Annotated in this window: 328 protein-coding genes, 4 tRNA genes, 1 rRNA gene, 1 pseudogene and 3 riboswitches; of the genes and pseudogenes, 133 read left to right on the plus strand and 201 right to left on the minus strand. The window is 35.9% G+C overall.

Translation table 11 applies throughout. The annotated features are described in order from the left end of the window. The 4 genes from WH267_RS03965 to folE all read right to left on the minus strand — a co-directional run. Positions 1-376, minus strand: a 16S ribosomal RNA gene (locus WH267_RS03965); the annotation flags it as partial. Positions 377-1,846: 1,470 nt separating this feature from the next. Then, positions 1,847-3,313 (minus strand): cysteine--tRNA ligase, encoded by a 1,467-nt coding sequence (cysS, locus tag WH267_RS03970; protein ID WP_340005913.1) that lies wholly within the window; start codon positions 3,311-3,313, stop codon positions 1,847-1,849. A gap of 123 nt (positions 3,314-3,436) precedes the next feature. Then, positions 3,437-3,868, minus strand: coding sequence for a DinB family protein (locus WH267_RS03975; protein WP_115972940.1), 432 nt, complete (start codon positions 3,866-3,868; stop codon positions 3,437-3,439). A 3-nt stretch (positions 3,869-3,871) separates the two neighbouring features. Beyond that, positions 3,872-4,537, minus strand: coding sequence for a GTP cyclohydrolase I FolE (gene folE, locus WH267_RS03980; protein WP_045490962.1), 666 nt, complete (start codon positions 4,535-4,537; stop codon positions 3,872-3,874). 100 nt (positions 4,538-4,637) lie between these two features. Here folE and WH267_RS03985 point away from each other — a divergent pair, with 100 nt between their 5' ends. Next, on the plus strand, positions 4,638-5,789 hold the full coding sequence (locus tag WH267_RS03985; RefSeq protein ID WP_340005920.1) for a hypothetical protein: 1,152 nt from the start codon (positions 4,638-4,640) through the stop codon (positions 5,787-5,789). A 300-nt stretch (positions 5,790-6,089) separates the two neighbouring features. Here the strand turns inward: WH267_RS03985 and metF are convergent, their stop codons facing one another. From metF to WH267_RS04025, 8 genes are all read right to left on the minus strand, one after another. After that, complete coding sequence (metF, locus tag WH267_RS03990; protein ID WP_340005921.1) at positions 6,090-7,049, minus strand: methylenetetrahydrofolate reductase [NAD(P)H]; 960 nt, start codon at positions 7,047-7,049, stop codon at positions 6,090-6,092. A gap of 90 nt (positions 7,050-7,139) precedes the next feature. Then, positions 7,140-7,670 (minus strand): hypothetical protein, encoded by a 531-nt coding sequence (locus tag WH267_RS03995; RefSeq protein WP_340005923.1) that lies wholly within the window; start codon positions 7,668-7,670, stop codon positions 7,140-7,142. 25 nt (positions 7,671-7,695) lie between these two features. Continuing rightward, positions 7,696-10,356: a methionine synthase gene (gene metH, locus WH267_RS04000; RefSeq protein WP_340005925.1), complete on the minus strand. Its 2,661-nt coding sequence runs from the start codon at positions 10,354-10,356 to the stop codon at positions 7,696-7,698. Position 10,357: 1 nt separating this feature from the next. Continuing rightward, the gene (locus WH267_RS04005; protein WP_340005927.1) at positions 10,358-11,449 is read right to left on the minus strand and encodes a fatty acid desaturase family protein; all 1,092 of its coding nucleotides are present in this window, start codon (positions 11,447-11,449) and stop codon (positions 10,358-10,360) included. Positions 11,450-11,532: 83 nt separating this feature from the next. Then, positions 11,533-12,543 (minus strand): homocysteine S-methyltransferase family protein, encoded by a 1,011-nt coding sequence (locus WH267_RS04010; protein WP_068940187.1) that lies wholly within the window; start codon positions 12,541-12,543, stop codon positions 11,533-11,535. 97 nt (positions 12,544-12,640) lie between these two features. After that, a complete protein-coding gene (locus WH267_RS04015; RefSeq protein ID WP_340005930.1) occupies positions 12,641-13,801 on the minus strand; it encodes an O-succinylhomoserine sulfhydrylase in 1,161 nt (386 codons plus the stop codon). A gap of 195 nt (positions 13,802-13,996) precedes the next feature. Next, positions 13,997-15,535: an ACT domain-containing protein gene (locus WH267_RS04020; RefSeq protein WP_115972934.1), complete on the minus strand. Its 1,539-nt coding sequence runs from the start codon at positions 15,533-15,535 to the stop codon at positions 13,997-13,999. A 3-nt stretch (positions 15,536-15,538) separates the two neighbouring features. Beyond that, positions 15,539-16,477, minus strand: a complete 939-nt coding sequence (locus WH267_RS04025; protein WP_340005933.1) for an alpha/beta fold hydrolase — start codon at positions 16,475-16,477, stop codon at positions 15,539-15,541. A 62-nt stretch (positions 16,478-16,539) separates the two neighbouring features. Then, positions 16,540-16,647: riboswitch (SAM riboswitch) on the minus strand. A gap of 188 nt (positions 16,648-16,835) precedes the next feature. On the opposite strand from WH267_RS04025, the gene WH267_RS04030 reads away from it, so the two are divergent. Next, on the plus strand, positions 16,836-19,451 hold the full coding sequence (locus WH267_RS04030) for an MGH1-like glycoside hydrolase domain-containing protein (RefSeq protein WP_340005935.1): 2,616 nt from the start codon (positions 16,836-16,838) through the stop codon (positions 19,449-19,451). 223 nt (positions 19,452-19,674) lie between these two features. On the opposite strand, the gene WH267_RS04035 is transcribed toward WH267_RS04030, so the two are convergent. The 8 genes from WH267_RS04035 to WH267_RS04070 all read right to left on the minus strand — a co-directional run bounded on the left by WH267_RS04035 (position 19,675) and on the right by WH267_RS04070 (position 26,940). Continuing rightward, positions 19,675-20,094: an OsmC family protein gene (locus tag WH267_RS04035; RefSeq protein ID WP_115973463.1), complete on the minus strand. Its 420-nt coding sequence runs from the start codon at positions 20,092-20,094 to the stop codon at positions 19,675-19,677. 73 nt (positions 20,095-20,167) lie between these two features. Then, the gene (locus WH267_RS04040) at positions 20,168-21,490 is read right to left on the minus strand and encodes a DUF58 domain-containing protein (protein WP_340005940.1); all 1,323 of its coding nucleotides are present in this window, start codon (positions 21,488-21,490) and stop codon (positions 20,168-20,170) included. Between the two features lie 67 nt (positions 21,491-21,557). Continuing rightward, on the minus strand, positions 21,558-21,908 hold the full coding sequence (locus WH267_RS04045) for a four helix bundle protein (protein WP_340005942.1): 351 nt from the start codon (positions 21,906-21,908) through the stop codon (positions 21,558-21,560). 64 nt (positions 21,909-21,972) lie between these two features. Next, positions 21,973-23,004 carry an AAA family ATPase gene (locus WH267_RS04050; RefSeq protein WP_115973458.1) on the minus strand — a complete coding sequence of 344 codons (1,032 nt, stop codon included), beginning with the start codon at positions 23,002-23,004 and terminating at the stop codon, positions 21,973-21,975. 65 nt (positions 23,005-23,069) lie between these two features. Beyond that, the gene (locus WH267_RS04055) at positions 23,070-24,227 is read right to left on the minus strand and encodes a hypothetical protein (RefSeq protein ID WP_340005944.1); all 1,158 of its coding nucleotides are present in this window, start codon (positions 24,225-24,227) and stop codon (positions 23,070-23,072) included. Between the two features lie 11 nt (positions 24,228-24,238). Next, on the minus strand, positions 24,239-25,018 hold the full coding sequence (locus WH267_RS04060) for a DUF4129 domain-containing protein (protein ID WP_123320591.1): 780 nt from the start codon (positions 25,016-25,018) through the stop codon (positions 24,239-24,241). Then, positions 25,011-25,973, minus strand: a complete 963-nt coding sequence (locus tag WH267_RS04065; protein WP_123320590.1) for a DUF4013 domain-containing protein — start codon at positions 25,971-25,973, stop codon at positions 25,011-25,013. The genes WH267_RS04060 and WH267_RS04065 overlap by 8 nt, the downstream gene beginning before the upstream one ends. Then, positions 25,957-26,940: a stage II sporulation protein M gene (locus tag WH267_RS04070; protein ID WP_340005949.1), complete on the minus strand. Its 984-nt coding sequence runs from the start codon at positions 26,938-26,940 to the stop codon at positions 25,957-25,959. The genes WH267_RS04065 and WH267_RS04070 overlap by 17 nt, the downstream gene beginning before the upstream one ends. Positions 26,941-26,967: 27 nt before the next feature. Here WH267_RS04070 and WH267_RS04075 point away from each other — a divergent pair, with 27 nt between their 5' ends. Together WH267_RS04075 and WH267_RS04080 are read left to right on the plus strand one after the other, a co-directional pair. Next, complete coding sequence (locus WH267_RS04075; RefSeq protein WP_340005950.1) at positions 26,968-27,717, plus strand: RDD family protein; 750 nt, start codon at positions 26,968-26,970, stop codon at positions 27,715-27,717. Positions 27,718-27,837: 120 nt separating this feature from the next. Further along, on the plus strand, positions 27,838-28,128 hold the full coding sequence (locus tag WH267_RS04080; RefSeq protein ID WP_115973452.1) for a GNAT family N-acetyltransferase: 291 nt from the start codon (positions 27,838-27,840) through the stop codon (positions 28,126-28,128). On the opposite strand, the gene WH267_RS04085 is transcribed toward WH267_RS04080, so the two are convergent. The 5 genes from WH267_RS04085 to smpB form a co-directional block, all read right to left on the minus strand. Further along, positions 28,117-29,088, minus strand: coding sequence for a glycosyltransferase family protein (locus tag WH267_RS04085; RefSeq protein WP_340005952.1), 972 nt, complete (start codon positions 29,086-29,088; stop codon positions 28,117-28,119). The genes WH267_RS04080 and WH267_RS04085 overlap by 12 nt on opposite strands. Continuing rightward, a complete protein-coding gene (locus WH267_RS04090; RefSeq protein WP_115973450.1) occupies positions 29,088-29,912 on the minus strand; it encodes a UDP-2,3-diacylglucosamine diphosphatase in 825 nt (274 codons plus the stop codon). Before WH267_RS04090 ends, WH267_RS04085 begins: the two co-directional genes overlap by 1 nt. Before the next feature lie 134 nt (positions 29,913-30,046). Continuing rightward, positions 30,047-30,787: a YebC/PmpR family DNA-binding transcriptional regulator gene (locus tag WH267_RS04095; RefSeq protein ID WP_115973449.1), complete on the minus strand. Its 741-nt coding sequence runs from the start codon at positions 30,785-30,787 to the stop codon at positions 30,047-30,049. A 95-nt stretch (positions 30,788-30,882) separates the two neighbouring features. Beyond that, positions 30,883-32,394, minus strand: a complete 1,512-nt coding sequence (locus WH267_RS04100) for an OmpA family protein (RefSeq protein ID WP_340005954.1) — start codon at positions 32,392-32,394, stop codon at positions 30,883-30,885. Positions 32,395-32,471: 77 nt separating this feature from the next. Further along, positions 32,472-32,930, minus strand: coding sequence for an SsrA-binding protein SmpB (gene smpB / locus WH267_RS04105; RefSeq protein ID WP_045501613.1), 459 nt, complete (start codon positions 32,928-32,930; stop codon positions 32,472-32,474). 121 nt (positions 32,931-33,051) lie between these two features. On the opposite strand from smpB, the gene WH267_RS04110 reads away from it, so the two are divergent. Continuing rightward, a complete protein-coding gene (locus WH267_RS04110) occupies positions 33,052-34,674 on the plus strand; it encodes an ABC-F family ATP-binding cassette domain-containing protein (protein WP_123320584.1) in 1,623 nt (540 codons plus the stop codon). A 78-nt stretch (positions 34,675-34,752) separates the two neighbouring features. Here the strand turns inward: WH267_RS04110 and WH267_RS04115 are convergent, their stop codons facing one another. Next, the gene (locus tag WH267_RS04115; protein ID WP_340005957.1) at positions 34,753-35,562 is read right to left on the minus strand and encodes a M48 family metallopeptidase; all 810 of its coding nucleotides are present in this window, start codon (positions 35,560-35,562) and stop codon (positions 34,753-34,755) included. A gap of 110 nt (positions 35,563-35,672) precedes the next feature. On the opposite strand from WH267_RS04115, the gene recJ reads away from it, so the two are divergent. The 6 genes from recJ to WH267_RS04145 all read left to right on the plus strand — a co-directional run bounded on the left by recJ (position 35,673) and on the right by WH267_RS04145 (position 44,206). Then, on the plus strand, positions 35,673-37,385 hold the full coding sequence (gene recJ, locus WH267_RS04120; RefSeq protein ID WP_340005958.1) for a single-stranded-DNA-specific exonuclease RecJ: 1,713 nt from the start codon (positions 35,673-35,675) through the stop codon (positions 37,383-37,385). Between the two features lie 48 nt (positions 37,386-37,433). Continuing rightward, positions 37,434-38,018, plus strand: a complete 585-nt coding sequence (gene nadD / locus WH267_RS04125) for a nicotinate (nicotinamide) nucleotide adenylyltransferase (RefSeq protein ID WP_340005959.1) — start codon at positions 37,434-37,436, stop codon at positions 38,016-38,018. Between the two features lie 86 nt (positions 38,019-38,104). Continuing rightward, positions 38,105-38,443, plus strand: a complete 339-nt coding sequence (locus WH267_RS04130) for a DUF3817 domain-containing protein (RefSeq protein WP_340005961.1) — start codon at positions 38,105-38,107, stop codon at positions 38,441-38,443. A gap of 241 nt (positions 38,444-38,684) precedes the next feature. Beyond that, positions 38,685-40,961 carry an outer membrane beta-barrel family protein gene (locus WH267_RS04135; RefSeq protein ID WP_340005963.1) on the plus strand — a complete coding sequence of 759 codons (2,277 nt, stop codon included), beginning with the start codon at positions 38,685-38,687 and terminating at the stop codon, positions 40,959-40,961. A gap of 44 nt (positions 40,962-41,005) precedes the next feature. Beyond that, complete coding sequence (locus WH267_RS04140) at positions 41,006-43,267, plus strand: TonB-dependent receptor domain-containing protein (protein WP_340005965.1); 2,262 nt, start codon at positions 41,006-41,008, stop codon at positions 43,265-43,267. Between the two features lie 84 nt (positions 43,268-43,351). Continuing rightward, positions 43,352-44,206 carry an alpha/beta hydrolase gene (locus WH267_RS04145; RefSeq protein WP_340005967.1) on the plus strand — a complete coding sequence of 285 codons (855 nt, stop codon included), beginning with the start codon at positions 43,352-43,354 and terminating at the stop codon, positions 44,204-44,206. Between the two features lie 174 nt (positions 44,207-44,380). On the opposite strand, the gene WH267_RS04150 is transcribed toward WH267_RS04145, so the two are convergent. The 11 genes from WH267_RS04150 to WH267_RS04200 all read right to left on the minus strand — a co-directional run bounded on the left by WH267_RS04150 (position 44,381) and on the right by WH267_RS04200 (position 54,504). Continuing rightward, on the minus strand, positions 44,381-46,135 hold the full coding sequence (locus WH267_RS04150) for a discoidin domain-containing protein (RefSeq protein WP_340005969.1): 1,755 nt from the start codon (positions 46,133-46,135) through the stop codon (positions 44,381-44,383). A gap of 28 nt (positions 46,136-46,163) precedes the next feature. Beyond that, positions 46,164-46,526, minus strand: a complete 363-nt coding sequence (locus tag WH267_RS04155) for a hypothetical protein (RefSeq protein WP_340005971.1) — start codon at positions 46,524-46,526, stop codon at positions 46,164-46,166. Continuing rightward, positions 46,507-47,190, minus strand: a complete 684-nt coding sequence (locus WH267_RS04160; RefSeq protein WP_340005973.1) for a hypothetical protein — start codon at positions 47,188-47,190, stop codon at positions 46,507-46,509. The genes WH267_RS04155 and WH267_RS04160 overlap by 20 nt, the downstream gene beginning before the upstream one ends. 79 nt (positions 47,191-47,269) lie before the next feature. Next, the gene (locus WH267_RS04165; protein ID WP_340005975.1) at positions 47,270-48,859 is read right to left on the minus strand and encodes an NAD(P)/FAD-dependent oxidoreductase; all 1,590 of its coding nucleotides are present in this window, start codon (positions 48,857-48,859) and stop codon (positions 47,270-47,272) included. Beyond that, complete coding sequence (locus tag WH267_RS04170) at positions 48,834-50,348, minus strand: polyamine aminopropyltransferase (protein ID WP_123320574.1); 1,515 nt, start codon at positions 50,346-50,348, stop codon at positions 48,834-48,836. The genes WH267_RS04165 and WH267_RS04170 overlap by 26 nt, the downstream gene beginning before the upstream one ends. Then, positions 50,341-50,556, minus strand: a complete 216-nt coding sequence (locus WH267_RS04175) for a DUF350 domain-containing protein (RefSeq protein WP_115973435.1) — start codon at positions 50,554-50,556, stop codon at positions 50,341-50,343. Before WH267_RS04175 ends, WH267_RS04170 begins: the two co-directional genes overlap by 8 nt. Positions 50,557-50,568: 12 nt before the next feature. Next, positions 50,569-50,760, minus strand: a complete 192-nt coding sequence (locus WH267_RS04180; RefSeq protein WP_115973434.1) for a hypothetical protein — start codon at positions 50,758-50,760, stop codon at positions 50,569-50,571. Positions 50,761-50,763: 3 nt separating this feature from the next. Further along, positions 50,764-52,227, minus strand: coding sequence for a DUF4178 domain-containing protein (locus WH267_RS04185; RefSeq protein WP_340005979.1), 1,464 nt, complete (start codon positions 52,225-52,227; stop codon positions 50,764-50,766). 2 nt (positions 52,228-52,229) lie between these two features. After that, positions 52,230-52,589: an S-adenosylmethionine decarboxylase family protein gene (locus WH267_RS04190; protein WP_115973432.1), complete on the minus strand. Its 360-nt coding sequence runs from the start codon at positions 52,587-52,589 to the stop codon at positions 52,230-52,232. A 20-nt stretch (positions 52,590-52,609) separates the two neighbouring features. Beyond that, the gene (gene ctlX, locus WH267_RS04195) at positions 52,610-53,533 is read right to left on the minus strand and encodes a citrulline utilization hydrolase CtlX (protein WP_115973431.1); all 924 of its coding nucleotides are present in this window, start codon (positions 53,531-53,533) and stop codon (positions 52,610-52,612) included. A gap of 56 nt (positions 53,534-53,589) precedes the next feature. Further along, complete coding sequence (locus tag WH267_RS04200; RefSeq protein WP_123320571.1) at positions 53,590-54,504, minus strand: dimethylarginine dimethylaminohydrolase family protein; 915 nt, start codon at positions 54,502-54,504, stop codon at positions 53,590-53,592. Positions 54,505-55,257: 753 nt separating this feature from the next. On the opposite strand from WH267_RS04200, the gene WH267_RS04205 reads away from it, so the two are divergent. Further along, a complete protein-coding gene (locus WH267_RS04205) occupies positions 55,258-55,422 on the plus strand; it encodes a hypothetical protein (protein ID WP_165852311.1) in 165 nt (54 codons plus the stop codon). Positions 55,423-55,460: 38 nt separating this feature from the next. Here WH267_RS04205 and WH267_RS04210 read toward each other — a convergent pair whose 3' ends face one another. The 9 genes from WH267_RS04210 to WH267_RS04250 form a co-directional block, all read right to left on the minus strand. Continuing rightward, on the minus strand, positions 55,461-57,635 hold the full coding sequence (locus WH267_RS04210) for a TonB-dependent receptor domain-containing protein (protein WP_340005982.1): 2,175 nt from the start codon (positions 57,633-57,635) through the stop codon (positions 55,461-55,463). Between the two features lie 80 nt (positions 57,636-57,715). Beyond that, the gene (locus WH267_RS04215; RefSeq protein WP_340005984.1) at positions 57,716-58,780 is read right to left on the minus strand and encodes a helix-turn-helix domain-containing protein; all 1,065 of its coding nucleotides are present in this window, start codon (positions 58,778-58,780) and stop codon (positions 57,716-57,718) included. Positions 58,781-59,410: 630 nt separating this feature from the next. Then, on the minus strand, positions 59,411-60,697 hold the full coding sequence (locus tag WH267_RS04220) for a citrate synthase (RefSeq protein WP_115973426.1): 1,287 nt from the start codon (positions 60,695-60,697) through the stop codon (positions 59,411-59,413). A gap of 84 nt (positions 60,698-60,781) precedes the next feature. After that, positions 60,782-62,074, minus strand: a complete 1,293-nt coding sequence (eno, locus tag WH267_RS04225) for a phosphopyruvate hydratase (RefSeq protein WP_115973425.1) — start codon at positions 62,072-62,074, stop codon at positions 60,782-60,784. 234 nt (positions 62,075-62,308) lie between these two features. Next, positions 62,309-63,532 (minus strand): hypothetical protein, encoded by a 1,224-nt coding sequence (locus WH267_RS04230; protein WP_340005987.1) that lies wholly within the window; start codon positions 63,530-63,532, stop codon positions 62,309-62,311. Positions 63,533-63,537: 5 nt separating this feature from the next. Then, positions 63,538-63,918 (minus strand): hypothetical protein, encoded by a 381-nt coding sequence (locus tag WH267_RS04235; protein WP_115973423.1) that lies wholly within the window; start codon positions 63,916-63,918, stop codon positions 63,538-63,540. A 105-nt stretch (positions 63,919-64,023) separates the two neighbouring features. Beyond that, positions 64,024-64,812, minus strand: a complete 789-nt coding sequence (locus WH267_RS04240; protein WP_340005989.1) for a sensor histidine kinase — start codon at positions 64,810-64,812, stop codon at positions 64,024-64,026. Positions 64,813-65,427: 615 nt separating this feature from the next. Continuing rightward, positions 65,428-66,297, minus strand: a complete 870-nt coding sequence (locus WH267_RS04245; RefSeq protein ID WP_340005991.1) for a hypothetical protein — start codon at positions 66,295-66,297, stop codon at positions 65,428-65,430. A 6-nt stretch (positions 66,298-66,303) separates the two neighbouring features. After that, positions 66,304-66,936 (minus strand): response regulator transcription factor, encoded by a 633-nt coding sequence (locus WH267_RS04250; protein ID WP_340005993.1) that lies wholly within the window; start codon positions 66,934-66,936, stop codon positions 66,304-66,306. Positions 66,937-67,270: 334 nt separating this feature from the next. On the opposite strand from WH267_RS04250, the gene WH267_RS04255 reads away from it, so the two are divergent. Further along, a complete protein-coding gene (locus WH267_RS04255; protein WP_340005995.1) occupies positions 67,271-67,705 on the plus strand; it encodes a hypothetical protein in 435 nt (144 codons plus the stop codon). A gap of 44 nt (positions 67,706-67,749) precedes the next feature. Here WH267_RS04255 and WH267_RS04260 read toward each other — a convergent pair whose 3' ends face one another. The 3 genes from WH267_RS04260 to WH267_RS04270 form a co-directional block, all read right to left on the minus strand. Next, positions 67,750-68,592, minus strand: coding sequence for a GLPGLI family protein (locus WH267_RS04260; RefSeq protein WP_340005997.1), 843 nt, complete (start codon positions 68,590-68,592; stop codon positions 67,750-67,752). 176 nt (positions 68,593-68,768) lie between these two features. Then, on the minus strand, positions 68,769-69,887 hold the full coding sequence (locus WH267_RS04265; protein WP_340005999.1) for a TlpA family protein disulfide reductase: 1,119 nt from the start codon (positions 69,885-69,887) through the stop codon (positions 68,769-68,771). After that, positions 69,868-70,074 carry a bacteriocin-like protein gene (locus WH267_RS04270; protein WP_340006001.1) on the minus strand — a complete coding sequence of 69 codons (207 nt, stop codon included), beginning with the start codon at positions 70,072-70,074 and terminating at the stop codon, positions 69,868-69,870. The genes WH267_RS04265 and WH267_RS04270 overlap by 20 nt, the downstream gene beginning before the upstream one ends. Positions 70,075-70,353: 279 nt before the next feature. Between WH267_RS04270 and WH267_RS04275 the strand changes: the two genes are divergently transcribed. Then, on the plus strand, positions 70,354-70,707 hold the full coding sequence (locus WH267_RS04275) for a hypothetical protein (protein WP_340006003.1): 354 nt from the start codon (positions 70,354-70,356) through the stop codon (positions 70,705-70,707). Positions 70,708-70,769: 62 nt separating this feature from the next. Here WH267_RS04275 and WH267_RS04280 read toward each other — a convergent pair whose 3' ends face one another. The 30 genes from WH267_RS04280 to WH267_RS04425 form a co-directional block, all read right to left on the minus strand. After that, positions 70,770-71,348, minus strand: coding sequence for a DUF2272 domain-containing protein (locus WH267_RS04280; protein ID WP_340006005.1), 579 nt, complete (start codon positions 71,346-71,348; stop codon positions 70,770-70,772). A 126-nt stretch (positions 71,349-71,474) separates the two neighbouring features. Next, positions 71,475-71,987, minus strand: coding sequence for a 50S ribosomal protein L17 (rplQ, locus tag WH267_RS04285; RefSeq protein WP_340006007.1), 513 nt, complete (start codon positions 71,985-71,987; stop codon positions 71,475-71,477). A gap of 6 nt (positions 71,988-71,993) precedes the next feature. Continuing rightward, positions 71,994-72,989, minus strand: coding sequence for a DNA-directed RNA polymerase subunit alpha (locus WH267_RS04290; RefSeq protein WP_340006009.1), 996 nt, complete (start codon positions 72,987-72,989; stop codon positions 71,994-71,996). Positions 72,990-73,022: 33 nt separating this feature from the next. Then, entirely contained in the window at positions 73,023-73,631 is a 609-nt protein-coding gene (rpsD, locus tag WH267_RS04295; protein ID WP_223598546.1) for a 30S ribosomal protein S4, read from the minus strand. 19 nt (positions 73,632-73,650) lie between these two features. Next, positions 73,651-74,040: a 30S ribosomal protein S11 gene (rpsK, locus tag WH267_RS04300; protein WP_034694697.1), complete on the minus strand. Its 390-nt coding sequence runs from the start codon at positions 74,038-74,040 to the stop codon at positions 73,651-73,653. A gap of 12 nt (positions 74,041-74,052) precedes the next feature. After that, the gene (rpsM, locus tag WH267_RS04305; RefSeq protein WP_068940272.1) at positions 74,053-74,430 is read right to left on the minus strand and encodes a 30S ribosomal protein S13; all 378 of its coding nucleotides are present in this window, start codon (positions 74,428-74,430) and stop codon (positions 74,053-74,055) included. 7 nt (positions 74,431-74,437) lie between these two features. After that, complete coding sequence (gene rpmJ, locus WH267_RS04310) at positions 74,438-74,554, minus strand: 50S ribosomal protein L36 (protein WP_007839480.1); 117 nt, start codon at positions 74,552-74,554, stop codon at positions 74,438-74,440. A 63-nt stretch (positions 74,555-74,617) separates the two neighbouring features. After that, the gene (gene infA, locus WH267_RS04315; protein ID WP_034684855.1) at positions 74,618-74,833 is read right to left on the minus strand and encodes a translation initiation factor IF-1; all 216 of its coding nucleotides are present in this window, start codon (positions 74,831-74,833) and stop codon (positions 74,618-74,620) included. 3 nt (positions 74,834-74,836) lie between these two features. Next, positions 74,837-76,216 (minus strand): preprotein translocase subunit SecY, encoded by a 1,380-nt coding sequence (gene secY / locus WH267_RS04320; RefSeq protein ID WP_103289186.1) that lies wholly within the window; start codon positions 76,214-76,216, stop codon positions 74,837-74,839. A gap of 9 nt (positions 76,217-76,225) precedes the next feature. Beyond that, positions 76,226-76,675 (minus strand): 50S ribosomal protein L15, encoded by a 450-nt coding sequence (gene rplO / locus WH267_RS04325; protein WP_089734597.1) that lies wholly within the window; start codon positions 76,673-76,675, stop codon positions 76,226-76,228. 21 nt (positions 76,676-76,696) lie between these two features. After that, the gene (gene rpmD, locus WH267_RS04330) at positions 76,697-76,873 is read right to left on the minus strand and encodes a 50S ribosomal protein L30 (protein WP_027371710.1); all 177 of its coding nucleotides are present in this window, start codon (positions 76,871-76,873) and stop codon (positions 76,697-76,699) included. Between the two features lie 10 nt (positions 76,874-76,883). Continuing rightward, positions 76,884-77,405: a 30S ribosomal protein S5 gene (gene rpsE / locus WH267_RS04335; RefSeq protein ID WP_042721505.1), complete on the minus strand. Its 522-nt coding sequence runs from the start codon at positions 77,403-77,405 to the stop codon at positions 76,884-76,886. Between the two features lie 19 nt (positions 77,406-77,424). Further along, positions 77,425-77,778 (minus strand): 50S ribosomal protein L18, encoded by a 354-nt coding sequence (gene rplR / locus WH267_RS04340; protein WP_077413597.1) that lies wholly within the window; start codon positions 77,776-77,778, stop codon positions 77,425-77,427. Positions 77,779-77,793: 15 nt separating this feature from the next. Next, positions 77,794-78,339 (minus strand): 50S ribosomal protein L6, encoded by a 546-nt coding sequence (gene rplF / locus WH267_RS04345; protein ID WP_340006021.1) that lies wholly within the window; start codon positions 78,337-78,339, stop codon positions 77,794-77,796. Positions 78,340-78,356: 17 nt separating this feature from the next. Further along, complete coding sequence (gene rpsH, locus WH267_RS04350) at positions 78,357-78,755, minus strand: 30S ribosomal protein S8 (protein ID WP_034694686.1); 399 nt, start codon at positions 78,753-78,755, stop codon at positions 78,357-78,359. A 147-nt stretch (positions 78,756-78,902) separates the two neighbouring features. Continuing rightward, positions 78,903-79,172, minus strand: a complete 270-nt coding sequence (rpsN, locus tag WH267_RS04355; RefSeq protein ID WP_002983233.1) for a 30S ribosomal protein S14 — start codon at positions 79,170-79,172, stop codon at positions 78,903-78,905. Between the two features lie 3 nt (positions 79,173-79,175). After that, positions 79,176-79,727 (minus strand): 50S ribosomal protein L5, encoded by a 552-nt coding sequence (gene rplE / locus WH267_RS04360; protein WP_115973412.1) that lies wholly within the window; start codon positions 79,725-79,727, stop codon positions 79,176-79,178. 11 nt (positions 79,728-79,738) lie between these two features. Next, the gene (gene rplX, locus WH267_RS04365) at positions 79,739-80,065 is read right to left on the minus strand and encodes a 50S ribosomal protein L24 (RefSeq protein ID WP_340006025.1); all 327 of its coding nucleotides are present in this window, start codon (positions 80,063-80,065) and stop codon (positions 79,739-79,741) included. A 21-nt stretch (positions 80,066-80,086) separates the two neighbouring features. Next, on the minus strand, positions 80,087-80,455 hold the full coding sequence (gene rplN / locus WH267_RS04370) for a 50S ribosomal protein L14 (RefSeq protein ID WP_002983226.1): 369 nt from the start codon (positions 80,453-80,455) through the stop codon (positions 80,087-80,089). Positions 80,456-80,457: 2 nt separating this feature from the next. Beyond that, positions 80,458-80,712 (minus strand): 30S ribosomal protein S17, encoded by a 255-nt coding sequence (rpsQ, locus tag WH267_RS04375; protein WP_027387210.1) that lies wholly within the window; start codon positions 80,710-80,712, stop codon positions 80,458-80,460. 12 nt (positions 80,713-80,724) lie between these two features. After that, positions 80,725-80,910 (minus strand): 50S ribosomal protein L29, encoded by a 186-nt coding sequence (gene rpmC / locus WH267_RS04380; RefSeq protein WP_115973411.1) that lies wholly within the window; start codon positions 80,908-80,910, stop codon positions 80,725-80,727. Positions 80,911-80,922: 12 nt separating this feature from the next. Continuing rightward, on the minus strand, positions 80,923-81,348 hold the full coding sequence (gene rplP, locus WH267_RS04385; protein WP_100076485.1) for a 50S ribosomal protein L16: 426 nt from the start codon (positions 81,346-81,348) through the stop codon (positions 80,923-80,925). A 98-nt stretch (positions 81,349-81,446) separates the two neighbouring features. Then, positions 81,447-82,196: a 30S ribosomal protein S3 gene (gene rpsC / locus WH267_RS04390; protein WP_034694675.1), complete on the minus strand. Its 750-nt coding sequence runs from the start codon at positions 82,194-82,196 to the stop codon at positions 81,447-81,449. A gap of 7 nt (positions 82,197-82,203) precedes the next feature. Next, on the minus strand, positions 82,204-82,602 hold the full coding sequence (gene rplV / locus WH267_RS04395; protein ID WP_045491150.1) for a 50S ribosomal protein L22: 399 nt from the start codon (positions 82,600-82,602) through the stop codon (positions 82,204-82,206). A 2-nt stretch (positions 82,603-82,604) separates the two neighbouring features. Next, positions 82,605-82,883, minus strand: coding sequence for a 30S ribosomal protein S19 (rpsS, locus tag WH267_RS04400; protein ID WP_002983209.1), 279 nt, complete (start codon positions 82,881-82,883; stop codon positions 82,605-82,607). Between the two features lie 2 nt (positions 82,884-82,885). Next, a complete protein-coding gene (gene rplB, locus WH267_RS04405) occupies positions 82,886-83,707 on the minus strand; it encodes a 50S ribosomal protein L2 (protein ID WP_123909155.1) in 822 nt (273 codons plus the stop codon). A gap of 22 nt (positions 83,708-83,729) precedes the next feature. Next, on the minus strand, positions 83,730-84,020 hold the full coding sequence (gene rplW, locus WH267_RS04410) for a 50S ribosomal protein L23 (RefSeq protein WP_105683333.1): 291 nt from the start codon (positions 84,018-84,020) through the stop codon (positions 83,730-83,732). A 3-nt stretch (positions 84,021-84,023) separates the two neighbouring features. Then, positions 84,024-84,653 carry a 50S ribosomal protein L4 gene (rplD, locus tag WH267_RS04415; protein ID WP_047096820.1) on the minus strand — a complete coding sequence of 210 codons (630 nt, stop codon included), beginning with the start codon at positions 84,651-84,653 and terminating at the stop codon, positions 84,024-84,026. Continuing rightward, positions 84,644-85,270, minus strand: coding sequence for a 50S ribosomal protein L3 (rplC, locus tag WH267_RS04420; protein WP_115973408.1), 627 nt, complete (start codon positions 85,268-85,270; stop codon positions 84,644-84,646). The genes rplD and rplC overlap by 10 nt, the downstream gene beginning before the upstream one ends. Positions 85,271-85,774: 504 nt before the next feature. Continuing rightward, positions 85,775-86,536 (minus strand): DeoR/GlpR family DNA-binding transcription regulator, encoded by a 762-nt coding sequence (locus tag WH267_RS04425; RefSeq protein ID WP_340006042.1) that lies wholly within the window; start codon positions 86,534-86,536, stop codon positions 85,775-85,777. 116 nt (positions 86,537-86,652) lie between these two features. On the opposite strand from WH267_RS04425, the gene WH267_RS04430 reads away from it, so the two are divergent. From WH267_RS04430 to WH267_RS04460, 7 genes are all read left to right on the plus strand, one after another. Continuing rightward, entirely contained in the window at positions 86,653-88,251 is a 1,599-nt protein-coding gene (locus tag WH267_RS04430; RefSeq protein ID WP_340006044.1) for a glycerol-3-phosphate dehydrogenase/oxidase, read from the plus strand. Positions 88,252-88,258: 7 nt separating this feature from the next. Then, a complete protein-coding gene (glpK, locus tag WH267_RS04435; protein ID WP_115973406.1) occupies positions 88,259-89,755 on the plus strand; it encodes a glycerol kinase GlpK in 1,497 nt (498 codons plus the stop codon). 23 nt (positions 89,756-89,778) lie between these two features. Beyond that, a complete protein-coding gene (locus WH267_RS04440; RefSeq protein WP_340006047.1) occupies positions 89,779-90,510 on the plus strand; it encodes an MIP/aquaporin family protein in 732 nt (243 codons plus the stop codon). Positions 90,511-90,526: 16 nt separating this feature from the next. Then, positions 90,527-91,336, plus strand: coding sequence for a hypothetical protein (locus tag WH267_RS04445; protein ID WP_228438941.1), 810 nt, complete (start codon positions 90,527-90,529; stop codon positions 91,334-91,336). 252 nt (positions 91,337-91,588) lie between these two features. Next, positions 91,589-92,008: a hypothetical protein gene (locus WH267_RS04450; protein ID WP_340006051.1), complete on the plus strand. Its 420-nt coding sequence runs from the start codon at positions 91,589-91,591 to the stop codon at positions 92,006-92,008. 234 nt (positions 92,009-92,242) lie between these two features. Then, the gene (locus tag WH267_RS04455; protein WP_340006053.1) at positions 92,243-93,214 is read left to right on the plus strand and encodes a hypothetical protein; all 972 of its coding nucleotides are present in this window, start codon (positions 92,243-92,245) and stop codon (positions 93,212-93,214) included. 113 nt (positions 93,215-93,327) lie between these two features. Next, positions 93,328-96,063 carry a hypothetical protein gene (locus WH267_RS04460; RefSeq protein ID WP_340006055.1) on the plus strand — a complete coding sequence of 912 codons (2,736 nt, stop codon included), beginning with the start codon at positions 93,328-93,330 and terminating at the stop codon, positions 96,061-96,063. A gap of 52 nt (positions 96,064-96,115) precedes the next feature. Here the strand turns inward: WH267_RS04460 and WH267_RS04465 are convergent, their stop codons facing one another. The 14 genes from WH267_RS04465 to WH267_RS04530 all read right to left on the minus strand — a co-directional run bounded on the left by WH267_RS04465 (position 96,116) and on the right by WH267_RS04530 (position 113,894). Next, on the minus strand, positions 96,116-98,371 hold the full coding sequence (locus WH267_RS04465; RefSeq protein WP_340006057.1) for a zinc-dependent metalloprotease: 2,256 nt from the start codon (positions 98,369-98,371) through the stop codon (positions 96,116-96,118). A gap of 157 nt (positions 98,372-98,528) precedes the next feature. Beyond that, positions 98,529-99,023 (minus strand): low affinity iron permease family protein, encoded by a 495-nt coding sequence (locus WH267_RS04470; RefSeq protein ID WP_115967832.1) that lies wholly within the window; start codon positions 99,021-99,023, stop codon positions 98,529-98,531. Between the two features lie 95 nt (positions 99,024-99,118). Further along, a complete protein-coding gene (locus tag WH267_RS04475; RefSeq protein ID WP_340006062.1) occupies positions 99,119-100,315 on the minus strand; it encodes a PepSY-associated TM helix domain-containing protein in 1,197 nt (398 codons plus the stop codon). Between the two features lie 146 nt (positions 100,316-100,461). Next, positions 100,462-101,082, minus strand: a complete 621-nt coding sequence (locus WH267_RS04480) for a hypothetical protein (protein WP_340006064.1) — start codon at positions 101,080-101,082, stop codon at positions 100,462-100,464. A 30-nt stretch (positions 101,083-101,112) separates the two neighbouring features. After that, on the minus strand, positions 101,113-103,122 hold the full coding sequence (locus WH267_RS04485; protein WP_340006066.1) for a TonB-dependent receptor domain-containing protein: 2,010 nt from the start codon (positions 103,120-103,122) through the stop codon (positions 101,113-101,115). Between the two features lie 301 nt (positions 103,123-103,423). Continuing rightward, the gene (locus WH267_RS04490; RefSeq protein WP_340006068.1) at positions 103,424-104,251 is read right to left on the minus strand and encodes a GLPGLI family protein; all 828 of its coding nucleotides are present in this window, start codon (positions 104,249-104,251) and stop codon (positions 103,424-103,426) included. Positions 104,252-104,385: 134 nt separating this feature from the next. After that, the gene (gene rpsJ / locus WH267_RS04495) at positions 104,386-104,691 is read right to left on the minus strand and encodes a 30S ribosomal protein S10 (protein ID WP_002661363.1); all 306 of its coding nucleotides are present in this window, start codon (positions 104,689-104,691) and stop codon (positions 104,386-104,388) included. Between the two features lie 18 nt (positions 104,692-104,709). Next, positions 104,710-106,827 carry an elongation factor G gene (fusA, locus tag WH267_RS04500; protein WP_340006069.1) on the minus strand — a complete coding sequence of 706 codons (2,118 nt, stop codon included), beginning with the start codon at positions 106,825-106,827 and terminating at the stop codon, positions 104,710-104,712. A 6-nt stretch (positions 106,828-106,833) separates the two neighbouring features. Then, positions 106,834-107,310 (minus strand): 30S ribosomal protein S7, encoded by a 477-nt coding sequence (gene rpsG / locus WH267_RS04505; protein WP_034677991.1) that lies wholly within the window; start codon positions 107,308-107,310, stop codon positions 106,834-106,836. 23 nt (positions 107,311-107,333) lie between these two features. After that, entirely contained in the window at positions 107,334-107,747 is a 414-nt protein-coding gene (rpsL, locus tag WH267_RS04510) for a 30S ribosomal protein S12 (RefSeq protein ID WP_002983146.1), read from the minus strand. Between the two features lie 181 nt (positions 107,748-107,928). Next, positions 107,929-108,882 (minus strand): sulfatase-like hydrolase/transferase, encoded by a 954-nt coding sequence (locus tag WH267_RS04515; protein ID WP_340006070.1) that lies wholly within the window; start codon positions 108,880-108,882, stop codon positions 107,929-107,931. A gap of 153 nt (positions 108,883-109,035) precedes the next feature. Beyond that, a complete protein-coding gene (locus WH267_RS04520; protein ID WP_340006072.1) occupies positions 109,036-110,625 on the minus strand; it encodes a hypothetical protein in 1,590 nt (529 codons plus the stop codon). Between the two features lie 33 nt (positions 110,626-110,658). Then, positions 110,659-112,245: a hypothetical protein gene (locus WH267_RS04525; RefSeq protein ID WP_340006075.1), complete on the minus strand. Its 1,587-nt coding sequence runs from the start codon at positions 112,243-112,245 to the stop codon at positions 110,659-110,661. Positions 112,246-112,307: 62 nt separating this feature from the next. Continuing rightward, on the minus strand, positions 112,308-113,894 hold the full coding sequence (locus tag WH267_RS04530; RefSeq protein ID WP_340006077.1) for a hypothetical protein: 1,587 nt from the start codon (positions 113,892-113,894) through the stop codon (positions 112,308-112,310). Between the two features lie 122 nt (positions 113,895-114,016). Here WH267_RS04530 and WH267_RS04535 point away from each other — a divergent pair, with 122 nt between their 5' ends. From WH267_RS04535 to WH267_RS04550, 4 genes are all read left to right on the plus strand, one after another. Next, positions 114,017-114,493: a Dps family protein gene (locus WH267_RS04535; RefSeq protein WP_340006079.1), complete on the plus strand. Its 477-nt coding sequence runs from the start codon at positions 114,017-114,019 to the stop codon at positions 114,491-114,493. A gap of 94 nt (positions 114,494-114,587) precedes the next feature. Then, positions 114,588-115,766 (plus strand): nicotinate phosphoribosyltransferase, encoded by a 1,179-nt coding sequence (gene pncB, locus WH267_RS04540; protein ID WP_340006080.1) that lies wholly within the window; start codon positions 114,588-114,590, stop codon positions 115,764-115,766. Positions 115,767-116,040: 274 nt separating this feature from the next. Continuing rightward, entirely contained in the window at positions 116,041-117,642 is a 1,602-nt protein-coding gene (locus tag WH267_RS04545; protein ID WP_340006082.1) for a GEVED domain-containing protein, read from the plus strand. 97 nt (positions 117,643-117,739) lie between these two features. After that, positions 117,740-118,210, plus strand: a complete 471-nt coding sequence (locus tag WH267_RS04550; RefSeq protein WP_340006084.1) for a YciI family protein — start codon at positions 117,740-117,742, stop codon at positions 118,208-118,210. Positions 118,211-118,245: 35 nt separating this feature from the next. On the opposite strand, the gene WH267_RS04555 is transcribed toward WH267_RS04550, so the two are convergent. Then, positions 118,246-118,416 (minus strand): bacteriocin-like protein, encoded by a 171-nt coding sequence (locus WH267_RS04555; RefSeq protein ID WP_165852149.1) that lies wholly within the window; start codon positions 118,414-118,416, stop codon positions 118,246-118,248. Between the two features lie 259 nt (positions 118,417-118,675). On the opposite strand from WH267_RS04555, the gene WH267_RS04560 reads away from it, so the two are divergent. Next, complete coding sequence (locus WH267_RS04560; protein ID WP_340006087.1) at positions 118,676-118,903, plus strand: hypothetical protein; 228 nt, start codon at positions 118,676-118,678, stop codon at positions 118,901-118,903. 130 nt (positions 118,904-119,033) lie between these two features. Next, a complete protein-coding gene (locus WH267_RS04565) occupies positions 119,034-119,789 on the plus strand; it encodes a DUF5995 family protein (RefSeq protein WP_340006088.1) in 756 nt (251 codons plus the stop codon). 68 nt (positions 119,790-119,857) lie between these two features. On the opposite strand, the gene WH267_RS04570 is transcribed toward WH267_RS04565, so the two are convergent. The 5 genes from WH267_RS04570 to WH267_RS04590 all read right to left on the minus strand — a co-directional run bounded on the left by WH267_RS04570 (position 119,858) and on the right by WH267_RS04590 (position 127,918). Beyond that, positions 119,858-122,956, minus strand: a complete 3,099-nt coding sequence (locus tag WH267_RS04570) for an efflux RND transporter permease subunit (RefSeq protein WP_340006089.1) — start codon at positions 122,954-122,956, stop codon at positions 119,858-119,860. After that, the gene (locus WH267_RS04575; protein ID WP_340006091.1) at positions 122,956-124,065 is read right to left on the minus strand and encodes an efflux RND transporter periplasmic adaptor subunit; all 1,110 of its coding nucleotides are present in this window, start codon (positions 124,063-124,065) and stop codon (positions 122,956-122,958) included. The genes WH267_RS04570 and WH267_RS04575 overlap by 1 nt, the downstream gene beginning before the upstream one ends. Before the next feature lie 48 nt (positions 124,066-124,113). Continuing rightward, entirely contained in the window at positions 124,114-125,388 is a 1,275-nt protein-coding gene (locus WH267_RS04580) for a TolC family protein (protein WP_340006093.1), read from the minus strand. Positions 125,389-125,880: 492 nt separating this feature from the next. Then, positions 125,881-127,242 carry a HAMP domain-containing sensor histidine kinase gene (locus tag WH267_RS04585; RefSeq protein ID WP_340006095.1) on the minus strand — a complete coding sequence of 454 codons (1,362 nt, stop codon included), beginning with the start codon at positions 127,240-127,242 and terminating at the stop codon, positions 125,881-125,883. A gap of 1 nt (position 127,243) precedes the next feature. Continuing rightward, positions 127,244-127,918, minus strand: a complete 675-nt coding sequence (locus WH267_RS04590; protein ID WP_115968617.1) for a response regulator transcription factor — start codon at positions 127,916-127,918, stop codon at positions 127,244-127,246. Positions 127,919-128,097: 179 nt separating this feature from the next. Here WH267_RS04590 and rmuC point away from each other — a divergent pair, with 179 nt between their 5' ends. From rmuC to WH267_RS04615, 5 genes are all read left to right on the plus strand, one after another. After that, entirely contained in the window at positions 128,098-129,585 is a 1,488-nt protein-coding gene (gene rmuC, locus WH267_RS04595; protein ID WP_115968618.1) for a DNA recombination protein RmuC, read from the plus strand. Positions 129,586-129,598: 13 nt separating this feature from the next. Then, positions 129,599-130,021, plus strand: a complete 423-nt coding sequence (locus tag WH267_RS04600; protein WP_115967866.1) for a hypothetical protein — start codon at positions 129,599-129,601, stop codon at positions 130,019-130,021. A 32-nt stretch (positions 130,022-130,053) separates the two neighbouring features. Next, positions 130,054-130,887 (plus strand): LytTR family DNA-binding domain-containing protein, encoded by an 834-nt coding sequence (locus WH267_RS04605; RefSeq protein ID WP_340006098.1) that lies wholly within the window; start codon positions 130,054-130,056, stop codon positions 130,885-130,887. 90 nt (positions 130,888-130,977) lie between these two features. Then, positions 130,978-131,769: a CPBP family intramembrane glutamic endopeptidase gene (locus WH267_RS04610; protein WP_115967870.1), complete on the plus strand. Its 792-nt coding sequence runs from the start codon at positions 130,978-130,980 to the stop codon at positions 131,767-131,769. A 20-nt stretch (positions 131,770-131,789) separates the two neighbouring features. Continuing rightward, a complete protein-coding gene (locus tag WH267_RS04615; protein WP_115967872.1) occupies positions 131,790-132,557 on the plus strand; it encodes a TrmH family RNA methyltransferase in 768 nt (255 codons plus the stop codon). Between the two features lie 179 nt (positions 132,558-132,736). On the opposite strand, the gene WH267_RS04620 is transcribed toward WH267_RS04615, so the two are convergent. Continuing rightward, positions 132,737-133,066, minus strand: a complete 330-nt coding sequence (locus WH267_RS04620; RefSeq protein ID WP_065395887.1) for a hypothetical protein — start codon at positions 133,064-133,066, stop codon at positions 132,737-132,739. Between the two features lie 183 nt (positions 133,067-133,249). On the opposite strand from WH267_RS04620, the gene WH267_RS04625 reads away from it, so the two are divergent. Together WH267_RS04625 and WH267_RS04630 are read left to right on the plus strand one after the other, a co-directional pair. Further along, a complete protein-coding gene (locus WH267_RS04625) occupies positions 133,250-134,425 on the plus strand; it encodes a hypothetical protein (protein WP_340006103.1) in 1,176 nt (391 codons plus the stop codon). Further along, complete coding sequence (locus WH267_RS04630; protein ID WP_115967878.1) at positions 134,409-134,987, plus strand: hypothetical protein; 579 nt, start codon at positions 134,409-134,411, stop codon at positions 134,985-134,987. The genes WH267_RS04625 and WH267_RS04630 overlap by 17 nt, the downstream gene beginning before the upstream one ends. Here the strand turns inward: WH267_RS04630 and WH267_RS04635 are convergent. Both WH267_RS04635 and trhO read right to left on the minus strand, forming a co-directional pair. Next, positions 134,936-135,481: a 5-formyltetrahydrofolate cyclo-ligase gene (locus WH267_RS04635; protein WP_340006106.1), complete on the minus strand. Its 546-nt coding sequence runs from the start codon at positions 135,479-135,481 to the stop codon at positions 134,936-134,938. The two genes, WH267_RS04630 and WH267_RS04635, sit on opposite strands and share 52 nt — an antisense overlap. A 69-nt stretch (positions 135,482-135,550) precedes the next feature. Continuing rightward, positions 135,551-136,921 (minus strand): oxygen-dependent tRNA uridine(34) hydroxylase TrhO, encoded by a 1,371-nt coding sequence (trhO, locus tag WH267_RS04640; RefSeq protein ID WP_340006108.1) that lies wholly within the window; start codon positions 136,919-136,921, stop codon positions 135,551-135,553. Positions 136,922-137,250: 329 nt separating this feature from the next. Between trhO and WH267_RS04645 the strand changes: the two genes are divergently transcribed. After that, positions 137,251-138,780 carry a trypsin-like peptidase domain-containing protein gene (locus WH267_RS04645; protein WP_340006110.1) on the plus strand — a complete coding sequence of 510 codons (1,530 nt, stop codon included), beginning with the start codon at positions 137,251-137,253 and terminating at the stop codon, positions 138,778-138,780. A gap of 70 nt (positions 138,781-138,850) precedes the next feature. On the opposite strand, the gene WH267_RS04650 is transcribed toward WH267_RS04645, so the two are convergent. The 3 genes from WH267_RS04650 to WH267_RS04660 all read right to left on the minus strand — a co-directional run bounded on the left by WH267_RS04650 (position 138,851) and on the right by WH267_RS04660 (position 142,410). Further along, positions 138,851-139,309 carry a hypothetical protein gene (locus tag WH267_RS04650; RefSeq protein WP_115967884.1) on the minus strand — a complete coding sequence of 153 codons (459 nt, stop codon included), beginning with the start codon at positions 139,307-139,309 and terminating at the stop codon, positions 138,851-138,853. Continuing rightward, positions 139,309-139,689: a RidA family protein gene (locus tag WH267_RS04655; RefSeq protein ID WP_062700765.1), complete on the minus strand. Its 381-nt coding sequence runs from the start codon at positions 139,687-139,689 to the stop codon at positions 139,309-139,311. The genes WH267_RS04650 and WH267_RS04655 overlap by 1 nt, the downstream gene beginning before the upstream one ends. Before the next feature lie 129 nt (positions 139,690-139,818). Continuing rightward, on the minus strand, positions 139,819-142,410 hold the full coding sequence (locus tag WH267_RS04660) for a putative LPS assembly protein LptD (RefSeq protein ID WP_115967886.1): 2,592 nt from the start codon (positions 142,408-142,410) through the stop codon (positions 139,819-139,821). A 53-nt stretch (positions 142,411-142,463) separates the two neighbouring features. Here WH267_RS04660 and WH267_RS04665 point away from each other — a divergent pair, with 53 nt between their 5' ends. The 9 genes from WH267_RS04665 to WH267_RS04705 all read left to right on the plus strand — a co-directional run bounded on the left by WH267_RS04665 (position 142,464) and on the right by WH267_RS04705 (position 147,961). After that, positions 142,464-143,750, plus strand: a complete 1,287-nt coding sequence (locus tag WH267_RS04665) for an N-acetylmuramoyl-L-alanine amidase family protein (protein WP_340006117.1) — start codon at positions 142,464-142,466, stop codon at positions 143,748-143,750. Between the two features lie 58 nt (positions 143,751-143,808). Next, a tRNA-Glu gene (locus WH267_RS04670) sits at positions 143,809-143,880 on the plus strand. Positions 143,881-144,466: 586 nt separating this feature from the next. After that, positions 144,467-144,787, plus strand: coding sequence for a hypothetical protein (locus WH267_RS04675; protein WP_115967890.1), 321 nt, complete (start codon positions 144,467-144,469; stop codon positions 144,785-144,787). 66 nt (positions 144,788-144,853) lie between these two features. Further along, positions 144,854-145,108: a 30S ribosomal protein S20 gene (gene rpsT / locus WH267_RS04680; RefSeq protein ID WP_002983073.1), complete on the plus strand. Its 255-nt coding sequence runs from the start codon at positions 144,854-144,856 to the stop codon at positions 145,106-145,108. An 11-nt stretch (positions 145,109-145,119) separates the two neighbouring features. Beyond that, positions 145,120-145,191 (plus strand) — tRNA-Glu (locus WH267_RS04685). 78 nt (positions 145,192-145,269) lie between these two features. Further along, a tRNA-Glu gene (locus tag WH267_RS04690) sits at positions 145,270-145,341 on the plus strand. A gap of 66 nt (positions 145,342-145,407) precedes the next feature. Continuing rightward, a tRNA-Glu gene (locus WH267_RS04695) sits at positions 145,408-145,482 on the plus strand. Between the two features lie 759 nt (positions 145,483-146,241). Beyond that, positions 146,242-147,012: a T9SS type A sorting domain-containing protein gene (locus WH267_RS04700; protein ID WP_340006119.1), complete on the plus strand. Its 771-nt coding sequence runs from the start codon at positions 146,242-146,244 to the stop codon at positions 147,010-147,012. Between the two features lie 169 nt (positions 147,013-147,181). Further along, entirely contained in the window at positions 147,182-147,961 is a 780-nt protein-coding gene (locus WH267_RS04705) for a T9SS type A sorting domain-containing protein (protein WP_340006121.1), read from the plus strand. Positions 147,962-148,189: 228 nt separating this feature from the next. Here the strand turns inward: WH267_RS04705 and WH267_RS04710 are convergent, their stop codons facing one another. After that, positions 148,190-149,590 carry a hypothetical protein gene (locus WH267_RS04710; RefSeq protein WP_340006123.1) on the minus strand — a complete coding sequence of 467 codons (1,401 nt, stop codon included), beginning with the start codon at positions 149,588-149,590 and terminating at the stop codon, positions 148,190-148,192. 318 nt (positions 149,591-149,908) lie between these two features. Continuing rightward, on the minus strand, positions 149,909-150,421 hold the full coding sequence (locus WH267_RS04715) for a hypothetical protein (protein WP_340006125.1): 513 nt from the start codon (positions 150,419-150,421) through the stop codon (positions 149,909-149,911). 1,042 nt (positions 150,422-151,463) lie between these two features. On the opposite strand from WH267_RS04715, the gene WH267_RS04720 reads away from it, so the two are divergent. Then, positions 151,464-151,838, plus strand: a complete 375-nt coding sequence (locus tag WH267_RS04720; protein ID WP_340006400.1) for a transposase — start codon at positions 151,464-151,466, stop codon at positions 151,836-151,838. Between the two features lie 237 nt (positions 151,839-152,075). Here the strand turns inward: WH267_RS04720 and WH267_RS25085 are convergent, their stop codons facing one another. Next, on the minus strand, positions 152,076-152,225 hold the full coding sequence (locus WH267_RS25085; protein ID WP_445223263.1) for a cytochrome c peroxidase: 150 nt from the start codon (positions 152,223-152,225) through the stop codon (positions 152,076-152,078). Positions 152,226-152,243: 18 nt separating this feature from the next. Here WH267_RS25085 and WH267_RS04725 point away from each other — a divergent pair, with 18 nt between their 5' ends. Next, the gene (locus WH267_RS04725) at positions 152,244-152,462 is read left to right on the plus strand and encodes a hypothetical protein (protein ID WP_340006127.1); all 219 of its coding nucleotides are present in this window, start codon (positions 152,244-152,246) and stop codon (positions 152,460-152,462) included. 411 nt (positions 152,463-152,873) lie between these two features. Here the strand turns inward: WH267_RS04725 and WH267_RS04730 are convergent, their stop codons facing one another. The 13 genes from WH267_RS04730 to WH267_RS04790 form a co-directional block, all read right to left on the minus strand. Beyond that, positions 152,874-155,156 (minus strand): T9SS type A sorting domain-containing protein, encoded by a 2,283-nt coding sequence (locus tag WH267_RS04730; RefSeq protein ID WP_340006129.1) that lies wholly within the window; start codon positions 155,154-155,156, stop codon positions 152,874-152,876. 30 nt (positions 155,157-155,186) lie between these two features. Continuing rightward, positions 155,187-156,404 (minus strand): cell surface protein, encoded by a 1,218-nt coding sequence (locus WH267_RS04735; RefSeq protein WP_340006131.1) that lies wholly within the window; start codon positions 156,402-156,404, stop codon positions 155,187-155,189. Positions 156,405-156,419: 15 nt separating this feature from the next. After that, a complete protein-coding gene (locus WH267_RS04740; RefSeq protein WP_340006133.1) occupies positions 156,420-157,556 on the minus strand; it encodes a YncE family protein in 1,137 nt (378 codons plus the stop codon). Beyond that, positions 157,553-159,595 (minus strand): TonB-dependent receptor plug domain-containing protein, encoded by a 2,043-nt coding sequence (locus tag WH267_RS04745; RefSeq protein ID WP_340006134.1) that lies wholly within the window; start codon positions 159,593-159,595, stop codon positions 157,553-157,555. The genes WH267_RS04740 and WH267_RS04745 overlap by 4 nt, the downstream gene beginning before the upstream one ends. A 113-nt stretch (positions 159,596-159,708) precedes the next feature. Continuing rightward, positions 159,709-159,895: riboswitch (cobalamin riboswitch) on the minus strand. Between the two features lie 130 nt (positions 159,896-160,025). Then, complete coding sequence (locus tag WH267_RS04750) at positions 160,026-161,045, minus strand: cytochrome-c peroxidase (RefSeq protein WP_340006137.1); 1,020 nt, start codon at positions 161,043-161,045, stop codon at positions 160,026-160,028. A gap of 16 nt (positions 161,046-161,061) precedes the next feature. Beyond that, positions 161,062-161,928 carry an MbnP family protein gene (locus WH267_RS04755; protein WP_340006139.1) on the minus strand — a complete coding sequence of 289 codons (867 nt, stop codon included), beginning with the start codon at positions 161,926-161,928 and terminating at the stop codon, positions 161,062-161,064. Between the two features lie 47 nt (positions 161,929-161,975). Further along, a complete protein-coding gene (locus WH267_RS04760; RefSeq protein WP_340006141.1) occupies positions 161,976-163,955 on the minus strand; it encodes a TonB-dependent receptor plug domain-containing protein in 1,980 nt (659 codons plus the stop codon). 4 nt (positions 163,956-163,959) lie between these two features. Beyond that, a complete protein-coding gene (locus tag WH267_RS04765; RefSeq protein ID WP_340006143.1) occupies positions 163,960-164,883 on the minus strand; it encodes a hypothetical protein in 924 nt (307 codons plus the stop codon). Between the two features lie 239 nt (positions 164,884-165,122). After that, a complete protein-coding gene (locus WH267_RS04770; RefSeq protein ID WP_340006145.1) occupies positions 165,123-165,494 on the minus strand; it encodes a hypothetical protein in 372 nt (123 codons plus the stop codon). Between the two features lie 3 nt (positions 165,495-165,497). Further along, positions 165,498-166,172: a superoxide dismutase gene (locus tag WH267_RS04775; RefSeq protein WP_115967911.1), complete on the minus strand. Its 675-nt coding sequence runs from the start codon at positions 166,170-166,172 to the stop codon at positions 165,498-165,500. A 160-nt stretch (positions 166,173-166,332) separates the two neighbouring features. Beyond that, on the minus strand, positions 166,333-167,007 hold the full coding sequence (locus tag WH267_RS04780) for an SCO family protein (protein ID WP_340006402.1): 675 nt from the start codon (positions 167,005-167,007) through the stop codon (positions 166,333-166,335). Then, positions 166,994-167,263 carry a YHS domain-containing protein gene (locus WH267_RS04785; RefSeq protein WP_115967912.1) on the minus strand — a complete coding sequence of 90 codons (270 nt, stop codon included), beginning with the start codon at positions 167,261-167,263 and terminating at the stop codon, positions 166,994-166,996. Before WH267_RS04785 ends, WH267_RS04780 begins: the two co-directional genes overlap by 14 nt. Before the next feature lie 240 nt (positions 167,264-167,503). After that, positions 167,504-167,866 carry a hypothetical protein gene (locus WH267_RS04790; protein WP_340006149.1) on the minus strand — a complete coding sequence of 121 codons (363 nt, stop codon included), beginning with the start codon at positions 167,864-167,866 and terminating at the stop codon, positions 167,504-167,506. A gap of 447 nt (positions 167,867-168,313) precedes the next feature. Between WH267_RS04790 and WH267_RS04795 the strand changes: the two genes are divergently transcribed. Then, positions 168,314-168,841, plus strand: a complete 528-nt coding sequence (locus WH267_RS04795; protein WP_340006151.1) for a GNAT family N-acetyltransferase — start codon at positions 168,314-168,316, stop codon at positions 168,839-168,841. A 342-nt stretch (positions 168,842-169,183) separates the two neighbouring features. On the opposite strand, the gene WH267_RS04800 is transcribed toward WH267_RS04795, so the two are convergent. From WH267_RS04800 to WH267_RS04830, 7 genes are all read right to left on the minus strand, one after another. Beyond that, positions 169,184-171,178 carry a heavy metal translocating P-type ATPase gene (locus tag WH267_RS04800; RefSeq protein WP_340006153.1) on the minus strand — a complete coding sequence of 665 codons (1,995 nt, stop codon included), beginning with the start codon at positions 171,176-171,178 and terminating at the stop codon, positions 169,184-169,186. Between the two features lie 44 nt (positions 171,179-171,222). Next, positions 171,223-171,642: a Fur family transcriptional regulator gene (locus WH267_RS04805; RefSeq protein ID WP_115967991.1), complete on the minus strand. Its 420-nt coding sequence runs from the start codon at positions 171,640-171,642 to the stop codon at positions 171,223-171,225. Positions 171,643-171,660: 18 nt separating this feature from the next. After that, entirely contained in the window at positions 171,661-172,566 is a 906-nt protein-coding gene (locus WH267_RS04810) for a cation diffusion facilitator family transporter (protein ID WP_115967992.1), read from the minus strand. Positions 172,567-172,584: 18 nt separating this feature from the next. Further along, positions 172,585-173,466 (minus strand): bestrophin family protein, encoded by an 882-nt coding sequence (locus tag WH267_RS04815; RefSeq protein ID WP_340006160.1) that lies wholly within the window; start codon positions 173,464-173,466, stop codon positions 172,585-172,587. A gap of 141 nt (positions 173,467-173,607) precedes the next feature. Then, positions 173,608-174,846, minus strand: a complete 1,239-nt coding sequence (locus tag WH267_RS04820; protein WP_340006161.1) for an efflux RND transporter periplasmic adaptor subunit — start codon at positions 174,844-174,846, stop codon at positions 173,608-173,610. Between the two features lie 91 nt (positions 174,847-174,937). Beyond that, the gene (locus tag WH267_RS04825; RefSeq protein ID WP_340006162.1) at positions 174,938-179,299 is read right to left on the minus strand and encodes a CusA/CzcA family heavy metal efflux RND transporter; all 4,362 of its coding nucleotides are present in this window, start codon (positions 179,297-179,299) and stop codon (positions 174,938-174,940) included. A 137-nt stretch (positions 179,300-179,436) separates the two neighbouring features. Further along, positions 179,437-179,760 carry a DUF6660 family protein gene (locus tag WH267_RS04830; RefSeq protein WP_340006164.1) on the minus strand — a complete coding sequence of 108 codons (324 nt, stop codon included), beginning with the start codon at positions 179,758-179,760 and terminating at the stop codon, positions 179,437-179,439. Positions 179,761-180,084: 324 nt separating this feature from the next. Here WH267_RS04830 and WH267_RS04835 point away from each other — a divergent pair, with 324 nt between their 5' ends. Both WH267_RS04835 and WH267_RS04840 read left to right on the plus strand, forming a co-directional pair. Next, positions 180,085-180,441 (plus strand): hypothetical protein, encoded by a 357-nt coding sequence (locus WH267_RS04835; protein ID WP_340006166.1) that lies wholly within the window; start codon positions 180,085-180,087, stop codon positions 180,439-180,441. Positions 180,442-180,500: 59 nt separating this feature from the next. Beyond that, positions 180,501-180,938, plus strand: coding sequence for a hypothetical protein (locus WH267_RS04840; protein WP_340006168.1), 438 nt, complete (start codon positions 180,501-180,503; stop codon positions 180,936-180,938). Between the two features lie 134 nt (positions 180,939-181,072). On the opposite strand, the gene WH267_RS04845 is transcribed toward WH267_RS04840, so the two are convergent. The 3 genes from WH267_RS04845 to WH267_RS04855 all read right to left on the minus strand — a co-directional run bounded on the left by WH267_RS04845 (position 181,073) and on the right by WH267_RS04855 (position 187,737). Further along, positions 181,073-182,566 carry a RagB/SusD family nutrient uptake outer membrane protein gene (locus WH267_RS04845; RefSeq protein ID WP_340006170.1) on the minus strand — a complete coding sequence of 498 codons (1,494 nt, stop codon included), beginning with the start codon at positions 182,564-182,566 and terminating at the stop codon, positions 181,073-181,075. Positions 182,567-182,584: 18 nt separating this feature from the next. Then, on the minus strand, positions 182,585-185,521 hold the full coding sequence (locus WH267_RS04850) for a SusC/RagA family TonB-linked outer membrane protein (RefSeq protein WP_340006172.1): 2,937 nt from the start codon (positions 185,519-185,521) through the stop codon (positions 182,585-182,587). A gap of 83 nt (positions 185,522-185,604) precedes the next feature. Further along, a riboswitch (SAM riboswitch) is annotated at positions 185,605-185,701 on the minus strand. A gap of 623 nt (positions 185,702-186,324) precedes the next feature. After that, positions 186,325-187,737 (minus strand): hypothetical protein, encoded by a 1,413-nt coding sequence (locus WH267_RS04855; RefSeq protein ID WP_340006173.1) that lies wholly within the window; start codon positions 187,735-187,737, stop codon positions 186,325-186,327. Between the two features lie 299 nt (positions 187,738-188,036). Here WH267_RS04855 and WH267_RS04860 point away from each other — a divergent pair, with 299 nt between their 5' ends. Together WH267_RS04860 and WH267_RS04865 are read left to right on the plus strand one after the other, a co-directional pair. Next, positions 188,037-188,444 (plus strand): type II 3-dehydroquinate dehydratase, encoded by a 408-nt coding sequence (locus tag WH267_RS04860; protein WP_340006174.1) that lies wholly within the window; start codon positions 188,037-188,039, stop codon positions 188,442-188,444. A gap of 19 nt (positions 188,445-188,463) precedes the next feature. Further along, complete coding sequence (locus WH267_RS04865; RefSeq protein WP_340006175.1) at positions 188,464-188,904, plus strand: hypothetical protein; 441 nt, start codon at positions 188,464-188,466, stop codon at positions 188,902-188,904. A gap of 46 nt (positions 188,905-188,950) precedes the next feature. Here WH267_RS04865 and pckA read toward each other — a convergent pair whose 3' ends face one another. The 11 genes from pckA to rimP all read right to left on the minus strand — a co-directional run bounded on the left by pckA (position 188,951) and on the right by rimP (position 207,578). After that, positions 188,951-190,567, minus strand: coding sequence for a phosphoenolpyruvate carboxykinase (ATP) (gene pckA, locus WH267_RS04870; protein ID WP_123320507.1), 1,617 nt, complete (start codon positions 190,565-190,567; stop codon positions 188,951-188,953). A 127-nt stretch (positions 190,568-190,694) separates the two neighbouring features. Then, the gene (locus tag WH267_RS04875) at positions 190,695-191,600 is read right to left on the minus strand and encodes a GYDIA family GHMP kinase (protein WP_340006178.1); all 906 of its coding nucleotides are present in this window, start codon (positions 191,598-191,600) and stop codon (positions 190,695-190,697) included. 11 nt (positions 191,601-191,611) lie between these two features. Beyond that, positions 191,612-192,487, minus strand: coding sequence for an ACP S-malonyltransferase (gene fabD, locus WH267_RS04880; RefSeq protein WP_340006181.1), 876 nt, complete (start codon positions 192,485-192,487; stop codon positions 191,612-191,614). 71 nt (positions 192,488-192,558) lie between these two features. Beyond that, positions 192,559-194,499, minus strand: coding sequence for a LysM peptidoglycan-binding domain-containing protein (locus WH267_RS04885; protein ID WP_340006182.1), 1,941 nt, complete (start codon positions 194,497-194,499; stop codon positions 192,559-192,561). Positions 194,500-194,537: 38 nt separating this feature from the next. After that, positions 194,538-196,124 carry a bacillithiol biosynthesis cysteine-adding enzyme BshC gene (bshC, locus tag WH267_RS04890; RefSeq protein WP_340006184.1) on the minus strand — a complete coding sequence of 529 codons (1,587 nt, stop codon included), beginning with the start codon at positions 196,122-196,124 and terminating at the stop codon, positions 194,538-194,540. A gap of 12 nt (positions 196,125-196,136) precedes the next feature. Continuing rightward, positions 196,137-198,074 carry a putative porin gene (locus tag WH267_RS04895; RefSeq protein ID WP_340006186.1) on the minus strand — a complete coding sequence of 646 codons (1,938 nt, stop codon included), beginning with the start codon at positions 198,072-198,074 and terminating at the stop codon, positions 196,137-196,139. 105 nt (positions 198,075-198,179) lie between these two features. Then, complete coding sequence (locus tag WH267_RS04900) at positions 198,180-199,367, minus strand: RagB/SusD family nutrient uptake outer membrane protein (RefSeq protein ID WP_340006188.1); 1,188 nt, start codon at positions 199,365-199,367, stop codon at positions 198,180-198,182. An 11-nt stretch (positions 199,368-199,378) separates the two neighbouring features. After that, the gene (locus WH267_RS04905; RefSeq protein ID WP_340006190.1) at positions 199,379-202,243 is read right to left on the minus strand and encodes a SusC/RagA family TonB-linked outer membrane protein; all 2,865 of its coding nucleotides are present in this window, start codon (positions 202,241-202,243) and stop codon (positions 199,379-199,381) included. 579 nt (positions 202,244-202,822) lie between these two features. Further along, positions 202,823-205,780 (minus strand): translation initiation factor IF-2, encoded by a 2,958-nt coding sequence (gene infB, locus WH267_RS04910; RefSeq protein WP_340006192.1) that lies wholly within the window; start codon positions 205,778-205,780, stop codon positions 202,823-202,825. 77 nt (positions 205,781-205,857) lie between these two features. Next, complete coding sequence (nusA, locus tag WH267_RS04915) at positions 205,858-207,093, minus strand: transcription termination factor NusA (RefSeq protein ID WP_089734773.1); 1,236 nt, start codon at positions 207,091-207,093, stop codon at positions 205,858-205,860. 17 nt (positions 207,094-207,110) lie between these two features. Further along, positions 207,111-207,578 (minus strand): ribosome assembly cofactor RimP, encoded by a 468-nt coding sequence (gene rimP / locus WH267_RS04920; RefSeq protein ID WP_115968026.1) that lies wholly within the window; start codon positions 207,576-207,578, stop codon positions 207,111-207,113. A gap of 215 nt (positions 207,579-207,793) precedes the next feature. Here rimP and WH267_RS04925 point away from each other — a divergent pair, with 215 nt between their 5' ends. The 23 genes from WH267_RS04925 (at position 207,794) to WH267_RS05035 (ending at position 230,411) form a co-directional block, all read left to right on the plus strand. Then, on the plus strand, positions 207,794-209,107 hold the full coding sequence (locus tag WH267_RS04925) for a UDP-glucose dehydrogenase family protein (RefSeq protein WP_123320499.1): 1,314 nt from the start codon (positions 207,794-207,796) through the stop codon (positions 209,105-209,107). 4 nt (positions 209,108-209,111) lie between these two features. Continuing rightward, positions 209,112-210,191, plus strand: coding sequence for a dTDP-glucose 4,6-dehydratase (rfbB, locus tag WH267_RS04930; RefSeq protein ID WP_340006197.1), 1,080 nt, complete (start codon positions 209,112-209,114; stop codon positions 210,189-210,191). A gap of 1 nt (position 210,192) precedes the next feature. Further along, entirely contained in the window at positions 210,193-210,654 is a 462-nt protein-coding gene (locus WH267_RS04935) for a hypothetical protein (RefSeq protein WP_340006199.1), read from the plus strand. 1 nt (position 210,655) lies between these two features. Beyond that, positions 210,656-211,516 (plus strand): glucose-1-phosphate thymidylyltransferase RfbA, encoded by an 861-nt coding sequence (rfbA, locus tag WH267_RS04940; protein ID WP_123320496.1) that lies wholly within the window; start codon positions 210,656-210,658, stop codon positions 211,514-211,516. A 175-nt stretch (positions 211,517-211,691) separates the two neighbouring features. Then, positions 211,692-212,540 (plus strand): ABC transporter permease, encoded by an 849-nt coding sequence (locus WH267_RS04945; RefSeq protein WP_123320495.1) that lies wholly within the window; start codon positions 211,692-211,694, stop codon positions 212,538-212,540. Between the two features lie 38 nt (positions 212,541-212,578). Further along, positions 212,579-213,829, plus strand: a complete 1,251-nt coding sequence (locus tag WH267_RS04950) for an ABC transporter ATP-binding protein (RefSeq protein WP_115968036.1) — start codon at positions 212,579-212,581, stop codon at positions 213,827-213,829. Positions 213,830-213,862: 33 nt separating this feature from the next. Further along, positions 213,863-214,840 carry a hypothetical protein gene (locus tag WH267_RS04955; protein WP_115968038.1) on the plus strand — a complete coding sequence of 326 codons (978 nt, stop codon included), beginning with the start codon at positions 213,863-213,865 and terminating at the stop codon, positions 214,838-214,840. Between the two features lie 22 nt (positions 214,841-214,862). Next, positions 214,863-215,261 (plus strand): sugar 3,4-ketoisomerase, encoded by a 399-nt coding sequence (locus WH267_RS04960; protein ID WP_115968039.1) that lies wholly within the window; start codon positions 214,863-214,865, stop codon positions 215,259-215,261. Then, entirely contained in the window at positions 215,258-215,728 is a 471-nt protein-coding gene (locus WH267_RS04965; RefSeq protein ID WP_123320493.1) for an acyltransferase, read from the plus strand. The genes WH267_RS04960 and WH267_RS04965 overlap by 4 nt, the downstream gene beginning before the upstream one ends. Continuing rightward, positions 215,712-216,812 (plus strand): DegT/DnrJ/EryC1/StrS family aminotransferase, encoded by a 1,101-nt coding sequence (locus WH267_RS04970; protein ID WP_340006202.1) that lies wholly within the window; start codon positions 215,712-215,714, stop codon positions 216,810-216,812. Before WH267_RS04965 ends, WH267_RS04970 begins: the two co-directional genes overlap by 17 nt. Continuing rightward, positions 216,813-217,709: a glycosyltransferase family 2 protein gene (locus tag WH267_RS04975; RefSeq protein WP_340006204.1), complete on the plus strand. Its 897-nt coding sequence runs from the start codon at positions 216,813-216,815 to the stop codon at positions 217,707-217,709. It begins immediately after the preceding gene. Between the two features lie 3 nt (positions 217,710-217,712). After that, a complete protein-coding gene (locus WH267_RS04980) occupies positions 217,713-218,519 on the plus strand; it encodes a glycosyltransferase family 2 protein (protein WP_340006206.1) in 807 nt (268 codons plus the stop codon). A 135-nt stretch (positions 218,520-218,654) separates the two neighbouring features. Further along, positions 218,655-219,323, plus strand: coding sequence for a hypothetical protein (locus WH267_RS04985; protein WP_340006208.1), 669 nt, complete (start codon positions 218,655-218,657; stop codon positions 219,321-219,323). Position 219,324: 1 nt separating this feature from the next. Next, positions 219,325-220,266, plus strand: a complete 942-nt coding sequence (locus WH267_RS04990; protein WP_340006209.1) for a glycosyltransferase family 2 protein — start codon at positions 219,325-219,327, stop codon at positions 220,264-220,266. Positions 220,267-220,276: 10 nt separating this feature from the next. After that, positions 220,277-221,431 (plus strand): glycosyltransferase, encoded by a 1,155-nt coding sequence (locus WH267_RS04995; RefSeq protein WP_340006211.1) that lies wholly within the window; start codon positions 220,277-220,279, stop codon positions 221,429-221,431. Positions 221,432-221,435: 4 nt separating this feature from the next. Further along, positions 221,436-222,224 carry a glycosyltransferase family 2 protein gene (locus WH267_RS05000; RefSeq protein ID WP_340006213.1) on the plus strand — a complete coding sequence of 263 codons (789 nt, stop codon included), beginning with the start codon at positions 221,436-221,438 and terminating at the stop codon, positions 222,222-222,224. Positions 222,225-222,234: 10 nt separating this feature from the next. After that, positions 222,235-223,197 carry a hypothetical protein gene (locus WH267_RS05005; protein WP_340006215.1) on the plus strand — a complete coding sequence of 321 codons (963 nt, stop codon included), beginning with the start codon at positions 222,235-222,237 and terminating at the stop codon, positions 223,195-223,197. A 224-nt stretch (positions 223,198-223,421) separates the two neighbouring features. Continuing rightward, on the plus strand, positions 223,422-224,345 hold the full coding sequence (locus WH267_RS05010) for a glycosyltransferase family 2 protein (RefSeq protein ID WP_340006217.1): 924 nt from the start codon (positions 223,422-223,424) through the stop codon (positions 224,343-224,345). Positions 224,346-224,391: 46 nt separating this feature from the next. Next, the gene (gene asnB / locus WH267_RS05015) at positions 224,392-226,188 is read left to right on the plus strand and encodes an asparagine synthase (glutamine-hydrolyzing) (protein ID WP_115968057.1); all 1,797 of its coding nucleotides are present in this window, start codon (positions 224,392-224,394) and stop codon (positions 226,186-226,188) included. After that, the gene (locus WH267_RS05020) at positions 226,188-227,126 is read left to right on the plus strand and encodes a glycosyltransferase family 2 protein (protein ID WP_340006220.1); all 939 of its coding nucleotides are present in this window, start codon (positions 226,188-226,190) and stop codon (positions 227,124-227,126) included. The genes asnB and WH267_RS05020 overlap by 1 nt, the downstream gene beginning before the upstream one ends. A 2-nt stretch (positions 227,127-227,128) precedes the next feature. Then, on the plus strand, positions 227,129-228,064 hold the full coding sequence (locus tag WH267_RS05025; protein WP_123320481.1) for a glycosyltransferase family 2 protein: 936 nt from the start codon (positions 227,129-227,131) through the stop codon (positions 228,062-228,064). 246 nt (positions 228,065-228,310) lie between these two features. Continuing rightward, a complete protein-coding gene (locus tag WH267_RS05030) occupies positions 228,311-229,255 on the plus strand; it encodes a glycosyltransferase family 2 protein (protein ID WP_115968063.1) in 945 nt (314 codons plus the stop codon). A 214-nt stretch (positions 229,256-229,469) separates the two neighbouring features. Next, positions 229,470-230,411, plus strand: a complete 942-nt coding sequence (locus tag WH267_RS05035) for a glycosyltransferase family 2 protein (RefSeq protein ID WP_115968065.1) — start codon at positions 229,470-229,472, stop codon at positions 230,409-230,411. A gap of 9 nt (positions 230,412-230,420) precedes the next feature. Here the strand turns inward: WH267_RS05035 and WH267_RS05040 are convergent, their stop codons facing one another. The 9 genes from WH267_RS05040 to WH267_RS05080 all read right to left on the minus strand — a co-directional run bounded on the left by WH267_RS05040 (position 230,421) and on the right by WH267_RS05080 (position 239,601). Beyond that, complete coding sequence (locus WH267_RS05040) at positions 230,421-231,338, minus strand: SGNH/GDSL hydrolase family protein (protein WP_228438426.1); 918 nt, start codon at positions 231,336-231,338, stop codon at positions 230,421-230,423. 1 nt (position 231,339) lies between these two features. Further along, positions 231,340-232,773 carry an MBOAT family O-acyltransferase gene (locus WH267_RS05045; protein WP_340006229.1) on the minus strand — a complete coding sequence of 478 codons (1,434 nt, stop codon included), beginning with the start codon at positions 232,771-232,773 and terminating at the stop codon, positions 231,340-231,342. Positions 232,774-233,093: 320 nt separating this feature from the next. Beyond that, positions 233,094-234,032, minus strand: coding sequence for a hypothetical protein (locus tag WH267_RS05050; protein WP_340006231.1), 939 nt, complete (start codon positions 234,030-234,032; stop codon positions 233,094-233,096). Positions 234,033-234,084: 52 nt separating this feature from the next. Then, positions 234,085-235,521, minus strand: coding sequence for an MBOAT family O-acyltransferase (locus WH267_RS05055; RefSeq protein WP_340006233.1), 1,437 nt, complete (start codon positions 235,519-235,521; stop codon positions 234,085-234,087). A gap of 10 nt (positions 235,522-235,531) precedes the next feature. After that, positions 235,532-235,768: an acyl carrier protein gene (locus tag WH267_RS05060; RefSeq protein WP_115968075.1), complete on the minus strand. Its 237-nt coding sequence runs from the start codon at positions 235,766-235,768 to the stop codon at positions 235,532-235,534. 18 nt (positions 235,769-235,786) lie between these two features. Next, entirely contained in the window at positions 235,787-237,514 is a 1,728-nt protein-coding gene (locus WH267_RS05065; RefSeq protein ID WP_340006235.1) for an HAD-IIIC family phosphatase, read from the minus strand. Positions 237,515-237,529: 15 nt separating this feature from the next. Then, entirely contained in the window at positions 237,530-237,652 is a 123-nt protein-coding gene (locus WH267_RS05070) for a hypothetical protein (RefSeq protein ID WP_259080860.1), read from the minus strand. Positions 237,653-237,685: 33 nt separating this feature from the next. Then, positions 237,686-238,705, minus strand: coding sequence for an acyltransferase family protein (locus tag WH267_RS05075; RefSeq protein ID WP_340006238.1), 1,020 nt, complete (start codon positions 238,703-238,705; stop codon positions 237,686-237,688). 125 nt (positions 238,706-238,830) lie between these two features. After that, on the minus strand, positions 238,831-239,601 hold the full coding sequence (locus tag WH267_RS05080) for a class I SAM-dependent methyltransferase (protein WP_340006240.1): 771 nt from the start codon (positions 239,599-239,601) through the stop codon (positions 238,831-238,833). Positions 239,602-239,869: 268 nt separating this feature from the next. Here WH267_RS05080 and WH267_RS05085 point away from each other — a divergent pair, with 268 nt between their 5' ends. Together WH267_RS05085 and WH267_RS05090 are read left to right on the plus strand one after the other, a co-directional pair. Next, on the plus strand, positions 239,870-240,709 hold the full coding sequence (locus tag WH267_RS05085; protein WP_123320475.1) for a glycosyltransferase family 2 protein: 840 nt from the start codon (positions 239,870-239,872) through the stop codon (positions 240,707-240,709). Next, entirely contained in the window at positions 240,709-241,869 is a 1,161-nt protein-coding gene (locus WH267_RS05090) for a glycosyltransferase (RefSeq protein ID WP_340006243.1), read from the plus strand. Before WH267_RS05085 ends, WH267_RS05090 begins: the two co-directional genes overlap by 1 nt. Here the strand turns inward: WH267_RS05090 and WH267_RS05095 are convergent, their stop codons facing one another. The 3 genes from WH267_RS05095 to WH267_RS05105 are packed head-to-tail and all read right to left on the minus strand — an operon-like array spanning position 241,870 to position 243,864. Beyond that, a complete protein-coding gene (locus WH267_RS05095; RefSeq protein ID WP_340006245.1) occupies positions 241,870-242,628 on the minus strand; it encodes an SDR family NAD(P)-dependent oxidoreductase in 759 nt (252 codons plus the stop codon). It abuts the gene before it with no gap. Continuing rightward, positions 242,628-242,861: a phosphopantetheine-binding protein gene (locus WH267_RS05100; RefSeq protein WP_115968084.1), complete on the minus strand. Its 234-nt coding sequence runs from the start codon at positions 242,859-242,861 to the stop codon at positions 242,628-242,630. Before WH267_RS05100 ends, WH267_RS05095 begins: the two co-directional genes overlap by 1 nt. A gap of 28 nt (positions 242,862-242,889) precedes the next feature. Next, positions 242,890-243,864, minus strand: coding sequence for a 3-oxoacyl-ACP synthase III family protein (locus WH267_RS05105; protein ID WP_340006247.1), 975 nt, complete (start codon positions 243,862-243,864; stop codon positions 242,890-242,892). Between the two features lie 137 nt (positions 243,865-244,001). Here WH267_RS05105 and WH267_RS05110 point away from each other — a divergent pair, with 137 nt between their 5' ends. The 3 genes from WH267_RS05110 to WH267_RS05120 all read left to right on the plus strand — a co-directional run bounded on the left by WH267_RS05110 (position 244,002) and on the right by WH267_RS05120 (position 246,449). Continuing rightward, entirely contained in the window at positions 244,002-244,478 is a 477-nt protein-coding gene (locus WH267_RS05110) for an acyltransferase (protein WP_228438430.1), read from the plus strand. Between the two features lie 256 nt (positions 244,479-244,734). Beyond that, positions 244,735-245,880: a glycosyltransferase gene (locus WH267_RS05115; RefSeq protein ID WP_340006249.1), complete on the plus strand. Its 1,146-nt coding sequence runs from the start codon at positions 244,735-244,737 to the stop codon at positions 245,878-245,880. Between the two features lie 11 nt (positions 245,881-245,891). Beyond that, positions 245,892-246,449 carry a serine O-acetyltransferase gene (locus tag WH267_RS05120; protein WP_115968090.1) on the plus strand — a complete coding sequence of 186 codons (558 nt, stop codon included), beginning with the start codon at positions 245,892-245,894 and terminating at the stop codon, positions 246,447-246,449. On the opposite strand, the gene WH267_RS05125 is transcribed toward WH267_RS05120, so the two are convergent. Then, positions 246,446-247,054 carry a DUF2306 domain-containing protein gene (locus WH267_RS05125; protein ID WP_340006251.1) on the minus strand — a complete coding sequence of 203 codons (609 nt, stop codon included), beginning with the start codon at positions 247,052-247,054 and terminating at the stop codon, positions 246,446-246,448. The two genes, WH267_RS05120 and WH267_RS05125, sit on opposite strands and share 4 nt — an antisense overlap. Before the next feature lie 114 nt (positions 247,055-247,168). Further along, positions 247,169-247,969 (minus strand): helix-turn-helix domain-containing protein, encoded by an 801-nt coding sequence (locus WH267_RS05130; protein ID WP_340006253.1) that lies wholly within the window; start codon positions 247,967-247,969, stop codon positions 247,169-247,171. Positions 247,970-248,673: 704 nt separating this feature from the next. On the opposite strand from WH267_RS05130, the gene WH267_RS05135 reads away from it, so the two are divergent. From WH267_RS05135 to WH267_RS05150, 4 genes and pseudogenes are all read left to right on the plus strand, one after another. Continuing rightward, the gene (locus tag WH267_RS05135) at positions 248,674-249,342 is read left to right on the plus strand and encodes a carbonic anhydrase (RefSeq protein ID WP_115968095.1); all 669 of its coding nucleotides are present in this window, start codon (positions 248,674-248,676) and stop codon (positions 249,340-249,342) included. 22 nt (positions 249,343-249,364) lie between these two features. Then, positions 249,365-249,664: a hypothetical protein gene (locus WH267_RS05140; RefSeq protein ID WP_115968096.1), complete on the plus strand. Its 300-nt coding sequence runs from the start codon at positions 249,365-249,367 to the stop codon at positions 249,662-249,664. Positions 249,665-249,810: 146 nt separating this feature from the next. Further along, positions 249,811-251,403, plus strand: a complete 1,593-nt coding sequence (locus WH267_RS05145) for a SulP family inorganic anion transporter (protein ID WP_340006256.1) — start codon at positions 249,811-249,813, stop codon at positions 251,401-251,403. 45 nt (positions 251,404-251,448) lie between these two features. Next, positions 251,449-252,087 (plus strand): annotated as a pseudogene (locus tag WH267_RS05150) (carbonic anhydrase family protein); the annotation flags it as partial. 170 nt (positions 252,088-252,257) lie between these two features. Here the strand turns inward: WH267_RS05150 and pth are convergent. The 6 genes from pth to mfd all read right to left on the minus strand — a co-directional run bounded on the left by pth (position 252,258) and on the right by mfd (position 260,381). Next, positions 252,258-252,821 carry an aminoacyl-tRNA hydrolase gene (gene pth, locus WH267_RS05155; protein ID WP_123320468.1) on the minus strand — a complete coding sequence of 188 codons (564 nt, stop codon included), beginning with the start codon at positions 252,819-252,821 and terminating at the stop codon, positions 252,258-252,260. A gap of 85 nt (positions 252,822-252,906) precedes the next feature. After that, positions 252,907-253,848 carry a hypothetical protein gene (locus WH267_RS05160; protein WP_115968638.1) on the minus strand — a complete coding sequence of 314 codons (942 nt, stop codon included), beginning with the start codon at positions 253,846-253,848 and terminating at the stop codon, positions 252,907-252,909. Between the two features lie 391 nt (positions 253,849-254,239). Continuing rightward, positions 254,240-254,980, minus strand: a complete 741-nt coding sequence (locus WH267_RS05165; protein WP_340006258.1) for a hypothetical protein — start codon at positions 254,978-254,980, stop codon at positions 254,240-254,242. A 9-nt stretch (positions 254,981-254,989) separates the two neighbouring features. After that, a complete protein-coding gene (locus WH267_RS05170) occupies positions 254,990-255,808 on the minus strand; it encodes a hypothetical protein (protein ID WP_115968104.1) in 819 nt (272 codons plus the stop codon). 8 nt (positions 255,809-255,816) lie between these two features. Beyond that, positions 255,817-256,638 (minus strand): hypothetical protein, encoded by an 822-nt coding sequence (locus WH267_RS05175; RefSeq protein ID WP_115968105.1) that lies wholly within the window; start codon positions 256,636-256,638, stop codon positions 255,817-255,819. 374 nt (positions 256,639-257,012) lie between these two features. Beyond that, positions 257,013-260,381 carry a transcription-repair coupling factor gene (mfd, locus tag WH267_RS05180; protein WP_340006261.1) on the minus strand — a complete coding sequence of 1,123 codons (3,369 nt, stop codon included), beginning with the start codon at positions 260,379-260,381 and terminating at the stop codon, positions 257,013-257,015. A 252-nt stretch (positions 260,382-260,633) separates the two neighbouring features. Between mfd and WH267_RS05185 the strand changes: the two genes are divergently transcribed. From WH267_RS05185 to WH267_RS05270, 18 genes are all read left to right on the plus strand, one after another. Then, positions 260,634-261,029, plus strand: a complete 396-nt coding sequence (locus WH267_RS05185) for a hypothetical protein (RefSeq protein WP_340006263.1) — start codon at positions 260,634-260,636, stop codon at positions 261,027-261,029. A 180-nt stretch (positions 261,030-261,209) separates the two neighbouring features. After that, the gene (locus WH267_RS05190; RefSeq protein WP_115968110.1) at positions 261,210-261,512 is read left to right on the plus strand and encodes a hypothetical protein; all 303 of its coding nucleotides are present in this window, start codon (positions 261,210-261,212) and stop codon (positions 261,510-261,512) included. A 138-nt stretch (positions 261,513-261,650) separates the two neighbouring features. Next, on the plus strand, positions 261,651-263,150 hold the full coding sequence (locus WH267_RS05195; RefSeq protein ID WP_340006265.1) for a GH3 auxin-responsive promoter family protein: 1,500 nt from the start codon (positions 261,651-261,653) through the stop codon (positions 263,148-263,150). A 69-nt stretch (positions 263,151-263,219) separates the two neighbouring features. Further along, complete coding sequence (locus WH267_RS05200; RefSeq protein ID WP_115968113.1) at positions 263,220-263,582, plus strand: hypothetical protein; 363 nt, start codon at positions 263,220-263,222, stop codon at positions 263,580-263,582. Between the two features lie 92 nt (positions 263,583-263,674). Further along, complete coding sequence (locus tag WH267_RS05205; RefSeq protein ID WP_340006267.1) at positions 263,675-264,910, plus strand: MFS transporter; 1,236 nt, start codon at positions 263,675-263,677, stop codon at positions 264,908-264,910. A 299-nt stretch (positions 264,911-265,209) separates the two neighbouring features. Next, on the plus strand, positions 265,210-265,806 hold the full coding sequence (locus WH267_RS05210; RefSeq protein ID WP_340006269.1) for a tetratricopeptide repeat protein: 597 nt from the start codon (positions 265,210-265,212) through the stop codon (positions 265,804-265,806). Between the two features lie 34 nt (positions 265,807-265,840). After that, positions 265,841-267,934: a T9SS type B sorting domain-containing protein gene (locus WH267_RS05215; RefSeq protein WP_123320460.1), complete on the plus strand. Its 2,094-nt coding sequence runs from the start codon at positions 265,841-265,843 to the stop codon at positions 267,932-267,934. Positions 267,935-268,086: 152 nt separating this feature from the next. After that, positions 268,087-269,673 carry a replicative DNA helicase gene (dnaB, locus tag WH267_RS05220; RefSeq protein WP_340006271.1) on the plus strand — a complete coding sequence of 529 codons (1,587 nt, stop codon included), beginning with the start codon at positions 268,087-268,089 and terminating at the stop codon, positions 269,671-269,673. Between the two features lie 122 nt (positions 269,674-269,795). Beyond that, positions 269,796-270,272, plus strand: coding sequence for a ribonuclease HI (gene rnhA / locus WH267_RS05225; protein ID WP_115968123.1), 477 nt, complete (start codon positions 269,796-269,798; stop codon positions 270,270-270,272). Positions 270,273-270,434: 162 nt separating this feature from the next. After that, a complete protein-coding gene (locus tag WH267_RS05230) occupies positions 270,435-272,702 on the plus strand; it encodes a T9SS type B sorting domain-containing protein (protein ID WP_340006275.1) in 2,268 nt (755 codons plus the stop codon). A 37-nt stretch (positions 272,703-272,739) separates the two neighbouring features. Beyond that, on the plus strand, positions 272,740-275,004 hold the full coding sequence (locus WH267_RS05235) for a T9SS type B sorting domain-containing protein (protein ID WP_340006277.1): 2,265 nt from the start codon (positions 272,740-272,742) through the stop codon (positions 275,002-275,004). Between the two features lie 124 nt (positions 275,005-275,128). Next, positions 275,129-275,755 carry an NAD(P)H-dependent oxidoreductase gene (locus WH267_RS05240; protein WP_115968127.1) on the plus strand — a complete coding sequence of 209 codons (627 nt, stop codon included), beginning with the start codon at positions 275,129-275,131 and terminating at the stop codon, positions 275,753-275,755. A gap of 30 nt (positions 275,756-275,785) precedes the next feature. After that, positions 275,786-277,357 (plus strand): L-aspartate oxidase, encoded by a 1,572-nt coding sequence (gene nadB / locus WH267_RS05245; RefSeq protein WP_340006279.1) that lies wholly within the window; start codon positions 275,786-275,788, stop codon positions 277,355-277,357. A 12-nt stretch (positions 277,358-277,369) separates the two neighbouring features. Further along, complete coding sequence (gene nadC, locus WH267_RS05250; RefSeq protein WP_340006281.1) at positions 277,370-278,230, plus strand: carboxylating nicotinate-nucleotide diphosphorylase; 861 nt, start codon at positions 277,370-277,372, stop codon at positions 278,228-278,230. 208 nt (positions 278,231-278,438) lie between these two features. After that, positions 278,439-281,003 carry a TonB-dependent receptor gene (locus WH267_RS05255; protein ID WP_340006283.1) on the plus strand — a complete coding sequence of 855 codons (2,565 nt, stop codon included), beginning with the start codon at positions 278,439-278,441 and terminating at the stop codon, positions 281,001-281,003. 83 nt (positions 281,004-281,086) lie between these two features. After that, positions 281,087-281,518, plus strand: a complete 432-nt coding sequence (locus WH267_RS05260; protein WP_123320453.1) for a hypothetical protein — start codon at positions 281,087-281,089, stop codon at positions 281,516-281,518. 67 nt (positions 281,519-281,585) lie between these two features. Continuing rightward, the gene (locus WH267_RS05265) at positions 281,586-282,578 is read left to right on the plus strand and encodes an aspartate-semialdehyde dehydrogenase (RefSeq protein ID WP_340006286.1); all 993 of its coding nucleotides are present in this window, start codon (positions 281,586-281,588) and stop codon (positions 282,576-282,578) included. A 57-nt stretch (positions 282,579-282,635) separates the two neighbouring features. Then, on the plus strand, positions 282,636-283,634 hold the full coding sequence (locus WH267_RS05270; RefSeq protein WP_340006287.1) for a cation diffusion facilitator family transporter: 999 nt from the start codon (positions 282,636-282,638) through the stop codon (positions 283,632-283,634). A gap of 80 nt (positions 283,635-283,714) precedes the next feature. Here WH267_RS05270 and WH267_RS05275 read toward each other — a convergent pair whose 3' ends face one another. Together WH267_RS05275 and xrtF are read right to left on the minus strand one after the other, a co-directional pair. Further along, positions 283,715-284,146, minus strand: a complete 432-nt coding sequence (locus tag WH267_RS05275) for an exosortase F system-associated membrane protein (RefSeq protein ID WP_115968140.1) — start codon at positions 284,144-284,146, stop codon at positions 283,715-283,717. After that, positions 284,133-284,663 (minus strand): exosortase family protein XrtF, encoded by a 531-nt coding sequence (gene xrtF, locus WH267_RS05280; protein WP_340006290.1) that lies wholly within the window; start codon positions 284,661-284,663, stop codon positions 284,133-284,135. The genes WH267_RS05275 and xrtF overlap by 14 nt, the downstream gene beginning before the upstream one ends. Positions 284,664-284,923: 260 nt before the next feature. Between xrtF and WH267_RS05285 the strand changes: the two genes are divergently transcribed. The 5 genes from WH267_RS05285 (at position 284,924) to WH267_RS05305 (ending at position 288,508) form a co-directional block, all read left to right on the plus strand. After that, complete coding sequence (locus WH267_RS05285; RefSeq protein ID WP_340006292.1) at positions 284,924-285,949, plus strand: aminoglycoside phosphotransferase family protein; 1,026 nt, start codon at positions 284,924-284,926, stop codon at positions 285,947-285,949. A gap of 78 nt (positions 285,950-286,027) precedes the next feature. Further along, complete coding sequence (locus WH267_RS05290; protein ID WP_340006294.1) at positions 286,028-286,444, plus strand: RapZ C-terminal domain-containing protein; 417 nt, start codon at positions 286,028-286,030, stop codon at positions 286,442-286,444. A 59-nt stretch (positions 286,445-286,503) separates the two neighbouring features. Further along, the gene (locus tag WH267_RS05295) at positions 286,504-287,217 is read left to right on the plus strand and encodes a nucleotidyltransferase family protein (RefSeq protein WP_340006296.1); all 714 of its coding nucleotides are present in this window, start codon (positions 286,504-286,506) and stop codon (positions 287,215-287,217) included. Between the two features lie 24 nt (positions 287,218-287,241). Continuing rightward, positions 287,242-287,979 carry an LOG family protein gene (locus tag WH267_RS05300; protein ID WP_115968641.1) on the plus strand — a complete coding sequence of 246 codons (738 nt, stop codon included), beginning with the start codon at positions 287,242-287,244 and terminating at the stop codon, positions 287,977-287,979. 58 nt (positions 287,980-288,037) lie between these two features. After that, positions 288,038-288,508, plus strand: a complete 471-nt coding sequence (locus tag WH267_RS05305; protein ID WP_228438434.1) for a DUF6702 family protein — start codon at positions 288,038-288,040, stop codon at positions 288,506-288,508. A 444-nt stretch (positions 288,509-288,952) separates the two neighbouring features. Here WH267_RS05305 and WH267_RS05310 read toward each other — a convergent pair whose 3' ends face one another. Both WH267_RS05310 and WH267_RS05315 read right to left on the minus strand, forming a co-directional pair. After that, on the minus strand, positions 288,953-291,166 hold the full coding sequence (locus WH267_RS05310) for a DUF5689 domain-containing protein (RefSeq protein ID WP_340006301.1): 2,214 nt from the start codon (positions 291,164-291,166) through the stop codon (positions 288,953-288,955). Positions 291,167-291,177: 11 nt separating this feature from the next. Beyond that, complete coding sequence (locus WH267_RS05315; protein WP_340006304.1) at positions 291,178-293,913, minus strand: TonB-dependent receptor; 2,736 nt, start codon at positions 293,911-293,913, stop codon at positions 291,178-291,180. Positions 293,914-294,326: 413 nt separating this feature from the next. Between WH267_RS05315 and WH267_RS05320 the strand changes: the two genes are divergently transcribed. The 3 genes from WH267_RS05320 to WH267_RS05330 all read left to right on the plus strand — a co-directional run bounded on the left by WH267_RS05320 (position 294,327) and on the right by WH267_RS05330 (position 297,828). Then, positions 294,327-295,526: an endonuclease/exonuclease/phosphatase family protein gene (locus tag WH267_RS05320; protein WP_340006306.1), complete on the plus strand. Its 1,200-nt coding sequence runs from the start codon at positions 294,327-294,329 to the stop codon at positions 295,524-295,526. Positions 295,527-295,575: 49 nt separating this feature from the next. Then, positions 295,576-295,998, plus strand: coding sequence for a DUF6146 family protein (locus tag WH267_RS05325; protein ID WP_123320445.1), 423 nt, complete (start codon positions 295,576-295,578; stop codon positions 295,996-295,998). Between the two features lie 330 nt (positions 295,999-296,328). Then, a complete protein-coding gene (locus WH267_RS05330) occupies positions 296,329-297,828 on the plus strand; it encodes a T9SS type A sorting domain-containing protein (protein WP_340006309.1) in 1,500 nt (499 codons plus the stop codon). Positions 297,829-297,897: 69 nt separating this feature from the next. Here the strand turns inward: WH267_RS05330 and WH267_RS05335 are convergent, their stop codons facing one another. After that, positions 297,898-298,494 (minus strand): superoxide dismutase, encoded by a 597-nt coding sequence (locus tag WH267_RS05335; protein WP_115968157.1) that lies wholly within the window; start codon positions 298,492-298,494, stop codon positions 297,898-297,900. Positions 298,495-298,694: 200 nt separating this feature from the next. After that, a complete protein-coding gene (rho, locus tag WH267_RS05340) occupies positions 298,695-300,533 on the minus strand; it encodes a transcription termination factor Rho (protein ID WP_340006311.1) in 1,839 nt (612 codons plus the stop codon). A 143-nt stretch (positions 300,534-300,676) separates the two neighbouring features. Between rho and WH267_RS05345 the strand changes: the two genes are divergently transcribed. The 4 genes from WH267_RS05345 (at position 300,677) to WH267_RS05360 (ending at position 304,593) form a co-directional block, all read left to right on the plus strand. Continuing rightward, on the plus strand, positions 300,677-301,066 hold the full coding sequence (locus tag WH267_RS05345) for a DUF4293 family protein (protein WP_340006313.1): 390 nt from the start codon (positions 300,677-300,679) through the stop codon (positions 301,064-301,066). A 156-nt stretch (positions 301,067-301,222) separates the two neighbouring features. Further along, positions 301,223-302,146 carry a M28 family peptidase gene (locus WH267_RS05350; RefSeq protein WP_340006314.1) on the plus strand — a complete coding sequence of 308 codons (924 nt, stop codon included), beginning with the start codon at positions 301,223-301,225 and terminating at the stop codon, positions 302,144-302,146. A 235-nt stretch (positions 302,147-302,381) separates the two neighbouring features. Continuing rightward, on the plus strand, positions 302,382-304,220 hold the full coding sequence (locus WH267_RS05355) for an ABC transporter ATP-binding protein (RefSeq protein ID WP_115968164.1): 1,839 nt from the start codon (positions 302,382-302,384) through the stop codon (positions 304,218-304,220). Positions 304,221-304,242: 22 nt separating this feature from the next. Next, positions 304,243-304,593, plus strand: coding sequence for a DUF1801 domain-containing protein (locus tag WH267_RS05360; RefSeq protein WP_340006318.1), 351 nt, complete (start codon positions 304,243-304,245; stop codon positions 304,591-304,593). A gap of 193 nt (positions 304,594-304,786) precedes the next feature. Here WH267_RS05360 and WH267_RS05365 read toward each other — a convergent pair whose 3' ends face one another. From WH267_RS05365 to rsfS, 9 genes are all read right to left on the minus strand, one after another. Then, complete coding sequence (locus WH267_RS05365) at positions 304,787-305,575, minus strand: hypothetical protein (protein WP_340006321.1); 789 nt, start codon at positions 305,573-305,575, stop codon at positions 304,787-304,789. A gap of 190 nt (positions 305,576-305,765) precedes the next feature. Further along, positions 305,766-306,308 (minus strand): helix-turn-helix transcriptional regulator, encoded by a 543-nt coding sequence (locus WH267_RS05370; RefSeq protein WP_340006323.1) that lies wholly within the window; start codon positions 306,306-306,308, stop codon positions 305,766-305,768. A 617-nt stretch (positions 306,309-306,925) separates the two neighbouring features. After that, on the minus strand, positions 306,926-307,279 hold the full coding sequence (locus tag WH267_RS05375; protein WP_340006325.1) for a helix-turn-helix domain-containing protein: 354 nt from the start codon (positions 307,277-307,279) through the stop codon (positions 306,926-306,928). After that, on the minus strand, positions 307,261-307,623 hold the full coding sequence (locus tag WH267_RS05380) for a transposase (RefSeq protein ID WP_340006327.1): 363 nt from the start codon (positions 307,621-307,623) through the stop codon (positions 307,261-307,263). Before WH267_RS05380 ends, WH267_RS05375 begins: the two co-directional genes overlap by 19 nt. A 283-nt stretch (positions 307,624-307,906) precedes the next feature. After that, on the minus strand, positions 307,907-308,563 hold the full coding sequence (locus tag WH267_RS05385; protein ID WP_340006329.1) for a phosphatidylserine decarboxylase family protein: 657 nt from the start codon (positions 308,561-308,563) through the stop codon (positions 307,907-307,909). 4 nt (positions 308,564-308,567) lie between these two features. Further along, positions 308,568-309,440, minus strand: coding sequence for a phosphatidate cytidylyltransferase (locus WH267_RS05390; protein ID WP_115968173.1), 873 nt, complete (start codon positions 309,438-309,440; stop codon positions 308,568-308,570). Between the two features lie 24 nt (positions 309,441-309,464). Further along, positions 309,465-310,046, minus strand: coding sequence for an LUD domain-containing protein (locus tag WH267_RS05395; protein ID WP_340006332.1), 582 nt, complete (start codon positions 310,044-310,046; stop codon positions 309,465-309,467). 136 nt (positions 310,047-310,182) lie between these two features. Next, the gene (gene ftsH / locus WH267_RS05400) at positions 310,183-312,204 is read right to left on the minus strand and encodes an ATP-dependent zinc metalloprotease FtsH (protein WP_115968176.1); all 2,022 of its coding nucleotides are present in this window, start codon (positions 312,202-312,204) and stop codon (positions 310,183-310,185) included. A 21-nt stretch (positions 312,205-312,225) separates the two neighbouring features. Continuing rightward, positions 312,226-312,591 (minus strand): ribosome silencing factor, encoded by a 366-nt coding sequence (gene rsfS, locus WH267_RS05405; protein ID WP_115968178.1) that lies wholly within the window; start codon positions 312,589-312,591, stop codon positions 312,226-312,228. 87 nt (positions 312,592-312,678) lie between these two features. Between rsfS and WH267_RS05410 the strand changes: the two genes are divergently transcribed. Further along, positions 312,679-313,395: a biotin--[acetyl-CoA-carboxylase] ligase gene (locus WH267_RS05410; RefSeq protein WP_123320434.1), complete on the plus strand. Its 717-nt coding sequence runs from the start codon at positions 312,679-312,681 to the stop codon at positions 313,393-313,395. On the opposite strand, the gene WH267_RS05415 is transcribed toward WH267_RS05410, so the two are convergent. From WH267_RS05415 to WH267_RS05430, 4 genes are all read right to left on the minus strand, one after another. Further along, complete coding sequence (locus WH267_RS05415) at positions 313,389-314,501, minus strand: LptF/LptG family permease (RefSeq protein WP_340006338.1); 1,113 nt, start codon at positions 314,499-314,501, stop codon at positions 313,389-313,391. The two genes, WH267_RS05410 and WH267_RS05415, sit on opposite strands and share 7 nt — an antisense overlap. Before the next feature lie 5 nt (positions 314,502-314,506). Beyond that, entirely contained in the window at positions 314,507-315,637 is a 1,131-nt protein-coding gene (gene tgt, locus WH267_RS05420; protein WP_065400151.1) for a tRNA guanosine(34) transglycosylase Tgt, read from the minus strand. A gap of 65 nt (positions 315,638-315,702) precedes the next feature. Beyond that, positions 315,703-316,068 carry a DUF4296 domain-containing protein gene (locus WH267_RS05425; protein WP_115968646.1) on the minus strand — a complete coding sequence of 122 codons (366 nt, stop codon included), beginning with the start codon at positions 316,066-316,068 and terminating at the stop codon, positions 315,703-315,705. Between the two features lie 47 nt (positions 316,069-316,115). Further along, on the minus strand, positions 316,116-316,832 hold the full coding sequence (locus WH267_RS05430) for a polyprenol monophosphomannose synthase (RefSeq protein ID WP_123320432.1): 717 nt from the start codon (positions 316,830-316,832) through the stop codon (positions 316,116-316,118). A gap of 239 nt (positions 316,833-317,071) precedes the next feature. Between WH267_RS05430 and WH267_RS05435 the strand changes: the two genes are divergently transcribed. The 8 genes from WH267_RS05435 (at position 317,072) to WH267_RS05470 (ending at position 324,465) form a co-directional block, all read left to right on the plus strand. Continuing rightward, a complete protein-coding gene (locus tag WH267_RS05435) occupies positions 317,072-317,740 on the plus strand; it encodes a DUF4271 domain-containing protein (RefSeq protein WP_123320431.1) in 669 nt (222 codons plus the stop codon). A 12-nt stretch (positions 317,741-317,752) separates the two neighbouring features. Then, positions 317,753-318,493: a uroporphyrinogen-III synthase gene (locus tag WH267_RS05440; protein WP_123320430.1), complete on the plus strand. Its 741-nt coding sequence runs from the start codon at positions 317,753-317,755 to the stop codon at positions 318,491-318,493. 141 nt (positions 318,494-318,634) lie between these two features. After that, positions 318,635-320,680, plus strand: a complete 2,046-nt coding sequence (locus tag WH267_RS05445; protein ID WP_340006344.1) for a S9 family peptidase — start codon at positions 318,635-318,637, stop codon at positions 320,678-320,680. 82 nt (positions 320,681-320,762) lie between these two features. Next, complete coding sequence (locus tag WH267_RS05450) at positions 320,763-320,984, plus strand: four helix bundle protein (RefSeq protein WP_340006346.1); 222 nt, start codon at positions 320,763-320,765, stop codon at positions 320,982-320,984. Between the two features lie 27 nt (positions 320,985-321,011). Continuing rightward, on the plus strand, positions 321,012-321,350 hold the full coding sequence (locus tag WH267_RS05455) for a hypothetical protein (RefSeq protein ID WP_340006348.1): 339 nt from the start codon (positions 321,012-321,014) through the stop codon (positions 321,348-321,350). 557 nt (positions 321,351-321,907) lie between these two features. After that, positions 321,908-322,795: a hypothetical protein gene (locus WH267_RS05460; protein ID WP_340006350.1), complete on the plus strand. Its 888-nt coding sequence runs from the start codon at positions 321,908-321,910 to the stop codon at positions 322,793-322,795. 1 nt (position 322,796) lies between these two features. Continuing rightward, entirely contained in the window at positions 322,797-323,636 is an 840-nt protein-coding gene (locus tag WH267_RS05465; protein WP_340006352.1) for a hypothetical protein, read from the plus strand. Between the two features lies 1 nt (position 323,637). Continuing rightward, positions 323,638-324,465 (plus strand): hypothetical protein, encoded by an 828-nt coding sequence (locus WH267_RS05470; protein ID WP_340006353.1) that lies wholly within the window; start codon positions 323,638-323,640, stop codon positions 324,463-324,465. Positions 324,466-324,587: 122 nt separating this feature from the next. On the opposite strand, the gene WH267_RS05475 is transcribed toward WH267_RS05470, so the two are convergent. Continuing rightward, positions 324,588-325,073 carry an SRPBCC family protein gene (locus WH267_RS05475; RefSeq protein WP_340006355.1) on the minus strand — a complete coding sequence of 162 codons (486 nt, stop codon included), beginning with the start codon at positions 325,071-325,073 and terminating at the stop codon, positions 324,588-324,590. A 201-nt stretch (positions 325,074-325,274) separates the two neighbouring features. On the opposite strand from WH267_RS05475, the gene WH267_RS05480 reads away from it, so the two are divergent. From WH267_RS05480 to WH267_RS05500, 5 genes are all read left to right on the plus strand, one after another. Next, the gene (locus WH267_RS05480) at positions 325,275-326,813 is read left to right on the plus strand and encodes a sensor histidine kinase (protein WP_123320424.1); all 1,539 of its coding nucleotides are present in this window, start codon (positions 325,275-325,277) and stop codon (positions 326,811-326,813) included. 154 nt (positions 326,814-326,967) lie between these two features. Then, the gene (locus tag WH267_RS05485; RefSeq protein WP_002982671.1) at positions 326,968-327,654 is read left to right on the plus strand and encodes a response regulator transcription factor; all 687 of its coding nucleotides are present in this window, start codon (positions 326,968-326,970) and stop codon (positions 327,652-327,654) included. Between the two features lie 82 nt (positions 327,655-327,736). Further along, entirely contained in the window at positions 327,737-328,381 is a 645-nt protein-coding gene (locus tag WH267_RS05490) for a hypothetical protein (protein WP_115968200.1), read from the plus strand. Positions 328,382-328,400: 19 nt separating this feature from the next. Continuing rightward, the gene (locus tag WH267_RS05495) at positions 328,401-328,763 is read left to right on the plus strand and encodes a hypothetical protein (protein WP_340006358.1); all 363 of its coding nucleotides are present in this window, start codon (positions 328,401-328,403) and stop codon (positions 328,761-328,763) included. A gap of 66 nt (positions 328,764-328,829) precedes the next feature. Then, the gene (locus WH267_RS05500) at positions 328,830-331,520 is read left to right on the plus strand and encodes a TonB-dependent receptor domain-containing protein (protein ID WP_340006360.1); all 2,691 of its coding nucleotides are present in this window, start codon (positions 328,830-328,832) and stop codon (positions 331,518-331,520) included. 66 nt (positions 331,521-331,586) lie between these two features. Here the strand turns inward: WH267_RS05500 and WH267_RS05505 are convergent, their stop codons facing one another. From WH267_RS05505 to WH267_RS05575, 15 genes are all read right to left on the minus strand, one after another. Further along, positions 331,587-333,626: a glycoside hydrolase family 65 protein gene (locus tag WH267_RS05505; protein WP_340006362.1), complete on the minus strand. Its 2,040-nt coding sequence runs from the start codon at positions 333,624-333,626 to the stop codon at positions 331,587-331,589. Next, positions 333,623-335,731, minus strand: coding sequence for a glycoside hydrolase family 97 protein (locus tag WH267_RS05510; protein WP_340006364.1), 2,109 nt, complete (start codon positions 335,729-335,731; stop codon positions 333,623-333,625). Before WH267_RS05510 ends, WH267_RS05505 begins: the two co-directional genes overlap by 4 nt. A gap of 212 nt (positions 335,732-335,943) precedes the next feature. Continuing rightward, positions 335,944-336,441 (minus strand): phosphoheptose isomerase, encoded by a 498-nt coding sequence (locus tag WH267_RS05515; RefSeq protein ID WP_115968209.1) that lies wholly within the window; start codon positions 336,439-336,441, stop codon positions 335,944-335,946. Between the two features lie 26 nt (positions 336,442-336,467). Next, on the minus strand, positions 336,468-338,750 hold the full coding sequence (locus WH267_RS05520) for a GH92 family glycosyl hydrolase (RefSeq protein WP_123320419.1): 2,283 nt from the start codon (positions 338,748-338,750) through the stop codon (positions 336,468-336,470). A 21-nt stretch (positions 338,751-338,771) separates the two neighbouring features. After that, positions 338,772-339,632, minus strand: coding sequence for an ROK family protein (locus WH267_RS05525; protein ID WP_123320625.1), 861 nt, complete (start codon positions 339,630-339,632; stop codon positions 338,772-338,774). Between the two features lie 124 nt (positions 339,633-339,756). Continuing rightward, complete coding sequence (locus tag WH267_RS05530; protein WP_340006369.1) at positions 339,757-342,162, minus strand: endo-beta-N-acetylglucosaminidase H; 2,406 nt, start codon at positions 342,160-342,162, stop codon at positions 339,757-339,759. Positions 342,163-342,222: 60 nt separating this feature from the next. Then, positions 342,223-344,370, minus strand: a complete 2,148-nt coding sequence (locus tag WH267_RS05535) for an endo-beta-N-acetylglucosaminidase H (protein WP_340006371.1) — start codon at positions 344,368-344,370, stop codon at positions 342,223-342,225. 110 nt (positions 344,371-344,480) lie between these two features. Next, positions 344,481-345,908: a glycoside hydrolase family 125 protein gene (locus tag WH267_RS05540; protein ID WP_340006373.1), complete on the minus strand. Its 1,428-nt coding sequence runs from the start codon at positions 345,906-345,908 to the stop codon at positions 344,481-344,483. A gap of 34 nt (positions 345,909-345,942) precedes the next feature. Next, positions 345,943-348,171, minus strand: coding sequence for a GH92 family glycosyl hydrolase (locus WH267_RS05545; RefSeq protein ID WP_123320415.1), 2,229 nt, complete (start codon positions 348,169-348,171; stop codon positions 345,943-345,945). Positions 348,172-348,294: 123 nt separating this feature from the next. Further along, positions 348,295-349,266 carry a glycoside hydrolase family 130 protein gene (locus WH267_RS05550; RefSeq protein WP_115968219.1) on the minus strand — a complete coding sequence of 324 codons (972 nt, stop codon included), beginning with the start codon at positions 349,264-349,266 and terminating at the stop codon, positions 348,295-348,297. A 35-nt stretch (positions 349,267-349,301) separates the two neighbouring features. Further along, entirely contained in the window at positions 349,302-350,600 is a 1,299-nt protein-coding gene (locus WH267_RS05555; RefSeq protein ID WP_340006376.1) for an MFS transporter, read from the minus strand. Positions 350,601-350,750: 150 nt separating this feature from the next. Further along, on the minus strand, positions 350,751-352,388 hold the full coding sequence (locus tag WH267_RS05560; protein ID WP_115968223.1) for a SusD/RagB family nutrient-binding outer membrane lipoprotein: 1,638 nt from the start codon (positions 352,386-352,388) through the stop codon (positions 350,751-350,753). Positions 352,389-352,403: 15 nt separating this feature from the next. Continuing rightward, complete coding sequence (locus WH267_RS05565; protein ID WP_340006379.1) at positions 352,404-355,364, minus strand: SusC/RagA family TonB-linked outer membrane protein; 2,961 nt, start codon at positions 355,362-355,364, stop codon at positions 352,404-352,406. Between the two features lie 363 nt (positions 355,365-355,727). Next, entirely contained in the window at positions 355,728-356,606 is an 879-nt protein-coding gene (locus WH267_RS05570) for an AraC family transcriptional regulator (protein WP_115968226.1), read from the minus strand. 223 nt (positions 356,607-356,829) lie between these two features. After that, positions 356,830-357,822 carry an EndoS/ChiA family endoglycosidase gene (locus tag WH267_RS05575; protein WP_340006381.1) on the minus strand — a complete coding sequence of 331 codons (993 nt, stop codon included), beginning with the start codon at positions 357,820-357,822 and terminating at the stop codon, positions 356,830-356,832. Between the two features lie 299 nt (positions 357,823-358,121). On the opposite strand from WH267_RS05575, the gene WH267_RS05580 reads away from it, so the two are divergent. The 4 genes from WH267_RS05580 (at position 358,122) to fabF (ending at position 361,975) form a co-directional block, all read left to right on the plus strand. Beyond that, the gene (locus tag WH267_RS05580) at positions 358,122-358,538 is read left to right on the plus strand and encodes an OsmC family protein (RefSeq protein ID WP_123320410.1); all 417 of its coding nucleotides are present in this window, start codon (positions 358,122-358,124) and stop codon (positions 358,536-358,538) included. A gap of 119 nt (positions 358,539-358,657) precedes the next feature. Beyond that, positions 358,658-359,263 carry a TetR/AcrR family transcriptional regulator gene (locus tag WH267_RS05585; protein WP_340006383.1) on the plus strand — a complete coding sequence of 202 codons (606 nt, stop codon included), beginning with the start codon at positions 358,658-358,660 and terminating at the stop codon, positions 359,261-359,263. Between the two features lie 11 nt (positions 359,264-359,274). After that, entirely contained in the window at positions 359,275-360,543 is a 1,269-nt protein-coding gene (locus WH267_RS05590; RefSeq protein WP_340006385.1) for an acetyl-CoA C-acetyltransferase, read from the plus strand. Positions 360,544-360,733: 190 nt separating this feature from the next. Further along, positions 360,734-361,975, plus strand: a complete 1,242-nt coding sequence (gene fabF / locus WH267_RS05595) for a beta-ketoacyl-ACP synthase II (protein WP_340006387.1) — start codon at positions 360,734-360,736, stop codon at positions 361,973-361,975. Positions 361,976-362,060: 85 nt separating this feature from the next. On the opposite strand, the gene WH267_RS05600 is transcribed toward fabF, so the two are convergent. The 4 genes from WH267_RS05600 to msrB form a co-directional block, all read right to left on the minus strand. Continuing rightward, entirely contained in the window at positions 362,061-362,489 is a 429-nt protein-coding gene (locus tag WH267_RS05600; RefSeq protein WP_340006389.1) for a hypothetical protein, read from the minus strand. A 91-nt stretch (positions 362,490-362,580) separates the two neighbouring features. Next, positions 362,581-363,339, minus strand: a complete 759-nt coding sequence (locus WH267_RS05605; RefSeq protein ID WP_340006390.1) for a murein L,D-transpeptidase catalytic domain family protein — start codon at positions 363,337-363,339, stop codon at positions 362,581-362,583. Positions 363,340-363,437: 98 nt separating this feature from the next. Then, complete coding sequence (locus WH267_RS05610; protein WP_340006391.1) at positions 363,438-363,824, minus strand: DUF7079 family protein; 387 nt, start codon at positions 363,822-363,824, stop codon at positions 363,438-363,440. A 20-nt stretch (positions 363,825-363,844) separates the two neighbouring features. Then, positions 363,845-364,372: a peptide-methionine (R)-S-oxide reductase MsrB gene (gene msrB, locus WH267_RS05615; RefSeq protein WP_115968239.1), complete on the minus strand. Its 528-nt coding sequence runs from the start codon at positions 364,370-364,372 to the stop codon at positions 363,845-363,847. Between the two features lie 106 nt (positions 364,373-364,478). Here msrB and WH267_RS05620 point away from each other — a divergent pair, with 106 nt between their 5' ends. Then, complete coding sequence (locus WH267_RS05620) at positions 364,479-365,723, plus strand: DUF445 domain-containing protein (RefSeq protein WP_340006393.1); 1,245 nt, start codon at positions 364,479-364,481, stop codon at positions 365,721-365,723. Between the two features lie 15 nt (positions 365,724-365,738). Then, positions 365,739-366,632, plus strand: coding sequence for a hypothetical protein (locus WH267_RS05625; protein ID WP_340006395.1), 894 nt, complete (start codon positions 365,739-365,741; stop codon positions 366,630-366,632). The last annotated feature ends 149 nt before the right edge of the window (positions 366,633-366,781 follow it).

Consider the following 366,781-nt stretch of genomic DNA (forward strand, 5'->3'; position numbering starts at 1 on the left):
CTCACCCATTGTCCAATATTCCTCACTGCTGCCTCCCGTAGGAGTCTGGTCCGTGTCTCAGTACCAGTGTGGGGGATCACCCTCTCAGGCCCCCTAAAGATCGTAGACTTGGTGAGCCGTTACCTCACCAACTATCTAATCTTGCGCGTGCCCATCTCTATCCACCGGAGTTTTCAATATCGAATGATGCCATTCAATATATTATGGGGTATTAATCTTCCTTTCGAAAGGCTATCCCCCAGATAAAGGCAGGTTGCACACGTGTTCCGCACCCGTACGCCGCTCTCTCATTTCCGAAGAAACAATACCGCTCGGCTTGCATGTGTTAGGCCTCCCGCTAGCGTTCATCCTGAGCCAGGATCAAACTCTCCATTGTATGTTTGTCTGACTCACTCAAAGTTTTTTAACGCTTTAGTTTTTCCTTACTTGGTTGTTATATTGTATGTCAATGATCTTTATATCTTTCGCTTTATAATGAAGCACTCTCTTCTGTCAGTGGCGCTCCATATTTGCGAGTGCAAAAGTAAAACTTTATTTCTAATTGACCAAATGTTTTGAAAGAAAATTTTAAAGTTTTTTAACTAACCCTAAACTCTCTCCAAATCCTCAATCTTCCTACTCCTGCGCTCCCGTTTTATTGGGACTGCAAAGATACAAACTTTATTTTAACCCGCAACTTTTTAAAGTAAAAAGTGAAAGTTTTTTTCGCCTGTCTCTTTCGTAGTATATAATGTTTCTGCTTATCTAAAAGCTCTTCTGCGCTTACTGAATTCCTTTCGTTTTTCAGTGGGGCAAAGATAGAGACTTCTCCTTTACCACGCAACTTTATTTAACATAAAGTTTACACCAATATTACAGTTGTGGGTAAGTTTATACATTAACTTATTGATATAATTATATTTAAATTAACAAACATACTTATCCACAATGGTGGAATTGTTTTTAAAAAACTATATAACACCGTTTTGAGGGCTATATAACCGGTTATTCTATACATCAATTACAATATAGAGCATTATCTATATTATATGTAGGAGGTGAAATCTATATATAGTGTAAGCAAATAAGTTTTGGCTAAAGCCAATGGAGGGGCTTTGTTTTAGGTAAACGGGCTAAAGCCCGTTTATATTGATGGAATGGTGGGGAAAGGAAAGTATATATATTATATAATAGAAAAATTGAAATTGACTTTGGTGGATGCTTTATTATTATGGAAATAATATTGTCTGGTTCATTACAGGATGGCAAAAATGATGGATTAGCGAAGTGTTAGCAAAAGAGTTGCAACACAATGTACCGTATTAAATGTGGTTTTACAGGAAAGACGGGAAGATGAAAGGTTATATTTATTATTTTTTACCACAGATAACACAGATTTTCACAGAATTTTCATAGAGCAGAAATGACTAGATTACCACCCCGTCAAAAATTCTTTGAATTTTTGACAACCCCTCCAAAGGATGGGAATGATAGATGCCATCACTTATGGATAATAGGTAAGGATATTAATTGATGCCAATCTATTATTTATTCATCATTTATAAATCGGTCCCCTACCCTAGCCCCGATAGGAACGGTTACCCCACAGTATGGGTTGGAGCGTAGAAGGGTTTGGGGGTAGGAGTGTGTGGGCGCGAGGAGTAAAAGTGGATAGCGGGATTAAGCTCCTCAATGAGTTGGAATATATGAAAGAGTGAAAGGTGAAGAATAGAAAAATTTAAAAAAGAAAAACTATAAAATCTTTATTTAGGTAAGGAAGCTTTCAAAGGAGGGGATAAAAAAATTCCGTAAGAATCCTTTATAGCAGGTTTCTTACGGAATGATTGTAAAACCGAAGTTTATATTTTTAGTTCAGAACGTAGGATGTTCCGTCTCTTCCGTCTTTTAATTCTATGCCTTCAGCAAGCAGTTTATCTCTGATCTGGTCTGAAAGGTCAAAGTTTTTGGATTTTCTTGCCTGATTTCTCAACTCGATCAAAACTTTTAAGGTCTGATCTAATTTCTCATTGTTGTTTTCTTCTACAGTCTGCAATCCCAAAACATCAAAGATAAAGGCATTCAATGTTGACTTTAGATCTTCAAGATCTGCTGTTGAGATGGTTTCTTTCCCATCATTTAAAGCAAAAATGTATTTTACAACTTCAAACAAGTGAGCGATTAGAATTGGAGAGTTGAAATCATCTGTTAATGCATCATAACATTTGTTTTTCCATTCTGTAAGGCTGAATGCGGATTCTTTATTGTCATCAGGAGTAATGGAATTCAATACTTTCACAGCTTCCATCAATCTGATAAATCCTTTTTCGCTGGCGATCATGGCATCATTGGAAATGTCTAAAACACTTCTGTAATGTGCCTGCAGGAAGCAAAAACGTACAATTGACGGGTGGAAAGGTTTTTCAAAAAAATCATTATCACCTGTTACCAACTGCATTGGAAGTATATAGTTCCCTGTAGATTTACTCATACGCTGGGAATTCATTGTCAACATATTGGCATGCATCCAATAATGTACCGGTGCAGCACCATTGCAAGCTTTTCCCTGAGCAATTTCACATTCGTGGTGCGGGAATTTCAAGTCCATTCCTCCTCCGTGAATGTCAAAAGTTTCACCTAAATATTTAGTACTCATTGCCGTACATTCAAGGTGCCATCCTGGAAAACCTTCTCCCCAAGGAGAGTTCCATCTCATGATGTGCGCCGGAGATGCTTTTTTCCAAAGGGCAAAATCCTGTGGATTCTTTTTCTCCCCCTGTCCGTCAAGATCACGGGTATTAGCAAAAAGCTCTTCTATATTACGTTTTGAAAGTTCACCGTAGTTTAACCCTCTTTTATTGTATTCCAATACATCGAAATATACAGAACCATTGCTTTCGTAAGCGAAACCTGTATCTATTAGTTTCTGAGTCAGCTCAATCTGTTCTACAATGTGACCTGTTGCTGTAGGTTCGATGTTTGGAGGAAGCAGGTTGAACATCTCTAGAACTTTATGGAAATCTACAGTGTATTTTTGTACAATTTCCATGGGTTCTAATTTTTCAAGACGAGTTTGCTTAACGAATCTATCGTTATTTACATCTCCGTCATCAGTAAGGTGTCCTGCATCGGTAATGTTTCTTACATATCTTACCTTATATCCTAAATGCATTAGGGTACGGTAGATAAAATCGAAAGAAAGGAAAGTTCTTACGTTCCCCAAATGCACATTGCTGTACACTGTAGGTCCGCAGACGTACATTCCTACGTTTCCTTCTAAGATGGGTTTGAATATTTCTTTTTCCGCTGTAAGCGAGTTGTATATTTTTAGTTGCATTTATTTTTTGTTAAAAGATTCAATAGTTTTAAGATTCAAAAATTAGTTAAAATAAAAATCTTTCACAACAAATAATTGTCGTGATAAAGATTTTATGTGAAACTTTTTTAAATTTTATCATAATTAAATCGATTCTAAATGATGCTGCAAATGTTCTACGTAATCCTTAATAATAAACTCCAGGGTAAAAACCTGAGGTTCTGTTTTGGAGGTATCACAAGTTCTCTGTAATGCTTCATCAGGAATATTTTCTACAATATGAACAACCTGATCGTTCAAAGCTTTCCAAAGGTTGATTAACTCTGCCGTTGGAACATTCTGATAGTTCTGAGCCTTTACCCAAGCGTTCTGATCGTATACGATATTCTCGTTCTCTTTATATTGAGTGACTACAAATCTACGGATATTTGTAAAAGCACTGTCACAAAGATGGCCAATAATTTCTTTTTTGGACCATTTTTCCGGTGTAGCCTTGTAAGTCCACTCTTCTTCAGAAATTGTCCGGAACCTCTGAAGTTCTGCATCTATACTATTTTTAAGGATCTGGCAGTTCATTGATTAGTCTAATTTGGCATGACTTCCTACGTAATGTAAGAACTCCTGTCTTGTAATTGGATTTGTTCTGAAGATTCCGCTTAGTTCTGCTGTAATGGTAGAACTTGCCGTGTCTTTAATTCCTCTGCAGTTTACACAAAGGTGCTTCGCATCAATGATACATGCTACATTTTTTGTTCCTAATGCTTCTTTCAGAGCTTCTACAATCTGCATTGTCAGTCTTTCCTGAACCTGTGGTCTTTTTGCATAGTAATCCACAATTCTGTTAATCTTTGAAAGACCAATTACTTCTCCGTTGGAAATGTAAGCAACGTGTGCTCTTCCTATAATGGGTAAGAAATGGTGTTCACAAAAAGAATATACAGTGATATCTTTTTCCACCAACATCTGACGGTATTTATATTTATTGGAAAATGTAGAGATACCCGGTTTGTTTTCAGGAAGAAGTCCTCCGAAAATCTCGTTCACATACATCTTGGCAACACGTTTTGGAGAATCTTTTAGGGAGTCATCGGTCATATCCAGTCCTAAAGTCTCCATAATTTCTCCAAAAAGCTCAGTAATTTTTTCTATTTTTTCCTGTGGCGATTTATCAAAAGCATCTTCCCTTATAGGCGTATGTTCTTTTCCTGTGAAAATATCATCGTCGTTATCAGTAAAATCAACCATTTTTATTTAATTTGCAGCAAAAATACGGATAATATCGTTTCCTATATTTCAAATGGGGCGAAAATCATTATCTTTTATAACCTACTCTGATTAAAACTATATGATTATTGTCGAAGAAGTACAAAACAAAGACCACCAAAGGGAATTTCTGGAATTTCCAGCACAACTTTATCAATACGACAAAAATTATATCCGCCCTTTAGATCAACACATTGAGGAGATTTTTAATCCTGAAAAGAATAAGTTTTTCAAGAATGGAGAGTGTAAAAGATTTCTATTTAAAAAAGGCAATAAGACGGTTGGAAAAGTAGCTGTTTTTATCAACAATTGTTATGAACAGGTGCAACCTACCGGAGGTTTCGGATTTCTTGACTGTATTAACGATCAGGAAACCGCAAATTTCATTTTTGACCACTGTAAAAGCTGGCTTCAGGAGAGAGGGATGGAAGCCATGGATGGGCCAATCAATTTCGGAGAAAGGGATAAGTTCTGGGGGCTTTTGATTGAGGGGTTTATAGAGCCTTTGTATGGAATGAATTATAATTTTCCTTATTACAAAGACCTTTTTGAAAACTATGGGCTTCAGATTTATTTTGAACAGCTCTGTTTTACCAGGCCTGTATTTGCAGAAGTTTCCCGCATTTTTACGATTGCTCATGAGAAAAACAGGAGAACCCCTGCCATTTCAGCACGGCCCATGAAAAAGAATAACCTTCCCAAATTTGCTAAGGACTTTACGGAAGTTTATAATAAAGCATGGGCAGCTCACGGAGAGGGAAAGCAATTGGAAGAAGGTAAGGTTTTGAAAATGTTCAATACCATGAAGCCTATTATGAATGAGCATATCTCATGGTTTGTGTATGAAAATGATCAGCCTATCGCTATGTGGATCAATATTCCGGACCTGAACCAGTGGTTTAAATACCTCAACGGAAAGTTTGGCGTTTTTGAAAAGCTGAAGTTTTTGTTCTTAAAGCGATTTAAAAAGAATGAAAAAATGGTGGGTCTTGTCTTCGGTGTGGTTCCTGAATGGCAAAGGAAAGGGATTGATGGTTATATGATCTGGGAAGGCACACAGCATTTAAGAAAGCATACTGATTTTACGATTACTGAACTTCAGTGGATTGGTGATTTTAATCCGAAGATGATTAAGATTGCAGAGACTCTTGATACTACTGTGACGAGGAAACTTGCTACTTATCGATATTTATTTGATAGGAACAAGGAGTTTGAGAGACATGTAATTCTTTAGGAAGGAAGATGGATGCTGGAAGATGGAAGTTATCGACGTTTTTGATTAACTAAAGATTCAGTTTACTTTTTTCCGGATGCTTTAGATTATTTGACGCAAAGTTTTATTTGCTGCTGTTCTATTTTTGAGGGAGCGAAGGTGGAATCAACTTTGTTGATTCTTTCTAAGCGAGTGTGTAGCCTACAGCTGGTTCTTTTTATGTGTTTTTTATTTCCGATTGAAGTTTTTCTATTTATGATTCTGATAAAATAAAAAGCCCTGTCGTTTAAGACAGGACTACTTTCATTTTTGGTACTTTTATTAGAATAGCTCACCGGCTACTTTTTTGATGTTATCACTTTTCCCCATTGAGTAAAAGTGTAAAACTGGAACTCCGAAATCCAGAAGTTCTTTGCACTGGGCAATGGCCCATTCTACTCCGATCTGCTTAACGGCTTCATTATTTTTTGCGTTCTCCACTTCATTGATAAGCTCTTCAGGAAGATCTATTTTGAATACCTGAGGCAGGATTTTCAAATGTTTTTTGGTGGCAATTGGCTTAATTCCCGGGATGATTGGAACGGTAATTCCTATCTCTCTTGCTTTCTGAACGAATTCAATATACTTTTTATTGTCAAAAAACATTTGAGTGACAATATAATCTGCTCCGGCATCTACTTTTTGCTTCAGCCATTTCAGGTCATAATTCATAGAAGGGGCTTCCATATGCTTTTCAGGATAGCCTGCTACTCCGATGCAGAATTTATTAAGTTCATCACAAACCTGTTCTTCGTTGTGAAGATATTTCCCTCTTCCAAGATTGTTGATTTGATCTACCAGATCCATGGCACTGGCATGACCACCCTGAGTAGGTTCGAAATACTGATGTCCTTTCATTGCATCACCTCTTAATGCCATCACATTATCAATACCAAGGTACATACAATCCACCAAAAGATATTCTGTTTCTTCTTTGGTAAAACCTCCGCATAGTAAGTGTGGAACAGTATCTACATTATATTTATGTTGAATTGCTGCACAGATACCCAATGTTCCCGGACGCATTCTTGTGATACGGCGTTCCATCAGTCCATTTCCTTTATCTAAATAAATATATTCTTCTCTTGAAGTGGTAACATCAATGAATGGAGGTTTGAATTCCATCAACGGATCTATATTCGTATATAGGTCTTCAATACCAATTCCCTTTTGTGGCGGAACCACTTCTAAGGAGAATAGTGTTTTCCCATTTGCGCTTTTTATATGTTCTGTTATCTTCATTTTATTATAGTTGATGGTTTTGAGTGAAGATTTTGGATTTTTAATTAAAATTAAATCTACCAGATTAGGGCTCCCCCATTCTCTCTTCTCTTAAATAAATCTCTTTTCTTCTTGAATACTCTTTAAATACCTTTCGGCTTCTACTATTTTTTGAGTTAAAAATTTATTTTGGGTGTACGATTCCTTTCTTTTAAGATAATTTATTGTTTCTAACAATTCTTTTTCGTTCAGCTCTGATAAATCGTAAAAATCTCCTAAAGTAGTAACAGCGGAAAAATTACTATTTTGAATGTCTGTAAATCTTGACTTTTGAGTTTTTTTTATATCAATTACAGTAAATTTTGTTGTGTCGAGCTCATTTCTACCAATAATTTCTAAATAATCATCAATGACATTCCTGTCAATGAATATTTTACCTGAGCCACAAGAATGTCTATCATCTCCATTTTTCTTAATACCGGATACCCAAAAAACTTCATCAGTTTCAATATCCTGACAATTTCCATGGCCATTTCCCATCAGGCATCTATCATTGAAATAAATAGACTTTTTGCTTTTAGAAAATTCCACTTTTGCAATCCAGGCAGGACCATCATCAGCAAAACCTGTTTTAAGTTCCAAATATTTAATTAAAGATCTCATCGTATTAATCTGCTAAATTTGGTGACAGCCACTTTCTCGCCTCTTGTAGAGAAATTCCTTTTCTCTCTGAGTATTCTTTTAATTGGTCTTCTGCGATTTTTCCCAGTCCGAAATATTTTGCATGCGGACTTCCGAAATAATATCCTGAAACAGCTGCTGTCGGGAACATTGCCAGACTTTCTGTCAAATAAACTCCGATATTTTCTTCAACCTTCAATAAATCCCAGATCGCATGTTTTTCCAAATGATCAGGACAAGCCGGATATCCCGGTGCAGGGCGGATTCCTTTATATTTTTCTGCAATCAGTTCTTCATTGCTTAATTCTTCCTGAACGGCATAGCCCCAATATTCTGTTCTTACTTTTTTATGCAAAAATTCTGCATAAGCTTCTGCAAAACGGTCTGCCAGAGCTTTTACCATGATGGCATTGTAATCATCATTGGCTTTTTCATATTCTTCTGCCAATTCATCCGTTCCGAAACCTGTAGTGACGCAAAATGCTCCCATATAATCAGTTTTTCCTGAACTTTGTGGGGCAATGAAATCACTTAATGCCAGATAGTCTTTTCCTTTTGATCTTTGAGCCTGTTGTCTTAGGGTTAAAAACTTAACCTTTTCGTTATTATCTTCATCAAAAATCAGAATATCATCCGTTTCATTGGAGTTAGCTTTAAAGATTCCAAAGATTGCTTTTGCTGTTAAAAGCTTTTCATCCAGAATTCTCTTTAAGATCACCTGTGCATCTTTGAAGAGTTCTTTTGCCTGAACTCCTACCACCTCATCTTCCAGGATATTCGGGTATTTACCGTGAAGATCCCAACTTCTGAAGAATGGAGACCAGTCAACGAATGGTAATAATTCTCTTAAATCCTGATTTTCGATTACAGTTATTCCTAAATTATTCGGTGTGAAGATTTCTTCGTTTTCCCAATCGATTTTGAAACGATTTTCTCTGGCTTCTTTAATGGAAACATAATCTTTATCAACCTGTCTATTTAAAAACTTCTCTCTGAAATCAGAATAGTCGTTCTTCAAATCTGAAACATATTCTTTATTTCGATCTCCCAATAATGAGCTTACCACGTTTACCGCTCTTGAGGCATCATTAACGTGAACAACGGCGTTTTTATATTTTAAATCGATTTTCACTGCGGTGTGTGCTTTTGAAGTGGTTGCACCTCCAATCAGTAATGGAAAATCTAAATTCTGTCTTTCTAACTCTGAAGCGATGTATACCATTTCATCCAGACTTGGTGTAATCAATCCACTTAATCCGATGACATCTACTTTTTCTGCAATGGCAGTCTGAATAATTTTTTCAGCTGGAACCATTACCCCAAGGTCTACGATTTCGTAGTTGTTACATCCTAAAACTACGCTTACAATATTTTTTCCAATATCATGAACATCACCTTTTACGGTAGCCATCAGTATTTTTCCATTGGCTGGTCTTGATCCGTCTTTTTCAGCTTCAATATAAGGCTGTAAATAGGCAACTGCTTTTTTCATTACCCTTGCTGATTTCACTACCTGCGGCAGGAACATTTTCCCACTTCCAAATAAATCACCCACAACGCCCATTCCGGTCATCAGATTGATTTCAATAACATGAAGGGGTTTTGCAGCTACCTGCCTGGCTTCTTCTACATCTTCTTCAATAAAACGGTCAATTCCTTTTACCAAGGCATAGGTAATTCTTTCCTGCAAAGGATTGTTTCTCCATTCCAGATCTTCAACCTTTTCTTTCTTAACTGATTTATGTTTTTCGGAGTAATCAAGAAGTCTTTCTGTAGCGTCTTCTCTCTTATCGAGGATTACATCTTCTACAAGTTCCAGCAATTCTTTATTAATCTCATCATAAACTTCCAGCATCGCAGGATTTACAATACCGATATTCATCCCGGCCTGAATGGCATGGTAAAGGAATACGGAGTGCATGGCTTCTCTTACGGTATCGTTTCCACGGAATGAGAAGGAAACGTTGCTTACTCCCCCACTTACGGATGCATAAGGAAGATTCTGTCTTACCCAACGCGTAGCTTCAATAAAATCGATCGCATTTTTTCTATGCTCATCCATTCCCGTTGCTACCGGAAAAATATTTAAGTCGAAAATGATATCTTCTGCCGGGAACCCGATCTGATTCACCAGAATATCATAAGATCGTTTTGAGATTTCAATTCTCCTTTCAAAATTGTCAGCTTGTCCTACCTCATCAAATGCCATTACAATCATTGCTGCACCATATCTTTTGATGGCTTTGGCATGTTTGATAAATTCTTCTTCTCCTTCTTTTAAGCTGATGGAGTTTACCACACATTTTCCCTGTGCCACCTGCAGACCTGCTTCCAGGATTTCCCATTTGGAAGAGTCTACCATAATTGGAATTCTTGCAATATCGGGTTCTGATGCTATTAAGTTCAGAAATTTGACCATGCATTCTTTTCCATCAATCAATCCGTCATCAAAATTGACATCAAGTATCTGTGCCCCTCCTTCTACCTGATGACGGGCAATGTCTAATGCTTCAGAGAATTTTTCCTCTTTGATAAGTCTTAAAAACTTTTTGGAACCGGCAACATTGGTTCTTTCACCAACGTTGATGAAATTACTTTCCGGCGTTATGATAAGAGGCTCAAGGCCTGATAATCTTAAATATTTCATTTTATTCTTCTAAAATATAGTAGGCATTATTGGCATTCTGCCTCAATAAATCTCTGTGCTTGCCTAAAGCGGTGAACAGTGGAAATCTTTTGTATGCTAAGCCATGTTCATTAGCAAATTTTTCTATCTCCTCAGTAATTTCGTTATAATACATATAACTGTAGTTAGGAAAGAGGTGATGTGCCACATGAAAATTAAAATTTCCTAATACATTTCTTACCAACCAGTTATTTTCCTGTAAATCGTTGGTCACTTCAAACTGGTGACGGAGCCAGCTGAATGGAATTCCATTGTCTTTATTCAATCTTGGAAAGGCATTATCAGGTAGCGGATGCAAAGGCAATAAAACAAACAGTGCAAAAACACTCGCTGCAATAACCTGCAAAAACCAAGCTCCTAAAGCCAGTCCTATTGATACTTTAAAGAACATAATAGGAATCACAATCTGATAAAAAAAGTAAAACAACTTATAACTCACCATTTTTACTTTCTCCACGACAGGTATTCTTCCCTGGGTTTTCAAAATCACTCTTTCCTTGTCAAAAAAGTCCCTGAAGTCTCTTATAAACATCCAATTGAATAAATACAGCGGATATATTAAAAAGAAAAACCTATGCTGATACTTCTGAACTCCTTTGGCCTTAATCCAAGGCACTATTAATAGCAAACCACTCTGCTCAATATCGGTATCCCAGCCATCTACATTCGGATAGGCATGGTGACTTGCGATATGTCTTTTCTTCCAGATATAGGAATTGGCTCCTATGAAATCAAAAATGTGCAGGATCATCCCATTCAGCCTTTTACTTTTAAAGATGTTGTTGTGGGCCGCTTCATGGATGAGATTTAAATAAATTAAAACCAGAGAGATTCCCATTAAGACAAAACTGAGTATATACACCCAATACTTTTCAGCATTAAGCAGAGCTATGAAATATAAACCAACATAGATCAGTGGCAGCAGTAATGCTTTGATCTGAATATAGATATCTCTGTTTTCAGGAATAGCTTCTATCCGTTGGTTTACTTTCTTTCTCAGTTCATTAAACAATTTGGCGTCATCTGAATCTTTTAAATAACTTGGCTTTTCCATTATATTAAATTTTGTGACTCACTTAAAGATAATATTTATAATCCAGCCTTTATTCTTGATTTTAATTAAAAAAATCTATCTAATTACACAAATTCTTTCAATTTTCTTGGTTCATATTTTTCCACCAGCTCCGCAATCGCCTTGATATGTTCCGGAGTGGTACCACAACAACCTCCGATAATATTGATTAATCCTTTTTCTGCATATTCTTTGATCTGTCTTGCCATATCTTCCGGTGTCTCATCATATTTTCCAAAGGCATTCGGTAAGCCGGCATTCGGATAAGCTGAAACATAGAATTCTGAGTTATGAGCCAGTGTTTCCAGATAAGGTGTTAACTGATCTGCCCCTAAAGCGCAGTTAAAGCCAACACTTAATAAATTCAGATGGGAAACAGAAATCAAAAAGGCTTCTGCCGTTTGTCCGCTCAAAGTTCTTCCTGAAGCATCGGTAATAGTTCCTGAAACCATGATTGGAATTTTGATTCCTCTTTCTTCCTGAAGTTCATCAATCGCAAACAAAGCAGCCTTAGCATTCAGGGTATCAAAGATGGTTTCTACTAACAGAATGTCTGAACCTCCGTCTAATAGTGCCTCACATTGCTGTTTGTAAGCCACTCTCAGTTCTTCAAAAGTAATAGCTCTGTAACCAGGGTCATTTACATCAGGGCTTAAACTTGCCGTCCTGTTGGTTGGGCCAATTGATCCTGCTACGAATCTTGGTTTATCCGGAGTCTTAGCTGTATATTCATCACAGGCTTTTCTGGCAATTTTTGCAGACTCATAGTTCAGATCGTACACCAGCTCTTCCATGTGATAATCTGCCATAGCAATGGTAGTTCCGGAGAATGTATTCGTTTCAATGATATCAGCTCCTGCTTCCAGGTATTTCTTGTGCACTTCTTCAATCGCCTGTGGCTGAGTAAGAGAAAGCAGATCATTGTTTCCCTTTACCGGATGTTCCCAGTCTTTGAAACGTTCACCACGATAGTCTTCTTCTTCAAACTTGTATCGCTGAAGCATGGTTCCCATTGCACCATCCAACACGAGGATGCGTTCTTTGAGGGCTTTGTTGAGTGATTCTATATTTGTCATCTCTTTTATAGTTGTTGAGTGAGGATGATAGTTTGATTGGGTTGGATAGGACTTCGTTCTATCTTGGGTTAAATCGCCCCTTTGGGGCTCCTTGTGATTAATCTAAAGCTTGTTTTAAATCTGCGATAATATCGTCTACGCTTTCTAAGCCTACTGAACAACGAACTAATCCTGCTGTGATTCCTACTTCGTTTCTTTCTTCGTCTGACAGTTTAGAGTGTGTAGTAGATGCCGGATGGGTTACGATCGTTCTTGTATCACCTAAGTTGGCAGACAATGAACACATCTGGATCTTATCCAGGAAGTTTCTTCCGCCTTCTATTCCTCCTTTTATTTCAAAAGCAACGATGTTTCCACCAAGCTTCATCTGCTTTTTGGCTACTTCATAACTTGGATGGGATTTCAGGAACGGATATTTAACGAGTTCTACATTAGGATGACTTTCTAAAAATTCAGCTACCTTCAATGCATTCTCACAGTGTTTTTCTACTCTGATCGCCAATGTTTCAAGGCTTTTTGATAGTACCCATGCGTTAAAAGGAGATAATGCAGGTCCTGTATTTCTTGCAAAAAGATAGATTTCTCTGATCAGGTCTTCTTTTCCTACTGCGATTCCTCCCAATACTCTTCCCTGCCCGTCAATCAACTTCGTTGCTGAATGTACAACAACATCTGCACCATATTTAATCGGCTGCTGAAGATAAGGTGTTGCAAAACAGTTATCTACAATAAAGATCAGATTATGTTTCTTAGCAATCTGTCCGAAAAACTCCAGATCCAGGATTTCAATCGCAGGATTGGTAGGCGTTTCAAGATATAAGATCTTTGTATTCGGTTTTATATACTGCTCTACATTCCTGGCATCTTCTGCTTTGAAATAAGAGGTCTCAATGTTCCATTTTGGGAAATACTTTGTGAATAAGGTGTGAGTAGAACCAAAAACCGACTGGCAGCTTACGATGTGATCTCCGGCACTTAGCAAAGCTGCAAATGTAGAATAGATAGCAGCCATTCCTGTTGCAAAAGCGTAACCTGCTTCAGCACCTTCCATTTTGGCAATCTTCTCTGTAAACTCAGATACGTTAGGGTTGGAGAAACGGCTGTACAGGTTTTTAGGTTTTTCTTCAGCAAAGCTTGCTCTCATATCTTCAGCATCCTGAAAAATAAAGCTGGATGTAAGATAGAGTGGCGTAGAATGCTCGTCAAACTGAGATCTCTCCGTCTGGGTTCTTATTGCTGATGTTTCGAAATTTTCCATATAGTTTTAATTAATATAACAATGTATCTCTATGATATTTTTTCCAATTTTTAATTACTGTACATTTATTATAAGATGGATTACATCTATATAAATGCTATGTGTTTATGTTTGATAGAATTTTATTCTATCCTTGGTTAAATCATCCTTCGGGATTGGTATCATTTGATATATTGTATGATTTATTTTGTACGATTATTTTGTTTCACTTAGTCTTAAAATATCACCGAATACGCCTCTGGCAGTTACCTGTGCTCCGGCTCCGGCTCCCATAATCACGATTGGGTTTTCACCATAACTTTCCGTATAGATTTCAAAGATGGAATCTGATCCTTTCAATTGTCCTAAAGCTGATGTTGCAGGAACAGAAATCAGTTTTACATCCAATTCCCCTTTGTCTTTCTGTAAATCTCCATGTAGATCTCCTACATATCGCAATACATGACCAGGTTCCTGGTTTTCTTTGATCTTCTGGTATTCTTCATCCAGCTCGTCTAATCTTGTAAGAAATTCGGGTTTTGAAACCTCAAGTAAACTTTCCGGAACCAGATTTTGAATGTTGATATCTTCGAATTCGTTGATCAAGTCTAATTCTCTAGCTAAAATCAATAGTTTTCTTGCTACGTCATTTCCTGATAGGTCTTCTCTTGGATCCGGTTCTGTGTATCCTTTTTCCAGAGCTTCGTTGATGATTGTGGAAAACTTATCGTCCCTCAGAGAGAAATTGTTGAAAACATAACTCAATGTTCCGGAGAAAACGCCTTTAATTCTTGTGATATTTTCTCCTGAAAGGTGTAATAACTTAATGGTATCAATTAACGGAAGACCTGCTCCTACATTGGTTTCATACAGATAACGTCTGTTATTTTTACTCAGCGTATATCTTAGTTTTCGGTATTCTTCGATTGGAAGGGTGTTGAAAATTTTATTGGAAGAAACCAGATCAAAGCCGTTTTCTGCTAATGCATGATAGTTTTTAACAAAGTCTTTGCTTGCGGTGTTGTCTACCACAATCAGATTTTCCAATTGATTTTCATTGGAAAAATTAATTAACTCCTGAACATCTGATGAATGTTCTGCTGTTAAAACCTCATCAGACCAGTTACTATCAAACCCTTTTTTGTTGAATGCTATTTTCTTTGAATTGGCTACTGCAACTACTTTAAGGTCTACTTTTTTACGTCTTTTAATTTCTTCTGAAGATTCAAGAACCTGTTCAATTAATGTTTTTCCTACATTTCCATGGCCTATGATCGCTAAATGAACGGTCTTCGGTTTTTTGAAGATCTCAGATTCTATGATGTTTCTGGTTTTTTCATCCTGTGAAGAAGTCACCACGATGTTTACTCTGTTTTCACCGGCAACCTGGTTTAAAAGCAATGGAAAAACATTATTTCTTGCCAATTCTGCAAAGACTTTATTAGAATCTTCTGCTACAAAACCGATCACAGAAACATTGTTGATACTATATATTTGAGATACTTTTCCTGATTTTCTTTCTGCTTCAAACTCATCAATAAGACAAGCTACTGCTTTTTCAGCATCATTTTCATGAACTAAAATGGAAATTCCGTTTTCTATGGCTTGCTGGGAGATTACTCCCACACTGATACGTGCTAAAGTAAGCGCTTTAAAAATTCGTCCGTCAATCCCGATTTCCCCTAAGAAATCTTCTCCTTCAAATTTGACAATTGATCTGTTCTTCAAAAATTTTATTTCTTTAGCATTTTTCATTACTTATAAAATGTTTTTTATGATATTATTTAATTGTTGATATTCCATTAGGAAGGCATCATGCCCGTGTATAGATTGGATCTCGTGATAAGAGATATTCTCCTTTTTCTTTTTCAGATTCTCAAAACACATTCGGATTTCAGAAGCTGGGAAGAATAAATCTGTATCTACGGAGATCATGTGCATTCGTGCCTCTATACTCTCCAGGGCTGATTCATCAGTATTTATATTCATCAGCAAATGGTTCATCAGCTTGTACGCTTGCAAACTAAACCTTTCGTTTAGCGCATTACCATGGTAAACCAACCAGTCTTCCGATTCCAGACATTGTTTTTCCTGATTGTATTTATTTTGAAATCTGTCATTAAGTGATTCCGGAGTTCTATAGCACAGCATGGCATGGATTCTTGCTTTTTGTAATGGTTCTTCTTTATCATTCAATAAAAATTTCTGAACCAGACATTGTGCATGCAACCAATCATGGGTTCTGTAATCACAGGCAATAGGAATGAAAATTTCTGCCAGCTTGGGTTGTTTTGCTAACATTTCCCATGCTATTCCCCCTCCCAATGAGCCTCCAATAATGGCATATAGGTTTTTGATATGTAAAGCATCCAGCCCTTTCAGAAATATGTTGGCAATATCTGAAGGAGTAAAGTCTTCATAGTCTTCAATTAAAAAATGATCGTATCCGTTTCCGGGAATGTTGAAACACAGAACAGTATATTTATCGGTATCAACGATCTGATTTTCGCCTATCAATTGTTTCCACCATCCTTTTTCTCCGGATACGTTTGAATTTCCGGTAAGGGCATGGTTGATTAAAATGACAGGAGCTGTAAACAGATCTTTCCCGAAAAGCTCATAGCTTAACGAGATATTGTATTCCTTTTGGGAATAGGTTTGATACGAAAGATTAATATAGTTTAGTTCTGTTTTCAATTCTATTATATATTTTAATACAATTGAAAATGCCACAGGAAATGGCTGAAAAGAACTTCAGTAAGTTATCTGTCCAAAATTACTTTGGTAGAACGTAGCACCTTCTTTGCTTGCGCAAAGGGTTGCTAAGGTTTCATAGGGTCTAATCCCTCAACCTTTCTTGATAACATTTTCAATATTTGAATGAACGAATGATGCAAAGGTAGTTCTTTTCTTTTAAAATCAAAAAAAAAATAATTTAATATTTAAAAAAGCCCTTAAACACAAGTATTTCAAGAGTATATTAATAATTCTTCAGATAAAAGGAATTGGAATTATTTTGCAAAAAAACTACCTTCGTATAGAAAAATGATGATATATGATCGCCGAAAAAGAAAGATTACAAGATACCAAATGGAAAAACTGGGGACCTTATGTAAGCAACCGGCAATGGGGAAATGTACGGGAAGATTATAGCCCGAACGGAAATGCATGGAATTACACCAATCATAATAATGCGGAAAGCTATACCTACCGTTGGGGTGAAGAAGGTATTGCCGGAATTTCTGATGTAAAGCAATTGTTCTGTTTTGCTCTTTCGTTTTGGAATAAAAGGGATAAAATCGTTAAGGAACGCTTCTTTGGATTGAGTAATCCACAGGGAAACCATGGTGAAGACATCAAGGAAATTTTCTATTATCTGGATAATACACCTACTCATAGCTATATGAAGATGGTTTATAAATATCCGATCAATGAATTCCCTTATGATGAACTTGTTGCAGAAAACGGTAGACGCAGCAAACAGGAACCGGAATATGAGATCTTTGATACAGGGATTTTTGATAATGATGCCTATTTTGATATTTTCATTGAATATTGTAAGGCTGATCACAATGATATTCTTGTGAAAATAACGGTTTGTAACCGAAGTCAGTATGATGCTCCTATTGTAGTAGCACCTACTGCCTGGTTCAGAAATAACTGGAAATGGGGATACAATACCTACAAAGGAGAAATGAATGCTTCACATGACGGAAGTATCAATATTGGTCACGACAGTATCTCCATTAAAAAGTTTTATTCAAGAAATAGGAATGCTCAAAGTGTATTTTGTGAGAATGAAACCAATACTCCAAAGCTGTATGGAGCCCCACAGGCAGAAAACACTTATTTTAAAGATGGAATCAATGATTTCATCATCCATCACAGCAATACGGTAAATCCTGAAAAAAAGGGAACCAAAACTTCTTTCTTAATTGATGAACTTATTGGAGCCGGACAATCCCAGGTCTTTGAATTCAGATTATGTCCTGATGAAAGCGATGAGCCCTTTGAACGTTTTGATGAGATTTTTACAGCAAGACAGGCGGAAGCGGAAGAGTTTTATCATGAAATTCAAAATGATACTACCAATGAAGATGAAAGGAATGTACAAAGGCAGGCTTTTGCCGGGCTTTTGTGGAATAAACAGTTCTATCACTACAATATTGGAAAATGGCTGAAAGGGGATCCGAACTTTGAAGCACCGAGAAACTTTAATGATTATGTAAGAAATACAGAATGGAACCATCTTCACAATAAGGATATTATTTCGATGCCTGATAAATGGGAATATCCATGGTATGCAACCTGGGATCTTGCTTTTCACTGTGTTCCTTTATCCATCATTGATGCTGAATTTGCCAAAGGACAGCTTTTACTTCTGACCAAAGAATGGTATATGCATCCTAACGGACAGCTGCCAGCCTATGAATGGAATATGAGCGATGTAAATCCACCTGTACATGCATGGTCATGCTTCAGGGTTTTTAAGATTGATGAAAAAAATAATGGTAAGCCTGATTTACTATTCCTTGAAAAAGTATTCCAGAAACTTCTGCTCAACTTCACCTGGTGGGTGAACCGAAAGGATAAAAACGGAAAGAATATTTTCGGAGGCGGATTCCTTGGACTGGATAATATTGGAGCCTTTGATCGAAATACTGTTTTAGAGGATGGTCAACATCTGGAGCAGGCTGACGGAACGAGCTGGATGGCCATGTATGCACTGAACATGATGAGAATTGCTATGGAACTGGCTCAATACTATCAGGTATATGAGGATATGGCGATCAAATTCTTTGAGCATTATCTTTATATCGCGGAAGCAATGGAGAATCTGGGTGAAGGAACGAAAGGGTTATGGAATGAAGAAGACGGATTTTTCTATGATGTTCTTCAGCTTGGAAATGGAAACAGTGTTTCTTTACGATTGAGAAGTATTGTTGGATTAATTCCATTATTTGCCGTAGAAATTGTAGATCATCGCCTCCTGGAAAAGATGCCCAATTTCAAAACAAGAATGGAATGGATTTTAAAAAATAAACCAGAACTCACCAAGCTTGTTTCTCACTGGGATGAGGAAGGCCAGGGAAGAAAACATCTGATGAGTATTCTCCGTAAAAACAGACTGACAAAAGTATTGACAAGAATGCTTGATGAGAAAGAATTTCTAAGTTCTTATGGAATTCGGGCTATGTCTAAAGTATACGAAGAAAATCCTTTTGTGTTCTCTGTTCATGGTAATGAAAATGTAGTGTACTATACTCCTGCCGAAAGTGACAGCAGAATGTTTGGCGGAAACAGTAACTGGCGTGGACCTATCTGGTTTCCTATCAACTTCCTGATCGTAGAAAGTCTGCAGCGTTTCCATTATTATTACGGAAACAGTCTGAAAGTAGAATTCCCAACAGGCAGTGGCGAAAAGAAAAACCTGGATGAAGTGGCTCAGAATATCAGTAAAAGACTTTGTTCTATCTTCTTAAAAGACGAACATGGACAAAGGGCTTTTAATGGAGGAAATCCAAAATTCAATTATGATGAGCACTTTAGAGACTATATTACCTTCTTTGAATACTTCCATGGAGATAACGGACGTGGTGTAGGCGCTTCCCATCAGACAGGATGGACGGCTACCGTAGCGAAGCTGATAAAACCAAGACTTACCTTTTAATGAGTAATAAAAAAACCGGATGAAATGTCCGGTTTTCTTTTTTGTATACGAAATTCTTTTGCCACGAATGCCCGAATATTTTTATTTATATAAACTCTATACATGGCTAGAAAAATTAAACCACATAATTACATAGCTCTTAGGCAACATATTACTCATCAATTATTTTATTCGTGCATCCGTGGCTAAATAAAAAATGAGGCTTGAAAGCCTCACTATAGTTTTAGATTTTTTCGCCGTTTACAAATACTTCGTATCCTATTTCTACATTAGGCTCTAAAGTTTTTGATACGGAACAATATTTTTCAAAAGATAATTCTGCTGCTTTCAAAGCTTTCTTTGGATCAATTTCGCCTTCCAAAAGGAATTTTACCATAATTGATTTGAATGGTTTTGCATCATCCACCTGAATTCTCTCCCCTTCTACTTCTGCCTGAAAACTTTTTATTTCCTGACGCTGCTTTTTTAAAATAGAAACTACGTCTATTCCGCTACATCCGGCTACTGCCATCAGAACGCTTTCCATTGGAGAAACTCCTTTAGCTCCCGGCTGTGAAGTATTATCTAAAAGGATGGAATTTCCCTGGCCGTTTGTACATTCAAATAAAAAGTCGTCGTTGATTCTATTAAGTGTTATTTTCATTGTTGCTTGTTGCTTGTTGCTTGTTGCTTGTTGCTTGTTGCTTGTTGCTTGTTGCTTGTTGCTTGTTGCAAAATTATAAAATTCCTCTGGCTTTTATCTCCAAATATTTATTGATAACGTCGATATTCAAATTCTCCGGAAGTGTATATACTGTATAAATTCCGTATTTGCGGAGTTCCTGAATAATCAGTTTCTTTTCAAATTCGAATTTTTCAGCAACGATTTCATCATAAATCTCCTGCATATTTTCAGGATTTTTGTGAATCAAAGTCTGCAATTCTGAGTTTTTGAAGAATACCACTACCAATAAGTGATTCTTAGCAATTCCGCGAAGATATTTTAGCTGACGGTTTAATCCATCCAACGTTTCGAAATTGGTAAATAGCAGAATCAGGCTCCTCTGGTTGATGGAATACTTTACATCCTGATACAATCTGTTGAAATCACTTTCAAAGAAATCTGTTTTAATATTATAGAGTGATTCTGATATTTTCTTAAGCTGTCCGGATTTATTCTCAGCAGCAATTTTATTTTCAGCTTTTTTGGAGAAAGTCATCATTCCCGCCCTGTCTCCTTTCCTCAGAATAATATGAGACAAAGCCATGGTTGCATTGATAGAATAATCCAAAAGACTCAATCCTTTGAAAGGCATCTTCATAGTTCTTCCTTTATCAATCAGCATAAAAATACGCTGCGATTTTTCATCCTGGAATTGGTTTACCATCAGACGATTCGCTTTAGAAGTCGCTTTCCAGTTAATGGTTCTGATATCATCTCCCGGGACATATTCCTTAATCTGTTCAAATTCCATGGTATGTCCCAGCTTTCTCACTTTTTTTATACCACCCAGCAGAAATTCACTTTGCAAAGCCATCAGCTCATATTTTCTGAGATGGATAAAAGATGGATAAGCCGGCAACATTGCATCTTTCTGGAAACTGAATCTTTTCGAAACAAATCCTAAAGGTGATGAAACAAAAATATTCAGACTTCCGAAATGATATTCTCCTCTTTCCTTAGGTTCTAAACTATACTGAAAGAAAGTGTTGGCTCCGGTATTAATTGTCTTTTCAATCAAAAAATCTCTTTTCTGAAACTGAAATGGGATCTCATCAATAATTTTAGTTGTGATCTTAAAGCCGTAATTATTTTTAATATCAATCTTTACAAAGTTCTCATCACCATTGGATAATTTTTCCGGTAATATTCTTTGTGCCTGTACAGCATTTTTTTGATTAAAAATCAGCAAATAATCTACCATGGCAGCAAGAAAACATATCAACACGGCAATATGGCCCACCCACATCAACACCGGAAAGAAAAAAGCCAGAACATACAGTATCCCCACTCCGATGAGTGTAAAGAAGAAACGTGTATTGATGTATAAGTTTTTCATTGTTTAGGTGGCAGGTAGCAGATTATAGGTTTCAGGTAGGTACTCATTAACTTCATGTTGGGAATTATTATTGTAGGGAATTAATTAAACCGTTCAACATTTTTGTTATTTCAATAATTTCCTGATTTAATTTTAAATAATCTTCTTCACTAAAAAAAATGAGATTTTTCGAAATTACTAATTGTGTTTCCACTTCTGCGCAGCTGCCTCTTGATATTTTTAAAAATTGCAGATAATCAGGTTTACTTCTTCTTGAATTTCCTTCAGCAATATTAGAAGGTATAGAAACTGCAGCTCTTCTGATCTGCGATGTTAGTCCATAGACTTCATTTTTAGGAAAAGCATCCGTAATTTTATAAATATCAGTGACAAAATCAATAGACTTCTGCCAAACTAAAAGCTCTTTAAAATTTGCCATATCGAATACTTTATACTCTAATTAAACTTTGGCCCCCTATTACCTATTACCTATTACCTATTACCTATCTAGGAATTTCTATTCCTTCTAAAATTTGACGGATAATTTCATCAGCAGTAAGGCCTTCCATTTCTCTTTCAGGAGAAACAATTACTCTATGTCTTAAAACGGCATAACTAGCCTCTTTGATGTCTTCAGGTGTTACAAAATCTCTTCCTCTCATTGCTGCAAAAGATTTGGAAGCCGTAAGAAGTGCTAATGAAGCTCTCGGCGAAGCACCCAGATACAGAAATTGATTCTCTCTTGTATTGATAATAATTTTCGCGATATACTCCATCAGATGAGCCTCCACAATGATCTCTTTAACCAAACGCTGGTAGCCTTTCAACTGCTCTGCAGTGATCACATGATTTACACCTTCTGTTTTATCTTCTTTTTTGCTTTCGTGCTGATTTTTAATGATCATAATCTCCTGCTCAAGGTTCGGATAACCTACATTAATTTTGAACAGGAAACGATCCAGCTGAGCTTCCGGAAGCCTGTACGTTCCTTCATGCTCTATCGGGTTTTGTGTAGCTACCACAAGAAATGGTTCCTCCATAATGTAGCGGGTTCCATCCATTGTAATCTGTCTTTCCTCCATAACTTCAAATAGGGCAGCCTGGGTCTTCGCCGGTGATCTGTTGATCTCATCAATCAATATAAAATTGGAGAAAATAGGCCCTTTTTTAAATTCAAATTCAGAGTTTTTTACGCTGAAAACTGAAGTACCCAGAATATCTGAAGGCATAAGATCCGGTGTAAACTGAATTCTGCTGAAGCCCACATCAATGGTTTTAGCTAATAGTTTTGCCGTAATTGTTTTCGCAACTCCCGGGACACCTTCGATCAGGACGTGTCCGTTTGAAAGTAACGCTGCCAGGAGATGTTCTATCATCTTCTCCTGCCCTACAATTACTTTGCCTATTTCAGCTTTTACTTTATCCAGGCTTGCACGAAGTTCTATCATATCAATTCTCGACTGAAAGTGGTCTTCGTTTTTATTAAGATCTATAGAACTTTGATTTTCTATGTTTGGGTTATCAAGATTTTCCATAATTTTTATCTTTGGTTTTGATAGGACTCCGTTCTATCTTTTATTAAATCGTCGCGTTGGGACTCTTATTTTAGTAACTCATCTAGCAATTTATTGATTCTTGCTAGGTCTTCTTTCATCACACTGGCATACGGATCCTGTGCTCTTTTGATAAGGTTGATGGCCTCATTAATCATTTCCATAGGTTTTCCTGTTTTTAACTGTAGCTTTTGAGCAAATTCTTCATCAATATTTTGAGTATCAATCAGAAGATCCATTCTCACTTTATTCAGGAAATATTGGGCTTTCTTGGCCATCATATCATGAAAATCGCCTTCCTGAAGATAAAGATTTCCAATGCTTTTCACAAAATCCAGTGATGTATTTCTCAAAGGTTCTATAACGGGTACAATTCTCTGCTTCCTCTTCGCATTAAAGAAAATAAAAAGGATAAGCCCCCCCAGGAATATCCACCATGCATATTTCAGTGCCGGATTTCCTAATACAAACCTCATGAAGAACCGGGAAGCTTTGGTATCGTTCTCCACAAACCAAAGGGTCTCCCTATCCTGCAGATAAGAGAATACGTCCTGTGCATATCTTACATTTCCAGGTTTCAACAGATAATAATTGGTAAGAAAAAGGGGTTCGCTATGAACGTAAAAATTACCTTTCCCGAACTTCGCTTTAATAAAGTTGGCCTGATCTGTATTTTTCCTCTCTACCGTTTTTCCAAGAACTTCTACCCCCGGTTTGATAAATGAAAATCCTTTTCCTGAAGGAAATTTATCCAGCTGAATGAAATCGTTCTGGTATTTTTTATCTGTAAGTTTCAGTACATTTTCATCCTCAAAAGAAATATCTGAACTATGAAACCCAATACTATCCGCAATTTCCTTAGGCATAAGGTTCATCACCAACATAGCATCCGAGCCTTTTGACACCTGATCCATAATTTTTTTCCAGGATTCGGTATCAATATTATTTTCAATAATGACAATATTATGAACTTCTTTTTTATTCTGGCTATAATATTCGTAAGGAGCACGATCGATCTTCTTCAAATGATTTTTAAAAAGATCTTTAGCTTCATTATTAAAAACAAAAAGACCAAAGGGTGACTTTTCATTGATATCAAAATTTTTGCGCCAGTCTGTAGTTTCTTTTTTATTCACTTCAAGCAACGCCAAAATAACCATCACAACGATGAAGATCACAGCATATATTCTGAAAGTCTTATTCATGGTTAATGGAGTTATGGTTTAAATGCCTGATATTGATTTTTAAATTTCTGATAGCTCTGTTCGTCAATATTAAATTCTCCGTACCACACATAATCAAAAATGTAAGACAGATCTGAAAATTCACTTTTAAGATTTGGAACTTTTAATTCTGCCACATAATCTTTATTGGTTTTTTCAGGATTCCAGTTAATCAGTTTCTTATCACTTAATTTTTTAAGAATGAATAGGAACTGATAACGGACTGCTGAACGGTAATCTCCTGTATGTTCAAACGTTGCTATACTTTCCGGGAAATTAATTTCATGGATATTTTCATGCAGTTCTTCTACATTCAGATCCAGTTTTTTATTCTTTTTACCAAAAATAAAATTCCCATCTTTTCCAATAATATATTTAATGATGAAATAAAGAAGAAATCCAACCAGAATGATTACAAAGAGGCGAATAAATGCTCCGGTAAATTCAGAAGATTTAGCAAAAACCGTATCACCAAAAATGCTGCGTAAAATACGGTCAAACTTTTTCAATAGCTTTTGCCAGAAAGATTCTCTGGGTTTTGATACTGAATAATCAAATTCATTTCCTTTATATCTGGACGGAACATTCTTTTTAAATTCTTTGGGATACACCGCATTTTCAGAAACCGGATTCTTCACCAGTACAGAATCTGCACGCAGCATATTATGATAATGCCCGGTAGTATACAGTGAATCTTCCATATAGTTATCATCCTGAGCCTTCACAAAGCCGAGGGAAAAGAAAAACAATATGAAAAAAAGAGTTCTATTCATTGATTCCAATCGTGTCTATTTCTTCAAGTTCTACTTTCTGATGAAGATCTGTTCTGCTGTCATAATACATCAATCCGGCATTCACATACAACAGATTGGAAAGAAAGAATGAAAGCAGCATTGAAATTCCATAAAACACAAAAAATGCAATCCCAAAACCACCGGTAAAAGGGTCTTGTTCAAAATTTCCATCGGGTGTGCTCGTCAGGATCGACCCATAAAAAAAGATCATCGGAATATATGTAAATACCGAACTTGCTGTAGATATAATGATAAACATCACAAACGCTGCTCCCCAATATTTCCAATAAGGAGATTTTTCGCTTCCATTAGGATAAGAAAACTGCGCACGGATAGAATAGCTCAGGCTTTCCATAAAACCTCTTCCCGAATTAAAATAATCGTACATCAGAAATGTAATCACATTAAATAATGTAGGATAAACCAGCATTATAAGAAAAATCCCGATCAGAACAAAGATCAGAAGATAGGAAAAACCTACAAGAAATAAAGATAAAGGAGCCACTATAAATGTTATCCCAAGGCATAGTTTAGCAATTTTACCTGCATTTTTTTTGAAATCTCCTAAAATGTCATCTGTCTTTATATTTTTTGCTCCGGTGGCAATTCTTTTCAGATAAAAGACAGGATAAAGATAATTGATAATAGCCAGAATCATAAAAAGTACGAATGTAAGGACACCCACCCCAATTAGCATTCCGGCATTCTCTGAAAAATAACGTTCAAAATAGTAGGTATCTCCTCCCAGATTAGAACCGAAAATTTGAGAGAAAAGTTCTTTATATCCGAAAATAAAAACAGTTACCATTAAAATCAACAGCAAACCGTTGATCAGAATATAATTTTTAAAATAATTCTTTCCGTATAGTTTGAAAAAATTGAAACTGTCACTAATGAAAGTTCCAAAATCCCTTTTTTTATAAAATTGTATCATTGATGTGTTTATTAGTTTTTTTATTGACTATTGAAGGATATACAAAATAGTAAAATCCTATAATGGCCAATGATCCCAGAATAATAATAAGATTCAGGATCAGGGGCATTGTTAAAGCATGTCTCGTCACATATCCTTCGATAACTCCGGCACAAATGGTGAAAGGAACTGTACTTAAAAATATTTTAAAAGAATCTTTAAAGCCTTTTTTAAAAGAGTTAAACCTCGAAAAAGTCTTCGGAAACAGAATAGATGCTCCTAGAATCAACCCACACATTGCTTCCACCACCATCGCAAAGATTTCAAAAACACCATGAAGCCATATTCCTCTGGCACTCTGTTTCAATGCTCCATAATCAAAGAAAAAGTATTGAAAGGAACCCAACATAACACTGTTGGATAACAGGGCAAATAAAGTTCCCACTCCACCTGCAATTCCATAAATATACAATTTGGCTCCTACCTGGATATTGTTGAAAATAATCCCAATCGTACTTCCCCAGGTTGTCCCGCTCTGATAAACTCCTACAGCATTATTTTTTTTAATATTCTCAATCGTTTCGTTTACATAACTTTCACCAAGAATAATATTCACAAACTCTTTATCATAAATTGCAGAGAGAACTCCTATTGAGGTAAAGAGAATAAAAAACAGAAAAGCATACAACAAATACCTCCGATACTGATAGACCAGCAACGGTACTTCTGTTTTAAAGAAATAAACCAATCTGTTCTCCTCTACTCTTTTGGTTTTATAAATCTTTTGGAAGATCTGTGATGAAAGGTGATTCAGATAAATGGTCGTATTACTTTTAGGATAATAAGTCTGAGCAAAAGAAAGATCATTGATCAGGTTAATATACAACGAAGACAGGTCATCAGGATTTTTTTTTATTTTCCCATCAATAACCTGTTCTATTCCCAACCATTTTTCTTTATTTTGTTTAATGAAATAAACTTCTCTCATAATTGTAAGGCTAAAATAATAAAAAATATGTCTCAGATCGCGATAAATACCTCACAAAATGTAAATATTAACTTCAATACGGCAAGTGTTGGGGAAAGAATGCTTGCATTTATCATTGATCTTCTGATAAGGGTTGCCTACGTTCTGATGGTCCTTTATGTGTTTTTCAATATCCTTGATCTGGGATATTTAATGAACGGGCTAGATACCTGGTCTGTAATGGCAGTTTATATCATCCTGACCTTTCCAACCTACATTTATCCTGTTGTTTTGGAAAGTTTAATGGAAGGGCAGACACCAGGGAAAAAACTGATGAAGATCAGAGTGGTAAAAATTGACGGATATCAGGCCAGCTTTGGAGACTATATGATCCGCTGGGTATTCAGACTGGTAGATATATCTTTTGCCGGAGTGGTAGGTTTGATTTCAATGATTGTTTCAAAAAACAATCAGCGTTTGGGAGATATAGCTTCCGGAACGGCTGTTATTTCTCTAAAGAACAATATCAATATCTCTCATACTATTTTGGAAAACATCAATGAAGATTACATCCCTTCATTTCCTCAGGTGATTGCTTTGAGTGATAATGACATGAGGATCATCAAAGATAATTATACCAAAGCCGTCAAAGTAGATGACCGACAAATTATCAGCAAGCTTTCTGATAAAATCAAAAGCATCCTTAAGCTGGATATAGACCCAGCAAAGATGACAGAAAGACAGTTTATTAATGTTATTATTAAAGATTATAACTATTACACAGGAAAGGATAATTAATGCATTGTCAATGGTCAATTTTACACCGAAAGTAGATACTGAATTAGAGAACTATTGAAGTGAATACATTTTATTGCTCCTTATAATTTTCGTATCTTTAATAATTACAAACCCTGTATCATGAAATTTGAAAACAACAGATCCGGAAACGGCGGAGTTCTTACCCTGAATAACGAAGTAAAAGAAGTAGGAAGGTTAACCTATACAATTTTTCCTGAAGACCATAAGCTGATCATTTCTTTTGTTCTCGTTCATCCTGAATTTGAAGGAAGGGGAATGGGAAAATATTTAGTGGAAGAGGCTATCAAATTTGCAAGGGAAAATAACTGGAATGTTTATCCTCACTGCTCTTATGCAAGAGCCGTTATGATGAGAATGAATGATGTGGATGATATTTTCTTAAAGAATTAAGACATCATTCACCAGAATCTCCTCAATATTATCCGGATAATCTACTTCCAGATGCTGGTCAGAGGCTACCCATTCCATAATCTCCTGCAATTGTAACACTTTAGAATTCGGAATCCCCATTTTATCCAGAGCACAGGCATTACATTCCTGTTCATATTGATTGTGAATAGGAATCACGAAGAGTTTTTTATCCATGAAAAGCGCTTCAGCAGGTGTTTCAAAACCAGCATTGCAAAGAATACCTTCACAGCCTTCAAAATATTTCAGATATTGGATTTCATCAATAGGAAATACTTCAACATTTTTCACCTTAACCTGCACTTTGCTGTATTTTGAAAAGACCTTCCACTCTACAGGAATTTTCCTTAGAACCTTAATGATATTTTCATCTGCAAAGCTTGGAAGGTAAACAAGGTAATACCCTTTCTTATACGGGTTGAGACTTCTTATCTTTCTTCGAATGACTGGTTTTTTAATCTGCGGATGATAATTCTCAAAATGAAAGCCTATTTTCCTGTCACTGGGAACATAATATTTTAAAATCAATTCACCCAGAAAATCTTTCTTTTGAGGCTTAGGCGTTTCCGGAAAACTCATAGATGCCTGATGACTAAGTTCTATCATGGGTAATTTTTTCAATTTCGAAGCCCATCCTGTTAAAGGTTCATAGTCGTTGATAATTAAATCATATTGGGAAAGCTCCAAATCTTTAATGGTCTTTGCAGCATCAATAAATTTATTATCGGTAAATGTTTTCCGATAGGATAAACCGCCTGTTTTGTTATAAAGAAGGGAAATACCTCTATATTGAAAATTAATATCGAAATCGGCCTTTAACTGCGATTGATGACCACTAATGAGTGTGTCTACCGAAGCATACTTTTTGAGTATCGGGATAATCTCCTGTGCGCGGGCAACATGTCCATTACCGGTACCCTGAAATGCATATAAGATTTTCATTAAGTAAAATTGGTTACGATTTTTAAAAGCTCAGAATTATCCATTTCCTGAATTTCCTCTGCTTCATCATCTTTCAGTAAATGTTTGTGGTCGTCATAGTAAAAGATTTTCCATTCTTTATCATGGTATTCCAATGCAGACAGGTTTTCAATCCAGTCCCCGGAATTCAGATAAGTACAGGATCCTTTTTTATTAACAACTTCCCGGATCTGTGGCTGATGAATATGTCCGCAGATTACATAGTCATATTGGTTATCAATAGCCAGCTCGGAAGCTGTAAGTTCAAAGTCTCCAATATACTTTACTGCTTTCTTCACATTATTTTTAATTTTTTTTGAAAATGAATATTTTTCTTTACCCATTTTTTCCAAAAACCAATTTACAATATTATTTATGATAATTAAAAGGTCGTATCCCTTTCCGCCAAGTTTGGCGATCCATTTGGAATGCTGGACAGATGCATCAAAAACATCACCGTGAAAGATCCAGGTTTTCTTCTCATCAATAGTCAGGCAGATTTTATTACAGACTTTAAGTTTTCCAAGTTCAAAATCGGTAAACTTACGGAACATTTCATCATGATTGCCTGTAATATAATAAACATCCGTATTCTTGGTAGCAAATGAAAGGATCTTTCTGATCACTTTCAAATGAGGTTTAGGGAAGTAAGACTTTTTGAATTGCCAGATATCAATGATATCACCATTCAAAACCAAAGTTTTAGGCTGAATAGAATTGAGGTATCTCAGCAATTCCTTAGCCTTACATCCATAAGTTCCCAAATGAACATCCGATATGACAACTAACTCAACGTTTCTTTTCATCCGTATATTTTTCAGCTTTAAAATTGGCTGGACGGAACACCTATTATTTTCGAATCGAAAACATGAAGGTATTTCATAGTTTTTTACAAAGAAACTAATTGAAAGTTAACTGTATATGAATGCTATATTATTTTTTATAAAGAGTTCATTAGCTCTTCCGTAATTTCCATATTATGATAAACGTTCTGAACGTCATCATCATCTTCAAAACGCTCAAGCATTTTCATATTCGCTTTGAACTGTTCTACACTTACCTCTTTTGTATTGTTTGGAATTCTTTGTAATTCTGCGCTCTTCGCTTCAATTCCAAGTTCATCTAATTTGTGAGATAAAGACCCGAAATCTTCAAAAGCTGTAGTAATCATTACTTCTTCTTCATCTTTTTCTACATCTTCAGCACCACCATCAATCATTTCCATTTCAAAGTCATCCCATTCCATTTTAACCTGAGCTAAATCGATTGTAAAAATTCCCTTTCTATCGAAGATAAATGCGAGTTCACCATTTTTACCAAGGTTACCGTCAAACTTATTGAAAATAGCTCTTACATTGGCTACAGTTCTGGTTGTATTGTTTGTAGTACATTCTACAAAGAAAGCAACACCCCCTTGTCCGTATCCTTCATAAGTAATTTCTTCATAGTTTTCAGCATCTGCACCACTTGCTTTTTTTATTGCTCTTTCTACGTTATCCTTAGGCATGTTTGCCCCTTTAGCGTTTTGGATACATCTTCTCAATGCAGGGTTAGCTTCAGGATCTGTTCCTCCCGCTTTTACTGCTAATGCAATATCTTTACCTATTTTAGAGAATGTCTTAGCCATTTTATCCCATCTGGCCATTTTAGAAGCTTTTCTATATTCAAATGCTCTTCCCATTTTAAATTTTTAAATTTTCAACAAAATTACTTAAAAGTATACAAAAAAAAAATACCTCCAAAAAATTGGAGGTATTCATTATTTAGAAAAATTAATTATTTTTTCTTTTTAGCAGCAGCTTTTTTCTTAGCTGGAGCTTTACCTTTTTTCACTACAGTCTTCTTCACTACTACGTCTAGATCAGATTTCTTAAGTGCATCCCAAGCAGCACCGTTGATAGCTTCAACAACTACTTTTCTGTCAATCATTCTGTCAGCGTCAGAAGCTTTTGCAGAAACTTGAGCATCTCTAGAACCTACACCAGTAGATTTTAATTGGTTACCGTTAACTCCTCTAGCTTCAAGAGCACCTACTACAGAAGCAGCTCTTTCTCTTGAAAGTTTCAAGTTGTAAGCAGCAGCACCTTTAGCATCTGTGTGACCAGTTACTAAGAAAGTACCATCTTTAGATTCATTAATGATTCTAGCAGCCTCATCTAGCTTAGTGTTAGATTCTGGTCTGATAGTAGCTTTGTTAAAGTTGAACAAGATACCTTTAAGAGCTCCTGTAGCATCTTTAGCAATTACGTCTTTTGGTTTAGGACATCCATTGTATTCTGGAAGACCTGGAACAGTAGGACAAGCATCATCTTTATCTAGGATACCGTCACCGTCTGTATCTGGCCAAGGACAACCTTTGTTTTCAGCAGGACCTGCAACAGTAGGACAAGCATCATCTTTGTCGATAACACCGTCACCGTCTGTATCTGGCCAAGGACAACCGTTGTTTTCAACTGGACCAGCTACATCTGGACATTGATCGTCTTTATCTGGAACTCCGTCACCATCAGTATCAGGACATCCTTGGAATTCTGGTAAACCTGGAGTATCAGGACAAAGATCATCTTTATCTAGGATACCATCCTTATCTCTGTCTCTGTTTCCGAATCTGAATAAGATAGAAGCAGAAGCTTGCCAGAAGTTAGCAACTGTAGATTTATCACCTGGAGTTGAAACATAATCTCCTTGGATACCAAGACCGAAGTTTTTAGTTACCCAGAAGTTAGCACCAGCACCAGTAGCTACTGTAAAGTGATTAGCTTTACCTACTTCGTTACCATCTTTTCCGTTTGTTACGTTATAATCTAACACATTACCATTAGCATCAAGACCATTTTTAGGGAAACTTTGTCCTGTATAGTCATGTCTTAGGTAGTTAGCACCAACTCTTAAATATGGATCAAACCAAGATTCTTCGTTCCATAAAAGACCTGCACCGTGAGCCTGGAAACCTAGACCTGTCATTAGGAAAAATTCTTTCCCCATGTTGAATCTTTTGTTTTCAACATTTCCAACAGAAGTTTGCCAGTCGATTACTAAACCTTTACCAACGTTTCTAGCAACTGTTAACTTAGATAATGGTGGTGTAATAGAATAGCTGTTCATATTGAACAGATTCTTTGTCAAATTTTTCGCAGAGAACGTATTACCGAATGTAGATCTTGCTGCTACGTGGTTTTCTGCATGAGCACCAACTCCGATTAACCACGGATTGTTGGTAGTCTGCGCGAAAACAGTAGAGGCAACGGTAAGCGCCAATGCTGAAATTCCTAATTTTAGATTTTTCATAGAATTAAATGATTAAATAATTGATAATGCAAAATAAATATAATTTTTCTTTATATACAAAGTTTTTCAAATGATTTTTAACTTTTCTTTAATATTCTGTCCAGGTTCCGCTTATTTTCTCTATCTTTAATGGCCTCTCTTTTATCGAAAAGCTTTTTCCCTCTACCCAGCGCTATCAGCACTTTTGCTTTCCCTCGATCAGTGATATATAATTTCAAAGGTATAATCGTGTTTCCTGCATCCTTTAACTTTTTTTCAAGTTTCTGCAATTCTTTTTTGTGCAAGAGCAATTTCCGTTCCCTTTTTGTTTTATGATTGTAAAAAGTTCCCAATTTATACTCATCAATCATCATGTTGATGATGTATAACTCCCCATCAATAAACTGACAGAACGATTCTGTGATCGATGCTTTGGAAGATCGTAAAGATTTTATTTCTGTACCTGTCAAAACCATTCCGGCTTCGTATTCTTCAAGAATTTCATATTCAAAGCGGGCTCTTCTATTTAATATGCTAACTGTTTTCTCAATCTTCATCATTTTAAAATTTCGTTAATGAAATATATAAAAAATACCATACATTTAAAAACTTGAGTATTATATTATTACAAAATACCCAAATTCTTTTCGTATTTTTGCGCCAAATTTACAAAACTATATGTTAACAGTATCTAACTTATCTTTACAATTCGGGAAAAGAGTTCTTTTTGACGAGGTAAATATTATGTTTACCAAAGGAAACTGCTACGGGATCATCGGAGCAAACGGGGCGGGAAAATCTACATTCCTTAAAATATTAACAGGAAAGCAGGATCCTACAACAGGTCACGTATCTCTGGAACCAGGGAAAAGGATGTCAGTTTTGGAGCAGGATCACTTTGCTTATGATCAGTATACTGTTCTTGAAGCTGTATTAAGAGGTAATAAAAAATTATTTGAGATAAAGGAGGAAATGGATGCGTTATACGCAAAAGAAGATTTCTCCGATGAAGATGGGATTAAAGCTGGTGAACTGGGTGTAATCTATGATGAAATGGGTGGATGGACTGCAGAATCTGATGCTCAGACCATGCTTTCCAATGTGGGAGTTAAAGATGACATGCACTGGCAAATGATGAGTGAACTTGAGAACAAAGACAAAGTAAAAGTTCTTTTGGCCCAGGCACTTTTCGGAAACCCGGATGTTCTTATTCTGGATGAACCTACCAATGACCTTGACATTGATACAATTTCCTGGTTAGAAGACTTCCTTGCTGATTATGAAAATACAGTAATCGTAGTATCTCACGACCGTCACTTCCTGGATACGGTTTGTACTCACATTGGAGATTTAGATTATGCTAAACTTAACCTTTATACAGGTAACTACTCTTTCTGGTATCAGGCATCTCAATTAGCAACAAGACAAAGAGCTCAGGCTAACAAGAAAGCTGAAGAGAAGAAAAAAGAACTTCAGGACTTCATCGCACGATTCAGCTCTAACGTTGCTAAGGCTAAACAGGCTACTGCAAGAAAGAAAATGATCGACAAATTAAATATCGATGATATTAAGCCATCTTCAAGAAGATATCCTGCTATCATTTTTGAAATGGAAAGAGAAGCTGGAGATCAGATTCTTGATGTAAAAGATCTTGAAAAAACAAAAGATGGAGAACTATTATTCTCTAATATTGATCTAAATCTTAAGAAAGGAGATAAAGTAGCTGTACTTTCTAAAAACTCTTTAGCAATTACAGAATTTTTCGAAATTTTGGCTGGAAATGTTGAAGCAGACAAAGGAACTGTGGCTTGGGGAGTTACTACGAACCAGTCTCACATGCCTTTAGATAACACTAATTTCTTCCAGGAAGATTTAAGTTTGGTTGACTGGTTAAGACAATTCACTAAAAACGACGAAGAGCGTCACGAAGAATTTGTAAGAGGATTCTTAGGAAGAATGTTATTCTCAGGTGATGAAGCGTTGAAATCATGTAAAGTACTTTCCGGAGGTGAAAAAATGAGATGTATGTTCAGTAGAATGATGCTTCAGAAAGCTAACATTCTTTTATTAGATGAACCTACCAACCACTTAGACCTTGAAAGTATCACGACATTGAACAACTCATTGTCTAACTTCAAAGGAAATCTTTTATTGTCTTCTCATGACCACGAAATGCTGTCAACGGTTTGTAACAGAATCATTGAATTGACTCCAAACGGAATCATCGACAGAGAAATGACTTATGATGAGTACCTTGCTGATAAAAAAGTGAAGGAATTAAGAGAAAAAATGTATTCTTAATCAGATACATTCAATAGATATAAAAATACCTCAAAGCAATGCTTTGAGGTATTTTCGTTTAAACAATAAATAAAATAATTATTTTGTAAGTTTCGTTGCTGGAAGAGCAACAGTTCCCGGATCTTTCCATAATCCATCTTTTTCTGCTCTCTTTTTGACTGCCTGAGCTCTTTTTTCACTGTCAGGGTGAGAGTTGAACATTTTTTCAAAACTGGTTTGTGTACTTCCTTGTGACAATAATGCTAATTTCTTGAAAGCAGTATATGCACCTACTACGTCATATTTATTAGCTTTCATAAAATCATAAGAATAAGTATCTGCTTCAGATTCCTGTTTTTTACTGTGAGAAGCATCTAAAAATTCATTGGCCATCTTTCCGATCTGGCTGTCATTAAGAGTCGCTACTGTGCCGGAAGCAGATGAAGCTGCATCTAATGCTGCTGCTTTTAAATAAGCAGATTTCATAGCATCTTTGGTATCCTGATTTTTAACGTGACCGATTTCGTGACCAATTATAGCCAACAACTCGTTATCTGTCATGATATCCATCAAAGAAGAGAATACACGTACGCTTCCGTCTGCACAAGCAAAAGCATTGATATCTTTCACTTTATACACTTTATAGTTCAAATTCAGACCGTCTTGTGTTTTGTGTTTTCCAAACAGTTTATTCAGTCTTACTGTATAAGGATCTTTTGGCCCTGCTACAGCATTGTTCTTATCCATCCAATCTACAGATTCTTTGGATAATTTAATGGCATCTTCGTTGGTAAACGTTAAGGCTTTTGCACCCTTTGAAACAACCCCGGCAGCTTTTCCGAGATTAAATTGTGCATTGATAGAATTCATTGCGCCTAGAAAAGTAAGGCATACGATAATTTTTTTCATAGTCATTTTAAATTTGGAGCACGAAGGTAATCAATTTTTAACAATTATTAAGTCAAAACTTCATTCTCGATCCCATCAAAATGCTATTTTTTTTCCTTATTTTTGTGAACATGAGTCAAAAATGGATTTACAAGCCCGAACCCGATGAGGAAATTGTGGACGGACTAAGTTCGTCGCTTGGTTTTGGAACTTTTGAATCTAAACTTCTCGTTCTAAGAGGAATTGACAATTATCAGAAGGCGAGAGAATTTTTCAAACCAAACCTTAACGATATACACAGTCCGTTTTTAATGGCAGATATGCAAAAAGCTGTAGAGCGTATTGCCACTGCAATTGAAAATGGCGAAAAAATATTGGTATACGGCGACTATGATGTGGATGGAACCACGGCTGTTGCCTTAATGTACCTGTACCTCAGCAAAATTGTTGAGAAAAAATACCTGGACTACTATATTCCGGACAGAAATTCTGAAGGATATGGAATTTCTACAGAGGGAATTGATTTTGCCAAAGAGAATGGCTTTTCATTAATCATTGCTTTAGACTGCGGTATTAAAGCCATTGATATGATTAATTATGCCTCCAGCCTGGAAATAGATTTTATTATCTGTGATCACCACCTTCCCGGTGAAGAGATTCCTAATGCGGCTGCAGTTCTTGATCCTAAAAGAAATGACTGCCGATATCCATTCAAGGAACTTTCAGGATGTGGTGTGGGCTTTAAGCTTTGCCAGGGTCTGAATACGATCTATAAGCTTCCGGATGCTGAATTATTTGAGCTAACGGATCTTCTGGCTATCTCCATTGCTGCCGATATCGTTTCGATGACTGGTGAAAACAGGGTTCTTGCGAAAATGGGATTGAAAACCCTTAGAAAAACAAGAAATCTTGGACTAAGATTATTAATTCCGGAGGACAAGCTGTCTCATTTCGAAATTTCAAATATTGTTTTTGAAATTGCTCCTAAAATAAATGCTGCAGGAAGAATTTCCCATGGAAAAGCTGCTGTAGAGCTTATGGTCTCTGAAAATCTGAAACATGCCAACCAGATCGTGAGTGATATTATGAATCTCAACGATGAAAGACGTGAACTGGACATGAACTCTACTCTTTCGGCCCTGAATCAGATTATAGAATCTCAACAGGAAACAAAACATACAACCATTGTTTATCATCCTGAGTGGAACAAAGGTGTTATCGGAATTGTAGCTTCAAGGCTTATTGAAACCTATTATAAACCTACGCTGGTATTTACAGACGGAAATAATGGTGAAATGGTTGCTTCAGCAAGATCTGTTTCAGATTTTGATGTTCATGAAGCTCTTGATTTGTGCTCTGAATATTTCCTTAAATTCGGAGGGCATCATGCTGCTGCAGGACTTTCAATGGAGAAAGATAAGTTTGAAGCATTTAAAGTAAAGTTTGAACAAATTGTTTCTGAAAAAATTCAGGACCATCAGAAAGAACCATCTATCTCAATTGATACTGAAATTACCGTTGACGAAATTAACAGAGAGTTCATCAATTTTCATAGAAAACTGGCTCCGTTCGGTCCTCACAATATGAAGCCTATCTTTACACTGACCAATCAAAAGCTTTCCGGTTATGTTAAAACGATGGGTAAAGACAACAACCATCTGAAGTTTTATATCAAACAGGAATCTACAGGACGAAATATTGAATGTGTTGGTTTTAAACTCGGGCAGTTTGTAGAGGATTTTAAAAATAAAAATTTTGATCTTGCTTTTACACTGGAAGAAAATCACTGGAAAGGCAATGTAACTCACTATCTTAATATAAAAGATGTAAAGTTTAGGGATTAGGTAAGTATCATTTAAATATGATTACCTATAACCTTTTATCTAACAAATATGAAAAAAATTGGTCTATTCTTCGGATCTTTTAACCCGATTCATATCGGACATCTTATTTTAGCTAATTATATTCTGGAAAATTCGGATATGGATGAACTGTGGTTCGTAGTGAGTCCACAAAATCCGTTTAAGGACAAAAAGTCTTTACTGAAAGATCATAACAGATTGGATATGGTACAGCTGGCGGTGAAGAATTATTCTAATATGCGGGCTTCCAATGTGGAGTTTTCACTTCCGAAGCCGAGTTATACTATTGATACACTTACTTATCTTCATGAAAAGTACCCGGACTATTCTTTTAGCCTGATTATGGGTGAGGATAATCTGGATAGCCTGCACAAGTGGAAAAATGCTGATGCCCTAATCAAAAATCATCATATCATTGTTTATCCAAGGGTATTTGAAGGAGAAAAGAAAGATTCTGAATACCTTCAGCATGAAAATATCTCTATGATAAAAGCGCCTGTTATAGAACTTTCTGCTACTGAAATCCGTAATATGCTCAAGGAAGGTAAGAATGTAAGACCTATGTTGCCGCCTGAAGTTTTTGAATATTTGGATGGAAGTAACTTTTATAAGTAATTTTGCAAAACCAGAACATTAGAGGGCAAAAATGAGAAGTCAGAGAAAGTCTCTTACTTTTTAGCTTTCAATTTATCCTTATAGAAATGGACTTCATCGAAAAATTCTTCTCAAAATATTCTCAGGAAAAACTCATCAAATGGTTTAAACAGATTTGTCTGGCAGAGGCTATTTCATGTGTTTTATTGTATGGTGTAGCTATGATCTGGATTCGGTATGATGAAAACCTGTATTCTATTATCTTCATCAGCGTTATTGGTAGTTTACACGGATTATTTTTTACACTCTATCTTTTACTTTGCCTTCCTGCAAGAAAAATTTATAATTGGGATGATGAAGATTTTGTGTTCGCTTTATTAGCGGCGTTTTTCCCTTTTGCTACGGTTTGGGTAGATAAAAAACTGGCCAAATTCGACAGAGAATAAAATTCTTTTTCATAAAATTTCATGTTTTGCTGTAACAAAATTATTGTTACAGTTGTCTTATTATACAGAAAGGTCAAGCAATTCATTTTTTAAACATAATTTTTATTAACTGAAAATCAACAAGTTAAAATTAATTACAAATATTTTTAAGTACTTTGTATTGCATGATACTAAATTTATTACATATCTTTGCAATGTAAAATAACAAACCATACAAGCTATTAATTAAAAAATAATAATCATGAAAACTCAAATTCTCATTGCAGCTCTATTCTTCAGCGGACTGGTTACCGCTCAACAGAAAAAAGATAGTTTGAAAGTAAATGCTATTGAGTCCGTCAATATCAAGAAACAGGTTTTCAAAAAACAGGGAGACCGTCTTGTTTACGATGTAGCAGCTTCCCCTATTGCTAAAGGCACTAATACGTTTAACCTTTTAAAGCAGACTCCTATGATTTCAAGCATTGATGGTAAAACGCTAAAGATTCTTGGAAAGTCTGATGCTGTTATTTACATCAATAATAAAAAGACCAATATGGATTCTGAAGCATTGATTGAAATGCTGAAGTCTACTCCATCAGAAGATATCCAGAAAATTGAAGTGATTACAGTTCCGGGAAGTGAATTTCAGGTGGAATCTAAGGAAGGGGTCATCAATATTGTGATGAAGAAGAACAAAAATAATGGCTATAATGGAACTTTGAAAATGCAGAATGAGCAGGCCTATTACAACAATCCGTCAGCAGGAGCTTCTTTTAATTTCAGACAGGGAAAATGGTCAGGAAATTCTAATTTCAGAATGGGAAGCTGGACTGAAAGACAAAGATATACGCTTTCCAACGGAGACCCAACTTTCAGAAATGAATCTTATGGTTCTAATGATGATCCTAACAAAAACTTTGGCGGTGGATTTAATGTTGATTATGAAATCAGTAAGAATCAAAGTTTGGGATTATCTTATAATATGAGATATAATAAGAGTTTCAACTCTATTCTTGATATGACGAACTGGCAAAATGGGATATTAATGGACAGAACTGTTAATCATGAAGACGCCCAAACCAGAAATCACTCTTTCAATTTAAATTATGAAATAAAAACTGACTCACTGGGAAGTAAACTGACTTCTAATGTTTCTTATCTGTGGTTTAACAGAGATAAAGCAAGCTTCAATGAAAGCATCCCTTTCGGTATAGACCCTTCCAGTGAAGACTATAAAAAGAGATACTCTGCTTTGCAACAATCTGTGCCTCAAATCATCAACAATTATGCAGCTAATATAGACTATCTTAAAAAGACATCCAAAGGAGCAACCTGGTTAATGGGGGTGAGTTATAATTATACAAATACAGATAATGATACCAGACAGGACAAATTAATTGATGGTGAATTTGTAATGGATTCTAAGCAAACCAATCATTTCATTTATAAAGAAAATATTCTGGGTATTTACCTTAATTATGAAAGAAAGCTGACTGAAAAATTATCCGGAAAAATAGGAGCCCGTTATGAAATGACCAGAAGTACAGGGGATATTCTTGGAAAAACAGGATTTGAAAGAAATTATAACAACCTGCTTCCTTATCTGAATCTAAACTATGCCATCAATTCAGATCATAACCTAAGCTACACGTTCTCCAGCAGAATCAGAAGACCAAGATTCTGGGAACTGAATCCTTCCAGAACATATTTTACTCCAACGAATTATACTCAGAATAACCCTTTTGTAATGGCTGCTAAATTTTATAATCAGGAGCTGAACTATATGTACAAAAATGCATTCTATGCCAATCTCAATTATACAATGGTTGATGATGCAGCAGCTTCTGACCTGCTTCCTTTACAGGGAATTTTAACAACTCCACAAACGGATAAAAACGGTAATATCATATATGGTCCAAATGGTGATATGCTTATGCAAAAAATAAAATTCCTGAGATATATAAGAACCAATTATGGTAAGAATAGAGAAATCGCTTTAACACTTGGGATGAACAAATCCTGGTTTAAAGATATCTGGACTACCAACTATTCTGTAAACTTAGGATATATTACTTACACTGGCGGTGTATGGCAGGATCCAACGTCTCAACTGGGACCATACGAAAGTGAAGAACTGGAACCTTATATCGTAGATGTTAAAAACTACAATATGTCTGCAACTATCAATAATATCATTCGCCTTTCTTCTAAAAAAGACTGGTTTTTAGGAGTTAATTATTATTTCGGAAGTAAAGTAGCGATGGAAGGTGGAACGATAGGAGTAAGACAGAGCTTTGATGTCAGTGTGAAGAAAATTATTGGTGACTGGACCATAGTTGCGGAAGGTAACGACTTATTTAATCAAAGTTTCTACAGAGTGAATGGTGTACAGCCTAACGGAAAGTATAATAATATCACCAACTTCAATTATCCACGATTAATAAGCATTGGAGTAACCTACAATTTCGGAAATCAGAAACTGAAAAAAGCAAGGGAAATGAAATCAGCGAATGATGCTGTGAAATCAAGAACCTAGTCTATAAAAACTTATCTATCTAACCACTCTTTAAAAAAACAAACATGAAACGTATACTTTTGTCAATAGCAGTCATATTCGGGACTTGTGCTTTTGCTCAGGAAAAGAAATCTGACTCGACAAAGACTAAAAATATAGAAGGTGTTACCATCACCAAGCAGGTATTCAAAAAACAAAGTGACCGTCTGGTATATGATGTTGCATCTTCTCCTATAGCGAAAGGAAATACAACTTTCGATATTCTGAAACAGACTCCCTTATTGTCTTCAACAGATGACAAAACATTAAAAATTGCAGGTAAGAACAATGTATTAATCTATATCAACGGAAGAAAATCCAATATGGATGCAGAGTCTTTGGCTCAGTTCCTGAAAAATACACCGGCAGAAAACATTCAGAAAATTGAAGTGATTACGGTTCCGGGAAGTGAATATCAGGTGGAATCTTCTGACGGGATCATCAATATCGTTTTAAAGAAGAAAATGAGTGACGGCCTTAACGGAAACATGAGATTCTCCAATACCCAAGGAAAATACAATGGCAGCCAGGCAAGTTTCTCAGCTAATTACAGAAAAGACAAACTGGGAATAAGTGCCAGCCTCAGCGGCGGTGAGAATATTGAGGCTCAGACCTACACTTTGAAAAACAGCAGTGAGGGGGCATCCAATGAATCCACCGGTAATATTGATGATCCAAATAAAAACATTGGTGGCTACCTGAATGTAGATTATCAATTGAATGATAAAAGCAACTTAGCATTATCCTGGAACACCTGGGCCAATAAAAGCTATAATTCAACAGTAGCCCTGTTCAATACTATTATTAATCAAAAAGACGAACCCAGGTATACCTGGTCCAAAAACAAAGAAGATGCAAGAAGTTATAATAACTCGCTCAATTTAAATTATGAGTTAAAAACTGATTCTTTAGGAAGTAAGCTGAATATAAATGCAGCATACCTGAATTATAAAAGATTCCAGTCTATAAATAATATGACCTACAATTCCAATATCAACAGAGAGGTATTGGGTGAAAGCACACAATTGCTACAGAATCTGCCACAGATTATCAACAATTTCTCAGGAATGGCTGATTATATTCAGAAGTTTAAAAATGATCTGACCATTTCTGTAGGTGGAAATTATAATAAAACCAAAACGGACAATGATACTAAAAACGATACTTATTTCATTGACCCTGCAAAGCCAACAAAGTCAGCACCTAACCATTTTATCTACGATGAAAACATCTATGGTTTCTACGTGACAGCTGAAAAGAAATTTTCTGATAAAATTTCCGGGAAAATAGGGGCCAGATATGAAATTACCAACAGTTTGGGAACTTCAGATAATCCACCTCCAGATGCAGAAGCTCTTAAAAGAATAGAAAGAAACTACAGCAATTTCCTTCCTTATCTGAGCTTTAACTATGCCATTAATGATAAGAACAATCTCTCTTATTCATTTTCAAGCAGAATGAGAAGACCAAGTTTTTGGGAACTCAATCCGGTTGTGAATAAACTAACAGATGATAACTATACTCAAAACAACCCGTTTGTAAAGGCTTCCTCTACATATAATCAGGAGCTGATGTATATGTATAAGAACTCCTACTTTGTAGTTTTAAACCATTCTTATATTAAAGATGCTATCACCCAGGTTCCTCTACAGGGATATCCAGAAAAGCCTAATGGGGATACTGGTAAAAATCTTGCCTTAAGATATATCAGAACCAATTTTGGAGATAAGCAGGAAATGTCTGCCATGATAGGAGTCCAAAAATCATTCTTTAAACAGTATTGGACTACCAACTTCAGCATAGGTGTTCAACATAACAGAAACAATGGAAGTCTGGATATGGATCCCACTACAGGAGACCGATTCAAAAATGAATCTGGGCAGTACGTCACTTATGTCAATGATATAAATTCGACCAGTCTATTGATTCAGACCAACAATACGATCCGTCTTGATAAAGCGAAAACATGGTTCCTTGGAGTGAATTTCTTCTATATAGACAAACAGCAGATAGAACTGGGTATGCTACGCGGATTATCAAGTTTAGATCTTAGCATCAAGAAAAACTGGAATGACTGGACATTTGCCGTGAATGTAAATGATGTTTTGAGAACCAATATTGTGGTAATTGACGATTATCAAAGCAATGGAAATTATAACTATATTCATCAGAATCAGTATAAAAGAACCTTAACAGTAAGCCTTACTTACAATTTCGGAAATAAAAAACTGAAAAAGGTAAGAGATATTGAAGGGGCTTCAGATTCTATCAAGAGCAGAACAAGATAAACTATCTTTCTTCATATATATTCAATCAAATTATTTTGTATCTAAACCTGTTGATTCTTCAGCAGGTTTTTTACCTTTAGTTGTATGAAAAAGAGTTTACGATTCATTATCTGCTTAGTCTTCTTTTTACTGACTGCATGTAAAGAAAACAAAATCAGTATTGGAAACAATATAAGCTTTAGTAAAGAGAAAGATATTCGTTATGGAAAAGGCCCTGAGCAGGTTATGGACCTTTATATTCCTGATAAAAAACTCACCGGAGAACGTAAAGTCTTTATCATAATTCATGGCGGAGGCTGGCGTGGTGGAGATAAATCTCAGCTTACCTTATTCACATTTTCCCTGATGCAGAGATTTCCCGACCATATTTTTGTGAATATGAATTATAGACTCGCCTCTGCAATGCAATACGGAATTCCCAATCAAACAGATGATATTAAAAGCGTTACTGCGTTTCTCAAAGACAGATTAAGATACAGACCTAAGTTGATTCTTCTGGGAAACAGCGCTGGTGGGCATTTATCCATGCTTTATGCTTATCATTCTGATATTGATAAAGAGGTAAAAGCGGTGATCAATATTGTAGGTCCTGCTGATCTTTCAGATGCTGGTTTTAAAAACTATGAAGAATATTCTTTTGTGGAAAAACATTTAGTTGACCCTAAAACTTTACCAACCGGAACCTCAGCAATTAATTTTGCAAGCCCAGTGCATTGGATTACCACCACTTCTTCCCCTACCCTTTCCTACTATGGAAAAACAGACCATGTTATTCCTTTAAGCCAAGGTAAAATACTGGATTCGGTTTTAAGTAAAAACAATATAATTCATGAATCTTATGAATTCAATGGTGGACATCTGGATTGGAATAAGCAGCCCAACAATACTTTTCTTATTGATAGAATTGAAAAATTTCTCAAAACTATTGATACAAAATGAATGTTTTGGATGGAAGCTGGAAGTTATAGCTGTAAAGCTAATCATAGATTTGATCAATTAGTCTGAAAAAACTAATAAAAATATGTGATAATCCTGCTTTTGCACTTCAATAACTTCCCTCTCCCAGCTTCCTTCTTCCTGACAAGATATTACAAGCTCAGCTAAAATATTATTTTATTCAGATTTTACAATCTCTGTCCTTTCAGACATTCCATTGGCATTAAAAGCTTCGATCTGGAAATAATAGGCATCCGTTCTGTCTGCCCCGGTAAAGAAATACTCGTTCTTTTCATATACCATAATGCTTCCGTATAATTTATCAGGAGATTTTCCCCAGTAGATAACATATCCATCCGCTTCAGGGTTTTGCTGCCATTTCATCCAGATACTTCTTCTTTCTCCATATTTTTTAGCATCAGCTCTGAGAGGAACAAATCCTTCTACTTTTTTTGGCTTTTCCCCTGCTCCTTTTCCGAATACCCTGAAACCGCTCAGTGCAAATTTTCCTGTGGGCATTTTAAGGTTTTCCATTTTAAGGAACCTTGCCGACGCTGGTTTTTCAAGCTCAATATAATCATGAGGAACATCCTTCGTGTTTTTGCTTTTATCTACAATGACCTTCCATTTTTTCCCATCATTTGATCCATAGATTTTGTACTGATGCATTTTGCCTAAGGTCTTCCCCATAAATTCAGCATCCTGGTCTGCATAATTAATCTGGATGGCATTGATGGTGGATACTTCCCCAAGATCGGTCTGAAACCATTCTCCCGCATTTCCTGTTTTAGAACTCCAATAAGTCTTAATATCTTCATCTACGGCAAAATTGGGCTGATAACTTCCAAGGGTAGACGAAACCTGAACAGGCTTATTATAATTAAGTAACATCCATCCGGCAAAAAGACCTTTTGAAAAATCTTTCCCCTGTGCATACTGCGGTAAGTAAGTCGGGTAATCTCCATATGCTGTATTGGTATACATGACATCATCTTTATCGAATCCTGCAGGCCATATTCCCAGTCTTCTTTCAAAATTATTTTTTGTGGAAATAAAAATGGTTGAAACATGCCACCAGTTTTTATAATTATCTTCAAAGGTTGCTCCATGTCCGGCTCCTCGTGCAAATCCTCCCGGTTTATAAGAAAACGGATTGTGCTGCTGGTATTCGAAGCCTTCTAAAGGATTTTTACTTACATATACACCATCTGAATATCCGCTGAACTCTGTAGCCGGAGCGCCATACTGCATATAATATTTCCCATTGTGTTTGGTCATCCAAGCTCCTTCCACAAAGGGCTGAAGAAAAACATTATCATTATATTCCCCAAATCTTTCCCAGCCATGGTCTTCCGGTTTCAGTTTAATGATAGGCTTTACGAAGCCTTCAGACTGAAGGGTTTTAACTTTTACTTCTGTTCCCAATAAAGGCCATTCGTTACTGGATCCCCAATACAGGTAGAGTTTATTTTTATCTTCATCATAATGGAATGCCGGATCCCAGGCACCTACTTTTAAAGTATCCACAGCAATTTTCCAGTCGTCTTTGGTAGGATCTGTACTTTTCCAGATCGGAAAATCCTGTTCCCAGGTAGAGCCATACACATACAGTGTATCTTTCATTGCCCATACCGCCGGAGCGTTGAGATCATGAATATATTTATTATCCCTGAGAAATTTTCTTTTGATAAACTTCCAGTCCAGCATATTATCACTATACCAATACCCTTCCTGATTCGTAGAGAAAAGGAAAAGCTTATTTTTAAAATTGACAATAACCGGATCTGCTGTAGCACGGTGTTTTCCTTGTTTTGAAAAGACTTCAAAAGGAGTATAACCATAATCTATATTGATCGGATTACAGAATGTTTTCTGTTGTCCTCCCACAAATATTCCGAAGAAAATTGCTAAAGTTAAAAAGTATTGTCTCATTTTTAGATTTTAAAAATTCCAGACAAAGTTAGCTAACTTTTTTCGGTCTTCTCCAGATAAAACCATCTAACAGGTAATGAGTAAGCTGCGGAACGACTAATAAGGGTACTAAAAACTGAAGCAGACTCTCTGAAACAGCCAGATTCATTGAAAAGTGTTCATTCCACACCAAGGTTTCCCATAAAAACTCTTCCAGTAAGGCTAAGCATAAAATAATGCCTACAAATAAAAAGATCCCTGAAAATGGTTTAAAAACCTGCATCCAGTTCAACTGACGATGATCTTTCTGTTTAATTTCACGGATATAGATCAGGGCAATATATGGAATCCCATGGGAAACTACATTCAGAAAAGTGAAAAGCAGATCATTATTAATAATATATGATTCCAAAATACCAGGATAAATAAGTTCCGGTAATCAATGCTGTTTTAGGAATATTGACCGTCTTAGTTTTAATGATTTCAACGATAGTTTTTATAATCCAAACCGTTACAATAAGAATATACAGAACCGTAATAACACCAATATAATCCGGTAAATTTTTAAGCCAGTCAAATTCATTATTCACAAACCAGGTAAAGGCACGTGGGGTTTTAAACCAATATAACATGGGAAAGACAGTAGCGGTATAGATCGCAACCTCATCTATTTTCTTACTCCAGTTATCCGGTTCAAAACGGGCATAGATCCTCATAAAACCATACTGCTGTCGGATAAAATGAAACACAGCAATGAGTGCCAGTACTGACCAGAACGTTAAAGCTCCAAATTGGAACAAAGCAATTCCCAAGCACCAGCTTATAACCGGCATGCCCAAATACAACAGCTTTCTCCTTTGTACTTCAGCTTTCACGAAATAGGTTTTAAACAAAGTGGAATACACATGTGCTACATCTACAAAAACAATCAGGAAAAGCCATGTATAAAAGGAATAATGATTCTCCAACCCCTGAATTTGCTTCTGAAAAACAAAAATGATCAACAATACCAGAAATGGTGGGGATAAGATAAACCACCAGTCTGTTTTTGCATTATGTATCCAAGGTTGTTTCATCTGTGATAGTAATTTGTTTTTTAAAATCAATCAGCCTTGACAAGGCTATTTCTTTAGATTATATACCAATCATGGGGACTTAAAACATTTGTTTGGCTGTTCTTATTCCCTGATAGAAAGCTTCTTCAAAAATAGAAATTCCTGAAAGATCGGAATGGGCAAAAAATACTTTTCCTTCAATAGGCTCTTTGGCTGCTTTTGTATGTTCTCCAAAAATCTGATCCGGAACGGGAGCAATCATAGCATGGCCTATTTTATGAAACTGCATTTCCAAAATAAAATCTTCTATCAAAGGATGAGCTTTCTTCAGGTCCTCTAAAACTAAGTTTTTCAGTTCAAGTTCTTTCATAGAATACAGCTTCTTCCTTGTCTCTTTACAATCGTTTGTAGAGAAGCTTTTATAGTAAGTAATCACTTTCTCGCCGATGACCTGACTGATATTCTGATGCTGATCAAAAATATATCCTAAGCCGGATGATCCGTAAATAACGTTATCCCAGGCAAGCTCTTCATCTCCTCCAAAATCATTTTTCAGGGTAATGGTTGTCAATAACCATGGAACATAATGGAATGATGAGGCTTTTCTGTTTTTAAATATTCTTTCATTGACAAACTGTGGAGTGGCTAATAAAACTTTATCAGCAATGATCTTTCTGGTCTTCTTCTGAACATTGTCAAAACTTAAAACTTCGACCTTATCATTGATCTCAATATCAAAAACTAAATTTTTAGTTAATATTTTATCTTTTGTATACTTTGAAAGATAATGAGTTAGCTTTGCATTTCCTTCCGGCCATGTGAATACCTGATCCTTATACTTTTTACTCCAATTGTTTTTCCTGCCGGCAAAATAATGAATTCCTGCCCAGGCTGAAACATAATCTATTCCTAAACCATAATCATCTCTGCAAGAATAATCCAACAGCCAGAGAAGTTCCTCCGATTTGAAATCATATTCTTGTAACCAATCTTTGAAAAGCATCTTTTCCAACTCCAGAACCTCATCTTCCCTGCTGGAATCATGAACAGGAATCGCAAACCAATAGTTTCCATGGATGTCTTTCTTTTGGCGAAAACCATCCATCATTTTAAAGAAACGGTCAAGCTCTTGCTGTACCTCTGCAGAAATACCTTTTTGAGGAACAATATCATTCTGCCATGAGTTTTTATAGAACAGTCTTTCCTGTTGTGGAAAAGTCATCTGATACTCATCCAAAACAGGTTCTCCGTTCTCTTCTGTTCCCTGCCAAATCCCAAATTCAGCAAGGAAGTCTATAATCTCAGTATTCTCTTTATTGGGTAGGGGCAGATAATGTGCTCCCAGCGGAAATTTTGAAAATTTGTTCTTGCCGTTGGAGGAATTTCCTCCCAAATGATCTTCCATTTCCAGTAAAAGATAATCATTTTCACCGTGCTGACTGAAAAATCTGCAGGCAGACAGCCCGGAGATCCCTCCACCTACCACGAGATACTTAATGTGGATAACTTCTGAAAATTGTGGAAAATCCTTTGCCCATAGTTTATGTCCTAAAACATGGTTGGTGCCTGTGATTTTCAACAACAGAGATTTCACCTTCTTTCCACAATATTGCAGAAAGGGAAGCATCAATCCGCCCAACATTACTGTTTTCAGGAAATCTTTTCTACTGAACTTTCCCCCACTCTTCATCAAAATAACGGACTAATATCTGGTTATCCAGACGGTTAACTTCTACTTCATTCACTTTCATATCTTTGTTGAAGTAAGATATTTGTGAAAAATCATAATCATAGTATTTCAGATTGGGAAGCCTTCTGTAGATCTTATTCTTCACTGGCTCAAATGAGGCCATTGAAAACCCCCATTCTCCAAAAGACGGAACATACGTATGATATGCTGAAGTAAAAGGAAAAATCTGATTAAGCGTTTTCTCTATGCACCAAAATGATTTAGGGGCAAAATAAGGAGAGGTGGTTTGTACTACAATTTTAGTATCCGGAGTAGTCAATCTTTCAAGCTCTTTATAAAACTGCAGAGAATACAGTTTTCCTAAGCTGTAATTGGACGGATCCGGAAAGTCAATGATGATGACATTAAACTTCTTTTTATTTTCTTTTACCCAGATATAAGCATCTTTGTTGATCACTTCCACCTTTGGATTAGACAAAGAACTTTGATTCAGTCTTCGCATGGTTTCATTGGTTTTGAAGAAATCAGTCATTTCGCCATCCAAATCAACGAGCTGAATCTTTTTCACCTCTTTATATTTCAGAACTTCACGTACTGCAAAACCGTCACCGCCGCCCAAAATTAATACATTATCAATATTTTTAGCCATCGACATTGCCGGATGTACCAATGCTTCATGATAACGGTACTCATCAGTTGAGGAAAACTGCAGGTTATTGTTCAAATACAGCCTGAATTCGCGATTGTTTCTTGTTAAAACAATTCTCTGATAGGGAGAACTTTTTGTATATACAATATTTTCCCCATAAAGTTTCTCCTCCGAGTAAGACAAAATCGTATCTGAAAAAATGAAAAGCCCAACCAATAAGATAAATGCAGCAATTGATTTTATTTTTAATGAGAAAGGTTTTGATAGTTCTTTCTTAAGATAAAAACATAAGAATATAGCAATTGAGATATTGATCAACCCAAAGAATAAAGGCGTTTTTACAATGCCCAACTGCGGAATCAAAACCAAAGGAAAAAGAATAGATGCAAGTAAAGCCCCGATATAATCAAAGGCAAATACATTTGAAACTAAATCTTTAAACTGAACCTTATCTTTCAGAATATTCATTAAAAGTGGAATTTCCACACCTACCAAACATCCTGTGAAAAAAACAAAGAGATATAGAACACTTTCAAAATGGGCCAGGGTATTAAACAATACAAACAGTACTACTGAACTGACTCCGCCAACAATTCCTACCAGTATTTCAATCTCTACGAATTTATCGATAAGATTCCCCTTAATGAATTTAGCCAGATAGGAACCTACTCCCATAGAAAACAGGTAGACCCCAATGATAAAGGAAAACTGCTTTACCGAGTCTCCTAAAAGATAGCTTGCCAACGCTCCCGCCACCAATTCATAAATCAATCCGCATGTAGCAATAACAAATACCGAAAACAGTAAAAGCAGCTCAAGAGGAATCCTCTTTTTATCCATGAATCGCTGCGCTTATAATCATTGAAATTCCGATGATAAAAGCCCCGAAAACAATAGCCAGTGCTATATTTTTATTTTGAGCAATCTCATGCCATGTTTTTTCAGGAGTCAATTTCTCTATGATAAAATAACATACCAGTAAGATGGCAATTCCTAAAAATGAATAAAGAACTGAATTGAATATAGGTAATACATTCATGTTGTCCATAGTTTTTAATTTTTATTTGTGATAGTATCTGTAAAATCCTGTTCTGGAATGACTTTTTGTGGTTCCGTCGCGATATTTTTCTGTTTTTACACAATCGCAGAATTGGTTTCCTGTAAATGTAAGGTAAACGAACCAGCCCATAAAAAATCCTCCGATGGTAAACAGCAGCCAGTTGCTTTTGATATAATTAATTACTCTTTCCATAGTTTAATTATTGGAATAGGGTGAATTGGAACTATTACTCCATTTGCCTGATTCAAAAATACGTTTCATCCAGGAGATTACTACGGCAAATATGATGAGACAGGCCAACACAATTCCAAAGTTCCAGAAGGAAACCGGCAGCCAGCTTGCTTTAATATTTACAGAAGGATTTCTTTCATAGTTTCCGGGATAACCATATTCCTGAGGCATATTGGTAAGGATAGAATCTAATTTTCCTGTTTCTTTCATATTATTCTGAAGACCGGCTCTCAGTATAATATCATTGGCAAGAATACCTCTTTCGCCATAGGTACTGATGGTTTGGTCTTTATCATTTTTGAGAAAGAAGCTGCCTGCATCGTTTTTAATGATAGAAAAATCTGCATTCTCTGGCCTGTAGCCAGATTTAAACAGGTCTTTTGTACCACCTTCTTTTTCTGCTGAGATCAGAAAATGATAAGTTCCTCCAGGAATACCACACAGATTAAAGTCTTCTGTAGTACTTCCTTCGCTCCAGCTTTCTCCTCCTTCAAATCCGGAATATTTTTCAATATCCTTGGAAGCATAAATTACTTCGTTGGTTTTTTCATTTACAAGGCCGAGGCCTACATTCACCCAGGAGTTATCCACATCAGAAAATACATGTACTTTTAACGGGGCAGATCCGCCTGAAAGGGTAAAGCTTTTACTCACCATCTCTTTATCAGTAACATCTGCAAAGTTGACACCCTGCTCAAAGACGGTCTGATTACTTCTTGAGGTTACCACATATAACTGCAGGATACAGATCAATAAAGCTGTAATTGCCATAATATTGGTACATTGTTTAACATTAAAGAGAAAAGGCTGAACAATTCCTGTTCCAGAGCGGTAAGGCATATCTGTTATACCGAATGCTTTTTTAATTTCCCCCCTTGAAATATGGTTTCCTTTGAAAAACTGCAATGATTTACCATATTGTTCCCGAGAAATCATTTCTGTACCGTTTACATATTCTTTATAGTACGCTAACCCGGACTGTAATTTTTCTTCAAAAAAACCTGCAGCAGCATGAACGTTACAAGGTGTGGTTTCATACCATCTGTATTTCTTACCATCTGCTTCAGCATAATATTGGAATTCTTTAAAGGCAAAATCTACAGGACGAAGGAAAACCCAGTGGCCATCACTTTCACTCAGATACACGTTGTTTCCGGTATGGTCTTTCAGAGCATATTCCCGCCAAAAGGTATCTGAACCATATTTTTTAATAACAATATTAATTATCCAGTACTCCTTACCATATAGCAAACCCTTGCGCCCTACTTCCAGGACAACATTTTCTACAGGCTTTTTAACAATCTTTCTCTTGACAGACTGTCCTATTGTAATGAGATTATTACAATGGCTGCAGATAAATTCTTCAATGGAAAAATCTATGGCCAGATCATTATTATGAGTTCGGCAAACGGGACATATATGATCCATTTTTATCTGTAAATTTTGTGTTTCTGAATGGTATTAGCTTTAAAATACTGAACAACCTCATCCGCAATCTGCTCTACTTTTGCGGTATTATCCTGAGTATAATTACAAAGGAAAACATCGAAAGTAAGCTGTTTAAATTCCGGCCATGTATGAATACAGAGATGCGATTCTTTAAGGCAGACTGCCGAAGTGAAACTCTGATTTTCAAATACATGATTGGTAATTCCTACAATCTCTACTTCTTTTGTTTTGAGAATACGTTCTGTAAAAGCAAGAAAACCTGTGCTGTCTAACAACAAATCTTCTGACTCTGTTTCCAAAGTCAGAAGAATATGTAAACCTTTATTTGATAATGGGTTCAATTAATTTTTTCGTAAATATATTATTTTTTTGGAAGAAAAACCTCTGCCAGCATACATCTTGCACTTCCCCCGCCGTTTACCTCAATGGTATTTAAATCTGAATAAATAATTTCACAATATTTTTCAATGGCAGCTACCTGTTCCTGATTTAACGATTGATAAGCTGTCTGACTCATGACAAGGAATTTTTCTCCATCTTTATTCTGAACCTGAAGCATATTTCCAGCAAACTGCTGCATTTGATCTTCTGAAATTTCAACGATTTCTTTTCCTGAATTCTTGATGGTTTCAATCACCTTTTCTCTTTCCAATTCATCATCAATACAATCAAGGCAGATCACTACAAATTTATCTGCCACACACATCATGACATTGGTGTGATAGATAGGTAATCTTTCTGTACCCACAGTCTGATAAGAATGGAAAACAACCGGTGTAAAGTCATACTTTTCACAGAATTCTCTGAATAGGTTTTCGTCTAACCTCAAAGAGACAGATCCGTATGCAATCTTATTATCGTGATCGAAGATCATACTTCCCGTTCCTTCCAGGAAATGCCCCTGGGTTTCAGGAAATGACCAGTCATCAATTTCAGCGACTTCAAATCCCTGATCTTTGATACTTTCAATAATATCATCTCTTCTCTCCACTCTTCTGTTGGAAGCAAACATCGGGTATAAAACCACTTTTCCGTCTTTGTGGAAACTTACCCAGTTATTTGGGAAAATAGAATCCGGGGTATGAGGATCCAATGTATCTTTAATAGTAATTACATTGATCCCTTTTTCTCTCAGTTTCCCAACGAAGGTATTGAATTCTGCCAAAGCTTTTGACTGAATATCAGAACCTGTCTGTTCTACCTGAAAGTAATTATTTTTCGCAGTTTCTGCGTTGTAACCGAATGCAATCGGTTCTATCATTAATACTGTATCTGTTGTTTGCATGTTTTTTTGAATTAAAAAATTAAAAGATTCTCTCTCACTATAACTCTACAACTCAACTATTCTCTTACAAGCGGCATTGTAGAGCATCTCAACAAACCACCCATTTTAGAGATTTCTCTGTATGGGATTTCCTCTACAGTCATTCCCCATTCGTTTCTCAAATGGTTGTTCATTCTTGTGAATGCTTTGTCTGAAACAACAACATCCGGAGAAATAGAGAAAATATTCGGGAACATTTCAAACATTTCTTCATCATTGATGTGGAAGCAGTTTTCTTCTCCGAAAATATCGATGATCAGGCGGTAATCGCTTTCGTCAACAAATCCGTTTTTGTAGATGATACATTTGTCTTCTCCCACCGGATTGAAAGTACAGTCCAGATGTAAGATTCCCTCAAACGGAATTTTATCATTTTTCTTCAGTTCAAGATCAATGATTCTTTTCTTGGGGAAGTATTCTTTTAAAATTTCAATGGCATACTCGTTGGTTCTTGCCGTTTTATAGTTTCTGTAATCTTCGCTGAAACAGGTTCCGATGAAAATAAAATCATTCCATACGATCACATCGCCACCTTCAATATGTGCTGTTTCCGGAAGATTGATAATCTTTCTCCAGGCCACTTTTTCAAAAACGCTTTTGTATGCTTCCTGTTCATCTGCTCTGTCTGCAATCACATTTGAAATGATCATTTTATCATCAATTACAAATGCTACATCTCTTGAAAAGACCTGATTATAATCTTGGATAATGCTTGGGCGTAATACTTCAACGTCATACTTTTTTAATACCGCTTCAAAAGCGTTCATTTCATTGATAATATCCTCTTCTTTAGGATAAATGTTGTGTTCAATTGAGTAATATGACTTAGCGTCATAACTTTCCTCTAGCGTGGGAACGGCTCCCAATGAATTAGGCTGGCCCAGAACTACTGATCTCAGCCTGCCCGTTTCGTTTTTAATGTTTAGTCTCATAAAGATTTATGCAATACTACAAATATAAGTAAAGGTCTCTATCTAGAAAACTTTTGGATTATTTTATACCTGAATTTCGGCCTCCGCAAGAACATCCTTTCAGCGAAATTTACCCCCTATTCAACAAACCGCAGTATAAAGTATAAAAGAACATCTATAAACTACTATATTTCATCTACATAAGGACCAAAAAATAGATTTTTTTATAATTTAATTTCCTACATTAGTGATATAATTATCGCGATAATTATATATATTAAAACTTAACTATTAACATCAAAAACAAAGTTATGAACAAGAACATTCAAGTGCTGAAAAAGGCACAAAAATTAGGTAGAGACCAACAAAAATCAGTAATCGGAGGAGCAATACCAGGCAGAAGATGTTGTGAGTGGGATGATGTCACTGGAAAATGTTTCATCTGGACATGTGACAGATGTATGTGCCCATAAAATATCCTAGGCCGTTTCTACAAAATGCAGAGGCGGCTTTTTAATACTTTATCATCAATCTGCTTTTGGAAAAGATATTTATACGAGACTCTTTATTTTTCTTTTTTGAGTATAAAATATCCTCATTATTTTATGAAAAAAAACATTACAACCTCATCTAAAAAGATACAAAATTCTATATTTCATATACATAATGATAAATTTTTCTTTTTTAAATAAAATAAATTCCTATATTAGTGATATAATTTCCGTGAAATTATATTGTTTACAAATTAACTATTAACATCAAAAAATCAAAATCATGAACAAGAACAATTCAGTGCTTAAAAACGCGCAAAAATTAGGAAGAGAGCAACAAAAATCAGTAACCGGAGGAATTGGCCCTACTAAGCCAAGATACTGCTGTGAATGGAATGACGACGGTAGCTGCAGAATCTGGACATGTGGTAACTGCGTTTGCCCTTAATAAAAATAATAAACCTGCTTTTCCAAGCAGGTTTTCTTTTATCTTGCTCTGTTTTCTTCCTCTGTTCTCTGAGATTCTTTTGCCTGATATTTTGAGCCTCCAAAGCTATAGCTCAGTGAAAAATAGAAACGACTGTTATCCCACCAATGCCTAAACTGATTGTCCATAATCTGTTTATGCCTGAACTCTAACTGCTGATCATAGGTATCAAAAATATTATTATAGCCGATCTTTGTGTTCAGCTTATTATCAAGCCAGGATTTTTGAATGGATAGATCTATGCTATACCGTGGTTTGATAATATAAAGACTGTTTCCGGTTTTAGATTCATAATTAGCAAATAGATTAACAGTGTATCCTTTGGGTAAAGTAAACACTTGGTTTACCCTGATTTCATAGTTATAAATCCCCAGTGTAAAAACCTGATCAAGATAAGGTCTGAACTCATAATTGTAATTTCCAGCAATCTGGCTTGTCATATTCCACCACTTTGTAATTTTCACAGGAAAACTTGTTTCCAGGACTACAAAATTACGGTATGGAAGATTGGCTCCCAGATATTCCAATACATTGGTTTTCGGATTATATATAGGGTAGCGGGCCATCACATCTTTTTCTTTTCCTATCGTAAAACTTGTGATCCAATTTTTGTATCGGTAGGTTACTTTGATCTGGCTTGTAAAAGAAGGCTGCAGATAAGGGTTTCCTATCGAGTAATTCAAAGGGCTGAAGTAATAGCGAAATGGATTAAGCTGTGAAAAAACAGGCCTTGTTATTTTTCTGCTATAGGATAGTGAAAGTTCATTAGATTTATTAAATGTATAGTTTGCACTGAAGGATGGTAACCATTCCAGATAATTTCTTGAAACAATAGAATCTAAAGTAACAGCATCAGAAACACTATTTGTATTTTCAAGCCTTAATCCTGCATTGATCTGAAGTTTTCCAAATTTTTGTTTATAGGCTAAATACCCTGCCAATATTTTCTCTTTGTAGGAAAACAGATTACTTCTATCGGGATCGAATGCAAACTGGTTATTCACAGATAAAGTATCATACCTGATATTGTTGTTGGTATCAGACTGGCTATATTTAAGTCCTGCCTCTACTTCTGCTTCTCCTATTTTTTGAGAGGCATCAATCTGCCCTGTATAAATATCTATCTTATTAACAAGATCAGATTTCCAATAGGACAATACCTCAGAAGAAGCTTTGTCTCTGTTAATAAAATCGTCTTTCTGCTTGTTTTTCACGGAGAGATAATTACCTAAAAAATTTATTTTAAATCCTTTATTTTGAAAAGAATAATCAGTGGTAATCCCGTAATTGTTCTGGGAATAGTGCATTGGATTTTCATTTCCGGTATTAAAAACAAGCTGTTTTTCACTTTTATCAGTAGTATATAATGAACCTAAGCGCATCCGGTCAATCTCCCTGGAACTGCCCCTTAGGTTCAGCCTTAGCCTGTTTTTATCATTCAATCTAAAATCTGCTCCTGCCTGAATGTTGTACACATTTACCTGATCCTCCTGATAGGTTCTGGTCCTCATAACATTGGTATTAGCCAGCCGTTGTAGGGCATTGTATTGATAAAATGAGATTCCATCGTTATATCCTCCCTGAAAACTGTATGCTACTTTTTCTGTGTTATAAGTAAGATTCAGAGTATTCTCCCGGGAGTTGAACTTATATGCATACAGATTCCCATTATAATTTCCTTTCCAACCCAGATCGGTATTCTTTTTCAGCTTAATGTCAATAATTCCTTTAAACTCTGCATCATATTTTGAAGATGGATTGGTGTTTACTTCAAGAGATTCTACCATTTCCGGTGATAAAGACCGTAAATAAGCCTGCAACTCCTGATTACTCATTACAATAGGTTTGCCATCAATGAATATGGCGGGAGTCACTCTTCCCCCAATAAAGATTCCTTCTTCCTGATCGATAGTTACTCCTGGTGTTTTTCTTAAAACATCAAGCAGATGGGTGGAAGTCTTAAAGTCTTTATTTCCGGAAACAGCCACCGTCAAATTTCCGTCATTCAATTTGACGCTTCGTGGGGCGGCTTGGATAACAACTTCTGAAATATTTGTTGTTGAAGACTTTTGCCGAGCCAGAGAATCCGATTCATTATTTCCCGTGGCTTTCTGTGCCTTTCCAAAAATTGGTAGAAATAGTAATAACAGAAAGAGCCATAATTTGATCATCATAATTTTTAAATTTTATGAGATCAAAAGTATTGGCTTATGGTAAAAATCAGGTTTTAGAATTAAAATTCAGCAGTACGAAATTATAAATTGAGACTATGAACCCCAGTCTCAGAAGGCGTTTGCATCTGTTTGTATAAAAGTGGTGTGGTATTCTTTATTTTCTTGAATGTTGAAAAGAAAGTTGATTTTGAATTGAATCCAACCTCATATCCAATCTCTTCAATTTTTAAATAAGAACCATTTTCTATTTTTCCGCAGGCTTCACCAATTCGGTATTCATTAATGTACGTGGAAAAACTTTTCCCTAAATTATCATTCAGCAGCTGGGATAGCTGATGGGTTGATATATTCATTCTGAAGGCAAGATCACTTAATTTAAGATTTGGATTTTTATAAAGTTCTTCTGTATTCATCAGTTTTTCTAATCTGGAAGCAAAATTATCTGCCTGTTCTTCTGAAATCTTTTTATTAGAATATCTGTTACCAGGATCTTTTGCCGGAATCTGTTGATCTTTTTTATTGAATAAAATTAAAAAGTTAGCATACAGAACAAATGAAAAAACCAGACTTCCTCCTGCACAATAAATCTGTACCCAACCTGTAGAAATTAGCTGGTAAGTCAAAAAGATAATCACATTACTGATGAGAACCGGAAGAACAAATTTATTAGTGCTTCTGATATTCTGCTTAGAAAAAATATAATACTGATAAACTGTGAGGCAAATAAATACTGACCAAACAGTATATATAAAACTTCCAAAATAATCATCCCAAGCCACCGGAAAGACTAAATATAACAATCCAACAACTCCCAAAAGAACGGTTAAAAATCCAAACGCTTTTCTGGATGAATTCAGGTCAAACTGTTCCTGATAAAGGGAAGATTTGATGTAATAGTATAAAGCAGGACCTGCAAAAAACAATGCAGACATCCCCAGATGCGGAATGATCCTTGGTAATTCGGGATAAAAGTACATACAAACTGCTATCCCAACTCTACTGCTTAACATTAAAAGCAAAACTCCCAGAAAGAAATCCTGTAAATTTCTCAGTCTTTTAACGAACAGCAGATAAATACCAAGCAAAACTCCATTGAAAGCTCCCAAGGCACTGAAAAAAAATAGTATATGTTCTCCGAAAGTCATTGTTAATTAGTTCTTATTTTTAAATACTGGCCAGAAAATAATATTCATTTCTGATCAATAGAAACGGATTTCAGCTCGTTTAATCAATCAATATCATTCATCTTATCTTAGCCGAAAACTTACATTCTGCAGGAGTAAATTTAGTCATTTATTGAATTCAATTTCAACAAGATATATAATTTTATAAAAAATTTTGGTTTGTTTTGGCTAAAGCCAATGGATGATTTGATTTATGATTCAAATGGGCTAAAGCCCATTTCTATTGAATGACAAGCATTGTGGATAATTATTGTGGATAACACTGTTTGAATATTTATAAATGAAGCTAAAAGCTGCTTAATAAAAAGCTTTTTATTGGTAATTAAAGTTTCTCGCAGATCTTATCACAGATGATTGCAGATATCAAAATAAGAGATTTTAAAACTTATGTAAACTCCTCATGCAATATGCTTATAACTTAAAATCACTTAATTGTTTCAATCATTTATGACTTTTGTGGTGAATAATTTTCTAAAGAAAATTGTAAATAATACGAAATTGTGCTGTTTCCATTTAAAGAAAAATTCTTAATTGTCAAAAACAAAAAATCCCAAAGCAAGCTTTGGGATTTTGATATGGTAGAAGCAAATATTATCTGCTTGCGATATCGATATAGTTTCTTTCCTGAGCACCTTGGTAAACCTGTCTTGGTCTTCCGATCGGGTCTCCTTTCAATCTCATTTCTTTCCATTGAGAGATCCACCCTGGTAATCTTCCTAATGCAAACATTACAGTAAACATTTCTGTAGGAATTCCTAATGCTCTGTAGATGATTCCTGAGTAGAAGTCTACGTTTGGATATAGTTTTCTTTCTACGAAGTACTCATCTTCAAGTGCTACTCTTTCTAACTGCATTGCAATGTCAAGAGCTTTATCCTGGATTCCTAATGCTTTCAGGATATCGTCAGCAGCTTTCTTGATGATTTTTGCTCTTGGGTCGAAGTTTTTGTACACTCTGTGTCCGAATCCCATCAAACGGAAGTTATCATTCTTATCTTTAGCTTTAGCAACGTATTTAGATACATCACCACCATCTTTCTCGATAAGTTCAAGCATTTCGATTACAGCTTGGTTAGCCCCACCGTGAAGTGGTCCCCAAAGTGCAGATACCCCAGCAGAGATAGAAGCAAAAAGACCTGTGTGAGCAGAACCTACCATTCTTACTGTAGAAGTAGAACAGTTTTGCTCATGATCTGCATGAAGAATTAATAGTTTATCTAAAGCACTTACTACAACCGGATCGATTTCGAAATCGGCGTTTGGTAATCTGAATGCCATTTTGTAGAAGTTTTCTACGTAGCTAAGGTTGTTATCACCGTGGTTTAATGGTAAACCTTGAGTTTTTCTGTATGTCCAAGCACAAAGGTGAGAGAACTTAGCGATCATCAGCTCAGCTGCGTGATCCATTTCTTCTTTAGAGTTTACGTTAACGGCTTTCGGATTGAAGGCTGTCAATGCAGACGTCATAGAAGATAAAACTCCCATAGGGTGAGCAGAACGAGGAAAAACATCAATGATCTTTTTCATCTCATCTGCGATGAAGTTATATTTTTTAATATTGTTGTCGAAAGAAGTAAATTGATCCTGAGTAGGTAATTCTCCATGTAATAAAAGATACATTACTTCTGTGAAGTTAGATTTTTCAGCAATTTGCTCGATTGGATAACCTCTGTAGAATAATTCTCCTTTATCTCCGTCTAAGTAAGTGATGTCGCTAATAGTAGCTCCTGTATTTTTGTAACCTAAATCCAGAGTGATTAAACCTGTCTGGTCTCTTAATTTCGAAATATCAATCCCTCTGTCTCCGATAGTACTATCTACGATAGGATATTCATATGAATTACCGTCGTAATTCAATATTACTTTGTTGTCTGACATTATTTATTTATTTTTTTTAAATATACCACTTTCCATAAAATACGGCAAACAAAAATTATCGCTTGCCGTTATTTATAAATTCAATTATCTTTTTATTTTGAATGCTTCTAAACCTGGGAAAATAGCAGTTTCACCCAATGCTTCTTCAATTCTTAACAACTGGTTGTATTTCGCCATTCTGTCTGATCTTGAAGCTGAACCTGTTTTAATTTGTCCACAGTTCATTGCTACCGCTAAATCAGCAATGGTAGAATCTTCAGTTTCTCCTGATCTGTGAGACATTACTGAAGTGAATTTGTTGTTCTGAGCCATTTGTACGGCTGCCATTGTTTCAGAAAGAGAACCAATTTGGTTTACTTTTACAAGGATAGAGTTAGCAATATTTTCTTTTACTCCTCTGGATAGTCTTTCTACGTTGGTTACAAATAAATCATCTCCTACAAGCTGTACTCTGTCACCAATTTTATCAGTTAACATTTTCCACCCCTCCCAGTCATTTTCCTGCATACCGTCTTCAATGGAAATGATTGGGTATTTTGCAGCCAGTTCAGCTAAGTAAGAAACCTGCTCGCTGCTTGAAAACTGAGCTGCGTCCTGAGTCTGGAATTTTCTGTAATCATAAATTCCGTCTTTGTAGAATTCAGAAGCTGCACAGTCAAGTGCTAACATAATGTCGTCACCTGGCTTATAGCCTGCTTTTTCAATGGCCTGAAGCAATGTATCCAAAGCATCTTCAGTTCCTTTGAAAGTAGGAGCAAAACCACCTTCGTCACCTACCGCAGTAGATAAACCTCTTGAATGAAGAATAGATTTTAGATTATGGAAAATTTCTGTTCCTTTTCTCAATGCGTGAGAGAAAGAATCTGCTTTTACCGGCATGATCATAAATTCCTGGAATGCGATAGGAGCATCTGAGTGAGAACCACCGTTGATTACATTCATCATAGGAACAGGAAGTGTGTTTGCATTTACACCACCTACATATTTGTATAAAGGCATTCCCAATTCTGCAGCTGCAGCTCTTGCTACTGCCAAAGAAACTCCAAGGATTGCATTAGCTCCCAGATTTCCTTTGTTAGGAGTACCGTCAAGATCAATCATGATCTGATCGATATAATTTTGTTCAAAAACCGGCTGACCAACTAAATTTTCTGCAATTACTTCTTTTACATTTTCAACAGCTTTCAAAACTCCTTTTCCTTGGTATTCTGAACCTCCGTCACGTAATTCTACGGCTTCATGCTCTCCTGTAGATGCTCCTGAAGGAACAGCTGCACGACCCATAGCACCGTTTTCTGTAAATACATCCACTTCAATGGTAGGATTACCTCTGGAATCTAAAATCTGTCTTGCTTCTATGTAAGAAATTGCACTCATTTTTTATTTTTTTTAGTTTAGACAAATTTAATCAAAATTTAACTTTTAGGGGCATTTCGCAGGTTTTTTTTGAAATAATTCGAAGTTAAATTTTAGTTAATTTATATTATGATAAACTCATGATTTACTTCCCAAAAAACCTTTCTTGAAATCACATCAAAAAAGGTTTCTATTTTTAAATTGAATATCTATACTTATATAGAAATGGATAGGTTTGCCTAAATGATTGTTATTTTATTCAATCTTTTTTTCATCAGGAGTATTGACGAAAACACTTGGTTTCTCAGAGTCTAGTCCCCAATTAAGGCCTAAAAAAGAAATCAGATTATCTTTCTCTCCGTAATTTTTGCCAAACGCCGCGTTAATATATACTTTATCCGATACTTTATAAGCCACTAAACCATTGGTTCGAAATGTTTTTTCAATATCATTGATACGATAAATATATTCCCAGGAAACAGAAAACCTTTTATAAGTAAACTCTGCCTTTCCTCCAAAATCATAGTTTTTAGTTCTGAGAAATTGCTGATTGATGTCTAGCGCTGTTCCATCATCAAGATATCGAACGATCCCGTAAAAATTAAGTTTCTTCTCTGCTTCAGGATTCTCTTTTTTTGTAAAATCAAAACCTGTATTCAACGTTAACCAAAACCCTAGTTTTCCAAAGTGACTGTTTGAAAATTTATTATCAGAAAAAAAAGTACTGTAGCCACCAGCAAAATCCACAGCAAGTATGGGGGAGGCTTCTAAGAGGCTTCTGTAATAATCGACATTTTTGAGCCCATTTTCATTCTCTTCATACTTTTTTAGTAACTTGCTTAAGCTGCCTTCTAATAAATCTTCACAATCTGAAGGACTTAAATTTTCATCAATACACTTTTGTTCAATTTCTAATTCTTTATCGCTTAAATATTTACTGATCAATTTTAATTGAGCTTTTTTTGCAGAATCTTCTTTTACAATTTTTTTGAGATTATCCTGAGTTCGAATCTTAATTAAAGTTCCTCTTACACTTACAGAGAATGCCGGATTTTTAATATCATCATCTGAATTTAGAATTAAATCTCTCACAAATCCTAATGAAAATGATGCTTTATTCAAGTCATTAAAAACATTTTGTTTATATACTTTTCCGTCATATTCTTTAAACCCTGCATATTTGAGCGAATTCATTCCTTTTGAACGTAGTAGCCAATATGGTGTAATTTCAAATGCATACGTATCCGGAATTCCTTCACTTTTCTTAAATGAATTGACTAAACTTAAAACAATTGCTTTTTTTGACTTTGGAGTTTCCAATTCGGAGGGAGAAATACCCAACAGAATAATAGACGCTGGATTTGAAATGGCGAGTTCTTTAAGTTCCACATCAATTTCCTTTACTTCGGTGTTTTTATTTTGTGATCTATATCCATGTATAGATATAAAAGTCAACACCATCAAAAATATCTTTTTCATGATCTTCATTTTATATTTATCACTTTTACGCTAATAATTCTTTTCATTGGAGAAAGGTCAGCCTTTGTATTCTTCTCAAAAGGAAGTACCATATTATCCTGACCTCGTAAAGTATACATAATGCTAGTGTGCTGCATTGCTGGATCTAAAAGACTATCATTAATACCACTAAAATCAAAAATGTGGCGAATACGTAATCTTTTACCCTGTATGATGTCTACCGTAATTACATCATCAGAGCCGTCATACAAATCATTAATTGTGGCCAGATACCTTACGTTTGTATTTACCTGGGCATCCGTGGAAATCGTAATTGTTAAAACATAATCGTTATCATCTCCCGTTAATTTAAAAGTTTTAACTGATTTTTTAATTAGAGTTTTCATGGCTATCAAGTTTTATATATCAAAGTTCGGCCTAAAAAATATATTTGTCAATTACACAAAAGGGTGATTATACAAATTAAAAAGTAAGATTACATATGGCAACCATTATAATACTACTTCAAAGGTTAAAGAAGTTCCGGGATCTTCAGGTGTAATCTCACATTTTCCTTCTATATCGCTCATCCTTCTTTTCATATTCCGGAGACCATTTCCTTTATGGCATTCTTCCGGAATTCCTGTTCCGTTATCTGAAATCTTCATAATGAAGATGTTTCTATCCTGATAAAATGAGAGTTTCAGCGTATCTGCCTGGCTATGTTTGTAGATGTTATTAACGGCTTCTTTCAGGCATAAGAAAAGATTACGCCTTAATTCTGTAGAAATGGGAGTATCACTTATGATATCTATACATTCTGACTGTAATACGATTTTAGTTTTTTTTAGGAAATTTCCGGAATAAATAATCGCATAATCTATGAAACGTTCCAGCGTGTCATTACCTGAGTTCAGACTCCAGAGCATTTCCCGCATGGAAATATTCATCTCTTCTGATGTTTTCAGCAATTCATCAATATCATTCTGGAGATCATCATCATTTACTTTTTGTTTTAGAAATTCAGAATGAAGCTTAAGCGCAGAAATCCCCGCACCGAGATCATCATGCATATCATGAGAAATACGTTCCCGTTCCTTTTCTATTAACTTTTGTTTCTCCAGTTCTTTCTGAAGAAGCTGGTTTTGATATTCGGCTTCTTTTAACTGCTTTTCTTTGAAGTAAAGAAGCTGCTTTCTGTTATACATTAAAACCACGAAAATGATGAATCCTACGAATAGCATCATGATAACAACAGTAAGGATATAGGTTGCTTTAATTTCTTCGGGAAGTTCTTTCATTCTGTGTGAATATTAATCCTATTAAAAATAAAAGATAGATCATGACATTCACAATTGAAAATGTCATTGTCAGAAAGCTTAAAAGCTGGGAATCATTTTTTTGTAAAAAATACATCGGGATAGCCCGGAAAATAAAAAATACAGACCAGATCAAAATACCTGAGCTGATCCAAAACAAAAAATTTTCAGTAATGCTTTTATCATCAACATTTTTAAGTTTATATATGAACCAGGTCATAGAAAGGAATATAAAAAGAAGAGGGAGGCTTATGATTGATGTAAAACTTAATTGTTTTATATCCGTCTGAAATTCCATGAGATTAAAAATAATCAGTAAACAGCTAAAGCAAATTATTGAGATTCTGAAAACACGATCATGAATACTTTTAAAATAGATTGTACTAAAATAAATTAGAGAAAGAATAATATATCCGAAAAATAAATTATTCCTGTCAAACTCTATCCATGATGATAGATTTACAGGAATAATATCCACTCCTATAATAAGAAGCAGATATACAAAAAAGTAAAACTGTTGTTTTGACTTGCACTTATATATCCATAAATAGACAGAGTACAGAAAGCAGATCAAAACAACAATTTCATAAATTCTGTTTAGGGACATTGCTGGGGGCAAAGAGAGTTCATATCATAATTTCTCAAATGTTCTATAGTATTACCATTAGTATCTATGGCATCTGTAAGACAAGTAAGCTGCCCCTGACTTTTAAGGTATTTACTACTATAAAAAGATGTTGGCGATTTAGGATCTATAGCTTGTGCTAATGTGAATGTTAATGACTGAACATATTGAGGGCTCATACTGCTGTTATAGACTTCTATAATCTTTCGCTGTACTTTAAAATCTCCGGCATCTATTTTCAAATAATTCGTATTTTGACCGGAAGTACTGAACTTATTTATTTTGTTTTGGATGTTATTTAAATAGCTTTTATGCATTTTAATAAAGTCCTGGGGCTCTATTTCTACTGTCTTCTTAACAGATAACATTCCATAATATTTACCACCCACTAAATTCTGAGATTGATCAAAAAAGCCTATTCCAATATAAAGTTTACCATCAAACGGTGCCAGTTCTGTGTATTTTGATTCAAAATCATTTTGGATAAATTGGAGAAAATATAGTCTTATCGTAGTAACCTTTGGGTTATTCTGTAGAAAATCACAGAACTCTAGCCATTGCTGGTTTTCCAGGATGAATACATCAGTTTTCAACAAGCCTTCATTATTAAGGACAGGATAGGTATTATCTATAAATGCCTGACGCATATCTTTTGCAAAAGCTCCTGCTAAAGGAATATATACAGGACTTTTCCCTTCCATAGATTTCACTTCTTTTTCCAATATAGACTTTTTCTCCTTTTCAAATTTGGCTAGCTTTTCCTTCATGCCTTTTTCGATTTGGGCTGGAATTTGGATACCCCATAACAGCAGTATCACAATGAATGTTTTAATGGTTCTCATGGTTTCTTAGTTTTTAGATTGGTTTAGTTTATTGACTGCTTCAACTTTATTGTTGACATGCAGCTTTCTATAGATATTTCCGACATGCTTTTTCACAGTATCCATACTGATACACTTTTGATCAGCAATTTCTTTGTAGAGCAATCCTTGCGAAAGAAGTTCAAGAATTTCTTTTTCCCTTTCTGTAAGTTCATCGAAACCTTTAATCTCCGGAAACTTTTTCTCAAAATGCTGCAATACTCTTCGGGCAATAGAAAAACTCATAGGAGCACCACCATTATAAACATCCCTGATGGAAGAAAGTATCTTGTCCATACTCTCTCCTTTCATAAGGTATCCCATCGCACCGGCTTTTAAAGAATTAAAGATTTTCTCATCATCATCAAAACTTGTACACATGATGAAGTGGGTGTCCGGCATTTCTTTTTTGAGCTTTTCAATAATTTCAATCCCCAGCATATCCTGAAGCTGGATATCCATCATGACAACATCGGGAGAAATATCGGGAAGGTTTTTAAGAGCATCATTCCCATCAAAGAACTGGGCAACAACCTTCATATCCTGTTGATAATTGATTACCTTCTTCAACGCGTTGTTGTAGTTCTTTTCGTCTTCTACTATGGCAATGGAAATGCTCATGTCTTTTTTATTTGAAGCAAATATCAACAGAAAACAGATCGGAATCAATTACACATTTGTGTAATCTTAAGGTTTGAGTTTAGGGTTATGGTTCGTTTTTAATCCTATTAAATTTAATCAATTTTTCATTTCAAAACCTTATTTTTTTAATAAAAATTAACAAATCCGGACTGCCACTATATTGGTAATGATTTCATTAGTTACCATCCGTCATTTCATTCAGGTTATAAAAGGAAAATTATAGATAAAAATTGTAAAAATTCACCATATTGCAAGGCATGATTTTTGTAAAATTAAAGAATAAAAATCATATTGAATATCAAATAATATAATCATGAAAAAAGGTCTTTTAGCACTTGGTGCCATACTTACATTAACTGTAGTAAGCTGCAAAAAAAGTGAAGGTGGAAATAAGAGTATCATTAAAACAGACAGTACTGAGACAGTAGTTACAGATAATAACGGAAAGGTTGATTCTGTTGCTCAAAGTTCATCCACTGTAGACGTCAACGGAAAGAAAACGGAAAAAACAGATTTTGTCTATAAAGCGACAGATGGAACATTGGTAAAAGTAGTATTCAAAAACGATCCAAAAGAAAGTACGGTAGCTATTACCAGCAACAAAAAAACATTTACGCTTACTAAAGCTGAAACCAAAGGGGATGAAACCATCTATAAAAAAGATGATATGACTGTGAGAGTAAAAGGTGACAGTCTTCACCTTGAACAGGGAAACAATATCATTCCATTGAAAAGAACGAAGATATAATATAGCGAAAACGTCCAAATCATTGGACGTTTTTTTTTGAAAAATTACTTGGCTCCTTTATAAAGTATCAGATCCATAAAATTATTATTATGTTTTATTTTATCTAATTCAATCTTCTCTTTAAATTTCAGAATTTCATTTTGATCCATTTCTTTACCTTGTGCATCATACATTTCAAATTTACCATCTGAGCTTAACATAAGCTGTCGAAGTTTTATAATGGGATCTTTTTTATATTTATTCCAAACTTGATTAAATTTTTTTTCTGTTACTGATATCGCTTTTTCATTAAAATTATTTCTTGACACAAGAGATCTTTTTCTAATACTAATTAATTTCAATTGATGATCTTTTTTAGTATCCTCAATTTCCAAAATTAAACCTGGCAACCCTGAAAACAAATAAGGACCATCTTGAATAGAAATTTCAGAAGTAAACCAAGCAACCCATTTTCTTCCACCAAAATTAGCAGTCGCTTTCTGGGTTTTATATCCCAAAATATTTTTGGTTTCAGATTGAATTTTCCAATCAATATTTCTATTTTCTGTTATGATGTAATAATCACCATTAATAGAAGTGTATAGATCATTATTTTTAGTAATATAGTCTTTGACGACTACATCCTGAACCTTTGACTTCATACTGATAACAGGAATTTTGGCATCCTTTTTTTTAAACTCTTCGTTATTCGCAGAATCATCAGTATATTTTTGTAAACTAAAATATATGGATTTTGTTTCTGAAATATCTAAAATCATCGTTTCCTGATCTACTATATTTCTGTTTAGTGAATCTATTCTATATTGATAATCGTAAACAAAAATCTTATCCTGAGCACATACAATTTTAAAAAGTATAAAATATAATAAACAAATAATTTTTCTCATCGTACTATTTTAATAATAAATCTACTAGTTAAAAACCAGTAGACTTATTTTATTATTTTAATTTAAATAATTAACACAATGATCTCGCTATCCTTGAAGCATTATCGCAATATCATTTTGGATCTGTATAGCATTGTTTGAATTTTATTTCTCAAAAAATATTGACAATAGACGCGTTACTGATTGAGATTATTATCTAAAAAAACTTTAAGCTCTTCAGTAGAAATATCTTTTTTAATAATTTTTCCAGTAGAATCTAAAAGGAAATTAGTGGGGAATTTATTAATATTTATTTTTTTTGATTCAATTCCATTTTCATCAAGATAATTCTGCCAAATCAGTTCTTTTTTCTTTATTACCTTTTTCCAGTTTTCAACTTCTTCTGTTCTATCAGTTGAAATAGCAATTATATCAAATCCCTTAGATCTATACTTATCATAAATACCTTGATATTTCGGAAATTCTATTAAACATGGAACACAATTACTAAACCAAAAATCAACAAGAGTGAATTTTTCAGTGACTTTGTATTTAATAAATTCATTACTTTGGTCTTTGACTTGCAGATTCATAATCTTATTTTCAAAATACTTTTCATTAAGCATTCTTGCAAATTTTTTTGCAGTCTCAGTTTGTTTAATGTTCTTTGATAATGTATTATAAAGTTTTAATAAGTTATCATCATATCCCCATACACTATATCTTTCAATCGCAAACCATAAGCTAATAAAAGAATTAGGATGCTTTTTTGCATATTTTAGAATATATTGTATTTTTCTATTGTTAAAATCTTTTCGTATACTCTTATAATCTGTTTCTTTAATTATGCTGTCACGAGATACACTTAACTCTTCAGCCGCTAAAATTTTTTTGTAATCAGGCAAAAAATTACTTTCAAATTCAGCATTTATCGAGGAACTTTCTAATAAATAATAATTATTGTATTTAAAATCATCAATATTAAGTTGATGAATACCTCTGTCTATAAATATCATTTGACTTAATACAAAATTCTTATCATTATTTTGGAATGTTAAAAACAGACCTATCGGATAATTGATATTCCCGGAAAAACGAAACTTGCCATCCTTTATTTTCGAAGAAAAAACATTATTTTCATACAATTCCGAATTAATAAAAGCGGATTCTAAGTAAATAGAATCTGTTTTTGTTATGGATGGATTAATAGTGCCTTCAATCTCAAAAGAACCTGAGTTCCTCTGGCCAAATGCATTGTTTAAACTAACTACTAAAACAATAAATAGAATTCGAATTTTAGCTCCAACAATAATCATGTTTATGAGTGTTACAAGTTACACATGTTAGACCAGCACAACACTTCTTATTAGCAGTATAGCATGCTTCGCCTCTTGCTGCGCAAGTTCCGCCGCCGCCTTCGCCTTCAAGATATTCTTTAGGATCTTTAATACCTCCATTAATATTTTTTTGCTCATTTCTCGAAAGTCTTTTTAGATTTTTCATGCTTAATATTTATTAATTATTTATCACTTAAATATAAATTAAAAAAAACATATAAATCACATCATGGTGTAATTTAATATTTATTTTCATTTAAGTAGAAATAATTAATACCTAATCAAAAATAACATAAAAATTACAACTAATAAGCACTATTGGATATAAAAATACAATCATGGATTATACGAATAAAAGATTTGTATTTTAAAAATTTCGTTTATGTTTGAGCGCAAGATCCTAATTCTAAAAAGATAAATAATCATATTAAATACAAAAGTGGAAATGGAAATAAGAGTATCATTAAAACAGACAGTAGTTACAGATAATAACGGAAAGGTTGATTCTGTTGCTCAAAGTTCATCCACTGTAGACGTCAACGGAAAGAAAACGGAAAAAACAGATTTTGTATATAAAGCGACAGATGGAACATTGGTAAAAGTAGTATTCAAAAACGATCCAAAAGAAAGTACGGTAGCTATTACCAGCAACAAAAAAACATTTACGCTTACTAAAGCTGAAACCAAAGGGGATGAAACAATCTATAAAAAAGATGATATGACTGCCAGAGTAAAAGGTGACAGTCTTCACCTTGAACAGGGAAACAATATCATTCCATTGAAAAGAACCAAGATTTAAGAATACATAAAAGCCCTCATATTCAATGAGGGCTTTTCTTTTCCTGAATTTGCCAGCAAAGCTTACTTAAGATTTTCGATAATTGAAATATAAGGATTTATATCCCTCTGCTTAATAAACCCGTTTCTATCCAACCTGATTTCTTTCATTCGAACTGAATCAGATTCATTTCCTCCGATAGTAAGCAGGTATTTTCCTTTATGATCTTCTCCTACTTCAATCACAATAGCAGAATGAGACTGGTAGCCGGAATGATCTCTTGCATAATTATAATCAAATTCTGAATTTCCTCTGTTGTTCTGAATAATATCTCCAATTTTAGGATGATATTCATCCAGTCGTCGCCCCTTGAAGACCCCTGTATTCTGGATTGTATTCTGGATTGCCTTATGAACGAATTTAGAATGGGCAAGAGAGAATTTAAACTCAGTGGCATTTGCCCCAGCTTTAAGGACGCACCAGGATATAAAAACTGCAGACCAGGGTTCAGTGACTGAACTTGTAAAGTTAAAGTCAAGATCTTCATAATATTTCCTGATCTGTCTAAAGAGCTTCTCATCTGCTTCGTCCATACTTTTGTAGAGCTGATACTGCTGATACGCTGTATCAATTAATTTTTTGGTAAAGATACTTGTTGCCATGATATTAGATTTTGTTGTTATGTCTAAACAAAATTACAAGACCTATACGATGGATTCAATACCACTTTTGGGTAATAAAAAAAGCCACCCGTATCCGGATGGCTTTCATTTATATCTGAATGAATATTATTCTTCAGTTTTTTCTTCAGTAGTGTCAGCTTTAGCTTCTTCTACTTTTTCTTCTACAACTGGAGCATCAGCAACTACTGTTGCTTTAGCTGGTGTAGATCTTCTGCTTCTTCTTGTAGCTTTTTTCTCCTCAGCATTCGGGTTGTAAAGCTCGTTGAAATCTACCAATTCGATAAGAGCCATATCAGCAGCATCACCTGGTCTGAAACCTGTCTTAATGATTCTTGTATAACCACCGTTTCTTTCAGCGATTTTAGGAGCTACAGTTCTGAATAATTCAGCAACCGCAAATTTATTTTGAAGGTAAGAGAATACTACTCTTCTGTTATGTGTAGTATCTTCTTTTGCTTTTGTTAATAGAGGCTCAACATATACTCTTAAAGCTTTAGCTTTAGCTACAGTAGTGTTGATTCTTTTATGCTCAATTAGAGAACAAGCCATATTAGAAAGTAAAGCGCTTCTGTGAGAAGCTGTTCTTCCTAAGTGATTGAATTTTTTACCGTGTCTCATTATTAATTATTTATCAGCGTCTAACTTATATTTTGCAACGTCGAAACCGAAGTTAAGACCTTTTGAATGCACTAATTCTTCTAGTTCTGTCAAAGATTTTTTACCAAAATTTCTGAATTTCATCAAATCAGACTTACTGTAAGAAACAAGTTCTCCAAGAGTTTCTACTTCAGCTGCTTTCAGACAGTTAAGGGCTCTTACAGAAAGATCCATATCTGCTAATTTAGACTTAAGAAGTTGTCTTGTGTGAAGGGTCTCTTCGTCATATTGGATAGATGCTTTTACAGCTTCAGTTTCAAGCGTGATTCTCTCATCAGAGAATAGCATGAAGTGATAAATTAATATCTTAGAAGCTTCTGTTAAAGCATTCTGAGGGCTGATAGACCCGTCAGTTTCTATATCTAATACAAGTTTTTCGTAGTCTGTTTTTTGCTCTACACGATAATTTTCAATGCTATACTGTACTTTCTTGATCGGCGTGAAAATAGAGTCAATGGCAATAGTACCTACAGGTGCATTGTTTGACTTATTTTGTTCTGAAGGAACATATCCTCTACCTTTTTCAATATTGAAAGTAATTTCGAAAGTTACATCAGTATTTAGGTTACAAATCACTAAATCCGGGTTTAAAACCTCGAATCCGTTGATCGATTTTCCTAAATCACCAGCAGTAATAATCGTTTGACCTGAAACTTTAGCAACAACCTGCTCATTAGCCTGGCCTTCTGCTGAAGCTTTTAATCTAACCTGCTTTAGGTTAAGAATAATTTCGGTAACGTCTTCGATTACTCCTGAAATAGTTGAAAATTCGTGCTCTACACCTTCTATTTTGATAGATGAAATAGCGTATCCTTCCAGAGAAGAAAGCAACACTCTTCTCAAAGCATTACCGATTGTAAGCCCGAAACCTGGTTCTAAAGGTCTGAATTCAAATTGACCTTTAAATTCATCAGAGTTAAGTAAAATTACTTTATCGGGTTTTATGAATTGTAAAATTGCCATATTATTGGGTTGAGCAAAAATTTGATTAAAAAATTATTTAGAGTAAAGTTCGACGATAAGGTTCTCCTTGATGTCTTCCGGAATTTGGATTCTTTCAGGAGCAGAAATGAAGGTACCTTCTTTCTTCTCATCGTTGAATTGTAACCACTCATAGTTTGACTTAGAAGCCAATGCATTGGTAACAACATCAAGAGACTTAGACTTTTCTCTTACAGCGATTACATCACCAGCTTTTACCAAGTAAGAAGGGATATTAAGAATCTCTCCGTTCACAGTGATGTGTCTGTGAGAAACTAATTGTCTTGCTCCAGATCTAGTTTTAGCAAAACCTAATCTGAAAACTACATTATCCAATCTTGATTCACAAAGTTGTAATAGAACTTCACCTGTTACTCCTTTGCTTCTGTGTGCTTTTTCAAATAAGTTAGCAAACTGTCTTTCTAAGATACCGTAAGTATATTTAGCTTTTTGTTTTTCAGCTAACTGAACTGCATATTCTGATTTCTTAGCACCTCTTCTTTTGTTAGGACCGTGTTGTCCTGGCGGTTGGTTTTTTCTTTTTTCGAAGTTCTTATCATCTCCGTAGATTGCAGCACCAAACTTTCTAGCAATCTTAGTTTTAGGTCCAATATATCTTGCCATAATGGGTAAATTCTAAAAATTAAACTCTTCTTCTTTTTGGTGGTCTACATCCGTTGTGTGGCATAGGAGTCACGTCAACGATTTCTGAAACTTCAATTCCTGAATTGTGAATAGATCTGATTGCAGATTCTCTACCTGCACCTGGACCTTTCACAAACACCTTCACTCTTCTTAAACCAGCTTCGTGAGCTACAGCAGAGCAATTTTCAGCTGCCATCTGAGCAGCAAATGGAGTATTCTTTTTAGAACCTCTGAATCCCATTTTACCGGCAGAAGCCCAAGAGATAACCTCTCCGTTTTTATTTGTTAAAGAAATGATGATGTTATTGAAAGAAGCTTGAATATGTGCTTCACCAATAGCTTCAACTTTTACTTTTCTTTTCTTAACTACTTTAGTTTGTTTTGCCATAATTCCTAACGATTATTTACTAGCTTTTTTCTTGTTAGCAACAGTTTTTCTCTTTCCTTTTCGGGTTCTAGAGTTGTTTTTCGTTCTCTGGCCTCTTAAAGGTAATCCAAGTCTGTGACGTATTCCTCGTTGGCATCCTATGTCCATCAATCTCTTGATGTTCAATTGCACTTCAGATCTTAATTCTCCTTCAACTTTTACGTTGTCTAAGATATAAGTTCTGATTGCAGCCAATTCATCGTCATTCCATTCGTTGACTTTTTTGTCTTCGCTGATACCGGCAGCTTTAAGGATTTCAGAAGAAGTACTTCTTCCAACTCCGTAGATGTAAGTTAAACCGATAACTCCTCTTTTGTTTTTTGGTAAATCAATACCTGCAATTCTCGCCATAATTTAATTAACCTTGTCTTTGTTTAAATTTTGGGTTCTTCTTGTTGATTACGAACAGTACACCTTTTCTGCGTACGATTTTGCAATCAGCGCTTCTTTTTTTAATTGATGCTCTTACTTTCATTTTGATAGTATTTATTTTTTACAAATGCCAAATGGAATGAGAATTCCATTTGGCTAAATGTTTTTAATATCTAAATGTGATCCTCCCTTTCGTTAAATCATAGGGAGACATTTCTAGTTTTACCTTATCACCAGGTAAAAGTTTAATATAGTGCATTCGCATTTTGCCGGAAATATGAGCAATAAGAATATGCCCATTTTCAAGTTCTACACGGAACTGAGCGTTCGAAAGTGCTTCCGTTATAACGCCGTCTTGTTCAATATGTTTTTGTTTTGCCATAAATTAATATCCAGTCGTTCTAGACAGTTTAGACTGCATTAAACCATCATAATGATGGTTCAGCAGATATGTATTAATCTGTTGAACTGTATCTAAAATTACACCCACCATAATTAATAGTGACGTTCCCCCGAAAAATAAGGCGAACGCATCTGTCTGAACAAAGCTTCCATGCACAATTGCTGGAAGGACTGCAAAGATAGATAAAAAAATTGCACCTGGCAAGGTAATTTTTGATAAAATATCATCTAAATAATCTGCTGTCTCTTTTCCGGGTCTTACTTTCGGTACTAAACCTCCATTTCTCTTCAAATCATCAGCCATTTGGTTCACCGGAATTGTAATTGCAGTATAGAAAAACGAGAAGATAATAATTAATAGCGCAAACAATACGTTGTACTGCCAGCTAAAAACATTCTTGAAACCTGCAAGAAAAGTATTGGACTCGTCGAATTTTGTTAATAATCCTGGTACGAACATCAATGCCTGAGCAAAGATAATCGGCATTACACCAGCAGCATTTACTTTCAATGGAATCCATTGTCTTGCGCCCTGCATAAGATTCTTGTTTACACCTCCTCTTGCTTGAGCTCTGCTTACATACTGAATAGGAATTTTTCTAACAGCAACTGATAAAATCACAGCTAAAAGAACTACTACCATCCAGAATAATACTTCGATAAGGATCATGATAGATCCCATTCCTCCTTTTCCGTTCTGCACGGCCATCTCCTGTACGAATGCCTCAGGTAATCTTGAAAGGATCCCCACCATAATAAGGATAGAGATACCATTTCCGATTCCCTTATCGGTAATCTTTTCACCTAACCACATTGCGAATACTGAACCACCTACCAAGATTACAATACTTGGTAACCAGAACATAATTGAATTTGGTTCTACAAAATATGCAGATTGGAACTGAGCATACGGTAAGAATAATTGAGTAATAGAAGTTAAATAAGAAGGTGCCTGTACCAGACAAACCCCGATCGTTAACCATCTTGTAATTTGGTTCAATGTATTTCTACCTGACTCTCCATCTTTCTGAAGCTTCTGAAGATAAGGAATAGCCATCCCCATCAACTGAACAATAATAGAAGCAGAAATATAAGGCATAATTCCCAACGCCATTACGGAAGCGTGGCTGAAAGCCCCCCCCGTAAACGACGAAAGCAAGCCAAGGAGACCTGCTCCTTGCTTGTTACCGCCTTGATTTTTATAATGCTCTAAGAGATCTCCCACTTCTGCAAGGTTAATTGCTGGAAGTGAAATATAAGATGCGAATCTATACACAAGGATTATACCTAAAGTGAAGAGAATTTTATCTCTAAGCTCTTTAAGACTCCAAATATTTTTAAGTGTTTGTATAAATTCTTTCATTAGTAAGTATTATAAGGTAATTGCTTTTCCACCTGCTTTAGCAATAAGCTCTTCAGCAGATTTCGTGAATTTATCAGCAGAGATTGAAACCGCAGATTTCAATTCTCCTCTACCCATAATTTTCACTAATTCGTTTTTAGAAACGATCCCGTTTGCTACTAAAACTTCTTTCGTGATTTCTCCAGTGATAGATTTGTTCTCGATTAAAGTCTGAATAGTATCAAGGTTAACACCTCTAAACTCTTTTCTGTTTACGTTTTTGAATCCGAATTTAGGTAATCTTCTCTGTAAAGGCATCTGTCCACCTTCGAAACCGATCTTCTGAGAATAACCAGCTCTAGCTTTCTGACCTTTGTGTCCTTTTGTTGAAGTACCTCCTTTTCCTGTACCCTGACCTCTACCAATTCTTTTTGAGTTGAAAGTAGATCCTGCAGCAGGTTGTATGTTATTTAAATTCATTTTAATTTCTCTTTTATAAAATTATTTTTGAACTTCCAGTAAGTGACCTACAGCAGCTATCATTCCTAAGATAGAAGGAGTAGCTTCGTGCTCTACAACTTGGTGAAGTTTTTTTAATCCTAATGCTTCAAGCGTTCTCTTTTGGGTTTTTGTTCTACCAATAGCGCTTCTTACTTGCTTTACTTTAATTGTTGCCATTGTTTTATTATTAACCGTTAAACACTTTACTTAGAGAAACTCCTCTCATTCTAGCGATCTCTTCAGGTCTTCTGATATCCAATAACGCTTTGAAAGTAGCTTTCACCACGTTGTGAGGGTTAGAAGAACCTTTAGATTTTGAAAGGATATCGTGAATACCAGCTGATTCCAATACCGCTCTTACCGCACCACCGGCGATAAGTCCTGTACCGTGAGAAGCAGGTCTTAAGAAGATATCTGCACCACCGTATCTAGCAGTAGTTTGGTGAGGAATAGTGTGGTTCATTACAGGAACTTTCACAAGGTTTTTCTTAGCGTCTTCAACTGCTTTAGCAATTGCAGAAGCAACCTCTTTAGATTTTCCTAAACCGAAACCGATAACACCTTCTTCGTTTCCTACTACAACAATAGCAGAAAATCCGAAAGCTCTACCCCCTTTAGTTACTTTTGTTACTCTGTTAACAGCTACGAGACGATCTTTTAATTCTAATCCTCCCGGTTTTACTCTTTCTATATTATCTAGTCCTAACATATTTTCCGAAATTTAATGATTAGAATTTAAGTCCACCTTCTCTCGCACCATCAGCTAGAGCTTTTACTCTACCGTGATATACGAAACCGTTTCTGTCAAATACAATACTTTCGATCCCTGCAGCGATAGCTTTAGCAGCAATAGCTTTACCAACAGCAGCAGAAATTTCAGTTTTAGTACCTTTAGCGTCTACTCCTTTCTCTCTAGAAGAAGCTGATGCTAAAGTTTTACCATTTTTATCGTCGATTAACTGAGCGTAAATTTCCTTATTACTTTTGTATACAGATAATCTTGGCAATTCAGAAGATCCAGAGATTTTCCCTCTTACTCTTCTTTTGATTCTTATTCTTTTTTCTAATTTACTTAATGCCATAATACTTATAATTTATTAAGCAGATTTACCAGCTTTACGTCTAACAATTTCTCCTACGAATCTTACACCTTTTCCTTTGTATGGCTCAGGCTTTCTGAAAGAACGGATCTTTGCAGCTACCATTCCTAGAAGTTGGTTGTCGTGAGACGTTAAAGTAATAATTGGGTTTTTACCTTTTTCAGTCAATGTATCAACTTTTACTTCACTTGGAAGTTCTAATACGATACCGTGAGAGAATCCTAAAGCTAACTCAAGTTTTTGACCTGTGTGTGAAGCTCTGTATCCTACCCCTACTAGTTCTAGTTTCTTTTCGAAACCTGTATTTACACCAACAATCATGTTGTTGATTAACGCTCTGTATAAACCGTGAAGCGCTTTGTGTTGCTTAGAATCAGATGGTCTGTTTACATTAAGCTCACCATCTTTTTGTTCTAAAGTAATTCCTGCTGTAAGCTCTTGAGAAAGTTCTCCTTTAGCTCCTTTTACTGTTACTACACCGTTATTTTCAGTGATTGTAACTCCAGCTGGAATAGTTATAATTGCTTTACCAATTCTTGACATTTTCCTCTGATTAAAAATTAATAAACATAGCAGATTACTTCACCGCCTACTTTCTCTTCTCTAGCTTTCTTGTCAGTCATTACTCCTTTAGAAGTAGAGATGATAGAAATACCCAAACCGTTTAGTACTCTTGGAAGTTCAGTAGAACCTTTGTACTGTCTCAAACCTGGTCTTGAAGCTCTTTGAATAGACTTAATAGCAGGTTTGTTAGTTTGCTTATCGTACTTTAAAGCGATTTTGATCACTCCTTGAACAGCGTTATCTTCAAACTTGTAGTTTAAGATATACCCTTGATCAAATAAGATCTTAGTAATCTCCTTTTTGATTTTCGATGCAGGAATTTCCACCACTTTGTGGCCTGCGCTTTGTGCGTTCCTTACTCTTGTTAGGAAATCTGAAATTGGATCTGTTACCATTTTTCTTTTATAAATTATTGGTTAAAGAACAATCAGTATTGAAAAGACTTGAAGATTAAAATATCAGACGTCAGAAATCTTCGGTCTGATATTTTTATTCTTTAGTATCTAGACAACTTAATTGTCCCGATTTTTAATTAGTAAGTATTACCAACTAGCTTTTCTTACACCTGGGATAAGACCGTTGTTAGCCATTTCTCTGAAAGTTACTCTGGAAATACCAAACGTTCTCATGTATCCTCTTGGTCTACCTGTTAGTTTACATCTGTTGTGTAATCTTACAGGAGAAGCATTTTTAGGCAATTTTTGAAGTCCTTCGTAATCACCAGCTTCTTTAAGAGCTTGTCTTTTAGCAGCGTATTTAGCAACTAGTGCTTCTCTTTTGCGCTCACGCGCTTTCATTGATTCTTTAGCCATTTCTTAGTTCTTTTTAAATGGTAAACCGAAGTGAGTTAATAATGCTTTAGCTTCTTTATCTGTCTTCGCAGTTGTTACGAAAGTGATGTCCATCCCTTGGATTTTTTTCACTTTGTCAATTACGATTTCAGGGAAGATAATCTGCTCAGTAATACCTAAGTTGTAGTTACCTCTACCATCGAAACCATCTGCTTTGATACCAGAGAAATCTCTAATACGTGGTAAAGCAGAAGCAGTAAGTCTGTCTAAGAACTCATACATTCTGTGAGCTCTCAAAGTTACTTTAGCACCTACAGGCATTCCTTTTCTAAGTTTGAAGGCAGCTTCATCTTTCTTAGAGATTGTACCTACTGCTTTCTGACCTGTGATGTTTGTTAACTCTTCTACAGCATAATCAATAATTTTCTTATCTGCAGTAGCGTCTCCTAAACCTTGTGATACAACGATTTTCTCTAATCTAGGTACTTGCATGATTGACTTATACCCGAATTCTTCCATCATTGCAGGAACAATTGTCTCTTTGTATATTTTTTTGGGTCTTGCTATAAATTCCATGTTAATTCAAATTATAAAGTTTCACCCGTTTGTTTGTTAATTCTTACTTTCTTATCTCCTTCGATTTTGTAACCGATTTTGATAGCTTTTCCGTCTTTACCAACTAAAGCTACGTTTGAGATATGAATAGAAGCTTCCTTTTCAGTAATTCCTCCTTGAGGATTTGAAGCTGAAGGCTTAACGTGTTTTTTAACGATATTAAGTCCTGCAACAATTACTCTTGGGTCTCTACCTTCTTTCTTAATCACTTCAATAACTTCACCAGTCTTACCTTTGATATCTTTCTTACCAGTAGTAATGATTACGTTATCTCCTCTTTTTATTTTTAACTTTGACATTTCTTTTAAAAATTTTTAAAATTAAAGTACTTCAGGAGCTAATGAAATGATTTTCATATATTCTTTGTCTCTCAACTCACGAGCAACTGGTCCGAAAACACGCGTTCCTCTCATTTCTCCCGCTGCGTTTAGTAATACACAAGCATTGTCGTCGAATTTGATGTATGAACCATCTTTTCTTCTTACTGCTTTTTTAGTTCTTACTACTACAGCTTTAGATACCTGACCTTTTTTAGCGTTTCCTGATGGTGTAGAATCTTTGATCGTAACAACGATTTTATCACCAACTGAAGCATATCTTCTTCTGGTTCCTCCCAGAACTCTGATAACTAGTACTTCTTTTGCACCTGTGTTATCAGCAACTTTTAATCTTGATTCTGTTTGTAACATTATTACTTAGCTTTTTCAATGATTCTTACTAATCTCCATCTCTTGCTCTTGCTCATAGGTCTAGTTTCTTGGATCAAAACTGTATCACCTTCTGTGCATTCGTTGTTCTCGTCGTGTGCAGTATATTTTTTCGTTTTCAAAACGAATTTACCGTACATCGGGTGCTTTACTCTTGTAGTTTCACTAACAACAATAGTTTTTTCCATTTTATTGCTGGAAACCACTCCGATTCTTTCTTTTCTTAAATTTCTATCCATTGTAAAATGAAATTATTGTTTGTTAGTTAACTCAGTATTTAGTCTAGCGATTGTTTTTCTCAAATCTCTGATTTGAATCGGGTTTTCAATTGGGCTGATTGCATGAGCCAATTTCAATTTAGAATATTGAGCTTTTGCTTCAGTTAATTGAGTTTGAATATCACCCGCGCTTAAATTTTTAATATCAGCTTTTTTCATTGTATTCAAAGATTATAGAGGTTTAACAAAATCGTTAGCAACGATGAATCTAGTAACTACAGGTAATTTTTGTGCAGCAAGTCTAAGAGCTTCTTTCGCAACTTCGTAAGGAACTCCACCTACTTCAAACATAATTTTACCTGGTTTTACTACAGCTACCCAATATTCAACAGCACCTTTACCTTTACCCATACGTACTTCCGCTGGTTTTTTAGTAATTGGCTTATCTGGGAAGATTTTGATCCATAGTTGACCTTCTCTCTTCATATATCTTGTCGCAGCGATACGAGCTGCTTCAATCTGTCTTGCAGTGATCCAAGCTCCTTCCGTTGCTTTGATCCCAAAAGTTCCGTAAGCAAGTTGACTACCTCTTTGGGCATTCCCCTTCATCTTCATCTTGTGAACTCTACGGAATTTGGTTCTTTTTGGTTGTAACATAATTTCTAAATTTTAGATTTTAGATTTTAGATTTTAGATTTTTTTTAATTTTAAAAAAGTAACGGTAATTTAAAATTCAAAATTTCTAATCTAAAATTTTAATTATTATTGTTATTGTTGTTGTTTTTTCTAGGTCTTCTGTTGTCTCTGTCTCCTCCTCTGTTTCCTCTGTCTGACTGACCTCCTTTTTTCTGTTGTCCTACTAATGGGGAAAGTTCTCTTTTACCATAAACTTCACCTTTCATAATCCAAACTTTCACTCCTAGTCTACCGTACGTAGTGTGAGCTTCTGCCCAGTGGTAATCGATATCAGCTCTGAAAGTTGACAATGGAATTCTTCCTTCTTTGAAAGATTCTGATCTTGCCATTTCAGCTCCGTTCAATCTACCAGAAATTTGAACTTTGATACCTTCAGCACCCATTCTCATAGTACTTGCCATTGCCATTTTAACAGCTCTTCTGTAAGAAATTCTGTTTTCAATTTGCTTAGAAATACTATCAGCAACTAGTACAGCATCTAATTCAGGTCTTTTGATTTCGAAGATGTTGATTTGAATATCCTTACCTGTAAGTTTCTTCAATTCTTCTTTCAATTTATCAACTTCCTGACCTCCTTTCCCGATGATAAGTCCCGGTCTAGCAGTAGTGATTGTAACTGTTACTAATTTAAGTGTTCTTTCAATATAGATTTTTGAAATACCACCTTTAGATAATCTAGCCTCAAGGTATCTTCTGATTTTGTAGTCTTCAGCGATTCTGTCTCCATAATCGTTTCCACCAAACCAGTTAGAATCCCATCCTCTGATGATACCTAATCTATTACCAATTGGATTTGTCTTCTGTCCCATACCTTGATTAATTTTCTTTATTACCTAAGATTAATGTAACGTGGTTAGATCTCTTTCTGATTCTATACCCTCTACCTTGTGGAGCTGGTCTTAGTCTCTTCAATTGTCTTGCACTATCCACGAAGATTTCTTTAACGATAAGGTTTGCCTCTTCAATATCAGCACCTTCGTTTTTTGCCTGCCAGTTTGCCATAGCAGAAAGAAGTAATTTCTCTAACTTGTTAGATGCATCCTTCTTAGAATATTTTAGGATATAAAGAGCTTTATCTACCTGTTCTCCTCTAATGATATCAACTACTAATCTCATTTTTCTTGGAGAAGATGGGCAATTATTTAATGAAGCTTTTACAACGTCTTTGTTAGCTTCTTTTCTTGCGATTGAACTATCTTGTTTTCTTGATCCCATGATTATCTGCTTCCTTTGTTTTTGTTACCACCATGACCTCTGAAAGATCTTGTTGGAGAAAATTCGCCTAACTTGTGACCAACCATGTTTTCTGTAACATATACTGGGATAAAAGATTTCCCATTGTGTACAGCAATAGTTTGTCCTACGAAGTCCGGAGAGATCATCGATGCTCTAGACCAAGTTTTGATAACTGTCTTCTTACCAGACTCTATATTTGCCTGAACCTTCTTATCTAAAGTATGATGAATGAACGGTCCTTTCTTAAGTGATCTTGCCATAATTATTTTCTTTTAGATACGATGTAACGGTTAGACACTTTGTTTTTCTTTCTAGTTTTGTAACCTTTAGACGGCATACCGTTTCTAGATCTTGGGTGACCTCCTGAAGAACGTCCTTCACCACCACCCATTGGGTGATCTACTGGGTTCATTACAACCGCTCTTGTTCTTGGTCTTCTACCTAACCATCTGCTTCTACCAGCCTTACCTGATACAGTTAATTGGTGATCAGAGTTAGAAACTGATCCAATCATTGCATAACATTCAGTAAGGATCATTCTTGATTCTCCTGAAGGCAATTTGATGATTGCATATTTTCCGTCTCTAGACGTCAATTGAGCTGAAGAACCAGCACTTCTTGCTAAAATTGCACCTTGACCAGGCTTCATTTCAACACAAGAAATCACAGTACCTAAAGGAATGTTTTTCAACTTCATTGCGTTCCCTACATTTGGTTCTACGCTTTCACCAGAAATTACTTTCTGATCAACTTTGATACCGTTTGGAGCGATGATATATCTCTTCTCTCCGTCAGCATACTCAAGTAATGCGATAAATGCAGTTCTGTTTGGATCGTATTCTACAGATTTTACAGTTGCTTCAACGTTTGCTTTGTTTCTTTTGAAGTCAATAATTCTGTATTTCTTTTTGTGTCCACCTCCGGTGTAACGCATGGTCATTTTACCTGTTTGGTTACGTCCACCTGACTTTTTAATACCAACTGTTAGAGACTTCTCTGGTTTGTTGGTAGTAATTTCCTCAAAATTGTTTACAATTCTGAATCTCTGTCCCGGGGTGATAGGTTTTAATTTTCTAACAGACATTACTATTATTTATAATTAATAATTAATTTACAGCAAAAATATCGATAACCTCACCTTCAGCAAGTTTGATTACCGCTTTTTTCAATTTGTTTGTCTTTCCTACTTGAAGACCTTTTTTAGTGTACTTTGAAGAAACCTTCGGAGCATAAATCATTGTGTTAACGTCTGCTACTTTTACACCATAAGCTGCTTCTACAGCCTTTTTAATCTGGATTTTATTCGACTTAGGGTTAACTAAGAAAGAATAAGTACCTCTTAAATCTGTAAGGTAGTTAGCCTTTTCTGAAATAACTGGTTTAATAATAACTGACATGACTTATTTCTTTAAATTTTCCTGGAATTTTTCAACTGCACCTTCTAAGAAAATGATCTCACCAGCATTTACTAAATCGTAAGAACTAATTTCGTTGAAGTTCATTACTTTAGTTTTAGGTAAGTTTCTTGAAGATAAATACACATTCTTGTTAGCTTCAGGAAGAACGAATAAAGATTTCTTACCGTTAAGTTCCAATGCATTTAATACATTGATAAAATCTTTAGTCTTAGGAGCACCAAAGCTCAAATCTTCTAAAACTTTAATGCTGTTGTCTCTCATTTTCTGAGATAAAACAGATTTTTTAGCTAATCTCTTAAGAGCTTTGTTCAATTTGAATCTGTAGTCTCTTGGTTTTGGTCCGAATACTCTACCTCCACCTCTGAAAGTTGGAGATTTAATATCACCATATCTAGCAGATCCTGATCCTTTTTGCTTCTTAAGCTTTTTAGTAGAAGCAGTAATTTCGCTTCTTTCTTTTGCTTTATGAGTCCCTTGTCTTTGTGCAGCAAGGTACTGTTTAACTTCTAAGTAAACCGCGTGCTGATTTGGCTCAATTCCGAATACTGTTTCGTCTAGAGTTACTTTTCTTCCGGTCTCTTTTCCTGATGTATTTAATACTACTAGTTCCATTTTCTGATAATTACATAAGAATTTTTAGCTCCCGGAACAGCACCTTTTACTACTAAAAGATTTTGTTCTTGATCAACTTTTAACACTTGAAGGTTCTGAACAGTTACCTGCTTACCTCCCATTCTTCCAGCCATTCTCATCCCTTTGAATACTCTTGAAGGGTCTGAACCAGCACCGATAGAACCTGGAGCTCTAAGTCTGTTGTGCTGACCATGAGTTGCCTGCATTACACCTCCAAATCCGTGTCTTTTAACAACACCCTGGAAGCCTTTACCTTTTGAAGTTCCTGTTACGTCAACATATTCACCTTCTAGGAATAAATCAACTTTTACTTCTTCTCCTACTTTTACTTCATCAACGAATTCTCTGTAGAATTCTACTAATTTAGCTTTAGGAGCAGAACCAGCCTTTTTAAAATGGCCAGCTAACGCTTTACCAACGTTCTTCTCACTCTTGTCATCGAAACCTAACTGAACAGCTTTATAACCGTCTTTTTCTAAGGTTCTGACCTGTAAAACCGAGCATGGACCAGCTTGAATAACTGTACAAGGAATGTTTTTCCCTTCTTCGTTAAACAAAGATGTCATACCGATTTTTTTACCAATAATACCTGACATTGTTTATATTATAATAAAATTTATCCTTTATTTTTTTCCATTTTTCGGAAGTCTGAAGTGATTTCTACTTTTGATATAGGCACACTACGCTCCTAAAATGAGAGTGCAAATTTATGAATAATTTTGTAACTGACAAATATTTCAATTAAAATATTTTGATTTTTAATCATTTAGATCATTTTCAAAACCAAAATGGGTTTTATAAAAATGAATCCTTCATAAAAAGCACACTTTTTTCTTTGATTTCTAATTCTAACAATTCAAAGCCAACAGCTAATAACAAAAAAAATGCCATAACTATACGATAATGAAACATTTCGAAATTTCCAACAACAAAAACAACCTATACATTATAAAGAAATAAGAACATCTCTTTTTCTTTTTATAATAAAACCCAAACTATATCATTATAACAGCTTCTTTAAAAAAAATTAAAGCCTCATGACCACTCATGGGCTTTATATTTTTACATATTATGTGATAAATTAAGGAACTTACACAGAATTATTTCATAACATTGACTCCATTTTCTTCAAGTTTAACCTGATCCTCCACTGCAATCCCATCATCCGTAATCAGGTAATCCACCTGATCAAGTGACGCAATCTTACCAAAACCTTTCTTATTCAATTTTGATGAGTCTGCAAGAACCACTGTTTTATCAGCACATTCAATCATCACCTGATTGAGATGAGCTTCTGCAGCATTCGAGGTACTAATCCCAAATTCCAGATCAATTCCATCTACTCCCAAAAAAAGTTTATTGCAGGAAAACTGTTTAAGAATTCCTTCTGAAATGGATCCCACAATTGAAGTAGAACTCTTTCTCACCTCTCCTCCCAATTGAATGACATTAATATTAGGATTATTGCAAAGTTCAATAGCTACCCTCAAGGAAGAAGTCAAAACTGTAAGCGGTCCAAAATTCATCAGCATCCTGGCAAGATAATGCATCGTAGTACCCGACGCCAATATAATACAATCATTTTCCTGGATTAATGGAAGTGCCGCTCTGGCAATCGCCTGCTTTGCCTCTACGTTGATATTTTCTTTTTCTCCAACATTTTTTTCATAAGCATACCTTACCTGTTTACTCGCCCCGCCATGATTCCTAAACAGAAGCCCCAAACTTTCGAGATAGTTCAAATCTTTTCGTATCGTAACTGAAGAAACACTCAGTCTTTCGCACAAATCCTGAACAAGAACATGTCCTTTTTCATCCAGTTCTTTTAATATTTCATCATGCCTTGGTATTAGCTTCTCCATTTTATTCGTTTCCTCAAAATTACCGTTTTTTTTTAACATTTTAAAATTTCATTTATTTTCTTTTTGCTTTCATTTTTAATTTATATATTTGAAAACGAAACATAAACGAAACATTTATGAAACGAAACGAAGAACTCAGTAAATTAACCAATGTAAAAGAATGGGACTTTTTAGTCATAGGAGGAGGAGCCAGTGGTTTAGGTTCAGCATTAGATGCAGTAAGCAGAGGATTCAAGACATTATTACTTGAATCTCATGATTTTGCAAAAGCAACTTCCAGCAGAAGTACCAAATTGGTACATGGTGGAGTAAGATATTTAGCACAGGGAGATGTAGGTCTGGTGAAAGAAGCCTTAAAAGAAAGAGGTCTGTTAGCCAAAAATGCAGCGCATATTGTAAAGAATCAATCTTTCATTATTCCTAATTACACCTGGTGGGGCGGAATCTATTATAAAATAGGTCTATCGGTTTATGATTTCCTTGCCGGAAAATTAAGTTTGGGTAAAACAAAATACATCAGTAAGTCAAAAACTATTGAAAAGCTGCCTACTATTGAACAAAGCCATTTAGCAAGTGGTGTTGTTTACCAGGACGGACAGTTTGATGACGCGAGACTTGCTGTCAACTTAACCCAAACCATTATTGAAAAGGGAGGAAGCGCTGTTAATTATGTAAAGGTTATCAACCTTCTGAAAGATGACAGGGATAAGGTAATAGGTGTGGTTGCTGAAGATCAGTTCTCCAAACAACAATACCAGATCCACGCAAAAGTAGTCATCAATGCTACCGGTGTTTTCACCAATGACATTCTTAACATGAATAATCCTAAACATGGTAAACTTGTAGTACCAAGCCAGGGAATTCACCTGGTACTGGATAAATCATTCCTGAAAAGTGATGATGCGATCATGATCCCTAAAACTTCTGACGGAAGGGTTTTATTTGTAGTGCCTTGGCATGACAGAGCTTTGGTAGGAACTACGGATACTCTTTTGGAAAGCGAAAGCTTTGAACCTCGTGCTTTGGAAGAGGAAATCAGTTTCGTTCTAAATACAGCAAGACAATACCTATCTAAAAAACCAACCCGCGATGATGTAAAATCTGTTTTTGCCGGACTTCGCCCTCTTGCAGCTCCAAAAGATGGTAGTAAGAGCACAAAAGAAGTTTCCAGAAGCCACAAGGTTATTGCTTCCGACACAGGTTTGATCTCCATTATTGGCGGAAAGTGGACCACTTACCGTAAAATGGCTGAAGATACCATCGACAAGGCTATGCAGGTTCATAAACTGGGTAACACAACTTCCAAAACAGAAAATATGTCTATTCATGGTAATGTAAAACCTGAACAGGTAGACAGAACGAATCATCTGTATGTATATGGTTCCGATATTCCGGCCATAAAGGCATTACAGGAAAGCAATCCCCGTTTTTCACAGAAAATACATCCCGACCATCCGTTCACTGTTGCTGAAGTAGTATGGGCAGTAAGAAATGAAATGGCAGAAACTATTGAAGATGTCTTGGCCCGAAGAGCACGTTTATTATTTCTTGACGCAAGAGCAGCTATAGACAGCGCCCACAATGTATCAAGAATCATTGCTGAGGAAAAAGGGTATTCTGAAGAATGGGCTCTACATCAGGAAAATGAATTTATAGAATTGGCAAAAGGATATTTATTAACTCCTTACTCACCTAAAGTTATCAACCTTAATTAATCATAATATGAATGAAAAATTAATACTCGCTTTAGATCAGGGAACTACTTCCTCCAGAGCGATCCTATTTAACCATAGCGGAGAAATCAAATATGTATCTCAAAAAGACTTCAGACAGATATTCCCAACTCCAGGTTGGGTAGAACATGATCCAAATGAAATCTGGTCATCACAGATCTCTGTTGCTGCGGAAATTATAGCCAAAGCAGGTATTTCCGGTTTGGAAGTAGCCGCTATTGGGATTACCAATCAGCGTGAAACCACCATAGTTTGGGATAAAGAAACCGGAGAACCTATTTATAATGCCATTGTATGGCAGGACAGAAGAACCTCCAAATATTGTGATGAACTGAAAGAACAAGGTCACGCAGAAACCATTAAAGAAAAAACAGGTCTTGTATTAGATGCCTATTTTTCTGCTACCAAATTAAAATGGATCCTTGATAATGTGGATGGAGCAAGAGAAAAGGCAGAAGCAGGAAAATTATGTTTCGGAACTGTGGATACCTGGCTGGTATGGAAGCTTACCCGTGGAAAAATGTTTATCACCGATGTTTCGAATGCCAGCAGAACCATGCTATTGAATATTCATACCCTGGAATGGGATAATGATCTTTTGGAATTATTCAACATCCCAAGAGCCATTCTTCCTGAGGTAAAACAAAGCAGTGAAGTGTATGGTGAGACAGCCACCACTCTATTCTCTACTAAAATTCCGATTGCAGGAATTGCAGGAGATCAGCAGGCAGCTTTATTTGGTCAGATGTGTACCAATCCGGGAATGGTGAAAAATACTTATGGAACAGGGTGCTTTCTATTAATGAATACAGGAAAAGAAGCGGTTTCTTCAAAGAATAACCTTCTGACAACTGTTGCCTGGAAAATTAATGGAGAAGTTAACTATGCATTGGAAGGAAGTGTATTTGTAGGGGGTGCAGCGATTCAATGGCTGAGAGACGGTCTTAAACTTATTCATTCTTCTGACCAAGTGAATGATCTGGCAGCATCTGTTGAAGATAATGGTGGGGTTTATTTTGTCCCTGCCCTTACAGGTCTGGGTGCTCCTCACTGGGATCAGTATGCCCGTGGAACGATTGTAGGAATTACCCGTGGGACTACCGACGGACATATTGCAAGAGCCACTTTGGAAGGAATTGCATTCCAGGTATATGATATTGTAAAATCTATGGAAGCTGATTCCGGAAGAGCAAGTCTTGAGCTGAGAGTAGATGGCGGAGCTTCGGCAAGTAATCTACTGATGCAGATACAGTCTGACCTTTTCGGATTTAAAATTATAAGACCAAAAACACTGGAAACAACAGCATTGGGAGCGGCTTATTTAGCAGGTCTTGCTGTAGGATACTGGAAAAACATTGATGAGATCCAGGAACAATGGATTGTAGACAAAGATTTCCATCCTCAATTGGAAAAGGAAAAAGTAGATGCTATGGTTCATTCATGGAACAAAGCAGTATCCCGTGCTCAAAGCTGGATTGAAGATTAATTTCTGACCTTAAAAATACACATATGACTCCATTTATCGCAGAAGTGATCGGGACGATGCTTCTTATTTTATTAGGCAACGGCGTTGTAGCCAATGTTGTCTTGAAGGATACCAAAGGAAATAATTCCGGATGGATTGTGATTACCACAGCCTGGGCATTAGCCGTTTTTGTGGGAGTAACCGTTGCCGGGCCCGTAAGTGGTGCCCATCTGAATCCGGCTGTTACGATTGGTTTAGCTGCTGCAGGAAAGTTTCCCTGGGAACTGGTTCCGTCTTATATCGCGGCTCAGATGATTGGAGGAATGTTGGGAGCCTTTTTGGTTTGGCTGTTTCATAAGGATCACTTTGCCATTACAGAGGATGAAGGGGCAAAACTGGCTTGTTTCAGTACCGGTCCTGCAATCAGAAAAGTTTCGTCTAACCTTATCAGCGAAATTATCGGAACCTTTGTACTCGTATTTGTTATTTTCTACATTTCGGATCCGAGTATTAATTTACAGGCAGATCCTAATGCAAAAGTAGGCTTAGGTTCGGTAGGTGCTATTCCTGTCACGTTTCTGGTATGGGTAATCGGGCTTTCACTAGGTGGAACAACCGGATATGCTATTAATCCTGCGAGAGATCTTGCTCCAAGAATTATGCATGCTATTCTTCCGGTAAAAGGGAGCAGTGATTGGGGCTATGCCTGGATACCTGTCATAGGACCTATCAGCGGAGCTGTCATTGCGGCATTATTGTTCATGGCTTTAAAATAAAAACAAAAAAATACGAATGATGAAAATATTAAAAGGAATTTTCCTGCTTACTTTAGCAACAGGAAGATTATTTTCACAGGAAAGCAGTGAAGGTAAAGAAACCAAAGAGAACCGATTGGATTTCACCGCCAATATACAAAACAACCACTTATGGAGAGGTTTGATTATTACAGATAAGCCTGTAGTGATGGGAAATCTTTCTTATGCTTTGGATGCGGAAAAGAAATGGAAAGTTGGTATTTGGGGTGCTTCTGCTCTGGCCGATGATAAGGACAACACTCATTATAAGGAGATCAATTACTATGTTCAATATTCCAACGGACGTTTCTATATCGGATTATGGGATCTTTATAACTCCAGAAATATCAATACAGCTAATGCTGCAGATGATATCTTCAGCTACTCACAAAGAAGAACAGCTCATATCATTGATTTAAGAACCAACTATACTTTCGGTCCTTCATTTCCTATCAATATTGAAGCAGACATTATGCTGTATGGAGGTGCCAATGCGGGAGAAGTAATACTGGAACCTGATGGAAGCTACAAAAAGAACAGATATTCTACCTATGTTCAGGCAAGTTACCCTGTAATCAGCGGACAAAAAGTGAATCTGGATGCTTTTGTAGGAGCAGGATTTTCATTGAATGGCAACACCTTTTTATATGGCAATGGGAAAAATAACTTCGATATTGTCAATGTAGGAGTAAAAGCAGGAAAAGTTCTTAAAATTACTGAGCATTACAGTCTTCCGGTTTCAATGATGGCCATGTGGAATCCTTCTAATAAATATGCAAGAATTCAGCTGGCTGCGACCGTTTTTTAATGTAAATATTCAACTAGATTATATAGAGACCACTCCTTTTGGGGTGGTTTTTTGTTAGATGGAAGGAGAAACCACCCCGGCAAAAATTCAAAGAATTTTTGCCACCCCTTATACTGGAGGGGAATGGTTATACGAATGAGAGGTAAAGAAGAAAGGAGGCTGGAGAATACTAATGATAATCGCTTTCTCAATTACCGGGATTTTACGGTTTACAGATTCGGCAGATATTTTTTACATTTGAAGAAAAATAATATGAAAAAGATTTTCAGTTTAGTAATCTTATGCATTAGCATGTTCACTCTGGCACAGGTAAAGGTTCCTTTTACCGGACACAGAAGCTTTGATATTCTGGAAGGATATAGCGGTACCGGTACTCCTCACTATTATTTAGATGTGAAAAAGAACGGTGATGTACTCTTTGGGTACGTTCAGGTAAATCAGGCTAACGGAAAGGAAACTACAGAAGAAGTAAACGCTGGAAAATATGCAGCTAACAAAGTAATGAAGGTACAATTCAAGGAATACAATGAAACCTTCTTTGTGAAATTTGATAAAGATAAAATCTACCTTACGGATGAAAAAGGTAATATTCAAAATCTTGAAGGTTGTTGCTCCGCCAGAGAAAGTATAGATAAAGAGACTTGTACTTGTGAAAGTGAATTCTATAAGTAACAAGGTTAAACACAGCCACTCCTTTGGGGTGGTTTTTGTTTGTTGTGAGGGAAAATTTTTTAAATTTTTGACACCCTTCCGATGGAGGGGAATGATTATACTAATTGTTTGCTTTGTCAGCATGAAACGTTTGAAATTATGGAATTTGTCAGGAATAAAAAATCCCGGGATTTCGCGATGAATAGTTTGTATAAATATCTTTACTTTTGAAAAATCAATTACGCACACCAAAGTATGAAAATACTAAACATTTTATGGGTTTTACTTTTCATTGTTTCATGCAGTCAAAAAGAGAACCATCCTTACACATTTTATTACTGGAAAACAAATCTGAAGCTGGATCAGGAAGAGAAGAAAGTTTTGGATCAGGCCTCTGTTCCTTATGTATACACAAGATTTTTTGATGTTGATAAAGCAGGAGGAAAGTTCCAGCCTGTTGCTGTTATTACTAAAGACCAAAGTTTTCAGACGGATAAGCAAATTGTACCTACTATTTTTATCACCAATCAAACTTTGCTGGGAATTTCTCAGGAGGAAGTCAGGTTCCTTGCAGAGAGTATTCATCATTTGATTCAGAAAAAAGCTGAAGAATATCATTTAAACATCAACAATGAAATTCAGATCGACTGTGACTGGACTGCCGGTACACGGGATGATTATTTTAAATTTTTAAAAGAACTTAAACGTATTTCCGGAAAGGAGGTTACCTGCACCCTTCGACTCCATCAGGTAAAAGATAAAAAACAAACCGGAATTCCGCCGGTAAATAAGGTTTATCTAATGTGTTACTCTACTTCTTCCCCATTGGAAAAGTCAGATAAAAATTCAATTCTGGATGTGAATGTCCTGAAAAGCTATCTTTCAAAAATGGAGGACTATCCTATTAAGAAAGTTGAAGTAGCCCTTCCTATTTATTCATGGGGAATCATTACGAATCATCTGGGCAAGCATAAACTTATTAATGCGTTGTCTAAAAAAGATCTCAACAACCCTAATTTTAAAAAGATCTCTGACCATGAAGCTGAAGTATTGAAAGATGGCTTCTACTTTGGGAGTTACCTGAATAAAGGTTTCAAAATAAAAGTGGAAGAAATATCGGAGGAACAATTAACTGATGTGATTCTTTTTCTTCAGAAAAAAATACAGCAGTTTAATATAATTTATTATCAATTAGATAGTAAATTTGTGCTAGATCGAAAATTTTAAATCTACTATAGATTAGGACAGAGAATAGACATTCAGCAACTTGTGTTATTTTCTGCCAGCACTTTGATTACAAAATAACTCTATAAAAACTAAAAAAACACCACACAAACCCTATGAAAAAGTATATTCTTTCACTTGCGGTTGTATCTCTTTTCTATACAAATTCCAACGCCTGTGCGTGGTCGGATCCGGATTATGAATACTTCAATCTTTTTACACAGAGCATTATTAAGGATAAGTCTTACCTTCCTTTCCTTCATACCTATTCCTCAAGATTCTTTGGTGAGTATAATCCGTCCATGATTCCTGATGATAATATTGAAACATGGAAAAAGTATTTTAACAATCAGCTTAATTATGCCGAAACTCAGAATCTGGTATATAAATTAAGCATGAATGATCTTAATGCTCTTAAAAGCGGAGCTCCTGCCAACCCACTTTTACAGAAACTGGGAACAGGATTTTACCAGAAATATAAGGAAGGAATTGATTATTTAATTGAGGCTAAATATCTGGAGCCTTACATGAGCATCAATTATATTGAAAGTGAGAACTCGTTTTACTATAGCAGGGATGACAGCAGAAAGAATGCCACCTCTCTTGATTATAATAAAACAATTTCTGCTCTGACTTCTTTGTATAATGCAGCCAGAAATCCTGAGATCAAACAACGGTACGGATATCAATTGGTTCGTTTAAATCACTATACCAGAAACTATGACTCTGCTCTACAGGCTTTCAAAAGTTATATTGAGCCTATCAAATTAAAGGGTACAGTCTATTATATGGCATTAGATCAGCTTGCAGGCGCTCAAAGAGGATTGGAAATGAATGGTGATGCCAACTGGAATTTCTTTCAGGTATTTATGAACAGTAAAGACCGTAAGGAATCTGCGTTCATTTCTATGAAGCTTTCGGATACGGCCTCTTTCAGCAATATTATGAAAAGAGCTAATACGAATGAGGAAAAGAACATGGCTTACTTCCTTCTAGGATACGAAGATTTCAACAATCCAATTCCTATTATGGAAAAGATGTTTGACATTAATCCGGATTCTGAAATCTTAAAGGTAATGGCGGTAAGAAGCATCAATGAACTGGAAAGAAGCTACCTTCCGACCTATTATTATACTTCGGATGCGTATGGCAGAATATCTGTTTACAGAGGAAATACTGAAAACCATAATTCAAACGATCCAACTACAGATAAAGTAACAACCAAAGAGGTAAAAGAGGTAAAAGAAGAAAAAGTGTCCTTCTGGCAGAAAATCGTAAGGTTCTTCAAAAATCTTTTCGGAGGTTCTAAAACTGATGCTACCGGAAATGGAAGTAAAACTGACCAGAGCGATGATGAATTACTGAACAACCCGAACAGAATTCCTTTCTATACAACCGGATATAGCGGATATGATGATAATACTAAAGATTATCTTAATGATCTTGAAAAGTTCACTTCGAAAACGAAAGAAAAATCTAAAGATGAATATTGGCAGATTGCTGATGCCTACCTTAAGTTTTTAAAGAAAGACTATAAAGAAAGTACTGAAATCCTGAATGATATCAAGACAACCAATCCTGAATATATTGAGGAAATAAAAAGGATGAAAGTTCTGAATGATATTGTTTCCCAACCGAAAGTTGATGCGGCTTTTGAAGATCATCTGATGAAGGATTATGCTGAATATTTTGTAGAAAAAGAAGTAAAAAAAGACACCGCTAATGTCAATAGTGATTATTATGGAACGGTACCTTCTACAGCTGATTTTTTAAAGGATGTGATGGCCAACCGTTATTTCCTTCAGGGAGAAGATGGCAAATCATTCCTGATGAACAATAAACTTTCCGATCTTCAGTACAACCCGAACTCCAGCCTGGTAAAAAGTGTGGAAGATTTCTATAGAAAACCTAACAAAACCCAATTTGAGCAACAGATCATCGCTAAAAATATGGATAGTGTAGGAAATATTGAAGCATTCTTCAACACAATCTATGGTGACAGAGCCATGAGACTTGCTGATTTTGAAAAGGCTAAATCATATTATGAAAAAGCTCAGAAATTTGGCGGAGTCCCAAGGGAAAATTATGACTGGACAGAGAAAGACGGCCAAACCATAACGCAAAAACAGTATACTCCTACTGAATACAATGGCTTTAATAATATTCCAGGTCTTGTTTTTGGACACAATGTTTGGGAAAGCTATCAAAGCAACGATGCGGAATCCATGAAATCGGAAGGCTATACTGATTTCTCTTTTATCAAAAACAATATGAATAAACTGGAATTAACCGATGCGCTGATCCAGCTTAAGAAAATAGGGAATGGTAAAGATGAAAAGGCAGCAAGAGCAAATCAACTTATTGGAAACCTACTCTACAATACTTCCATTTTAGGATATTACCGACACTTATTTGTGATGGATATTGATAACAGCAACGGTGGAAAATATTATTTCTGGAATAATGACAAGGGCAATCCTTACAAATATTACTATAAGAACTTCCTTGATACTTCTTATATTGAACCTGATAATTTTGATCTGGCAATCAACTATTACCAAAAGGCTCTAACCCTTTCCAACAATAAAGAGGAGAAGGCAAGAATTCTCTTCCAGATGGCAAGTGCCGAACAGGGTAAATATTATCAGTATGAGGCAAAAGCTCCAAAAGATTTTGATTATTCTGACCCTAAATGGTCTGAAAAAGAAGACACCCGTCAAAAGGAAATGGACAATATTAAGAATCAAAAATACAGAACGTATTTTGCCCAGCTTAAGACACAGTACTCAGATACTGAGACCACCAAAAGTCTGATGGGAAGCTGCAGTTATTTCAGCTATTTCATGAGATAAAATCATTTATAAAAAAACCTCTGAATCATCAGAGGTTTTTTATTTTATTATATTATTTTTTGACAAACTTGGTTTTAGTATTTATATCCTTACCATTAATTGTAATGAAATAAACTCCTTTTACCAAGGTGCTCACATTAATGCTCCCCTCACCTATTGTTCCTTTTGAGATTAATTGTCCAGGAGTATTAAAGATCTCGTAAGTAGCGCCTGGAGAAACGTTCATTACATTCAATATATCTTCAACAGGGTTTGGATAAATATGAACAGTTTTAACATTCTTTCCTGTTTCAGAAACGGCTAATGTAGCTAATACAGTAGCCTTCTTCACTGCGTAAAATACATTTCCAATAGCAGATACTCTCACATGAATTTCCTTTCCTGCTAAAGAAGCAGGGACGAAAACGCTTGCTGAACCATTATTTGGGACTGATGCCGCCAGGTCATTCCATGTTGCACCGTTATCTTCTGTATAATCAATCTTAACATTGGCAACATTGTATGGAGAAGCTGTGGTTCCGGATACCGTCCAGGTAATGGTAGAATTAGTATTAGGGGTAAGAGAGGCTGTGTTTACTGTAAACGCAGCAGCAGATCCTACAACAACAATTTGATTTGCAGAGGCAGATTGCGCCTGCCCTCCGGGTTTATTGTCTCTTACCGTTACACGGAAATTGGTAGTTCTTGCTATTGTGCTTGCTGCTTCAAAATCAGCAGTTTTTTTTACTGCTCCACCCAGCACTGTTTCAAGCTTAGGAAAGTATCTTGTAGGACTTGATGCTGGTGGCCAAGATCTAAAACTGGCCCCTGAAGTTGTATTTCCGATATTTGTTTTTGTCACTCCATTAAGCAGTTTACTTGGATTTATCTGCTCCCAGCAATATGTTAAAGCATCTCCATCAGGATCTGTTGCAGATGCAGTTAATACAAACGCAGTAGATTTTGGAATGGTATAGGTTGTATTCATTGCAGTTACAACAGGAGGATTATTAACAATCGGTGTTTCTACATCAGCAGTTACTGTTACAAGGTTTGTCTGCACCTGATCAATACTCACACTATGAAAATAAACATCAGAATGCCTTTGAACATCTGTACTTGGGCCGGTAATTCCGGCATATCCCATAATTGTAGATCCTGAGCCTGGCTCAACTTCCTGATTCAAAAAGTTTTCATTGAAACTATATGTATGGGAATCTCCCAACTGGTGTCCCAGCTCATGAGCTACAAAGTCAATATCAAAAGCGTCTCCACTTGGTGGTAATTGAGCTGTACTGTTTTGGTTCCATGTACCACTAGCATAAAAATCAATTCCAGGAGAAGTATATCCGCTCCCTTTATAATTACCTGGAGAAGGAGAGTTTCCACAATCAGGATCATTATCTGTAGATATATCATTACTTCCTATACAACCAATACATCCGGCACTCCCGCCACCGCCTGTAGCACCAAATAAATGTCCGATATCAAAATCTTCATCCGTAACACCATAAGCTCCTCCATGCAATGTATTCATCAGCTCATAATTCCACTTACACATAAGATTGGAAGTACTGTAAGGGTCATTAGCAGCATCCAAAAATATAAGACCTGGGGCATTAATTGCATTGACATGTACATTAAATTCTCTTTCAAACACCCCATTTACTCTTGACAAAGTAGCATTGATTTGTGTAAGAGCACCTGCTACTCCTCCAAAGAAGGTCGTATATTCTCCTGTCACAGACATTGCCAGTCTAAGGGTATGAAAAGTTTTGTTATTTGATTTTGCTGCCGTTCCGGAATTTATCAGCTTCTTTATTCTGGCAACAGCTTCTTTATCCTCTTTGGTATTACATACAAATGCATGACCGCTCTTATTTGTTTTTCCGTGTACAGAGTAATAAGATTTGTCGGCAGTTGCCGGCTCTATAAATTCATATTTACCATCAGCACCAATAATCATAGATTGAAAATCATTGGGAGCGATACTGAATCTGATGTATTTGGAAGGATCATCAGTTCCGATCCCAACATACGACCCCAGCTGATATTTATTCGCTAAAGTCTCATCCATTACTGGAAAACTGTTTACTGTAAATTTTTCAATTTTTCCGTCAAGAGTAGGAATACTGATCGTAATAGGAGCGCCCTCGCCTATTTTAGGAGCTCTCAGAAGTTGAGTTCTGAGCTGATCTATATCGAGTTTATAGTAAACCGAATGATCACTTTTCTTTGTGATTTTTTGTTCTGGAAGCCCTCTGCTCCATTGCGCATTTGCTGATATTGTTAAAAATAATACCGGCAAACAAAATAATTTTGCTTTCATATATAATATTTGTAGAACAAATTTAAATATTTGTTAAAAAAAACACTAAAAAACAAACAAAAAATTAAAATTAAACACAAAAATATAAATTACAACAATTCAATATTAATAAAATACTATAATAATTGAATTTAAAAGATTTTTTTTAATCAAAAGTCTATTCGTTTTTTCGCTCCTGCTTCTGCATCCATTCTTCATGTTTCCTTTTAAAGAATTCATATTTGTAATCCTGATTCCTCTGTGCAGCATCTATGGAATGGGAAGTATGGATATCTGTATCTTCTTTAGCAAACTGAGCCAGGTTTTCATAATAATGATGAAGCTGATCCAATTCAGCCTCTGTAAGATCTTCAATATCTACAATTCTGTTGCTGGCTTTTTCATGGGCTGCAATGATTTCATTCAGCTTGATCTGTATTGCTTTTGAATCTTTATTCTGGGCTTTTTGAATGAGGAAAACCATGAGAAAAGTAATGATTGTAGTTCCTGTATTGATAACTAACTGCCAGGTTTCGGAATAATCAAAAAAAGGTCCTGAAATAGCCCAAACTATAACGATAAGCATGGCACCAATAAAAGCGTACTGACTTCCTGTAAATTTCACAGCCCAGTTTGAAAATTTTTCAAAGAGATTGTTATTTTTATGATCCATAGTTCAGATTATTTTATATTAAATGTATAAAATTAACCCGAACAGACGAAGGTAATAGTGAAAATGAGGTATGTAAATTTAAATTAAGGGATATTTTACTTGATTTTTCTAAACCTATGCCACCAGATCAGGAATCCTGTAACAGGCAATGAGCAACCGATAAACGAAACGATAAAGTAAAGAATAATACTTGGCAGGCCCATAATTTCTCCTGTATGCAATGGCTTGGCCAATGATGTGAATTGTTTATTTAAGGGCTTATCTGAAAACAATTCTTTGGTTTTAAAATTTCCGGTTTTATCAAAAGTAACTTCATCCGGAAGCATCATCCCAAGGAAATTTTGGGTATTGGTTTTAATGACAACATATCTCGGATTATCTTTATTAGGTAGCTCTATACTGGTAACTGCAGTATAAGGAAGATACTGATCTGCCAGCCGTAAAATTTCATCAATGGAAGCTGATTCGGAGTCTTTAAGATTTTTCTTTTCATCCTGTTTCTGGAGCATATCTTCCAACAGTCCGCCAAATGCGTCATCATCATTCCCTGTATCTTTTGAAATACGATCAATGGAAGATCCTCCTAAGCTTACAATAAGGCCATTCTTCACCCAAGGATAGGTTACATACAATCCGGTAACTGCAATAAAGAACAATATCAGAAAGGTATAAAAGCCAAGGGTGTTATGAAGATCATAATTCACTCGCTGGAATTTTGCCCTGAACATAACGGTTAAACCCTGTTTCAGAAACTTTAGCTTTTTAGGCAGCCAAAGGATAACCCCTGAGATCAATAATACACAAAACATCAATACGCCGGCTCCCAGGATCTGACGACCAGCATTTCCCATCATCAGATTTCTGTGAATATCCAGAACGATTTCAAAAAAGCGACCGGATCCCACTTCAGGCTGACCAAGAATTGTTCCGGTATATTGGTTATAATAAGTACTCTTGTCTAATTGATTTTCACGATAACCAACGACATAACTGCGTCCTTTATCATCAGGAATCAACAGTGAGGTGAGTTCTTTATTCTGTTTCAGTAATTCTGCCTGGATAAGATCCGGATTCTTAACCTGGGTGGAGGTTTCACTGATATATACTTTGTCTCTGTTTGTAAAATCAATGATCTGATTTTTGAAAGCATAAAGACAGCCACTAAGGCAAACTATAAAAATGATGACACATGATAAAAGTCCCAGCCAAAGGTGAATAATCCACATTACATATTTAATGAGAGATTCATTCTTGCGTCTTTTCCTGTAAAGGCTTTTAAACAGTGTTTTCATTTTGGTATTATAGCAAAAACATTAAGACAGTTGAAACCGTCTTAATGTTTATAAAATTAATTTGATATGAATAAATTAAAAGTCAATACAAATTTGAGAAAGGAATCTTTAGTATATCCTCCTTTCCAAACCGGTATTAATATTGTTTATTTTCTTCCTTTGAACTGGATTTCTTTTACAATCTCCTCGAACTTTGTATAATGTTCCGGAGTTAATGCTTTTTGAATCGCAGCCTTTCTCTGCGTATCAAATTTCTCCCAGTATTCTTTAGCAAGATCATTATTCCCATGATATACATCGTGTGCATCACTGAATGCTTTTTCAAAAGCATCGTTTGCTGCATTCACTACTTTGAACTCATCTTCTGAAAGCTGAGCTTCTGCTTTTATTCTTTCCAGTAAAGCATTATCATATCTTGGTCTTTTTCTGGCATTTTCATCAACAAATTTGTTGAATCTTTCCATTTGTGGGCCATCCAAAACTTTAGCCATTTCAATAGACTGCTGGGCTCTCAGTTCTTCTCCTTTTATTCCCAATGCCACACGGTCCATATTACCACCCTGAGCTTTTGCAGCCTGAAAGTTCTGCTCCTGCAACTGCTGGTATTTTGCAGTGATCTCATCAAAGCTTTTTTCCTGGTCTGGAGTAAGCTGTACTTGTGTTTTAAACTGGTTGTAATCCACTCCCTTCTTTTTATCACCCGAACATGAAGCTACCACTAAGGTTGCCAATGCTACTACAATAGTTTTGATATAAGTACTTTTCATGTCTATTTTATTTTAAGGTTTTACAATGTTTTAGAAGAAATAATTAGCTCCGAACTGATATCTGATTCCATCGATTCTGAAACCAAAATTACTAGCCGGATCAGTAGTATCATTACGAATATCCTTATCTAACAGATTATATACTCCAAATGTGAAACGAACGTGTTTGTTCAATCTGTACACCGTTCCTAAATCTAATAAGAAGTAAGATGGAATTGGGTATTCCTGGGCTTTACCTCTGCTAACCCCCGGCTGGCTTTCGCTTCTGTAATTTCCTCTTGACCAAAACTCAAAGCTATCGTTAGCTTTCCACGAAAGATTTACATTGGCCATATGTTTTGGTATTCTTGCATATGGCTTATTGTACAATGCTGGAATTTCTTCAGATTTAATCTTAGTATCAGTATAGGTATAGTTTGCTTTTAATACAATATCCTTTGTCATATTTACTCCTAGGTTAGCTTCAAGTCCCATACTGTTTGCCTTACCAAGGTTTTCTCTTGTTGAGATAAAGTCATAGATATGGTTGTATAAAGCTTCAAATTGCTTACATTCTTCGGTGTTATTACATTTTCTAACTTCAACCAGTTTGTTTTTAAAGTCTGTATTAAACCCTGTTACGCTAAGGTTAATCACTTTTTTATTATCCTCAAACATTACCGTCAATTCCTGATTGAAACTTTTCTCCGGTTTAAGGTCTTTATTTCCGATAATTACTCCATCCTGAGTTCCACCACCCGTCACCTGTCCCCATCCTGGGTTTACAGCTCTTAGCCCCGGAGCTTTATATCCCCATGAAGCACCTCCTTTAAATGTAAAGTTGTTTGTTGCGCTCCATACTAAATATCCTCTTGGCGTAAAGTTAGAACCATAGTTCTCATCATTATCCAGACGTGCTCCTGTAACCAGGTGTAGTTTATCTACTAACTTCCAGTTACCTTCCGCAAAAGCAGACCAGTTCCAACGGGTCAGTTTGGTTACCACTTCCCCATTTTCGGATTTCATTTTATTTCCTAAATCATTCAGCCTTTCATATCTGTATTCTGCTCCAAAGCTGATGACATGATCTTTAATATTGAAATTATTAAGACTGTATGCGGCAAAAGTCTCATACCTCATATCCCTGTTTGGGTTATTCGTGTTGTCATACTGGATATAAGAATTTGTATGGAAATTAGAATAGTCACCTTTATGACTTAATGCCAATACATTTCTCTCGTAGTTATTACGTGAGCTTTTTGCTTTTGGTCCCAAAGAATATCCAGGATTCTGATTTCTTTCCTGACGGTTATAATCGTAGCTTAGTTTAAAGGTATTTTTAGTATTTGGAGTAAGACTGAATTCTGTTCCAAAAGCTTTAATAACTCTTTCTGTAAATCCACCAACAAACTTATCTTCATTTCTGTCGGAATAGCTCCCGGTCACTTTCATTTGAAGAAGGTTTTTCACTAAAGAACCGGCAGCATACCCATCAATCTGGTATGTATTTCCAGATTCTTTATGTACCTGCTGTATTAAGCTGGTTCCCACAGATCCTCTCCAGCCGTTACTCAGTTTTTTAGTGATAATATTGATTACTCCGCCCATCGCATCAGAACCATATAGTGAAGACATTGGCCCTTTTACCACTTCAATCCTTTCAATGGTTTCCAATGGTGGCATCCATCCTTGTTCTATACCTGGGCCATCAGAATTGGGTCTTGTCTCTCTTGTATTGATTCTTTTCCCATCAATTAAGACTAATGTCTGCCCAGATTCGGCACCTCTTATTGAAAAATCACTTGTACTTCCTCCTCCTGTAACGAAAACACCTGGAACATCCTGTAATGCATCGGTAATGTCTCTATACGCTCTTTTTTTAAGATCTGCCTGAGAAATTACAGAAATCGTAGCTGGTGTGTCTTTGATTTTCTGAGCATACCCGGAACCCGTTATTACGACTTCATTAATATGGTTACTTTTTAACGTGTCCTTAGTTTTCTGACCGCTCATGAAAGCTGATCCTAAAACAAGCAAGGAAAAAGATACTGTTCTAAACATCAAGATTTTTTTGCAAAGTTATTATTTTTAATGATTCTAAATAAATAAACTAAGGTGACATATCTCACCTTACAATTACCATCAATATAGGATCAACAATCTCATCATAATTATGATAAAAATATACTAAAGTAGCTTTTCGGCTATTGAGGATAAGCACTCCATACTATACAATGATTATCAATATTGGAAAAGAAAAAAATGCGCATATATAGATCCCTATTTCATTTATACCCATCATAAAAAAATAAAAAATCCATCCCTAAAATAGGGACGGATAGTATTATGTATTGTCTTTATATTAGTTCAAAGGATACTTTATAGCTTTATCAATTTCGATTGGATTATTATCCCGAAGCATTACTCTTCTACGTTCATCAGACATTCCTTTGAGCTGATCTATGCTTTTAACCTGTACTCCGGAAACCCAGAAAGTATTCTCGGGATTAGTATTGGATTTAAACGATTCTGCGACATCATGTAACGGATCGTTGTACAGTTCCAATTGTTTTTTTGCAATCATCTTATCGGTTACAGGAAGAGGTTTCTTTCCCAAAAAGCTATCCAGAAATGGGGTTTTATAAGTGTTGGAAAACTTCATACTTTTTGCCAGTTTAAAGAGGTAGTTTTTTTTACTGTCTTCTATTTCAAAGATCAGTCCGGGAAGTCCACGAAACTTGTAAGGTCCTTCGCTTAAATTGATGTCTTTGCAGAACCATGCAATCCATTGTCTGCCCCCGAAATCTGTAGTTGCTTTCTGTAATGTATACTGCCCGTCAACTTTAGTTTCATCTGATAATTTCCAGTTGATTTTATCATTTGATTTTAAAGAATAAAAATCATTCATCAGAATGAGTGAGGTATTTTCAGAAGAGTTCTTTTTTCTGATGACAGCGGGAAGATCATCATCCCATCTGGCACTTTTCTGTCCTCTGATCATATTTAGAGAGTCGTTTTTTGCATAGGCATAAGGGTAGAATTTGATATCATCAGGATTGATATCAAGTACCATATTAGCTTTGGTAAAATCCTGTGCCAATGAATCTTTTTTGTATTGAAGCAGATAAACGAAACGATGAGTCTGTGCACTCAATAATAAAGGGAATAACAGAAGTATTAGTTTTTTCATGGTATAAGTTTGAATCAAAAATATTGATAATGTTTGATTCAATCTAGAGATAATAAAAATCTTTTTAAAATTGAAACAGAAAAACCGTCCCTAAAAAGGAACGGTTTCTATAATCATTGCAAAGTATGCAGTTATCACACTTTAATTTCAACGTCTACACCTGAAGGAAGTTCTAATTTCATTAGAGCATCAACAGTTTTAGAAGAAGAAGAGTAGATGTCCATTAGTCTCTTGTGAGCTGATAATTGGAACTGCTCTCTTGCTTTCTTGTTTACGTGCGGAGATCTCAACACTGTGAAGATTCTCTTATTCGTTGGTAATGGAATAGGACCGTTTACAACAGCACCAGTAGCCTTTACCGTTTTTACGATTTTCTCAGCAGACTTGTCTACCAAGTTGTAATCGTAAGATTTTAATTTTATTCTGATTCTTTGTGACATTTCTTGTACTTTAAAAAATTAACCTTTTGCTTTAGCTATGATATCTTCAGCAACGTTTTGTGGAGTAGCTTGGTACTTCTCTAATTCCATAGAAGAAGTAGCTCTTCCTGATGAAAGTGTTCTTAGAGTTGTTACATATCCAAACATTTCAGAAAGTGGAACAGAACCTTTGATTACAACAGCTCCATTTTTCTCTTCCTGACCACTGATTGTACCTCTTCTTTTGTTAAGGTCACCAATGATGTTACCCATATATTCTTCCGGAGTTACAACTTCCAGTTTCATAATAGGCTCCATGATTACTGGTTTAGCAGCACGTCCCGCTTCTTTAAATCCTAATTTAGCTGCCATTTCAAATGAAAGCGCATCAGAATCCACCGCGTGGAAAGATCCGTCTTTAAGAACAACTTTAATACCTTCAACTTCGAAACCAGCCAAAGGACCGTTTTTCATTGCAGCTTTAAAGCCTTTTTCAATTGCAGGAACAAATTCTCTAGGAACGTTACCACCTTTGATCTCATTGATGAATTCTAAACCAATTTTACCTTCGTCAGCAGGTCCTAGTTCAAATACAATGTCAGCAAATTTACCCTTACCACCAGATTGTTTTTTGTAAACTTCTCTGTGCTGAGCAACTCTTGTTAAGTTTTCTTTGTACTCTACCTGAGGTTGTCCTTGGTTTACTTCAACCTTGAACTCTCTTCTCATACGGTCTACAATGATATCTAAGTGAAGCTCACCCATACCAGAGATAATCGTTTGTCCAGAAGCTTCGTCAGTTCTAACAGTAAACGTTGGATCTTCTTCAGCCAATTTAGCTAAAGCGTTACCCATTTTATCCTGGTCAGCTTTAGTTTTAGGCTCAACAGCGATACCAATTACCGGATCAGGGAAAACCATCGATTCAAGAATGATTGGGTTTTTCTCGTCACACATTGTATCACCAGTTTTGATAGATTTGAATCCAACAGCAGCACCAATATCACCAGCTTCAATATATTCTACCGGGTTTTGTTTGTTAGCGTGCATCTGATAGATTCTAGAGATTCTTTCTTTATCTCCTGAACGAGTGTTCAAGATATAAGAACCTGCATCTAGTCTTCCAGAGTATGCTCTGAAGAATGCTAATCTTCCCACGAACGGGTCAGTAGCAATCTTAAATGCTAATGCAGAGAAAGGCTCATCAACAGATGGTTTTCTTGTAATCTCAGCATCAGTTCTTGGGTCAGTACCTTTGATATCATCTTTATCCAATGGAGAAGGCAAGTATTTACATACTGCATCCAACATAAACTGTACTCCTTTATTCTTGAATGAAGAACCACAAGTCATTGGGATAATAGATAAATCGATAGTAGCAGCTCTCAATGCAGCATTGATTTCTTCTTCTGTAATTGAATCCGGATCTTCAAAGAATTTCTCCATCAAAGTCTCGTCATACTCAGAAACAGCTTCTACTAGTTTTTCTCTGTATTCAAGAACTTCATCCTTCATATCTTCAGGAATTGGCACTACTTCGAAAGTAGCTCCTTGTCCTGCTTCATCCCAGATGATCGCTCTGTTTTTAATTAAGTCTACAACTCCTTTGAAATCTTCTTCAGCACCGATTGGTAAAACGATTGGAACTGCGTTTGATCCTAACATACTCTTAACCTGGTTTACCACGTTAAGGAAGTCAGCACCTTGTCTGTCCATTTTGTTTACGAATCCCATTCTAGCAACTTTGTAGTTGTCAGCAAGTCTCCAGTTTGTTTCAGACTGAGGCTCTACTCCATCTACTGCTGAGAATAAGAATACCAATCCATCTAATACTCTTAAAGATCTGTTTACTTCTACTGTGAAGTCAACGTGTCCCGGTGTATCAATGATGTTGAAGTGGTAAGGCTTAGTATCTGCAAGAGGCTTTCCTTGGTCTGTTGGAAAGTTCCAAGAACAAGTAGTTGCAGCAGAAGTAATAGTAATACCTCTTTCTGCTTCCTGCTCCATCCAGTCCATTGTAGAAGCACCATCGTGAACTTCTCCAATTTTGTGGTTTACTCCTGTATAGAATAAGATTCTTTCAGTAGTGGTAGTCTTACCTGCATCAATGTGAGCAGCAATACCAATATTTCTTGTAAATTTAAGATCTCTACCCATTTCAGATTAGAATTTAAAGTGTGAGAAAGCTTTGTTAGCTTCCGCCATTTTGTGAGTATCAGATTTCTTTTTGAAAGCTGCACCTTCTTCTCTTGAAGCAGCTACAACCTCATTAGCTAATTTCAAAGCCATAGACTTATCATTTCTCTTTTTAGAGTAGCTAATTAACCATTTCATTGCCATAGAAATTTTTCTATCAGCTCTGATTGGCATAGGAATCTGGAAGTTAGCTCCACCTACTCTTCTAGAACGTACTTCTACGTGAGGCATAACGTTTGTTAATGCATCTTTCCAGATTTCAAGGGCTGTTTTCTCAGTTTCTCCTTTTTTAGTTTCTACGATATCTAATGCATCATAGAAAATTTTGAATGCGATAGACTTCTTACCGTCTAGCATTAAGTTGTTTACGAATCTCGTTACCAATTGATCATTAAACTTCGGATCTGGTAACAACGGTCTTTTTTTCGCTTTTGTCTTTCTCATTGCTTCTGTACCTTATTTAATGATTATTTTTTCTTTCCTTTTGCAGGAGCTGCAGCAGCTTGTCCTGGTTTAGGTCTCTTAGCTCCGTACTTAGATCTTCTCTGAGTTCTTCCATTTACACCAGCTGTGTCTAATGCACCTCTTACGATGTGGTAACGTACTCCCGGTAGGTCTTTCACCCTTCCGCCTCTAACCAATACTATCGAGTGCTCTTGAAGATTATGTCCTTCGCCCGGGATATAGGCGTTAACTTCTTTACCGTTTGAAAGTCTTACCCTTGCTACTTTTCTAAGTGCAGAGTTAGGTTTCTTAGGTGTAGTAGTATATACTCTCGTACATACACCACGTCTTTGTGGACAAGAATCAAGGGCAGCCGATTTGCTCTTCTTGGCAAGCGTGGCTCTTCCTTTTCTTACTAATTGTTGAATAGTAGGCATTTAATTGCTTTTTATTTTAGGGTGCAAAAATAGTAATATTTTTTTAATTGACAAGCAGTTATGAGATTTTATTTTGTAAGAATTTTTCTGCTTTTATTTTCAAAACCACTGAAAACCACCATTACTTTTATGTTGTTGATTCATTTTAAGTAATGGTGGCTGATATCAAAAAATCAAATTCTTATTTAAAGGCATCCTTTATTATTTTTCCTTTCATATATTGTACGGGAACTCCTAAAAGCTCAGCCATTGTACTTGCAATATCAATTTGCTCATAGTTTCCTGTACTGATAGTGGTATTCTTTTTAAAATCGGGACCCATTGCGAAAAATTCAATGTGTCTGCATCCGGCACAATCATCTCCATGTTCTGCAAAACCTCCTTTGGCATCTATATGTCTGCCATGGTCGTTGGAAACAATAAGGGTTGTTTTGTCTTTATAGGCAGGAAGTGACTGGATATAATCCCAGATTTCTTTGATGGAAGCATCTGTCGTTTTAATCGCTTTGATATACTCAGTCCAGTTATTGGCATGGCCATAAGAATCTACATCTTTAAGATTGATTACAATAACATTCGGACTGTACTTCGCCATAACTTCTTTGGTTTTTGTCATCGTCACCAAATCATCACGATATCCTGATCCGTTTCCGCTTACTCCACAATCTACACTTGGCTGAAACTTTCCTTTCCAGTCTGCCAGTTTACAATCGTTCAAAACCTCCAGCTTATCTTTAGACGCAATCACCCATGCTTTTGTTTTATCTGCTCCGGTGAATTTCAGCCACTGCTGCATCACTGATGGAAAGCCAGGTAATTCGGTTCCGTTATTTTTGATATTCTCGTACACCCCTGAGCACATTGCACTGTGTCCGGGATTGGTATTGGTGGTTCCGTTGTTTCTAAAATTACTGATAAATATCCCCTGGCTCAGAAGACTTACTCTGTTCGGAATATTCTCTTTACCGGCAGATTCCCAGGTTTCAGAAATACGAGGCCCGTCAACAACCAAAAGAACTACATTTTTAGTTTGGTATTTATCCTTAGGTTCTACCTTTGCCTGTGCTTCATTGTCATTGTTACTACATGAAAACATAGATAAGGACATAGCGAAATACATGAAGATTTTTTTCATAGCTTTTATATTATTTGTGGATTTCGTGTGCAAAGCTAGAAAACACAGCCTCCCTATTGATGAACAAATTGTTATCTATTTCTTAAGAATTTAATACATAAATCAATAAAAAGGGAAATATCAGTACTTTAAAGGGAAAATGCTAATTGATATTTATTTTATCATGGTAACGGTTACATTTTTGTTCCAGTGAAAGTCTTTAATATTCTCTATCAATCTATTTCTGGTTTCCGGATCTATAGAATAAATGAACAGGCGTTTAAAACCCAGTACGGCATTATCACTTTTTACCTCCAAAGCGGCCACTTTTTTCCAGTTTTTGGGAGGATGTCCATCCAGCCACTCTTCATAGGCAATTGCAAGCTGATAACTGTTATCATGGGTATAATCGGTAAGAAATTCTTCCACCTCATCATCGAAGGCTTTTTTCCTGATTTTAAAATCTACCAGCTCCATAGACCCCAACCCCACAAAATCCAGCAAATGAATTTCCGTAAAGTAAGTAATGGCTCCAATGTCATTAGCAACCACTTTAGAGGTATTATAATATTTGTTTAAAAACCTTGCAGACTGTATTTGCTGTTCATAAATATTTGCACTTCCGTTAAGAATCAAAGCATGAGAATAATTACACTTATATATCAATAGCAATGCATTGGCAATAATAAAGATCCCTATTATAGGCCCTGTCTTAAAAGCTGACCACGGTTTTATAAAGTAAGACAGCAACCTTGGAACAAGAACCATACTAAAAGCAACCAATAAATACGCCTCATATCTGAAGATACTTCTTATTTCACCAAACAGACAATGCATTATCAATGTAAGCCCAAAAGCAATGAAAAGAAAATTACCGGAGATGACGGACCGGAAGTCTGGTTTGCTCTTATAATCCTTATACATCAGAGCTCCTCCAATTAATAAAGGAAAAAGTCCAATTTTATAGAAGGTAATATTAAGGAGCAGCTTTTTGAAAATAATATCAGTAATCTGAGCTAAGACATTTCCTGAGAAATCTATCAGGGTTCCTTTTACCACTACTGAATTGGGAAAGAAATAACCGCTTCTATGGTAATTAAAATACCCAAAAACCACAATCGGAATGAAACCGAAAAGAAGTACCAGTACAGCATTTTTAAAATTTCTTACCAGTAAGAAAACGAAAGCCAGGGACACAAAATAAAACATGCTTTCAAATCTTATCAGCCCCAACAGCAATACTGTAAAATAAAACCAATATGCATGAAGGTTCATTTTAAAATCACCTTTAATCCAGTGCTGAAAGCAATATATATTCACTGCTACCACAAAAACCTGTAAGACATGTTCCATTCCTGACATAACCTGTACATGCAATACAGAAATAAAAAGAGTAAACAGACATGCTGCAACAACATGTTTAGCGGGATGTAAAAAATTAGAATAATACCTGGTAAGTACGATAATAAGCAGACCGCAAACAATAATATTAAAAACCAATGGTATTAAAGCATGATTTTCAAAAACTGAGATCAGAATACTTAATATAAAGGTAAATACCGGAGATGATGATGAAGACGAAAAAGCATATTTTGTAACTCCCCATACTCCATGAAGAGCAAAATTTTTAGCAACTACCAAATGAATATAAGCATCATCCAGTATATAGGTAAAATAATTCTCAGTAACTGACAGCATCATCAGAATATAAGCAAGGCATATCCCGAAAAAAATAGCAGCTGTTATTAAAAAGCTTTTCATCATTACAATATTAATATATCCAAACTATACAGAAAATCAGTCCAGCACCTCAACCTTTATACCCTCATTCCAGGTAAAACTTCGTATGTGTGCTTTCAAAGCATCATGAATAGCCGGATCTATTGAATAAATATACACATGGTCTCTTCCCAATACGGCATTCCTGCCACTAATAGTTAAAACAGCCGCCTTCCTCCAGTTTTTTGGAGTATGGCCATCCATCCATTCATCATAGGCGACAGCAAGGGTATAATTATTTTCAGCAGAATATTTAGTCAGAAAAGATTCTACCTCAGCATCTACCTTTCTTTTCTTCATTCTTAAAGGGACGATCTCTTTTGACCCCAATCCTACGAAATCAAACAAATGTATATCTGTAAAATAGCTGACAGCCCCAATATCGTTAGCCATTACTTTAGATTGATTGTAATATTTTTTCAGAAATCTTGCAGACTGTATCTGTTGCTCGTAAATGTTTTTACTTCCTGTTACGATTAGAAAACTTACTAATCCTATTTTTAAAATAAGCGCTCCCATTGAAAAAACAATCAAAGCAGCTATTGTCCTGTTTTTCTTTACAAGAAACTGCCTCTCTTTAAAATAAATTTTCAGCTTTGGTACTATCGCCATGGCAAATCCTGTAAGCAAATATGCCTCATACCGGTAAAAGTTGGTAAACTGACTGAATGTTCCATGTATACACAATGCAACACACCAGACTACAAGAAAAAAATTACGGGTAAGCACTTCCTGAAAGCCTAATTTCTTTTTAACATCTTTAATAATAAAAAATACAGAAATGAGTAGTGGACATAAAGACGCATTATAAAAATAAGGGTTTTCAACAAACTTAAACAGAAAGATATTAACCAGCTGTTCAATATAATCCTTCGAAAGATCAAACCTAAGTCCTTTGATAATAACCGAGTTAGGAAAGTAATATCCTGTTTCCTGATAAGTAAAATAACTAAAAATCAAAACAGGAACAAAACCAAAAACAATCACTCCCGCCATCTCTTTATACCTTCTTAATAAAAGAAGAACAAAAGAAAGTGCTGTAAAATAAAACATACTTTCAAAGCGGATCAGCCCAAGTAATGCCAATGTGAAATAAACGCATGCAGAATCATATCTGTTTTTATATCCGGATTGTCGCCACTTTTCAAAATATAAAATATTGACGGTAACCATCATGATCTGTAATACATGTTCCATTCCTGAAAAAATAAGCAAAGGGACAGAGGTAAATATCAGGGTAAATAAACCGGCAATAACAACAGTTTTGCTTTGACTAAAATAATATGCGTAATATTTATTCAGAAAAAACAGCATAAAAACAGCACATACGACATTAAATATCAAAGGAATGAGCTCATGATTTCCCAAAAAGAAGATCAAAATACTTAGGATAAATGTAAATACCGGTGAAGAAGAAGAAGAAGAAAATGAATATTCAGTAATACCCCATACCCTGTGGAGAGCAAAGTTTTTGGCCATTGCCAAATGGATATAAGCATCATCCAGGATATAGGTAAAGTAATTTTCAGTCCCGGACAACATAAGAAAGAAGTACCCCATACATACTCCCAGAAATATTGCCGCTGTAATTAAGAAGCTTTTCATCGTTTGCAATATTAACACTTCCTACCTATTTAAAAAAATTAAATATTTAATAGGGTCCGGACTTAATCTATGATCTTAACGGTTATATTTTTATTCCAGTTAAAATTTTTCACCTGTTCTCTCAAAGTATTATGAATACGGGGGTCGATAGAATAAATATATAAGTGATCTTCTCCCAATAGTGCATTACTTCCACTGACTGTCAACACAGCCACTTTTTTCCAGTTTTCAGGGGTATGTCCCTGCAGCCATTCTTCGTATGCTATGGCAAGCTGGTAACCATTTTGAATAGTATAAGACTTCAGAAACCTTTCAAATTGATCATCTATTCCTACTGGTCTCATTCTGAATGGTACCACTTCCTTGGATCCCAATCCTTCAAAATCCAGCAAATGAATATCTGTAAAATAACATATTGCCCCGATATCATTAGCCACTACTTTAGCATCAGGATAATATTTCTTTAAAAATCTTGCTGACTGTATTTGCTGTTCATAGACATTTCTGCTTCCTACTACTGTAAGGTAACTTGTGAACCCTACCTTTACCATCAATAATACAAACGAAAGGAAAATCAATACTGAAATACCCCTGTTTTCTTTTAATAAATAGCCCTTGTGCTCATAAACAGATTTCAGCTTCGGAATGACAGCCATAGCAAAGCCTGTTAAAATATAGACTTCATATCTGTACAGCTTTGTAAACTTGCTGAAGGCTCCATGTAAAAATAAAGTAATACACCATACTATCAGAAGAAGGTTCCTGCTGAGTATTTGTTGAAAACCCAATCCTTTTTTAATATCCTTTGCAATCAGCACTGCAGAAATTAATAATGGTAATATACCTGCAAAATAAAAATTGCGGTTATCCAGAATCTTATGATACAGTAAACCTGCGACCTGCATAAAATAGTTACCGGAAAGATCAAATCTACTCCCTTTTATGATTACCGAATTAGGAAAAAAATACCCCGTTTCCTGGTGAGTAAAATATCCGAAAATCAAAATAGGAATAAAACCGCAGATCAATACTCCCGCAGCATATGTAAACCTTCTCAGTAATATGAATACCAATGCAAGAGCCAGAAAGTAAAACATGCTGTCGAATCTTATCAGCCCAAGTAAAGCAAGACTACTGTAAAACCAACCGGAACAGTAATTATCTTTATATTCTGAACCTTTCCATCTTTCGAAACAGAGAACATTCACTACAATAACCATTGCCTGCAGCACATGTTCCATCCCTGAAAAAACAAGCATTGGAACGGAAGTAAATAGCACTGTAAAAAAAACGGCTGCTATAACTGATCTGGCCTCATTAAAATAGTCTGAGAAATATTTATTCAGAAAAAAGATCATAAAAAAGGCAGTTACTGTATTAAATAATAAAGGGATAAGTTCATGATCTCCGAAAACATATATAAGACCACTTAAAAAAACAGTAAAAACCGGCGAGGATGAAGTAGATGAAAATGAGTACTGAGTCACCCCCCATACCCCATGAAATGCGAAATTTTTGGCAATTGCCAGATGAATATAAGCATCATCCAGTATGTAGGTAAAATAATTTTCAGTTCCGGACATCATCAGAAAGAGATAAACCATACCTACTCCCAGAAACAGTACCGTTGTTATTAAGAAACTTTTCATCGTTTGCAATATTAATACTTCCAAACTATTTTTAAAAATTTTCTTATAGTTATCATCTATTAATATACAGAGCTATTCGGCACGATATTTCGTAACTTTGAGATATATAAAAAGATAAACTTATGAAAAATGCCAGTATTATAGGGCTTAAAGAAGCCGACTGCAAAAAAATAGCAGAAAAACTAAATATACTTTTAGCCAACTATTCTTTATTTTATCAGAACACCAGAGGTTCTCACTGGAACATCAAAGGAGATCAGTTTTTTACTCTTCATCCAAAGTTTGAAGAACTTTACAATAGTCTGGTTTTAAAAATCGATGAAATTGCAGAAAGAATCCTTACACTGGGAGCAACTCCGGCACACAACTACTCTGACTATTTAAAAGTAGCAACTATTAAAGAAAGTAAAGAAGTTACAGATGGAACTAAAAGTGTTGAACAGATTCTGGCTTCATTCAAAGTAGTGATTGATCTTCAGAGAGAACTTTTAGACATTACAGATGAAGCGGGTGATGAAGGAACTAACTCTCAGATGAGCGACTATATCACTGAACAGGAGAAAGAAGTTTGGATGTACAATTCTTATTTAGGGAAATAACAGATAAGATCATCAAAATATTTCAAAAAAATCGCCTTACATTTAGGCGATTTTTATTTTTAATTTTTATATTTGCGTTAAAATTACACATATTATGAACGACGTAAGACTGAACTCGATCCTGGATAATGATTTCTATAAAATAACCATGCAGAATGCAGTGGTAAAATTATTCCCCAATTCTATCGTAAAATATGAATTTATCAACAGAGGTAAGCATCATTTTCCGGAAGGTTTTGATGCTGCATTAAAGGAAGCGGTCAATAAGATGGCTGAACTTAAGCTTACTAAAGATGAAAAGAAATTCATGGCCAGAACATGTCCTTATATTGATCTTCCTTATCTGGATTTCCTGGAAGGCTATCACTATGATCCGTCTGAAGTGAAGATCCATCAGGAAGGTGGCGATCTTTCAGTAATTGTTGAAGGGCTTTGGTACAGAACAATTCTTTGGGAAGTTCCTCTATTAGCATTAATCAGTGAGCTACACTATGAAATGAATCATATGGAGAGGGATTCTAATGAAGAGGTTATGAACAAAACCGTTGAAAAAGCAGATGCTCTGGGCAGGCTTGGCGTTACCTTTGCTGAATTCGGGACCAGAAGAAGGCATTCGTATAAGGTACAAAATCTGGTAATGGAAGCTTTAACACAGAAGAAGGAGTCTACATTCATCGGAAGTTCAAATGTACATTTTGCGATGAAATATGGGGTAAAACCTATCGGAACTCATGCTCACGAATGGTTCATGTTCCACGCTGCAGAATATGGTTTCAAGATGGCTAATGAACTGGCTTTGGAGCATTGGGTAGATGTATACAGAGGTGATCTTGGAGTAGCACTTTCCGACACCTACACTACTGATGTTTTCTTCCAGCAGTTTGACAAAAAATTCGCAAAACTTTTTGATGGTGTACGCCATGACAGTGGTGATGCTCTTGAGTTTGCAGATAAAACCATTGCCCATTATCAAAATAACGGCATTAATCCCATGTTTAAATATATCATTTTCTCTGATGCCTTAAATCTTGAAAAGGTAGAAGACATTACCAATTATTGCAGAGGAAAAATAGGAATCTCTTTTGGAATAGGAACAAATCTCACCAATGATGTAGGCCTGAAACCGATGAATATCGTGATGAAACTGATTGGAGTGCAAGCTCCTAATAAAGAATGGATCCCAACAGTAAAACTTTCTGACGAGCATGGAAAATATACAGGTGATCCAAAGATGATTGAACTGGCTAAAGAATTTTTAAGAATAAAAGATTAATTATACTATTAAAATGACTGAAAAATTTTAATAATTACCGTCTGCTTTTTCTTACATACCAAGTATACAAAACCTTCTATAATTTTGATGAATAGTGCAGGTAGATATTTAATCACCTGCATTTTCACAATCCCCACCTTCAAAACAAACACCACAAAAACCTAAAATATCATAATAAAAACAACAATAATCTCCGTATAAAACGCAAAAAATACTATTCCCTTGTCAATTTAATAAAATATCGTTACTTTCGGCGAAACAAAAACTTTATTTTATGAAAAAATTACTATTCTTGAGTTTTACCGCATTATCTATCATGGGCAGTGCACAAATTTTAGTAACGGAGAGTTTTGAAAACGCAACCTATCCTGGATTTGAAGCCACTGGTGGAGTTACAGGACAAACAGGTACCTATACGGGTTCTGCAGCCTGTAATGGCTCTGGATTTATAGGAGGGATATTAGCCGGTACTTCCGATGCAAATAGAACTCTGGATTTAATGTATACCAAACCTGCAACTATCACTGCCAACGGTAAGAAGATTGACATTAAATTTTCATATTCCATGCTTGCCAATAGCGATGTAAATGATATAGGAGGTACTATGAATGTATCTTACTCTACAGATGGTGGTACTAATTATACACCTATTGGAAGCACCATTACTCTTAGTGAAATAAACGAAACATCCTGCGCAGTATTTACCGGAACCATTCCTGAAAGCGCCAATGTAAATGGAAATTTCAAACTAAGAATAAGAACAGTAGGAACTCTAGGCAGTGGTTACTCTTCTTATATCTTTCTAGATAATGTAAGCATCAAACAAGAAGTAACAGCAATACCAACGTGTGCTACCATAAGCAGCCCAGTAAATGGCGCAACCAATGTTCCTGTTCGCCCACAAATTACGTGGAATGCTGTAGCAGGAGCAGAAATGTATAAAATAAAAGTGGGAACTACCTCAGGAGCTTCAAATGTATATTCCGGGACTTCAACTACTACATCTTTCTCCCCTGTAGCTTCTAGTGCTTTCCCTCAAAACACTACTCTTTATGCTTCAGTTACACCAACTAATGCTTTAGGAGATGCTTCAGGATGTCAGGAAATTTCTTTTACAACAGGAGCCAATCCGTTTATCCCTTATTGTGGTCCTCTAACGGCTAAACTTGGTGTTTATCCAATCTCAAAGGTTCAGATTAGTGATATGACCAACAACTCTACATTATCAGTTGCCCATGAGAATTTCACCAATAAAGTAGCTACGGTTACCCGAGGTACATCCTATCCGCTTTCTCTTGGAGGAGCAGGTGTAGGAATCAATAACCGCTTTGGATTTACAGTATTTATAGATTGGAATCAGAACGGAAGCTTTGCTGACGCGGGAGAAGCATATTTTGTAACTTCTGATTTTGCAGGCGGTGCAGCAGCAAGTGGTGCTACCATTACAGTTAATAAAAACATTGCAGTACCTGCTACAGCAGCATTGGGTAATACCCGTATGAGAGTAAAATACCAGTTTAACGCCTCAGTTACTTCTGTAAGAGCAGAATTATCTGACCCTTGTGCTGACGTGAGCCAAGGACAGGTAGAAGATTACACAATTAATGTACAGGCTACCACACTTGGAACATCTGAAGTAGGGATGAATAAAACTGCAGATATCTCTGTTTATCCTAATCCATTTAAGGATGTTCTAAAAATTTCTGATATAAAAGGAGTAAAATCTATCACAGTAACAGATATTTCCGGCAGACAGCTAAAAACGCTTAAAGCCAGCAATGAAATTAATCTTTCTGATCTGGGTGCAGGTCTTTATCTGATCACCCTTCAAATGGAAGATGGAAACAATAAAGTACTTAAGGCAATTAAGAAGTAATATATTCCTTTAAATACATTGAAAGCGGCAGTTTTACTGTCGCTTTTATTTTTTATCTTAAACATATGAGGTTTTACTATATTTATAAAAAAATATTATGATCTCAAAAATACTATTCACACTCTCTTTCACTATATTCACATTTTCTTTCGCTCAAGAAAAGAAAAATGAAAAACCGAAGTTCAATCAGGAGCTTGCCACTTCATTGGGAGCAGATCAATATGGCATGAAGCCCTATACTATTGTTATGCTGACAACCGGTACTACAAAAATTGAAGATAAAACCAAAATGGGTTCTTTAATGAAAGGCCATATGGAAAACATTGGCAGACTTGCCAACGAAGGAAAAATTGTGGTAGCAGGTCCTTTTTTGGAAAAGAATAAAGAGAATTACCGTGGAATGTTTATTTTTAATACAAAATCTAAGGAAGAAGCTGAGCAGTGGGTAAAGACTGATCCTGCAGTTCAGGCTGGAGTATTCAGCTACGAAGTCTTTCCTTGGTATGGTTCTGCTGCCTTACCTTTATATTTGAAGCATCATGATGAAATTTCAAAAGAAAATCCATAGAAATAAAAAAATCCCTCAGTTGAGGGATTTTTTTATTAGTCCATACAGATATATGGTCTTCGTGGTGGATAGCAACAATAAGGATTACTACAGAAAGTATAATTTGCCGGGCAGAATCCTCCATCCACTGGCACAAGGCATACAGCTGCAGCCCCTCCTAAAACAGTTTTCAACTCATTTCTGTCTAAGTTTTTTAAATTTTTCATAGTTATTTAATTTAGTTTTAATTTCCTACTCTTCAAGATTTTCGGATTCCTCTTTTTATTTCCCATTAATTGGAAATAAATATACAATTTATTTTTTAATCAACTACTTTACAAACAATTACCAAACATACACATAACAATATCTCTTTTTTCAATGAATTAATTTGATTATTTTAGCAGATAGCAAAACGAACATACCAAACTGGTTGTAAGTGTTTTATAATTATCATCAAAATAAAAAATTAATTCCATGAAAAAAATGAATCTCTCAAAACTTTCGAGAACAGAACTGAAAGATGTATACGGCGGATACTTACATTTACCAGAATGTCCCGGAGGATGCCCTGGTGAAGGTATGATCAGATGTCCTGACGGCTCAACGACTATGACTAATTTTATATGCATGGGTGGAAGATGTGAACCGGCTGCAAGATGTAAACCATTAGTTCTGGAACCTTTTCCGGATCCGATTACAATCACCCCATAACCTGATCAATAAGAAATAAAGTGAGCTTCCGGCTCACTTTTTAAATATTAAAAAAGATCATTCTAACAGTTTCCAAAGCTATACATCACTGATCGCAGGTTTTTATTATCTTTAAATAAACAAACCTATCATGAAAACCATTGAGGAAGTCCTGAAAAAACTTGATGAAATTATCATCTGGTGTAAGGAAAATAAAAGTCCTGCGGGATATTTCGCCTGTACTTACCGTATCATGACAGCACAGGTTCTAAAAGGGATTCAACAAAAGAAATTTGAGGACAATCCCAGAATGACACTACTTGATTTAGCTTTTGCTCAGCGCTATCTTGAAGCATGGAAAAACTACAGCAATGCTAAAAAATGTACCAATGCCTGGTATATAGCTTTTGAAGCCACCAAAAATAAAGATATTCTGATACTACAGCATATTTTTTTGGGAATGAATGCCCATATCAATCTGGATCTGGGAATTTCTGCAGCTTCTATTATGCCCTACCGGAAAATCAATCCCTTAAAAAAGGATTTTGAGAATATCAATACCGTTATTGCCTCCATTAATCAGAAAGTTCAGGATGCTCTCAACATAATATGCTACCCGGTACAGCTTATTGATCAACTTTCTAATGGAAAAGATAATGCCGTTTTGGATTTTGCAATATCCAGAGCCAGAGATACATCATGGGCCACCGCTGTTATTTCTTCAAACACCCCTAATTTCTTAAAGGAATCAGTCATCAGCATTGTAGATTATGCCGCAGCAAAAGTTGCCACACAAATCTTAAATCCTAAGATCCTCACTCCTGCCCTACTCCAAGAACTGAAAAAATGTGAAAGTAATGATGTGGTAAAGAATATTGAAATTCTGGAATCCACGAAAACCGCTTAAGCTCAAAATAAAAAGGCCGGGATCTTCCTCACGGATCCCGGCCTCATAATGAACAAATAAAAAAGAAACTACATTGCTTCCTTATACTTTTTACGATAAGCATAGTGGAATACAATAGGTAATATGGTAAATGAAAGCAGCATACAGATAATTAATCCGCCTACAATCATAATGGCTAAAGGTTTTTGAATTTCAGAACCCATTCCGTTAGACATAGCTGCCGGAAGAAGTCCCATAGATCCCATCAGAGCAATCATCACTACCGGACGAATTCTGCTTTTTACTCCTTCTGAAATAGATTCTTTAAGTGACATTCTGTTCTGGAGATTTTCTTTCATCACTCCAATCAATACAATTCCATCAATAGTAGCGACTCCAAAAAGGATAATAAAACCAATTCCTGCCGAGATTCCAAAGATCGTTCCCGTAAACCACAGGGATAAAAATCCGCCAATGAATGCAAAGGCCAATGTAATGGAAGAGATCAGCGTATCTTTTACATTTCCGAAATTGAAATACAGTAACATCAGAATAAGCACCAATGAAATAGGAACTACCATGGCCAATTGCTTAGCAGCTCTTTCTTTGCTTTCAAATTCACCGGCCCATGTCATTTTATGGCTTTTCGGAAGTTTTACATCTTTATCTACTTTTTCTTTCGCTTCTTTAATGGTACTTCCCAAATCGCGCCCTTCAATATTGAATCCTACTCCAATGTATCTGCTGTTTCCTTCACGGTAAATAAATGAGGGCCCGGTATGATAATCAATAGTTGCAATTTCTTTCAATGGCACTTTCTTATTATCCTGGGTCGGAATCAGAATATTTCCCATTTTTTCAGGAGTGTCACGATAGTCTTTTTCAAATCTCAGCATTACATCAAACATTCTTTCTTCTTCATAGAACTTGGTAGCTGCCTGCCCACCGATGGTCATTTCAATTACAGCCTGAGCATCTGCTGTGGAAACTCCGTATTTTGCCATTTTAGAATCGTGAAGCTGTATTCTGAGTTCCGGAAGTCCTATATTTTTAAAGACATTCACATCTGAAATTCCAGGAACCGTTCTGATGGAATTGGCTACCTGATTGGCATAATTTTCAAGTTCGAACAGATCATTCCCGAATATCTTAATCACCAATGGTGCTTTTACTCCTGCTACATATTCTTCCACATTATCCTGAATAGGTTGGCTGAATCCAAAATTGATTCCCGGATATCTTTCAAGGGAAGCCCTCATTTCATCCAGAAGTTTATCCTTTGATATCTTTTTCTTCCATTCATTTTCAGGCTTCAGCTGGATATTAAATTCGATATTAAAGAATCCTGTAGGGTCTGTTCCGTCATTCGGACGGCCCGTTTGGGTCATTACAAATTTCACTTCATCATACTTCATGAGAATCTCTTTCATTTCTTTGGTCAGACGTACAGATTCATCCAGATTCACACTGTTCGGAAGTGTGGCACGTACATAAATGGCTCCTTCATTCAACTTAGGTAAAAATTCTGAACCGTAGTTTGAAAACCTCCATCCACAAAGCGTAAGTAAAGCAACAAAACCGACCATAAATGCTTTTTTATGACGAATACTAAATTCATAAATTCTATAAATATTCACCCTGAAGAATCTTGAAATAAAGTTTTCTTTTTCTTCAATATTTTTGGTTAATAAAAGCTTACACATTGCCGGAACATAGGTTAAACTCAGAATCAATGACCCCAACAGAGCATACCCCAGTGTAAATGCCAAAGGAGAGAACATTTTTCCTTCCACTTTCTGGAAAGAGAAGATCGGCATCAAGGCTACAATGAGGATCAATAGGGCAAAGAAGATATAACTTGCCACACTTCCTGCACTTTTTTTAATGATTCCCAGTTTGGAAATTTTATTAAACCTCTTTAACCCAATCTTCTTCGCTTTCAGCTCGAGGGCAACAAATACATGTTCAACGATGACGAGTGTCCCTTCCAGTAATAGCCCAAAGTCCAGAGCACCCATAGAAATCAGGTTGGCCGGAAGTCCCTGAATTTTCAGCATAATAATGGCAAAAAGAAAAGCCAGCGGAATGACTGAGGCCACAATAAATGTTGTCCGCCAGTTATAAAGGAAGATGAATACAATAATGGAAACCAGAATAACTCCTTCAATCAGGTTTTTGGAAACCGTGTGAACAGTTGTATTGACTAATTCTGTACGATCAATGATCGGAACAATCTGAACATCGCCAGGCAATTCTCCACCATTTAATTGCTCTATTCTGTCTTTAAGCCTTGCAATCACCTCACTTGGATTTTCTCCACGAAGCATAATGACAATTCCTTCTACAACATCATTCTCTTTGTTGTATCCTACCTGTCCCAATCTTGGTTTTGCTGACACTTTAACCTCGGCAACATGTTTTACCAGAATAGGGGTAGAACCTTTTACTTCAATCTGAATATTTTCGATATCCTCCTTCTTCTCCAAAAGACCAATCCCCCGCACTACATAAGCCTGATCTCCTTTTGCTACAACATCTCCACCTACATTGATATTACTCTTCGAAACTGCTTCATACACATCCAGGGGGGAAAGGTCATAATTGTGTAATTCTGTAGGATTAATTTTTATTTCATATGTTTTTTCTTCACCTCCAAAGCTTACCACATCAGCCACTCCGGGAACAGCCAGCAGCTCTCTTTCAACCACCCAATCCTGGATAGCGGTTACTTCTTTTATTGGTAATCTACTTTTAATAATATATCGGTATATTTCACCGGTAGCTCCTGACGGAGGCTCAATACTGTATTCTGCCCCTGAAGGGAGATTTACATTTCCTAATTTATTGGAGGCATACTGCTGTGCATAAAAGTCGTTGACATGATCATCAAAAATCACCGTAACTACCGATAACCCGAATAAAGAAATAGACCGTACCGAAGTTTTATTCGGAATGGCATTCATCTCTTTTGAGATTGGCAGTGTGACAAACTTTTCAATTTCCTCAGCACTTCTTCCAGGCCATTGGGTAATTACCCTCACTCTGGTATTGGTAACATCCGGAAATGCCTCAATAGGAGTATGTATATAGGAATAGATTCCTCCAAGCAACAACATGAAAGTTCCTAAAAGAACAATCAGTGAATTTTTCAAAGAGAAGGAAACTATGTTCTGTACAAATTTTCGCATTACTTCTTAGAATTATTTAATTGGTTTTTCAGGTTCTCATAAATCAACAATCCATTGGAAGCTATTACATTTTCACCTTGCTTCAGATTTCCTTCTACATATATATATTGACTGTTTGAAGCGATCTCTGTTACAGGTCTTATTTCAAGTTCACAGTCTTTTTTGTACACTACTACATAACTCTGATTATTGTCAAAGACCAACGCCTTTGCAGGAATCGCCAAGGCTGATTTATTTTGTGAATTTACAGGCAGTACAACATCTGCAGACATTCCGGGCCTTAGTTTCATTCCGTTATTATCCATAATGATCTTAGCTTTCAGCACTCTTTCATTTTCATTAAAAACCTGGGAAATATTGTTGATCTTTCCTGAAAAGCTATCATCCGGATAGGCCAACGTTTTTACAACTACAGGCTGATCTACGTATACATGCCTCATATTGGTTGCATACACATTCGCCATTACCCAAACCTTATCCAGATTGGAAATGGTAAAAAGCTGGTCACCACCGGCAGTTACAGGCATTCCTTTCGAAATATTCTTGGAAATCACATATCCGTCTGCAGGTGCTTTAATCTGAATGGTACTTCCACCGGCAGAATACAGCTGCATATTCTTTTGAGTTTTTGAAATATTAGATTGAAGAATCGTAACCTCTGCTCTTGCTTCCTGAAGATCTTTCTGAGAAGCAATATCATCTTTATACATCGCTTCTACAGAGGATAATTTTCTTTTAGCTACGGCAAGCTGAGCCTGTAATGTTTGGGTATCATCCTGCATTTCATTGACAGCCGTACTTTTTACACTGGCCAGAGCCTGTCCTTTTTTTACATAATCTCCAAGAGAAAAATAAGTATCGGTAACTATGCCGTCTACAAGGCTTACAAAGGGAACTGTTTTATCGGAATTGCTTTCCACTTCTCCGGTAAGGGTAATACTTTCTTCAATCGGAAGCATTTCAGCTTTAGCCAGTTTAATATCTTTTTTAAGTTCTTTGCTGATACAATAATTCTTTCCCACTTCTTCAGTCTGCTTCTGGTCTTTACAACCTGTAAGCGCAACCAGACCAGACAGATAAATTATCGCGATATATTTAGTAGTATTCATTCTCATAAGTAGATGTTCATATTTTTTAAGGTCATTCTTAATGGGCACTTACAAATCCTGTCCTACAACATATTGCAGGTTTTCATAATATTGGTTAAGCTCTTTTTTAGTATCCAGAATAATCATTTTATTGCCGATATAGGTATCCAGAAAATCCATATACTCCAGCATACTGATGTTTCTCAGTCTGAAGTTCTTTTCATGGCTTATCAATAAACCATCCAGCGTAGATTCGTAAGTATCATCAATCTCTTCAGAAACTTGTTGGGTACGGATATAGTTTCTGAAAACGGAGACTATTTCATTCTCCGACTTCAGCAGATTTTTACGGGTCTCATTTTTACTTTTTTCAATTTCCAGCCTGGCTTCCTGGATATTTCCTTTATTTCTGTCGAAGATGGGAAGGTCAACTGAAACTCCCAGCCCAATAAAGTCTTTCATAATATTTCCACCACGGTCATATCCTATTGAAACGGCTACATCTGGAGTTTTCATGGCATTCTGAATCTCAAGACTTTTAGCAGCATGTTTCTCCTTATTCTTGGAGATCAGGATATCAGGACGATTTTCCTTTGCTTTTTCAAGCCATTGTGTTAACTCGATTTCTGAAAGTTGCTTTTCCGGCATTGCGAATGAATCTGAAATCACCAGATAAGAACTGGATGGAATCATCAGTAGGGATTTTAGCTCCGCCTGCTGTTCTTCAATTTCCTGCTTCAATGAAACAAGTTTTTTCTTGAATTCAATTTCCTGAGCCTTCAGACGGATATATTCTGCCTTACTGATATTCCCCAGAGTTAACTGATTGTTGTAGGATTTTGTTAATTTCTCGATAGAAGCTATTTGCCCCTGATATATTTTCTGTTGCTCCTGATTGTACTGAATTTCAGTAATCGAATTCCTTAAGGTCTTTTTCAGTTCACGCAAGACTTCCTGCAGTTCATACTTTTCGCCTTCCACTTCTATTTTTTGAAGTTCAATATTTTTTCTTCGCTTCCCTGCGGTCTGAATCACCTGTTCTATTTCTGCTGAGATCTGGCTATTCTTTCCCCAGTTTCCAATTAGGGCTGGCTGCTCTTCAATATCATAAGTCCGCCAGAGATTCACTTCACTGATGCTTAATTTAGGATTTGGCCAGTATTTCGCCTGGAGCGCTCTGGCTTCTGCCTGAGATATTTCCAGTTTCTGAGCAATAAGATCAAGGTTATTGGCAAGAAAGATTGTTTCAGCCTCCTTTCTGCTGATCTTCAGGGTATCTGACATCTGTGCTGAAAAGAAACTGAAACAATGAATATAAAAAAGGGTAAAAAAAATCTTCTTCAAGGTCTCTTATTTTAAGACCACAAAGCTATTCTCCCAATATTAGAGCTAATTTCGAATGAAATTAAAATTCAATTAGGCCAACATTAGAGTTTGATTAGAATAGGTTGGGATTTATGTTAAATCTCTCGCAGATTTTAAACACAAATTGCACTAATCCTTTTCACAAGTAGCACTATTTATGTTATACAAAGAATTTATCCACAAATATTCGTGAGATCTGTGGGAAATAGAATTTAATTAGTTTTTAAAGAAAATGATGAACCACAAAAGTCACAAAAGATTTAAACGCTTAAATAGTTTTAAGATAAAAACATATAGCATAAGAAGTACACATAAGTTCTTGAAAATCGTTGATTTTCATATTCGCAAACATCTGCAAGATCTGTAAAATCTGTGTGAGATTAATATCAATAGAAACGGACTTTAGTCCGTTTACATATAAATAAAGATTCGATTGGCTTTAGCCAAAACCTAAAAAAGAGTCTTACAATTTTAGAAATTAGCAGGAAATACAAGCAGGACAGTTGTACCCACATCTAATGTAGAATCAATATTCATTATAATATGATGGTGGTCAAAAATACTTCTTGATAATGACAACCCAATACCACTTCCTTTAACTCCATCCACATTCTTTCCTCTGTAGAACGTTTCTGTAATCTTAGCCAGATCATCCGCAGGAATTCCTTTTCCCTGATCTTTCACCTCAATATTCAGTTGATTATTCTTTTCTGATAAGATAATCTCTACAGAATGGCTATAAGAATATTTAATTGCATTTTCCACAATATTATATAAAGCCAGATAAAGAAGGGTTTCATTTCCCGGAAATTCCAGTAAAGCAGGCTTTGCCACCTGAAGCTGTATTTTAATATTAGAATGATTCTCTTTCGCCCGGGGTTCCAGTTTTGCATATATCTTCCAGATCAGTTCATCTATTCTTACCTGCTTGTGGGAAGATTCCAACTTGGTCATCCCTGACATCAGAAGAAGATTATTAAGAATATTTTCAATCTCATACACGTTATCCAGAGATTCTTTGGCTACTTTTTTATACTCTTCCGGAGTACGGTCTTTCTGAGCAAACACTTCCAGGTTTCCGGAAATAGCGGCTAAAGGTGTTTTAAACTCATGAGAAACATAGTTGATAAAATTCTGCTGCAACAGCACATTTTCAGAAATACGACCTAATAATTTATTATACGATTTAATCAGATCTTCAATCTCATCATTGGTATTTGTGGAGGTAATAGCCGTAGAAATATTATTATAATCTACTTTATTAATACGTTCCACCACATTAGAAATAGGTTTATACACAACTTTTGACAGATACCGGCTCAAAAAATAAATAGCAAGCAGACCAATAATCAATACAGAAAGCATGATAATAGAAAGCCTCCAGATCTGTGATTGAAATGAATCATTTGGAAATTTTACAAAAACAACGAAGTCTCCCTGATTATCCGGATAAAAAATACCATAATAGAACTGGTTACCAGACATAAACTGGGTTCCTTTATTATTTCTTGCGGCCTGTAAATGAATGGGCTTAATATTTTCATCATTCAGGTTTTGTCCGAACGTCACCTCATTATTTTGGTTATAAACCGCTACCTGATTATTCTGAATAAGATGTTTATATTCCTGTTTAATCTGGGCATGTCTGTCTTTGGGCAATTCATCTTTTTCAAGATAATAAATGGCAGAAATCAGGGCTGTATTCCTAAGCTTTTCAAAATAAAAAATCTTCGTACTGTCATAATACGCAAAAAATATCACCGCAGATGTGATGATAGAAACAATGCCGAATGAAAGGCTGGAAATAAGGGTAAACCTGTTCCTGAGTGTCATTTTAATCTTTAATTAAATATCCCGTTCCTTTGACGGTATGAATAATTTTCTGTTCCGATTCATCAATCTTGTTACGGACATACGAAATGTAAACATCTACTACGTTCGTTGAACTGTCAAAATCGATCCCCCAGACGTTATGCAAAATCTGAGTTCTACTCAACACTTTGTTTTTATTCTCCATAAGGAAAGTAAAAAGTTTGTATTCTGTAGGAGAAAATTCGATTTCCTTATCATTCTGGGTTACCTTGTGAAGATCTGTATCAATGACAATATTACCACATGACAGGTAATGATCTTCTTTCTGATAGCTTAACTTATTTCTTCTTGTCAATGCTTTGATCCTTGAAATCAATTCTTCAAAATGAAATGGTTTGGATAAATAATCATCAGCTCCCAGATCCAGCATTTTAATTTTATCATCCGGACTGTTCAATGCACTTAAAACTAAAATTGGAGTATAATTTCCCTTAAACCTTATGATTTGTGTGAGCTGCATTCCATCCAGTCCCGGAAGCATAATATCCATTAATATAATATCAAAATCATAGGTATGAAGAATTTCTCTGGCCTTTTCCCCTGAATCTGCAAGCGTCATATTATAACCGGCTTCCGAAAGTCCTTTCAGCAGAAAGCTGCTAATTCTCTGATCGTCTTCTACCAATAAGATATTCATAATATTTCTGAAATTTCCCATAAATATAGGAATTCTGATTGAAGAAAGGAAGTCAGAACAAAGGATGCGGGGATTTCTCCAGAGATTGGGGAATGGTTAATAAGGAACTGAAACTCCTTTCGGAAATTTATTATTCAGCATCAACTTCCAGCCTTTTTTCCTAATTTTGAAGAATGGAGATGACTTATTTAATCATTGGATGTATTGTTGGCGGAGTCCTTGGAGCCATTATTTTATATTTTGCCTTGAAATCGTCTACGGTTTCAAGAACCTCTTACGATGAACTCAATTTTTCACATATTAAAAACAAATCTGACCTTGAAAATTCAAACACAAAGGTCCTGGAACTGAATCAGAACCTCAGTAAAGAAAAGGAACTCAATATACAGCAGCAGGATCTTCTGAATGATCTTAAAAATGAATTTGCCAGGCTCTCTGCACAGCATTCTTCACTCAACAGCCAATTTCAGGAGCAGAAACAAATGTCCTTAAAACAGGATTTTCATATAGAAACCCTTATTGCTGAAAAACAGGATTTTTTTGCTAAAAACGCTGAGCTTTCTGCCCAGAACGAAAGTCTCCAGAAATCCCTGAATACCCAAAAAGAAGAGATCACCAAAATACAGGAAGAATCCAAACTGCAGTTTGAAAATCTGGCCAATAAGATTTTAGAAGAAAAAACAGAGAAGTTCACCACTTTAAATCAGAATAACTTAAAAAACATCCTTGAACCTTTCCAGGAAAAAATTACAGATTTAAAAAACAGGGTGAATGAAGCCTATGAAAAGGAAAACAAAGAACGTTTCTCTCTGGCCGAAAAGGTAAAAGAACTTGCAGAACTGAACCAGCAGATCTCAGAGGATGCCAAAAAATTAACCCGGGCCCTCAAAGGAGAAAGTAAAACCCAGGGAAATTGGGGTGAAATGATACTTGAAAGTATCCTTGAAAAATCAGGGTTGGTAAAAGGAAGAGAATATTTCCTTGAACATGAGCTTCGTGATGAAGACAACAAAGCCCTCTTCTCAGAATTTTCCGGTAAAAAAATGCGTCCTGATGCTGTTGTAAAATATCCGGATGAAAGAAATGTTATTATTGATTCTAAAGTTTCTCTTACTGCATTTACAGAATTAGTGGATGAAACTGATCAGGATGTCTATTTGATGAAACTTAATCAGCATTTAGGTTCCATCAAAAACCATATTACACAGCTTAGCCAGAAAGCTTATGATGATTATGGAAAATCTTTGGATTTTGTGATGATGTTTATTCCTAGTGAACCCGCATATATTGCCGCGATGCAGGCTGACCAAAACCTTTGGAACTATGCTTATGACAGAAGAATTTTATTGTTGAATCCAAGTAACCTGATCACCTCTTTAAAACTGATCGCAGATCTCTGGAAACGTGAATATCAGAACAAAAATGCCCTTGAAATTGCTGATAGAGGAGCCAGATTATATGATAAATTTGTAGGGTTTGTAGATAATCTTGAAAAAGTAGGCCGAAACCTTGACCTTGCCAAGAATGTTTACAATGATGCTTACAAACAACTATATACAGGAAATGACAACCTCGTGATCCAAACTCAAAAATTGAAATCATTGGGAATTAAAAATAAAAAAGACCTTCCTCAAAGTCTTATTGACAACAGTAATTTGATAGAATAAAAACAGGAATACCATGAAAAAATCAAATCTTATCTTATTAATATGTCTTGCTCTCTACATAGCTTCACTTCCTTTCACTGCAGTGTATGCAAAAGGTCATGAAATGAGCGGGTTGGCCTGTGCTCTTTTAGGCTGGGCAGAAATGGAGGGTGGTGGAATAGCATGGATGGCTAATCCTTTGCTTTTTATCGGAGCTTTTTTCCTGCTCTTAAAACAAGTAAAAATAGCTGCAGCACTTAGCCTTATTGCCTTTGGCCTTACGTTTTGTTATCTATCCGTTGGTGAAATTACGGTGAATGAAGCGGGACATCAATTCCCCATAACAGGGTATGGCCCGGGATATTTTCTTTGGATAGCTAGCTGTTTTACTTTATTGTCAGGCTGTATTATTCTTATCGTTACTTCTAAAAAAAATAAAGATCAAAATCCCACATAACTGATAAACTGAAATTTTGAAAAACTAAAGATATGCTTTCTTTTACGCCTTATTCATATCCTAAATCACACTCTGTAAAGGAGATACTGCTTTCCTCTCTTGCAGCAGGAGTGGTAGTTTATCTTTTCCTGATTATCTTTCAACCTTTTGGTACAGAAAACTTTCATCATCCTTATAAATACCTTATTCTTTTTCCTTATACTCTTATTTTCGGAGCAGCATTTTTTATCTCAAGTCTTTGCGTCTCCCGGTTCGATGAGTGGAATCTTGTATCAGAACTATTAAAAATATTGGCCATTTTATTTCTGGGATCAGTCTTTTCTTATTTTTATAATTCATTATTTATAAGTCACGTACCCCTTAGTTTCGAAAATTATGGCTATATGTTCCTTTATTCTATGGCCATTGGAATTCCTACATCTTCCATTTATATTTTATCAAGATATATTTATTTAAAAAATTCCCGCGAGAATATCTCCGAAGATATTGACTCCATAAGCAATCCGGTAAATTCAACAAAAGCTGTTCTTACAATTTCAATCAATACTACAGAGCTGAGAGTTGCTGAAGATGATTTCTTATGTATTCAGTCTATGGAAAACTATTGTACACTATATTATTTGGACAACAATACTGTAAAAAAACTGTTACTCAGAATAAGTCTTTCCGGTATTCTAATGCAGGTACAAACCCAGACAATCAAAAGATGTCATCGTTCTTATATTGTTAATCTAGAAAAAGTAAAAAGTCTAAAGGGGAATGCTCAGGGCTACAAATTGATTCTTCCTGAAATTGATTTTAATATTCCTGTATCAAGAAGCTTTATATCAGTTATTATTCCTCAATTACAGAAGCTTAAAAAATAGAAGTTTGTCATTGGTCACTATTTCTTGATGCTCATCACAATAAATTGATCTGCATTCCGGAAAGCCACATTTTTGCTCAAAATAATTAACATGAGTAAAAACATCCGCTTCATTTTTATCTTTATCCTGGGATTTGTAATCTATTATTTCTTTGATCTTTTTTACTTTAAAAGTATTCAGTATTTCATAAAAGACCTTTCGCACAGCAAAGCTATAGCCCATGTTTTGGCCTACATCATTACTCTGATCCCGTTAATGATTACCCTGAAAATTTTATTTCCAAAAAAGCCTATCATTAATTTGTTTTCACTGGACAGATCTGCTATTAAAGGATTTTCTTTAGCTTTTTTAGGAACCTTACCTATGTTAATTGGTTACATAATACACTTTACAATAACCGATACAGTAAATTATGAATCATTATTCATCAATACCCTATCATCTGCATTCTTCGAAGAAATAATATTCAGAGCCTTTCTCATTGGTACATTATATAGATTTACCAGGCTGGGATTTCTGTCATCAATTCTGTTGGGATCACTATTATTTGCACAAATTCATTTATATCAGAGTCAAAATATGACAGAACTTATTGAAATATTTGCTATTACATTTCTGGGTTCGGTATTTTTCACATGGGTTTATTTTGAACAGAATTTTAATCTATGGGTTGCTATATTTCTTCATTTTCTCATGAACCTGTATTGGGAGATATTCAATGTTTCAGAAAATGTTTCCGGAAACCTATTCGGAAATCTGTATAAATTTTTATCTATATTTTTAATAATAGGAATGGTTGTCTACCATAAAAAGAAGAGTAAAAGTACATTTCAGATCACCTGGAAAAGCCTTTTTATAAAAAGCAAAGAAGTACAATCATAAATTTTGCATAATTTTGCGAAATGTTGATAGAAAGCTTTCAAAACGAAAAAATAAAAAATGTCACTAAGCTACTTACTGACAACAGGTTCCGTAAAAAATCAAAGGTTTTTGTTGTAGAAGGGCAGCAGGAAAATGCCAGAGCCATACAATATGATTTTGAGCCTGTAGAATTTTTCATCTGTGAAAATATCTTTAAGGAAAAGCTTCCTGAAGGGAAAATTCATTATGTAAGTGATAAAGTCTATGAAAAGATAGCTTACAGAGGCAGTTCAGAAGGAATCATCGGGGTTTATACTGCAAAAGAAACGCCTCTTTCTTCTTATATTCCAAAAGAAAATTCTACTGTTATCATTGTTGAAGGAGTAGAAAAACCTGGTAATTTGGGAGCTATTTTAAGAAGCTGTGAAGCCTTTGGTATTGATGCCCTTATTGTTGCTGATGGAAAAACCGATTTTTATAACCCGAATGTTATCAGATCCAGCGTAGGCTGCCTTTTCGGAATGGAGGTTTATCAGGCGGAAAATGCGGAAACCCTAGAATTCCTTCAGAAAAACAGCTTCAATATTTATACAACATTGATGGATGAAACTTCTGAAGATCTTTATAAGAGAGATTTCACACAACGTTCCGCTGTATTATTCGGGACAGAACATTCAGGGTTAAGTGATTTCTGGATTGGAAAAGGAAAGAACACCCTGATTCCTATGTCTGGCAGTATAGATTCACTGAACCTGAGTAATGCAGTTGCAATCACCTGCTATGAATCTTTGAAGCAAAAGAAAGGATAAATAATAGTAAGTGTAGTTTGACGATTGTCTTACAGATCAATATTACTGTAATATTCCTATAATAGAGATTGTTTCACCTTCGGTTCGCAATGACAGGTTAGGAAAGAGTTGAGGATAAAGCATAAAAAAACCGTTTCACTGGGTGAAACGGTTCTTTTATTTTTAAGCTTAAGCTAGAATTATTTCTTAGCAGCATCTTTAGCAGCATCAGCAGCTCCTTTAGCAGCATCAGCAGCACCTTTAGCAGCGTCAGCAGCACCTTTAGCAGCATCTTTAGCAACTTCAGCTCCAGCAGCAGTAGTAGCAGCAGCAGCATCTTTAGTAGCTTCTACAGCAGTAGTTGCAGCAGAATCAACAACTTTAGCAGCAGAATCAGTTACAGTAGCAGCAGAATCAGCTACAGTAGCAGCAGCAGAATCAGTTGTACCTTCAGTAGCTGTAGCGTCAGTTTTTTTACAAGCAACTAGAGAGATTGCAGCGATAGCAGCTACGAATAATGACTTTTTCATAATAAATTAAATTTAATTTTGTTAATATTGTTTTATAAAATTTTCTTCTGTTCTGTTATTTGAACAAGACAAAGGTATAGCAGTTAGAAAGTTTGTTTATGAAAAATAATTGTAATACCTTTGTAAAATAGTTTTACAAAAAAACATAACTGATAATCAACAATTTAATTATTTAAAAAAAAATTGACAGATTTAGATCTATTACACTTTGAACAGCTAAAAAAGGATGTCCAAGGTCAATATTTAAAAGAATACACCCCTTCACAGGATGACATATCCAAGTGGAAGGGTATAGATATCATATATTTCCAGGAAGACCTGCGCAAAAAAGCAAAAGGTAACATCAGTGAAAAATCATTTTACACCTATTTCAAAACTTCACCAGTCACTAAATTACCCAGAATAGACATGCTCAATTTATTGAGTATTTATGCGGGTTACGACTCATGGTATGAATTCAAGAAACTGCATCTTTTTGCAGGAGAATTACTTCAGGAAACTGAAAATTCTGATGAAGAAGATATGAATGATTTGGAAGAAACAGTTTCTACAGCTCCTGATATTCCAAAAACTGAAATTCAACCTAAAAAAGTCGAAACAAAGACCCCTGAAAACCCTGATTTACAAAAATCAAATACTGATAACCAAGAAGTTAACAAAAAACAAATTTCCACCAGTGAAGTTGAAATTTCAACAACTCCAGCTAAGAAAAATTTCTTAAAAAAGAACGCCTGGGCACTTATTACTTCCGTTTTAATTACCATAACCGGATTACTGGGTTTTAAAGATGTACTTTTTTCAAAAACTTATACTTATTGTTTTATTGATAAGGATAGAGGAGTTTCTGTTATTAACACACTGGATATAATGGTTATCAAGGAAAATGAATCGCCTTTGATGTATAAAATCAAACCTGGTGAATGTTTTTCTTATTCAACCAAAGATAAAAACCTGAAAATGAAGATCAGTGCTGCGTTCTATGAGCCACTGGATGTAAACAGGAATCTTGAAAATGCCCCTGAAGAAGAAAAAATTGAGCTTAAACCGGACGATTACAAAATGGCTGCCTATTATTTCTCCAGAAAAGATATTACGGGAAATTCAGAAGAGCAGGTAGCCCTTATTAAACAGAAAAGAAATCAGCTGGAAAACCTGATCAGCAATAATGCTATTATCTACCAGGTGTATGACAATAACACTTATGGTATTGAAAAAATAGACAAACAAAAGTATATCACCCTCGTTACAACCCCTACTACATCTCTGAAAAACCTGAATGTAATAGAAATGAAAAAAGATAACGGTAAGATCGTATCCATTAAATTCAAAATTGCGACTACAGATGAAAAGAATAAATAATTTTTTACCCCTCATTATACTTCTGACTTTATTTGTTACCTGTACTAAAAAAACAGAAGCCAGTGACCTGGATAAACTAAGAAACAGTAACAACACAAAAAGTTATCCGGCTGTACAAATGGATAGTATGCAGGCTATTAATTCTATTACCAAGCAAAAAGTTCAGGAACTTCTTGATCTTTCTACTCTTTATGCCAGTGGTAACAGAAATACTGAAGTAGACAGTTTTATTTATTCACAGATAGAAAGTTACTTCCATAAACCTGATTCTTTAACCTTCAAAAGAATGTTTAAAGAATTAGATAGCATGAAGGTGAAAGCAGCAAAGGTAAATTCACTGAACGTTTACAAGGAATACTATAAAAAAGACACTTTAGACTATGCCAAATTCAATGTAGAATATTTTGATGAGAAAAATAAGTCTTTAGGAAGCTTTGAGAAGAATGCCCAGTATATATTACTATCCACATCCAAACTGAAAAAGGAATTTAAGTTTTACTTTTTAGATTTTTATTCCAAACCACTTACAAAAGACAGCACTTCTGTTGGAGTAACTAAATAGTCCAGGGGGATATCATTTTCCCAGACATCATCAATAGAATCATCGGGGTCAAAATAATTGACTCCGATTTTTTTTGTCTCTGAAGATATATTTTGGAAAAGAGTGTCATAAAATCCTTTACCGTACCCTACTCTATTTCCTCTTCGATCACAATATAAAAGCGGAGTGATTACATAATGAAAATTATGTTCTCCGGAATCTTCATTGGAAACCGGTTCTGAAATCCCCCATGCATTTGTTTCAAATGCAGTATTTCCGAAGATCTCAATATTAATCAGTTTATCTTCTACAACTTTGGGCACATAAACACGGATATTCTGCCCTAAAAAATAATTGATGAAGATTTGGGTATCAATCTCATTAAACTTCTCAATCGGAACGAAAACATGAACCTTCTGCCCTGCATGAGGAGTAAAGTAATCTATGAAATTCTGAAAAATATTTTCGGATAACAGGAAAGCCTCATCATGAGACAAGGCTTTTCTTTTTTGCATATATTTTTTTCTAAGCTCAGCTTTCAACATAACAGTTAAATTATTTTTACTGAACAGCTTTTGTATTCATTATGCTTTTTCAGCAGGTTCAAGAACCTTATACAGCTTATCAGATAAGCGAACTCTGAACGGAATTTCAAAAGTAATCTGATCTCCCTGTCTTGCCGTTTCACAAGGTTCTCCGTTGGCATAAATCTGAGTGATTGTAAGCTCCTGTTCTCCTGTCGTAGGACCGGAAATCAAAACTTTATCGCCTACTGAAAGTTCTTTACTTTCAATTAAAAACTGTCCGATTTTTGATTTTGAAAAGTAATGCTCCGCTTTTCCAACCAATACCTTCTTAACGGATATTTTCTGACGGATATTTTTTGTTTCTGCTTTTGCTAAAGGTGCTTTAGGCAGGTCTCCTGAGTTTTTAAATTTCAAGGCTTCAGATTTTCCTTTTCTGAAGACTTTATTTCCAACCTGTAATCCTTTTCTTAGTTTCAGCTGCTCTTCCCAAGGCAAATGAACGGTATCCAGGCATTCTGTAGAGCAGCAGTTTTCCATTGCTGTTTTACATTCATCACATTGGATAAATAAAAGGTGACAGGCATCATTGGCACAATTGGTATGATTGTCACAAGGTTTTCCGCATTGGTGGCACTGTGCTATAATATCATCTGTAATTCTTTCTCCTAAGCGGTGATCGAATACGAAATTCTTACCGATGAATTTACTTTCAATGTCTTCTTCTTTTATCTGGCGGGTATATTCAATGATCCCGCCTTCCAATTGGAAAACATTTTTGAACCCCTGATGTTTAAAATAGGCACTGGCTTTCTCGCAACGAATTCCACCTGTACAATACATCAACAGGTTTTTATCTTCTTTAAAATCCTGTAACTGGTCATTAATAATCGGTAAGCTTTCTCTGAAGTTTTCCACATCAGGAGTAATGGCGCCTTCAAAATGTCCTACTTCACTTTCGTAGTGATTTCTAAAATCAACGACAATAGTGTTAGGATCATCAAGCATATTATTAAATTCCTGTGCTTTTAAGTGAACTCCTTTGTTGGTAACATCAAAGGTATCATCATTCAGACCATCAGCAACAATTTTATGTCTTACCTTAATGGTTAATTTTAAAAAAGAGTGATTGTCTTGCTCTACCGCTACATTCAAACGGATACCTCTCATAAAGTCATACACTTCCAACGTATCGCGAAAAGCTTCAAACTGATCCGCAGGAACACTCATCTGAGCATTAATTCCTTCATGGGCAACATAAATACGACCAAGGGCATCAAGGGCATTCCAGGCTATGAATAAATCGTCACGAAATTTTTTGGGATCTTCAATTTTAGCGTACGCATAGAAAGACAATGTAAGACGTTCCTTACCAGCTTCATCAATAAGTTGAGCTCTTTCTTCTGCGCTTAAGGTGTTATACAGTTGCATGCTATAAACGTTTTAAGTGAGAAAAATATTTTTGCAAAGATAAACATTTTAAATTAATTTTATCGACGAGAGCTTGGGGCAATGGGAACAGAAAACACTTTTATCTTATATTTTATAGAGTACTATTTTGTCATATTTTGTTTAAGTTTTTTTTAATTTTTGTTAACTATAGGCTTAACAATTATGACATAATGTATAAAATGATATAATAGCCGTTAAATTTTAGTTAAAATTGAAACATAGCATACTAATTGCTTACTTATTTAACATTAAATTTGTTTACTCAAAAACATAAAAAGAAATTAATTAATAAACAAGAAAGATATACAATGAAGAGTACTTTAAAAAAACTATTACCATTTGCAGTAGTAGGAGTTGTTTCCGGAGCTACTACCGTTGGAGCTATACAATATTTCGGACATGGTTCCAACAATGGAGATCAATCATTTTTCACAACATCAGCCCCTACCGCAACCTTTGCAGGAATGAATACGGGTGCAGTAGGCGATGACTTTGTAAAAGCAGCTAAAACAACTGTTCCGGCTGTAGTTACTATCAAAAATTATCAAAACAGAACAACAAACAGAGCTTCTGAGCAGGATCTGTTCGACTATTTCTTCGGAGATCCGTTCGGAGGAAGAGGACAGCAAAGGCAAAAGCAGCAACAGGCACCGGACAATATGCCTTCAGGAATGGGTTCCGGAGTTATCATCTCTCCAGATGGTTACATCATTTCAAATAACCACGTAGTGGCAGGTGCGAATAAACTGGAAGTTGTACTGAGCAATAAAAAATCATATATCGCTACTTTAGTGGGAACCGACCCCAACACAGATATTTCCCTATTAAAGATTGAAGAAAAAGGACTTCCTTATTTAAATTTTGCCAACTCAGACAATATTGATGTAGGACAATGGGTACTTGCAGTAGGAAATCCACTGGGACTGAATTCTACGGTAACAGCAGGTATTGTTTCTGCCAAAGGAAGAGGAATCGGGATCTTAGGAAGCCAGGGAAAAGCAGCAAATCCAATTGAAAGCTTTATACAGACAGATGCTGCCATCAATCCGGGTAACTCTGGTGGTGCTTTGGTGAATACTAATGGTGAGCTGATTGGTATTAACTCTGCCATCCAGTCTACAACAGGTTATTATCAGGGATATGGTTTTGCAGTTCCGGCTAACCTGGCAAGAAAAATCGTTGAGGATATCAAGAAATTCGGTATTGTACAAAGAGGTTTCTTAGGGGTTTCTTCATTAGACCTATCCAATGACCAACAAGTTGCAGCCTATAACAAACAGTTCAAAACCAATTTAAAATCAGGTGCAGGAGTGTATGTAACAGGATTTGGGGATAACAGCGGTGCAGAAGATGCAGGGCTGAAAAAAGGAGATATCATTACGAAGATAGACAGCTATGACATCACTGATTTTGCAGATCTTTCTATGTCAATCGGAAGCAAGCGTCCTGGTGATAAAGTTCAGGTAACCTATTCAAGAAACGGTAAAGAATCTACAACAAACGTAACGTTGAGAGACCAGAAAGGAGGAACCTCTACCAGAACGAAAGCTGATCTTAGCGTAACGGAAAAAATCGGAGCCGAATTCGAGCCTCTTACAGAAAGATTCAAAACCGAATACGGACTGAACAGTGGTGTAGTAGCTAAAAGCGTATCTGAAGGAAGCGAAATGGCTAAGATTGGAATCGTAGACAATTATATCATCATCGAGATTAATGGTAAGCCAGTGAATTCACAAAAAGATATCGAAAGTATCCTGAATAAATATCAGGGTAATGTACAGGTGAAGTTTGTAGATGACTACGGAAGAATTTACACTAAAGGATTTAAAATGCCTTAATCAATAACAGAACAATAGTTATTTTCATATCAAAGAAAAACGCTGCAAAAATTTGCAGCGTTTTTTTATATTATTTACTTGATTTATTCATTTTCTCAGCGATCCTTTTCTTCTTGTTCCGTTCATAGATCACTTCTACAATCTTACCGCCAATCCAGGAAAACGGAAAAAACGTAAGGAAGATTGAAATCTTATAAAACGTAGGATGATAAGGAAATATGATCACGTCCAGCATGGCAATGAAAAGCATGATAAAACCGATCAGAATAGCATAGGCCACTTTAGCGTATTTAACGATGATTGCCGTCGCTACTCCACCAATGGTGGTTCCCAGTCCGGAAACAAACAAAAGAAAGCCAAAAAAGGCCTTATCGTCTTTCATACTGAAAAGAAATCTTTGCCAGTGTTCAAACGGAGCAAAAGCCTCAAAAGTAACCCATTGCGGAAAAGCCCTTATACCAAGAGTAATAATAAGGCCAGCTATAGCAAGACCTACCAATACCGCAAATGTATTTCTAATAAAATTCATTAATCCTGATGTGCAATCATAGAAATTTCAATATCCACATTTTTAGGCAGACAGGAAACCTGTACAGTTTCACGCGCTGGATAACTGTCTGCATCCAAATACGATGCATAAATATCATTCATTACCGCAAAATCATCCATACTCTTAAGGAAGATGGTTGCTTTTACAACATTTTTAAAAGTCATTCCAGCTTCTGTAAGAATTGCCTCAAGATTTTTCATTACCTGGTGCGTTTCTTTTTCAATTCCTTCTACCAGTTTACCCGTTGCAGGATCTACAGGGATCTGTCCGGAGATGTATAAAACTCCGTTTGCCATATTAGCTTGTGAATAAGGACCGATAGCTGCAGGTGCATTAACTGTATTGATTATTTGTTTCATATACGGATATTTATTTTTCATGAATCATCTTTCATTGCCAACCATTAAGTTAAACAATTTCATGATCATTTCGTTAGATTTATTTTGGTTGCAAATATAAAATTTATATTGTCAAATGCCAATCTGATATTAGAAAGGTGAATTTGGCTGCGTAAAACTTCTGTCTTTATACTTCAATGCATCACTTAAGATATTGGCTTTGATCCCGATAAAGAAGTCATACACTTTATATTGTCCGAATGGTACCCAGTTAAAATTGATTGTAAAACTTCGCTGATCTCTTGAAAAACCAATCCTGGTATAGGCCAGTTCTTTAGTCACTAAGTCATAATGTGTACTTCCGGTAATATTCCAGTAAGGCGTAAGCTTCACACTTCCATCAAGCCCTAAAGAGGCAATTTTATTTCCCAATCTGTTGAGCCCTTTTGAGTAAGCATAGTTAGCATTAATATTCAAAGTCCATGCCTGATCGAATCGCGCATAATTGTCGTCATCAAAATAATAGTTTTCATTTCGGACTTCCCCTTTTGAACTATACTTTTTGGCATAATCTGTTTTTTCTCCAAAGATCTCGCTGCTTAAAGGATAAGATACCTGGATATTGAATCCCTGTACACTGAACCCTCCAAACTGCTCCGTTCTGATTCCCGTATCCTGTCCCGGAAGGAATTCAATTTTATACGGATCAAGAGAAAGACTTGTGTTCACAGTAAGCTTATTATTAAAGAAAGAAGACTGCCCGTTGATACTGAAGATAGACCAAGGGTGGTCTTTAGCAGCAAAGTTATAGCTTCCCGTAAGGTTTAAAGATTCAAAAATCTTAATTTTCTTTACTCCGGTAGAATCGCTTTTAGACTTTACTTTCATCTCAATATTATTCCCCAAACTAAATCCTAATGCTCCAACAACTCCACTGGAAGGACTTCCTATAATTCCTTTTTCAAAAATAGAGTAAGGGGTAATGGCTCCCACCGCATTGTAATAATTCTTATAATATCCAAAACCAGGACTTGAAAAATCAGGAGAATAAGTAAAGCTCATACTTGGAGTCATCATGTGTCTTACCGCTTCCACAACAGATCCTTTTTTAAACTTCATCATACCGTATAAAGTAGTCTGAAGGCTGGCGCTGGTAGAAAACGTAGAGTATCCTCCTAGTTTTTTGTTCATTTCATCTACAGTCACATTCTTTACAGGATCATAAAATCTGTTCAATGTTTTTGTAGTTAAAGCGTTGTCAATAGTAGCACTTAAGCTGAATGTAAAATATTTAGCCAGCGTTGTATTGGTTGCCAGGGCGATATTATTCTTTAGACCCGTCTGCATTTTATCCCACATTTCTTTTTTGAACAGCTCATTTTCCTGAGTGTTAACAAAATTGGTAAGGTTAAAACCTGTATTTACTGTAATATTTTCAAGAAGTCCCTGTCTCACCCCACTTTTCGATTTGAACAGATAAAACTGATTTACAGCTACATTCATCTGCGGAAGACGAAGATCAGCCAATCCTGTTGCAAAGTTCTGTGAATAAGAAGCCGTTCCTGTAATGGTTACCGGAAGTTTCAAAAATCTTTTGGTAAGTGTTACCGTTGAATTCTGCTGGGTATTCAATACATTCTGGTTGAAAATATAATTATTGTTAAGTGGGTTATTATAAAACTTCGTACTTACAATATCCACAGAGGCGCTGAATGTAAGAAAAGGATTCGCTTTTGAATCCTGGGAATGCGTCCAGCTGATACGATAAGTACTGTTTTTTGTATAATCATCCAGTCCTTTGATTCCTCTTATCATAGTTCCTACATCAGCATTAAAGCTTCCGGAGTAACGGTATTTTTTCTGATAATTCATCTGTGGCCGGAGGTTCCAGCTTCCTTTGGTATAAATATCTGCGAGTACTTTAAGATCAAAATGTTCTCCGATCGGCTGATAATACCCAATTCCGTTCAGGAAAAACCCTACATCTTCCCGCTCCCCGAAACTTGGGATCAAGATACCTGCTGCTCGTTTCGCTGAAAAAGGAAGGATCGCAAAAGGCATAATAAGTGGCGTAGGAACCTGTTCTATATACATCTGAATAGGTCCTGTAACGATTTGAGACTTTTCTTTTGATTTTATAAGTTTGATATTGGAAGCTCTCATAAAGTAATCTGCTACCGTATCTTTTTTCTTTACAAAATATTCATCGGTTGTGTAATCCGCTTTTCTCATGGCGTACACCGAATCATTGTATTTTTTAGTTTTCTGAGCTATAATTACCCCTTCACTTTCTTCTGTTCTGGCATTGAAAGCAATAGCCTGTCTGGTTTTTGTATTATAGCTGAATTCGTTGGTTTCGTATTTTTTACCAGCCTGCGTAGTGATTACAGGTTCTATAATCTTTCCTAAAGAATCCTGTTTTCCTCTCGCATAGATCAGGTTTTTGTTATCATCAATGGAAATATAATCTGCATCAATCTGCATATCCTGATACTTTACCTGGGCATTCTTATTGAGGAATGTCATTTTCTTAGGGATATCTCTTCGCTGATCATCGGCTTTTGTATGAAGTACATCATCTAAAGATTCTTTTTTTGCGATTATGGTATCCTTTTTGGAATTGGAAATAGTATCATTAACCACATTTTTAGGCAATTTTTCAGGTTTTTTCTGTGCTAAAAAATTGTTAAAAATTAGGATAATTAAAATTTGTAATATATTTTTGAGGACGGTTTTGGCCAATTTTATTCTATATAATTAAGGCCCAAAATTAATATAATTTTTATAACTGTAAGATGCACAAACAAAATTTTAGAATAATTTTATCATTTCTCCTTCTCCTAACCTGTAACTTTCTTTTCTCTCAAAAGAAGTTTACTATAGTTCTTGATGCGGGACACGGAGGAAGTGATCATGGAGCCAACAGGACCTATTCTGACATAGGAAGAATCGCAGAAAAAGACATTACACTCGCCATTACTTTGAGGGTAGGTGCCATGCTTGAAAAAAACAGAGACTTCAAGGTAATCTATACCCGAAAGATTGACGAATACCCTTCTCTGTCTGACAGAACCAACCTTGCCAACCGAAGTAAAGCAGATCTTTTTGTATCAATTCACTGTAATTCTTCTGCAAGACCCACAGCTTATGGTACGGAAACTTATGTACAGGGACCCAACCAGAACAATGAAAACCTGGAGGTGGCTAAAAGAGAAAATGATGTAATCTTTCTGGATGAAAAAGATAAACAGATCTTCGGATCTTATAATCCTGAGTCTCCGGAATCTTTAATTGCGTTAAAACTTCAGCAAAGCAAATATCTTGAATCCAGTCTTCTTTTAGGTGGATTGGTAGAGGATAACTTTGTAAATAAGGATAAGAGGTCTTCAAGAGGAGTTTTCCAGAAAAACCTTCACGTTCTCCGTATGAATGCCATGCCTTCTGTATTGATAGAAACAGGTTTCATTAACCATCCGGAAGAAAGCCATTATATTGCATCCGAAAAAGGACAGGATGAAATCTCAGAAAGTATTTATAATGCTATCATCGATTACAAAAAGGCAGTTGACAGAAAATCTGGCGGGTCTTTCACCACCAAAAAGCAGGAACCTGAGAAACCGGCAGAAACTCCATTGAAGAATGATTTCAGAATATTACTGATGAGTTCTCCTACAAAATACAATGAGAATGATCCGGCTATGAAAGGACTAAGCTACATACTTACCCTCAAAGAAAACGGACAGTACAAATACTACTATGCAGTGACCAACATGGCTTCTGTAAAAGATATCAATCTTAAAACAGCCAAAGATGCCGGATTCAGAAATGCATTTGCAGTAGGATTCATGCCTAACCAGCGAATCAGCATGGGCTATTATACGCTGGAAGTCTATACCGGTGAAAAACTCAATGGAAATTCATATATTCTCCAGAATCTTAAAGATGTAGAAAGAGAAAAAGACAGTGGTATTTTCTATTACACCTATGGAAAAGTTTATACCTTGGAGGATGCTGTGAAATTACAGAAAGAAGTTGAAGCTAAAGGAATTAAGAATACGGTCATTCAGAAAGTCTATAAATAATTGAAAAATAATTTTGAAGTTTAAAAAGCTTTTTTTACTTTTGCAACCTCAAAATTCAGGCCTATTCGTCTAGTGGTCAGGACTCAAGATTTTCATTCTTGCAACAGGGGTTCGATTCCCCTATAGGCTACAAAAGAGGAGAAATGATTATAATTATCATTTCTCCTTTTTTTATTCCAACACCATTCATTATTAATCTAAAGTATTGTGACAGTTTCAAAAATGACAAACATGTGAAAATTTTGGATCATTAAGAACAGTCTTATATTTTCTTCTCCGGATAAACATTCCAGTTTAGAAAAAGAATCTTATATCAACGTAATAAAAAAATAACCTGTCACAAGCCCTCTTAAAAAAGATCAATAAAATTGATTTTGCTTTTAACTATTTTAAGAATTTAAGACAAAACAGTCATTTTGCTTTCACTAATTTTCCTCATTTTGCATTTTTATATCAGTCTTTAAAATAACAAGTAAGAATTCTTGAAAATATAGAACACTGATATACTGAACCTTATTATCATTCAGATAAAAATCTCACAACTTTTTTTCTAAAAAACGTCTCTATTTACGTTATATCTCACAAAAGCATTATATTTGCAAAAATTTTTTAATAAATTTAACCATAATTGGTAAGACAAATATGGTAACACTGATGAAAAATAGTATTGATAACCCACAGTCTGTAGGAGACTACAGATTATCAAATTTTATATCATGCCGGATTTAAAAATACAAGAAGCGAAATTGCTTTTTAAGAAAATCCACTCTAACCCAAAAAGTTATGATTTACAAATCAATGAAGACGGGATTACAGGCAAAGATGATAAAATCAGTTTCAGACTTTACAGGACTGGAGAAAGGGTTGCTTTTGAAGTAACAATAGACGGACTTACTTTCACCAATACCACTGGAGAATGGAACAATGGCTTGATCATGTTGGGAAATACGATCAAAAAAATTGAAAAAGAACAAGAAAATTTAAAAATAGAACAAGCAATAGATAAGCTTAGAAAATACCTTTCAGAAGAAAATTAATTTTTTTAAAAATAAATTTGGTAGTTTCAAAAAAAGTTTATAGTTTTGCACTCACATTTGAACGATATGGCAAATCATAAATCAGCACTAAAGAGAATCAGACAGAACGAAACTAGAAGACTTCGTAATAGATATTATCACAAGACTGCTAGAACAGCATTGAAAGCCTTAAGAAATGAGGAAAACAAAGCGGCTGCAACAGAGCAACTGCCAAAAGTTATCGCTTTATTGGATAAATTAGCTAAGAAAAATATTATCCACAAAAACAAAGCGGCTAACTTGAAAAGCAAATTGACAAAGCACGTTAATAAATTAGCGTAATAAGTATAGCTGGCCCGTTCGTCTATCGGTTAGGACCTCAGATTTTCATTCTGGTAAGAGGGGTTCGATTCCCCTACGGGCTACTTAATTTTTAAAAACCACTTGTTTTATAGTGGTTTTTAAAAACAAAGTGGAAAGCTAATACTTAAACAAATCTAACCGGCCCGTTCGTCTATCGGTTAGGACCTCAGATTTTCATTCTGGTAAGAGGGGTTCGATTCCCCTACGGGCTACAAACTAAGAGTTGACACTTATAAAAACAAAAAGCTAACACATTATTTCGATAATGGAAGATAGAGGGCCCGTTCGTCTATCGGTTAGGACCTCAGATTTTCATTCTGGTAAGAGGGGTTCGATTCCCCTACGGGCTACCAAAGGACTTTTTTAGGAAAGTCCTTTTTTCGTTTCTATACTACTTCACTATATTTATCTACAAACAAAATCTTATAGGGAGACCTAAAGTTAGTTCATCAATATCTTCAGGATAGATTGGAGAACAAAAGCTTAGTAACGAAAGAAAAAATTATCTTTTACGGTAAAGCTTTTCACGGATCAGGTGCAAAAATTGGAGGCTAAGCAAAAGTTTTAGTGAATCTGAAGTGAAAAAATGACTTAAAATCAAGCGCAAAACTTGGAGATTAGCACAAAATTTATACTTTTTGTTGAAGAAACAGATTATTTATAATCACAAAAAAAGATGATCCAAATGTTTTATTTCAGAGAGGGAGGAAGTGCAATTTTGTCACTAAAGAAGTTTCGTAGGATATAATTCGCCTAGAGAGAATTAATTCTATTCTTTACTTTCTTAAGAATACGAGATAAGGTGCTAAAAGCTTCACGTCAAATTAAATTCCATAAATACAACAGCATTATCCCCCAGTTTTTGAAACTGATTCAGTAATTACACCTGCTACCCTTCTGGCAAAAATCCTACTTTAATCTGTATATAATATAAAATCCGTTAAATAAAAACACCTGTCTTTATTCTGTATATAAAATTGACAATATAAATATGTTTATTTTGGACAATATTAAATTTCATTAAAAAAATCACCAAAAATGGAAATATAATTTTTAGCTTCTTCTTTAATTTCTTAAATTTGACTAAAACTATTCATCCAAAAATCAATAACATGAAATTTAATTTACCTCTTAGAGACAATTTCTCTTGTAAAGCTGCTTTTCTAGCATTATTTTTATTTTCAACTCAGTTTTTAACTGCCCAAAACAGAATCTATGCTCACGCTCAAAGTTCTGGCGTATTTGGAGTAGCCTGCTTAGGATGCCGGGTTGACAATCCACTCAATGCCATTGGAGGCAATGAAGATGACTATTCTACAATGGTATTGGGAACAGCATTATTAGGCGGAATCCAACAGACATTAATTTTTCCTGATCTCAGATCCGATACAAGACTTGTTGTAGGCATCGGAACGGACAACATTCCTTTATCTGTACAGTTATTAAGCGGTGTGACTCTGGAAACAATGAATGGAGGGACTTCTAATGACGATCGCAGAACAATTGATATCAGCCTTCTAAAACTGGGAGCAACCCCAAACAGAGGGACTGTAGAGTTCAAACCGGAAAAGCCTTATGATGGAATAAGAATCGGCTTAACCGGAGGAGTTTTAAGTCTTGGTGGTGGATTCAGAATTTATTATGCTTATCAGGATCCATTGATTCACCTGTTGGCCCACAGTGAAAACGGACAGATTACTCTAAGTGGAAATGTGGCTCTGGAAGGTTCTGAGGTTGCATTAACCAACACTTCAGGAAAAGAAGTTTACCGGTCTAAGCTTAGAAGCAATACATTTGAATCTAATCAGACAGACGGAGTTTACATTATGACTCTTCAGACTAAAGAAGGAAAAACATATTCTAAAAAAATTGTTATTAAATAAATAATACAACAAAACCGGCAGTCTTTAAAGAGGCTGCCGGTTTTTTTTACCCACAACCCAATAAATATTATCTTATAACTAAAAAAAACACATTATATAAATAAAATACATAACATAATTATTTTATTTATAAATTTACATAAAACTAAATATCCAAAATTTTTTATATATGAAAACTAATTTATTATTGAGCTCACGCAATTTAAAGGCTACAATTTTTGCTTCCTTATTATTTCTAACAGGTGGCAAATCTTTTGCCCAGATAGTAAAATACTATGCCAACAGCCAAACCAATCAGGTACATGGAGTATGTATAGGGTGTGGAGTTACAAATCCACTGAATGCAATCGGACCTAACGAGACAGATTATTCTGTTATACAGGTTTCCATTGGTTTATTGGCCCGTACTGAGCAGACCCTGATTTTCCCTAACAGTGCTTACACCAATAAATTGGTAATTGGCATTGGCTCCAATGGAACACCATTGAGTGCACAAGTACTAGGTGGAGTATCTATTGAGACATTCAACGGAGATGTTTCTAACAATGATTATCAAAACCTGAACAATGATATTCTAAAGCTTGGGGCGGCAGATCCAAGCAAAGGGGAAATTGAACTTACCATGAACAAGCCTTATGATCGTATCAAGATCAATGTAAACGGAGGATTACTGAGCCTGGGTGGAGAACTTAGAGTATACTATGGATACCAGTACAGAGATCCTTTCATCAGCTTTATGGCTCACAGTGAGAACGGACAGATAACTCTGGATAAAAATTTACAGGCAAAAGGTTCAGAGATTACGCTTATCAATACTTCAGGAAAAGAGGTATTCCGTACGAAACTGAATTCTAATACATTTGAGATAAAGCAAGCACAAGGAATATATATTATGACGATCAAAACGAAAGAAGGAAAAACTTATTCCAATAAAATTATGATTAAGTAATAACAAATAATGAATATAAATGAAGCCGTTACAGTTATGAGACGGCTTCATTTATTTTCGTAAATAATTAAAAAATCAATTTGAGTTCAAAACTTCATATTTTATAAATATACATCAATTTTGTATTGACACGTTTTTATAATTACGGCTAAGATAGGTGGCTTCCAATTTATCAATTACAACTAACCTTATTACCAGATCTTTAGCGCAAAAGTATCCAAACTAAACTCAATCTAAAACTTGGGCATCACAAAAAGTGAATGCCTGTAGAATATCATTGAAATTAGTTTCATAAGTTACTGTAAGTTCCTTAAAATAATTTTCTGCTGAAATTGTAAATGCAATCCCACTAAAATCGGTAACTCCTGTTACAGCCTGCGCCAGTAATGTTTGTCCTTCTGTTCTTATTCTTAAAGCAGGCGTGCCTTGTATTCCTACCATTTTAAGTTTTCCTCCTGTATCTGTTGAAATTAATTGAGAATCTCTTGAAGTATTGTTTACATATCTAAACCAGGTTGCTTTAGTACTAACAAAGTTAATTGGCTTGTCAAAAACTAATGTAACGTTACTATAAGCTCCGGTTCCCAGATCTCCTAAAGTACCAATTCTGTAATAGTTTCGTTGCATAGTTATCCCAGCCTGTGTTGCCGTTGCAGAAAAAGCTGTATAAGGGTCCCTAACAGCAACTCTACTCCCTTGCGTAACTTTAGCATACACTTTTACTGTTTTACCACCTTGAACAGTAATAGTTGTAGGGCTGTTGGGATTTGTACTGATATTAAATCCATACTCTTTACTGGTACATATAGAATTCCAATTATTGTTTGCAGTGACATTTATTGTGAAATTACAAGTTTTTCCATTTAAATTTATTGTAAAACTTGCCGTTCCAGAAGTAATAGGAACACCTGTAATACTAAGATTTACACTTCCATTACCATTTGCCAATGTCCCTGCTGGAGCCGTTGCAGTAAGACCTATTACTCCAACAGAAGCTACAGAAATAGCACCATAAGATTGTCCGCTACCACCTGTATAATTAATTATTTTTGTACCTGAACTCTGAGTTGCTTCAGTATACACTCCTGTTACAGCCCCACTGGAACAAACTAATGTGAAATTACATTCACACACACAATTGGACCATCCGGAAGATCTGAATACTCTTACACAATCCAACGTGGAATCATACATCGTTGTTCCTATAGCGACATTCCCCCCCATTGGGTTAACAATGTTCTGAGGACCTGAATTGGTAGGAAGAACTAATCCCATGGTATTGGTTGTTCCTCTATTGATATCTAAAGCACCTCTAGGATTAGAAGTGCCCATTCCTACAGTTCCACCAGTCGGATTGAGGATCAGAGGAAGACCTGCATTAGATATCTTCCCCCGGGAATGAATATAAGATCCATAAGGAGAATTAGACAGAGTACCGAAATCTAAGGCGTGATTGGTATTACCATCGACTCTCAATGTACCCTTTCCTTCGTCATTCGAAGTTCCATCAGGATTATAATTTATCCCTTTAATATCAAGCATAGCTTTTGGATCTTTCGTTTTAATTCCAACCTGACCAAAGCATGCAAACGATAGGAATAAGCTATATAATATTATTATTTTTTTCATTATAAATAAGTTCTATTTGTGTTGTACTAAATGAAGTCATCTCAATCTTTTATTTTAAAATTTCCTAAGAGGGATTACTATAAATGTTTACTCTTTGTATAATTTCTGATCAAAATAATGATCATTAATTATTTCAAATATTCATTGTGTTTTTATTGAAAGTCAAGAGGGCTCTAACAATTTAAATAGTAACGGAAGCTCAAAACTCAAAATTGATCAACATAACTGATAATGGATTCATATAAAAAATATGAATATCCTTTTCTGCCATGAAAGAAAATTTTGTTATTTTAAATTGATCTGATACATCAATTAATTTTAAGGCGTTGTACACAGACATTGTGACCAACCTGTAGACTTAAATACTTTTATACAGTCTGAAGTGGTATCATATATTATAGTACCAATTGCAACAGATCCTCCCTGTGGATTGATGATATTCGAGGAATTCTGATTCGTAGGTAAGACCAACCCCATGGTATTTGTAGTTCCTCTATTGATATCTAAAGCGCCTCTGGGACTTGTTGTCCCTATACCTATACTTCCTCCATTAGAGTTCAGCACAAGAGGAAGTCCTTTGTTACTTGATTTATCAAGGGATTGAATGTATGAACCAAAAGGAGACTTAGAAAGCGTACCAATATCTAAAGAGTGGTTTGAACTTCCATCTACCCTCAATGTAGCCTTTCCGTTATCATTTGATGTTCCATCAGGATCATAATTCGTCCCTTTAATATCAAGCATAGCTTTGGGATCTTTTGTATTAACTCCTATTTGGCCGAAGGCTACAATGGAAGCTAATAAACTGGAAAATAAAAGTATTTTCTTCATATTTGTGTTATTTAACAATAAATAAACTTTTAAATTTATGTTTTTGCGAAATTACACACCATGCGCCTAATATTCCAAAAACACACACACTACATACATACATCGTTATTAATGTTTATTATGCATTTCTCAACACTACACCAATACTACGAAGTCAATAAATAAAGGATAAAATCAAAATAATTATGGACACTCAATAGCATTAAATCCAATTATATTGATTTATTTTTTCACCATTTTTTCAAGATTTTATAAATAAAATCAACTTAATATCGTTCAAAAAAAATCGTTTAAACCCAAAAAAGTACTAGATTTTTTGAATAATTTTCAGGTATTACTAACTGACTGATCATTTCATTCGTAATTATTTTTACAATATAGCAACCATTGCCCCATTGTCCTACTTACTTATTTCATCCCAAAACAACAGTTATCGAATAACTAATTTTGAATAACTATGAATTTTCATGAACAAAATAAGATTAATCTTTCTTTTACGGTAAGCAGTATTCTTTTATTGTTATTTTAAAAAAAAGATCAATGTCATCTGTATTCGAAACATCTTTATCAAAATAATCAATAACGAATATTAAAGCAGTAAATTACCCAAAACCCTATTAATAAACTGTAAATCAAACACTTAATTAAGAACAAATCCTAAAACCTATACAATCTTACTATTCGTTGTAACTCTTCTGGTACGACTTTATTATTGGTATTTAAGTTTATATGGATCCAACATTTCGGAAGCTTTGATCAGTAAAAAGCTCTGTGTTATGATACATTATACATTTCTGTTTAAAAGTAAGATAACCTTGTTTTCGTTTTCTATAAAAACCATTCCCTAATTCCGCTTTACTTTATCTTACTTATTATTGAAGTTGTTAAACTTATTTAGAAATAAAAAGAGTTCCGAGAAAATTAGCAATTTTGAATTGCAATTTAAACAACTAACAATCTGGAAATCAAAAACAAAACAGAGAAATGGATTTCACCTCATTTAAGCAGAGGAAAACGGGCATTTACCACAAAATTTGATTTAATCCAGGTTATGTGTCTAATAATAAAACGATTGAAAACAGGTTGCCAATGGCGGGAATTGAGGTTGAAAGAATATTTTGGAAGAGAAAAAATAAGCTGGCAAAGCATCAGTTATTATTTCAATAAATGGAGCAAGGGTGGTTCTTTCAGGAGAATTTGGACTCATCTTTTGTACAGTAACAAAAGGGCTTTAGACCTGTCAAGTCATCAGCTTAATGGAATTCATACCAGAAGTAGAATGGAAGGAGAAAGGTTGGTTATCAAGGTAGGAAGAAGTGTAAAACGGTTAACATTGCTTTTCTCTGTGATAATCAGGGACAAATGCTTTCAATGGGAACCCCAAAAAGTGGAGAGCATCATGATTTATATGAAATAGAAAATGTTCCTGAAGAAATTATATCTTATTTGAATCACGCAGAAATAGAATATAAAGGCTTGTTTATCAATACTGATTCAGGTTTTTATAGTGTTTATCACATCAAAATAGAAAGCCCAATTTCTTCATGAATGATAATAGAAACCAGTGACAGGTTTTCCTATTGAAGGATATTCCCGTCCCAATTATAAAATCTTCATAAGCATCATGTTCTGGATGCCAGTACATTCTGTAAACCTACTTGATTATGAATAATCTCTGAACATTAGTATTGGCAAAAGCGTTCCCTTGAATATGGAAGCCGGAACAGACAATGGTATTATCTACGCTCAATCTTTTATCCTGAAATAATTTTTCTCCCAACTCTACTCCATATTCTATGGGCATACTCCACTAAAAGCACCGGTGGAACAGTCTAAAGTAAAACCTGAGCCTGGTGTAGGACCACATTGGCAACAAAGGAAGTTTGGCCATCCTGTAGGTTTATATATCCTTACACAACTTAATGTGGAATCATATATAATTGTTCCTATAACAGACTCTCCTTCTTTTGAATTGATCATGTTTTTACAATCTGCATTGGTAGGAAAACCAACCCCATTTATTGGTGGTTTCTTTAATTGATGTCTAACGCACCCCTGGGGTTGGCCCTACCTAGACCTACCTGATAGAACAAAACATTCGCAAAGAATATCAATGGATAATAAATAATTTCTTTTGTTTTCCATTTGGTTTGATTTTAAACAAAAATATATTTCCCATCGCTCAAACGCCAAAAATACGCGTACACCTTATATACAACAGTTGTAATATCTATGATACTCCGAATACTCTACACGCATCCTACAACCTCAATAACTAAAAGGGCGTAGCTTCTGTATTTCGATCATTCCTTCTTTGTCAATTTTAGTACAAAAAACATAAGATTTTCATCTTTTTCTGACAACGCCAAATAAAATACGCAACGTTTCTATAAAAAAAACCCGGCCAATTCCTGGCCGGGTCAGAGTGAAACAAAAATTAGCTATGCTAAAATTAATTTTTAATTAGTTTTTGCTGATATACTGCTTTCTCAGTTGTAGCTTTTAGAATGTACATTCCTTTTGGTAAGATGCTTACATTTACCTGTCCGTTGTTAAACTGAGTATTGATCAGTTTACCTGAAACATCATAAATAGAAACATTTACCACTTTTTCCTGCGTTTTGATATATAAAATATCTGTAACAGGATTGGGATAAATACCGAATTCCAGTTTCTTCACCTCTGCTGTTGCCAGTGTAGATGTAGTACTGTTCACCTTAAGCGTTTTCTCTACTACTTTCCCGTTAGAGTTGAAGCTGATTACAATATCTGCAGTTCCTGAACCTATTGGAGTAAGTACCAATTCTTCATTAACATTGATTTCAGCCATTACTACTGATGGATTAGAGTTTGATTTTACAGATTTTATAATAGATGAACCAAAACTGTCTTCATCAGAAACCATTGTCTTCAGATCAATAGTTGTAGTTCCTGTTGCGGTAACCTGTGACGGGAATGTATTGTTGACTACAGGAGCTGTATTATCTGGGAACACAGCCAATGAAGGAAACCAATAGTAATCATTCAATATTTTTGTATCAATAAGTGCTCCAGCTACATTAAACGTATGAATCCAGTTTTTTTGATAATGGGCTCCAAATCCACTTTCTGTGGTATTCAAAATAAGATTACCCGTAGAAGGATTTACACGAAGTGCAGCACCGTAAGGGATCTGCTTATAAGTTCCTGTTTGTCCTGGTAATGTAATAAAGCTTTCATTAAATACCTTCGTAGTAACATCAAATTTTACTACCTGATTTCCGGGATTAAATCCAGAACCGGCTTTGATCCAATACAATGTATTCTCTGTATTACTTGCTGTAAAGCTTCCTGCATTCCATGCGCCCCATGAGTCAGAATATTTTGTAGTGGGAATATTATAATACTGTACTGTAAGGGTTGTAGGATCAATATTAGCTAATTTCTGATTCTGAATTGCCCAGATACTTCCGTCTTTCGCCTGAACCACTGAAATAAAAGCTCCGGCAATCGTATTCACAACAGTATCTGTAGCTGGATCAATTACTAAAATTCCTGCAGTCTGTTTTACTGCAAAAACGTATTTTGAAGTACGAATCATATTTCCGATCTGTCCGGCATACTGACTTCCGCCACCAGTTGTTGCAATCATATTACCAACCTGTAGGTTTGCAATATCAAACAAGAAAATACCATTAGACGCTCCAATATATCCTTTGGTCTCATTTACACCTAAGAATGATCTTCCGTCTCCACCTCCAATATTGTTAAATATTGCAATTTTCTGCATCGTCTGTGCATTGGCAATTACCAATCTGCCTCCTGGTGTATACTGGGTATCTCCTCCATCAGCTGCCTGCTTGGATACAAAATAAAATTTATCTCCGTAGATGGTTCCATATTGAGTAGTGGCTCCGAAAGCATTGTTATTGTTTGCATTGCTGTAAACACGGTAATTGATTGATCCGTTATTATCTATAAAGTTTACGGAACCATTAGTGTGCCCGAACCATTCTTCATTCACCATAAAGAATCCGTTGGTAAAGTTGGTAGAACTTACATAAGGGGAAACCGCTGTAAGAGTAGAAGATATTGCGGGTGTTTGAAAATCCGGGCTGTAATTCCAAACATCCCACGATCCATTTTCTAAAGCACGGGAGGAAGCTCCCACACCAGAAAACCCGAAGTCAGCATCAGCTGGATTTTTCACCCAATAAGACCAAAATCCATTATACCAACCTGACTTCCAATGATCGTTGATATCTTTTGCCAAATAATCATCAAAATCATACGCTGCTGTATTTACAATACCATCAATAGGATACAGAGGGTAAGTCGCATTACCGCTTTTAATCAATGCGTTAGAATCCTGTCCATTCAAATCAAATCCCAATCCTCCTATTGCAGTTCCGAACTGAGTCCCCTGATAAAGCAATGTAAAGAATCTTTTGTCTGTCTTTGCAATGGCTTTAAGCATATCTTCACCTGTCGCATTACCATCCCATCTGAATCCCCATACCAAAGCATCCGGGTTTTTACTGTCATTCCACTGTACTACGAATGCAGCCTGGTTAGAACCTGTTCCCACCCAATACTGAATATCAGAAAAACTGATGTTCGTTGCAGCATTCTTATTGATGGTATTCGAAAGGTTATTCCCCGAAATATCATTTCGCGGTACACCCTGTACTTTTATCTGAGCATTCGTGAAAAATGCAAACAGAAAAAATAGGGTAAAAAGGTAAAACTTTTTCATTTTTATTGATTTAAATATATTTTATGTTCGTTATTTTTTTAAATGCAAATCGTAGGCTCCTGCCACTTCTGTAGAAACTTCTCCCAGCCAACCAGCTTCCTGGTTTATTCCTGTATATACTTTTACGAAATCAATTCCCGGCAGTTTTACGTATTTTCCGTTTCTGTCAACGGCCCATGAAATATCAATATTGGAAGCCTCATCATTATTGGGGGCATTATCTGCATATCCGAATTCGTAGGATTTTCCTACCCAATAGTTCCCGGCTCCGCTTTGGTCGTAAAAATTATCTTTAAGTCTTGTTCCTGTAAACCCGTAAGAGGCATCTGAAAACCATAAAGGATAATAACTTTGTGAGTGGAAAGTATTTCTTGTTTTAAATCCCGTGTTCCCCTGGTTATCCTGCCATTTAATATATTCTATATCGGTTTGCCAAGGATCATTTCCAGGAACAGGTGTCTTATTTTCATTGGGTTTGAAATAGGTAATGCTGTAATTTTTGGTGGTTGTATTTTTAAAATATTCACTTCCGGCAATTTCATACCATTCATCATCATCAGGCTTTCCGTTTTTATTTTTATCATAAGCTACCATAATAATTCCCGGCTCACAGCTTCCTGAGCGGGGATCATTGGCAGAGTTTCCGAAAAATGCATTTCCTAAGACCTTAAAATCTCTTCCTTCCATATTGGGAATGGTATGGTCAAAACCAAATACGACATATCCTCCAAAACCTCCAAGACTTACCATAGAGGAATTAGATCCTACCAGATAGTTATTGGCTTTTTTGATCATATCTGCGGTTGTATTTCCCTGATCGAATTCAGGAATTTCATTCATAAACTGTCCTACAGCCGGACGAAAGTCAAATACTTTAGAAATATACTTACTTAGCGTTCCTGCTTCCTTAGTCACTTTGATTTTAGAATGAAATACTTTATCAGTTCCTACTTTTAATGTTAAAGGATAAATAGCGGTCTTGGTGCTGATAAATTCCAGTTCTGAATTCTGGGAAATGATGGAATCATTAATGCTCCAGGTGATGTTTCCCGAAATATTCGTAGGAATACTCAATACTCTGAAGCGTTCAATGGTATAAGCAGTATCTAATCCTTTAAACATTGGAGGTATTACTTCGGGATCGATAGGTGCTGCAACCTCATCATCATGTTGACAAGAAGCAATTATTCCTACAAACAGAAGGGATAAAAACCCGGCTGTTAAATAATTAATAGTTTTTTTATTCATGTTTCTCAGTTTCATTTAATTATATAAAAAGGCAAAATGGGCAGGGATATTTCCGCCTTCAGTCTTCCATTTAAAATGTCCGTTTTTATCAAAACAGTATACAAATCCCATGGACACATAGTTTCTGGCATCTGTCATATAAATATCTTCGGTAATTGGGTTTACTGCTATTCCGTAAGGCGTTTTAATGATTGTTTCATACTCCTTATCAATTATTCTGTTGGAAATAACCTGTTCGGTCTTTACGTCTATGATTCCAAATGTTTTTACATACGCGTGAGTATTGTAATTGAATTCATTTCCGTAGTAATACAGTTTATCATTTACGATGGTCATTTCACTGACAGCAATATGAAAGTCTTTCTTTATCACTCCTGTTGCTGCATCCACTAGATATAAATTGGAAGGAACGTTGTAATAATCTCCTCTTGAACTTACATACAGATCTCCGTAATTGTCTTTTTTAAGACGGTGAAGGTTGATGGCTACATCAATTTTTTTCTTTTCTGTAAAAGTGTTCAGATCAATTACTGAAACAGTTCTGTCATAATTTGGAACCATATATCCTCCGGAATTGGCAACAAATAATTGATTACCCACAATTTCCATTTCTTCAGGCTGATATCCTACTGTTGCTGTACGTTGAATAGTCAGCGATACCGTATCTATTTCTGCTACTTTTCCTTTGGGAGCTAACGGATTAATATCCACAGGTCCTGCATAACTGCTGGCATACGCTTTTCCATCTTTAAAGGTCATGTATCTGCAATTCTGTAGATAAATAGACTTGATATGTTTGGCGGTTTTAGCATCCAGCACTTCGATGGTATTGGAAACATTGACTACAATGTAAAGCTTACTGCCATAGATTTTAATATCATTTCCTACATCACCCAGTTCTTTTAAAACATTTGGATTGGTCTCGGAATAGATATTTCTGAAATATGTCCCTTTCGTGTAATCAAAAAAATCAAGGGTGCATTTATTGCTTCCCATATTTCCTTCATTCAGTACATAGAATCCTTTTATTCCTGTATTCTCTACAGGATTAAGTCCTTCCACTACTTCCATGGGAATAATGACATCATCGGTACGACAGGAGACAAGCGCAATTAATGTCAAAAACAGAAAACAAATATTTAACTTTTTCATAAATTAAAGTTTAAAGTGAGCCTGAAGTTTCTTCCCGGCATAGGATAATTGAGTACCACATCATAGTACTGGTTAAAAACATTATTCATTTCCAGATTGATTTTAAAAGGATGTCCAGCCAGGCTCAGTTTTCTCTGAATAGAAAGATCGTGGGTATACCAGGGCTGAATAAAATTATACTGAATATTATCCAGCTGCCCGTCATATCTTTTCCCTACATAAATTGTACTGTAGTTGAAGCTCCAGTCTTTATAATCAGCCATTAAGGTAAAGGATCCGCTATGCCATGGCGTATAAGGAATTTGTTCTCCATAATAGGTTTCTTTCTCTCCGCCATTGTTTGTTTTGTCCTGAGCTCTCTGATAGGTATACGATAATAATGGTTTAATTTTCACATTCCCTAACATCATTTCAGCCTGTACGTTTACATCTACTCCAATGATTTCAACCTTCCCAAGGTTCACCATCATCCAACGAAACATATTAGTGGTTGGCACTGCTACAATTTTATCTTTTACTTTGTTATAATAGCCATCTACTTTTACATAAAGACCTTTAAATAGGGAATGATCATACCTTTTCTGATAGGTAAATCCTACGTCATACTGATGGGTAAACTCAGGTTGCAGATAGGTATTTCCAACACTCGTATAATACAGGTCATTAAAGGTTGGCAATCTGAAGATATTTTTATAGAAAGCTCTGAGGGTAAGCTCTGGCATTGCTTCCGGCTGATAACTCATAAAGAAAGCAGGTGTCCATTCTCTCCTGTCATCAGGGCGCTTATTCATTTTTACTTCCTCAAAAGTAAATGTTCCTAAAAGACTTCCTAAAAACTTAAACCTGTTCCACTGGTAGGTAGAAGCTAAAGCAACAAGTGTAGTATAGCGGGTAGGATATGAAAATTTATACAAATTAGCATCCATATTATTATACTGAAAATCTCCATTCAGACTGACATCCCAATTAGGAGTGATAGAGTATACATTGGAAGAGGAAAGATAAACCTCCCGTTGAATATAAGTATTGATGGCGGGCATCGCAGACTGAGACAATACCGTATCGTTAAAATAAGTGTAATCGTAAGCAAACTTTGCCTTCAGCTGAGTTTCAAGCTTAGGAAACAGCTTTTTCCTGAAATTGGCCTGAACAAAATAATTTTCATCAAGCATTCTTGCTCCTCTTGCCTTAAAACGGTTCTTCACAATAGGTGCCGGAATACCACGGTTTGAAATATAACCATACCCTCGTATATTCCAGCTTCCGTTATTTAAAGTTCCATTAAGAGCAGCTTCAAAGCGTTTTGCTTTAATGTCGGAGTCATATCTTTTGGAAATAGTATCAGAAGCAGTAGCCCCATTAGGATATTTCCTGCTATAGTGGAACTTATAAAGCCCATCACTTTGGAGAAATTCTGCACTGACGCTTGCTGAAATTCTTTTTGAAATCTTTTGCTCTAAGCGAAAAGAAGGATTAAATAAATCAATAGAAGCACTTTTTGCTCTGATCAGAAGATTGGTTTTCCTGTTTCCTGTGAATACCGGTGTTTTGGGTTGTAAATAAATAGATCCTGACGATCCGAAGTCTTTTGCCGGTTGAAAAATTTCACTTTTCTGACCATTGTACAACGAGATCTCTTCCAGATCATCCAGAGAATATCTTCCCAAATCGACCACTCCGTTCTGAGCATTCCCAAGCTGGATTCCATCATAGAAAACACCTACATTCTGGCTTCCCATACTTCGGATATTGACCGTCTTCAAACCACCCATTCCACCGTAATCTTTAATCTGAACTCCGGAGAAATACCTTAATGCATCCGCAACAGAATGACTATTAAGCCTTTCAAGCTCTTCACCCTGTAAGACCTGTGCAGGCAAGATTTCTTTAAAGTTTTTTTTGTAAATATTGACAGTCTTTATGACTTCTCCTTTGATACTGTCTTTTTTTCTGGTTTGAGAAAATAGAATTTGAGAGGTTAACACGAATACCGTGAAAACAATTGTATGGAATTGAAATGTAGTTAGTTTTGCTATCATTAGCTCATTCATGGATCATGATGACGCTAATGGATATAAGAAAAGCAACGACAAAGCACAGCTGTTACTGCACAGAATCATTGTTGTCCTAAGCTTTATTCCACGAAAGCGTCAAACGTTTATTATTTCTGGCAGGTCTTCTGACTTACTCCGTTTTTGAAATCCTTCCCATTCCTAAAAACAGTGGATCTATTCTTCAAAAACTTTGGTGCGGAGCTTACAGCAGCGGGTCTGTTCCAGATTTTCACCGGATTCCCTTTTAAGAGCTTATTATGGCTCACCAAATTCCGGCAAAGATATAAAATTCTCACCAGATACGATGGCATGCAGAATAAAATGATTATCAATTAGTAAACATGAAAAATCCCGCTAGATTGTAACGGGATTTAAGCAATCAATTTTTGTTGAGTTTTTCTGTTTTTACCCGTGATTATTTTTTTACAAATTCACGATCACTAAGCGTTTTCATAAACAGGATAAGATTTGTCTTTTCCTGCTCCGAGAGAGGAATTCTGTTTCCATTATTTTTAAAAACAGGATCAAGGTTATCTGCAGATAAAACACCTTTGTCAAAATAATCAAGGACTGCCCTTAATGTTGGGAACTGTCCATAACTTCCATAAGGTGCTGTATATTCTACATTTCTTAAAGAAGGAACCCGAAAACTCATATAATCTGCCGGAATACCCGTAACCCTTCCACGGCCGGCTTCATTGGTATCCGGATTTACAGGAAACCCAATATTCCTGAAACTCTGATCAGTAAACAACTCTGTATTATGACAACCCGCACATTTCTGTTGAAAAGTCTGATATCCCAAGGCTTCATTTTCTGTAAAACTTTCTCCTTCTTTCCGTTTTACCTTATCATACTTGCTATTGGCAGAAATCAGAGTGTACTCATACTGTGCAATACTCTTATAAATCCTTTCAGCAGTAATGGCTTCATCTCCAAATGCTTTTCTGAATAAATCTTTATACATCATATCATCCCTTATTTTCCCTATCACTTCCAGAATAGAAGACCCCATTTCTTCATGAGTAATAATAGGAACCAACGGCTGTTTTTCCAATTCAAGGATATTGCCATCCCAATTATAAAACTTCATAAAGAGCATATTCTGAATAGCGGGAACATTTCGCAACCCTACTCTATTCTGAATTCCTATTCCCTGTGCATTATGATCTGCAAAAGAATTTCCCTGAATATGACAGCTGGAACAGGAAATAGTATTATCTGCACTTAACCTTTTCTCATTAAATAATTTCTCCCCTAATTCTACTCCATATTTTGTAGGTTTATTAGAGTTCACCGAATTGTTTAGTTCCGGAAACCCAGACGGAATATTGAGCAAGACCTGTGGATTATCGTCAGAAATAGGTTCGTAACGATCATTATTACAAGATATTAACAGAATGAAAATGGCTAAAAAACTTAATCCTTTTTTCATTGCAGCAGAGAAGAGTCTAGTTTTCAACACCACTCACTGAAAACATTCCGGAAATATCACTTGAACCATTTCCACCAAGGTTATCAACAAATTTTACCATTTGGTTAGCAGTATGAATATTCGGAGTAGCATTACCATCTGATCCTGTTCCCGTAACCAATACAATCGTATTAATTTTCCCCGTTAACAGTTTATCAAAATCTGCTTTAATAATAATTTTAGGCGCTTTGTTATCTACAATGGCATGTTGAGAAAGATCTAAAGTCACATCTCTATATGCATCTACTCCCTGGGTAAAATTACCTTCTGATCCTTTTATAGTACTTCCTGTGTGGATAGACATCTGTTTGTTATCTACTCCATAAAAACCTTCGATTTTTGTAAAACGATACCCTGCTCCCCATTCCCACATCATTTGGGTATCGTTAGAACCTACAGTGGCATAGAACTTTGGAAATCTCACCTGATCCAAAACATTCAGGTCTTTTTTTACTCCTAATCCGAATTTGATCTTTTTATACTCTCCGGCAGGGATATTACTCAGCAAATAACGAAGCGTTTCCGGTTTTGATTGGTCAATCACGGTAGCGCCCTGATCCAGATCATTGACTTTATAAGGAACTTCATTACCATCTGCTTTTACCAGACGAATATTACTGATCACATATTTCAATTCTGAAAAATGATGAACTTGTCCTTCTGCTGAAGTATTGATAGTGGCTGTACTTGAAGTGGCACCTCCGAGAACAATCGTTTCATTTCTAAACGTATTCTTGAATTCAAGGGTAACATTATTGGCAACAGGATTATCATCACTGTTTTGGCAAGAAATTACACCTAATGAAAAAGCGGATAATAGTAGATATTGTTTTAAGTTTTGCATTTTAAAAATTTTAGTTGTTGTTGTTTTAATTAAAGTTTTTGTCATCTTTAAAAGTTGAATTTTAAAGACGTATAAATATTACGCCCCATTCTTGGGATGTTTCCCCAGTCTGCATAGGTGCTGTAATATTTGTTTAACAGGTTTTCGGCTCCTACCTGAAAAACGGTTCTAAGTTTTTTGATTCTGAAAGTATAATCCATGGAAAAGTTCCATATGGTATATGCCGGCGTCTGATCTTCACCATATTCCGGACTGTAATTGAGCTGGATAAAATCTCCATTTATAGAGGTCTGAATTCCAAAATTCCCATGGGTATAATGTAATGAGGTCAGATAGCTTAAAGGGCGGATGAAAGGCAGATTTTTTCCTTTATCATCCCTTCCTCTTGCATATGTTATCGTTCCTTTCCAATGTAAATCCGAGATAATGCTATAATTTGCATTCAGAGACATATTAAAGAGGGTCGCATGATCCAGTGAAGTATAAGCCTTCACTCCTACGGATTGATAATTCATGGGACTTCCCAGACTTAAAATTTTTCCGATAATATAATTCTGAATATAGAAGTAATTTACTTTGGCTTCAATACTCATTTTTTCATTTTTAAAACCTGCACTGGCATTGGTTTCGTAAGAAATTTCATTTTTTAAATCAGGGTTTCCAATATAGTCATAGCGGTCAAAGCTGTTGTAAATATAATATCCATATCCTTCTGAAACGGAAGGTGCTCTGTGTCCGTAACCAGTTCCTACAGAAAAATTAAAATGATTATTGGTAAATTGGTAACCTGCATGTAAACTGGGAAGAATTCTTGTTTTTTGCTGTGATGCTCCAGGATGGAAGATCCAGTTAAATTCGGCATATTTAGACTCATTATAATTCAGCCCTAATGATCCTCCGAAACTCAACCGGCTTTTATCTGAGATATCCCATTTATTATTCATCGAAAGGCTGGCAAAACGTGTGGTCACCCAAGGCCAGCTATAAGCAAACATAGTTCTGTTCTTTCTATCCTGCGGATACATCCGCATTTCTGCAATAGATGTATTATTGTAGGCATTGATCTCTATGTCTGAGGTATACCTTTCCTTAGTGAGGTTCATTGAAGAAACCAAACCATAGGTAGTACTCCAGCCCGGCATATCCATGTGTACCAGATTTTCAGGGCGGTTGGTATCATCCATATAATGTTCAATGGTATTGAAATAGATTTTTGTATCCCAGGATTTTATTAATCCTTCTTTAAACAATTGCCTGTAAGACGCTGAAGTAATCACTGCCCTGGAAAGCCATAAATCCATTGGTAGTGCGGGAAATCCAACGTTTTTTGCCATATCAAAAATCGCATCCACTTTAATTGAAGATAAGGGACTTGTTTTGTAAGCTATTCCAATTCCGGTATTGAACTTATTATATTGAGAGTGATTCACTTCGGCATCGTTTCCGTCATAATAATTACCAGCTTTCCGGAATGAGATACTCCCATCTACCACAAGCTTTTTCCCGGAATAGGAAATATTTCCAAGATTGAAAAACTGTTTATTATTGAATTCAAAACCTGTCTGATAAGTTCCATTCCATTTTTTTTCAAGACCAAAAGAGGTACTTTTTCTTTTCAGATCAATACTTCCGGCTACTGTTGCTCCGTGTGAACTCCCTTCCTGACCTGATTTTATATCTATCCCTGAAAGATTATTGCTTTCCATATACGAGGTAACAGGATCCATTTTATCAGTACAGGCTCCAAAGATGCGCATTCCATCAAGGGTAATGACAGATCTTTCCGTACTCATATTATTGAGTAAAGGTTCCCATGCATATGCACCCCGTTTTATAAAGCTTATTTTATCAGAAGATGCCAGAAATTCATCCACTGAAACAGCCATTTTCATATCCGTTTCAATCTTCTTTTTATTGCTTTTTACTTTTACCTCAGCTAAATGGGCAATACTGTCTTTTTTTACTTTTTGGTGTTGTGCATTGATTGTCACTCCCAAAAAGATCAATATAATTCCGAACTGCTTCATAAAATCAGAATAAAGTATCAATAAACAGTTCACTTTTGGTTCCCGGAACACCAGGTGTAAAATCTGTTGAAACCTTAGTTCCCTTAATGATCTTACCATTTTGATTCAGCATGATAAAATTTAAAGTCCAGTTTCCTGTCATTGTATAGTTGACAACACCATGATACAGTCCGTCATCCCCTTGTATTAAATCCTGATTATTAGGAGAGGAATGATTTCCCATTGATGGTTCCGGCATTCTCGGATCCAATTGCAGCGTATATCCATTTACCACTGAATATGAAAACTGTGAAGGATCGGGAAAATTTCCGGCAGGAATAGTAGGTTTATTATATTTATAAATTCCTGCTACCAATTTGTTTTCCGCCACTTTAGGTTTTTGAGGGGCAATAAGTGCAATATAATATTGCCCGCCATCATTTCCTGTAAACGAAGTCATATTAAGATTCTTATTGCTTTGCTCATTTACCGCAATATCTTTATTGACCGTATATGTTACCTCTTTCACTTTGAAACTCATATAAAGTTTCCAGCTTAGAATGGAATTGCTTTTATCCGTAAATACAGAATATCCTGAATAATACTTTCCCTCCGGTTTATAATCCAAAGCGTATTGATAAGGGCATGATCTTTTACTTCCATCAGCATTCGTCATGATGGGTAAAAAAGTAGTGTTTGAAGCAGTGATATTTTCATTAGTCTGAGTATTGGTAATCTTTACTCTGATTTCATTATACCCCTGGTAAAATGTTCCGTTTAAAGTCTCAATGCTTATTTTATATTGATCTCTATTGATAGCCGTTGCTTCTTTAAACTCATAGTGTTCCGGAACGGCTGTATTGATTTCGCTTTCATAATCCGTTTTGTCGAGGGTGCAGGAAATAGCCATCAACAGGATACTCACTACGAAAAGTTGATACATTTTCATTGTTGATTTTTTAGTTGGTAAATACAATAGATATACATTGAATGCAGAAACATCCAATATTTTTTACCACAAAAGGCACAAAAGATTTTTAAAGCTGATCAATAAACCGTTTAGAAGTGCACATAAGCTTTTTTGAAAATCAAAAAATTTCAAGTTTTGTGAACTTTTCGCCCATAAATATTTTAGCTTACTTAAGCATTCTTAAATAAACTTTTGTGGTAGTATTTTATAGATAAAACTTAAAAAACCGGTGGTTTGAAAATGAGATTCAGAAACAGAAAAGAATAAGCTGTTTCATAGATAAAGTTGAAATTGGAAAGTATAATTTTTCCAGGGAAGGTAACCTCTGTAATCTCAGGAAGTGTATAGATATCAAGAATTTTCTGCCCTGAGTTTTTTATTTTATTGAAAGGAATGGATTCTGTCTCGTTATTGGCTTTTGCAAGCTCTTTACTCAGGTAACATTTTCCATTACAATGGAGTTCTGGCTTACTTTTATTGACACAAAGAGTATTAACGATATAATCATAATTTACAGCATACTCAGCCAGAGGTATCAGAGGTCTGAATACCATATAGCCTATAAAAAGTATGCTGTAAATAAATTTCATGAATTATTTCTTGCTTAGAGCCTCTTCATATCTTTTGCTGACTTCTTTCCAGTTCAGAACATTCCAGATTGCTGAAAGATAATCTGCTCTCTTGTTCTGATATTTCAGGTAGTAAGCATGCTCCCAAACATCTATTCCAAGGATAGGAGTTCCTTTTTCTTCTACGATATCCATCAAAGGATTGTCCTGATTGGGAGTAGAGGAAACGAAAAGTTTTCCGTTTTTATCCACAGAAAGCCATGCCCACCCTGATCCGAAACGGTCTGCACCAGCCTTGCTCATTTTTTCTTTGAAAGCATCCAGACTTCCGAAAGTTTCATTAATAGCCTTTGCTAATTTTGCAGAGGGTTGAGTATTTTTTTCAGGAGTAAGGATAGTCCAGAAAAGCTCATGGTTATAATGTCCACCCGCATTATTTCTTACAGCAGGACTTAATTTGGACGTCTCGGAAAGAATCTTAATCAAAGTTTCTTTTTCCTGTGGGGTTCCGGCGATGGCCTTATTCAAGTTGGCAGCATATGCAGCACCATGCTTTGAATAATGGATTTCCATTGTCTGCGCATCTATCGATCCTTCCAATGCGTTATAAGCATACGGTAAAGGGGTTTGCTTAAATTGAGCCAGTGTAAACTGAGCCGCAAATACTGCTCCTAAAGCAGCTATTTTCATAATCTTCATAATGTTTTGTTATATGGTTTAACAATATTTTTTTTGAAGGATAGAAGTTTGAGGTTGAAGGCTGGAAATTATATCAGCCAAAACAGAAAAGATGATCTTCTGTACACTTTTTATTCAATAAACAAAAAGTACTTCCATCTTCTTGCTTCCCTCTTCCCTCCTAATCCAATAACTTCTTAATGTCTTCAATCAGAATTTCTCTATCCGGGTGATATTTTCCGGTTAATTTGGGCGTTTTTCCCTCCGGATCTTCATAATTCAATCCTGAATAATAAAGGATCGGCATATTATCTTTATTGTATCTGCAACGGATATTTCCTTTTTCATCTACTAACGCAATCATCCCGCTGTGGTTAAGACTTTCTGCCTCATCTTCCTTTTCTCCCACATAGATATTGAAGTGATCGGCAAGTTTGCCGATATACGTTCTGTCACCAGTAAGAAAATGCCAGTGGGAAGATTTCGCTCCAATTCTTTGTGCATGTTCTTTTAATGCTTCCGGCGTATCATTTTCCGGGTCAATGCTGATGGAAATGATTCCGAATTCAGGATTATTGATCTGATTTTGAATCGCCTTCATATTCGTATTCATCACTGGGCAAATCGTAGGACATTTACTGTAAAAAAACTCTACCAGGTACACTTTCCCCAGCATATCTTTATTGGTGATTTTTTTACCGTTCTGATCGGTAAGTTCAAAATCAGGAACTTTCATCACCGTATAAAGATTCTTTTTAAAATATCCCATCCCAATTCCTATTCCCAGGAAAAGTAATGCAATAACGGCAATCGGGATAATCACCTTGCTCTTATTGTTCTGCTTATTTTTGGGCATAGCTTTCAGGATTTTTCTTGAATTCATCTTTACAATAGGAACTACAGAAGCCATATGTCTTATTTTTATATACTGCTGTATCTTTTAGAAATCCTGCCGTCTTCATGTGACAGATGGGATCTTCTTCATTCACTACCTGTATTTTAATATTTTCCCCTGAAGAAGTCATATTACTTTTATGTTTTACCTGAGGTTCTTTTGCACATGACAACAGGATAATTGACAGCAAAGCCGTCAAAATAAATGGAGATTTCATTTTAATGATCAATTGAAATTAATACTATTGAATAAAATTATGGAACTAAATAATACATCAAAAATAAATCACACCATACATTTAAACTTGATAAGACGTTATCATAAAATTGAACATTTCAACTTATTCAAAATGAGAAAGTCTTTAAGCACTTATTGGTTAAGCCTTGTTTGAAAAATACTTAATAAATTATTTAGATGCATTTTAGCTAAAAAACTAAAACCTTAGTTCAAAATAAATTTATGCTAAAGGAGGATGGAATATCCTGAAAAAATAATCTGAAGAATAGGAATCAAAGTAATCTGAATCCGGAGCCTCAGCCAGTGGCTCAGGTTCTGTTTTGTTTGAACAGAAAAGAATCTCATTGGAAATAAAAACATCCAGTCCGGCAATCTTTACAGTCTGTGAACTGTTTGATTGTCTTTCTGTTTTTGCCAGCTCTTTTTCCACATAGCATTTTCCTTTACAGGTAGATTGAGGGATTTCTCTGTTTTCACAAAGGTTTTGTACAATATAATCATAATTTACCGCATAGTTTACCAGTGGCAATACAGGACGTATTGCAACCGTAAAAATGATAAATATGGAAATAAATAACCTCAACTCTTTTGTTCTGTGTTACAAATATACTACTTCAAAACTGTTTTCTGTTCTATTTATGATGAATGTCATTGATGGCTTTGTTTGAGCTGCTAAATCTTTTTTGGAATATTCGAAGGTGCAGAGAGTTTTCAGGATTACGTTTTTTAAGACGCATAAAATCTATATTTCTATGCTGTTTAAAAATACTAACCACACATAGAAAAGTCTGTTTTGGGCTTATATTTTATAACACTTAAATTTTATTCGCAAATTAGTGGCAATATAATTAACCACAGATAACACAAATTTTCACAGATGATTGTGGATAAAAATCTACGTAATCAGCAAAATTCGCGAGAGTTTTCACCTATCTAGAACAATCTGTTCCCTATAAATTTAATAAAACTGTATCTGTTATCATTGTCATATTATTACGAACTTTGATTCTTAGGTTTCAGAATCTATATCATGATCCAGGTAAGAACCGCTACAGCAGAAGATGCTCAACATATTGCCCTGCTGGGAAGGATAACCTTCACAGAAACATTCTCGGAACATTTCCGGGATCCAAAGGACTTATTTGATTATTTTGAACGGACTTTCAGTGTTTCTAAAATCAGGAACAGCATACAGAACCCTAATAATAAATTCTGGATTGCCTTTTGGAATGAACTTCCGATTGGGTATGCAAAACTGAAAGCACATTCTCCTATTGACTTTATTAGCTCCACTGCAGCCTCCCAGCTACAAAAGATCTATGTCCTTAAAGAATTTTTGGATAAAAAAGCAGGAAAGGCACTGATGGATGAACTGATGACTTCTTTTGAAAATTCTGATCAGAAGTATATCTGGCTATCCGTTCTGAACTCCAATGAGAGAGCATTACAGTTTTATGATAAAAACGGTTTTACCAAGGTTGGGAAACATCAATTCAGTATTGGAAAAGAGGACTTTGATTTCTTTGCCTTATCAAAACGAAAAATTAGTTCTTTATAAAAGTTTAATCTTGTTAAGCTCTGTTGTTTTCTCGGCAGGGCTTTTTTATTGGCTTTGTTGGAATGCGCAAGGACGCTAAGAATTTTTAAAAGATTACGTTTTAAGGTGCAAAGATTTTATCTGCGATAAAATTGGATGCCGGACATTTAATGGCCACGAATGCACGAATTAATTTATTTTGCTTAAAACCTATGTGCCTATGTCGTTTAAATTTTTCTAACCACACAGGCACATAGAAAAAAATTAAAATTCATGTTCTAAAGCATCACCTTTTCACAAAAAAGACTCCGCCGTAATCAGCAGAGCCTTCATTAATATAATATAGTTGTACGTTATTTAATTTTAAAACTTCATTCTCTGAATTCTCACGGCATTTAAGATCGCTAGCAAAGCAACACCCACATCAGCAAATACAGCTTCCCACATCGTTGCTAAACCTCCGGCACCCAGTACAAGAACTACAGCTTTTACAGCAAAAGCAAGGATAATATTCTGCCAGACAATCTTTTTCGTTTGTTTACCGATATTGATTGCCATTGGGATTTTACTTGGTTTATCATCCTGAATAACAACATCTGCCGTCTCAATAGTAGCATCACTTCCTAAGCCTCCCATCGCGATTCCAACATCACTTAAAGCTACTACCGGAGCATCATTCACTCCATCTCCTACGAAAGCTACGGTCTGATTTTTTGCTTTGATCTCTTTTACTTTATTCACTTTATCTTCTGGCAAAAGATCTCCGAATGCATTATCAATTCCCAGCTGATCGGCTACATATTTTACCACGGTTCCTTTATCACCACTCAGCATGGTAGCTTTTACTCCCATTTTGTGAAGATTATCTACCGTTTCTTTTGCGTCTGCTTTAATACTGTCTGCGATAGTGATGTACCCTGCAAATTTTTTATCATACGCAACAGCAATAAGGGTATACACAATATTAGCATGGTTGATATCATAGCTGATATTGAATTTATCCATTAATTTGAAATTCCCTACCAGAAGTTCTTTACCATTCACTGTCGCCTTTAATCCATGTCCGGCAATTTCTTCTACATTCTCCATTGGAATGGAATAATTAATATCTCCTACATAATTGTGTATGGCAGTGGCTACAGGGTGTGTACTTTTACTTTCCAACAGGTTAACCAGCTGCATGATTTCGTCCTTATTAAATTCCGAATTAATACTTACTTCCTGAACTTTGAAAACTCCTTCCGTCATGGTTCCCGTTTTATCCATCATTACATTCTGAATTTCTGCAATGCTATCCAGGAAGTTACTTCCTTTAAACAAAATCCCGTTTCTGCTGGCAGCTCCGATTCCTCCAAAGTATCCTAGCGGAATAGAGATCACCAATGCACAAGGACATGAAATCACAAGGAAGATTAATGCTCTGTACAACCAATCTCTAAGCTGGTAATCACCAACAAAGAAATAAGGTAAGAAAGTAATTCCTATGGCCAGAAATACAACAATTGGAGTGTATACTTTCGCAAATTTTCTGATGAATAATTCAGTAGGAGCTTTTTGGGCGGTTGCATTCTGAACCAGCTCCAATATCTTGCTTAATTTACTATCTTCATAAGCCGTCGTTACTTTTACAAGGGCAATACTGTTCATATTGATCATCCCTGCCAATGCCACTTCACCTTTATTTTTAGTATCCGGTTTACTTTCACCGGTTAAAGCTGCTGTATTGAATGATGCAGAATCTGAAAGCAATTCTCCGTCTAATGCCAGTTTTTCACCAGGCTTCAGTTGGACAACATCACCTACTTTGGTCTCTTTAGCTTTTATCGTTTTAGGCTGATTATTTTCCATAATCGTTACCTCATCAGGCCGCTGATCAAGTAAAGCTTTTATATTTCCTTTGGCTCTTGAAACTGCCATAGTCTGAAATACTTCTCCTACTGCGTAGAAAAGCATTACTGCTACTCCTTCAGGATATTCCCCGATGATAAAAGCACCAATGGTAGCAATACTCATCAAAAAGAATTCTGAAAACACATCACCTTTGATAATACTTTTATAAGCGTCTTTCACTACAGGAAGCCCTACAGGAATATAAGCTGCCAGAAACCAGACTAAACGTACCCAGCCTGTAAACCATGAAGGTTTTATATAATTATCAAAAGTAATTCCTAACAATAACAGAGCAAAGGATATAATCGCCGGGAGAAACATCTGAAAAACAGTCTGATCTCCGGTATCGTGAGAATGACCATGGTCATCATGATCGTGGTCATGGTTATGCCCATCTCCTTCTGAATGATTATGAGGATGTCCTTTTGTATTTGGTTTTTCTTGGGTTGTACTACAGCATTTTTCCATAACTGATATTTTTATACAAATTTAATAGTGAGACTGATGCAATGCTATTGCAAACTTTCAAGACAGTTTTCGCAGATTCCTTTAGCAAAGAGTCTTATTTCATCGATACGAAAATTCGTTTGGATGTTTTCCGGAAAGGAAATATCTTCTTTACAGGTCGTCTGTTTGCATATTTTACAATAGAAATGGAGATGCCAGTCTTTATGTGTTTTTTCATCACAATCATCCTCACACAATTTGTATTTTGTAGTGGTGTTCTCCTGAATACTATGGACAATACCCTTTTCTTCAAAGGTTTTTAATGTTCTGTAAATGGTAATTCTATCAGCATTATCAAAATGATTTTCTATTTCTGAAAGAGACAATGCTGCATCCTGAGAACTCAAAAAATCATATACCAAAATCCTCATACTGGTAGGTTTGGTATTTTTATCGATGAGTTTACTTTCTATATCTTTTTTCATTGGTAACAATTTAATTTTTTACAGATGGACTTCATTTTCTTCGTATCCTTCTTCTTCAATCTGAAAAGTAGTGTGACTGATTTTAAAATTTTGAGTCGTTTTATCCGTTAATGTTTTCAACAGCTGATTCTGGCTAGCCTCTTCATCTTTTACGATGTGGGCACTCATAGCATTCACACTTGAGGTAAGAGACCATACATGGAGATCATGAACATTTTTTACCCCCTGGGTCTGCTCCAGCGATGTACGCAGCTCCTGAATGTCTACATCTTTTGGAGTTCCTTCCAGCAAAATATGAACGGCTTCCATCAGTAATTTCCATGTTCTTGGAAAAATCAATAATCCAATAGCAGCAGAAATCAAAGGGTCAGCATAATACCAACCTGTTGTCAACATAATAACTCCGGCTATCATTACACCAACGGAAGTAAGCATATCTGAAAGTACTTCAAAATAAGCACCTTTCATATTCAGACTGGCTTCCGAATCTTTTCTTAAAATCATTAAACCAACAACATTAACCAATAATCCGATTCCGGCCACAATCAGCATGGATGTACTTTGTACTTCCGGTGGATCCTGAAAACGTTTGTAAGCTTCAATTAAAACATATATTGATATTCCCAATAAAACAACAGCATTAATGACCGCTGCTAATATTTCAGTGCGATAATATCCGTATGTTTTGGAGGGATCTGCTTTTCTCTCTCCAATTTTTATGGCAATAAAGGCTAAAAGCAATCCAACCACGTCTGTCAGCATGTGTGCTGCATCTGCTAATAAAGCAAGGCTATTGGTAACAATTCCTCCTATTACTTCAGCAATAAGGTAAGTACCGCTTAAAGCAAGTACAATCAGCAGGTTCTTTTTATGCTTACTGGCTGCGGAGGTTGTTTGTATCTGTGTTTTTGTTTCTTCCATCATTGTAAGTACGGTTTTTAACTACATTTCATAATAGGATGTATTTTCTTTTTTTAAAGGAACGTCTTGTTCACCAATCATTTGCCTGATATTGATCTCAATGGTTTGAGCCAAAGAAGTCATAGGAGTATCCACCGGTGTATTTTCAAATGGATCCTGCATAATGATTGATGTTTTTTCAATGGTAATGAATACAATCGGAATCAGAAAAGTAATTCCTATTTCTACTGCTAACTGCGAGTCATCCAATCCAAAAGGAAGTATTGCAGCAAATACATAGATCAAAATATGAACTAAAACACTGTAAGATCTTGGAAATACCGTATTTTTAAGTCTTTCACATTTCCCCATGCTGTCGCACAGCCTGGTGATCATATCGTTCAGCTGCATCTGTTGAAAATCTGTGATCCCTTTAGCAGCCGCCACTTCTTTCAATTGTCTGGAATGCGCATCCAAAAGAGCATTGGGGATATTGAGAGCGCTGATATTATTTTCTTTAAGATACTGTTGTACTCTTTCAGAAAAGGGTTGCTTTCTCAACGATTCTCCCAGGGCATAGGTCCAAATAATCTGTCTTTCTGCAAAGTCTTTAATGATTTTATCTTCTCCAGCAGGCATAAATTGGATAATCAGCCTTACCAAAGATCGGGAATCATTAACGATGGCTCCCCAAACTGTTCTGGCTTCCCACCATCTTTCATATGATTGGGAAATCCGGAAAGCAAGGAGCAATGATACTGCAGTTCCCAACAATGCAGGAATATTTAATGGAAGGGAAATTTTCCTGAACCATGGAAGCATATCCAAAAGCCCTATAGTGACTGCAAATATACCGATGAACAGAATCTGATTTTGGATTCCGCGAAGGAAATATCCGATTGATATTCTTTTGTTTAATAGCATAGTAGAATCATTTATTAAAATACTGTAAGATGATCTTTACTTCCTACCAGCTTTTTATACTTCCATCAACTATTTCGTAAACAGTTCTAATATAAGCATAAAAATTGATATTCAGCTGATTCCTACCACATTCATTACTACTTATTCATGCTCTCCTGAATTCACAAGTTTAGCATTTACAAAGAAGGCTCCTTTGACTACAATTTTGGCGTCAGCAGGAATTTGACCGATAGGAGTAATCGCCGTATATCCCATATCTGATGTTCCTTTCATCACTTCTATTTTTTCAAAATTGATTGTTTTAGGATGAGGCTTTCCTTTTTCTTCATGTTCTTCTTCCGGTTTTTTATCGGTTTGAACGAAAACATAATATTTGCTGTCTGCTTCTACAATCGCTGAGGTAGGAACAGCCGGTGTTGTACTTTTATCAAGACTTACGATACCCGTAATATTCATTCCGTCAATTAACCCTGCTTTATTTCCGATCACCTCGCAATGCATAGAAATAGTTTTACTCTCATTTTCAAATGAAGATCCTATACTGTAGATTCTTGCATCGTATTCCGTTTCCGGATTGTTAGTCAGATTAAAGTGAACAATCTGTCCTACCCTCATTTTCGGAAGGTCTTTTTCAAAAATCTGAAGATCCAGGTGAATAGAACCATTATCAATCACGGTAGCCACAGGAGAAGAAATATCTACATAACTTCCAATCTGTGCTGTAATTCCACTGATGGTTCCACTGATAGGAGCGGTGATCACCAAACCTGATCTCATATTTCCGTTATTGACACTTCCCGGGTTTATTCCCATCATCTGAAGTTGTTTTAGAAGAGAAGCTTTTTTAGTTCTTAAGGTATTCAATTCAGCATCGGCACTTTGTAAATTTTTCTTTGCCCCTGCGTCATTATTAAAAAGTTCTTTTTGCCTTCTGTATTCCTGCTCGGCATAGGTTATTCTGCTGTTTGTTGTCAGATAATCTTCCTGAAGACGAACATATTCCGGATTGGCAATCGTAGCAATTACTTGTCCTTTTTTTACAATACTTCCTACCTGGATATTTATTGTTTTAATAATCCCACCATATAAAGAGGTAATTGTCGCTTTATTACTGTTCGGGACACTTAATAGTCCGTTTGCTTTGATGGTGGAAGTAAGCTCTTTCATTTCTACAGATCCAATAGCCACTCCAACTGATTTCATTTGTTCTTCAGTGAGTGCCGCAATGGTTGCAGGAGCTTCTTCTTTCTGATTGGTCTTCTGTTCTGTCTTTTCGGGAGCTTTTTCAGAGGTTTTTTCTGTTGAAGCTTCTTTCTTTCCACAACTTATGATGAAAAGGGAAATAAGAACAAGAGCTATGATATTATATTTGAGTTTCATATGCGCATATTTATTTTTTATAAGATCGTATACCAGCGTTACTTTCATAGGGATTGGTCTACCGGAAAATGTTGTGAATAGCGATTTCATATTATTTATTAATGATTGAATTAATGGTTACTACAGCTTGATTAACTTGTTGGATTGACTCCAGATATTTTAACTGAATATTGGTTGCAGTTTGCAAAGCAAAAAGATATTCCACGTAAGATATTTCTCCCGTTTTATATCCTAATTGCGCTGCATTTACAATCTTTTCAGCATTGGGTATCGCCTGATTGGTATAATAATCATACTGCTGAATATCCTGCTGATACTGACTGAATGCATTTTCCAACTGTGTGGCAAGCTGCTTTTGCTGCATTTTTGCATTCGTTTCAGCCACCTGTTTTTCATATTCCAGTGCCTGAATCTTTGCTTTGGTAGCTCCAAACGTCAAAGGAATACCTACTCCTATTGTCGCTGCATTGAAGCGATTTGCACTTCCATAATACCTTTCCTGCCCATTGACTGTCTGAAAACCAATTAAGGACTGATTCGTATATCTTAAGCTGAAATCAGGCAGTCCTAAAGATTTTTCAACCTTTTTATTCTTCTCCGCAATTTCCATATCCTGGTAAAAAGCTCTTACAGAAGGATTGTTAGCTACCACTGCACTATCCAAAACATTGTCTACTTTCAGAGGTTCATAGTTTTGATTGAAAGGAACCTCAAAGTCTTCTGAAGTATTTAAAATGGTTTTTAAACTCTTATAAGCGTTATTTAAATATACCTCATTCTGTCTTAGCAACAGATCAATTTCTCCTTTTTGTGTTTCTGCTGTATTTATTTCGATTTTTTTAATATCACCTGCTTTAAATCTTACGGTTGCAATTCTGATAAAATCATCATACACCTTGTCAAGACTTGTCAGCTGTGCTTTATTAAACTGAAGATATTCAATCTGATAATAATAAGTACGCACCTGCCTGATCAGTTCATTTGCTGTTATCTCTTTATCAATCTGCTTACTTTTAATATTCTCATTGATCAAATCCTTTTTTGCTTTAAAGAGTGTTGGAAAAGGAATACTTTGAGAAATGGCAAATGACTGATCAAAATTCCGGCTGTTGTATTGTCCCAACTGAGCTTCTACATTTAGCTTTGGAAGTTCCTTAGATGTTGGTCTTAATGCTTCGGCTGATTTTATACTTAAATCTTTTGATTTTAAAACTAAATTATTATCTATGGCCATCTGCACTGCCTGTTCTGCGGACATCTGTTTGGATTGAGCTTTAAAAGTCTGCCCCATCATCATTAATCCTAAAACAAGAACAACCGTAAGAGTTCCCGTATTATTGTTTTTTCTTTTCAAAATCTTTGTGTTAAAAATAATATACAGCATCGGCAGTACAAACAAGGTAAGAAAGGTTGCGGATACCAGTCCACCAATTACCACTGTTGCCAAAGGCTTCTGAACTTCTGCTCCCGCTCCTGTGGAAATTGCCATCGGCAAAAATCCTAATGAAGCTACTGTAGCAGTCATTAAAACAGGTCTTAATCTACTTTTTGTCCCTTCATATACCCGTTTCAAAAGATCGGCCTCTCCATCTTTTTCAAGTTGGTTGAAAGTTCCTATCAAAACGATTCCATTCAGTACAGCTACTCCAAAGAGCGCGATAAACCCGATTCCGGCACTGATACTGAAAGGCATATCTCTCAGAAGAAGGGCAAATACCCCCCCGATAGCACTCATTGGGATTGCTGTAAAGATCAATCCTGCCTGTTTTAATGAGCGGAATGTGAAATACAACAGCATAAATATCAGGAGTAAAGATACCGGAACAGCAATCATCAAACGTTTGCTGGCTTCCTGTAAATTTTCAAATGCTCCCCCATACGTAAAGTAATATCCGGAAGGCAGCTTGATCTCTTTATCCAATTTTGCCTGAATATCTTTCACCACACTTTCTACATCACGGCCTTTTACATTAAATCCAATAACAATTCTACGTTTTCCCTGTTCACGGCTTATTTGAGCAGGGCCCAGTTTATAGCTAACATTAGCAACCTGTGATAACGGAATCTGAGCTCCTGTAGCGGTGGTAATCATTAAATTATTAACATCTGCAATATCGGATCTGTGAAGGCTGTCTAAACGAACTACCAAATCAAAACGTCTTTCATTTTCAAATACCTGTCCTGCAGCTTTTCCTGCGAAGGCAGTACTTACCGCATTGTTAACGTCTTCAATATTTAATCCGTAGTTGGCAATTCTTGTTCTGTCATATTGTACATTGATTTGAGGTAAACCACTCACTCTTTCAATCTGAGGGGCAGTAGCACCATCAACAGACTGAATCACTCTTCCTACTTTGTCAGCATATACCGCCAGTGAATCAAGATTTTCTCCAAAAATCTTCACGGCAACATCCTGTCTGATCCCTGTCATCAATTCATTGAAACGCATCTGGATAGGTTGATTCTTCTCAAAAAACACACCTGGAATAGCTTCTAATTTTTCACTGATTTCATCTCCCAGTTCATTGTAGGATTTTTTAGTTTTCCATTCGCTTTGCGGCTTCAATACTACGATCATATCGGTAGCCTCAGGTGGCATCGGATCTGTAGGAACCTCAGCTGAACCTGTTTTTCCTACTACCATTTTTACCTCATCAAATTGTTTGATAATTCTGGAAGCCTGCATTGAGGTTTCTATACTCTGGCTCAGAGAGCTTCCCTGAGGAAGAATACAGTGGAATGCAAAGTCACCTTCCTGCAACTGCGGGATAAACTCTCCACCCATCCCTTTAAAGATGAAAGCTGCAATGACAAAAATGGCAACCGTTGCTGAAACAATAATATATTTTATTTTAATAGCTTTCTGTAATAATGGCTGATACACTTTCTGGATTGCATTCATCATTTTATCTGAAAGTGTCTCTTTATGGGAAATCTTTTTAGATAGAAACAATGCACTCATCATCGGAATATACGTGATAGACAATATGGTGGCTCCAATGATGGCAAAACCTACTGTTTTAGCCATTGGAGTAAACATTTTTCCTTCCACACCTGCCAATGTAAGAATCGGAACATATACAATCAGGATGATAATTTGCCCGAATATGGCACTGTTCATCATTTTGGAAGCTGCACTTCCTACTTCTTGATCCATTTGAATCTGGGTGAGCACTCCTTTATTTTTATTGTGTAATAAATGAAGTGTGGCTTCAACGATAATTACAGCCCCATCAACAATAAGTCCAAAGTCTATGGCTCCTAAACTCATCAGGTTGGCACTTACCCCGAAAACATTCATCATTCCCAATGCAAATAACAAGGAAAGTGGAATAGCGGAGGCTACGATAAGTCCTGCTCTCAGGTTCCCAAGAAAGACAACCAGTACGAAAATAACAATTAAAGCTCCTTCCATCAGGTTCTTTTCTACCGTGCTGATCGCTCTGCTTACCAGATCTGTTCTATCAAGGAATGGCTCAATCACCACATCATCCGGAAGAGATTTCTGAATGGTGGGAATCTTTGCTTTAACACTTTCCACAACCTCATTACTGTTGGCTCCCTTTAACATCATGACCACTCCCCCAACAGCATCTACTTTCCCATTGTACGTTAATGCTCCGTATCGAACTGCGCTTCCCAGACGTACATCTGCAACGTCTTTTACAAAAATAGGAACACTTCCTGTTTCATTTTTTACGGCTATATTTTTTATATCTTCCAGAGATGATACCAATCCGATACCCCGGATAAAGTAAGCATTAGGCTTTTTATCAATATAGGCCCCTCCGGTATTTTGATTATTTTTTTCAAGTGCTGTGAATAAGTCGCTAATACTGATTCCCATCGCTTTCAAACGGTTGGGATCTATGGCAACTTCATATTGCTTTAACTCTCCCCCGAAACTGTTGATCTCAGCAACCCCCGGTGTTCCGTTAAGTTGTCTTCTGACAATCCAGTCCTGCATGGTTCGTAGTTCTTTAGCATTGTATTTTTTTTCACTTCCTTTTTTAGGGTGAAGAATATACTGATAGACCTCTCCCAGCCCTGTACTTACAGGAGCCAGCTCAGGAGTTCCCACTCCTTTAGGGATTTCTTCTACTGCACTTTTTAGTTGCTCACTGATCAACTGTCTTGCGAAATACACGTTGACCTCTTCTTTGAATACTACGGTAATTACGGAAAGTCCGAATCTTGAGATACTTCTTGTCTCCTGAATGCCAGGAACATTGGCAATACTTTGTTCTATCGGGAAGGTTACCAGCTGCTCCACTTCCTGCCCTGCCAATGTAGGACATACGGTAATGATCTGTACCTGGTTGTTGGTAATATCCGGCACAGCATCTACCGGAAGCTTGGTGGCACTCCAAACTCCCCAGATGATCCATACTAAGGTCATAAGACCAATGATCATCTTATTTTTGATACTAAATTTTATTATTTTATCTAACACGATTTTTATTTAATTTTATTGAAAATATAGGCGTACAGTATAGAATACTGCAGCAAAAATATCATGAAAACCTCTGCAATGGTATTGCAAAGTTTCAAGCAGATTTAGAAAGCATAACTTTCTAACAGTCAATAAAATTAAATTTTAGGAGGCTGCCAGATTGGATCGTATATCTGGTAAGCGAAGTCGTTTTTATGAAATAAGATTTTCTTTGAAAAATAAGCAGGAATCTGCTCAGGAATTTCCAGTAAAGGATCCATTTTAAATGCTGAAACCGTCATCTGACAACAGCTGCAGGCACACAGCGGTGAGCAGATATCTCCTTTCTCAGAAGAATGTGCCCCATGAATGCTTAATGAAATCTTCTTATTTCCTGAATCTACCGGATGAGATACGTCTTCACATGGCATCAGTGATAACGCCATGAAATAAATTGCAAGTATCCATCTTAAGAGGTTCATTGTTACAAAGGTAAAGTTTTTTTATAAAATGGGTGAATCATCGGAATTTTAAATAGATAATAAAAAGCAAAATACTTACTTACATAATACATCATTGAAAATCAGATTTTTGCACAACCTTTCAAGTATCTTTCAAAATAAATGCCATTAAGCATGATCTTTATTACAGATATAAATAACATACGTGTAAAGCCTGATTAATAAAGGATAAAATTTACTTTCCAATAGTCATTTACTATCTTTACAGATTTATTATTATTCTTAAACAGATACCACAAACAACTCCTTATTACGAAAAATATAAATGTTCAAAAATACAAATTGATGAAAAAATACAAATTAATTACATTCTTTATTTTCTTATTAATGCTTTACTCATGTGCCACTAAGATGGATTATTTTGAAATAATGAATGACCATAAAGATAAAGTTGAGTTAAGCGTAATCTCTTCGTTGAAGCATAAGGAGTTTATACTTATTGGAACTGAAGATAATCAGGAGAAGATTTACTTCATGTTAAATAAAGGAAAATCCTATAAAATGGTATATAATGAGGATAGAAAAGCTTTTATTTTTAATTTAAGAGTTGATGATTATAATTTTTATAGAAATATGGTAGGCGATCCTATATTTGTGAAGCTGGGAGATCAAAAAATAAAATTCAACCTCATACAACGCTAAAAACAAAGCTGGCCGCTCCACGCTGCAATTATTAAGATATTAAGAGACTTTTTTGGATTATGAAAATACACAAAGGGACTATAGAAGGAAATGATTTAGAGTTTGATTTAGCCTACATTGGCTACACTTTAACAATCGAACAAATACTATTTGTTATGAAAGCCATGAGTCCTGATTTTATTGAGATCAATGATAATATTTACTTACTTTCCCATTTTAAGGGTTATGGCGAGAACGAAGAAAATAGATTTGATAATACCCCGCAAGGAAGGGAAAAGTATATAAATAATCTTTCTATCTCCGATGTTTTTTATTTTTCTGAAGACATCAAATCTCACGAACCGGAAGCTCAGAAGAAAATAGGATTATCTGTTCTGGAATTTTGGAAGATGAGGCTTAACTATCTATTCCCAGATAAAGATTTTGATTTTACTTTATCTGAAAATGGACTGTTCGACGAAAGTGGTGTTTGTATTACCTTTTGTCAAAGTGTATAAAAATTCAATACAAACAGAATATTTTTATTGATACAATGATAAATGACCGCCTTATTTTTGAGGCACTTATTTTATATAAAAAACCACCGCAAAAGCGGTGGCTAAAAAATCAAATCTAATTATTAGACTGTATATTATAAATTGGGATTATTTTCAATCTCCTTCAGCGGAATACTGAATAAATAATAATTACTGTTCGGTACAAATGGAGTTTTGTTTGGAAAATCAAATACGGTATGTCCTTTCCCATCAACTGTTTTTACTGTTCCGTTAGGCATTGTTATCTGAACTTTAACTGGTTTTCCTTCTGTATCTACAAATGGTCTTCTGACCACTGTCCCCTGAGTTCTGATAATATCTGACAGAGAGAAGCCTTCTCCAAACAATTCTTTTCTTCTTTCAATCAGGATTTCATTTACTACATCATTCTGTGCTAATGAACCTGTATAAGCGTTAGCCTTTCTTGCAGCTCTCAATTGATTTAAAGCCGTTACTGCCTGTGCTGTATTTCCGATTCTTGCTTCGGCTTCGGCTTCGATCAGATGCATTTCTGCTGCTCTCATATAGACAATATCTGCAATAAGCGTTGACTTAAATTTAAATTTAGCATATCGCAGCAATCCTTCTCTTGACGGAAGATTATCCCATGAGAATAATTGAGCTCTGATATCATTGGTATCAAACAATTTTTGAAAATAAGGATCTGCCATAAAACTGTAGTAATAGCTCCCTGATGAAGATACATCCAGATAGTGGAAGGCATAACTTCCATCTGACTGCTCCTGAGTCTGTCTGCTTCCCCAGATCCATTCCTCGTTATTAATATCATTGAAGCCATCTTTATACTTTTCCGGAGCCATCAGAGGAAAACCTTCTCTTGCCGTTTTTGCAACAACAGCAGCTTTACTCCATTCCCCGGTATTCAGATAAACTCTTGCCAGGATACCGTTTACTACATTACGGTTGATCTTATCCTTGGTATTTCTTGTATAGTTCTTTAGCAAATTATCAGCATCCGTAAGATCACTTTTAATCAAAGTATAAATATCTTCCAGACTGGATTTTTTCTTTGTAACAGAACTTGTTGTTGAGGGTTCCGTATAGATTGGTGCAGCTAATGCTGTTTTATCTTTAAGGTAACTGAACTGATAAAAACTGGCAATATTGAGATAACAGAATGCACGCAATGCCTTTGCCTGACCTTTTACCTGATCTTTTTTGGTCTGGCTTCCTTCTGCAGCATCGATTTTAGCAATAACATTATTCATATTATTGATCGTAGAATAAAGCATCGTCCAGATAAATAAAGGACGGGATACAGTACTGTTGACCATTTCCGTAAAATCGTAGGTGGATGAGAACCCATATTTATTCGTTAGTACAGCAACATCGCTTCCCATCGCATCACTTGCTCTTAAAACAGTTGAATATCCGATATTGGCAAACGTAGTTCCGTCATTATTAAATTTTGCCCAGGTTCCGTTGATTACCGTTTCCGCACTTTCAGCAGTTTTGAAAACCTCTACGCTGGTAGCCTGATCTGTAGGAGCAGTATCCATTTCACTTTCGCAGCTTGTAAGCGACCATAATCCGATTAAAGCAAAAGATATATATTTTAATTTTTTCATTGTTTCAAATTTTAAAAGTTAAAACGTTGCCTGAAGGCCAAAAGTGATTGTTCTCATTGCCGGATACCTGTAATAGGTAGTTCCATCTATCGCCTGCTCAGGATCCATCCCTTTATGTTTATAGAAGGTCAGAAGATTCTCTCCCTGGATATAAATTCTGAATTTCTTCAGTCCCAGCGCTTCAAAATAATCTGACGGAAGCGTATATCCTAAACTTACATTCTTAATCCTTGCATACGTCCCTGAATAAAGGAATCTTGTAGATATGGAATTCCAGTTATTCGTTTTTGTGCTTAAAGCAGGAACATCCGTATAAGGGTTTTCCGGAGTCCATCTGTTCAACATTTCTGTGCTCCATGCACGTCCACCTGAATTTCCACTGTGTAAGATCGAGGTATAATCTGTATCAAGAATTTTTCCCCCAATTTTAAATGTAACCAACCCTGAAAAGTCAAAATTCTTATAGGTAATACTTGTACTTATTCCTCCTGTTAGTTTAGGCAAAGCAGAACCCTGCAATATTTTATTGGCCTTAGCATACTCTGAGGTTGTTCCTTCCACATTATTTCCATTGGCATCTTTCGTAATGGTTTTCCACAATGGTTTTCCGTTACTTGGATCTACTCCAACCCATTCCTGGATATAAAAATCATATACAGAACCTCCTACATTCAGCTGTTTGGTAGATCCTATCGCGAAAGGTCCGCCCGGCAATTTTGTTATTTTGTTATTGAGAGTACTCAGGTTAACATCAACATTCCACTGGAAATCGCTGGTTTTAACAGGGGTTGTGAACAATGAAAATTCAAAACCTGTATTCTTTATGGTTCCTATATTGGCAGGATAATCACTGATTCCCAAAGATGGGGCAACCGGGACATTAAACAGAAGGTCCTTACTTTTTCGCTCAAAATATTCCACATTTCCTTTGATTCTGTTGTTCAAAATCGCAAACTCCAGACCTATGTTCAGATTAAGGTTCGTTTCCCACTTCAGATTAGGCGTCCCTACTTTTTCCAGTGTCTTTCCTGGTTCTCCGGCCAGGCTAAAGTCTTTATATAATTCCGGATAAGCATAATACAGTGGCTGTCCGTTTGGCTTCAGTAGTTTATCATTTCCCTGTCCTCCATAACTAGCACGCAGTGTAAGCTGATTGAAAAAATTCAAGTTTTTAATAAACTCTTCGTTCGAAAGTTTCCAGGATCCTCCTACTGACCAGAATCTCCCCCACCTGTTTTCTTTCAAAAATCTTGAAGAACTGTCCGCCCTTCCTGAAGCGGATAAGAAGTATTTGTTATCAAAATCATATTCTACTTTTCCAAGAAAACTCAATAAGCTTAATTTATCACTGTTTCCTGTAAAATCTACCAGTAAAGAGGCTGCATCCGGCTCATAATAGTTAGGTAATGAGAAGCCTTGTCTGCTACCGGAAATGGTTTGGTAGTCATATTTATAAAATTCATGACCTCCCAACACATTAATATGATGTCTTCCAAACCTTTTATCATAGGTCAGGATATTACTGGTTGTATAAGAAAGGGTTCTGTTATTCGCTTTTGATACAGATCCTCCGGTCTCTTTACTTTGTCCAAGAAGTGGATTCGTATAATAGTGTTCATTATAACTCACAAGATCCAATGAAAAGCTTGATCTGAACTTCAGCTCCGGAAGGAAAGTCAATTCCATAAATCCTTTTCCCGAAAAGTTATCGATCTTATTTTCATTCTTATCTAATGGTAAGCTTGCTGCCTGGTTTTGATTCTGAAGGGCTGCAGTAGGTCTGTATTTTCCAAAATCATACACTCTGTTTCCTTCAGCATCCAATACATAAGATCCGTCAGGATTTCTTTCATAATAAGGATAGAAAGACGGTATTGCTCTCGCTGCCTGAATAATATTACTTGCTTTAGAATCCGAGGAACTTGGAGCCTGCTGAATACTGTTGGTATAACTTAAATTAGCCCCAACATTTAACCAGCTTTTCACTTCAGAATTGATCTTTAATCTTGTATTATATCTCTTAAATCCAGATTCAATTGCCATTCCTTTATCATCCAGATATCCTAATGAGAAGAAATAGTTACTTTTTTCACTTCCGCCACTGATATCCAGATCCACCTGATTTCTGGAAGCTACCCTTTGCAAAACGTCTCTCCAGTCATCATTCCATAAAGCTCTTGCTCCCGGTAATAATTTCCCGTCAGTTCCTATTGGTTTTGGATAATTGCCGCCATAAGGATTAATTCCCAGATTAGAAATAATATTATCTGTTGCCATCTGTGCGGCCTGTTGTGCAGAGATTGAACCAGATTGATATCCGTTTCTCATTGCCTCCCAATATAATTGAAAGTACTGATCCGTATTTACCTGTTCATAATCTTTTACGGCTCTGCCTGAGAATCCCTGACTGATATTAAGATTTACTCTGGCTTCCCCTTTTTTACCGGACTTTGTAGTAACGATAATGATCCCGTTCGCTCCTCTTGAACCGTACAATGCACTTGCCGTAGCATCTTTCAGCACACTGATAGATTCTATATCATTCGGGCTGATAGCGTTCAGGTTTCCATCAAAAGGAATTCCGTCTACAACGTATAACGGATCACTGGAAGCACTTACGGAGCCAATCCCACGGATCCTGATTGCAGATGTTGCTCCGGGTTGCCCTGAAGCTCCCGTAACCTGAACTCCGGGCACCATTCCTTCCAGCGCTTTTGTAACATTGGTTACAGGTCTGTTATTTATTTTATCACTGGAAATCGTTGCCACTGAACCGGTATAGCTGTTTCGTTTTGCTTTTCCGTAAGCTACGACAACCACTTCATCAATTTCCTTTTCTTTAAGTGTATCTTTTTTCGGTTTGGAATTCTGTCCGCTTACACTTACCACACCTAAGAAAAATGCAGCAACCGGTGGAATCCAAATTTTAGAATTGAATAAATTTTTATTAATCATAATCAATTTTATTTACCATATATTAAAATTTCACCCTTTACTGAAAAGACAGCAAAGGGCATCGATAAATACGATAAACCAAATGCTTATTTTTCCTTTAAAGGCTGAATGTAACACCTTACATAATGCAGGTTGTCAAGATATCATTGGGTCAGTTCCCTCCATCTTTCTTTATAAGCCGATCGAAATATGGTTGCAAAGCTATAAACTTTTAGTCTATAAAACAAGTAGACTTATTATTTTTTCATGATAAATTTTCAAAAATTAACATAAGTTTTTATTAAAAGCCATAGTAAAAAGGAATTACAAAGATTATCACTTTTTCAAACATGACAAAAATCATTATCGATAATTCAAAATAATATGGAAACAAAAAAAATGGCACTTGCGTGCCATCATCCAAATCAAATCTCAAAAAAACAGCCTGCGTACAATCAATGAAAACCTATTCCATAAAGCAATTCAACAATCGGTCCGCAAGCCATTAATCACCAAACATTGTATGTATCTATAAGTCAAAATCTCTAATTATAAATAAAATCTGATCATGAGCATTAAAAATTCGATCATAAGGTTCATTCTTTTTATGAAATGCTTTACAACAAATTTAGCCGTATAATAAATTACCGGAAATAGTAGAAATCCATCAATTACATCATAAAATATGCATTTGGGAGTATGAATTAAATATTCACCGAAAAACTTCAGGAACCGTTTCAAACTTTGAATTAAACTTCATAGACCCATAAAAAGAGACAGCTAATCAACTGTCTCTTTATTATATAAAATTAAATCTATCCTACTTATTGAGCAGCTTTCAGAGCTTTTACAATGATATTCATCATTACAATGGAGTTAGCAACATTACCCTGTCCGTTCCATTGCCCAATGACAGGCTTCTTATTAGCGTCTAGTAACCAAGGAGACGTATTACCACTTACCGGAGGTACAGTTCCATTATACCTAGTTACTCCGCCATCACCAAACCAATAGAATTCTTTAGTTTTAGATTTAAATGCTACAACATTTCCTGTAGTTTGAGATACTGACATAGCCTCAATTAAAGAGGAATCATAATTGCTTAAATCTCTTGAAGTACAGGCATCATTCCCTAATAAAGTGTTCCGTGCATCTCCAAAATCACCATTCAATGCAGAAGATGAAGGAATATTATAAGCAAAACAATCACTCCAGGTTCCCTGAGTTGCACCAGCTCCTGCGTAAGCCCTGATCATGTTTAGGGTATTCGCCCCAGTTGTTTCACTATACCATATAACAGTACCTCCGTTATTTACAAACATCTGTACAGCACTTACTTCCGCAGCACTTGTAAGATCATAAGTATAGGATACCAATAGTAATTTATACCCACCAATATTTAAGTCGTTAATACCGCCACTACTCACAACACGTCTTGTCACACTCCATTGTCCGGTTGTTTGGATCATCGCAGCAGGATTACTTCCACCAGGATAATAAGAACTGAAAATAAATGGATTATTCATTACAGCACCTAACCCGCTAGTAGTACCATCTACCCCAAAAGGAGATGCTCCTACAGAAAGTATTTTCAACTTAGACAAATCATATCCTGCATTTACGGTAAAGTTTACCGTACATGTAGAACCTCCTATGGTAACTGCAAAGCTTACTGTTCCTGCTGATGCAGGTGTCCCGCTTACTGTATAGGTAAGGCTTCCCGATCCATTATTCAAGTTCCCGGCAGCAATAGCAGCAGTAAGACCTGTTACCCCCGTAGAAGCAATACTTTGTGCCGCATAAGGACCTCCGTTACCCGCAGTATATGGGATCGTAAAGGATACTCCGCTTGCAGCCTGCCCATTTACCAAATTACCTGTGGAGGTGGCTCCTGCACAATTTAATACAGCAGAGCCTGTAGAAACACCGGTAATTGGTGTTCCACAAATCTGCAGCCATTGATTCTGAGGAGCAGCAGCCCAATAGTTATAACATTTTGTATCTGTATTATAAACCCATAAGCCATCTACAAGAGCATCCCCCATGGCAGGACCAATTGAGGTAACATCGGACGTTTTAAGCCTAGGGAATAATACCCCGGTATTATTTCCTTTAGAAACAATATCTAAAACTGTTTTTTGATGAGGATTAGATGTATCTATTCCTATTTTTCCTCCTTGACTGTATAATTTTGATAACAAAAAAATACAGAGAAATAATATTATTTTTTTTCTCATTATTGTTGTTTTTAAGTTGTTTTTCTATTAAATACTCTGTTTCATAAAAAAATTTAATTTTATATTAAGTTCATATATTCATCTGGTTAACAATATCCATCATATTCTTAATAAAAAAGAATAGATTTTGAATTCCTGCAACAAAAGTACTCCCAAAGCCATAATGAGTAAATAGTGGATATCCATCATTTTACAAAAAAATCAACCCTAATCACTTCTTCAGATATATCCAGTAAAATCTGAAAATTACCTCCATCAATAATGGCTGGAAAATATTTATCTTTGGGTAAATTCTTTTTATGAAAGTATTAATTATTAATGGGCCTAACCTCAATCTTTTAGGCACCAGAGAACCGGAAATCTATGGTATTGTTTCCATGGAAGCTTATTTGAAAAACCTAAAGTCTGAGTTTCAAACTCATGAGCTGAAATATTATCAGTCCAATATTGAAGGAGAGCTTATCAACAGGCTTCAGGAAGATGATTTTGATGCAGTAGTGATTAACCCGGGAGCTTTCACTCACTATTCCTATGCTATTGCTGACTGCCTGAAGAACATCCGGAAACCAAAGATAGAAGTGCATATCAGTAATATTTATAAAAGAGAGGAATTCAGACAGAAATCCGTAACCGCAGCGTGTACTGATGCTGTATTATCCGGCTTTGGAATGGATGGATACAGATTAGCTTTACTGAGCCTAAAGTAAGTTCAAAATGATAGATTTTATGAAAATAAAAGGTAAAATTTATTGTAATAAAATTTCGATTTATCCCAATCAGCTCACCAAGAGAAAATCATATATCATTGAAGAAATAAGCTCTGATAATGTCAGAATCTGGAATGATGAGAATAAACTTAAATGGTACTCAAAATTTAATTTCAGTTTAAATAATGAACCTGAAATAGTATCAATTCATATAGATGATGAAATACTGTATGAAGAATCTGATACTGTAGAAGTAACCATTACCTTCTCAAACCACAATAAATATTGGGTAGTCTTTACTACCCCAAAGTATTTAGATGAAGCATTGGATGAAGAATCTTTTTACTTAATATCTAAATATATTATTGTCAAAAAGATTAATGAACAATCAATTCGATCAGCAATTTATAAACTGGACGAACAAAATGAATTAATTGAAAATTGCAGAAAATATCAATAAAAAAGCCTCATCAGTGATGAGGCTTATTTATCTTTATGGAATACTATTAGATAGTTTGTTCCTGTAATTGAGGACCTGAAGCAATCAATCTCTTACCTTCTTCAGTATCACAATACTGTTCGAAGTTTTTAATATATCTTGAAGCAAGATCTTTTGCTTTCTCTTCCCATTCTGAAGCATTCTCATAAGTATCTCTAGGATCTAAAATACCTGCAGAAACGTTTGGAAGCTCAGTAGGAATTTCAAGGTTCATGATTGGAACCTGAGTTTTAGGAGCGTTATCAATAGATCCGTCAATGATCGCATCAATGATCGCTCTGGTATCTTTTAAAGAAATTCTCTTACCTGTACCATTCCAGCCAGTGTTTACTAAATATGCTTTAGCTCCGTGCTCTTTCATTTTTCCGATCAATGTTTTAGAATACATTGTTGGGTGTAATGTAAGGAACGCTTCACCAAATGCCGGTGAAAAAGATGGCTGAGGTTCAGTAATTCCTCTTTCAGTTCCTGCTAATTTAGACGTATAACCGCAAAGGAAGTGGTACTGAGCCTGATCTTCGTTCAGGATAGAAACCGGAGGAAGTACTCCGAATGCATCCGCAGAAAGATAAACAATCTTTTTAGCATGGCCAGCCTTAGATGGCAATACAATCTTGTTGATATGATAAATTGGGTAAGAAACTCTTGTGTTCTCAGTGATAGATCCGTCTGTATAATCTGCTACTCCATTGTTAACAACAACGTTTTCAAGAAGTGCATCTCTCTTTATTGCAGCGAAGATATCCGGTTCTTTTTCTTCAGATAAATCGATAACTTTAGCATAGCATCCACCTTCATAGTTAAATACTCCATTGTTATCCCAACCATGTTCATCATCACCAATAAGATATCTTTTCGGATCTGCAGACAAGGTAGTTTTCCCTGTTCCTGAAAGACCAAAGAATAAAGCTACATCACCTTTTTCTCCTACGTTAGCAGAACAGTGCATTGAAGCCATACCTTTTAATGGAAGGTAATAGTTCATCATAGCGAACATTCCTTTTTTCATTTCACCTCCATACCAAGTACCACCAATAATCTGTAGTTTTTCAGTAAGGTTGAACATGATAAAGTTTTCAGAATTTAATCCTTGAGCTTCCCAGTTAGGGTTTGTTGTTTTAGAACCGTTGATTACTGTGAAATCTGGCTCTCCAAAGTTTTCAAGCTCATAGTGAGAAGGACGAATAAACATATTCGTAACAAAATGCGCCTGCCATGCTACTTCAACGATAAATCTTACTTTAAGTCTCGTATCTGCATTCGTTCCGCAGAATGTATCTACTACATAAATCTTTTTAGATTCAGCAAGCTGGTTCAGCACTAGTTCTTTACAAGACCCGAAAATTTCTGCATTAGTAGGTAAGTTTACTTTACCATCCCAGAAAATAGTATCTCTTGTAACATCATCCTGAACAATATATCTGTCTTTAGGTGAACGACCTGTGAAAATTCCTGTTTTTACTGATACCGCGCCCGATTCCGTAAGTTCCGCTTTCTCAAACCCCTGATTTTCAGGAGAAACTTCAGCCTGGTACAATTCTTCATAAGAAGGGTTATACACTACTTCATAGTTTCCTTTAATCCCTAATTTCTCTAAATCCTGGATGATTTTAGTGTTTTTCATTTTACTTATATTTTCTATTTCTTTATTGACTTCAACAAAAATAATATTAATTATTTGTTAAAGGTGGTTTAAATATACTGATATAAGTCAGAATGACAAATAAAAAAACCCGACCGTAAAATACTGATTATAAATTAATTAAATTTTTCCATTCAAAAATAGTGGTGAAACCTTTCTCCCAAAAATAGTCTTTAAAGCCCCCAAATTTGGCACTCAGGACAAAATCTCCCCCCCATGCGCCCAAACTTTTTACAAATACGGGGCAATCTGAGAATAATTTTTCTTTAACTGTAGGAATTTCAATAAAATTTGAAATTTTACCCTCATGAATCATCATTAATTCAGAAAAATTTTCCAATTCATTGCATAATAAAATTTTCTTTGTGATATCTGAAAATTCATTTACTAATTCCTGAGACTTTGTTTTTGATTTATAAAGACTGATTGCTTCACGGCTATCCTGCTTCTGATTTAAATGGATAAAGATCAGTTCATTTTTAAAAGAAGGATTAAAATCTACTTTCTCATATCTGATCTCAGGCTTGCTCTGAAAAAGTACTGCAGATTTTTCTTTTGCAACAGCAATATCATATCCACTTCCACCTAAACTGATTGTATTTAAATAAAAAGGATCTATTTCTGCCCACTCCGAAAGGTTATTCATTAAGGTTGAACTGCTTCCAAGGCCAAAATCAGCAGGGAACTGGAGGTTGGTTTTTAAGTGATAAGTAAAGTCGTTTTTGAATTTTGTAGCAGAAAGCTGCTGAACATTCTTTAATGTTTTTAAAATAAATTCAGCGCTTGATGGAATATTGGTTTCAAGAATCTGCCAATTTTTATAATTGATGACAGCTTTTAACCAAGGTTGATTCTGATGGAGTGCTTCCCAAAGTATCAAAGACTGATTATCATCTTTTTCTTCAAAGAAAAACTCTTGTCCCAGCCTGGTAGGTACCGCTAAGACAAGAGCTCCGTCGATTGCGAAATATTCTGAAGTAAGCATAAGCTTGCCCGGTGAAAATATCGCGCTCATATTTTTATTAATTAGATCGCAGAATTAGATTCTACAGATCCGTCAATTTTTTTGATCAATCCCTGAAGGGTTTTTCCCGGTCCTACTTCTATAAAATTAGACGCACCGTCTTTAATCATATTTTGTACAGACTGAGTCCATTTTACAGGTCCTGTAAGCTGAGCAATAAGGTTTTGCTTGATCTCATCAGGATTCGTCACTGCTGTAGTGGTAATATTCTGATATACAGGAATAGTCGCTTTTCTGAATTTCGTGTTTTCGATAGCTGCTGCTAATCTTTCCTGAGCCGGCTGCATCAATGGTGAATGGAAAGCTCCGTTTACCGGTAACAATAAAGCTCTTTTTGCCCCTGCTTCTTTCAGCTTTGCACAAGCTTCTTCTACTGCAGAAGTTTCTCCTGAAATTACCAGCTGTCCCGGGCAGTTATAGTTTGCCGGAACTACGATTCCACTGATCTGTGCACAGATTTCTTCTACTTTAGCATCTTCAAGACCTAAAATAGCTGCCATTGAACTTGGATTAGCATCACAAGCATCCTGCATAGCCTTAGCTCTCTCTGAAACCAATTTCAAACCATCATCAAAAGATAAAACGCCGTTAGCTACTAATGCTGAGAACTCTCCTAAAGAGTGTCCTGCCACCATTTCAGCTCCAAGACCGTTTACTGCTTTTAATGCTGCTACTGAATGTATAAAAATTGAAGGCTGGGTAACCTCTGTTTTCTTAAGATCCGCATCCGTTCCGTTAAACATAATGGAAAGAATATCGAAACCTAAAATTTCATTGGCAGATTCCATCAGATCTTTAATATCTTTTCTAGAATCATACAATTCTTTTCCCATTCCTATGAACTGAGAACCCTGCCCTGGAAATACAAGTGCTTTCATGTATTGAATTAAATATTATGCAAATATAACTATAATGTTAACAATATCTTTTACACAAAGATAAATATCATCTAAGGTACTAATCTGATGACTCTGTAACCCGTGTTTACATAAGCTCCGTTTGCCTTAGATTTTACAAACTCAAATTTTGTTGCAAGCTGAGTCTGCACCTTATTCATTTGTTTGAAAATTTCTCCTTTTTTATTTTCTCTTGTCAACATATCATTTACCACGTCAAAACCTACGATCGCATATTTTGGAGGAGTCTTGCAATACTTGCTTTTGTAAGCTGCAAGAATCTCTTTTTCAAAGTTACCATCGGTATTAATTTTTCTGTCCATCAGATAGACCAGACTTGCCTGGCTCAGATCATCTACTTTCTTTTCGAAGACAGGAGAATAGAACATACTGAAAGCTTTTACCCCCTGTACTTCTTTAGAAAGAGCAATCATTTTATTAGCGAAAGCTTCTCCCATATCATCATTAGCTAAAACAGCAATAACCGGAGCAGACTGACCTGTCATCATATTCTGATCCAGCTGAATATCTGCCGGAGAGTTTACAATAACAATATTAGGATTTTTCACTGCTTTTTCAAGACCTGATTTGATGTAATTGGCATTTTCTTTCTTACCATCTGCCACTATGTATATTTTTTGATCTGAATATACAGCTTTTACTTCTTCTACAATCTTATCTGCATACGTCTGATTGTTTGTTTCAACAATGATCAGATTGTTATAATTATATAATTCCGGTGTGTTGGCAAATGGTGCTACTACAGGAATTTTTTGATTTTTAGTAAAATCCAATACATCAATTACATTGGACTTAAAGAATGGTCCGATGATAAGATCTGTATTTTCAGGATTGATCTGCGTAAGAGAGTTTTTAAAAGAGGCTTCATTTCCGGAGTCCACAATTTTGACATCCAGTTTCTGACCTCCTCTAGCATTTCTTTCAATAGCAAGTTTAGCTCCCGTTAAGAAATCAAGGGCCATTCCTCTGTATTGAGTTTCGTTGGTACTATATCCGAAAGGAAGCATCAGTACAACACTTAATGCATCACCGCTTTTCTTAACGTATACAGGATCCTGTTTTTTGATTTTCAGGACCATTCCGGATTTTAATCCTTTTGACAAATCCGGGTTAAGAGCGATCAATTCATCAATACTTACTCCAAACTTATTGACAATGGAGAATACGGTATCTCCCTGCTGAACGGTATAGGTAACATAGTCATCACCCACCACCACATTACTGGAAGCTGTTGATGATTTTTCATTCCCAGAGTCCATTTTTGTTTTTGGGTTGGTTGTTTCAGCTACAGGTTCTGTGTTTGATCTTTTTATTTTGATGGTTTCACCAGGCTTTAATCCCTTTTCCTCCAATCCAGGATTTAAAGTATAAAGGTCCTGTTGGCTGATTCCAAACTGTTTTGTAATTCTGTAATAATTATCTTTTGCCTGTATCACATAGCTTTCTCCTTCTACAGCAGGTGTAGTTGGTATAGCTGTCACTGTTTTTTCAGCAGGGGCTTCTACAGGTTTTGTTGCCGTTACTGTTGGCTGATCACCACCATATTTTTTAATGCTGGCAAGAGGTAATGTGATTTCATCACCGATTTTCATGTTAGAATCCAATTCAGGATTCAGTTTTCTTAAATCAGTTTCAGAGATTCTGTATTGTTTTGTAATTCCATAGATGGTTTGCTTAGGCTGTAGAATAATTTTACCCACCGAAGTTCCCGCAATAGTACCTACTTTTTCAGGTACAGCAGTTTTGGGAGCAACCGTAGTTACGGCCTTTTCTGTTTTTACGGCTAAAACATCTCCGATAGCCAGCTTGCCATCTTTATGTTTAGGGTTTAGTTTCAGCAATTCATCTACAGTCATTCCATACTTCTTTGCAATGTTGTAAGGATTATCACCTTGTACAACGGTGTGCGATTTCTGGGCTGAAACTCCCAAAACCATACATAAACTGGATAGAATAAAAAACCTCTTTATCATATTCGATAATTATAATTTACAAAAATACTTCTTTAAAATTAAATGGCAACAATTATTAATTTGGAATCTTGAACCACCATCTCTTCCAAACAATTTTCAAGCCATGGATAGCCTTCATCGGAAAAGAATACGCTAAAGTTAAAAACTCTTTCCTGCCATGTTTTAGAAGGGTGTACCTCTAAAAACAGATTTTCAAGTCTTTCCAATAATTCGTTCTGCTTTATTTTTTCTGCATGTAGAAGACGTTTCTTCATTCTTTTAAATGATTTCAGCTGCCTCACTTCTTCTGCTTTCACCATATTTCCAAAGGATTTATCTGTAGTTTCAGCAGAAGCTTTCAGCTTTGCAAAGTTGTTGGCCAGAGTCTCTTCTTCTTTATTCAGTAATGCTAAAATAGGATTATCGTTTAAAATCTTATGATTGGTAATCACTGTAAAATTCTGGAAAAAATCTTCTATTTTAAGATCCAGTTTTTCAATTTTCCCTACTGTTTTCTCCTTCAGAAAAAGCATAGAGTTTCTTGGGATCAGGATGGGGAAAGGAATATTTACTTTTGAGAAATAATCTTTCAGTTCCAGCCAATACATGATTTCGGCATTTCCTCCGATATAAGCCAGATTCGGAAGTACTTTTTCCTGATATACCGGACGCATTAAAGCATTCGGGCTGAATTTTTCCGGATGATTTTCAAGTTCAGCAATGATCTCTTCTTCGGTAAACTGAATCTTTGTATCTACAACAAAATATTTCTGCCCGTTAAAGTCTATCCTGTCTCTGGTTTCGGAAAGATAAAAAAGATTAATCTCACGGGGATTTACCTGGACCTTTCCATATTTCTCAGTCAGGAACTCTACTTTATTTCTCGAAGTTTTCTGTAAACTGAAATGAAGCAGCTCATCTTTAAAAACCTCTTTGATCTGCTCTTTTAATTCCTTTGAATCTCCATCCAGCATTAATAATCCAAAGTTGGAAAAAAGACGGTTTACCAGAATCTGGATAGCTTGTGTCAAAGTATTTCCCTCCTTATAAGCTTCTTTGAGCATTAAGATCAACTCTGTCCCAAAAACAGAATCCTTAAATTCTCTCTCAAACTCGGAGATAAAATAGGTATCATTAATCTGAATTCTCCCTACAGGCCCCCCAGATTTTTCATTGGTTTCATAATAACTATTCTCCGTTTTAAAATGATTGATCTCAGCAAAATCATGATCTTCAGAGGCCATCCAATACACCGGAACAAAATTAAAATCCGGAAAAGATTCTTTAAGATAAGTACAGGTCTTTATGGTCTGTAAAATTTTATAGATAAAGAAAACCGGCCCTGAAAACAGATTCAGCTGATGTCCTGTTGTAATGGTAAAAGTATTGGGCAGTTTCAGATTTTCAAGATTTTCTTTCTGTTTTGAAGAAAGAGTGAGATCCGACAACTGTTTTTTAAACACATTAGATAATATATTCCTCTGTTCCGAAGAAAAGGAATCTTTTTTTAAATGGATCTGCTGGCTGAAATGCTCCACAGAAAATGTTTTGTTTTCAAAACCCTCAATCTTCTGATTCAAAAAATCTTTTACTAATTGAGGTATGCTTTCTATATCATTAAATGATATTTTATTAATTGTTTTCAACCTGTATCGTTTTTAGTTGAACAAATACCACAGAATTCCGATATTCAGTCTGAAATCATATACCGGATAGTGTGGAAATGCATAAGCTTTGTTATTTGAAATAAAGGTTCCGATTTGTTGCCCTTCTATGAAGAAGAACATTTTCTTTACCTTCATATTGATATATAGATCAGCAATAGGCTGCCCTCCAATGGAGAATGAATTTGTACCAGGAAGAACATACTCATTAAGAACAGGGAAATACTCTCTGGAATTAAATTTAGAGAAGTAATACACCTTAAGTCCTGCTTGAATTTCTGCTGCTTTTTTAAATGCCTGAGTCTGATAGAAGAAGTTTGCTCTCCCCACAAAACCTGGCATTGGAAGCAAATTCTTATTGGTTAATGCATTCTGGAAATGCAGTCTTGTATTCAAATGGAATTTACCATAACTGAAAGTGGCATCTCCTCCGATCTGAGAAATATTCAAAGAACTTTCACTCTGTTTTGGAGCTGCATTATTATCAAAATAGGTATAATTGTCGATTCTGAAGTAATTGGCAAAAAGTTCTGTTTTAAACCATTTCAGATTAATACTTCCTCCAAGTTCCATTACAGATTGATTCTTGGCATTTTCAAGATAATAATTGAAATTATTATATACCGAAGTATTCAATAAATAGTTGAATGACGGATAAGCGCTTTGGAAGTTTACTTTTGCATTGACAAAGTAATCTTTTATGGGCTCAAACTTCAGATTGTTTGTTGTTCTCAGATAACTTTTGAACTGGCTTCCGTTTGAGAATTCAAGGAATGAGTTCAATTGTACTTTATCCCAAAGTTTCACCTGTAGGTTTCCAACAGCTCCAATTCTGTTTTCTTTAAGCTCCCCAGGAAAAGGAACCCCATCAAGAGCTACTATATCTCTTATCCCAAATTTAATCATCTGATAACGTACACCGGCATCTAATCTAAACTTTTCATTATTGAAAACCAAGCTTAAAGTATTACTCAGATTGCTGGAATACTTTTTCGTTGTTAAAGGAAATCCATTGACTAAATCTGTAGGGGCCTTATACCAATATTCTTCCAAAGCATTTTGGTTATAATAATATTTGTTACCCTGATGGGAAATGGTATGTCTGATACTGAAGGGAAATTTTTCAGCATTGAACGGCGTAAACTGATGACTCAGATAATATCTTCTGTAGGCATATTGTGAGCTGGTTGAAGCTAAATTAACCTGAGCGTTTTGCCTGTTCTTATAATTACTGTCTCCACTTTGAAACAGATTGTCTTCGGTAATTCCTCCACTTTCCTGATTGTTGATATTCTGATGAAGGTAGTGAGCGAAAAGTTCATAGTTTCCACTCTTGGAAACATAATGTCCGGAGAATATGGTATTGTTATTTGCTGCAAGGGAGTTTCTGTAAAGCCCTTGTGAGCGAAGCCCCATATATTCAATGGCAAAATTGAATCTTTTCCCGATATTTTGAGTATAGGTAGAATTTAGTGCGGCCCCATTTCTCATCGCATTATGATAGATAAATGTTGCAGTAGGTGTTTTTACATCATAGTATTTTACATCGTTAGCACCAAGAATCATGTAAGCTTTGTTGGAAGGCAGTAAAGATAAGTTCTGTTCAGCATTCACCTCAAATACCAACGGATTAAATCCTGATCCAATATTGGCAGGTTGTATTCTTCCGAAGTTGTCTCTATTATTATATTGTGAAAAGATATAAGTCTTATCAAAAGTCATTACAGTATCAAAAACTTTTTTTCCTGAAAACTGGGTCTGGTACTGATAATCGTTGATGGTAGGTTTAAAAATTTTCAAGGAATCTTTCTTCCCGGAGTCTATGACCAGAGTGTCTTCCGGCTTTTTATCTTGTTGGGTATTTTCTGCCTTAGCAACCTGTGCATTGGCAACAAAACCGAGGAAAGTGATTATGAAAAGGATATACTTCATTATTCATTATTGTTCAGCAAAAATAAGAAATAATAGTAAATAAAAACCCCTGCTGTGAGCAGGGGTTCTCTATATAATATGTTAAATATTAATATAATCTATAGATTAGTTAGTTAAAAACTCATTAGCATCTACAGCTCCCTGAGGGAAAGGCAGTTTATACTTTTCACCTTTAAGCTTAAGATCAGACCATCTTACCCACTCGAAAGATAATTCTACTCTTCTTTCATCATCCAGAGAAAGACTAGATTTTCTAGCAGCCTGGAACTCAGTAAGCCTGTTAGTATTTCCTGCTTCAGCAGAAATAAGGTACATTTCAGGAATTCTTGAGATTAAAAGATCTGAATCTTCAGCTCTGGTATATTTATTTGAGAAAATAAAATTCCCTGTTGATGGAGCTTCAGCTATATCAAATAATGCTTTTCTTGTATCTGTTGGTCCTAAAAGCGCAACCAGATTCTTTGACGCAGCAAAGCAGTTCCATGTGTTAGCATCATAGCTCATAATCCATCCCCAAACTCCGTTACCTTCAGCTAAATTTCCTGCAAGCTTATATATAACTTCTGAATCATTGTTCTTTGGATTGGCAGAAATACTGAATTTACCACTCTTAATCAAAGCTTCTGCTTCTGCACCTGCACTTGCAATATCACCATTCATTCTATAAACTCTTGCAAGAAGGGCCATAGCAGCTTCTTTCGTAGGCTTAAGTCTTGTTTTAATATCAGTTGCACTTGCAGATTCTACATTATCTTTTGCATATTTCAGGTCATTGATAATGAAGTTTAATACTTCTTTAGGAGAGGAAGCTTTGATTGGATTAAAATCATAGTTCTCATCAACCAAAGGAACTCCTTCATATAAATCATATAATCTTAGGTAAGTTAAAGCTCTTACATATCTTGCTTTTCCTTTTTGAGCATTAGAAGCTGTAGGAACTTTCAAAATAGTATTTGCTCTACTGATAGCCTTATAAAAATCTTTATAGAAATAACTCAACATTACATCCCCCGGAGGCGTTGCATGATCATAAAGATACTGAATCTGAAAGAATTGAAATTTAACAGGATCATAGTTATCTCTTGCCATAATTTCCGAAGCCATAATCGCAAAATATCCGTAAGTGTTAGGATTCATAACAACACTGTATGATCCTATCAATAATTTATCAACATCATCTGAAGATAATGGAGAGTTTGCATCCAATGCAATCTCAGATTTTATATCTAATGCGTTATCACAAGAACTTAATGTTAATCCAAGTGCTAATAGTAATATGCTTATCTTTTTCATTGTAATTCTAATTAAAAATTAATATTCATTCCTATGCTATACACTTTTACGTTTGGAATACCATTAGTATCTACTCCTGATGAAATTTTAGAAGTATCAGCAAAACTTTGGTTAACTTTAAGTGATCTGTCATAGTAATAAGCTTCCGGGTCAACACCTGAATACTTAGTGAATGTGAATGGATTTCTTACCTGAGCGTAAAGTCTCATTGATTTAATGAATTTCAGGTTAGTTTTATCGAAGTTATATCCTATTGTGATATCAGTAATTCTTAAATAATCAGCATTTTCCAAGAATCTTGTTGACTGCTCATTGTTCCAAGCAGCAACAGCGGATGCCATATGAGGACGAGGTACATTAGTATCTCTATTATCAGGAGTCCAATAATTCATTTGATCAGCAACCATGTTTGGAGAGTAAGAAGGGTATCCTGTAGGTGCCCCTGCTTCCTGCTTTTGCTTGTACATAGCATAAATTTTCTTCCCAATCGAATATTGTGCGTTGATGGATAAATCTAACTTATCATATGTGAATGTTGTAGAAATACCTCCATACATTGGAGCAATACCACCATTGAATACAACTCTGTCATTAGTATCAATTTTTCCATCTCCGTTAACATCTCTATAGATCATATCACCAGCTTGAACCACTTTTGTTACATTACCAGCCTGATCTTTATATTCGTAACGTTCTTGAGCAATTCCAACTGCATCATATAAATAGAACGAACCTAAAGCCTCTCCTTCTTTTACGATAGAAACAAATCCTGTTGTAAACTGGCCTGATTTAGTACCAATTTTCTCAACAACGTTTTTGTTGTAAGAGAAGTTCGCTCCAAAATCCCATTTGAATTTTTCTCCTCTGATGATTTTTGTATCTACACTGATTTCAATCCCTTTATTATTGATTGTTCCAATGTTACTTAACCTATTGCTAAATCCTGACTCCTGTCCAATTGGAAGTCTATATAACAAATCACTAGTTGTTTTATTATAGTAGTCAACAGTTAAGTTTACTCTTTTGTTGAACATTGACAAGTCTAAACCTGCATCAAAAGACTTTCCTTTTTCCCACTTTAAAGTTTCGCTGTTTAATGATAAAACAGCCATACCTGGCTCCTGGTTTTGGTTCTCTCCTGAAGAAATTAGCTGCATACCTGCAGAATAAGGGATACCAGTTTGGTTACCTGTAAGACCGTAAGACGCTCTTAACTTAAATTCATTAATGAAGGGAACTTTGAAAAACTCTTCGTTAGACACTGTCCATCCTAATGACGCAGCAGGGAAGCTACCCCATCTGTATCCATCTCTGAATTTAGAAGAACCATCATATCTTGTTGAAACCATTAAGTGGTATTTGTTTTCCCAGCTAACCTGAGCTCTTCCAAAGAAAGAGTATAATGCCATGGAATAAATATTCGAATCTCCTTTATTAACAATACCAGCAGCAGATAACCAAGGTAAGTCATTTGAAACGAAGTTTTCTCCGTAAACTGAAGAATCCTCATAGTCCCATCTTTGGAAAGACTGCCCAACCATTACATTTACCTTCAATCTATTGTCAAAGAATCCTTTATCGTAAGCAGCAGTATTTTCTATTAGATAATCTCTGTTATTAGCAGTAAGATATGCTCCATATCCCCATGGCTGTCCTTCTCTTTCTCCTCTTCTTGTATTTGGAGCATCAAATCTGTTATATCTGCGAGAAGCGATATTTCCACTTAAGGAAGTTTTTAAAGTAATTTCTTTAATAGGATTATAAATTGCAAAGAAATTTGCTCCTACAGTCTGCCATTTGTCAGTTACTTGTCTTTCAAAGCCCCATAATGGATTGTTGTAATTAAACCTGTTAATTTTACCATTTGCAGCGTAAGGAGCTAAATTTGGTGGAGCAGCCATTGCATTAGAATAAGGCTGATAAGTATCATTATCGTCAGCTACTGGCTTTGCACTTGAATAAGTAAAATATGAATTTACTCCAATTTTAAAATTATCTGCGAACTTTTGTTCAACATTTAATCTTACTCTCGAAATTTCAAAATCATCACCACGGATAATCCCCTCCTGCCCGATATGGCCTGCAGAGAAATACATTTTAGACGATTCACCACCAGCTGTAAAACTTACTTGGTTATTGGTTACAGATCCTGTTCTTAGAACAAAGTCCATCCAATCAGTATCAATCCCTGTATTTGGCATTGGAGTAAGTGTCGCCATATTAGCAGGAGGTGCTGCTGTACCTGCTGCAATATCATTCAAGTAATTTTGTCTTGCAACATCATGTACCTGCTTATATTGCTGAGCATTAAGCAACCTTGGTCTTTTAATAATCTCCTGAATACCATAAGATGTTGAAAAACTAACCGCTGGTTTTCCATTATATCTACCGCCTTTTGTTTCAACCAATACTACCCCATTGGAAGCTCTGGAACCATAGATTGCTGCAGAAGCTGCATCTTTCAGGATTTCCATGCTGCTGATATCTTCCGGAGAAAGGTTTCCTAAAGATTCCTGAGGGACACCATCAATAATGTAAAGTGGGTTATTGGATGCACTTAATGACCCATTTCCCCTGATGCTGATTTTGGTTTCATTTCCTGATCTACCACCTGTGTTGGCAACTTGTACCCCAGGTGCTTTTCCTTGTAATGCTAACTCAACAGATGCAACCGGTTTGTCTTGTAAAACATCACTTTTAACCGTTGTAATAGATCCTGATACATCACTTTTCTTCTGCTTACCATAACCAACCATCACAACCTCTTCGATCTGAGTTTCTTTGGCAGCAGTATCCTTCTTAACCTTTTGAGCAGAAACAGCATTCCCTATAAAGAATAATGCCCCAACGCTCAATACACGTAGTTTAACATTCATATTAACAAATTTTAATATATTTTAATCGCAAATATGTTAATAAATATTAACATTAGCAAATTACATATGTACGTCCAGATTGTTTTTCTTTGCAATACCACAAGAAAACACTCCCAAAAACATGATGATTCATAATATTAACCTGTTTTTATTGATCAAAAATTAAAATAATAGTTTGAAAAAGCATTTTAACAATCAATAATTCGATGAAAAAAAAATTATCTATAATTAATCTAAATTACAATGGTGCTAATTTTCAACCAAATAGCTGTTTAAAAGTAAAAAAATCAATCGATTTCAGCACCATATAAAGTTTTATACAGATACTATGATTCCACCCATTTTCACCTATTTGTCTCATAAATAACACATATAAACATTCCTCTTTAGTTCAATCCTGCTATCTATAAAATTGTAATTTTAACATTCAAGTTTTAATTCAGCAATAAAGTAAATACCTGAAAAAAACTCTGCGAAAAGAATCAACTAAGTTTAAAGGAATATGATTTAGATACAGTGAACATAAACAAAAATAAGCCGTCTCAATGAGACGGCTTATTTTATATATTTATCTGAATATTATTTCAGCTTTTTCTTAACAGCTACTTCTTCGTACACTTCAAGAATATCACCGATTTCAATATCGTTGTATCCTTTTAAGTTAAGACCACATTCGTAACCTTTTGTTACTTCTTTTACATCGTCTTTGAAACGCTTCAAGCTTTCAAGCTCTCCGTCAAATTTCACAATACCGTCTCTTAACAAACGTACTTTAGACTGTCTTGTTACCTTTCCAGTAAGAACCATACAACCTGCAATTGAACCAACTTTAGAAATCTTGAATACCTCACGGATTTCAACATTACCAATTACCTGCTCCTGGATTTCAGGAGAAAGCATTCCTTCCATTGCTTCTTTTACTTCATCAATTGCTTTATAGATAACAGAATATGTTCTGATTTCAATTTCCTCACGATCTGCAAGTTCTTTTGCATTAGCACCAGCTCTTACGTTGAATCCAATGATAATTGCATCAGATGCTGCCGCTAAGTTGATATCAGATTCAGTGATCTGTCCTACACCTGAGTGAAGAATTTTCACGCTGATCTCTTCTGTTGATAATCTTTGTAACTGATCAGAAAGTGCTTCCACAGAACCATCCACGTCACCTTTAAGGATAATATTCAATTCTTTGAATTCTCCTAAAGCAATACGTCTACCTAATTCTTCAAGTGTTGTATGTTTTTTCGTTCTGATAGAAAGTTCTCTCTGAAGTTGTTCTCTCTTATTTGCAATGGTTTTACCCTCACTTTCGTCAGCATATACCCGGAATTTATCACCTGCTGTAGGTGCTCCATCTAAACCTAAGATTGTTACAGGAATAGATGGCCCTGCTTCCGCAAGATTTCGTCCTCTTTCATCAAGCATGGCTTTTACTTTACCATGATTTTTACCAGCAACTACGTAATCTCCAACTTTCAGAGTTCCTGCCTGCACCAACATAGTGGCAACATATCCTCTTCCTTTATCCAATGAAGCTTCAATAACAACACCTTGAGCATTTCTACCAGGATTAGCTTTTAGATCAAGCATTTCTGCCTGAAGTAATACTTTCTCTAATAGAATATCCATGTTATTACCAAATTTCGCAGAAATTTCCTGAGCCTGAACATTCCCTCCCCATTCTTCTACAAGGATATTCATCCCTGAAAGCTGCTGACGGATATTATCAGGATTTGCATTGGGTCTATCAACCTTATTCAATGCAATAATCATAGGTACCCCTGCTGCCTGTGCGTGAGAAATAGCTTCTCTCGTTTGAGGCATTACATCGTCGTCTGCTGCAATTACAATAATCGCAATATCGGTAATCTGAGCACCTCTAGCTCTCATTGCTGTAAATGCTTCGTGACCCGGTGTATCTAAGAATGTAATTCTCTGTCCGTTTTCAAGTTTAACATTGTAAGCACCAATATGCTGGGTAATTCCTCCAGATTCACCTGCAATTACATTTGTTTTTCTAATGTAGTCAAGTAATGATGTTTTACCATGGTCAACGTGTCCCATTACAGTAACAATTGGAGCTCTAGTAACCAGATCTTCTTCGTTATCAATTTCATCTTCAGCATCACTTTCTTCAAGGTCAGCATCTGAGAATTCAATTTTATACCCAAATTCATCTGCTACTAATAACAAGGTATCAGCTTCTAATCTTTGGTTCATAGTAACCATTACACCAAGTGAGAAACAAGCAGAGATCACTTCAGTTGGAGAAACGTTCATTAAACTTGCTAATTCACCTACTGTGATAAATTCTGTCACCTTCAGTGTTCTGTCCTGTGCTTCAAATTCTTGTTGACGCTCATCCTGCTCTCTTCGGTACGTTCTTTTATCCTTTCTGTGTTTTGCAGATTTAGATTTACCTCCTTTATTGGTAAGTTTTTCTAAGGTTTCTTTGATCTGGTTTTTAACTTGTTCGTCAGTTAATTCAACTGGCATAACTCTTTGACCAGGTCTGTTGTTTTGACCTCCTTTTTTGAAGCCACCACCTCCTTGACCACCTGGACGGTTTCCACCTTGGTTATTTCCGAAACGGTTTCCACCTTGACCGCCTTGACCTTGTGGACGATTTCCTTGTCCACCTTGTCCTGGACGATTTCCACCTTGTCCACCACCATTGTTATTGTGCGGACGGTTTCCACCCTGGCCACCTTGGCCTTGGTTATTATTTCCAGAGTTTTGATTGTTTCCACCTTGGCCTTGGTTATTTGGACCTCCACCTGGTTTTTCAATTCTCTTTCTTTTCTTTTTGGCACCAGCTCCTGGTTTTGGTGCAAACTGAGTTAAGTCAATTTTTTCACCTACGATCTTAGGACCGTCCAGTTTCTGATAAACAGTTTCAATTTTTTGAGGTTCCTGATTTTCAGGTTCAGCTTCCACTTTTGGAGCTTCTATTTTTTTCTCTTCTACCACTGGTTTTGGAGTTTCTTTTACAGGTTCAACCGGTTTTGTTTCTTCTTTTTTCTCCTCCATTTTTGGTTTGTCTTTTTTCACTGGTCTATTTCTAGATTCTATCTGAGACAAATCAATTTTATCCAAAACTTTAAATTCCTGCTTTTCGGGAGTTGCTTTTACTTCCGGTTCTTCTTTCACTATTTCTTCTTTCTTTTCTTCAACCGGTGTCGCTACAGGAGCAGCAGGGGTTTCTTCAATTTCGGGTTTAACAGGTTCTAAATCTATTTTACCTAAAATCTTAGTTTCTGGTTTGTTTGCTTTAGCTCTTATCACTTCAGGGGTTTTCTTCTCTTCAATTTCCAGTTTTTCTTCCGGAACTTTAGTGATCACCACCTCATGGGAAGCTTTTCTTTGTTCGCCATCTTTGGCAAACTCAGCTTCCAATGCAGAATATGCCGATTCTTCCAATTGAGCGTTAGGATTGCTTTCAACCTCGAAACCCTTTGATTGTAAAAACTCTACTAATCTGGACATCGAAATATTGAATTCCTTAACCGCTTTATTTAATCTAATTTTTGGCATCTATATTATTTACTGTTTTTTAATTTTTAAAATTAAAGTATTTCCTTTTTACTGTTTATTAAAATTTATTTTAAATCTTAATCTTCAAATTCTTCTCTCAGAATACGTTTAACCTCTTCAATTGTTTCTTCTTCAAGATCAACCATATTTAAAAGGCTCTCAGTTTCTTTATCTAATACTGATTTTGCAGTTGTAAGTCCTACTTTCTTAAACTCATCCAAAATCCACTGCTCGATATCGTCATTAAATTCTCTCAATTCAACATCGTCATCCTCGCTGGACTCTCTGTATACATCAATTTCATATCCTGACAACCAAGAAGCCAGTCTAATATTCTGTCCTTGTTTTCCGATTACTTTAGAAATCTCTTCAACAGGAGTGTAAACTAGTGCATAGTTAGCATCTTCATTGATATCAATTTTGTTAACAGTAACATTTCCTAAAGCTCTCTTCACCAAAATTTCAGGGTTTTTAGACCACTGAATAACATCGATGTTTTCATTTCTCAACTCTCTTACAACCCCATGAATTCTGGATCCTTTAACACCCACACAAGCTCCTACAGGATCAATTCTGTCATCATAAGCATCTACTGCAATCTTCGCCTTTTCACCAGGAATTCTCACTACTTTTTTCAGCATGATTGTTCCATCCTGGATTTCAGGAATTTCCAGCTCTAATAATTTCTCAAGGAATTTAGGTGCAGTTCTGGAAATAATAATCTGCGGTTTTGAACCTTTAAAATCTACTGTCTCAACAATAGCTCTGATATTCTCACCCTTTTTAAAGAAATCGGATGGGATCTGGTTTTCTTTTGGTAAAATGAATTCGTTTCCTTCATCATCCAACAAGATCACATGCTTGTGGCGGATGTGGTGGATTTCACCCACAACGATTTCACCAATTTTATCTCTAAACTGTTCGTACAGCATTGCATTATTATGCTCCTGAAGTTTTGTAGCCAAAATCTGCTTAAGGGTAAGAATATTTCTTCTTCCCAACTGTGCAACAGGAATTTCCATTGTAAAGTCCTCACCTACTTCGAAGGTAGGGTCAATCTTCTTCGCTTCAGAAATTTCAATTTCCAAATCATCATCTTCAGACATTTCGTCCTCTACAATTGTTTTATTTAAAAATATCTGAAAATCCCCTTTATCCGGGTTTACAATCACGTCAAAGTGGTCATCTGAATCGAATCTTTTTCTCAAAAGAGTCTTCAGTGAATCTTCAATAATTGCCATAAGATCAATCTTACTGATCCCTTTTTCGTCTTTAAAATCACCAAAGGATTCAATCAACGCTATATTATCCATCTATTCTTTTTTCTTTTTTAAAATTTAATTACTACTAATGCTTTTTTAATCTCAGAGTAAGCAATCTCTTTCTCCTCTTCTACATCTACTTTCCCTTTACCAACATCTTTCGGTTTACGGTAACGCAGAATAAGCGTAATCTTTTCATCGTCCACTTTTGACAATTCTCCTTCAGTTTTAGAAGAATCCTCCAGCATCACTTCTATCTCTCTTCCTATGTTTTTATTGAACTGTCTTGGTGTTACTAATGGCTCACTCAATCCAGCAGACATTACCTGAAGGCTGAAATCATGCTCTTCACGATCCATATTGAATTCTATAGCCCGGCTTGCATCAAGACAATCCTGTAAAGAAACTCCATTATCACCATCTAAAATCACTGTAACATCATCCCCTGCAGAGATCTTAAGATCAATAAGAAAAAGATCTTCTCTGGTCTCAAGGAATTCATTTAATAATTCTTCAATTCTTTTTTTAAACTCCATACATTCTTTTATCTTGATTTACAGTACGAAAAAAGGCTTTCTTTCGAAGCCTTCCCATTTTTTCCGTAAATCCAATGCAAATATACGCTTTTTTTCCAAAAATGCAAAATTATCTTATTATCAAGTAAATACAACGAAAATCATTTACATTAAATTAAACAAGCATGTGAAGGTATTTTTATTATTTTTGTCTTTGAATTTTAAAAACAAACATTTTGAATATAACGATTGTAGGAACAGGTTATGTAGGATTAGTTACAGGAACTACCCTTGCAGAACTTGGCAATTCAGTATACTGTGTTGATATTGATGAAAAAAAGGTAGAAGGTATGAAAAACGGCATCGTTCCCATCTATGAGCCGAACCTTGAAGAGATGTTTCTTAGAAACATCCAGTCTGAAAGATTATTTTTTACTACCAATTTAAAAGAAGCTTTAGATAAAAGTGAAGTGATTTATCTGGCATTGCCTACTCCTCCCGGAGAAGATGGCTCAGCGGATCTTTCTTATGTATTAAAAGTATCGAATGACATTGGAGAAATGATGACCGAATATAAGGTTATTGTTAACAAAAGCACTGTCCCTGTAGGTACCGCAGACAGGGTAAGAGAAACGATTTCTTCTAAAACAGACATTCCCTTTGATGTTGTTTCCAATCCTGAATTTTTAAGAGAAGGTTTTGCTGTTGAAGATTCTATGAATCCTTCGAGAGTTGTTGTAGGGGCAAGTTCCGATAAGGCAAAAGATATTATGGCTAAAATTTACCAGCCATTCACCAACACTGGCATTCCGATCATTTTTATGGATGAGAAATCATCTGAACTGACAAAATATGCGGCCAATTCATTCCTTGCTGTAAAAATCACCTTTATGAATGAAATTGCCAATTACTGTGAAAAAGTAGGGGCTGACGTAGATAAGGTAAGGCTAGGAATGGGAAGTGATGACAGAATTGGACAAAGGTTCCTTTTCCCAGGCATTGGATATGGAGGAAGCTGTTTTCCTAAAGATGTAAAAGCTCTTATTAAATCCGGGAAACAGGAAAATTTCAATTTTCAGATTCTGGAAGCTACAGAGAATGTCAATACTTCTCAGAAGGTAATTCTTGTTGCTGAAATTGAAAAATACTTTGGCGGAAATATAGCAGGTAAAAAGATCGCCATGTGGGGTCTTGCTTTCAAAGCCAATACTGATGATATCAGAGAAGCTTCTTCTTTAGACAACATTGCCCTTCTATTAGAAAAAGGAGCTGTAGTAGTGGCCTACGATGCCGTTGCTGAAAGTAATGTCCAAAAGCTTCTGGGTGACAAAATACAATATGCCAAAGGAATGTATGATGCACTGGAAGATGTAGACGCTTTATTTATTGCTACAGAATGGCCGGAATTCAAAAATCCTAATTTTGACCTTATGGCTAAGAAAATGAAAAATAAAGTTATTTTTGACGGAAGGAATATGTACCCACTTGAAATCCCTGAACAAAACGGATTTTATTATAAGAGTATAGGTAGAAAGACAATCACAAAATAAATAAATGAAAAATGTAATCATTACAGGGGGAGCCGGGTTTATCGGTTCTCATGTTGTAAGAGAATTTGTAAAAAAAAATCCGGATATTACGATCATCAACCTCGATGCATTAACCTATGCCGGAAATTTGGAAAACCTGAAGGACATTGAAAATGAACCTAATTATGTTTTCGAAAAAGCAGATATTACAAAACCTGAAGAGCTAAGAGAAGTTTTTGAAAAATATAATCCTGACGCCGTTGTACATTTAGCGGCAGAAAGCCATGTTGACAGAAGTATCACTGATCCTATGGCTTTTATTAATACCAATGTAAACGGGACAGCCAATCTTCTTAACCTTTGTAAAGAGTTCTGGACTTTGAATCCCGACCATACCCATGGAAGATTCCCTGATGAAAAAAGAACAAACCTATTCTATCACGTTTCAACAGATGAAGTATATGGAAGTTTAGGTGAAACCGGATTCTTCCTTGAGACTACATCGTACGATCCTCAATCTCCATATTCTGCATCAAAAGCAGCTTCAGACCATTTAGTAAGAGCCTATGGAAACACATACGGAATGCCCTTCATTGTATCCAACTGCTCAAACAATTATGGGCCTAATCATTTCCCTGAAAAATTAATTCCGCTTTGTATCTCCAATATCATTAACGAAAGACCTTTACCCATTTATGGAGATGGAAAATATACCAGAGACTGGTTATTTGTAATTGATCATGCAAAAGCTATCCATCAGATATTCAATGAGGCCAAAACCGGAGAAACCTACAACATCGGAGGATTCAACGAATGGCAGAATATTGATCTGGTAAAGGAGCTGATCAAGCAGATGGACGATAAACTGGGAAGAACTGAAGGCTATTCTGAAAAACTAATCACTTTTGTAAAAGACAGACCCGGTCATGATAAGCGCTATGCTATTGATGCCAATAAATTAAATAAAGATCTGGGCTGGAAACCTTCTGTAACCTTCGAGGAAGGATTGGGAAAAACCATTGACTGGTATTTAGAAAATAAGGAATGGCTGGAAAATGTGACTAGCGGAGATTATCAAAAATACTACAAAAACCAGTATTCTTAGGATGAAGAAATATTTCTTTTTATTTTTCATCATTTTCTCCGTCTCATCATATGCTCAATCTGTGATTCAGACAAAGTTTCCAACTGAATCGCAGAAAAAACTTATCGATGAACTCATTGAAATTAGCGGATATAATAATTCATTAATGCAAACAGCTAATTTATTACTATTCCGAAAGTCTATTCGACATGAAAATGGGAAAAGTTTTGAAGTTTTAAATACAGAAGAAAAGAGAACCATCCTTGATAAAATAAGAAATAATTACTCAAGAAAAGACAAACTCTATTTTGATTTCATGAATTTATCTGAAGAAAATTTGAAAAACCTCATCAAATTTTACAATGAAAATCCGAATTTAAAATCCAGTCAGTATTTATTTTCATCAGATATTATCATTCATAATCTAGACACTGAAATCAGCATTGAAGTAAATAAGATCTTAAAAGACAAATCCACAAAATAAAATGAAAGGAATAATATTAGCCGGAGGATCCGGAACAAGACTTTACCCTCTAACCATCGCCGTAAGCAAGCAGCTGATGCCTGTTTATGACAAACCTATGATCTACTATCCTCTATCTACATTGCTATTGGCAGGAATTAAGGATATCTTGATCATTACCACCCCGCACGACCAGGCCGGGTTTATCAAATTATTAGGAGACGGATCACAGATTGGTTGCAATATAGAATATGTTGTACAGCCAAGTCCGGACGGTCTGGCACAGGCCTTTATCCTGGGAGACCGGTTTATAGGCAATGATCCTGCAGCACTTGTTTTAGGAGACAACATCTTCTACGGTTCTGAAATGGGAAATTTGTTAAAAAATAAAACCAATCCTAATGGAGGCGTCGTTTTTGCTTATCATGTCGCAGACCCTGAAAGATATGGGGTTGTAGAATTTGACGACAACTTCAAGGCCGTTTCTATTGAAGAAAAACCTTTAAAACCAAAGTCAAACTACGCTGTACCCGGTCTTTATTTTTATGACAATAATGTAGTGGAAATTGCTAAAAACATACAACCTTCTGCAAGAGGAGAACTGGAAATCACCGATGTCAATAATGTTTATCTTAAAAATGAAAAACTTGAAGTAGGTGTCCTGGACAGAGGTACAGCATGGCTGGATACAGGAACTTTTGATTCTCTTCATGATGCTTCGGAATTTGTAAGTGTGATTGAAAAGAGACAGGGCTTCAAAATTGGATGTATCGAAGAGATTGCTTTCAGAAATAAATTCATTAGTGAAGAAAAATTACTGGAAACAGCTGCAAAATATGGTAAAAGTGGTTATGGCCAGTATTTAAAACAACTTGTTCGTTAACACCCCTATCATTTATAAACCTTGCAAACTATTGGCTTTATAGTCAATAGTTTTTGTCCATAATAACAAATATCAATATATTAGTTGTTATTTTTTAGTTTTATGTAAACAATAATTTACAGACTAAGAAATCCGGTAAGAATTAATTATTATAAATTTGCAAAAACTTACACAGATGAATGAACCACAGCAAAAGTGGACAGAAACAATTGAAGCGAATCATTCTTTATTTGATTTAAAGCTCAAAGAAGTATGGCGGTATAAGGATCTTGTTTACATGTTTGTAAAAAGAGACTTCATATCGAGCTTCAAGCAAACCATTTTGGGGCCAATCTGGTTTTTTATTAACCCGGTTTTAACAACAATAGTCTATCTGGTTGTTTTTGGAGCGATTGCCAAACTTCCTACAGATGGTGCACCCCCTATTTTATTTTATCTATCTGGTGTAACTCTCTGGAATTACTTTTCAGCTTCATTACTGACTACTTCCAGTACCTTTGTAGGGAATTCAACCATTTTCGGGAAAGTATATTTCCCAAGACTGGTAACGCCAATTTCAGTTGTCATCTCAAACCTGATGCGTTTTGGGGTACAATTTCTTTTATTCCTTCTTGCATGGGCTTATTATCTGAGCCAGGGAAAGGTGCAGCCTAATATTTGGATTCTCGCAACTCCTTTTCTTATCATATTGATGGCCTTTTTTGCATTAGGAGTAGGAATGATATTCTCGGCTCTTACTACAAAATATAAAGATTTGAGTATGTTATTGGGCTTTGGAGTCAGTTTATATATGTATGCTACTCCGGTAATTTATCCAGTATCCTCTCTTCCGGCAGGATTCAAAAAACTGGCATACTATAATCCGCTTACAGGGATTTTCGAATGTTTTAAATATGCCTGGCTTGGTGTAGGTGATTTCTCACCACTCATGCTGGGAATCAGTACTGTTCTTATTCTTATTCTTTTATTATTAGGAATACTTATCTTTAATAAGGTTGAAAAAACCTTTATGGATACCGTATAAGATTTAACTGTTATCATTAACTTAAAATCAATCAAAACATGCTGGCTTTAAAAGCAGAAAATATATCAAAACAATACCGCCTCGGACAGGTGGGTACGGGAACTTTATCCCATGACCTGAACAGATTCTGGCATAAGGTAAGGGGAAAAGAAGATCCTTATTTGAAAATTGGGGAAACCAATGACAGAACAACAAAAGGAGATTCTGAATATGTATGGTCTTTACGCGATATCAATTTTGAGATAGAACAGGGAGATGCCGTTGGAATCATAGGAAGAAACGGAGCGGGTAAATCTACTTTGCTTAAATTACTGAGTAAGGTAACCAAACCAACAACCGGGAAGATTTATACTCAGGGAAGAATTGCATCCCTGCTGGAAGTAGGAACAGGTTTTCACCCTGAAATGACAGGTCGTGAGAATGTATATCTTAACGGAGCTATTCTTGGGATGACCAGAAAGGAAATTACCCGAAAATTTGATGAAATTGTAGACTTTTCAGGAGTTGAAAGATATATAGATACTCCGGTAAAAAGATATTCTTCCGGAATGTACGTCCGTCTGGCATTTGCTGTAGCAGCACACCTTGAGTCTGAGATTTTGATCGTAGATGAAGTACTTGCAGTAGGAGATTCTGAGTTTCAGAAAAAATGCCTTGGAAAAATGGGTGATGTCACGAAGGGACAGGGAAGAACAGTTCTTTTTGTAAGCCACAATATGGCTGCGATTAATGAGCTTTGCAACAGTGCTATTTTATTAGATCAAGGCTCCGTGGCCATGCAGGGAGACAAAGATAAATGTATTATTGAATACCAGCGTAAGAATTCCTATATCTCTCATTATGAAGTCTCAAAGGATGGTTTTGAAATCGGAAATGACAGAATTAAAGTTCAGGCCTATTCAGCAACACCTATACAGGGAAATGTACTGAATATCAATTCAGGAGTAAGAATAAAGGTTGATTTTATAAGCACGATTCAAAATGCTACTGTAGATCTTTCTTTCTATATCAAAAACTCTCATGAAGTGATTGTCATGAGTAACGGCTTTATGATCAGTGAAAATGGAGAACCGGGAGGTTACTCTATCAGCTTTGATATTCCGGCCAATATACTTAATGAGGATTCTTATTATTTTGATATGTTTTGGGGAATGAACCGTTCTGAGATCGCATTCAAAACACAATCATTTGGTTTTGAGATCAATGGAATAAGAAATCAGTTTGGAGACATCAAAAAATCACCGGGTGTAATTTCTCCTGCTATTGTTTCGGAAATCAAAAAGTTATAACTTTTCAGTGCTCATCCTTCAAAATAATTCGTCATGCTTTTAAATATAATCTTTTCATATAACCGTGCCATGCAAGTAGATTACCTGCTGAGTACTATTTTAAAAAGAATTAAAATAGATGATTATGAAACTGTGATTTTGTACCATACCACAGGGAATCATCATTTAGGCTACAAAAAATTAATTGAAAAATATAAAAATCACTCCAATATCCGTTTTGAAGAAAGAAAGGAAATATGGTTTGATACTGCTTTTTTTAAAACACTTACCAACAGAAAAAATTTAAAATTCTTTCTGGAGAAAAATTTAAAGAATAAGCAGGGCGATAACTTCAAAGGGCTGCTTCAGGATTTATTAAGAAAGACCAAACATGAACTGATCATGTTTAATACCGATGATGGTGTTTTTTATAGAGATGTATCTCTGGATGAAGAAGTACTTTCTGAATTTAAAAAAGATCCTGAAAATTCATCTTACAGGATGTATGTAGGTGACAATATTGAAGGTTTCCCTGATTATATTCAGAAAAAGGGCGATCATTACGAATGGGACTATTATGCCGATAAGAATATCACACATTGGTCTTATCCTTTTTCAGTAGACGGAACAATATATAATACCAAGCATCTGTTAAAGGTTTTAGAAAAAATACCTTATCATAACCCAATTACGCTGGAAGAAAACGTGTTCAGACATGCATTACAGCATAAACTCTTCAGAAAAGGGATGAGCCCGCTGCAAACCAAACTAGTGGGAACTACTTTAAACAGGGTTTCTGTGGAGACCTTTAACCCAACTATCAACATCAGCGTTGATGAACTAAATGAGAAATTCATCGAAGGATATACCCTTCACCTTGGACTTCCCGATCATATTGATGTGGTTAATATTGTTCCATTTGAAGTAAGTGTAGTAAAAGGAGACCAGAAAGTACTTCTGTATGCTTTAGATGAAGATGGAAAGAAAATACAAAATTCGTATGGAATTGAAGGGACCAAAAACGAGTCCTAATAGATATATAAATTAAATGATTATGACTCCGCATATTATAGATTTTTTAAAGATCGGATCTCCGGAACTGGGATACATTACTGTAGCTGAAGCTCAGAAAAATGTTCCTTTTTCCATCAACAGAGTTTACTGGACTTATTTTACACCTCAAGATGTAATCCGTGGAGGACATGCGCATAAGAAGCTGCAGCAGGTTATCTTTGCAGTTTCGGGAACTATAGAATTCAACACTCAGGATCTGGATGGTAATGAGGCGAGCTTCATTTTAGATACTCCATCCAAGGGACTTTATATTCCGGAATTAATCTGGAGAGATATTAAATTCAGCCACAATGCTGTTCTTTTATGTCTTGCTTCTGAACTCTATGACGAAGATGATTATTTCAGAGATTTCGAAGATTTTAAAAACTACAGGAAATGATACATCCTTTAGCTGACGTACAGTCTCAAAACATCGGGGAAGGAACTTCCGTATGGCAGTTCTGTGTCATTTTAAAAGGTGCTGAAATCGGCAGCGGATGCAATATCAACTGCCAGGTACTTATAGAAAACGATGTGGTCATTGGAAATAATGTCACGATAAAACCAGGTGTTCAGATCTGGGATGGAGTAAGCCTTGAAGACAATGTATTCATCGGGCCTAATGTAACTTTTACCAACGACCTTTTCCCTAAATCTAAAAATAAAGATTTCAAACTGGTAAAAACACTGGTAAAAAAAGGAGCTTCTATTGGTGCCAATGCTACTGTTTTAGCAGGAATTACCATTGGAGAAAATGCATTAATCGGAGCCGGAAGCGTGGTTACCAAAAGTGTTCCTGATAATGAAATATGGGTAGGAAACCCTGCAAAATTTTTAAAGAATAATAACAATGATAAAGTTTCTTGATTTACAAAAAGTTAATCTCAAATACCAACAGGAAATAGAAGATGCACTGTTGCAGACCTTCAGATCCGGATGGTATCTTTTGGGAGAAAAAACCAAAGGTTTCGAAACTCATTTAGCTCAATATATAGGAACAAAACACGCGATTGGGGTAGCCAACGGACTGGATGCACTGCGTCTGATCCTTCGTGCTTACATCGAATTGGGAATCATGAAAAAAGGTGATGAAATTCTTGTTCCTTCCAATACCTATATCGCTTCTATACTGGCCGTTTCTGATAACGGATTGGTTCCTGTTCTGGTAGAACCGGAGATCAATACCTATAATATTGACATTGCCAAAATTGAAGAAAAGATCACTCCCAAAACTAAAGGAATCCTTGTTGTTCACCTTCAGGGAAGAATTGTTTTCTCGGATCAGCTTAAAGAAATTGCTCAGAAGCATGATTTAAAGATCATCGAAGACAACGCCCAGGCTATCGGAGCAGAATGGAATGGTATAAAATCAGGAAACCTCGGAGATGCTGCAGGATTCAGCTTTTATCCTGGAAAAAATCTTGGAGCATTAGGTGATGCAGGTGCTGTAACCACCAATAATGATGAGCTTGCAAAGGCGATCAGAGCATTAGCCAACTATGGTTCCAACCAAAAATATGTGAATATCTATCAGGGATTAAATTCCAGACTTGATGAGCTGCAGTCCGCTGTTTTAGACATCAAGCTGAAATATATTGATGATGAAAATAACGCAAGAAGAATTATTGCCAAAAAATTCATCAGTGAAATCACCAATGCTGATATCATCCTTCCTGAATATCCTGAAAATGAAAATGAGCACGTATGGCATGTTTTCGTTATCAGAACCCATAGAAGAGATGAGCTTCAGGCTTATCTTACAGAGCATGGCATACAGACCATCATTCACTACCCTATTCCGCCTCACAGGCAGGAAGCTTACAAAGAATGGAATGATCTGTCTTTCCCGATCAGTGAAAAAATTCATGCAGAAGTTCTAAGTCTTCCGATCTCCTCGGTTTTGGATGAAGAAGAAGTACAGACAATTATTAAAGCGGTAAACGAATTTTAAATGGAACAACCATTAGTAACAGTGGTAGTAGTGTCCTACAACCATTCACAGTTTATCAAAGAAAACCTTGACAGCATAAAAAACCAGACCTACAAAAACATTCAGTTAATTGTAGGTGATGATGCTTCCCCGGATCATTCCGTAAAAGTTTTTGAACAGTGGTTGCAGGAAAATAATTACCCTGCAGAAAAAAACTTCCACACTCAAAACACAGGCCTGCCAACCATGCTTAATGAATGCCTTGAGCTGGCCAAAGGAAAGTATATCAAAATCATTGCAGCCGATGATTTTCTGCATCCCGAATCTATCGAAAAATCAGTTTCCACCCTTGAAAAATTAGGAAAAGAATATGGAATGTCTTTTTCTCATACTCATGCTGTAAATAATAACAGCGAGATCATTGAGGATATTGCAGACTATGATGCATTGGGAAATATAGATCCTTATGTTTTCAGAGAAGAAATTTTAAAAGGAAATAGAATTGCGGCTTTAACGGTGCTATTAAGAACTGATGTCGTAAGAGAAACCGGCCAATATGATGCGCAGTTTATTATCGAAGATTATTACCGTTGGCTAAAGGTCAGCCAGAAGTATTTAATTGCCTATATTCCGGAAAAGCTAGCTTATTACAGACTGCATACCGATAATATTTCCAAAGTAAAAGCTGACAGAATTGAAATGGAAGCAGCCATGCTTCAGATGATGTTTGATAAAAAAGGAGTATCAAGAGGAAGTATCAATTACATTACTCAGAAACTATACCAATCAGGCACTCAACTTCCTGAAGAATATGTCAATGCCTATCATGTCTATCCGTTCCGTTCAAAAAAACTGGACTTTGCTGTAAAAAAGAAGCTTCCTGTTTCTCTGTATAAGGTTTTAAAGAAAATTATCTAAAAAATGAATCCTTTAATCTCCATCATTGTTCCTTGCTACAATCAGGCTGTTTATCTTGATGAATGTCTTGAATCTGTACTTCAACAGACCTATCAGAACTGGGAATGTATTATTGTCAATGACGGTTCTCCGGACAATACTGAAGATTTTGCCAGAAAATGGGTAGAAAAGGATACCCGTTTCCATTATGTTGATAAGGAAAACGGCGGTTTATCTTCCGCAAGAAATGCAGGAATAGCTGTTGCAAAAGGAGAATGGATTTTACCATTAGACTCAGATGATAAAATATCTCCGGCCTATCTGGAACTGGCTGAGAAAGAATTCAGCAAAGGATACAGTGTCATTTACTGTGAAGCTGAAAAATTTGGTACAGAAACCGGGAAATGGATTCTACCCGAATATACTCCACAAGCTTTAGCGGTAAGAAATGTTATTTTTTGTACTGCATTTTTTAAAAGAACAGATTGGGAAAAAGCCGGTGGATATGACACCAGCCTCATCTATGGTCTGGAAGATTGGGAGTTCTGGATCTCCATTCTTAAAAACGGAGGTAAAGTGTATAAAATCAAAGAAATTTGCTTCTATTACAGGATCAAAGAAAGCTCCATGATAAAAGACATGATCTCCGATAACGGGGACATGAAGAAAATGGTAACCCACAATATTGTATACAGAAAACACATCGAGTTTTTCACAAAGGAACTCGGTAGTTTTGAGAAGCTCTACGATAATAATCAACATTTAAAAAGCATCCTAAGCAGTAAGAGATATGTTTGGGCAAATAAAATTTTTAATCTTTTCAACCGATGAGAAAAAAGGGAGAGAAGATCGGTTACCTCAACAAAATGAAATACTATTCATATATTTGAGTATCTGAATGAAATGATTTTTTTTCAGATATGGAATATTGTTCCCCTATAACACAATTAATGAAACAACTAAGGTATGATTATTGGCAACGGTATTATAGCAAATGCTGTAAAATCTTATGACAGACAAGATATAGTTTTTTTTGCTTCAGGAGTATCCAATTCCCTGGAGACAAACGCATCAGAATTTGAAAGAGAATTTTCTCTTTTAAAAACGGTGTATGGAGATAACAGAGAAAAGAAACTGATCTATTTTTCTACCCTCAGCATCCACGATCAATCAAAGCAGAACAGCCCCTATGTCATTCATAAAAAAGAAATTGAAGCGTATATAGAAAATAATGTTGACCATTACCTCATCCTGCGAATAGGCAATATTGTAGGAAAGGGCGGAAATCCCAACACACTTTTCAACTTTCTGAAGACACAGATTACCAGTCATAATGAATTTACCCTGCATTTGAAAGCCAGAAGACTTCTTTTAGACATTGAAGATATCTCCAGGTTTGTAGAATCTCATGGTCTGCATTCCCATAATAAAACTATCAATTTCTCCTTTCCCTATTATTATGATTTAAAGGAAATCATCAGTGCTATTGAAAAAGAAACCGATAAAAAGGGACTTTATAACGAAGCTGATGAAGGTGATTTCTATAAAGTGGATTTTGATGAAGATATCACAACTTTTTTCTCCGGTAAAACTCCGGAAAGCTATTTAGAAACATTAACCAGAAAGTATATTTAAGATGGCTAATTTTTATGTAATTATTGTTACTTACAATGCCATGAAATGGGCAGAAAGATGTTTTACCAGTTTACGAAAGTCTAATATTCCCGTACAGACAATCGTTATTGATAACGGTTCTACGGATGGTACTCAGGACTATATTAAAATAACCTTTCCTGAAGTTGATTTTATTCAGTCTTCGGAAAATCTAGGTTTTGGTAAAGCCAATAATATTGGTATTGAAAAAGCTTATAAAGAAGGAGCCGATTTTTTTTATCTGATGAATCAGGATGCATGGATTTTCCCGGACAGTATGGAAAAACTGCTGGAAGTTTATCATCATTATCCCAACAAAGAGCAAATCGGGATCTTAAGTCCGATGCATTTAGACGGAAGCGAAAAAAAATTAGATTCCCATTTTGAAAATTATCTTGGAAAATATGCCAAAACAAACCGCTTAATTTCTGATCTGTTTTTAAAACAGCTAAGTAAATGGTACGAAATAGATTTTGTAAACGCTGCACATTGGTTATTACCTAAGTCTACCATTGAAACCGTTGGTGGGTTCAATCCGTTTTATTTCCATTATGGTGAAGACTATGACTATTTAAATCGTGTTGTTTATAATAAAAAGAAAGTTATAATTTGTCCGGATAGCCTTGTAGTTCATGATACTAAACAGCATAAAGTTTTTCAAAGTCCCGAAGCCGCTTATAAAGAAAAATGGCTTTCATTGAGGTTACAAAAACAAACCGAATTTATGAATCCTGCCTTTGAATTTGATCCAATAAAAATAAAAAAACAGTTATTATGGGATTTTTATAAATTCGCATTAAAAGGTTATACAAAAGAACGTATTGAGCAACGTGAAATGAATAAGTATTTTTTACCTCGCTTACAGGAAATTCATGAGCATCGCCAAAAAATCATCAACTCTTCACACCCATTTTTAAATATCTAAAAATTTCTAAATGAGTAAAAAAATTCTTTTTGTTTGTTACGGAGATTCAAATTCTCCAAAAGCCTGGTCTAATGTGCCATTTCTTTTTTCTGAAAATTTAAAAATGCAGGGATATGAACTCCTGCGTGTAGATTTATCACCCTCAACGAAATACGAAACATTATGGAATAAATACCCGGGAAGAATTTTATCCCGATTTTTTCCGAATCATCAATATGAATTTATTAAAACTCCTATTGCAAGGATATTAGCTTATAAAAAAATCAAGAGGGTTGTAAAAAACAATCCGGATCTTTATTTTGTTATTTTATTGACATTCGATTTTTATAATAAGTTCAATAACACACCATCGCTATTATTTCACGATTGGAGTTATGACATGGTGATCTTAGATCGCTTAAAGAGAAAACCCTACTTCTTTGAAAAATGGTTTATCAAATATCAACATGAAGCGTTTAACAATTCCGAATTAGTAGTTTCACTTTTTAAAGACGCACAAAAAATAATTTCTGAGCGCCATGGTAAACAAGTACATCACCTCGGCAGTAATGTTGTTAATGATATCAACTTTAATAAACCTACTGTTCAAGAAATTTTAGATAAGAAAAAAAATTCACAACAACTGCTGCTTATCGGATCGATGAAATACTTATTAGGGGCAAGAAAGTTGGTAGAAGCAGTTAGAATTTTACAGAAAGATTTCCCCAATTTAACTTTAAATATTATTAATATTCCTAAAGATAGATTGTTGTTACAAGATACAGATCGAAATATAATTTGTTATGAATATTTGGATAAGGGAGATCCGGAACAGAATACCCAATACTATGATCTTATTACGAATGCAAAAATTTTGGTAAATCCATCCGAAATTTGGGCTGCCTACTCCAGTACAATTGAATGTATGTTTTACTACACGCCTATCATTATAAAACCTTATGAAGCCTTTGCTTTAGATTATGGGGAAGAAAATGACTTCGGTATTTATCTTCAAAACACTGAAGTAAGTGATATTGTAGATAGTATACGAACAATTCTTATGATGAACGATGACGAGTATACGAAACTATGTTTAAGAGCACATGAACTGGTAAAAGATCAAACGTGGGAAAGTTACACAAAGAAAGTAATCGAACTGATGAATAATGTAGTAAATAAAAATTAATCCTTTGAAATCACTCCCTATCAGCATTTGCATTCTTTCCTGGAAAACAGGGAAAACATTGAGAAACACATTGAAATCCTATCAGAAGTATGGCCTTCTGAATATGGTTGATGATATTGTCATTCTTTTTCAGGAAGTAAGTGAATCTGACAAAAAGCTGGCAGATCAGTACAATATCAGATATATAGGACTAAAAGATAATATCGGAATTGGAAAAGGGATGAAAACACTGGCAGAAAATGCAGTTTGTGAAAATATTCTTTTTCTGGAGCATGACTTTGAACTTGTTGAAAATAAGGAAACCGCATTTTCAAGTCTCAAAAGCGGACTGGAGATGCTTGACAATGGCTTTGATGTAGTTCGCTACCGAAGCAGGAATACACCAGGTTATCCTCTTATTTCAATCAGACATAAAGGAAATGAGCTTGATTACTATGATGACTGGCATGAGTGTACTTCACCTCATCTTCTGGAATCTCTGCACTGGCTTGATCCGGCCTCAGAATTTCCGGACAAGATACAAAAGCAGGGAGAATATTTTGTGACCACCTCTCGATGGGCAAATTGGACTAATAATCCTTACCTTGTAAGAAAAAGTTTCTTGCTTGAGACCATTATTCCTTTCTCAGGAGAAACAGCTTCACTGGAAAGAAATATTGCGGCATGGTGGGTAAAGCAGAGCTTCAGGATTGCCCAGGGAGAAGGACTTTTTAAACATAATGACCTTACCAAATATCCGAAGAAAACCATTATTCAGAAAATAATAGGGAGATTGAAAAAAATATTTAAATAACACAAGCAAGATGAAAATTCTTTTCCATGAGGATGAACTCAATTACAGGGGGACTTCCATAGCAGTATATGATTACGCAGATTTCAATGAGAAATATCTGGGAAATGAGTCTATCATTGTATACAATAAAAACTCAAAGACCAATCATCCGCTGGGTGTTGAAAAATTTGAAAAAAGGTTCCGTGTACACGGCTATTCAGACTTCAGCGAGGTAGACCAGCTGGTCCGTGAACAGAATATAGACCTTTTTTATGCTATTAAAAACGGTAATATCGATGGTATAAATACCAAGGAATGTAAATCTGCCATCCATAGTGTTTTCAAACATTTTGAACCTCACGGTGATGTCTATGCTTATGTGTCTGAATGGCTGAGCCAGGAAATGACGGGTTCAAAATATCCTTATGTCCCTCATATGGTTAATTTTGATTCCCAAACCAATGAAGATTTGAGAGAAGAATTCAATATTCCTCCAAATGCAAAAGTTTTTGGATATTATGGTGGTCATATCAGCTTTAATATTCTTTTTGCCCAAAAGACCATTGAAAAAATTGCATCAAAATATAAGGATATCTATTTCATTTTTATGGGCGTAGATCCGTTCATTAAAAAGAAGTGGTGGAAATCCGTTCCTTCAAACATTATATTTCTTCCGCCAAGTTCAGATATTATCATGAAGCAGAAATTCATCAATACCTGTAATGCTTTACTTCATGCCCGTGAAAGAGGAGAAACCTTCGGAATTACCGTAGCTGAGTTTGCCATTATGGGAAAACCTGTGATCGCTTTTGCCAACCCTTCGGAAAAAGCTCATATCACACATTTACAGGATCAGGCTTATTATTATAATGACAGTAAAGAACTGCAGGATATTATTCTGGATGCAGACCTCACCTTATCCGCAAAAGAGCTTTATGAAAAGTTCCTTCCCCATCCGGTGATGGATACTTTTAAAAAAGTATTTATTGATTAATTATCAGGATAGAGGATTCAAGCGAAGAGGACTTTTTGAAACCATATTTATAACCTCAATGAACTTACTCATATTAAGCTTGAATATATTGTATTTGGAATGTTAACTTTTCCTGCTGTTTGACAAGTTTCATAAACAACTCTACTATTTTTTGTATTTTAGAATCACGAATTTGCTGTAAAATATGCGCGCTTCATCAGTCCTCAAATAATATTAAAATAAAAATGTCTGAGATTCATATTATCATTGTTACCTATAACGCCATGAAATGGGCAGAACGGTGCTTTACCAGCCTGAGAAAATCTTCTGTTCCAGTAAAGTGCTTTGTAATAGACAACGGATCTACGGACGGAACCCAGGAATATATAAAAACTCATTTTCCGGAAGTGGATTTTACTCAATCTGAATCTAACCTCGGATTTGGAAAAGCCAATAATATCGGTATTGAGAAAGCTTATAAAAATGGTGCCGATTTTTTCTACCTGATGAATCAGGATGCATGGCTTTATGAAAACAGCATGGAAAAAATGCTTGAAGTATATAACAGCCACCCCAACAAAGATGAAATTGGCATTATAAGCCCTATTCATGTGGATGGTTCTGAAAAATACCTTGACATCTTCCTGGATCAGTATATCGCCAAGAATTACGAAAAAACCAGAATGATCTCGGATCTGTATTTCCAGACTTTAAAACCCTATTACGAAATTCACTTTGTAAATGCCGCACACTGGTTGCTGCCAAAGAAAACCATAGAAACGATAGGAGGTTTCAACCCTTATTTTTTCCATTACGGAGAAGATGATGAATATGTGAACAGGGTTCATTTCCATCAAAAGAAAGTCCTGTTGGTTCCCCGCAGTAAAGTAGTTCATGATGGTGTACAGCTGCTTCACAAAATAGATTTTACCAAATACGAAGATGTTCGTATCGAAATCAATACGCTGAATCCGGGCCTTCCCAACGGTTTGAACCAGGAGAAAAAAGCATTAAAACAAAGTATGCTTAAAAACCTGATAACAGGAAACATCAGCAAGTACAAAGAATTGTCTCTGAAGTATAAAAAAATAAACAGAGATAGTGAAAAGATAAACAGCTTACGAAATCAATTGACACAACCAGGTTCCAGTTTTCTGAATCTATCGTAAATTAGCTGTACAAAAAGTGAAAATTAATGATGAAAAATAAAATATTATGTGTGGAATAGCGGGAATTATAAGCAGTAATGCCAGAAATTACCAGGAAGAAATCCGAAAAATGACAGATTCATTGGTCCACCGTGGTCCGGATTCTTCTCACTATGAATTTTATGAAAATGCCGCATTAGGCCACCGCCGGCTTTCTATCATAGATCTTTCTGACAATGGGAAGCAGCCTATGTTCTCCAATACCAAAAATGAATGTATTGTTCTCAATGGTGAAATCTACGGTTATCAGGATATCAAAAAACACTATGCAGAATATCCTTATCACGGAGGTTCTGATACAGAAGTCATTCTTGCCATGTATCAGAGAAAACAGGAAAACCTCATTCATGATCTTCCCGGAATGTTTGCATTTGCCATTTGGGATGAGCAAAAACAACAGCTATTCTGTGCAAGAGACCGCTTTGGAGAGAAACCCTTTTATTATGCTATCGGTAAAAACAATGAATTTATTTTTGCTTCAGAAATCAAAGCAATATTAGCTTCAGGGCTTATTCAGCCTAAGGTAAGTTCACAAGCACTCTCCCATTATCTTCAATATGGATATGTAAGTTCTCATCAGAGTATTTACAGTAATATTTATACACTTCCACCCGCCCATCAACTAATCTGGAAAGACGGAAAATTTACAATTTCACGCTATTACAGTTTACCGGCAAAAGACAGGGTTATAAGCCTTTCTGATGCTAAGGAAGAATTTCTTCATCTGTTGAAAAATGCAGTTAAAAAGCAGCTTATAGCAGATGTAGAAGTAGGAAGTTTCCTGAGTGGAGGCTTAGACTCTTCCTCTGTTGTCGCTCTGGTAGATGAGTTTTTGCCTCATCAGACTACTATCAGCTTCGGATATGATCATAAAGACAACGAGCTTAAATATGCAAAAGAAATTGCCGACAAATATAAAACCAATCACATTGAGGTTCACGAGAAGAAATCTGATCTCGTTACCTCACTTTTAAAAATATCCCCGTTTTTTGATGAACCTTTTGCAGATGCCTCTTTTATCCCTCATTATGAGATATGCAGAGCGGCAAAAAAGAATCTTACGGTTGTATTATCCGGAGATGTAGGAGATGAATTGTTTGGGGGATACCACTTCTATACCGTTGAAAATAAATTAAAAAAACATTTCAGCTATAAGAACATCATTGCTCAGTTTGGGTTAAAACTATATCAGCAAATAAAACCAACCTCATTCCTTACGAGGAAAAATATAGAGTTTTCATCTATTATGGATTTCCACCTGAATGATGTAAGAAATGCCTTCAATAAGAAAGAACGTGACCTTCTCGGGGTTTCTTCCGATTATCTGCAGACTTATAGTTTTACTCCTGATGCAGATTCTCTGAATGATATTATGAGAGTAGATCTTGAAAATTATGTCCCGGCCAATATGATGGTAAAATCCGACAGAATGGCCATGGCTAATTCTTTGGAAGTAAGAACCCCATTCCTGGATCTGGACTTTGCAGAATTCTGTATTCAATTACCGGATCAGTTGAAACTCAATGACAATAATGATAAAATTATCCTTCGTGAAGCCATGGGCTCTTATTGGACAGAAACTATCAGGAAACGTCATAAACAAGGGTTTGGCCTTGGAGTAAAAAGCTGGTTTGCTGAGGAGAATCTGATGAATTTTTCAAATGATCTGCTAAAAGATCCTAATCATAAGGTATTTAATTTTATTGACTTTAAAGCAGCTCAGAATTTCCTTGATAAGGATGAAAGACATTGGAATCTTTTACAGCTTGCTTTATGGGCGGATAATAATAAATCCTATTTGTAATGCTGGAAATATCCGTTATCATTCCCGTTTACAATGCTGCTGAATTCCTTGAAAAAGCTGTTCAGTCTGCTGTTCAGTTTGAAGAAGTAAAAGAAATTATTTTAATTGAGGATCTGTCTACAGACAACTCATTGGAAATTTGTGAGCAATTGAGTACTGAAATTCCAAAAGTAAAATTATTTCAACATCCGGATAAAGGCAATCATGGAGCCGGAGCAGCAAGAAACCTTGGAATAGAAAAAGCAGCCGGAAGCTTTATTGCATTTCTGGATGCCGATGATCACTATCTGCCTAACAGGTTCGATGCTGAAAAGGAACTTTTCAAAGACTCAAAAATAGACGGGGTGTTTAACGCTATTGGAACAGAATATTTAACAGAAAAAGGGAAAGAAGAGTTTCAGTCTAAATTTAAAGAAATCTCTCTGAGCACAGTTAATTACCCTGCTGAGGGTGAAGAAGTATTTAAAGGATTACTCAGTCTTTCAACTAAAACCTTCGGTACATCTTTTCATCTCAATTCACTTACTATTAGAAAAGCATCTCTGGAACCTCATCAGATACGATTCAATAAAGAGCTTCGTGTCCATCAGGATTCAGACTTTATCATTAAACTGGCTTATCATTGTCACTTAAAAACAGGGAACATCACAGAAGCTGTTGCTATGAGAGGTGTTCATGATAATAACAGGATCACTAAAATTGTAAAATATTCACCACAATATAATCAGAGACAGTTTCTTTTATGGCAATCTCTTAATCAATGGGCTATTTCCAGTCAGATTCCCGCAGAACCCAGAAAAAGAATCTATCTAATGTATAAATCATTTGATCTGTCTTTAAAGAAAGGTTTTTTCAAATACTGTACTATTATAGGAGAAGTCCTTAAAAACCCGGAAATATTAAAAACTAAATACCGTTTCACATACTACAATAGATGAACATGAAGATTTCAGTAATCATACCTGTATACAATGCAGAGAAATATGTATCAAAAGCCGTAGAATCAGCTTTACAGCTTAGTGATGTCTATGAAGTCATTTTGGTGGAAGATCAATCTCCGGATAACGCGCTTCAGGTCTGTCATGAGTTAGTTCAAAAAGATGAGCGGGTAAAGCTTTTCCAACATCCTGACTTAGGCAATCATGGTGCAGGAGCCAGCAGAAATCTGGGTATAGAAAAAGCAACCGGGGAGTTTATTGCTTTTCTTGACGCAGATGATTATTTTTTGCCTAACAGATTTACAGCTGAAAAGGAACTTTTTAAAGATCCAAAAACAGATGGCGTTTTTAATGCCATTGGTACGGAATACCTGACTGAAAAAGGTAAGGAAGAATTCATGACTAATATCAATGACGATGAACTGCTGACGGTCAACTATGCCGCAGAAGGAAATGAAGTTTTCAGAGGCCTCCTGGGACTTACTCCCAGAGTATTTGGTTCGTTTTTCACTTTAGATGCCCTTACCGTCAGAAAACATTCACTTGAAACCAAAAAATTAAGATTTAATGAAGCACTCCGCCTACATCAGGATTCAGATTTCATCATCAAACTTGCTCACCAATGTTACCTGAAATCCGGTATTATAGACCTTCCTGTTGCTATGAGAGGAATGCATGATGATAACAGAATTACCAAAATAATAAAGTATTCTCCACAATATAACCAACGACAATTTCTTTTCTGGAATTCTCTCTACGAATGGTCTACTACTTTATCTCTCGAGAAAGATGCAGCACAGCACATTTATCTTCAGAAAAAGGCATTTGAACTTTCAAAAAAAAAGGGAGTTTCAAAAACAATAGGATTGCTGGCTGCTGTTTTTAAAAACCCCTATATATTAAAAACTAAATATAGATTCACCTATTCTCACGCATAATAAACTTTTCTTAAAGTAATAATAAATCCCACAAATGGGTATTTCATGTTATTTTTTTCACTTTACAATGATGAATTTTCTTACAAAATCACTTCCCTGATGGCATCTACAGTGTTTGTGTGCCATTTTGCAAAAAAAACGAAATCTTAATACCTTAAAATAAAATTAAAACCTTAAATTTCGAATTCAAAAGGTACTAATAAAACGCAATTGTAAATTCTAAATTTATTGTAAAAAGGAGAAGAAATGAGAATCTCAGTAGTTATTCCCGTTTATAATGCAGAAAAGTTTGTTACTCAGGCAGTAGACTCGGTTCTTCAGTTTGATGAAGTGCACGAGATCATTCTGATCGAAGATAAGTCGCCGGACAACGCATTACAAATATGCCGGCAACTTGCCGAAAAACATGAAAGAATAAAACTTTACCAGCATCCGGATAAGGAAAACCACGGTGCCGGCCCAAGCAGAAACCTTGGAATAGAAAAATCAACCGGTGACTTTGTTGCTTTTCTTGATGCAGACGACTATTTCCTACCCAATAGATTCGACGCTGAAAAGGAGCTATTCAAAGATCCAAAAGTAGAAGGTGTCTATGGAGCTCTTGGAGTACACTACTATTCCGAAAAAGCAAAAGAGCAATATTATCAGTTATTTGGAGACAGGCTCACCACAGTCTATAAAAAATATGACCCTAAAGACGTTTTCCCGGGACAGCTTCATATGCTTGGAACCTTTGGACTCTTCAGTATTGATACTTTAACGATACGCAGGGAATCTTTAATGAATAAAGTAACCCCACTTTTCAAACCTCATTTAAGACTTCATGAAGACACTGAATTTTTGTTTCGTCTTTCTTATTATCTGGATCTTTATCCCGGAATTCTGGATGAAGCGATCGCTGTAAGAGGAGTACATGAAAACAACAGAATCACGAAAGTTGATCTGCGTGTCATAGATCCGTCTGTTTCCAGGGCAATGCTTTGGAAAGAAGTTGATCTTTGGTCTCAGACTGAAAACGAGATTTCTGAAGATGTAAGGATACATATCAAAAGGATGCACCGAAGTTTTGAAATCGCAAAAGCTCCCCTGATAAAAAAATGGGGAATGATCATCAAATACTTCTTTACAGATTATAAAAGCATAAGGTCCGGTCTGTACAACATAAATTTCCGGCATTCATTGATCTCTTAAAAACTAAAACCACCATACTTTTACAGCTTAAATTAAACACAAAAGAAAGTTATACAAGGTCATCAGAATCTTTTTATCGGGCACATTTACTGAATCAGATTAAAAAAAGTATATTTTTTTTACATAAAAAAAATTCAGGCATAAGTCTTTATAATTGATTATCTTGCAAAGCTTTTACCCACACAAATGATATAAAAAATTAAGTTGACAAAAAATGAAAATTTCAGTAATTATTCCCGTTTACAATGCCGAAAAGTACGTTTCTCAGGCAGTGGAATCTGCTCTGCAGTTTGACGAAGTTTGTGAAGTCATTCTGATAGAAGACAAATCCCCGGATCATGCGCTAGAAGTATGTGAACAGCTTACCAAAAAATACGATCGGGTAAAACTTTATCAACATCCGGATAAAGGGAATCATGGTGCAGGCCCAACACGGAATCTGGGAATAGAAAAATCTACCGGAGATTTTATAGCTTTTCTAGATGCGGATGATTATTTTCTCCCCAATAGATTTGATGCTGAAAGAGAACTTTTCAAAAAACCAGAAATAGAAGGAGTTTATGGTGCTCTTGGTGTGCATTATTACACTGAAAAGGCAAAAGAACAATATTATTCGTTATTTGGAGACAGACTCACTACCGTTTATAAAAGACATGAACCTAAAGATGTTTTCCCCGGACAAATCTATATGTTGGGAAGCTTTGGTTTATTCAGTATTGATGCTTTAACGATCCGTAAAGATTCATTAATGAAAAAAATGGATCCATTGTTTAAATCCAGCTTAAGACTGCATCAGGATACAGAGTTTTTGTTCAGACTATCTTATTATCTTAATCTTTATCCCGGAATTTTAGACCAAGCAATAGCTATACGTGGTGTACATGAAGACAACAGAATTACCCAGGTAGATTCTAAAAAAATAAATCCGGCAACTACCCGTGTCCTTTTATGGAAAGAAGTGGATACCTGGGCTGAAAACGAAACTACCCTTCCTGAAAATATAAAACTTCACATCAAAAGAATGTACAGAAGCTTTCAGATTGCCAATGCTTCCACTTCAAAAAAGTGGGGAATGATCATGAAGTTTCTTGTAACAGACTATAGAAGCATCCGTTCCGGTATTTATAACATCAATTTCAGGAATAATTTATTTTAAGTCAGTACACTATTTTCTTCTGACTGCAAGAATAGAATCTGCAATACGGTCAGTAATCCTCAGACTTGATTTTTTATACAAATGGTTTCCATCTGTGTAATCGTATTCTGAATAATTTTTTGAGAAGTCAAAAAACTGCACATTCTGTTTCCTTGCTATATCCCTCAATAATTTGTTAAAATAAGGATATTTTCTATTTTCAATAGCCATAAGGCCTTCTGATGTAGGGAGGCGAACCAGATAAACCTTACCTTTTGTTCTTAGATAATTAATCATTTCATTGATCGCTCTAAGACGCTCCGGTGAAAGTTCTACTGTATTAGCAAGATCTTTATAAAACAGTTCCTTTTTATTTGTTCTCACTGCCACAGAGTCCGGATGCATATTGATATTAACCTCCAGCCAGCCATCGTTGTGAAGGAAAGTATTGGATCGCCCCAGTTCGGCTCTTTCAGTATAAATTTTAAACCAGCTTCTTGTATAATGTTTCAGCAGATACTCATAGTTGGGAGACTGATCATAAAAATGCATATCATTCAATGGAGAATGCTCTTCAGGGAAATCTTTTTCTTCTTTAATGCTTTTATTTAATGACAGATTCCATGGGCTTACTGTAAAAATAAAAGTCCCGTTTTTGGTTTCAGGATCTAATTTTCTTTTCAAAGCTTTAAAGTAAACCTGTCCATAAGGCGATTCTACAATATTCAAAGAAAAATTATCAAAATCTCTGGAAAGCTTCTTTTTCAAAACTCCGGGAACAACTCCCTGTGAACCTCTTGAGTCACCCAATATAACATTTTGCGGCTTTTTCACAGCAAAATGCATATAGTTATCATCTGTATTACCATCAGCATAAGATCCAAGAATTGCCAATACAATAAGTACTGCAGCAAAATAAGGTAGTATTTTAATTAAAAATTTCTTCATGCTAAAACTGAAAATAAATAAATTCATTATTCCCGAAATTGGCATAACGGAGAATAATATAAATAACAACCAGATAGAAAATACGTCGTATCAAAGGCCTGAATCTTTTAATTTCTAATCCGTGAAACCTTTCTCTGTTGATCCATTCTATAATCAGCATCAATCCAATCAACGCCAATACTTTTACCGGCAACGGATGCGGAATAGAAAGCAATTCTCGGCTAAAAATTCTGCCAATATAGTGAATCGCCTGTGTTACAGATTCTGCCCTGAAAAAAATCCAAGCGATACAGGTGATCAAAAAAGTAAATAGGATCTGAAAACATTCTTTAAAAGAGGGTAAGAATTTTCCCTGAGCCGCAACTTCCATATTCTGGCGATTTCTATTCATCATCAGCAAAGGCATAAAATACAGAGCGTTGAGGCCACCCCAGATCATAAACGTCCAGTTGGCGCCATGCCAGAATCCTGAAACCAGGAAAATAATAAATGTATTTCTGATCTTCATAGAAAGCCCTCCTTTACTTCCTCCCAACGGAATATACAAGTAATCTCTGAACCATGAAGAAAGTGAAATATGCCATCTTCGCCAGAATTCTGCAATGTCTCTAGAGAAATAAGGAAATGCAAAGTTTTTCAGTAATTCAATACCAAATAGTCTGGAAACTCCCAGGGCAATATCAGAATATCCTGAAAAATCCCCATAGATCTGAAAAGCAAACAAGACCGTTCCTATCACAAGATTAGCAGGGCTTTCCGTCTGATAATTGTTAAATATTTCATTCACCAATGGTGCACAATTATCTGCAATCACCATTTTTTTGAAAAATCCCCATAAAATCTGCCGCATCCCATCTACCGCCTGCTCATAATTGAACACTCTCTTCCGCTGTATCTGAGGCAAAAGATGAGTAGCCCTTTCTATTGGTCCCGCCACAAGAAGGGGGAAATAACTCACAAAAACCGCATAGTCTGTAAAACTTCTCTCAGCCTTTATTCTCTTTTTATAGACATCAATCACATAGGAAAGTCCATGAAATGTATAAAACGAAATTCCTACCGGAAGTATGACATTGAGCAGCCACATATTGGCTTTGAAGCCAAAACCGCCAAGAAGGTCTGCAAAGCTCTCAACAAAGAAATTATAATATTTGAAGAATCCCAGAAAACCAAGATTGATGGCAATACTTAAAGTAAGCCAGAATTTAGCTTCCCGATTGGTCTTGCTGTTCTCAATTTTAATTCCTGATACATAATCCAGTCCAATGGAAAACATCAGTAAAAAAAGGAATCGCCAATCCCAGCAGGCATAGAAATAAAAACTAGCCAATAGCAACAGTCTGTTTTGCTCCTGAAATTTTCTGTTGAAAACAAACCAATAGAGGCAAAACACTATTGGTAAAAAAATAAGAAATCCTATTGAATTGAATAACATAGTAATTAGAAGGTATGGGTTATAATACTTCTCTGAAACCTATTGTTTCTATTTTTATATTATTCTTTTTACAAAAAAATACAAAGTTCAAGTTTTTCTCTGATAGAATATTCTTTATTAATGGAGGAACATTTATTATTTCAATCATTGTAAGTGTTTTAGGTTACACGATTTGTTTTCTGATTTTAATTACTCTTCTGGCACGTTATCAGCGAATTCCGGAATTAAATTTACAATTCTTATTACTAAAGCCTTATATATTATTCTTATTTTCTAAAAAATAATCCGCATTCAACCGTTTAAAATAACTTCGGTATTATTTAATGAGACAAAACATCTCTTGCTACAACTCCTGAAAAATCTTCAACGGATTTCTCATCCAAATGAACCTCATCCAGCCATTTATACGTGCTATCCAATCCATTATAATTGATATAGGAAACGTTTGTTTTTGAAGCAACAGCCTGCATACGGCTATCAAAATCCGGAAATGCCTTTTCTTCTATGGAATAAGGTACTTTATTGACAGGCATTCTTATGATCATCACTTTTCCGTGCTGCTTAAGAAAATCAATCGTTTTTTCAAGATAAAGAATTCTATTTTCAGATACTTTCAATCCGTTAATCCTTTCCTGAAGTTTTCTCATATTCTTTTCGTTGGACTTCTGTTGTTTTTCCGGCGCAACTTTTTTTATAATTTTCAGATCATATCTTCCGTTGTCTAAGATCGTAGAAACTCCAACGATGTTTTTAGGAGGTATGATTTTCTTATTAAGCTCATTGGTAATGGAGGCGTCATAACTTTCAAACAGATATTCAATATTGGGATTGATGGCTACCCTTGAAGTTTTTGCAACACTTTTATCATTCTCAATATAAAATTCCGGACTGTCCGGTTTCTTTTTATCTACCATTAAGGCTGTGGGCTCAACAGTTACAATAAAAACACCATCCTTAGTTTCCGGTTTTATTTTTTTCTCAATAGACTCCAGATATTTAGGACCATAAGGAGAGTGTGCCCAGGTAAAGGAATAATTATATATAGCCGTATTAGGATATTTTGAGTGCAAAATGCGATCCATAATAACAGGATCCATCAATGCAGCCCTTGAGCTTCCCAATACAAAAGAATTCTGCTGGGGAGAGGTAAATCTTCTATAAAAATCATCCGAATGTTTTGATAAAAAATAGGTTGCATATCCTAATACCAATAAAGGCAGGATAGAAAATAGGATCAATTTTAAAAGTGATTTCTTCATAATTTAAATTATGCTTGAGCTTACTGGGTTCTTTCTATAATTTCTGTTAATATTAAAACATGGCGTACATAAATCCTTTAGGAGCTATATAAAACAGAAAAACCAAAAACACCAGTACATAATAAAAGCCCCATCGTAAAGCGACATTCTTTTTCACCAAAATCTCCTTAATGGCATATTCCTTATCCCGGTTTCCCCATTCCAGCAACAGCATAAATACCATTACCAATATAACTTCTTTCTGGATCGGGAAATTGGGTAGCTGGAAAAATGACAATGAAAAAATTCCCTGATAATATTTCGCCGCCATTTCCATATCTTTTGAAAAGAAAAGAATCATCAGTAAAGTGAAAAGAACAAACGTTACAGGGATATTCTTTATTTCATCTTTTGTAGGTATGAAGTTGTTCGAGGTTTTAATCTTCTTATTCATTTTCCCACTCAGAATCAATGGAATAAACATGATTCCACTTACCAGTCCATGAATAATATAATGCCATTCTGCTCCATGCCAGAATCCCACTACCAGAAAATTAATAATGATGGCCATAATCAATCCATATTTATCATAATCTCTGAAATGGATGGATAAAGGAGTGAAAACATATTCAGTAAGCCAGGAGGTCAAAGAAATATGCCATCTTCTCCAGTAATCGGCAACATTCTGCGCAAACAGTGGATAATTAAAGTTAGGTTGAATTTTAATCCCTAACAGCTTGGAAATACCTATAGCCATATCCGTATATCCTGAGAAATCTGAATACAACTGGATAAAATACAATACTGCCCCAACAAATAAAGCGCTTCCATTTAAGGTATGATAGGAATCAAATAGCTGAGAAGTAATTCCGGCAATATTATCTGCTACTACCAACTTTTTGAAAAGCCCCCATAAAACTTGTTTCAGTCCATCTGTAAATTGAGGGGAAGAAAATTCTCTTTTTATTTTCAGATTTTTCAAAAATGGTGTGGCTCTGTCAATTGGTCCGGCAATAATACACGGAAAAAAGGCGATAAAAACAGCATAATCCAACAGAGATGGAATTTCCTTCAGCTTATTATTCCTGATATCCAACAAATAACTTATCATCCTGAACGAATAGAAACTGATCCCTATCGGAAAAATAATCTTTAATACTCCCAGTTGATCCTTAGCACCAAAAAGGTGCAGAAAATCATTAAAGTTCTCAATAAAGAAATTAAAATATTTAAAATATAAAAGCTGAATCAGGACAATAAAAACCCCTGACCTCAACCACCATACCTTAGACTTTTCTTTCTGAGCAGATTTTATTTTATTCCCTACAAAATAGGTAACCCCTGTAGTAGCAACCAATAATGATAAAAACTCCCAACTCCAACTGCTGTAAAAGACATAGCTTCCTATAAGCAGAATTATATTTTGGACCTTCGAGGTTTTTCCACCGAGATAATAAATAAAATAGAGCGCAATAAAGAAAATTATAAAGCTGTATGAATTAAGAAGCATACAACATCTGTTATTTAGAAGTTATAGAGTCTATCATTTCCCCTACATCATTCCAGCTTCTGATTTCTGATGAAGTAAAGCGGATTCCAAAGGCTTTTTCTACCGCTACAATTAACTGAATATGAGAAAGTGAATCCCATTCTTCAATGTCTTCGGCAGTAGTTTCCGGAGTCAGTACAATTTCATTATTATCCAGTTCATCACGGAAAATATCAGTCAGCTTAGCTAAAATTTCATCTTTGTTCATAGTGTCTTGCAATGTGTTTTATAGTTTATGATTAATATATACTTGTTTGTTTTTGTAGTCCTCTACATCCAGCACCCATCGTCCATCCTTTTCTGTGAAGCCCAATCCTTCATAATGATTCATCACCATTTGGTTCTTCGCCGTTGGAATAAACTCTCCTTCTACATATCTGTATCCGTTTTTCCGGGCGACATCTAAAATCGTATTTAAAGTAAAGTCTTCCATTCCCCTTTTCAGAACACGGCAACTCATCAGCCATGTATCTATAAAGAGTGTTTCCTGATCTTTCTTTTCAAGAACAATTACACAGATTAGTCCATTATCACCATACTTATCTTCGAGAGTAAAAGAAATGGTATAATGAGCATCTGAATTCATCAATTCTTCAACGTCCTGTTCCGTATACCTTACTGTTCTCAGATTAAACTGATTGGAACGTTGTGTTAATTGGGAAACCCTCGGCTTTGAAAAACTGTTGAATGCCTGAACATCAGAAACCATATGAAGACTCTTAAGAAAATCTTCAACGTTCGTGAATCGCTCTACATCAACAATCCTCTGAGCTTCTACCTGATACTGTTTCGTTCTTTCAGCATCATTTTCTGAAAAGCTTGCTGTTTCGAAAAGATTTAAGCCGTAAAGGTATTCCAGATATTCTGCGGGATCTTCCGGAAGTTCCGGAACACAAACCTCAGGCAGGTTTTCTCTTACAATATTCCTTTCGAACGGATTATCATCCAGAAATACCATAGAATCAAATCCTATATTCAGAATTCCCTGAATTTTCCTGATATTATCTGCCTTATTCTCCCAATTGGCAACAAAAACAGCAATATCATCAAGCTTAAGAACCATGTCAGGATGTTTCTCGAAAGGCTCTTTGGCTTTATCTTCATCATTTTTACTGCAGACAGCAAGGATCACTCCTCTTTGCTGAAGGGCCTTCACCCAATATTGGAATTCTGTAAATGCTTTTCCGATCCCAAAACTTCCAATCTGTATTTTTTCAAGGCCATCATCACCAATAATCCCGCCCCAGGTCGTATTATCCAGATCAAGAATCAGACACTTTTTAAATTTACCTTCCAATGAAGAAATGATTCCGGTAATATGATGGGCTACAATGGGTAATACATCCAGAGACAGCACCATTTCCGTATTCACATAAATATTGGGAGAAAACATAAAATCTCTTCCCCATTTATTCTGAATGGAAACCAGGTCTGCAATAAAGAAATTATCATTTTTAAATGCAATTTCTGCTGAAAGAAGATAATTAAGTTTATTCTGCTGGAAAACGAATGAGGACTCTACCTTATTGGAAAAATTCCCAAAAACCTGATTATTGATCGATGGAAAATTACAGTAGATTACTCTGCTTTTGCTTCGTTCCTGTATCGTTTTATATAACTCTGTCACATAAACAAGCTTATTTTCTGCAAAACAAACCTGAGGATCATATGATTTGTAATACTGAGCCAATAACTTATGAGACGATTCAAAAATGATCGTATAATGAGCATTGAATTCATAGTATTCAGATGTTGGATCCAGAATCTGACGGGAAATCTGCCCGAAATCAGCCTCAAAAATTTCAAATTCAAAACCTTCATTTATTGCGGTTCCTTTTAAGGCAACATTCAGGAATTGAGTTGCGGTATCACCCAGCAGAGCAATTTTTATTTTTTTAAATCCTTTGGAATCTTTACGAAGTTCTTTTTTAAGTTCCGAAAATGTTTTATACATAAATATTCTTTTTTATTAAAACATCAATGTATGCTCTCCCGGCACTGAAAGCGTTTTTTTATTATATTCCTGACCAATGAATTTCTGTATCAGATCTTCATCTGAAATATAAATGTTGGGAACCATTCTCATTTCCATAATTGTGTTGCTTTGTTACAAAAATAAAGATTTTTATCTGATTTTCAACTTTTTCAGATAATCTCTCAGTGGTTTTTCAATACACTGATAAAACAAAATAGAAGTCAGGATAACAACGATTATATAAATCCCAAATACAGTATCAATAGAAAAATTATACTTACGCACCAATTCTCTCAGAATATAAAGAACAGGAATATGGGTAATATACACTGCGTAGCTTGCCTCACCGAGATATTCCAGAGGTTTCAAAGAAAACAGCTTCGTTAAGACCCCATTATTCTTTGATATTAAAATAATAAGCGGAATAAAAAAGACAGCCATCAACCCATTATGATAAAATACAGGAAGGAAAATCAATGATAACAATACAAGTCCGAAAATAATAATTACAGGAATATCATAATTCTTCTGCCCTGAATTTTTTACAAAAAAAAGTCCCGCAAGGTTTCCCACTAAAAATTCATTGATATGCATCAGCGGAAAATAATACAACAGCTCATGGCTTCTTGTATGAGGTCCTTTATAATAAGATGAATCAGCATAGAGACTGCAGAATACCTGTGTAACGATCCAGATAATAACTGTTATCACCCAGATCCTTTTATTTCCTTTAGAATAAAAATAATTATAAAGAAAGGGAAACAAAAGATAAAACAGAAGTTCTACAGAAATAGACCAACCGGGAAAATTCACAATCATGCCTTTCAAAACCCAGCTCTGAAACCCGGACAGATATAAAATGCATTCATAGACAGTGGAACTGGAATATCTGGTCACCAAATACAGCAAAAGCCCTAGTACATACAGAGGATAAATTCTTGCAAACCTGTTTTTATAGTAATCAGAATATTCGATCTTATCTTTTCTATGGTAAGCCACAATCATAATAAAACCTGAAAGAATGAAGAAGTAGCTGACTCCTACATTTGCTTTCAGGAATATATTGGATATATAATCAATTTTATATAAAAACAGATCTTTATTGAAATGGGAAATGACAATCGCCATTGCTGCAAGAAATCTGGTAAACGTTATCTGGCTTATTCTCATAAAACTCTTAAACAGCCGTACTATAAATTGTATATGAAGATTTTGTCATCCAGAAATCTTTAACTATAGGCTCATTATATTTTTATCCGAATAGAATAACAAAAGAAATTATCCCTGCTATGAAACTATTTAATAAAAACACCTATATATTTCCCTTCGTATTCTACTACTGTGGTCCCTATATTATTTTTTTCACAAAAATCCTGATAGGCAGAATTATCACCAATATCATCACTGATGAATACACCACCTTTCTTTAAATGACTGTAAAGCTCATCATATGCCCACATTCTTCCATTATAGCTCTTATCAGAATCATAGTGAAGAACATCGAAGACCGTATTTTCTGCAAAGATCTTCGGCAATGATTCCTTATCGGCAAAACGAAATAACTTCCAGTTGCCTTTAAGCGTTTCAGGAACTACATACCCTACATATTGATCTCCATCCTGTGCAAGATAAGGCATATCTGAACTGTATAGCGTTCCATTTCTTTTTACCAGAGATAAAAGTGATGCCAGTGAAGACCATCCGTACGCTACACCTGTTTCCACCACATGCTGAGCATTGGTAAACTCACATGCATAGTAGATCAGCTCCAAAGCTCCGGGGCCACCCATTTTTACGGGACAATCCTTTTCTCTTTGGCTAGCCTTTGCTAAAATTTCCTGATAATCATTACGAAAAGCATCTGTTCCAAGCCCAAAAAGCTTTGAAACGGCTTCTTTCTGAGATACTGCCCTTTCGGCTGCCCAGGAATTCGTTTTTTCCTTCCCTTTAAAAGCATTGCCTCTGTTGACTGTATTTTTAATAATTTTCCGGCCTAATTCCGGATAAAGGTCGGGTCTTTTCAGATATCCGATAAATGTTTTGAGAACTCTCGTTATTTCACTCACTGTGTTATCTTTATAATAAAGCAAAAATAAAGATTTTTTTTTCATTTATATAAAAACAGATTATATTTGTGTAACTCAAGTGAAAAAGCATTACCCTATCCCTATTATGAAAGATGCCAGTTTATCATCAGGATCTCATTGTTCAATGAACCCTTTTTTATCAGAATATTTTCTGGAATATCTGCCGGCAATACCTGATAAAAATAACAAGTTCTGTAATCTTCACACTCAGACTGAAATTAACGCTCAACACTCTTTATAACTCAATATGAAGTTTTCCGTACTCATCGCTCACTACAACAATGCAGTATTGTTCAGGGATTGTTATGATTCTCTGCAGAAACAGACCTATGCTGACTGGGAAGCAGTTATTGTAGATGATGCCTCTTCAGAAAATGAAAAAAAGCAGGTAAAAGCTATCATTGCAGGAGATGAAAGATTTAAGTTTTTTGAAAATGAAAAAAACAGTGGCGTAGGTGTTACAAAAAGCAGACTTATAGAGCTGGCTACCGGAGAGATTTGTGGTTTTGTAGATCCTGATGATGCCCTACTTCCTACAGCTATCGAAAAGGCAGTTCAGGTTTTTAAAAATAAAAAGAAAGTAGTACTTACCTACTCCCGCTTTATGGGATGCGATAAAGATCTGAAGCCTATTGCACCTTTTAAATCTGCCATGCAGGTAAGAAACGGAGATCCGTATTTCTTCAATTATCCCAATCAGATCAATCATTTTGTAACCTTCAGAAAGGAGGTCTATGAAAAGACAGAAAAAATGAATCCGGAATTAAGGATAGCAGAAGATCAGGACCTTTACTTAAAAATGTATGAAAAAGGGGACGTTTATTTTATAGATGACACCAATTATCTTTACAGAGCCCACTCTGGAGGTATTTCTCAGAATAACAACAAAGGTAAATCTTACGATTATTTTGCACAGGTTGTACTGGCAACGATGAAAAGAAGGAACCTTACAAGCATCAACGGAAAAAAGATTCCGGAAAAGTATACCAACCATCAGGAGATCTTTGCTCTTTTAGAATATCAGCACGGAATTTGGTACAGGATAAAGAAAAATATAGCAATCACATTACAAAAACTTTTCAGATAATGTCAGAAAACAAGAAAATACAGGTTCTTTTCAGGCACCGCTCTATGGAAATGGGAGGGGTGGAAAAAGTTATTTTGAGCATGCTCAATAACCTTAATCCTGAGAAATTTGACATTACAGTCTGCCTTAATCTGAACCAGGGAGAACTGAAAGATGAATTTCCAAAACATGTAAAAAAAGTATACCTGACGGAAGGAAAGGAAGATTTTTCACAAAATCCCCTTATTCATAAACTTCAGCTCATCCGCCGAAGACTGAAACTGTCAAGAGCATTGAAAGATCACAAGATATCCGACCGTATCCTGGGAAATAAAAAATTTGATATTGAGATTGCTCCAACTTATGCTGCTTTCTCATCCGTAATTCATTCCAGTAATAGAGTTTCAAAAAAAATAGGCTGGTTCCACTCTGAAATCAATATTCCGGGAATGAAGCCATTAGTTTCAGATATTCTTAAAAACTTCCCTCAGTTTGACCATATGATCTACTGTTCTCAAAAGATCAAAGACATCATGCATCAATCTTACCCGGATCTGCAATATCCATCTGAGAGTGTAGTGATTAATGCTATTCCTATTGAAGAAATTAAAAGGAAAGCAGAAGAAAAAATAAACGATTTTCCTAAAGGGCCGGTTTTTGTTTCTGTAGGCCGTCTTCATACAAGAAAAGGGTATCATAAGCTTATTGACGCTCACAAAAAACTTATGGATGAAGGGTTTAAACACAGTGTCATGGTTGTGGGTAATGGTGAAGAAATGAAAAATCTGACAGAACAGATTCAAGCCAATAATGTGCAGGATACCTTTATTTTATGTGGAAATAGAATGAATCCTTATCCTTACATCAAAAATGCAGATTACTTCATCCTTTCCTCAGAATCAGAGGCCTGGCCGCTGGTTGTTGCAGAAGCATTAATTCTTCAGACTCCCATTATTGCAACAGATACCGGCGATGTAGGAGTAATGGTAAGAGACAGGGAAACCGGATATCTCATCAATTATGACACAAATGAGATGTATGAAGCAATGAAAACATTTCTGACAGATCCGGAACTTGTTTCCCATATCAGAAAAAATCTCGAAACTATAGAAGACCAATTTGATAATCAGAAGATTTTCAATGCCGTGGAAGAGATCATTGAAAATCTTTATCAAAAATAATTATTGGGCAGAGTATCCTCCGTCTACAACCAGATTTGAGCCTGTTATCCATCTTGCAGCATCAGAAAGCAAGAAAATACAGGCATTTGCCACATCTTCAGGTTTTCCAATTCCAAGCGGATGCTTTTTAAGGATTTCCTCAGCAGCATCTTCACCAATGTTTTCAAACATTTTCTCCAGAATTGGAGTATTCACCATTGCCGGACTGATACTGTTGACCCTAATATTACTTCTTGAAAGCTCCATGGCCATAGAGCGTGCACCTGAAATTACAGCTCCTTTACTCGATGAGTAGGCAGCCTTTCCGATTTCACCCACCATTCCTGCTACAGAGGATATAAATACAAAACTGGAAGTTTCGTTTTTATATTTTTTAAGGGATAAAACTTTCGCGATTTCAAAACCTGCAATTACATTCACCGCAAAGATATCCTGATACAACTGAGGCGTATGTTTTTTAAGTGGCAATGTTTTTTCCACTCCTGCACAGTGGATAAATCCAGCAATCTTACCCAAAATTGAAACCTTTTCAGCAATTAATTCTTCAAGATTTTCACATTGTGCGATATCAGCAATAATAGTTTCTACTTTAGTGTCCTGAGCCAGCATGGATACCGTTTTCTGCAGTTCTTCATCATTCCTTGCGATAAGGATAAGACTGGCGCCACTTTTACTGCATTCTACAGAACAGCTTCTCCCGATCCCGGAAGAAGCCCCTGTAATAAGAATTATTTTATTTTCTAATGAAAACTGATTCATTAATCTTCAAAGTTTTCTTTACCAATAAGATCTCTCAGATCTGAAACAGTTTCAATATCCTTAAATTGTTTTGTATCAATTTTTTTATTGAAATTTTCGTCTACAAAAGCGATAACGGAAAGTAAGCTGATAGAGTCATAGCTTTCTAATGCTTTCAGATTCGTTTCTAATGTAAGCGTTTCATCTTCTTCCAATTCTTCTTGTAATTTTTCTAAAAAAACGGATGTCTTCATATATTTTTTATTTTAATGATGTTAATAATTAAATTTCCAATATCGTTGCGCCCCATGAATATCCCACTCCAAAACCGGCCAGTAAAACCTTATCTCCTTCCTTCAGTATTCCCTTGTTCATCATATTTTTCAGAGCAATCGGAATAGTGGCAGAAACGGTATTTCCTGTTTTTTCCATATCAATATAGAACTTTTCTGTAGGAATTTTGGTCTTTTTCCTCAAGTAGTTCAGCATGAATGAATTGGCCTGATGAAATACAAAATGATCAATATCATCCATCGTCAACCCATTCACTTCCATCGTTTCCTTTACCAGCCCGGGAATATTTTCAATCGTGAAATTAAAAATCTCTGGTCCGTTCATATAAAGATTTTCCGGTGAAAACTCATTTTCAGGGTTCAGTTCAAAATCTGTTCTGAATGCTCCTTTTTTAACAATAAGATTTTCTGCTCCACTGCCATCTGTACCCAGGCAGAATTTATAATCACTGCCGCTTTCAGACTTTTCAACAATTGCCGAGGCCGAGGCATCCCCGAATATACTTCGGTTTCCTTTATCTTTTGGATTAATATGCTTGGTATAGGTTTCTGAGGTAACCAATAAAATATGCTGGGCAATTCCAGCTGCAATTAAGCCTTTGGCAAACGCCAGTCCATATACAAATCCGGAACATCCAAGATTAAAATCCATAGCTCCAATATTTTTTCTCAGGCCAAGCTTATCCTGCAAAATACAGGCTGTAGTAGGAAGGAAGTAATCCGGACTTTGGGTACAGAAAAGAATAAAGTCTATCTTATTCCTGTCATAGTTTTCAAAAAGCCTTTCGGATGATTTCACGCCAAGGTCCAGTACCGTTTCGTTTTCTGATGAGATGTGGCGCTGTGCGATGCCTACTTTTTCATGGATCCTTTCGGAACTCCATTCAGGGAACTCTTTTTCCAAATCCTCGTTGGTAAGAACCAGCTCCGGCAAATAATATTCTATTTTGGAAACTTTTATCATATAAATTCTTTTTCTTTGCAAAAGTAAAAAACAAATTTACAATAATGATCTTCATATACCGAATAGTACTGAAAATACATTCTGTCTACCATACTTTCTTAAACAAAGCAAGTTTGGAGGCGGCAAAATATCGTGGTATGAAAGTAGGAAAAAATTTCAATATGCCGGACAAAATTTATTTTGGTACGGAGCCTTATCTTATTGAAATTGGTGATAACGTCAATATTGCTGCCGGGGTAAGATTCGTGAACCATGGCGGGACAACTACTCTTTTGAGAAAGCTTCCCGGATATGAGGATGCCAGAATCATGGGTAGAATCAAAATCGGAAATAACTGTACAATAGGGATCAACGGTGTCATTACTCAGGATGTACAAATCGGAAACAACTGTATTTTGGGAGCCAATTCTGTTCTGTCTCAATCTATGCCGGATAATACTGTATTCATTGGTAATCCGGCCCAGTTCCTTTGTACCATTGAGGATTATGGAGATATCGTTTTAAAAAATAATCCAGACTATCCGAGAGAACTGGAAAAAGACCGTAAAAAGCTTGACGAATATATTAAAGCTAATCTTCCTCATAAATATAAAAAGGCAAGAAGAATCAGATAATCAGATCTTCTGAAATAAGAAAACGTATATCTTCACCTATCCATTCATTCCCTTGTTTTATTTCTTCCGGAAAGGTCTTTATTTAACAATAATTTATATTCTTTCTGAACGTAAACATCGTTTTTTTTATATTTTTGTAAGCCACCCTCAAAAATTACCGGTGTGCATAACAGAAAAATATTTATTTAAAAACTGGTTTTTCCTTAATAAGGATAACAGTCTGCAAATATTTTTCACAGAATATAAAGACCTCTGAATGAAAAAAAAGATTCTTATACGTATCGGATCCCTCCGCCATGGTGGTGCAGAAAAAGTTTTAGTGAATTTTCTTAAAAACCTTCCCGAAGACAAATATGAAGTTGACTTATTAATCAATCTCTATACAGGAATGTACATTAAGGAAGTTCCGTCATGGGTAAAACTGCACTATCTTCTGAAAGGAGAAATGATTACCACCAACAGGCCTCATGAAATTCCGGTAAAGGCATTCAGGGTACTTTATCAGAAAATGTTCCTGCTGTTTCCTTCCTTACTGTATAAGTTCGTCTTAAAAAACAAAAAATACGATGTAGAAATTGCAGCCATCCATGGGATGTACCAAGAACTTTTATCCAGCCCGCAAAAGGATTCCAAAAAGATCATCTGGATTCAGAATGATATATTTAATCTGAAAGAATATACTCCGGATGTCATCAGGCAGCTTTTCAGATTTGACAGAATATTAGTGATTTCCAATAAACTGAAGGAAGAAATGCAGAAATCAGCACATAATGAAAAGGAAAAACAGGCTGTTGTTAAAATCTTCAATCCCATTGACAGACAGGATACTCTACAGAAGGCTGATGTTCCCATCAATGATTTCCCATTCTCCAAAGATCTTCCAACCTTTGTAACCATAGGAACCGTATATCCCCAAAAAGGCTATGACAGACTTCTTGATGTTCATAAGAAATTAATGGATGAAGGTTTTAAACATCAGATCATCATTATAGGAGACGGTTTTGATTTTGAAAATATTCAGGCTAAACTCAACCAACTTGGACTTCAGGAAACGGTAAAAATGCTTGGTTTCAGAAGTAATCCTTATCCTTATCTTAAACAATCCGATTTTTATGTAATGTCTTCCCGACATGAGGGTTTCCCTACTATTATTGCAGAAGCTCTTATTCTGAATAAACCGGTAGTTTCAACCGATGTTTCGGGGATAAAAGACCTGCTTCAGGATGGAAAACTTGGTCTCATTACTTCCAATTCAGAAGAGGGAATTTATGAAGGAATGAAAAAAATCTTAACTACCCATGAACTTGCCGGACAATATGAGAAGGAGATTGTCAATACTGATCTTCCGTTCGTTCTTGAAAAATCGGTAGCTCATCTACAGGAGATCATTGATAACGTATAAAATATTTTGTTATGCCAGAGTATACAGCAATACAGAAAGATTTTTACAGGGAAAGCGGGCAATGGCTTTCCACTTTTGGGATTTGGAAAAAGTGTATTAATCCCAATCTCCATTATCTCTATATTCTCAGAAAAGCACAGAAATATCACCAAAAATCTATTTCCGGCCTATTCTGGAAATTGGTTTTAAGACATTATCAGATCAAATACGGATTTCAGATCTACCCGGAAACTCAGATTGGCGAAGGTTTATATCTGGGACATTGGGGAGCACTGGTCATCAATCCTAAAGCTAAAATCGGTAAAAACTGTAATATTGCCCAAGGGGTAACCATAGGACAGCAGAACAGAGGAAAAAATGAAGGCTATCCCATTATCGGAGATGAAGTGTGGATAGGACCTAATGCCGTTATTGTAGGAAATATAAACATTGGAAGTAATGTACTGATTGCTCCCAACGCTTATGTTAATTTTGATGTTCCCGGGGATTCAATGGTCATGGGAAATCCCGGTAAGATTTATCCTGCAGAAAATGCAACACAAGGCTACATCAACAATAAGGTTCTTTAGTCAGTATTAAGATTCTTTTTATTAATAAAATAGGCTACCAATACATTGGGAAGCCAACATAACCATGCTACTGCAAGATACGAGTTATCAGGATCCTGTGTGAGATTTTTCAACAAGGGATACCAAAGTCTTAATGTCACTGCAGCAAAGGTACAGGCATAGCTGTAAATCATAAACTGCTGATGCTTCATCACATTTCCTTTTCTGATCTGAATAAGGGCAACTAATGTAGAAATGAGCCATACCAATCCCAAAGAGATAAATCCGGCAGATGATATAATTCCTCCATTAGCATATATCCCCATATAAATAGCGGAAACAGAACTTATAAAAACAGAAATAACATAGGTTTTTCCAATTATCCGGTGAAGCCTCAGATGCTTATTTCGAAACTTAATACCAAACTGACGCCAGCCGATAAAAAGGGAAATACCCCCGAAAATAATATGGGCAAAAAATGCAAATTTCCAGATTTGGTTTTGAAGAACTTCCGAAGGTTTAGATCCCAGAAAAGTATTTTTATGTTCAACGAAAACATAAATCAATGGATACAAACTTATTATCAAAGCAAAAATACAGATGATAACGAATAAGAATTGCTTCATAGCAGTTGGTTAATTTTTCTGTAAAAATGAGGAGAAAAAACTGTTCAATTATGCCAAAATGAAAGGTGGAACAAATGCCCAGACACTAATTACCAAATATTTACACGAAATAACTTATTCTATATCAAAATTCAGGCTTTTTAAAAATTCTCTTGGTGAACAGTCCATATATTTTTTAAAACTCCTGTTAAATGAAGTCTTTGAATTAAAACCACTTTCAAATGCCAGAGATAAAATAGTGTATTTCTGATTTTCAGGAAGTACAGCAATTCTTTTAAATTCTTCAATCCGTTGCCGGTTAATATAATCGTAAAAATTTTTGTTTTCCATTGAATTAATAACCTGAGATAATATGTTGGGATGAACATCGAGCAGTTTTGCAACATGATTTAGGTTCAGATCCGGATTCATGTACAGTTTTTCCTGCTCCATTTTATATATAAGCTTACTATAAATAGCTTTTATAACCTCATCTCCCGGAGAATTTTTCTGATACTTTACCACTTCATTATCAGAATATTTTTCATCCTCTACAGTATCTAAAACAGGTAAATTAAGAATACCTACACGGCTGATCCCGAAATAAGCCGCTACCAGAATAAACAGAACAACCATAGAAAAAATAAGAATATTATTTCTTATAATAACAGCAATCCATATCAGGGCAATTCCGGTAATCAAATAATATGACCAATTCAGGTTAATTTTCTCCGTATTGGAAAATTGATTGGCAATTTTTTTCTTGTATTTCCTTACCGCAAGGAGACTTAGTCCCACATATAAAACTCCGGAGAAAATCATTAAAACCTTAATAATATTACTTAATACTTCATATCCCCTACCCTTATTTTGATATACCTCCACCTTTGCCTGAGGAGACAGCATCAGAAATTGAAGTAAGCTAATATAAATCATCAAAATGGGCAACCAATGCAGCAGCCAAATCTTTTTGCCAGAATTCCTGCCCGTTATCCCCAAAATGTACAAATACAACATAGGACCATGCATAAAAGGAAACGGAATTTCAAATCCAATGAGATAAGGAAATTTCAAATAGCCCTCAGCACGAAATAATACAAAAAAAACAAGATGAGCTCCTATAATCAAAAACCATATTGCTAAAAGAAAATCATCTGTTTTCTTTTCCCGCTTCCCTAATATGAGAAAAGATGAAAAACAGGCAATAAAAATTCCTGCCCAATATAATATTCCCAGATCAAAATCTTCCATTAAGGCTACCCATTTAAAATCAGGACCTTAATTTATTCATTTTTTGACAGCAAATAGTATTTATCTTCAACGGATTAATCATCTGTTCTTCTATACAGAATAAAAATTTAAAAATATTTTAATCTTCAGGTCTCATTTTTTGGTTTATACTTTGTAATTTTATCTTAGTTTTTAAACGTTTGAATTATTGAGAAATCATGATGCACTCTAAGACAAAGTATACCGGAATATTAGACATGACTTTAAGCATATTTTAATATTAAACTTTGTTAAAAGTGGATAGTTTTTCTCCAAAAAGTATATTTTTGCATAATTATTGATTCAGTCTATTGAATTCGAAAATAATTTAAACGAAATAAATAATTATAAACCTTTTTAAATTTAAAATTATGTCACAATCGTACGAGGTTATTTTTGAAAACAACAAAAAATGGGTAGAATCTAAAATTGAGAAAGATCCAAATTTCTTCCATGAACTGGCAAAAACTCAGCATCCTGACTATTTGTATATCGGATGTTCAGACAGCAGAGCAACAGCGGAAGAATTAATGGGTGCAAAACCAGGAGAAGTTTTTGTTCACAGAAATATCGCCAATATCGTAAATACTTTAGACATGAGCTCCACAGCCGTTATTCAATATGCTGTAGAACATCTTAAAGTAAAACACATTGTGGTATGTGGGCATTACAACTGTGGTGGTGTAAAAGCTGCGATGACTCCCCAGGATTTAGGATTACTGAATCCATGGCTGAGAAACATCCGTGACGTTTACAGATTGCACCAGGCTGAACTGGATTCTATCAAAGATGAAGATAAACGTTATGACAGACTTGTTGAACTTAACGTTCAGGAGCAGTGTATTAACGTCATCAAAATGGCCTGTGTACAGGAAAGGTATATTTTAGAAGAACAACCTATTGTACATGGCTGGGTATTTGACCTTAGAACAGGAAAGATCATTGATCTTGAAATTGATTTTGAGAAAATCTTAAAAGACATTCAGAAGATCTATAACCTTACAGGTTCCGATTGGGTAATGAGCAAAAAAACCAAGTAGTTTTTTTAAAAAGAAATGTGAAATGAAATTCTGGAGTATTATTGTATTAACGTTTTTTCTGAATTTTACAGCGCTTCCAAGCATAGCTGCGGTTGCGGGCTGGGATATTCTGAGAACGAATATAATAGTAAATGAAGAAGAACCGCATTCTCACCCGTCCTCATTTATTGTTTACGAAAAGACTATACCCAAGCCTTTGGATGTTTTCGATTATCTGAAATTTTCCGAGCCAGATCCTCAGGCTATGTCTTTTGTGTTGATAGATGATTCCTTTCATCTATCCCCTTTACTTACCATATTTTCTCCGCCTCCGGAAGCTTAATTTTTAAAGTAGTAGTTAGATTTTATAGTTATTCATGCCTTCCAGGTACTGAATAAGCTGTGTATGCTTTGAAAATTAAATTTCCAATCTTTTATAATTGATTATTTAGGAATAAATCAATCGGTTATAATATTTCAAAAAATATCATGAAAAAAACATCATTATTAGGAGGAATCAAGGAGAATTTCCCTTCCGGGCTCGTTGTATTCTTAGTAGCACTTCCTTTGTGCTTAGGAATCGCTCTGGCATCTGGGGCGCCACCATTATCCGGGGTTATTTCCGGGATTGTAGGTGGTCTTGTCGTAGGATTCCTTAGTAATTCAAACATATCGGTTTCCGGGCCTGCTGCAGGTCTTACCGCTATTGTACTTACTGCGATCACTGATCTTGGAGCGTTCGAACTGTTCTTATGTGCAGGGATCATTGCCGGCCTCATCCAATTGGTTTTAGGCTTTGTAAGAGCAGGCAGTATTTCCAATTATTTCCCCAATAACGTTATTGAAGGAATGCTTGCCGCGATCGGTATCATTATTATTTTAAAACAAATTCCCCATGCCTTGGGATTCGATAAAGATTATGAAGGGAACCAGTCTATTTTTAGTAATGGACTGAACTTTGGCTATTTCACAGAACTTTTCGGAGCTATTCATCCGGGAGCTATGATTGTAACGGCAATATCTATAGGAATACTTATCCTCTGGGATAAAATTCCAAGTCTTAAAAGAATGAAAATGCTTCCCGGAGCTTTAGTAGCCGTACTAGCCGGAATATTATTGAATGAACTATTCAAATTATCAGGAAGTGCTTTGGCTATCAGTACGGAACATTTAGTATCATTACCTGTTCCACAAACGCTGGATGACTTTAAAAATCTGATTACAATGCCTGATTTCGGAGGTTTCACCAATCCTAAGGTATGGATCGCAGGAGCAACTATTGCCATTGTAGCTTCTATTGAAACTCTACTTTGTATTGAAGCTTCAGACAGACTAGACACACAGAGAAGAATTACAGACACCAACCTTGAGCTTAAGGCACAGGGTATAGGAAACCTTATAAGTTCATTTATCGGAGGGCTACCAATGACTTCTGTAGTGGTAAGAAGCTCTGCCAATGCCAATGCAGGAGCAACTTCTAAATTATCAGCTATGATCCACGGTGTTCTTTTATTGGTTTGTGTATTAACGATCCCTTTCATCCTGAATATGATCCCGTTGGCAACTCTTGCCGCCGTGTTGATCCTGGTAGGATATAAACTGGCAAAACCTGCTACCTTCAAACATTTCTGGCATCTTGGAAAATTCCAGTTTGTACCATTCGTAGCAACGGTTGTAGCGGTTGTAGCTACAGACCTGTTAAAAGGAGTGGGAATTGGTCTTGCCATCTCTGTTTTCTATATTCTTCAGGGAAATATGAAAAGAGCTTATTATTTAAGCAGAGAAAAGCTGGATGATGCCGATGGAATCAAGATTAAACTAGCTGAAGAAGTTTCTTTCCTGAATAAGGCAGCTATTAAAAAAACGCTAAAAAACATTAAGGCCAATTCCAATGTTATCATTGATGCCAGAGAAACATCATACATTGCTACCGATGTATTGGAAATGATTCAGGATTTTGCCAATATCCGTGCAAAGGAAGAGGACATCACTGTAGAGTTGCTGGGCTTCAAAACTTCATACAGAGATTATGAAAGAAGCCAGGATTCTCACATTTTAATTACTCATAAAAGAGCAATGTAAGCTCTACTCAATTTTTTAAACTTTAACTCAACAAACAATTACAATTATATGAAAGCACATACATACGAAACTCAGTCTACTATTACTCCTGAAAAAGCATTAGAATTTTTAAAGGAAGGAAACCAAAGATTCGTTAATAACCTTAAAGCCAACAGAGACCTTCTTGAGCAGGTAAATGCTACCCGTGAAGGACAGTGGCCTTTTGCAGTAGTATTAAGCTGTATAGACAGCCGTACTTCTGCAGAGCTGATCTTCGACCAGGGATTGGGAGATGTTTTCAGTATCAGAATCGCCGGTAATTTTGTAAATCAGGATATTCTGGGTTCTATGGAATTCGGTTGTAACGTTGCAGGCTCTAAGCTGATCGTAGTTCTGGGACACACTAAATGCGGAGCTTTAAAAGGAGGTCTTGATGCAGCTCAGATTGAAGGAATGGGAATGGATAATCTAAACCACTTGATCAATCACTTCAACCCGATCATCAATGATATTATTGAAGAAAATGAAGAACGTTCTTCAAAAAACAGTTCCCTTTTAGAAAGACTGAACCATCATAACGTAAAGAATGCAATAGAAGATATCCGTAAAGAAAGCTCAACTCTTAAAAGACTTGAAGAAGAAGGTAAAATTAAGATCATTGGAGCTAATTACGATGTTGAAACGGGTGCCGTAAGCTGGTTATAATCCCAACATTTCAGCTAGTTACAAAAAATAGTATATAAATAGAGCATCGCTCAAATAAATTGATTGGAAATTAATTTAAAACACAGCAAAAGGCCATCGGAAATCCGATGGCCTTTATTTTATAATCAAAGCTGATGCAGCATTCCGATCAAAAAATATACATCATCTCTTTATTTTCCATTAAATCCTGACATTGTATTGCTGATTCCTGCAAATACAAAGGAAAGGCTGGCTTTTGAAAAAGTTTCAATTCTTTCAGTAAGCTTTTCAGATTCTTCTTCATTCCATGTACCCAATACATAATCTACCTGACGTCCAGCAGAGAAATCGGCCGATATTCCAAAACGAAGTCTTGCATAGTTTTGAGTCTGCAATACTTCATTGATGTTCTTAAGCCCATTGTGGCCTGCATCAGAACCTTTCCCCTTTAATCTCAATGTTCCGAAAGGAAGTGCCAGATCATCCGTTATGATCAGTACATTTTCCAGAGGAATGTTTTCTTTCTGCATCCAGTATCTCACTGCATTACCGGAGAGATTCATGTATGTATCTGGTTTAAGGACGAAGACTTTTCGTCCTTTATATTTACCTTCTGCCATCCAGCCGAAATTAGCGGTATTAAATGACACCTCCAGTTTTTCTGCTATTTTTTCTGCAACTTTAAAGCCTATATTATGTCTAGTATTTTCATATTCTGAGCCTTTGTTTCCCAGCCCAACAATTAAATATTTCATCAGAAATTTTTTACAAAATTAAAACATAAAAAATAAAAAACTCAACCTTAAGAAGATTGAGTTTAAATATTGTTAAAAAACTATTCTATTGTGGTTTATAAATATAGTTTACTCCATAGCCTTTTGTCATATACGTCTGTATGTCATAGGCATAGTTTGTACTCATTACAATCGGCATCGGAATATGTGCCGTAAGATCAGTTACAGACCATCTCTTAGGATTGTTAGGAGAAAGAATTAAACTTTCTTTATCATTACGTTTCGTAGATAACAATCTGGAAATTTTATAAGTAAACGGTAATAATGTGAATGGGCTGATCTGCTCATCATAAACATAATATTCGTATCCGTATTTTTCAACAGGGGCTCCATAAATTTCTCCAGTAGGACCGGATGCCGGGCCATAAAGTCTAATTACTTTAGATACATTGTCTCCGGCATAAGTATATGCTGTTTTTGAATACTCTGTAAACGCAAATTGAACTCCTGGAACATCTACTCCTTTTCTCATAATGATACTATCCAGTTTGGTGGTAGCTGCACTATATTTTAAAGCATAAATGTATTTTTCTGTAGCTAATAAGGTCTGAGGACCTGGCTTAGTGGAAGGAGGAACTGGTAGTGGTCTTCTGAAAACATAACGGGTTTCAGAAATAGACTGCAATCTGCTATTGTTTCCATAATTGAATAATTGGCTGTAGGAAACACTGTCTTTATCCAGTTTTCCGTTTCCGTCAAGATCAAGAAAACCTCTGAAGGTAATCTGGCTGATTCTGTCACCACTGTACATAATATCCGTAATAGAAGCACTGTCAGTGAGCACTCTGGTCACCTGCAGCCCGCTGTACTGATATTCTGCAAGAGTATCTTTAGCTGTAATTTCTCTATATAAAGCTCGTGGACCACTCAGGCCACCTGTCTGATTCAGATCCAAAAGAGGATTCCCGTCTTCATCCAATAAATTTTTGCACGAATGTATTGACGAAAAACCTGCAATTAATAAGATAAAATAGAAAATTTGTTTCATTTCCTGGTAATTGATTATTTTTTCACAAATATAATTTTTTTTTGCATAAAAATTATATGATTATTAATATTCTGATAAGATTAACAAAGATTATCTACCCATTAATTCATATAGGTAAACATCAGATTCTGAGATCCGTCATACGAACTGAAATGAATTTTGCTGTTCCGGAAACGTATGACATGAAGCCAGCAACCCGAAAGGAATAATACCAGCGAACATTTTAAGAAAATAGTTTTTTACCATATATTTTAATTTGTTCAAATATAATTCAATTTTACACAACACAGACTACTTTAACCAACAAATCCACAAACATTATAGCCAATAAATAAAAAAAATCTAAAAACATAACGCTTTTAGATTCTTAATTATTATATGAATACAAAAATTAATAAGGTTGTAATACAGATATAGTTAAAACTGACTGTGCCATATCATTACTAAGAGTTGATCCATCTACAGCTCTTCCAATTCCCAGTGTGGTATTATTTAATGTTCTGTTGATGCAAGCTACTTTAACAGAATATTTATTTTTAGGCTTAAGGTTCTCAAGCGTTGCATTAAGATTAAATATTTTATAAGCCCCACTATCTCCCTGTAATACATCAGTTCTCACTGCTTTAAGTTTATTATCAACAAACACTCCACATGCAAAACTTGCTGATGCTGCACCGGCATACATTTTTTGGGCAGTGGTTTGAAATGAGAATGTTACCTTATTTGACATATTTGTCACAGAAAAAGTATCCACAGCCTGAGGTATCACAAGCCAACTAGTCGTTAGGTCATCATTTTCACTATAAGGTACAGGGTTACCATTAGTATTAAATGAGATTCCCGTTTGATCTGCAACAGTATTGATCGAAAACAACGACATACTTCCCTGTCCATCAGCTATTTTAATGCTTTTCCAGTCATTTGCAGTCATTTCCGAGTTGTTATGAAAAATGTCTCCGGCATTACCGGCTGACCCTTTTAATAAATCAGTACCAGCAGTTCTTACCTCTTTTCTAACATTAATATCTCCATTTACATCTAACTTATTAACTGGATTTGCGGTATTAATACCGACCTGAGCGCTCACTAACCCGATAATCAATAAAAATTGAACAAAAAATATTTTTTTCATAATTGGTTTTTAATTTATTATCGTGTTAAATGCTTGTGGAACTTCATATACCTCTACTTTCAAAGATGATTGAGCGATAAAGTTGTTAATATTGGTATTTGTATTTTTTCCTACAGACAATCTCCTGTTGGGAGCATCCCCGTACGATCCAACCCTTGAGCAGGCAACACTTACCTTATGGTTTCCTTTAGAAAGATTTCCTATAAGTCCAATTTGATTGTGTGTCATGAAAGGATATTGGGCACTATTAGCCTTTAAGTTATTCTGTCTCAAATTGATCAGCTTATCATCCACAAAAATACCGCAAGCATAGTCTATTGATGTATCTGTAGTTCCATTGCTTCCAAAATTTGCCTGTACTACAGTTTCAAACTGAAAATACGCTTTACTCTCAGTACTGAACACACTGATATTCTGTGACAATCCAGTGATTTCTTTGAATCCGATAAGGCTGCCCAAACTTGTTCCTTTAGTAAAAGTTGCGCCTTTAGAAGCACTCATATTAGGTTCATCTGAATATGAGAAATCAACTCCCAATTTATCCGAAAAGGAATTATTAAAAATCAGATAAAACTTATTCGGTTCATATTCTGGAATACGAAGAGTTTTCCAGATAGGTGCATATCCCTCACCTTGGGAAACCAGCAATTGGTCATTATTTCCAATAGAAAGCGTGTTATCTGTCGCATCAAGTACGGCAATTTTATCTCTCAGATTCAAATCTCCGTTTACATCTAGTTGTGCTTTTGGAGAATCAGTATTAATACCCACCTGGGCTGAGAGCATCAGTCCTGAGGCAAGAAGTATAGTCGAAAATATATTTTTCATCACTTAAATTAGTTGGATTTATAAGTTACATATTCAATAACATCTATCTTCATATTAGACTCCAGTGTAAACGCATTAGACGCTCCATTGGAACTCTGAACATCACGGCCTATGGCAAACTGAGAATTTACATTTGAAGTGTTGATTTTTCTACATGCAATTTCAAGTTTTTGTACTCCAACAGGAACATTGAGTTCTGTATAATTAAGTGTGAAAATATAATCCTGAATACCAGCTTTTGCCGTATTATTGTTAGAAGCTACCCTGTCAGGACGTACGGCAACCAGTTTATCATTTCTGAAAACAGCGCAAGCAAATCTTACATTATTAGAAGTCGTAGATACCGGTGCCTTCATTTCAACTCCGGTCTGAAACTGATAAGTAAGCCTGTTTTTTCCATTTTTAATGGTAAAAATATTTTTAAGACCATCAATTTTCACCCATTTACCTTTAGAAGTATCATTGATATCATCCCCAACACTATTTCTGGAGACACCATCCCCCTGAATACCGTTAGAAAGTGCTGTAATACCTACCTGATCCGATGATAAATATGAATTGATCAATTTGTACTGTCCCTCTTCCATAAAAGGAACATTCAGTGATTTCCAAATTGGAGCATTACCTTCGCCCTGAGAAACCAATACCTGCCCATTCAATCCGGCATTTCCTGCACTCGTTGAAGTTCCGCCTACTCTGAGTTCTTTTCTTAAGGTGGTTTTGCCGTTTACATCAAGCGTTGATTTTGGCTTCGAGGTTCCGATTCCCACCTGTGCGTGAGCATAGGAGGAAATGAGTCCAACTACGCAAGTAAATATAATTTTTTTCATAATTAAGGACTGCAAAGGTACTGATTACGAATCGAAAAAATTCCAGTTACAACCCTTAAACCTATAGAAATAAACACATTACAGCATAGAATTATTTATATGAAAAAGTAGAATTATTTCTACATTACGCCATCAGAAAAACTAAAATAAAATTACACAACACTTCAAACTACTTCTGCAACGGGCTTTATTCAACAGTCTTTTCTCATTAAAAAGTGACTTTAACCCCATCAAAAAGGGCCTAATTCTCCTAACTATGAATATTTCGAAGAAAAAACATGATAACAATCACAAAAAAACCATATAAAAAAAACGAATTTTTATATGGTTTAATAACTTTTGAAGGAAATTTATTAATTTTTAAAAACTATATTTTAATTATGTTCAATAATTGCTTTTAGTAAAATATTTACCTCATCTACATTTTTCACCCGTTCTTTTCTCATCATCAGCTGATTTCCTTCTTTACCGGATTTCTCTTTAAGCTGAGCTTCCGCAGGGTTTCTTGTCAAATAATTAATGATATGTCTGAATCGGTCGGTCTGATAGAATTTGTCCTGAGGATTACCCGGGAAATATCCTAAAAACACACCATTCTTCATCACAATCTTTTCAAAACCAATATCTGCAGCCAGCCACTTCAGGGAGACGCTTTTCAGTAAATTCACTGCTTCTTTCGGCAACGCCCCGAATCTGTCAATCAGCTCAAGTTCAAACTGATGAAGATCTTTTTCATTATTGATCTCTGCTATTTTCTGATACAACAACAGTCTCTCTTCTGTATTGGAGATATAGAAGTCCGGCAACATCAGTTCCAGATCTGTATCTATATTAACATCTTTCACAGATTTGAAGAGCTTTTGCCTGTCTTCTTCATTTTCGAATAAATTCTCAAAATCAGCATCATCTTTTAATTCTTCAAGGGCTTCCTGCATAAGCTTCTGATAGGTTTCAAACCCCATCTCATTGATGAAGCCACTCTGCTCTGCCCCTAATAAATCTCCAGCACCACGGATTTCAAGGTCTTTCATCGCTATCTGGAAACCACTTCCAAGGTCAGAGAACTGTTCAATAGCCTCCAGACGTTTTCTGGCATCAGAAGTAATCATATCATAAGGTGGAGTGATCAGGAAACAGAAAGCCTTCCTGTTGCTTCGTCCTACCCTTCCTCTCATCTGGTGAAGATCTGCCATCCCGAATTTTTGCGCATCATTAATAAAGATTGTATTTGCATTCGGAACATCTACCCCACTTTCTACAATGGTGGTTGAAACAAGAACGTCATACTTTCCTTCCATAAAATCAAGTACATTTTTTTCCAGCTGTTTACCATCCATCTGCCCATGTCCGGTGATTACCCTTGCATCAGGAACCAGACGCTGTATAAGCCCGGCAATATCTTTCAGATTTTCAATTCTGTTATTAATAAAATACACCTGTCCGTCTCGCTGAATTTCATAAGAAATGGCATCACGAAGTATCTCTTCATTGAATCCCACCAGCTGAGTATCTACCGGCTGTCTGTTGGGTGGTGGAGTTTTGATTACGGACAAATCTCTTGCTGCCATTAAAGAGAACTGCAATGTCCTTGGAATTGGAGTAGCAGTTAACGTAAGCGTGTCCACATTACTTTTCAGGGTCTTCAATTTATCTTTTACTGAAACTCCGAACTTGTGCTCCTCATCAATAATCAATAATCCAAGGTCCTTAAATTTAACGGAACTGCTTACTAACTGATGAGTTCCGATAATAATATCTACTTTCCCGTTTTTCAGGTCATCCAGCGTTTCAGATTTCTGCTTGGCAGTTCTGAATCGATTAACATAGCCAACATTGACCGGAAAATCTTTAAGTCTTTCTTTAAAACTCCTGAAATGCTGAAATGCCAGAATAGTAGTAGGAACAAGTACTGCGACCTGTTTACCGTCTGTTGCAGCCTTGAATGCAGCCCGGATTGCAACCTCAGTTTTACCGAAACCAACATCACCACAAACCAATCGGTCCATCACCGTATCCGCTTCCATATCTTTTTTCACATCTACAGTTGCCTTTTCCTGATCTGGAGTATCTTCATAAATAAAGCTTGCTTCCAGCTCATTCTGCAGGTAAGAATCCGGCGTATAAGCAAAACCTTTGGCTGTTTTTCTTTGAGCATATAACTGAATAAGATCAAAAGCAATCTGTTTAACTTTGGCTTTTGTCTTTTGCTTCAGGGATTTCCAGGTCGGAGAGCCCAGTTTACTCAAAACAATCTCTCTTCCATCCGGTCCGTTATATTTTGAAATCTTGTGTAATGAATGAATGCTTACATATAATAAATCACCGTTTTTGTAGGTCAGCTTAAAACATTCCTGAATTTTTCCGTCATTATTCACTTTCACCAATCCCATAAACTTTCCGATTCCATGGTCGATATGGGCAATATAATCACCTATTTTCAGGGACATCAGATCTTTCAGAGTAAGCTGTTCTGATTTTGCAAAGGTGTTTTTGGCTTTATATCTCTGATAACGGTCAAAGATCTGGTGATCTGTATATACCAACAGTTTATGCCCATTATCTACAAATCCTTCATGCAGTTCAGATTTAAAACTTTTAAAAGGAAGCTCATGCTCAAGCTCTTCAAAAATAGACTCCAGTCTCTCCTTCTGCTTTTCCGTTGAAAAGGAAATCCAGGTATCAAACCCATCTTTTTGCTTTTCTTCCATGTCCTCAATCAGGAGTTCAAAGTTTTTATGGAAGGAAGGTTGTGGAAGCTGCTCCATTTTAATTTCAGTAATTTCTTTCAATCCCTGAATGGCTACATTTGCAAAATCAATGGTTTTAAATTTCTTATAATCAAATAAAAACTCCTGATCGGAAATAAAAAGCTCCTGCGGTGTTCTGTGGGCAATATCTTTATTTAACGTTTCATATTTTTCAAGTGACTTTTCATAGAATGTTTTAATCTTCTCCATTCCTACCATTCCGTTTTTGGAAATGACGTAGCTTTCCTTAGGCAATAGCTGCAGCAATGACACTCGACTTGCTGTCACAGAAAAATTCATATTGGATACCAACTGAAAATCCTTTACTTTATCTACCGAAAGCTGAGTTTCTATATCAAAGGTTTTTATACTTTCCACTTCATTACCGAAGAAAGTGATCCTGTATGGCTTTTCATAAGAATAGGAAAATACATCTACAATCCCTCCCCTTACAGAAAACTCACCTGGTTCTGAAACGAAATCTGATTGCTGGAAATGATAATGATTAAGCAGCTCATCCACAAAATCAAAATCCAGCTGATCGCCTACTTTTATATGATGGGAAATAGCTTTGAAGTCTTCTTTCTTTAATACCTTTTCAGACAGTGCTCCAGAATACGCAACGATTACTTTTGGAGACCTCCCTGAATTGATTTTATTCAGAACCTCAGTTCTCAATACCAGATTGGCATTCTGCGTCTTTTCTACCTGATACGGTTCAAGATGGGTAGCCGGAAAATACAATACTTTTTCTTTTCCAATCAGATCTTCCATTTCGGTGTTGGCATACAATGCATCTTCCTTATCATCTACCAGATAAAGAATATTTTTTTTCTGAACCAAAAAAAGTTCAGCCACAAATACAGAAACTGAGGATCCCGCACTTCCTTTCACGGCAATATGCTGACTATTTTCTAACTGAGTAAAAATTTCTTTTCCGAACTCTTTTTGCATCAGGTCCGGAAGGAATTTTTCGTTGATGGATTTTAACTGCATAAATAGTAATGGTATAAACGACAAAAGCGATTTCGGGAGTTTTCCGAAACCGTTTAATGATATACAAAGGTAAGGATATTTTTTTCTTTGAATAAAAATCAGCCAGACTTTTAGATTTAAAATGAAAGACTTAGCTTATTTAAATCTTAATTTTTTACTAATTCATTTAATAACCTGTTAAAAAAAGATTGTATTTTTTCCCATGGCATAGTGTTTGGCTTTTTAAATACACCAAACATTAAAAGTAGTATTATGAAAAAAGCAATGAAAATTCTAGGAGTATTGATGGTGTTGATTTTTACAGCATTATCTTTTTCGTCGTGCAGCAAGGATGATGATCCGGCAGACAACGACTTTTTTGCAGGAACCTACAAAGGAAGTGTATCTTATAATGATGGAGGCTCTACCAATACTAACACGGATGCCGGAAGTGTATTTGTAACGAAAATTGCCAGTGGCACCAAGTACAACTTTACCTTCTCAAACGGTATTCCCAGTCTGAATGGAATAGAATTCAGCAAACAGGGAGATAATACCTTAGTGATGGTAGGATCTACTGCCACTTCTTATATCAGAATTGACAATAATACATTGAAAATTTTATACATTCAGGATGGTAAAACCTGGACAGCCAACTGTACACGTTAACCCATCTGTTGTTTATGTAAAAGCCTGTTCTCTTAACTGGAAACAGGCTTTTTTTTATTATTCAGCAAGCTGCTTTAATTTTTTTTTAAGCTGTAATAAACTTTAGTTAAGTTTAAAAAACCAAAATTTCTAGCCTGCTTTTTGTATATCTTTATTTAACAAAAAATAAACAGTATTCTTATGAAAAAATTATTATCAGCAATGTCATTAGTTTTAGGACTGGGCCTTGCTACTGCTCAGCAGACTGCTCCCGCTACTCATACAACACCTGCCCCTGTAAAAGCTGCAGCTGCTAAACCAGCAGAAGTAAAAGCGGCAAAACCAATGGTTGCTAAAACAGCTAAACCGGCAGAGGCAAAACCATCTCAACCTGCCCCTGCTGCTAAAATGAAAAAAGACGGTACTCCGGATAAGAGATATAAAGAAAACAAGCATCTGAAAAAAGATGGCACTCCGGACAAAAGGTATAAAACAAATAAATAAAGCATAACATCAACATATAGTTGTTATTTTCATAATCAAATTTCGAGAAAGGCCGATGGATTCGTTTCATCGGTTTTTTTTATGCCTTACGTTCTAAAAATAATTCCACAATTCTCTACTTATTTATAAATTTGAACCATGTTAAACTTCTTCAAGAAAAACGCAGCGCTGATTTGGGCAAAAAAACATGTTCAAAAGGCAGAGGAATTCAAAAAAAATGCAGAGAAAAACCAAGAGGATGTATTGATCTCCCTTGTCAGTACTGCCCAAAAAACACTTTTCGGGCGGGAACATGATTTTGAAAACATCCGTTCTGTAAAGGATTTTCAGAATAGAGTTCCCATTGCTGATTATGAAGATTTAAAACCATACATTGAAAGAGTAAAAAAAGGACAGTCCAATATTCTCTGGACAGATACTCCTGAATACTTTGCCAAAACTTCCGGAACAACTTCCGGCTCAAAATACATTCCTATCTCTAAGGAAGGAATGCCTTATCAGATTGCAGGAGCTCAAAGTGCTTTATTTCATTATATAAGCAAGAAAAACAATGCAGATTTTGTTAACGGAAAAATGATCTTTCTGCAGGGAAGTCCTGAACTGGAAGATGTTTTCGGAATTAAAACCGGCAGATTATCCGGCATTGTTGCTCACCATATCCCAAGCTACCTTCAAAAAAACAGATTGCCAAGTTGGGAAACCAATATTATGGAAGACTGGGAGGCTAAAGTAGATAAGGTTGTTGAAGAAACGGAAAACCAAAACATGACCCTTATTTCAGGCATACCGCCCTGGCTTATTATGTATTTTGAAAAGCTGACTGAAAAACACGGAAAAAAGATAAAACAATTATTTCCTAATCTTCAACTTATCGTTACAGGCGGCGTAAATTATGAGCCCTACCGTGATAAAATGGAGGATTTACTGGGTGGAAAGGTAGATATTATCCAAACATTCCCCGCATCTGAGGGGTTCTTTGCTTTTCAGGACGATTATACCAAAGAGGGGCTTTTACTTTTAACCAATCATGGTATTTTTTATGAGTTTATTCCTTTGGAAGAATATGGGAAGCCAAACGCCAGAAGATTAACATTAAAAGAAATTGAGCTTAATAAAGACTACGCACTGATCCTTACAACCAATTCAGGATTATGGGCTTACTCTATCGGCGATGTGGTCAGATTTATTGATAAAAATCCATACAGGGTGCTGGTAAGTGGAAGAACTAAACATTTTACTTCCGCATTCGGAGAACATGTGATTGCTTTTGAAGTAGAGGAAGCCATGAAAGCTACTCTTGAAAAGCATCCGGCACAGATCACCGAATTCCATCTTGCACCACAAGTTAATCCAGGTGAAGGTCTTCCTTATCATGAATGGCTGATTGAATTTGAAAAGGATCCTGAAAACTGGGAAACATTCAGAAATGAACTGGATCAGCAGCTTAGAAAGAGGAATACCTATTATGAGGATCTTATTTCCGGAAATATTTTACAAAAGCTTCAGATTACAAGACTCAAGAAAAATGCGTTTCATGAATATGCGAAATCTCAGGGAAAACTGGGTGGCCAGAATAAAACCCCAAGATTAGCCAACGACAGAAAAATCGCAGATCTGTTAGAAATTTACAAACTTTAAAGATATTTTTTCAATTCCAAAAACGTATATTCGAAAAAAATTATAAATTTGAAAAACTAAACGAAAATAATGAAAGCATCTGTACTGTTGAAATCATCTTTATTAACGTCTTTATTTGTTATTACATCTTGCGCTACTACAAAATACAGCGAGGATATTTCAAAAAACAACTATTCCAATCTGGAAGCCGGTAAAATTTACAAAGTTACCATGAGAGACGGGTCTCCGAAGCAGAAAATATTATTCAGAAACGTTGTAGGAGATAATCTTGTAGGTACGGCCGGAAAAAAAGACAGTACAGAAGTAATTATTCCTAAATCGAATGTTGCTGCAGTGAAAGACAGCAGAAAAGCAAGAATTGCAACTGGAGCCACCATTATCGGAGCTGCAGGTGTTGCAGCGATTGTACTCAGCTCTTCAAGAGCAGACTAAAATAGATTTTATCTTTTGATATATATTTATTATATCTTTTAAAAAACAATATACTGATAGCTCTAAATAAATTTTTAGGGCTATTTTTGTTCATGATTTCCTTTACCCCGTTAAAAACATTACAAAATGTTGAATTCAGAAATCTTCTTACTGGGAGGTTTTTTATTGTTTTAGCTTTCAGAATGCTTGCCACCTTATTGGGATGGTGGGTATATCAATTAACCAAAGACCCTTTTTCAATAGGACTTATCGGCCTTTCGGAGGTAATTCCTGCGGTAAGCTGTGCTCTATATGCAGGACATGTGATTGATATGAATGAGAAAAAAAGATTGCTGCTCATTTGTAATTATGCTTATATCTTTCTGATTGCACTGCTTCTTATTCCAGCTTTTCTTAATGTTCAAATGCATTTTACAGGACATCAGATCACTTACTACATTTATGGGGTTATATTTTTCACAGGGATTGCAAGAGCCTTTATCGGCCCTATTGTTCCTTCTATGATTCCTAAAATTGTAAAGAAAGAAAATCTGCCTAATGCCGTTACTCTTAACCAGGCAACCTTTCTGATATCCTCTGTATGTGGGCATGCTATTGGAGGACTCCTTATAGGATATTTCGGAGTACAGTGGACTTTGGTGGTTATTTTATCCCTGATATTTATTGCCTCGCTTTTTTTCTGGCACCTGAATAAGCAATACTCTGAGTATAAGAAAGAAAATGTAGATGTGGTGGAAAGCATGCGTGAGGGAATCTCCTATATTTTTAAAACCAAGGAAATTCTGGGCGCTTTGTGTCTTGACATGTTTGCTGTACTTTTTGGAGGAGCCGTAGCAATGATCCCTGTATTTGCAACAGATATCCTGAATTCGGGAGCTGAAGGATTTGGTTTACTGAATGCAGCTTCTGATATTGGCTCTATGTGTATTATCACTCTTTTATCTATTGTTCCTTTACGAAAAAACCAGGGAAAAATATTACTTGCAGTAGTTACTGGTTTTGGAATCTGCATCATTGGCTTCGGATTATCAAAACTTTACTGGCTTTCTTTTATGTTTCTGGTATTAAGCGGAATGCTTGATGGGATTTCCGTAGTCATCAGAGGAACTATTGTACAGTTAAAAACCCCTGACCATATAAGAGGACGGGTTTTAAGTGTGAACTCAATATTCATTATGTCCAGCAATGAAATGGGACAGTTTGAAAGCGGAGTAATGGCCAAAGCATTGGGAGTGGTACGCTCGGTGGTATTTGGAGGATGCATGACAGTTCTGATTGCTCTAATTGTAGGAAGCACCAATTCAAAGCTTAGAAAAATGCAATATTAACAAATTTATTATCAATTGATTTAAGAACACTTAAATCCAACCCAAATAATACATACACAAAATAAGGATAGAAAATTTTCTATCCTTATTTTTATTTTATGCCTAATTTATTTTAAAATAACTCACAATTCATAATGTAATTTAAAAACAGAAACCAAGAAAACATTACAGTTTTCATACAACTCAATCAAACACACAAAATACCACATCACAAAACAATAAACCACATTCATAAATATATATCAAAATTCCTTATTAAACATTAATAATTTCATATATTTGTCACAAATATCCTCTTTATGAATAAACTTTTATTTATTTTAAGCTTTTTCGTGACCAGTTTATGTGTAAGCGCTCAGGCTTTCACTGACAAAGTATTACAACAAAGCGCTTCACAACTCAACACCATCAACACTGAAGGTGACTACGACAAATTGTTTAAGAAATTCACAGAGACTAACACTTCTGAAAAATGGCAGGCTTTTTACTATGCTGCTGCGTCTATGTATCTTAAGGGAGAACTTTTATCAAAAAAATCTCCTGCTTCAGCATCACAAGCCATTACTACAGCCGAAAAATTCGCTCTTGGAGTATCACTTTCCCAGCCGGACAATCCGGAAAACAATATTCTCCTGGGCCTTATTACATTACAAAGCATACAGATGGATATCTACAATGATCCGGCAAAAGCGGCGCAATTGGTTTCAGCATATATTTCAAAAGCAGAAAGTGCTGATCCGAACAATCCAAGACTGGCAATCCTAAAAGCAAAATCAGCTGAAAAATCAGGTAACACTACTGAGGCTGAGACTCAATACCAAAAAGCTGCAACAGGATTTACAACCTTGGACTCTGTACCAGGATGGGGTAAGCAACTTATCCCAAGAAACAAATAATTTACTTTAAGGATTCAATTTTAAATCGGTCAAAATGAAAAAATATCTACTGGTTTTTCTAATTTTCATCACCCAAATGGTTTTTGCACAACAGGATTGCATCACAGCAATCCCTATATGCAGCGATGCAGAAATCTCATTAAAACCAAATGGAAGTGGAAGCGTAAAAGAAGGAAGCGGCTGTCTAAGCACTGAGAGTAATTCTATCTGGTTTACCTTCAGCATACAAACAGCAGGAACTCTAACCTTCCTTATCACCCCCCTGGGACCTAAGGCCTATGACATTGATTACGACTTTGCATTATATGGACCTAACCACAGCTGTAGCAACCCCAGAGAAACCCCTTTAAGATGTTCATATGCGGGAATGGGCAACTTAATAAACAGACCTCTTACCGGTCTTAATATGACCGCCACAGAAACCACAGAAGGAGGTGGTGGAATCGGCTTTGTTAAATACATTGATGTACTTCCTGGAGAAGTATATCATTTACTTTTAAATAACTATTCCACAGAAATTGCTCCTTTTAAATTAAGCTTTGGAGGAACAGCAACGCTACTTACTCCATTTGACAACAACTCATTAAAAATTTACCAGCCTTTTCCATTTTTAAAGCCTGGTGCTAAACTAGATGGTGATATTGACATTTGTGGTGATCCTGTAACTTTTGATTTTTCTACATTATCAAATCATATCAGAAACAACAATCCTAATTTTGTTATAAAATATTATCGTAGTGCTGTTGATGCAATGAATGATTATGACCCTATCACAAGTCCTATTCCAGTTAACACGACAACAAAATATACTTATTCTATTTCTTACGCAGATCCAACCAAACCTGTCAGCTTTTTAAATCAGTGTAGGGAATTTGGAGACATTAATTTTGTGGACAGGTCATTCAAACTTACCGACGCAACCCTTACGTCATGTAGTAACAACAAGTCAGGGACAGCGCTATATGACCTATCAACTGCAACCATAGGTCTTACCCCTAACCTTACGGTAAAGTATTATCCTTCAATGTATGATCTTTCCCATGGCACCAACGAAATAACCAACCCTTATCAATATGTTGCCGCAGAAGGATCTGTCTTTGTAAAAGCAACGAATGAATTTAGCTGTATAACTATTACAGAAATTAAATTAAAATTCTATCCACTGGTAGAAGTCCTGGATGGCGCTGAACTCACAGCATGTTTCATAGAATCTAACCCTTCTACAGGTCTGTTTAATCTCGATAACGCTCCTGTTAACACACCAGCTTCCGGCACAGAGAAGAAATATTACCCTTCAATGGCCGATGCTGTAGATGCTACTAATGAAATCACAAATCCTAAAACCTATATCGCACCAACCGGCGTAGTATACGTAAGAGTATATGACAACCGCGGATGTTTCAATGTAACTAAAGTAGCACTTAAAGTACTTCCTCCGGTAACTTCCAATGTCCTTAAGGATAAAATCATCTGTATGGAAGATAAAACCACTTTGGATGCAGGACCTGGATTCAAAAAATATGAATGGAGCACCGGAGCAACTACACAAGTCATCAGTAATGTAGGAGTAGGTACTTATTGGGTAAAACTTACAACTGGTGAATGTGTCACTAAACAATCTGTAAGTATATATCCATCTGAACAACCTGTAATAGCAAGTATTGATATTGCAACTACTACATTAACTGTAAATGTACTAGGGGGTACACCTGATTATAAATATTCTATAGACAATGTTGTTTGGCAGGATACCAATGTGTTTAACAATCTTCCAAGAGGAAGCTATAAGGTTTACGTAAAAGACGCCTATAATTGTGACCCTATTGTGGTTTCAGTATTGGTTCCTAATATTGTAAATGTTATTACACCAAACGGAGATGGTATCAATGACACTCTGGATTATTCAGCAATTGCAGACAAACAGAATCTGACACTGAACATCTTCGACAGATATGGTGTGAAAATTCACCAGGCTGATAAATCCAACGGATACAAATGGGATGGAACTATTGGCGGCAAGAAAATACCGACAGGTACTTACTGGTATTCTTTAACCTGGAATGAGAACGACAGAAAGAACACTCCTTTCAAATTCTCAGGATGGATTATTGTAAAAAACAGAGAGTAATTCCTAATCCATATCATAAAAAAATCACCTCACTCGAGGTGATTTTTTTATCAACACCCTCAACACCCTATTGGTCGTATTTTCACAAAGACTGCTAATAATTTGTTGAATACTATTTTTTAAATATTTTTTAAATAAGCTATCTTTGCACCATGGCGCAGAAAGAAACATTATCATCCCTTACCCACGGAAACTTTGCAAAAGAGCTATCTATTGCGGATGGGAAGATGCCTCCTAATGCAGTGGATTTTGAAAGACTTGTTATCGGAACTTTTTTGATTGACAAAAAGGGTCTTGACCATTCCATTGACCTTCTTACCTCGGAAGTATTTTATGATCCCAGACATCAGGTAATTTTCTCTACTATTTTGAAGCTTTATGAAGGCAACCATCCGGTAGACTTAATGACAATCATACAGGAACTTAAAAAAGAAGATAAATTAAGTCAGGCAGGTGGAGATCATTATATTATCGACCTTACTATGGGAGTAAGTTCATCTGCCCATATTGAGTATCACGTCCGCGTTATTCTTGAAAAATATATTTTAAGAAGTCTTATTAATGTTTCCGCGAATGTGATTGATTCCTCATATAAAGAATCAACTGATGTATTTGAACTTCTGGATAAAGCAGAACAGTCTTTCTTTGAAATCACGAACGGAACAATTAAAAAGGGATTCGATACCGCCAACTCATTGGTAAAACAGGCTATTGACACCATCAAATCTTTAAAAGACAAACAAGGTCTTTCCGGAGTTCCTTCAGGATTCAGAGACGTGGACAAAGAAACCGGAGGCTGGCAGAATTCTGACCTTATTATCATTGCAGCACGTCCGGCAATGGGTAAAACGGCATTCCTTCTTTCGATGGCAAGAAATATTGCGGTAGGCCACAAAATCCCAATGGCCCTATTCTCTCTCGAGATGGCATCTGTACAGCTTATCACCAGAATGATTGCCTCTGAAACAAGAATTTCTTCCGAAAAACTTAGAAAAGGAACTCTTGACGATGAAGAGTGGCAGAGATTATTTTCCAATGTATCTGAATTGGAAAATGCTCCTTTATATATTGATGAAACCCCATCACTTTCCATCTTTGACTTCCGTGCAAAATGCCGAAGACTTGTAATGCAGCACGGGGTAAGGCTGATCATGGTCGATTACCTTCAGCTGATGACAGCCGGCAGCAGCGGAAAAGGAGTTGGAAACCGTGAACAGGAGATTTCCATGATTTCCCGTTCATTAAAGGCTATTGCAAAAGAATTGAACGTACCCGTTATTGCTCTTTCTCAGCTTTCGAGAAGTGTGGAAACCCGTCCGGGAAAAAGACCTCAGCTTTCTGACCTGAGGGAATCTGGTGCGATTGAGCAGGATGCGGATATTGTATCTTTCATTTTCAGACCTGAATATTATAAAATTACGGTATGGGATAATGATGAAGAAGGACAGGAAACATCTACTGAAAACCAGGCGGAACTAATTATCGCAAAACACAGGAATGGCGCAACGGCTGATGTCAGATTATCTTTCTTAAAGCATTTTGCAAAATTCGGTGACATTGAAGCAGCCCTTGATGGAGGCATGGGTGGTGGATACCCTTCAAATTTTGGTGAGCCAAGTGGTTTTGATAAAATCAAGACAACAATACAACCGGGAGCAGCATTTGATCTTCCGGACAGTTCAAAACTTTCAGGATCATCTATGAATGATTTTGATGATGATGATGATTTTCCGTTTTAGACTTTAGAATCAACCCTAAAACTTACAGGAACTCAATATAAAAATGAAATCTTCTTCATTAAAAGATTTCACCCCATTTTTGTAATATCATCAGTTTAATACAATTCAATTATACAACAGATTTGAGAATCGAAATTTATACAGACGGTGCATGCAGCGGAAATCCGGGAAAAGGCGGATATGGAATTCTCATGCGCGTTCCCGAAAAAAACTACCAAAAAACATTCTCTAAGGGATTTCGTAAAACCACAAATAACAGAATGGAACTTCTGGCTGTAATTTCAGCACTGGAAAAACTGAAATCTACAGAAAATGACATTCATGTTTATACTGACAGCAAGTATGTAGCAGATGCTGTTAATCAGAACTGGATCACCGGATGGATTAAGAGAGGCTGGAAAAATGTAAAAAACCCTGACCTCTGGAAGAAATTTATAGAGCAATACAACATCCATAAACCTACAATGCATTGGGTAAAAGGCCATGCCGGGCATTTTGAGAATGAGCTTTGTGACAAATTAGCAGTGGCTGCAGCAGGCTCTGCAGATCTTGAAATTGATACTTACTTTGAAGGATTGGAAAATAATTCGCTCTTTTAATTTAATTAACATAAATCCATAATAACACGTACAAGATTTACTACTTTACCATAAAAAAACAATGTTTTTTGAATAATAATTAATTTTTTTAACAAAATTAACATTAAATACATATTTATTGATTAGGATTTAATATATTTACACCGTCTAAATCCCAGTGAAATGAATAAAAATTTATTGTTTTATTTCTCTATTCTTTTATTTACCCTGTCTGGAAAATCCTTTGCCCAGACCTATCAACTCACCGGAAATCCGATCAACACGACAGGATGGACTATAGTACCTAGCGCAGCTGCAAATACAGATTTCATCATGCTCACCGATGACTTAACCAATAAAGCAGGTGCCATAAAACTAAACGATCCCATTAATTTAAAGTATTGTGACAAGTGGAGAGTTGAATTTGATTTTAGAATTGATGGAAACGGAACTTCTTCCGGCAAAGGAGATGGATTTGCATTCTGGTATCTTGCCAATCCTCCTATTACCAGTCAACAAGGAGCAGGATTGGGAATTCCACAAAACGCAACGGGTCTTATCATAGGTTTTGATATCTACAATAATATGGCAGGGGGCGGCCTGATGAGTAAGGTTCATGTTGCCTACGGAGTAGTTCCCAATACAACAGATTCAAATGGGTTAGAATATTACAACACAGCAGGAAGTTCATTCCATTCAGCTGACCTTAATTCTACTCAACCTTTCGTAGGATCCACTTATAAACATGTTGAAGTTACAGGAATAACAGATCCCAATACACCAACCAACTGGATCATTACGGTAAAGATAGACGGCAGCACAATTACATCACAAACATTCATTCCTTCAGCAGGAGCAGCCACTATGACTCAGGGATATTTTGGATTTTCAGCATCTACCGGAGCTGCAAGCGCTAAGCATTCTATTAAAAATGTAAAAATATATACCGACAAAGTCTCCATTTTAAAGACCTTAGCAACTCAGTCATTCTGCCCTAATCCTACGACCGGATTTGGAAGCGTGAATCTAACTGACTTCAACGCTCAATTTGTTGCCAATCCAGGAAATTATACTTTTACTTATTATCCTCAGGGAAGCTCTACACCTATAGCTAATCCTAGCAATTATGAATTTAACACCAACAAAACAATAACCATTGTTATTAAAGATAATGCAGGAGTGCTTTGTGACAATCCTGATGGAAAAATCCAGCTGGACCTAAGCCCTTTTAAGGCTAATGACAAAACACTTACTGAATGTAATAACAATAAAAAAGGAACTGCTACTTTCAACCTAAACTCAGCCAATGTCACAGATGTTCCGGGAGTCACAAAGAAATATTACAAAACACTCAGTGATTTAAATTCCGGAGCTAATGAGATTTCAAATCCGGATAATTATATTTCTGCACCAGGAACAGTTTACGTAAAAGTAACCACTCCTCTGGGATGTACCGGCTCTGCAAAAATTGATCTTACTTTCTATCCCGACACTCCAGTAAAGGAAGCTACTATACAATCCTGTTTTATTGAAAACAATATCACAAATGCTATTTTTAATTTGACCACAGCAAATGTCACTTCACTAACCAGCGGTGTCAGTAAGAAATATTACACTACAATTGCTAATGCGCTTAATGACACTAATGAGATCACTGATCCTTATCAATATACATCAACCAGTACAGCGGTATACGTAAAAGTGACGGATGCTAATAGCTGTTTTGCAATTGCTAAGATCAACCTTGCAGTACTCCCCCCAGTTAAATCAGCTATTCTTAAAGATAAAACTATTTGTATCGAAAATAAAACAGATCTGGATGCAGGACCAGGCTTTGACGAATATATATGGAGCACTGGAGCTACTACTTCCGCCATAAAGGATGTGAGTTTAGGAACCTACTGGGTTAAACTCAGAACAGGAAACTGTTTCACAACTCAGATTATCAATGTAAAACCTGCTCCAAATCCTGTAATCTCCAACATTGACATTCATAATAATACAATTTCCGTTAATGTTTCAGGAGGAACACCGCCTTATCAGTATTCATTAGACGGAACCAACTGGCAGATATCAAATACGTTCACAGGTTTGGCCAGAGGTGAAGTAAAGGTTTTTGTAAAAGACCTGTATAACTGCCCACCTACAGAAGTTCAGATTACAGTTCCCAACCTCATCAATGCGATCACCCCTAATGGTGATAACAAAAATGATTTCATTGATTATTCTGCTTTGGCTTACAAGAAAAACTTAGTCTTCACAGTATATGACAGATACGGAAATAAACTTTATGAAGCGAACAAAATAAGAAATTACACTTGGGATGGAAAAGCTTATGGTAAAAAGATACCTTCTGCTACTTATTGGTATACAATCTCATGGAATGAAAACAATAAAAACAATACGGAAACAAAATACTCAGGCTGGGTATTAGTAAAAAATATGGAATAAACATTAATACAAATAACAACGTCACAATCCTTCCACTATGAAAAAAAATCTACTCTTTTTTTTACTGGGTATTTTACTATGCTTGCCAGAAAAAACTTATTCTCAAACCTATCAACTTACCGGAAACCCTGTAAATACTACAGGTTGGGATCTTGTTTCAGATGCTGTTGTAAGCGGAGATTTTATAAGACTTACTACAGACCAAACAAGCAAGTATGGAGCTATAAAACTATCTACCCCAATTACCTTAAGCTATTGTGATAAATGGAAAGTAGAATTTGATTTTAGAATTGACGGAAACGGAACAACACAGTTCGGACGTGGAGATGGCTTTACATTCTGGTATCTGGCTAATCCTCCAACAGGTTTTGTATCAGGAGGAGGTCTAGGAATTCCAGCCAATGCATCAGGACTAATGGTAGGTTTTGATATTTTTAATAATACTACAGAGGGCCAGATGAGTAAAGTACACGTTTTATATGGTACAAACAATACTGCCGGCAGCAATATAGAATACAACAATACTCCAGGCAGCACATTTCATTCTCCGGACCTGAATCCCACACAGCCCTTTGTAGGCAGCACTTACAAACACGTTGAAGTAAACGGGGAAACAGACCTTACCAATCCCACAAACTGGATTATTAAAATCAAAATAGACGGTGTTCTCATCGCAGACCAGTCATTTGCTCCTTCTGGGAATGCCGTAGGGATGTCACAAGGATATTTTGGTTTTTCAGCTGCAACAGGAGGCGCCAGTGCCAGACATTCTATTCAGAATGCAAAGGTTTATGTAGATAAAGTTCCTATTTTAAACAATACTATAAAACCATTTGTTTGTACCAATCCTGCAACAGGAAATGGAACCGTAGACCTTACATCATACAATACACAATTTGTAAACAATCCCGGAAACTATATTTTCAGTTATTACCTATTGGGATCTGCCACCCCTATTGCCAATCCTACCAGCTTTCAATATACAGGTAATACCACCATTAAAGTAATTGTTAAAGATCCCACGTCAACACTTTGTGATAATGGAGATGGCATCATACAACTGGAGCCCACACCATTTGCAGCAACAGACGCTACTCTTACCGAATGTAACAATAACAATGGCGGAGTTGGAATATTTGATCTTAATTCAGCGGCAGTTACTACCTTGACCGGTGTTACCAAAGAATTTTATCCAAGCATCTATGATCTGAATGCCAGCACAAACCAAATTCCTAATCCGGCAGCGTATACCGCTCCCCCAGGAATTATCTACGTAAGGGTAATTACATCACAGGGATGCGTAAGCACGGCTAAAATTACCCTGAAGACCCATCCGGTTGTAACCGTTCATGATGTTAATATAGAATCATGTTTTATAGAAAGCAATCCATTAACAGCCTCTTTTAATCTTATCAATGCAGGTGTAGTTCCGAACCCGGCAGCATTTACAAAAAAATACTATCCATCATTAACAGACGCTCTTAACGGAACAAACGAAATAACAAACCCGGGTGCATACATTGCTCCTAATGGAGTTGCTTACGTTAAAGTTTTTGATACCACCGGATGCTTTTCAGTTGCTAAACTCACTCTAACAGTTAATCCTCCGACTCCTTCAAGAGTATTAAATGACAAAATTATCTGTATGGCAAGTAAAACAACATTGGATGCGGGTCCAGGATTCAAAAGTTACGAATGGAGCACAGGAGCTACTACACAGTCTATTAAAAACGTTGGTGTTGGCATATATTGGGTAAAATTAAAAACCGGAGAATGTATCACTACACAAACCGTAAAAGTAATCCCATCAGAAAGTCCGGTTATCTCCAGCATAGATATTTCCGGAACAAATGTCACCGTTCACGTTAATGGAGGAATGCCTCCTTATCAATATTCATTAGACAATATAACCTGGCAGGATTCCAATGTATTCACCAATATTACAAGAGGAATAGCTAAAATATATGTAAAGGATAATTATAACTGCGAACCTATTATAATCAATGTAACGATTCCTAATCTTGTTAATATCATTACTCCCAATGAGGACGGCATTAATGATACCATTGATTATTCAGCTCTTGCAATTAAGCCCAATCTGGATGTCAACATTTATGACAGGTACGGGGTACAGGTTTTCAAGGCAGATAAAACCAATGGCTACAGATGGAATGGTACAGCCAACGGAAGAAAAGTACCTACTGGAAGTTACTGGTATTCCGTTTCATGGAATGAGCATAATAATAACAAGAATACCCTTATCAACTTTACAGGCTGGATCATTGTTAAAAACAGAAATTAATCACATTTATCATTCATATTAAAAGAGTCACTCTGCTATGCAGGGTGATTTTTTGCTTTAAATTAAGCGGATATATTTCCTTTTAAAAGTCCCTTTATTCATATTCAATGCTTAAATTTGTCCTATGAATTATTTGGAAGCTTTAAGCAGAAGATATTCTGTAAAAAAATTTAATACTCAAATTATTCCTCAGGAAACACTACACAACATTCTTGAGTCAGGAAAACTGTCTGCAAGCTCTCTTGGGCTTCAGCCATACAAGATCGTTGTTGTTGAAAGTGAAGAAATGAAGCAGAAGTTAATTCCTGCTTTTTATAACCCATCTCAGATCTCTACATGTTCTCATCTTATTGTCATTATTTCAAAGAAAACAATTGAAGAGAACTATATCAAGGGATATTTCAACCATATTTCCGAGGTAAGAGAAACTCCTCTTGAGCAGCTTGATCCATTCAAAAACAGCATTAAGCAGCATATCAATCAAAAAACACAGGATGAAATTTTCAACTGGGCCGAAAAGCAGTCATATATCGTATTAGCCAATCTGATGTACGCTGCAGCGATTGAAAACATAGATTCATGCCCAATGGAAGGTTTCCGACAGGATCTGATAGAAGAGATTCTGAATATCAATCCCGAAACAGAAAAAGTAACCGTTACCCTCGCTTTAGGCTACCGTTCTGAAGAAGATTACTTCCAGCACATGAAAAAAGTAAGAAAACCAAACGAAAAATTGTTTAAATTTATTTAATATTTAAATGATTGTATCTAAAGCAAGCACATGATAAAAGCGGATGTATTAGTAATCGGTTCCGGTATTTCCGGACTTTCCTATGCCATTAAAGTTTCTGAACAACTCCCTGATGCCAAAATCATTATTGTCACAAAGTCTGATGAAGACGAAAGCAATACCAAATATGCACAGGGTGGCCTTGCTGTAGTTACCGACTTTCAGAATGACAATTTTGAGAAACATATAGAAGACACTATGCGTGCCGGTGACGGAGAAAACAAACGCGACGTAGTGGAAATGGTGGTAAAGGAAGCTCCTGCAAGATTCAATGAAATTGTAGAATGGGGTGCCCAGTTTGATATGAAAAACGGAAAATTCGCTCTGGGAAGAGAAGGAGGTCATACCGAAAACAGAATCGTCCACCATAAAGATATCACAGGTTTTGAAATCGAAAGAGCATTATTGGAAACAGCCAAAAACAGTCCCAATATTGAAATTCTGGATCACCACTATGTAATTGATATCATTACCCAGCACCATGTTCCTGGAAAAGAGCTTAATGAAGGAGATATTCATTGCTATGGTGCCTATATTCTGGATGAGAAATCCAAAACTATCAAGAAAATCACTTCCAAAATCACATTGGCAGCCACAGGAGGTGCCGGACATGTTTATAAAAATACAACCAACCCCACTATTGCCACAGGCGACGGAATCGCTTTCGTAGCCCGCGCCAAAGGAAAGGTTTCCAATATGCAGTATTATCAGTTCCACCCGACAGCTTTGTACAGCAAAATGGATGGAATGTTGTTTTTAATTTCAGAAGCCGTTCGTGGAGACGGAGCTAAATTAAGAACCAAAAGAGGCGAAAAATTCATGCATAAATATGATGAACGTGAAGAACTTGCATCAAGGGATATTGTTGCAAGAGCTATTGACGCCGAAATGAAAATTACCGGAGACGAATTTGTCGGTTTAGATTGCAAGGAAATGAATCATGAAAAATTTTTAGAACATTTTCCGAATATTTATAAGAAGTGTAAAGACGAAGGCATTGATCCGTTCACCCAATTAATTCCCGTTGTACCAGCATGTCATTATCTTATGGGAGGCATTGAAGTAGACAGAGACGGCCAATCTTCTATCAGAAATCTTTTTGCAGTGGGAGAATGTACCAATTCCGGATTACATGGCGCCAACAGACTAGCTTCAAATTCTTTACTGGAAGGATTAGTTTTCGGACACAACGCTGCCATGAAAACAGTATCACTTCTTAATGAAAACCTATTCAACTTTGATGATTTAAAAGCCGTTCCGGAATGGAACGAAGAAGGAATGAAGATCATGGATGAAATGGTCATCGTTAGCTACCTGAGAAAGCAGCTTCAGGAAATGATGAGCGACCTGGTAGGAATTGTAAGAAGCAACAGACGTCTGAATATGGCTTTACAAAAGCATCAGGAGATTGCAGCAGCCGTTGATGAGATCTACCACTACTCTATTCTTTCTCCACAGTTATCAGAATTAAGAAACCTGACCACCGTTGCTCACCTCATCATTATCCAATCTATGGAAATGACAGAAAACAAAGGAGCATTTTACAATAAAGATTTAGCCTAAAAGCATACCATCATGAAAAGACCAAGCTACGTTACAGATAAAGCATTAAAAACATTCATAAAAAATGCCCTTGAAGAAGACATTCAGGATGGAGACCATTCTACCCTTTCCACAATTCCTGAAGATCTTCAACAAAGTGCTAAGTTACTTGTAAAACAAGACTGTATTCTTGCAGGAGTAGAATTGGCAGAAATCATTTTCAAAACGTTTGATAAAAATCTTAAAGTAGAAACCTTCATCAAAGATGGAGTTCCATGTAAAGTAGGAGACGTAGCCCTTATTGTAACCGGAAGTGCCAGATCCATCCTTTCCACAGAGAGATTTGTTCTTAACTGTATGCAGAGAATGAGTGGTATTGCAACACTTACTCATGATTGGGATTCAAGATTGATAGGAACCAAAACCAAACTTTTAGATACCAGAAAAACGACTCCTAATTTCAGAATGTGTGAAAAATGGGCGGTAGCTATTGGTGGTGGAACCAATCACCGATACGGTCTTTATGATATGATTATGCTTAAAGATAATCATATTGATTACAACGGAAGCATTACTAATGCCGTAAAAATGGCCAAGGATTATGTTAAAAAGACCAAGAAAAAGTTAAAAATTGAAGTTGAAACCAGAAATCTGGAAGAAGTTCAGGAAGCCATCAATGCAAAAGTTGACAGAATTATGCTTGATAACATGGATGTTAAAATGATGAAGAAAGCTGTGAAAATGATAAATGGCTCAACTGAGTCAGAAGCATCCGGTGGAATTACCCGTGACATGCTTAAAGAAATTGCATCAACAGGGGTAACTTATATCTCTGTAGGGGCTTTAACACACTCTGCTGAGAATATAGATTTGAGTCTCAAAGCAGTGAAATAGCGTTGAATTTTTAACAAAAACACCTCACCTTTATTAAAAAATCAATAACATGACTTTTTTCATACAAAAAGTCGTTTTTTACCCATTTCACTGACATTCAATCGATTAACATTATTAAGACTGATTAAAAATTAACATTGAGTTAATAATAGTTAAAATATATTTTGCGAATTTTGCAGAAAATTAAATCTAATTATTACTAACGATTATGAAATTAATCAACAAATCGATGCTAACTGCAGTAATTACTTTATCTACAGCTAGTGTCTATTATGCTCAACAAGTTCAGGACTCTACAAAAATTAAGTCCAATGATATTGAACAAGTTGTATTAACTGGTGTTGCCGATATCGCTAAAGATAGAAAGACTCCAGTAGCAGTTTCAACAATTAAAGAAGCACAGATTGTTGAAAAATTGGGTAATCAGGAATTTCCTGAGATCCTAAACACAACTCCATCCGTTTATGCTACAAAAGGTGGAGGTGGTTTTGGAGACTCTAAATTAAATATTAGAGGATTCAACCAAAACAATATTGCCGTAATGGTAAACGGTATGCCTGTAAACGATATGGAAGGAGGATCAGTTTACTGGTCAAATTGGGCTGGGCTATCTGATGTAACTTCTGCAATGCAGGTACAAAGAGGTCTTGGATCATCCAAATTAGCAATTGCTTCTGTAGGTGGTACTGTAAACATTCTTACAAGAGCTGCTGACAAAAAGCAAGGCGGAATAGTTTCTCTAGCAGTTGGAAATAATGACTATGTAAAATCTCTTTTTGCTTACAATACTGGAAGATCTGAAAAAGGATGGTCTTCTTCATTCTTAATGAGTAGAACTGCAGGATCTATGTATGCTGACGGAACAAAGTTCGAAGGATACAATTATTATTTTGCATTAGGATATAAAAAACCGGGAGGTAACCATGATTTCCAGTTTACAATTACTGGTGCTCCTCAATGGCACAACCAAAGATCATATGCAATTACTATTTCAGATTATATAAGATTCAATCCTGATAATGACGGAACTCCAAACAGAAGATATAACTCAGATTGGGGGTACCTTAATGGACAAGAATACGCGACAAGAGTTAATTATTACCATAAGCCTGTAATGTCTCTAAACTGGGACTGGTCAATGAGTGAAAAATCAAAACTTAATACCGTATTCTATGCATCTTTTGGTAGAGGTGGTGGAACAAACACGACTGGTACTGCAAATGGAAAAAGTTTAAACAGCTTTAGAAATCAAACCACAGGCTTGTATAATATGGATGATGTTTTTGCTGCTAACCAGGCTTCAACTCCTGACAAAGGTGTTCTTATCAGAAACGCATCTATCAACTCACACAACTGGTTTGGTGTAATTTCTAGTTTCAATCATACAATCAACGATAAATTTAAGTTTTCTGCAGGTATTGATGCAAGATACTACTATGGTTACCACTATCAGTCAGTAACTGATTTATTGGGAGCAAGCGGATATCTTGATAAAAACAACAAAAACATTCCACCTAACTTAGTAACAGCAGTATCTAAGCCAGAAGCTAGCTGGAACCCATTCGGAGGAAAAATCGATAATATCAACAATCAAATTGGTTATAGTAACGATGGTGAAGTACTTTGGTACGGAGCTTTCGGTCAGTTTGAATACACAAGCGACAAAGTCTCTGCATTCATTCAAGGGTCAGTATCTAACCAAGGATTCCAAAGAATTGATAACTTCATTATAGATGGAGTTTCAAAATCTAAAAAAGGAGAGATCATGAATACTAAAACAGGATTCAAAAATCTTTTTGGATATAACGTTAAAGCAGGTGTTAACTATAACATCAACGAGCAGCATAATGTTTTTGGAAATATTGGATACTACGAAAAGCAACCTTTCTTCAATGCAGTATACAGAAGTAATGAAAATATTGTTTCTTCAGATCTTAAAAATGAAAAAATATTTGGTGCAGAAATCGGATATGGATTCAGATCTTCAAACTTCAATGCTAACGTTAACCTTTACAGAACTTCTTGGGATGACAGATATCTTAGAAGAAGCGGTGTAAGAGATGTTGTAGCAGGAAAAACAGCCTATGTAGAAATGAACGGATTAAACGAGGTTCACATGGGGGTAGAAGTTGATGCAAGCTATAACCTGAACAAGCTATTAACAGTTAATGGTATGTTCTCTCTTGGAGATTGGTATTATAAAGGAAATGCAACTGCAGCTCTTTTTGAAGACAGTACAAATTTACCTCTTAACTTCCCAGGAAGCACAAGCAACGAAACTACATTATACTTAGATAAAGTAAAAGTAGGAGATGCAGCTCAAATGACAGCTTCATTAGGGCTTACTGTAAGACCTGTTAAAAATCTAAGCTTTGATGCTACATGGAGAAATACCAACAATTTATATGCAAGTTTAGATGCTTTCAACTTTAGAACTCAGGCTGCTGCTAATAGAGGAACATTAAAATTACCAAGCTTTAACTTATTTGATTTAGGTCTTTCTTATAAAATAAATCTAAACAATAAGCAGTACTTTACAATTAGAGGAAATGTATATAACTTGTTTGATACAACTTATATTGCAGAATCTAATACAAGTAACCATGTTAAAACAGTAGGTGATTTTACAGCTACTTCTACAGCTACGGCTCAACAACAATATGATGCTTATATCAACAATCCTAAAAACTTCTACAAAGGATTAGATGCATCGAACCAGGTATTCTTCGGATTCGGTAGAACTTGGACTGCTACTCTATCATTCAACTTCTAATTATCACAATATTAGATTTTATAAATATGAATCCCGGCTTTGAGCCGGGATTTTTGTTATCTTTGTCTACAAAAAAATAGATTATGGATTTTTACAAGATTTTATTGAGTGCCCATAAAGGTTTTGGGTATCTCGAGCTTCTTTTGGTTGCATTATTTATCATTGCTCTTTTGGCTACCATGTTTGGTTTCAGCGGGAAAGTGAATAAGTTTTTAAAGAAAACTACCCTTTTCACAATGATCTTCTTCCACGTTCAGTTTCTAATAGGAATCATCATGTTGGTTACTACTTTTAGCGGAGGATTGAATATGGGAGAGGTTATGAAAAATGCGGCATTAAGATTCCAATATGTTGAACATCCATTCTCTATGCTTATTGCGGCAGTATTAATGACTATCGTTAATAAAAAAGTAAAATCTAATGATACAATTTCCCTTGGCGTTACAATTATGGGATTAATTGCGGTAGGTTTATTTGCCTTCGCATTCCCTTGGGCAAAAGTCTTTGGAGCTTAAAACAGACAAAGAAATTATATGCGTTATAATTTATAAATAGTTTAATCTTAAATTTTTAATTAAATCAATGAAAGTAGCTGTAGTAGGTTCAACAGGAATGGTTGGACAAGTTATGCTTAAAGTTTTGGAAGAAAGGAACTTCCCTGTAACAGAATTAATTCCGGTAGCTTCCGAAAAATCTGTAGGTAAAAAGGTGAAGTATAAACAGAAGGAATTTACAATTGTAAGCATGAAGGACGCTATAGCTGCCAAACCGGATATTGCTATCTTTTCTGCTGGAGGTTCTACTTCTCTTGAGTTTGCCCCTTTATTTGCAGAAGCTGGAGTAACAGTTATCGACAACTCTTCAGCATGGAGAATGGATCCTGATAAAAAATTAGTCGTTCCTGAAATTAACGCAGATGTACTGACTAAAGAAGACAAGATCATTGCAAATCCAAATTGTTCTACCATTCAGTTGGTAATGGTTTTAGGACCTTTGAACAAAAAATATGATTTAAAAAGAGTAATTGTTTCTACTTACCAATCTGTAACAGGAACGGGTAAAGCAGCGGTTGACCAGTTAAACGGAGAAATCAACGGTGATGATTCTGCTGCTAAAGTATATCCATATCAGATTTTCAAAAATGCATTGCCACACTGTGATGTGTTTGCTGAAGACGATTATACTAAAGAAGAAATTAAGTTGATGAAGGAGCCTAAGAAAATCCTTGGCGATGATACATTCAATTTAACTGCAACAGCCGTAAGAGTTCCAGTTCAGGGAGGTCACTCAGAAAGTGTAAACATTGAATTCGAAAACGAATTTGAGCTGGATGAAGTAAGAAAGATCTTATCTGAAACACCTGGAGTAATCGTAATGGATGACGTGAAAAACAACCACTACCCAATGCCTTTATACTCAGAAGGAAAAGATGAAGTCTTTGTAGGAAGGATAAGACGGGATCTCTCACAGCCGAAAACGCTCAACCTTTGGATCGTAGCAGACAACCTGAGGAAAGGAGCAGCAACCAACGCTGTACAAATCGCAGAATACCTTGTAGCAAACAACTTAGTATAAACTAACAAAATAAAAAAGAGTCTCAGAATTGAGATTCTTTTTTTTATCAAACATAGTATGAATACCCCGAAGAATACCCACAAAGAAAAAATAGGATTCCAAAAGATCATTGCCACTTTTGGAGTTATCCTCTTCGTTGGAAAGATCGTTGCCTGGAAGCTTACCAATTCCGATGCAGTATTCTCTGACGCCATGGAGAGTATTGTGAATGTCATCAGTGCATTTATGGGATTATATTCACTTCACCTTGCCGCAAAACCTAAAGATGAAGACCATCCTTATGGCCACGGAAAGGTTGAATTCGTCACTTCTGGTATTGAAGGCGCCTTGATTGCCATTGCAGGACTTATGATCATCTATGAAGGCATATCCAGCCTTATCATAGGAAAAACCCTGAGCAAAATTGACTTAGGAATCTGGATCATTGCCGCAACAGCTGTTGTCAACTATCTTCTGGGATATATTTCTATAAAGAAAGGGCAAAAAGAAAATTCATTGGTTCTTATTTCTTCCGGAAAACACCTGCAATCAGATACCATCACAACCCTTGGAGTAGTAGCCAGTTTAATTATTGTTTACTTTACCAGAATTTATTGGCTGGATTCTGTTGTTGCTTTGATATTTGGGCTTTATATCATATTTGTAGGCTATAAAATTGTCCGGAAATCATTAAGCGGTATTATGGACGAACAGGATCCGGAAATACTGCATCAGGTAATCAGAATCCTTGAAGCAAACAGGCATACAGAATGGATTGATGTACACAATATGAAAATCCAACAGTTTGGAGCCTCGCTTCATATTGATGCCCATATTACCCTACCCTGGTATTACGACCTTCGTGATGCTCACAATGAAATGGAAAAAGTCATTATTCTTTTGGCTAAGAACATCAAAAGAAACATCGAATTTAATTTTCACATGGATGACTGTAAGCCTATTTCATGCCCGGTATGCCAGATTACAAACTGCCCTGTTCGCCAAAAAGATTTTGTAAAAAGAGTGGAATGGACCGCAGACAATGTAACCCGTGTAGATAAACACACTGTAGACTAGAAAATATATAAAATTTAAAAAGGCTGAGAAAGCAAAAATATAAGGGTATTACTTATCCTTATTTGCTTACTCAGCCTTCTTTATTTACGATCCATTTGTTTTCTATAGTAAAACATCGGAACAATCAGCAGTATAATTAAGGGCTGAATCACAAATCTTCTCATATAAAAAGAAAAAAGATACCCAATTTCAAATCTGTTCTGAATACAATACAGATAAATAGGAAAGGTAATCAGGAAAATGATAAGAATCATCAAAGCGCCCTGTATAGTCCATTGTTTATTTTTAAATAAGCCCTGAATAATCAGGCATGAGAAAAACAGATTAAGAGCAAATCTAAAAAGATAGCCTCCCACTAATTTTCCCCATTCAAATGCAGGAAATGCAATATTTTTATTGGCCTCATGGAAGTAATCCAGAAACGGATCATAAAATATTTTATCTTCCATTACCCTTACTCCTATCAAGCCACAGATGCCTGAAATAACCAGAAGCCAGCTAAGAATTTTCATGTTTTAAAGCAAAGAATTTAATCCAGATTAACCAAAGTAAAACCACACTACCATAAATCGCTGCCGGGAAAACAAAATCATGGAACATTTTACCATATTCTTTGTGTTCTGCCATCACAATATTTAATCCTACAATGCGTAAAAGATTGATAATATAAAGTAAAACCAGCCCCGTCAGCACAAAAACAAATGTTTTAGCTCCTTTATAAAAAGCAAAAACAAAGGATACAAAGAGGATCATGACAGAAATAGCGTTACAGCCTTCCACCATTCTTGTTACATATTGCTTCTTTACATAAAACCAGACCTGCTCATTCTTCACATCATTGTACAGTTGGGACGGATAACCTAAAACATTTTGTACCGCACTCGCCTGGTGGGCAATAATTCCTGAAAAAGGATCCAAACCGGAATCCTTACCCGCATTGAGATAAAATTGATACGCAACAAGCAACACCAGATAAATAATGATGAAGCGCAGTAGAATTCCTAGCACCGGCTTAAAGTCCTTTAACATATTACAAAGATAAAAATTAGGCTGTAATAACCTGAAGGAGAAACAAGAAAGTTAAAACATACCATTAAAAACCGGATATAGGAAGCTTAAAACAACTACCCAGTGATAAATCAAAGAAAAATTACCCGAAACCTTTCAAATAAAGCTTACAAAAATAAGACTCATCATATATTTTCATGCTTAATTCTCCCCTCTTCCAGCTTCCCTCTTCCAGCCTAACACTATTCGTGTTAAATTAGTATATTTGTTTCCATATTATTATGACTTCTGACAACGCCAATCGATTTTTTGAAACCCATCTCGGTAAAAAATCCACTGAATTCATCACCTTAGCTCAAAGCGGTTCTGCGAGGGTCAACTTTCTGGCCATAACCGATACTGACCAATACATTATCACCTATAATGAGAATATCCCGGAAAATGAAAGTTTTCTTTACTATTCCAGCGTTTTTTCTGAACTTCACCTTAACACTCCTTCTATTCTCGCTATTTCAGAGGACAGGAAAATGTATGTACAGGAGTTTTTAGGAAAACAGACCTTATCGGAGATCATTACAGAAGAGCATTTATCAGTTCGTGTAAAGGCTTTGGTACAGCAAACCCTGAAAAAACTTTTTACACTACAGATTCAGACTCAGGAGATCATTGATTTCTCCAACACATTTGAATATGAAAGCTATGATGAACTTCCTATTGTTCATGATCTTTATTATTTTAAAAATTTTGTAGCTGATGTTCTGGAACTGGAATATAATAAATCTACTTTACTGAAAGAATTTAAAAAGATATCAGCATTGGTGGAAAACCTGGAACCCAAAGGCATTATGATCCGGGATTTTCAGGCAAGGAATATCATGGTGAATGAAAAAGATGAAGTTTCTTTTATCGATTACCAATCGGCAATGAAAGGTCCTTTGATGTATGATGTTATTTCATTCCTGTTTCAGGCTAAAGCTGATTTTCCTGAAGACTTTAAAAATGAAATGCTGAATTTTTACATCCAGCTGTTTGAAGATCAAAAAACTCAAGATCAACTAAAAGAATCGGTTAAACCAATTCAGATGATGAGATTTCTTCAGGTTCTGGGAGCGTATGGATTCAGAGGCTTAATTCAAAGGAAACAACACTTTATGACAAGTCTTGAAAAAGGAATCCAAAACATCACACAATTTGCGGCTTCCTGGGAAGACATGAAAAATTATTCTGAACTTAATAAAGTCATTGAACAATTGACCTCTGGTAAAACAGAACAGAAGATTAAAGAAATATTAAATTTGAACCAGTAAGCTGCTTTAAAGCTTTAAGAATATTAAGATTATAAATATCTTAGTGGTTCTAGCCCAAATAATAAAATAAAGAAGAAAATGTTACACATAGACATCCACAGTTTTTCGTACAAGAAAGGAGGAATTCCAAAAGATCAATCAGGAAACGGAGGCGGTTTTGCCTTTGACTGCAGAGGAATTTTAAATCCCGGAAGAATTGAAGAATATAAAATCCAAACGGGAAATGATATCGGTGTTCAGGAGTATCTTGAAACTAAAACTGAAATGCCTAAGTTCTTAGAACTGATAAAATCTCTCGTATCTATTAATATTGACGATTATCTGGCGAGAGGTTTTGAAAACCTTCAGATCAACTTCGGATGTACTGGTGGACAGCACAGATCCGTATACTCTGCTATAAAAATAGCTGAATTCATCAAAGAAAAATATCCCAACGGAACCGTGATAACCATTCATCACGATGAACAACCACAACTGAACATTAGTAATCAGTAATGGGTAATCAGTAATATTTTACTATTCATCCATTACCAATCACTCATTACTTATACTATATGAAGGCTCTTATTTTCGCTGCCGGAAAAGGCACCAGGCTTAAGCCGTTTACAGATCATCATCCTAAAGCTCTGGCTAAGGTGAATGGTATTCCTCTTCTGGAAAGAAATATTAATTATCTGAAAAGCTTCGGAATAACAGATTTTGTTATTAATATTCATCATTTTGGGGATCAGATTGTTGATTTTTTAAATAAAAATGATAACTTCGGCTGTAACATTGAAATCTCCGACGAAACCAGCGAATTATTGGAAACCGGAGGCGGCTTGATTTTTGCCAGAAGATTTCTTGATCATGGAGAAGATTTTTTAATTTTAAATGCTGATATTTTAACTGAGATCAATATTAATGAATTGGTAGAGTATCATAAAAAAATAAAAGATTTTGCTACTTTAGCGGTTTCGGATCGTGAAAGTTCAAGAAAACTCCTTTTCAATGATGATTTGGTATTAAGAGGTTGGCTGAATGTACAAACAGGTGAACAGAGACTTGCTGAATTCAATAAAGGGTTTAAAGCTCTTGCTTTCAGTGGGGTTCATTGTATCAATCCTGTCATCTTTGAAAAAATAAAAAGAAAAGGTAAATTCTCCGTTATGGAAGAATATCTGGATCTGATGCAGACTGAGCATATACATGGTTTTCTGCATGACAGCATTCTTATAGATGTTGGAAGACCAGAATCTGTAATAGAGGCTGAAAAACATTTTAAATAATTTTTGCAAATGGAAATTGATGGAATGAGGGATGAAAGTCTAGTAAACCCGGAATTAGATAGCAACGAAACAAAGCTTCACAATAGTTTCAGACAAAAAACATGGGATGAAACGATCACGAAGGACAGCTGGATGGTCTTCAAGATCATGGCAGAATTTGTAGATGGCTATGAAAAACTGGCAAAAATAGGCCCATGTGTATCTATATTTGGTTCAGCACGTCTGAAGCCGGAAAATAAGTACTATGACATGGCCGTGGAAATTGCTGAGAAAATTACAAAACTAGGTTTCGGAATTATTACCGGTGGTGGTCCGGGAATCATGGAGGCAGGAAATAAAGGAGCTTTTAATGCTAAAGGAAAATCCATCGGGCTTAATATCGATCTTCCTTTTGAACAGCATTTCAATCCTTATATCAATAAATCCTATTCTATGAACTTCGATTACTTTTTCGTGAGAAAAGTAATGTTTGTAAAATACTCCCAAGGCTTTGTAGTAATGCCGGGAGGTTTCGGAACATTGGATGAACTTACTGAAGCGATGACTTTGATTCAAACCAATAAAATCGGTAAATTTCCCATCGTATTGGTGGGGACTGAATTCTGGGGTGGATTATTAGACTGGTTTAAGGCAACCTTATTAAAAGAAGGAATGATTGCAGAAGATGATCTTGATCTTTATCGTGTGGTAGACACTGCTGATGAGGCAGTAGCACACATTAAAGCTTTTTATGATAAGTATTCTGTGAATGTAAATTTTTAATTGGCATATTATTTGTGAACTATAACTAGCAAGAATGATTGTAAATCTATTAATTAAGATGAAAAAACTTTTATATATATCAGGAATTTTAACATTTTTTGTGTTAATGAGTTTTATGTATGTAGACTTTTTCTCTTCAATGACCAAAGTGGATTATATTGATGGAAGCAAGACATTGAAGTTTACCACAAAAATGAATACAAGCCATATCTCTGATGCCATTAAAATCAATCCCAACACAGCAGGATTTGAAGCAGAAGTGAAAAAATATGTGAACAATAATTTTGATGTATTTGTCAATGGTGCTCCCAAAACAATTACCTTCACCGGAAGTCAGATAAGCGGAGAAACTGTATGGGTGTATTTTGAAACCGGAGGGGTTTCTGATATCACTACCCTAAAGATTAAAAATACGATTCTTTTAAGCGCTTTTCCTAAGCAGATCAACCTGGTCAGCGTTGCTTATAAAGGCAGTCAGAAAATGATGAATTTTCAAAGAGGAAAAGAAGTGAATGAAGTTTCCTTTTAAATGAAACAACTTATAATATAAAACCACTGCTGTTGCGGTGGTTTTTTGTTATTATCTACTCAATACATACACATTCTTACTTCATTTTCAATATCATCATCATATTGAAAAAGATTTTTTTTCCAAAAGCCAGCCTTAAGGATAGGCATCATATTTTTGCTCAATATAATATCTGACCCAACATATACCTCAAATCGATGTGGCATTATATGCCCATTCCTAATATCAGTAGAGCTATAATAAACAAGGGCATCTCCTCCTAGCGTAAATTCTCCCTTACAATGACCTTTCCTATAGTTCTGTACATCATATTTTCATTAGAATATACTGTTGAGATACTCATTGCAAATCATATAAGAAATCAGTATAACAATGGGGAAGCCTTAACCACAGCATAAAAAAACCGGCTCTTCCGAGCCGGTTTTCAATTTATAAAAACAATAATTATTGTCCTTTGATTTTGAAATCATCTACTTCCCATGTTGAAGCAGCAGATGTTGTAGAAGTATATTTGAATGCGATTCTTACATTTTTGCCTAAGAAAGCACTTAAGTCTACATTTCCTGAACTTATCCAATCTCCGAATGCATTGGTATTGGTATCCAGAATTGCCGGAAGTGTTGTCCAGTTTGTAGTTGTTACGTCTCCTGTATAGTTATCTGTAGCAAATACCTGTATTGCGTTTCCTGCATATCTTACGTCTGTAGTAAAGGTTACTACTGCTTTAGATTTTCCAACTAAGCTAACTGCTTTAGAGATCAACCAGTCTTCGTTAACAAAATTATTACCTGCACCTCCTGCATTACCGTTCATCATTGCATAGTAGTTTGTTCCGTTTCCTTGGTTAGAAGTTCCCCAGAATTGGTTTGGTCCTTCCTTGTTTACAGTTGTCCAGTCTGTACTGAATCCACCGGAAGCGAAATCATCCTTATAAAGAACCGGAAGTGGAGTATAAATACTTCCGTCACATCTAGGATTTGTTAACTGAAGATCAGGAAGCTTAGTAAACCACAATTGGTAAGTCCCGTTGAATACACTTAAAATAGCATATACATCTCCTTTACCACCTGCAACTTCAATTGTACTTGCAGCCTTTCCTGCAAAGATACCTCTTCCACTGGTTCTTAAAACAATTGTCTTTCCTGAGCAGTCTTCTAAAGTTCTGTTAGAAAGAGCAGTACCATCAGCGTATGTTTTTCCCAGATCTCCGTTAATGAATTCAAGATCTTTAATTTTGATCCATCTTCCTACATCTGCAGTCGTTAACTGAGAAATTGATCTTTCAGAAGCAACAACCGCTCTTGCAGGTTCATTGGAATCGTATAAATATTTGTATACATCTTCTTCTTTCATTCTGTATCCGATAGCAGGAGTTGCATCATTAGAACCTAACTGCAGTTCACCGGCTACGTTTCTGATATATAGTCCATTTAATTTAACGAACAGATCTTTACCTACTTTAAATCTAGCATCCTGGAATAGATCCGTTTTATTGATATTGATCTTAATTCCTCCTGTTGCATCTTCTACGTATAGATATTTGAATAAGTTTCCTGCTTCATCATTAGCAGTAACCTGAGCTTTCACATAGAAATTACCTGTAATCTGTACCAATCCGTTTGGAGCTAATCCACCTGCAAGCTGCTTGATGTCTGCCACCGTTTTAGCCGTAAGATTTGCATTACTGAATCTACAAGGATTTTCCTGAATATCATCCTGACGTGGGAAGTGCTTATCTTTCCCATCCGGACCTAATGGTCCTCCTTCCATATCAAGGTCACTTACTTTATTGATATAGAATTGGTAAGTCGTATTAGAACCTGATTGAAATTTACTGAAGATCCCTTTGAAATTTCCTTTTCCAGCAGGAATATATTGATTTGCAAAAGAAGAATATCCACTGTTTCTTACAACGGCAGTATTTTTGTAAACTTTGGCTACATTGTCCCAATTCTGACCGATTACTTTATCTACTGTCTGACCATTAGGGGCAAAGTTTGAACATAAAGCTTTAGCATCAAATTCTACATTATTCAGCTCAACTAAACAACCAATTAGATCTTCTTTACTTTTAAGATCTGCTATTGAGATTACCAATGGCTTGATGTTACCTCTTGTGGTACAAGATCTTGAAATTACTTTTGGAGCTAATTTCTCAGGAATTCTGGAAACTCCGTTTATTGCTGATTCTGCTCCTGTTTTTACTCCCAGCTGAACAACTCCTCCGTAGGTACCTACTGCAAGACCGTTAACTTTTACATATATTTTAGATCCCTGAGGAAATCTTGTATAAGAACTTACCATATCTACACTGATGGTGAACCCATGAGTAGGATTTTCCAATGCATCCTGAATATAGATCGTTTTATAGATATTCCCGGTTTCATCTGTAGAAGAAACATATCCCTCAATATACAAATCATCACTTGGATCATTAGGTTTATCTGCAGGGAAAACATAAGCAGCTCCGGTAGGGTTATTTACAGTAAACTTCTTTTTAAGGTCGCTTAACGTCATATTAGCCTGAAAATCCGCAACACACTGATATCCATCCAGATTAGGCTCATCATATTTATCATCATGCACACATCCTACGGTAATCCATAGAGAAGCTGCTGCGATAAACATATATTTTAAAATTGAATTATATTTTTTCATTGTAGTCGTTATTAGAATCTTAGATAAACATTAGTAAAGAACGTTCTTCCTCTGTCATACCAAAGTTTTGGTCCGAAATAAGGAGTTGCTCTTTGAGACTCAGCAAGTGCATCTGTAAAGTTAGCAGCTCTACCCTGCTCGAATCCACCTGTTACATAGTTTCTGTTATTTAAGATGTTATTCACAGAAATACTCACCCCAACTCTGTATTTTCCAAATTGGAAAGATTTACCAGCATTAGCGTTCAGCATAAATTGGTCATCAAATTTCTTCTGAGCAGTAAGCTGCTGGATAACTTCCGGTGTTGCCCCATCATAAATAATACCTCCGGAATCCGGAATCGTGTACATTGCAGCCGTTTTGTTAAGCGCAGAGAAATCAAGATACTGATCCATCAGATAGTTAGCAGAGGCTCCTACCCACCAGTATTTAGGTGAATTGTATTTTAACCCGAAAGAGAATGCTTTCTGAGGAGTACCAGCCACTTTGTAATCTTTAATGTTTGCAGCACCATAGCTTCTGAAACCATTAAGATCATCTACTGAATAGACCTGTGGAGTGTTTGTAAATTTGTATTCGCCAACACTTGCTACCCCTATCGCATTAATGGTAGGTGTAATTTTCACATCGAACCCTAATTCAGCTCCCATATATCTCTTATCAGCACCACTCATTGCCTCATTAATCAATGTATTATATGATCCTGAGTCTGTAGAAACAGCCGCATAATATCTTGCTAATTCAGTAGAGTTGCTGATTGTAGTATAATATCCTGATAGTCTTAATTTCAAGATCTGACCTCTCATGATATAACTGATATCATTTGAGTTGATGATCTGATTCTTAACACCCGGAGTCAGGAAATCTGAAACCCTAGGGTTGATATAGATCTCATTAAGTGTAGGAGCTAAACTAAAGAATGCTCCGTTATACACGATAAAGTTTTTACCGTTGATCTTATAGGTAATTTTACCTTTAATACCAGCATCTAAAGCATTATAGACAGCACTTTTTCCTTTGGAGTTATTGGTAAACTGAGCGATTCCACTTCTATAATCTCCATTTCTGTAAGATTCAGATTGCGAAGCAAATATGGAAGCTACTACATTCCATTTTTTGAAATCAATTTCAGTAGAAACATTCAATGAGTAATGATTTCTGGTCAACTGGTAAGAATATTGAGTTCTGTCTCCTACTCTTACTCGAGTATTCGTGTCATCAAGATTGTATCTTACATCATTGTTGAAAGGATTAAGATTATTCGCATAATCTGCTCCTAATAAATCATTAATTCTTCTGAAGTTATCTGACTTTAAATTCTGATAGTTAAAATTAATATTCAACTTCCAGTTATCTTTCAGCTTTGTATCAAAGTGTGATGAAAAGTTGAAAGTTTTGTCTTTGTTAACGTCATCGATCAAGGTATAAGAAGCTCCTCTGGAAGTTATTCCATCCATTTCGAACTTGTTAATACGGTTCGTATTATATAGATAATTCCAGTCGATCTGAGATTGCTGTCTGAATTCATCAGCAGTCAAAAGACCGTAGCTTGGTAATTTTCTGTAATAGGTAGGGTTTGGATCTGCAGCGTGGAACCAGTCTAATCTACTTCTCGCATCGCTACCGAACTGATAGGAAACCGTATTGGTCCAGTTAGAGTTTTTACCTATTTTTAAGTAATCTGTTAACATGAATACTGGCTCATACACGTTTCTGATTCTGGAGTTTCTCTTTTCTCCATCCTGCCATCCCCAGTATGAGTTATAATTTTTCCCCATAAGGTCATAAACCTCCTGAGTATTTGGAGCATTGGAAGCTCTATAAGTAGGAGATCCAAAAGCCGTTAAATTAAGAGAGTGTCTATCGCTGAATTTCTTCTCAATAGAAGCAAAATAAGCATAAGCATCCTGATACACCCCATCCAGAATTGCTCTGTCTCCCCATCTTCTACTTGCTGAGAACGTAAATGCCCAACCGCTTTTAGAAAGACCGGAAGAATAAGTAGCAATGGCTCTGTGCAAGTAGCTTCTGTTGGTAAATGAATACGCTAATGAAGTTTGTTTTCTATAGCTGGATGCTCTTGTATTATAATAAACAGCACCTCCCAAATTACCAAAAGTATACTCTGAAGGGGTAATATTATCTACATTTTCATAAGGATATCTCGTTACATCATTAAGACCTCCCCAGTTATTAAAGTCTACTTTTCCATCATCATTTTTAGACATGGAAACACCATTAAAAAGAACATCCTCAAATCTGTTGTCTACCCCTCTTGGTCTGAACCAGTAAGCACCCAGTTCAAAAGCGGAAACATTCTGGAAAGCATCTCTTCCTGAGCTTAAAAGTCCTACAGTAGGCTGCATTGATGAGCCTCCATCTTCGGTATCATTTGCAGAGTCATCAATAACTATTACTCCTGCATCTGATCCTAAGTTGTAATTAAGTGTAATAACACCTAAATCTTTTCTCTTCTCATCTGCAGCTACATCAAACTCTAAGATCTTAGACTCAAAGTTTGGTTTTGTCACTGTGATTAGATAGTGGCCAGGTTTTAAATCCACAAACTGGAAGTATCCAATTTTATCCACAGATGTGTCGCCGGTGGACTGTGCTAGATCTACTTCTGCTTTCTCTATAGGCTTACCATCCTGATCTTTAACATACGCAAAAACAGTAGTTTGCGCAAAATAAAAAGAGGCAGGCATTAAAGTAAACAAAGAGATTAGGGATAGTTTTTTAATCATAATAAACTTATTTTTAACTCCTTCTTTATTTAAGGGGCAACAAATTTAGGACTATTTTCATTAACTCAAACATTTTTAGTTATTTATTCTATTAATTTTTCTTAACGCACTGTAATTATCCTAAAAATATGCTCCAATTTTAATCAATCACAAAAAACAGCTATAGGTTTTAAGAAAAGTCACCAACATTATGAGCTTACTATTTTTAATCCTCAATAAAACGTTCATTTTTTAACATTATATAAATGACAAATAACATCCTGAACTATCAAATAACACCCTGTAATAGGTTTATTTCAGATGTTTTTATAGCAAGCTTAACCTTTTGTTAAATTAAACTCAGATCATTTTAATCTTTATTCTTATATAAAATTAGTAATTTTACCCCTCAATTTTTTGAATATACTAAGAATATGAAAAAATATTTAATCATTGCCGCCCTGTTTTGCTTTGGTTCTGCTTTCTCACAACAGAGACAGGTAAAGAGAGCAGCTGTCGCATTCCTGAATGTAGAAAACCTTTGGGACACTATTCCTTCTGCAGATTATATTGATGGAACATTACCCCGTTCCAATCCTAAGTTTCACAGAAGTGTGCCTGTAGATTCACTTAAATATCTTGAAACAACAGAAGATTATAAAGGTGAATGGAGTGATGATCTTTTGATTGGGAAAAAAGTGATCAGAAAACAGTTTTTATCTGAAGATTTTACTGCCAACAGCCCAAAAAGATGGGGATCAAAATACTACAATCAGAAATTAGCCAATGAAGCTAAGGTAATTTCAGAGCTTGGAAGACAATATACAAATGACAACCCTGCCATCGTAGGATTGATTGAGGTAGAAAACAGACAGGTGATTGAAGACCTTATCAAGCAACCTGCTTTAGCAAAAAGCAACTATGGGATTGTGCATTTCAACTCTTACGATTCAAGAGGAATTGATGTAGCCATTATTTATCAGAAAGGAAGATTCTCTGTTTTGGATTCTTATAAGAAAGAAATTAAAATCTATGATGAAAACGGAAAAAGAGAATACACCAGAGATATTGTAATTGCTATTGGATTATTGGATGGTGAAAAAGTAGGACTTTTCATGAATCACTGGCCTTCCAGAAGAGGTGGTGAGGCAATTTCTCTTGCTAAAAGAAATACAGCAGCTACTGTACTGAAAGAGGAAATGGATAAAGTAACTGCAGAAAATCCTGGTATCAAATTATTCTCAATGGGTGATTATAATGATGACCCGGTAAGCCCAAGTTTGAAAAAACATTTGGCAGCTGTAGGTGATCCAAGTGAATTATCTGACAAAACTCCTTACTATAACTTAATGTATAAATTATATAAGGCAGGGGTAGCTTCTCTTGCTTACAGAGATGCTCCAAACTTATTTGACCAGATCATTGTTTCGAAAAATCTTTATTCTCCTGAAAAAATCACTCCTACTTATACCATATTTAAAGCTGAGATCTATGCACCGGCTTACCTGGTAAACAAAGAAGGACAATGGAAAGGATATCCTTTACGTTCTTGGGATGGAGATAGGTTCACAGGCGGATACAGTGACCACTTCCCAGCGGTTTCCGTAGTTCAGAAAGAATATATTAAAAAATAATACAGAAAGGCACTCTTATTGGAGTGCTTTTTTTATATCCTTAAAAGTCATGAAAAATATTGTTTTAATATTCTGTATTGCCTTTATCTCATTCGGCTGCCTTTCACAACAAAACAGCTCAAAAAAAGATAAAGCACAGCATGAAATGAAACCGTCTAAAAACGACGATGGAGAATGGGACCTTACCGTTATTGACACTGAGTTTGATTATTTCCTCAATGCCATAGCAAAGCCAATCAGCCAATATTCAGAATCTTTTCTGAAGACAAAAAATACATTTCTTGTGAATGAATGGAATAGCTATTACAGCACCGGACAATATAGAAACATCATAGAATCCGGAATAGATTATAATCCCAGAGAGAATTACGGAATAAAATTCGAATATAAGCTGTATCAGGTATTTGCGTATGTAAACTGGAAGTATGGATTAAGAATGACCGGTTTATCCGGAAGTGAAATCAGAAGATAATTTACTACACACAAGCAATGTTTTAGAAAAAATTTAACAATAAAATAATAAATATAGAATTAAATAATTTTCAATAGATAAAATACAAAAATAAATACTTTAATTGCTTAATATTAAATAAAATTATACTTAAGTTTTAATATATTTGTATATCACTGAATTTTGATTTTCAGTGAATAACAACCATAAACAAAATTTAAGACCATGAAAAATCTATCGCTTGCGGCGTGCTTTCTAGCCATGCCCCCATTTTCTCAACTTCAGGAATCCCAACACCGGACAAAGTTTTACATCAATTCATTATCTAACAACATTTAAAATCTGTGAATTATGAAAAATATATGTAAACTTATCTTATTTTCAATTCTACTATCATGGACACCATTCTACTCACAAACAGGAAGTGATATCATTTTTTGCCTGGACAACAGTGGTTCTATAAGTGACGTAGCCTTCAATCAAATGACTGTTTCCACAAGAAAGCTCATGGAACAGATTTTAAAATGCAACCGGGACAATCGGGTTTCCGTAGTACACTATGGAACAGATTTCCCCGGAATGAGCCCTTCTGTCCCTAGAATTTATATAGAATCTAATTTTACCAATGATCTGGCAACTGCTCAAACATTCTCAAGAAGATTAGGAAATGGTGACCATTTTCATGATGCGGTTAGCTTAATAGGAGCAGCCCTTGATCATTATCCACATCCTGATATTGTAAGTCAACAGAAATCATTGGATAAGCACCGTGAGAGACCATTAGTAATCATCTTATTTTCTGATGCAGAAAGAGCCAACGGCAGCTTTAGCAATGGCTCCTATTTGGTCAACTTCAATCCTCCCAACGGACTCCATGAGGATAATGCTTTTTCAGCCTTTACAAAGTTTAAAATGGACAGAAATGCAAAATTTATCGTGGTACATGTAAGTGATTATGCACCATATATAGAAGCTGCAGCCAACATTGCCAGCCGTGGAGGTTCATATACAGGAAATATTGAACAGTACAATGATGATCCGGATCACAATCTACTTCCTAGATTTTATCTGAATAAGACAAATTTTACTTTAACGAATACTGAAATATCTTCATTAAGCAATGACATCTGCAAAATGAACACAGCTTATGTTGATTTCACCTATCAAGCTCGTTCCTGTAAAATCCCAGTAAGCTTTCCGCTACATATCAATGGAAACTATGCAATTCCACAAGGAGCTAACATCGTCAACTTTCAGCTATCCCTGTTAGATATAGCAACAAGTGCAGTTTATCCAACATCTGCAACAGTTAATTTCCCTAACCCCAATGAGTTTGAATTTACAGTAAATCAGGCAGATCTTACCAATCCGCCTTCAGGACAATACAAATTCATTATTGAGCTTGTTTATTCTCTTGGCGGTAATAATGATGGAATTCATGCTGAAAACAGTATTACTTCTCCTTACGATTTTATGTACTGTGAGAATTTGCGGGCAAACACAACTATTTCCAATCCTGCAGCTAAGTTTGCAAGACCAAAAGATAAGGATTACCGCATCGATTTTAATGCAGATCCTAACCACACAAAAGCTAAGCAGAAGGAAAATAGCAGACCGAAGAACATTCAGGTGTCACCGAACCCCAATAATGGAATATTTATCGTATCGCTCGACAAAGTACGTTCAGGAGCTCTGGAAATTAATGACATCAATGGTAAGATTGTTTTTGAAAAGTCATTCACTAACGAAAAAGAAATAGCTGTTGATATTCATTCATTACCATCCAATACCTATATTGTAAAAGTAAATTCAGGTAACGAAGTATTCACACAGAAAATAATAAAAAGATAAATTTAAAATTTATCAAACTAAAAAAGGTTCAGAAAATTCTGAACCTTTTATTTTTATAATAGCTGAAAATTATTTGTTGAATAATTCTTCTACCTTATCCCAGTTTACTACAGAGAAGAATGCAGAAACATAGTCAGGTCTTCTGTTCTGGTAGTTTAAATAATAAGCGTGCTCCCAAACGTCTAATCCTAAAACCGGAGTTCCTTTAACGTCTGCAACAGGCATTAATGGGTTATCCTGGTTTGGTGTAGAAGAAACAGATACAGAACCATCAGCATTTTTTACTAACCAAGCCCATCCTGAACCAAATCTTGTTTTAGCAGCTTCAGAAAAATCAGTTTTGAATTTTTCAAGGCCACCGTAATTTTCGATAGCAGCTTTTACATTTCCTACAGGCTCATTGCTTCCGCCAGGAGTTAAAATTTCCCAGAATAAAGAGTGGTTGAAATGTCCACCTCCATTATTTCTTACTGCCGGTTTATCAGTTCCTGTCTGGCAGATCTCTTCAATAGTTTTCCCTGCTAAATCAGTTCCTTCTATTGCTTTATTTAAATTGTCAATATACGCCTGGTGGTGTTTCGTATAGTGGATTTCCATAGTTTTTGCATCGATCGTAGGTTCTAATGCATCATATGCATATCCTAATTTTGGTAATTCAAATGACATAATCTTTATTTTTAATGTTATACTTCAAAATTAGCCAATATTTAAGGTACTATCAAAGATTGGGGATTACTTTAATAAATCTTTAACATTGATATATTGATTTAGAATGAATTAAATTTTATTTTTTTTAAAAATTACAAATATTAAACTAAAAAGCACGAATCCTGAGGACCCGTGCTTTCTATTTAACAATATTAAATTTATTTATTCATAGACATCAGGAATTCTTCATTGTTAAGAGTTCCTTTGATGTTTTTATTTACAAATTCCATTGCTTCCACAGGATTCATTTCAGAAAGATACTTTCTAAAAATCCACATTCTCTGAGAAGTTACTTCATCCAGAAGAAGATCATCTCTACGGGTACTTGAAGAAATTAAGTCAATAGCAGGATAAATTCTTCTGTTAGCAATTTTTCTGTCCAGCTGAAGTTCCATGTTACCGGTACCTTTGAATTCTTCAAAGATCACTTCATCCATTTTTGAACCGGTATCAATAAGTGCAGTGGCTATGATAGTTAAAGAGCCACCACCTTCAATTTTTCTTGCTGCTCCAAAGAATCTTTTCGGCTTGTGAAGAGCGTTAGCATCTACCCCACCGGAAAGAACTTTACCAGATGCCGGAGTCACAGTATTGTATGCTCTTGCTAATCTCGTAATTGAATCCAGTAAGATTACAACATCATGTCCGCACTCAACCATTCTTTGTGCTTTGGCAAGAACAAGGTTAGCTACTTTCACATGCTTTTCAGCAGCTTCATCAAATGTAGAAGCAATAACTTCTGCATTTACGCTTCTTTCCATGTCAGTAACCTCTTCCGGACGTTCATCAATCAGAAGGACCATCATGTATACCTCAGGGTGGTTCGCAGCGATAGAATTGGCAATATCTTTAAGCAACATCGTCTTACCTGTTTTAGGCTGTGCAACAATCATTGCTCTCTGTCCCTTACCAATGGGTGCAAATAAATCTACTATTCTTGTCGAAATTGTAGAATCACTTCCTGCAAGATTGAATTTCTCTTCAGGGAAAAGTGGTGTAAGATATTCAAATGCAACACGATCCTTAATAAATGCAAGATCACGTCCGTTTACTTCTGTAGGTTTTAATAATGAAAAATATTTTTCACCTTCTTTTGGAAGTCTTACAATTCCTTTAACGGTATCTCCCGTTTTCAACCCATAATTTCTGATTTGCGCTGTAGAAACATACACATCATCAGGAGAAGAGATATAGCTAAAGTCTGATGAACGTAAAAATCCGTAGTTATCAGGTAAAATTTCCAACACTCCTTCAATGCTTACCATTCCATCGAAACTGAATTCTTTTTTATGGTCATGCTGCTCCTCTGCCTTTTCAGAATGTCTGTTTTGATTCTGATTTTGGTGTTGGTTTTGATGCTGGTGCTGGTTTTGGTTTTGATTTTTATGTTGGTTTCCACTGTTCTGTGGATGGTTGTGTCCTTTTTGAGGTCTGTTAGCCTGTGGTTGCTGAGGAGGCGTATTGTTAGGCTTTTCTTCTGCCTGGGCAGGCTCTTGAGATTCTGTATTTTTAGGAGCTTCTGTTTTCTCCTGGGAAGTTTCTGTATTTCCTGTATTGGTAGAAACTCTTTTTCTTTTTTTCTTAGCTGAATTAGCTGCAGATGATTCTTCATTTACTGTTGCTTCTACTGCTTCAGCTATAGGCTCTTCTGTTTTTACTTCTTCAGCGACCGGCGTTTTTTCTTCTACTTTTTCCTCTACTATTGGTTCTGCCGGTGCTTTCGCATTTGCCCTTGGTTTTGCTGGGGCTTTCTTTGGAGCAGCTTTTTTTACCGGAGCCTTTACAGGTTTTTCTGCTGGAGCTTCTTCAGTATTGGTGCTGGTTTCCGTGGCGTTGAAATAATCTTTTGATACTTTAGGATTAGAAGCCTGAAAGTCAAGAATTGCAAAGATCTTATCATTATCATTGCTATTTCTTGCAACTTTAACGCCCAAATCCTTTAAGATTTTAGTCAGTTCCGTTACGGATTTTGACCTTAACGTTTCTATGTTAAACATATTTATGTAAAAATGTAATTAATTGTGAGTAAGAAAAGTAAGTCCGGTGACTTTGGTTTTCAAGTACATTGTATAATGCAAATCTACACTTATTTTTGAATTGTGCAAAATTTATGTTATTTTTGCCAAGAATTTAATATTCAATGCTACAGAGAATACAAACTATATGGGCTTTATTAGCAGTCTTAGCTGCTGTTTTCCTTTTTATAACGGGACAGGATGTTGTGATTTCCGACAGTATCCCTGTACTTAATATAGGATGTATAATCCTTGTTATCATTGGATCATTAAGTATCTTCAGTTTTAAAAACAGAAAAAGACAAATTTTGCTGAATACTATCAGCATCATTATAAACGCTTTGTTGATTGGTGTATTGGCGTACTGGCTGCTAAGCTTATCCGGAGGAATTAATTTTCCTGAGAAGGGTATTGAGCCGATTTTCCCATTAATTGCGGTAATATGTCTGCTTATAGCAAATGTATACATCCGTAAAGATGAGAGGCTCGTGAAATCTGTAGACAGACTTCGGTAACCTTACAACGATTTTTTGAGTGAGAACAGTTCCTTTTCAGGAGCTGTTTTTTATTTGTACATCCCTACTACCTGCCCGGATCAATTAATTTATGTAACTTCCATGCAACATTTTGATCAAAAAGACGACAGATCTTTTAACTTTTAATTAAAGACTATGAAAAAGCTAACTTATCTTACTTTATCACTATTCTCTATATCTGCTTTTGCACAGGAAGTTTCTAAAGAAAGAGTAAAAACCGTCATTTCCACTCTGGCATCCGATGAAATGAAAGGACGGGAGATCGGAACCCCTGAAAATGATAATGCAGCTAATTATATTGCTACTCTTTTCAAGGAAAATAACCTTGAATACTGCACAGGAAACTCATACCTTATCCCTTTTGATTATAACGGCAAAACAGCCTATAATGTTTGTGGTATAAAGAAAGGTAAATCTGATAAAAATCTTGGTTTCTCAGGACATTTTGATCATATCGGAACCAACGATAAAAGTGGAGACAATATTTATAATGGAGCTGATGATGACGCCAGCGGAATTACAACACTGGTAGGCATTGCTGATTATTTCAAAAATAAAAAGCCGGAATTTTCAATGGTTTTCATTGCCTTTAATGGAGAAGAAAAAGGAATGCTGGGATCTCAGGCTATCTCTGAGGATAAAAATCTTGATAAGATTTACAGTAATATGGCTGCTCTATTCAATTTTGAAATGGTTGCTACAGAATCTCAATGGGGAAAAAATGCGTTATATATGACAGGAGATGGTTTCTCAGATCTTGATGAATTATTCAATAAGCATGCAGCGAACGGGTTAAAAATCAATGCTGATCCTTACACAAAACAACAGCTTTTTTATCGTTCAGATAATGTCAGCTTTGTAAAAAAGAAAATTATTGCCCATTCATTTTCAACTGTTGATATGACTAAGGCGACTCATTACCATCATGTAAACGATGACATCAGTATTGTTGATGTTGATAATATGACCCGGATCATCAATAATTTTGGAAAAACACTGGATCAGTTAAATCCAAAAAACTTTGCTCCGAAATATAACGATAAGGTAAGTTTTAATTAATTCATACTTCCATAAAAAAACCGTCATCCAGGCGGTTTTATTTTTATTTTACCGGAAAGCAGAATCCCCCCTTATCATCCTACAATATCCAATCCCTTTTTAATTCTTACTTACTTTATTTCAAGGCATTGTAACAAAAACATCAATTTTGAAACTTATCATTTAAAGTAAAACAGGATTAAGAACGTCTTATCTTCTAATTTTACGTAATTTTGCTATCCAAATTTTTCATTGAATGAATGAGTATAAAAAAATACTGAGGTTCGCGAGGCCCCATCAAAAATATATCTACGGAAGTTTATTTTTCAATATTCTGTATTCTTTATTTCAGATTGCTTCCTTAGGAACTATTTTACCGGTTTTAGGAATGTTGTTTGGTACAATAAAGCCTGAAAAATATGAAACTCCCCCTGTTTATTCCGGTGACATCACAGATTTTTTCACTTATATAAAAGAATATTCAAACTATTATGTTCAGTCTTTAGTAAGTACCCATGGTGCCCTTACTGTTCTTGCCTGGCTATGTGTGATCACTGCATTTATGTTCTTGCTAAGAAATGCCTTCCGATATTTTGGGTCTTTACTGTTGATCAATTACCGTGTAGGAGTTACCAAAGACCTTCGTGGTGCGATGTACAGAAAGATTCTTTCTTTACCGGTTTCATTCTTTACAGAGAGCAGAAAGGGAGATATGATGTCCCGTATGTCTAATGACGTAGGCGATGTTGAAGGGAATATTTTGGGAAGTTTAATAGAACTTATCAATGCTCCTTTCATGCTGATCAGTACATTGGTTACCTTATTCTTTCTGAGTCCGGAAATGACTCTTTTCTCTCTTCTCGTACTTCCTGTAATGGGAACCATGATTGCACTGATCGGGAAAAGTCTTAAAAAAGATTCTCACGAAGCGCAGCATGAATTGGGTACGATCTTTTCTATTGTAGACGAAACTTTAAAGTCATCAAAGGTTATTAAGATTTTTAATGCGGAAAAGATCATGGATAACCGTTTCATGAAATCAATGAACAAATGGATTTCCAGTTCTATCAGCTTAGGTAAAAAGAAAGAGCTTGCATCGCCAATGAGCGAATTTTTAGGTTCCATTACCTTTCTGATCATTGCCTGGTATGGAGGAAAACAGATTATTGTAGAACAAAGCATCTCACCGGCTGATTTCCTTGTATTCCTTGGAATGTTCTTCCAGATCCTACCTCCGGCAAAGAGTCTGTCATCCTCTATTTCTAATGTACAAAAAGGAGAAGCTTCTCTGAAAAGAGTATTGGAAATTCTGGATGCAGATGTAAAAATCGAGGAAATTGCAGAACCGGTTTCCATCTCAACCCTTAACAGCAATATTGAATTCAAAAATATTGGATTCTACTATGATAAAGCCAATCTGATCCTTAAAAACTTTGATTTAACAATTCCTAAAGGGAAAACTGTTGCATTGGTTGGACAGAGTGGAAGTGGAAAAACAACTATCGCCAACCTTTTAGCAAGATTCTATGATGTTTCTGAAGGAGAAATTCTGGTTGACGGTGTCAATATTAAACATTTAAAACTACAGGAATACCGCCAGCTTCTGGGAATGGTAACGCAGGAATCTGTATTGTTCAATGATTCTGTTTACAACAATATTCTGATGGGTAAACCTGACGCTACCCGAGAAGAGATCATTGAAGCAGCTAAAATCGCAAATGCAGATGCTTTCATTACAGGCTTATCTGATGGATATGATACCAATATCGGAGACGATGGAAACAAGCTTTCCGGAGGTCAGAAACAAAGGGTTTCCATCGCAAGAGCTGTCTTGAAAAATCCACCGATCATGATCCTGGATGAAGCTACTTCAGCACTGGATACGGAATCTGAAAGATTTGTACAGGATGCTCTGGAGAAGATGATGGAAAACAGAACCTCTCTTGTGATTGCTCACCGTCTTTCGACAATTCAAAAAGCAGACTGGATTGTAGTGATGGAAAGAGGAACCATCGTAGAACAGGGAACTCACCACGATCTTATCGCCAAAAAAGGAATGTATAACAAACTTGTTGAACTCCAGAATTTTGACTAAACGTTTTTAAATTAATTTTAAAATGAACCCAATACAAGAGTATTTCTACAGAATCGAAGAGCCTGAAAGAAGTACTCTTCTTTTTTTACGGGAAACCATCCTGGCTTCAGATCCTGAAAATATTACAGAAACTCTCAGCTTTGGCCTTCCGTTTATCAAATACAAAAAGAAAATGCTGTGCTATTTCTATTACAGCAAAAAATACAAAAAGCATTACCTAAGTTTTTATCACGGTGATAAGTTAGATTATCCCGAACTGACACAGGATGGGAGAAAGAAGTTTAAAATCCTTTTAATTGATGTGGAAGAGGACTTACCCGTTGAATTTATATTGAGTTTACTGAATGAAGTAAAACCGTATATTAAAGGATAAATCTATTTTTCTTTTTTCATGATTTGATCCAAAAAAATATGGAATACATTACTTAATTTAAATTCAGCTGTTTTATAATTATAAAAAAACACCAATGTTATATTTCTATATCATCAGTGTTTTCAGTCATCAGTGTTTTGAGGTTGATAAATCTATTATCAATTTTCTATTTCAGGAACAAATACAATATAACTTAAACAATAACTACCTGTAAACTTATCCATCTTGTTCCATCGCTTATGATTTTCCACTGTGAATAATTCAATCCATACAGGATCTGATAGTTATTATTATTACTTCTTATATTGTACGCATTAGCTTCTGAACCAGAACCGTTGCTGATCATGGGATAATTTGTATAAACGTTGGCTCCTGTATTTGTTCCAAATCTATCACTATCATTAACAAAGTGTAAAACCCTACCTGGGCAAGTTGTCGGATCTGGCAATTGTAAATTTGAGGTAGTATTAATAAAAGGAGCTGTATTATTAATATTGGCTGTAGAATTTCCTCCTGTAGAAGTTGTAGAAAACCGCAATAGCAAAATATAATCATCAGGTTGTACCACATAAGGAGCTGCAGGTGAATAGGTCCCTGTAATGGCTTTAAAACTTTCTACAACGCCAAAAGAAGAATATCGTACATTGTGCCATTTATTTGTGGGGGCATCATAGAAATATAGTCCCACTGACGTTACATTTACCACTTTACCTGCTGCAGCACCATCCAATGTTGTAACAAAAACAACTGTGCCATTTTGGTCACCTGTGTAAACATTGTTTTTTGCTGAAAGTTGCGCTCTGGTTAATCTAGGTACTGTTAACCCATCAGGGACTGATGGTGATCCGGCTTTACCTTCGATATGAAGGGTTGATTTTGGTTCGTTTGTTCCAATCCCTACGCTTCCGGTTGTTATAGTCTGACCAAAAGCAATGCTACTACATGATAAAAATATCATGGGAACTATTCCATTTTTTTTCATAGTGTATTCAATTTTTACTTGTTTAAAAAAAATTATTAAATAAATAAAATCAATTATGACAAAAGATTCCTTACTATATTAAATAAATATATTACGTAGGCAAAAATATTAAATAAATTTATATAACAAAAAAATAACCATACGCAATACTACTCATGAGTATTAAAACTCACAAAACATAATAATAATACTATATTTTAAGGATAAAGTTATTAATATTAATATCGGAACTAATTCCTAATTTTTTACGAATTCTGTATTTGCGACTCTCTACAGCTCTTACACTACAGTTTATACATGAAGCTATTTTTTTTGTATCAAAATTCAACCTCATTAGAGCACAGATATATAATTCAGAATATATAAGATTAGAATTAATATTTAAGATATTAGGAATGAAATCAGGAAAATACAGCTGAAATTTTTCAAAAAAAACTGGTGAATCATTTTCGGCAAGTTCTATAATTTCTGTTATATTATCTTCTGTCAAATTATTATTAATGATCTGTTGTTTCATCAATTCATGATTCACTTTCTGAAGAACTCCAATGGTACTATCCTTAATCTCCGTTTCTTTCATCAGACCATAAATAAGGTTATTCTTTTGTGAAATAAAATAAATGTCAATTATAAATGTAATAATCACAAAAAGAATATTAAGAAGCTTAATCAGTTTAAAATCTTCCTGTTTAATAAACTTACTTTTGGGTAGAAAGTCTATTTCAAGATACATAGAACCAATAAAATTGACTGTTATGAATGTTAAAATTAGAAATATAAAAAAATAATCTTCCTTATAATTAAAAAAGAAAGGAATAGCAAATATAAGTGAAAAATAAAAATATTCAACGCCCACACTTTTCCAGGTATATATATAAAAACAACTAACAAAAAGTGTAAGCATTATAAATACGGCGGTAATAGTCTTTTTTAAAATATTCCTCAATCGGGTTGTTTTCCCTTTAATACTTAACATAAATATCCAAAAAAGAGAAGTAAAAACAAGGCATGCAGAGATGAGAGTATCACCAAAGAAGGAAATAATAAACACGGAATAAAAAAAGTCTAAGAAAAAAAGAAACAGAACATAACGATGGATAAGGTCTAAAGACTGATATTCAAAATCATTAGTTGGCTTCTCTAAGTTGTAAGTTATTATCTTGGAAAAAAAATTTTTCAGCATTTTTTTAATCTTTACTATAATAATTCTGCAGGCAATTTTAAAGAATTGCACAACTAGGTTTTTATACAACTAAATATATAAAAGAAATTTAACAGCGTACAGTTTTTTGAATAAAAAATTCTACGCTGTTAAATTTGCAGTTTAATTTTTTTTTAAAGCAATTAGATTTAAATTCTACACTTATAAATATTCCACCATTTTGCAAGTGTATTTCTACTTATCCTGAAATGAAGAGCTGTTGCAGTATTATTAAGCTGGTTCTTATATTGATAATTAAGAATTTTTAAAATAGAACCTTCGTCGTAGGAGCGAAGTTTTTGGTTTCCAATTCCATTTAACAGTCCCGATTCACCAAAAACGAGTGTATTAAGGTTAAGAATATCCAGAGCCCCTTCAATACTTTTAATTTTATTCATGATTTGTAAATCATCTTTTTTTTCAGGATATTTTTCATTAATAATATCAGTATATATCTGTTTGTAATCCGGGCCTCTATCTCTTATTATACTTTTTTGATCCATTTGTACAAGGTTGTTTTAGGTATTCTATATTTAACAATTACTTCTTGCGGAGTCATCTCCTTCCTAAGGATTTTGTCCAGTATAAAACTTTTAACTTCTTCAGTATATATATTTTTTCTGAATACCGGAAGATCACTTTTTTCAGACACAATCCTATTACCAGGAGGTGCATAAAGAACCAAATACCCTGTGAATAATCTAAAATAATCATATTTTAAAAGCTTACTCCATCTGAGTAAAAGATGAGTATCAATACTGCTTTGTTGATACATTTTTTTTATATCAACTTCATCGCATTTTAAAAATTTAGCTGCTCTTTCGGAAGAGATCTGAAGTTCTTCCATTCGAATTTGCAACAGTGTACCAATATGGATTTCTTTTAAATTCATTTTCAACAGTTCTTTATGTAACACATTTTAGATTCTCTTAATCCTCTAAAAAAATTATATTTTAAGGAGCCAAAAATATTAAGTAGACCTTATAAATACTATACAATATGGTACGCAATACCACTCATGAGTAGAAAAACTCACAAAACGTTATTCTTTCATTTACCCTAAACAGTTGAAATAAAAAAGGAGAAAACCATTTAAGATTTTCTCCTTTTTATTATGTAACAGTTATAAACTAATTTTGTTTAAGCTTTGCAATAACATCCAAACCACCTTTTGTAATATCTCCGATCTTACAGATGATTTCAGTATCTAAAGGCAGGAATACGTCCATTCTCGACCCGAATTTAATAAATCCGAACTCATGCCCGGCTTTTGCCTGATCTCCTTCATTACAGTAGAATACGATCCTTCTGGCTACATATCCTGCAATCTGTCTGAAAACAACTTTATGGTTGGTTAAAGTTTCAACAGCTACTGTTGTTCTTTCGTTTTCAGTAGAAGATTTTTCATGCCATGCTACCAGGTATTTTCCCGGATGGTATTTTTTGTACACCACTTTCCCGGTAACCGGATATCTACAGATGTGTACATTCAATGGAGACATAAAGATAGAAACCTGAATGGCCTTTCCTTTAATGAATTCATTTTCTTCCACTTCCTTGATCATTACTACTTTTCCGTCAACCGGAGCGATAACATTCTCTTTGTGGTCAAGAATAGTACGGCTTGGAACTCTGAAAAACCAGAATACAAGACAATAAATGACCAACAAAGGTACGATGATCAACAAAGACCATATTTTAAGGAAATAGATGGCTAATGCTCCCAATACCAGAAAAAGTATTGTCGCTACGGTAATCGTTCCTTTTGATTCTCTATGCAATTTCATGAGACTAAATAAATTTTTCTAAAATAAAGTACAAATATACGACAGGAACGCAGATAATAAAACTATCCAGCCTATCTAATACTCCTCCATGACCTGGAATGATGTTTCCACTGTCCTTCACACCGAAGTTTCTCTTCAGCTGACTTTCTACCAAATCCCCCAGTGGAGCAAAAGCTGCCACTAAAAATCCTACAACCATCCAGTTGGCACGAAGCTCAGGCTGATAATGTTCTATAAAGTAAGATAAAACCAATGTTAAAACAACACCACCCGCATATCCTTCCCATGTTTTTTTAGGGGAAATCTTAGGTGCCATTTTATGTTTTCCAAAGAATTTACCTACCAGATAAGCAAAAGTATCACTACTCCAGATCAGGATAAACAGAAAGAGGACCTCCAGAGAAAAACTTTCATTATAGCTGGAGAATTTAGGTAACCCTAATGCAAAGCTGAACGGAAGAGCCACATAAATGACCGTAAAGATCAGCTTTCCGCTGTCATAGTATAATTCGTTAGGATATTTGAATAAAGTGACTACAGCTATACCAATCAGCGCCAGCGCCAATATTTCGCTTAGTCTGAAATCAAAAAAGAAATCGTGATGGAAATATCGTTTGGAAAAAATATAGAATATGAAAATAACCAATGGATAAACCACCCATTTTTCATATCCGTTTCCGAATTTCATGACTTTAACACATTCCCAGGTTCCTACGATCAGTAAAAGACTCATCAATCCATGATAAAGATACTGCTGCTGAATAAGGCCGGGAAAAACACTATTGATAAACTGTGCTCCCAACGGAGTAGAACAAAGAATGATAATGGCTACATAAACGAGACCTGAAACGGTTCTTTGAATAAGATTTTTGTCCAAAATTTAAAATTTAGAGGTGGGTGCTTAATCTTCAAGCAACAATAAAAACAGTTTTGTATTGGAATTGGAAGAACTGTCCATTTTAGACTGGCTTCCACTGATGGAAGTAAGGTTCTTGATATTTCCGTTTCTTTTTATTTTCCCCATGGCATCATTCAGGTTGTTTACAATCTGTGAAACATTGGCAATGATAACAATCTTATCCGGCAACCTTGAAGAATGATAATGAAGAATATTATTGTGAGAAAGCATAATTCTCCCGTCGTAAGCAATCAGGTATTCACAGGTGATGAATGCTGCTTCATTAGACGGCTGCAGTTCTGAAGTATAGGAAGTCTTTACAACATTTAAAAAGTTCTGAAGTTCCTTATCCCAACAGAACAGATTATTAATACCTTCTATCTTGATAATTTGATTTAAAGTCTGTAGAGCCTCCGCTTCATCTGCACAATAATTAAAAAATCCCCCCGAATGCGTAAATAATTGCGCAAACTTATAGTCGAGATCCGCATTTTTCAGCGAATCCCCAAGCTTCTCCAGGCTCTGTTCTTCCTCTTCCTCAGGCTGGTTGGTAAGTTTGCTTACAATCCTCTTGAATAAATTCAACTTAATCTATTTTTAGTCAACTTTATACAAAAATAGAAAATAAATTACAATAGATTCCAAAATATCTCCTTAAATATGAAAAAACCTGACAATTTTAAAGTTGTCAGGTTTAATATATCCTATTTTTAAGATGATTTTAAAGCTGTGTCGGGCTTTCTGGAGCCTGTATTTCGCTTTCTTCCTCTTTCTCTTTAATCTGAGGAGTTTCCAGTACTTCCGGCAGATCTTTTTCAGGGATCGTATTGGTAACCGGTTTCTCTGTCAATTCAGGATCCCATGCTCTTTTTCCGAAAATCTCTTCAAGGTCTTCACGGAAGATCACTTCTTTTTCTAAAAGCTTATTGGCAAGAGCATCAAGCTTATCCTTATTTTCTGTAAGAATTCTTATTGCTCTGTCATATTGCTCACTTACAAATCTCTTGATTTCATCATCAATCACCTCTGCTGTTTTCTCAGAATATGGCTTAGAGAATGAATAATCAGACTGACCTGAGCTGTCATAGTAAGAAACGTGTCCTACTTTTTCACTCAAACCATAGATTGTAACCATCGAGTTGGCCTGTTTGTAAGCTCTTTCCAGGTCATTTTGTGCTCCTGTAGAGTAATCACCCAATGCTACCTGCTCTGCTGCTCTTCCTCCTAAAAGTGAACACATTTCGTCAAGTAACTGTTCAGTTGTTGTAATCTGTCTTTCTTCCGGTAAGTACCATGCTGCTCCCAGGGAACGACCTCTTGGTACAATAGTTACCTTCAACAATGGTGATGCATGCTCTGTAAGCCATGAAACGGTTGCATGACCTGCCTCATGGAATGCAATTCTTCTCTTCTCAGAAGGCTTAATTGCTTTATTCTTTTTCTCAAGACCACCAATAATTCTGTCTACTGCATCCAGGAAATCCTGTTTTACTACGAACTCGTGGCTGTTTCTTGCTGCAATAAGTGCTGCTTCATTACATAGATTAGCGATATCTGCACCACTGAACCCTGGAGTCTGTTTTGCCAAGAAATCTCTGTCTACGCTGTCATCAAGCTTGATTTTCTTTAAGTGAACGTCAAGAATCTGTCTTCTCTCATGTAATTCCGGAAGGTCTACGTAGATTGAACGGTCAAAACGTCCTGCTCTCATCAAAGCTTTATCAAGGATATCCGCTCTGTTGGTTGCAGCCATTACGATAACATTTGTATCGGTTCCGAAACCATCCATTTCAGTAAGAAGCTGGTTCAATGTATTTTCTCTTTCATCATTTCCGCCAGAGAAATTATTTTTACCTCTTGCACGTCCGATGGCATCAATCTCATCAATAAAGATGATCGCCGGAGATTTAGCTTTCGCCTGAGCAAAAAGATCTCTTACTCTGGATGCTCCAACTCCTACAAACATTTCCACGAAATCTGATCCTGAAAGTGAGAAGAACGGAACTTTAGCTTCTCCTGCAACAGCCTTAGCCAATAAGGTTTTACCTGTTCCCGGAGGCCCTACCAAAAGTACTCCTTTAGGGATCTTACCTCCTAATTTTGTATATTTTTCAGAGTTTTTCAAGAAATCTACAACTTCCTGAACTTCTTCTTTAGCTCCTTCCAATCCAGCAACATCTTTAAATGTTACCTGAATTCTTTCTTTTTCATCGAAAAGTTTTGCTTTAGATTTCCCGATAGAGAAAATCTGTCCGCCAGGGCCTCCGCCACCACCCATCTTTCTGAAAAGAAGGAAGTAGAATAATCCCAAGATCGCAATCCAGATCAATGCGGATATCAGAATATCTGCAAAAGGACTTTTTCCGGTTCCGTAATCTTTAGCGGTTTTAATAGCCGGATTGGTCGCCTTGATCTGTTCAAATTTCTGAAGAAATAGTTGAAGATCCCCGTATTTTACAGAATAATCTGCTTTTGGGGCCATATCTAAAGCTGAAAAAGGGTTGTTTTCCTTTCCGGTTTTGGAAACCATTGCTGATTTTGCTTCTTTGGTAAGGAAAACATCAGCTTTCTCTATGTCTTTGTATATAATAATATTCTGGACTTTACCCGCCTGCATTTCTCTAAAGAAACCATCTTCATCAATAGTTTTTGCTGCATCTCCACCAAGGAAATTGGAACCGAAGAAAAGCAAAAGAGCTATGATTGCAATAGGAAAGAACCAGTTGAATCCTTTGTTATTCATTTAGACTTTTTAAAATTTTTATTATTCATTTTCAATTTTGGTAATGACTGCGTCACCCCAAAGTTCTTCTATATCGTAATACTCACGTACATCTTTTTGAAATATATGAACCACTACAGAAACGTAATCTACCAATATCCACATGGCATTTTCATTACCTTCTACATGCCAAGGTCTGTCTTTCAGATCGTTTCTTACTTTTTTCTCTACATTCCCAGCTAATGCTGATACTTGTGTATTTGAGTTTCCGCTACATATTACGAACGTCTCCGCTACTGAGTTTTCAATGTTTGATAGATCAAAGATCATGATATCTTCTCCCTTTACATCTTGAAGTGCTTCAACGATTTTATCTATTAGTGCTTGTTTTTCTGCTGTTTTATTCATTAAAAAAATACTATAATCTGCAAATTTATTGTTTTTTCTTTACTTTAACCTTACTTTTACCCGCTTAATGTCTTAAAGTTTTCTTAAATGAGTCAACTCTTCTATCTGAAAGAATGTTCTTCTACTAATGACGAAATATCAAAGTTTTTACTTTATAAAAATTCAGATTTTATAGGATTGCATACTTTCAATCAAACCAAAGGCCGTGGTCAGTATGGAAATGTATGGACTCCAACCGCCGGGAAAAACCTGGCTTATACGCTGGCAGTGAATACTCAAAACATCCTGTGCTCCGACTTTATATTCAATTATTATACCGCAATTATTGTCAGGGATTTCCTGGCCAATTTGGCTGATTATGATGTGAAAATTAAATGGCCGAATGATATTATCCTTAAAGGTAAAAAAATCGTTGGAATTTTGATTGAAAAGAAAAAAATTAATCAGAACAATTATTTTATTATCGGAACCGGAATCAATATTCTTCAGGATAAATTTGAAAAAATATCTACCGCAGGTTCACTCCTGACACAGACAGGGCAGGAATTTGACATTGAAGACCTTAGTTTAAGACTTCACGAATTCTTATCTGAAAAACTTAAAAATATTCCTTCTGACCAGGAAATACTGGACAGGTTCAATAAAAATTTGTTCCGAAAGGATGAAATCTCCGTTTTTGAAATCGAAAAAGAGAGACAAAATGGCATCATTCGAAATGCAGACAAAAAAGGTGAACTTTGGATCGAATTGGAAAAGGACGGGATGTGTTCTTTCTACCACAAAGAAGTAAAACTCCTTTACTGATTTGCTCTTTTGATATAAAGATAAAGGGTAAGCGGCAGGAATACGAGATTAGGAAGCCACATAGCCAATGCAGGCGACAGGCTCTTATTTTCCGAAACTACCTTTAAAGCTTCAAACGAAAAGACAAAAAGGAAAGCCAGCGAAATCCCGATAGCAAGGTTGATTCCCAAACCACCCCTCTTCTTTTGTGATGACAGGGAAAGGGCAAGGAAAGTCAGAATAATGATAGAAACAGGCATTGAAGTTCTCTGATGAAGCTCATTCAGATATGAATTCAGGTTACTGTTTCCTCTTGCTTTTTCTCTTTCAATGAATTTTAAAAGCTCAGGAGTTGTCTTGTTCTGTCCCAAAAGCTCATTAGGGAAAAGTTCTTCAGGAGAATGGCTATAGTTTTTCTTAAGCTCCAAACCGCTGTTCAGCGTTTCTGAATTATTTTTATTAATGGTTTTTTCAAGATAATTATTTAGGACAAACTGTTTTATATCCTTATTCCAGTACACTTCACTGGCTTTTAGTTCATAAACCATTTTTCTGTCCTTATCAAACTTCTGGTAAACAAATCCAGATCCTCTCTTTTCTCTTTTATTCCAGGAATCTACAAAGATATACTCTGTTCTGCTGAGCTGTGAAGAAGCCGGAGCTGTTCCAAGAATCTTTTCCTTATTGGCGGCATTATAGGTATAGGCCTCCAATTCATTTTTTTTGATATTTGCCCACGGGAGAACTAAATGGTACACCACAAGAGCTCCTAATGCAATCAGGATTGAAGTATAAAGATAAGGTTTTGAAAATCTGTGAAAACTGGCACCACTACTGATAATGGCTACAATTTCAGTATTATTTGCCATCCTGGAAGTGAAATAGATCACGGTAATAAAGACCAGAATGGAAAGGAACGTTACTACAAGATTAATAATCCAGTAAGGATAAAAATGAAGCAGAAAATACCCCAGATCCAGTTTGGGATCTAACGCTTTTGCATTTTCTATCCTTGGAATTTTTTGCTGAACGTCGATGACAAGCACCACTATAGACAATAGCACCAGCATGAAACTGAAAGTTCCAAGGTACTTTTTAATGATATATTTGTCTACAATCTTAAGCATAATTCTTACAGTCTTTGTCTAAGAACAGGTACTACAGAGTTTTTCCACTCATAGAAATCTCCAGCAAGGATATGTTCTCTTGCAACTTTTACCAGATCAAGATAAAACGCAAGGTTATGAATTGAAGCAATCTGTTTTGCCAGGTATTCTTTTGAAACAAACAGGTGACGAAGGTACGCTTTTGAATATTCACGGTCTACAAAGCTGGTCCCGAATTCATCCAAAGGCGAAAAGTCACGCTTCCATTTTTCGTTTTTAAGGTTCATTACCCCTTGCCATGTGAAAAGCATTGCATTTCTGGCATTTCTTGTAGGCATAACGCAATCCATCATATCAATTCCCAGTCCAATAGATTCCAGGATATTCCAAGGAGTTCCAACTCCCATCAGGTATCTTGGTTTTTCTTTGGGAAGAATATCTGTTACTTCATCAGTAATTCTGTACATTTCCTCTTCAGGCTCTCCCACTGAAAGCCCTCCAATTGCATTCCCTTCTGCTCCTGCTTCAGAAATTACCTCTGCAGAAATTTTTCTTAAATCGGAATAGGTAGATCCCTGAACAATCGGGAAAAGTCTTTGCTTATGTCCGTACAATTCAGGATTATCATTGGTCCAGTCGATACATCTTTTTAACCAACGGTGTGTAAGTTCCATGGATGATTTTGCCTGGTTATAATCACAAGGATAAGGAGTACATTCGTCAAAAGCCATGAAAATATCTGCTCCGATCTGTCTTTGAATCTCCATTGATCTTTCCGGAGAGAACATGTGATAACTTCCGTCAATATGGGATTTGAACCTGGCTCCTTCTTCTGTCATTTTTCTGTTGCTCGCCAAAGAGAACACCTGAAAACCTCCTGAATCTGTAAGAATAGGAAGATCCCAGTTCATGAATTTATGTAAACCACCTGCATCCTGCATTGTTTCCATTCCTGGGCGAAGGTAAAGGTGGTAAGTATTTCCCAGAATAATCTGAGCTTTAATGTCTTCTTTTAATTCTCTCTGATGAACTGTTTTTACACTCGCAACAGTTCCTACCGGCATAAAGATAGGCGTTTGAATCTTTCCGTGATCTGTAGTGATCTCTCCTGCTCTGGCTTTTCCTTCAGAGGTTTTTTCTATATTAAAAAATTTCATTTGTACACTTTTTAGTTGATTACTATCAACGATTGTCATTGTCCGGGCAAAGCCCACTTCATCATTTATCTTAAAGGCGTGCCTATTTCAGCCTGCTTCAACTTATCTTTTACATATTTATCCGCTTTTGGATCTTTCTTCAGTAAAATCTGCTGCGCTTCATTGGCAATATCTTCCATTTCTTCTTTGATCACATAATATTTAAAGCTCTCAACAAAATCAGAAGGCTTTACTTTATGGGATTTTAAAATAAACCGGGTACCGGCCTCCATATTTTTGTCCTGAAACATAAAATTAGCCTGATCGGTAACAATAAGGTCAGCAATAACTTCTGCCATCACGTCCTGATCGACCAGGTTTTTAGGCTTATCGATATAATCACTGCATGAAAACAGTCCCAGAAAAACAAAAACAAGGATCATTTTTTTCATCAGCTTATTTTTATACTTTTTTAATGGAAGAAAAGGCATGCTCCGTTTTATAATCTATTGATAATTGATTTCCACTTCAGGTTTAAAACACCAAAAACAGCTTCATGGATAATTCCGCCATTCATTTTACTTTCTCCTAAAATTCTGTTGGTAAATATAATAGGAACTTCCACAATTCTGAAACCTTTTTTGAAAGCTCTGAACTTCATTTCTATCTGAAACCCGTATCCTTTCAGCCTTACATTATCTAATCCTATCTCTTCCAATACTTTTCGTGAGAAGCAGACAAAACCGGCTGTAGTATCATGAATAGGCAGTCCTAAAATAAATCTTACATATTTCGAAGCGAAATAGGACAACAATACTCTTCCCATAGGCCAGTTCACCACATTTACTCCTTTTGAATACCGGGAACCGATGGCCATATCTGCATTCAGACAAGCTTCAAATAGTTTAGGCAGATCATTGGGATTATGTGAAAAATCAGCATCCATTTCAAAAATGTAGTCGTAATTATTTTCGATCGCCCACTTAAATCCATGAATATAGGCTTTACCCAAACCGTCTTTAGTATGTCTTATCGACAGATGCAGGTAATGGGGATGGTTCTTTTGCAGTTCTTTTACCACTTCCGCAGTTCCATCGGGAGAAGAATCATCTACCACTAAGATATGAAAGTCATCCTCCAATGCAAAAACCGCGGAAATAATATTTTCAATATTTTCCTTTTCGTTATATGTTGGGATGATGACGAGTTTTTTCATTTCAGTTTGCAAAGATAGTTTATTTAACCTTTTTATTTTATACAAAATAATCTATAATTTTGCAAAAATCTTTTTCAAAGATTCGCAGCTCAGACAAAGATTGTTTTCGCAGTTCTGAATGAGATAGAAAAATTGTTGAAAAATAGGTTTAAGATTAGATTTAACAGATGAAGCAATAAAGAAAATCTATGCCAAGTTGTGTTATTTATAGTTAAATAAAAAAATAAAAAACTTAAAATTTGCCGTCATCACCAAACTACATCAATCATGTAAGAATACCTGAGAACAACGATTGGGTCATTTTTATACTTATAGGCTGTATATTTTTATATGTTTTCATGATGAACATTATAGAAAGGGATGCCAGTCTTAAAGACTTTCTGCTTCAAAAGTATTTTGATGCCAGTAATAACCTGCCGAGCTGGATCATTACTTCCTGTGTGATCACGCTTACGTTGTCTGTTTTGATTTCTCAGTATATTCCGGTAGTCCCTAAATATATTGCAGATCTGCAGGTTGGGGGATACCAGCTTAATAAGTTTGGGTATACTTTGCTGGCGGTTATGTTTTTTTATCTGATCAAATCAACATTAGGTTATTTATTTTATCAAAGTATTGGAGATGGAAAAAAATGGACAATTTTTTATTTCACCTCTACAAAGTTCTATTTCATCCTGTCTTTTTTGTTGATAATTCTGTGTATCACCCATTATTACTTCCCTATAGACAGAAATAAAATGTTCCTGTATTATTTCTCATTCTTTTCTTTTGTATTCATTTTCAAAGTTTTTTTCTATTTATTTCACAAGAACAAGATTCTTCCCGAGAAATGGTATTATAAATTTTTGTATATTTGCACGCTCCAAATCGCACCATTATTACTGCTTTGGAAGTTGTTATTTTTTTAATAAATGTCAAAGATGAGAATAAAGTCTATATTGGTTTCTCAACCAGCGCCTAGTGAGTCTTCTCCATATCTGGATATAGCGAAGAAGGAAAAAATAAAGATTGATTTCCGTCCATTTATCCACGTCGAAGGGGTTGACAATAAAGAACTCAGAACTCAGAAAATAGATCTGACGCAATATACCGGTATCATTTTTACCAGTAAAAATGCTATTGACCATTACTTCAGACTTGCAGAAGAATTGCGTTTTGCAGTTCCGGATACAATGAGATATATCTGTCAGTCAGAAGCAATTGCCAACTATCTTCAGAAACACATCGTGTACAGAAAAAGAAAAATCAGCTTTGGGGAGAAAAACTTCTCAGATCTTCTTCCTCTGTTCAAGAAGTTTCCAACTGAAAAATATCTGTTGCCATCTTCAGATGTTTTAAGTCCGGATATTATAAAAACTTTGGATTCTGCAAACGTAGAATGGACAAGAGCAATTATGTACCGTACTGTATGCAGTGATCTAACTGATATCAACATTAAGGATTATGATATGTTGATCTTCTTCAGCCCACAGGGAATCAAGTCTCTGCAACAGAATTTCCCGGAATTCAAGCAGGATGAGACCAAAATTGGCGTTTTCGGAAACACCACTCTGGCCGCTGCAGAAGAAGCAGGATTAAAAGTAGATCTAATGGCTCCTACGAAGGAAACTCCTTCTATGACCATGGCCCTTGAAAAATATATTAAAGCTCTACACAAATAGTCTTTAATACAAAAAAATAAAGCTAACCATCTCTCCAATAAAGGAAAGATGGTTTTTTTTTGACTACATTTGAACAAAAATTAACATTGAATAAAACGTCTTCGAAAGTATATCCGGACGTATAAAAATTAAAATATTCTGATGAAAGCTCCACAGGCAAAAAAAATAGAAAAAATATTAGAAACCCACGGTGACAGAAGAGTAGACCATTACTTCTGGCTTAATGAAAGGGAAAACCCGGAAGTCATTCAATATCTTGAAGAAGAAAATGCTTACGAAGAATTCATCATGAAAGACACCGAAGAGCTTCAGGAGGAACTCTTCGAAGAGATGAAAGCCCGTTATAAGAAGGATGATGAGTCTTTACCTTATATCTTTAATGAATACTGGTATATTGTGCGTTATGAGGAAGGAAAAGAATATCCAATCTTCTGCAGAAAGTACGAAACTCTGGATAACGAGGAGGAAATCATACTTAATGTCAATATGTTAGCGGAAGGTGAAGAATTCTTTGAAGTAGGAAGCGTTGCCGTAAGCCCCAATAATGAACTGGCTTCTTTTTCTTCAGATAATGTAGGAAGAAGAATCTATACTTTAAACTTCAAAAATTTAAAGACCGGTGAAATTCTTCAGGATAAAATCCAGAATACCACAGGAAAAGTAGTTTGGGCCAATGATAACCAGCACGTATTTTATATCAGAAAAGACAAGAGTCTCCGCGCATTCCAGGTTTACAGACATAAACTGGGAACTGATCCCACTGAAGATATCCTTATATTCCATGAAAAGGATGAAACCTTTGATGTAAATGTCTTCAAGACAAAATCATTACAATATATTTTCATCGCAAGTTCAAGCACAATTTCTGATGAACATCATTTTATTCCTGCAGATAATGTTTTTGCAGACTGGAAAGTCATCCAGCCAAGAATAGATGACCTTGAATATTCAGTAGAACATTATGAAGATGAATTTTATATTATCACCAACGCAGATGATGCTACGAACTTTAAAATTGTAAAAACCAAGATCGATAACTGCGGTATGGAAAATTGGGTGGATGTAATCCCTCACCGTGCCGAAATTTTACTGGAAGGTTTCGAAATATTCAAAGATTATCTGGTATTGGAGGAAAGGGAAAAAGGATTGCTTCAAATCAAAATTATTGATGAAAAAACGAAGGAGTCTTATTACCTGCCATTCTCTGATCCAACTTATACTACTTATATAGGAATCAATCTTGAATTTGACACTGAGGTCTTACGGTATGGCTATACGTCCCTGACGCAGCCAAGCTCTACTTACGAGTACAACATGAAGGATAAAACCACGATACTTCTGAAACAGCAGGAAGTATTAGGTGGAAAATTTTTCCCGGAAAATTATATTTCTGAAAGAATCTGGGCAGATTCCAGAGACGGAGAAACAAAAATTCCAATTTCTCTTGTATATCATAAAGACACGAAAAAATCAGCAGACACTCCAGTTCTACTCTATGGATATGGAAGTTATGGACATACGGTAGATGCCAGCTTTTCAAATGTAAGACTCTCTATCCTTGATCGTGGTTTTATCTACGCCATTGCTCATATCCGTGGTGGTGAATACCTGGGAAGGGAATGGTATGAAGACGGAAAAATGCTGTTCAAGAAAAATACCTTCTTCGATTTTATTGATGCAGGAAAATATCTTGTAAAGGAAAACTACACTTCATCTGATCATCTATATGCAATGGGTGGAAGTGCCGGAGGATTGCTGGTAGGTGCAGTGATGAATTACGAACCACAGTTATTCAATGGAATTGTGGCACAGGTTCCTTTTGTGGATGTAGTTACTACAATGCTGGATGATACAATTCCGTTAACGACCGGAGAATATGATGAATGGGGAAATCCTAATGATAAAGAATACTATCATTATATGAAAGACTATTCACCTTATGATAATGTAGAAGCTAAGAATTATCCACATATGCTTATTACCACAGGATTCCATGATTCTCAGGTACAGTATTGGGAGCCTGCAAAATGGACCGCCAAGCTTAGAGAATTAAAGACAGACGATAATATCCTGGTTTTTAAAACAGATATGAGTTCAGGACATGGCGGAGCCAGCGGAAGATTTGAATCACTGAAAGAAGACGCACTAGAATATGCATTCTTATTGAAAATAAATGATAATTTATAAAAGATAATTGATATGGATTTCGGTAATAATTATAACCAGATCTTCGCAAGAAGAACCAAAGCATTAACAATCACAATTATTAATGAATTATCCGAAATCCCATATTCTGACAAAAATCTCAAATATAAGAAAACAGATATTCCGCTCTGTTTCATCAACAGCAAGTAATTATAGAGCTATGTGCAGAGTACGATCTACAAAACAGAAATACTCTAAGATATGTATTGTTGTAGAAGAAGCTGATGAAATTGTAAAAGCGACTTCCTCCTATAAAAAGAAATTAGGGGAAGAATTAAAACATTAACAACATTAATTATCATTTATCAATTATATGAACGAGTCCGAATATTGGAAAAAGATAGAACAGTTCTTCGAAGATAATTTCCAGACTGAGAAGAACCCACCCATTGAAACGTTATTGTTTTTAATAGGGTTACAGGAGTTGGGCAGTGGACAACAAAAATACTCAAAAGAAGATAAAGTAAACCTGATCCACATTGCAATTTGCAGATTGCTTGAACCTTTTGGATATTACAAATTCTCGCACTATGAAGATGGGTGGCCACACTTTGAAAAATTGGAAGATCTTCCTGAATTAAGACCTAATGAACAGTCCTTGCTCATGAAAAAGGCGATTATTCAATACTTCCAGGAAGAAGAACTTATTTAAGTCGAAAATGTGATAATTTGAAAATTTACTAATAAAACAATAGCATTATTAGCAAAACCCTTCTAAAACATCACCTCCCCTTATACAAATAGAGACAAGCCAAAACTTGTCTCTATTTTTTTTAAACAAAAATAAGATTAACATTTAAAAAATATCATATTTTTTAAATTAGAGTTAATATTTTAAACCATTTAGCTATCAATCTATTACATACTTATTTTACGAATATCATATTCATATTTTGTAATTTTTCGTAATTTAATAGATATATTCCATATTAGATTTGTAATTTAGAGGCACACAGACCAAATTCTTTTGACCCGCCACTGTGGTCAATTTCCCTCAGAATAACAATGGTCAATTTCTTCAGGCTTACAACCTATGTACAGCACTGAAAAAAAAGACAAAAACAAATGAAATCCCAGTTCGACCTGAACCGGGACAGATAAAAATTTGAAAAAAATACACACAAAAAAACTGAGGACTGAAAAACTATATATTTCAAAAAAAATTCTTCTGAATAAAAGACAGATTAAAATTTAAATAGAAATCAAACCATGAAAAAAATTAGCACTTCTTTAATGTTGCTCATTGTCAGCATGGCCTTTTCACAAGTAGGTATTTCGAAAAATCCAACAGTCGAAATCCACAATAAGGCCATTTTACAGGTAGACGGAAAATATGAAGGTAAGAATTACGGGATGATGCTTCCTGAAGTATCTGCACCGGAGAATCTTCCGTTGTACAGTTCTGCCACCTCAGACAGTGAGATGACAGGAATGATGATGTTCGAAAAAACACATGCTACATTTTATTCCTATGATGGAGGAAAATGGAACAATGAACCTACAACTGCCGACTTTAAATTGAAACAATCCAGGTTTTTATCCAATGCAGATGAAGAAATAGGTGTAGCATGCGTACTTCTTGGATGTGGCCGACATGTAGGACTTAGTTTCAGCGCACCTGTTGATGGCAAACAATCCTACAATAGCCTTAATATAACGAAGGAAGCAGCAGTAGTCGCCGGAGGCGGACTTTATGGAGACAAAACCTTTAATAATTCCAAATTTATCATCAATGAAGCCGGAGTCTATGACATTTACCTGAATGTTCCTTCCAAAACAGGAGGAGCAGTATCCCTTACCAGTGGACCTCAATATCAATTAAGAGCCTATCTGAAGCAAAGCAATGGAAGTTACAATGAAGTAAAACTTACCACATTCTTCCCGGATTATTATGGCATCCTGGGAATTGGTGGGGATGCCAATACTGCTGCATTTACAACCACCAGAATCCGCCTGAATCCAGGAGATTATATTGTTTCGAGAATACATTCTCCATTGGCAACAGTATCTGTAGTGGTTACTCTTACCGCTGCAACCAATGCCAATATCTCCAAATACTACCCAAGAGAAATAATGTTCACCAAAGTAAGTGATTAAAATGACGAGAAAAACGATTACGCTCAAAGTCTTTATTGTAACAGCGATAAGTACACTGGGATCTGCTCAGGTAAAAATGGGTAACAAACCCGAAACAGTTCACACAAGAGCCGCTTTACAGATAGAGCATAATGCCAAAGGGATTATGCTTCCCGCTGTTGAAAACCACACTCAACTTCCTCACTATAATCCAACACACCCAGATCTGTATGAAAACAAACCTGAAGATAATGGCTTGGTATTTTATAGCAAGGAACTCAAAGATGTAGTAAAATACGATGGTTACAGATGGATTACCGCAACAGAGAGGAGTATCAAAAATTATAAAAATGTAAGCATTCTGGGATCCAATGCGGCTGATGTATCCGTAGCCAATGTATTGGGAATTACAGGACGCCCTACCCTATCTTTTAATATTTTAGCTGATTTTGATAGAAATAATATCAATAATTTAAAAGTTACGGTAAACGCTAATGGAGAAATTACGATTCCGACAGATGGTTTCTACAGAATCAATCCATCTGTAAAAACAAGTAGTGCTGGAGGTCTTTCTGTAGGAAATGCAGCTACCATTATTTCACTACAGGCTCTCTATGCTGCTGCTGCCGGAGATGGATGGCAAAAAATTCATGAAAACAGCTTTTTGCTTTACGGATTATTGGTAACAGCCGGCAGTGCAAATTCAGTAAATAACTTTTCCACTACAAAATATCTGCATGCAGGAGACCAGATTCGATTAAGATCTGGTATCCAGGCTGATACGGGATTAAATGTAGGAGCTGGTGTGAATTTTAAAATGAACGATAAAGATACTTTTATCTATATAGAAAAACTGAATTAAAATGAGAAAGAAAATATATATCACCACCTTTCTGATGACAGCCACAATGGCATTTTCTCAGGTTATTATTGGAAGTGCAATCAATCCAAGCCCCAATTCCATGTTCAGTGTTGTGAATAAGGATGATAGTGCTGCAGGATCTAAAGGAATGATGATCCCAACCGTAAATAATGAAACCGAATTACCTCTGTACAATGCCGGTCTACCTAATCGTTTTGACAAAGATCCTTCTATGCAGGGAATGATTATGTACAGAAAAGATATTCAGAGAGTGGTAGTATACGACGGGGATATATGGAAACCTACTTTCTATGAAACCGGAGGAAGGGCCACTCGCGCCAGCATGAACCCAACAACTGCTGAAAGTGATTTTCCATCTGTAGGATGCATATTGATCGGATGCGGAGAAAAAGATGTGCCTTTCGGGTTCCACAATACGTCCCTGGATGGCGATAAACTTGGTATTATTGATCCTCAGGGAGCAGTAAACAGCAGCTTCAGCAATTTTACATTCAAAGAATCAGGATTCTATAAGATTCTTATCAGTTTAAAGGTGAAAACTTCCGGTATTCATGTAAGTCCACCTGTAATTTCTTTCAGAGCTTTAAAAAACGGGGCTATCATTGCCAGAAATGACGTGTCTTTGAATGAAGCGATCTTGATTACAGCTGGAGCTAATAGAGTGGGAACTATGGAGTTTTTAGCAATGTTTGACAAAGGAGATAAGCTTAAAGTTCAGGTTTCAGGTGGAGTTTCTATTCTAACAGTGGCCGATGTCTACAAAATTGTTCCTACAGACGGAACTTTTATCAGCATAGAAAAACTATAATCTGAGATAACACGAAACATTTTTTTATTCCATATTTCATTAAGTCGGGCACTCCACTTGGAGTGCCCGATTTTCATTGTATAAAATTAATGATCTGTCAATACTTTTTTCATTTCCTATGATTATCCGATGATTTCTTTAAGCTGGCTGAGTCCCATTTTAAAACCTTCTTCGAATCCCATATCCAGCATTCTTTTCATTACTTCTTCTGATTGGTAATGGATATTAACTGTAACCTTTGTTCCTTCTTCCACTCCAGTGAAACCGATCAGCCATTTTGATCTTGGAGCATCTTCGTCAACTTCTCCGTTTTCATTACAGAAGGCACTCGTCCAGTCAAAACTTCTATGTTCTATGATTTCTCCATACTGGGATTGGGAGTATCCTTTTTCACCGTTAGGGCCTACCATTGCATACAGCCAGATTCCACCTTCTTTGAAATCCTGTTTTACCGTTTCAGCTTTCCAGGGTTTGGGACCCCACCACTGATCCAATAATTCAGATTGGGTAAAATAGTTCCACACTTCAGAAACATCAGCGTTGTAAATATTCATTACATAGACACTTTTTGAGTCAAAATCTTTGTTGAAAATGATATTAGATTCCATAAAGTAATAATTTTAAATAAAGTTAAGTCTTTATTTACAGAAAGGACTTTTCCTATGACAAGTAAACAATAATTCATAAATAATTGTTAAAAAACAATCTTTTAAGATAAAAAACATAATTTTTTGGCTCGTTTTTTGTTTACGTAGTCTTAAAACAATTAATTTTAACATTCATACTTCCAAAACATATATAATTAAATAATGAATAATAAATTCATCCCAATAATATCGGTGTTTATGACGATCTCACTGATTGTCTTTGTTACACTCCAATTTTATTGGCTGAAAGGCTATTACGGTGTACTGGAACAGGACTTTTCCAATAAAGTTTATTCCGTTTTGGAAAGTACTTCAAAAACAATTGAAGAAATTGAAGCTGATAAATATCTTACTAAGGATAACAGAAATACCATTCTTGCTAACAGTAAAAACCCTTCTCTTACTACCATTCAACAGGTAGAGGATTCCGGAACTCAGAGACAGATCATCTATTCCAAAAATATTATCTCCAATGCACAGCTTCCTATTTCTAAAAAAGGAGACTCTGTAAAGCTTACTACTTTATACACTGATGAAGCTGCTTACAAAATAAAAAGAGATACCACCAACCGTGAAATTCTTACCTCGGACATCAATCAGGATATTGAAACCGGGGATTATGCAGTAAAAGAGTTTGTAAAGGTATATGGGAATAATTTACCTATTGCACAAAGGGTAAGCCCGGCCACTCTTGATTCTGTGATTACAAAAGAATTAAAAATCAGAGGAATTAGCGCAAAATTCGGATATGGAATTATAGACAAAGACAATAAACTTACCAGTATTGCCAATAAAGCTTACAAAGAAAAAAAAGACAGCAATACATATAACTATCCTCTTTTTACAGATAAGAAATACAATACCTTATATAATCTGGCTTTAGTTTTCCCTAAAAAGGAATATTCTCTGGCTATGAACAACTGGCCTATGTTATTGGGTACTTTTCTTTCATTGCTTACCATTCTTGGAATTTATATCATTTCCATCAATTATATGATGAGGCAGAAAAAGCTTGCTGAAGTGAAAACAGACTTCATCAACAATATGTCCCACGAATTCAAAACACCACTGGCCACCATTTCTGTAGCAACAGATTCATTAGCCAATGATAAGATAGCCACCAACCCGGATAAAGTAAAATACTATTCCGAATTGATTAAACAGGAAAACCTGAGGATGAAAAAACAGGTGGAAAATGTTCTGAACATGTCTAAGCTTGAAAGAAATGAGGTAGAATTATTCCTGAGAGAAACCAATGTAAGGGAATTGATCAAGAGAACAACAGAGTCTTTCAATCTAATCGTACAACAGAGAAACGGAACCCTGACCCAAAAGTTCAATGCTACTCATTATAATTTTAAAATTGATGAGTTTCATATCTCGAATATGCTGGTGAATTTACTGGATAATGCGAATAAGTATTCTCCTGAAGAACCGGAAATTCATGTGGAGACAAGAAATGAAGGACATTGGTATGTCATTGAAATTTCTGATAAAGGAATGGGAATGGAAACCCAGAATAAAACAAAGATTTTCGAGAAATTCTTCAGAGAAGAAACCGGAAATATTCACAATGTAAAAGGACAGGGATTAGGTCTTTCCTACGTTAAAAAAATTGTAGAACTCCACAAAGGAGAGATTATTGTAGACTCCAACAAAGGAGATGGAAGTACATTTACGATAAAGCTGCCGATGGGGTAAACATAAGGAATGAGTAATGAATGATATGAATTAATAATTAAAGGATCATCTCACATTATTCATCAATTATAAAATAAAGAACCAAAAAACAAAATATAAGAAGAGAGAGTGAGAAAGTTCATTCTTCATTGTTAATTATTAATTAGTAAAAGTTATGAGCAATAGAATATTATTAGTAGAGGACGATCAGAGTTTCGGGGCAGTGCTTAAAGATTATTTAACAATCAATAATTTTGAAGTTACACTTGCTACAGATGGGGAACAGGGATTGAAAGAGTTTACAGAAAATGAATTTGACATCTGTATATTTGACGTGATGATGCCTAAGAAAGATGGGTTTTCATTAGCCGAAGATGTGAAAAAAATCGATAAAAATACACCAATCATATTCCTTACAGCAAGAAATATGAGAGAGGATATCCTGAAAGGGTATCAATTAGGAGCTGATGATTATATCACCAAACCATTTGATACGGAACTTCTTTTATACAAGATCAAGGCTATTCTTCAGAGAAGCTCTACCCTGGAAAATGAGGAGCAGGAGCAGTTCAAGATCAGCAATATCTTCTTTGATTCTATGTTGAGACAACTGAAGGTAGGTGATAAGGAATATAAACTTTCACCAAAAGAAAACGAATTGCTGAAACTTCTTTGTATCCACAGAAACGACTTCATGCCGAGAGACCTTGCTCTTAGAAAGATATGGAAAAAGGAAAATTACTTTACAGCAAGAAGTATGGACGTATATATTGCCAAACTTCGTAAGCTATTGAAAGATGATGAAGGATTGGAAATTATCAACGTTCACGGTGAAGGATTTAGACTTCTTGTAAAAAACTAATCTAAAAATCGTATTATAAATATAAAATTAGCAAAACAATTGAAAATGTTTTGCTAATTTTGTTTCATACCCAATCAAGGATATGAAGAATACGTTTTTAGGTTTGATCTCTGTATCAATATTAGCTGTCTCTTGTAAGAAAGATGAAAGAGCAACTTATTTAAAAGAAGAAGCAGGTACTCAACAGCCTTCTGTAGCTATTAACAATGCACCAAAAGCTTCACTGATGGATCAGGCAGGCATCCAATCCAGTACTCCTTCTACTGCTATGGCCACTGCTCCGGGCATGAACCCACCACACGGGCAGCCGGGACACCGATGTGACATTCCTGTAGGACAACCTTTGAACAGCCAGCCAGCAGCTACCCCTGCTTCACAAAATATCAGCGTAGGAGCTAACAATGCAATTCAAATTGATCCTAACTCAGCAGCTCCAGCGCAAGTAACAGTGAACAATAATTCTAAACCCGTGAAAACGGCTCCGGGAATGAATCCTCCTCACGGACAACCGGGACACCGATGTGATATCCCCGTAGGACAGCCTTTAAACGGCAAACCTGCTCCAGCTTCGCAAACAGCTCAAAATAATATACAGGTTACTCCTACTCCAACACCTGCTCAGGCAGCTTCACAAAATCTTGCTATGGGAGAAAAACCTAAGATAAACCCTGCTCATGGAGAACCTTGGCACAGCTGCTCTCTAAAAGTTGGTGATCCTTTGCCATAAATTTTGTATTTTTGCAGATATGAAGCTGTTTCACATACTGGCAATAGTATTTTGTTTAGGAATCTTTCTGGTTCCTAAGGATGGCTTCTATGCTCAATCTATACAGGAAACATGCTGCAAAGCAGAATCCGGAAAGAAGAGTGACTGCTGTAAAAATCATTCCTCAAAAAAGGATGGTAAAGATGACGCTACAAAATCATGTAATGATGACTGTTGTTCATCATGTATAGTCTGCTATACTTTTATTGAAACCCCTTTTTCAAAAAACCTGCGTCTGGAACTGTCTTATTACAAAGCAAATAAGAATCCTCAGTTTCAATATTCAGATCCTTATCTTTCAGATCGTTTAAAGGAAATCTGGCAACCGCCTAAAATAGGTTAATTAAAACATTGTAAGTTCGTTACATCCGTATCGAACCGTATTTTAATTAATTTAAACTTTAAACAAATGAAATTATATATTTCCAGGTTGATACTTGGTACATTATTCTTATTTACACAATTTATATCGGCTCAAAATCTTCAGAAAAACCAGTTCAAAGTAAAAGGGAACTGTGAAATGTGCAAAACAAGAATTGAAGGAGCGGCTAAAAAAGCAGGTGCAAAAACAGCTGTTTATTCTATAGATCTTCAAACTCTGACTTTAGAAACAGATAAAGTTTCTGCTGACGACATTCTGAAAAAAGTAGCCGAAGCAGGTCATGATAATGAAAAATTTAAAGCATCCGATGACGTTTACAAAAACCTTCCGGGATGTTGTCTGTATGAAAGAGATCTACAGCCTTCACAAGCAGCAGCAGCAGAGCCTCATGAGCATCATATTGCTGCCAAAAAAGACAATGAATTTTATGTAAGAGGAAACTGTGCTTCATGTAAAGCCAGAATTGAAAAAGCAGCTCAGGGAGCAGGAGCTGATTCAGCTGAATGGAATGCAGAGAAGCAAACGGTTGCTTTACATTTTGATACCGCAAAAACTTCATCAGATAAAATTTTAAAGGCTATTGCTGATGCGGGACATGATAACGAGAAATATAAGGCTTTGGATACTACTTATAATGGTCTTCCGGGATGTTGTCTGTATGACAGGGATTTTACTTTTGGAGAAGCCAACCCAAAGGTTCATTATGAGGAAGGGACGAAACATGAAGATCATGCTACTCCATCTGATAATGATTCTCACAGTAAACATGAAAAGAATATTGATGGGGTTGTAGTAACAGGTTCTAAAGCTGCTACCTCTTTAAACAAGAAAGAAGCAGGCTTAGTTTTTAATATTGATAAAAAAGAATTATTAAAAGCAGCATGTTGTAATCTATCTGAAAGTTTTGAAACAAATGCCACCGTAGATGTGTCTTTCAGTAATGCTGTAACAGGTACAAAACAGCTGAAAATGCTGGGTTTGGACCAAAAATATACCAGCTTAACTAAAGAACAGTTACCTGAGATCAGAGGATTGGCTTCGGCTTATGGATTGAATTTCATTCCCGGCAGATGGATTGAAAGTATTCAGCTGACGAAAGGAGGAAGTACAGTAACCAACGGATATGAAAGTATTACGGGACAAATCAATACAGAATTGCTGAAGAATGCCAAAACTCCGGAAACGTCACTGAACCTTTTTTCAGATTTTAACGGGAGAGCCGAGGCGAATATTACCAGTGTGTCTCCCATTAATGATAAATGGTCACAGACTTTCCTTCTTCACGGAAACGGAACATTTGGAAATACAGATATGAATCATGACGGCTTTCTGGACAGACCGAAAGGAACTCAGATCAACGCTGCTTATCTCCTGAACTATAATGATCTGGAAAAATCAGGTTTCGGATCTCATTTCGGGATTAACTTTATCAGGGATGAAAGAACTGCAGGACAGGTTGGCTTTGATAAAAAACTTGGGCAGGATAAGCAACCAGCGTACGGTGTCGGGATTGATATCTCAAGATTTCAGGTCTGGAATAAAACAGGCTATGTTTTTAAAGGAAAACCTTACCAAAGTATCGGCTGGATGAACCAGTATGTGTATCATCAGCAGGACAGCTTCTTTGGGTTGAGAAATTATTCAGGGCAGCAGCATACCTATTATTCAAATTTAATTTTTGAAAGCATCCTGGGGAATACTAACCATAAATACAAAGCGGGAGCAAGCTTTTTATATGATGGTTATGATGAAACTTATTTAACGGATAATATTAAAAGAAATGAAATTGTTCCGGGAATCTTCGCTGAATATACTTTAACAGGATTAAAATATACTTTAGTAGCAGGAACCAGAGTAGATTTCCACAATCTGGCAGGAACTCAGTTTACTCCAAGATTAAACTTTAAATATGATTTTACACCGCAGACCATCTTAAGACTTTCTGCAGGAAGAGGATTCAGAACAGCCAATGTATTTGCCGAAAGCCAGCAGTATTTTGCTTCTAACAGAGCGATCAATATTTTACCAAACGGAGGAAATATTTACGGTTTAAAACCTGAAATTGCGTGGAACTATGGAGCAAGTTTACAACAGGAGTTTAAGCTTTTCGGAAGAAAATCAACGATCATTGCTGATTTTTTCAGAACCGATTTCCAGAATCAGGTATTGGTTGATCTAGACCGATCTCCTCAGCAGCTTACCTTCTATAACCTGGAAGGAAAGTCATTTGCAAACTCGTTCCAAACACAATGGGATTTTACTCCTTTCAGAAATTTTGATGTTAGATTAGCTTATAAATATTATGATGTACAGGCAGATTATATAGGAGGCAGAAGAGAGGTTCCTTTTATGGCTAAACACAGAGGATTTGTCAACCTTGCCTATGCAACCAATAAGAATGATAAAGGGGGATTCTGGAGTTTCGATACTACTTTAAATTGGGTAGGAAAACAAAGACTTCCCAATATGGGAGACAATCCTGCAGAATTTCAGTTACCGGCATATTCCAATTCTTATGCTGTACTGAATGCCCAGATTTCAAAAAACTTCAACAAGAAGCTTAGAGCTTATGTAGGGGGAGAAAACCTTACTTCTTATTACCAGAAAAATGCAATCATTGATTTTAGAAATCCTTTCGGAAATTATTTTGATGGCGGAATGGTCTATGCCCCGATTATGAAAGCAAATTTCTATGTGGGACTGGATGTGACGTTTTAAATAGGTTACAACAATTTAATAATGGCAAAACAGGCTTCCTTATGATTTAAGGAAGCCTGTTCTTTACTATTGGCTGTTTGAGAAGGTTAAATTTTCTGCACCAATTCCTTTCACGGTCACTCTTTTCCAATGAGGAGGTAAGGTATTTTTTGTTGTTTTTAAAACTCCTTTGTCATCGATATCTACTCCTGCAAACCCCATGATCATTGCCTGTAATATGCCTCCTGCCCCTGTAATAAAATAAGGGTTATCTCCTTCTTCTGTTTCAGCGAGTACTCTGAATGGAGATAAAAGGTTAGGCTCATAAGATTCTTTAAACCATTTATATGCTGTGCCACCGTCTCCAAGCCTACTGTACAATAAGGCAAAAATAGCCTTTGTCATCGCCGGTGTTTGCTTATTAGGTATCTTTTCCTGATAGTATTTCAGGTCTTTTATGATCTGCTCCTTATCCTGAATAAGATTCAAAGGATAGGCCAATAAATTGACATCAGCCTGTTTGATTTCTTTTCCACTGTATGTATCATGCTCTTTTGTCACTCCATTCTCAAGTTTAGTAAAAACCAGATTCTCTGCAATTTCATTCCAGGTCTTATTAAAAGGTAAATTCAGAACTTTTGCAGCAGCGTTGGCGAATCTTAGATTGAGCTTTGCAATGGCATTGGTATAGGCATTATTATCTACATTCTCGGCCCACTCATCAGCTGCCACCACGTTCTTTATATGATATTTACTTTCTTTTTTCTCTACACGGGATTGCCAAAATCCAGCCGTTTTACTTAAGACAGGCCAGCCTTTATCTCTAAGCCATTGGATGTCTTTCGTCATCAAATAATAATACCATGCAGCAAAGGCAACGTCTCCTGTGATATGATGCTCATACGTTCCTGATAATGCCCAAACAGGAGTTTCTTCCTCTCCGGAAACAGCGCTTTCCCAAGGAAACATAGCTCCTTTATATCCGTGTAAGCCTGCATTGGTTTCGGCTGCTTTTATCCGGTTAAAACGATAATCTACAAGTCCTTTTGCTATTTCCGGATGAAAAAACAATAAGGGTTTAAACATAAACATTTCCGTATCCCAGAAAATATGTCCGTTGTAGCCAGTGCTGCTAAGCCCAACGGGTGATAATGAATGATCTGATCCTTCTCTTGAAAAAGCATACAGATGATATAACATATTATGAACATCCTGTTGTGCCTGAGGGTCACCTTCTATTTCAATATCTCCTTTCCATAGATTTTTCCATTCTTCTTCGTGCTTTTTATAAAGTTCCAACGGGTCTTGTAAATTAGCATAGATACTTAATCTCTCAGCCATATTATACGGATCATTAACCTGCGAGGAGGATACAAGTGATCCAATAAGTGAAAAAGTATAGGTTTCTGATGCTTTTAATTTTTTTACAAATTTCATAAGATGTGCATCACTATCCCGTACTTCATGCGAAACTTTTGGCTGGCTATACTGTTCTTCAGGAAATAAAAATGTTGTACTGGCAGCCATTGTAAGTGCACCTGTAGGACTTTTGGCCACGGAAGTCAAAAGAGGAATGGTAGCATGCGGAGGGCTCACCTCATTATAACTTTGCTGAGAAAGTAAAAATCCCTGTGGTGTTTTCAGATTGCTTTCTGCAATAAATGTCATCTCTTTTTTGGGAGAGATCGTCACCGTGAGAATGACGTTATTCGGAAGATGCCTCAAAGCGACATACTTGTATTCTACAGATGCGATATCTCCATAATTAAAGGACCCTGAAAAAGTAGCTGTCTTAAAATCAATTTTTTGTTTATAATTGGAGATATTTTTCTGGCTAACCTGCTTCCAGTCAATCAACAAATTAAAATCCAACACATTAAAATTGGAAAGAAAATTACTGGTTCTTCCTCTTCCAAATTGATCATAAACACCAGCCAGAATAACATTACCAGCCTTAAGAGGTTCAGGAGACGAGGTCATTCCAATAATTCCATTTGAAACCGTGACACCAGTATAATTATCAGGAACAATATTTTCAGCTACAATACTCCAGGAATCCTGAGCCAAACAGTGTCCAAAAATACCGGTACACAAAACAGTTAAGATAACAAGTCCTTTTCTCATCATTTCACAGGTTTTATACTGATAGCGAACCCACCTCCCGGCGCCACTTTAATTTTCAGTTTTTCATTTGATTTTATCTGTTGATGCAAAATCTCATAGTCTTTAGGATGATGATTCCAGCTTGCATTTTTTCCGTCTTTATAAATAACAGCCTCGAATTTTTGCCCTTTAGGTAAAAATGACAAGTCTACAGTTGCTTCTCTAGGGTTTTCATCAGTAATTCCTCCTACAAACCATTCATTTTTATTTTTTGCCTTTCTTGCAATGGTAACATAATCTCCCGGTTCTGCCTCAAGGATATAAGACGAATCCCAGTCTACCGCAACATCTTTGATAAACTGGAATGCATCCGGATATTTTTTATAGTTCTCAATCAGATCTGCGGCCATTTGAAGTGGGCTGTACATGGTGATGTAAAGAGCTAACTGTTTGGTAAGGGTTGTACTCAATTTCGCCTTGTTGTTTCCATAGACAGAGAGATCACCTTCAAAAATTCCGGGAGTATAATCCATAGGACCACCGATCAGCCTTGTAAAAGGTAAAATGGTGGTATGATCGGGTTTATTTCCGTTGAAAGACTCAAATTCTGTTCCCCGGGCAGATTCCTGAGCAATCCAGTTCGGATAGGTCCTGTGAAGTCCTGTAGGCCGTACCGCTTCATGGGAATTAACCATAACCTGGTATTGGGCTGCTGTTTCAGTAACATATCTGTAATGATTAACCATCCATTGTCCGTCATGGTATTCACTTCTCGGAATAATAGGTCCTACATATCCTGTTTTAACGGCATCATAGCCATTATCTTTCATAAACTTGAATGCATCTTTCAATTGTCGTTCATACTCTACAGCTGAAGAAGTAGTCTCATGATGCATAATGATTTTTACATTTTTGCTCTTTGCATAGGCTTGCAGCTCTTTTACATCAAAATCGGGATATGCTTTAGTAAAACTGTAAATATGTTCTTTCCTGTATGCCTGATTATCTTCCCATCCTTCATTCCATCCTTCTACCAAAACGGCATCAAATCCGTTCGCTGCAGCAAAATCAATATATTCCTTTACATGTTTTGTATTAGCCCCATGCCTTCCATTCGGTTGTAATGTTTTATAATCCGTTTCTCCGATCCGGATATCCTGTTGATCTGAATAAGCCCATGTAGAACCGCCTCCTGTAAAATATTCCCACCACACTCCAATATATTTGACCGGTTTTATCCAGGATGGATCTTTTATTTTGCTGGGTTCGTTAAGGTTAACAATCAGATTGGATGCCAGTATATCTCTTGCATCATCACTAATAATCACTGTACGCCAAGGACTTACGGATCCGGTTTGGATAAATCCCCTGTCTCCGTTTTTATCAGGAGTAAGATTGGAAGAAAGAATCAGATTTTTCTCATCAAGATTGAGCGTCATTGCCGGAAAATTAACCAAAGCAGCTTCGTGGATGTTAATATAAATCCCGTCCTGGGATTTCAGCATCAAAGGGGTCTGTACTGCAAGGGTTGCACTTGGGGCCTTGGCAGCCAAAGGTTCTTTTCTTACTTCATCAATCTGTTTAGAGATTTCGGTTAATCTTGAAGTTGTTACCGGAAATTCATTGGTGTCATAATCTGCAGGAATCCAGAATGCTTTATAATCTTTTCCCAGATTAAAAGAGGTCATTTCATTATTGATTGTAAAATGTCTTAACTCAGGCTGAATAGGAAATTCATACCGGAATCCTAAACCATCATCAAAAAGTCTGAACCGGATATCCAGTTTCCAGCCCGTTTTGTTTTGTATCAAATGTACCAACATCTCATTATAATGATCTGCCACTTGTTTATTAGGCCCCCAAACCGTTGTCCAGGTATTATTTGCGGATGAGTATTGAATATTTTCTATTTTAAATCCGGAAAAATAAGAAGTGGCGGGCTTTAAAACAAAGCCAAGTTTGCTATCCTTCAGTATCGTTTTTCCTTTATACTGAAGTGCATAGTAAGGGTTTTCTTCTTCAATTTTAAAGTTTAGCTTTAATTTACCATTGGGGGATTCAAGCAATTGCCCGTGAACAATGAATCCGAATACCACAAATAAACTGAGGCACAGAATATTTTTTATCATAATCTTAGCGATTTTAATGGTTTAAATAATTTCAGTTCATCATGAACAGATGAAGCGGGAAAAATATTTTCAGAAATAAGGCCTTATAGAAAAGGAAATTCAGGAAATACAGAATCTGAAAAAGGAGTATTTTATGATCGGTATTTGCATAGCATTTCTTCCCTTTAGCTTACCATGCTTTGAAGGGAAGAAATGAATATGCTTATTGGTATTTATCTTCCAAAATCATCCTGTACTCTTACGATATCATCTTCGTCTGAAGGATTGGAGGCATCAGTATGCTGCCATATTTCTGCTACGATTCCCCAGCCTGACAAACCGATTAGTCTGTGTCTTTCTCCCTGCTGAAGTTTTACCTGATCTGTTGGATGGTATTCTCCAAGTTCTCCTTCATCATCGGTATTGCTTCTTTTGATTCCTACTGTCCCTTCTACTACCTGCCAGATCTCTGCTCTTCTGTGATGGTACTGCCAGCTTAATCTTGCTTCCGGAGCTACAATAAGAATTTTGGGGCTTAGCTTCCCACCTATTCTCAGGTTTTCGACATCAATTCCATCAAAGTACTGATTGGCAAAATCCTGCGCCTGGGTTTCATCAATGACAAAAAAGCCTCCCCATGGTCTGGTCTCATCTTTTGCTGCAATAGTAAACCCTTGTGTCTGCAGCATTTTTTCCACTCTATCGAATATTTCTTTTTTTTCTGTACTCATACAGTTTGTTTTTTCTTAATTAAAAATTATTTACCTGATTCTTCTTTTGACATTGAATACGGGAAATCTTTTTCCTGTGATCCTCTGTCTGCATTCGGCTTACTATCCATTTTAAAGTTTAAAACCGTTCCTTTGATTAATTCTTTATGGCTCAGCCAATTTTTGGAATAAGGCTGCTGATTTACGTTCAATGATTTGACATATAAATTTTCAGCACTGTTTTCCGGGGCTTTTATTTCAATTTTCTTTCCGTTTTCCAAATGGATCGTTGCTTCTTTAAACAGTGGTGCTCCCAATACATACTGGTCCGTTGCCGGCGTTACCGGATAGAAGCCCAGTGCTGAGAAAATATACCATGCTGAAGTCTGTCCGTTATCTTCATCACCACAATAACCATCCGGAGTAGCCTGGTAGAGTTTATCCATAACCTGTCTTGCCCAATATTGGGTTTTATAAGGTGCTCCGGCATAATTGTACAGATAGATCATATGCTGGATCGGTTGATTCCCATGGGCATACTGTCCCATATTCATGATCTGCATTTCCCTGATCTCATGGATTACTCCGCCATAATAGCTATCATCAAAAACCGGTGGCAATGAAAAAACCTCATCCAGTTTGGCTTCAAATTTCTTTTTCCCTCCCATCAGCTCAGACAGTCCGTTGATATCCTGAAAAACGGACCAGGTATAATGCCAGCTGTTCCCTTCTGTAAAGGCATCTCCCCATTTGAAAGGATTGAATGGCTTCTGAAAGTTACCGTCTTTATTTTTACCACGCATCAATCCTGTTTCTTTATCGAACAGATTTTTGTAATTATACGCTCTTTTTTTGTAAATATCAATTTCTGAAGCAGGTTTTCCTAATGCTTTTCCTAGTTCATAAATAGCAAAATCATCATATGCATATTCTAGTGTTCTGGCTGCATTTTCATCAATCTTCACATCATAAGGAACATACCCTAAGTCATTATAATATTTTACTCCTGCACGGCCAACGGCTTCAATAGGGCCTTCATTATTGGCACCATGTTTTACTGCCTGCCAAAGAGTTTCCACATCATAACCGCGAAGCCCCTTAATATAGGCATCTGCCACGACGGAAGCTGAATTGTTTCCAATCATAACATCAGAATATCCCGGGCTGCTCCACTCTGGTAAGAACCCTCCTTCTTTGTAAGTGTTTGCCAATCCCTCCTGCATTTCTACATTGATACTTGGGTATACCAGATTCAGAAAGGGATATAAGGCACGGAAAGTATCCCAGAAACCGGTTCCTGCGAACATTCTTCCGTCTGTAATTTTTCCATTGTAAGGACTCCAGTGTTTTATTTTATTCTGGGCATCAATTTCATATAATTTTTGCGGGAAAAATAAGGTCCTGTACAGTGAGGAATAAAAGGTTCTCATCTGCTGGTCTGTACCTCCTTTTACTTCAATTTTCCCCAAGGTTTTATTCCAGATATTTTTGGCATCGGTCTTTACCTGTTCAAAGTTTCTGTTTCCGATTTCTCTTTTAAGATTGAGTTCAGCCTGTTCAAAGCTTATGAATGAAGAAGCAACTTTTGCATAAACTGTTTCTTTATTTTTCAGTTTAAAACCAACTACAGCTCCGGCATGATTACTGGTAATTTCCAACTGATCACTGATCAGTTTATCATCTTTCCAGGTTCTTGACAGTTCAAACTCTTTATCAAACTGGATGACAAAATAGTTTTTAAAATTTTCATATTTCCCTGATGCATATCTTGTAGTGTATCCCAGTATTTTTCTTTCTTTAGGCAAAACCCTGATGTAAGAACCTTTGTCTAATGCATCAACAACAACATAAGCACTATCTGTTTTTGGAAAATCGAATTTGAAAAAAGAAGCTCTTTCTGTGGGAGTAAACTCAGTGGTTACATTGATATCTGCCAAATAAACGCTATAGAAATAAGGAGTGGTTACCTCAGCTTTATGGCTGAACCAACTTGCTCTGTCTTCTTCTTTGAATTTTAATTTTCCCACTCCCGGCATAATGGAGAATGCACCATAATCATTCATCCAGGGAGAAGGCTGATGGGTTTGTTTGAATCCTTTTATTTTATCGGCATCATAAGTATATGCCCAGCCATCGCCCATCTTCCCGGTTTGTGCTGTCCAGAGGTTCATTCCCCATGGAAGCCCCACTGCGGGATACGTATTTCCGTTGGATAATGAAGGTTTAGACTGGGTTCCCATCAATGGGTTCACATAGTCTACAGGAGATGCATTCTGGCCAAAAACCAAGGCCTGTAATAAAAGAAAGCAAGTAGAAAAAATAGACTTCATTGTATCGTTTCGTTTGTTAATTTATATAAGCTTTTTTAATGCATAGCTAGCGGCTCCCAGAATGGCAGCATCTTCAAAGATGTCCGAAATTTTGACCTGCAAGTTAATATTATTCTGTGTTATATTTCGAATAAACCTTTGTTCAAAATGAGGATAAGCCTTCGCTATATTTCCGCCTATAACTAAAACTTCCGGTTTATAAGGCTCTGCATATTTCACAATAAAATCAGAGAAGGAATCTGCATATTCATCAAATATCTGCTTCTGTATTGCTGAAGGTTTATCCAAAAGATCTTTAGTCCCTGAAATCTGCTCTCCGGTTAACTCCTCAAACCGTTTCACAAACCAACGTGTTGCCAGATAATCTTCACAGATAGAATCTTTAAATGGTGAATCCCACAAGTCTTCATCTGTCGCAAATTCTCCGTTATAAAAAGTAGTTCCCAGCCCTGTTCCCAGCGTTACTCCAAAAATTCTTTTAAAACCCTGAGCACAGCCTCCAAAAACTTCCCCTTCCATAAAGGCAGCGGCATCATTTACAAAATGAATCTGCTTTGGAGAAATGGATAATCTATTGCCTAATTCTTCTTTAATATTGATGTGGTAGATATCAATAAATTTTCCTTGCTGCATAAGGGATATTCCGTTTTCATAATCGAAAGGTCCGGGCATTGCAATTCCTATTAAAAGGTCACTTTTCACCAGATTATGAGCTCCTTTTTCAATGGCCGAAGTCCAAGCTGAGAAAATAGCTTCTTTGTGATCAAATGAATTGACATGTTCTCTTACATACGTTGAAGTCATAATCTCTTTTTTTTCAGGATCTACCTGCGCCAGTGTAATATGCGACCCGCCAATATCGATTCCTAATATATTCTGCATCATTTTTATTTTAAATTCAAGCTGTTCTACTGATTGAGAAAAGCAGACAAACAAGAAAGTATTATCTGCCTGCTTTACAGTTTTTATTTTCTATTTTTCAGATAAATTCCTTATTTACTGATTTTTATTTTACAATGATTTTACCTGATGATACTACTTTATTTTTTGAGGATGTAATCTTGTAAATATAAGTACCACTGGTTAAATCCTGTGTATTCACTGTGTTATTATTTTGATTAATACCCTGTTTTTTCAATAATTTTCCTGAAATATCATAGAATGAAACTTCGCTGGAATTTCCGGTAACCATAAAGTGAATGTCATTTCCTCTTTTAACAGGGTTCGGATAAACAGTATTGATTTCTTTTACAGGTTCGGTATCTGTTACAGACAGAGAGCCGTTGCAAGGAACCTCTGTTTTCCAATTGGTATCAGCCATATTTACCAGTGTTGCGAAATGAGTATTTGCAGTAGCATCCAAAGCGCCTATCCCACTTCCTTCATCCATTTTCCAGTTCGCTTCCAGACCTTGTGAGTTGGGTGCCACATTACAGCTGTTATCCATAATTTCCTGGGCTGTTAATGCTCTTTTCCACACTCTGAATTCATCCAAAGAACCATTAAGGGCACGGTTATTATCATAGTTTCTTGCTAAATAAAGGATACCGTTTGCAGTAAAATTACCTGTAACCGGTGCACTGGCATCAAGATTACCATTGATATATAATTTCATCGCTGCTCCATCATATGTTGCAGCTACATGATACCATGTATTTGTATTAAATGCTGTATTCGTATTCATCTTCATCTGAGATGATCCAAAACTCAATATAAACTGCAGCTTGTTATTTGCCAAGTTACCATCCCCGAATCTAAGCATGGCAGAGTTACTATCTCCTACTTCAATACCAAGAACAGATGAAATATTTGGGAAAATTGTTTTAAATGCATTTACTTTTACCCAACCTTCAATAGTCACAGCATTTCCGCTCAGGTTAAACTGTCCTGCATTCAGATAATTTGTACTTCCGTTAAAGGAAAGTGACCTTGGTCCCGGACTCGTTACCTGAGCAAAACCACTATTGAATGTTCCTTCTCCTGAATAAGTACTTACTGTCCCTCCATTACATGCTGCCTGTACTTTCCATACATAGTTTGTATTGGGGAAAAGGTTTTGTAATGAATAACTATTAGTGTTAATATTCTGAACTTCAGTCCATGCAGGAGCTGTTATTGTTTTATACTGCAATGTATAAGATGATGCTGTTCCGGCATCCCATGATAATTGAGCCGAATTTCCAAGGTAACTTCCTGATACCAATCCTGAAGGAGTGACACATCCGTTTCCTGAATTGAATCTTGGAGCAAAAAGGTAGGTGCTGGTTAATGTTGATGAACAATTAGACTGTATTCTCCAGTCATAATCTGTATTCAAGGTTAAATTACTGATGGTAATATTATTTCCAGAATAGTTGGTTCCTACATTAGTCCAGGTTGTTGAATTGGCAGGTTTATAATCTATATTATAGGTTTGGGATCCATTGGAGGTCCAGTTTAATTTAGCAGAAGTTCCTGTAACATTGGAAACATCTAGTCCTAATGGCGGATCGCAGGATTGCCCCTGGCTCCATGAATACAATTGCCCGCTTAACTGGGTATTTTCATTATAAAGAATATTAGATCCTGTACTCAGATAGCCGGCTACGTTAGTTCCCCCTAAATCGTACCACATAAACACCCCGTAACCGTCATTTTTTGTGCTGGTTGCTGATGAAGCAACTACAGATGCAGGCGTAGACTGTGGATTTGAATTTTGTATCCAGATTGCGGCAGGAGAAAGTTTTGTTTTATCAAGTGGTGGTACATTAGGTGCGCTGTATGTTCCGTAATAAGGATTCCAGCTGTAATTGATGTAATTTCCTGCCTGATCTCCGTTATAGCTTTGTCTTGAAATTGCATCACCATAATAATAGAATGTGATCAGTTTATCAGGCATTGCTGCTTTAAGCTCTTGTAAAAGCATTACAAAAGAACTGTTATTGGGCTGTCCTGTTCCGTTGTTTCCGTATCCTGCATATTCATCATCCAAATCTACCCCATCAAGTCCATAGGTATAAACTGTATGGGCAACCTGTAGTGCAAAATCTTTTGCTGCTTCACGGTTGGGGAAATTAGAAATCCCGGCACCCTGATGGTTTCCTAAAAGATCCAATAATACTTTGATTCCCTTCTGTTGCAAAGGTTTCACATAAGTATTTACATCGTTCAGTACCTTGGTAACGTTATTGTTGCTTGAGATGTAAGCTCTGCTTTTGGAAACATCATAATTGATATTGGCAGCGAAGATAATAGCAACATCAAAAAGCGGTCTGTTGGTGGTCTGTAAAGTATAAGACCCTGCATTCAGGATGTTGTTGTTGTTGACTTCCACATAACAGACCCCCAAAGGGTTTAGCTGCTGCGCTTTGAGGTACGATCCTGCTTGAAGCATCAAAGCCATCAAGGGAATAAGAAAGGATTTTTTTTTCATTGTATATTAATTTTATTAGAATAGGAAAAGCCATTGAGCCTAAGCCCAATGACTGATATTTTATTTTATCATTAATTTCTCTGTCTGCTTTTTACTTCCATTCTGGGATTCAAACTGAAGGATGTAAATTCCTGATTGCAGTCCGGAGGATTCAAACTGATTATTTCCTGTGCTCAGTGATTTTGTACCCATAATTCTTCCATAAAAATCAAAGATGGTCAGCTTTCCCTTATTATATTCATCGGGAACAGAAACTGTAAATGATGAAGATTTACTGATTGGATTCGGGAATATTTTGATTAGGTCCTTAGTATTGATTTCTCCTGTACTTATAGTTCTTTGAGTGGATGTTGTTTTTGAAGTTCCTGCTGTACATGGCAGATCTGTTCCCCAATTAGATGCATCCACACCTGTCAGGCTTAAAGCAGCACCATTTCCTGAGCTATCCTGAACAGAAGAGCCGCTTCCTTCATTGAATTTCCAGTAGGCTGCCAGGGAAGAAGCCGGAACAGATATATTACACATATTCTGACTAATCTCTGTTGGGCTTAATGCTTTTTTCCAAACTCTAACCTCATCTATTTTACCATTGAAGTTTCTGGAGGTATTATATGAATATCCCACATTGAATGCTCCATTTGAACTTACATTCCCTGTCTGTGCCTTACTTGCATCCAAGGTTCCATTGATATAAATCTTCATCGAAGTTCCATCATAAGTTGCAGCCACATGGTACCATGTATTGGCATTTAAAGCTGTATTGGAAGCAAGTTTTTGCTGTACATTATTGATACTTAACACAAACTGAATTTTATTATTGGCAACACTGGCATCTCCAAGTCTTAATAATGCTGAATTAGTATCCCCAGCTTCTGTTCCCATAATGGATGATATGTATGGAGATCCTGATTTAAAGGACGAAGGTTTGATCCAGCCTTCAAAAGATAGTGCTGAACCTGTCAGATTAAGATTTCCAGCCGCTCCTGATTCAGTACTTCCATCCAAAGACAGAGCATAAGATCCTGTAGGTGTTATTGTTCCTGATCCACTATTGAATCTTGGAGCAAACATATAAGCACTTTTCACACTGCAATTTGTTCTGATTCTCCAGTCGTATTCCGTATTGGCGGTTAACCCTGAAACAGTCATTGAAGTAGAATTAATTGCTGTGGCTGCACTCGTCCATGTTGTGGAAGCTGCAGGTTTATAATCTATATCGTACGTATTGGTTCCTACTGCGGACCAGTTTAGTTTTACACTGGTTCCTGTAAGATTGTTGGTGTATAACCCGATTGGTGCATCACAATTGGTTCCCTGTGTCCATGACTGTAAGGTTCCGCTTAAAACCGTTGGTTCACCATATAATGTCTGAGTGCCTGCTGAAAGCTGTGAAGTTTGATTGGTTCCTTTAAGATCATACCAAAGATATAATCCGTACCCCCCATTTTTCGTTTGGGTAGCCAGGTTGGTTGTTGTAGAATTGGAAGTATTTCCCAGCCATACTGCTGCCGGAGAAATCTGAGCTTTGGTGAGAGGTGGTACATTAGGAGCAGAGAAGGTCCCGTACATAGCGTTCCAGCTGTAATTAATATTATCTCCTACTCTGAATCCGTTCCAAGAAAGCCTTGAAGCGGCATCTCCATAATAATAGAATGAAATGATTTTATCCGGCAATAATGCCCTTAACTCCTGAACAAGCATTACAAAAGAACTGTCATTAGGCTGCCCCGTTCCATTATTTCCATATCCTGAATATTCATCATCAAAATCAATCCCATCCAGACCATAGGTATTTACTGTATTGGCTAATTGTAATGCAAAATCTTTTGCGGCCTCACGGGATGGGAAATTACATATTCCTGCACCCTGATGGTTTCCAAGGATGGTAAGGACTACTTTCATTCCTTTCTGCTGCAGCGGTTTTATGTAGGTATCTGCATTGGTAAGAACCTTGGTCACATTATTATTAGAATACAGATAAGCTCTTCCACGGCTGGTATCATAATTAATATTGGCTGCAAAAATATTGACGACATTAAACAGATAGCTATTCGATGTCTGCAGTTTATACGCTCCTGCATTCAGGATGTTGTTATTATTCACTTCCACATAGCATATCCCTTTAGGGTTAAGCTGCTGTGCAGTAAGGAGAGAACCGGACTGAAGCGCCATGGCCATCAGTGCAGTAAGGATTGATTTTTTTTTCATTGTATAATTTTTTTAAGGTGTTTTTGGTTTCTGAATTTTATATAGCAATCCCCTGATCCTTTCTTTTTTAAGGAAAACATCTTAATAAATAAGCCATATAAAATTGTGGGCTATGTCAGTAGCTCAGGGTTTTCGTTAAAGGTTTTCCATAGCAATTCGCCAAATAAAGTATTTGCCCATGCAAACCATTCTCTGGTGAACTTTTTGTCATTGTCTTTATGGAAGGATTCATGCATAAAGCCTGTTCCTCCGTGCGTTTTCTGTAAGGTATTGATGCACCATCTGATCTCACTTTTCTCTTTCGTAGTGAGCGCTTTCATAATGATACTCATTGGCCAGATCATATCAAGTCCAATATGTGGACCTCCTATCCCTTCTGCCAGCTTTCCTTTGAAAAAGAATGGGTTATTTTCTGACCATACAAATTTCCTTGTATTCTGATAAACAGGGTCATCAGCTTTCACCGCATCCAGATAAGGCAACCCTAACAGGCTTGGACAGTTCGCATCATCCATCAGATTATAACTTCCGAAACCATTGACTTCAAAGGCATATATTCTTCCAAATTCAGGATGATTGTAAATTCCGTATTTTTTGATGGCTGCCTCTACCTCATCAGCCAGGCTGTTCAGTTGCTGAGCCAACGTTTTTTCATTTTTAATCTGAGACACCATTTCTGCGGCCTGGCGTAGACTTACAACCGCAAACAAATTGGACGGGATTAAAAATCCATAGATTGTAGCATCATCACTTGGACGGAACATAGAACTGATAAGACCTACAGGCTTTGTCGGATAACCATATCCTCCCATCGGAACTCCATCGGTAGCCCAAGCTGTTGTACGTTCAAATTTGTACGGTCCAAGATCATTCTTTCTTTGTTGCTCAGTAAAGGTCTGCAATGTAAGTTTTATCCCTTGTAACCAATTAGCGTCAAAAGGTTTTGTATCTCCTGTTGTTTTCCAGAAATGATATGCCAGACGGATTGGATAACATAATGAATCAATCTCCCATTTTCTTTCATGGGTTCCCGGTTTCATATCAGTATGGTCATATTCTTTCCACTTGCTTATTTTCTTATCATCATTGTAGAATGCGTTGGCATAAGGATCTTTCAGGATGAATGTTGTCTGCTTGTGAATGACTCCGGAAATCAGCTTATGAAGCTTCTCATCTTTCTTTGAGAACTGCAGATAAGGGAAAACCTGTGCAGAACTATCACGAAGCCACATGGCATCAATATCTCCTGTAATCACATAAGTATCAGGTGTACCATTGGTTTCACTGTAGAAAACAGTAGTATCTAATGTATTTGGAAAGCAGTTTTCAAAAAGCCAGCTTAGCTCTTTATTGTTTACTTTCTTTTTAAAAGCTGCAATAGCACTTTCTACAGATTCACTGGTAAAATGTCTTTTATCTTTAGGAACACGAACAACAGGAAAACCTTCCGTAGTCAGGGTCTTTGCAAAAACATTCTGAGTAAACAGCAATCCGGCTCCTGCCAGTGCACTTGTTTTAATAAAATCTCTCCTTTCCATTGATACTTTTTATTTCGTTTATTTTTATTAGTCTTTATTTTACTGGCTTACTTCCCATTACAAATCTCAGTTCTCCGCCATTCATAATATCACTGTGGTTCAGTTCCCAGCTTTTGTATTCTTTCCCATTCAAAAACATTTTCTGTACGTAGATGTTTTTATCTGAGATCTTATCGGCAATCACTGTAAAGGTTTTTCCGTTTTCCAGCTGCAAAGATGCTTTTGGAAACTGAGGTGCTCCAATTGCATAAACCGGTTTTCCAGGCGTAACAGGATAGAACCCTAATGATGAGAAAATATACCATGCTGACATTTGTCCGCAATCTTCGTTATTCACAATTCCGTCCGGTTTGGCAGCATACATATTATCTCGGATGTATTTTACCATTTTCTGTGTCTTGTATGGACTTCCTGCATAGTTGTACAGGTATGGAACATGATGTCCCGGCTCATCTCCAAACCCTAAAGATCCGATGAATCCAGAGATATCCACGTGCTGTTCCCCTTCCATATGAAGAGCTTCAGTAAATGTTTTATCAAGCTTTTCTTCAAATCCTTTTTTTCCACCATACAGATTCATCATTTCATCTATCTGATGCGGAACAAAGAAATCGTAAGCCCAGATATTTCCGGAAACCCAGTGTGGCTGAAGTTTTTTCCAGTCATTAAGGGCAAAATCGGCTAAGAATTTACCGTCTTTCTGTTTGGGCCAGAAATGGTTATTTTCTTTATTAAATGTGTTCAGAAAGTTCATGGAACGCTTTCTGTATACTTCTGCTTCATCTTTTTTCCCTAGCTTTTCTGCCAGCTGCTGGATACACCAGTCATCATAGGAATATTCTAATGTTGCGGAAACAGAAGCTCCGTTTTCTGAAGGAGAATACCCTAATTTAATATAGTCATTAAGACCTCCTCCTCCATCACTGCTGCTCATTTTGTCTGTCAGAGACGCATCTTTCATAGCAGCGAATGCTTTTTCAGCATCAATTCCGGGAACTCCCTTTGAAATGGCATCCCAAATTACCGATGTACTGTGATAGCCCAACATACAGAAATTGTCATAGCCGCAAAGTTCCCAGATTGGCATGTGATCCTTGCGATCGGTATATCTGCTGATAAGTGAATTGGCGAATTCTTTAGTATGTTTCTGATCCATAATAGTCAACAACGGATGGGTAGCTCGGAAGCCATCCCAGTAGGAATAAGTACTGTAGTTTGTAAACCATTTCGTATTCATATTTTCCTGGGCAGCCACATAATCTCCGTTCACATCCATATAAAGATTCGGAGCAATAAAAGTGTGGTAGACTCCTGTATAAAAGATTTTTCGTTGATTATCCGTTCCTCCGGTCACCTGAAATCTTCCGATAAGGTCCCGCCATGTTTTTTGTGCCGTTTCTTTAGCTTTGGCAAAATCCACGTTTTGGGCTTCCGTATCAAAGTTTTCCTGTGCATTTTCTGTACTTACCGGAGATAAAGAAACTTTTACTTCTATACTTTCATTGGCTTCTGTAGCGAATCTAACAAAGGCTTTCGCATCTTTAGCCAGAGCAATTTTTTCGTTATTCTTTATTTTCCCTTCTGCATATACTCCATAAGATTTAAACGGCTTGGAAAATTCCATCACGAAATAAGCAAATCTCTTTCCGCCCCAGCCGTTACTATAGCAATATCCTTTGATTTTATTATTGCCTTCAATACTTACCAGTGTGTGATAAATATTTCCGAAGATCTTATTGGTAGGATCAATAATGACATTCGCTTCATCGGTCTTCGGGAAGGTATATTTATGAAATCCTACTCTTGGAGAGGCTGTCAATTCTGCTTTAACTCCATAACTGTCCAACATTACGGAATAATATCCCGGTGATGCCGTTTCTTTATCATGAGTGAATGTTGAGCGGTATCCTGTTCCAGGTTGATCTTCTGATCCCGGAACCATTTTCACTTGCCCTACAGTAGGCATTACTAAAATATCTCCAAGATCTGCCCATCCTGTTCCGCTAAGATGATTATGACTGAATCCCATAATCGTTTTGCTGCTGTAATGATATCCGGAACACCAGTCCCAATCACCACTTTTCGTATTCTGATCCGGACTCAACTGAATCATTCCAAATGGTGTAGTAGCTCCTGGAAATGTATGTCCATGCCCTCCTGTTCCTATAAACGGGTCTACCCAGGATAAAATATCATTTTTATTTTGGGCATTCGCCATGGAAATCAGAGAAGTAAAAAAACAGATCAGCAATTCTTTTTTCATGATAAGAGAGTATCAGAGATTTTTTTAATTTAAAAGTTTGTTTAAAAATATGAAAACCATTACAAAAATCCCAAAAAGGAGAGAAATTAAGCTGGTTAACCTATTTTTTTAATCTTAGTATTTTCAGATTGAATTCTTTTTCATAAAATCAATAATTTCCGAAATATATCCAAAAGCAATAGCCACTACAGTATCGGCAGCACCATAATATACTGTTACTTTGTCTCCTTCCGTTAAAGCTGCACAAGGGAAAACCACATTGGGTACATCTCCTGTCAATTCATACAGCTCTGCGGGAGCTAATAAGTAAGGTTTTGTTCTGTACAATACTTTCGTAGGATCTTCAAGATCAAGCAAAGCTGCTCCCATTGAGTATCTGAATCCTCTGCAGGTATTGATCACCCCATGGTAGAACAATAGCCATCCTTCTTCGGTTTTAATAGGAACCGGACCACCACCAATCTTTGTACACTGCCATGCACTGTCCTCAAAAGGAGTTACTTTCATCACACAACGGTGCTCGCCCCAATATTTCATATCAGGACTGTAACTGATATAAATATCTCCAAAAGGTGTATGTCCGTTATCACTTGGACGGCTCAGCATCGCATATTTACCATTGATTTTTTCCGGAAAAAGAACTCCGTTTCTGTTGAAAGGAAGGAACGCATTTTCACACTGGAAAAATTCTTTAAAATCAAAAGTGTATCCAATTCCGATTGTAGGTCCATTGTATCCGTTACACCATGTGATCCAATAACGGTCTTCTATAAAGGTAACACGGGGATCATACTTATAATCGGATTCAATCATATCGGTATTTCCTGCCTGCATTTCAATAGGATCATGATTGATATCCCAATTGATTCCATCCTTACTGAATCCAGCAAAAATATTCATCTGTACTGCTTTATTGTCGCAACGGAATACTCCTGCAAAGCCATCTTCAAAAGGAATTACCGCACTGTTGAACACACTGTTGGATGTTGGTATCGCATATCTGTCAATGATCGGGTTTTCGGAAAACCTCCACATAGTATCATTACATCCTTCCGGGCGATCCTGCCAAGGGATCATTACTGATTGAGCTGTCATAAAGTATTTTTACTTTTTTATTTAAAATTTGTTTATTAATTGATTGGTTCTTCTTTCTGATTTTCTGAATAAGGAAAAGGAACAAATAAGGTTACAAGAAATGCCGGAATTGTAGCAACCAGTACCCAGATAAAGAACATTTTGTACCCGATCCAGTCACTGATCATTCCGCTAAACATTCCCGGAATCATTACTCCAAGATTCATAATTCCTGTTGCAAACGCATAATGGGCTGTTTTATGTTTTCCCGGAGCAATCTGCTGCATCATATAGAGCATTAATCCCACAAAGCCGAACCCATAACCGAAATACTCTACCACCACAGCAATTCCTACAGGTAAAAGATCAACCGGCTGATAATAGGCCAGTAATGCATAGACCACAAATGGAATATTGAATGCACAACACAGCCATATCAATGATTTCTTCAATCCGCGGGCTGAAATAAAATACCCCGCCAGAACAGATCCCAGGATAAATGCTGCAGAACCATAAGTCCCGTAAATAAGTCCAATATCTGAGGTTGATAATCCCAGCCCTCCTGAAGTTCTTGGTGCTTTAAAAAATAAAGGAGCTATCTTTATTGCAAAACCTTCTGCAAAACGGTACAAAATAATAAACAGTACAGACCACAGAATATTCTTTTTGGTAAAGAAGGAAGTAATGACTTCCAATAATTCTTTACGGACATTTCCGGCAGTCTTTTCATCTTTCTGTACTTCTTTATTTTCTTTAGGCAGAATCAGATAATGATAAATGGCTAATACAAAGAATAATAATGCATAGATCACCATAATGATCATCCAGGCATGGGTAACTCCTTTTGTTTTTTCCAACATACCGGCAGCATAGACTAAAGCTCCACTGCTGATAATCTTGGCAAGGTTATAAAACGCTCCCTGCCAGCCAATATATTTGGCTTGCTCCTTATTGGTCAGAAAACCAATATACGTTCCGTCTGCTACTACATCATGGGTAGCCCCACAAAATGCAACCACTGCAAAAAGCGCAATACTGTATTTGAAAAAATCATGTAAAGGCAAACTTAATGCAATCAGGGCAAACAGAATTCCTATAGCAAACTGGGTAGAAACAACGAAGAACTTTTTGGTTTTATAGATCTCCAGAAAAGGGCTCCAAAGAGGCTTCAACGTCCATGAAAACATAATAAGAGCCGTCCAGAATGTGATCTTCGAATCCGAAACGCCCATATCTTTATACATAATTCCTGACACCGCATTAATGGTTACAAAGGGTACTCCCATTGCAAAGTATAAGGTGGATATCCAGAGAATTGGCTGAATCTGACGGGTTCCGGAGCTATTTTTTCCCATATTTAAAAATAAGATTCTAAAGAAAAAGAGAACATCTCAAAGCTCATTCCTGCTAAAAAACGAAACTATAAATTTTTTGGAAAGCCTACGTACTCTCCTGCCTGAATGATTATCACTTCTGAGATGTCTCTGTATTATTAAAGTGATTGATTACTTTTTATCCCACCATAATTTGGTAGCTCCGTTATCCGAGCCGCCTAATTGCTGAACTGCCTGAGCATAATTAAAAGTTGAATTTTTTGTATCATTTGTGAACGGAATTCTTCTGATCATCTGATTGGTATCAATTAATCCTCCACTATCATTTTTTCTGACTTTGAACAAAACTGGATATCCTGTTCTTCTTTGTTCAGCCCATGCTTCAGGGCCATCCGGGTAAAGAGCTAACCATTTTTGAGTGATGATTCTTTCAAGTTTCTTTTCGTTAGAATCACTGTTGTTCCAAGCAATTGTAATGGTACTTAATTGAGAGTCTCCGGCAAGGATATTATTGGCTGCATTTTTAGGATCAATATAAGGAGCTTCTGTTGAAACATTATCTGCAAGATAATTAGCTACATCAGAACTTTTCCCCCATTCTCCAAAAGATTGAGCGATACCAGTCTGATAATTAGCCTGTACATCCCCTGCACCTGAGTAACCTCTCAAAGCCGCTTCAGCTTTTAAAAACCACGTTTCAGCAGCAGTAAATAATTTGAACTTTCCATCAGTTCCGGAGAAATAATCTCCACTAGCAGCTCTTGCTGCAGGTTGAGAATAACCACCATAGGTTGGTTGGCCATTTATTAAATCAATACCTTGGCGAATTCCTATATATTGAGGTTTACCATCTATAAAGGTTGCCGGATCTTTTGCTGTGTTAGCGTAGGAAGAAAGTCTTGGATCTTTGAATCCGTTCATATAAGCCATTATAGGTGCTCCTATAGAACAATCCCCCCACGAATAGATAATAAAACTCAATTCGTGCTGCCCGACACTTATCAATGCATTATCTGTATTGTCAGATATTAATCCTGCGGAAGAAGCAAAGACTTCCTCTGCATATTTTTTTGATTTTGCTGGATCAGCGTAACTCATACGCAAAGCAAATCTCAATTTGAGAGAATTAGCTAATTTTGCCCATTTAGCGATGTCTCCACCATAGATCAAATCTGATCTTTTCACAACAGCTTTATCTTCTACATTCTGGGTTGCGGGAGTATTTTGTACTTTTTGCAAATCAGAAATAGCAGCGGTAAGATCATTAATAAAATTGTTGTAAGCGTCCTGTTGAGAATCGAAATCTGTAACCCCATTTGCATTAGGAGTATCATATTTACTGTACACTACAGGTCCATGGCGATCTGAAACTCTTGCCGCTGTAAGAATTTTCAATATTTTTTTAACTGCAAAAGTTGCGGTAAAATCTATTCCGGGATAATTGTATTTTGCCACATCATCAATGATAATAGAATTATTAAAAGTATCACGCTGTCTTGCGATAATTCTATTGTTCCAGCCATCCATCATTAAATAAGTAAGATTATTTGTTCCTCCATTAAACTGTGATGCTGTACTAAACATTCCACTAAACATATCTGCATTGAGATTTGTCGCTAGCTGATAGTCTGACTGAAAACCTCTTTGCATGGCTTTCATAGGATCTACAATTGCCTTAAAGTCTGCATAAAAATTTTCCGGACCTCCAACTTTCTGCTGATTAAACTCTTCAAAGTCTCCGATACAACTAGAGGCAGAAAAAAGTACGGCTACTCCAAGTATATAAGTTTTAATATTAATTATTCTCATTTTAGTATTGTATATTTAGAAGTTAGCTTTTAATGATAATCCAATAGATCTGGTAATAGGTATACCAAAAGAATCTACTCCTACACCACCAGGTGTGTTTCCTGAAACCTGTTCAGGATCAAACGGTGCTTTTTTATAAAAGAAAAATAGATTTGTTCCCACTAAACTTACTGTTGCATTTCTCAGGTAACTAGAATTGATATCAAAAGTATACCCTATAGATGCCTGGCGCAGCCTTACAGTGGTTGCACTATAGATATATGCTTCATCAATTCCTGCTCCTTCCTGGTTTGCTCCTATCGTTTTATAATAAGCTTGTGCATCAGTTAACTCAGTATAGGCAGCTCCTGCATTTGGTGTTCCTGGTGCATATACTGCATTCGGGATAGATACTCCGCCTGCATCTCTGGCAGAAGCACTGTTCTGACTCACCCCAAGCAAATCATTTGCTTTTTCTGTTAGAGACAGAACTTGGCCCCCAAATTTTCCATCAATCAGAAATGAAATTCCCAATTTTCCAATATTAAAAGAGTTATTAAACCCTAACATAAATTTAGGATTCGGATTACCCAAATAACCAATTTGTTTATCTGCCATAGGCTTTCCATCTGCATCAACTAAAATTCTTCCTTGGTCATCTCTCATAAATTTAACACCATAAATATCTCCGAAAGACCCGCCTAATTTAAGCTTTGTATAAGCACCACCACCAGTAAGTGCAAGAAGTTGACTTTCCGGAACATTTATACTTGATGGAAATAATTCTACAATTTTATTTTTGTTCATGGACCCATTCAAATTAGCCGTCCACCCCAATTTTTCAGAATTTAATATTTTATAGGATAGAGAAGCTTCAAAGCCTGTATTTCTTATTTTTCCAGCATTTACATAATAGGAACCTGACGGTAACCCTCCTAAGTTAGAAGAAATATCAAGTGGCAAAAGCTGATTGGAAGCATTTGAGTTGTAATAGGTGATATCAAAACTTAACCGGTTATTAAACAATCTGAATTCAGTACCAGCTTCAAAAGTTTTATTAATTTCCGGCTTTGCAAATAATTCTTTGAAAGCAGGATCTGTTACAAGTGAGTATTTAGGCTTTACAATCTGACCAGCATCCACAATATATCCGTAAGCACTATTATAACGATCTGTTGCAGTTGCTAAATTGGGAGGCAATCCTAATCCTACTGTAGCATAAGACCCTCTTATTTTCCAAAAATTAATCGTTTCAGGAAGTTTAAAGATGGAGGATAATATTGCATTAGCACCTACAGATTCATAATCGTACCCGTTAGTTCCTGTTAAAGCCAAAGTAGAATCCCAATCATTTCTAAAGGTCATATCTACATAAAACATATTCTTATACCCCAAAGATGCACTTGCAAAAACTGACTGTACTTGTTTTTTGGTACTGTAGCTTATATTATGAAACCCATCTCCTACGCCCCTGTCCACATTCCACTGCAGATTACTTATTGTAAACAAATTCGGAATCGCCAAATAAGCATTATCAATTTCAGTTACTGTATTTCTTGAGGTATTGATACTCCCCCCAACTGTAAAATCTAATGAAATATCCTCACTTAATTTTGGACTCCCTACTAATAAAACGTCTCCGTAAGTAGATGTGTTTTCATATTTGTTTTGAAGGAATCTTCCATTAGTCCCGTTGCTCGTTATAAGACTTGGGTCTGAATAGGCTGAAACCCCTCTTTGACTATCAGTACTATTCCAACTATAATTCCCTCTTAATCTTGCTGATAACCAAGAATTTATTTGATAAGCTAGTGATACGGCACTATATGCGTTTTTATTGTTAACAGTAACTTTATCTCTGTTTAATATCCAGTAAGGGTTTTGTGTTGCAGGATTTCCGTTGAATTTTCCGTCTGGTCCTATAGCCCACCAGTTTTGACCTGGCAATAATCTCGATTTATCTATATAATAGTAGTTACTATTATTATATTGGTCAAAATCTACTCCTCTTGGCAACCAATATAAACTCACTAAAGGGGAGAAAGAAATACCCGGAGTCTGTCTATTGATGCTATTTTGTATAGAGCCAATAAAATTAGCATCCAACGTTAATTTATCATTCAGATATTTACTAGAGTTTCTAAAAGAGACATTGTACTGATCGAAATAAGAAGAAGGAATAATCCCTTTATTAGTAGTATTTCCAATTGAGAAATAATTCGTTGATTTTTCGGTTCCTGATTGAAAAGAAAGGCTATTAACCCAAGTTGTACCGGCTTGCAGAAAGTCTTTTAAATAATCTTTGGAAGCTCCTTTCGCACCCCAGCTTTCATTGGATAAACCAGGAATTTGGCCAGCAACTGAAGGATCATAGGAAAGATAACTATGCTGCAACTTGGGAAGACTATATGCTTGATCTACTGTAAAACTTGTATTGTAACTTATAGAGCTTTTACCTACTTTTCCTTTTTTAGTGGTAATCAGGATAACGCCATTCCCTCCCATAGAGCCATAAAGAGCAGAAGCAGAAGCTCCTTTTAAGAAGTTGATGCTTTCAATGTCATCCGGATTGATAGAACTTAAAACATCTCCTGCGTCTGGCATTGTAGAATATTGGCTGGCCTCAGCAGATTTTCCACCCCCGTTAATAATGGGAATACCATCTATTACATAGAGAGGCTGACTACTACTTGCTGATTTATTACCTCTCATTAAAACCCTTACCGAACTTCCTACACCGTTAGTTCTATTGATCTGTACATTGGAAACTTTTCCACTGATAGAGTTTAAAAAATTGGGTGTTTTCACTTCTGTCAGTTCATCCCCACCAATTTGCTGGCTGGAATAGGTCAAAGAGCGGGCCTGCTTTTTAATCCCCAAAGAGGTGACTACGACCTCCTGAATATCGGTTGTCTTCGTAGTGTCGGCCGCTTTTTTTTCCTGTGCAGTGGCAGAAAGGGAAAAAACAAATAGAACCGGTATAACTGCTTTTCTCATAAGGTTTAGATTAGTTAGATTTAATTGAGAATCAATGACATTACTTTATAATTCAATACAAAAAAAATTATTGTTTTTTTAGCAATATTTTGCCGTTTATGTATTAAAAAATTTAAAGTTTTGTTAAGATTTAATTCACATTAACAAATCTATATTTTGTAATCAGCCCGATATAATACTATTTTATCATAAAACGATATTATTTTTTCAGTGAATTTATAAAAAACCACACAATCGATTATACATCAGTAAATTAACATACAAATAGCATAACCAATAAAAGGAGAATTATCTTAGAATTTTTTATTTTAGATTGAGAAATACAGTATCGTATTTAAGTATATATTGAAGCTAAAAAGGACTTTACTCAATTTTTTTCACTCCTTTAAACTGTTCTCTGAATTCAGTAGGAGTCGTCTTTTTAATAGATTTAAAGACTTTATTAAAGTTGGCAATATTATTGAAACCTGCTTCGAAAGCAATTTCAAAAACAGTAAGATTCTTTTCCATCAGCCAACGGGCCGCATAGCTTATTCTGATCTCATTAAGGTAATTGATAAATGTTTTTCCTGTTCTTTTTTTAATGAATCTGTTGAACGTTACATTGCTCATATTCACCAACGAGGCAACATTATCCAGGGTTATTTTATTCTCAAAATTTTTATGTACAAAATCATGGATCGCCTTCATTTTATCATTATCAGCAAAAGTTTCAAGTTCAATACTGTAGGAAGACAAAAGTGTTTTATCTTCTGCGATGGCCAGCTCATTGAGGATTTTCATAATCTCGATGAAGGATTCAAAACTGTTCATTTTCGACAGATTGAGAAACGAGTCCTTTAGTTTTTCAGCGGTCTTCGTTGAAAAAAGAATGCCGCGGATTGAATCTTTCATCAGATTATTGATCGGTTTCAGTATATTTTTCTGCATCATAGACTGATTGAAGAAATCCTGATTAAACTGTATGGTAATTTCGTGGGTTTTCCGGTTCTTACATTTATAGTTTGCCCAGCAATGCGGTAAATTCGGGCCTACCAATACGAGTTCTATATCTCCAATCTCACCTGTATGATCCCCAATCATTCTGCGGTATCCTTTTCCTTTGTACACAAAGTTAATTTCAATTTCCGGATGATAATGATAAGGAAAATCAAAAGAGGCTTTAATTCTGTCAAACACAAGAAAACTATCTTCAGGAGATAGTGGAGTTATTTCTCTAAGAATATTTTCTAATTCACTCATACAGAGGTTTTTGAAAAATTAAAAAATAGCAACAATACTATTCAGACACATAATTATTATTTATAATTTCAATTACTAAATTACGCTTATTTTTATAAAAAAATTATTACAATTACATACTTACCAAAGAAAACCGCTTCACAAATTTGCGAAACGGCTTTCTTTGTCCTCTGGAATGTATTTCAGTCACCTGTTAACATTAACAATAGAGGATTTATTTCCATTAATAATAAGTTTTAAGCTTTGTTATCATTTCTTTATAATACTTATAATCCTGTTTCTTATCAAAATTAAATCCATAAGCTCCATAACCACCAACTTTGGACTGATATTTCGGGGAAGTATAATATTGTTTTAGACGGAGTGGTCCCTGGCTGCTGCTCGTAGAAGAATATGCCGCTTCAAAATCTGCAGAAATCAGCATTATCCGATCCTTTGGAAAGCCGGCCTGCAAATAACCGTCAATTTTATCGTCAGTATAAGCTTCATTGCCCCAGTAATCCTGAATATATATAGCACTAATTTTCGTAAGTGTTTCTTGTGACAGCTTTAATTCTGACAATCCAACATTTGTATCAACAATTAACAATTTGCCGGATTTAGATTTCGGGCCAAAGTATTTGGCAAAAGCCTGTACATAAAGATCCCAATCGCTGTTATTGATCCCTGTAGTAGAATACCCCGGCTCTAAATCCAGATCTATCCCATCAAATCCCCATTTATTTAAAGAGTCTGACACTTTTTTAGCATATGCATCATAATCTTCAGGTGTATTTTGAAATTTTATTGTTTTCTTTTCATCTTTATAGTTTTCAAAAATTTCATTTAAAAACTGAGTTTGTACTACTATTGTCTTTTTAGATTTCAGGTATTTAATGTCATTAATAATCTCAGTCAAAGTTTTAGCATCTTCACCGGATGCTCCCGGAACTCTTTCTCCTCTCTTTAAATTACAAAGTCCTGAAAAACGATGAAACAAATTAACAATATCCATGCCTTCAGGAATATCTCTCAGATTATAATAATCAGGGGTCACTCCCCCTCTCGTTAACCCATTGAAGTATCCAACTATTTTGAATTTTTTATAACTGATAGCGTCAAGTGGATCCTTTTGTTGATCAACTTCACTCCCATCTCCCATACAGGACATAAAGTTAAAAGATATTAGAATTAAGGTCATTAACTTAAAAAAGGGATTTTTAATTTTGTTTTTCATATTTTATATTTTTATATCATTAATTACAACAAATATTGATCATTCCACCAATCCATCTTACAACCATTATATAATTCAATTTTTGTTAATATTTACAAATCTAGATTTGATATACAATCAGATATAATACTATTTTATCATAAAACGATATTATTTACGCACTCCCATATAACCAAATAACTGATTTACAGATTTAAAAGAGATTATGTCATACATTATCAAAACCGACTTGATTTTGATAATTAAAAAACTTTTTTTGTATCTTTAAAATAAATTCATATTAATCAAAACTCTACAGTATGAGACGTAACGCAACAGCCGTTTGGAACGGTACCATTAAAGAAGGAAAGGGACACCTTACAACCCAAAGTACCACCTTAAACCAGACTCAATATTCTTTTAACAGCCGTTTTGCAGATGGGGTGGGAACCAATCCTGAAGAATTGCTGGCCGCTGCCCATGCCGGATGTTTTACCATGAAATTAAGTGCTGAACTTTCCCAGGCAGGTTACACTCCTGAAGAATTAACAACCACTTCAGTCATCACTCTTGATCCTAACATTGGAAAAATTACAAAATCAGAATTAACCCTTACTGCAAAAGTTCCGGGAATTTCTGATGAAGAGTTTCAGAAATATGCAAAGATCGCAGAAGAAGGGTGCCCTGTAAGCGCAGCATTCAACTTTGAAATTACTCTGAATGCTACTTTAGCTTAAAAAGCTTACCATATAAAAATATGAAGTCTGGGTTATGATAAAATCTCAGACTTCGTTTTAAAATAAAATATACCAAATGGTATATTTTTGTATATTTGCATTATATTTAAGCACTTAAAATGTCAAAGGCAGAAAAGACAAAACAATTTATCATCGAGAAAACAGCAACTTTATTCAATACCAAAGGTTATGGCGCTACATCCCTTTCGGATATTACCCAGGCAACAGGTTTGACCAAAGGAAGCATTTACGGCAACTTTGAAAACAAGGATCAGGTAGCTATTGAGGTGTATAAATATAATGCAGGGCTGTTGAGCAAGGTAATGAATTACTCTCTTGGAGAACAATATCCTACATCAACCGATAAGCTCCATGCTTTTGTATCTTTCTACCGTAAAAACTGGCGTTCTGTATTTTCAAATGGAGGCTGCCCTTTAATGAATGCAGCTACAGAAGCCGATGATTCTTTTCCTGTACTTAAACAATACGTTCAGAAATCATTCATGCTATGGACTGAAAAAATAGCTTCAGTTATTGCTCAGGGTCAAAAAAACGGGGAATTGAACGCCTCAGTAAATGCAGATGAGTATGCTTCTCTGTTTATCATGCTTATTGAGGGAGGAATTCTCCTTTCAAAAACGATGGATGAGGAACGGTTCCTGAACCAGGCACTGGATAAGGTCAAGGATATGATTGATCACGAACTCATAATTCTTCCATCATAAATTTTCACAATATGGAAACAAAAAAAGTGGCCATTGTAGGATACAACAGAATCCCATTTGCCAGAATGAATACCGCCTATTCCGAAAAGGGTAACCAGGATCTTCTCCTTGTTGCTATGAGCGGATTGATAGACCGCTATCAGTTACAAGGTAAATTACTAGGAGAAGTTGCCGGTGGTGCTGTCATCAAACACATCTCTGAAAGCAACCTCATCAGAGAAACTGTAATGAACACTTCACTGAATCCTGCAACTCCTGCCTGTGATTTGCAACAGGCCTGTGATACCGGAATTGAAGCAGCTATTTATATCGGAAATAAAATTGCACTCGGACAAATAGAAAGCGGTATCGCCTGTGGTGTCGAAGCCATGAGCAACATCCCTTTTGAATCTTCTCCCCGCCTAAGAAAAGCCCTTTTAAAAGCGAATAAAGAAAAATCTGCATTCGGGAAAATAAAACAGCTTCTAAGCCCCAAACTGAAAGATTGGATGCCCATCCCTTACAAAGGGCAGGAGCCAAAAACAGGTCTGGTGATGGGTGAGCATACCGAGATCACAGCAAAATATTATAAAATTTCCAGAGAAGATCAGGATGATTTGGCTTTTAAAAGTCATCAGAACATGGCAAAAGCTTATGATGAAGGATTTTTTGATGATATGATAACTCCTGCCTATGGCCTGGATAAAGACAACAACCTCCGCCGTGATACCAGTCTTGAAAAGTTATCTCAGTTAAAACCGGCTTTTGATAAACAGAATGGAACTTTAACAGCTGGAAATTCAACACCTTTTACAGACGGTGCTTCAGCAGTTTTATTGGCAAGTGAAGAGTGGGCAAAAGCCAATAATCTTCCTGTTCTGGCTTATATTACATTTTCAGAGCTTGCCGGTATAGAATATGTTGAAAACAAACAGAACCTATTATTAGCTCCTGTTTTTGCCGCTGAAAGAATGTTGAAGAAAGCAGGAATGAACCTGGATGACTTTGACTATTACGAAATTCATGAAGCTTTTGCTGCTCAAGTACTGGCCACCATTAAAATCTGGGAAAATGATGATCTGGCTAAACAGTTCGGATTGGAAAAAGCACTTGGCAAAATCGACAGAAGTAAACTCAATATAAAAGGCGGAAGTCTTGCAGCAGCCCATCCTTTTGCAGCAACAGGCGGAAGAATTATAGCTACCTTAGCCAAACTTCTGAATGAAAAAGGTAGTGGAAAAGGATTTATTTCCATCTGTGCAGCTCGTGGACAGGGGATAACAATGATCTTAGAAAAGTAGTTTACAGCTGCTTTTACATAAAAACATTCATTATGCTATAAATAATACACCTTATTATTCGTCTGTAGCGAAAGAAAAATGATAATATTGCAAACGGAAAACAGAATGATAAAGAAAAGCAGTGAAATGAAGCATGGGTAAAAAGACTTTACCTCATGAAAAATCTAATCAGTTTTAAATAATAACTAATATGAAAAGAGTTGTCATTACAGGATTGGGAGCAGTGACACCCTTGGGAAATAATGTCGAAGACTTTTGGCACAACAGTATTAACGGAGCTAGCGGAGCAGGGTTAATCACTCATTTCGATTCAGAAAAATTTAAGGTACACTTCGCATGTGAGGTAAAAGGTTTTGATCCAAAACTGCATCTTACCCACAACGAAATCAAAAGAAGTGACCTTTTTACACAATATGCCATGTATGCTTCAGCAGAAGCAATACAGGATTCCGGTTTAGAGCTTGAAAATATGGATCCTTTCGATTCCGGAGTGATCTGGGGAACAGGACAAGGCGGAATGTGGACTTTTGAAAAGGAAGTGATGGATTTTGCACATGGTGATGGTACCCCACGTTTTAACCCGTTTTTTGTCCCTAAGTTTATTGCCAATATGGCTTCAGGAATGATCTCCATGAAATATGGCCTTCAGGGAATTAATTATACAACAGTTTCTGCCTGCGCAACAGGAAATACAGCATTGATGGATGCTTTTAATTATATCCGCCTGGGAAAAGCAAAAGTAATCATCAGTGGTGGTTCTGAAGCAGCTATTACTCCGGCTTCAATAGGAGGTTTCTCCATTATGAAAGCCATGTCTACAAGAAACGATGACTTTGCTACAGCCAGCCGTCCTTATGATGCAGAAAGAGACGGTTTTGTAATGGGTGAAGGTGCAGGTGCATTAGTCCTTGAAGAATACGAACATGCCGTAGCAAGAGGCGCAAAAATCTATGCCGAATTAGCCGGAGCAGCGATGACTGCCGATGCATACCATATGACGGCACCTCATCCTGAAGGAGTGGGTGCGATCAAAGCTATGCAATTGGCTGTAAAAGAAGCAGGTATTACTATGGAAGATATTGATTATATTAATCCACATGCCACTTCCACCCCATTGGGAGACTTAATTGAATTAAAAGCAATCAATAAGGCATTCAAAGGAAATAAAAACCTTGATATCAGTGCTACCAAATCAATGACCGGGCATTTATTAGGTGCTGCAGGAGCCGTTGAAGCAATCCTTTCTATTAAGGCTATTCAGAATGGTATCATTCCGCCAACCATCAATCTTCACAGTATTGATGAGAACATTCCTAAGGATATTAATATTGTATTTGGAGAAGCTAAGGAAAAGAATATCAATTTTGCATTGAGTAATGCCTTTGGATTTGGCGGACATAATGCAACGGTTGTATTTAAGAAGTTCAGCTAATCCTGAAATAAAGATAATTTTTAATCCCTGTGCTTCAATGTATGGGGATTTTTAATTTTAAATGGATAGGGCAGATATCAATAGCCTAAAGTACTCTAGTGGCTGGAGTGAAAAAATCATCTGAATTTTCTGCCATTGGAATATACAGTCTTGTCCACTCTTCAGAGTCTATCATATCCCAGCTGTGCCCCTCTCCTTCAATATCTTCTGCTAAAAGAATAATACCTGGTTCAATGACAAATGTTGACCCGTCAGTAACCTTAAATCTGACAGTCCCTTTAATCGTAACGACATATTGTTTACGGGGAGCAACATGGGTTTTCTTTTCCCATTCTTCAGTTTGATTACTGATCCAGAATACACTAGCATTAATGTGGGCCAAAGTTGGCATTGTTCCCTCTTCAAAACTACATGATCCGTCAATGTTATTCACTAATCTTATAGCAGGGACAAACCCTGGCGAAATTTCTGGTGACACATCCACATTTTGGTCATTTTTATATTCTGTATTCATAAATTCAATAATTACTGTTAAGGTTTTGATAAGGGATCAGATGATAAATGTATTCAAAAATTAAAAAGCAGTCAAACCTGACTGCTTTTTCTTATGCTTTTAACCATTCTGAGGAGGAAAGGTAATTCTGATCGGGATAATAGATGAATAATAAATTTCTCCCTTTTATCGTATTGATCATTGATTGTGACAGTTCTCTCGGTACTGCGGGACACCCCCAGCTTCTTCCGATTCTTTTGTGTACCGTTGCAAATGCATCACTTACATAATCTGCCCCATGCATTACGATAGCTCTTTTATACGCTGCATCATTGAATCCTTTATCCATTCCCAATAATCTCAATGAGTATCCGTTGTCTCCCTGATAAGTAGCATCTGTGATATAAAATCCCATGCTGCTCTGCCGCGAACTTTCCGTGTTAGAAAAATTCGTAGCAAATTCTTCGCCTGTATTTTTACCGTGCGCAACCAATGAGTTGAACAATACTTTTTTGTCGTTAAGATCAATGATCCAAAGTCTTTTGGTATTGGAGGACATAGAAAAATCGCAAACAGTTAATAAATGCGACTCGCCAGTAAGTAATCCTGCTTTCTTTAAGTTTTCAAATCCTGTTAATGCTTTAGAGAACACTTCATAGTTCAGTTCATGTTCAGGATCAAATTCAATTGACTGGTATAAAGCTTCTGATGAAGATACGGCTACAGTAGCATTCTTCTCAGATTTCGTGTCAGTTACTCTTTCTGTCTTTTTTGTGGTGATATTTTCATTCTTTACCACCGCTCTTGGAGAAATGTAGAAAGAGGTAATCACCATGTAAATAAGGCCTATTACGCCATAAAATCCTTTCATTCAATAATATATTAGTTCCAAATTAGTGGGGCAAAATTATAAAAACATCGCTATCAGCCACTTATAAGTCTACAAAGTTTAACTGAATTTAAGAAACTTTAACGGAGAAGCCCTCCATCTATCTGGTTATAAATATCTTCTAACCTTTTCCAATAACTCCTATTTATCTTATCATAAATGGGATAAAGACATTTGACAGCAAAAATATCCAGCTTATTTCTCGTTTCAATCCATTTCATAATATTTTTAACCAATACCAATTCATCAAACCCTGCCCATTCTCCTGCAGGAATCAAAAGGTTTGAAAAGAAGACAGGAAACACTTCATATTGGTCAATTTCTTTGATTTCTTCAAAAGTAAAAGGGTTTTCAAAAAAAGTTTCTGCCATATATTTGAAATCAGACTCCTGAAGCTCTGTATCAAGATATAGATCCGACAAAACAATCCAGATCTGTTTTCGCTTTTCTAAGTTCTGTCCTTTCATGGCAATGAAATACAACGATTTTATTTTTCTGAATCTGAAACAAATTCAAGGCTGATGGAGTTCATGCAATACCTCAAACCGGTAGGCTTTGGGCCATCATCAAATACATGTCCCAAGTGAGAATCACACCTCTTGCAAAGCACCTCTACTCTTTCCATTCCATAGGTCTGATCCCTTTTGTAATATACGCCCTCTTTATCTGCTTCGAAGAAACTTGGCCATCCACAACTGCTGGCAAATTTTGAAGTAGAGCGGAATAAATGATTCCCACAAACAGCACAATAATAATCTCCTATCTCATCAAATTCATTATATTTTCCTGTAAAAGCTCTTTCTGTAGCAGCTTCTCTTGAGATTGCGTAAAGATCCGGAGCTAAGATTTTCTTCCATTCTTCATTGGAGATATTCAGTTTTGTGGTATCGGTTCTTGAGTAATATGGATTGTTTTTTGCTTCTGTATTTTCCATAGAAGTAATTTTAATAGGTTGCTGTTTCTGCGTACATCCTTGCAGAACAATTAATATAAGAGCTGAAATTAAAAATTTCATCGTAAATTTTAACTTTTAAAGGATAAAAAACTTTTATACGTTTTGTACTAAAAAGCTTTATTCACATTAAATGGTTTTCATAACCAAATTTAGTAAATTTGAGAATATGAATGACGAAGCAAAAAGAAAACAGCTAAGAAAATATAAGGCATTTGCTACAGGACTATTTGTTCTGATGGCCCTTATTTTCATTGTGACAACCATTATGCAGAAGTCCAATTCTTCCCATTGGATAGGATATGTACGCGCTTTTGCTGAAGCTGCCATGGTAGGTGCTTTGGCCGACTGGTTTGCAGTTACCGCCCTATTCCGTCATCCACTTGGGCTACCGATTCCTCACACCAACCTGATTGAAAACAGTAAGCAAAGATTGGGCGATAACCTCGGAAGCTTCGTAGTGAGTAATTTTCTTTCCCCTCAGAATATCCGCCCATACATTCAAAAAATCAAAGTTTCAGGTTTTGCCGGGGAATGGCTTGCCAAAGAAAAAAATCAGGATATTCTGATCCGAAACCTGTCAGATATTGTGCTTGATATTCTCAATAAGCTTGATGATTCTACTGTGAGCCAATTCATCAGTAAAAAGGTTTCTGATATGACGGATGATATCAAACTTAACAAAGTAGTAGGCAACGGGATCCATTATATTCTGGAAAAAAATGACCATCAGCGGATTATCACCAATCTTTCAAAACAGATCAAAGAATATATTATTCAAAATGATGAAATGATTAAAGATCGGGTAAAGAAAGGAAGTTATACTTTCATCCCGTCTTTTGTTGATAATAAAATTGCGGATAAGATTGCAGACGGACTGTCTGTTTTTTTCAAAGAAATAGAAGAAAATCCGGAACATGAAGTAAGAGGTTTAATCACTCAAAAAATTCATGAATTTTCGGTTGACCTTAAGGAAGATCCAAAATGGGATGAAGAATTTAAAACTATTAAAAAAGGACTCCTTAAAAATGATAAGCTTGATGAATACTCTAATGACATTTGGGTTTCCATCAAGAAAACATTAATGAAAGAACTTCAGGAGGACCATTCTGCCTTGAAAAATTATCTTTCTAAAAACCTGAACGAGTTTTCGCAAAATTTAAAAACTGATGAAAACCTTCAGAATAAAATTGATCATTGGGTTCGGGTAACAGCCTATAAATATATTCTGAAAAACACCCATCAATTCGGAAACCTAATCAGTACCACTGTAGGAAACTGGCAGGGTAAGGAATTAAGCGAAAAAATGGAACTGGAGGTAGGAAAAGACCTTCAGTTCATCCGTGTTAACGGAACCTTAGTTGGTGGTTTGGTAGGCCTTATTATCTATACTATTGCTCACTTTTTCCTCTAAAAACTGATCCCAACCATGAAAAAAGCTTTTTCCCTATTCCTATTCTTTTCCCTAACCTTCTTTTTTTGTCAAAAGGTTGAATTAAAACAGATCACCGACTCTTCTCAGACCTTTAAGGGAGAAATTGCTGGAGTTCCCATTACTCTTCAGCTCCATTATGATGGTATTCCGGATTGCAACTTATACCAGCATTTTATAGACGGCTGGTATTATTACGATAAATATCAGAAGAAAATTCCTCTAACAGGGCTTTATGATTATGGTAAACTGTTATTATATAATTTTGGATCTAAGCATCAACACATTTCTAAACAGTTTAAAGAAAGGATCAACTCACCACAGGACGTAGAAAAAGCAGTGGAAATTGCGAAAACATTTAGTCCGAAGGAAACCATTTTATTTGGGCAGGGCGAAACCCGTGAAAATCCTATTTCAGGAAGTTTTTATTTAGAAAATAAAGCTAAAGCTCAATCTGCCAAATTATTCACCAGTAATGATATGATCTATCGCTACAATAATTATCTGATCTTACCTAATAATAAAAGAATCAACACGTTTGATGTTATTAATTTATATGGCGGAAATGAGCTGATTTCTTATGTTTCCGGAGAAAAAGGGAACAGGGTTTTACTGTATTTTGAACATTCATCAAACCTTAATGCCTGTGGGAGATGTGGCGCCAGCGAAGGTGAGAAAGGCTACAGGATTCTTTATTTCACCAAAGACTGGAACTATAAACGGTATGAAGAATTTCTTACCGAAAGCTGCATGGAAAACATTTATGATACGACCAAGATAAAATCTAAGGATGATAAAACAATACAGTATAAAATAGGTAAATCTGATTCCTATCCTGCTCATACACTAACCGTTGATATTAAAAATGCTGCTGTAACAAAGTCAAAATAAAAGGGTTCAATTTGAACCCACATAATCTATTTTTTTATTGCCACGGATGCCTTTAGATTTGCACAAGGATTTAGAAGTAAATTAGATAATAATTAAATTCTGAAGAACCAGAGAAAATAAAGTGAACTAAACGGATGCATAGACATGAA

The organism is Chryseobacterium sp. MYb328, assembly GCF_037572595.1.
In the GTDB taxonomy this organism is placed as follows: Bacteria; Bacteroidota; Bacteroidia; order Flavobacteriales; family Weeksellaceae; genus Chryseobacterium; species Chryseobacterium pennae.

What these genes read in the sequence shown, in the direction of transcription:
- cysS (WP_340005913.1), bottom strand. Translation starts at nt 3,313, where the DNA reads ATGCAACTAAAAATATACAACTCGCTTACAGCGGAAAAAGAAATATTC.
- WH267_RS03975 (WP_115972940.1), bottom strand. Translation starts at nt 3,868, where the DNA reads ATGAACTGCCAGATCCTTAAAAATAGTATAGATGCAGAACTTCAGAGG.
- folE (WP_045490962.1), bottom strand. Translation starts at nt 4,537, where the DNA reads ATGGTTGATTTTACTGATAACGACGATGATATTTTCACAGGAAAAGAA.
- WH267_RS03985 (WP_340005920.1), top strand. Translation starts at nt 4,638, where the DNA reads ATGATTATTGTCGAAGAAGTACAAAACAAAGACCACCAAAGGGAATTT.
- metF (WP_340005921.1), bottom strand. Translation starts at nt 7,049, where the DNA reads ATGAAGATAACAGAACATATAAAAAGCGCAAATGGGAAAACACTATTC.
- metH (WP_340005925.1), bottom strand. Translation starts at nt 10,356, where the DNA reads ATGAAATATTTAAGATTATCAGGCCTTGAGCCTCTTATCATAACGCCG.
- WH267_RS04005 (WP_340005927.1), bottom strand. Translation starts at nt 11,449, where the DNA reads ATGGAAAAGCCAAGTTATTTAAAAGATTCAGATGACGCCAAATTGTTT.
- WH267_RS04010 (WP_068940187.1), bottom strand. Translation starts at nt 12,543, where the DNA reads ATGACAAATATAGAATCACTCAACAAAGCCCTCAAAGAACGCATCCTC.
- WH267_RS04015 (WP_340005930.1), bottom strand. Translation starts at nt 13,801, where the DNA reads ATGGAAAATTTCGAAACATCAGCAATAAGAACCCAGACGGAGAGATCT.
- WH267_RS04020 (WP_115972934.1), bottom strand. Translation starts at nt 15,535, where the DNA reads ATGAAAAATGCTAAAGAAATAAAATTTTTGAAGAACAGATCAATTGTC.
- WH267_RS04030 (WP_340005935.1), top strand. Translation starts at nt 16,836, where the DNA reads ATGATCGCCGAAAAAGAAAGATTACAAGATACCAAATGGAAAAACTGG.
- WH267_RS04035 (WP_115973463.1), bottom strand. Translation starts at nt 20,094, where the DNA reads ATGAAAATAACACTTAATAGAATCAACGACGACTTTTTATTTGAATGT.
- WH267_RS04040 (WP_340005940.1), bottom strand. Translation starts at nt 21,490, where the DNA reads ATGAAAAACTTATACATCAATACACGTTTCTTCTTTACACTCATCGGA.
- WH267_RS04045 (WP_340005942.1), bottom strand. Translation starts at nt 21,908, where the DNA reads ATGGCAAATTTTAAAGAGCTTTTAGTTTGGCAGAAGTCTATTGATTTT.
- WH267_RS04050 (WP_115973458.1), bottom strand. Translation starts at nt 23,004, where the DNA reads ATGGAAAATCTTGATAACCCAAACATAGAAAATCAAAGTTCTATAGAT.
- WH267_RS04055 (WP_340005944.1), bottom strand. Translation starts at nt 24,227, where the DNA reads ATGAATAAGACTTTCAGAATATATGCTGTGATCTTCATCGTTGTGATG.
- WH267_RS04060 (WP_123320591.1), bottom strand. Translation starts at nt 25,018, where the DNA reads ATGAATAGAACTCTTTTTTTCATATTGTTTTTCTTTTCCCTCGGCTTT.
- WH267_RS04065 (WP_123320590.1), bottom strand. Translation starts at nt 25,973, where the DNA reads ATGATACAATTTTATAAAAAAAGGGATTTTGGAACTTTCATTAGTGAC.
- WH267_RS04070 (WP_340005949.1), bottom strand. Translation starts at nt 26,940, where the DNA reads ATGAGAGAAGTTTATTTCATTAAACAAAATAAAGAAAAATGGTTGGGA.
- WH267_RS04075 (WP_340005950.1), top strand. Translation starts at nt 26,968, where the DNA reads ATGTCTCAGATCGCGATAAATACCTCACAAAATGTAAATATTAACTTC.
- WH267_RS04080 (WP_115973452.1), top strand. Translation starts at nt 27,838, where the DNA reads ATGAAATTTGAAAACAACAGATCCGGAAACGGCGGAGTTCTTACCCTG.
- WH267_RS04085 (WP_340005952.1), bottom strand. Translation starts at nt 29,088, where the DNA reads ATGAAAATCTTATATGCATTTCAGGGTACCGGTAATGGACATGTTGCC.
- WH267_RS04090 (WP_115973450.1), bottom strand. Translation starts at nt 29,912, where the DNA reads ATGAAAAGAAACGTTGAGTTAGTTGTCATATCGGATGTTCATTTGGGA.
- WH267_RS04095 (WP_115973449.1), bottom strand. Translation starts at nt 30,787, where the DNA reads ATGGGAAGAGCATTTGAATATAGAAAAGCTTCTAAAATGGCCAGATGG.
- WH267_RS04100 (WP_340005954.1), bottom strand. Translation starts at nt 32,394, where the DNA reads ATGAAAAATCTAAAATTAGGAATTTCAGCATTGGCGCTTACCGTTGCC.
- smpB (WP_045501613.1), bottom strand. Translation starts at nt 32,930, where the DNA reads ATGAAGATTGAGAAAACAGTTAGCATATTAAATAGAAGAGCCCGCTTT.
- WH267_RS04110 (WP_123320584.1), top strand. Translation starts at nt 33,052, where the DNA reads ATGTTAACAGTATCTAACTTATCTTTACAATTCGGGAAAAGAGTTCTT.
- WH267_RS04115 (WP_340005957.1), bottom strand. Translation starts at nt 35,562, where the DNA reads ATGAAAAAAATTATCGTATGCCTTACTTTTCTAGGCGCAATGAATTCT.
- recJ (WP_340005958.1), top strand. Translation starts at nt 35,673, where the DNA reads ATGAGTCAAAAATGGATTTACAAGCCCGAACCCGATGAGGAAATTGTG.
- nadD (WP_340005959.1), top strand. Translation starts at nt 37,434, where the DNA reads ATGAAAAAAATTGGTCTATTCTTCGGATCTTTTAACCCGATTCATATC.
- WH267_RS04130 (WP_340005961.1), top strand. Translation starts at nt 38,105, where the DNA reads ATGGACTTCATCGAAAAATTCTTCTCAAAATATTCTCAGGAAAAACTC.
- WH267_RS04135 (WP_340005963.1), top strand. Translation starts at nt 38,685, where the DNA reads ATGAAAACTCAAATTCTCATTGCAGCTCTATTCTTCAGCGGACTGGTT.
- WH267_RS04140 (WP_340005965.1), top strand. Translation starts at nt 41,006, where the DNA reads ATGAAACGTATACTTTTGTCAATAGCAGTCATATTCGGGACTTGTGCT.
- WH267_RS04145 (WP_340005967.1), top strand. Translation starts at nt 43,352, where the DNA reads ATGAAAAAGAGTTTACGATTCATTATCTGCTTAGTCTTCTTTTTACTG.
- WH267_RS04150 (WP_340005969.1), bottom strand. Translation starts at nt 46,135, where the DNA reads ATGAGACAATACTTTTTAACTTTAGCAATTTTCTTCGGAATATTTGTG.
- WH267_RS04160 (WP_340005973.1), bottom strand. Translation starts at nt 47,190, where the DNA reads ATGAAACAACCTTGGATACATAATGCAAAAACAGACTGGTGGTTTATC.
- WH267_RS04165 (WP_340005975.1), bottom strand. Translation starts at nt 48,859, where the DNA reads ATGAAGAGTGGGGGAAAGTTCAGTAGAAAAGATTTCCTGAAAACAGTA.
- WH267_RS04170 (WP_123320574.1), bottom strand. Translation starts at nt 50,348, where the DNA reads ATGGATAAAAAGAGGATTCCTCTTGAGCTGCTTTTACTGTTTTCGGTA.
- WH267_RS04175 (WP_115973435.1), bottom strand. Translation starts at nt 50,556, where the DNA reads ATGGACAACATGAATGTATTACCTATATTCAATTCAGTTCTTTATTCA.
- WH267_RS04180 (WP_115973434.1), bottom strand. Translation starts at nt 50,760, where the DNA reads ATGGAAAGAGTAATTAATTATATCAAAAGCAACTGGCTGCTGTTTACC.
- WH267_RS04185 (WP_340005979.1), bottom strand. Translation starts at nt 52,227, where the DNA reads ATGGATCATATATGTCCCGTTTGCCGAACTCATAATAATGATCTGGCC.
- ctlX (WP_115973431.1), bottom strand. Translation starts at nt 53,533, where the DNA reads ATGCAAACAACAGATACAGTATTAATGATAGAACCGATTGCATTCGGT.
- WH267_RS04200 (WP_123320571.1), bottom strand. Translation starts at nt 54,504, where the DNA reads ATGAGACTAAACATTAAAAACGAAACGGGCAGGCTGAGATCAGTAGTT.
- WH267_RS04205 (WP_165852311.1), top strand. Translation starts at nt 55,258, where the DNA reads ATGAACAAGAACAATTCAGTGCTTAAAAACGCGCAAAAATTAGGAAGA.
- WH267_RS04210 (WP_340005982.1), bottom strand. Translation starts at nt 57,635, where the DNA reads ATGATGATCAAATTATGGCTCTTTCTGTTATTACTATTTCTACCAATT.
- WH267_RS04215 (WP_340005984.1), bottom strand. Translation starts at nt 58,780, where the DNA reads ATGACTTTCGGAGAACATATACTATTTTTTTTCAGTGCCTTGGGAGCT.
- WH267_RS04220 (WP_115973426.1), bottom strand. Translation starts at nt 60,697, where the DNA reads ATGTCAGACAACAAAGTAATATTGAATTACGACGGTAATTCATATGAA.
- eno (WP_115973425.1), bottom strand. Translation starts at nt 62,074, where the DNA reads ATGAGTGCAATTTCTTACATAGAAGCAAGACAGATTTTAGATTCCAGA.
- WH267_RS04230 (WP_340005987.1), bottom strand. Translation starts at nt 63,532, where the DNA reads ATGAAAAAGATATTTTTGATGGTGTTGACTTTTATATCTATACATGGA.
- WH267_RS04235 (WP_115973423.1), bottom strand. Translation starts at nt 63,918, where the DNA reads ATGAAAACTCTAATTAAAAAATCAGTTAAAACTTTTAAATTAACGGGA.
- WH267_RS04240 (WP_340005989.1), bottom strand. Translation starts at nt 64,812, where the DNA reads ATGAAAGAACTTCCCGAAGAAATTAAAGCAACCTATATCCTTACTGTT.
- WH267_RS04245 (WP_340005991.1), bottom strand. Translation starts at nt 66,297, where the DNA reads ATGAGAACCATTAAAACATTCATTGTGATACTGCTGTTATGGGGTATC.
- WH267_RS04250 (WP_340005993.1), bottom strand. Translation starts at nt 66,936, where the DNA reads ATGAGCATTTCCATTGCCATAGTAGAAGACGAAAAGAACTACAACAAC.
- WH267_RS04255 (WP_340005995.1), top strand. Translation starts at nt 67,271, where the DNA reads ATGAAAAAAGGTCTTTTAGCACTTGGTGCCATACTTACATTAACTGTA.
- WH267_RS04260 (WP_340005997.1), bottom strand. Translation starts at nt 68,592, where the DNA reads ATGAGAAAAATTATTTGTTTATTATATTTTATACTTTTTAAAATTGTA.
- WH267_RS04265 (WP_340005999.1), bottom strand. Translation starts at nt 69,887, where the DNA reads ATGATTATTGTTGGAGCTAAAATTCGAATTCTATTTATTGTTTTAGTA.
- WH267_RS04270 (WP_340006001.1), bottom strand. Translation starts at nt 70,074, where the DNA reads ATGAAAAATCTAAAAAGACTTTCGAGAAATGAGCAAAAAAATATTAAT.
- WH267_RS04275 (WP_340006003.1), top strand. Translation starts at nt 70,354, where the DNA reads ATGGAAATAAGAGTATCATTAAAACAGACAGTAGTTACAGATAATAAC.
- WH267_RS04280 (WP_340006005.1), bottom strand. Translation starts at nt 71,348, where the DNA reads ATGGCAACAAGTATCTTTACCAAAAAATTAATTGATACAGCGTATCAG.
- rplQ (WP_340006007.1), bottom strand. Translation starts at nt 71,987, where the DNA reads ATGAGACACGGTAAAAAATTCAATCACTTAGGAAGAACAGCTTCTCAC.
- WH267_RS04290 (WP_340006009.1), bottom strand. Translation starts at nt 72,989, where the DNA reads ATGGCAATTTTACAATTCATAAAACCCGATAAAGTAATTTTACTTAAC.
- rpsD (WP_223598546.1), bottom strand. Translation starts at nt 73,631, where the DNA reads ATGGCAAGATATATTGGACCTAAAACTAAGATTGCTAGAAAGTTTGGT.
- rpsK (WP_034694697.1), bottom strand. Translation starts at nt 74,040, where the DNA reads ATGGCAAAACAAACTAAAGTAGTTAAGAAAAGAAAAGTAAAAGTTGAA.
- rpsM (WP_068940272.1), bottom strand. Translation starts at nt 74,430, where the DNA reads ATGGCGAGAATTGCAGGTATTGATTTACCAAAAAACAAAAGAGGAGTT.
- rpmJ (WP_007839480.1), bottom strand. Translation starts at nt 74,554, where the DNA reads ATGAAAGTAAGAGCATCAATTAAAAAAAGAAGCGCTGATTGCAAAATC.
- infA (WP_034684855.1), bottom strand. Translation starts at nt 74,833, where the DNA reads ATGGCAAAACAAAAACATATTGAACAAGACGGCGTTATAACGGAAGCA.
- secY (WP_103289186.1), bottom strand. Translation starts at nt 76,216, where the DNA reads ATGAAAGAATTTATACAAACACTTAAAAATATTTGGAGTCTTAAAGAG.
- rplO (WP_089734597.1), bottom strand. Translation starts at nt 76,675, where the DNA reads ATGAATTTAAATAACATACAACCTGCTGCAGGATCTACTTTCAACTCA.
- rpmD (WP_027371710.1), bottom strand. Translation starts at nt 76,873, where the DNA reads ATGGCAACAATTAAAGTAAAGCAAGTAAGAAGCGCTATTGGTAGAACA.
- rpsE (WP_042721505.1), bottom strand. Translation starts at nt 77,405, where the DNA reads ATGTTAGGACTAGATAATATAGAAAGAGTAAAACCGGGAGGATTAGAA.
- rplR (WP_077413597.1), bottom strand. Translation starts at nt 77,778, where the DNA reads ATGGCATTAAGTAAATTAGAAAAAAGAATAAGAATCAAAAGAAGAGTA.
- rplF (WP_340006021.1), bottom strand. Translation starts at nt 78,339, where the DNA reads ATGTCAAGAATTGGTAAAGCAATTATAACTATTCCAGCTGGAGTTACA.
- rpsH (WP_034694686.1), bottom strand. Translation starts at nt 78,755, where the DNA reads ATGGTAACAGATCCAATTTCAGATTTCCTAACAAGAGTAAGGAACGCA.
- rpsN (WP_002983233.1), bottom strand. Translation starts at nt 79,172, where the DNA reads ATGGCTAAAGAATCAATGAAAGCGCGTGAGCGCAAAAGAGAAGCACTA.
- rplE (WP_115973412.1), bottom strand. Translation starts at nt 79,727, where the DNA reads ATGGAATTTATAGCAAGACCCAAAAAAATATACAAAGAGACAATTGTT.
- rplX (WP_340006025.1), bottom strand. Translation starts at nt 80,065, where the DNA reads ATGTCAAAGTTAAAAATAAAAAGAGGAGATAACGTAATCATTACTACT.
- rplN (WP_002983226.1), bottom strand. Translation starts at nt 80,455, where the DNA reads ATGTTACAAACAGAATCAAGATTAAAAGTTGCTGATAACACAGGTGCA.
- rpsQ (WP_027387210.1), bottom strand. Translation starts at nt 80,712, where the DNA reads ATGGATAGAAATTTAAGAAAAGAAAGAATCGGAGTGGTTTCCAGCAAT.
- rpmC (WP_115973411.1), bottom strand. Translation starts at nt 80,910, where the DNA reads ATGAAAAAAGCTGATATTAAAAATTTAAGCGCGGGTGATATTCAAACT.
- rplP (WP_100076485.1), bottom strand. Translation starts at nt 81,348, where the DNA reads ATGTTACAACCAAAAAGAACCAAATTCCGTAGAGTTCACAAGATGAAG.
- rpsC (WP_034694675.1), bottom strand. Translation starts at nt 82,196, where the DNA reads ATGGGACAGAAGACAAATCCAATTGGTAATAGATTAGGTATCATCAGA.
- rplV (WP_045491150.1), bottom strand. Translation starts at nt 82,602, where the DNA reads ATGGGATCAAGAAAACAAGATAGTTCAATCGCAAGAAAAGAAGCTAAC.
- rpsS (WP_002983209.1), bottom strand. Translation starts at nt 82,883, where the DNA reads ATGGCAAGATCACTTAAGAAAGGACCGTTCATTCATCATACTTTAGAT.
- rplB (WP_123909155.1), bottom strand. Translation starts at nt 83,707, where the DNA reads ATGTCTGTTAGAAAATTAAAACCTATCACCCCGGGACAGAGATTCAGA.
- rplW (WP_105683333.1), bottom strand. Translation starts at nt 84,020, where the DNA reads ATGTCAGTTATTATTAAACCAGTTATTTCAGAAAAGGCTAACTACCTT.
- rplD (WP_047096820.1), bottom strand. Translation starts at nt 84,653, where the DNA reads ATGGAACTAGTAGTATTAAATACATCAGGAAAAGAGACCGGAAGAAAA.
- rplC (WP_115973408.1), bottom strand. Translation starts at nt 85,270, where the DNA reads ATGTCAGGTATTATTGGTAAAAAAATCGGTATGACATCTTTGTTTAAC.
- WH267_RS04425 (WP_340006042.1), bottom strand. Translation starts at nt 86,536, where the DNA reads ATGGAGAAGCTAATACCAAGGCATGATGAAATATTAAAAGAACTGGAT.
- WH267_RS04430 (WP_340006044.1), top strand. Translation starts at nt 86,653, where the DNA reads ATGAAACGAAACGAAGAACTCAGTAAATTAACCAATGTAAAAGAATGG.
- glpK (WP_115973406.1), top strand. Translation starts at nt 88,259, where the DNA reads ATGAATGAAAAATTAATACTCGCTTTAGATCAGGGAACTACTTCCTCC.
- WH267_RS04440 (WP_340006047.1), top strand. Translation starts at nt 89,779, where the DNA reads ATGACTCCATTTATCGCAGAAGTGATCGGGACGATGCTTCTTATTTTA.
- WH267_RS04445 (WP_228438941.1), top strand. Translation starts at nt 90,527, where the DNA reads ATGATGAAAATATTAAAAGGAATTTTCCTGCTTACTTTAGCAACAGGA.
- WH267_RS04450 (WP_340006051.1), top strand. Translation starts at nt 91,589, where the DNA reads ATGAAAAAGATTTTCAGTTTAGTAATCTTATGCATTAGCATGTTCACT.
- WH267_RS04455 (WP_340006053.1), top strand. Translation starts at nt 92,243, where the DNA reads ATGAAAATACTAAACATTTTATGGGTTTTACTTTTCATTGTTTCATGC.
- WH267_RS04460 (WP_340006055.1), top strand. Translation starts at nt 93,328, where the DNA reads ATGAAAAAGTATATTCTTTCACTTGCGGTTGTATCTCTTTTCTATACA.
- WH267_RS04465 (WP_340006057.1), bottom strand. Translation starts at nt 98,371, where the DNA reads ATGAAAGCAAAATTATTTTGTTTGCCGGTATTATTTTTAACAATATCA.
- WH267_RS04470 (WP_115967832.1), bottom strand. Translation starts at nt 99,023, where the DNA reads ATGGATCATAAAAATAACAATCTCTTTGAAAAATTTTCAAACTGGGCT.
- WH267_RS04475 (WP_340006062.1), bottom strand. Translation starts at nt 100,315, where the DNA reads ATGAAAACACTGTTTAAAAGCCTTTACAGGAAAAGACGCAAGAATGAA.
- WH267_RS04480 (WP_340006064.1), bottom strand. Translation starts at nt 101,082, where the DNA reads ATGAAAAGTACTTATATCAAAACTATTGTAGTAGCATTGGCAACCTTA.
- WH267_RS04485 (WP_340006066.1), bottom strand. Translation starts at nt 103,122, where the DNA reads ATGTTTAGAACAGTATCTTTTTCCTTGCTTGTTTTAGGATCAGCTTTC.
- WH267_RS04490 (WP_340006068.1), bottom strand. Translation starts at nt 104,251, where the DNA reads ATGAAAAAACTAATACTTCTGTTATTCCCTTTATTATTGAGTGCACAG.
- rpsJ (WP_002661363.1), bottom strand. Translation starts at nt 104,691, where the DNA reads ATGTCACAAAGAATCAGAATAAAATTAAAATCTTACGATTACAACTTG.
- fusA (WP_340006069.1), bottom strand. Translation starts at nt 106,827, where the DNA reads ATGGGTAGAGATCTTAAATTTACAAGAAATATTGGTATTGCTGCTCAC.
- rpsG (WP_034677991.1), bottom strand. Translation starts at nt 107,310, where the DNA reads ATGAGAAAGACAAAAGCGAAAAAAAGACCGTTGTTACCAGATCCGAAG.
- rpsL (WP_002983146.1), bottom strand. Translation starts at nt 107,747, where the DNA reads ATGCCTACTATTCAACAATTAGTAAGAAAAGGAAGAGCCACGCTTGCC.
- WH267_RS04515 (WP_340006070.1), bottom strand. Translation starts at nt 108,882, where the DNA reads ATGAAAAAAATCTTCATGTATTTCGCTATGTCCTTATCTATGTTTTCA.
- WH267_RS04520 (WP_340006072.1), bottom strand. Translation starts at nt 110,625, where the DNA reads ATGATGAAAAGCTTTTTAATAACAGCTGCTATTTTTTTCGGGATATGC.
- WH267_RS04525 (WP_340006075.1), bottom strand. Translation starts at nt 112,245, where the DNA reads ATGAAAAGCTTCTTAATTACAGCGGCAATATTTCTGGGAGTATGTATG.
- WH267_RS04530 (WP_340006077.1), bottom strand. Translation starts at nt 113,894, where the DNA reads ATGAAAAGTTTCTTAATAACAACGGTACTGTTTCTGGGAGTAGGTATG.
- WH267_RS04535 (WP_340006079.1), top strand. Translation starts at nt 114,017, where the DNA reads ATGAAAAATGCCAGTATTATAGGGCTTAAAGAAGCCGACTGCAAAAAA.
- pncB (WP_340006080.1), top strand. Translation starts at nt 114,588, where the DNA reads ATGAACGACGTAAGACTGAACTCGATCCTGGATAATGATTTCTATAAA.
- WH267_RS04545 (WP_340006082.1), top strand. Translation starts at nt 116,041, where the DNA reads ATGAAAAAATTACTATTCTTGAGTTTTACCGCATTATCTATCATGGGC.
- WH267_RS04550 (WP_340006084.1), top strand. Translation starts at nt 117,740, where the DNA reads ATGATCTCAAAAATACTATTCACACTCTCTTTCACTATATTCACATTT.
- WH267_RS04555 (WP_165852149.1), bottom strand. Translation starts at nt 118,416, where the DNA reads ATGAAAAATTTAAAAAACTTAGACAGAAATGAGTTGAAAACTGTTTTA.
- WH267_RS04560 (WP_340006087.1), top strand. Translation starts at nt 118,676, where the DNA reads ATGAATCTCTCAAAACTTTCGAGAACAGAACTGAAAGATGTATACGGC.
- WH267_RS04565 (WP_340006088.1), top strand. Translation starts at nt 119,034, where the DNA reads ATGAAAACCATTGAGGAAGTCCTGAAAAAACTTGATGAAATTATCATC.
- WH267_RS04570 (WP_340006089.1), bottom strand. Translation starts at nt 122,956, where the DNA reads ATGCGAAAATTTGTACAGAACATAGTTTCCTTCTCTTTGAAAAATTCA.
- WH267_RS04575 (WP_340006091.1), bottom strand. Translation starts at nt 124,065, where the DNA reads ATGAATACTACTAAATATATCGCGATAATTTATCTGTCTGGTCTGGTT.
- WH267_RS04585 (WP_340006095.1), bottom strand. Translation starts at nt 127,242, where the DNA reads ATGACACTCAGGAACAGGTTTACCCTTATTTCCAGCCTTTCATTCGGC.
- WH267_RS04590 (WP_115968617.1), bottom strand. Translation starts at nt 127,918, where the DNA reads ATGAATATCTTATTGGTAGAAGACGATCAGAGAATTAGCAGCTTTCTG.
- rmuC (WP_115968618.1), top strand. Translation starts at nt 128,098, where the DNA reads ATGACTTATTTAATCATTGGATGTATTGTTGGCGGAGTCCTTGGAGCC.
- WH267_RS04600 (WP_115967866.1), top strand. Translation starts at nt 129,599, where the DNA reads ATGAAAAAATCAAATCTTATCTTATTAATATGTCTTGCTCTCTACATA.
- WH267_RS04605 (WP_340006098.1), top strand. Translation starts at nt 130,054, where the DNA reads ATGCTTTCTTTTACGCCTTATTCATATCCTAAATCACACTCTGTAAAG.
- WH267_RS04610 (WP_115967870.1), top strand. Translation starts at nt 130,978, where the DNA reads ATGAGTAAAAACATCCGCTTCATTTTTATCTTTATCCTGGGATTTGTA.
- WH267_RS04615 (WP_115967872.1), top strand. Translation starts at nt 131,790, where the DNA reads ATGTTGATAGAAAGCTTTCAAAACGAAAAAATAAAAAATGTCACTAAG.
- WH267_RS04620 (WP_065395887.1), bottom strand. Translation starts at nt 133,066, where the DNA reads ATGAAAAAGTCATTATTCGTAGCTGCTATCGCTGCAATCTCTCTAGTT.
- WH267_RS04630 (WP_115967878.1), top strand. Translation starts at nt 134,409, where the DNA reads ATGAAAAGAATAAATAATTTTTTACCCCTCATTATACTTCTGACTTTA.
- WH267_RS04635 (WP_340006106.1), bottom strand. Translation starts at nt 135,481, where the DNA reads ATGCAAAAAAGAAAAGCCTTGTCTCATGATGAGGCTTTCCTGTTATCC.
- trhO (WP_340006108.1), bottom strand. Translation starts at nt 136,921, where the DNA reads ATGCAACTGTATAACACCTTAAGCGCAGAAGAAAGAGCTCAACTTATT.
- WH267_RS04645 (WP_340006110.1), top strand. Translation starts at nt 137,251, where the DNA reads ATGAAGAGTACTTTAAAAAAACTATTACCATTTGCAGTAGTAGGAGTT.
- WH267_RS04650 (WP_115967884.1), bottom strand. Translation starts at nt 139,309, where the DNA reads ATGAATTTTATTAGAAATACATTTGCGGTATTGGTAGGTCTTGCTATA.
- WH267_RS04655 (WP_062700765.1), bottom strand. Translation starts at nt 139,689, where the DNA reads ATGAAACAAATAATCAATACAGTTAATGCACCTGCAGCTATCGGTCCT.
- WH267_RS04665 (WP_340006117.1), top strand. Translation starts at nt 142,464, where the DNA reads ATGCACAAACAAAATTTTAGAATAATTTTATCATTTCTCCTTCTCCTA.
- WH267_RS04675 (WP_115967890.1), top strand. Translation starts at nt 144,467, where the DNA reads ATGCCGGATTTAAAAATACAAGAAGCGAAATTGCTTTTTAAGAAAATC.
- rpsT (WP_002983073.1), top strand. Translation starts at nt 144,854, where the DNA reads ATGGCAAATCATAAATCAGCACTAAAGAGAATCAGACAGAACGAAACT.
- WH267_RS04700 (WP_340006119.1), top strand. Translation starts at nt 146,242, where the DNA reads ATGAAATTTAATTTACCTCTTAGAGACAATTTCTCTTGTAAAGCTGCT.
- WH267_RS04705 (WP_340006121.1), top strand. Translation starts at nt 147,182, where the DNA reads ATGAAAACTAATTTATTATTGAGCTCACGCAATTTAAAGGCTACAATT.
- WH267_RS04710 (WP_340006123.1), bottom strand. Translation starts at nt 149,590, where the DNA reads ATGAAAAAAATAATAATATTATATAGCTTATTCCTATCGTTTGCATGC.
- WH267_RS04715 (WP_340006125.1), bottom strand. Translation starts at nt 150,421, where the DNA reads ATGAAGAAAATACTTTTATTTTCCAGTTTATTAGCTTCCATTGTAGCC.
- WH267_RS25085 (WP_445223263.1), bottom strand. Translation starts at nt 152,225, where the DNA reads ATGCCCATAGAATATGGAGTAGAGTTGGGAGAAAAATTATTTCAGGAT.
- WH267_RS04730 (WP_340006129.1), bottom strand. Translation starts at nt 155,156, where the DNA reads ATGAAAAAGTTTTACCTTTTTACCCTATTTTTTCTGTTTGCATTTTTC.
- WH267_RS04735 (WP_340006131.1), bottom strand. Translation starts at nt 156,404, where the DNA reads ATGAATAAAAAAACTATTAATTATTTAACAGCCGGGTTTTTATCCCTT.
- WH267_RS04740 (WP_340006133.1), bottom strand. Translation starts at nt 157,556, where the DNA reads ATGAAAAAGTTAAATATTTGTTTTCTGTTTTTGACATTAATTGCGCTT.
- WH267_RS04745 (WP_340006134.1), bottom strand. Translation starts at nt 159,595, where the DNA reads ATGATAGCAAAACTAACTACATTTCAATTCCATACAATTGTTTTCACG.
- WH267_RS04750 (WP_340006137.1), bottom strand. Translation starts at nt 161,045, where the DNA reads ATGAAAAAAGGATTAAGTTTTTTAGCCATTTTCATTCTGTTAATATCT.
- WH267_RS04755 (WP_340006139.1), bottom strand. Translation starts at nt 161,928, where the DNA reads ATGCAAAACTTAAAACAATATCTACTATTATCCGCTTTTTCATTAGGT.
- WH267_RS04760 (WP_340006141.1), bottom strand. Translation starts at nt 163,955, where the DNA reads ATGAAGCAGTTCGGAATTATATTGATCTTTTTGGGAGTGACAATCAAT.
- WH267_RS04765 (WP_340006143.1), bottom strand. Translation starts at nt 164,883, where the DNA reads ATGAAAATGTATCAACTTTTCGTAGTGAGTATCCTGTTGATGGCTATT.
- WH267_RS04770 (WP_340006145.1), bottom strand. Translation starts at nt 165,494, where the DNA reads ATGAAATTTATTTACAGCATACTTTTTATAGGCTATATGGTATTCAGA.
- WH267_RS04775 (WP_115967911.1), bottom strand. Translation starts at nt 166,172, where the DNA reads ATGAAGATTATGAAAATAGCTGCTTTAGGAGCAGTATTTGCGGCTCAG.
- WH267_RS04780 (WP_340006402.1), bottom strand. Translation starts at nt 167,007, where the DNA reads ATGCCCAAAAATAAGCAGAACAATAAGAGCAAGGTGATTATCCCGATT.
- WH267_RS04785 (WP_115967912.1), bottom strand. Translation starts at nt 167,263, where the DNA reads ATGAAATCTCCATTTATTTTGACGGCTTTGCTGTCAATTATCCTGTTG.
- WH267_RS04795 (WP_340006151.1), top strand. Translation starts at nt 168,314, where the DNA reads ATGATCCAGGTAAGAACCGCTACAGCAGAAGATGCTCAACATATTGCC.
- WH267_RS04800 (WP_340006153.1), bottom strand. Translation starts at nt 171,178, where the DNA reads ATGGAAAAATGCTGTAGTACAACCCAAGAAAAACCAAATACAAAAGGA.
- WH267_RS04805 (WP_115967991.1), bottom strand. Translation starts at nt 171,642, where the DNA reads ATGAAAAAAGATATAGAAAGTAAACTCATCGATAAAAATACCAAACCT.
- WH267_RS04810 (WP_115967992.1), bottom strand. Translation starts at nt 172,566, where the DNA reads ATGATGGAAGAAACAAAAACACAGATACAAACAACCTCCGCAGCCAGT.
- WH267_RS04815 (WP_340006160.1), bottom strand. Translation starts at nt 173,466, where the DNA reads ATGCTATTAAACAAAAGAATATCAATCGGATATTTCCTTCGCGGAATC.
- WH267_RS04820 (WP_340006161.1), bottom strand. Translation starts at nt 174,846, where the DNA reads ATGAAACTCAAATATAATATCATAGCTCTTGTTCTTATTTCCCTTTTC.
- WH267_RS04830 (WP_340006164.1), bottom strand. Translation starts at nt 179,760, where the DNA reads ATGAACCTCTTAAGATGGATACTTGCAATTTATTTCATGGCGTTATCA.
- WH267_RS04835 (WP_340006166.1), top strand. Translation starts at nt 180,085, where the DNA reads ATGAAAAAATACAAATTAATTACATTCTTTATTTTCTTATTAATGCTT.
- WH267_RS04840 (WP_340006168.1), top strand. Translation starts at nt 180,501, where the DNA reads ATGAAAATACACAAAGGGACTATAGAAGGAAATGATTTAGAGTTTGAT.
- WH267_RS04845 (WP_340006170.1), bottom strand. Translation starts at nt 182,566, where the DNA reads ATGAAAAAATTAAAATATATATCTTTTGCTTTAATCGGATTATGGTCG.
- WH267_RS04850 (WP_340006172.1), bottom strand. Translation starts at nt 185,521, where the DNA reads ATGATTAATAAAAATTTATTCAATTCTAAAATTTGGATTCCACCGGTT.
- WH267_RS04855 (WP_340006173.1), bottom strand. Translation starts at nt 187,737, where the DNA reads ATGAGAAAAAAAATAATATTATTTCTCTGTATTTTTTTGTTATCAAAA.
- WH267_RS04860 (WP_340006174.1), top strand. Translation starts at nt 188,037, where the DNA reads ATGAAAGTATTAATTATTAATGGGCCTAACCTCAATCTTTTAGGCACC.
- WH267_RS04865 (WP_340006175.1), top strand. Translation starts at nt 188,464, where the DNA reads ATGAAAATAAAAGGTAAAATTTATTGTAATAAAATTTCGATTTATCCC.
- pckA (WP_123320507.1), bottom strand. Translation starts at nt 190,567, where the DNA reads ATGAAAAACACTAAAATCATCCAGGATTTAGAGAAATTAGGGATTAAA.
- WH267_RS04875 (WP_340006178.1), bottom strand. Translation starts at nt 191,600, where the DNA reads ATGAGCGCGATATTTTCACCGGGCAAGCTTATGCTTACTTCAGAATAT.
- fabD (WP_340006181.1), bottom strand. Translation starts at nt 192,487, where the DNA reads ATGAAAGCACTTGTATTTCCAGGGCAGGGTTCTCAGTTCATAGGAATG.
- WH267_RS04885 (WP_340006182.1), bottom strand. Translation starts at nt 194,499, where the DNA reads ATGATAAAGAGGTTTTTTATTCTATCCAGTTTATGTATGGTTTTGGGA.
- WH267_RS04895 (WP_340006186.1), bottom strand. Translation starts at nt 198,074, where the DNA reads ATGAAGTATATCCTTTTCATAATCACTTTCCTCGGTTTTGTTGCCAAT.
- WH267_RS04900 (WP_340006188.1), bottom strand. Translation starts at nt 199,367, where the DNA reads ATGAAAAAGATAAGCATATTACTATTAGCACTTGGATTAACATTAAGT.
- WH267_RS04905 (WP_340006190.1), bottom strand. Translation starts at nt 202,243, where the DNA reads ATGAATGTTAAACTACGTGTATTGAGCGTTGGGGCATTATTCTTTATA.
- infB (WP_340006192.1), bottom strand. Translation starts at nt 205,780, where the DNA reads ATGCCAAAAATTAGATTAAATAAAGCGGTTAAGGAATTCAATATTTCG.
- nusA (WP_089734773.1), bottom strand. Translation starts at nt 207,093, where the DNA reads ATGGATAATATAGCGTTGATTGAATCCTTTGGTGATTTTAAAGACGAA.
- rimP (WP_115968026.1), bottom strand. Translation starts at nt 207,578, where the DNA reads ATGGAGTTTAAAAAAAGAATTGAAGAATTATTAAATGAATTCCTTGAG.
- rfbB (WP_340006197.1), top strand. Translation starts at nt 209,112, where the DNA reads ATGAAAAATGTAATCATTACAGGGGGAGCCGGGTTTATCGGTTCTCAT.
- WH267_RS04935 (WP_340006199.1), top strand. Translation starts at nt 210,193, where the DNA reads ATGAAGAAATATTTCTTTTTATTTTTCATCATTTTCTCCGTCTCATCA.
- rfbA (WP_123320496.1), top strand. Translation starts at nt 210,656, where the DNA reads ATGAAAGGAATAATATTAGCCGGAGGATCCGGAACAAGACTTTACCCT.
- WH267_RS04945 (WP_123320495.1), top strand. Translation starts at nt 211,692, where the DNA reads ATGAATGAACCACAGCAAAAGTGGACAGAAACAATTGAAGCGAATCAT.
- WH267_RS04950 (WP_115968036.1), top strand. Translation starts at nt 212,579, where the DNA reads ATGCTGGCTTTAAAAGCAGAAAATATATCAAAACAATACCGCCTCGGA.
- WH267_RS04955 (WP_115968038.1), top strand. Translation starts at nt 213,863, where the DNA reads ATGCTTTTAAATATAATCTTTTCATATAACCGTGCCATGCAAGTAGAT.
- WH267_RS04960 (WP_115968039.1), top strand. Translation starts at nt 214,863, where the DNA reads ATGACTCCGCATATTATAGATTTTTTAAAGATCGGATCTCCGGAACTG.
- WH267_RS04965 (WP_123320493.1), top strand. Translation starts at nt 215,258, where the DNA reads ATGATACATCCTTTAGCTGACGTACAGTCTCAAAACATCGGGGAAGGA.
- WH267_RS04970 (WP_340006202.1), top strand. Translation starts at nt 215,712, where the DNA reads ATGATAAAGTTTCTTGATTTACAAAAAGTTAATCTCAAATACCAACAG.
- WH267_RS04975 (WP_340006204.1), top strand. Translation starts at nt 216,813, where the DNA reads ATGGAACAACCATTAGTAACAGTGGTAGTAGTGTCCTACAACCATTCA.
- WH267_RS04980 (WP_340006206.1), top strand. Translation starts at nt 217,713, where the DNA reads ATGAATCCTTTAATCTCCATCATTGTTCCTTGCTACAATCAGGCTGTT.
- WH267_RS04985 (WP_340006208.1), top strand. Translation starts at nt 218,655, where the DNA reads ATGATTATTGGCAACGGTATTATAGCAAATGCTGTAAAATCTTATGAC.
- WH267_RS04990 (WP_340006209.1), top strand. Translation starts at nt 219,325, where the DNA reads ATGGCTAATTTTTATGTAATTATTGTTACTTACAATGCCATGAAATGG.
- WH267_RS04995 (WP_340006211.1), top strand. Translation starts at nt 220,277, where the DNA reads ATGAGTAAAAAAATTCTTTTTGTTTGTTACGGAGATTCAAATTCTCCA.
- WH267_RS05005 (WP_340006215.1), top strand. Translation starts at nt 222,235, where the DNA reads ATGAAAATTCTTTTCCATGAGGATGAACTCAATTACAGGGGGACTTCC.
- WH267_RS05010 (WP_340006217.1), top strand. Translation starts at nt 223,422, where the DNA reads ATGTCTGAGATTCATATTATCATTGTTACCTATAACGCCATGAAATGG.
- asnB (WP_115968057.1), top strand. Translation starts at nt 224,392, where the DNA reads ATGTGTGGAATAGCGGGAATTATAAGCAGTAATGCCAGAAATTACCAG.
- WH267_RS05020 (WP_340006220.1), top strand. Translation starts at nt 226,188, where the DNA reads ATGCTGGAAATATCCGTTATCATTCCCGTTTACAATGCTGCTGAATTC.
- WH267_RS05025 (WP_123320481.1), top strand. Translation starts at nt 227,129, where the DNA reads ATGAAGATTTCAGTAATCATACCTGTATACAATGCAGAGAAATATGTA.
- WH267_RS05030 (WP_115968063.1), top strand. Translation starts at nt 228,311, where the DNA reads ATGAGAATCTCAGTAGTTATTCCCGTTTATAATGCAGAAAAGTTTGTT.
- WH267_RS05035 (WP_115968065.1), top strand. Translation starts at nt 229,470, where the DNA reads ATGAAAATTTCAGTAATTATTCCCGTTTACAATGCCGAAAAGTACGTT.
- WH267_RS05040 (WP_228438426.1), bottom strand. Translation starts at nt 231,338, where the DNA reads ATGAAGAAATTTTTAATTAAAATACTACCTTATTTTGCTGCAGTACTT.
- WH267_RS05045 (WP_340006229.1), bottom strand. Translation starts at nt 232,773, where the DNA reads ATGTTATTCAATTCAATAGGATTTCTTATTTTTTTACCAATAGTGTTT.
- WH267_RS05050 (WP_340006231.1), bottom strand. Translation starts at nt 234,032, where the DNA reads ATGAAGAAATCACTTTTAAAATTGATCCTATTTTCTATCCTGCCTTTA.
- WH267_RS05055 (WP_340006233.1), bottom strand. Translation starts at nt 235,521, where the DNA reads ATGCTTCTTAATTCATACAGCTTTATAATTTTCTTTATTGCGCTCTAT.
- WH267_RS05060 (WP_115968075.1), bottom strand. Translation starts at nt 235,768, where the DNA reads ATGAACAAAGATGAAATTTTAGCTAAGCTGACTGATATTTTCCGTGAT.
- WH267_RS05065 (WP_340006235.1), bottom strand. Translation starts at nt 237,514, where the DNA reads ATGTATAAAACATTTTCGGAACTTAAAAAAGAACTTCGTAAAGATTCC.
- WH267_RS05070 (WP_259080860.1), bottom strand. Translation starts at nt 237,652, where the DNA reads ATGGAAATGAGAATGGTTCCCAACATTTATATTTCAGATGAAGATCTG.
- WH267_RS05075 (WP_340006238.1), bottom strand. Translation starts at nt 238,705, where the DNA reads ATGAGAATAAGCCAGATAACGTTTACCAGATTTCTTGCAGCAATGGCG.
- WH267_RS05085 (WP_123320475.1), top strand. Translation starts at nt 239,870, where the DNA reads ATGAAGTTTTCCGTACTCATCGCTCACTACAACAATGCAGTATTGTTC.
- WH267_RS05090 (WP_340006243.1), top strand. Translation starts at nt 240,709, where the DNA reads ATGTCAGAAAACAAGAAAATACAGGTTCTTTTCAGGCACCGCTCTATG.
- WH267_RS05095 (WP_340006245.1), bottom strand. Translation starts at nt 242,628, where the DNA reads ATGAATCAGTTTTCATTAGAAAATAAAATAATTCTTATTACAGGGGCT.
- WH267_RS05100 (WP_115968084.1), bottom strand. Translation starts at nt 242,861, where the DNA reads ATGAAGACATCCGTTTTTTTAGAAAAATTACAAGAAGAATTGGAAGAA.
- WH267_RS05105 (WP_340006247.1), bottom strand. Translation starts at nt 243,864, where the DNA reads ATGATAAAAGTTTCCAAAATAGAATATTATTTGCCGGAGCTGGTTCTT.
- WH267_RS05110 (WP_228438430.1), top strand. Translation starts at nt 244,002, where the DNA reads ATGAAAGTAGGAAAAAATTTCAATATGCCGGACAAAATTTATTTTGGT.
- WH267_RS05115 (WP_340006249.1), top strand. Translation starts at nt 244,735, where the DNA reads ATGAAAAAAAAGATTCTTATACGTATCGGATCCCTCCGCCATGGTGGT.
- WH267_RS05120 (WP_115968090.1), top strand. Translation starts at nt 245,892, where the DNA reads ATGCCAGAGTATACAGCAATACAGAAAGATTTTTACAGGGAAAGCGGG.
- WH267_RS05125 (WP_340006251.1), bottom strand. Translation starts at nt 247,054, where the DNA reads ATGAAGCAATTCTTATTCGTTATCATCTGTATTTTTGCTTTGATAATA.
- WH267_RS05130 (WP_340006253.1), bottom strand. Translation starts at nt 247,969, where the DNA reads ATGATTTATATTAGCTTACTTCAATTTCTGATGCTGTCTCCTCAGGCA.
- WH267_RS05135 (WP_115968095.1), top strand. Translation starts at nt 248,674, where the DNA reads ATGTCACAATCGTACGAGGTTATTTTTGAAAACAACAAAAAATGGGTA.
- WH267_RS05140 (WP_115968096.1), top strand. Translation starts at nt 249,365, where the DNA reads ATGAAATTCTGGAGTATTATTGTATTAACGTTTTTTCTGAATTTTACA.
- WH267_RS05145 (WP_340006256.1), top strand. Translation starts at nt 249,811, where the DNA reads ATGAAAAAAACATCATTATTAGGAGGAATCAAGGAGAATTTCCCTTCC.
- pth (WP_123320468.1), bottom strand. Translation starts at nt 252,821, where the DNA reads ATGAAATATTTAATTGTTGGGCTGGGAAACAAAGGCTCAGAATATGAA.
- WH267_RS05160 (WP_115968638.1), bottom strand. Translation starts at nt 253,848, where the DNA reads ATGAAACAAATTTTCTATTTTATCTTATTAATTGCAGGTTTTTCGTCA.
- WH267_RS05165 (WP_340006258.1), bottom strand. Translation starts at nt 254,980, where the DNA reads ATGAAAAAAATATTTTTTGTTCAATTTTTATTGATTATCGGGTTAGTG.
- WH267_RS05170 (WP_115968104.1), bottom strand. Translation starts at nt 255,808, where the DNA reads ATGAAAAATATATTTTCGACTATACTTCTTGCCTCAGGACTGATGCTC.
- WH267_RS05175 (WP_115968105.1), bottom strand. Translation starts at nt 256,638, where the DNA reads ATGAAAAAAATTATATTTACTTGCGTAGTTGGACTCATTTCCTCCTAT.
- mfd (WP_340006261.1), bottom strand. Translation starts at nt 260,381, where the DNA reads ATGCAGTTAAAATCCATCAACGAAAAATTCCTTCCGGACCTGATGCAA.
- WH267_RS05185 (WP_340006263.1), top strand. Translation starts at nt 260,634, where the DNA reads ATGAAAAAAGCAATGAAAATTCTAGGAGTATTGATGGTGTTGATTTTT.
- WH267_RS05190 (WP_115968110.1), top strand. Translation starts at nt 261,210, where the DNA reads ATGAAAAAATTATTATCAGCAATGTCATTAGTTTTAGGACTGGGCCTT.
- WH267_RS05195 (WP_340006265.1), top strand. Translation starts at nt 261,651, where the DNA reads ATGTTAAACTTCTTCAAGAAAAACGCAGCGCTGATTTGGGCAAAAAAA.
- WH267_RS05200 (WP_115968113.1), top strand. Translation starts at nt 263,220, where the DNA reads ATGAAAGCATCTGTACTGTTGAAATCATCTTTATTAACGTCTTTATTT.
- WH267_RS05205 (WP_340006267.1), top strand. Translation starts at nt 263,675, where the DNA reads ATGATTTCCTTTACCCCGTTAAAAACATTACAAAATGTTGAATTCAGA.
- WH267_RS05210 (WP_340006269.1), top strand. Translation starts at nt 265,210, where the DNA reads ATGAATAAACTTTTATTTATTTTAAGCTTTTTCGTGACCAGTTTATGT.
- WH267_RS05215 (WP_123320460.1), top strand. Translation starts at nt 265,841, where the DNA reads ATGAAAAAATATCTACTGGTTTTTCTAATTTTCATCACCCAAATGGTT.
- dnaB (WP_340006271.1), top strand. Translation starts at nt 268,087, where the DNA reads ATGGCGCAGAAAGAAACATTATCATCCCTTACCCACGGAAACTTTGCA.
- WH267_RS05230 (WP_340006275.1), top strand. Translation starts at nt 270,435, where the DNA reads ATGAATAAAAATTTATTGTTTTATTTCTCTATTCTTTTATTTACCCTG.
- WH267_RS05235 (WP_340006277.1), top strand. Translation starts at nt 272,740, where the DNA reads ATGAAAAAAAATCTACTCTTTTTTTTACTGGGTATTTTACTATGCTTG.
- WH267_RS05240 (WP_115968127.1), top strand. Translation starts at nt 275,129, where the DNA reads ATGAATTATTTGGAAGCTTTAAGCAGAAGATATTCTGTAAAAAAATTT.
- nadB (WP_340006279.1), top strand. Translation starts at nt 275,786, where the DNA reads ATGATAAAAGCGGATGTATTAGTAATCGGTTCCGGTATTTCCGGACTT.
- nadC (WP_340006281.1), top strand. Translation starts at nt 277,370, where the DNA reads ATGAAAAGACCAAGCTACGTTACAGATAAAGCATTAAAAACATTCATA.
- WH267_RS05255 (WP_340006283.1), top strand. Translation starts at nt 278,439, where the DNA reads ATGAAATTAATCAACAAATCGATGCTAACTGCAGTAATTACTTTATCT.
- WH267_RS05260 (WP_123320453.1), top strand. Translation starts at nt 281,087, where the DNA reads ATGGATTTTTACAAGATTTTATTGAGTGCCCATAAAGGTTTTGGGTAT.
- WH267_RS05265 (WP_340006286.1), top strand. Translation starts at nt 281,586, where the DNA reads ATGAAAGTAGCTGTAGTAGGTTCAACAGGAATGGTTGGACAAGTTATG.
- WH267_RS05270 (WP_340006287.1), top strand. Translation starts at nt 282,636, where the DNA reads ATGAATACCCCGAAGAATACCCACAAAGAAAAAATAGGATTCCAAAAG.
- WH267_RS05275 (WP_115968140.1), bottom strand. Translation starts at nt 284,146, where the DNA reads ATGAAAATTCTTAGCTGGCTTCTGGTTATTTCAGGCATCTGTGGCTTG.
- xrtF (WP_340006290.1), bottom strand. Translation starts at nt 284,663, where the DNA reads ATGTTAAAGGACTTTAAGCCGGTGCTAGGAATTCTACTGCGCTTCATC.
- WH267_RS05285 (WP_340006292.1), top strand. Translation starts at nt 284,924, where the DNA reads ATGACTTCTGACAACGCCAATCGATTTTTTGAAACCCATCTCGGTAAA.
- WH267_RS05290 (WP_340006294.1), top strand. Translation starts at nt 286,028, where the DNA reads ATGTTACACATAGACATCCACAGTTTTTCGTACAAGAAAGGAGGAATT.
- WH267_RS05295 (WP_340006296.1), top strand. Translation starts at nt 286,504, where the DNA reads ATGAAGGCTCTTATTTTCGCTGCCGGAAAAGGCACCAGGCTTAAGCCG.
- WH267_RS05300 (WP_115968641.1), top strand. Translation starts at nt 287,242, where the DNA reads ATGAGGGATGAAAGTCTAGTAAACCCGGAATTAGATAGCAACGAAACA.
- WH267_RS05305 (WP_228438434.1), top strand. Translation starts at nt 288,038, where the DNA reads ATGAAAAAACTTTTATATATATCAGGAATTTTAACATTTTTTGTGTTA.
- WH267_RS05310 (WP_340006301.1), bottom strand. Translation starts at nt 291,166, where the DNA reads ATGAAAAAATATAATTCAATTTTAAAATATATGTTTATCGCAGCAGCT.
- WH267_RS05315 (WP_340006304.1), bottom strand. Translation starts at nt 293,913, where the DNA reads ATGATTAAAAAACTATCCCTAATCTCTTTGTTTACTTTAATGCCTGCC.
- WH267_RS05320 (WP_340006306.1), top strand. Translation starts at nt 294,327, where the DNA reads ATGAAAAAATATTTAATCATTGCCGCCCTGTTTTGCTTTGGTTCTGCT.
- WH267_RS05325 (WP_123320445.1), top strand. Translation starts at nt 295,576, where the DNA reads ATGAAAAATATTGTTTTAATATTCTGTATTGCCTTTATCTCATTCGGC.
- WH267_RS05330 (WP_340006309.1), top strand. Translation starts at nt 296,329, where the DNA reads ATGAAAAATATATGTAAACTTATCTTATTTTCAATTCTACTATCATGG.
- WH267_RS05335 (WP_115968157.1), bottom strand. Translation starts at nt 298,494, where the DNA reads ATGTCATTTGAATTACCAAAATTAGGATATGCATATGATGCATTAGAA.
- rho (WP_340006311.1), bottom strand. Translation starts at nt 300,533, where the DNA reads ATGTTTAACATAGAAACGTTAAGGTCAAAATCCGTAACGGAACTGACT.
- WH267_RS05345 (WP_340006313.1), top strand. Translation starts at nt 300,677, where the DNA reads ATGCTACAGAGAATACAAACTATATGGGCTTTATTAGCAGTCTTAGCT.
- WH267_RS05350 (WP_340006314.1), top strand. Translation starts at nt 301,223, where the DNA reads ATGAAAAAGCTAACTTATCTTACTTTATCACTATTCTCTATATCTGCT.
- WH267_RS05355 (WP_115968164.1), top strand. Translation starts at nt 302,382, where the DNA reads ATGAATGAGTATAAAAAAATACTGAGGTTCGCGAGGCCCCATCAAAAA.
- WH267_RS05360 (WP_340006318.1), top strand. Translation starts at nt 304,243, where the DNA reads ATGAACCCAATACAAGAGTATTTCTACAGAATCGAAGAGCCTGAAAGA.
- WH267_RS05365 (WP_340006321.1), bottom strand. Translation starts at nt 305,575, where the DNA reads ATGAAAAAAAATGGAATAGTTCCCATGATATTTTTATCATGTAGTAGC.
- WH267_RS05370 (WP_340006323.1), bottom strand. Translation starts at nt 306,308, where the DNA reads ATGTATCTTGAAATAGACTTTCTACCCAAAAGTAAGTTTATTAAACAG.
- WH267_RS05375 (WP_340006325.1), bottom strand. Translation starts at nt 307,279, where the DNA reads ATGGATCAAAAAAGTATAATAAGAGATAGAGGCCCGGATTACAAACAG.
- WH267_RS05380 (WP_340006327.1), bottom strand. Translation starts at nt 307,623, where the DNA reads ATGGAAGAACTTCAGATCTCTTCCGAAAGAGCAGCTAAATTTTTAAAA.
- WH267_RS05385 (WP_340006329.1), bottom strand. Translation starts at nt 308,563, where the DNA reads ATGAAATTGCATAGAGAATCAAAAGGAACGATTACCGTAGCGACAATA.
- ftsH (WP_115968176.1), bottom strand. Translation starts at nt 312,204, where the DNA reads ATGAATAACAAAGGATTCAACTGGTTCTTTCCTATTGCAATCATAGCT.
- rsfS (WP_115968178.1), bottom strand. Translation starts at nt 312,591, where the DNA reads ATGAATAAAACAGCAGAAAAACAAGCACTAATAGATAAAATCGTTGAA.
- WH267_RS05410 (WP_123320434.1), top strand. Translation starts at nt 312,679, where the DNA reads ATGAGTCAACTCTTCTATCTGAAAGAATGTTCTTCTACTAATGACGAA.
- WH267_RS05415 (WP_340006338.1), bottom strand. Translation starts at nt 314,501, where the DNA reads ATGCTTAAGATTGTAGACAAATATATCATTAAAAAGTACCTTGGAACT.
- tgt (WP_065400151.1), bottom strand. Translation starts at nt 315,637, where the DNA reads ATGAAATTTTTTAATATAGAAAAAACCTCTGAAGGAAAAGCCAGAGCA.
- WH267_RS05425 (WP_115968646.1), bottom strand. Translation starts at nt 316,068, where the DNA reads ATGAAAAAAATGATCCTTGTTTTTGTTTTTCTGGGACTGTTTTCATGC.
- WH267_RS05430 (WP_123320432.1), bottom strand. Translation starts at nt 316,832, where the DNA reads ATGAAAAAACTCGTCATCATCCCAACATATAACGAAAAGGAAAATATT.
- WH267_RS05440 (WP_123320430.1), top strand. Translation starts at nt 317,753, where the DNA reads ATGAGAATAAAGTCTATATTGGTTTCTCAACCAGCGCCTAGTGAGTCT.
- WH267_RS05445 (WP_340006344.1), top strand. Translation starts at nt 318,635, where the DNA reads ATGAAAGCTCCACAGGCAAAAAAAATAGAAAAAATATTAGAAACCCAC.
- WH267_RS05450 (WP_340006346.1), top strand. Translation starts at nt 320,763, where the DNA reads ATGAATTATCCGAAATCCCATATTCTGACAAAAATCTCAAATATAAGA.
- WH267_RS05455 (WP_340006348.1), top strand. Translation starts at nt 321,012, where the DNA reads ATGAACGAGTCCGAATATTGGAAAAAGATAGAACAGTTCTTCGAAGAT.
- WH267_RS05460 (WP_340006350.1), top strand. Translation starts at nt 321,908, where the DNA reads ATGAAAAAAATTAGCACTTCTTTAATGTTGCTCATTGTCAGCATGGCC.
- WH267_RS05465 (WP_340006352.1), top strand. Translation starts at nt 322,797, where the DNA reads ATGACGAGAAAAACGATTACGCTCAAAGTCTTTATTGTAACAGCGATA.
- WH267_RS05470 (WP_340006353.1), top strand. Translation starts at nt 323,638, where the DNA reads ATGAGAAAGAAAATATATATCACCACCTTTCTGATGACAGCCACAATG.
- WH267_RS05475 (WP_340006355.1), bottom strand. Translation starts at nt 325,073, where the DNA reads ATGGAATCTAATATCATTTTCAACAAAGATTTTGACTCAAAAAGTGTC.
- WH267_RS05480 (WP_123320424.1), top strand. Translation starts at nt 325,275, where the DNA reads ATGAATAATAAATTCATCCCAATAATATCGGTGTTTATGACGATCTCA.
- WH267_RS05485 (WP_002982671.1), top strand. Translation starts at nt 326,968, where the DNA reads ATGAGCAATAGAATATTATTAGTAGAGGACGATCAGAGTTTCGGGGCA.
- WH267_RS05490 (WP_115968200.1), top strand. Translation starts at nt 327,737, where the DNA reads ATGAAGAATACGTTTTTAGGTTTGATCTCTGTATCAATATTAGCTGTC.
- WH267_RS05495 (WP_340006358.1), top strand. Translation starts at nt 328,401, where the DNA reads ATGAAGCTGTTTCACATACTGGCAATAGTATTTTGTTTAGGAATCTTT.
- WH267_RS05500 (WP_340006360.1), top strand. Translation starts at nt 328,830, where the DNA reads ATGAAATTATATATTTCCAGGTTGATACTTGGTACATTATTCTTATTT.
- WH267_RS05505 (WP_340006362.1), bottom strand. Translation starts at nt 333,626, where the DNA reads ATGATGAGAAAAGGACTTGTTATCTTAACTGTTTTGTGTACCGGTATT.
- WH267_RS05510 (WP_340006364.1), bottom strand. Translation starts at nt 335,731, where the DNA reads ATGATAAAAAATATTCTGTGCCTCAGTTTATTTGTGGTATTCGGATTC.
- WH267_RS05515 (WP_115968209.1), bottom strand. Translation starts at nt 336,441, where the DNA reads ATGAGTACAGAAAAAAAAGAAATATTCGATAGAGTGGAAAAAATGCTG.
- WH267_RS05520 (WP_123320419.1), bottom strand. Translation starts at nt 338,750, where the DNA reads ATGAAGTCTATTTTTTCTACTTGCTTTCTTTTATTACAGGCCTTGGTT.
- WH267_RS05525 (WP_123320625.1), bottom strand. Translation starts at nt 339,632, where the DNA reads ATGCAGAATATATTAGGAATCGATATTGGCGGGTCGCATATTACACTG.
- WH267_RS05530 (WP_340006369.1), bottom strand. Translation starts at nt 342,162, where the DNA reads ATGAAAAAAAAATCCTTTCTTATTCCCTTGATGGCTTTGATGCTTCAA.
- WH267_RS05535 (WP_340006371.1), bottom strand. Translation starts at nt 344,370, where the DNA reads ATGAAAAAAAAATCAATCCTTACTGCACTGATGGCCATGGCGCTTCAG.
- WH267_RS05540 (WP_340006373.1), bottom strand. Translation starts at nt 345,908, where the DNA reads ATGGAAAGGAGAGATTTTATTAAAACAAGTGCACTGGCAGGAGCCGGA.
- WH267_RS05545 (WP_123320415.1), bottom strand. Translation starts at nt 348,171, where the DNA reads ATGAAAAAAGAATTGCTGATCTGTTTTTTTACTTCTCTGATTTCCATG.
- WH267_RS05550 (WP_115968219.1), bottom strand. Translation starts at nt 349,266, where the DNA reads ATGACAGCTCAATCAGTAATGATCCCTTGGCAGGATCGCCCGGAAGGA.
- WH267_RS05555 (WP_340006376.1), bottom strand. Translation starts at nt 350,600, where the DNA reads ATGGGAAAAAATAGCTCCGGAACCCGTCAGATTCAGCCAATTCTCTGG.
- WH267_RS05560 (WP_115968223.1), bottom strand. Translation starts at nt 352,388, where the DNA reads ATGAGAATAATTAATATTAAAACTTATATACTTGGAGTAGCCGTACTT.
- WH267_RS05565 (WP_340006379.1), bottom strand. Translation starts at nt 355,364, where the DNA reads ATGAGAAAAGCAGTTATACCGGTTCTATTTGTTTTTTCCCTTTCTGCC.
- WH267_RS05570 (WP_115968226.1), bottom strand. Translation starts at nt 356,606, where the DNA reads ATGAGTGAATTAGAAAATATTCTTAGAGAAATAACTCCACTATCTCCT.
- WH267_RS05575 (WP_340006381.1), bottom strand. Translation starts at nt 357,822, where the DNA reads ATGAAAAACAAAATTAAAAATCCCTTTTTTAAGTTAATGACCTTAATT.
- WH267_RS05580 (WP_123320410.1), top strand. Translation starts at nt 358,122, where the DNA reads ATGAGACGTAACGCAACAGCCGTTTGGAACGGTACCATTAAAGAAGGA.
- WH267_RS05585 (WP_340006383.1), top strand. Translation starts at nt 358,658, where the DNA reads ATGTCAAAGGCAGAAAAGACAAAACAATTTATCATCGAGAAAACAGCA.
- WH267_RS05590 (WP_340006385.1), top strand. Translation starts at nt 359,275, where the DNA reads ATGGAAACAAAAAAAGTGGCCATTGTAGGATACAACAGAATCCCATTT.
- fabF (WP_340006387.1), top strand. Translation starts at nt 360,734, where the DNA reads ATGAAAAGAGTTGTCATTACAGGATTGGGAGCAGTGACACCCTTGGGA.
- WH267_RS05600 (WP_340006389.1), bottom strand. Translation starts at nt 362,489, where the DNA reads ATGAATACAGAATATAAAAATGACCAAAATGTGGATGTGTCACCAGAA.
- WH267_RS05605 (WP_340006390.1), bottom strand. Translation starts at nt 363,339, where the DNA reads ATGAAAGGATTTTATGGCGTAATAGGCCTTATTTACATGGTGATTACC.
- WH267_RS05610 (WP_340006391.1), bottom strand. Translation starts at nt 363,824, where the DNA reads ATGAAAGGACAGAACTTAGAAAAGCGAAAACAGATCTGGATTGTTTTG.
- msrB (WP_115968239.1), bottom strand. Translation starts at nt 364,372, where the DNA reads ATGAAATTTTTAATTTCAGCTCTTATATTAATTGTTCTGCAAGGATGT.
- WH267_RS05620 (WP_340006393.1), top strand. Translation starts at nt 364,479, where the DNA reads ATGAATGACGAAGCAAAAAGAAAACAGCTAAGAAAATATAAGGCATTT.
- WH267_RS05625 (WP_340006395.1), top strand. Translation starts at nt 365,739, where the DNA reads ATGAAAAAAGCTTTTTCCCTATTCCTATTCTTTTCCCTAACCTTCTTT.